Raw genomic sequence first — 461,373 nt, 5'->3', positions numbered from 1 at the left:
TCGAGCCCGGCGGTACCCCTAAGTTCGCCAGTTTATTGGCTGAAAGTTCAATAAATACGGTTTCTTGTTGCTCACCGGCAACTTGTACTTTTGACACCCCATCGATAAGCTCAATATCGCGCTTGAGAAAATCGACATAGTCTTTTAAGTCTTGGTAACTAAATCCGTCACCTGTCACTGCCCACATAATGCCGTAAACATCACCAAAATCGTCGATGACTTGCGGTTCATTTACGCCCGGCGGTAATTGGGCTTTAATATCGTTAACCTTACGGCGCAGTTCATCCCAAATCTGTGGCAGTTCATCAGGGCCGTAGGTATTTTTCATACTGACGGTAATTTGTGATAAACCACGGCTGTTAATTGACGTGATTTTGTCAATGTAAGCCAGCGTCATTAGCTGCTTCTCAATCACGTACGACACTTCCTCTTCCACTTGCAGTGGCGAAGCGCCTGGGTATGAAGTGTTGATCAACGCATCTTTAATTGTAAAATCAGGGTCTTCCAGTTGGCCTAAGCCGAAGTAGGCATGAGTGCCGCCAACGAGCAAGATCAGCGTAAACATCCAGCTGATCACTTTGTTCTTAATAAAATATTCAGCGATACTCATCGACTAAGCCTCCTTCTCGGCAACAATAACTTGAGTTCCGGGGCGCAGGTAATGCAGCCCTTTGGTGATCACTTTGTCACCCGGCTTAATATCACCAATGACTTCAACATGCGATTTATCAACCAGTCGGCCAAGGGTCACTTCTACTGGTTCAACTTGGGTGCCGTTAAGGCGCCAAATAATTGAAGTAAAGCTTGATGATGAGTAGCTATCAGGCAGCACCACAGCATGCAGCGGCACCACTGAGTAATAAGCAGAATCGCGTTCAATTTGGGCTAAATCCAAAGAGATACTGCCGGGCATACCTTGAATCACTGGTTTGGCCTGAGTTGATGGCATTTCTAACACTAAAGTAAAGCTGCGGTTTTCTTCATTTTGCTCTGTGGTGTGCTCTTTGTATTCCGCTTTAAAGATTTGGTTAGGGTAAGCATCCAGTTTGACATCAACGGTATGTTGTTGACCGTCGACTTTTTGCTGATCGGCACTGGCAACTAAAATGTCAGGCATGTCGATGCGCACTTCCACCATGTCCAGTTTGTGCATGGTAATAATCGGACGACCGACAGTGGTTGCTTGAAAGCGCTCGATGGCAACGTCAGAAATAATGCCATCAAACGGTGCGCGCAAATACACATAATCTAATTGGCTTTGTGCATAGTTATAACGCGCCAGTGCAATTTCATAACGCGCCAGTAGCTCGTCGTAAGTGCTTTCTGGCATATTGCCGCGATCGACCATTTGTTTCGCACGTGCCGCTTGTACTTTCGAAAGTTCAACTTTTGCTTTCGCTTCACTTACCGCAAGTACCAATAAGGTGTCGTCAAGCTTGGCAAGTAATTCACCTTTTTTAACTTCCATCCCTTCGGTGGCAATTAGCTCGTTGACTTCGCCATTAAGCTGGAAGCTTAACTGGGTTAATTCACTGGCGTGAACTACGGCTGGAAATGTTTGTAGTTTTTCATTGCTGATTTCAGGAATGGTTTCGACACTTACTCTAATCGGTTGCACTTGCGGTGTGGGCGCAGGAGTGCAGCCTGCAATCGTGGCAAGGGCGAATAATACTAGTGCTATTTGCTTGTAGAATTTCATATTATAAACCTCGCTCCTTAATCCACTCAGTTACCGTTTGACCAGCAGTAAGCTCGTTAACTCCAGCAGTGACAATGCGATCGCCATCTAATAAGCCTGATAGCAACTTGCCCTGGTCAGATAACTCAATCGCGACTTTTTCAACTTGGTTGTCAGCGTTCACTCGCCATACATAAACTTGCCCGTTCTCAGTCATCATTGCACTGGCGGGAATTTTTTGGGTTAAGCTGCCTTCACTTAATACCAATTCTGCCTTAGCGGTTGCCGCCATACTTGGGTAAAGGTTCAAGTCGTCCGGGCTTGGCATGGTCATGGTAACGGTGAAGGTGCCTGATTCGGGATCTGCGATGGTTTCAATTTCTTTAATTGACACTGTGTATTGCTGATCTGGTTTCACCGCAAAGCTTACAGTTGGCTGATTTACTTGCAGGTGAGAGCGACGCAAGGCGCCAATTAAGCGCTCGGGCACTTCCATCACCACATCAACAGCATTTTCTGATTGAATTGACATCACAGGTTGTAATGCTTGCACGTATTCATGTGCTTTGAAGTAAGTGGCAGCAACACGGCCGTCATATGGCGCTGAGATATGGGTGTATGAAAGGTCGGTTTTTGCTTGCTCTAGTTCATTTCCGGCAACTTTGAGTGCCGTTTCCGTTTGGTCAAACTGATCTTGTGAAATCAGCTGCTCATCAATAAGGGCTTCTGAGCGCTCGTGTTGCACTTTGGCCAGTTGGTAATCCGCTTGGTGTCCTTCTACCGCAATGCGGTAATCGGTTGGCACTAAGTCAATCAGCGGTTGCCCTTGCTTAACCAATGTGCCGGCGCGAACATGAAATTTGGCAATTTTGCCCGGTACGCGAAACGATAAACTCGCTTGTTTACTGGCTTCAACTTTCGCGGGGAAAGACTGCACCTTAGTGGTCACCAACTCTATGTTCATCATTTGTACCGCTCTAATGGTCGCGGAATAATCAACGCTAGGTGGCTCGGAGCAACTGGTGGCAAGCAGCGCCATCAGCACTACCCCCAGTGCTTTTTTCTTGTTATTAATCATACATTCTCCAGTGATGTCATGCTGGCTAGACTTAACTATGGCACAAAATTACTAATTATCTGCCTTTCAACTTGGTGAGCAGTTAAGCCAAATAAGGCATAACTAAACTTCCCTGCGCGCTATCACAACAAGATGACAAGTGTTGTGATTTGCTCATTTTTTGCTAGGTCTAACAGGTGTCCAATGTTGGCGACAATTGTCTGTTTTTTTTGCGGTTAATGCTGTTAACGATTGTTATCAAAGTGTTAGACAATTGCTGTAAAACGAATTATCACCTATTCATTGCACTAATGCTGATGATGATTGATTTTAATTTTGCTGGTGAAGGCTATGTGAAATAAAATTTGGAATAAGAATGATAAGCTGATTTATGTTTCATAAACGGGCATTAGGTTGTTGAATCAACAAGCGTGCTTGATTATACTTTTCGTTAATTTTTGTAAATCGTTAGCAACTATACAGCGACTAGTCAATGATTAGGCTTGGGGGAGCAACTAAAGCTTCGCACAATAGCCTGCGTATATTGGCTAAAGATTACTATCAACAAGCTCACCGAAACTTCTATAGTTAATGTGATGCAAACCAAGAGTGTGCACTATGACGAATAAAACCGTACTTCACGCCAAGCATATTGAAGCGGGCGCAAAAATGGTCGATTTCCACGGCTGGGACATGCCAATTAACTACGGCTCGCAAATTGAAGAGCATCACGCAGTGCGCCAAGACGCCGGTATGTTCGATGTTTCACACATGACCATTGTTGATATTAAAGGTGACGATGCACAGGCCTTTTTACGTCGTTTAGTGATTAACGATGTTGCGAAACTTGATGTTGCGGGCAAAGCACTTTACACCGGTATGTGTAACCATGAAGGTGGCGTGATTGACGACCTGATCATTTACTACTTCTCAACCACGGATTACCGCTTAGTGGTTAACTCGGCGACGCGTGAAAAAGATTTAGCTTGGCTTGCTGAGCAAGCAAAAAATTTCAGCGTCACCATTACCGAGCGCCCAGAATTCGCCATGATTGCCGTACAAGGCCCAACAGCGAAAGCAAAAGTAGCCACCTTACTTACTGACGAGCAAAAAGCCGCGGTTGCAGATATGAAGCCATTTTTCTCGGCACAAGCGGGTGATTTGTTTATCGCAACCACTGGCTATACCGGTGAAGCTGGCTATGAAATCGCGTTGCCAAATGAGCAAGCGGCAGATTTATGGCAGCAACTACTTGATGTGGGCGTAAAACCTTGTGGTTTAGGTGCGCGCGATACGCTTCGCTTAGAAGCGGGTATGAACTTATACGGTTTAGATATGGACGAGTCAATCTCACCACTAGCGGCAAACATGGCGTGGACGATTAGCTGGGACGACGAAACGCGTGACTTTATCGGTAAAGAAGTAATTGCTGCGCAGCGTGCTGCTGGCGACCAACCTAAGCTTGTGGGTTTAGTGCTAGAAGAGAAAGGCGTATTGCGCTCAGGTTTGAAAGTAATCACTGAACACGGCGAAGGCCCTGAGTTTGAAGGCATAGTCACATCTGGTACTTTCTCGCCAACCTTAGGCCACTCAATCGCCATGGCGCGTGTACCGCGTGCCGTTAAATTAGAAGACACCGTGCAAGTTGAAATGCGCAAGAAGTTGGTGGACGTGAAAGTGATAAAGCCGTCGTTCGCCCGCAATGGCAAAAAGGCGTTTTAAGTCAAATTTGCCATTAAAAGATTAGTTGATCTGTGAACTAATTCCTCTATATTTTTAGGGGGATTATTCACTTCACAAATTACGTTAAATATTAGGAACAAGAAAAATGAGCAACATTCCTTCTGAGTTAAAGTACGCAACATCACACGAGTGGGTGCGTAACGAAGGCAACGGTATTGTGACTATCGGTATTACCGAGCACGCACAAGAATTACTGGGCGATATGGTATTCGTTGAGTTACCAGAAGTAGGCGACAGCGTAAGCACTGGTGACGATGTTGCAGTAGCTGAGTCGGTAAAAGCAGCGTCAGACATTTACGCGCCAGTAACTGGTGAAGTGGTTGAAGTTAACGAAGACCTAGAAGACTCACCTGAGCTAGTAAACTCAGACGCTTACGGTGACGGCTGGATGTTCAAAGTAAAAATTGAAGATGAAAGCGAGTTAGAAAGCCTACTAGACGCAGAAGGCTACGAAAACTCAATTGACGAAGACTAATCGTTAAACCATATATACAAGCCCTGAACCCTGTTCGGGGCTTTCTTTTTTAAATACGTACGCAAATTTTAGTGAAGCTGTTTATGACTACTCAATCCCAAGCACAAGTAACGCTAAGTGATTTAGAACAAACTCAAGATTTTATTCGTCGCCACATTGGTCCTGATGAAGCGCAAACCAAGGCAATGCTTGCCGATATTGGCGCTGAATCGGTAGACGCGCTAATTGACGAAATTGTCCCCAACGATATTCGCCTAGCAGACTTGCCAGCGATTGAAGAAAGCAAAACAGAAGTGAAAGCGCTAGCCGACTTAAAAGCGGTTGCTAGCAAAAACAAAGTGAATACTTCGTACATCGGTTTAGGCTACTACCCAACGCTTACACCCAATGTGATTTTGCGTAACGTATTGGAAAACCCTGGCTGGTATACCGCGTACACGCCATACCAACCAGAAATTGCGCAAGGCCGTTTAGAATCTTTACTTAACTACCAACAAATGTGTTTAGACCTAACCGGTTTAGACTTAGCATCTGCCTCATTGCTTGACGAAGGTACCGCAGCCGCTGAAGCCATGGCATTGGCAAAACGCGTTTCCAAAAATAAAAAATCAAACGCATTCTTTGTTGCTCAAGAAGTGTACCCGCAAACGATTTCCGTCGTAAAAAACCGTGCGGAATTCTTTGGTTTTGACATCATCGTAGCGCCTGCGGCTACTGTCGGTGAGCACGATGTCTTCGGTGCATTACTGCAATACCCAACAGCAACCGGTGAAGTTGTTGATATCCGCCCACTAATTGAAGCGGTGCAAGCGAAAAAAGGTATTGTGGCGGTAGCGGCAGACATTATGAGCTTGGTACTACTCAAAGCACCGGGCGAGTTAGGAGCAGACGTAGTGATTGGCTCAAGCCAACGTTTTGGTGTGCCGATGGGCTACGGTGGTCCACACGCGGCGTTCTTCACGACATCAGACAAGTATAAGCGCTCAATGCCGGGTCGTATTATTGGTGTCTCAAAAGATACGCGTGGCAACCAAGCACTGCGTATGGCAATGCAAACCCGAGAGCAACATATTCGCCGCGAAAAAGCGAACTCAAATATTTGTACTGCACAAGTATTACTTGCCAATATGGCAGCGTTTTACGCGGTTTACCATGGTCCTCAAGGGTTAAAAACCATTGCTAGTCGCATTCACCGTTTAACCGACATTTTATGTTTAGGTACAGCAACTAAAGGCTTGCAAGCAATTCACGTTAATTACTTTGATACCTTAACGTTTAACGTTGAAAACAAAGCTGAGATCGTTGCTCGCGCATTAGCGGCAGACATTAACTTACGTACTGACGTTGACGGTCAAATTTCAGTATCGCTAGATGAAACTACGACACGCGAAGACGTTGCGGTATTGTTTGATGTTCTACTTGGCGAAGGTCATGGATTAGACGTGGCAGCGCTAGACGTGAAAATCGTTGACTGTGGCCACTCGTCAATTCCTGCGGAATTAGTGCGTGAGTCTGACATTCTTACGCACCCAGTATTTAATTCGTACCATAGCGAAACTGAAATGCTTCGCTATATCAAAAAATTAGAAAACAAAGACTTAGCGCTTAACCATTCAATGATTTCGTTAGGCTCTTGTACCATGAAGCTTAACGCGACAGCACAAATGATCCCGGTGTCATGGCCAGAATTTGCCAATATGCACCCATTTGCGCCCGTTGACCAAGCACAAGGCTACGCAGAAATGATCGGCGAACTAGGCGAGTGGTTAGTAGAGTTAACCGGATATGACGATATTTCAATGCAGCCAAACTCAGGCGCACAAGGTGAATACGCAGGTTTAATCGCGATTCACAAATATCACCAAAGTCGCGGCGAAGGACACCGTAATATCTGTTTGATTCCATCATCAGCGCACGGCACTAACCCAGCGTCGGCGCAAATGGTGGGTATGAAGGTGGTTGTGGTTGATTGCGATAAAAACGGTAACGTGGATATGGCCGATCTGAAAGCGAAAGCGGAAGAAATGGCGGAAAACTTATCGTGTATCATGATCACTTACCCGTCAACGCACGGTGTTTACGAAGAAACGGTACGCGAAATTTGTGAAGTGGTTCACGCCAACGGAGGTCAAGTATACCTAGATGGCGCCAATATGAACGCCCAAGTTGGTATTACCTCGCCGGGCTTTATCGGCGCTGACGTTTCGCACTTAAACCTGCACAAAACCTTCGCTATTCCACACGGCGGCGGTGGCCCAGGTATGGGACCAATCGGTGTAAAATCGCACTTGGCACCTTTCTTACCAGATCACCCATTAGTGAGCGTAAAAGAAAGCACGCAAGGTAACGATGCAGTTTCTGCTGCGCCATTTGGCTCAGCGGGTATTTTATGTATTTCTTACTTGTACATCGCCATGTTAGGTAAAAAAGGTGTAACCGATTCAACGAAATACGCCATCACTAACGCTAACTACTTAGCGAAGAAGCTAAGCGAGCACTTCCCAATTCTGTACACTGGTGCAAATGGCCGTGTTGCCCATGAATGTATTGTGGATATGCGCCCGTTAAAAGAAGCGTCTGGCATTACCGAAATGGACGTGGCTAAGCGTTTAATGGACTATGGCTTCCACGCACCAACTATGTCCTTCCCAGTAGCTGGCACGCTAATGATTGAACCAACCGAATCAGAAAGCAAAGTCGAAATCGATCGCTTTATTGAAGCTATGGTGTGCATTCGCGATGAAATCCGCAAAGTCGAGCAGGGCGAATGGACAGTAGAAGACAACCCGCTGCATAACGCACCGCACACACTTGCTGATATCACTGACGCTGGTTGGGATAGAGCCTACACAGTCGCAGAAGCGGTATTCCCAGTGCCAGCGGCAGCAGCTAACAAATTCTGGCCTACAGTTAATCGTATTGATGATGTTTATGGCGATCGCAACTTAGTGTGTTCTTGCCCGAGTGTTGAGAGCTATAAAGAGTAGTTGAATATTGTCGATGTTTAATAAAGTTTGTGAATTGAATTAAATTATTGATTGGTAAGTGCTAAAAGGTGGCTTCAACCACCTTTTGGGCTGAGCCCACAATGCGACACTAGTCTAATAATGCAGTTAATAAATTAATGAGGAGTTATATTGGATAGAAGCGCAGTAGATACCATTAGGGGGTATTGCTATCAGTTTGATAAGTCAATTTTTGAAATTTTATCTCTTAACTGTGATACCGATTCAATTGAGGTTGAAGGGGTTGAAGATGTTGATGTTTCTCAAGGCGGAGAGTTAAGTGCTATTCAGTGCAAATATTATGAAAAGTCATCATATAATCATTCTGTTATAGCCAAACCAATTAGGTTTATGCTTCAGCATTTTTCGAGTAATAGAAATGCAGATGTAACATACTATTTATATGGTCACTATAAAGATGGTCATGAAAAGTTGTCCGACTGCATTTCTGTCGAATTTTTAAAAGAGAAGTTTTTATCTCATACGAAAGATAAAATCCGATATGAAGAACACGTTGAATTAGGATTGTCAGATGATGATTTGAAGAGTTTTATTGATAGATTAAAACTTGATATCAATGCCAAAAGCTTTGATGAGCAAAATGAAAGTGTTATCAAGAAAATAGTTGAAATATTTAATTGTACTAAAGAAGAGGCGTCGCATTACTACTACAATTCAGCCTTTTCTGTCATTGCAAAATTAGCATGTGATCAACAAAACCGTGTTATAACAAAGGCAGAATTTCTCCGCAAAATAGATAACAAAAAAGCATTGTTCAACTCTTGGTTATATAAGTTTAGAGGACGTACTGAATACCTTAAAAAAATAAAGTCAGACCTTTTTCCTCGATCTCTTAACACGCAAGCATACGATCGGTTTTTCATGATAGATGTCAGTAGTGCCAGTAATATCGCAGAAATAAAAGAGTGTATTTATACAATCCAGAAAAATTGGGCAAGTCTTTCTAAAAGAAGTCCTACTCCATACTCACCCTATATCTATCTCTATAATCAGGAGCAGTGTTTTCTGCACTCTATAAAAAAAGAGTTGTATAACGAAGGGTTAAATTTCGTTGATGGATATAACTATTATGGGAGTGATTTTTGTGTAGAAACGCTCAGTCGAGCAAAATCGGATATAGATATTAAATTTCAATATATAGAAACTGAACAGGATCTTGTACAAGCTGTAAATTCAGCGAAATCTAGGGTTGAGCTTTATCAGTTCTTTACCAAAGACAATGAGTTATCTATTAAGTTTGATGCAGGGATAAAAAACACAAAGCTTCAAGTTTTTGAGTTTTCAGATATAAGTGATTTAGTCTAATGTCTAGTAATGCAGAAGTTAATGCAGAAGTAATATCAGTTAGCCCCAATAAGGTTAAGGTTTCAGTAGATAAGCTCGAGGAGTTTAAAATTGCTGAAGAAAAATTAAAGGTTGGTTCTTACCTTCGAATATCAGATAACGATGAAGTAGCACTACTTGCAATTATTGAAAATTTTTCAATCGTCGCAGATGAAAATGGAGGCGACCCCAACTACGTTATAGACGCCAGTCCCATAGGTCTAGTTAAGGATGGGAAGTTTTATAGAGGAGGTGATTCTCTTGCGTTACCACCCAAAAAAGTAGAGCCTGCGAAGTTAGAAGATATAAAAACTATTTATGAAAGTAGCGTAACGGAGAATGAGAGGTTTACTTTTTCTTCATTATCCTTAAATAGTGATATTTTAGTGCCTGTAAATGGTAACCGATTTTTCAATAAACATATTGCTATCGTGGGCTCTAGTGGTTCTGGAAAGTCGCATACGGTGGCTAAAATCCTTCAAAAAGCGACAGAAGTTAAAAGTAAAGAATATGATGGATTAAATAACTCTCATATTGCAATTTTTGATATTCACTCAGAGTATAGCTCTGCTTTTCCATCAGCAAATTTGTTGGGGGTAGAGCAATTAATACTTCCTTATTGGTTGTTAAATAGTGAAGAGTTGGAAGAGTTATTCTTAGATACAGACGCTAATGATCACAACCAGAGAAATGTGTTTAGAGAGGCTATTGTTTTAAATAAAAAACATAATTTTTCTGGTGATCCTAGTGCGAAAGAGCGGGTTCATTATGATTCTCCTCTATATTTCGATATTGAAGAAGTCTTGAACTATATAAAAAATCGAAACAATGAAAAAAAAGACAAAGAAAACAATATAAACTGGGTTGACGGAGATGAATTCGTATTTGGTGAAGAGACTGCTCATCGCTTGTTTAAAGGAGAGCTTATTCCCAAAGGAACTTCTGCCACAGGTACTTTAAACGGTAAGTTGATTAATTTTATTAATCGATTAGAAAATAAAATATATGATAAACGCTTAGATTTTTTGGTGGGAACTAAAACTAAAGGTGTCACATTTGAAGATACTATACAGTCTATAACTGGTTACAAAGATGTTTCTAGAGCAAATGTTACTATTTTCGATGTTAGTGGAATTCCATTTGAAGTTTTAAGTATATGTGTATCTCTAATTTCAAGGCTTATATTTGAAGTTGGGTATTACAACAGAAAATTTAGGCAAAAAGTAGGGAAAGAGCAGAATGCTCCAATACTGGTAGTATATGAAGAGGCACACAAATATGCGCCTAAAAGTGGATTAAGCAAATATAGAGCCTCTAAAGAAGCAATAGAAAGAATTGCAAAAGAAGGAAGAAAGTATGGTGTAACTCTTCTATTGGCAAGTCAGAGGCCATCAGAGATTTCTGAAACAATCTTTTCTCAATGTAGTAGCTTTATTTCCATGAGGCTAACAAATAAAGATGATCAGAATTTTGTTAAACGTTTGTTACCCGACACTGTTGGCGATATCACCAATATATTACCTTCCTTGACAGAAGGTGAGGCATTACTCATAGGGGAAGCCGTTTCTGTACCGTCTCTCATTAAAGTGGATAAGTGTGACTTACCACCGTCTTCAACTGATATTAAGTATCTTGATGAGTGGCGCGATGAGTGGAAAGATGTTGCCTTTGAATCTCTGATAAAGACATGGGGCGCATAGCATAATAGCAGTTTCCAGTTTATTTGACTGTTATAGTAGTGAAAAAGCGAACCAGTTGGTTCGCTTTTTGTATTCAGATAGAAACCTTAGTGTGTTTAAAGGTTACTTATTGGCTTCAATCAAGATGTTTGTGACTAACAAATATGCAAGCCAGCAAACATCTCATTAGTGAATATTTAGCTACCTAATGCGACCCTGTAACACATTTTGTGTAACTGCCAGTTTTAAATAACATCTTTTAATCGGTCTTCGAATTCGATCATAAATCGATTTAAGGCCGATTTCCAATTTCTTATCGACCCTGTAACACATTTTGTGTAACTGCCAGTTTTAAATAACATCTTTTAATCGGTCTTCGAATTCGATCATAAATCGATTTAAGGCCGATTTCCAATTTCTTATCGGCATCGTCCATTTTTTAGATGCCTGCTCAATAGCTAAGTAAACCACCTTTTTCGCCGAATCGTCATGTGGGAACAGCTTACGTTTCTTAATGGCTTTACGTATAACTGAGTTCAGCGATTCAATAGCGTTGGTGGTGTAAATAGCTTTTCTGATATCTTCAGGGTAATTGAAGATGGTACTAACGTTTTGCCAGTTATTTCGCCATGAGCGAGAGATATTGGGATATTTACTGTCCCAGCGTTGCTCAAACTGCTCTAAGGCCATTAAGGCTTCATCTTCAGTTACCGATTGGTATATGCGCTTTAAATCAGCCGTGATGGCTTTGTAGTCTTTCCACGGCACAAACTTCAATGAATTACGCACCATATGAACAATACAAAGCTGAATTTGTGTGTCAGGATAAACGGTATTAATTGCATCAGGGAAACCTTTAAGGCCATCGACACAGGCGATAAGGATATCTTTGACGCCACGGTTTTGAAGCTCCGTTAATACGTTAAGCCAGAACTTCGCGCCTTCGTTTTCTGATATCCACATACCTAGAAGTTCTTTATGGCCTTCGATATTCACGCCTAAGGCTAAGTAAATGGCTTTGTTGATGACTTGCTTATCTTGGCGTATTTTTACAACCAAGCAGTCGAGATAGACGATTGGGTAAACAGCATCAAGCGGCCTGGCTTGCCACTCGACGACTTGAGCGATAACCGCATCAGTCACACGAGAAATCAGTGTTGGTGAAACATCTGCATCGTACATTTCCTTGAATGTGGACACGATTTCACGAGTCGTCATGCCTTTGGAATACAGATATAAAATCTTGTCATCCATTGACGTAAAGCGGGTTTGATTCTTTTTAACCAGTTGAGGCTCAAAACTAGAATCTCTATCACGAGGTGTATCTAAATCAATCTCGCCATCTTCTGTTCGTATAGTTTTGGGCGAATAGCCATTGCGTGAATTATCGTTGATGGATTGCTCATGACGAACATAACCAAGGTGTTCATCCAGCTCCGCATTAAGCGCAGCTTCAACCGTTACCTTGGTAAGCATTTTACGAAAGTTCGTTAAATCTGCTTCCGTTTTGATGGATTTAGCCGCTTGCTTGGCAAAGACTTCAAGTTCTTTCTTGTTCATAACTACCTATCCTAAACCCTATATGGGTATTAATAATAGGCAGTTACACAGATTTAGTTACAGAGTCCCTAATGCTGCACTTTAAAGTGCGAAAGCTCGGTTTTTTGTGCTTCTGACAGCTGCGAAAGCTCTGTAGAGGCTTGCAGGGTTTGGTTTACGGCCGAAACATTTTGCTGCACTAAGTCAAACGCTTGTGTGGTCGTGCGCGAAATATCTTGTGTGACACTTTGCTGCTCTTGTGAGGCAGTTGCCACTAAGGTATTTACCTCTGAAATAGATTCAACCGCTGTTGAGATATCTTCAAACGCCACTTTGATTTGGTCTGCTAGTACTACCGATTTTGCGATCAGCTCAACATTTTGTTCCATATTTTGGCTAGCTTTTTGTGATTGGGATTGCAGCTTTTCAATCAGGTTTTGAATGCTCACTGTTGATTCTTGTGTTTTTGACGCTAAGTTTCGCACTTCGTCGGCAACTACCGCAAAGCCTCGCCCGTGTTCGCCTGCGCGAGCAGCCTCAATAGCAGCATTAAGCGCCAGTAGGTTCGTTTGCTCGGAAATACTGTTAATAACATCGGTAACGCTGCCAATTTCTACGGCGAAGTCTTGCAGTTCTTGGGTTAACTGTGCTGATTCCGCAACCGATGCGTCAATATTACTGGATAAGATAATATTTTCTTCCAGTGTCGCTTTACCCGTTGCCACATTGGCTTGTGCCTCGTTAGCTCGCTCTTCGGCAATAATGGCTTTGTCACTTACTTCGTTAGAGGTGCACGAAAGCTCATGAATGGCTGTCGATATTTGTTCGACCTGCGTCATTTCTTGCTGTGCATTGGTTAAGGTATGCCCCATTACCGCATTTAGTTCTTGTGATGCTGAGGCCACATTTTCAGAGATTGCGTGCGAGTTTCTGATCAAATCAGAGAGTTGGTTAGATAAATTCACAAGCGATAGGTAAATACCCGTTTCCTTACCTGTTTGCTCAAGTGTTTGGGTAAAGTCGCCCGAAGCCATTTTTGCCATTAGCGATTCAATCTCAGCAGGCGCACCACCCACAGGCGTTAGTACGAGTTTTTGCAGCAAGACCTGTAGTACAACAACAGCAATCACTAAGCATACTAAGCCAATGATTAAGTCAACAATGAGTTGCGAGTCTGCCTTTTCTGAAATGGCGCTGTCTTTAACAAAAGAAACAAAAGACCAGTTGTTAACCTCTAGCGTTGTCCAAAATGCGGTGAAATCGGTGTCATCACCAGCGACATTAGCAGAGTATGAGAGTATCGGGTTTTGTTGATCAAACTGCCGATAAAGCGGGCGCTCGGTAAAAATATTTTTGCCTAGAAATTCGGAGTAGGGCGCAACTAAAATAGTGCCTTGCTCTGTGTACATAAACATTGTTTTGGAATCAGCAAGCGAGCCTAATACTGCGTCCAGCTTAATGTTAGAAAGAATCGCAAATGAGCGATTAATTCTATGCGCCATACCAAGTACTTGCTCCCCCGATACCGCAGAGTTAAAAGGCGCAGAAATATAGAATTCTTGCCCCTGTTCAAAAATAGCGCGGTAATATTCTCGGCTAAGTTGCTTTACGTTAAAGCTTTGTAATTCACCTTTTGTGTCGTAGATATCACCATTATCCCTAAACAGATAAATACCATCGCTAATATCGCGTTGGATATTTTCAATGGTGGCTAATTGCGAGGTAAGGTTGGCTGATAGGGTGTTCGATAACACGTCACTATCGGTTAAGTTGACTGCAGCAATCGTGTCTTTATAGGCGCTAAACTTTTCTATCAGTACCGATTCAATATTGGCATTTTGCTCTTTTAAGATTGCTCTATTGAGGGTAACGCTCTCGTTTTTGAATGCGCTGTAACTGAGAGCCACCAATAGCGCAATAATCGCGATAATGATGACACCTAATGAGCCGATTAAGTGCAATTTAAATTTTTGCATAACTATCCTGAGTTATTGTGTTGTCTGTTGTAAATAAATGAGCTTGTATTAAGTAGTAATGCTTCTTTCTAGGGTGACTTGCATTCTATTTAACTGAACTGCTTAGCTGCACAGCTGGTGCAATTCACGCGCTAAGTAAAGAGCGCTAGCCATTCCAGTATTAAAGAAACGCTACTAAATAAATTAATTATAGTATGTGAGGATAAGTCAGTAGGTATGTGACGCGACAACAGAGGTCATCAACCTAAGTTAGTACAGTACACCCCATAGATACCTTAGTGATTCACCGCTAGAACAGTTATTTCAACCTGTTATGCCTTATTTCCCCAAAAAAAGCGGTGAAATTGTAACCGATTAGTTGTAAACAGAGTGTAGATTAATGTTATTTATTGACCAGTTTGTGCTTGATTTAGCTCCGCTTTACTTTGCTTGGTTTCACTTGGTCTCGTGGAGATAAAGCGGTCAGGAGAGTCTCGTTAAATGTTATAAAAAAGTGGCCAATATTCATTGACCACTCAGCACACTTAACCTTCGACAATACAATATGCATTGAGCTTATTGCCATCTAAATCACGGAAGTAACCCGCGTAAAAGCCTTGATTAGCGTCTTCTGGCCTAAAGCCCGGTTTGCCCTCACAGGTGCCGCCTAGCGCTAGTGCTTTTTGATAGAAAGCGTCAACTTCTTGAGGCGTTTTCAGTTCTAGCGCAACCATAGTGCCATTGCCAACACTTGCCGGATTCTTATCAAATGGCAGCGTTACGGCTAAGCCACTGCCATCTTGGGTTTGTGACCATGCAATAAAATAGTTGGGCTCTTCCATAAAACGGTTCGCGCCAATGGTAGCAAGTAATTCATCGTAGTAGGCGCCAGATTTGTTTAAGTCTGCCGTGCCTAAGGTGACATAACCAATCATTGTTGTTCTCCTTATTCAATGACTTCGAACTGATTATAGGTATTGACTACTGACATCTAGTGTCAGTAGTGTTTAAGTACTCTTACCAAGTCACAAAGTAGACGGCGAAATAGCGATGCGCAAGGCAGAAAGGCTCAATGAAATTGTTCATTATCTCAGGCGAATGCACCATGCCGTAACGGCAGAAACGCTTGCGGAGCATTTTGAGGTCAGCGCTCGCACCTTGTATCGCGATATTCAAGACTTACAAGGTGCAGGAATCCCCATACTTGGCGAAGCGGGCGTCGGGTATGTGATTGATAAAACCTATCACCTCTCGCCAATCATGTTTGATGCGAAAGAAATCGAAGCGATAGCATTAGGAATCGGTATGGTCAGTAACTGGACTGATGAAAAATTTGCCGAAAAAGCGCAAAGTGCCTTTCAAAAAATACAAGCGACGTTATCAGCCCCGATGCTCAATGAACTCGCGCAGATCGCCACGTTTTCCGCACCTAGTCACTATAAAATTCCATGGGACGTTGATTTTACTGAACTCAGGGAGTGTATCAGGCGCAAGCAGTTTGTTCGCTTTGACTACCTCGATCTCAATGAATCCCCAACACAGCGCACCGTTAGGCCACTCGCGCTAACGTCATTTAGCCCAGTTTGGCTGTTAACTGCGTGGTGTGAATTACGGCAGGATTTTCGCAATTTTCGCATTGATAGAATCTCTGAATTTACGCCACTTGATAAGCATTTTCGCGATGAGAAAGACAAGAGCTTTCAAACGTATTTGGCGAACACTGTCCATAAGTAGCTGCTCAACAAAGGCCAATGTTCATCGTGAGTATTTGCCGTTCCATTTTCAACGATAAACACCTAGATAATGCGCACAAGCTGATGGAATGCAAAACGGACAGCTTTTTCCAATGTCAGTCAATACGTGAGCATTTTGGTTGGCTAAAATACTCAGTGATTACCTTGTTATTGTTGACATGAGTGCAGCTGTTTACCTTGTGTAATTGGCGATAAGTGCAATCATATGATAGTTTTTAACTGTATCAATTGATTGGAGGCGCCATGTTGCTATTTACGCCTAAGCCTGATGAAGTGCCTACATTTTGGGACAGTGTCGGCATTCCCGCTCGTGGTATTGAACTTTACACTGCATTGAATGACGGCCTGCCATTTGAAGTTTATGGCCGCATTGCCAAGCATACCAAACTGGATAAAAAAGAAATTGCCAGCGCCCTTCATTTGGCGCCTGCAACTGTTGCTCGGCGAGCTAAATCCGGATATTTCAGTCGTGAAGAAGGCGATAGGTTATACCGCCTGGCTGCTGTACTGAATGCCGCAAACGAGTTATTTGAGCATGATATGGCAGCGGCAGTTGACTGGTTAAAACACCCTGCCAGAGGACTTGGCAACAAAAAGCCGATAGAAATGTTACGGACAACCGCAGAAAGCGAAGCGATATTAGATTTAATCGGACGATTAGAGCATGGTGTCGTGGTGTGAACGAACTTCCAATTTATCGCATTATCAAAAAAAAGTGGGTCGAAAATGCTTTCGACGGCGAAGGGGCAAGGCGCTTTGGCGGACGTTGGAATAGCAAAGGTCAGGGATGTGTATACGTTGCTAGCAGTGAGTCATTGGCACTGCTCGAACTGCTTGTCCATTTCCACGCTAAAACGGTGTTAAGCAACTATGCAGTGATTAAATCCTACCTAGACAAAGAGCACGTGATGACGCTTGGTGTGCTCCCTGAAAACTGGCGCTCAGAGCCTGCACCACCACAAACTGCACGGGTCGGTGATCAGTGGCTTGCAAGCGAACAAAGTCTAGCGCTTATGGTACCGAGTGTCATTGTGCTTAGAGAGTTCAACTATCTGCTCAACCCTGCTCACCCAGCGATGCAGAGCATTATCGACAGCGCACAAACACTTAATTTGAGTATCGATCCAAGGCTAGTTGAAACTAAAACTAGTCGCTAACCCTCTTCATCAACCGCTTTAAACTTATCTGAAACAGCACTTGTGGCAGTTTCTATTGCCGATACCTTAACCTCAAGGTTTTGCATTTTATTCACTGCGTGAATAGCGCCAGCTTGGGCTGATTGCGTGCCGCTTACCGACACCATCTTTACGGCCTGATCAGGTACTTCTTGAGGGGAAGCAACTGGCGCTTGCTGTTTGCTACTGTGCTGTTTACTCGCGTGCTGTTTACTAGCGTTCACTGCATCCAGAATGTCACGTCCCGACATCCCTTCGTACGTATCGCTTGGGGCAAACATTAATGCATGTTGGATAACCGCGAGATCTTGCTCAGTAAAATATTTTCGCAGCAAGTGTAGTGCGTGCTCTTCACTTTCAAGTTTAGCGATGTCGTCAAGGTTGTTGGGCATTAACTGAACTAAAAAATCTTTGATGTCTGCTAGTGCGATTTCGGCCATTTGTGGGGTCATCTTGCTCACCTGTAATCATCGAACTTTTTACAAAAGTCGATTATGCCTTGTTCAGTATAGGAGAAATAGCCGCCATCGTTGCTACCACGGGTTAAGGCGACATGTTTGGGGAGTGGTGTCATCAAGCACTTCTTGCCATAAAAGTTGATCAGCCCTTGCTGATTTGTTGGATCGGCATGAAGCCACATTTTTCCGTCATACCCGCGTTGAAAACTCAACACAATCGCCGAGTCTAACGCCATTTGCGTCAGCAGACCCGGTGGCTCAATATTGAGCGACTGAAAATAGCTGGCTGGCGGCGCGCTCACATACCAAGTATAAACCGCTGGCTCTTTAGTATGCGGGTAGTTGTAACTTTGCGCCAGAATCAGTAATGCACAGGTAATATCGGGCCCTTGAGCCGGTGAAATGGCTAGGCGCTTTATCGCTGGCTCCTGCCCCAAAGTTTTACCAAGCACCCATGACTGTCGCCATTTTTTCTGCCATACCCAGCCTTTATCTGCGCGAATAGGCTCAGCTTCAACAAACGGTTGGATCTTGTCATCCCAGTCTTTGATATCTGCCTTGGTGGCATCGCAAAAAACTAAGGGATGTCGAAAGGTTTGACGTGTCGGGGCCTGTATGACGAACGAAGGGGAATTCATATCCTTGAACAATCGAGCGCTTTTTATTTGAGTTATTACTATACATTAGACGTTTAAATACATTTTGCCTACATTTTGAGCAGCCATCTCTAGCATTCGCTTCTAGCGCCTGTTTCTAACACTTGTCTATCGCAGCTTGCTCCAGTACTTTTCTTTACTAATCGGGCATTGGCATTCAACAGCAAACTCGCTATAGTGCCAAGCACTGAAAAATCACGTAAAAATGCGCACCGTTGCTGGCTTTTTGTACGGAAAAGTAAGCGGGTTGTTAACGTTTTAGATGGCGCACTACCGCCAATTAATCAACTGCTTATCACTGGGCTAGTCGCACGAAAAACAGTGCGTATTTTTTGTGACCTTGAGTTTTTGTTTTTTCCTCTTTGTGCCATAAGGATAGCTCGGCAATGACACAATCTAATTTTCATTTTCTTAAAAGCATTGATTTGCAGCTTTATCGTATCGCCCTCGCCGCAGAGCGCAATTACCCTGACGATCCCAACACCACCATGTCAAAGCTGCGAATTTTTGCCGAAACCATGGCCAAAAAGCTCGCCAGAGCACTGAAAATTGAGCGTACTGAAACCCAGCTCGACATTATTCGCGAACTCGCTCGCGTGCCGGGTATTAGCGACGACATTATTCAAGTGTTCCACACCTTGCGAAAAGTTGGCAATAAAGCGGTTCACGAATACCACGACGACTTACCCGACGCGGCAATGACATTAAGGCTCGCCCATAAACTCGGTGGCTGGTATTACAAACTGGTCACGCAGCAGCTTGATTACCAATTACCTAAGTTCGTCCTGCCAAAAGGCGAACAAGGGGCGGTCATGGCAGCGGAAATTATTGAACTGAAAACCGAACTCGCCAAAGTCACCAGCCAACAGGCGACCAACGATGAAGCCTTAACCAAGCAGCAAAATACTGTGGTCAGCTTGCAAGGTTACATTGCCATTTTAGAAGCCAAGCAAGAAGAAACCCAATCGCAAGCACAGGCGCGTATTAAAGCGCTCGAAGCGGAATTAAAGGTTAAAGACCAAGAACTTGCCAGTAAAACTCAGGCAGAGCGCAAGGCGTATCACAAACAAGTGCGCGATACAGCGGCCAAGCAAAAGCTTAACTTATCTGAGCAAGAAACGCGTTTTCTTATCGACAGCCAATTGCGCAAAGCGGGTTGGGATGCCGACTCCAGCAAACTCACCTACAGCCAAGGCACACGCCCACAAATCGGGCGCAACATCGCCATTGCCGAATGGCCGACAGGTACTGACGAAACGGGCAAGCAAGGTTTTGCCGATTACGTCTTATTTGTCGGCTTAAAGCCACTGGCGGTGGTGGAAGCCAAAAAACACAATAAAGATGTGTGCGACAAGCTCAATGAAGCCTACCGCTATTCAAAAACCTTTGATGTTAAGGCTCTGCGTGAAACTATCACCCAGCGATACCCAGAATTAGACCAGGCACAAGTCAACGCAGCGCTGCCCAGCTATCAAGTAGAGTGGTCAGACACCTCAGGCGACACCTACAAAATTCCATTTTGTTTTTCTGCCAATGGCCGCGACTATCGCGCCGCGCAAAAAACCAAAAGTGGTATTTGGTATCGCGATGCCCGTGATGTCGGCAATATGCCCAAGGCACTGCCGGAATGGCACCGCCCTGAAGAGCTAGAGGCGAAACTGCGCAGCAACCATCAAAATAACAACACTTGGTTTAGCCAAAACCCCATTAGCGACGACCTAGGCTTGCGCTACTACCAAAAAGAAGCGATTGAAGCGGTTGAACAAGCCATTATCCGTGGTGAACAAGACATCTTGCTTGCCATGGCAACAGGTACAGGTAAAACCCGTACGGCCATTGCCATGATGTATCGCCTTATTCAGTCTGCCCGCTTTAAGCGCGTGCTGTTTTTGGTTGATCGCACTTCGCTGGGTAAACAAGCGCTCGACGCGTTTGAAGACACCATCATCAAGGGCGACTCGTTTAAAACCATTTACAACGTCAGCGACTTAACCGAACGTTTCCCTGACGACAGCACACAAATTCACGTTGCCACCGTACAATCACTGGTTAAGCGCACGCTACACAGCGATGAAGTGATGCCCGTGGGGCGCTACGACTGCATTATTGTTGACGAGGCGCATCGCGGTTACGTGCTCGACAAAGAGCAAACAGATGGGGAAGAAAAGTTCCGCAATTTAGACGACTTTATCTCAGCGTATCGCCGTATTATCGATCATTTTGACGCGGTGAAAATTGCCCTTACCGCGACGCCAGCGCTGCACACCGTTGATATTTTTGGCGGCACACAGCAACAGCCCGTGTACCGATACAGCTACCGCAAAGCGGTGATCGACGGTTACTTAGTTGACCAAGAACCGCCTGTTAAAATTATCACCAAATTATCGCGCGATGGCGTGGTCATGGGTGCTGGCAGCGAAGTCACCCGCCTTAGCCTGCAAGGGGAGCTGCAAAACGACCAACTTGCCGACGAGCAAAATTTTGAAGTGGCTGATTTTAACCGCAGCCTGATCGCCTCTAACTTTAACAAAGTGGTCTGTGAAGAGTTGGTCAATCATATTGACCCCACTAGCGAGCAAAAAACTCTAGTGTTCTGTGTTAACAACGCCCATGCTGATATTGTCGTTGACGAGCTGCGCACCGCCTTTAAAGCCAAATACCCTGCGCTTGAGCACAACGCCATTATCAAAATTACCGGTGATTCCGACAAAGACAGCAAAAAAGTGCAAACCCTGATCACCCGCTACAAAAAAGAGCGTTTGCCCAATATCGTGGTGACGGTTGATTTACTCACTACTGGTATCGACATTCCCAGTATTTGTAATCTGGTGTTTATGCGCAAAGTGCGCAGCCGTATTTTATACGAACAAATGAAAGGACGGGCAACGCGGCTATGTCCTGCTGTCGGCAAAACCAGCTTTAGAATTTTTGATGCGGTCAATTTGTACAGCACATTGCAAACGGTGGATACCATGCGCCCTGTGGTGGTGCGCCCGCAAGTGGATATCAGCACGCTAGTCAACGAAATTACGGCCGATGAGACTTACCACACCAAAGAAGCAGACGGGCGCAGCTTTGCCGAGCACAGCTTTGAGCAGCTGATCGCCAAACTGCAACGCATTACCAGCCATGCGCTAGCAAACCGCGATCGCTCCAAAGCGCTAGACAGCCAAATTAAACGCTTTGATGAAGTTTTACTGGATAAAGCCGGTTGTCAGTTTGCCGCACTTGCCAACACCTTAAAAACCAAAGGGGCAAAACAAACGGCGGAAATCATTCATCAATTGCCCAACTTTATCAATCGTATAGAGCAGCTGAAAACCAGCATTAACGAGTTGCGCGACATGCCAATTTTTACTGATATGCCCGATGAAGTGGTGCAGGTCACGCATGTTTGGGGCGATTATGAACAGCCGCAAGACTTTCTCGAATCGTTCGATCAACTGGTTGACACCTCCATCAACCAGCAGCAAGCGTTAGCCACTATCGTCAATCGCCCGCGCGACTTAACCCGTAAAGCGCTGCTGGAATTACAAGAGTGGTTTGACGCGCAAAATTTTGACGAATCTACCTTGCGCAAAGCATGGCAAGCCACTACCAACCAAGATATCGCCGCCCGCTTAATTGGTCATATTCGCCGCGCTGCCATTGGTGATGCACTGCTGCCGTTTGAGCAACGCGTCGACCAAGCCTTGGTAAAAATTCGCAACAGCAACCAGTGGAGCGATGCGCAAGATCGCTGGTTAGCGCGACTTGCCTCGTCAATTAAACAACAAGTGGTACTCGACGACACCACCTTTAAAACCGGTAATTACAAACGCAGTGGTGGCAAGGGTAAGCTCGATAAAGTATTTGAAGATGAATTATCCACCATACTCGCGCAATTTTACGAATACATATGGGATGAACCTGCGTAAGGGCGTACAATTGCGCCCATTAACTTCTCAGCATTAACTTTGAAGCAGTAGCTTTTAGAGTATTAACCGAATAAACAAACTAGCACTGCACCTTGTGATAACTGTTTAAGCACAGTTTAAGAAAAGTGTGCGAGCTGTGTGAGACCTTATGAACAATACCGATCTAGTCAATAAATTGTGGAAGCTGTGCGACGACCTGCGCGACGGCGGCGTATCGTACCAAAACTATGTTAACGAGCTCGCCTCACTGCTGTTTCTGAAGATGTGTGAAGAAACGGGGCAAGAGCACGACCTACTACCAGAAGACTACCGTTGGGGCGTGCTAAAAAGCAAGCTAGGGCAAGATCAACACGTTTACTACCGCAATATGCTAGTGCAACTGGGCAACGACGACCACGCGATTGTGCGCGCCATTTTCCAAAACGTAAACACTAGCATTACCCAGCCAGCGCAGCTTAATAAGCTGATCACCAATATGGACAAACTGCAATGGCTTGACGACGAGGGCGATGGCATCAGCAGTAAAACCCGTGACGACTTTGGCGATATGTACGAAGGCTTATTGCAAAAAAACGCCAACGAAACCAAATCAGGGGCAGGGCAATACTTTACGCCACGGGCGCTAATTAACACGATTGTTAAGCTGATCAAACCGCAGCCACGCGAAGTCATTCAAGACCCAGCCGCAGGTACGGCGGGCTTTTTAATTGAAGCCGACAAATACATTAAAGCTCACACCGACAACCTTGAGCTGCTTGATGATGACGATCAAGACTTTCAAATGAAAAGTGCCTTTGTTGGGCTAGAGCTGGTACCAGAAACGCGCCGCCTTGCGCTAATGAACTGCCTACTGCACGATATTGAAGGACATGAAATCCACGGCGCAATTCGCATCGGTAATACCTTAGGCGCAGCCGGTGAAAACTTACCTAAAGCCGACGTTATTCTGACTAACCCGCCGTTTGGCGCTGCGGCGGGTACCAATATTACCCGTACTTTTGTTTACCCAACCGCCAACAAACAGCTCTGTTTTATGCAGCATATTGTGGAAGCGCTTGAGCCGGGCGGCCGAGCGGCTGTGGTGATTCCTGATAACGTGTTATTTGAAGGTGGCGTTGGCACGGATATTCGCCGCGATTTAATGGACAAATGTAACCTGCACACCATATTGCGCCTACCTACGGGGATTTTCTATGCCGCTGGGGTTAAAACCAATGTCCTGTTTTTCCAAAAAGGCACGCCAGCAAACCCCAACCAAGATAAAAACTGCACCACCGACACTTGGGTCTACGATCTGCGCACCAATATGCAAACCTTTGGCAAACGCAGCCCGTTTAGCGAAAAACACCTACAAAGTTTTATTGAGGCATACGGCGAAGATCCCAATGGACAAAGTGAGCGGGTTGAGGGCGTATTTGATATTTTGGGCTGTACCTCTGAGGAGGTAGAAGAAAACAGCCTTGAGCGCAACAGCCCTGAGTACGTAAGTGAAAACGCTCGCTGGCGCAAATTCTCTCGCGCCCATATCGCCGAAAAAGGCGACGATCTCAATATTACGTGGCTTAAAGATAATTCCATTACCGATGCCGCATCGCTACCTGAACCCGATGTGCTAGCCACCGAAGCCATGACCGAACTAACCGAAGCCCTGCGCGAAATTAATCAATTAATGATGGAACTGGGCGCAACCGAGCAAGCGGAAGGGCAAGTGGCACTCTTGGCAGAAGAATTTGGTTTAGAAAAAACTGTGGTTAAGGGGCAGGAATAATGGCGCAACAAAACTCTAATGAAGTTCCATCTGGTTGGATAACTACCACCATTGGAGAAGTTTGCGATAAACCTGTTCAACGTAAGCCACAAGATGACGAAACTTTTCTATACGTTGATATAGCCAGTATTAATAGGAGCACTAAAAAAGTTGAAAAAGCTAGTGAAATATTAGGCAAAGACGCTCCAAGTCGAGCACGTAAGGTTGTCGACGAAGGAGATGTTATCGTTTCAATGACAAGGCCCAACCTGAATGCTGTAGCTAAAATTGATGAAAAGCTTTCTGGGCAGATTGCTTCAACTGGCTTCGATGTGCTCAAGCCTATCTTAATTGAGCCTGATTGGATCTTTTCAACAGTAAAGTCAGAGAAGTTTATTCAAGCTGTGTCAGGCATTACGCAAGGGGCTTTATATCCGGCATGTAAAGCTGCTGATATTAGGAATTTTGAATTTAGTTTACCTCCACTTCCTGAACAAAAACGTGTTGTTAACAAACTCGATAGCTTATTGGCGCAGGTGGATACCATTCAACAGCGACTGGATAGCTTACCGGCGATTATTAAACGCTTTCGTCAATCGGTACTTGCCGCTACGATATCTGGAGGTTTGACAGGGGCGAATGGCGAGACCCTATTATTACAAGATATTTCAGCACTCGTTACCAAAGGTGCTTCACCAAAATGGCAAGGTATAGACTATGTAGACGACGAAAATGCTACATTGTTTGTTACAAGTGAAAATGTCGGAAAAATGGAGCTACTTCTCGATAAAAAGAAATATGTGCAGGATGCATTCAACGATAAACAAAAGCGCTCCATTCTGCAGGAAAATGATGTCTTAACAAATATTGTTGGGGCTTCTATTGGAAGATCCGTACTTTGGGACAAGGCTTGTAAAGCTAATATTAATCAGGCCGTTTGTGTTATTCGACTTAATATGGATATATGTGTTCCCAAATTTATCTCTTATTTTCTTAATAGCCCCGAAGGCATTAAACAGCTACTAAAGAATAAGGTTGATGTGGCAAGAGCTAATGTTAGTCTAAAAAATATTAACGAGTTGAAGGTGTTCCTCCCCAATAAGGACGAACAAACCGAAATTGTCCGTCTGGTTGATCAATACTTTGCCTTAGCCGATACTTTGGAAAAACACCTTGCCAATGCTAAAGCACGGGTCGATAACCTCACCCAATCCATTTTAGCCAAAGCGTTTCGCGGCGAATTAGTGCCGCAAGACCCAAGCGACGAGCCTGCCGAGCAGTTATTGGCACGTATTAAGGCCGCGCGTGCTGAGGCAGAAAAACTGGCAAAAGCGGCGAAAGCGAGCGCGAGAAAGGCCGCCAAATCGACCGTTAAAACGACCGCTAAAAAAACGAAGGGCAGTACTATTTCATCAGGTTAAATGTCATAAGGATAACTGTGCCCATGAGACTTCAATTTTCGGCGAGTAATGCGCTTAATAAATGGTTAGAGCAAGACTTACCTCGGCTGCCTGTACCGCAAGGAAAAAAGCAAGCAGGGGTAAATACTTTAACGTCAGATCAGGCGACCATGCGCTGGCAGGTGCACATTATTGACAACCAGTATCCATCCCAAGAAAAAACGATCATTGCCTGTGAAGCGAATAGTCGGTTTATCACTTTTATTCCTGTACCTGCCTTTAGCTTGTGGTTACTTGAAGATATCACTGAGCTGCTCGCCGAAAAATGGCACCTGATGTTGGCCACTACTTTAGAGAGCTATCAATTAATCCCGCGCAGTGATATCGCTGTGCTGTTAGCTGCGTTAGACAATATTTACTTTGATATCCTATGGGTAAAGAACACTGACCTCAGCATTAATGGGCATATTAGCGATGCGGGTCTTTGGGTTGAGCAAATGATTCGCGAGCAAAAGGTAAGGTCATTGTCGCCAGCGCAGTTGGCAGAGCTGGCCATTTATCTAAATACCTCAGTTAAACGCGCTACCAATAAGACCACTGGACGCAAAGACAGGTTTATTCCCATTGAACGCTTGTTAGCTTACTGCGAAACAATCACGAGGATAAAGCTATCGCACAAAGTAGAATTCAACGCTGGGAAGTCAATGTCCGACAAGTGGGATAATGCCAAGCCAGCCGACCCCGCCACAACCGACTCTGCAATAACCGACAATGTTATCGACCTTAATGCCTTTCGGCGCAGTATGTTGGGTAAATCGTAACGCCTAATTAGTAAGCGGCGCAGTTAACAAGAAATAACGGTTTTGCATTGGTCAGCACAGTACACTAACTTAGTAAGTCGTGACTTTTGGCAAGAAAGTTACGTTTTTTATTAAGGTAAGGCTTCATCAAGGTAAGGTTGCAATAAAGTCAGTCTTCAATTTACCTCAATAAGCTAAGCGATATTTTGCCTTGCATCAAACGACTCAAGTGAAGACCTTTATAGGCTTTATCGTTATCAACAAGCGGGTATTACTCGCAAAATAGCGAGTCATTCAACGCCATTAAAACAAGGAGTGATGTAAATAAAGTGATAAGGAACATCGGCAAGCTGATGCAAGGCAACCCAGTGAGTGGTGCGGAGCCTAACAGCTCAATTTACGCTCAAAGTAACCCCCAAATAAGCCCAAAGTATCCCCATTACCCGAACCATAAACTCAAGGACGGCGAGCCAGGTATTCATTTCCTGAATGAGCTGTAGCTAGGATAAGGCATGTCTAAACATCAAATTACTAAACTCGATACGATCACGCGTACGCGCTTGTCAGCAAACTTTTTTCTGCGCGATTTTTTATTTTCTGAAACCGCCGTATTGCACGGCGTTAATAATATCCCCGACGACATTGAACTGGCTATTGCCGCTGGCAGCCAGTTATGTGAGCAAGTGCTAGAGCCGATTCAACAGGCTTGGGGGCGCATTCATATTCGCTCTGCCTTTCGAAGCTGTGAAGTGAACCAGCTCGGCAACACGTTAGGCGCGAATTGCGCCAGCAATGAAAGCAATTATGCCAGCCATATTTGGGATCGCCGCGACGCGGCAGGCTTTATGGGCGCTACCGCCTGTATTGTCATCCCTGCTTATTTAGATTATTACCAAAAAACAGGCGATTGGGCGTCACTGGCTTGGTGGGTTCACGCCAATATTCCCGCCTACCAGCATATGTTTTTCTTCCCTAGCTTATGTGCCTTTAATATTTCATGGCATGAAAATCAAAATGCTCCGCAAACTATAAGCAGTTACGTTATCGACCCGAATACAGGGCATAAAAAACGCATTTTAACCGCAGGCGTCGCAAGCGAATATTATCAAAAAATACCACTGGCGCAGCGTTATGCGGCATGTGAAACGTTATTAAGCAAAATGGAGCCTTAATTGTGGCAAATAACAATCTTAAATTTTTATTTGAAGGCAATGTTTATCCTCAAAATCGACTGGTACTTGCAGTTATCAAGGCTTATGTAAAAGGCAATAAGCCTACGCTGGCACAATTAAGTCAGGCTTTTCCGACTGAGTTACGCGGTGGCAAAAAGATATTTGATACTGAGCGAGCAATAACCGAACGAAAGGAAAACTCGACCGATAAACAAGAGCGCTATTTTAGTAAAGAAGATGAAGCATTATTAATTGAAGGCGTGAAAATATTGGTTTGCAATCAATGGCAAGAATCAGATACCAGAAAATTTGTTGCACATGCAAGACAGTTCCATTTTAACATTGATGAAATTGCAAGCGAATCAGAGTCAAACAAGCCAGAGTTTAGCGATGAGCAATTGATTAAACAATTTATGGCAATTGACGCCTTTGCCAGTGTTTATCACCACTGGAGTGAATCAGTGACAGCTGTTTTTGTTGACTTGATGCGATACGCAAATCAGTGCGGGTTAGATATTTTTGATGTGAAATCCGATTACGCTATTCGCATCGGTCGAAAAGAGAAAGCCGCGGCTAAAGGCAAGCCGCTATACGGTTTAAGGCTAACGCAACAAAAAATTTGGATAGAGCGAAACACGCCAGTTCAAGAGTTAACCACGGAATTGCTCGCTGAGCTTAAATCATCAGGTGCTTTGGTTGAGTTCAATAAAAAGTACAAGGTTTCAAGAGCGCCACATTGGCCAACAGATTATCACAAGCAAGCAGTGAATATTTGGAAGTTATCTCATGGGTACAAAGATATAACAGGCGAGCAGTCAGCTTGGCTCGACGAGAATCAATATTTGACACTACACGAGGACACTAAAAAGTCGCAGGGAAAACAGTTTGGAGGAGAACTGCGTGTTGGTGATGTCGTTAACTTGTCAAGAAGCGGAGACATTAAGGCGCTTGTTAGGGTTACCAGTGATGCACAATCCATTGAGGATGCGCCATTCCCAAATGATTGGTTATTGAGAAAGTATGAAATTATAAAGTGGCTTCCTAAAACTGTCGCGTACAAGGGTGAAAAAAAAGGCTGGACGCCTAGTTATAATGGCACATTTTATAAAGTACGAAAAAAGGAGGTTAACTTATTTGAGCAGTGGATACTTAAACCTTATTACCAACTCTCTCTGGATGATTTAGGTATTGACTCCCCCGAGCCTCAACAAGATAACTTAGACATAGTTGAAGATGATATTGCAGCACTGATGACAAATACGCCACTAAACCAAATTTTATACGGCCCGCCGGGTACGGGTAAAACTTATCACACCATCGAAGCGGCGGTAAAAGCCGCAGAGCCACTTGAATACGAAGCGATTGTAAGTGATTTTGAAGATCTGACAAGCAGTGAACGAAGAGCACAGCTGCAAGCCCTTTATAACGAGTTGGTTAAAGATGGCCGTATTCGTTTTGTCACCTTCCACCAAAGTTATGGCTACGAGGATTTTGTCACCGGGGTAACGGCAAGAACGCAAGGCGACCAAATTGCCTATTATGAAAAAGACGGCGTGTTTAAGGCGATTTGTGATGATGCTAAGGAGTATCATAAAGCCAGTAAAACTAAGAGTGGCGACTCTTTTATTGCTTGCTGGCAGGCATTTATAGACGAGTTCAATGCAGTTGAAACGGGTATTGATATTGAAACCGTTAGTGGCAGGTCATCAATATATGTGCACAGTGTTGAAGATGACATTATAAGGTTTGATAAGAGAGGCGGTAAGTCGGTTCACTCGATGAATATCAAAACCTTGAAGGCTATTTTTAACGGTGAGCGAGTATTCAAAGGGGGATTAGAGCCATACTATGCGGCCATGATCAAGTACATAAAGTCGCTGACAATTAATTCGCCAGACACGCGTGTTGAGCGCAAAAACTATGTACTTGTGATTGATGAAATCAACCGAGGCAATATCTCGAAAATTTTTGGCGAGCTGATCACCTTAATCGAGCCGTCTAAGCGTTTGGGCGCTAGCGAAGCGTTATCTGTTGTTCTGCCGAGCTCAGGCGAAACATTCTTCGTACCGGACAACCTTTATCTTATCGGCACCATGAATACGGCCGATAGATCATTAGCCATGATGGATACCGCGCTGCGTCGTCGCTTTGACTTTATTGAAATGATGCCAAAGCCTGAGCTACTAGCAGGCAAGCGAGTCAAAGGGATTGATTTACAAGCCTTGTTAAGCGCGTTAAATGAGCGCATCGAAGTGCTGTACGACCGTGAGCATACGCTGGGGCATGCTTTCTTTATGCCCGTTGTCAGCAAGTTAGCTGACGATGACAGTGCTGAGGGTGAACAGGCCGCTTTTGCCGTGTTACAGCAGGTCTTTAAAAATAAAGTGCTACCGCTGTTAGAGGAGTACTTCTTTGAAGACTGGCACAAAATTCGTTTAGTACTTGGCGATAATCGAAAGCATAAAGAAAACCACAAAAAGTATATTTTTGTCCATGACAAAAAAACGACATTTAGTGATATTTTCGGTAATGAACATGGCTTAGAAACCTACGAAGATAGCAAAACCACCTACACCATTGCTGACTTTGATGATGAAAATGCCGCTTGGCATCAGGTACTAGCGTATCAAGCGATTTACGACACCAAGGTGCTATCTCGGGTTAAGCCAAGCGCCCAAGAGGATAAAACCAATACGGCTGATATGAGCGCGCAGTCCGTCGAAAAAGAGGTGCCAGCCCAAGCTGAAATAGCAGGGGCTTAACCATGCATTTAGTTCAACAGCAAGCAAGGGTTAAACAGCAAGCAAGGGTGTTTGAATTTGGTTATCTGGGCAATGGTGATGACAACGAATATGGCGCTCAAGTAAAGGCTGCTAATAAGATCACCGCTATTTCTGGGCGCGCTTATGAGTACCTAAAAAACTTGTGCTTGTGTGACAAATCCGAAAGCCGCTTTTTGCGGCTGAGGCAAGTTGAGCATTGTGAAGTGTTACAGGTAAAAAACTACGCTGGTGTGGTGTTTACGCCGGATGGCACGCAAATAGAAGTACTGCCTAAAATTGCCAAAAAAAGTGATGTAAGTCTCACCGAGGAGGCTCGCGCGAAACGTGCACGAGACGCTTTGCTTAATATGCTAAAAACACTGAAAGGCTTTCGTCATATTAAAACGCAAAGCGCAAACTTGGCTAAGCAGAAGATGCCCTTGCTGGAAGTATTTATTGCGCAGTTTCTCTCGTCGGTAAATGAGTTAATCAAACGCGGTTTGCGCAGTGATTACGTGCAACAAGAAGACAACCTCGCTTTCTTAAAAGGTAAGTTGTTGGTGGCAAAGCAGTTGCAGCACAACTTTGTTAACAAGCATCAGTTTTATGTGGCATACGACGAGTACGTGCACAATCGGCCGGTCAACCGATTAATTCATAGCGCCTTAAAAAAGGTGGCTGGCTACTCGCGCAGCGCGGCTAACCAGAAATTGTTACAAGAGCTGTTATTTGCGTTTGCGGACATTCCCCTGAGTAAAAATATTAAAAACGACTTTGCCAGCGTTAGGTTAGATCGCGGGATGAATTACTACGAGGCACCGCTTGCTTGGGCAAGGTTGGTGCTGGAAGGCTTCTCGCCATTGACCATGCAAGGGAAAAGTAGTGGCTTTTCCTTGTTATTCCCGATGGAGGCCGTGTTTGAAAGCTATGTCGCCAGCGTATTAGCCAAACAGTTACGGCCAACACTTAGCCTAAAAACACAGGCAAGTGCGCAGTATTTAGTGAAACACAAGGGGAAAAAACGTTTTCAACTGCGGCCTGATTTATTAATTGAGGAAAACGGGACGAACATTTGCGTGCTTGATACCAAATGGAAGCTGGTTGACGCGGGTGGTGAAGCGTCAATGTACGGGTTATCGCAAAGCGATTTTTATCAAATGTTTGCATACGGGCATAAATACTTGAAAGGTGAGGGGGAATTGATACTGATTTACCCAAGCCATGATAAGTTTCAAAAACCGATATCGCAGAGTTTTAACTTTGACGAGCAAGCCACGTTAAAACTCTGGGTAGTGCCTTTTGATATTTCGGCGGATATCCATCGCGATACTTCTGCTGCTATTTCGGATGCTAATTCCGCGAGTAATAGGCTTAAATTACCCAAGGAGTTAAGCCGCCTGCTAACCGCCGAATCAGCCTAATGCTCGCTGGTCGTGAGGGATTTTTGCTCGGTACTTTTGTTAGGTACTTTTTTAGGTATTTGGGTTAGCTACTTTTTTTAGGTACTTTTGTTAGATATGGGCTCAGCAAGTTTGTTAAGGTGTGGTGTTGTGCGTGTATGCATTTTGTTTGAGATCAAGTTAAGCGTTGAGATGAAAGTAAGGAGAAACCTTTGTCGTCAAAATTAAGGTTAGTGTGGTCAGCTGTTGTCGCCTTTGTCTTTTATTTTGCGTGGGCGTATTGGGCAAATAATATTGACGGTATTGAGCGCGCTACGGTATTGCGAGCGGCCTTAGTGCAAGCAAGCTTTAGTGCCTCTGTCACGCTAGTGTTCACCTTAGTGCTGGAAAAAGCCGTGGCGAGATTTGGCGGCAATTGCTTTTCTTTGGTGTTTATTGTCCCTGTGCTGTGCTCGGTACACTCGAAAACCCGTCATAATCTGGCGATTCTGAACACTTTTAATGAAGCGCTCGATACCGCAGCGACACACCTTAAAGGTAAATGTGTTACTGGCAGTATACTCGCGCCTTTGGTGCCGCTGTCGGTGCAAGCCTGCTTAGTGATTCTGGTGAATGTGGTTAATCAAACACCCAATTTATGGCTTACCGTCGCACCGAGTATCTTTTTTAGTGCAATTTATGGCTACAGCTACACTTTTACTTTGTTAAAACAGCGGTAGGCGCTAGCTGTTGTGGCTTATGTGTCTTATACCAATTGAATTAATTAATTGATCAATTCAGAGCGCTGTCAGCGGTGGGAGAACAAGCCAAATTTTTGTTGATATAGTTATTCTACATCTCATAAATTTGGTGCAGTTATCGCGACGCTGACACGCTCCCAAAGGGCGAGTTTAAAAGGCTCATATGCTGCGTTATTGATTTTGCTTTCCATGCAAAAAAAGGGAATAACCATTCTCTGCAATCAATGCCTTGCCTACATGGATGTAGGTACTTAGGTTATACATGGAGCATATAACCTGTGCCTCTAAGCCTTTTAATTCTCGCTGAATGATTAAGTAGTTATTTCAATTGGTATTATGTGATTGCACGCTTTCAAGGTAATTCGTTGCGATTGCGCAGTTAGGCGTTAACTCGCAAATTTATCATTAATATCTATACTGATTTTTACACTCGGAGCGGCAGGCTAGAAGTGCGGTAGTTACCGCGGCTTCGTTATCCATTACTTCACACAAGTAGAGTCCGTTATGAGCCAATTATCATCACACCTTGATCGATTGATGCGCGTTGGTGGTCATTTTCTCACAGGTTTCGAGCTTAACAAGCCTGTTGGAGATTGGCGTGCCAAGGCAGTGAATATCCCGGAAGACGTAGAAGCTGTCCAGTTATTACTGGAATACGCGGCAAGTGTCAGCAAGTGTCAGGAAGTTGATCCCGGCGGCGTGGATGGCAAAATTTCACGAACGACAGGGCGCTCTGGCACCGTAAGAGCGATTCGTGCGTTTCAAAAAACACTGATGAGTAAGCCTGACGGGCGGGTCGACCCTAACGGCGCAACGCATAACAAACTGCGAGAACAAGTCACTGGTGCTAGCTTTGTCGCATCGGCAAAGGCGAGCATGTCGTCAATCAACTTATCTGATGGCATGCCTTCATGGCTAAGAAGCGTGAATGTTTTTTCTGCCAGTGCTGCTCCTGACTGGCTTGATATTGCTGAGGATGAATTAGGCGAGGCCGAAATTCCCGGCCGGGCAAAAAATGCCCGCATTGGTGAATATCACGCAACTGTGTTGGGTAAGGTTAGAGACGAAGATGATCCTTGGTGTGCCAGTTTTGTGAACTGGGTGCTGGAAAAAGCTGGTTATACCGGGGCGGATTCTGCTTGGTCACATCATTGGAAAAACTGGGGCGATGGCATATCAAAACCCGCCGTGGGGGCGGTTGCCTTTATTGATTGGGGAAAAGTGTACCCGAACAAACCAAAGAAACAGGGCCGAGGGCATGTTGGTTTTGTCGTTGGACAAACCCCAAATGGCCGCATTGTGTTACTTGGTGGTAATCAATCGAATGCGGTTAAATACGCTCAATTCGGCCGAGCCAAGATAGCGGCATATCGAGTACCCAAGGGCTATGAAGTTGATCCCAGCTTGTATGCGTTACCGACACTTAACGTCGATAAGGGAGCCGGTGGCTTTAACGCTACCCGCTAAGATGATGGAGACTTGCCAGAAGCCCTGTTATTGGTTGGTTATTTCCTGCGTAGTTAGCTTGATGCTGTTTGGATGCGAGCAATATGCGACTGCCAAAAATGAACGCGAGCAATTAGCTGAGCCTGCGGCTTCGCCACTTGAAAACACTTGGCAACGCTATGTTAATGAGGTAGATGGCGATAAGCAATTCGTTGAGATTATGCGCAAAAACGATAACTTGATTGCGGTCAGGCTGGCGCTAAGTGGCGCTTGTTCACTCAATGAGTTAGGCGATGCTGAACTGGCGACAGCGGGAGACCTGGATATTATGGAAGATCCAAGTGGTGAATCAATCCCCGTTGAAACCTATGTACTTTCTGGTCGTGGCGATTGTTACTTTAACCTCTACCTCGAAGATCAGGGGCGTTATGTGTGGGTGAGCGGTGGTTGCGACCAGTCATGCTACTTTAATTTACAACCTATGCGACGAGAGTAATGCAGACAACCGCGAAGTTACCATGAAGTGAAACCGAATTGCTTGGTGTCGTCGGCGTTAGACCGCTCAGCTGAGACACTGCAAAACGCGGCTAGTTTATTAAAACTTACGGCTAATCCATATCCATAAGGTACAGTTAGCCGTAATGTGGGAACAGATCGCTGGTATTGTTTTGTAACTGATGCACTGAGTACAAATATTCGCGCAGTGCCCGATTACCTTGTTGGCTCATATCATCTAACTCAAAGGCAACTGTGCCAGGAGCGATGTAACGATTGAAGCGTCCTTGCAGTGGAATTTTGGGCTGCTTTGGAATTTTCAGAAAAATATCTTCAAGCTCTGTCGGCAATTCCGTTTCAGGGTTTATCGCCTGTAAAGATAAGCCTGAGAAAGAAATATCACGCAATTTATAAGGTAAAGGTTGACCCGTGTGGTCGAGCAATATTAATTCTTGCTTGGGAATTAACCGCCATGATCTGTCGTGTGCGCCTTTTTCGAATATTTGCGGAGGCGCAAAGGCCATTGACTCGATACCTTGTGGGTCAGTATTAAATTCGATGGGGAAAAATAGCCGATGATTACCGTACTGCGCAACAACGCCGACATTGTCTGCGTTACTAAAATGTTTGAAGAAACTTAGCTCTGCGCCACTGACAAATACTTCGGAAGCTTGCACCATGCTGCTTAGGTTGTCTGTGGGCTCGTGCTCTAGGCCAGCGATAAAGTCCAGCTCTTGCTGGCTCACCGCTTTACTGTAATTTGCGTTATCCATAACTCATCCTTGTAACTTAATGCATAACGTCCTGTTGCTGAGTACAGCGTTTAGCTCAGCTGTGCAGTTTAGAGTTATACACTTTGGCTTGGTACTTGGTTGCAACATCATAACGAGGGCTTCTGTTAGCGATTTACTGACTAAATTAACGACCGACTTTGCTACTGGCCGTTTTCGACCGACCTTTCTATCGACTTTTCCATCGGGTAAATTAGTTAATACAGATTTTGCGTGTATTTAGTTCACATTGCTTCGTTGTGCAGCGTTGCGTGAACGCAGGTTTTCGTGAGGAAAATATGCCTTTTTATCCAAATGTCGATCCCCTGAGTTGCAAATACATTCCCTGTAATTTTGCAATTACCTTTATCTTGCATCATAAAACCATTTAAAACAATGGGTTAGTTTTTCATTGGCCATTGCAGCAAATTACTGGGGTACGTAGCACCTGCTGGCAGGCAATCACTAACGTAAAAGTGATAGCGGGCAAGGGGGAAGAAAAGTTTTTGCCCCACGGTAATGGGGCAAGTATTTGATTAATGTAATTTACACGCTTCGCTGACTGGCAAGCTCGTTTCTGACAATTTCAGCGCCTTTACTGAGTGCGCTGAGTTTGGCATTGGCAACATGGCGAGCCAGCGGTGCCATGCCGCAGTTAGTGCAAGGGTAGAGTTTGTCGGCGTCAACGTATTGCAGCGCGTTGCGCAGGGTTTCGGCGACTTCTTCTGGGGTTTCAATGGTGTCGGTGGCCACGTCAATCGCGCCAACCATCACCTTTTTCCCGCGGATCAGGGCTAACACCTCAAGTGGAACGCGGCCGTTGTGACATTCGAGCGAAATAATGTCGATATTCGATTGCTGTAAACTTGGCAATGTTGATTCATACTGTCGCCATTCGCGACCTAAGGTTTTTTTCCAATCGGTATTGGCTTTAATGCCGTAGCCATAGCAAATATGTATCGCCGTTTCGCATTTTAGCCCTGCTATTGCCCGCTCTAAGCACTTAATCCCCCAGGTGTTTACTTCGTCAAAAAATACGTTAAACGCAGGTTCGTCAAACTGAATAATATCAACACCGGCTGCTTCGAGTTCTTTGGCTTCTTCGTTGAGTACTTTGGCAAATTCCCATGCGAGCTTTTCACGACTTTGGTAGTGCGCATCAAACAGGGTATCAACCATAGTCATGGGGCCAGGCAATGCCCATTTGATCGGCTGCTTGGTTTGTGCGCGCAAAAACTGAGCATCTTTGACGAATACCGGTTTTGTGCGGCTAATTGGGCCAACGACTGTTGGCACACTGGCGTCGTAGCGGTTGCGAATGCGCACGGTTTTGCGTTGCTCAAAATCGACGCCGCTCAAATGTTCGATAAAGGTCGTGACAAAGTGCTGACGTGTTTGTTCGCCATCGCTAACAATATCAATGCCTGCACTTTGCTGCTCTTGCAGGGTAACGCGCAGTGCATCTTGCTTGCCACTGGCTAATACTTCACCGTCGAGCCTCCAAGGTGACCAGAGTTTTTCTGGCTCGGCTAGCCAAGCGGGTTTAGGCAAGCTGCCTGCTGTTGAGGTGGGGAGTAATCTTGTCATTGGGAATATGGCCTGTTTTATTAATGCTTTTTAGTCGATTGTTTGCGTAAATTTGGGCGCAAGGATTACATGGCGTAATTGGCTGCCCAGTGCTCTAGTACGGTTTGGTAGGGCTGGATAAAGTGCTGTTGGGCGAACTTACCTTGTTCAATCGCCAGTCGGCTACGCTCTTCGCGGTCGTATACCACTTGCGTGAGCGAGTGGTCTGGATTATTTAAATTGGGCTGGTAGCGCTGACCGGCGACTGCATTGGCATTGTAAATTTCAGGGCGGTAAATTTTCTGGAACGTTGCCATCGTACTAATGGTGCTGATCAACTCAAGGTTGGTGTAATCGTTGAGTAAGTCGCCAAAGAAATAAAAGGCAAATGGCGCAACGCTGTTAGGCGGCATAAAGTAGCGCACTTGCAAGCCCATTTTTTGAAAGTACTGCTCAGTTAATGATGGCTCATTCGGTTCGTACTCGACGCCGAGAATAGGGTGCTGGTTTTCTGTGCGTTGGTAGGTTTTATTGTCAGACACACTCAAGCAAATAACCGGCTTTTTGTGAAAGTGCTGCTGGTAGGTGGCAGAATTGACAAAATTTTGAAACAGCTTGCCGTGCAGGTCACCAAAGTTATTGGGCACACTAAATTGTCTTTGGTCTTTGTTGTGGTCCAGCAGTAATACACTGAAATCGTAGTCGCGTACGTACGATGAAAAATTATTACCGACAATACCTTCGCTGCGCTGACCTGTTTTGCTATCCAAAATGCTGGTTTTTAAGATTTCAATCGACGGAAACGCATCGCCTAGGTGCTCAGAGTTGCTTTGTACCTTCATCTCCACAGAAATAATTTCAAGCTCTACGCGGTAACGGTCACCCGTTGGGTTGTCCCAATTGGCTAGGGCATTAAAATTGTTATCAATCATTTTTAAGGCGTTGCGCAAGTTGGTTTGGCGGTGGCTGCCGCGCGCCAAGTTAGCAAAATTAGTGGTTAAACGGGTGCTGTCTGCCGGTTGGTAATTTTCGTCGAAGCGAATGCGCTTGATGGTGTAATTAAAGTCTGTGGTCATGATGATTTACTGCCTGTTGGCTGAACTTGTGAGTACTGACTGGTTTTATACTGGCGTTGACTGCTGAATAAAAATGAAGAGATTTCATGAAAAGATGAGCAGTTTTCATTATGCCCATTGAGTGGGGGCTAGCGGCTATTATCGCTAGCAGTTCGTCTAAAACTGTTCGAATTAACAACAATTTAACGAATGCGCCTACAACTGCACAAGAACTGTGCTAAGCTATGCGACTTTATTTCTCGACCTTAATTTTTTTACCGTTTCTGTGGTGGTTGCCGACTGAGAAAGGCAGGTTTATACACGTTACTCAGCATCTGTGGTGGTTAGTGACCTAGTGCATGCGAATAGCGGTTAAACAATTAAGCGTTGGTTTTCTTCTGTAACTAGCGTTTAGCGCTAAGGTGTTAATTCATGATGAAACTCAATTCATCGAAGCTTAATCGTGCCGTGTTTATTCCGGCCACCGTTGTTATTGCTTTACTCCTGTCCTTTAGTTTGATCTGGCCAAGTGTGGCCAAAGCAACGTTTTCGGCGGTGCAGTCAGGTATTACTGTCAATGGCAGTTGGTACTATGTGCTTGCGGTCGGCATTATTTTAGGGTTTGTGGTTTATTTGGGGATGTCTCGCTTTGGCGACATCAAACTAGGACCCGATCACTCAACACCCGATTACAGCATGACCACTTGGCTGTCGATGCTATTTGCCGCCGGTATGGGCATAGGTTTAATGTTCTTTGGTGTGGCTGAGCCACTAATGCACTATCTCTCGCCGCCAACTGCTGAAAAAGAATCACTGGATGCGATTCGCGATGCGATGAAAATTACCTTCTTTCACTGGGGATTTCACGCTTGGGCCATATACGCCATCGTGGCGTTAATTTTGGCGTACTTTTCTTATCGCCAAGGCTTGCCACTGACATTGCGCTCTGCACTTTATCCGATTATTGGTGATAAAATTTACGGCTGGCAAGGGCATGTTGTTGATGTCTTTGCGGTTGTTGGCACTGTGTTTGGTGTCGCTACATCGCTAGGGCTTGGCGCCAGTCAAGTTAACGCTGGTTTAAATTACTTGTTCGAAATTGACGTGTCACAGCTCAACCAAATGTTGATCATGATCGCGATTGTTTCGCTGGCATCGGTTTCCGTGGTCACTGGCCTGGACAAGGGCATTAAAATTCTATCAGAAGTGAATATGGGCTTGGCCGTTATGCTCTTGCTACTGATTTTTGTGCTGGGGCCAACGGTATTTTTATTGCAAGCCTATGTGCAAAACTTTGGTGGCTACTTGTCTGATATTGTCTCGAATACTTTCAACTTGTTTGCCTATGAGAAAAAAGAGTGGATAGGCGGCTGGACGATTTTCTACTGGGGCTGGTGGCTTGCTTGGGCGCCGTTCGTTGGTTTGTTTATTGCGCGTATTTCCAAAGGCCGAACCATTAGAGAGTTCGTGCTCGGTGTACTTATCGTACCGACAATGTTCACGCTTTTATGGATGACTATTTTCGGCAATTCTGCGATTTCACAAGTTGTTGACGATGGCTTTGTACGCTTGGCGCAAATGGTGGGTGAAAACACCTCCGTTAGCCTGTTTGTCTTTTTAGAGTCTATGCCGTGGTCAACCGCCTTAACGGGCTTGTCAATTCTGATGATCGTGATTTTCTTTGTCACCTCATGCGATTCTGGCGCCATGGTCATTGACATGTTGTGTTCAAACGGCAATAACGACACCCCCGTGTGGCAGCGTTTGTTCTGGGCGGTTTGCGTTGGCCTAGTGGCAATAGCCTTGAGTTATGCTGGTGGGCTTGAAGCCTTGCAAACCATGACGATTGCCAGTGCGTTGCCGTTTTCACTAGTGCTGCTCGCTGCCTGTATTGGTTTAGTGCGCGCGCTGAGAGTTGAGTCGGCTAAACGTGACAGTATGCAGCTGAACGTGTCGATGACTAATGCTTACGACAACACAGATAACTGGCAAGAAAAGCTCGATAATATTTTATCGACACCGACTAAGCAAAATGCTGATGTGTTTATTAAGCGCCGTGTGAGCAAAGCGTTCAATCAAATAAAGCGCCAATTTGAGGCCAATGATATTGACGTTGAAGTAGAAGCCACCACCGCAGGCTTGCAATTAAAAGTGTATCACGGCGATGAGCATGACTTTGTCTATGCCGTTAAAAAGAGTAAGCACTTGCAGCCGGAATTTAGCAGTGACAACGAAAGTGATTCTGATACTTACTATCGCGCCGAAGTTCACTTAGTGGAAGGTGGTCAGGATTACGACATAATGGGTTGGTCTGAAGCGGCAGTGCTCAATGATATTGTCGATCAATATCAAAAGCATTTGCACTTTTTGCACTTAATACGCGATTAAACCGACTGATTAAGTCTACATCGCTTGAAAGCTCAAGCGGCCAATTTACTCAGTAAATTGGCCGCTTTTTCGTTAGTCGAATAAGTGTGATTATCTCAATGAGACGCTGATGAACACTAGCTGCTAACCGTTTGCCATGGACCGCGTATCGCGAGTGTTTTAGCTGGAGAGTAAAGGTTTACAAATAAGGTTTCGCCGTCTGGTGAAAAACAGGCTCCAGCCAGCTCGGTTTGCGCGTGTAAGCGAGCAAAATCGTATAATTTTCCCTCGGGTGTTACGCCGCGCAGGTGATTATCGACAACGTCTGTGTATTGATCTTCACAGACAATTAAATGCCCTTGCGGGGTGACTGTCAGGTTATCGCCAAAGTTAAACAGTGACTTGTCCTCGCTTTCTAAAAAGAGTTGGAGCCGCCCCGGCTCGTTTATTTCTGCGCTTGTGCCCTCCACCGGTGACGGTTGGTAACGCATAATTTGCCCGAGCTGCTTAGCGCCGCCGTTGGTGCAGCAAAAATACAGCTCGTTATCTGCCCAGTGAATGCCTTCACCGCGTGCAAACCGCGCTGCCCCTTGCGCAAACCCCTGCTGGCGTAAATCATCTGCGGGGCTTTCGGGGTTGGTGATGTCTATCCACTGTGTGTCTAGCCACTCAAACTGTGTCATATCGTTATTTTGCCAATTGCGGCTATCAAACTGAGGTTTGTTTTTTACCACCAGTGCCTGCAGTTGGCCACCTTCGGCCAACTTGCCGTAGGTTTTGGGCAGAAAACGATAGAACAAGCTGTCGCCGCGATCTTCGGTCAGATAAACAATGCCTGTGCGTGGGTCAACCGCTGCGGCTTCGTGATTAAAGCGTCCCATGGCTTTAAGCGGTTGTGCGTTAATCAAGCCAGTAGCGGTGGCTGGCACTTCAAAAATATAGCCATGTGATTGGCTGATTTTGCCATCAGGTGTAGACACGTTTTCTTCACAAGAAAGCCAGCTGCCCCAAGGGGTGACGCCGCCAGCACAGTTGCGAATAGTACCACTCAAGCTGACAAATTCTTGTTCAACTTTGCGAGTGTTGAGGTTGTAAATAAGTGAGGTTGTGCCACCCGGTAGCGCAATACCGTTAGCGAGTTGGTCGTAGGCAAGTGCGCTTTTGTGCTGTTGAATTGATGCTGGCTGTGTGCCTAAATTTTCTGGTGACAGTTCGTGATTGCGAATCAAAGCAACGCGATCCTTATCAAGCGGTAAACAGCCCATGCCATCTGCTCTATCAGGTACCGCCATACCATCGGTCATCGGTTGCCCGAATTGGGAAATAATGTCGTAGCTAAAGCCCGCAGGTAAGTCTAAAAGCTGTTGTGCATCGGCGGTTAACGGGCCATAGCCCTTGGCCCGTTGCATTAGTTTCTGTGCTGACGATGCCGCGCCAGTTGAAGCTGAGGAGGAGCCTTTACCTAAGCCACAGCCTGACAAGCCAGCAAATGCTAGCGAAGTTAAACCAAGGCAAAAATCGCGTCTGGTAACCATAGGAAATCCTTAAATCTATTGTGTTTGTAATAACCAACTTGTCTAAATTCGCTGAGCAGACATACTCTTTTACTGTGTTTACGGTCTTCTGGCATTTGCATAAGCAGATAGCGCTGGCGGAAGCGCAGCGATAAACGTTACGAGCAGTATCAATCCCAAGGTGATTAAGTTCGCCTCAGACACAACATAGGGGGAGACGGCTAAACCAAACTGGTTCAGTAAATAGTTTTCGCTGAGTACCAAACCTAGGGTTAGTAAACCCGTGGCAAAAGCTGTGCTAGCCAGCACGATTAAGAATGCTTCAAACGCTATAAACCAGTATAGAAAAGCAGGGGAAGCACCGAGTGTTCTGAGCAGCTTTATTTCATGACGGCGCTCGTTAATTGAGCCTAGTAGCATGGCACTTAGCCCTAGTAGCGCAGCAACCACCACGAGCGCCGCAATTAATCGCAAGGTTTTTTCGACAATCGCCATGGTTTGCCACAACTCTTGCAGCGCCACGCCGGGTAAAATGGCCATCAGCGGCTCACTGTTATCCGTGTTGATTTGTCGCTGCAGGCCAAACACACGCATTCTGGATGTTAACCCCAGCATAACGGCGGTAACTGACCTTGGTTGCAACGCTTTCGCAGTCATGGTCAATTGAGTTACGGCTTTGTGGCGCGTTAAATGTACCGCGCTTAACCCTTGCAAGCTAACGTGCAAAGTGCGATCAACGGGTGTCCCTGTCGGTTTCAAAATACCGACAACGCGAAACGGAGATTGGTCGTGATTGGTAAAGCTGGTGGTGCCTATGCCGTGCGACAGTGTCAGCGAATCATTCAGCTGATAGCCCAAACTACTGGCCACATCAGCGCCTAAGACAACCTCAAAAACATCATTAAATGCGCCGCCATGTGCGAAGTTAAGTTGTCGCTGCTCACCATAGCTAAAGTGCATGAAATAGTTTTGCGTAGTCCCCAAGACGCGATAGCCGCGATGCGAGTCGCCAAGCGAGATTGGAATGGCCCAATCAACGGCGCTGTTATTGGCCAGTTTTTGATAGGATTGCCAGCTGATGTTATTCGTGGGGGCGCCCATTCTAAACACAGAGTAGAGCAACAAGTTCAAGCTGCCAGTGCGCGTACCGACAATGAGATCAACGCCTGACACGCTGCTGGCAAAGCTGGTTTTGGCTTGCTGCCTGATATGCTCGACCGCCAGCATCACCGCAATACTGACGGTGACGGCAAATATTGTCAGTAATACCGAACCTTTGCGATGCATTAAGCTTTTACCGGCAATACGCAATAACATTAGTGCTGGCCTCTAGCAGCGCTCGGCGGGTGATTGATTGCTTGCAGCGATGCTACTTGATCAAAATGTGTGGCGAGCTGAGTATCGTGACTGACAAAGAGTAGAGTGGCTTGTTGTTCATTGCACAGCGCGATCAGCAGGTCGATAAAACTATTTCTCGCTTGGGTATCCAGTGACGAAGTCGGCTCGTCGGCAATGATCAGCTTGGGTTGATTAATTAAGGCTCGGGCAATACCAATTCGCTGCTGTTGGCCGACGCTTAGCAAGTTTACTGGGCGACGCCAGTCATTACTGTCTATGCTGAGGCGTTCCAGCAATGACAATATGGCGTGCTCAACATTTTTTTGCTGGGGGCGGGATGCAAAGTGATTGGCCAGCTTGATATTGTCTATGGCATTTAAATACGGTACCAAATTAAATTGCTGAAAAATATAGCCGATGTGATCAGCGCGAAACTTGTCGCGTTTACGCGCACTTAAACGGCTGATTTGCTCACCTAGCACAGTGACCTTACCCGATGTTGGCACTAAAAGCCCTGCAAGCAAGTTCAGCAAGGTTGATTTACCACTGCCAGAAGGGCCAAGAATAAAATGTTTTTGCCCTGCAGCTACCGACCAGGTTGGAATATTGAGTAGGGGGGCATGGTTGGTGTCTTTATTGTTATTGCTACTAGCATTGATGCTGGCGTGCTTGCTGTTCGTGTGAGTAGCGTAACGAAATATTAAGTTTTCCAGCTCAACTGCTTTGCTCATTACTAACGGATTATTCGAGATAAAGTATTATTGTGATAATGTAACTAAAATTTCTTGGTTGTGATAGTATCACGATAACTCGTTGGGGTTGAAGCCTCTTTGTAAACATTCATGAAATCGTTATAAATCGCGAATGAGGTTTTTGTCTAGTTTGCTTGTAAGGCTCTTGATATTAGGAGCTTGTCTTTGAGTCTGTTGTAAGCATTTTGCTTTTAAGAGAAGGGGCAGGGGAGGTGAGGTGCCTTGAAAAAGCCAAGTGATATTAATTTCCTTTCCTAAGGAATTGTTATTGTGTAATGAATAACGGTTAGATCAGCACAGGGGTAAAACATTGAGAAATATAGAAGATAACAAGCTGATGGGAACGCGCACTTGGAGATCGCTTAAAGCATCGGTACTCTCGCTAGCGATTGTACTTGGCATTAGCGGCTGTGATCCGTCAAAGCCAGACAAGGACAATCAAGGTGGCCAGAGTGAGCACTCGGCATCAGTTGATGAATTAGCCTCTAAATTAGCAACGCATGCTAACAGGCAAGCGCGAACTAATGAGCTATTAACATTTTCAGATGGTTCGCATCTTGATACTGGTGATTACCAATTAATTGAATGGGCAGACTTAATTCCGCAAGACGATTTAGCAGCGTTACTTAATCCGCCCGCGTATTTGACCAGCATTGAAGACGGTTCACCGGAAGATCAAATCGCGAGCACTATTCAAAGTGCCATGGCTGCCAATCAGGCGGCCAATCAGCTGGAAGCTCAAGCTGACATGCCCCAAGTTGATCCTTACGAGCAAGCGTTAATCTCCACGAACATTATTGAAGCCATGAATGGCAAAGGGGTGAGAATTCCCGGTTTTGTTGTCCCGCTGGAGTATAACGAGCAGCAGGTGATTACCAGCTTTTTCTTCGTACCGTTTTTTGGTGCTTGTATTCATTTGCCACCGCCGCCTCCGAATCAAATTATTTTTGTTGAAGCTGAACGTGGTTTCACACTGGAAAACTTGTATGAGCCGATTTGGATTTCAGGGACGTTAGCGACTGAGCTATTTGAAGACCAACTAGCAACAGCCGCCTACACAATGACGCTAGCCTATATTGAACGCTACGATGGCTAGTATCGGGAAAATACAACTAAAAGTTTAGCAAACCAGCGCAGCCGTTAAGGTTTGCTCCCATTGTTGCGTTTCAACTTCATTATTCGCGCAGATAATCTCAATACGGCTTTCAAGGCACTCATCCAAAGCAATTTCAGTGAGCCCATCACGGGTACTGTTGTAGCCAAAAATACCATCTGAGGTGATAAATACGCCTTTAATGCGCTCGGCAGTAATGCCAGTTAAGAAAATAAGCAATTGCTCGCGATCGAAAATTTTATCTGGAGCAAAGCGCCAGCCGACACTGTTAAAGCCTTCGCCTTGATTTACCGCTGTTAAATAACCCGATGCAGGCAACGGTTTTTCAGCGGCAATGGGCTCGTTTTTGCGCTTATTTTGGCCGTGGTGATTATGGTGATGGTGGCGATGTTTTACCGGAAGGTGAGCTGTTTTTCCTGCAAGCCAGGCTAACTCAATTTTGCCATGCTCAGTAAACACTAGCTGCTGCTCTGGGGCATCAGGCGCTTTCAAGTGCACTAAGTAAGTGTTGAGCGCTTTTTCATGAACCTCTGAATACAAATCGACTTTGTTACCAACGACCATATCGGCAATGCTGATTTGCTGATTAAATGTCGCATGCGCGGTATAGCGATTGTCGGCTAGATTGCGGGCGTCGACGAGTGTAATGGTCTTCTGTAAATCTAAAATTTCACTGTAGTACTGGTTTGAAAGTAGCTGGAGTACCTCAACGGGGTGGCCAAGACCTGTAGGCTCGATAAGCAGGCGGTCGGGCTTGGCTTCGTTAAGCAGCAAGTTCAGGGCAATTTGCATGGGAAGCCCAGAAGCACAGCACATACAGCCGCCCGGTACTTCCTTAATAAAAACGCGTTGCGTGCGTTCTGCTGGTTCTTCTGCCGATTGGGCCTGTGTTGATTGCCCTTGAAATAAGCTGCCATCAACCCCTATTTCACCAAATTCATTGACCAGTATCGCCCAGCGCTCATGCGTTGGTTTTTGCTTTAACAAGTGCAGTATTGCTGATGTTTTACCGACCCCTAAAAAACCAGTAATGATGTTGGTCGGAACGGCGAGGATTTTATCGTTTGTTGAGGGCATTAATTGGCTCTTATTTTGCTGAAGACACTGCTGCTAACAATAATGCTGCTAAGAGTAAAACTGCTAAGAAGCTTTGTGTTGGTTCAAATACTAGCTTGCTTGCTCTGCAGGGCAAGCGCATTTGTCGTGGCTACGGCACAAGCTAAAGTTTTTAAAATGCGCTACGGCGATAATGCTTGCGCCTATTGTGGTGAGTAACTTCTCGCCAACTTCACCCAGTAAATGTTCACCTAGTAGTACCGCCGCCAGCAAAGCTGCAAGCCCAGCTAAACCATAGGCGACAACGCTTGTGTTACGGTGTTTTTTGCAACCTAAGGTTAGCGCGTAAATACTCGTTGGCAGCACCGCCATTACCATCCAAAAGTGAAAAGACTCCTGTGCCATCGGCAATACCGCTAAACTTGGCACAACCACAAGTAATAAGGGCAATGCTAAACAATGCAGCACGCAAAGCATAGATAAGCTGATCGCTAATTTGTCGGCAGAAATAGATAGTAGTTTCATTGATAAACCTTGTCTTTGTTTTTTGTTAATTGAGCTAAATATATTAAGTAAGCTAGCGGACTAGCGTGTTCTGTAAGATAAAGGCTGCAATTGATGGTGTGCCTTTATGTTGTTGTGCTTATGCGTTTTCGTCTATTCGTTTACAATCCGTTAGGCCTGTTGCTGAGTGCGATGTTCAATGGTCGTTGTCACTTGCTCCTGTTTTAACTTGAGGCAAGCCTGACAAACGCCTGTGAGCTCTATTTGCGGTGAACTTAGTTGATACCCGGTTTGTTTAATTTCGTCAGTTAATGCCATTAAATTAGACGAACAAGCACTTAGCTCATCAACCCGCTGACATTCCTGACAAACAATAAATTGCGGTAATTCATGGGAGTGTTCACAGCCAATATAGGCACAGGCAACGTATTTATTGGCGGTGTTTAAGCGATGCGCTAGATGCACAGATTCTAAAAAGTCGAGAATGCGATAAGCCGACATTGGCGCGAGTGTGCGCTGGTGCTGCTCGCTGTATAGCTCGATCAGTTCATAGGCCGATATGGCTTTGTCGGCTTTCAGTAAAATCGCGAGCACTTGTTTGCGCTTTGTCGTGAGGCGCTCACCGCTTTGACGGCAACTTTGCTCCGCTTGTTCGATATGGGTTTGCCAGTTGTTCATTGGGTTACCTTAGGCTTAGCACGCGTGATGAGGGAGTGAGTACCTGACGACCTTGCTGATGCTCTGTTAGCCAAATCGTATGAATTTTGGTTAACCGCTTAAAATGCGTAAACAACTCGAGGGAAATTGATGTTAATTGCTTCGGGCGTTGGCACGCAAACTCATAGCTAGCGGTAATTTCAGCATGTTCGGCATGCTCAGCACGGTCGGTTTGCTTTTGCGTCGGTGTTATCGGCATAACGCTATTAGTATCAATATGCTGCTCAGTTAGTTGGCAAGTGTTCGCCTTGAATTTAATGACATGGTCAAGCGTTGATAAATGCGTCACCACTTGTTTGACTATGTTTTTTTCGCGTTGACTGTGCGCTTGGTGCTCAAACCCCAAAAGGCTCTCTGCGGGCGCGGCTAAATTAATGTGCAACTGCTGCCGTTCGAGCACAAGGGTTAACTCTGCTTCACCATGTACATGAGCTTGAAGGCCAGAGTGATGGTTGTGACTCTGAGCGAAGTCCTGTTCGTGGCTTTTATTGTGGCTTGTGTTGTGGTTTGTGTTATCGCTTGTATTGTGCTCAGCAGCCAAGCTTATTGGCATACCAAGCCCACACACAAAAAGTGCGGCGGCAAGGTAATTAATGAGCTTAACGTGTATCTTTATCATATCTGTGAGTTGGCTTTTTTTACTTTGGCTTTATCTGCTCTGGCTTTAGCTACTTTGCCTTGTTTCGCTTGGGCCATAGTGCACAAAGCGTATCGCAGGAAATATCGTGTTTAGCTTGGCCTTAATGGCGGTGACATAGTTTATTGGCTGCTAGTGTTAGTCGCTGAAATCTAGCGTTAACAATAAACGCTGCTCGTTATCGGCTAGTCTCGGTGAGCGGTGCACTAAGCCACCACCTTCATTGTCGTGCCAAGATTCACCTTTTAGTAGTGCAACATCGCCCGCGTTTAATTGGTTAATTTGGCTCAAGTCGCGAATGATGCCTGAGCGTTCATCTGGTAAACCTTGACTGCCAAAGCCCAGTTTAGCGCGATTGACACACTCATTGGGGAGCCACTCTGTGGCATTGCCTGTATATGTTGCGACGAGTCGGCAAGGCACTTTATCAACGTGAAACTTGGGGCACATGGCATGGGTAAGATGGGTTAAGCGCAAGCCAACGCGCTCTAATTCAAACAAAGTACAAAACATATCAACCAGCAGCGCGATGTGTTGACATAACTCAGGGGTAGTAGATAACTCATCACATTGTTCAATCAGGTTATCAACAACGTTTTCTGGATCCGTGGTCATGACCGCTTTAACGTTAGTGGCTTGCGTTAATAGCTGGTTTGCTTCTTCCATCACTTTGGCGGGCATTGCCTCTTGCCACACTGAAAGGTTGATATCTGCTTGGTAGATACGAGTAAAAATCGCTGGCTCAGTGCCTGCGCTCGCTTTGCGCTTTGGTGTTTCAGCCATCGAGTCTGCTGGTGAAAGCGTTGAAATAGTTGTGGTCGTTGTACTTTTCGTCGAAACCAATGCTGATGGTAATCTGGTTATCGGCTTGGGAGATTGTGAAGTATGCGCTGCCGCGAGATTACCCATAATAGACCTGTTACTTTATCTCTTTTCTTACTTTTGGTGATTGACTGTTTTTATGGCGAACAAGTAGCTAACACTATGCTTTCTATTGATTTATAGGTGGATTTAAAATGTTTAGGGCGTTTTAAAGCCAAAAGCCAGTATCACGTGTCCGTCATTAAGGTTGAATTTATTGTAATGTTATACTGTAACAAATGTAAAGTGGGGTTTTTATTAAGTGGAACTTTAGCGCTTGATTTGTGTTTAATTGGCGGTTACTTAGCCAAGTTTTATAACGTTATTGAGGTGGCCGTAAAAGGCTCGCACGTAGGAGTCAGGTTAGCTAATTGCCAATGCTTTTTTAATCACGTTTTCTAGCATACCGATCCTGTCTTGTCCCCAAAAGCAATGCTTGCCAAAGCGCATACAAGGCACACCCCAGAGGCCAAGTGACATCATTTCGTCAAGATTTTCAGCTACCTGTGTTTGCCAGCTTGTATTGTTTACATGTGTTTTAGCAATAGCCCAGTTGAGGCCAGCACGCTCGACGATAAGTTGTAGACCCGGATCTGTGTCTGCGTGAATGCCTTGGGTGTTAACGGCGCGAGCAAAGCTGAGCAAAAACGCTGTCAGTTTATTTTCTGCTGTGGCATAGGCAAGTAGCGCATAGCAACGCTCGACCGCAGCGCCTAACGGGTCGGCAACAAAGCCGTAATTTAGCCCCAGTTTTTTCGCTTCGCGCTTGGTATCGTGAAAAATGTACATTTTCTTGGCTGTTGGCACGGTTAAACCGCGCATCATCATGGGCAGCACAGGTTTGATGTTAAGTGCTAGTTTGTAGTGCGCAGCTAATTGCGTAATTCGCTCCAGGGCAATATAGGAATACGGGCTGCGAGCTGACCAATAGAACTCTATGGCGCAATGGCTGGCAGGAAAGGTGAGGGTGGAGGTGTCCGTTTGGCAAAAATCTCGGTAGGTTTTGTCAAAGTAGATAGTTGGCGCTAATTGACGAACCTTGCTTAATGAATTGAGACTACAGGGTTCCGGGCTGACTGCTTTCTTGTCAGCTGCTGTTTTATCAGTTTCTTTCTTATCGACAGCTTTGAAGTAGCCGAGTTTAATCAAGCGCGCTTCTAAGTGAGCTAACCTGTCTATGCCCCAATACCAATCCCCTTGAAAGTAAAGCATTGCGCCTAGGTAATGGCCTTTGCGAGTTAACGCGGCAAAGTTGTCCGCCAGCTTTTGTTTGGCTTGGGCTAATTGCTGTGCTGAAAGCGAAGGCTGGCTTTCAAGTCGTTGCTTTAGCTTGTGTTGATTAAGCAAAGCTGTACCTTTGCCTTGCCACAGAGCTCCAAGCAAAATTTTTGCCTGAGCTAGAAAGCTATCACTGCTTTCGATATTCACCAATGCTTGGGCAACCGCCATAATATTTTGTTGAGCCTCCTTGTCACCAGATATTTCGATTAATTCACCACTTGGCGCGCTAAGGTGGTAAAGCTTTGCTAGGTGGCCAGCGTCTTTGACCGCATGAGCACGCCACAGTGCAAGCTGTGGGAACATATGGGGATCTTGGTCGATAAAAACATGAAATTTTAGTGTTACGTCAAATCGCGTTGTCATATTGTCCAGTACTTGCACTAAAAGGTAGCTATACGGATCGTCGACTTTGATAAAGACATCAAGGGTTCTTTGTTGGCCGTAAAGCGATTGTTTGAGATGGTAAACATGCTGTTTGAGTGACAACAAGCTGTCACTGGCCAGCACTCGCGCAAAGTTGGGCATGATGGTTTTTTTCATGGTGAGTGCTGGCTGTTACTTGTCGGTGCAGTCCTTGTTATCGCTTTATTGTGCTCGCTCGTTTTGATTAGGCTTGGGCTGGCTGAGCTTACGTTGACTAAGCATCGCAAAAACATAGCCGCCAATGGCGCCAGCAAGTAGCTGTAAATAAAAACCCCAGCCTCTTGCGCCGGCGATAATATTAATATGCATTATCGAATTGATTGCGGTCAGTACCACAACAAAGGCAAGAATACCGGCAGTCACAAAGAGTGCATTTCGATGATTATTTAATCGCTTTACCAGCCAGCCAGCGAGTGAAAAGGCAATTAAAAGTGCGATAGCGATAATGCTGCCGTAGGTCGGTAAAAGCCCCAGCCAATCATCGAATACTAAGCTAGTGCGAACATTTATGCCAACCTCAATCCCCAGGTTAACTAATTGATTGACAACGTATTGGCTATGGAACAAGCTAGCCAGAGAAAATGTTAGCAACCAAGAAATGAAAAAAGAGGGGAGGAGCCGTGTTACAAATTGCCTTACCGATTGCCTTGCTGATTGCATTGCTGTCTCAATTTAACATGAAGCTTTTTTCTTACCCTACCAAAGGCTTGCACCGTAAACAATTTCTCTCTGCGCATACCGGCGCTTCACTTGGTGTTTTGCTCAGTGCTTTGCTCGCAGTAAGCTCACTTTGGTCGACTTCGGCATTAGCAGAGACGGCCCCCTCTGTCGAAGCGGCGCAAACACTCCCGACAGAAGCGTATGCCATTACCACCATAGCTACTGAATTAAAGTCACCTTGGAGCATGGTGCAGCTCCCGGATAATACTTGGTTAATTACCGAACGCGACGGTCATGTCGTAGTGGTAAAAGGTGAGAGCCAAGCGCGTGTAAAAGTTGCGTTTGACGGCCTGTACCATGCAGGGCAAGGAGGCTTACTCGATATAGTTTTAGCACCTGATTTTAATGCTTCCAAAGCGGTGTTTTTCACTTATGCACAAGGTGAGCTTAACGCAAACCGTTTGGTGATCGCCAAAGCGATATTTGACGGCACGGGTTTTTCCACACCCGAAATTATTTATCAAGTGGCCACTGACAAAGGCACACCGCAGCACTATGCTGGCCGCGCGTTAATACTGCCCGATAATACTATGCTCTTCGCCAGTGGTGACGGCTTTGATTACCGAGAGCAAGCGCAAGTAAAAACGAGTCAATTAGGTAAGCTGTTACGCATCAATTTAGATGGTAGCATTCCTCAAGATAACCCATTTGCCAATGATCAAAATACTGCCACGCGCGCACTTTATTCAATTGGTCATCGCAACACCCAAGGGCTAATTTACGATACCGACCGCCAGCAAATTGTCAGCCACGAACACGGCCCCGCAGGCGGTGACGAGCTCAATTACATCATCGCTGGTGCCAATTACGGCTGGCCTGTGATCACTTACGGGAAAGACTATTCGCAAGCGAGAATTTCGCCGTTTACACAATACCCCGGCATGAAATTACCGAGCGTAGATTGGACGCCATCAATCGCGCCATCGGGCATGGCGTATTATGCGAGTAGTCACAAGCCATTTGCGTCATTGCAGCAGCAAACATTGATCTCCACTTTAGTCGACAGAAAACTCTATGCGGTCAACCTTAGTGATGGCAAGTTTACACAATCGCATGTCTTTCCCGATATCGCAGGACGCTTACGTGATGTGTATGTGGCTGAGTCGGGCGCTATTGCCGTATTAACTGATGGTGCGGAGGCAACATTACTGCTGATCTCAGCCAAGTAGTGTCGATTGAGCTATGCTATGTAAATTTTGTCGATGAATAGCTGACTGATGGTTAGCCAGCAATTGAGAAGAGCTGAAAAAAGCAAGGTTGGCGTTTTCATTAATTATTTTCTTGGGCTTTTCCGCTAAGTTTTTGGCAAGTAGAGATCATCGGGCACGTATTCATCCGATACTTCTTTGCAATCATATAACGTCATTTTCAGCTCTTTTTCCATTCCCAGCTTTAATAATGGGAGCTCATTTTCTTTATCTTGTGGCGTGGGTGGAAAATAGAATTTATTGACGAAGAAATACTCATTTTTTTTCTCTTTATCTGTACAAGTAAAATGAGTGCTGTAATCTCCGTGATTCAAATGGGGAGAAGTGGAACAAGCTGAGATGAATGCACTAAACCCAAGCGCTAGCCAATGAGCTTTCAATAACGAGTTCAACATTTTAATCTTCCCATTTAAAAAGTTTCGTTTAACTGTGAGCTAGCTTAATGTGTCTCTATTCGTATCGCGCCCACATACACCTTATCAACTAATGAATTTAAGCCCTCTCTAAATTGCTCGTCATCAGCATTGAGTTTAACCCTTCGGTATAGGCCAAATTTAAACCCCAGTTTATCGAGCGTGATATCTTGCCACATATCAAGCTCTGGTATATCTACTGATACAAGCTCTTTTTGAGTAGCAACTTCCGCAATAACGACCTTCACATAACCATCGTTTTGACATGAGAAATCAATACGGGCATCAAGCCAACGCTCTTTGATTAATTCCCAATCAATCTCAGCTAATACGGTATCTTGCTCGCTATGTAATATTCTTAATGCATTATTTTCATTAGCGACGCGCCGAGCAGTAAACGTTAGTAGTGGGTGATCAGCGTCACCTTTTATTTGAAACAGGTGCGAAAACGAGTAACTTAATCCTATGTCATCCGCTTTGAACTGCCAAAAGACAGACATTGCTTCACCTTGCTTACAGGTCAGCTCCTCAGGGCTATTGCGGTATGTTTTTATTTCACTGCGTTGTCTATCTGTTTGCGCTTTTGGAATATCTCGGTCACCGTCTTCTGCCAAGTGAAGTGCAAAGCTAAAGTGATCGCCAATATCGCTGCCTGTTGCAATAGCTAAATGCTCGGCATCGTGAGTTTCTGGTAAATCTAAACTGCCCTCACCAAAAACGGCTTCGACTTGTTCTCTCGCTGATAAGCTAGCATTTGAGTTAGGTACGAGGGTGGTACGTGTCTCAATTGCTTTGTATTCGAATGCTTGAGTGGCAGTATTATGTCCATCAGACACAGACAGCTGTATTGAGTAATCACCCCGTACTAAAGGTGTAAAGTCTAGGTAATCGTTGGTTGTGCTTGGTAAGCTGCTTAATTCTGGTTGCGATACAAACTGCCAAAGGTAACTTAACTCTCGTTGCTCCGGATCGTTTGATAGTTGGGCATTTAGCGATAGCGTTTCACCAGCAAGCAGTGAAGTAAGGTCGTCAGAATAGTCAATGTTAATTACAGGATTTTGATTGGCGGCAACATTCACTGTCAGTGAAGCAGTCTGTGAACGATTGTTGGCGCTAATCGTTAACATCACCTCATAAGCACCTGAACTGTCAGCAATGAATTCAATGTCTTGGCTCGTATCGTTGAATAGTGATACTTGGCTGTCAGATGGTTTACTGGTCAGCTGCCATAAATAACTCAAGGCACCACTTCCTTCACTTTTGGCGCCTGACAGTTGAATACGATCACCCTTGATAGTGTCACTATTAAGTAATTCAATTTTTGGTGTCAACGCTATAGTTTCAGGCTGTGAAGAGTCTGAACGGCCACCGCTACCACAAGATGAGACTAATAAGGATAGCATGAGTAGGAATATCAGTTTGCTCATATCACACCTCAAGCATTAGATTATATTCACTTATAAAGGTTGTTCAGTTAACGCTAAGGCCTTTTGTCTAATACAAGATTAAGGCCTCGGCGCAAAACCATGCTACCTATTGATGATAAATACCTAATTGGTTCAAGTTGCTTACTAGGCGTTTGGCAGCATCAACATCATCCATAAAATAGGTTAAATGAACACGTCTACCGTCACCCTCATCAGTCGCAATTACACCAAAGGCACTGCTCGCCAAGGCAATAAACAATTTGTTGCCATCTAAGCTAATACTGCCATCTTGATTGGTTACTATAGCGGTTGTTAATGCCACTTGGTCAAAGCTACTGTCGCTGTAAAAAACAATGCTAGTGTCATCAACCATGCTAAAGTAAGTGGGCTCGATGGCACCATCTTCATAGTCAATCAGCACCAATTGCTTGCCAAAAAGGCTAGAAAATGGCGCAGCTGGCAGTCTAGCACCAATATTATCGGCATAAGTTTGAGCTGCCGTTTGCTCGCTAAAAATCACCTCAGTTTCATCTTGTCGCGCTGCAAGTGTCACTTCATCATCAGCCAATAAAAAACCAAACTGACTGTGATCTCGAACACTGACCGAGGTATTTACCATAGCAATGGATTGGTCGGCAAACACCTGATACTCACCTATTTCGGTGTTTTCTTCATCATATATCCACTGATAGCTGTTATCGCTTTTAAAAGTCAATTGAGTGACGTATTCTGTTTGACCGTCATAATAATCACTATCAACGGCATACAAGGGTTTGTTAAGATAATTGTCGACGGCTAATAATCCCGTTAACGCCATTGGCGGCATCGCTGGATAATATGAGCTTTCAGGTAATTGTACTAATACCGGACGCTCATCAGCTTTACGCACTTTGCGGTTGTCAAACGAGATATATTCAAATTCACCATCGGCATCACGATCAAAGTGATGGGTGTTAGTGATGTAGATAAGCTGCTCGTCTTGTGCTAATAATTGCCAGTCGCGGTTGTGGAAAAAATAGCAGCCATGACTAAGGCTAAAACAGCCAGGTTCAGTGCGATTGTCGGCAAATAAATAACGCGTTATCGACAGTCGACCTTGCTCGTTAATACGCCATTCTCCGTATTGAACGCCGACTTCATCTGCACTTAGCTGGCCATCTTCATTACGGTCGCGAGTACTAAAGGTATAAGCTTCACCTGTTGGCCATAGTTCCCACCAAAACTGATCAATACCGTCGTTGCCAAAATTAAGCGCGTATATTCCCGGCACCTTGGCTAAGTCAAATTTGCTGTTATCATCAAGCAGTTTGCCTATACCAGCAGTACCATAAGACTGAGGCTCAGACTCGGACTCAGTTTCGACCAATACGCCAAAGCTCTGCACACTTTGTCCCTGATTTAACTGGCTATACCAAAGTTGGCGATTATCTGCCAAGGTGATATTGAGCTCAGTTTGGCCGTGAGCCGAACCTGCTCTAACTCCTAACTGCCAAGTCAAATCCATATCAATATTTTCGGCGTGGCCTGTACCATCATCGTTTAGGGTAAAGTTATCAGCGTAAATGTAACCTTTTTCACGATCTTCAAAGGGGATGCTAGGCAAAGGCAGTGAAAACACACCACCTTCTGACGTTAAATTAATGGCTTGTATGCGATCTGCTGGTGTGGCACTTACTTGGTCTTCGTATTCAAAGGGAATATCGTCGAATTCGCCATTTGGGTAAGTAGTGATGCCCGACACTCGTTTGGTAAAAATAACGCCGTAGTTATCACTACTGACAACGGTGTAGCTGATATTATCGGTTTTTCTGTGCGCTTCAACCTGCTGTGAGACACCGTTAACAACTTCAACTGGAAAAGATATTTGTGTGCGATCAGCGGCAGAAAAGTCCAACAACAATTGATTATTGGCATGGTTAAACGTCACGGTATGGCTCCCCTCCGGATCGTAAAACTTACCTGTATTATCGGTTGCTGACATCTCGAAGTACTCACCACTGCACGAGTTACAAGCGCTGATATAATAAGCTTTAACTGCTTCATTGATATTCGCATTCGTGATGTTGCTATCCGCTAACATCTCCTCGGCGGCTTCGGCAAATTCAGCAGAGTCTTTCACCTGAGTAATATAATCGCTTAACGCGCTATCGCTTGCTAACAGTGCTAGCGTATTGTCAATGCCTTCAGGCAAGGCTAAGTCGGGGTTGTTAGCCGCTTTATCAATAACTACCTTGATGGCAGTAGCAACTTCTAATAAGCGGTTAGCATCTAAACTGCTAGCTAGCTCTGCGATTTTGCCGTTGGTTAAAATCGCCTGACCGCCGTTGGCTTTGCTCATCAAAGCCACTTTGGCGGTCGATAAATTGGTGACATTAACGGCAAAGTTCTCTGTGCTCTGCAATATATTATCATCGCCTGCTTGTACACTTAACGCTTCAAATGTACCGACAATAGAGCTCAGATGAGCTACCGCCTGCGCTTCTTTGCCTTGAGCATTTATCTGTACCATCCCCTTGGTTAAGTCATCATCAACTTGCAGTTCAATACTGTACTGGCCCACTGCATCAGCGTTTGTGCTGAATGTTTGCTCTCCTACCTGCACATTAATGTCGGCATTGGCAATCGGCGAATCCGTGGCGATGCCATCAATGGTCAAGCTGATCAAATGTTGTGTGATTGCCACTGTCACTTCAGCCCGACTTGAAAGCCCTTGGTCATCGGTCGCGGTGAGCGCAAAGATAAGATCTTGCGGGCTATCAACGGCGGGGGCCGTAAAGCTTATCGTGGTTGAATCGGCACCACTTAGGGCAACCTCACTACCGCTGACTTGTGACCATTGATAACTAGCGATAGTGCCATCATCACTAACATTAGCACTCACCTCGATAGGCTGCTTTTCTTGCCCCGTCACGGCTTCCAAAGAAATAATAGGTGCTTGGTTCGCTGGCTCAACCACCGCAGAAGCGTCATCATCAGATGAAGAGCCACACGCCGACAAATAACTACTCAGTGCAACAGCTACTAGCGATTTTGAAAGTTTAATCATATATTTTCATCCTTTTTTATGATTCATGCTGAGATATTAAAAAGTGCAATATTTGAGCGCGTTTTCGCTGATAAAACGCTATTCACTCACATTAAAATTACAACTATTATTACCCTTGAAAACCACCTTGTTTCAAGAGTTAAAAGCATTAAAATTCAAATAGTTAAAAACTATGGTAAAAATTTGGGAAAATGGGAATACACTGGGAAAATACTGGGTAATTAATGAGAGTGATTCACTAGGTTTCACTGAGTCTGATAAGAGAATGCGAATTATTACAGGCTAATACTCAACAATGTCGGCTTTGTCTTGCCCCTTTCATTTGTTACGATTTACTCGTTTAAAATCGTTAATGTCGTGATAAGGACGTCTTCATGAATGAAAAGCAAGAGCAATCAATTCTAAAAAGTAAAATAGCCGACATGTGCAGAAAAAAAGGCGTAAAGATGACCTTTGTTTATGATCTGCTCTGCGTTTCCAGTTCATCCTATTATCGAGTTTTATCGAAGCCGCTTTCAGATCTTCACGTAGATCGATTAGCCAATTTTTTAGATGTTCCAATTGAAACCGTTCACAGCTGGCACCCTATAACCACGCAGTCAGATATTTTCGATGTTGATATTGAGTTAGCTGAAAATGAACCTCAGCAGGTTGAAAAAGTTGAGGCTCAAGAAAATAGCTCTTGCTCGATGCAAACCGATAATATATCCCCAAAATCAGCGGCACCTAATAGCAAAAAACGCAACATTAAGTATGCTTGGTCACTCGTTATACTGACACTTATGACGTTAACCTTTGCCCTTTACTTAAAAAACTCGGAAACCTACTTTCTTCGTCACACAGGCAACTTCGCTGGCTTTGGTACTGATTATGATATTTCAAATGTTGAAGGGCTTAGTGATTTTCATACACAGCTATATTCGTACAAATTTGAAAATGTCGAAGTGGCTATTAGTGGTAATGATATCGAAATGATCACTAATATTTACACCAATAGTCTTGACGGCGAAAATGCAGATTATATCGGCATTTTTAAAGCAACTGGTAAATATCTAAATGGTTTTGCTGCAATGCATTACAAAATTACTGCTGATTTCAATGGTGAAGAGTGGATAGGGGTAATGATGTTAAAAATTGGAACAACAGGTCATGCCAAGGGATATTGGCTTACTGCACACCATGACGGCGATGCAACCAGTCCTGGGCCTTTTGCATTTGGTGATACCAATTTAAGACGGGTACAAGAAAAAATTAGTAAAGCTATTGCCGATTCAAGAGAGTCAGAATGACCACATTAAATTTCAACAGTTATCGAAATGAACTTCTACAACGATGTGATGGAAAAATCGCATGGTGTTATCGCCAGCTTTTTTAGTTCATCTTTTTTCTGGCTAAAGCCTAGCTTTGTTTATCGCTCAAAGCGCTACTTAGGATTTTTTCTTGAAATGCCAAAGTATGGGGTTGTGAGCATGGCGCAGTACCATATTATTTTCATCTAAGGTTTCTACGCGCCACGTTTGTAACGTGCCGATTCTCCCTTGAGCGTGTTTTTCAAAATCAAACACATACTCTAAGGTGAGCTCTTCACCAGCTAAATCCCAGTTACCTTCTGCCAAGGATTTACTGTGGTTGTGCTCTGCCACTTTGAATTCACCCCAAGACAATTCAAGTCGTTTACCTTTTTTATCGTACCAATCGCCCATCATTAGCTCTTTGCGGTAGCTTTTGGTAAAGCTTTCACCATTAACGCGCAGGTAATTTTGCGTGCGGTTGTCGGGAGTAATGACACTCATGCGCGTATGGTTTAACGAGCTGACGTTAAGCTTTTCTGAAACGCCAACCCTATCGCTATTTTGTGGATTTTTGCTATCGCGCGTGTAGGTTAGGATGATGTCTTGATTGTCTTCTCGCCAGCGGCCACTGAATAACGTGTCTAACTGTCCGTGGCTTGCTGACCAACGATGAATTTCAAATAATCCATTGCTGTGCAAAAATAGCGTGCGCAGACCTTTTGCGGTCATTGACCACCAGGCACCTTCAAAATAGGTGTCGACACTTGCTTGCTTGGCGCGCTTGGGTTGAACGCCAATGTTGAGCTCTTCCATTTCTTCTTTTAAGTCTGGTGGTGGGGTTTGTGAAAAGTGCGTATTACCGTCTTTGTCGACCCACTTGTAAATTTGGGCGCTGGTGCTAAAGGCTATGCCTAGGCTCAAGCTCAGGCTTAGTGTGAGGCATAGATTAAGCCTCAAAATATGAGCGGTTTTCATGTTGGCGCACCTTTGTCATTATTGTTGTTTTTGTGTGTTTGTTTTTAGGCTTTCGTCTTTACGCTGTGTCTTTAAGTAATGATTACTGAGTTAACGCGCTTGGCTGCGCGGACTAAACAGCTTTTTTCGCTCTTGCATCAGGGAAAAATAATAACCGGAATATTCGCGTTTCAGGCGGTTGGCTTGATTGTGTGCTTTGCGGTTGCGGTCTCTACATTTTACCCAAGCCTTGGCACGGTCACTGTTTGTCCATCCCGTTTCATTAGGCTGCCTGCATTGGTCGTTGATGCGATTCACCGCAGAGGATGCCATTTCGTGTTCGTTGATGATGCTGTCGGAAACTTCTTGGTAATAAAGCTCGATAGTTTTTTGGTTAACGGCAACACGACACGCCGCGTCGTCTAGGCTTTTCTTTAAACCACTGGCTTTGCCGTTTTTCTGCACTTTGATATAGCGATCAAACATCATTTGGTAATAACGCCACGAGCCTTGTAGTGACGACATTGCATTTAACAAGCGCGTGTTTAGGTTTTGTTGGTATGCGTAGGTGTTGTCTTTACATACACAGCCAGTGTCGGTGCAGCGCGCAACCGCACCACCAACTCGCGGTGAGACAAACCATGAAGGGTGAAAGCCAAATTTACCTTGTTTGGCTTTGTAAAGTTCAGTTTCTTGGGCTTCTTGAGCACACGGTGTCCCTTGGAATACGACAGCGCCATTAGCATCAGTGCATTGATATACTTTGCTGTGTGCAGAAAACGACATGAGTATCAGGGCGAGCAGTGCGACAAACCGCTTGATCGGCATGTGAGTTAGTCCTTTAACTGAGGCCTCTGGCTAAGGCAGGGTACCAGTGGTCAGATATGTTTATAATTTGGACAAAATGTTACCCCTGTTTAGCCTAGGCTTCAATGGTTTACATGCAAATTTTTTAACTCGACTTGGGCGCGCGTTTATCCCTTGTTTTGCTCGCGGCGCTTTTGCGCAAGTGCTTGAAGTTGTTTAGATTGCTGGTGCAAACTGTGACGCACTAAGGTTTCTTGATCTTCTTCGCGAATATGTTCAAAAACCACCTTGTAGGCCTGCTCGGCTTGTTGCGTGGTGTGTTCGGCCACGTCGTTCTCCAGGGGCATAACTTCAACGAGTTCGCCAATGCAGTAAACAGCGCAATTTTCTTCCAACAAGAAAATTTTCATTTCGAGGCGCTGGCCAACCGCAAGGGTTTGAGCACTGGTAAAAATCACTCCGCCGCCGCCAAAGCGAATACCTTGATAGCGCATTGCTGGCTCGTCTTGTTGGCTTAAAATATAGCCGACGAGTAAGTCGATTTTATGTGCCTGATGATTGAGAAAATCTGACAGCTGCGAGGCGACAGCGCCTAACCCCTGAATAGAGCGAATCGCCGCCTGATCGATAGAGACCATGTCGCTCGCCATTTTAAACGGCAACGGCATACCTGCCATAAAGGCGTCAAAGCTGCTGGCTTGATGCGCCGCTATCGGGGTTAAGTTAATGTTGAATTGATGTTCGATGGAGAAGAATTCATCAAATTGTTGCAACTTCGTTTGTAAATCTGGCGGGATGATTTGTGTGCTCATGTGTTTACCTTATTGCGCGAGCTAGTGCTGACCTAACAACTTTTAAAGTCCAGCTTTTAAGAACTGCATGGTGCTTGCGCGCGGCGTGCGTTATCTTACCTGTAGCTATTAGTATTCTATATTTATTGAACTTTTTCGAGGAATTTGTCACTCATACCCCATCCATAGCTCAGTAAGGTAAGTGCCAAACAAGTGGCTCTTAGCTAGGTCGCGGCTAGGTAGGCTGACTTGAGGCAGTGTGATATGCTCTGCACCAAACTATGTTTCTATGTTATGCCGGACTAAAGCAGGGCGCTTGATGACATGCTGAGTTCTAGCGTATTCAGAAAACAAATAAAATGGACACACAAAACTAATATGTTCCAACCGGTGAATTGGTTTATTGGCTTGAGGTATAGCCAAAGTCGAAGTCGAACAGGCTTTGTTTCCTTTATTACCTTTTTCTCTATTGCAGGCATTTTATTGGGCGTTGCTTCGCTTATCACTGTCGTTTCGGTAATGAACGGCTTTGAGAACGAACTAAAAACGCGCGTGCTCGGTTTAGTGCCTCATATCACAGTGGCAACCTCCCCCGATGATGATAGCGTCCGGCAATCGCTATTGACCTTGCCGGAAGTGGCCAGAGTTACGCCATTGGAAGAAACCGAGGCCTTAGTGCAGTCAGCCTCTGGGATGTCGGGTATTTTAGTGCAAGGGATTAACCCGGGCTTAGAGCAAGACTCCATCATCGCATCTCATATGATTGCCGGCAGTTTGTCTGATTTATCACCCGGCCAGTACCAATTGGTAATTGGCCAAGCTTTAGCGCGAAAACTCAACGCCAATATTGGCGATAATATACGCTTGATTTTACCCAGTCGTACCATGTTTACGCCCATGGGGCGCGTTCCCCTGCAGCGCAATTTTAAGGTGGCAGGGGTGTTTAATTTAGGCTCGCAAGTGGATGATACTGTGGTGTACTTGCATCAAGCTGATGCCCGTAAAATTATGCGTAAAAAAGGCAGTGAAAATCAGCTACTGCGTATTTATTTGCACGATGCGTTTGACGTTACCCAGTTGATGCCCAAACTAGAAGCGCAGTGGCCAACACTCGAGATGACCACCTGGCAACAAAGCCAAGGCACCTTGTTCTCCGCAGTAAAAATGGAAAAGAACATGATGTGGCTAATGCTCGGGTTAATTGTTGCTGTCGCGGCTTTTAACATTGTGTCAGCACTTGTTATGGTCGTTAATGATAAACAAGGTGAGATCAGCATTTTGCAAACCATGGGGCTCAATAAAGCGGGCATTGTGCAAATCTTTATTACCCAAGGCATGGTGAACGGCGCATGGGGCGTAATGTTAGGCACGGGCTTGGGGCTTTTGCTGACCTTTACCTTGAACCCTATGCTGAGCTTGTTCGGCATTAATCTTTTTGGCGCTGGCTATGTTAGCCAGACCTTGCCTATTGTATTAGCTTGGTCAGACGTTGGTGTGATTGTTATCGGCGCTTTTGTCATGAGTTTTGTTGCCACCCTTTATCCGGCCTATCGCGCCAGTCAAACCCTACCTGCTGAGGTATTAAGAAATGAGTAGTGTTCTGCAATGTCGTCACCTGTCAAAAAGCTATCAGGAGGGCGAGGGAAGCACCGATGTATTGTCTGGGCTAGAGCTCGACGTGAAACGAGGTGAATTACTGGCGATTGTTGGGAGTTCAGGCTGCGGTAAAAGTACCTTTTTACACCTTGCGGGCGCATTGGATACGCCAACTGGCGGCCAAGTGATGATTCAAGGGACAGATATTTTTAAGTTAAGCGACAAGCAAAAAGCCCAATTCCGCAATCAACACATTGGCTTTATTTACCAGTTTCATCACTTAATGATGGAATTTAGTGCGCTTGAAAATGTTGCGATGCCCTTGATGATTGCGGGTGAGCCAGCCAAAACAGCGCAAGACAAAGCAAAAGCCATGTTAGTCAAGGTCGGCTTAGCGCATCGTTTAAGCCATCGCCCGTCACAGTTATCGGGTGGTGAGCGCCAACGTGTCGCCATTGCCCGGGCATTGGTAACTGAGCCTGCTTTGGTGCTCGCTGACGAGCCAACAGGCAACTTGGACTTCGACACGGCGCAGCAAATTTTTCAGCTGATAAAGTCATTAAATGCCTCATTGGGGATAAGTTTTGTGATTGTTACGCACGATTTGTCGCTGGCGGCGAAAATGGATAGGCAGCTGCGTTTAGACCACGGTAAGTTGGCCTCACTTGTCGCGCCAGTCGCCGAGACAAGCCAGCTAGGCTAGCCAATAGTGTTAAGTATTAATCTCTTATGCTAGCCCCATCACAATGAACGTTAGAGGATAATTCGTTGTTTCAGCCACTGAGTTTATTTGTTGGCTTGCGTTATATTCGCAGCCGTCGTGGTAAAGGTTTTGCCAAGTTTATTTCTGCTGCTTCAACCTTAGGTATCGCTATTGGTGTTGCGGTGCTGATCATGGTGCTTTCTGCCATGAATGGTTTTGAGAAAGTACTCGCTGACAAGCTGTTATCTATTGTGCCGCACGCGGAGCTGATTGCCGTCAATGAGCCGATCAACGATTGGCAGCAAGGTGCCCAGCAAATGCAGACCCATCCAGAAGTCATCGCCGTCGCGCCAGTGATCAAGTTAACCGGTATGTTGCAATATAAATCCGCGCTGAAAGCGGTGGAAGTGCGCGGTGTAGATGCCAAATTAGAAACACTGGTCAGCGATATTGACGATTATATTGTGGAGGGGCAGTGGTTTAAGTCACATGAGCAAGCGGCATCAGCGGCAACTCCAGGTGAGAAACAAGGTGCGAAAAAACAGGGCATTCCAATTGTGCTGGGCGCAGGTGTCGCTAAGCAGTTGAGTGTAAAAACCGGTGATAAGCTACAAGTACTATTACCTCAACAATCTGGCGAACAAAGTAACCGACAACGTTTTAGCGCACCGAAACGCTTAAACGTGGTGGTCAGTGCAATTTTTCGTTTTGGCGGTACGATTGATGATACGTTAGCGTATTTACCATTGTCAGCAGCTGCCAAAGTGCAAGGCTTTGAGAGCGATACAGTGCAAGGGCTACGGCTTAAAGTTACCGATGTGTTTGCCGCCAACAATATTGCTCGTGACCTTGCTTACCGCTTCAATCACTATGTCTATATTTACGATTGGACATACACGCAAGGGCATTTGTTTAACGACATTCAGTTAGTGCGAACGGTGATGTTTATTGTCATGGTGATCGTGATTGCTGTGGCGAGCTTTAACATAGTTTCAACGTTAATTATGGTGGTCAAAGAAAAGCAGAGTGATATTGCGATTCTCAAAACCATGGGCGCGAGTCACCGCCAAATTATGACAGTGTTTGTTATGCAAGGAATGAGTAATGGTATTCTTGGCGCCTTATCTGGCGCTGTGATTGGGAGTTACTTAGCTCTGTATTTGACCGATATCGTCGCTGGTGTAGAGCAGCTTCTCGGGACAAAATTTTTGTCTGGCGATGTCTACTTTGTCAATTATTTGCCTTCGGTATTAAACCTTAATGAAGTTTACTTAACCGCAGGTGTTGCGATGGTGCTAAGCGTACTTGCCACTATCTACCCTGCGTGGCAGGCAGCTAAAGTTGACCCTGCACAGGTCCTTGGCCAGTCGTAGTTATTTCTGATATCAATAAAAATTTAATCAATAAAAAAGCCGTCAATCACCCCTGTGGTTGACGGCTTTTTCTTAACTTTTACTTTGTCTGGCGTTTAGCCGTTAGCGATAGGTGCGCTTTTTCCATTCTTTTGCTACCGAGTAGCGCCACAGGAGCTGAATACCAAAGTAGCCAATAATCGCGAAGGCTACGGCTAATACACCACAGCCGACTAAAAATGCTGGCCCTATAGTTTGTAAGCTATCGACAACCCACTGCCAGGAAGCTTCAAAGTTAAATGCTTGCTCTTGCGCACCGATCACCCAAGTGCCGACAACATAACAGCCGTAAAAAATGGCAGGCATGGTAAAGGGGTTAGTGATCCACACCAGACCAATCGAAAGCGGTAGATTGGAATGTACTATAATAGCTGTACCTGCCGCCAAGAGCATTTGAAACGGCACTGGAATAAACGCGAAGAACAATCCAACGGCAAAGGCTTTAGCAACGCTGCGCCTGTTTAAGTGCCATAAATTGGCGTTGTGCAATAGGTCACCAAAAATTTTTAAGTGCTTGTTGGACTTAATCGTATGATGATCCGGCATGATACGTTTGATGACTTTTTTGGGCATAAATTACTACAACTAATGGACTTTAGATAAACCACTATGGATAGGTGGCTACTCGGCTTCAGCGTGGGGGCTATTTTGGCACTTTTGCCCCCGCAAGTACCAGCGCTTTTTTATGAATGTTTGTTGATAATTGTAACCCTGTTCGGGTTGCTGGTAAGCCAGTGGCGAACACTGATGTGTATTATGATTGGCGCATTGTGGATACTTAACCACGGCGATGCTTACAATACGATTTGGGCCGATAACGAGATACACACTGAGCAGTTTTTTCGCCAGCAACATCCAGTCTTACTTGAGGTTATAGATATACCAGTAACCACTCAATCTGGGTTAAGGTTTACCGCTCGCATTATCGAAATTAACCAACAATCCCTTCCTCGCGCTATTAAAGTTCGGTTGAATTGGCGCAACTTGGCCTATGGCAAAACTACAGACAAACAAGCAGACAAGCAGGCAGGCCAGTCATCAAACCAAGCTGAATTGCCATTGTTATTGCAGCAAGGGGATCTACTCAGCACCAACATTAAAATAAAGCCCGCTCACGGGTTAGCAAATCAAGGAAGCTTTAATTATCAACGTTGGCTCAGAGCAAATGGCGTTCACGCGACAGGCTATGTTGTTACTAGGCAAAAAACTGTCGCTCAAAACGTAGAAAGCATTCAGCATTCGACAGAGCCGCAGCCACAACTTGCACAAATAACCGCCTTTAAACACGTTAAGGTGGGTAATTCAGTGCGAGAGCGGCTTTATCAGCGCGTGATGCGACTGACCGAGGGCTTTAGTCACCAAGCGTTGATACTCGCCTTGTTATTTGGCGAACGCGCTTTATTTGATGAGCAGATCTGGCAAGTATTGCAAGCGACAGGGACTCAGCATCTGGTCGCCATTTCTGGTTTGCATGTTGGGCTTGTGGTGGTGATTGCTTACTTTTGCTCCGCGGTAGTGCGCAGAGCGATCCCTTTTCACCTCTTTTCGCCAAATGTGCAGCAGTGGCTGACCAAACGCTATACGCAATTTTTCACCTTGGCTTTTAGCGCGATTGTCGCCGTGTTTTATTGCTACCTTGCGGGTTTTTCCATTCCAACCGTACGTGCCTTAATTTTCTTTTTGTTGTTAGCTGCGGGTCAGCTTTTACCCATCAGGTTGTCGCCGACACGCCTTATGTTGCTCAGTGTGGTCGTGACCATTCTCTTAATCCCGTCAAGCGTTTACAGCGCGAGTTTTTGGCTCTCTTATTTGGCGGTAGCTGCCATTATGCTAGTTTATTGGCGCTTTGGGTTTTGGCTCGGCAAAGTACCGCAAAGCCTCCCAACACCGCAAAAGAAAAAGCCAGAGAAAATGCTCAAGCAAGTGGTCAATAAAACGGTACAGAAAGTGGTGGGGTTTATGCTGATTCAATTGGGTATTGTGGTGTTGTTAATGCCAGTTACTGCTTTGTTATTTGGGCAAGTGTCAACAATGAGTGTGCTGGCAAATAGTATTGCCTTGCCACTTGTTGGCCTTTTGGTGATGCCGCTCTTGTTTATTGCTATGGTGCTGTTAGCGCTTAGCGAAACCCTCTTTGGCCTAGTTGCTGGTGTCGCTAATATGACGCTGGAATGGCTCTGGCTGTTTTTATGCTGGGTATCTGCAACGCCCAATGCGTCACTGGCCTTATCGAGCGAGCAAACCTTGTTAATTTGCTTAGTTGTTTTACTGCTTATTTTGCTGACTCTATTCACTCCTAAAATACTCACTCCTAAAATATTCACTCCTAAATGGCAACATCGAAGTCACCATCAGCAGGCAAAGGGAGAGGGAATTAAGGCATTTATGCCAAATAAGACCTTGCTAACAACTGGGGTAGCGGTGGGGGCTATTGCGCTGCTATCGGGTTATGTGCCTGCCCCCAAACGCCAATGGCAAGTGACTGTGCTTGATGTCGGCCAAGGGCTAGCGGTTGTTATCAGCCAAGGTGACAAGGCGATTTTGTATGACACAGGTAATGTTTACCCCAGTGGCTTCAATCTTGCTAAACAAGCTGTGCTGCCTTATCTCAAGCACCAAGGTTTAACTTTAGATTATCTCATCATTAGTCATGACGATAGCGATCACGCTGCAGGCGCTCCACAAGTCATCACCGCATATCCAGATGCTAAGCTTGTATTTAATGGTGAATTCACTGTCGCAACAGCTACTGGCACTGAAAAAGAGCCTTGTCAGCAAGGCAAAACACTAGCGTGGCAAGGTTTAACCTTGACTATGTTATGGCCGAAAACACTTGCCGCAGCGCATAATGATGACTCGTGTGTTATTCGTGTTTCTGACGGCAAAACCTCGGTGCTGCTTACCGGCGATATTACTAAGAAAGTGGAGCGAGCACTTATTCGCGAGACCACAGCCTCAAACTTAGCTTCTGATATTGTGATAGCGCCGCATCATGGCTCTAAATCCTCGTCTTCAAAAGACTTTATCAAACACCTTGAGGCCAAGGCTGTGGTATTTAGTGCTGGCTATTTGAATCAATGGAAAATGCCGAATCAGCAAGTACTTGCTCGATATCAGGACGCAAATACGCAGGTTTTTTCGACGGCACAAGACGGTTTAGTGCAATTTAGCATTTCAACAGATGCGTCAGCAGGACAAAGGTACTGGCAAGTTCACACCTATCGCGCTGATATTTCACCGTATTGGTTTAACAATTAGCACGAATAATGATGAAACCCGCAAGCGATTAATGGTTTATCAGTTGGTTAGGGGGGAGATTGTCGCTACAATAGCGAGATTCACCGAATTAATATGCTGTTATGTCTGCCTTCAATTTGTTCTTAGCGTGCAACCCAGCCTACTTATCTTTAAAACACTCATGCCATGCGCTATTAACAAACGGCCAAGTAAGGTAGCCAAGCTTTATGCGCTTAATTGAAAAAGTCTGGTTTTATCGCCATCCCGCCAAATGGGCATTAGTCCCCCTGTTATTGCCATTAACGGCTTTATTTTGGTTAATTACGTCGCTTCGACGCTTTCTTTATCGCTGCGGTGTTAAATCGTCGACAAGCCCTGCATTGCCAGTGATGGTGATTGGCAACATCGGCATTGGTGGCAATGGCAAAACACCACTGACACTTTATTTGATTGAGCAGTGTGAACGGCTGGGCATTAAGGTCGGTATTATCAGCAGAGGCTATGGCGGTAAAGCGCCGCATTATCCTTATTTAATCAATGAATATAGCACGGCTGCTCAAGCTGGTGATGAGCCGCAAATGATTTTCGACCGCTCTGGTGTGCCGATTGCTGTGGGCTCAGATCGCATTGCATCCATAGCCTTGCTAGCCGAGCAAGGCTGTCAGTTAGTGCTCGCTGACGATGGCTTGCAGCACTATAAAATGAAGCGAAATGCGGAAGTGATAGTGGTTGATGGCAAACGCAAATTTGGCAATGGTTTACTCTTACCCGCTGGCCCGCTTCGAGAGGGGAAATGGCGGTTAAGCTCAGTCGATTTTATCGTCGTCAACGGCAAGTCTGAGGCTGATACTGGCGCAGCACATAAACCATCAAGCAGCCAAGAAAATAATGTTCAAAACGCAGATGACTTTTCTGGGTTAACCACACCTGTGTTAGCGATGGATTTGGCGCCTAGTCAGTTTATAAATTTGGCGACAGGTGAAGCTATTGGTGTCGATGAGTTTATCGAAATTAACTCGACAGTAAATGCGATAGCGGCAATTGGCGATCCGGCGCGCTTTTTTACCACGCTTGAGCAGTGTAAACTTACGCTAAATAAAGCGCAGGGGTTTGTTGATCATCACGCATTTACTGCCCAAGAGCTAACCGAATTATCGGCTTCGATGCCCTTGGTGATGACAGAAAAAGACGCGGTAAAATGCCAAGCCTTTGCACAAGAAAATTGGTGGTATTTAGCCGTTAATGCCACGTTTGAAGTGACTGATGCTGAGCTTTTACACCAGCAACTCAAGCGCTTAGTGAGTACTTGCTAAACTGTATAAGCATGTTCGCTTTTTGAGCGTGTTCCCGTTTACGATTGAAATACAATGAAAGAAAGTAAGAGAAAATTATGGCTTTTGATATTAAATTAATGGAAATTCTTGCCTGCCCGATTTGCAAAGGCAAGCTCACGTTAGACAAAGACAACAACGAGCTGATTTGTAAGTTTGACCGTGTTGCCTATCCCATTGAAAACGATATTCCGGTATTACTGGAAAACGAAGCACGCCGCTTAGAATCAGTAGAAAACTAACCAACACGTTCAAAAAAAAAACAGAGATTGCCTATGTCATTTGTCGTTATTATTCCTGCTCGTTACGAATCATCGCGCTTACCCGGTAAAGTGCTGGCAGATATCGCAGGTAAACCCATGATCCAGTGGGTTGCCGAAAAAGCGCAAGCGAGTGGCGCAGAGAAAGTGATTATTGCAACAGATAACGACGAAGTGGCTAAGGTCGTAGAAGGGTTTGGTGGTGAAGTATGTCGCACACGTGCCGATCATCAATCAGGTACTGAGCGCCTAGCCGAAGTGGTTGAGCAATATCAATTCCCGCCAGAGCAAGTCATCGTTAATGTGCAAGGGGATGAGCCGTTTATTCCGGCTGAAAATATTGCGCAAGTGGCCAAAAATCTTGCATCACAGTCGAGCGAACAACAATCAAGAGCCCGCATGGCAACCCTAGCGGTGCATATTCATGATGCGGAAGAGGCATTTAATCCCAACGCCGTCAAAGTGTTAACGGATAAAGACGGCTACGCGCTGTATTTTAGCCGCGCCACTATTCCGTATGATCGCGAGCGCTTTTTGGCAGCCAATGCTCAATCAGAAAAAGCGAACGAACTACCGGCTGAAATCGGTGATTTCTACCTACGCCATATTGGTATCTATGCTTATCGTGCTGGCTTTATTAGCGACTATGTCAGTTGGCCTGCGAGCAATTTAGAAAAAATTGAATCGCTAGAGCAGCTGCGCGTGCTATGGCAAGGTGAAAAAATTCACGTGGCGGTAGCGCAAAGCCGCACGCCAGTGGAGGGGGTTGATACACCTCAAGACCTAGCGAAAGCCCAAGCATATGCCTCAACCTTAACGGACGAGGGGCTAAGCTAGCGCTACACCTACAAGCCGCGAGCAACCGTTTTGTTACCTCTTATCTATCACGACAACTATTCGTGCGACTTTCCGACTGAACATCGCTTTGTGATGTCAAAGTTTGCTCGGTTGCATCAACATTTAGTCAAAACGGGTATCGCCAAAGCTAATATTATTCGTCCCAAACAGGCGAGCGTGAGTGACTTAACGATTGCACATGCTCAAGACTATTTGCAGGGATTATGTGATAACGGTTTAGACGAAAAAGCGTGGCGACGTATTGGCTTACCGTGGAGCCAAGGGCTGATTACCCGTACTTTAACTGCACCTAATGGCACGTTGCTAACGGCGAGAGTTGCACTGAGAACTGGCTTGGCGTGTCATCTTGCGGGCGGTACGCATCATGCCCATTACGATTTTGGCTCTGGGTTTTGTATGGTCAATGATCTTGCCTACGCCGCAAAAACCTTATTAGCGGAAAAAGCTGTTAAGCGTATTTTGATTTTTGATCTAGACGTACATCAAGGGGATGGCACGGCCAGCATATTAGCCGATGAACCTAACGCCTTTACCTGTTCAATTCATTGTGAAAAGAACTTCCCGTTTCGAAAATCTGCCAGCGATTTAGATATTGGCTTAGCTATTGGGCTTGATGATCAAGCCTACCTAGGCGTTGTGCGCGATACCCTTGAGCAACTTATCTCTGAGCAAAAACCAGATTTAGTGCTTTATGATGCGGGGGTTGATGTTTGGCAAAATGATGCCTTAGGCCGACTCGATATTAGCTGGCAAGGCATTTATCAGCGAGATCATTATGTAATTGATACATGCTTGGCACGCGGTATTCCTATCGCAACTGTCATTGGTGGTGGTTATGATAAAGATCACCAACGTTTAGCCGAGCGTCATGCTATTGTGGTGGAAGCGGCCAATGCTTGTTATCGCAGCCGCTGAATCGCTAACTGCCTGATGGCGTATTGGCTAATAGCTTATTGATTGTACGACACTTTCAATATTCCTTTCCCAAAAACCTCGTTTATTCTTAACAAAAAATAAAAACAGATTCTATTTTATTGGCTATTCTAAAGGCTTTATAAAGTAAATAAAGTAAGCCGCATATGTTATTTCCCCCCGCTGCGCAGCGTTAAGCAGCGCGATTAATCGCTAATACACAGGATAGAAATGATGAAAAAGACCATTTTAATTACGGGCGCTACCGACGGCATTGGCTTAGTAACCGCTACCATGTTGGCAGAGCAAGGCCATCACGTGTTAATTCATGGTCGCAGCACAGAAAAACTCGCAGCATTAAAAGCGCAGCTGGAATCATTGACTGTTGATGGCGAGCGTGCGGTAACTGTCAGTAGCTACCAAGCTGACTTATCTAAATTAACGGATGTCGCTTTGATGGCGGCACAAATTAAGACAGAGCGAACCAGTATTGACGTTGTCATTAACAATGCTGGTGTTTTCCATACACCAGAAACGATGACAGCTGATGGCTTTGATATGCGTTTTATGGTCAACACATTTTCGCCATATTTGTTAACTAAGCTACTGTTACCGTTAATGAAAGGCAATGGTCGCGTGGTCAACTTATCTTCTGCCGCACAAGCCCCGGTTAATGTACAAGGCATGGTTGCTGGTGATCACTTAACCGACAACGCCGCCTATGCGCAAAGCAAATTGGCGATCACTATGTGGACTAATGCACTTGCGGCACAGCGCAGTGACAATGAGCCACTTTATGTTGCCATCAACCCTAAGTCATTTTTGGGCAGTAAAATGGTCAAAGAGGCGTATGGTGTTGCCGGTGGCGACTTGCGGTTGGGAGCGGATATCTTGGTTAGAGCAGCGCTTAGCGACGAATTTAATGATGCTAACGGTCAGTACTTTGATAACGATAATGAGTGTTTTGCTAGCCCTCATCCAGACGCGCTAGATGAACGTAAATGTCACTTATTGGCCGGAGAATTAGAAAAGTTGGTATCTGATTTTTTATCTTAACCCATAGCTGATTGCCTAAAACTACAGCCTCTGCACTCAACACATCGCACTTAGCTGACTTTTTTGGGGAAGCGATGTTATTAGATGGCAGTCACTAGTGAGCGCTTATTAAAAAGTCGCGCATCGCTAAGCTTAATTTTGCTGTTAAAACGACAGCTTGGAAAAGCTTGGCTACACTTAAAAAGCACTATAACAAAGCCTTCAAAAGTAACTTATAAGTAAAAAAATCAAATTATTATGTCAGCCAGCCAAGCGCGCAAAAAAATCTTATTACTGTTCGCCCATCCATCGCAACAGCGTTCGGAAGTGAACCTCCCTATGTTCGAATTGGCAAAGTCACTTGATTTTGTCACTTATGTTGACCTCTACAGAGAGTACCCGCGCCACCATATCAATATTAATCGTGAACAGCAGCGCTTGGTTGAGCACGATATTGTGATTTTTCAGTTTCCATTTTATTGGTATTCGACCCCTTCGCTATTAAAAGAGTGGCAAGATCTAGTACTCGAATATAATTTTGCGTACGGCCCAGATGGCACGGCATTGCATGGTAAAACCTTTATTTGTGCACTTAGTGCTGGCGGTGCCGAGCAAGCTTATCGCGCTGACGGCTATAATCACTTTACCGTGCGTGAGTTACTGCAGCCATTGGAGCAAACGGCCAGATTAACCGGTATGCGTTACCTACCGCCATTTGCGATATTTTCTAGCCGTTCAACGCAGTGTCAGCGCCAACAACATCTTGCTCACTGGCGAAAATTACTGGAAGCCCTGTCGTTTGAGCTAATCAATCATGACAAAGTGGCTGAACTGACCACCATCAATGATGCGCTACCTGCACTGCCCAATTTGGCAAGCATGGCTGTTTAACGGACGCTAATCTATGACGGAATATTTCTTACAGGCATTTGTTTATCTCGCTGCCGCAGTAATCGCTGTGCCGATTGCGAAAAAACTGGGCTTAGGCTCAGTGCTGGGGTATTTAATTGCTGGTGTGATCATTGGCCCGGTAACGCATTTAGTGGGCCAAGAAACGCTAACCATTCAGCACTTTGCGGAATTTGGCGTGGTGATGATGCTCTTTCTGGTGGGACTTGAACTCGCCCCTAGTATGTTGTGGCAAATGCGCAATCGACTGTTCGGTTTAGGCGGCCTGCAAGTGGTGATCTCTACTGTTTTAGTCGCAGGTATTGCCTTGTTGTTTGAGCAGCCTTGGTCGGTATCGCTAGCGATAGGCTTAATTTTCTCGCTTTCTTCTACTGCCATTGTGCTGCAAACCTTCAATGAGAAAGGGCTGTCGAGCACAGAAGGGGGGCGAAATGCGTTTTCCGTACTGCTGATGCAAGATATCGCCGTCATTCCTATGCTCGCCTTTATTCCTATGCTGGCGCTACCTGAGTTAGTGGCAGCAGCAGAGGGGCTACAAAGCAGCGCCGAACATCATGAACAACTTAATTTAGTGGCTCACCTGCCCACTTGGGCTTACGCCATCGCCATTCTAGCCAGTATTGGTGGGGTGATTGTGCTCGGCCACTTCCTCTCTCGTCCTTTGTTTCATTATGTGGCAAGTTCAGGTCTGCGCGAGATATTCGTCGCAACGGCACTGTTACTTGTTGTGGGTATTGCAGCGTTAATGAGTTTAGTGGGGTTGTCACCAGCGCTCGGCACTTTTTTAGCGGGGGTAGTATTGGCGAATAGTGAGTTTCGCCATGAGTTAGAAAGCAATATCGAACCGTTTAAAGGTCTATTGCTTGGCCTGTTTTTTATCACGGTTGGGGCTGGCATTAACTTTGACATACTGGCTAACCAAGCGCTAGTCATTGGTTTACTTACCTTGGCGGTGATCGTGGTTAAAGCATCGGTGCTTTGGGGCTTAGCGGTGATGTTTCGCATTAAAAATAGCAATCGCTGGTTGTTTTCTCTAAGCCTTGCGCAAGCTGGGGAGTTTGGTTTTGTCTTGCTTAGCTTCTCAGTGCAACAGCACGTGATCCCAACCGATATAGCAAGTATTTTACAACTGGTTGTCGCCCTGTCGATGTTCCTAACGCCGTTGCTATTTATTTTGTTTGAACATGTCATAATGCCGCGCTATCAAGCTGATACTAGTAACCCAAAGTACGATGATATTGGCCACTCAGCGAGTGTGATTATTGCTGGTATCGGCCGTTTTGGGCAGATAGTGAATCGTTTGCTAGTGGCTAACGGTGTTAAAACTGTGGTGCTGGATCACGAAGCGTCACAAGTGGAAAACCTCAGAAAAATCGAAATACAGAGCTACTTTGGCGATGCCACACGCCCTGATTTACTACACACCGCTGGGATAGAAAATGCCAAGCTGTTAATCGTTGCCATTGATAATCGCGAACAAGCAATTGAATTAATTACTTATGTTAAACACACCTATCCCAAGGTAAAAATTCTCGCTCGTGCTTTTGATAAAGGTCACAACTATGAGTTGCTCCAAGCTGGCGCAGATTTCACAGTTAACGAAACTTATTTTTCTGCGTTAGAGCTGGGCGCTGAGGCTATGACTGAACTCGGTTTTCATCCATTTGAAGTGGAGCAGAAGAAATACGCTTTTTGCCAAATTGAAGCTGCCGCTTCCAATCAGCTATACCAGCAGTGGCTAGGCGGCAGTGAAGGGGAAAAGTTTGACCCTAATTACCGCAAATTGTTTATGCAAATGGAAGACAGTATTAAGCAGGCAATGCAGCGTGATCGCATGGATAAGCACGATGGCGCTGAGCGCGGCTGGACACCACCACCGAAAAACTATGAAAAAGGGTTTGATTGATAGCAATTCAACCAAGGTTTAGGCAGTCAATAACAAGTAAAAAACTGCCTTTATCTATGTAAGTTTTGTTGATGCCTACAAACCCGCCGCTTGTTTTACTTGACTAAAGTGCTCTAACACTTCTTCAAGCTCGTGCTCAATTTGCTTGCGCGTTTCTTTTGAATCACCAGAAGTTTTGGCAATCACGGCCATGGTGGCAGGGTGTACTAATAAGTCTTTAGCGTGGTAGCAAGCTGCTGATTTTACCGCGGGTAATTTACCGTCGGCGTGATAATCGCGCTCAATTTCATCCAATGACAGCTTCATCATGTCGTTCGCTGCGGCCAAGGCTGCACCTAAATACTCTTGACAAATTGGTTGTTTGGCAACAAATGCGGGGATAAGCTTGGTCGATAATGTAGTAAGTTCAGCACTTTTTTTCGCTAACATGGCGATCGGCGCGCTATCGACACTCGCTGCAATTTCTTTGGCGAGGTGCTGGTAGCTATCCCAGTGATCAGTTTTATGTGCGTGCGCGCTAGCGACTGTTGATACTAAGCTAGCGGCCAGCGATAAACCTAGGGCTAATTTTTTCATGAAAGTTCTGCTTTTTCAGTAAGTCTGTTGAGTAGGCTGCACTATAGCGAACTTTTTTATAAATGAAAATAATTGTTATTTGTATTGTTTGCGATTGAAATCTGACGTTCGGCTGTTAACAAAACCTTAGGCTCAGCTCAAGCTGGCGGGAAAACTTGTTTAAAGCTAAATGCTACTTGGCTTTCACCATGTGTTCGAAGGTATTCGAGCTTTTCTTTTGCTTGGGCAACTGTTGGGGGGTGATCTGCGTCAATCCACCAAAGTACATAAGTGGCTTGTGCGGGCTATCAAGGGGGGCAAGTGCGGTCGCAATGTTTAGTTGGGCTAATACCTTGGTCATGGCTCTTCCTCAATCATTGTTCTACATTATCTTATTGTTGCTACCAGCGAGCCGCTTTCTATTATTCGCTTGTCTGTCACCCATTTTGCCGTTATGCACTTTTCTCGGAAATACTGGGGTTGAGCAAGCCATAGTAATAGCTATCGAACCAGGTATCGCCAACGCAAAAATCAGAAGCTAAACAGCCTTCACGTGTGAGTGATAACCTTTCCATTACTTTCCAGCTCGATGTGTTTTCAACGGCACATTTAGCAAATATTTTTCTTGCCCCTAACGAGGTAAAAATAAATTCCATCATTGGCTTGGCAGCCTCGGTCAGAATGCCTTTACCTTGTTGTTCACTCAGCAGTATGTAACCTATTTCGACGCGCATCGCATCAATATCTTCGAGCAAGAACCCGACACTGCCACAAAATGCACTGCTTGTGCGATCAAAAATCAGTAGCGTAAACCACTGGCTGTGATCATCAAAACACTGATTCCTTGCCTCAAACTTGGCTTTAAAGGCGTCAGGTTCTGGCACATCACCGATGTAGGCCATAAGTGCTGAATTTGTTTGCAAGGCAGTAAAATGTTGTAAGTCATGCCTGTTCATGATGCGAATTGATAAGCGCTCGGTACGAAATGATAAGTTCTTCGGGGTTAGGCAGGATAAGTCCATTTTATTCACTGGGGTTACACTCTATACTGTCGAAAATGCTACTTGTGCTAACCATAATGGCATTGCTGTTAAGCACTGGTCAACAGGTAAGCAGCACAAAATAAGTACAACACGCAAGCGCTTAACCGCGCCACTAGAGAGAACTAATCAAATGGCAAAAACAATCGTAATTACAGGGGCTAACCGCGGCATTGGCTTGGCGATGGCATCAATTTTTAGCAAACGTGGCGACAGTGTTTACGCTGTTTGTCGTCAAAGCTCGCGTGAGCTTGACGCGTTAGGCGTCAATGTTGTGAGCGGTGTTGATGTGACCGATGAAAGCGGCTTGGCGGTAATGGCACAATCACTTGCTGAACAAACGATTGATGTACTCGTGTGCAATGCGGGTATTTTACGTGACGAGAACTTATCGAATTTTAATCTAGCGACTATGCGCGATCAGTTTGAGGTTAATACCTTAGCGCCACTACGAGTTGTTCATGCGCTGCAAGCTCAGCTTAGCGCTGGCAGTAAAGTGGCCATGATCACGTCGCGCATGGGCTCTATCGAAGATAACACTTCCGGTGGCCGCTTTGGTTATCGCATGTCCAAAGCCGCGCTCAATATTGCGTCAGTATCGCTTAGTCATGATTTAGCCGAGCAAGAAATTGCCGTGGGGATCTATCACCCAGGCTATGTGCAAACCGATATGGTTGGCGGTCGTGGCGATATTTCTGCTGCCGAGGCGGCAGGGCGGATTATTGGCTTGGTGGATGAATTAACGCTAGCGACCAGTGGCCAGTTTAGACATTCTAATGGTCAGCGATTACCTTGGTAATTGACAGAATTTACCAAGGCAACGATGAAAGAAAGTTACTTTAAAATTTGGCGCACGGTACAAATGATCCCAGCAGGTAAGGTGGCCAGTTATGGGCAAATTGCTGATTTAGCAGGCTTACCCGGACGGGCTAGGCTGGTGGGAAAGTCGCTGGGTTTTGTGCCCAAAGAAGGTTACCAGGGCCAACCTGTGCCTTGGTTTCGCGTGATAAATTCAGCCGGTAAAATCTCTTTCCCGGCTGGTTCGGACGCGTTTGAGCGACAAAAACAACAGTTGCAAGATGAACAAGTAGTCGTGATTGGTGCTCGTATTAAGCTGAAAGAGTTTCAATGGCAACCTGATCTCGCCGAATTACTCTTCAGGCTTGAGTATTAGATAGTTTCGCTTTTTAATCAGATGAACTTTCGAGACTGTTGTTATTCAATAAAATAGCTTTAACAATCCACCTGAGGTAGACATAATAGCGCAATGTTTTTATTTGACGCCCTGTTAGATGGGGGGAGTATTTATGTCATCGAGCACTTTAGCGCTTAACTTGCCCAAGGGGATTTTTGTTTCAGGTAACGGGCCTGCGATTGTTTTCTTGCACAGCTCACTCAGCTCTTCACGCCAGTGGTTCCCATTGGTTAAGCAATTAGACGCCCATTTTACCTGTATCAATGTTGATATTTTGGGGTATGGCTTAGCGGATAAAGTCAGCGACCCTGAAAATTACAGTTTTGACCTTGAAATTGCGCGCATTAATCAAGCTTTAGATGAAGTTATCGGCGATGCAAGCTACCACTTAGTTGGCCATTCTTGCGGTGGGGCAATTGCCTTGAAGATGGCGGTAGAAGCCCCACAGCGCTTATTGAGTTTATCGTTATTTGAGCCGGTTGCCTTTAACTTGCTGCCTGCTGGTAGCGATCAGCGCCATGTCGCTGATGAATTTGCTGAGCGCGTTGATTTGCAAGACAACTATGCGGCAGCGGAAGTATTCACTGATTTTTGGAATATGAAAGGCTTTTTTAAATCTTTACCGCCTAAAATGCAGGCGTTAATGGCTAATGATATGCCGAAAGTGACATTGGACTTCAAAGGATTGGTTTCGCCAACTTACACTTTGGCTGATGTTGCTAACATTGCGGCACCTACGTTATTTTTATCGGGTAAATACAGCCCACAATTAAGCCATAGCTTAGCAGAGCAGATCATTGGCAGCTTACCCAATGTTAAAAGTGTTGAAGTAGACGCCGGACATATGGCACCAGTAAGCCATGGTGAGTTAGTATTACCCAAAATCGCTGACTTTATTCTACAAAATGCTAAGAATTATTAATTCAGATAGTTTTCGGAATATGCTTAGCTGGCCTAGTCAACTTACCGCTTCTGATCAAACTAGTGTGCGTGCTAAAAATGCTAAATTAATAGGGCATTTCGCTATGGGGGTATTGGCAAGTGCGCTTTGGATACAAGGTGTACAGGCTGAACACTCAGGTAAGCTGGCGCCTAGCGAAGATATTCACACCATATGTGCTCTATCGCCGCGCCAGTGTCTAGTCAGCACCGAAAAGCTGTTAACACAAGAACCAAGTGAAAGCCGTCGCTGGTTTCAATACAAAACCTATCAATTTGATGCCTTGTTTCAATTATTGGACATTGAAGCGCTTGCACGTGAGCTAGCGCCTTGGCTTGATCGCGATGATATTCCGCTGAAATTTAAAATCAGTGTCTTGATTTATTCCGCGAAAACGCTACCAGAATCCCAAAAGGCGCTTGCCAATCAACAAATGAATCAGGCGATTGAGGTGCTTGAACAAATCAATGAAGCGCATCGCGATCCACTGATTGTTGTGCAAATCGCCAACGCGCTTAATCAGCAAGGGGAATATCAGCGGGGCTACGACATGCTGATGCCCTTGGTGGCTAAGTATCAGCATCGCTACATGCCTCGTTTTAAACATGAGTTATTCGAAAATTTAGGCCATTTTGCTTTGCGCCTAAATAAGCTAGGTGATCATTTAGAGTATCGACAGTTAGCATTAGAGTGGGCGAGGGCGCTAGGCAATAATATTCAGGTCGCCATCTCACTTTACAACGTTGCCCGCGCGTATCAAATGTTGTCGGATTACTCGAATGCGATGGATTATTTTATGCAAGCTGAGCAGCTTGAAGCACTTGGCCCAAATGATCAGAACTTGATTAATTTTCGGCGAGCGGAAATGTCATTGGCTCAAGGTCGACTCGACGAAGCAATCGAATATTACGGCAAAGTCGATAAGGTCATCGGTGCTAAGTTTTATCGTGCCTTGCTTAGTGAATTTGAATTGGCGCTGACGCAAGCCAAAAGTGCCTCGCAAAGTGCTGAGTAAAACGTAGTAAGCTGAATTAAAGAAAACAACAAAAATGTATGGTTCGCCTCGTTATTGCAAGTGATATTTCGATAACGGGGTGATTTGCGCTAATGTCTTCGGAGTCATAGGCATATCACCCGCTCCACGATGAGATCCGCGCTAGATTGTCCTCAAAAAGCCCAAAGCATTATTAACATGCTGTTTTTTGTGTCAGGTCTTCAACCTAGCCAATTAATCGTTTTGTCATCTTCATTATCCATTGCAAATTCGGGTTAAACAGTTATTTTAAATGGTTGTTTCGTCACCATGACTGACCATGAGATGCGAGCTAGCTTATTGGCTAACGCGACCACTGCAACGTTATAAGGTTTCCTTGCCCTGAGGTTGACGAGCCACTCTCCAAAGCATTTACTCGCTAACTCTGGTCGTGACATCAATGCCCTAGCTCCGTGGATAAATAATACCAATTGAAATAAATACTTAATCATTCAGCGAGAATTAAAAGGCTTAGAGGCAAGGCATTGATTGCAGAGAATGGTCGCTCCCTTGTCAAAATCAATAACGCCGCATATGAGCCTTTTAAACTCGCCCTTGGGAGCGTGTCAGCGTCGCGATAACTGCGCCAAATTGATGAGATGTAGAATAACTATATCAACAAAAATTTGACTTGCTCTCCCACCGCTGACAGCGCTCTGAATTGATCAATTAATTAATTCAATTGGTATAACGTACGTAAGGATTTGTTACCACGCTTGCTAATCCCTAGTAACGTCGATTTACCGCCGGTCGAGTGCTGATGAGGAACTAATCCAAGCCATGACGCCATATGACGACCATTTTTAAAATCTTGAGCATTACTAATGTCAGATAAACAGCGGCTTGCTGTTAAGTCTCCCACGCCAGGAATGGTTTTTAGCAATTGAGCGCGTTCGTCTTTTGAAACTAATTCGGTTAGCTTTTTATCTTGTTTTTGTATGAGGGTATTAAGGTGTGTGTAATATTCATGATGTTCAACAAGCTCAAGCATCAACATGGGACTGATTGACGCTTTATGCTCTGCTAGCCACTGAAATAATTGCTTCATTTGGCTATGTCCTCTAGGAAAGCTCATACCAAATTCAAGTAAGATAGCGCCAATGCGTGACATGCAAGCTGTGCGCTCTTTGATATAGCTAGCCCGAATACGCTGAATAACGGCAATCACCTGAGCTTCTTCCGTTTTTATACTGACAAAGCGCATAGAAGGTCGTGTCGCAGCTTCTGCTATGGCATCCGCGTCAATAAAATCATTTTTATTGGTTTTAACGTAAGGTTTTACATATTGAGGAGGGATTAGCTTAACTTGATGGCCAAATGACACTAGTTTACGAGCTAACCAGTGACTTCCTCCACAAGACTCCATCGCTATGGTGACTGGCTCGTGTTTGACTAAAAACTGAAGGAGTTGTTTGCGGTTGAATTTGCGTCTTAGCTGCTCTCGACCTGAGTGGTCATGACCAACTAAATGAAATGTGGATTTGCCTAAATCGATACCAAGCACTTTAATTAATGACATGATGGTTTGCCTCTTTTATTTGCCTAACTCTAAGATTAGCTGAGCTAGCTTAGAGGTGAGGCGAACCATCTAATTAAGCCCGGCAAACATACCGGGCAAAAACTAAAACAGGGAAAACATGATTTAAAAAGTGTTTATTCGGTATTACCCTCTAATAAACTTTTACCATTGATGGCGATTTTTCTTGGCTTTAATGCCTCTGGTATTTCTCTTTCTAAATCAACGTGTAGTAAACCATTTTCCATAAAGGCACCGACCACTTTTACATGGTCACCAAGCTGGAACTTACGCTCGAAATTGCGCTCGGCAATACCTTGATGTAAGAATTTTCGCTCAGTTTTATCTGCTGCACTGGCTTTTGTGCCAGTAATGATTAAATGATTTTGCTTTGATTCTATATCGAGCTCTTCTTCCGCAAATCCAGCGACCGCCATGGTGATGCGGTATTTATCTTCCGCAAGCGATTCAATATTGTATGGTGGGTAAGAAGGCTGCTTTTCGTTTCGTGCGGCTTTGTCCATTAGACTGGCTAAGTGATCAAAACCAATGAATGAACGGTAAAGTGGGCTGAAATCTGTAGATGTACGCATAATGGTCATATCCTATAATTGTTTAGCAATATGTAAGTACTTAATAAAATTATTGTTTTGCAGGAGTTCTACAGTGAAACCAACTAGCGAGCTGTGCTTGTCTCAAGCGTTAGGCGCCGCATTATCGTCGCGAATCTTGCAGTTTCTCTTGCATCTAAAAACGTATGTTTTATTAAGTTGCCCTTCACAATGAACGGGCGGTTAATGTTTTGTAGTCCCTATCAGGCGACTACAAAATTATATATATGGCAGGCAAAATCAGTTTCAAGTAAAACACATAAAAAAATTTAAAATAATTTTTAAATTTAATTTAAGTTACTGAATTTTAATGTTTATTTTTTTTTGAAAGGCGAGCTAATAATCGGTTTAATTGATTGATAGGATTTTAGTGATTTTGTCTTTCGTCGTAACGATGAGTTTACTCACCGTGCAGTTGCGTAAAACAACTTAACAATCACGCGCTGAGCTCACAGAAAAAACGAGTGACAGCGCGAGCGAGTCAATCGTGTGAAAAGGCGTGGTGGTCAGAAGAGTGGTAAATTAGGAAGTGCTAATGGATGAGTGTAAGAAAAGAGCCTTGCGGCTCTTTGTCTACTTAGCTAACAGAGGTAATGGCAGTTATTGATGTTCGCTGACAACGCTATTTACTGGCCAGCAACCGCAGCTTGCCCGCTGTCAGCTTGAGGTACTGTTGAGGCTTCAGCTGAGTTTAACGCTTTAAGCGTGGCTAACGCGTTGTCGTAATTAGGGTGCTGTGAAATATTCGCTACTAGCTCTTTGTAAGCAATTTTGCCTTGCTCATCAATGATAAAAATAGCCCGTGTTAGTAAGCCCATGTCTTTGATTAATAGGCCGTATTTACTGCCAAAGTCGCGCCATACCGCATCAGACAGCACTTTAACTTTATCGATGTTCTCCGCCTTACAAAAGCGCTTTTGTGCAAAAGGTAAATCGTTGCTAATGGTCATCATCACCACATTACCTGGCAGGTTGGCAACTTCTTCATTAAAGCGTTTGGTTTGCAGCGAGCAAACCCCTGTATCTAAGCTTGGCACCACAGAAATCAGCACAGGTTTGTTGGCGAAATCACTTAATGAAACTGGGCCAAAAGATTCGTTAACCACTTTAAAGTCAGGGGCCGTTTCACCTTCGTTTACTTGTGTCCCCAGCAGAGTTACAAACTTGTTTCCGGCTTTCACTAAATTATCGGTTTTGGGCAGTGAATCTTGTGTGAAGAAATCTGCGCAAGCAGAGGAAATAACAGCAAAATTTAATGCGCTAGTTAATAGTAAAGTTGAAAATTTCATATATAGTGTACGTATAGATATCGCGTGTAATACAAGCTTACCTTCGTCGTGCTGAAATTGCTAATGAATAAGGTAGGTCTTGGTTATTTAACCGATATAAAAATAAGATGCTCTGGAGCGTGTTGCGCTCTGGTAAAATCTTTCCTTTCCATTGATTTGTCAGAGGTTGTTTACTGATAATGCCAACCAAATTACTTATATGCGACGACTCGAATATGGCGCGCAAACAGGTGGCGAGATCGCTGCCTGATGACTGGGAAGTCGATGTTAGTTTCGCTGAAAATGGACAGCAAGCAATTACAGCAATTAAAGCCGGTAAAGGCGATGTGTTATTGCTGGATTTGAATATGCCAATCATGGATGGTTATCAAGTACTCGAAACCATCGTCAAAGAAGATCTTCCGACCCTGACTGTGGTGATTTCTGGTGATATTCAGCCAGAAGCGCATGAGCGCGTTACCTGTATGGGTGCGTTGGACTTTATTCAAAAACCAGTCAACAAAGACAAGCTAACCGACATTTTACTGTCGTATGGTATTTTTACCCGTGAAGATCTCGCGACCAATAAAGCTCGCCAAGCAAGTGAAGCCAAGCAGCGTGAAAAAATTGAGCTTCCTGCCATCAACAAGCCTGTGCCCAAAGCGGCAGAAGCCAAAGAGCGCGTTTATCAACCCATCACTTTGGCACCTGATTTACGCGATTGCTACCAAGAAATTGCCAATGTCGCCATGGGGCGTGCTGGTGATTTGCTAGCGCGTTTATTAGATGTTTTCGTGCTGCTCCCCATCCCCAATGTGAACTTGATTGAAGTGAGTGAGCTGAATATGGCGCTGACTTCTGTTGCGACTAATGAGACTACATCAGGGGTTTGCCAAGGCTTTATTGGTGCAGGTGTCAGTGGTGAAGCGTTACTTATTTTGAACGACTCCAGCTTTAAAGAAATCGCCTCGTTGATGAACTACCATCAAGAAATCGACGAGAACACCGAGCTTGAGCTGCTGATGGACATGGCAAACACCTTGATTGGTGCGTGTTTGAGTGGCGTGTCTGAGCAGTTAGATATGACGTTTAGCCAAGGCCATCCGGTCGTACTTGGGCAACACCGCAACGTTAAAGATTTGATTGCCACCAACGCTGCCAAGTGGCGTCAAACCCTCGCCATTGAAATTAGTTACAACATTGAAAACTACTCGATTAAATGCGATTTATTATTGCTGTTTACCGAGGAATCAATGCGTACGTTAAACAATAAAATTTCCTACTTACTGGACTAGTTATGTCGTTAGAAGCATCACAATTAAACGAATTACATTGGCTAATGGAAATGTTGCACAACATTGACGTTGGCTTAGTGGTACTTGATCGCCAGTATAATATTCAGATTTGGAACGGTTTTATGGAAAACCACAGCGGCTTACTACCGCGTGAGGTTAAAGATAAAAACCTGTTCTCATTGTTTGAGGAAATTCCACAAGACTGGTTTGTACGTAAGGCTGAGTCGGTATTTTTGTTGAAAAACAAGGCGTTTACCATTTGGGAGCAGCGACCGTATGTGTTTAAGTTCCAAAACTATCGACCAATCACAGGTACCGCTGATTACATGTACCAAAACACGACCTTTATTCCCCTGATGGCGGCCAATGGTGAAGTAAGTCATCTGTGCATGATTGTGTACGATGTGACCGATAGCGCCGTACACAAAAAAGATTTGCAAAGCGCTAACCAAGAGCTGGCGATCCTCAGCCAAACAGATGGCCTGACTAAACTGTTTAATCGCACCCACTGGGAGCGTTGTTTAGAGTCGGAATATAAACGTTGGTTACGCAGCCAAAATCCAAGCTGTTTGGTGATGATTGATATCGATCAATTTAAGAAGGTCAACGATAGCTACGGTCATGTCGTGGGCGATGATGTGATCAAACACTTGGCTGAGCTGGTTAGGCAACAAGTGCGCGAAACCGATGTTTCTGGGCGCTATGGCGGCGAAGAGTTTGCTGTACTCTTATCAGATACGACATTAGAAAATGCCCATACTTTTGCTGAGCGCTTGCGCTCAAAAGTGGAGTCGTCGGTGGTTAAATACAATGATATCGACATCAATTACACGATCAGCATTGGGATCGCGCAAGTGACACCGGGCATCAGTACATACGAAGCATGGATTGAATGCGCAGACAGTGCCCTTTATCAATCGAAAAAGGACGGGCGAAACCGTATTACCTCGTTCCCTAAACAGTAGCTTTTAAATTTTTGCTTTTAAAGTTTTGATCTTAAATTTTAGCGCTAAAAATACAGCGCCAAACTGTCACTTCAATACCATAAGACAGACTAGCTAACTGAGTAAGCTAGCTAGCCTGAAACCTCTTTCAGAACGCTTTGCGCACGCCAACCGTCACGCTGGTATAGTCAAAATCTTCCAATGCTAAGATAGTGCTGACATCAATAAACGCCTGAATACCATTGGGGTAAACCATGGAAATTCCCGCCCCTACGTTAAAATAATTTGAATCAGGGTCGTCGGTAACGAACTCTACCAAATTGTTACGGGGATCGTGTACATATTGGGCCGTAATGGCACGGCTTTCATCATCGTGTTCGTAATGCCATTCGGCGAGTATGTAAGGAGACATTACGCCATAGTCTCGATTTAACACCCAGCTAATCTGGCCGCCCAAGATGGATTTTAACGATTCTATTTCCTGCTTTTGGTAAGCGAGTGCGAGGCCGCCACCTTCGCCAGCATTGCTTTGAGAGGAGTCTGATTCGGCAAAACTATCAATTTCAATATCGAGGTAAGAAACTTTGAGGTAGGGCATTACCGTGCGATTATCACTCACCATTTGATAGCCAACATCCAAAGTCACAGCGTGTTGATCTGAGTCTGTGCTCGAACTCAGTGTGCGATTGGGGGCGCCAGGAGCATCTGTTGTCGATATAATCTGTATCTGGCGAGCTAAATCAAATTCACTACTGCCAAAGTCAACAACGGCAGACAGATAGAAATCATTTTGGTGGTATAAACCATAGAGGGAGATGGTATCTGTGGTTACGTCCATCTGAGTATCTGGCACGCGATCTGTTACATCGTAGTCAGCTTCCATATCTCGATAACCATAACTGATCCCCATTACCCACTCATTGTTTAGCAGGTAATCAATACCAACTAACACGTTGTAATCGTCTAGATCAAAAGCATTTTCTCGGTCGGTTGCGTCTTTTTCACCAAACCCGCCTTTGACACTTGCGTAAACGCCCCACTTTTCATTGCCATCACTGCTCGCTCCCAATCCCTGAGATTGGAAGTTAAACCCAGTTACATTCGATTCTGGTGCGGTATAAGCAATGCCACCCATAGTATTCATCAGGCTACTCAGACGCTCGGCGATTAACGCATTTTGCCCCATCATTGCATCGGTAATCACATTGCTTTGCGTGGCGACTTCTTCACCGGCAACGTGTTGCAAATAATTCGCTAACTCTGCCGCTGAAACCCCCAAATCTTTCGCTCTAGGGCCGTTAATACCGTTTAATCTATTAGCGGTGTGAACCATTTCCCCACAGCGATTAAACAGATCATTTTGCTGTTTACTGCCATCAGTACCGTTAACGACAAAACCACCACATACCGTTTGTACAGCGTCCCCCATACGTTGTTGTAATTCGGTAACACCTATGGTGCCTAGGTTGGTTTTGATTTGGTCGGTGTTAATTTCATTGGCGTTTATTTCATTAATATAAATGTGAGGGGCGATGACTAAGGTCGAAGTGAGCAGACTAACGTTAATTCGTTTATCCATGACAGGGTTTCCTTTAAGCATGGCTATCGTTGGTATATGCCTTTCGACATAGTTACCTTGTTATTGGGATAACCTGCAGCTATTGGTCACTTTGACTCACAGCAGAAAAATCGTGTCAATAAAACGGTGGCCTAACCACGTATGCTGGCAGGCTAAATTTGTAGTTATAGGTATAGACTATATTTTATGTTTGCGCTGTTCTTTTGAATGTTTAAACTTTCAACTAATGTCGAGCTGGTGAAATGTCCAAGGAAACTGATAAACCTGATCATGATAGCAACCAGTTTACAGGTGAGCATCCTGCACAAGATGATTCGGTGGATAAAACCATTATTGCCACACCCGCACCGTCTTCTTTGACGTCGAGTAATGAAGTTGAGGTTGCCGAGGCACAGCCCGCGCTAGGCACTGGCCAAGTGATCAAAGATCGCTTTGTGCTTACTGAGCGGCTGGGGGAAGGGGGAATGGGAAGTGTTTACAAGGCACGAGATATTATTCAAGAGCAAGCACAGGAAAAGAACCCTTGGGTTGCGATCAAATTGTTGGATATGGTTGAGTTGGATAGCCAAGATGCTCTGATGTGGCTGCAAAGAGAAACCATCAAAGCCCGCAGTCTTGCTCACCCCAATGTGATTCGAGTTTACGACGTTGACCGCGATGGCGATCGAGTGTTTATGACCATGGAGTACCTCGAAGGAATATCGCTTGAGCAATGGCTCAGCCAATACGCGCCAGCCTCTCAAGAGCAATGTGCACCTATCTGGCAGGCGATGGCTGCGGCCTTATCATTTTCCCATCAAAACGGTATTGTGCACTGCGATCTTAAACCCAGTAACGTGTTTATTTGTAATAGCGGCGAGGTCAAAGTGATCGATTTTGGCATTGCGCGTGGCCAAGCAGACAGCCAACTCAATACAACCATGTTTAATCCGGGGGATTGGGGGGCACTCACGCCCGGATATGCCAGCTATGAAATGATCGCAGGATTACCTCCCGAGCCGCAAGATGACATTTATTCGATGGCGGTCGTCATGTACCAAATGCTTACAGGCAAGCACCCATTTGATAAAAATAGCGCGATGAAGGCCAAAGCGCTGGGCTTGCAAGCCGCGCCGATAAAAGGCATTGCCTCGGACTTATGGCAGGAGATCAAAAGCGGGTTGAGCTTTGAACGCAAATTAAGGCCCGCATCCGCTTTGTCGTTAGTCCCTGATAAATCAGTGGTTAGACGAAATATACGCTACGCAATTGTCGCGTTAATCTCGTTAATCTGTTTGCCATTGGCTTATTTCACTTTTACTCAACAGATCGCATTAGAATCGTCTGAACCTGAACCAGCTGAAGCTAAGCCCCCTGAAACTGAGCCCGCATTGCTATCACAGCCCACAGTTAACCGTGACTTAACTCCCCAACAAGTTGAGCAAGTGCAAACGATATTGGCGATTGCCGACGCGCATTTTGATATGGAATTTTATGTCAAACCTATTGGCGCTAACGCCCGTGAAGCTTATTTACACGTATTAACCATAGATCCGGTCAATCGCGAGGCGCAACAGGGGCTGATTAACATCGCCAACTTGTTTTTAGCTGATGCAAAAAGATATTTGTCTCAACAAGACAGAGAACGGGCAAGTGTCGCAATCGCCCAAGGGTTAAAAACGGTACCTGAGCATCAGGAATTGCGGCGCTTGCAGCAAACACTGCAAGACTTTTAGCGGCTTCTTGCTATGCGGACAGTTATTTAGCGAGCGCTGATTTAGCAGAAAGCCACTAATCAGCCAGAAAGGCGAATATGTGCTTTTTAGCTATACTTTTATCACGGTCACCAAAGCCAATGCCTTAGTGTGAATCATGTCAAATATACCTGTTGCTGCCAAGCTCCCCCACTTGAGCAAACTATCCATTTTAGCCGCAACGCTTATCTCTATTTTCGCGTGTCAAACGACAACACCTAAGGTCGCTAGCCAATTAGCCAGTGCGCCCAAAGGCATTGAAAATATTGACGACTTGGTAGTGGTCGATTGCCAACTTCCTGGCATGGTGAAGATGCTGGGCACTATGAAATACGTTACGCCGAGAAGGGCTGCGCGGTTAACCGCGAATGAATGCAGTATTCGCGGCGGTGAATACGTTTTTAGTGATCGCGCAAGTTTAGATGCATCGTTAAACATTTGGTTACCACAAGCGCAAGACGGTGATGCAGTCGCTCAAAATTATGTGGGGCAATTGTATGAAACAGGCGTTAATCGACCACCAGATTTTCAACTAGCCGCATTGTGGTACCAACGAGCCGCCGAGCAAAATCTCAAAGCAGCACAAGTTAACCTAGGCTTCTTGTACGAGATGGGGCGAGGTGTCAGCCAAGACAAAAAGAAAGCGCTCAATCTCTATCGCGCGGCGGCAGGTCTTGACGATGACCAACTTGAGTACGAGTCAGTCATTGAACAACGCATCGCAGAGCGGCTGCAGCAATTCCAAGGGCAGTTAAAACGACACCAGCGAAGCAATGCCGAACTTGAGCAAAAACTTCAAGCCTTGTATGCCAAACACAATGTCGCACTTCAACAGTTAGCAAGGTCGCTAAAGGCAAGAAATCAGCTCCAGCAGACAACTTCGGGTATTAGCAACAGCGCTGAACTGCGCCGATTGAACAAAAAAATTAAACAACTCGAACAAGATAACCAAGGCTTATTAGCCAATATTGCACAATTGACCGAGGAAAACAGCGCAAGTAAAGATAAACTGCTGGCTGAGCGGGAAGCTTTAACGATAGAGCTGAGTGGTGTTAATCAAAGCCTTGATTCGCTTAATCAGCAGCTACAGCGAAAAGAGCAAGAAGTAACGCATTTAGCGAGCCAATTGAGTCAGTTAAAAGACAGCTACGAGCGGGAAAAAACTGAGCTTTATGAAAGTGCAAAGGTGCTTTCGAGCCGTTCAAGCACAAGCCTTCAACAAATGCAGGAGCAGCTGCTGGCGTTAAGCTTATCAAAAAGTAAGTTAGCGCAAGAAAACGCAATATACCAAGAGCAAAACCAGGGTTTAACACAAGTCATTGCTGAGCTTGAAACCAACTTAAATAGGCTCGCTGATAAAGAAAGCAAGCAGGCAAATATCCACCGATTGCAAATCGACAGTCTCAAGCAAACGCTAACGCAGAACAGGTTAAAGCTTCAAAACGCAGCGCAACAGGTGAACGCGCTGTCTATTGAGCGAGCGGATTTAACCGAACGCTTGCTGCTCGCCGTTAAAGCGCAAGAAAAATCGCAAACTGAGCTGGCAGCGCTGCGCTTGCAATACACTGACAACCAGCTGTTGCAAACACAAACGCAAAGTGCGCTTGAGCTACTGAAACAAGATAAAGGAAAACTTGAACAACAACTTAAACAGTCAAGCATGCAACAAGCAGATGCTTCGCAAGCGCAATTAACCTTGCTTGAGCAGCAGCTCAGTGAAAAAGATCAGGCCATTGCTCAACTGCGACGAACGCAAAGCGAATTACAGCTTAACAATCAATTATTGAAACGCAGGCTCAAAAATGATGCACAGCAAACAAGTGAGTTGGCTGAGCAATTGGCATCAAAGGCGAAGTCTTTAAGCCAAAAGCAACGGGAAATTATTAGATTAGAAAGCCAGCTTGAACAAGCAAATCAAAAGTATTCGGGCCTCAACCAAGTCGCACTGCGCCCGGCGAGCAATGCGCTAGCGCCTAAGCTGCGCTCTATTGATACTAGCGCTATCGTCAAGAGCTCTATCACAAACAATAACGAGCAAAGCCAGCTAGTGCAGTCTTTTGGCAATTTTCACGCGTTAATTATTGGTAACGACAACTATCAGTACTTGCCGAATTTAAATACCGCAGTCGCCGATGCCAATCGCTTGGAGCAGATATTAAAGGATCAGTACGGCTATGAAACAACGGTGTTGCTCAATGCGGATCGCCAAACGATTTTAACTCGTCTGTTTGAATTAAAAAAATCACTCACCGATGATACTAACCTACTTATTTATTACGCCGGGCACGGTGAAATTAGTGACTCTAGAGGGCATTGGTTACCAATTGATGCCAGACCGGATAATCAAGCTAACTGGATTCCCACGCAACAATTAACCGATATGGTTGCGTTAATTGATGCGCGTAAAATTCTGATTGTTGCAGACAGCTGTTACTCCGGCGTGTTAACGCGCAGTGCGATTTTATCTTCCGGTGTGCGCGGTGATATTAACGATAAAAAATACCAACGTTGGTTGCAGGCCATGGCGAAGGGGAAATCGCGCACTGTGCTCACTTCTGGTGGGCTACAACCTGTGTTAGACAGCGGCGGTGGTGAGCATTCATTGTTTGCGAAACACTTTTTAGCGGCACTGGAGAACAATCAAGGGATCATCGATGCCCATACCTTGTACAACCAAATATTTTTGGACGTTAAAGAAGCGGCTCTAGTGATGAATGTCGACCAGTCACCTCAATATGCGCCGATTAAAAATGCTAACCACTATTCGGTGGATTACTTTTTTATCAATCGCCAAAATTTATAACACAAAGCAGGGCAAATGGACGCTCCTTGGTTTCGGCAAGGCTTATTTACCATTTTATGGTTGAGTGTTGTGTTTACAACATCGAGCTGTGTTGCACCTTATCAAACATTTCAAAGTGCGGCTGCTCGGCACCACTTAGCAACTTCAACAATTAACACGCCGCTGTTTGAGCATGTCATTTTTCAAAACTCGAACCCCATTAAAGGCAAATTACATATTTACTTTACTGGTGATGGCACACCGTGGCGACAAGGGAAAGTGCCAGCATTAGACCCGACTCCACAAAGCTCGTTAACACTGGCTTTGTTGGTAAACGATCCAACGGCTGCAATGATACTGGGCAGACCTTGCTATCACGGGCTTTATCAAGAGACAGCATGCCATTATCAATTGTGGACGAGTAAGCGCTATGCAGAGCAAGTCATCACTAGTATGTACATGGTATTAGCGCAAATTGCGGAGGGGTTACCAAGTGATACCGAGCTGGTTTTGATTGGTTACAGTGGCGGTGCCACGATTGCCAGCTTGTTAGCCCAATATCAAAGCTATCAGCACCATTTGCATCAACAAAAACAGCATCAACACCGTCAGCATAAAAGCCAAGGCAATAAACTCAATATTCGCCGAGTCGTGAGCATTGCGGGCAATCAAGACATAACGGCCTGGGCAGATCACCACCGCGTTCCCAGGCTTTATGGTTCACTAAACCCCATGCTGTTGCCAAAGGCTTCTGACAACATAGAATATGTATTTCTCGCTGGCGCGAATGATCGCACTGTATTACCCGTGCACAGTCGAGTTTATGCCGAGCGCCAGACCAATTACCAGTTCATTCTTTATGACACATATGATCACTATTGCTGCTGGCAAGCAGCATGGCCAACTATCTTAACGATTCTAGGTGAGGACTAGGTAAGTCTAGGTGAGGGGTAGCTAAGCTGAGCTGTTGGCAAATATTTTTGCCATTGCTCACCACGAAATCAGTTCTTCTACTACAATTGAACTGGGCGAATGGAAACTGAGGCAAATTCGTAAATGAAAGATATGCCAAGCATTGACATTCCAGGGTATGAATTCAAGGAGGTGCTAGGCCAAGGTGGCATGGCAACGGTATATCTGGGAATGCAGAAAAGTGTTCAACGCTTGGTTGCCATTAAGATCATTTCTCATCAACTTTCTCAAGATCCCGTCTTCGGGGAGCGGTTTTTGCGCGAAGCGAGGATCGTTAGTCAGTTAGTACACCCCAACATTGTCACCGTTTATGATGCTGGTGTTATTGATAACCAACACTATTTGGTAATGGAGTATATCAAGGGAGACGATCTCAAGTGCCGGCTCAATCAATTATCGCTAACCGATATGCTGGAAGTGGTAAAAGATGTCGCCGCAGCACTTGAATACGCTGGTAAAAAAGGCTTTGCTCATCGCGATATTAAACCAGAAAACATTATGCTGCACGACGAAGATGGGCGCGCTGTACTGACTGATTTTGGCATTGCCAGAGCATTTGATGCCGTTAGTGCCATGACTAACACGGGAACAATTGTGGGCACACCCCATTACATGAGCCCTGAGCAGGCGATTTCCGCGAAAGTGGATCACCGCTCAGACCTTTACAGTCTTGGTGTCGTTTTATATCGAATGCTCGTAGGTAAAGTTCCGTTTGATGGTGACTCTTCCGTATCGATTGGTATCAAACATATTTCTGAGCCTATTCCGAGCGTCTCACCATACCTTAGTGAAACATTCCAACCCATCATTAATAAATTGTTAGCGAAAAAACCGGAAGAGCGCTGGTCATCAGGTAAAGAGCTGATTGATGCCTTAGCGCAAATTCCAGCGGAAATCTTAGCGAAATTGTCAGAGCAACGAGAGCAGCACAAAGCGCAGCGAGCTAAGCTCAAACGTATGGGGGCAGAGCCGCGGAATAATGGCAAGGAAGAGGCCACTCGCATTGCAACGCCCACTTATCTCAGCTCGCAATCGCAGCGCGTCACGCCCAATGACGATACAAACTTGGAGCAACTCGCTACACCAACCCCAGACGAGAATATTGAAAACAGCTCAGTTTCAATTGATTCAGTTTCAATCGATAACACAGAACATTTCGGTGCCACCAATACTATGACCACCAGTGAAGTGGGCGCGAGTGCTCATATCACTGAAATAACATCCACTGAGACATCGTCCACCGAAACTCCGCGTACTGAATTAACGTCCACGGAAACAACACCCGCGGAAACAATGGTGACTGATACGACATTCAGTCAATCGGAAACTCATACACAAAGCACGAATAACTTGAGCGGCAACACTCAGCATCCTCAGGTAGCGGATTCTCAGCAGTATACAAAGGAGCTTGAAATACCTAAGGTGAGCTTGAGTGAAGATGAGCGCCACCAGCACGCTAGTGAAGTTGCGGTCAATGAAGCGAGTGCAAGCTGGAAAATCGTTGCAGGTGTTGCACTGGCGATAGGTGTGGGCGTTTTCACCTTACACTATTTAAACGTGGTCGATGTAAAAAGTGTTTGGGTCAACCTTATTAATAACAGCCACGCCGATGACAAACAAGCTGGTAATAAGCATACGAGTGATAAACAGGCGCCGTTATTGGTCGCACAGCAAAAATCAGAACTTAGCCAACAAACAGAACAAGTCAATTTGCAGACTGCTCAGCAAGTTAAGCAGCAAGTTAATCAGCAAGCGAATTACCCAGCTAACGCAATCAACGAAAAAGCTGACATTAGTAATCAGCCAACACAAATGACTACCACAGCCCAAGCTCCCCAAAACAAAGAAAGCACCCCAAAATCCGATAGCGGCGAGCAAATATCTTCACTTGCTAACTTGCTGGCTGAGGCGGAAGCTTTACGGGCTAACAAGGCTGAATTACTCGCTAATAGCGAAGCGCTACTGGCTGTTTATCAAGACATTTTGATGACAGCCCCAGATAATGGCTATGCGCGCACTGGAATAGCTTCGCTGAAAAGTGACATTAATGCCTTAGTGGCTAACCATGAAAGCGCTGCTCGATTCACTGAGGCCGTGCAAGCGCATAATCAATTGCGAGAATTATTTCCCACGTTTGGCCAAGATACGGCTTATGCCGAGCGCCATCAACAACTTTTACGGCACCAAAAAATAGCGGAATTGATGCAAACCGCAGAAGAACTTATCGCTAAAGACTATTTGTCTGGCGCGGGTCAAAGAAGCGCTATGCACTATATTGACCAGGTATTGTCAATCCATCCTGCCCATTTTGAAGCGCTGGCGGCGAAAGAAAGAATTATCAGTCGCTATCATCAATTAGGTATTTGGGCGTTGCAAAAAGGCGAATTTGAAAAAGCAAAAACCTATAGCGATAAGGCGCTGGCGGTTAACTATGGTGAGCAGGCTCACCTGCTGGAGCTTGAGCAGCAAATCATTTCCGCTGAGCAAGCGGCAACTGCGGCCAACGAAGCAGAGCAGGCTATCACCGCTAAGATTAATCAAGGCTATGAGCATATTGAAAATGGTCGACTCTTGCAGCCTGAGTTTGAAAATGCCTTTGATGTGTTTAACGAAGTGTTAGCGCAACAAGAAAATCAGCCAGAAGCCCTAGCTGGCATGCAAACGTTAGAGTTGAGTTTGAATCAAAAGGTCATGGACTTACTGGCGGCGGGGGAGCTGAGTGAGGCCGAACAGCTAGCACTCGCTGCAGCGAAAAAGTTCCCAACAAGCTTGTTTATTGCAGAAGCGCAAAACGAGGTCTTAAATGAAATAGAGCGCGTAAAACCCAAGATTACCAAACTTGTGATCATGGGGCAGGCTTTTGATGACATCGCAAGTGAATCGGGCGACGGCAGCGATATTGTGCCAACTGAAAATGCGGTTTTTATTGGCCTGGAGTATTCCAATTTTCCTGCCGCTAGTGCGGTATTACAAGCGGAACTGTATGACGATGCCAAAGCCACTAAATTAACCACTGTGCCGGTATTGCTCGCTGATCAGCAAGGAGAAACTTATTTTAAAGTCACTGGCCCACTGCAAGGGTTTAATGAAGGAAGTTATATTCTTGATATCTTACTGGGGCAGGAAACGCTTTCTAGTCGGGAGTTTTTAATACAACGTTAACTAGGTGAACCCGTGCTGCACTGACTAGTAAATTGAACTAGTTAGCGCTATTACCTAAACAACACTTTTACTTAAACAAAGACTGGCCAATAACAATAGGAATAACTGAATGGCGCGGATCAATATGCTACTTGTCGTTTTGTCACTCTGGGGATTGGCAGGTGTCGCGTTGGCGCAAATAGATGAAATACAAAGCGATCGAGCGCAATACAGTCAAACAGTCTATATGATTGATGATGAGGAAAATAGCGCTACTTCAAACCTGAGTGATGAGTTGAATGATAAAGCAAGTAATAAAGCGAGTCTTGAGCAGGCTTTGGCTGCTATTAAGCAAGAAAAGGCGGCGGGCTTAGCAAAAACAAACTTACTCAGAGCAAAAGTTCGCCAGTTTATTCAGCAGCGCATCGAAACCTTAAATACATTTTTAATGGATGGTGACTTACTCGATTATGTCGGTGCCGAATTGATAAGTCGCTCACAAATTCAAGCACAGGCCGTCACTTTGGTGGACTTGGCAAACCCTGTTCCTCAATCTGGCGTGTTAACGGGGGGCGGAATTTATCTCGCATCGCCAACGCAAATTAAGGTCACCGTTTTGCGCTCGATAAGAGATAGGCTGATCCCTTTATGGCAAAGTAATAGTATCGAGCTAACCGAGCTTGGCGAGAATCGTTTTATGTTCACAACTTCCGTTAACGTAGAGCAAGGAGACATTATTGCCTATCAGTTGGCGGATGGAGCCAGTGTGCAGTTTGACAAAGGCACAGGGGATACAAGATATCTGACTAAGCCATTGGCTTTAGGCGAGGGCATTAGGCTCAGATCGTTGAAGGGAAAGAGCGAGCGCAGAGCATACGCGCTAGGGGTTTACGGTTTGCTGTCACAGCCCCAATAACCAACTAAAATAACTGATATATTTGAGTGGTCGTAATCCTCATTAAGGATTGTTGCTATGTTAAAACAAGGGCAACGGCTAGTTGCCATCAGCACGGCATTAGGTGATGACGAGTTGGTGTTTTATCGCGCCAAAATACAGGAGTCATTGGGGCGACCTTTCACCTTTACTGTCGAAATGATTAGTGAAAATGACAGCATATCCCTCGACGATATGTTGGGCACGAATGCCACTATCCGGCTAGAAACTGAAAACGACCCTCGTTACTTTAACGGGATTATCAGTGACTTTTATCAAGAATCGGCGCAGGCCACTCGCTATATTGCAGTGATGCGCCCGTGGTTTTGGCTGCTTAACTTGAGCAGCAATTGTCGCATTTTTCAGAACAAAAATTATCCAGACATTATCAAGCATATTTTTGATGAATTAGGTTTCAGTGACTATGAAGATAAGCTCACTGGCAGCTACGACGTCAATGAATATGTGGTGCAGTTTAACGAAACTGACTTCAATTTTATCTCTCGTATTATGGAGCAAGAAGGCATTTATTATTACTTTGCTCACACCGACGGACAGCACGTCTTAACACTGGTTGATGACAACGCTATCCTCCCTACCGCTGGCGAACTGACTTATCGTGAAGCGACAAGCAAAAATGTGCAATTTCAAATGGAAGTGATCCGCTCTTGGAAAAATACGCGCCAGCTGCGCTCTGGCGGTATTCGATTAAAAGCGTTTGACTTTGCAACACCCACGAAAAATTTAGAGGCGATAACATCGGATCCTAAAACCGATACCATGAGCCCTTTCGAGCATTACCATTATCCGGGCAATTACAATGAGCCTGCCAGTGGCCAAGATTACACTCGTATTTTGATGGAGCGCGAGAATGTCGGCTATGAAGTTAAATCGGCGCTGAGTAATGTACGTACGCTATTTGCGGGTCATCAGTTTTCTTTAATTGATCACCCCAGAGAAGATCAAAACAGTGACTACATTGTTACTCGGTTTGACTGCACATTAAACTCAGATGATTACGCCGCCCAAGAACATCACAACGAACAACCGCTGTTCACATCAAGTTTTCGGGCGGTTCCTACCAATGTGCCATTTAGGACTCAAATGTTAGCGCGCAAGCCCAAAATGACAGGGCCACAAACTGCGCTTGTGGTGGGGCCAAGCGGCGAAGAAATTCACACTGACGAGTTTGGTCGAATCAAGGTGATTTTTCATTGGGACAGAGAATCACAAGCGGATGAAAATAGCTCTTGTTGGATTCGCGTGGCACAAACATGGGCGGGTAAAGGGTGGGGCAGCCAGTATATCCCACGTATTGGGCAAGAAGTGTTAGTCGATTTTTTAGATGGTGATCCTGACAAGCCGATAGTCGTTGGTAGCGTCTATAACGGCGGTACTATGCCGCCGTACGAGCTGCCAGCCAATGCCACTTTTTCTGGTGTAAAGTCGAACACCAGCAAAGGCGGTGGCGGCTTTAACGAACTGCGCTTTGAAGACAAAAAAGGCGAAGAGCAAATTTTTGTTCACGGCGAGAAAAATCAGGATATCAATATCAAAAACGATTGTTTTGAGATGATTGGACACAATCGCCATTTGATCGTGAAAAACGATCAGCTTGAGCGTGTTGACAATAACCGCAATGAAGAAGTCAAAGCAGATCACATTGAAAAAATCGGCAAAGATCGTCACCTCAAGGTGGCTGGCAAAGAGGCGAAAAAAATCACGGGCAGTTTGTCGTTAACTGTGGTCGGTGACGTGGCTCAAGTGTTTAAAAAAAATCACTCGCAAGAGATCACCGACGACAGTTATATCAAAGCCACCAATATCTGCATCGAGGCAACGGATAACATCACCATCAAAGTAGGCGGCTCCTTTATCGCGATAGATTCGAACGGTATCAAAATAGGTACTAAAGGTGATATCGCACTTGATGCGGATGGCAATACGAATATTGATGCCGGAATGAACATTAATGTGAAAGCTGGCATTAATGCCAAAGTGGAGGCAAGCGCTATGGGCGAATTTAAGTCGGGCGCTATCTTAACGCTCAAAGGCAGCTTAGTGAAAATTAACTAGCTGCGTTTTTAGTTTAAATAGGTAGTGTGAATGATAAGCCTGAATGATAAGCGTAAACGATTAATTTGGATAAACATTTAAGCACATGAACGTAAAACTGCCACTGGGGAGAAACACTCGTGAAGCCTAAAGATGGTAAAGCAATTACAGCAGTGCAACCTATTGATCCAGAAGAAGTGTTTGAGGCAGATGAAGCAAGCCCAGGCAAGGTTGCCAAGGTAAAAGCCGAACAACAACAGCGCCAATCGGGCAAATATGGCGTAACGCCAATTGTGCCATTTCAGGGGGCTGCTGGCTCAGCTAATCAGACGGAAAACAGTGAACAGGAAGAAGCGCCAAGTGCTTGCTTAGAAATCGAGTTGGTGGATGAACAAGACCAACCTCTCGCGGGTGAAAAGTATCAGGTGGAATTACCTGATGGCACAATGGCAAAAGGCACTTTGGATAACAAGGGCTATGTGAAAATAGCAGGCTTTGAGCCGGGAAATTGTCAGGTGAGCTTTCCAGACATTGACAGCAAAGCTTGGGAAAAAGCCTAAGTAAGTTAAGTTGACAGGTATTCTGATGCCCAAAAACTACAAAGTAAAACAAGGTGATTCAATCGTAAGTATCGCTTATCGACATGGTTTTTTACCTGACACACTGTGGAACCATAGCGCTAATCGAGAGCTTAAATCAAAGCGCGAGAATATGAATACGTTAGCGCCCGGCGACATGCTAGTGATCCCCGATATTGATACCACAGCGATAAGCTGCGCGTCTGATCAAAAGCATAAATTTCGCCGCAAAGGTACGCCGATCAAAGTGACACTCAAGCTTATTGAAGAAGACGAGCCCAGAGCCAACCTTGAGTATACCTTGGTTGTCGATGGTCAGTCTCGCCAAGGTACATCAGACGGTAACGGTGTTGTTGAAGAATATGTGCTGCCCACCGCGAAAAAAGGGGTGTTGAAAATTGGTGATACTGAGCAAGTGACTTTAGATATCGGCCATCTAAACCCCTCAGATGACTTAACGGGAGCGCAAAGCCGACTGAATAATTTAGGTTATTTTTGTGGTTCGAGCGATAAGCTAGATGAGCAAACCAAAGCGGCCATTCGCGGCTTTCAGGGGGACAACGATTTAGAGCAAACGGGCGAGCTAGATCAAGCAACCAAAGATAAGCTGATGGAAGCGCACGGAGGCTAAGCGATGGCTGATCCTAATGCTCACCTCGACAAGTTTGTTAAAAACTGCATGTTAGCGCCGCCAGCAGGCCAAAATCGCTCCGATGCAGAGTTGCAGGCGGGGCGAAAAAAATGGAAATCCGGCTTTTTTGAGCACAAGGTCAAAGCTGGTGAAAGCATAGATAAAATTGCCAACTACTATCACTCCCGTGGCACAGCACCGGATGGCTGTGATTGGAAAATGCTGTCACGCTTTAATTGGGGCGTAGACTACCCGCCGTATATCAATTGGAAATTGGTTGAGCAATACGATTTTGATGAAACCCAAAACCTGACCAAAGACAAGAAAAATTACGTCTTTAAAGGTGGTGAAGTGGTGCTTGTGCCAATGCGGCCGGGCGCGAAAAAGCCGGGCAATATTGCCCCTGAACAGTCGAATACGATTGTGCGTCGAAAAGTTGAAGTAACTGGCGTCGCCGGCCCCTCATTAATGACGCCAGATATTAAATCAACCTTTAAGGTCACGGGTTTTTCGGTGGATAATGAAGATGTGACTGACAGCCAGCGCGCAGCAGTAAAATGGAAGATTAAAGACCTTGATTCTGGGGCGGAAACTGAATCTGCAGAAACTGGTGAGACGGTGCAACTTGAATTCACCGACGCTGATGTGGGCAAGCAATACCAAGTGTTTCCCTATCTTGAAAATACCAACCTGCTAGTATGTGTGAAATTGCGGGTGATCAAGGTAGAGCTCAAGCACGAGTTGCCGATTTCAAGGTTTGGTGCAATTACCGAAAACAGTGATATCAATACCATATTTAATCCGTCTGCGGTGATTATTGGCGCAAATAGTAAAACTAAAGCGGCGATTTTTAAACTGACGAAAGTTGAACCCGCTGCGCCTGATTTTGTGCTAGCCCCAAATGACGAAGGTTTTGTTTGGCGCATTAAAAATGTTGTTGGCTCGGCTAAATTTCCTAACATAGATGGCGAGTTGCAAAACACGGGTATTGATTGCATGCTCACTGGCCTCAAACCTGGTTGGGTGGTGTTGGAGGGTTGGACAGCCGAAGCGCAAGCGCCCTGTGTGTATATGACGCTAAAGGTTGTGCAAGAACGTCGTATTGCTTATCGCGTCAATATTTTTCAACAAGCCAGTGGCGCTACCAGCCAATTTAGCTCAGCTGATATAATCAAAATGATGCAAATGGCCAATATTCATATGCGTCAGGTCGGCATAAAATTGGTTGCTGATACTAATACGACCGTTGGCAATTATATTTCTACTATTACTAACCCATCAGGGCAAGTGGCCGGGGTTGACCAATTCGACAATGTGAAGCCAATAGTTGGTACGGCAGGCCATTTCACCATTGAAAATGTCAAAGACGATTACTTTAAATTGCCTTATTTGACAGAGCCTAATGCCATTGTTGCTTCATGCGTAAATGCGCATAGAGGGATTGTTGTTTTTAATTTTTGCCCGAGCGGAGTAGATGTTGATACTGGCGGCTTTGGCGCGTCTGGTAATTTACCCAATTTATTTGCTGAGCCTGATGCCCCTCACTCGCCTGCGATTAATGGTGTATATGGCAAGTACAAAGGCCCGCGAGAAACGATAACACCTGATGATACGGCCAATTTTGTTGAAATAGCGCCGTTTAAAACCCCTGAGGCACCCTATACTCAATCAATTGAGTTATTTGCTGGTGGCATTTTTATGTTTGATTTAAATACCACGTGTAACTTGCGTTCGCAGGGCGCGGTAGTCTCTCATGAGCTTGGTCATATATTGGCGGCACAACATCGTGGCGATGGCAATAACGCTGGTGCTGTCGGTGACGACGGCATCGCCGCCGATCCTCCTGATAATTTAATGGATCCTTATCTTGACGACCAACGACAAAACGATATTGATTTATTACAACTAGAAATATTTAGAGGGACAGGTTTTACGCGAGGTGGTGGCCTTGATGTGAAGGCTATTTATAGTCCGGTGAGACAAGCTGGCAGGTTCGTTAGGCCAACCAATTTGTCTGGTCAACACAATGACACCATGACATGCAGCGTTGAGGTTGTTCGCAAGGGTAAACGCGTTAAAGACGTACAAATGAACTTTTACCTTACCCCTTATGACACCAATGATTTTGCCATTGAAGAAATTAAATATTGGGATAAAACGACAAGAGTTGCTGAAAAGGGGCTGGTTACTCTCAGGGTCAAGTTTACGGGTAATGCTGGCGCCAAGGCGACGATTATTGTAATTGCTGGTGACAATGACGCGCTGGATATCACGGAAATTGAATGTACCATTTTACCATGATGATAAAGGAGTACTGCCTGTTTGGTTTGGTATGCGCGAGCATTGGCTGTGCCGAACAACAGACTAAGCAGATCGATATAGCAATTGGATCTGAGCCAGCGCACTCGTCCCAAACGATGCATCCGCAACAAAATAGACAATCACAAAGGAAGCCGCTAATGACTAACTCAACCATGCAAAAAGCGGAGCAGCTCGCATTAAAGGGCAATGCTCAGCAAGTAACGCAGCTGATACAGGACTTAGCTAACACTGACTTTTTAGAGGTGATTGACCCTCCTGTCCAGGCCAATACAACAGTTAAAGCTACAGACAATTTAACCCTGTTATTAAGGCACCTTTTTAGTCGCAAGGATATTATAGGAATTACTGATAGCGTGCTGTGGCTAGCACAACAACCTACCTTTAGTGCTGAATTTGAGCCTGGCACATTCAGGCATGCAGCCTTGGTTGAAGCTAGTGGCTCGGCGCAGGAAGAAACCGCTCAACTAATGGCATTTTTGCAAGCGGCGAGTAACCGATATCAGCAGTATGCGGTTAAGGCGTTGGCACAGCTGGGCTCACAGGCTGCGGTATCCCTGATATGGCAACTTATTTATAGCGAACAAAGTGTGCTGGACGCCGTTGAAAAAGAGATCTTTACCAAATATTATACGGGCTGGCTTGGCGTTTATCGCGACCGTCCACCAGTGCTATCTCTGCTGGTAAACCATGTTTACACCACCAGTGCAAGGCAGCTAGTCATCACCGTATTGGCGGAAGATTTATTTAGATCTAGGCCTGATCCCAAGTATCATATCCCGTTGGCACAGCTAAACCAAAGTGTTGATAATGCGGTACAACTGGCGGTGATTATCGCCAAGTGGTTTATTTTTAATGCCGAAGACATTGGTCCCGCGCAGCACCAACAAAAAATAGCGCAACGTATTGTTGACCTAGTGGGTGCGGAAGACGTCGAGCTGGTGGCTTATGACGCGGTTGAATTAAGAAAGTGGATACAGGCTGTATTTGAGTCCGCAACAGCACAAACTCAGGATGCGGATCGTATCGCCCTGTTAGCAGCAGGCTTCAATGAGATTCTCACCAGCACAGATTCCTGAACAAAGCTGATGCAACGCGAATTGGATGCTAGCACAGGGCCATTAAATCCAAACCAGATTAGGGGACATCAACGGTAAACTGCCCAGGCGCGGTAAAGGAAATTACCCCTGCCCAATTGCACATACATTTACTGGAATTATTAAGCGCAGGATTACCGCCAATTAGTACCGTTGGTGCGCCCGGTATCCAAGGTGAAGAGGTCGCCGGAATACAAGGAGTTGGTGTTAACACCCCTAGGGCTGCCGAAGTCGCCGCCGCTGTCGTTGGGTTAGCTAAACTACTGCACATACCAAAAGTGGGGATATTCACAAACGGCTTATGATCCATAATGGTCGCCGCAGGCGGTCCACCCGCCATGGTTTTAGCTGTGGGTAGTACACTCAGTGGTGCAGGTGCGACACCAAAAGTGCAGGTCATCATAGCACCAGCGCAAATTTGTTTAGCCATCGGGTTTCTCCTTATACGTATTACTTAAAACCATTATGGTTATCAGTATTTAGCGCTTTTAACCAAATGCTAATAAGCACTGACGTTGCGCGATAACTAAGTGTTTATGGCACATTCACGGTTACCTCTGCACACTAGGCTTTAGGCACCCACGAATATCGATCAAAAACAATCGACTTAACAGTCTTATCAAAGTTGGTATTAGCGATTCGTTGCGCTGTGGTCGTTTTGGCAATCTCAGATTTAAATTGATCCATAGCAAACAGTGAAAAACACCAAGCGAGAATGACAACATTGCCCCTATCTAGCTTGTCGCGAATAAGCTCTCTGAGTCGCTCTGTAGTGCGCTTATCGTTTGCTTCGTAGAGATCTAACAACTCAACATTGTGGCCCTGACTTTTTAACCCATCGACAATTTTTCGATCCTGTTTTAAGTGTTCGATATCATAAACCAGCTTATCAACAATCCGGCCAAACTGGTTGGTTGGGTTACCGGTTGCTTCACCATGACGGCCAGTAAAGACCACCACTTTACTGCCGGCGCTTAAATCTTTCGCGAGTGGTACCCAAGAGTTTTCGCCAGTGATACAAATCGACATGTACAAGTTACCTACTTTCACCCAAGGCACGTCTTCGGCTTCAAATTTTCCGCCTTGGAAAAAACTGTTGGCATGGTCACGCACTGGCTGATTACTATCTTTATCAATAATCATTGGCTTTTCCTTATTCTCTATTTCGTTGACTCATTCAAACTTATATTCAAAGTCATTATCTGCAACATCCACTTTAATTGCGGTTAAGGTGTTACCTTCCATTAACTGGCTTAAATAATGGTGGCTAATTTCTGGCAACAGGGTGTTGGTTAAGATGGCATCTATCATCCGGCCGCCACTTTCTGCTTCATTACAACGAGTGACGATCAGCTCTAACACTGCATCTGAATATTCAAATGGAATACCGTGCTGCTCGTTAACACGGCGTTTAATGCGATCTAATTGAAGTTTGCTGATGGCACTTAGCATTGCGTCGGATAGTGGATAGTAGGGGATGGTGACAATGCGCCCAAGCAGTGCCGCCGGGAATACTTCCAGCAATGAAGGTCGCATGGCATTGACAATACCTTCTGGCTCTGGCAGCAGCTCAGGGTCTTTGCACAAGTTCATCACCAAGTCACTACCCACATTTGAGGTGAGTAAAATAAGCGTATTCTTAAAGTCGATACGTCGGCCTTCGCCATCTTCCATTACCCCTTTGTCAAACACTTGAAAGAAGATTTCGTGCACATCGGGGTGGGCTTTCTCTACTTCGTCTAACAGCACCACGGAGTATGGATTACGCCTGACGGCTTCGGTGAGTATGCCGCCTTCGCCATAACCCACATAGCCCGGTGGTGCACCTTTTAGGGTAGAAACCGTGTGGGCCTCTTGAAATTCACTCATATTGATAGTGATCACGTTTTGCTCACCGCCATACATGGCCTCAGCTAATGCCAACGCCGATTCGGTTTTACCTACACCCGAAGGGCCGCAGAGCATAAATACGCCAATCGGTTTATTGGGGTTGTCTAGCCCGGCGCGTGAGGTTTGCACGCGTTTAGCGATCATTTCCATCGCGTGATCTTGGCCTATCACCCGCTGATTTAATATATTGGCTAAGTTGAGAATGTTTTTAACTTCGTCTTTGACCATGCGTCCGACTGGCACCCCAGTCCAATCCGCAACGACACTGGCGACGGCTTGTTCGTCAACACAAGGTAAAACTAACGGTTGCTCTGCTTGAAGCTGGTTAAGTTCTTGCTGCAAACTGGCGATTTCAGCCAGTAAGCTCTGCTGTTGTGTGGCTAAGTCTTCGGGTGCTTTTGACTTGTCTTGTGGTGAATTGTCTTCTGATAGATCGCCTTCTGATAAATCGCCTGCTGGTGTTTTTTGCATTGTTTCTGTTTGTGCTGCTTGTGCGTCTAGCGAGGGGGAGTCTTCCAACTTCCGTAACGCCTGCTTGCAGTTCAGCATTTTTTCAAACAGCGCCTTTTCACTTTGCCAGCGGGTATTGAGTTCGCTTTGTTGTTGACCAAGCTGCTCAAGCGATTCATCGATGTCAGTAATTCTGTCTTGATGGTTTTGGCCCACTTGCTGCTCTTTCGATAGCACTTCTCGTTCAATATGCAAGTGTTCGATATTGCGCTGGGTATCTTCTAGCTCGGCAGGTGTGGCGTGTTGGCTAACGGCTACGCGCGCACAAGCGGTATCAAGTAAGCTCACGGCTTTGTCGGGCAATTGTCTGGCGGGAATGTATCTGGCAGAGAGTTTTACCGCTGATTCTATGGCTTCATCCAGTACTTCCAATACATGGTGACTTTCTAAGACATTGGTTAGATTACGCAGCATCAAAATCGCTTTGTCTTCGCTTGGCTCTTCCACTTTTACCACTTGAAAACGGCGGGTGAGGGCGGGATCTTTTTCAATGTGTTTCTTGTATTCAGCCCAAGTGGTCGCTGCAATCGTTTTTAGCTCGCCGCGTGCTAACGCAGGCTTTAGCAAATTAGCAGCGTCACCTGTTCCTGCACTTCCACCCGCACCAATGAGAGTATGGGCTTCGTCAATAAACATAATAATTGGGGTGGGGGATGATTGAACTTCTTCAATGACTTGCTTGAGGCGATTTTCAAACTCGCCTTTCATACTCGCGCCAGCTTGTAACAAGCCAATATCGAGCGATTTCAGTTTCACTCCTTGCAGCTTAGGTGGCACGTCGCCTTTTAATAAGCGATGGGCAAAACCTTCAACCACCGCGGTTTTACCAACCCCCGCTTCGCCCGTTAGAATCGGGTTGTTTTGCCTGCGCCGCATCAGAATATCGATCAGCTGACGAATTTCGTCATCGCGTCCAACAATGGGGTCTAGCTCTCCTTGTGCCGCTTGTTCGGTCAGATCTGTGGTAAATTGCGCTAACGCTTGTTGTTTACCCATTTGCGCTGGCGCCATGGCGCCACTTGCTTCGCCGGGAGCGGCTGCTAGATTACTGCCATCTTGGGCTGCCTGTGTTTCTTCACAGCTACCTTCAACAATAGACTGAAACTTATCGCTTAACTGCTCTGCGGAAATCTTGTCAAACTCGTTCGAAAGGGCAAGTAACATGTTTCGCAAGGACTTAGTTTTCAACATACCTATCACTAAATAGCCCGTTCGCACTTTACTGTCATTAAACACTAAGCTGCCGTACACCCAGCCCCGTTCAACGGATTCTTCAACGTGAGCAGATAAATCTGAAATACTGCTTGCGCCTCTTGGCAAGCCATCAAGTGATTCGGTGATGTCAGCCGCGAGCTTGCTAGGGTTGAGTTCAAAATGCTTAATAATGCGATGTAAATCGGAGTCATTGAGCTGCAATATTTGATGCAGCCAATGGGCGACTTCGACATAGGGATTACCGCGTAACTTACAATAAACCGTTGCACTCTCAATCGCCTTGTAAGCCAGCGCATTGAGTTTGCCAAACAATGAGACACGACTAATTTCTGTCATTTTATCTCTCCTTCAAAGCTGCTAGTGGCGCATCACTGCATAAGTTTTGTTAAACGCGCTGCTGTTATTTTTTTGTGATTGGGGTTGTAACCAACTGGTGTAGCCCAGTCTGGTTTGTTGGCTTAGTCGGCTTGAACAACACTCGCCACTCGCCAAATTTAGGGTGACGTCTACGGTGATATCTGGGCTGATTAATTGATTAATCCAACGCTTTAACGCTTTCCCCTGTGCATGGTTGGGTAAAAACTGAGTGTACTGTTCAAGTTTGAGTGCTGCTAATTCAACCGTGACTTTATAACTGCGTTGAAATGTTCGTTTACCGATAATTGCGTTGTGTTTGAGCTTGTTGTTCGCTGTGCCAGATTTCGTTAATACACTTCTGTCTCGGCGGGCAATTGTCAGCCAGCTGGCTTGAAACTCGTTCACGATAACGGCTACTGAAAATAGATCGGAGAGAATTTGCTGCACGGCTTTGGCGCCTAAATTTTTATGTGTCAGCAGCCCTGCAAAATACAGGCCTCGTTGGTGCGCAGGTGAACTATCGCTTGTCGCTTGGGGGTGAATGTCAGTAGATAATGCGCCGCTCTCAGAGCGTGCGAGTGCGCTAAGCTGTTGCACAAACTGGTTGGTTTGCATGTGGTCAAATTGAATGGCGGGATAGCCGGTTTTCCAGGCGCGGTAGTACAAACAAATCAGTCGGTGGTGGAAGATATCTAAAAACTCGCACAGGGTGTCATCTTTGTGCTTGCTAATACGCTCTTGGGCATATTCAGTTAAGTGGCTGGGCAGTGCACCATTGTGACCAAATAAGCCCCAATAGCTGTTTTTGATTTTGTACTTGCCAATTTTCGTGCTCAACGAGATGTTACTGATGGCGGCTGCGTGAAATGCACTTAATGGGCTTTGACCAAATCGGGCAACATCATCGCGCGGTGTTTTTGAATGACCCAATGGCTGAGACAGCAGCGCTCTGCTTTCAATGGCGCGCATTAAGGCAAACAGCTCGAACATGTCGCGCTGTTGGTGATCGTCTTTGAGCTGTTTTATAAATGCGTTTTCATTCCCATTCTGATTGGCCACGTGTAAATTTCTCCCTTATGGCTGGAATTTAGGGTTAATTGTGTAAACGAATTTACATGCACTAATTGCGCGAAAAATTGCTCTAATACCACGCCGAGCAAGAAGACTCCTGTTCCTTCGTAGCTTTCTTCATCAACGGTTAACTCAATAGCAACGCCTCTGGCAAAGCAAATGGGGCCAGGAATATCGATTCTGCGCGTACAACTGCTGAGCGTAATGCTTTGAATACCGTCTATTTGTTTTTGGCCAAATGCATCGTGTCGCTCAACGAATAGTTGCATTAGGGCCTTTAATTGTTTTGTTAAGGTTTGTTCAGACTCACCCGTGAAGCCAATGTAGTTAAACGTTAGGTGGCTAATTAATTGCCAATTCGCTTCGCCTATTGCTTGCGGTGGCTTGGGTTTAGTGGGGCCTTCAAGGCAACGAATACTGGTTGTCGGCAAGCTAATGTCTAGTGTGAAGTCTGTTTTGCCTTTGCCGAGTGGCATTAAGATGGGCAAGTCTCTATTCGAGCACTTGGTTTTTACCGCTAATTGTTTGAGATCCAGCTCGAACGGTTGGTGCTTTTGGTCGACCAAGCTAATAAAAGACTCCGTACCTACGTAACTTGAGCGCGGCCCGTTTCGGGTTTGTTTAGCGGTTAATTTCCTCGGTTGGCGGTGAACATTGAAATAGGCGTTGCTGCGACTCGCTTGGCTTTCACCTTGGTTGGCAAATATCGGGGTAAAGTGGGTTTTAACATCAAGCCCCGTGCCATAGCCCGTTACCTCATCAATCATGCAAATTTCGTAATCGGTTGGACGTAACCGATCTGCGACGACATGGTATTCGCTTTGGTATTGATTGATGGCAATACGATCTGCATTGCGTTCAAATAAATTAACCGCAGGTACGCAAAACAGGCCAAAGTTATCGGCGTTGACGAGGTTTTCAAGGCGAGGGTCGTGTTTACTCAGCAATAACAATAATTCCACTTTGTTGGTTTTACAGCGTTTGAACACTGCCTTCATTGCGGTGAGTGATAAAAACAACAGGCGCTTGGGAAAATAAAAGTACTCTTTAATCAGCCTAAAGCCATCAAAGTATCGGGGCGTGTAGGGCAGCAGTGCGTTGTCGTAGGCGGTGCAATCACTGGTCATTTGCGTATGTTCATTACCCTTTTTCCAAGCCGAAGTCGTATTATCGCGAAACCATAACTCGCCAAATCCTGACAGCAGGAGTTCAAACAAGTACATTGGGAACGCTTCTGAACCGCGCAGGTAAAGTGACAATTCGTTGAGCGCTATTTCATGTAATGCAAAGTTCTCACTGGTGGACAAAGTGATTGAGATCCCTGCCTTAATGCGATGTTTAGTGTTGCTTTGCGCCGTATAGGCGGCAATGGCTTGGGTATTGATGTATTCAGCGCTTTCAAGCTGGAGCGGAAATAACTGAGTTGGTTGGACAGTTCGGTATTCGCAACTGGTTTGTACGCCTTTACTGAGCAAGCTTCGCAGCGCCGTGTCGCGTTTAATTTCAACACCATCGAGTAAGCTGGCATCATCCATATCAGGCGTAAGCTGGGCAACTAACACCGAGGGAGTGGGCATTAAATACGTTGGAAACAAATGCTGAATTAAGTTTTCAGTAAAGCGGGGAAATTGTTGATTGAGTTGCAGCTGAATTCTTGACGTTAAAAATGCAAAGCCTTCTAACAAGCGCTCGACATACGGGTCGGCGCAGTCAAACCCCTCGATTCCCAAGCGGCTGGCAACTTTCGGATATTCTTGGGCAAATTCTGCCCCCATTTCTCTGATGAACTTGAGTTCTTGGTTATAAAGTTCAAGCAGCCGAGGGTCCATGGTTAATTCACTCTCGCAAAGTTAAACATGCCATTTTCCAAGTCAACATCCGTTTCAATGTAGAGCTGAAGCGGCATGGGCTGTGCCCACATGTCGGCCATTAGCTCGAAGGTGATGGCGTTGGCATTCATCTCGTCTCGATTGATTTTGGCTTTTAGTTTTATCGAGTTTGGCAATAGTCGAGATTCAAATTGACGAAACGATTTGACTAACGCGCGTTCAATTCGCAGCTCGTCAAAGCTTGATGTCGGGATACCTGCTAAATCTAAGATGCCGTAATTAAGCACTGAGCTTTGCACTTCTGGGTATCGACTCAAGTTTTCAACGGTTTCTAAATTTCGGGTATTAAGCAGCCAAGAGACATCGCGTTGTACTAGCTTTTTGAGTTGATTAATACTGATGATTCGGCGTTCTCGGCTTTCTGTCTGCTGGCTTGGCTCGTCGTCAGTCAGTCGGTCTAGTAGCGAAGGTTGCAACCTTTCCAAAGGCGATAATTCAGGCATTAGGTTTCCTGTTCAATACTTTTCTGGTCTGAGTTATGTTGCTCAAACGTGATCTCAGTGACTTGTGTGACTGGATATTCACCTTGATCTGTCAATAGTGTACGAAGGCCATTACCAATATAAAACTGTGGTAGCGGCTCTTGCCAATCAGTGACTTGGGCAAGTAAATACTGGTTGTTCTCAGCGCTGTACTCTTTACCTAAATGGCTATTTAAATTGGGGTAACGGGTTGGAATAAACGCAATCATTTCACCTAAACCAACAAGCGTAATATGGCAGGGTAGCCAAACCAGATCGCGCAAATCTTCAATTGGCTCAAACTTAATTTGCGTAATGCTTGATTGCGGCAGCCAGTAATACTTTCCGTTGATCATAATTTCCAAGATTGGCCCTAAACGGACGTCAGCATCAGCTAACCATTGAAAGGGTTCTCCATTAATCTTACCTGCAATGGCGGGCGCTTGCTCAGCTCCTTGCGCGATAGCTTGTTGGCTCTGCGACAATTGGTTAGTGCAATAATGTTGCAGGGCATTTACATAGTGTTCACACCAAGCAGGAGAGTTGCCGAAAATGGTTACTGTTTGCTGACCGGTGAATACTTGTTGCCTGGTTTGTTCAGCCTGAATAATTGACTGGTAAGTGTTTTTCATGGCTAAGGTTTGGTCACTTAGCTCAGCCAATGTTGTCAGTTGATCTAAGGCGCGATCCAATTGCGCTGTTAAACAAAACAACTGAAACAAACAAATGCGTAATTCAATATCATCAGGGGACTGTTTAAGTCGAGTAATAACCTCGGTTTGGCATTCGTGTAGTTTGCCAGCGCGCAGGTGTTCCTTTATCAAAGCTTGATAACTCATACGATGACAGTGCCTCTGGTGAAGGTTTATAGATGAAAATTAAAAATCAAAAACACAGAGCAAAAAAAGTAAATATATAGCGTTAAGTGATTGACGATAGACATCAGTGTCGCTGCAAGCAGCGACACATTTGCAACAACTATCCTTTATTTAAGCTCAGGTACATTAGCAGAAATATTCCAAGTGAACGGTTTCGCAGGCTCACCTGTACCGTCCATTTTCTGCTCAACATACTCGTATTTGACTTGTTCAAAATTCAAACTAACGCTCTCCGTTAGCCTGTCTTCTCCCCCAGAGCCACCTGTTTGCACACTGGTAACAATAATATTCGTCATGGTTATTTTGAGGTATTCCAGCGGGTCTTTACCCGCTTTTCTCACCACAAGTATGCCTTCTTCAATATGTTCACCTGAGGCACACCTGAGCAACAAGGCGTGGGAGGCGGAGTCTATGTATTTGACGAAGGAAATATCATTGACAGACACCTTGCCTGAGCCACCACCACCACCCATATGAGTGGTACCGCTTTGTGTCATGCCCCAACTCCACGACAATATATCGATTTCTTTTTCATGGGTGGAATCTTTTGATTCCCCGTCTATTTTTGTTAAATACAGGAAAATGTCGACAGCCATTTTTTCGCTCCTTAATAGTGTTAGCCAGTTTTAGCTGAAGGGAGTTTAGATACTAGGCGCAGTGATGCGGTTAACCCTTCTAACTGGTAATGAGGTCTTAAATAAAACTTCGCGTTGTAATAGCCCGGACTACCTTCTACGTCGTCTACAGTTACTTCTGCGGCAGCTAACGGGTGTTGTGCTTTGTATGTTTCCGATGAATTGGCAGGGTCACCATCAACATATTGCGTTACCCAACTTTGCAACCAGCGTTGCATATCGTCACGTTCTTTAAAGGAGCCCACTTTATCTCTGACAATACATTTGAGGTAGTGAGCGAAACGGCAAGACGCAAATAGGTAGGGAAGACGGGCAGCCAGTGCAGCGTTGGCCGTCGCGTCAGGGTCATCATACTCTTGCGGTTTTTGAATGGTTTGTGCACCAATAAATGCCGCCAAATCAGTATTCTTTTTATGGACGAGTGGCATCATGCCAATTTTCGATAATTCAGCTTCACGGCGATCACTAATGGCGATTTCTGTGGGGCATTTCATATCGACGCCACCATCGTCACTTGGGAAGGTGTGAACCGGTAAGCCCTCAACAACACCGCCCGATTCAATACCGCGAATACGCGAGCACCAGCCGTAATTTTTGAACGAGCGATTAATGTTGACCGCCATTGAATACGCGGCGTTCATCCAAGTGTATTTACTGGAGTCAGCACTGCCGGTTTGTTCCTCAAAATCGAATTCTTCAACCGGTTCGGTTTGGGCGCCATACGGCAGGCGCGCGAGTGTACGTGGCATGGTTAAGGCGATGTATTTCGCGTCGTCAGATTCTCGCAGTGAATTGTAGGAAGCATAATCTGGCGTCGACATCACTTTCGTGAGATCTCTAGGATTGGTCAGCTCTCCCCAAGAATCCATTTGCAGCATGGCGGGGCTTGCTGCTGAAATAAATGGCGCATGACACGCTGCACTAATTCTTGACATGTTAGCCAGCAGCTTGACGTCTGCTGGGCTGTTATCAAAATAATAATCGCCAACAATACAGCCGAACGGTTCACCGCCAAATTGCCCGTATTCTTCTTCGTAAAACTTTTTAAATACAGGGCTTTGATCCCACGCCGTGCCAGCAAATTTCTTGAGGTTTTTGCCAAGCTCGTTCTTGTTGATGTCCATCACCCGAATTTTCAAAAATTCGTCAGTTTCGGTGTTGTTTACCAAGTGGTGAAGTCCTCGCCATGTGCCTTCAAGTTTTTGCAGGTCATCGTGGTGCAGCACTTCATTTAACTGCTCAGACATTTTCTTATCAATTTCACCAATAATGGCTTCAATTGAATGCACGGTATCTTCTGAAATGAAACTGGTGTCTTTTAAAACAAATTCTGCCAAGGTCTGTACTGCGTTTTCTACTTCGTCTTTTGCTCGGTCCGATTTGGGCTTGAATTCTTTTTGTAACAATGCCGAAAAGGAGTCGCTCGTCAGTTCTTCAACCGCGCCTTCGGCAGCTTCTTTTGCTACTTCGTCACTCATGGTTTATTCCTCTTCTTCCGGTTTGGGCGCAGCAATTAACGACTCAAGTAATGCTGGGTCTGCAATCGCTTTTTTAATGAGTTCTTCTGCACCTTCTTTGCCATCCATATAGGTGATCAAATTTGCCAGTTGTTGACGCGCTTTTAGTAGGTCTTTTAGCCCGTCAACTTGGCCTGCAATAGCCGCAGGTGAAAAGTCATCCATACTCTCAAACGAAACATCAACATTGAGCTGTCCTTCGCCGGTCATGGTGTTGGGCACTTTGAAGTTAGCTCGCGGTTTAACGGCTTTCATTCGATCGTCAAAGTTGTCGACATCAACCTCTAACGCCTTGCGTTCAGAGATAGATGGTAAGGGCGTTTCAGGGTTGCCACTGAGATCGGCCATTACCCCCATTACAAAAGGTATTTGTACTTTTTTTTCTGCACCGTAAAGTTCTACGTCGTATTCGATTTGAACACGGGGTGCTCTATTTCTACCGATAAACTTCTGACCACTATCTGCCATAGTGTTCTCCTTTTTTTCAATAACTGACTACCTGATCGGTTAGTCAATACCCGATAGTTTTTTTACTTGCTCAGCACCATCTGGCGCTAGGTCTTCTATGATTTCCAGAAAGTCTTTATGGACGAGTTGTTTCGCTCTATTGAGTAGCAAAGGAACGGGGCTTGAAGGTTCGTGTTTGCGAAAGTAATCACAGATTTTGTCCAGTGCTTTTTCAACATCTGCTCGCCCTTGTATTTCCCCTGTCACGGCAGCAGCCTCCGCGTTTGCTAGCGCGCTTGTTGATGGCTCTCCGCCGTCAGCAAGCTCTTGCGCTTGCTCATGACTATTTTCATTATTATCAATACTGTCTGAATACTGATTAAATGCAGATTGCATCTTGCGCAGTAAATCGGTAATCGGCGCAAAATTAACCCCTTGGCCAACACCCACTTTTTCTTCTAGATGGCTGTGTAAATCGGCCAGCGAATCACTGCATAGCTGCACTTGGCTGTTGAGTAGCTGCAGGGCTTCTTGATCGGTATCTTTGAAAATGGCGGCCAGCTGTTGCTCTGTGAGCTCACGGTCATTTGGCGCCGTTGAGAATCCTTGGACAATTTCGATGTCTAACAGTGAGATTGCGCCAAAGACCTTAGAGCTCGCTAATGCTGTTTGGCGCAGTGGCTTGATGGTTTTGTCGGTGTGCAACAAGTTACCTAGTGCAGAGATACGCTCGGTGGCATCACCATCATCAGGGTCTAATTCGGGAAAGAGCTCTTGCCAATAGTTAGTGACGACTTGAGATAAGCCGCGAATACAGTCACTAAAAGCGCTCAAACCTCGCGTGTTTAAGGCGATTTGCGACAGGAGAACGATGATATTAATGTCTTTTGATTGCTCTAAATAGGCTAGGGTATTGGTTTCTAATTCACGCCAATTAGGCGGTTCGGCTGGAATGGTCTTTTGACCGTCGTAACGTTCAGGAGTCCCCTCTGCTTTGAAAAATAACGCTTCTAAACCATGATCATCTTCTAAAGAAATTCCACAGGGTGAGGATTCTTCAATAGAGCGCGTTACTGCCGAATAGTAATCCATATTCTCTCGCAATGTTTACGAGGGTTATGCGACGCCTACAGCAAATTTGCTGAATGCTAAGCAATTCACGCTAAAGCAACCACGAGATTGATTTTAAAATAGGTTGTTGTATTAACTACGTAAGGATAGAACAAAATATAGACATTGCAATGCTTTGCATACAATATCTAAATAGCTGGTAAACCAGCGGTGTAACGCCGTTTCTTAGCAAGTTTAGTGATACTTATCGCCATTATGCGATGGTTTTACATTTAAGTGCCGCTGGCTATTCTTTTTCATTGACTTACTGGTAGCACTCAAGCTGAACTTAGTGAACTTCAAGCTAGCGTAAATATAACTTTGTGCTAGATTTTTTAAAGATGTATCACGTGCTGCTGCTCAGATAAGAAACTTTGAATTACTTACCGATTAGGTCTGGCGGCGACAAAAACTTATATGTCAATCAGAGGTGCCTGAACTGGAACTCGCTATGGCAGTATCTCTTGAATTTAGTGTCATTAACACGGCAGCCGAAACCGCTACCGAGCCCATGCTGTTTGCATTTGGTGCCAATGGCGGTTCAATTGGGCGCGCCGATACCAATGATTGTGTGTTGATCGATCACAACCGTCTTATCTCTGGTAATCATGCCCGTGTCGACTTCGAACAAGGCCAATTCTATTTGACGGATACCAGTACCAATGGCTGCTGGCTCAAAGGGCAGGCTGCGCCTATTGGTAAGGGCAACAGAGTGTGTATTTCTGGTGGTGAAGTGGTTGTTATTGGTCACTACGAGTTTTGTTTTCATACCCCAGATACGTTGGCCAGTGCTGCGGGGACAGATGATCTGCTTAATCAAATCAGTGGCGACGATCCAATGGCGTCACTTGATTTCCCGCTGGACGAGCCAAGTCCAACAAGTAATACGCCTGTCGATTATAACGTGAACGTGTCAAGCCCATCAGAGGTGGGGCTGGGCGAGCAGGCAGAAGGCATCTCACCTGCAAGTATATTAGATGAGTTAGATTTAGCTCAGCCTAAGCATGGTAAACATGATAAGCATGGCATTGACGACAAGCAGGCCAATATGCCGATAAGCGACTTACCGTTAAGTGATGGCGCAGAGCAAGCATTGGATGGTTATTTTGAACCTGCTAAACCCAGTAATGAGCGCATTCCCACAGACTGGAATATTTCCTTACTGACCAAAGATAAAGAGGCTGCAACTAAACCTGCAACTGAGCCAGCGAGCAATCAGCCGCCCCCAATACCTGACTTTCAAGCAGATAACCAAGCTAGCAACCCTGTTAATGAACCAAATCCGTGGCAAAAAACTGATAATGCCCCCCTTCAATCTGATGCCAAGTCGCAAGTAAAGCCTTCAACAGAAGACCACAAACGCAGTCAATCTGAACCAGCGTTTACGACACTTTATAGCGGCTTAGAGTTAGCTAACGAATTGAGATCGCAAGTGGACGAGCAAGCATTTGTGGAAGATTCGGCAGAGATAATAAAAGAAGCCGTTACTGGCATTATGGGGCTGCTTAAAGGGCGCACGGTATTTAAAGAAGAATCACGCTTAGCATTAACGGCCATCAAACCACGCTCCAATAACCCACTAAAATTTTCTATTGATGCGCAAGAAGCGCTGGAAACCTTACTGGTTCGTAAAAAAACGGCCTATTTAGGAGCAAGTGAGGCCATTAGTGAGGCATGCCATGATGTTCAAGTACACCAACTCGCGTTTCTGGCTGGTTTACAAGCGGCGCTGCAAAGTGTGTTAACAAGCTTGTCGCCAGAGGTGATTAAGGAAAAGACAAAATCGCCCAATAACAAGCTGTTAAATATTATGCCATCGGCGCGCTATTGGGAGACGTTTCAAACAGAGCACCAAAAGCTCAGCAAGGCAATTAACGAGAATCTGCAAGATATTTTAGGCAAAGAGTTTGCCGAGGCGTACCAGCGACAAGTTTCAAATTTAAAACAGGACAAATAAGGGGAAACCGTTATGACAGGGAGCCAGCTATTGCAATCTTGTTGGCGGTATGGGGTGATTGCCAGCCTTTTATGTATCACCAGCTGCGCCAGCGAACCGGATCGGGAAGTTTCCTTTTCATATCGCATTACTGCCGCATCTGATATTAACCCGAGTGTGTCGCAATCTCCGTCGCCTGTTGCCATTAAAGTAATGCAGCTTAGCAGTAACACCAATTTTAACAAGGCGGATTTCAATGAGCTACTGGGCGCGCACGAACGTTCACTGGGTACCGAGTTAATTCAAGTTAATCAATACCTGATTCAGCCAGGTAGCGATCAGGAAATTGAGTTAGCGATTTCAAAAAGCGCCAAACACATCGGCGTTGTTGCCGGTTTTCGGGATATTGAAAACGCCTCATGGCGATCCATCGTTGATGTGCCTGAAAAGGGCTGGCTCAGTTTCGGCCAAGGTGAACTCATCATTCTGGTGAACAAGCTGAGCATTCGCGTGTTGATAGAGGAGTAGGGAAGATTTATGTCTAGTCAAAAGCGCGTGGTTTGGAGTGAAGGCATGTTGCTTTTACCGCAGCACTTTCAGCAGCAAACCCGCTACCTTGAGCACCAAATACACGCGACTAGCCTGTTGATTGATCATGTGGCTTGGGGAGTTGAGCACATTGAATTTGATGCGGCGCTATTGCAAACGGGCAAAATTAGTATGCTCAGCGGCGATGGCATTTTTCCCGATGGCAGCTACTTCAATGTGCCAAGCCATACACCACTGCCAGATGCCTTGGATGTGGTTGATAGTGATCGCGGGCAGATCATTTATTTGTGCCTGAATATCTTTAAACCCAATAACAGTGAGATTAATCGAGACAGCAGTAAAGCTAAACGTTACCGCTACTTGCTGGAAGAGTGTGAAGTGCGCGATATTGCCAGTGAGGCATCAGAGCGAGAATACATCGAAGTGGCGGGGCTAAACTTAACCTTGCTAAAAGAAAGCGATGACCGAGCCGAGTTTATTTGTATCCCTGTGACCCGCATTAACGACGTGAAAAGTAATGGCGAAGTAGAGCTTGATGGCGACTTTGTCGCATCCACTTTAAATGTCAAAAACCTCTGTAAGCTAAGCAGCTTTTTATTTGAATTAGAAAGCATGGCGCAGCATCGAGCAGAAGCCTTGGCCGCACGTGTCGCTGTTGAGGGCAAAGCGGCTGCAGCTGAGGTCACTGATTTTCTGATGCTGCAAACCATTAACCGCTATTTACCAGTGCTTAAACACTATGTGCAATGCGCTCGCCTTTCGCCCTATGAACTTTACATGGTTTTGGTGGAGATGGTGGGGGAGTTATCAACGTTTACGCAGGCGAATCGCAAGTGTGTTGACACACCCGCGTATCAGCAAGCGGCACTTACTCAAGTGTTTACCCCGCTAATTGAGCAGCTCAAACGCTCTTTCAGTTCCGTATTGGAGCAGAAAGCCGTCAGTATTCCGTTGCAGGAGCGCAGCTATGGTGTCAACGTTGGCGTTATTACAGACAAAAGTTTACTGGCCAATGCGTCATTTGTTTTGGTCGTTAGTGCTGATATCGCGATTGACGAGCTTAAAAAGTACTTTGTGTCGCAAGTGAAAATTGGCTCGGTTGATCAAATTCGCGAGTTGGTCAATGTGCAGTTACCCGGCATACAGGTTTCCAGCTTAGCGGTGGCGCCGCGTCAAATTCCCTATCAACGCGCCAGCGCTTATTTCGAGTTAGTACAACAAGGAGAGTATTGGCAGGCACTTGCTGCATCAGGTGGCATTGCTATCCATGTGGGCGGCAATTTCCCCGGTTTAAAACTCGAACTTTGGGCGATCAGAGAGAGCTAGCAATGGCTGACGATGGCAATAAAACAATAATTATGCCCAACCCCGGCGGTCGGAGGCGCCCAGCCCCGGGCAATGGCTTTGGACAGAGCCAACCGGATAACATTCATCCTGCACCTGGCGAGCAATCGCCGCTTGGTCACCAACCTTCACACCTAACGCCAAGCAGTCAACAACACCCAGCCGCTCATCATGTTCACGACTTAACGTTTGGTAGCTTACCCAATACTTACCTCGCCAATGCGAATGATATTTTAGTGTTTGTTGGCAATTTAAATTGTGTTGAGCCAATGGCTGACGTGACATCCATTAGGCGCGAAGTGGAAAGTTTATTTACGGGCTTTGAATCAAATTTAACGGCGCTCGGCTATCCCGCCGACAAAATTGTCCTCGCCCGTTATATGCTGTGTTGTTTAGTGGACGAACTGGTGTTAAATACCCCATGGGGAAGCCAAAGTAGTTGGTCACAGCAGACCTTGTTAAGTAAGTATCACAACGAAACGTGGGGCGGCGAAAAGTTTTTCCTAATTCTTGATAAATTACAAGCAAACCTTAGCCAGAACATCGCGCTTATCGAGCTTGCCTACGTCTGCTTGGCAACCGGGTTTTGTGGTAAATATCGATTAGCAAAAGATGAAGGGGCGGGGCTGTTTGCCGTACAACAAAAGCTAGCGCGAATATTAGAGCAGTATTACCCACAAGCAGACACTGAGCTGTCGCCTCAGTGGCGGGGCATAGGTAGGGGCAATGAGGCGAGCAAAATCAGCACATCCCCTTGGCTGTGGGCATCGATTTTACTGCTGATATTGAGCGCTACTTATCTGTTTTTGTTCTTCGACCTACGCAAGCAAACTGAGCCTGTTTACCAAATGTTAGCGAAAGTTGGCTGGCAAGATATTATTGACCAAGAGCTGATGAATTATAATCAGCCGACTTCTGCAGACACTGGTAAAACGCCAATCAATTTAAGTGCGCTATTGCGCGCTGATATTAATGCCCAAAAAGTCATGCTTGGCGAGCAAGATGGTTTTGCTGTCATTCACTTAGTGCACCCAGCCTTGTTTGCCAGTGGCAGCACTGTTCCTGCGGCTGAAAGCTTGCCAAGCACATCGGCAATTGCACAACTGTTAACCGAGTTCCAAGGCCGACTGTTAATCGTCGGACACACAGATTCGACCGGCAAGGCTGAATCTAACTGGGTCATTTCATTAAAACGCGCCAATGCTGTCAAAGATTGGTTAGCTGGCGTCAATCCTCAGCCGGGGCGTTACATTGCGCGTGGCGTGGCCGACACGCAACCACTCAAGCCCAACGATAGCGCAGAGAACCGGCAATTAAACCGTCGAGTAGACATAGTGCTACTTGCCAAAGGGGCGAACTAATGGCAGCGATTAAACGGCTATTTGCTCAGCCTTGGTTTATGCCATTGGTGTTCTTTATCGTGTTTGCTTTGCTGGTGCTTTTGTTAGGGCACTATTTCGCATTTGCCGACTGGCGGCCTTTTGCCACTTACCCGCATAAATTGTTTTTTATCTCACTGGTGTTGTTGGTCTGGCTGTTGTTTGCATTCTATCGCTACACCAAAAGACAGCGACAAAATGAAGCGTTATCACAAGAACTACAAGAGCAGTCGCAACTCGCACAAGAAAAATCAGCGGAAGCGGCGGCGTTAAAGGAAAAGTTTGAACAGGCCGTTGCCGTGCTCAAGCGCAATTCTAGTGGTAACCGATCACTGGCGGAGTTGCCTTGGTACATGATTATTGGCTCGCCGGGATCGGGCAAAACCACGCTGCTGTCAAACTCTGGTCTTGAGTTTCCATTAGCGCAGCAATTTGGTAATCAATCCGTTAAAGGCATTGGCGGCACTAAAAATTGCGACTGGTGGTTTACGCAAGATGCGGTATTGCTTGATACCGCTGGCCGTTACACCAGCCAAGAAAGCAACACCCAAGTCGACAGTGCCGCATGGCAAAAATTTCTGAGTTTAATTAGTAAATATCGGAAAAAGCCGGTTAATGGCATTTTGTTATCGTTTAGCATGGAAGAGCTGCTAACGGGCAGCAACCACGCCATTGCCCAACTAATAAGCCAAGCAAAACAGCGCATTAATGAGTTAAATGAGTGCTTCAATGTGGTCTTTCCGGTGTACGTGATGTTGACCAAAAGCGATAAAATACCGGGCTTTACCACTTACTTTGAAATGTTCGGTTATCGCGAACGAGAGCAGGTTTTTGGCATTACTTTTGACGAAAAGCAAGGGGCAAATTCCAATGGCATTGACGGCTTTAAAGCGAGTTTTAGTCAGTTAGTCAGGTCAATTACGCAACGACAATGGCGGCGAATTGAGCTAGAGCGAGATCCAAGTCGCAAAGCCTTGGTATACCAGTTTAGCCATCAAATTGCCGGGCTTGAAAGCCTGCTCTCGCAAATTGTCAGTGAGTTATCGACCAGTGATCACTATTACCGAGCCAGTAAAGTAAGAGGCATTTACTTTACCAGTGGCACTCAGCATGGTGCTGCGATAGATAAACTGTTGTCTTCGGTCGCGCAAAGTATTGGGTTAAGTGCAAGGCCAAGCTTGGGGTTTACTGCTGAGCCTAGAAGCTATTTTATCAAAGACTTACTCCAGCAGGTTGTTTTTCCAGAAGCAAACGAATTTGGCGTTGAAGCGCGCTTTGAGCGCCGTAAACGGATAATGCTCAGAGTGGGCTATCTAAGCGTGTTAATCGCCAGTAGCTTACTACTGATGGGATGGCTTTACAGTCACAATCACAGTCAAAATGTTATCGCAAAAACAGAGCAAGAGCTCACGTATTGGCAAGCCCAATACGCTCCAGAGAATGTAAATAGCGACAAATACAAACGTTTACCAGGCGCCTTAGCACCGCTAAACCATATCGCCAAATCTCTCGATGAATTAGAAAATGTGCGCGCCAGCGGCATTGGTTATTTAGGGCTAGGAGTCGCAGGAAGCTTGCGTGATTCGCTCACCGAAAGCTATCAGCGAATGTTAGAGCTAATCCTATTTCCGGCTGTTAAAGCGACGCTTGAAAGCCAATTGGCGAATCGCAATGCCGATACCGAGCTGCTGTTTCAGGGGCTAAAGGCCTATTTGATGCTCAATGACACCGAGCGGCGTAACCCCGAGTTTTTATCCGATTGGTTATCCGTTGCTTGGTCGTTGCAATATCGACTTTCCGGTGCGCAAAGTGAGCAACTTGCCAAACACTTTTCTTACTATATTAATGATGGCTTGCGCACCGCTGAGCTTGATCAGCAGCTAATTAGTGCCACGCGCAGAAAACTCAATCAACGCCCTGTTGCTGAGCTGTATTATTATCAGTTCAAGCAAAGCTACATTCATGATACCCGCTTAGTGTTAGGCATGGCAGATCTCGCTGGTGCGCAATGGGAGCAGTTTTTTACTGTCAGAGGTGCTCAAAATGGTGCGAAAAAAGTTCAGTTAAATGCGCTTTATACCGCTGAATTTTTCAATAAAGTGAGTACCCAAGAGCTAGCCAAGTACATTGCGACCACCGCACAAGACAACTGGGTGTTGGGAGAGCAAGTGCAAATGCCTTCGCCAATCGTATTGCGCAATGAAATGCTGAGCCATTATGCCCGTGACTTTGTTGATAACTGGCGTGGCTTGTTAAGTCAGTTAAATGTTCGCTCGTTTGCCACCTTGGACGACGCCATTAATACCTTGGAAAATGCCAGCGGTGAAAACTCGTCGTTACTTTATTTCCTGCAAACGCTGCTCGTTAGCACGGATGTTAAAGACGAAAATTTAGTTAAGCAATTAGCAGCGCAAGGCGTTAAATCGCAAAGTACAATTGGGCGGATATTGTCTGCGCGAAGTCGCGATAATAATGAAGCGGTTAACTCGCCGACACAAAGTATTGATAGGGCTTTTCGTGGGATTCGGCGATTAAGGAACGCAGATTCACAAGCGGCGTTTGAAGATCGGCTACTGACGCGCCTTTCCGCACTTTATGTTCATTTTAACGACCTCAAGGCGATTGGCAGTGCAAGCGACTATCAAGAATTAGAGCAAAACATGAAGCCAGTCATTGCGCTCAAAACATTTGCCGCGCGCCAACCTACGCCCATTAAACGCTGGCTGCAAGAATTGGCGAAAAACGCTGAAAGTGTTCTACAAAAAGGCACCAGAGCTGACATCGCTCAAATTTGGCTAGCTGAGTATTTGACGACGTGTCAGGCAATTACGCAGTCTCGTTTTCCTTTTACTCCAACCGCTTCACAAGATGTGTTACTCAGCGACTTTAATCGTTTATTCGGGGCTCAAGGTATTTTACAACAGTATTACGAGCAACATTTGCAAGTCTTGGTTAATAATGCCAGCTATCCGTGGAGATGGCGCTCCAACATCCCAATGGGCATGCGTTACGGCGAGCAAGTGCTCCGGTTCTTTGAGCGTGTCGCGAAAATTCAAGAAAGTTACTTTGCGCAGGATAAAGATAACGCGTCAGTGCAATTGATGTTCAGGCCAGCAGAGCTTGATGCAAGACTGTCGCAAGTTAGTTTAAATGTGTCAGGACAAAAACTAGCGTATCAATTTGGCCCACAAATAAATGAGCTAATTGTTTGGCCGTCACAGCAAGTTGTTGAACAAATAATGCTGTCATTCAAGCGGGCAGATGGCAGTGATTTGATCGACCGAGACGAGGGGCCTTTTGCGTTTTTTAGGTTAATCAACAAACATCAGCTGCGCACGATAGATGCTAACCGCGTAAGCGTAAATTTTGCGATTGACGGCTTTGAAGCTGTGTATGACATCAGCTCTCCTTATGCTCCCAATCCGTTCGTGAATGCGCCATTAGCGGGATTTCGTTGCTTGGAGTCGTTCCAATGATGATTAAGCGCATCGGTTTTTATGGCAAGCTGCCCAGTTATGGCGATTTTATTACACGTAACGTTGCCCCTGAGCTGATTGACAAGTGGGACAACTGGCTTAGCCAGTCGCTCGAATGTGCCCAATTACAGTTGAAAGAGCAATGGCACCAGCGATATTTAAATGCGCCCGTTTGGCGATTTTTGTTGCCTAATGACGATGACCAAAGTGTTGTGACACTGGGTATGATGATGCCAAGTACCGATAAAGTTGGGCGAATATACTCGTTTGCGATTTTTCTTCAAGCAGAGCTGCCAAGCAACGTATTTGGGCTAGTGGTGCAGTTAAATCGTTATTTTGAGCAGTTAGAAGATTTCGCCATTTCACTGCTTGATGTTGAGGAACTTGACCTTGATGAAGTGCAAACAGAGTTAGAGCACAGTAGTCAAAAACAAAGTGTAAAAACAGCGCTGTTAACAACGAATGAGCTACCCATATGTGAAGGAGAAATTGTTGCCGTCAGATTAAGTGAAGTGTCTGCTTTAGCGGGAGAATTGGCAGGCCTAATCGAGCCACTAATTTATACCCATACCGCTTGCTACAGTGCTTGGTGGACAAGCGGCAGTCAAACGCGATGTCCACAGCTAAGAATATTTAGTCAGTTGCCAGCGCCTCATTGTTTCGACACTTTCTTAGAAGCGGAGCAAGTCAGTTGATTCAACGTTGGCAGAGTCTTGCAATCAGTGAAACTGGCTTGGTTCGCGCTGAGAATCAAGACAACTTTTTCATTAATGATGAAACGCAGCTGTGGTTAGTTGCCGATGGCATGGGGGGGGGAGAAAGTGGTGCACTGGCGAGTAAGATGATCGTTGATGCCTTTGAAAGTGTTGAAGTGGCAGAGTCACTGGCAACGTTATTTAACCAACTAGAGCGCGTTCTTCAAACGGTGAGTCGCGATATTTTTCACTATGCTGAAACAGAGTTGGCTGGAAAATCAATGGGTTCAACAGTCGTACTACTCTGTAAATGGCGCAATTTAGGTGTGCTGATTTGGGCTGGAGACTCCCGTTGCTATGGTTATTCACATGGTAACTTTGAGAGCTTAACTTGGGATCACAACCAAGCAACAGAGCTGATGAAAATGGGCAAACTGACTCAGGATGAATACGCACAGTTACCCCGAACTAATATTATTACGCGGGCTGTAGGCGCTCACCAAAATTTATATATCGATTGTAAGTTGCTGGACTTATCGCACTTTCAGCGTTTGATGTTGTGCAGCGATGGCATTTCCAGCGAAGTAACTGATGACCAGTTATCTGAATTATTTCGCAGCGAATCTAATCCCGAGAAGATGTTAAGCACCATAAGCGAAATGACCTTGGCTGCTGGCGCAAAAGATAACTTTACCTGTGTGCTGCTGAGTGCTCAGGGAGTTCCATATAAACCGTTAAAAGTAGAGCAATTAACGCGTTGGAATAGCGATTTGGAGGCGACAAGTTTCGCGTATTATCTGGGCGATATCGATGACCGCCAGTATCACAGTCAGCTGCAGGATATATTGGAAGAAGTAGATGACAGTATCCCTAACCCGCACAAAGAGCCGACGTTGCGTATCAGTCAAGCGGTTGCTACAGAGCAGCCTTTAGAGGGGGATATTAGTCCAGCGCCAAGAGCCAACCGAGCCTTTTTATCGGTAATTTTAGCGATAATCTTGATACTGATTTTTACTGGTTTTCAACTTATTTGATTAAAGCTAAGGCTTGCTTATTTTATTTTAATTAGGCTCTAAGTTGGCTCTGAGTTGTTTGGCGGTATCAATAAAAGTCGTCAGTTGTGAGTGTGGTACATCGACCAGCATTTTTTCAAAGACTTCTTTTTCTGCTTGTTTGAAAGCCTCCATTATCACTAACCCCGCAGGAGTGAGCACTAACAACTGGCTTCTTTTGTCCTCAAGATTGTCTTTTTTAACGACTAGCTTTTGGCTTACTAATGCCTTAATTAAGCGATTGATTTGTGCTTTATCTCGCCCCATCACAGCGGCGAGCTTTTGCCCTGTGCAATGCTCAATGTTGCTAATAACTGTTAATGATTTTAAGTGCATTGGGGTTAAATCCACATTTAACATTTTGACTTTATGCAAAATGTTACTGCGCACTGTATGTATCAAGTCAAAGAGCGATTCGCCCAATTCCATAACTTTTCCAAAATGCATCAATTTGTAAACTTGGTTGATGAAGTCAACCAAATTGAAATATAGTTGACAATGTCAACAATATGCAATTGTCTGACGCTTTTCAATCCAAATAAGAATTTTGTTGTAGAGAATATGCATTCTAATTTTAAGCATTTACTCAAGAAGTTACCTGTAATTCTGACACTCATCGCAGTGATTATTACCATCATGACATGGGTTAATCTCATGACATTTCGCGGTTTTTTTGATGCCTGGAGTCGTGCTTTTTTATTCGCTCTGGTGAGCGTACTGCCTATTGGCGGCTTAATGTTTTTGGCCCTTTATCAGCTTATCCGACGCGTGTTTTCTCGCTGGCCGGATATGCTCCGTAACCTGCTACTTGGCGTGGTTATGACACTGATTTTACAATCAATAATGGCACTAACGACGACCGCTAGTATTCAAAATTTTAATTCAGTAAATCAGTTTTTTAATTTGTACTTAATGAGTTTTCTTTATGCGTTGCCCGTAGGGCTACTGTTTGCCAGTGTTACCGCAGTGATGGTGAATATTGAAATAGAGCAGGAAGTGATCACGAAAGCGAAGCAACAATAGCCTTTGTTGCAAATTGTGATAACTGATTATCGTATAGGAAAATGGCTTGTATCAGTGATATTAGAGCGCCAATACAAGCCTCAGTACAAGCCCTGTTTCAGTGGTGATGGCCATATATTTTAGTGCATAGGTTTAGCGTATAGGTTTAGTGCGTAGATTTAGCGCATAGGTTTACTAGCCATTAAACCAGTGCACTTGAGCAGATTGTGCTGGCTTTGCTTTTGCTGAAGCTACTTTTTGTTTCGCTTCAGAAGGAGTATCTGTCGATAGAGTTTCCTCTTTGCTTTTTGCGCCTGCTACTGGGGGATCAGTCAACTGACTTGGTGGCACAGCTTTACGCGTGTTGTTGGAGTGAGTGGCACTACTTGTTTTTGTGTCACGGGTTTTCGCGCCAGTGGTTGTTGCAGCGGTGCTTTTTTGGGCGGTGTTTTTCGCTAAATGGTTCGCCCTGACAAAGCTGGGCTTAGTCGCCGATTGATATGGGTGGCTAATGGCGATACAGGTGGCACCTGCCGATTCAGGCAGAGTTTTCACCAATTCAATAACAAGTAAGCCATGGCTAAGCTTGGCACGCGTTACTTCAACATATTCTGCCAACGTAAATTTACGTTCAAAGCTTTGCGTGATAATGCCGTGGTGTAGGTACTGTCGATTGGCATTTTTGAGCTTTTGACCCGTAACAAGCAGCTCGCCTTGCTCAACTTGAATGTTAAGTTCGTCGTCGGCAAAGCCTGCCGCGGCGATGGTAATGGCGTAGCAGTTTTCAGCGACCACTTCGATATTATATGCTGGATAACTACTGACCTCGCTGGTTGAAGCTAGTGCGTTATCTAACAAGCCGGATAACCCGTCAAAGCCAATACTACTGCGGTAGAGTGGGCTTAAATCAACTGAGTTCATCATACATCCTCCTCCAAAAGTAATAATGCAGCTATTGTTGGCAATAGCTAAGCTGCTTTTCAAACTGTTACCTCGCCATATTCCTATGGTTATTGCACTAAGTAGCTGCCTAGCGCAATAAAAAACGGTACGCCGATTAACACGTTAAATGGAAAGGTAATCCCCAATGAAGCGGTTATCGACATGCCAGCATTGGCCTCTGGCAAACTTTGCTTCATTGCCGCGGGCACTGCGATGTATGAGGCACTAGCGCCTAGCACCGCCATTAATGCCACGCCACCTGCGCTTAACCCCATCGACAATCCCAACCCTGTGCCAGCTAAGCCGCCAATCATCGGCATTAAAATCGCAAAGCTGACTAAAAATAGGCTGTTCTTCTTGAGGGCTGTTAACTGCTCTGCTGCGATAATGCCCATCTTTAACAGGAACAGTGCCAGCACGCCAGAAAACAACTCGATAAAGAAAGGCGATAACTTCTCCACACTCGTGCCGCCCACATAACCGATAGCTAAGCCACCAAGCATGAGTAAGATACTTGGGTTAGCAACTAACTCTTTTTTAATAAATTCGCCATTAACAACCTTCAGGTTACCTTTAGCCAGCATTAAACCGATGATGATAGCGGGCATTTCTAACAACACGACAAACAAAGGAAAATAGGCTTCATAGCTAATGTTATTGGCTTCCAGCAGGGCAACTGCAACGGCATAGGTAGCAACGCTTACAGAGCCGTAGTGCGCTGCAACAGCACCAGCGTTAATCTTATCTAGCTGGCCGAAATAGCGAAGCAGTGGATAAGCCACCAGCGGCAATACCAAACCAAACGCGATAACGGCAATCGACATGGTCAGCAGGCTTGGGTCAACATGCGCTTGCAGGGCTAAACCGCCTTTTAAACCAATGGCGATCATCAAAAACATACTGAGTGCTTTGTATAGGCCATCAGGAAAGGCCATTTTCGCACCCAGCAGTTGGCAAACGATACCAAGAATAAAAAATGCAACGACAGCATCGACAATCATCATTTACTCTTCTCTTAACGCGTCAGGTAAAGCGAGTGATTTTGAGGCTCGGTTTTTGCCCGTTATGGTCAGCTTGCTTAACGTTATTAATGCAACCGTCATTAACACAGTGGCAAGCATGGCAAAGGCAAATAGCTCGCTACCAATCTGCACGCTAGTGTAGTAAAAGCCATATAGCATTAGGCTAGTGATCATCAGCAAAATTATGCTTCGTTTGCTCTGGTTACTCACATTATTCTCCTAAGTATTGAGTAGGGAATTTGTTAAACTTTGCGGGAGCCAGAACGGTGCAGTTCCCACTAACGCCTCAATAAAGAAAGTTTACAAAGTAAACCGATTAGATAAAAATAGATAATTACTATTTAGTGGTTAGGTTAAAATCTAATTGAGGTGGTTATGTCTTCAAGACTTCACGCACATATAGGTACATTTAGGCAGCTGGAAATTTTATTGGCTGTGCATCAAGGAGGCAGTATTAAAGCTGCATCTGAGCGATTATTTTTAACCCAGCCGACAGTGTCTATGCAGTTGAAAAAGCTCAGTGAAGCGATTGGGCTGCCGCTTTATCATCAGGTCGGCCGCAAGCTCAAATTCACCGACGCCGGCCTAGTTACAGTCAAAACCGCTCAGCAAATACTGCAAAGCTGCGAAGCATTAGATATGCAATTATCGGATTTGCGCGGTTTAAAATCCGGTACTCTGCGGCTTGCCAGTGCCACCACAGCGAAATATTTTATTCCACATTTACTTGGCCCATTTTGCGAGCGTTACCCGGGCATTGATATTCAGTTTACCGTGGCTAATCGTCAGCAGGTAATTGAGCGTCTTGAGCAAGGGCTGGACGACTTTTATGTCTTTAGTTATGTGCCCCAAGGGTTAGATCTTGAAACCATTGAATTTATGTCGAATGATTTGGTCGCCATTGCTGAGCAAAACCATCCACTCGCACAACAGAAGAAAATTTCGCTCGACACATTTTGTCAGCATGACTTTCTGATCAGAGAATCTGGCTCAGGCACTCGCTACGCCACAGAAAGCTTCTTTGAGGCGCAAGCGGTTAGCCCTAAGATCAAAATGACGATTGCCAGTAATGAAGCCATTATTCATTCGGTGCTGTCTCGATTAGGCGTTTCTATTCTCTCAGCCCATACACTCGCTTTTGGTGAGATTTATAACGTTAAAGTGCTTAATGTCGAAGGCTTGCCTATTCAATCAAAGTGGTCGTTCTCTTGGACGAAGTCAGATCACTTGTCGCCAATCGCTAAAGTGTTCTTGAACTATGTTGAAACGGAAGGAAGAGAAATGATGAAGCAAGCCATTAAGCTCAAAGCATTACAATAACGCTAATGCTTTGAGCCAAGTGGTTTAATGGTGGAAAAACGAATCACTAGATGTTGTGAACTAGGTGTTGCAAGCTAAGTTTTGTGTTTGAGCTATGTTTAAGCCTTGTTTACGACAGGCAAACATTGAGCTAGTACAAGTTATGCAGGCTCAGCCGTAAGCTCCGTCATGTCTTCACGCACCTTGGAACGTGCTTTTTTGTAATGACGCATCGGCTTTTTAATACGCTCAGTTAACGCGCGTTTCGATCTGCCCAGTGCGAGGCCAAACGCAGCTTGTGGCGTAGACTGGGCATCGACAATTTGGACATTACTAACGCCGTCAACGACGATTTTAAGCTTGCATTGTTTGTCTTTACCGCCGCGTAAGCCGTTGATGTCTTGGAAGCTAACGACGACGAACTTTACTTTTGCTTCAACTCTGCAAAGCGCACTTTTAATACGATTTGCTATTTGCGCCCTAAAGCCCCTCGTCAATTGAACGTTGTTGGCATGGATAAAACATTTCATAGTCACCTCCGTTAAAGAACTGACCTTATCCTGCCTAATTTTTTGATTAGATAGAAATAGATAATATTTAACTTTATGTTCGATAAAGATCTAATTAATGTTTGTTTGAATTCAGCTGATATTGAATAGATAAGTTTTTCTGGCGAACGTTTTTAGGCGGGCTAACGTATCATCATCGCAGCAAAGCCAAAGCCAAAGCCAAAGCCAACGGTTTCGTTTTCGGTGTTAGTTCTTGTTTTAACTCTGGCGTAGGCTCGGTCATTAATTTTAGGCGTACGCTAATCGTGTCAGTGCAAGTCTTAATGGGGTGTTATCGCTAGTTTTGCTCTTGTATTTTTGTGTACCCTGTTTTTGTGTACACTAGCGCTGACGAAATGCATAGGAGTGCAGAAATGAATAAAAAATTCACGGGGTTAGTCTCGGTGAGCGTGTTAACGGCAGGCTTAATTGCTGGCTGTTCTGGTTTAGATAATAGTGAAAAAGTGATGAAGCAAACAGTTCAAGCTGACAGTAGTGTTGATAACGCTAGTTTTGACAGGAAAGCTTACCCAATTACTCGCAAAGGCGAGGTCGTCGATACCTACTTTGGCAAAGACGTTGCCGACCCATACCGCTGGCTAGAAGACGATCGCAGTGAAGAAACAGGTGCTTGGGTAAAAACGCAAAACCAAGTCACCTTTAATTATTTAGACCGAATTCCGTACCGCGAACAGCTAAAAGAGCGTTTGGCTGATTTATGGAATTATGAAAAAGTGGGGGCGCCTTTCAAGGAAGGAAAATACACCTACTTCTACAAAAATGATGGCCTGCAAAACCAATACGTGGTTTACCGTATGGTTGAAGGTGGCGAGCCGGAAGTCTTTTTAGACCCTAACAGCTTTAGCGAAGATGGCACCACGTCACTAGCGCAATTAAGCTTTTCTAAAGATGGCTCAATTGCCGCTTACTCAATTTCTGAAGGTGGCAGCGACTGGCGAAAAATCATCATTATTGATGCTGAAACGAAAAAAGTGCTAGAAGCGCCACTCGTCGATGTGAAGTTCTCTGGCATTTCATGGGTTGGCAACAAAGGCTTTTATTATTCTAGTTACGACAAGCCAGAAGGCAGCGAGCTTTCAGCCAAAACTGACCAGCACAAACTTTACTACCACGAGCTAGGTACATCACAAGCGAATGACCCTGTTATTTTCGGTGCAACGGAAGAGGAAAAGCGCCGTTATGTGGCTGGCTATGTCACTGAAGACGACAACTATTTATTGATTAGCGGCGCAACGTCTACGTCAGGTAACGATCTTTACCTAAAAGACTTAACACGCCCCAATAGCCCGCTAGTTACCATTTTAGATAACTTTGATTCAGACACGTATGTGATTGAAAACCAAGGTAGCAAGCTTTACTTAGTCACTAACCTAAATGCACCAAACAAAAAGGTGGTAACGGTTGATGCAAGTAAGCCATCACCAGAGCATTGGCAAGACCTGATTGCTGAAACTGACGACGTGTTAACGGTTTCAACAGGGGCTGGCTACTTCTTTGCTGAATACATGGCTGACGCTATTTCTAAAGTGTATCAGTACGACTATCGAGGCAACAAAGTTCGTGAAATTGCCTTGCCAGGGCCAGGTAGTGCCAGTGAAATCGATGGTAAGAAAGACGACAAAGAACTTTATTTCTCTTTCACCAACTACAAAACCCCCGGCACGATTTACAAGCTAACGCCAGACACTGGCAAGGTTGATGTATACCGCGAATCAGGTGCTAAGTTTGACAGCAACGATTACGTGTCTAAGCAAGTGTTTTACACCTCAAAAGATGGCACGAAAGTGCCAATGATGATCACCCATAAAAAAGGGCTTGAGCTGAACGGTAAGAACCCAACCATCCTATATGGTTACGGTGGTTTTAACGTAAGCTTAACACCATACTTTAGCGTGACGCGTGCGGTTTGGATGGAGCAAGGGGGCATTTATGCCGTTGCGAATTTACGCGGTGGCGGTGAATACGGCAAAGCATGGCATAAAGCAGGTACACAATTGCAAAAGCAAAATGTATTTGACGACTTTATTGCTGCTGGTGAATACCTGATTGACCAAAACTACACATCAAGCGACTACTTAGCTGTTAACGGTGGTTCAAACGGTGGCTTACTTGTCGGTGCGGTGATGACCCAGCGCCCTGACTTAATGAAAGTCGCACTACCAGCGGTTGGCGTACTTGATATGTTGCGCTACCACACCTTTACTGCTGGCGCAGGTTGGGCATACGACTACGGTACAGCCGAGCAAAGCGAAGCAATGTTTGAGTACTTAAAAGGTTACTCGCCAGTGCATAATGTGAAAGCGGGCGTAAGCTATCCTGCGACACTTGTAACCACAGGCGACCATGACGACCGCGTTGTACCTGCTCACTCATTTAAGTTCGCTGCTGAACTGCAAGCTAAGCAGGCCGGCAGTGCTCCAACCATGATCCGCATTGAAACCAATGCAGGTCACGGCGCAGGCACACCCGTTTCAAAAACCATTGAACAATACGCCGATATTTACGCGTTTACTTTGTTTAATATGGGCTTTAGCGAACTGCCAAAATAGTTTCGATGAGCAATGAAGCTAATTGCTAAATGATAAAACCCGCAAAATTGCGGGTTTTTCACTTAAAAATAAAAGAATGTTGTCCACTTCCCCATTAATAACACAGTTCTAAGTTACCTATAGGGTCATTATTCTCTTAGAGGGGGTAACAAGGCTAGGTTTTGCAAAAAACTCTATGCTAGATGAAGTGAGTCTCAGGTTAAATTGAAGAACAATAAAAACACATTTATGACTATCAAAGAGGCTAAAGTTCCTTTCTTGAATGCGTCTTTTTCTAACTGTTTATCAACCCATTTCAAAAATTTTGTGTGAGTTAAATTACTCTCTATAATCTTGTTTTCTAATTGCTCTGTTAAATTTGAAGCGGCATTAACTATATTAAAAAATACAGCGCTATTGTTGGAAGGATTAGACTTACTATCTAAGGTTAGAGCCTGCTTTAGTTTGCCTACAACAGAGTCATCCAAGACAACTTTGTAATGTTTTAGTGCTTTCTTTTTTAAAGTTAATTTTTGATATTGATACATTACCTGCATTTCATAAGAAATTCTTTCATTCTTGTCATTATCACTGAGTTGGGTAAGCCAGTAACTTGAAGCAAGCTTTAGAGTCTCATCAACTATAGAATTTACGTCTTTTGCTAATCCGTTTAATTCTGTTCTCTTGGCAAAAGAGTGTGAATTCTTCTGAATAAACCTCCATCCAACAACAACCATTATTGGAACAAAAATTGATAGAATTAACTTTATTATTTCATCATGAGAAAGAAGAAAATTAATCAACTAGATTAACCTTCTAATTTAGCTTCGTTTATATATGCAAATATCTCTTTTTTGTAAAAGTCTTGATCACTTTTTATATCTAGCACGCCTAACTCACCAGTGAGTTCCTCTTTGGTAAAATACCCTTTTCTTACTAAACCACCAAATGCTTCCTCTAGGAAAGACGAGCCTATGCCAATTTTGATGCTATCAAAATCTACGATTAACTTTGTTTTATCTTGTCGTGCTTGCTTGAGCTTATCGATCAATATTTCTCTAAAAGCCGTTCCATTATGCTTACTGTCGTCAGAGTATCGACCAAATGGGGTATCTGAAAAGTTACTTAAATCATAAACAGTCATCAATCTTCTCCACAGAATAGTCCAAAACCCATTGAATAAGTGTTCCTTCTAGTGTAAATGGAAGCTCCTTGGTTGTCACGCCTTCGGAATCGCTCTTGAAGTAGCCATTTCCACTCATAACAATTAAGTGAGAGTTAGGGAAAGTACAAGTTGCTTTAATAATATCATTAGAGCCTTTTCCTCTCTCAGGGTTCATCGTTCTAGTTATCCCCACTTTCATTGCTTCTTCGATTATTTGAGAAGAAGATAGTTCCGGGTATTGAGCGTGAAGCGTGTGTGGGATTCCTACACCGTCATCATAAATTATAAAAACTAGTTGATTGTTACCGGAGTCTAGCCAACAACATTGCCACCAGCGGCTATCCCCTAATTGGTCAAACTGATTTGCTAAGCTTTTCTTGTCATATGCATGGTAATCAATGTTTAGGATTGCTTCTTGTATTCCCCTTGTCAGTATACGTATAGAAGGAACGCTAAAATTAACGCCGTTTTGCACTAAGTTAATTAGTGTTGCGCTGATTACTTTTCCATAGTGTTCTGAGTCATGATTACTTCCACTAATATAGCCGTTGTTAGTGTGAATTAACTTTCTTACTTTACTAGCTCCACCGGGCTTTATCCCATTCCAAAAACCACTCTCAACAAGCGTTTTTTTTACTTCTTTGCTTTCAGGCAGGGTAATCTCTAAATCACTAGGTTGGTTAAGACAGAGCTGACATTTGGTAACTCTAGCAAAGATTAATAACGATGCGGCAGCAGTAATCTTTTTTAAATTCCTAAAACTTATATGAATACGGGTACCATATTCAAAAATAACAGTTTCTATGTACTTTACAAATCTGTATGTTTGATAGCTTTCATTAGGGTTGTAAATACAGAGAGTCTCTGGAGACTCAATGGTTATGCACTCATTGTCTTGGTCATATGCTGCTTTAAATACTCTTGGCAGCTTCACATAAACCTGCTTAGTTTTAGGAGGTGTAAATGTCTTTTTCATTCGCAAATATTTTTAAATACACTACAAAATCGATAGAGACAAGGAAGGTTACTTAGAATTTAAAATTATCCATTTGCTCTCGCTAAGTGGATACAAGAATTTAATATTAGCTGTAAACGGTTTTGCTACTAATATTAAATTCAAAGAGCTATGTCTTTTTATAGAATTGGTGGAGCAGGGGGGAGTTGAACCCCCGTCCAAAAAACCTACATCCTCGGTCCTACATGCTTAGTCGTTCTATTATTTAACCAGTCAGTCGCCGAACGACAGGCTACTTTCTGGTGAGTCTGATACTGTTTCGCGGTTCACCCTCAGACAAGGTTCCCTCGCTAACCTAGTATAGTATGACCATCGCTCCGCTAGTCTACAGGTAAAACTTGGCGGGGATGGCTAGCATTAAGCTGCTAGTGCGAACGTTTCGTCGTTTGCAACTATAGTTTTGCGGCTTTTTACCAGGCCAACCGCCCCTGGGCATGCACCTTGGGTTTCGCGAATCTTGTCGAATCCTGAATCTGCCCCAAAGTTTGTGGTAAGTGAATCACTTACAATAAGCGCATTGTACAGCGCTTCGAGTTGTGAAACAACGTGGTATTTTTTAACCAGTTATCGCTGTTTTTATCACAACCAATACCTTAACTAGGCTATTTGCTTGAGTTAGCCATTAAGGTTTTTGTTTTTCATTAAACGGCCTTTGTCAATCTGCCATTCGCGATCTTTGATATCTGCACGTTTATCGTGGCTTTTCTTACCTTTACCTAAGTAAAACTCAAGTTTTACCCAGCACTGTTTCCAGTACATGGCGGTAGCAACAAGCGAGTAGCCATCTCGCTCAACGGCACCAATTAGGCGGTCAAGCTCGCGGCGGTTTAGCAATAGCTTACGGCTTCGAACCGGATCGCAAACCACGTGGCTAGAGGCCGCATTAAGCGGCAGAATTTCGCTACCGACTAGATAGGCTTCTCCGTCTTTGAGCATGACATAACAATCAGAAATATTGACCTTGCCACTGCGAATGCTTTTAATCTCCCAGCCTTGCAGGCTCATACCCGCTTCGAACTTGTCGGTAAGTGCATAGTTGTGACGTGCTTTTTTATTGAGGGCAATGGTATTGCTATTTGATTGTTTTGATTTTTTCTTGGCCATAATCGTTCCACAGTTAACCGCGCACATTATACGGACTAATCTGCAGTTTTGAATCGCCAGCGGAAAAATTATTGAATTTAGTGTGCTAGTAGTGAGCTTTTAATTTCGATTTGCTATGATCTGCGCCCTTAACGGGGGAAATTAATGCCATCAATTCATCGTAGTGCCTTGGTTATGCACAGTGTTAGTGATATGTATAACCTGATCAATGACGTACTTGCTTACCCACAATTTTTACCAGATTGCAGCGACAGTAAAATCATCTCGCAAGATGATCGATCTATGACGGCTGCACTTAAAATTTCGAAGGGTGGCGTGACTAAGTGGTTTACCACACAAAACACCTTAGTGGAAAATGAGCAAGTAGTATTGAACTTGGTAGATGGACCATTTAAACAGTTAACCGGTAGCTGGGACTTAACTGTATTGTCTGAAGAGGCATGTAAGGTCACGCTGAGCCTAGAATATGAATTTTCGAGTAAAGTATTGGAATTGGCATTTGGCAAAATCTTCAACAATATTGCTAATAACATGGTTCAGGCATTTACTCAGCAAGCGAAAAAGGTATACGGCTAATGGCAGAGCAGATTCATATTGAAGTGGTATATGGCTTGGCGACCCGTCAAGAGCTTATTGCCTTACCTGTTGCTAAAGGTACAACCATAGAGCAAGCGATTATTGAGTCGGGCATTATGGATATGTTTGACGATATTGACCTGACTAAAAATAAAGTCGGCATTTGGAGTCGTGCCGCTAAGCTAAGTGACGAGTTGGAAGACTTAGATCGTATTGAAATTTATCGTCCGTTGATTGCCGACCCGAAAGAAGTGCGTAAACGCCGCGCAGAAAAAGCGAAAGAAGAAGGCCGCGCTGATAAAGTCACTGGTGGCCGAGTTAACAACCTAAGAGCTAAGCTATAGTTTTATCTGATTTAGCTTCGCTCAATTGCAGAGATATATCCCCTGTCTAATATTTAAGTTTGTGTTCGACTTGGACAGACTATCAATATTTTGCAGGAGACGACGACAGCTCCAATAATGCGAAATCACTTGGTAATAGTTTCTATTAGTTAAGTTAATGTACAACTTTACAGGTGCTTTTAAGCTTACTTCTATTCTTGATGCCTAACGTACCTAGTACTTTATAGGCTTCTTCAACTTGGCTTTTCTTTACTAATATTTGATAACTATTCTGAAGGTCTACGAAATAGGCTATTTTTGAGTCATCAAACGTGTTTACTACCTTTACGGTATCAACTTTTCTTAAATCATCGATTACAGTGCAAAACTCATCTTTCTTTGAACAACTGGATACCGAAAATATGATTACCAACATAAAAGTTGTTGGTAGGTGATCCCATTTAAAAAAAGAGTTATTCATTGACAATTCCAAGCAAAATTTTGACGTTTTCAAGTTTTAGCAATTAGTATTCCATTGAACCTCTTACTACGCGAAATCTAGCTGCTATGAATCTAGATGTCAGTTTGAGCTTTGCTCACACTCGAGCCTATTAAAATTGCTTCAATTCTACCAGTGAAGCCTATGAACAAGTTGTGACCAATCCAACTAACTTATCCAGCCTACTTCCTGCTGTTTTATCTACAATTAGTAAATACAACTACCATCACCACATCAATTGCTAACGGAGCTCTCTAATCGGAGTTACGACAACTTTTGTCACAATATTATTCTGCTTTGTTTGCCTTATTCACAAGCTAGTTAATTACTTGTGAAAATTTATTCCTATAATTGAGGTCTGGTTCTACTGAATAACTACATAAACCCATTTGGCCGTTTAAATAATAAGGAACTCAAAATGCCTAAAATTCTAGGTGTACCGCCTTCACCTTATGTCCGTAAAGTGATTTTGGCGCATGAACACAAAAATATGCCATATGAAGTACAAATGATGATGCCTGGCTCTGATGATGCAGCATTTAGAGCAGTGAGCCCGTTAGGCAAAGTACCCGTGTACGTGACTGATGATGGTTTTAGCTTTGCTGATTCATCTGTGATGATTGCTTACCTTGAAAAGACGAATAGCACTAACTCATTGTACCCAGATGATGCTAATGACTATGCACAAGCATTGTGGTTCGAGGAGTATGCGGATACCAAGTTAACTGAAGTTACTGCTGCCCTTTATTTTCAACGTGTTGTTGGCCCAGCATTTTTCAATCACACAACTGATGTAGAGCGTTGTCAGGAAGTGATCAATGAGTTGATTCCACCGCAGCTTGCTTATTTAGAATCGAAGCTTACTGGTGACTTTTTTGTTGGTGATAAGCTGAGCATTGCCGATATTTGTATTGGTGGGAGTTTAGTGAATTTGCTTCACGCAGATTATGAGCTGGATACGGCTACATATCCTAAACTTGCCGCTTTCCAGCAACGCTTTTTCAGTATTCCTATGGTTAAGCAGTGTATTGAAAGCGAACAACAAATGTTTGCTGGCGCAAAATCATAGAAGCTTTACTTCGTATATTGGTAAGTTAGTGAGCTAGTATGTTCATAAGAAGGAAAGTAAGTTAGTTTTACTAAATACAGCATCAAAAAAGCAGCCAATTGGCTGCTTTTTTAGTTTTCCACTTATCGCTAATTGAGCAAAGTTGCTAGTTACTCATGATTGGCAATGGGTGAGTCGCTTTTTTAGCTATCTTTTTCTAGCTATCATATGGGGTATTGAAGTTTTCTGAAAGTTCAAAATCCCCTTCAGCAGATACTAGTTTGTTATCAACAAACTTAACGACAAAATCTTTGCGCGCATCAAAGTCGGAATTTCTGCCTGACTTAAATTGATAAACATAGTGCCATGTATCTTGCTCGAACGAGTCAATTACAACCGGGCTACCTAATATAAACTTAACTTGTTCTTTCGTCATACCCACTTGTAAGCGGTCGATATCTTTTTGCTCAAGGTAATTACCTTGGGGGATATCAATACGATAAACCCAACTTGAACATGCGCTGGTGGTCAGCGCAAGTGCTAAAATAATGCTTCTTGCTAACATGAAAAACTAAAATCCTACTACATGTGACAGAGGATAATACCCAAGCGAACTGAGAGTTACAAAACAATTCACAATAAATTTACTTCGTTGTTATCCTGCCAATAATTCTTGAGCATTCGCTAAGCTGCTCTCGGTAATGGTGTTGCCTGCTAATAAACGGGCAATTTCTTTGACGCGCGCACCTTCACTAAGTTCCGTAACACTGGTTTCGGTATGCTCGCCATCGGTTAATTTTGCTACAAATAACTGTTGATGCCCCTTACAAGCAACTTGTGGCAAGTGAGTGACACAAATTACTTGGGTGTTGTTCGCAAGTTGTTGCAGTTTTGCCCCGACCATTGCGGCTGTTGGGCCACTAATACCAACATCAACTTCATCGAAAATAAGGGTTGGCGAAACCACTTTATCGGCAAGAATAACTTGCATGGCAAGGCTAATACGGGAAAGCTCACCACCTGAAGCCACCTTGTGCATGGCTTCTAAGCTTTGCCCTGGATTAATACTGACAACGAATAATACTTCGTCTTGCCCTTGGGCGCTTGGCCTATCTGAGGACAGTGGGGTGATAGCCACATCAAATTGACCATGCGGCATATTGAGCGTTTGAATACTGGTGGTCACTTCACTGCTAAGTGTTTTTCCGGCAGCCATGCGTGAATTGGTGAGTATTTGTGCCGCCTCAAAATAATGCTGCTTGGTTTGCTCTATTTCATCAGCAAGCCCTGCTAGGCGAGTTTCATCACCATTTAAGCTGTTAAGCTCAAGAGTTAATTGTTGATGATAGTCTGGCAATTGCTCGGGTACGACTTGGTGCTTTTTCGCCAACTGAATGGCTTGCGAGTAACGCTCTTCAATTATGCTGAAGGCTTGTGGGTCTAGCTCTAAACGATCGTGGTAGTGGCGTAAATCGTTATTGGCTTCTTCAAGTTGTACCACAGCATCATTAATTATGGTGGCGATATTGGCGAGTTCGCTATCGTAATGGGCGAGTGTTGACAGGGTGTCGTGACATTTTTGCAGTGCATCTAGCGCATTAAACTGTTCATTTTGCGAGAGAATGTGCAGTGACTCCATAGTGTCAGACAAGATCTGCTGACTATGGCTAAAGCGTTTGAAGTCGGCTTCAAGTGTTTGAAACTCATCCGCTTGTAATGAAAATTCATCCAACTCTTGTACTTGGTACTGCAACAATTGTTTTTTGGCTTCGCGCTGCTGTTGGCTAAGCTCTAGTGCTTCTAGCTCTGCTACTTGTTTGCGATAGCTTTGATAATAGTGCTCAACGTTGTCGATAAGATCATCATGCCCGGCAAATGCATCCAGCATTTTGCGCTGCTCATTGGGTTTGATGATAAGTTGATGATCGTGTTGACCATGAATATTAATCAGTAACTGACCGAGCTCTTTTAACTGGGCAAGCGGCACCTGGCTGCCATTAATAAAGGCGCGAGAGCGGCCCTCAGCAGAGATCACACGGCGTAATATACATTCCTGCGCTTCAATGGAATTATCATTTAAATCTGAATCGGATTGAGCTAGCTGTAACTCCTGACTAGCCAGCCATTGCTGGGCAAGCGCGTTGTTAGTGACATCAAAGGTGGCGGCGAGGTCGGCTTTTTTCGCGCCGGGGCGCACGGTGTTTGTCGTCGCTCGCTCACCTAAACACAGGCCAAGGGCGTCAATGGCGATAGATTTACCGGCACCGGTTTCACCAGTGATCGTGGTCATGCCTTGTTGCCAGTCGATATCCAGAGCTTTGACAATGGCAAAATTTTGAATGGTCAGTTGTAACAGCATAGTCATGTATATATAAACAGTATATGGCTGTTAATTTATACAGTAATTGCCAGTGGTGCAAGTAGAAAATTAAGTTAACGGGATAAGCGCTGGGCTAGGGTAATGAAATTAATAAAGTTTATTACCCCAACTTAACTTGTTTCTCAGCACGTTGAAGTAGCTGTGATCCAGTGGATGTATCAGGCGCAATGTGTAGGGGCTTTTCTTGATGATCACTTGGTCACCCGGCATGACCGCTAAAATTACATGGCCATCGCAGCTCACTTGTAAATTCTCGTGATTGTCGTTAGCGAGAATTAACTTAATTTCACTATCACCGTCCACCACGATCGGGCGGCTGGTTAAGGTATGTGGAAACATAGGCACCAGCGATAGGGCGTTTAGGTTAGGGGTTAAAATTGGCCCACCTGCCGACATTGAATAGGCGGTTGAACCGGTAGGGGTTGAGACAATTAAGCCGTCAGAGCGCTGGCTAAACATAAAGCTGCCGTCGATGTAGACTTCAAACTCAATCATATTAGCGACTTTGCCAGCATGCAGCACCGCTTCATTGACGGCGCTATTGGAGCTTTTTAGTTTACCGTGACGATAGACTTCCGCTTCAATAATAAAGCGCTGCTCTGAGCGCGACTCGCCGCGTAATATCGCTTCGAGCGGCGGAATAACATCCTGTGGCGATAAATCAGTTAAAAAGCCTAAATTGCCGCGGTTAACGCCAATCACGCCGATGCTGTAGCCGGATAATACACGGGCTGCGCCGAGCATATAGCCGTCACCACCAACAACGATTGCCAAATCAGCCTGTTCGCCAATATCGGTTAGTGATTGAATATCGGGTTCGCAGTCGGCATCAATCGCGCTAGCCACTGAACGTTCAACTAACACTTGGTAGTTATTTTCGATTAGATACTGATGCAGTGTTGAGATGGTCGCACTAGCGCCATCATGATTTGGTTTACCAATAAGGCCAACGGTTTTATACAACTGGCTCATGACGTTATATGCCTGAATTCTTCTTGTTAACGGCAGTGTCGCTCTTAAATTTTCACTTGTAAAGTCAGGGATTTAATAATTCTTGAAAAATGGTGCTTGAAACCAAAATTCTAAACCCCATAATTAGCAACAATTATGTTTTACCGGAGAGATTTTCATGACCACTGAGTCGAACGAAAACCCTATCAATGAAAATAAGACAGCCGAAGAGATTGCTGCTGAAGAGATTATTGCCCAAGCTGAAGAGCAAGTAGAAGAGCAGCACGAACATGCGCATGAAATTTTAAGCGAAGAGCAAGAAAAAATTAACGAGCTAGAGCTAGCGTTAGCTGCGGCTCAAGCAACGGTTGCTGATCAAAAAGACTCAGTAATTCGCGCCAAAGCAGAGGTTGATAACGTTCGTCGCCGCAGCGCACAAGACGTTGAAAAAGCCCGTAAGTTCGCACTAGAAAAATTTGCCGGTGATTTACTACCTGTAGTTGATAACCTAGAGCGCGCTATTGAGTCATTCGATAAAGAAGACGAAAGCCAAAAAGCCATGCTTGAAGGTGTTGAGTTAACGCTGCAAAGCTTCTTATCAACGTTAGAGAAGTTTGACGTTAAAGCGGTTAACCCACAAGACCAACCATTTAACCCTGAACTTCATCAAGCGATGTCGATGCAAGAAGTACCAGGTGTTGCGCCAAACACGGTAATCGCGGTAATGCAAAAAGGTTACGAGCTAAACGGTCGTTTAATTCGCCCTGCAATGGTAATGGTATCTAAAGCCGCGCCAGTTGATACCCAAGCGTAATTGCTTTAATTGCCCTACGTATTAGAAACCAGCCAAATGGCTGGTTTTTTTATACCTTGTTATTTACATCTATCTTTCTTACTTATGTGCTGAACTTTACTACTTGGTTTTTCAGCGTACATCTAAGCCAGTTAATGTGAAATCGCTGCTTAGTAAGAATTCCTTACAAAAAGTGATCTTTTTTTATTTTTTTACTTGAAATGCTTTTTCGCGACCCCACTAAGTAAATCATCTAAGCAAAAATGAATTTTTAAAGAATTTCGGAGATCCTCACGATGGGCAAAATTATCGGTATTGACCTAGGGACAACTAACTCATGTGTAGCTGTTCTTGATGGTGACAGCGTACGAGTTATTGAGAACGCAGAAGGCGATCGTACAACCCCTTCAATCATTGCATACACTGCAGAAGGTGAAACATTAGTTGGCCAACCAGCTAAGCGTCAAGCGGTTACCAACCCAGAAAACACCTTATTCGCAATCAAGCGTTTAATCGGTCGTCGTTTTGAAGATAAAGAAGTACAACGTGACATCGACATCATGCCATTTGGTATCAAGAAAGCTGACAATGGCGATGCGTGGGTAGAAGCGAAAGGCGAAAAAGTTGCGCCACCACAAGTTTCTGCTGAAGTACTGAAGAAAATGAAGAAAACTGCAGAAGACTACTTAGGTGAAACAGTGACTGAAGCTGTTATCACAGTGCCTGCATACTTCAACGATTCACAGCGCCAAGCAACTAAAGATGCTGGCCGTATCGCAGGTCTTGACGTTAAGCGTATTATCAACGAGCCAACGGCTGCAGCGCTTGCTTACGGTATGGACAAGCAACAAGGTGATCGCGTAGTAGCGGTATACGACCTTGGTGGTGGTACATTCGATATTTCAATCATTGAAATTGACGAAGTAGAAGGCGAGCACACGTTTGAAGTATTAGCGACAAACGGTGACACGCACTTAGGTGGTGAAGATTTCGATAACCGCTTAATCAACTACTTAGTAGACGAATTCAAAAAAGACCAAGGCCTTGACCTTAAAAACGATGCACTTGCGATGCAACGTGTTAAAGAAGCAGCAGAAAAAGCAAAATGTGAGCTTTCTTCAGCACAGCAAACTGACGTAAACCTACCTTACGTTACTGCTGATGCGACTGGTCCTAAGCACATGAACATCAAAGTAACTCGCGCTAAGCTTGAGTCACTTGTTGAAGACATGGTTAAAGCGACATTAGAGCCGTTAAAAACAGCTTTAGCTGATGCTGACCTTTCAACTTCTGACGTAACAGACGTTATTCTTGTTGGTGGTCAAACACGTATGCCACTTGTTCAGCAAGTAGTAACTGATTTCTTCGGTAAAGAGCCACGTAAAGATGTTAACCCTGATGAAGCAGTAGCTTCAGGTGCAGCGGTTCAAGCAGGTGTTCTTGCTGGTGACGTAACAGACGTTCTTCTACTAGACGTTACTCCACTTTCTCTAGGTATTGAGACCATGGGCGGCGTGATGACGAAAGTTATCGAGAAAAACACCACGATTCCTACTAAGCAATCGCAAACGTTCTCAACAGCGGAAGACAACCAAGCGGCAGTAACTGTTCACGTACTTCAAGGTGAGCGCAAGCAAGCTTCTGTGAACAAATCACTTGGTCAATTCAACCTAGAAGGTATTGACCCAGCGCCACGTGGTATGCCACAAATCGAAGTAACCTTCGATATTGATGCTGACGGTATCTTGCACGTGTCTGCGAAAGACAAGAACACAGGTAAAGAGCAGAAGATTACGATCAAAGCGTCTTCTGGTTTATCGGATGATGAAGTAGAGCAAATGGTACGTGACGCAGAAGCGAATGCTGATGCCGATGCTAAGTTCGAAGAGCTAGTCACTGCACGTAACCAAGCTGACGGTATGATCCACGCAACCAAAACTCAAGTAACTGAAGCGGGTGATGACTTACCAAGCGACGACAAAGAGAAAATCGAAGCAGCAATCAAAGAACTTGAAGAAGTCATCAAAGGCGACGACAAAGAAGCGATTGAAGCTAAACAACAAGCATTAATGGAAGCATCAGCTAAGTTAATGGAAATTGCGCAAGCTAAAGCACAAGCTCAAGGCGGTGCAGCTCCTGAAGGCGCAGCGCCAGAAGCTGAAGCAGCAGCTCCTCAAGACGACGTTGTAGACGCTGAGTTTGAAGAGGTTAAAGACGACAAGTAATTAATGAGCTGTTCATGTGCTCTCTCGCAAACATAGCTGGGAGCACAATAAGCAGATTCAATTAAATCGTCTTAAAGATTTCACAAAGCGTCGGTATTCGACGCTTTGTTTTGTTTAAACCACTAATGATTATCAAAAAAACATAAAGTTAATTTGTTTGATGGTTAGGCCGGTTGATTAAACTTGGTGTTTAAATAGCAAAGCCAATAAACCAATTAATTTTCGAAAATTTGAAGTAACAGTAAAGAATTAAAGCTATGTCAAAACGTGATTATTATGAGTTATTAGGCGTATCAAAAGACGCGTCCGAACGTGACATTAAAAAGGCTTATAAACGCCTTGCGATGAAGTACCACCCAGACCGTACGCAAGGTGACAAAGAAAAAGAAGAAACCTTTAAGCAAATTAAAGAAGCTTACGAAGTACTAAACGACGATCAAAAACGCGCAGCCTACGACCAATACGGTCACGCAGCCTTTGAACAAGGTGGCATGGGCGGCGGTGGCGGCTTCGGCGGCGGTGCTGACTTTGGTGATATCTTCGGTGATGTTTTTGGCGATATCTTCGGTGGCGGTGGTCGTCGCGGCGGTGGCGGTTCACGCGCTCGTCGTGGTAGCGATTTACGTTACAACCTAGAAATGACGCTAGAAGAAGCGGTTAAAGGTAAATCTGTCGAAATTAAAGTACCAACTTACGCAAGTTGTGAGCCTTGTGGCGGCAGCGGCGCGAAAAAAGGTACGTCAGCTAAAACTTGTGGTACTTGTGGTGGCCATGGCCAAGTACAAATGCGCCAAGGTTTATTTGCGGTTCAGCAAACCTGTCCAACCTGTGGCGGTAAAGGTAGCGTGATCAGCGACCCGTGTAATGCGTGTCATGGTCAAGGTCGTGTTCAGAAAACTAAAACCCTTAACGCGAAAATCCCAGCAGGTGTTGATACTGGTGATCGCATTCGCTTATCTGGTGAAGGTGAAGCAGGTGAGCATGGCGCACCAGCAGGTGATTTATATGTGCAAGTGAATGTGAAAGATCATCCAATTTTTGTACGCGATGAAAACCACTTGTACTGTGAAGTACCAATTAGCTTTGCCACCGCAGCACTTGGCGGTGAAATTGAAGTACCGACCCTTGAAGGTAAAGTAAAACTTAAAGTACCGAAAGAAACACAAACGGGCAAAATGTTCCGCTTACGTGGTAAAGGGGTTAAATCAGTACGCAGCTCAGGCCCTGGCGATTTGATGTGTAAAGTCGTGGTTGAAACGCCGGTGAACCTAACGGGCGACCAAGTTGATTTACTTCGTCAGTTAGACAGCAAAATGGAAGCGAGCAGCAAGAAACACAGCCCGAAAGAAACCGGTTTCTTTGACGGCGTGCGCAAGTTCTTTGACGACCTCAAGTCGTAATCGCTAACATTAACACATAATCATTAAAATCCCGCTTAGGCGGGATTTTTGATCTTAAAGTAAAAAGCAGGCAATATAATTTGAGGTACCTGATGATGGCAACACAGAAGTACCGCAATCAATAGTAAGGAAGCTACTTATGAATATAAAATTTATGATGGCCGGCGTTCTTGGAGTAGCAACAGGCATTGGATTATCAACATTGCCAATAACCGACGAGCTATTAAATAATGACGAGGCCAAGCTGGTCGCCTCAGTTCACACTTATGCTGAGCAACCTGATAAGGATGTGAATGTTGAACGCAACGTATCGACTACTCAATCCTTACCCGATACAGGCACAAATGCCCATTTACAGGATGTGCTCGCTGATAAAGATAAGGAAATAGCTCGTTTACAGCAAGCGCTTGCAAAGCTGACCGACAAAGTACAATCTCCTGCACAACATCACAAGTCTACTCATTATCAGCCACAAGGCTTGGGTGAGGGGGAGCAACTAAATGTGCAAACTATCTCGTTTGAACAGCTCATGCAGTCAGCTGAGCCTCCTTATGCAAAAATGATCGGCACGTTAGAGCCAGAAGCAAAAGTCTTATTTTCAAATTTTCACAGTAACTTTGCCGATAGTATCGAAGTAGCGCGAGACTTTGAGCTAGAGATGAAAATTCAGGACTTTGTGACATTGCATGCACTTGCCAACGATGTGGAGGTTGCGAGTGTGATTTGTAAAAATGGTATTTGTGAAGCAAAAGGCAAGGAGTTAGTGAGCTATAGCTGGCAAAGGTTAATGAATAGTATGATGCAAGCGCCGTGGAGCCAATTTCAAAGCTCGTATTCGACCGCAGACAAAGTTGAGGAGCAAGGTGAGTTTTTCTATACCTTGATGACATACTGAATTTTAAAAGACTGACATCAAACTTTTGTTTTTCTTTGTGCTTTAAGCGCTTTGCGTAGCATCATTATTTGCCGATTAAGACAACAGCAGGTTTCCGGCATTTTTCAAGTTAGCTGTTGAGTAAAATGCGCTATCGCGTAAAATTAGCGCACTAACTTAGTTAACAACGCCGTAACTTTTTTCAAGTGCTGGTTAAAGTAGAGATGTCCTATGCCGCAAATGACTCTAGCAATCCTGTTCCTCATATTTACTTCCATCGCTTTTGCTGAGGATGAAGCAGAGCAACTACCGCCACTAGACCCAGCTTATGAGGGGATTCACGGTATGGTGCTGATGAACAAAAACTCGACTATATTTGCGTCACATATGCCACTGTTTCAAAAGCCACATGACTATCAAATTGTTTACAAGCTGAGTGTTAAAGACGTTAATTTAGCGCAACTGGTCAAACACAACGAACTGGTGACCATCAAGCCTGAGAAATTTAATTTACAGCGCATGATTCGCGGTGAGAAATTGGTACTCAAAGCAGATGTTTACACGGGTCACTTTGAGCGTGATGGGGACTTAGTGTATGAAGGAATGATGATTGAGCTTGATGAACAACTGTTTGTGCGACCGCTTACAGAATTAAGTGCAGCGAGCAACATTCAAGAATATTCTGCCGTACCATACAACAGTAAAAGTGGTCGTCTGTACATTCACCATATTCAACAAGCGCCAAGCTATGATCACATCTTGCACGTTGATATAGAGGCTAGCTGCCCAACGAAATTTGCAACCTCAAGTAGTGTTGCCAAAGAAAATGAAATTCTTTATAAGCTGATTAACTGTGGCACGATGAAGCCGCTTTACTATGAAACTCAAGATTTTGCGGGGCGTGCAGGTCATTAGGGCTAAGCATTAGGGTCAAGCATTAGCGCGCGGCAAGCCGCTCTGAACAAAAAGGCAGACTGGTATTTTGTGACTCTGTAACTAAATCTGTGTAACTGCCTATTATTAATACCCATATAGGGTTTAGGATAGGTAGTTATGAACAAGAAAGAACTTGAAGTCTTTGCCAAGCAAGCGGCTAAATCCATCAAAACGGAAGCAGATTTAACGAACTTTCGTAAAATGCTTACCAAGGTAACGGTTGAAGCTGCGCTTAATGCGGAGCTGGATGAACACCTTGGTTATGTTCGTCATGAGCAATCCATCAACGATAATTCACGCAATGGCTATTCGCCCAAAACTATACGAACAGAAGATGGCGAGATTGATTTAGATACACCTCGTGATAGAGATTCTAGTTTTGAGCCTCAACTGGTTAAAAAGAATCAAACCCGCTTTACGTCAATGGATGACAAGATTTTATATCTGTATTCCAAAGGCATGACGACTCGTGAAATCGTGTCCACATTCAAGGAAATGTACGATGCAGATGTTTCACCAACACTGATTTCTCGTGTGACTGATGCGGTTATCGCTCAAGTCGTCGAGTGGCAAGCCAGGCCGCTTGATGCTGTTTACCCAATCGTCTATCTCGACTGCTTGGTTGTAAAAATACGCCAAGATAAGCAAGTCATCAACAAAGCCATTTACTTAGCCTTAGGCGTGAATATCGAAGGCCATAAAGAACTTCTAGGTATGTGGATATCAGAAAACGAAGGCGCGAAGTTCTGGCTTAACGTATTAACGGAGCTTCAAAACCGTGGCGTCAAAGATATCCTTATCGCCTGTGTCGATGGCCTTAAAGGTTTCCCTGATGCAATTAATACCGTTTATCCTGACACACAAATTCAGCTTTGTATTGTTCATATGGTGCGTAATTCATTGAAGTTTGTGCCGTGGAAAGACTACAAAGCCATCACGGCTGATTTAAAGCGCATATACCAATCGGTAACTGAAGATGAAGCCTTAATGGCCTTAGAGCAGTTTGAGCAACGCTGGGACAGTAAATATCCCAATATCTCTCGCTCATGGCGAAATAACTGGCAAAACGTTAGTACCATCTTCAATTACCCTGAAGATATCAGAAAAGCTATTTACACCACCAACGCTATTGAATCGCTGAACTCAGTTATACGTAAAGCCATTAAGAAACGTAAGCTGTTCCCACATGACGATTCGGCGAAAAAGGTGGTTTACTTAGCTATTGAGCAGGCATCTAAAAAATGGACGATGCCGATAAGAAATTGGAAATCGGCCTTAAATCGATTTATGATCGAATTCGAAGACCGATTAAAAGATGTTATTTAAAACTGGCAGTTACACAAAATGTGTTACAGGGTCTATTTTGTATATCGAGCCTGCCTTTCTTTTATCTAATTTTCTCTCTTATCTAATTTTCATCGGTGAAATTTGGTAACACACCACTGCGACTGTGCTCAAATACGAGTGACGTTTCCACCGTTTGCACTTCATCCCGTGAGGTGATGGCATCAAATACGAATTTACGTAAGTGCTCACTATCTTTTACCGACATGTGAATGTAATAATCGTACATCCCTCCCATGTGGTACAGGCTGACAATTTCAGGTAGCAAGAGTAGGTCATCACGCAGTTTGTTAACGATTTCTTCCGAGTACGGTTGAAGCTTAATCGCCGCAATCGCTTCAATATTACCTCCCATGGTTTTGAAGTTAATATCGACATAGGAGCACTTGATTACCCCTGCTTGTTTAAGCCTTTTTACTCGCTCTAGGCAAGTTGATGGCGCAATATCTATTTGCGCCGCTAACTCTTTATTAGTGATGTCGGCGTTATTGAACAGAATCGTTAATATTTTTAAGTCGATAGCATCTAGTTTTTTCAAAATGTAACCTAAGCTCTAGAGATATTGTGCAACCCAACATTATTCAAATCATCAACGACATGGTTAATGATTTATAGAAGCGTTAGAATAAATACCAAAAAAATAAATATTTCCGAATATAGCTCACTTAAAACTAAGTTGATACAAAATAATTGAAATAATATTTGGCTTATTGAACTTTTGATGACATATTATGTCTTGAAATGTATTAGGGAAGTAAACTATGACAGTAAAAGCGATACAAGACTTTTTAAAACTTGAGGCGGCCAGCGGTATTATTTTAATGTTTGCCGCTGTTATAGCCATTATTCTCGCCAACTCACCACTAAATCAATATTACGACATGCTACTGAGCATCCCAGTAGTGGTTGCGATTGGCAGCTTTGAAATTGCTAAGCCTTTGCTACTTTGGATCAATGACGGCTTAATGGCAATGTTCTTTTTCTTGATTGGCCTTGAGCTAAAGCGTGAATTTCTTGAAGGCGAACTATCAAAGCCCGGTCAAATTGCTTTGCCTGCCGTCGGTGCAATTGGTGGTATGGCAGTACCTGCACTCATTTATGCAGGATTAAACTATCAAGACCCGCAAGCGTTAAATGGCTGGGCTATTCCAACGGCAACCGATATTGCGTTTGCGTTAGGAATATTGGCGATTGTCGGCAGCAAAGTGCCATTACAGTTAAAAATATTTTTAACCTCGTTAGCTATCTTTGATGATCTGGGGGCGATAATCGTTATTGCATTGTTCTACACAGATCAACTGTCAATCACATCACTTGTTGTTTCTGCGGTGGTGCTCGTCATTTTGTTTGCTTTGAATAAACGAGGTGTTAAGGATACCGCGCCCTATATATTCTTAGGCATTGTGCTGTGGGTTGCCGTACTAAAATCTGGCGTACATGCGACCTTAGCGGGTGTAACCTTGGCATTGTTTATTCCAATGAAAGGGCGTGAAGGTGAGCCATCTCCACTGAAATCGCTTGAGCATAACTTACACGCTATGGTGGCTTTTATTATTTTGCCTATTTTCGCTTTTGCTAACGCTGGGGTGAATTTATCTGGAGTGGGTTTAAGCGATGTGCTTTCACCTGTGCCGCTAGGTATTATTCTAGGCTTGTTAGTGGGTAAGCAAATAGGTGTATTTGGCTTTTGCTATGTCGCGATCAAAACCGGCTTAGTCAAACTTCCTGAAAATACTAATTTCACCTTGTTATATGGTGCGGCTTTGCTATGCGGGGTCGGCTTTACGATGAGCTTGTTTATTGGCTCATTAGCGTTTGAGCAAACTGGCGCTAATTTAATTTACCAAGATCGTTTGGGGATTATTATCGGCTCATTGATTTCTGGTACGCTAGGTTATTTTGTCATCAAAAAAGGGGTTGAGCGTCTTCCAGCGGCGTAACTTTTAGTCTCACTACTAAGGTGTTAATTTTGCCTTTTGTTAACACCATGTTTACATTCTGGCGGCAGTGTAAAAACTGCCGTTTTATTCACTTCGCTAAAAACCTGCCCAAGCCATTGTTGTTCAAATATTATTCGATGTTGGTTCGTGTTTTGCGCTGTTTATTTTGTTTGTAATTTTTTGTTGAACTTTGTTACAGCTTTAACATATATTTAACGCCTCGGCTGCTTACCGACCAATCGGTCTGAAAATAGCTAAATCATATAATTATTCAAAATTCCAAAAAAGATATTCACTTTATGTGACCAGGGAGAAGTACATGTATTCTAACAAACTAACTAAAGCGATTCGCTTGGCGCTAGTTGTTGGTGCAACGGCAGGAGTGTCATCACCAGTTTTTGCTCAAGAAAATAATGCTGAAGAAGAATCTGTTGAGCGTATTGAAGTTACCGGTTCTCGTATTTTGCGTGAAGGCGCAGTTGCCCCAACACCCGTTACGGTAATTTCAGGCGCCGATCTAGTAAACACTGGTGCGCTAAACATCGGTGACGCGCTAAATGATTTACCAGCGCTTGCGAGTACCTACACACTGTCAAACTCAAGCCGCTTCATTGGTACGTCAGGTTTAAACTTGCTTGATTTACGTAACTTAGGGACTAACCGTACACTTGTGCTAGTTAATGGCAAACGCCATGTATCAAGTGTTGCAAGTGGTACCGCAGTTGATACGAATGCTATTCCAAGTGCTTGGGTTGAGCGTGTTGAAATTATCACAGGCGGCGCATCAGCGGTATATGGTGCTGACGCGGTAACTGGTGTAGTTAACTTTGTACTAAAAGATAATGTAGAAGGCTTAGACACCTCTTATACTCGTGGTGAATCGCAGCACTCAGACTACTCAACAGATAAATTTACACTGTCATACGGTACAAATTTTGACGATGACCGTGGTAATGTAGCATTTGCTTTTGAATACGCTTCTCAAGACTCATTAAATGCGCTAGATAACCCTTGGACAAGAACGTCTACACGTGAGCTTGCTAACCCTAACCAGCCAGCAGATGAAGTGGATAACCCAGCTTTTCCAGATGATATCTTCTATGAAAATGCAGGTTTCTGGGGAATCAGTGATCGCGGTGTTATTGGTGCATTTGGCACTATTGACAACCCCTACACATTCGATGACAACGGCAATTTAGTATTAGTGAATACTGGTACGATTACCGATGGCCTATCCTGTGCTGGCGATAACTGTGACTTCTTTAACCTGGGCAAATACAGCGAAGTTCAACCGCAATTCGAACGTAGCAACTTTAACGTAAAGTCTAATTACGATATTACTGACGATATTCGTATCTACGGTGAAGCAAAATATGTTCGTGTTGAAGGTGAAAGCTTAGGTCAACCAGCATTTAGCTTTGGTGGTGGTGGTTCAATTCCAACCTTCTTAGACTCTTCTTATGCTTTCTTTAACGATGAAATTAAAGAGAAAATTGATGCGGGTTCGGGTTTTGTTGTACTGAACCGCTTGCACGACGATATTGGTCGACGTGTCGAAGATAACACCCGTGAAACTACACGCTTTGTTGTTGGCACAGATGGCGTTTTCGGTGATGACTGGTCATTCGATGTGTCATTTAACTACGGTAAAACTGAAATCGAACGTGTGAATGGTGCTAACTTAATCATTGCCAACTACAACAATGCAATTGCTGCGGTAGATGATGGCAACGGCAACATTATTTGTGCTGATGAAGAAGCGCGTGCAAATGGTTGTGTACCGTTTGATGTAACCCGTTACAACACGGCATCTGACGAGTTAAAAAGTTACTTAACGACCACCTCAGTTGGTACGTCTGAAATTGAACAAACGGTATTAACAGCGAATATCAGCAATGGTTCAATTTATGAATTACCAGCGGGTGATGTTGGTTTTGCTACTGGTATTGAATACCGTAAAGAAGAAAGTGAGTCAATCGAAGATGACAACGCAGAAGGGACATTCTTTAACGCCTTAGGTGAAGATAAGGGTGACTTTGATGTGACTGAAGCTTACTTTGAGTTATCAGTACCGGTATTAACCGATGTGTTCTTAGCAGAAGATGTGATCTTTGAAACGGCTCTTCGCTTTGCTGATTACAGTACTATTGGTGATACAACCAGCTGGAAACTGGGCGTAGATTGGACCATTGTTGATGGTTTGCGTGTTCGTGCGACTAAATCAGAAGCACTTCGTGCCCCTAACATTGGTGAGATCTTTGGTGCTGAAAGCCAAACTTTCTACAACGTAGATGATCCGTGTAAATCGTCTGAGCTTGACCTGTCTGACAACAATGCAACACGCCGTGCTAACTGTGCTGCCTTAGGTGTTGCTGCAGACTTCGATAGTGATTACGATGACGCTACATTACCTGGTGTTGTGTCGGGTAACGAAGATGTGCAAGAAGAAACTTCGCGATCAACAACAGTAGGTATTGTATATCAACCAGATTATGTTGAAGGCCTATCCATCACGGTTGATTACTGGAACATTGAACTAGAAGATGCAATTTCTACGATTGATGCACAAGAAATCTTAGACCGTTGTGTGGATAGTGAAAGCGGTATTGATAACCAATTCTGTAACTTGATCACGCGTAACCCTGCTAACAACGAGATTACACGTATTCAAAACTCAGTGTTGAACGTTGCGGGTCGCGACCTAGAAGGTATTGATTTTGAAATTGGTTACGACTTCGATTTCATGGGGGGTGAGATGTCAACTACGCTACTTGGTACACACATGATCAAGTTCCGTGAGTTCCCATTCCAAGATAATACTGAGCAGTTCATTGACAATGAAGGTACTGCAGGTACGCCAGATTGGGAAGGCACACTTCGCCTGCGCTACACACACGGCGATTGGACAGTAACGTCTGCTACTCGTTACATGGATGAAGTGTTCCTATACACACCACAAGACTTCGAGCGTAACCCTAACCCAAGTGATTTATTAACATTTACCACTTACTTCAAAACAGACATGACCGTTGGTTATGAGTTTGAAAATGGTGTTGGTGTTTCGTTTGGTATTGAGAACTTGTTCGATAGAGAACTACCACGTGGTACACGTGGTACTGGTGGGTCGTCTGCGACTTATGACAACATCGGTCGTTTCTACCACATGACCTTCTCGTACAAAATGTAATATCTGTCACGTAAATATTACTTCCTGAAAGCAAGCCAAGGGTTAACCCCCTTGGCTTTTTTCGTTAGAATAGCGCCAGTTTTTAACCGCTTCCTATGGTTTGTATAGAGCGAAATGCACCAAATTGACGACATCATTTCAATTTTTAACAACACTTTCTTTGAATCTTTCAACACTAAGCTGGTAAAAGGCGATGATGAGCCAATTTACTTGCCAGCAGACGATAACGTGGCTTATCACCGCATTGTTTTTGCGCATGGCTTTTATGCGAGTGCGCTACATGAAATTGCACATTGGTGTATTGCCGGCCCTAAGCGCCGCCTGCTCGAAGATTTTGGCTACTGGTATGAACCTGATGGACGCGATGAAGCACAGCAAAAAGCGTTTGAAAAAGTTGAAATTAAGCCACAAGCGGTAGAGTGGGCCTTGTGCGCTGCTGCGGGCAAAACATTTCGCGTTTCGGCTGATAATTTAGATGGCGCAGAGCCTGATTACCAAGGTTTTAAAAACTCAGTATTTGAGCAAGTGAAAACTTATCTCAGCGATGGTTTTCCAACGCGAGCACAGCAGCTAATGACGGCACTGTGTGCATTTTATCAAACGACGATGCCAAACCATGAGCAAGACTTTCTCAAGGTGTCACCATGAGCGATGTTAACGAGCAATTAGCTAGTAACATTAGCAAGTCGGTATTTAAGTTAGGTTTTATTGTTAATCCTATCGCCGGTATTGGCGGCAGTGTTGCGTTAAAAGGCAGTGACGGTGAAGGCGTAGCCGATAAGGCAGCAGCTTTAGGGGCAACGGCCAAGGCGAATCAACGAGCGGCGACAGCGTTATCTGTGTTAACGCCTTATAGCGAGCAAATTGAAATTTTTACTGCCAGTGGCGAGATGGGCGAGCACTGTGCCAGCGATCTTGGTTTTACCGTCAACGTTAGTTATCAAGCCCCGCTCCCAACCACCGCCGAGGATACAGAGCGCGCGGTTGAATGCTTAATAAAGCAGGGGGTTGATGTGATCTTGTTCGCCGGTGGTGATGGTACCGCTCGAAATGTTTGTCATAAAATACAAGCGCTTGAGCTTAATGCACAAACACCTGTGTTAGGTATTCCCGCCGGATGCAAAATACACTCTGGTGTTTATGCGGTAACGCCAAAGGCGGCGGGTCGTGTCGTTGAAATGATGGTGACCAATCAGCTTGTCACCTTGACTGATGCCGATGTGATGGATATCGACGAAGCCTTATTTCGCGAGGGTGTTGTTAAAGCAAAACGCTATGGCGAAATGCAAATTCCGATGGAGTTGCGTTATGTTCAGGCGGTTAAAGCGGGTGGGAAAGAATCAGATGAACTGGTACTGCAAGATATTGCTGCCCATGTGATTGATGAACTTGATGACTGCTTGGCGATTATTGGTTCTGGCTCAACAACCGCTGCCATTATGGATGAAATGGGCATAGACAACACTTTACTTGGGGTTGATGTTGTCAAAGAAGAAGTAGTGTTGGCCAACGATGTTACTGAACCGGAGCTGTGGAAACTTATTCAAGAAACACATGGCGCAGGTGACACTCAAATTAAGTTAGTGATTACTGTCATTGGTGGTCAAGGGCATATTTTTGGTCGTGGGAATCAGCAGCTTAGCCCACGAGTGATTAAGGCGATAGGCAAAGACAACATTATTGTCGTTGCGACTAAAACCAAGCTTGCCAGCTTAGCGGCGCGTCCGTTAATTGCTGATACCGGTGATGACATTTTGGATAAAGCGCTGTCTGGTTATTTACCTGTGGTGACTGGCTATCGCGATCAGGTGTTGTATCCTGTCGCAAGCCCTGAATAACTAGGTTTTTTCATTACCATTTTGATTAATGCAAGTCTCTTGCGTACGTTACGTTCATTGTTGAACATACCCTTTTGGAGTGTCTTTGTGCAGTTTACAAACCTTACCGATCTATATTTTCATTTTGACCTGTTAGCAGAAGCTGAAGCCGATGCTGATACCTTGTTTGCGTCCAGTTATATTCGTGGATTTATTGCGCTTATCGCGGCACAAACGGGTGATGAGTCTCAACCGCTTACGGCGCAGATGGCAAATGAAGTCACTGCACAGTTGGCTCGGGCAAAAGCGGAGCTGTCGCCGCAAGATCAGGTGATCGTGAGTAACTACTGGCAGTCACTTATACCGAGCTTTAATACCTAGCTAACGGCAAATTTGCCTTTAATAATATCTTTGATCACAAAGCGGTTAGCCGCCAAATTAAAGCGCATCTTACTGGCAAGTGGGTAGGGCAGATTGCATAAATCGGCAACCAGCATGTCACTAACCAGTGGCGCAGAGCACAGCCCTCTTGCCCCCAAACCAGACATTACATAGAGGTTGGCATAATATGGTGCAGGTGCCTTGATCTGCCAGTTTTTATCCTTGGCAAGTTTGCCATAAATCGCCGGATATTCTTGTGTTTTAGGCATAGGCCCAGCAATCGGTAAATGATCTGGGGTCATCGCCCTTAACCGCGCTTTTTGACCGACAATATTGGTCGCGCTAATGGGGGCAAGCTCAGGTAAGCTCTCGCGAATCATGTTGATGTTGTATTCATCATCGGCGGTGCGAGCGCTGATATCTCGGTCGTGTTTGTCAAACGTGGCACCAATACAAAACTTCCCTTTATTGGCTGGCGTCATATAGCCCTTGTGGCAGATCACTGTCCTTAATTGATGATCGGGGCTAGCAATAGCGACCTCAGATACTTGACCACGCACCGGATACTGAGGTAATTCGCTAATTGGCGATAGCTTGTCGCTATCAGCGCCACCGCAAATAACTAATATTGAGGCGATAAATTGACCTTTACTCGTGTTCAACTGCCAACGGTTGTCCGCCAGCTGGGTAAGTGTTTCAACATCAGTACTGGTGCGAATTTTTACTTGACCAAGCTCACAGGCAGCATTGAACAGGGCATTGACTAACTCGGCAGGTGCGATCCATCCCGCTTGTGGAATGAACATACCGCCATTTTCAAGCGTGACCCCTGCTTTTTGGGAAGCCTGCTCGGCATTTAAGCTGTGAATAATATCTTGCGGCCAAACGGGGGCTTGCGCAAATTTCTGTTGCCTTTGTTGCAGTGTCTTTTTATATGAAAGCTCTAATAAACCACACCATTGATGCGAAAATTGATAACCATCGGCGAGTAACTGATCGTAAAACTCACGGGCGCGCGCTAATGCATGAACATAAAACTCACTAATCTCATCCTGTTGCAGATGAATAAGGGGATAAAGCGCGCCAATCGCATTGCTCGATGCCCCTTGCGCGATAGCCTCATCTTTGCAAACTACAGTGACTTTTACGCCTTGCTGCGCCAGCTGGTAAGTTAAACAAGCGGCGGCAATACCGCCGCCGATAATCGTCACATGTTGGGCTTTATTTTGCATTGGACGCAATAAGTAGCCTTTTGGGGTATTGGGGGATTGTTGGAATTTAGCCACTAAGGTTTGTTTTTTCTTTCCTGCGGTTGCCCTTTTGGCGACGCGAAAGCCCACGGCGGTTAATCGGCGACGGACAAATCCTGCCACGGTAAAGGTGGCGAGCGTGGCATCGTCTGCCGATAAGCGCGCTATTTGCGCAAATACGGCCTCGCTCCACATGTCTGAATTTTGTGACGGCGAAAAGCCATCCAAGTACCAAGCATTAATTTTTGCTGCCGAGCTCAGTGTTAAGTTGGCAAATGCTTGGGCTGCATCGTCAAATAAGATGGTGAGCTTGAGTTTGCCACCCAATAGTGAAATTTGGCATTGCTGCGCAGGCGATTCAGGGTATTGCTCAAGCGCGGCTTTGATCAGTGGCTCAAGGTCAGCCCACATGGTTAAGCTTTTCGCAATATTAGCGCGAGATAAAGGGTATTTTTCGACGCTAATAAAGTGCACATCTGTAACTTTATCAATGCCATATTGCTCGATCGCTTGCTGCATTTTGGCGGCAGTAAGAAAGAAATTTAAGCCTGTACCAAAGCCCGTTTCCCCGATAATTAGCGGGGTATTTGGATTGAGCAGCCGCTCGGGAATTTGATTACCACGGATAAAAACCTGCTCACTTTGCTGGCAGCCCGATTCAGTATCAAAATAAATATCGTCAAACTGTAATGAATATGGGGCACCATTATCTTGGTAGGTTATGGCTTGAAAAGAGCTAGGCTTAGTGTGATTATCGTTAGCTTGGGTCACGGTAAACAATTGGTATTAGGTCGATCTTATTGCCATTTTACCGCGTAACAAATGACAAAGTCATGGGTAATCAATCGTTGCAGTGCGTTTTCGTTTGTTTGGGCTTAGTCTAAGCCGAGCTCATCAAATGAGGCCATCAGGTTATGGATGAAAATTATTCAGCGTACATTTGTACACTGGATAGACCAGCCTGTTGAAAAAAACTCGTTATGATATGCCCGTTTTTCAAAAATAATGATGGTTTAAATAAATGAAACGTGTCGTGATCACAGGATTGGGTGTCGTATCAAGTATCGGTAATGACGCCAAGGAAGTATTAGCTTCTTTAAAAGAAGGGCGCTCGGGTATTTCCCGTTCAGAAAGCTTTGCTGACGTTGGACTGCGCAGCCAAGTATGGGGCAAGCCAGAAATTACATTAAAGGACCACATTGATCGCAAAGCGATGCGTTTTATGGGAGATGCTTCTGCGTACGCATACATCGCCATGGACCAAGCCATTGAAGACGCGAAATTAACACCTGAGCAGGTTTCTAATATTCGAACGGGTATTGTTGCTGGCTCGGGTGGTGCATCTTCGGCAAACGTTGTCGCTTCTACTGATACCTTGCGCGAGAAAGGCGTTAAACGTGTTGGCCCTTACGCCGTGCCGAAAACCATGTCGAGCACAATTTCGGCGTGTTTAGCGACACCGTTTAAAATTCTAGGTGTTAACTATTCAATTAGTTCAGCGTGTGCAACATCTGCACACTGTATTGGTCATGCAATGGAGCTTATTCAGCTAGGCAAACAAGACATCGTATTTGCTGGCGGTGGTGAAGAAGTGGATTGGTCTCTCGCCATGATGTTTGATGGTATGGGCGCGTTATCAACTAAATATAATGAAACACCAGAGCAAGCATCACGCACTTATGATGCGGATCGCGATGGTTTTGTTATTTCTGGCGGCGGCGGTATGGTCGTAGTTGAAGAGCTTGAACACGCCCTTGCGCGTGGCGCACACATCTACGCCGAGATTGTAGGCTATGGCGCAACTTCTGACGGCTATGACATGGTGGCACCGAGTGGTGAAGGCGCCGTGCGTTGTATGGAAATGGCCATGCAAGGTGTAGAAGGTGAAATTGATTACCTAAACACCCATGGCACATCAACGCCTGTAGGTGATGTCAAGGAACTTGGTGCGATTCAGCAAGTGTTTGGCGATAAGTCGCCGATGCTCAGTGCGACTAAAGCTATGACCGGACACGCACTTGGCGCTGCTGGCGTGCACGAAGCCATTTATTCAATTTTGATGATGGAAAACAATTTTGTTGCGCCGTCAATCAATGTCAACAACCTAGATGAAGAAGCACAAGGCTTGAACATTGTTACTCAAGTACAAGACGCTGAATTGAACTTGGTGATGTCAAACAGTTTTGGCTTTGGTGGTACTAACTCAACACTTGTGATGAAAAAATATCAAGCATAGCTGCATTAGCATTTCGCCCTTAAAAAGCGTAGCGGTTTAGTGCGTTAATTTTATTACTGATAAGGTTGATAATAGGCCCTATATTAGCCCTGTTAGCCCCATTTACATTAGGCTCAGGGCTTTTTAACAACTATCTCCATTCAATATTCAGCACAGCTTATTGCCTGCTTCATTTATTGCCTTCTTCATTTATTGCAAACCACACAGTCCCTTGTTTGCAATGTCGCAGTGTCTAGAGAAATACCGAAAATCACTCGATTGACGATATCCCAATCAAAATTGATTTAGTATCATGAGGTTAGTCTTATTTCGATAACGGTCGGACTGTGCAGGAACAACAAACTCATTGGCAAAAATGCAAACTATATTTTACTCGACTGGCCATTAAGCTCGCGATGCGCTTTAAGTGGCTCAAAGCCGCTCGCTATAGCCAGGATGAGTTAAATGAGTTGCTTGCGGCGAATTTTCCGCAAACGATCCCATTACCTATTGCCAATAGTCAGGGAGAGCTGACAATACTTAATGCTGAGCTGACGATGCCGTTGGCGCAAGACAAACTGCATATTCAGCTTTTTTGTGCCATGAGTATTCGTGTCGCACAGCGTGATATTTATCGCGCCCATTTAGTCGCAACGGGTAGTGTACTGCCTTACTTTGATACCCAAGAGCGAGTGATACGTATTCGAGATATGCAACTGGCGGAGATCCGCTTAGTGAATGACGACTATGCCTTTATCGGCTCAACGACAGATTTAGTGACCTTGTTTATGCCAAAGCCATTCAAATACTTGTTGCTAAGCACAGTGCAATTAACTTTTTCGCTGCTTAAAGGAGTCGTGCCTAACGAGCTGTTGAGTTATTTAAGTCTGTACTCGTCGGGCAGTAAACAACGCGTGCTCGATTATCACAAACCGGAAATAGAAAATATCCTGATCGATAAAGTCGAGCAAGAGGATTGGTTTTATGAGCTAGACGAAAGTGATTTTGAAGAGCAGATATTTGCTGAATACGGACAGCATATTGCAGTTGAGGATGGGCACTTAGTGTTTAAGTTTCATCTAGACTAAAAAATAGGGTTAACCTAAGTTAACCCTATCAAATTCAGGAAGCGGCAAAGTTAATGCCTGTGTTGTTTCAAGGTCACTAACACGTGTTATGTACGCGTTATGCGACATTAATTTTGTTGTCTTGAAATTCTTCTTCAATCACACATTGTGAACCAAATCTGGCTAACTCGCCGAGATCGTCAGTGGTTAAGTCAGGATTGTTAACACTGTCTGATAATAGTTCAAATGCTTCTTGGAAATAGCTAGCAAGCGGCTCAAGTGATTTAATTTTTCTGTCTGAGCATACTAAACCAATTTCCGCTTTATCACGGTAAGTCAGTAGCGTGATGTTAACGCCACCACCCGGTGTTAATACCGAGATTGGGTAAAAGTTATTAACGCGACTGCCCCCAAAGTAAAGATCTTGTCGTGGGCCCGGTACATTGGAAATTAGAATATTACCAATGGGGCGGTGCCAATCCGACAGCTTTAACGCTTCAAAAATTAGCGCAAACCCTTGGATCACTATAGTGTAAGCCGTGAGTGCCGCTGGGTTAATACGGCGTGCTACTTTTTTCACTATGCTGTGATTCTCAATAATTTGACGCAAACGGCGATAGGGGTCTTTTTGGCCGTAAGCAAGCTGTACCGGCAAAATGGCAATTTTATTACCTCCAGCGGCCTCTCCTGGACGGCGCAAGTTGATCGGCATTTGCGTGATCAGCGGCCGACCAAATTGCTGACCGTGATCTTTTAGGAATTTATGGACGCCGATATCAAAACAACACAGGAAGACTTCGTTCACGGATGCCCTGAGCTGAATCGCTAACTTCTTGACCTCTGTAAAATCTAAATGGGTGGTGGCGACCACTCTGCCAGCAGCGACTTGGCCGGTTAGCATGGTTTTAGTACCCGCAAACGGGATTGGCATATAGACAGGGTTTATGCGTAAGATCTTCAGTAGCAAGAAGAAGGTAATAATGCCTAAGTTCACAACTGTGACCAAACTGAGCCACAGTGCTTTTATCGCCACCGCAAATGGATTTTGTGCCACCCTGGGCTTTGATTCTCGGGGCTGTGCCCAAAACGGGATAAACTCTTCGTCGGCACTTTTCGGGTAGGCCGCTTGTAACCAAGTGATCAGCGAAGCGCCGTCGCCATACATATGATGAATTTTGAAGTAGATGGCAAACTCTTGGCTATCCGGTGCTTCAATAATATGCAGTTGCCACAACGGCTTATCGCGATCAAGCATAGGCTCGTGTAGCTTAGCAGTGAAATTGTGCAGCGCGACTTTATCCTTGATATCTTCAACTTGATGAAACTTAATATGGTATTCCATGTTAAGGCTGGTTACCGCCTGAAACCGCAGCGCGATATGGCCAAACGCAACAACTCGTTGATTATAAGGTGCAACCCCTTGGTCATGCTGCCGCAACTTATTGGCAAGCTGTTGACAATAGTCGTCAGCCGCCCCCTCTGGCTTAGTTAACATCTGTAAACACGCAACGTGTTTGGGGTTATCAATCGTCTCGGTTAGCCAAAACGAGCGATCTAGTAAGGATAAACTTTTTGCCATAATAACTTCCTCTTTGTTACGGGCTCACTGCATGTAAAACGCCTGCTAATATTGATGTTCTGATTTCTGTCTCTTTGATAACCACATGCTTAGCCGATGCGTATCGGCTCTTGCCGCAAAGCACCGTCTGCATTGGTGTTAATGCTCGTCGCTTGGCTTTTTATGCTTGCCATCAGCGCGTGCTTCGCTGCTTCGTCAATCGTTAAATACGGGGCGATACTATGGTGTATCCAGCATAAGCTTTGAAAGCTAATGTCTTCACTTTCTACGTCATGTTTGGTTAGCAGAAAATAATTCTGTGACTGGGTGAAAACCAAATTGATTAACTGGGTTAGCGATTGCAATTGTGAATCGGTCACATGCAACGTACCTTGTTGCTGAAAGTGCTCGAGAATGGCAGCGAATGCCTGCTCTTTACTGTGCAGTAGTTTTTCGAAGCTACGGGCAATTGTTGGATATTTGTGAATGAGATCGGTTGGGTTGCGATAGATAAAACGGTATAAATGTGCGCTATCGAGTAAACAGTATAGGTAGTAAAAAAAGCGCTCGATATTGAGTTCTTCACTGCTCGGGGAAACGAGAATTTTACTGGCTCTGGCCAAGTACAAATCAAACAGTGCATTAACGATGACTTCTTTGCCGCGAAAGTGATAGTAGAGGTTGCCTGGGCTAATATCTAACTCAAGCGCAATGTCGACACAGGTGACATTCGCTTCTCCTTGCTGGTTAAAAAGCTCTAGGCTTGTCAGCAGAATTTTCTCCGCTGTTTTCATTGTGCTTTCTCCATCATCAGAACCCCCATTTCATCTTTGCCATCATCAACTGTCCTTTATTGAGCATAGGCTTTGAGCGTTACGTTGGCATAAAAATATACATAAGTTGTATTACGCCAGCTAAACCTCCCAGCACAGAGCCGGTGACAATCAATTTCCACTCGTCTTGCTTGTACGCTGGTCGCAGGACATTTTCAAACTCTGCTGGCGATAACGACTGCATTTTCTCACGCAAGTCGTCGCCAATATTGAGCGCCGAATCGGCATAGTCGTGCATATAAAGTAAGAACTTTTCTGAGCTATCAAAGATGCGCTTTACCGCTAATGCTTTCATTTTGAAATAATTATCTGCACCTAAGCCAAGGCCAATGTAGGGTTGGCCAATCGCAACATAACGCTCTATGGCATCATTGACATGCAGCTCGACAATTTCCCAAAGTTGCTCGGCGCCAGAGCCATACAGCACTGTGCTAATAATGTTTTCTGAATTCATCAGCTTGCGCTCAATTAAATGCGAGTAGACTTTGGCAACTTCATCTTGGCGCTTTAAAAACATACCTTGCAAAGACCAAGGGCCAATTTTGATTGGGTCTTTGGGTTCAAAAATGATTTGTAGTGCGATCCAATTGGTCAGGTAGCCGACCAGCAGTCCGCCAAGTGGTAAAATCCACCAATCTTGAAAGAAGTACCAGCTAACCATGGTAGGAATGCCCAGCAGGAAGCCAAAGTACAAACCTGAACGGATAATAAAGGGGAATTCTTTATTGCCTGCGGTTAAAAATATTTCGTTGATAAGGGCAGGGTGAGCGATGAGGTAATCAACGACCAACTCTTTAATATCGAGGATTTCGGTTGCATTGTGTTGAAAATCTCTGACCAGCTTTTCAACGACATTGGGGATGTCAGCTTCAACACGCGCATAAACTAAATTTTTGCCTTGTGCTGGCAGTGAGGCCCAGACCTTAGGCGCTGATTCTTGCATCACGTCATTGATGATTTTTCTCAGCACTTGCTTGAGGCGGCGCTCGATTGCTTGGCTGATTTTATCTGGCTCTAGGCGGGCAACAAGATCCTCGACACTCAGCAACTTACCGAGTAGTAAATCTACCGAGATTTCCGCCATTTCTTTGCGTTTTTGTGGGATTAATCCTTGCCAGCCAAGATAAGGGGCTTTGATGCCGACAAACTGAATGGGGTAAAACATCATTTTTACGGCGAGATAATTGGTAAGCCAACCAACAACCGCACTGACAATGGGGATTAATAATAGTAACTGGTGTTCAATGATCCATTCCATGCTTTAGTGCTGTACACCTTAACTCTACGACTGCAAACATATTTAAACTACAAGGTAATACATAACCACTTCAGCTTTGAAGTGTCAATGAAAAATAATTTATACCTGCCATTGGCGCTGCTATTACGGTAGGTTATTTTGTACAGCTTTTATTTAAAGTCAATAAAAACAATGTGTTAAATTTTATTTTTAATAAAACAATCATTACGATTAAATTTGATTGATTTGTTAAGTTAATTTAGCGTTAACAACAGGTTGTTGAGCTTATTTATGTCCTCTTAATGACAGCAATAAGATTTATTTGTTTCAACTACACACAAGAAAGTCCTGATTACGCAGTAAAAATAACCAATATTAGGTGGTTATTTCTAGAAAATTCGCGTTTACTTCGGGATAACTAACAAGCGGATAAGCGATATCGAGTGAGTATTATGGCGAATAAAAAGTTAAACGAAGTTGAAGTTGCCATTAAAAACGCTAAAACCTACCAAGAATATAAAGAGGCAAGCCTCGCGCATGACCAGCTATCTGGCGCTGATGAGTGGCGCGCAGAAGAATCCTGTAAGCTTTACGATTACAGCTTAATTCGCAAACGGGTGAATCGAATTCGTGATGCGAAAGCGAAAAAAGACTCGGCAGGACTCATGTTTATTTTACATGAAGGTATTCATGGAAATTTAGGGAATATTGCCAACCCTGAGCTTAATCGCTTTGCACGAATTGGCACCAAAGTCTTGATTGAAGAGTTCTTGGATGAAGTGTGCTCGGCGATGGCGTTTATTTTCAATGCCAAGGATGAAGACGTCGACTTCTACGATAAACTCGCCTTTTTTGAAGAAACCGCCCATGCATATGGCCAAAGTTGCTTAATGTTAAGTGGTGGCGCGAGCTTAGGCTTTTTTCATGTTGGCGTTATTCGCACCCTAACTGAACACAACTTAATGCCCAATGTGATATCGGGTGCCAGTGCCGGTTCCATTATGGCATCGCTAATCGCCACCCGCACTGATGAAGAGTTACTCGACATTCTCACGTCAGAATCTATTTATGAGCGCTTTCACGAATGGGGGGTTTGGCAGGGCTTTTTAAAAGACTCACTGTTTGATAGCACTAATTTAGAAAACGCTTTGATTGAGCTATTCGACTTAACAACGTTTGAAGAGGCGTATCAAAAAACTGGTCGCCATGTCAGTGTCACCGTTTCCCCAGCAGATCTGCACCAATATTCTCGCTTACTCAATGCCAGAACGTCACCAAACGCTATCATTACGCAAGCGGTGCGCGCGTCGTGTGCAGTGCCTTTTTTATTTTCTCCGGTGCAGTTAAAAGCAAAAAATCGCGCTGGTGAAATCGTCCCTTACATTCCCAACCGCAAGTTTGCCGATGGCTCGGTAATGGCGGATATGCCATTTAATCGCTTAGCGCGTTTGTACGGTGTAAACCACAGTATTGTGAGCCAAATTAACCCGTTAGCAGTGCCTTTTTTACCGCGCACTAAGCAGCACAGTAACGGTATTTTTGCTGTTACCAAGCGGCACGTGGCGAATATGGTGAAAACCAATAGTATTTATGCCTGTGATGTGGTTGAAAACATGGTGTCGGGGCGCACAGCAAAAATGGCCGTTCACAAAGTGCGATCTGTGGTTGAGCAACAATATGTCGGCGACATTAATATATTGCCTGCGCGAAAAATTGCGAATTTAAAGCACTTGTTAATGAATCCAACCGTTGAAAGTATCGATACGCTGACGCATATGGCTGAGCGCGCGACATGGCGACAACTATCGCTGATTGAGCGCAGCACGCGCATTAGCAAAACCTTCTTGGGGTATTTAGCTGAACTAAGAGAGCAGGAAAAGCAGCGCTTACACTGGTGCCACACAAACGGCGAAAGGCCGACGTTACCGCCACAAGCTTAACCTTGCAGCTGATTGTGCAACCGGAGCGTTGCCGCTTTAGTGCTTGAACCCTCTCTTCCTTCCGCTCTCCTTTAATCACTGGTATAGCTGTCACGGCTATACCAGTGATTGTCTTATCACTGCTTTTTATCGCGATCTTGTCGTTATTAGCCTAAAAGTGACTCTCTATCTAAAGATAACGGTCGCCCTAAAACTATCAGCCAAAAAGTCAGAGCTGGCCAAGAATTGCTTCTAAGTACTAGAGCGTAAGCACTTGTTATTGAATTTTAACCGCGAGGGTAAAGGGAAAAGCCTAACGTGCAGGTGAGAAGGTAGTTACTAATAATTTAGTGTCGTTAACATCAGTGTTAACAAGAGGGGAGCGAAAAGAAGGGGAATAATGGGTAATGCAAACCTTGCTGATTAGGTCGGCATCACGCTCGCCAGCCAACGTTGTTACGATTTATATGTTAGCTATGTCGTTGCGCTTTTTTACCCCATAACTGCATCCCGTTGGCATTGCATGGTGACACTGTGAATGACCATAACCCGCCAAAATCGCTCGTCTTATTGATAAACATCGCCAAGTAAATTGCAATTTTACCTGCCTCGCAAAATGCATTGGTTAACTATTGGCTGGTTTCGCTTTCGCTGCCGTTGTACGCGTTGTTTTTTTAGCTGCGGTAGCTGTTGGCTTTTTGGCCGGTGCTTTACGCGCGGTTGTTTTTGGCGCAGGCTCGGCTTGAGCTTTTGTTGCTGGTGCTTTCTTGGCCGCAGCTTTTGCTGGGGCGGGTTTAGCTGTTTTACTCGCCGCAGTTACTTGGGCTAAGCGCGCATCCACCAGCTTAGTGATGGCGTCTGTTAAGGCATCAACTTTTGCTTCTAACTCGGCAAGTTTAGCGTCGGCGTCTGAATCAATACCTAACTTACTTTTTAAACTGGCAATTTTATCGTCAAGCTGGTTGTTAAGCTTGACCTTTTCTTTTAACTCGGATTCGATTTTTTCGCCGTTTTCAATCAACTCATTAACAAGCTTGCTAGTATCATCTATGGTGACAGTGACTTTGTTGGAAAGGTATTCCCAACCTTTGGCGTAACCACCGACCGTAGCGTAAAGCGCTTGACGACCTGCTTTTTCAATTTCCTTTATTTTGCTCATAAATTCGCACTCCTAGGATCAAAAGAACTGGCAACTTTCAAGCGGCCAGTTCAGTAGGTAATTACTTTTCAAGCTTGCTTAACGCTTCGGTTAATGTGTCAATTTTTGCTGAAAGCTCTTCGATTTTCTGGTTGGTATCACCATTGTCTAAGCCAAGCTTAGCGCGCACTTCACCAACGCGAGTTTCAACGCTAGTTTTCGCTTTTTCTTTTTCAGTTTGGTATTTTTCTTTCGCGTCAGCTTCAAGCTTTTCGCCTTTTTCGACAAGCTCGTTGAACATCTTGGTCGCTTCCGTGTTCAGCTTTTCGTATTGACCTTGAGCTTCGTCAAACCCTTTACCATATGCACCGATACCAGCTAACCAAATTTTACGCGCTAGCTCTTCAGCTTGAGTTACTTTATCTTTGATTGTGTCGATTGTAGACATGTTTTCTATCTCCTTGTTTGGGTACGGTTGAAATAATAAAAAAGTAAATTAGAAAGCGCTGTCTAAAGCTGAAAAAAAGTTAAATTAATTTTCGCTATCTCCCATAACTGACGGTCAGTCAAAGGTTTTTGTGTTGACTTTGCGTACTATAGGCGTTTATTGCGATAGAATACGCATACCTAGTTTGTCTTTCCCAACTTTTTACTGAATTATCCTGCGATGAAAATATACTTTGACGAAAATATGCCGTTTGCGCGTGAGTTTTTTAACGAACTTGGGGGCGAGCAACATCAATTAGTGCCGTTTAAAGGGCGTGAGTTAAGCGCAGATGACCTAGTTGATGCCGACGTCTTGCTGGTGCGCTCAATTACCAAAGTGAACGAAGCACTACTTTGTAAAGCACAGCAGTTAACTTTTGTCGGGACTGCCACTATTGGTGTTGATCATATTGATCAAACGTACCTGGCAAAACGAGGTATTACTTTTTCCTCTGCGCCCGGTTGCAATGCGATTTCTGTTGCAGAGTTTGTTATCAGTAGTTTAGTGATCTTGGCAGAGCGTTATCAGCTACCGCTGCTAGATAAAACGGTCGGCATTGTTGGCGCGGGCAATACGGGCTCTCGGCTTTCTGAAAAACTTATTGCGCTTGGTATCCGTTATAAATTGTGTGACCCAATACTGGCGGCAGCTGGTGACTCGCGCGATTTTGTTACCCTCGAAGAGGCGCTCGCTTGTGATGTGGTTTCGCTACACGTGCCGCTAACACGCGATGGTCAGTACCCAACGTATCATTTACTTAATAGCACCAGGTTAAGCGCCTTATCCGAGCAACAGATTTTAATCAATGCTTGTCGCGGAGAAGTTATCGACAATCAAGCCTTGTTAGCGCTCAAACAGCAAGGTCATGGTGTCACGCTTGTCATGGATGTTTGGGAGGACGAGCCAGATGTGCTAACCGATCTCATCCCCTATGCTGACCTTGCAACCGCCCATATTGCTGGTTATAGCTTAGAAGGAAAAGCTCGTGGTACCGAAATATTGTATCAGGCACTATGTCAGCAAATGGGGCTAGGCGATAACAAGCAGTTATCTGACTTTTTACCAGCACCGACAGTGGCGTGCGTACAAGTAAATGGTGTAAAAGCCGAGCAAGGGATATCAAAAAATCAAAAAGTAGATGAAATTTTGCTAAACCAGCTGGTCAAAATGGTATACGATGTGAGACGCGACGATGGCATCTTTCGTCAGCAATTATCTCGCTTTGGTTTTGATCATATCCGAAAAAATTATCCGGTACGTCGGGAGTTTTCATCACTGTCAGTCAGCGGCGAGAGTAGCTCACTGAATACGCTGGTTCAGTTGGGCTTTAATGGGACAAAGAGCAAGGCCTAAGTTTTAGCAACAATAAGACAAACGTAAGATAGAGGAAGAGAAAAAGCATGGCGCAAAAATTTGATGTATGTGTACTTGGTGCAACGGGGCTAGTGGGTAAAACCATTATTGAAATTCTAGAGCAACGTGACTTTCCCGTTAACAAACTTTACCCACTCGCGAGTGCGCGCTCTGCTGGTCAGTTTATTGAATTTAACGGCGAAAGTATTGAAGTACTAGATGCCGATAACTTTGATTGGAGCCAAGCACAAATCGGCTTCTTCTCTGCAGGTGGCGCAACATCTGCAAAGTATGCACCAATGGCAGGTGATGCTGGCTGTGTTGTTATCGACAACACCTCGGAGTTTCGCTACGAGCCTGATATCCCACTCGTTGTCCCAGAAGTAAACCCAGACGCCCTAGCTGAGTATCGCAATCGTAATATTATTGCCAACCCGAACTGCTCAACTATCCAAATGTTGGTGGCACTAAAACCGATCCAAGATGCGGTGGGTATTGACCGTATCAATGTTTGTACTTACCAGTCGGTATCTGGCGCAGGTAAAGAAGCGATGGATGAATTAGCGAAGCAGTGTGCTGATTTGTTAAGCGGTAAGCCTGTTGAAACCAAGAGTTTTTCTCGTCAAATCGCGTTTAACGTCATTCCTCAAATTGATGTGTTCCAAGATAACGGTTACACCAAAGAAGAGATGAAAATGGTATGGGAAACAAAGAAAATTTTCGGTGACGAAAGTATCTTAGTTAACCCAACAGCGGTGCGAGTACCAGTGTTCTACGGTCACGCAGAAGCGATTCACATTGAAACGCGCACGCAAACTTCAGCGGAAGAGGTCAAGGCGTTGTTAAGTCATGCGCCGGGTATTGTGTTATGCGAAGATGATCAAGACTTCCCTACGCAAATTGGTGATGCAAGTGGTAAAGACGATACTTATGTCGGTCGTATTCGCGAAGATATTAGCCACCCTAATGGCATTAATTTGTGGGTGGTGGCAGACAATGTGCGCAAGGGCGCAGCGACTAACAGTATTCAAATTGCCGAGCTGTTGATCAAAGAGTATTTATAATACTCAGCAACAAAATTTGGTAAAGAAATAGAGGGGTTAGCCGTTAATATAAATGGCTAACCCTTTTTTATTGCTATTCATTTATGCTGCTCTTGATAATAAAGCAATTAATTTCTTGATCAAGGACAGGGTTTTATCGCTTGCTAGGTATATCTGTTTACCGCTAGCATAGATCTTGACTGAGACTTGGAATAAACTTTGCTTTGCTCTAGCTGGGTGTCACCGCCAGTTTTTTGGCAATTTATTAGAATAATTAGGAAAGACTTAATGCTGCGCTTACTTAGCCTGTGCTTATTGCAGGTGTTAATTGTTGGACTTTTACTGGCGACTACGCCATCAGTATCAGCGCAAGATACTGGCATTCGTATTCGCGGCCCTAAAAGCACAGATGTTTTTCCCCACGATCGCTACGGTCCAATTACCAGTAGTGACACACTTTGGAAGATAGCGTTAGCAATCAGACCAGATCCTTCCGTGACGGTTTATCAGGTTATGCAAGCTTTGTATGAGATGAACCCAAATGCGTTCGCCGATAACAACCGTAACCACTTAATTAATGGCCAGTATTTACTGGTTCCACCGATTGAAAAAATCCGCTTAATTGATCCCTATGTCGCCAAAAACAGCGCCGTTAGTGATGACAAAAAATGGCAAGGTAAAGTTGCCAAAAAAGCTGAGCCAGTTGTGCCTGTTAAACCGGAAGAGTTGGTTGTTAAAAAGAAAGACTTAGACGCAGCGAAAGGCGAAATTAATCAACAATTACAGACCTATGACACCGAACAACGTCAAAAACTCGATACGATTCAACGTGATGTTTTAGATTCGATTGACGGCCTACAAGCGATTTTACAAGAAAATGAAGCCTTGCGTCAGCGCTTAGCCAACTTCAATGACCAACTTACCTTGATGCAAGGGGAGGTGGCCAAAGGGCAAGAAGTTAAAGCCCAAATGGACAGCATGCTTGAGCTGCAAAAAGAGCTGTTGGCAAAAGCGGAAGAGCGCGAACGCCAGTTGCTACTGGAAAAGCAGCAGGCTGAGCTTGCACAGCAAAATTGGATGTCGAGCCTGTGGTTCAAAGTGCTCATGGGCACCTTGCCAGCCTTATTAATTGCTGGGGTAATCGCCTTCTTTATTGGTCGTAAAAAGCAGGAAAAACAGCAGCCAGCTCAAGAGATGACGCTTGAAAAACCTGCGCCTGCTGCTGAAGCCCCTGTCGCTCAAGCAGCGAGTGAAACCTTGGATGAGGAACTGTCGTTAGATGGCGAACTATCGCTTGACGATGAACTTTCCATTGATCTGACTGAGTCAGAAGAAGACGAAAGTGACGATTTATTCGCTGATACTATCGACGATTTAGGTGATGAATTACTCGATGACGATTTATCTGATGAAGTGATTCATTTAGATGATGAACTTGATGAACTCGACGACCTTGAAGATATCTCGCTTGATGATGACCTTGAAAAAGCGGAAGAAGAGAGTGAGCCACTAGAGGGTGGTGAGTTAGATCAAAGTATGCTCGATGACTTGTTATCGGGCGGTGACGACAGCGAAAAAGCGTCAATGGAATCGGAAGAACCTGAATTGCTCGAAGGCGGTCAGCTAGATCAAGGAGATTTAGATGATTTACTTTCTGGCTTAGGCTCTGATGATAGCGACGATGTAGCACTGGCTCAAGAAGACGATGACACGCTTCCTGATGGCGAATTAGGGCAAGACGATCTCGACGCGTTACTTGCTGGTGCAAGTGATGAAAAAGAAATACCAGACGGTGCAGATGTTACTGACCCTGACGATATTGATGCATTGCTTGCTAGTGCTGGTGGCGAAACAGAACCAGCGCCTGAGCCAGCAACAGAGCCAGAACCTGAGCCCGAAAGTAAAGCCGCAGACGATATCCCCGATGGTGCAGATGTTACTGACCCCGATGATATTGACGCACTGCTTGCTAGTGTTGGGGGGGATTCGACACCTGAGCCAGCAACAGAGCCAGAACCTGAGCCCGAAAGTAAAGCCGCAGACGATATCCCCGATGGTGCAGATGTTACTGACCCAGACGATATTGATGCACTGCTTGCTAGTGTTGGGGGTGATTCGGCACCTGAGCCAGAACCTGAGCCCGAAAGTAAAGCCGCAGATGATATCCCAGATGGTGCAGATGTTACTGACCCAGACGATATTGATGCACTGCTTGCTAGTGTTGGTGGTGATTCGGCACCTGAGCCCGAAAGTAAAGCCGCAGATGAAATCCCAGACGGTGCAGATGTTACTGACCCTGATGATATTGATGCACTGCTTGCTAGTGTTGGTGGTGATTCGGCACCTGAGCCCGAAAGTAAAGCCGCAGATGATATCCCAGACGGTGCAGATGTTACCGACCCTGATGATATTGACGCACTGCTTGCCAGTGTTGGCGGCGAAGCCGAACCCAAACCAGCACCAGAGCCCCAAAACAGCGCCGCAGATGATATCCCCGATGGCGCAGATGTTACCGACCCTGACGATATTGATGCGCTGTTAGCAAGTATTAATGGCGAAAGCTTGCAACAAGAAACCAGTGTTGTTGACGACGGTGACATGGAAATCACAGATCCAGATGATATTGATGCGCTGTTAAATAGCATTAATGGTGATTCGGCTGAAAGCGCGAGCGACAATGGTAGTGAGCAAGAAGCTGGCCTAGCGGCTGATCAGCTAGAGGAGAATGTTGACCTTACTGACGCCGCAGGTATTGAGCAGCTATTGGGAGAAGAGGACAACAGCGGTGAAGCATCTGAACACCATGCGCAAATTGAGGCATTTACCGAAGAGTATGTTGCGCCGTTCTTAAATGCTGATTTTAGTGACATGATAGCTAGCGATAACTCGGATGACACTCAGCTAGAAGGCAATCAGCCAGAAGAAACTGCTGCGCCGACAGAAGTCGCTTCAACAGATAACACTGCCAGCCAAGAAATGTCAGATGACTTTGATATTGATAGCTTAATCGCCGATGTCCAAGCCGATATCGACACCAGTGAGCCGGACGATACACTGGATATTGGTGACGATCTGCTTTCAGGCTTTGAGCAAAGTGATGAACAGTTGACCTCAGATGATGTGTTGGAAGACAGTGGCGTTAATGAAAGTACACTTGAAGTTTCAGCGGAATCTATTGATCAGCTGGCAGAAGCAATGCCTCAAGATGCTGACGACCTTTCTGGCGACGAACTACTGGCAGATATGGCAACTGATTTTGATGAGTCAACCTTGTCTGAGTTACTCAATGATGAAAAAGAAGCTGGTGCAACCGTTGAGTTGACGCCAGACTTTACTGACAGCAATGTGTTAGCTGATCTATTAGCAGAGGGAGAGCCTGATGGCGAAACTGAGCGAGAGGCTGTCACCGAAGCCAATGAGATTGAAGATATTCAAGAGCTAGACAGTTTAGATTTTGATGAACTATTGGCAAATATTGAAGAGGAATCCACAGGAAGTGACGACGATCACGACTTTGACTTATCTGATGAACTCGATATCGGTGATGAACTCGTTATTGAAGCGAGTACAGCACCGACAAATGAATTGGATATCGAGTTACCAGCAGGGCAGTTAGATAAAGCCCTATCGTCAAGCGATAGCTCAAGTGCAAGTGATAGCTCAGGTGAGAGTGAGCAAGACTTTGTCTCTGTTGACTCTTTGTTGTCTGACAGCTTGCAACCAAGCACTAGCGAGCCATATCAAAAAACGAATATTGATGTCGGCCTAAATGAGTTCCCTGAATTTACGCAAGACGCCAATAATATTGACGTTGATGACGATGACAACGGCATTGCTGCTAAGTTAGATCTAGCGAAAGTGTACCTTGAAATAGGCGACAGTGAGAATGCGGAAATTATTCTCACCGATGTTGTTGAAAAAGGTGATGCCCAGCAGCAGTTTGAAGCACAACAGCTACTTGAAAACCTCAAATAGCATGGCGGTTTAGTCGTTAGTCATAGCTATGTAAAAGTGAGAAAAACCAGAAAAGTCGCTTAGTTAAGCGGCTTTTTTTATGTCTCGATGAGGGAGATGAGAGATCATCGCCTGCGCTAGCATTCGACGGATAAATCAAGGATAATGCGCGCCAAATTATTGGGAGGCAAAAATGCGGTACGCGCTCGGTATAGAATACGACGGCCAAAAATACTGTGGTTGGCAAAAACAGAATCACTCACCTAGTGTGCAAGAAACACTGGAAAAGGCGTTATCACGCATTGCCGACGAACCTATAGAGGTGGTTTGCGCGGGTCGCACCGACACGGGCGTTAATGCGACCAATCAGGTTATTCATTTCGATACCACGAAAACGCGCAAAGACGTTGCTTGGACGTTAGGGGTAAACACTAACTTACCTAAAGATATCGCGGTACGTTGGGTGAAAGAAGTGGACGAAGATTTTCACGCGCGCTTTAGTGCAACCGCAAGGCGTTATCGTTACATCATCAATAATGCACCGTTTAGACCAGCAATTCTCTCCAGTGGTGTTACTTTTTGCCATCATCCGCTCGACGATAAAGCGATGCATCAAGCCGCACAGGTACTGGTGGGGGAAAATGATTTCACCTCATTTCGCACCGTTCATTGTCAAGCCAATTCGCCCGTGCGTACTCTGCACCACTGTAATGTGACGCGAGTGGGCGATTTTCTGGTGTTGGACGTCAAAGGTAATGCCTTTTTACATCATATGATTCGCAATATCGCGGGCAGTTTAATACGTGTTGGTCGCGGCCAAGAGAGCATTGACTGGATTGCAGAGGTACTTGCCGCCAAAAATCGCTGCGTTGCGGGGATGACTGCAAATGCAGGTGGGCTATATTTTGTCGATGTTGACTACCCAGCGCACTTTGCCATTCCCAAGTGTCCACTTGGTCCCTTGTTTTTACCAGACCAATTAAACGGCTAAGACAAAAGTGGCTGAAAGTACGGCGAACAGAACAAAAACGGCGGTTTGTCTAACAAACCAGACCAGTTTTTTATAACTATCTGCATGATTCTATGGTTTAATCCTGCGATTCACTAGTTATTTATGGGCGCTTGGGGCAGAATTGGTTAATTGTTGGCTAGTTAGCTATTGATTAGACATTGATTAGGTACTAATTAGGCATAGATTAGCCATTATTGACCAAAGCGCAGGCGCATTGTCGTTGTGCGACCAACCGTCCTGATTTAATTGCAATAGGCACAGTTAATTTATGAGCTGGATAGAAAAGATTCTCCCAAAAGCTAAGGGAACACAAAAAAGAAATATTCCAGAAGGCGTCTGGATCAAGTGCAGTGCTTGTAATGCGGTACTTTACAAAGCGGAAGTTGAGCGCCAGCAATTTGTATGTCCCAAATGCGACCATCATATGCGCATCTCGGCGCGTAAGCGAATTGAAAGTTTTCTTGACCAAGGCGAGCGCGTTGAAATTGGCGCTGACTTAGAGCCGCAAGATATTCTCAAGTTTAAAGATTCAAAGCGCTACAAAGACCGCATTTCGTCGGCGCAAAAATCGACTGGCGAAAAAGATGCGTTAGTGGTGATGCGTGGTGAGCTAAACGGTATGCCAGTGGTCGCCGCAGCATTTGAATTCTCTTTCCTTGGTGGCTCAATGGCGTCTGTCGTTGGGGCGCGTTTTGTGCAAGCCGCTGAATATTGTTTAGAGCACAATTTACCGTTTATTTGCTTCTCTGCCAGTGGCGGTGCGCGTATGCAAGAAGCGCTATTCTCACTGATGCAAATGGCAAAAACCAGTGCCGCATTAGCGAAGATGAGTGAAAAAGGTTTGCCTTATGTGTCAGTACTTACTGACCCAACCATGGGCGGTGTATCAGCGAGTTTAGCCATGCTAGGTGACATTAATGTCGCCGAACCCAAAGCATTGATTGGCTTTGCTGGCCCACGTGTTATTGAACAAACGGTACGTGAAAAGCTGCCAGAAGGTTTCCAACGCAGTGAGTTCTTATTGGAGAAGGGCGCGATTGACATGATTGTTGACCGCCGTGAGATGCGTGCAACATTAGGGCGTATGCTCGCCAAATTTACTGGCCTGCCAAGCCTTGAGCAAGCAGACGATAGCAGTTCGGAACCGCCCAAAATAGAAGAGCCAGCGGCAGAATAACTGTTGCGCGCTATTTATTACGCTGACTTTTAACGAGCTTCAAGAGGTGAATGAGCTTCAACAAGTCAGTGAGCTGAGGTATAGTCCGTGCAGATTACCTTTGAACGTAAATAGTGTTAGCGCATGAGTAAAGACGCCATGAAAAGCCATTGTGATAACTGGTCGTTGTCACAATGGCTTTGTTATTTAGAAACCATTCACAACCAAGAAATTGATCTGGGTTTATCCCGCATCAGTCAAGTCGCGACCAAGCTCAATATCAACTTAAATTTTGCCAAAGTGATCACCGTCGCAGGTACTAATGGCAAAGGCACAACCTGTGCTTTTATTGAAAATTACTTACTTGCTGCCAAGCAAACGGTCGCTGTTTACTCATCTCCGCATATTGAGCGCTTTAATGAACGATTGCGCATTAACAAGGTCGATGTTGAAGACCAACCTTGGCTAAGTGCACTTGCAGCAGTGGAATTGGCGCGAGCTGACATTTCGCTTACCTATTACGAGTTCACAACCCTTGCAGGGTTATTTATTTTGCAGCAGCAACAGCCCGATTTTATTATTCTGGAAGTAGGGCTGGGTGGTCGACTAGATGCAACCAATATGGTGGATGCGGATATTGCGGTGGTCACGTCAGTGGATTTAGATCATCAAGCATTCTTGGGTGATACACGTGAATTGATTGGTTTTGAAAAGGCGGGCATTTTCCGCCCTGAAAAACCGGCAATAGTTGGTGAACCTAATATGCCACAATCAGTTGCCAAGCAAGCCTTTAACATTGGCGCAAAGCTGCTTGCCCGTGGCCGAGCTTTCGACATTTGTCAGCAGGACACTAGTTGGCAATGGCAAACAACTCAGCGTGATAAAAATGCAAGCGATGAACTTAACTTCACAGGGTTAAAGCCTCCTTATATTCCGATGGACAATGTTGCAACAGCACTTATGGTCCTCGCTGAGCTAAACCTTCAATTATCTGCTGAGCGCATTAACCAGGTTATTGAGATGACCAAAGTGGCAGGGCGAACCGAGATCTTTCAGCCGACAAGCCATGAAGGTTATCAGTGCGATATCATGCTTGATGTTGCCCACAACCCTCATGCCGCAAAACACTTGGCGAAAACCATCAAGCGTCTTGGTTATCAAAAAGTTCACGCGGTTGTCGGTATGCTAAAAGACAAAGATATCAGGGCAACGCTTGTTGAGCTGAGCGATTGCGTAGATTCTTGGTACTTTGCTTCACTTTCCGGTGCAAGAGCGGCAAGCGCTCAAGAAATCAACAGCTTAGCTGATAAGCTCGCACTTGACGGTAATTGCTTTGACAATGTTGAACATGCCTTTACAATGGCAAAAAACAGCGCTAATGCCGACGAGCTGGTATTAGTGTTTGGTTCTTTTTTTACCGTTGCTGAAGTGAGGCCCGCGCTAGTGGGTTCATTGAGGGCAATTGGTGAGTGATCAATAACAGACAATCGATAAGAGTTGTTGAAAAAGCCAGAGGAGTTGCGCTTGTCTACCCCGTTTCAAAATAGATTAGTTGGCACCATCATAGTTGCTGCAGCACTGATCATCTTCTTGCCCGATATTCTTGATGGTGAGAAGGAAAGCTATCAGGCAGATTTTGAGGCGATCCCACAAGCGCCAAAATTTGAGGGGGCGAAAGCACATAAACCGTTTCCCGAAGAAAAGCTGGCGGTGATTCCCAAGCCCAGTATCAGTGACGAAGAGGCGATTGATGATCAACTCGCATCTAATGCAACTAAAGTAACTGAGGCTGCTCATGGGGCTAACTTAGCGGCTAACACACGACCCATCAATAAAAACCAGACAACCGTTGCCACCCCTGCTAAAAAAGAAGCGATTATCGCCACAAACGCTGCATCGCAAGCAAGGCCGCAAACAACAAGCAAATTACCGCCCGTGAAAAAAGACCAGTACGCATGGGTAATTCATTTAGGTAGCTTTAAACACAAGAAGAATGTCGACGATTTAATGGCAAAGTTAAAAGGCGCTGGCTACACCGCTTTCACTCAGCCAATTAAAACGCAAAAGGGGACCTTGACTAAAGTCATTATTGGCCCCAACCTGCACAAAGCTGAACTGGAAAAAGCCATTCCCAAGCTGAAAAGCTTAACCCGTGTGCAGGGCCGTATTGCCAAATTTAAAGTGACTAAATAAAAATATATTAACAGTGGCGTTCATCTGTTAGAATGCGCGCCACTCATTTCTTGAGATTACTCAGTATATGGTTTGGATAGACTATGCCATTTTAGCGATTATTGGCATATCAACCTTGATTAGTTTGGTTCGTGGATTTGTCAAAGAAGCGATCTCACTTGTGGTATGGATCGGCGCCTTTTTTATCGCCAGCTCCTTTTATCCTAACCTCGCTGCCTTACTCACTAATATCTCTGAACACCTCCTGCGCAATGCTGCTGCCATTGCTATTCTCTTTATTTCCACCTTAATTTTAGGTGCCTTGGTCAACTATGTGGTTAGCCAATTGGTACAAAAAACTGGCTTGTCTGGCACGGATCGTGTCCTTGGCTTGGCGTTTGGTGGATTACGCGGGGTGTTAATTGTCAGTGCACTGCTGTTCTTTATGGACGCTTTTACCGCATCGTCGTCTACGCCTTGGTGGCAAAGTTCGACCCTGATCCCAGAGTTCACGTTAGTGATTGAATGGTTTTTCGAGTATCTCAAGCAATCATCAAGTTTTTTAACTTAATTCACTTGGTAAAACACACTCGTCGGAGAACAGGTTTATGTGTGGTATTGTTGGTATAGTTGGTAATTCAGCTGTCAATCAGTCTTTGTATGATGGGTTAACGGTTCTGCAACATCGGGGACAAGATGCTGCTGGTATTGTCACCATTAATGACAATATGTTTCGCTTGAGAAAAGCAAATGGATTGGTCAAAGATGTGTTTCATACGCGGCACATGCACCGACTGCAAGGCAACATCGGCATCGGGCATATTCGCTACCCCACCGCAGGTACTTCAAGTTCCTCAGAAGCCCAGCCCTTTTACGCTAACTCCCCCTTTGGCATCGCACTCGCCCACAACGGTAACCTCACCAACTTTGACGAATTAAAAAACTGGCTATTTGAAACCGCTCGTCGCCATGTTAATACCACGTCAGATTCTGAATTGTTACTCAACATTCTCGGCCATGAATTAGCGCAAACTCAAGCGTTAAAGCTAACCCCAGAAGATATTTTCCAAGCGGTCAGTAACGTTCACCAGCGCATTCGCGGCGCATACGCCACTGTCGCGTTGATTATCGGTCACGGCATGGTGGCATTTCGAGACCCTAATGGTATTCGTCCACTGGTCTTCGGTAAGCGAGAAACCGAACAAGGGGTTGAGTACATGGTGGCCTCAGAGTCGGTTGCGTTAGATGCGTGCGATTTTGAATTTGTGCGCGATGTGGCGCCAGGTGAAGCCATCTACTTTACCGAAGACGGCAAAATGTTTAGCCAACAATGTGCCCAAGCGCCAACTTACAGCCCTTGTATTTTTGAGTTTGTGTACTTCGCTCGCCCAGATTCGACCATAGATAAAATGTCGGTGTACGCAACACGCGTTGAGATGGGCAAAAAGCTCGGCGAGAAAATTGCGCGTCAGTGGGACGACCTTGATATCGATGTGGTGATTCCAATTCCTGAAACCTCGTGTGACATTGCACTGCAAATTGCCCATCAATTAGATATTCCATATCGTCAAGGCTTTGTTAAAAACCGCTACATCGGCCGTACTTTTATTATGCCGGGCCAAGAAATGCGTAAGAAGTCTGTTCGCCAAAAGCTCAATGCAATTAGTGCTGAATTTAAAGGCAAAAATGTCTTGTTGGTTGATGACTCTGTGGTGCGTGGCACGACTTCACAGCAGATTATTGAAATGGCGCGTGCAGCGGGTGCGAAGAAGGTTTACTTCGCCTCAGCCGCTCCTGAGATTCGCTTCCCGAATGTGTACGGTATTGATATGCCAAGTGCGAATGAGCTGATTGCTCATGGCCGTGAAGTCGACGATATCTGTCAGCTCATTGGTGCTGACGAGCTTATCTTCCAAGATATTAAAGACTTAGTCGCAGCTGCTCGCACGTTCAACCCAGAAGTGAAGCGCTTTGAAACCTCGGTTTTTGATGGTAAGTACATCACTAACGATATCGATCAAGGCTATCTTGAGAAGTTAGACGCTGCTCGTAACAACGAAACCAAAGAGCAAACCGATAAGAACGCTGATTCTATTATCGACTTGCACAACGAAGGTGCTTAGCGCCTAGTTTCACGCATTAGTTTAATGCTTAGGTGAATGCATAGGTTAGTGCTCTGTTTAGTGAGCTTAGACCATTAATTTAACGACCCGTTTTCGGGTCGTTTTTGTCTGTTAGTATTTATAGCAATTGGTATTGCCTCTAACCTTATGACGATAGACGGCATCAATAATGGCGAGTAAATTGCTTGACCTTATGGTCAATAACGCCAACACTTTATGTGAAGACTAAACCAAACTAAACTAAACAAAGAAAACAACCAAGTACACAATGACAACAAGAGAAAAGCAAAATAAAAAAGAAGTCACTCGACAGAAGAATCAGCAACTTATTTTAGCCGCTGCAGAAAAGCTCTTTTCGCAATCGGGCTACGATGGCGCCAGTATGAGCATGATTGCGAGCGAAGCGGGTGTGGCTAAAGCCAATGTACTGTATTACTTTAAAAATAAAGACAACCTTTACGAAGAAGTACTTAACGGTATTGTTGAAACCTGGAATATAGGGCTTGATAACGCCACCGTGGATGATGACCCCGCTGAGGTTTTGTATCACTATATTCGCAGTAAAATAGCACTTTCAATTCACCAACCCATGCAGTCGAGATTGTTCGCGGCAGAAATCCTGCGCGGTGCGCCTTATTTGCAAGATTATATGCGCGATAAAAACCGCCCTTGGTTCCGCGCTAAGTGCCAGTTGCTCCAAGCGTGGATTGACGCCGGCAAAATGGACGCCGTCAGCCCTGTACATTTGTTGTTTACCATTTGGGCTAGTACTCAGTATTACGCTGACTTCCAAGCGGAAGTCTTGTTGCTGCAAAACAAGTTGGAGTATGAAGAAAGTGATATTGACGATATCACGGCGTCCGTCGCTAAGATTATTATCAATGGGGTGGGCTTAGCGATGCCCGACTCAGCCAACTAAACCAACTCTGCTAACTAGGTCAACTAAGCCAACTAGGCTAGCTAGGCCAAGCGCGCCAAATAAATCAGAGCAGAACTAGCTAATCCGCTGCTTTCAACAACTGCTTGCTCGGCTATCAAGCTATAACGTTACATCATTTATTGTAACATCTCGGAGGGCGGTAAAGCTTACCGTCCTCTATGCAAACAGAAGCCACTAAAGCTATTATCACCACAGACACATTATCAATAGGCACATTAACAGCCTTTCTTCCTGTCTAAAGTCGCTGATCTTATCCTCTTATATTTCGACCCAAACCAGTGCAAAAGCACCAAGATGGTGAGAAAAACTCTGGCAGAAACACCGCGTTTCTCATCTTCGCTTACTACCCTTTATTCGCCACCCTTTTGATGTTGACCGATCGGATAAGAAATAAATTTTATGGCACTGGTTTTGCAGACATTTTAGCGTTGTCTTGCACTAACGCTGGTTTAGCAAGCGTTGGCATAACAAGCAAATTTTACGTCGATAAAGGAATCAAAAGGTAGTGAAGCACGACTCGGCAATTTTTTGTAGTCATGGCCCGAAAGCATGGCAGGCACGCGAAAGCGGTGATTTAGCGGGTTTGCGCTTGGCAGTAAAAGATCTATTTGCCGTGGCAGGTCATAAAAATAGTGCGGGTAACCCCGAATGGTTGCGCCAAGCAAAGCTCGCCGAGGAAACAGCGAGCAGTGTCCACACATTAATGATGCAAGGCTGCCAGTTTGTCGGTTACACCCAAACTGATGAGCTTGCTTATAGTCTGGAAGGGAATAATTCTCACTATGGTGCGGCGCAAAATCCCAAGCTTGCTGGGCATTCTTGTGGTGGTTCAAGCATGGGGTCTGCGGCAGCTGTCGCAGCAGGCTTAGCTGATATTGGTCTAGGTACCGATACGGGGGGCTCAATCCGCGTACCAGCGAGCTACTGTGGCCTTTATGGTATTCGTCCTACCCATGGCGCGATCAGCGCCCATGGCCTAACCCCATTGGCCCCCGCTTTTGATACCACAGGTTGGCTTACCCATAGCGCCGAGTTACTGGTAAAAGTAGGTAATCACCTACTGCCCAAGCAATCAGTTTATCAAGTGGAGCAACTTTTTGTATGCGAACAGTTATTTGACCTGTTACCTTCAGAGCTTGCGGGGGCGCTGAGCAATAAATTAGACGAAATAGCGCCGCACTTTGCGCAAGTAAAGCAATTTGTGTTGCCAAGTGAAGGCTTACTCAGCGAGTTGGCAGATACATTTCGTATTTTGCAAGGGCGTGAAATTGCGCGCACGCATGGTAAGTGGTTAAGTGCATTGTCACCTGACTATCGTGACTATTTTGCACCTGCTATTGGTGGGCGTTTCGAAATGGCCTTGGCATTGTCTGAGGCCGAAGAAGTGCAAGCCAAGCAAGTGCAGCAAAAGTGGTGTGACGTGATGCAACAACTTACATCAGGGCTTAAATCAGCGATGACGGTCAGGAGTGCCTTGTTTTTGCCAACGACGCCAAGCATAGCGCCCAAATTGGGGGCAGATACCAGTGAGCTGCGTGCCAAGATACTTACACTAACCGCTATCGCTGGCCTATCTGGCAGTGCGCAGGTGCATATACCTGATGTGTCAATAGCGATACCCGATACCCAATTGTTAGACTGTGATGGTAGCTTACTAAAAGCACCCTATGGCTACTCCTTGTTGATGGCACCGCATAATGATCGCAGCTTGCTTGAGTTGGTATCCCAATTAAGTGAGTGAGTTAAGTGAGATAAGTAAAGTAAGTGAGTTAAGTGAGTGAGCTTAAAATTATTTTAACCGATGGTGTACTGAGTACCTTCATCGGCTTGAGTAAAATATAGAGAAATAATAATGAAAGAGAATATTGCCTTTACTGCCCCCCATAAAACGGCCACGGAAGCTGGCATGTCAATCTTGCGTCAAGGCGGCACTGCCACTGAAGCTATGGTCGCCGCTGCGGCAACCATTAGCGTGGTTTATCCGCATATGAATTCTATTGGTGGTGATGGCTTTTGGCTGATTGACAACCCAGGCAGTGAAGCGCCAATTGCGATTGATGCCTGTGGCGCTGCGTGCCAAAATTTATCGGTATACCAAGGGCTATCAGCTATCCCAGAGCGTGGCGGGTTAAGCGCCATTACGCAAGCTGGCACCATTAGTGGCTGGCAGGCGGCTCTTAATGCCGATGCGCATGCCAAGTTGCCGCTCAGTGAAATTCTTGCGCCGGCGATTGCAGCGGCACGTACTGGTTTTGAAGTGACCACAAGCTTACAAACAGCGAGCAACAAGCTATTTGCGGTTGCAGAGCGCAATAACGCTTTTAAAAGCCTTTATGAACCTCGCGCAGCTGCGCTCAAGCAAGGTGAGCATTTTACCAATGTCGCGCTGGCCAGTACGTTTGAGCATCTAGCTCAGCATGGCCTGTCGAGTTTCTATCAGGGGGAACTTGCCGCAAGTTTTGCCGCCGATTTAGCGGCGTCAGGCAGTCCAATCACTCTAGCTGACATTAACGCGACACAAGCACAAGTGGTCAAGCCGCTCAAAGCCCAGTTACAAGGTGTTGATTGTTACAATTTACCTGCGCCGACGCAGGGCATTCATTCGCTGTTAATATTGTCAATCGTCGATCGCTTGCGCAATCACGCCAGTGAAGATATTGATTGGCTGCATTTGATCGTTGAAGCGACAAAACAGAGTTTTCATTTGCGGCCACAACTTTGGGCCGATCCCAAGGCGGTGACTGACTTGTATCATCAAGTGCTTGAGGAGCCAGCGATTAGCGAGTTGGCGAACAATATTTCAATGGCAAAAGCTGAGGCTTGGCCATTTAATGCGGCGCCGGGTGATACTGTATGGCTCGCGGCGCGCGATCAGCGTGGCCAAATGGTCAGCTTTATCCAAAGTATCTACTGGGAGTTCGGCGCTGGTGTTGTCATGAAAGATGGTGGCTTTACGTGGAATAACCGCGGGATTAGCTTCTCGCTCGATAGCGCTGCGACAAACTGCTTGGCGGCAAATAAAAAACCCGCGCATACGTTAAACCCGGCATTTGCTCGTTATCATGACGGTCGTCGATTGGCTTATGGCACAATGGGGGGCGAAGGCCAGCCGCAAACCCAAGCCAAGGTATTTACCGATTACACCTGGCGTAATCGCTCGATTGCCGAAGCGGTTGCTGCACCGCGTTGGCTATTGGGACGCACTTGGGGCGATACGAGCACCAACTTAAAAGTAGAGCAGGCGCTTGCGGCTAATTTGGGCACTGAGTTAGACCGCCTCAAGCACAAGTGGCAATCAGTCGATGATAACAATGAAATGATGGGACACGCCGGCGCTATTCTTGATAGTGAAACTGAACTTGCTGCGGCCTCCGACCCGCGTTCGGATGGTGTTGCGTTGGTTGAAAGCGTTGCGAATAGGTAACGGCGGCGATTACATTAATATTCATGCTAACAAAGACAAGAACTAAGTAAAAAACATCTAAGAAGAATTAGGACAATAAATGACAGAGTTGTTAAATGAATTGGCCAACCAATGGCCAATTATGATCGCGCTGGTCGCGACTGGGGTTTTCGCTGGCTTATTAGCGGGCTTATTTGGCGTTGGTGGTGGTATTGTCATCGTGCCAGTATTGTACTTTCTCTTACAAGGCTTTGGCGTTAGTGCCGAGTCGGCAATGATGATCGCCACCGCGACATCACTTGCGACTATAGTGCCAACGTCGATTTCTTCAATTCGCTCACACTATGCAAAAGGCAATGTCGACCTAGACATTGTTAAATATTGGACAGGCTTTATTTTGGCGATGGCCATTGTCGGCAGCTTGTTTGCCCATTATGTGCAAGGGCAAGCATTAACGGTGATGTTTGCGACCATCGCCATTATGGTGAGCTTAAACATGCTGTTCCGCGCTGGCGCACCGGCGTTGAAAAGTGAATTACCGGGGCGCTTTGGTCAAGGCATTATGGCATCTACCGTAGGCGGTTTGTCGGTAATGATAGGGATTGGCGGAGGTACCATAGGTGTCCCTCTGCTATCAGCGTTTAATGTGCGTGCGCACGTTGCGGTTGGCACTGCCGCCGTCTTTGGCTTAATAATCGCGTTACCTGGGGTGTTAACCTTGTTAGCTGTTGCGCAAACACCCGCAGATGCGCCACTGGGCACCTTTGGCCTAGTCAACATTCCCGCGTTTATTTTCATCATCCCGTTAACCATTTTATGTGCGCCAATTGGCGTAAAACTTGGCAGTAAACTTGAACCTAAGCAGCTAAAACGCGCTTTTGCCGTGGTGTTAATGCTGACCGGTATTCGTATGTTCATGCAAGCCATGGGTAGCTAAGTAGGAGCAAGATAATGACGGATATTCAAACACTCAACCCACCACAGCGCTTGTTAATGGGGCCAGGGCCGATTAACGCAGACCCAAGGGTACTAAGAGCCATGTCAGCGCAGCTGATTGGTCAATACGATCCAGCGATGACGGGCTTTATGAATGAAACCATGGCGCGCTATCGGCAAATCTTTAAAACCAACAACGAGTGGACGTTTTTAATTGATGGCACTTCACGCGCAGGCATTGAGGCTGCATTGTTATCAATGTTAAGGCCGGGTGACAAAGTACTTGTGCCGATCATGGGGCGCTTTGGCCACTTACTGGCGGAAATCGCAACGCGCGCGCAAGCTGAGGTGCACACCATTGAAGTCGCGTGGGGGGAAGTGTTCCAGCCTGAGCAAATCGAAGCGGCAATTAAGCGCGTTCAGCCTCGCGTGCTGGCTATGGTGCAAGGTGATACCTCAACCACCATGAATCAACCGCTGCAAGACATCGGCGCAATTTGCCAGCAGCATGATGTACTGTTTTACTGTGACGCGACTGCGTCTATCGTGGGTAACGATTTACCTGCAGATGAGTGGCAAGTCGATGCGCTGACCGTGGGCTTGCAAAAGTGTTTGGGGGGCCCGTCAGGTTCGGCGCCAATTACGCTGAGTGACCAATGTGTCGACTGGATTCGTCAACGTAAAAAAGTAGAAGCGGGCATTCGAACGGCTGATCATCAAGATGGCGTTGAGCCACTTATTCGCTCTAACTACTTTGATCTTGGCATGATCATGGATTACTGGGGGGAAGAGCGACTCAATCATCATACCGAGGCCACCAATATGCTGTATTGCGCCTCTGAGTGCGCGCGTATCGTGATTGAAGAGGGCGTAGACGAATGTGTTGCCAGACACAAACTCCACGGCGATGCCATGCTAACGGGAGTGCAAGCCTTGGGGCTGAGAGTATTTGGCGATATTAACCACAAAATGAATAACGTGGTTGGTGTTTATATTCCAAGCGAAGTCAATGGCGATAAAGTTCGCAACCAAATGCTGACGGATTTTGGCATTGAGATCGGTACATCATTCGGCCCGCTGCATGGCAAAATCTGGCGTATTGGCACTATGGGGTATAACGCACGTAAAGATACCGTATTGCAAACACTGGCGTGTTTAGATGCCTGTTTGCATGCCAACGGTTATCACGGGCCAAGTGGTGAAGCAACCTTAGCGGCTTTGGCGTACTACCAGTCGAATACCGCTTCGCCAGCAATTAAGTAGGTAATTTGTTTTGGCTAAAATAAAGGACTGCGCAAACGACAAACTGACTGGTGGCTTATCTGTTGAGCTGGTTAACAAACATGGTATGCGCGCTATTGAACGCTGCCACACGCTCAGCAAAATCAGTGAACTGGACGACGGCATTTTGCGCCAGTATTTAACGCCTGCGCACAAAGCCTGTAATCAGCAAGTGGCCAGTTGGATGCGCGATGCTGGCATGGAAACGTGGCAAGATGCGGTCGGCAATCAATGGGGGCGGTTGGTCAGTGCTCATCCCAATGCCAAACGACTTATCGTTGGCTCACACTTAGATACCGTACCCTGTGCTGGGGCGTATGACGGTATTTTAGGCGTAATGCTAGGCGTCGAACTTGCCGAGCTGGCAACAGCCAATGCCCTTAACTTGCCGTTTCACCTTGATGTGGTTGGCTTTTGTGACGAAGAAGGGACGCGTTTTGCGACCACGTTAATCGGTTCAAAGGCCTTGGCAGGGCAGTTTGATGCCAGCTGGCTTGCAATCAAAGACAAACAGGGCGTGAGTATGCGCCAAGCGATGCAAGACTTTGGTTTAGACCCCGAGCAAGCCGAACAACAAGCAGCGGCGTTGGTCGAAGATGAACTACTTGGCTATTGGGAAGCCCATATCGAGCAAGGGCCTGTGCTTGAAGCGAAAGCACAACCGCTCGGCGTAGTTTCCGCTATTGCTGGCGCCAAGCGGGCGATAATCGAATTTATCGGTCAAGCAGGTCATGCAGGCACTACGCCAATGAATTTAAGACAAGACAGTTTAGCTGCTGGTGCAGAATTTATACTAGCGGTAGAGCAGCTAGCGTGCTCAGCCTCAAAGGCAAGTCATCTTGGGCAAGTGGCGACCGTTGGTACTGTTGCCGCCAAGCCGGGGGCGACCAATGTGATTGCGGGGTTTACTGAGCTCAGTATTGATATCCGCGCGCAACAAGACGACGCGCTCGCAAGTTTAGTCACGGATATTGAGCAAGCGGCTTATCGCATCGCACAACAACGTCAGCTAGATATTAAATGGCAATGGACACATGCTGCGCCAGCAGTGCAGTGCGACGAGCACATTACCCAAGTGTTTGCCCGTGCTTGTCAGCAAGTCACTGGCAACGCGCCGATATTACCCTCTGGTGCTGGTCACGATGCGATGGCAATTGCCGATATTTGCCCTGTCGGTATGCTGTTTATCCGCAGCCCTGGCGGCATTAGTCATCACCCTGATGAAGCTGTGATTGACGGTGACGTAATTAATGCCTTAGCGGTGCTTTACGCTAGCCTCGGCCTTACAGCTAAATCTGCATCGGGCTCTTAACCCTGATACATTGCGACTAAAACGATAGCTTGCCACCAAACATATGTTCGGTGGCTAATGGCGAAAATCACTTAGCTTAGATTTTAAACTTAGCCGCGACGGCACCAATTTGTGAGGCCAAGTGCTTAACATCTTCACTCGCTTCATGTGCATCGTTAGCAGCAATCATGGTTTGTTCAATAGTGCTACCAATCTCACTCATGTTTTGCGTTACTTCGCTGGCGGTCACCGATTGCTGTGCTACAGCTGTTGCGACTGAGCTATTCATTTCGGAAATTTCGTTAATCGCTTGGTAAATCACATCTAGCGCTTGGTCTGTTTGAGCTGATTTATCTAAGGTGTCGGTGGCTAAACTGGCACTGTTTTCCATGACCGCAACCACCTCGTTCGTGCCCTGTTGTAAGCTATCAATAATCTGTTGGATTTCAGCGGTTGATTCTTTGGTGCGGGAAGCTAACGTGCGCACTTCATCGGCAACGACAGAGAAGCCGCGACCTGCTTCACCCGCGCGTGCCGCTTCAATTGCGGCATTAAGTGCAAGTAAGTTAGTTTGCTCTGAAATTGAGCCAATCACTTCCACCACCGAGGCAATATCAGCATTTTTAGCTTCCAAGTTTTTAATAGAAGCCATTGACGAATGAATGCTGTCAGCAAGTGAATGCACTGATGCCAAGGCTTGTTTGAGTACATCTCGGCCATAAGTTGTGCTCTCCATGCCTTCGACTGACTTAGTTTCAGAGCGCTTGGCAAGTTCAGCGACTTCATTAACACTATGCGATAATTCTTCAACGGCAACAACAATTTGCTCTGTGGTTTGCTTTTGTTGGCCAACAGTGGTCACGTTATGCGATGCTCGCACTTTGTTCGGCAGACATCACCAACGAGCTATTGGTATCAACTAGGGTGCCGATAACGCCGCGAAGACTCGTATTCATTTCATAAACCGCTTGGTAGATACCTGAGTCATTCTCTGATTTTACCAGTTGTTGACTGAGGTCGCCGTCAGCTACTTGGCGTGTAATTTGCGCAATGGCGCTGGGTTCGCCGCCAATAGGTTTGCGAATCACTTGTGGCATTAACAGTGCCACGCCAATACCGATGACAACGGCAATAACAGCAATTACGACAATGATCATTACCGCCTGCTCAGTTACTGCTTGTACCAGTGGCCCTAAGGTGTCTTGATCTTGCTTCACCGACAATTTTACTTTTTCAATATCGGCGGCAACACGAGGGCCAACAGTGTTGAGTGTTCCTTCGATATGTTGATTGCGTTCAGTGATAACCTGCTTAACGCTTGAAAATGCCTGATGATAAGCCGTGTAGTGAAGTTTAATTTTATCGAACAGCGCACGTCTGGCCGGGTTTTGTAAATTTTCATCTAGCTTGTTGAGGTAAATGGGCATTTGATTGGCGAGCTCGTCATTTGCTCGGCTGGCATCTTTGCTGCTATTGGTGACGAGAAACTTAATGACGTACAAGCGGGCTAACAGGAGGTGTTCCTGTAACTGCGAAGCGTAAAATGAAGCTTGGGTGTCCTTGTCTTGATAAGCCGAAACAATGATATCTGAAACTGCTTGTCGCATTGCTAAACCACTAGGGTCGAGCTGCTCTTTCAGGCAGCGCGCTCGGGCTGTTGAATTTCAACGGTGGCTTGTTCAAGAAATTCCGTCATTTTGTCTTTACGCTGCTGATACTGCTCAACTGCTGCTTGAGATTGAGTATTACTATAATTAACCACCGCCAGTCGCATTTCGAGCATATTGGCCTGTACTCGCCCGGCAAGGTTGGTGTCTCTTGCTAGCCCTCGGTAGTCAACAAAACTGTCATGAATTTTAGTAAAGCCGAAATAGGAAGCTAGAGAAATAACGGTAAGTAAGAGCAAAATGACACCGAATGAGGTGTACAGCTGTGTGGAGAGCTTGAGGCGCGCGAGCATAGATTGTTTTCCTAATTTTGATGTTTGCAGACGGATGTCGAACTGTTTCCTTTGAGTTTAAATGAGAATTATTCTCACTTGGTTGTCAAGGCGGGCGCGGATTCTAGCATGCGAAAAGTTTTTGAGAGTATGGCAATAGTGTCCAATTCTGTAGTAACTATGTACAGTTACTCAGCATTGGTTACGCAGTGCGCAAGATGCTTAAATTTGGGGCAGAACAGGGTGGTGATTAGAAATTACAGGCTGATATCCCGTCGGAGAATATCAGCCTGCGAGCTAATTAAGCTATGTAATAAAAGTAAGCTAAGTAAAAACTACCAGTCGCAGGAGACTAGTAAAAACTATATCTTACCCTCGCCATCACTTGGCGCGGTGCGATCAGTTCAACACCAGTTGCGTTAACGCCGAACACGTCAGACATTCGAGAGTTCACCCCGTCTTTGTCGAACAGGTTCGTCGCCATGACATCGAAGCCCCACGCATCATCATCAAGATCAAGTGAGAACCTCAGGTTAACCACTTCATAGCTACTGACTTGGTCAATCGCTGGGTTGTTAAAAATTCGCTGCTCAAAATCACCGCGATAAGTGTATTGCAGTACCGAGCGAAATTCATGCGTGGCAATATTCGTGGTGTATTCTAGGCTTGCGTCCATGGTAAAGCCCGGCGCTTTGGCGAGCTCATTGCCTTTCACATTTTCGGCCAGCTCAGAGCGCAGCACATCGTCGCCCGGTGCAAAGCCAAGGCCGTCAGCGACAACGTTATCTAGCGCGAAATAATCTTGGGTAATTTCAGAATCAAGTGCTGACATTTTCACATCCAAAATTAGATCATCAGTCAGCAACGCAATTAACTCTAGCTCTGCACCGGTAATTTCAGCCTCAGGAATATTGGCTACGCCGCCTTGGAAGGCGTTGGGGTCAGTCGCTTGGAATTGCAGGTTTTCATAGTCGTAGAAGAAGGTCGCTAAGTTAGTGCGCAATCGGTTATCGAGTAACTCGGCTTTAATACCTATTTCGTACGCGTTAATGGTTTCATTTTCAAAGGTTGGGAACACTAAAGGCGCAGAGTTATCAACCGCACCACTGACAAAATCAAATTCGCCGGGTTCAAAGCCAAAGGTTAAGTTGCTACCGCCGGGCTTAAAGCCACGGGTATATGAGCCGTACACCATGATGTCGTCACTGATATCGTATTCAACGGCAACGCGGCCAGTTACTTCTTCAACTGATGCTTCGATCAAGGTTGGCTCAGGCGCAAAAAAGTTAGAAACGGCACTTTCTACATCGTCTTTGGTGTAACGAAGGCCAGTGATCAAACGTGTGATATCGCTAAAACTGTAGGTGGTTTGACCATAAATAGACAATGATTCACGGCTGGGGGTCGCATCAGAAATAAAGCCAACGTCACCAGCAAAAACATCTGGGAAAGCCGGTACATAGCCGTCGAGTACACCGTTACCATTGGTATCGAGCTCTTCGCGAATAGTCACTTCAATATCGGTATCAAGGTAAAACGCACCGACAATCCAATCGAGCTTACCAAAAGCAGGCTCGTTGGAAATAAGGTTAATTTCATGGGTAAACGTTTCAACCTTGTTGATCTCAGGCAAGAAGGCGCTAATGGTGTATTCAGGGTTAGTGCTGAAAGCATGACGATCGTTGTCGCGCTGCACCATAATTTCATCTTCTTGCCAACTGCCAAGGTATTTAGCCGTTGCAAAACCCAAGTCACTTTCGACAATTAACCCGACCAGCTTGGAGTCCAACTCAAATTTAGACGCTGTGTCTTGCGCTAAATTGCGAGCCCCCGGAGTTGGATCGTCAATTCCTTTGATGGCAGCGCCGTTACTGTCTGCTTCAAAGTATTGCCCAATCAAGCGAAGGCTGGTGTTATCAGTCGCTTGCCAGAAAAAATCGGTTTTAATGGTAAGGTTATCGGCATCGTCAAGTTCTTGCCCGTTAAGTACATTTTTTGAAAAACCGTCGCGATCGTATTTAGAAACTGAGGTGCGAAGTGCAGCTGTTTCTCCTAGTGGTATATTTACTGAGCCACGTAGTTGGCTGAGGTTATGCTCGCCAAAGGTATAGTCAAATTTACCATTGGTTTCGCCAAGTTCTGGGCGTTTACTAATCACATTGATGGCACCGCCAGTAGAATTTTGCCCGAATAATGTACCTTGCGGGCCGCGCAATACTTCAATCAGTTCAACGTCAATAAAGTCAGTTTGCAGGGCAAAAGGTGAAGCGATATAAATGCCGTCCATGTGGTAAGAAACAGAGGGATTAGCGACAATATTTTGGTTAGCTTCGTTACCGACGCCTCGGATGGAAATGATGGTTTTGAACCCCTCGTTTTTGGCAACGTTTACACCCGGTGCAATCGCACTTAAATCGACAAACGAGAGAATATTTTTATCCAGCAGATCTTCACCTGTGACGGCAGTGACGGCTTGAGAAACATCCTGCAGGCTTTCATTGCGTTTCTCGGCAACAATGATAATTTCTTCAATACCTGCGTCATCTAAATCGTCCAGTACCTCAGCGTGTACCGTTGAAACAGCGCTTGTTGCCAAGCTTGCCATAATCGCTGTAGCAATAGGTAAGCGTTTAAACCTTGATAACTCAGTACTCATCTTAGTTCCTTTTTATTTTTGATATTAATATTTGTTTTTCTTAACTTTTTATGAGCAGAGCAACACCTGAGCCAACCTGAACCGATCGGTTATATATCTTTTTTAAAGTCAATTAAAACAGTGCTTTACAAGTTTGCGAGGCGGATTGTTTTGGTTTTTCACAGAGCGCAAGATAACTGTTTGTAGAATATTTGCACTAGTGGTGTGCGTAAAATCACCAACTGCATCATTTTGGCGATATTGGGAAATACAGTTGAAGAGCTAAGGTGATAGCGGTGCAGGCGTAGTTGTAGATCAATAGCAAATGACTGGCGGTTTAGTAGCAACAAGATTATCGCGAATAAGAGAGCTCAGCTCGGCGCATAGGCATACCATCAATCACCTTGCTAATTACACGGTAATCTAATTCGCCAATCGAATACTGTGCCTTGACACTGCCGTCTAAGCCTATGAGCAGTGCTTTGTTATTAAGTTGTGAGTTTTTGTCCTGCTGAGACGTGTGAAATGTTTGTTTCAACAAGCGATCCAATTGTGGCGTTCTGCGCATCACGGCGTTGGGAAATAGTTGAAAAGCTTCTTGATTGATCAAGGCGTACACGTCGAGTTTTCGTTCTGCCAGACTTTCATAATCAAGTGCGCGCATAAACGGCATCAGCGGTGGCTGAGCATTACTATGGATAAGTACGAGTCGTTTCTCCCAAATAAAGTCACTTAACTTAATGGCTTCTTTATCAAGGTGTTTAGGGCTAGAGCTAGGGCTAATGCTCTTGGAAGGAGCGCTTTTAGGCGATTGGGCGAAACTTGCAAAACTGATGATATTGGCACTAGCAAAAGCTATTGCTAACGCGCTTAATAATATTACCGTGATAAAGGGTTTTGTGTGCATTGCGTTACTTAATGGTTGATTTATGCCATTAGTGGCCTTGCTTTTGTTTCAGGTTTAGCGCGCGTTTAACAGCTTGTGCTGCGTATTGTTGAGCTTAGACCCGTTAGTTGAGCGCTATTTACCTGAATGTTTACCTCAGCACAATCGACGTCAAAGGCATTGTCTTAAAAAGTATTCTTTGAGCATATTACGAAGCATATTACGGCGATAGCTGGCGGTAAGGTCAATTTGATCTTCAATAACGGCATGGGCGTAGCTATGATGGTGTAAATTTAATCAATAATGCTTTGTCGCATTGACGCTAACCAATGAATCGCCCGATTACTTTCCTGCTGTGTATTTTGTTTTTTATTGCCCCCGCGACTTTAGTGAGCTTGCCTGCCAAGGCTTTTCAGTTGGCGACTCAAGACCTGCGCTTAATCATTGCTAAACTGCCAGACTCAAGCACTGCCAAAGGGCCACATATCGAGGTCGCGTTGTTAAGTGAACACAATGAGATAACCCAAAAAAGTGGTGATGGTACCCAGTGGCTTGGTATTTTACTTTCCCCTGATGATAACTGGCACACCTATTGGCGCAATGCAGGTGATTCCGGCGAAGCGCCGCAAGTGCGTTGGCAAAGCAGCGCGGATATTGAATTTGGCGATATTCAGTGGCCGTTGCCTGAGCAAATTCCAGTCGCTCACCTAATGAACTACGGCTATAGTGGCGATACCTTACTGATGGTGCCGTTCGTGGTAAAAGGCGAGCTCAGCAGGCAACAATCGATCACCATCACGGCTGACTTATCTTGGCTGGTTTGTCAGGAAGATTGCATTCCCGGCTGGGCAAGTCTGACTATTGAGCTGCCCACCAGCGATAACGCTTTACCATCAGCATATGCTGTTCTTTTTGAACAAACCCGAGCTAGGTTGCCAACAACGCACTGGCTATCAGCGCAATACGAAATTACGCAAGAGCACTTAACGCTCGCAGCAGAAATCCCCTATCCATCGAACTGGCAATTATTGCCGTTTCGCAGTGATCTTATTCAACACAGTAGTGCTCAGCAGTGGCTTCAAACAGACAATCACGACAAGGCTAATGTGCTGCTAAAAAAGTCTGACTACTTTAGCCTTGGCGAAGAGCCAATTGAGTTTTTATTAACTGACGGCGCAGCAGGCTATTACCTGACTGCAACGTTTAACGATGCAAGTGGTGCTGTGCTGGCGGCTTCTGCTAAAGGGGTGAACTCAACAGCACAGCCCTTTTGGCTAATGCTGCTTTTCGCTTTTATCGGTGGATTAATGCTCAACATTATGCCGTGTGTACTGCCGGTACTGTCGCTAAAAGCAATGGCGTTAGCGGTGAATAAAGGTGATGAACCATCCACAAGCAAGCATCATTGGGGGTATTTGCTCGGTATTTTAGTGAGTTTTTGGTTGTTTGCGGGTGTCATTTTAGGATTAAAAGCCAGTGGTGAAGCCATCGGTTGGGGCTTTCACCTTCAGCAGCCATTAGTTATTGCCGCCTTGTGTTTCTTGTTTGTATTTATCGCCCTAATGCTACTCGATGTCGCCCCAAATGGTGCTGGCTTGGCTGGCTTTGGCGAGAAACTCACGCAAGGTAACAGTGTCGCTAGTCAGTTTTTTACTGGCGTACTTGCCGTTATCGTTGCATCACCTTGCACAGCTCCTTTTATGGCAACAGCGCTAGGTGTTGCTATGGTAAGCCCTGCGCTCAACACAGTGCTTATTTTTACGGCATTGGCGATAGGCTTTGCCTTGCCGATGCTGCTACTTTCATTTTCTGCCCGTTTTGCCTCCCTTATACCTAAACCCGGCGCTTGGATGGAAACCTTTAAGCAGTTTCTGGCATTTCCCATGCTCGCCACGGTTATTTGGCTGCTTTGGGTGTTTCTCGGACAAACCAACAGCGTAGGGCAATTGTGGTTGTTGTCTGGTTTGTTGATGTTTACGCTGTGCTTATGGCTGGCCAGTAAAAGCGTCGGCAAAGAGTCTCATCTAGCAGTGCTTGCCGCTTTCGTGATTGCCGGTTATTCAAGCCAACAAGGTAGTGAATACGGCGCAGATATCGCGAGTGTGCAATATCAAGATGGCACTGGCGCACAAAGCCTTAACATAGGGCATGCGTTTAGCGAACAAAAATTAGCTCAACTGCGTAATAACAACCAAGTTGTCGTCGTTAATATGACTGCTGATTGGTGTATTACCTGTAAAGTAAATGAGCAAGTTGCTTTTCGTGACGAGGATTTGCTAGCACTATTGCAGCAACAAAATGTCCATTATCTCGTTGGTGATTGGACAAACAAAAACAGCGAAATTTTAGCATTTTTAACGCGGTATCAACGCTCTGGAGTGCCTTTGTATGTGGTTTATGCTGGTGCTGGCAAAGAGCAAGTGCTACCACAAGTGTTAACCCCCAATATTGTGATCAGCGCAATACAACAAGCACAACAGGAGCTTAGTTATGTATCTTTGTAAAAATGATTTTATCTCTGCCGCACCAACGAGAGCCATTAAATGGCAAAGTATTAAACCCGTATTATTTGCACTGGCAGTGATGGCATTATTGACCGTGTTAACGCCTGCAGCAATGGCAGCCATTAAAGTGGATGCGCCCGCAGCTGACTTTACACTGGTCAACAGCCAAGGCGAAACGGTGAACTTAGCGGATTTTGCCGGTAAATACGTGGTGCTGGAATGGACTAACCATTTATGTCCTTACGTGAAAAAACATTACGAGAGTGACAATATGCAGGCCTTGCAGCGTAAATACACAGCTCAAGATGTCGTTTGGTTGTCGATCATTTCATCGGCACCGGGCAAGCAGGGGCATGTTAACCCCACACAAGCGAATGAGCTAACGGCAACGCGCAAGGCGTCACCTAGCCATGTATTGTTCGACGAAAGTGGTGATGTTGGCAAACTCTATGGGGCAAAAACAACCCCACACATGTACATCATCGATCCGAAAGGCACCTTGCGCTACACTGGTGCAATCGACAGCATTAAGTCAGCTAACCCGGCAGATATCGCCAAAGCAACTAACTATGTTGAAGTGAGCATGCAAAGTTTAATGACAGGTTCGCCAGTGGGGAAAAAGCTGACCCCGCCTTATGGCTGTTCGGTTAAATACAAAAGCTAAGCTTAATTTGGTGCAATTACAGTGCGAGTATAAGAAAGCGGTTGAATTCACGGGCTCATCCGCTTTTCTTATATGATACGCGATAGCGCTTTGTTCATTATAGTGCTTGTCGCGCCTTACTACTTGAGTTTGCCCTCAACGCCAGCAACATAGTAGTCCATTTTGCGCAGCGCGTTGTCGTCCATCACTTCGCCTTTGGCTAAAATTTGCTGACCTTGTTGGTTGACCATTGGGCCGGTGAATGGGTGCAGTTTTCCCTCTGCAATTTGCGCCGAAAGCAATTGGATTTTCGCTTGTACTTCGGGCGGAATTGCGTCACTCAGTGGTGCCAGTTGTGTCATATTGGCGTCCATCCCTTGCCACACATCTTCTGATTGCCAGCTACCGTCTAGCACTTGCGCAACGCGTTTGGCGTAGAATTCTTTCCAATTGTGTACCGCTGCGGTTAGGTGCGCGTTTTTACCGTATTCGCTCATGTCTGAGTGGTAGCCAATGGCGTAAATGCCGGCAGCTTCGGCGGCTTGCAGTGGGGCAGGAGAGTCTGTGTGTTGCGTGATCACATCGGCTCCTTGATCAATGAGGCTGTCAGCCGCTTCGCGCTCTTTGCCTGGGTCAAACCAACTATTTACCCAAACAACTTTGACCTTGGCATCGGGTTTAACTGATTTCAGTCCCAAGGTAAATGCGTTAATGCCACGCACCACTTCTGGGATAGGAAAAGCGCCAATATAGCCAACCGTGTTGCTTTTACTCATATGCCCGGCGATAACACCGGTTAAATAGCGCGCTTCATAAATACGGTCAAAGTAAGTGCCAACGTTTTTCGCACGTTTATACCCAGTAGCATGTTCGAACTTTACTTTTGGAAAACGCTTTGCCACTTTAATGGTTGGGTTCATATAGCCGAAGGACGTGGTGAAAATTAGGTCGTGACCGCTTTTGGCCATTTGGGTAATAACACGCTGAGCATCGGCGCCTTCGGCAACATTTTCGACAAAACTGGTGGTCACTTTGTCGCCAAATTTTTCCTCTAAATATAAGCGCGCTTCATCATGGGTATACGTCCAGCCAGCTTCACCGGTTGGGCTAACATAGACAAACCCCACTTTGACACTCTCTTGTGCGGCGTGGGCGCTGGTCGTCATTAAACCAGCGTTTACGCCGACACCAAGGCTCAGGGCAAGGGCTAATTTTTTCATCACTTTTTTCATGTTTACTGCTCCATTGTAGGGAATTTTTAATGATTAATTTGCGCATACAAGCACTGCTGTCACATTCGCCTAATGCCCTTTGTGCCAAGGCTTGGCCAAATACATCGGTTCAAATAAGCGCAGCTTTTGCGGATTTCGGCTCAATAGGATCAAAACAACTAGCGTGGCAACATACGGCATCATGGCTAACAAGTTGCCATCAACTGATAGCCCTAAACCTTGTGCCACTAAGTGCATAATGCTGGCGAAACCAAAGAGGTAAGCGCCAAGCACAACGCGTTCAACACGCCAGCTGGCAAATACCACTAACGCGAGTGCAATCCAGCCTCGGCCTGCGGTCATGTTCTCTGTCCATAGCGGGGTGTAGGCCAAAGATAAATAGGCACCAGCAATACCCGCCAATGCGCCGCCAAACATCACAGCGATATAGCGAATACTCATAACGGGCAAACCTAAGTTACTGGCAACACTCGGATTTTCACCCACAGCGCGAACGGCTAAACCTGCTCTGTGATGTTTGAAGAAGAGGTAAGCGGCGATAACGAGTATCCAGCTCAGATACACAATAGCGTCTTGGGCAAACAGGGCTTTGCCAATCACGGGAATGGCGGCTAGGCCATCAATCGTTAGCGATGGCAATGCGGTGACCGTTTTCCCTTCGTAGTCTGCACCAATAAAAGCGGACAATCCGGTGGCTAAAATCGTCAAGGCAAGGCCAGCGGCAACTTGGCTGGCATTTAAGTGTAAGGCAATAAAGGCAAAGGCCAGTGAGATCAATACCCCTGTGAGTGCCGCCGCGCCAAAGCCGATTAAAAAGCTGTCGCTGTGATACATGGCAATAAAGCCTGCGACGGCGCCCAGCAGCATCATGCCTTCTTGACCTAAATTCAAGACACCGCTCTTTTCACAAATAATCTCGCCAAGGGCGACTAACAATAGTGGCGTGCCTGTGCGGATCGTGGCGTACAATATATTGGTAATAAGTTCGATATCCATGCGTTATTGCTCCCGTGCAGGCGCGCTAGTTTGGCCTTTAGGTTGAGATTGAGAGAGGTGAGGAAATTCGGCTTTAGCGTCGGTTTTGAACTCAGCACTTGTGGCTGACTTGGCTGAATTAGTAGTCGGTTGAGTCCAGCGCACGCGATAGCGAATAAGCACATCGCACGAGAGCAAGTAAAACAGCATTAAGCCTTGGAAAATACCGGTAATGGCGTTGGGTAAACCAAGCTCTATTTGCGCCATTTCCCCGCCCATATAAATTAACCCCATGAGTAGGCCAGCGAGTGTAATGCCCACGGGATGTAAGCGCCCCAAAAAGGCGACGATAATGGCGGCATAACCGTAACCGGGGGAAATTTGTGGCACTAGCTGCCCAATTGGGCCGGCCACTTCCCCTGCGCCGGCAAGTCCGGCTAATGCACCACAAATCAGCAATACTAAGGTCACTAATTTCGTTTGATTAAAGCCAGCCATTTTCGCTGCTGAAGGGTCTTGGCCAAGTACTTGCGTTTGAAAACCAAGAAAACTTTTACTGATAAATAACCAGCTTAACGCCATGGCGATAGCGCAAAACACTAACCCCAAGTGAAGGCGAGTATCAGCAAACAACACGGGGAGCAAAGTTGAGTCGCCAAATAGCGCACTTTCCGGAAAATTAAATCCGTCTGGGTCTTTTAACGGGCCGTGAACCGCCCACAGCAGGATATTCAGGGCGATATAATTCATCATAATGGTGACTAAGATTTCGTTGGTATTTAGGCGCAACTTCATCAAAGCCGCTAGCCCAGCCCAGCCTACACCGCCAGCGATGCCGGCGAGTAAGGTTAATGGCATCGCCCAAGCACTGTCTGAGTGAACAAACATGGTAGCCACCGTTGAAGCGGCCACGCCCCCCATTAACAATTGGCCTTCTGCGCCGATATTCCACACCGATGCTCGAAAGCAAAGCGCAAGGCCATAAGCGCACAGTAAAATAGGTATGGTTTTCACCAGTAGCTCGCTAACGCCATACCAGTCGGCGACAGGGGCAATGAAAAACGTGTACAAGGCGTCACTCGGCGATTGGCCAAGTGAAGCAAACAGCAGGTAACCTGTGATTAAGGTTAACAATACCGCGAGTAACGGCGAGCTGTAGCGCCATAAGGTCGAGTGCTGCACACGCGCTTCTAAACGGATCATGATTGTGCTCCTGAAGGGGTTTGTTGCTCAACGGGCAATGGCACCACATCAGCCGTTGTGGGGGCAGTTGATGCTGATGAGCCAAAGTCACCCGCCATCCATCGGCCTAACAGTGGCAGTGGCACATCGTCAGTAGGCAGGAAAGGGGACAACTTGCCATCACAAATTGCGCCAAGGCGATCGCAAATTTTATAAAGTTCGTCTAAATCTTCAGAAATCACTAACACGGCGCAACCTTGATCGCGCAGCTTGATAATCGCCTGATGAATCGCGGTTTGTGCGCCAATATCAACGCCCCAAGTTGGGTGCGACATCAATAAAAACTTAGGCGTTTGTTCGATTTCACGGCCGATAATAAACTTTTGTAAATTACCACCTGAAAGGCTGACCGCTTGGCTATGGTGTCCTGCCGCTTTGACCTTGTACTTATCGATAATTTTGTCGGCGAGTGCTCTAATGTTACTTTGGCGAACAATGCCGTTGGCGACTAAGCCATGGTCAAAGCTAGTGAGTAGAGCGTTTTGGCATAAATCCATTTCGGGGACTGCACCACGCCCCAATCTATCCTCTGGTACAAAAGCCAAGCCTAAACGCCGACGTTTGAGCGGCGACATACCATCAACAACGTGATCGCCAAAATGAATGGCGGATGATTTAGTATTCGTTTGCTCTCCAGAAAGGGCTTTTAACAACTCTTCTTGACCATTTCCGGCAACACCAGCAATACCAACAATCTCTCCTTGTTTAACATTGAGGTTAATATCGCTAAGGGCGACATCAAATAACCCTTCTGGCTCGGTAGATAAACCCGTCACGCGAACAAAGTCTGCTGCGTTTTTTCCGAGTGCTGCGCGCTGCTTATCATTGCTAATGGGCGTGTCATTGCCGACCATCATGCGCGCCATGGCTTCAGGTGTTTCTTGTTTTGGAAAGCAATGACCACTGACTTTACCGGCGCGTAAAATCGTCGCGCTATCGCATAGCTCGGCAACTTCATGCAGTTTATGGCTAATAAAAAGCACTGAGCAGCCTTGCTTTTTTAGTTGTCGCAATGTGGCAAATAAGGCGGTGACTTCTTGCGGGGTCAGCACCGAAGTGGGTTCGTCTAAAATCAGTAACTGAATATCAAGCAACAAGCAGCGCACAATTTCTACGCGCTGGCGCTCACCCGTTGATAACGTGGAAATACGTCGTTCAGGGTCAAGTGGCATGCCGTATTGTGCTGAGGTGGTTTTGATACGACTGGCTAACGTGGCAACTTGTCCTGCTTGCTCCCCTAATGCCAGCGCGATGTTTTCAGTAATGGTTAAACTTTCAAACAGTGAAAAGTGTTGAAACACCATACCAATGCCCAAGGCACGAGCATCAGCTGGTTCACTAATCACAGCGCGTCGACCATTCCATAAAATATCCCCTCGGTCAGGTTTAACCACACCATAGAGAATTTTCATTAATGTGCTTTTACCGGCACCGTTTTCGCCCAATAAAGCGTGAATTTCGCTATGCTTTATTTGGAGCTCAATATTATCGTTTGCTAGGCATCCAGGGTAGCTTTTGCTAATTCCCCGCATGTGTAGCCGATTTTTGTTGTTCATGATCTACACCCAGTAGCAGTTTCAATATTAAGTGCTTTCAATCGCTTAATATTAAATTTTGACCGATCGGTTATGTTTGGTATGGGTTGTGCAATAACTTGACCAACAATGAATTTTTTTCTTGATCGTTTTACCTAGGAAAATCTTAAAAATAATTGCAAGCCACTGAAAATAAAGGGCTTGATAAAACGAAGGAAGTTAATGTGATTCGGTTTTTAGTTAACAACGCCCCGATAACGCTGCAAGAATGTGCACCAAGTCTTACCGTTTTAGACTGGCTTCGCACCAAATTAGGGAAAACGGGCACCAAAGAGGGGTGTGCAACAGGCGACTGCGGTGCTTGCACTATCTTGGTTGGGCAGCTGGTATTCGATGCTAGACAACATAAACGCGTGTGGCGATACCAAGCGATGAATAGCTGCTTGTTACTCGTGGGCAATGCACATGGTAAGCATATTGTGACGGTTGAGGCGCTGGCCGAGCAAATTTCTGCGCTGGTCGAGCCAACACTTGAACAACTGCACCCAGTGCAGCGTGCGTTGGTGGAGTGTCATGGCTCGCAATGTGGCTTTTGTACTCCAGGTGTGGTGATGAGTTTACTGGCACTTTATCTAAATAACGAAAATTACCCAGGTAAAAAAGCCGTGATCCACGCATTAGGCGGTAACCTTTGCCGTTGCACTGGCTATCGCCCAATTCTTGAGGCTGCAGAGCAAATGTATCAATACCCGCGCACGGAAGGGAGCTGGCAAACGCCAACAGAGCAACTGCAAGCCTTAGCTAAGCCTGCTCAAGCAACCCCGTTTCTAAAAAGTCAGTCGCGTTTTTTCTATGTTCCGCAAACAGCCGCTGACCTTATTCGTTTAAAAAAACAATACCCCAATGCGCAGTTGGTGGCAGGCGCAACTGACTATGCGATAGAGCTGAGTCAGCAGCTCAGTCAGCCACAGGTGGTTATTTCAGTTAGCCAAGTCACCGAGTTAACACAATTGGTGGTCACTCAAGCACATTTTGAAATTGGTGCCGCACTGCCATATCAGCAATTTGTCGACGTGTTTTGTCAAACTTACCCTGAGGCAAAAGAGTTATTTGAACGCTTAGGCTCAGCGCAAGTGCGCAGCGCCGGTACACTTGGCGGTAGTTTAGGTAATGCGTCGCCGATAGGCGACCCAGCGCCTTTGCTCATTGCATTAAATGCCTCAATGGAGCTGCAATCAGCGAGTGGCATACGCACCATAGCGGTTGAAGACTTCTTTACGGGCTATCGCACGACGGTATTGGCGGAGGATGAAGTGATTGCCAAAGTGATCGTGCCTACGCGTGCAAACCAGTTGAAATTAGCCTGTCACAAAATTTCCAAACGACTCGAAGATGATATTTCTACTGTGTGCTTGGTAGTGGCGGTCACTCTTAACGATCAACAAACGCAAATTGAATCCGCACGCTGTGCCATGGGAGGAATGGCGGCGGTACCCGCGCGCGCTCAGCACATAGAGCACGCATTAACGGGCCAACCATACTGTGCTGAAAGCTTTAGCAAAGCGGGCTTACAAGTGGTGCAAGATTTTTCGCCAATGTCGGATGTTCGCGCCAGCAGTGACTATCGCCTGACCGTGACGCAAAACTTGTTAACGCGTATTGGTATTGAATTTTGCCATGTGATTCCCACTGCCCAAGTCGGGCTAGCTCAAACAGAGCAAGAACAACAAGTAGCGCTCTCAAACAAGGCGTCAATGTCTAGCCAACCAACAAGGATTGCCCATGCGTCACTTTGAAATTGCACAAGCCAAACACGCGTCAAAGCCCCAAAGTAGCTCGCTTGGTCACGCAAAACATCACGACAGCGCCATTAAACAAGTGTGTGGCAGTGCCAATTACATTGATGACAATGCAGAGCCCGCCGGCTGTTTGCACGCATATCCGGTCACTGCCCCGTTTACGCGTGGCGTGATTAAGCGTATCGATACCAGCAAAGCACAGGCCTTAGCAGGCGTTAAACGCATTCTCTCGGCAAGCGATGTGCCAGGGAAAATTGATATCGGGCCGATTTTTGAAGGCGATTTGTTGCTTGCCAGCGATACGATTGAGTTTCACCATCAACCTGTGTTGCTTGTTGTAGCTGATAGTTACGAAACGGCGCGCCGAGCAGCGCGTTTGGTTGAGTTTGACTACCAAGCAGAAACGGCGGTAACCGATATTGAAACGGCAATTGAACAGCAAGCCTGGGTGCGACCACCGCATGCCTTAACACGCGGTGATGCAAAAGCGGCGATTGCCAATGCGAGCCACCAACTAAGAGGGGAAATGCACATTGGTGGGCAAGAGCATTTTTATTTGGAAGGGCAAGTGTCGATGGCGCAGCCCAATGGTGATGGCGGTATTTTCGTGCAGTGTTCAACTCAGCACCCAACGGAAGTACAGCATTTAATTGCCAAAGTATTGAAGCAACCGTTTCACTTTGTCACCGTTGAAATGCGCCGTATGGGCGGTGGTTTCGGCGGCAAGGAAACACAAGCTGCCCCTTGGGCGTGTTTAGCAGCACTGGCGAGTTATCATTTAAATTGTGCGGTAAAAATACGCCTGGCTCGTGCTGATGATTTTCGTTTGACGGGTAAACGTCACCCCTTTTTTAATCGCTATCAAGTCGGCTTTGACGAGCAAGGGGTTATTGCTGGCGCAGATATTGAAGTGAACGGCTATTGCGGTTACTCGCCCGATTTATCGGATGCGATTGTTGACCGGGCCATGTTCCATGCCGATAACGCCTATTATTATCCCGCGGCCAAAATTACGGGGAATCGCTGCAAAGTTAACACGGTGAGCCACACCGCTTTTCGTGGTTTTGGTGGCCCACAAGGCATGATGGTGGCAGAGCAAATCGTCGATGATATCGCGGCAACGCTGGGCAAAGATCCGCTGACTGTGCGCAAAGCAAATTTATACCGACAAAGCCGTTCAACCACACCATATCATCAAGAAGTTGAGCAGCACGCGCTGATTGACATGATTGAGCAAGTAGAGCAAGAAGCCGAGTACTGGCAACGCAAAGCACAGATTAAAGCCTTTAATCAGGTTTCTCCGATTATCAAGCAAGGTTTGGCGCTAACCCCAGTAAAATTCGGTATTTCGTTTACGGTGCAGCACCTGAATCAAGCGGGTGCTTTAGTGAACATTTATTCCGATGGTTCAATTCATCTTAACCATGGTGGCACCGAAATGGGGCAGGGGCTTAATACGAAAGTCGCGCAAGTAGTCGCTCATGCCTTTGGCGTCGACTTAGAGCGCGTGGGGATCACCGCAACACGCACCGATAAAGTGCCGAATACTTCACCAACTGCGGCTTCTAGCGGTAGTGATTTGAACGGTATGGCGGCGTTAAACGCCGCTAATACCATTAAAGCGCGACTGAGTGAATTTATTGCCAACCACTTTTCAGTTGAACAGGGCACGATCCGTTTTAGCGATAACAAGGTCTATCACGATAAAGGTGAGTTAAGCTTTGATGAGCTGGCGAGTTTGGCGTATCTAAATCGCATTTCGCTGTCGTCAACCGGTTATTACGCGACGCCGAAAATTCACTACGATCGCCAGCAAGCCAAAGGGCGTCCATTCTTTTATTACGCACATGGGGTTGCCTTAACCCAAGTTGAAATAGACACCTTAACTGGTGAAAACACCGTCACACGAGTCGATATCTTGCATGATGTTGGTCATTCGCTTAATCCCGCGCTCGATATCGGCCAAATTGAAGGCGCCTTTATCCAAGGTATGGGGTGGCTAACCACGGAAGACTTAGTATGGAATAAGCAAGGACAGCTGGCGAGCTTTAATCCCGCGACCTACAAAATTCCCGCCATTGGTGATACGCCTGCCCAGTTCAACGTGAATTTGTATCAATCGGCCAACCCTGAAGCGTCAGTGTTTCGCTCGAAAGCAGTTGGCGAACCGCCGTTTATGTTGGCCATTAGTGTCTGGAGTGCAATTCGTGATGCGATAAGCAGTGTTGCTGACTACCAAATCAATCCAAGGCTTGATACGCCGGCAACCCCAGAGCGAGTGTTGGCAGCTGTGCAACAAGCACAGGCGTATCAGCAAGCAGCAAAGGCTGGCGCAGCGCAAGTAAATGACCAAACCAATATTAACCAGAACGTGGAGGTGACAAATGGCTAGCCAATACCCTTTTGCAGCAAACAATGATGATAGCGCTTTTAAGTCTGAGCTTAATCAATCGTTTCAAGGTTTTCACCAGCAAAATTGGAGTCAGGCGATTAGCGAGCAACATCGCCTTGGCAATGATTATGTTATTGCCACTGTATTAGGGACGATGGGTTCAACCCCAAGAGGTTCGGGGAGCAAAATGGTGATCACCGCTGAGCATATTTATGACACCTTAGGCGGCGGTCATTTGGAATTTAAAGTGATTGAGAAAGCGCGTCAATTACTTGCCAAGGGGCAAGCGCTGCAAGTTGCCGAGCAATTTAATTTAGGTGCAAGCCTCGGCCAATGCTGCGGTGGGGCAACCGCAATTATGTTTGAAGTGATGATCTCACAACACATGAATTTGGACATTTATGGTGCTGGACATGTCGCGCAAGCTTTGGTGAATGTATTGGCGCATTTGCCGATCAACATTCGCTGGATTGACAGCCGAGCTGACGTTTTTCCTCAGCAAATCCCTGCCAATGTGAGAAAAGTCGTGACTGATGACCCGGTAGCGCAAGCCGATGTTGCAAAACCTAATACCGCTTATTTGATATTGACCCACAACCACCAGTTAGATTTTGCCTTAACTCAAGCAATTTTAAAGCGTGACGATGCGGCTTGGCTGGGGGTGATTGGCTCTGAGACAAAGGCAAAACGCTTTCGATATCGCTTATCCAGCCGTGGCTTTGCTTCACAAGCAGTGGCGAAAATGCAGTGCCCAGTAGGACTCGATAATGTCTCTGGCAAGCTGCCAATGGAAGTTGCTGTGTCTATTGCTGGCCAATTAATTGGGTTGTATCAGCAACATCAGCAGCAATGCCAAGCAGCACAAGGTGTTCAGCAAAAACAGAAAAAACGCGAAGGATTGCAATGGCATACCTTAAATGCGTGCCTTAATTCGAATAATAGTCGCTCTGGCGATGATTCGAACAATACTCCTAACCAGCAAAGTACAAAAGTTCTTGCACAAGAAAAGCAGCGAGCACAGGAGACAGTAAACACATGACCATAGCCGAATTTAACGCCCTAACAGAAGCTCAAGCGTATGCTGCGCTGGAACGTTGCTGTGTTGCACCGCGTTGGGTAGAAAGCATGTTGGCCGCTAGACCATTTACGTCGAGTCATGCCCTGTTGGATAAAGCCGAGCAAATTTGGCAACAGTTAGGCGAGCGCGATTATTTAGCGGCATTTGAAGGGCATCCACAAATTGGTGATGTCTCAACGCTGAGTGCTAAGTTTGCCAACACAGCAACACAGGCCGGACACGAACAATCAGGCATGGGCCAAGCAAATGCGCAAGTGCTCGAAGAAATGGTGGTACTAAATAAAGCCTATTTAGCCAAGTTTGGCTTTATTTTTATCGTTTGCGCAACGGGTAAATCCGCCACAGAAATGCTTGAGTTAATTCGTCAACGTATCGACAACGATGCTGCCACTGAGCTCGCTATTGCCGCAGGTGAACAAGCGAAAATAACAAGAATAAGATTGGAGAAATTAGTGTGAGTAGAAGTCCTATTACCACCCACATTTTAGATACAAGTAACGGCAAGCCAGCGCGCAATGTACCAGTCACGCTATTGCAATTAGATGAAAATACGCAGCAGTGGCAATCGCTATGCACCGCCAATACCGATGATGATGGCCGCTTGATTGATTGGTTACCCGCAGAGCTCACAATAACACATGGCACCTATAAGTTATTGTTTGATATCGATGCTTACCACGCCCAAATACAGCTTAACGGGCGAGCTTTTTACCCCTTTGCTGAGCTGTGTTTTCGAGTGCTAGACGACAACCATCATCATATTCCGTTATTGCTATCACCATTTGGCTATTCAACGTACCGAGGAAGTTAATATGAAGGAACAAACAAGCAGTAAAATTCGCGTTATTTGTGGCGATATTCTTGATTTCGTTGATGACCCAGCGATAGCGGGTGACAAGGCTTATCGATATTTCGAGCAAGGGGCGTTAGTGATAGAGAATGGCAAAGTAAGTGATCTTGGCTTTGAGCGCGATATCTTGCCTAACCTTGCTTTGGCTTACCCAGATCAAGTGATTGATACTAAGCGCTACACAGGACGTTTGGTTATCCCCGGCATGATTGATACCCACATTCACCTACCGCAAACGGAAATGATAGGGGCTTATGGCGAGCAGCTACTCACTTGGTTGACAGAATATGCCTTTCCAACCGAGAAAAAGTTTGCTGACGAGGATTATGCGAGCCAAGTTTCAAAACGCTTTATTGATGAGCTACTGCGTAATGGCACAACAACCGCACTGGTGTTTGGTACGGTGCACCCACAGTCAGTGAATGCGTTTTTCACCGAAGCACAATCTCGTCAATTGCGTATGATTGCCGGTAAAGTCATGATGGACAGAAATTGCCCAGACGATTTATCTGATTGTCCTGAATCGGGTTATCGCGATACTAAAGCCTTGATTGAAAAATGGCACAATGTCGATCGGTTAAGCTACGCGGTAACCCCGCGCTTCGCGCCCACTTCTAGCCCCGAGCAATTAGCCAAATGCCAACAACTGCTTGAGGAATACCCTGATGTCTACATGCATACGCATTTGTCAGAAAACAAAGATGAATGTGCTTGGGTCAAAGAGCTTTTCCCAGAAAGCCAAGACTATCTTGGCGTCTATGAAGATGCCGGCTTAGTGCGCCGACGTTCGGTATTTGCTCACGCGATCCATTTGGAAGAGCGCGAGCTTACCTGCCTGGCAAACCACCAAGCTTCAGTCTCCCATTGTTCAACCTCTAACCTGTTTTTAGGTTCCGGCCTGTTCAATCTCAAAGCTTGTGAGCAGCATGGCATTCACGTCGGTATGGGGACTGACGTTGGGGCTGGTACCAGTTTTTCAATGTTACAAACGGGCAATGAGGCGTACAAGATTCAGCAGCTACAAGGGGAGAAGTTCTCGGCATTTAAAGGCTTTTACTTAGCGACACTCGGTGGGGCTAGGGCGCTCGATTTAGAAGGGGCAATTGGCAATTTTAACAAAGGCTGTGAAGCCGACTTTGTGGTGCTGGATTACCAAGCAACGCCATTTTTAAGCTTTAGACTAAAAGAAGCGAAAACCCTGCATGAGCGTTTATTTGCCATTATGATGCTCGGCGATGATCGCTGCATTGAGGCAACTTACATTCTGGGTGAAAAGGCCTATAAACGCGATGGCGAACCTCAGTTTAAGCCGACGTTAGCCGATATCAACGACACCGCTGTGCTCAAGGAGGTGAGTTAATGATATTAGAGGCATTAGGTATGGCGGGGTTGGAAAGTTATTTTTTCGAACTCGCCCATCTGGTTCTGCGTTACTTTCACGTTATTGCAGGTATTGCATGGATAGGCGCTTCGTTTTATTTTGTCTGGTTAGACAATAACTTACAAACGCCGCCTCAATGGAAGCAAGACAAGGGAATTCGCGGTGATTTATGGGCGATTCACGGTGGTGGCTTTTATGAAGTGGCCAAGTACCAAAATGGCCCAGAGCAAATGCCATCCACTTTGCACTGGTTTAAGTGGGAAGCGTATACCACTTGGATAACGGGAACTTTGTTGTTTACGTTACTTTATTATGTGGGGGCAGATGCCTACTTGCTGGATGCCAGTAAAACCAGTTTAGACAAAGTGAGTGCGATTGCGGTGTCGTTGGCGATAATCACCTCTGGTTACGTGATTTATCGGCTGCTGTGTCAGTCACCGCTTGTTGAAAATGGCAAGTGGTTTACCTTAATCATGGTTGCATTGCTAGCTGCTTACAGTTGGGGGTTAGATCAGTTGTTTACCGACCGCGCAGTGTATATTCATATCGGCGCCATTATTGGTACTTGTATGGCCGGTAACGTGTACCATGTGATCATGCCAAGCCAACGCTATATGGTTGCAGAAGTTGAAGCAGGCCGCATTCCTGACGCTGGCCCTGGCCTAAAAGCTAAGCAGTGCTCTGTGCACAATAATTACGCCACGTTACCGATCATTTTTATCATGCTCTCGAATCATTTTGCTTATACCTATAGCCACCCTTATGGCTGGCTGATTTTGGTGGCTTTTTTCGTTATTGGCATGTGGATTCGACACTTTTTTAACTTAAAGCACCAAGGCGTATACAAACCTCAAGTGTTGGTGAGTGGCTTTGCAGCCTTCTTTGCTTTGATGCTAGTGATTGCCCCTTGGCATGTGGTGAAAACGCAAAATAACTTAGCGAGTGAAGCCATTAGCGATCAACAGGCTTGGCAGATCATTGATAAGCACTGCACTGAATGTCATAGCCAAACGCCGCGCTCTGAGCTGTTCCAAATGGCACCCAATGGATTTATTTTGGATTCTGTCGCGCAGGCAAAGAAGCTAAGTGCCTTTATTCATACCCGTGCCATTGTTAATCGCGATATGCCATTGGGGAATATCACCAAGATGACGGATGCCGAAAGACAGCAGTTAGCGATTTGGTTGGCAGGGCTTGCCAGTAGCAGCGATGAGTTGAACACAAAAGATGAAACAGGGGAGTAAGCAAGCAATGGATAACTCAGCGTCAAACTATGTTCACTACCCCCGTGATTTGATTGGCTATGGCAGCAAGCCCGTTCATGCCAATTGGCCAAATAAAGCGCGAATCGCAGTGCAAGTGGTGATGAATTATGAAGAGGGCGGCGAGAACTGTGTGTTGCATGGCGATCCCGCCGCGGAAACCTTCCTCTCCGAAATTATCAATGCCCCACATGTAGAAGATCGCCATATGAGTATGGAGTCTATTTATGAATACGGTAGTCGCGCAGGCGTGTGGCGTTTACTTAGGTTGTTTGATAAATATCAAATTCCGGTCACTGTCTTTGCAGTTGCAATGGCGCTTAAACGTCATCCTGAAATAGCGCGAGCGTGCAAAGCGGCGGGTCATGAAATTTGCAGCCATGGCCTAAGGTGGATTAACTATCAACACATTGATATTGATACCGAGCGCGAGCATATGCAGGCGGCGATTGAAATCATTGAAAGTATCACCGGAGAAAAGCCAAAAGGCTGGTACACAGGACGAACTAGCCCCAATACCGGTAAGCTGGTCGCAGAAAATGGCGACTTTTTATATGACGCTGACGATTACAGTGATGATCTGCCGTTTTGGCGTGAAGTTGAAGTGGGTAATGAAGGAAAAACTAAACCGCAGTTGATCGTGCCTTACACCTTAGATGTTAATGATATGCGCTTTGCCGCAGTGCAAGGTTTTAATGCGGGTGATCAATTTTTTAATTACTTAAAAGATGCTTTTGATGTCTTGTATGAAGAGGGGGACCCTCATGGCGAAAATCGCCCCAAAATGATGTCGATAGGTTTACACTGTCGTTTAATTGGCAGACCCGGCCGGATTAAAGCGTTAGAGCGTTTCTTTGCGTATGCAAAGTCTTTTGAAGGTGTCTGGTTTGCACGCCGTGAAGATATTGCCGAGCACTGGTATGTTAACCACCCATTTCAAGGTTAGTGGCTAAGATCGTAAATAAGCCCAATACCAACTTGAATAATTATTTGATCACTCAGCGAGAATTTAAAGGCTCATAGACAAGGCTTGGCGTGCAGAGAATGGTTATTCCCTTGTTAAACGGCATAACGCAGTATATGAGCCTTTAAAACTCGCCCTTGGGAATGCATAAACAGCATGATAACTGCACAAAATTCACTCGATGTAGAACAACTATATCGTCATAAATTTCGTTTGTTCTAATACTGCTTATGTCATTCTGAGAGACTAAATAATTAATCAAATTGGTATAACTGAACCCCAATAAAAAAACGACGCCATATTAGGGGAGGGTATGGCGTCGTTTTACATTTTAAACCTGACTAATTGCGCTTTTATCGTACTTCTACGTGATTATCGCTTCGTTTGTTTATGGTTTTCTTTTATCGCTTTTACTTTTCTAACAACCTTAATTTTGGGGCATTCACTTTACGAATTTGTTTGCCCATAACTCGGTTGTCTAGGCTACATATTCAGGGCCAAAACCCATACTCCATAAAATAGCCGTTGCCGCCATAATGGTAACGAGCAAGACTAAGCCACAGGTAACTACTGAGCTAGAATAAATAAAGCCTTTCTCTTCCGGAATATTCATCATGATAGGAACACCTGAGTAGAGCAGGTAAACCGAGTAGCACACCGCTAACATGCCTGCGGTTACCACAAACCAAAGCACCGGAAATAACGCTGTTAACCCTACCATTAATAATGGTGTTGCCGTGTATGCGGCTAATTCTAGTGATTGTGTGTAACTCGGATCTGAGTCAAAGGTTTTTGCCATCCAATGAATCAGGTAGGCCAGTGCAAATACGCCAGCAATCATAGCGCCATACATGCCGACTGACATGATCACAGCGCTTTGCTCTGTCAGTTTTATTACGTCACCAGCGCCGATCGACCAACCCACATGGGCAGTGGCGTAGTATCCGCAAATTGAAGGTATTAATGCTATGGTAAGGATGTGCGCCAAACTGTAGTAAAAGCTCTCGTGACGCTTTTCAATGGCGTGCCATTCTTCTTTTGGGTGAGCATAAAGCCCCCAGATATGATTTAAGATCATAATTGTACCTCTCGCAGTCCCCGATTTTAGTTGGTGCGTGAAATTATTGTTTTTGTTACGCACTCCCTTTTTTACAGCGTCGATGTATTTGTTTTTTTAATGTCGACTATTTATTTATGTAATACGGTGAAGAATTCGTCAAGAGCGTTTAAAAAATAAACGCTGTTTAGAGGTTTAAATCAATAAAATAACGAGAGAAAAACCTAATTAAACGCATTTTCTGCTCATAATTGGCTGGAAAAAGTGCTGAGTGAGCTATGCTACTTTGATGCGAACGATGTTCATTATTTCCATTTCAAAGCCTGCAACTTGCTCTGTAGCGGGGTAATAAGTGATATTCACGCGCTGACCTTGCAGACTCCGGTAAAGTTTTTTGCGCTTGTATTTGAATGGCACATCAATATTGTCCAACATCAAAGTATTTAGGATCCAGTCGCCATTTTCTCGTTGAACATGGGACTTAACCTTGAGAGACTCTGAGTGGATCAACTTGTGGTGCTGCTCTAATAGTTTGTTTATTTGCTTGTCTATTGGTTTGCTCATTGGGTTTTAGCCGCAATATTTTTTAGTCGTAATAGTATAGTGGCATTATGTTAACAATTGAGCGGTAAGAAGCTAACTGATTTTTCGAAGGGAAAACATTAACCGCGCATTTACACTGGATTACAATCCTGCAACACGCGGCTGGTTAAAATACTCGCGGAGTAAGTTATTTCTTATTGTTATATAGCCAAATACACCTCTGTGTTGCTAAATCTTAGGTGTTGAAATTGTAAAAAAGGAATGCAAAACACGTGTTAAAAAAATCTCTTATTGGCCTGCTAATGTTGCCAACATTATCTCATGCTATTGAACTGAGTGGGGCACTCACTGGTTTTTATCTAACCACCTCAGCAGATGACGTAAATAGTGAATTTATTGGCGTTCTGGATGCTGATATTGAAGGTCAGTTACCTATCGGGCGTTGGCATATGTATGTGGAAGGGACTAGCTCTTCAAAAGCTGGCAAAGTAACCGCAACTTATGGTGAAGCCTTGGCGGATGCTGGGGGAGCTGCCGATGAAGACGGTGATGGGCGCATTCAAATATCAAGTCTTGAATACTATTTGCCGTTGGGCAAAGGTGAGCTGGTCGCGGGTTTACTTTATCCCTCTGGTTTTACTGAATCAGGCGACTGGTCAAATGATGAAACGACACAGTTTATCTCTTCTGCTTTTGTTAATATCCAAACCAGTGGTGCGCCTGACTATGCGCTTGGTCTGGGTTATACCGGGCAAATCGATGAGCAATTGAGTTATTCCTTTTTACTATCACAGGCACAAGGCTTAGGAGATTTAGACGCTCGCTATTCCACCTTGTTTGATGAGCTTGATGAATATTTCACCTCCGCAGAGCTCGTTTGGCAATACCAGCAGTTAACTATTCACGGTGCTTTGTGGATTTCTTCATTAGATATTGAAGCCTTTGATGGCGGTATGGACAACAATGCTGGCGGACACCTTACGTTGGCTTACCAAACTGATGTTGGCCAGTTTCTTTTTCGATATGGTCTAGCCAATGAAGATGTCAGTGAAATTGATGCGTTTTATGGCGTCTCATGGCAACAACAAGTTGACCGCTGGGCATTTGGCCTAGGCTATAGCCAGTCGATGGTGAGCAGCGAGCTCAACACCAACAATGAGCTTGATGATATTAGCCAATTCGAAGCTTATGCAAAGTACCAAGTGCTTGACAACGTTCACCTAACTGGATCGATTCAGCACATTGAAAATAGTGGTTTTGGTGATTTAGGGGAAATTGAAACTGAGCCCACAATTGTTACGCTTAGAGCAAGCTTTGAGTTTTAGGGAGAGCTAGAATGTCATTACTCAGAAACTTAAAAATTTCACAGAAAATCCCACTAGCGATCGTCATATTTATCCTCATTCCCGTGGTGATGTTATTGGTAACATAACGTTCAGCGGGCACCATTAACAGCGGTGGTCAGGAAATTTACGATAATTATTTTATCAGTGTCGTCAATCTGACTGATGCACGAAAGCACACTTATGAAGAGTTTGTGTGGCTAAAAAGCCATATCATTTCGCCGAATGATAATGCCATGCGTGAGGCTGAGCGGCGAATTGCGGATGCCGCTCAACAGTTGAGTCCTTCGCTTGGCAAGTTTTCTGAAACACTCGATGCAGGCGAAGAAACGCAGCTATTTGAGCAAGTTCAACAAGAAGTGCAAGAAATGGCACAGTTGCGCGATCAAATCATTCGGTTAAGCCAAACAAATGAGGATGTTGAAGCCGACGCATTGGCAAACAATGAATACCGAGTGCTTTTTAATCAACTTCACGATCAGCTGGATAAAATGTTCCAAACCAATGTGGCTGGTGCACAAGATTTATATCAGCAGAATCAGCAAACTTATGATGCTAGCTGGCGGTTTATTCTAATTGCCGTCGTGGTTGTTGTTGTCTTTGGCGTGCTGGTGGGTATTGCTCTGATCGCGAGTATTCAAAAGCCGCTGATCGGGGCAACGAAGCGTATTACCCATATCGATAAAAGTAATGACCTAACCTTGTCACTTGACGTAAATGGCGAAGATGAAGTCGCGCAAATGAGTACGGCTTTCAACCATATGGTGTTATCGCTCAATACTGTCATTAGTGAAATATCGCAATCAAGCGTGGTGTTGCAAAGCGAGTCTAGCGCATTATCTCGTGCCGTTGAATCTTCGAGTGCCAACTTAGCCACAAGCGTTGATGTCTTGACCTCGGTTAGCCATTCAACCTCTGAAATTACCTCTGCGACAGAGGAAATTGCGCAAAGCGCTGACAATGCTCGCGTAGAGGCACAGAAATCAGATAATGAAGCACAACAAGGGCTTTTATTACAAGGGCAGGCGATCAATGCCGTAGAAGGACTAAAAGAGAATATGACCGATACCAGCAATGCGATCGCTCAGCTCTCTGATGATACGAATGAAATTGGCTCTGTGTTAGATGTTATTCGAGGAATAGCTGAACAAACTAACTTACTGGCATTGAATGCTGCTATTGAAGCGGCAAGAGCTGGTGACCAAGGTCGAGGCTTTGCCGTTGTTGCTGATGAAGTTAGAACGTTAGCACAGCGTACGCAAGAGTCAACAAGTGAAATTCAGAATATGATTGAGAAGCTTCAGGCTGGCGCGCAACAGTCAGTTAACGCGATGCAAGGCAGCATGCAATCGCTTGATGAAACGGTTGGCTTTACACAATCATCGGAACAGGCGCTACAAAACATTGTCGACATGCTCAACAACATATTGTCGATGAATGAACAAATAGCAAGTGCAACCGAAGAGCAGTCTGTTACGCTACAAAATATTAACGAACAGCTTAACGAGGCAACTCAATTAAGTGGACGTTCGAACGATTCATTGCAAGATTTACAGCAAAGTAGTGATGCACTTCGAAACGTTATCCAAGTTTATGAGCCATTGCTTAACAAATTTAAAATTAACTAGCCGTTTGTGTTGATTAAAATTAAAGCGCCAATTGGCGCTTTAATTTTATTAACGGGCAGAGGTTATCTTGCGCAGCCTTGAGCGTTACTCTGCGCCAAATTCTTCACAGGCAATTAAGGTATTCTCAATCAAGCTGGCAACGGTCATGGGGCCAACACCACCTGGCACAGGGGTAATGTAGTTGGCCTTGTCTTTTGCCACATCAAACTCGACATCGCCCACTAGCTTGCCAGATTCTAGGCGATTAATACCGACATCAATGACGATAGCGCCTTCTTTAATCCACTCGCCTGGAATGAACTCTGGCTTGCCAACGGCAACAACCAGTAAATCTGCCTGACGCACCTTACTCTCTAAATCGCGGGTAAAGCGATGGGTCGTTGTTACTGTGCAACCCGCTAGCAGTAACTCTAGCGTCATCGGACGACCGACAATATTTGACGCACCAACAACAACAGCTTCTAACCCGTGAGGTTTAACGCCAGTCGACTCGATTAAGGTGACAATGCCTTTTGGCGTGCATGGGCGCAATCCAGGTTGACGCAGTGCTAGCTTGCCAACATTCGAAGGGTGGAAACCGTCGACATCTTTTTGCGGGTTGATGTGCTCGATAACAAGGTTTGGATCTAAACCTTCTGGTAATGGCAATTGCACCAAAATGCCGTCGACCGCGTCGTCGTGATTTAATTCTTCTATTAATGACAACAATTCTTGCTCTGATGTTGTCTCTGGCAAGTCATATGAGCGCGACACGAAGCCTACTTCTTCACAAGCTCTGCGCTTACTTCCCACATAAACCTCTGAGGCAGGGTCATTGCCAACCAGAATAACAGCTAAGCCTGGCGCTCTTTTTCCTTGGCTGGTGCGTGCTGCGACTTTTTCTTTTACTGAAGTACGAATACTTTGTGCGATAGCTTTTCCGTCAATAAGTTGTGCCGTCATAATTCTTTATAAAGTAGAGGATAATTCACGCTAATATTTTTACACAAAAGCAAATGCCAGTGTAGCGGCTACTATAATAAATAGTAAAAAAGCTGAATAAAGTTACCCCCTCTATTTAGAGTGCGATCGAAAGTGGTTTGTTAATCTTGTGGTATGGTGATCTTATTAGTGGCATGTAACATAGTGTTTAATGATAAAAAATAAGCTTATCAATGCTTTTTTGTACGCAGTGTTGCAAAAGTGAGCGGTTGAAATGATTTTTTAAAAAAGTGTTTGACGAGTAAAGGGTGGGTCGGTAATATGCGCACCCGTTGAAGGCAACAAGGCTTTTAACAACTAAGTCGGTGATTAGCGCAGCTTGGTAGCGCACTTGGTTTGGGTCCAAGGGGTCGTAGGTTCAAATCCTACATCACCGACCACTTTATTTTCTTTGCACAAGGGAAGTAAAGCTATGCACTTGTAGGTGATGTGCGCCCTTAGCTCAGCTGGATAGAGCAACGGCCTTCTAAGCCGTGGGTCGCAGGTTCAAATCCTGCAGGGCGTGCCATACAATGGTGGCTATAGCTCAGTTGGTAGAGCCCCGGATTGTGATTCCGGTTGTCGTGGGTTCAAGTCCCATTAGCCACCCCATCTTCGTCGGTGATTAGCGCAGCTTGGTAGCGCACTTGGTTTGGGTCCAAGGGGTCGTAGGTTCAAATCCTACATCACCGACCAATCTTTCAGATTTTAGTCTTTGTAGTGTTATCATAAGCACAATTCTAGATGCTAAAATTTAAAGTGGTTCGAATTAAATGCTTCGATTACCATTACCTCTGTCGGTGATTAGCGCAGCTTGGTAGCGCACTTGGTTTGGGTCCAAGGGGTCGTAGGTTCAAATCCTACATCACCGACCACTTTCTCTCTTTTTATCATTACACTTGGTTTGGGTGCTCTCTAAATGGGTCGTAGGTTCAAATCCTACATCACCGACCACTTTCTCTCTTTTTATCATTACACTTGGTTTGGGTACTCTTTCATAGGGTCGTAGGTTCAAATCCTACATCACCGACTACTTTCTCTCTTTTTGTCATTACACTTGGTTTGGGTACTCTCTATATGGGTCATAGGTTCAAATCCTACATCACCGAGCATTTTCTCTTGCATTGATAACATTTGGTTTGGGTACACCCAAAAACAGTGGTAGCTTCATCCACCGCATTGCAGACCACTCACTATTTCCCAATATCAAGATACTTGGCTAGGTATTTTTCATTTTAAAAGGCGAACTTCCAACTATCATTTTTAACTGCCAATACGACGCCATCAAATCTCAAATCACTTAAATTCTTATAAGATCAGTGAATTAGCGAGAACATCGATAAAATACGCTAATTTTGCTACTATCTTGTTGAAAAATTTAAGAATATAAAATAATCAAGCGATTAACTCGACTCTTGCAAAAAGCATGGCTATAATTGCGCGTCATTAATTTTAATATGAGCATCATTTATTCAGGTGTTTCCCGGCTCGACTAGCGAAGCTACAAGGGCTAACAGCATTTTCATGGTGAGAATTTGCTTGGATAGATAGATGGAAAATAGGAAGCGTGTTCAAACGCTAAATTGAGGTATATAAATGCAAGTTTCTGTTGAGACTACACAAGGTTTGGAACGCCGTTTAACGATTTCTGTTCCTGCTGAAAAAGTAGATGTTGAAGTTAAAAACCGTCTTCGCCAATTAGCTAAGACCCAACGCATCAATGGTTTCCGTCCTGGTAAAGTGCCACCATCAGTTATTCAAAAGCGTTACGGCAAAGCAGTTCGTGAAGAAATCACGGGTGAACTAATGCAACGCAACTTCGTTGAAGCAATCATCGAAGAAAAAATCAACCCAGCGGGTCGCCCTAACTTCGAAGCGAAAAGCAACGAAGATGGCAAGCCATTTGAGTTCGAAGCAACGTTCGAAGTATACCCAGAAGTTGAAATCAAAGATTTAGAAAAAATCGCTGTTGAGCGTCCAGTTGCTCAAGTAACTGATGCTGACATCGATGAAATGTTCGTTACCCTTCAAAACCAACACAAAACGTGGAAAGAGAACAAGCGTAAGTCTAAGAAAGGCGACAAGCTAACGATCGATTTCCTTGGCCGTGTTGACGGTGAAGAGTTCGAAGGTGGTAAAGCTGAAGGTTTCGAACTTGAGCTTGGTTCTGGCCGCATGATCCCAGGTTTCGAAAAAGAAATCACAGGCATGAAAGCAGGTGAAGAGCAAACAATTAAAGTTACTTTCCCTGAAGATTACCACGCTGAAAACCTTAAAGGTAAAGAAGCTGAATTCGACATTAAAGTACTTAAAACTGAAGGCCCAGAGCTGCCAGAAGTTAACGACGAATTCGCTCAGCTTTTCGGTGTTGAAGAAGGCGGCGTAGAAGCATTACGTGAAGAAGTTTCTAAAAACATGGCACGTGAACTTGGTCAAGCAGTGAAAGCTAAGATCAAAGAGCAAGCCATCGAAGGTTTATTAGAACACCACGAAGTTGAGCTTCCAGCTGCATTAATCGCACAAGAAGTTGACGTATTACGTCAGCAAGCGCTTCAACGCTTCGGTGGTCAAATGGACCCTAAAAACTTACCTCAATTACCAGCTGAAATGTTCGAAGAGCAAGCAAAGCGTCGCGTAAAAGTTGGTCTATTACTTGGTGAAATCATCAAAGTAAACGAGTTAAAAGTTGACGAAGCGAAAGTAGACGAGTTAATCGAAACGGCTGCATCTGCATACGAAGATCCAGCTGAGGTTATCGAGTACTACAAAAACAACAAAGAAATGCACCAGCAAATGCAAAACGTTGCATTAGAAGAGCAAGCGGTAGATTTCGTTGTTGAAAAAGCGAATGTTTCTGACAAAGAAGCAAGCTTCCAGGACATTATGAATCCTGAAGCAAAATAAGCTTTTCGTTGACAATACGCTAAGCAATAGCTTAAATGGCTTGTATGGATTCATATGAGCCATTTTTTTTACAAGTAAGGAAATTCCGTTGTTTACATCTCATCTAACTCATTCCCTTAACGACAATAACAATATCGAAAATGCCCTAGTCCCTATGGTGGTCGAACAAACGGCAAAAGGGGAGCGCTCTTACGATATTTATTCGCGCCTGTTAAAAGAGCGTGTAATCTTCTTGTGCGGTCAGGTTGAAGACCATATGGCAAACCTTATCGTCGCACAGATGCTATTCCTAGAGTCGGAAAGTCCAGAAAAAGATATCTTCTTATACATTAACTCACCAGGCGGTTCAGTAACCGCTGGTTTAGCGATCTATGATACGATGCAGTTTATCAAGCCAAACGTGAGCACAGTGTGTATCGGTCAAGCGGCAAGTATGGGCGCATTTTTGCTATCTGGCGGTGAAAAGGGTAAACGTTACTGCTTACCAAATTCACGCGTTATGATTCATCAACCACTTGGCGGTTTCCAAGGCCAAGCATCAGATTTTGAAATTCACGCAAAAGAAATTTTATACATCAAAGAGAAATTAAATCGCTTAATGGCAGATCATACAGGTAAGCCACTTGAGCAAGTTGCGCAAGACACAGACCGCGATAATTTCTTGAGTGCACAAGATGCAGTTGAATATGGTTTAGTTGACGCCATATTAGAGCAAAGAGCTGATAAATAAGATTGTCATCTAAGTATTTTGTGAAATACTTAGTAAAACAGCGTGAATTAATTAGAAAGTTATAAATTTAGAGGTACCGTATGACCGACATAAAAAAAGGTGACGGTGATAGTGGAAAGTTATTGTATTGCTCTTTTTGCGGTAAGAGCCAACACGAAGTTCGCAAGTTGATTGCCGGCCCGTCGGTATTTATTTGCGACGAGTGCGTTGAATTATGTAATGACATTATCCGCGAAGAAATTAAAGAAATTGCACCTAAGCAAGACAAAGAATCTTTGCCTTCACCAATGGACATCCGCGCAAGCCTTGATGACTATGTTATTGGTCAAGAGCATGCGAAGAAAGTATTAGCGGTTGCGGTTTACAACCACTACAAACGTTTGCGCAATGGTGACCAGCACAACGGTGTTGAGCTAAGCAAAAGTAATATCTTATTGATTGGCCCAACTGGTAGTGGTAAGACGCTATTGGCGGAAACACTAGCGCGCTTGCTAGACGTACCATTTACGATGGCAGATGCGACCACATTAACCGAAGCCGGTTATGTTGGTGAAGATGTTGAGAACATCATTCAAAAGCTATTGCAAAAATGTGATTACGACGTTGAAAAAGCACAGCGTGGCATCGTTTACATTGATGAAATTGATAAAATTTCTCGCAAGTCAGACAACCCATCAATCACCCGAGATGTGTCAGGCGAAGGTGTTCAACAAGCACTGCTGAAATTGATTGAAGGCACTATCGCTTCAGTCCCCCCACAAGGTGGCCGCAAGCATCCGCAGCAAGAATTCTTGCAGGTTGATACCTCTAAGATCTTATTTATCTGTGGTGGTGCGTTTGCTGGCCTAGATAAAGTGATTGAGCAACGCTGTGAAACCGGTACGGGTATTGGTTTCGGCGCGGAAGTACGCAGCAAGGATGAAAATAAATCACTCACCGAGCGCTTCCAAGAAGTCGAGCCGGAAGACTTAGTGAAATACGGTTTAATTCCTGAATTCATCGGTCGTTTACCCGTTGTCGCAACACTAAGCGAACTTGATGAAGACGCGTTGATTCAAATCTTACAAGAGCCAAAAAATGCCTTAACTAAGCAATTTACAGCCTTGTTTGATATGGAAGAGGTTGAGCTAGAGTTCAGAGAAGATGCGCTAAAAGCGATAGCGAACAAAGCTATGGTGCGTAAAACTGGTGCTCGCGGCTTGCGTTCAATTGTTGAAGGTGTGCTACTCGATACTATGTACGAGTTGCCATCGATGGAAAATGCGTCGAAAGTCGTTGTTGACGAAACCGTGATTACTGGCGAGTCTAAGCCAATTATTATCTACGAAACACCGCAAGACCAAGCGGCATCTGATAGCTAAGCATTGAGCGAGATAACGATAAGTTATCGAAATTGCACAAAAAAGAGCCGGTAAGGCTCTTTTTTTTATTGCCTTGTTGAAAGTTATTTTAACATCCCCATATACTTTTTTATCGTAATGAATACTCGTTGAGTATCAGCTTGGCTTTTTCCTATGGATGATAAAGCAATCCGCTGATTTCCGAATCTATTTCCAAGAGAGTTATCTATGACCAATGAATTATCCGGTGTAGTAGAAATCCCTGTGTTGGCGTTAAGAGACGTCGTTGTCTATCCGCAAATGGTGATTCCATTGTTTGTTGGTCGCGAAAAGTCTATCCGCAGTCTAGATATTGCGATGGAAAGTGATAAACAAGTTTTCCTTGTCGCGCAAAAAGATGCCGCCATTGATGATCCAACATCAAACGACGTCTACGAAACAGGTACCGTCGCTTCTATTCTACAAATGCTTAAACTGCCTGACGGTACGGTTAAAGTGCTGGTTGAAGGCGTTAAGCGTGCGCAAATCAAGCAGTTTATCAATACCGAAGACTACTTTACTGCTGATGTTGAATACATTGAATCACAAAGCAATAACGATGAAAGCAGCGATGTCTTGGTACGCTCTGCGATTTCTCAGTTTGAAGGTTATGTCAAACTCAATAAGAAAATCCCGCCAGAAGTATTAACGTCATTGTCAGGTATCGAAGATCCTGAACAACTTGCCGATACGATGGCCGCGCATATGCCATTAAAACTTAACGACAAGCAAAAGGTCTTAGAAACTTCTAATGTGGCTGAGCGTTTAGAATACTTAATGGCCTTGATGGAAGGTGAAATAGACTTATTGCAAGTTGAGAAGAAAATTCGTACCCGCGTGAAAAAGCAAATGGAAAAAAGCCAGCGTGAGTACTACCTCAACGAGCAAATGAAGGCCATCCAAAAAGAGCTTGGCGAGATGGACGACGTGCCAGATGAAGCTGAGCAAATGCTAAAACGCATTGAAGAAGCGCAAATGCCGGATGAAGCCAAAGATAAAACCATGGCGGAATACCAAAAGCTGAAAATGATGTCGACCATGTCGGCAGAAGCTACGGTAGTGCGCAGCTACATTGACTGGATGTGTAATGTGCCATGGAAAAAGCGCAGCAAGCTCAAGAGAAACCTGGCACTAGCAGAGCAAGTCTTAGAGAAAGACCACTATGGTCTAGACAAGGTGAAAGAGCGCATTCTTGAGTACTTAGCGGTGCAACAGCGTGTTAGCAAATTAAAAGGCCCGATCCTTTGTTTAGTAGGACCTCCGGGTGTTGGTAAAACTTCGCTTGGTCAATCAATCGCTAAGGCAACGGGTCGCAAATATGTGCGCATGGCGCTCGGCGGCGTGCGTGACGAAGCGGAAATTCGCGGTCATCGCCGTACTTACATAGGCAGTTTACCGGGCAAGCTCATTCAAAAAATTGCCAAGGTTGGCGTGAAAAACCCATTATTCCTGTTAGATGAAATCGATAAGATGGCGTCTGATATGCGTGGTGACCCTGCATCTGCATTACTGGAAGTATTAGATCCTGAGCAAAATACGAGCTTCAATGATCACTACTTAGAAGTGGATTATGACTTATCTGATGTGATGTTTGTTGCCACGTCAAACAGCATGAATATTCCAGGTCCATTATTAGATCGTATGGAAGTTATTCGCTTGTCGGGTTACACCGAAGACGAAAAGCTGAATATCGCTAAGCGCCACTTAGTGCCTAAGCAGATTGAGCGCAACGGCTTAAAAGCAAAAGAAGTGACGATTGAAGATAGTGCGATTGTTGGCATTATTCGCTACTACACCCGCGAAGCTGGTGTGCGAAGCCTAGAGCGCGAGATTTCGAAACTGTGCCGCAAAGTGGTGAAAGCCATCTTGCTTGATAAGCAAATTAAGCACATTGAAATTACCGATGAAAACCTAAGTGAATACTTAGGTGTGCAACGTTTTGATTACGGCAAGGCAGATGATCAAAACCGCATTGGCCAAGTCACGGGCCTTGCTTGGACATCAGTCGGTGGCGATTTGTTAACTATCGAAACGGCCTCTAATGTCGGTAAAGGCAAGCTAACTTACACAGGCTCGCTTGGTGATGTGATGCAAGAGTCGATTCAAGCGGCGATGACAGTGGTGCGCAGCCGAACGGAAAAGCTCCGCATCAACGAAGATTTCTACGAGAAGCGTGATATTCATGTCCACGTGCCAGAAGGGGCGACACCGAAAGATGGCCCAAGTGCCGGTATTGGTATGTGCACCGCGTTGGTTTCTAGCCTAACGGGTAATCCTGTGAAAGCGGACGTTGCCATGACAGGTGAAATTACGTTACGCGGTGAAGTGTTAGCGATTGGTGGCTTAAAAGAGAAGCTGCTGGCGGCACATCGCGGTGGTATCAAGACGGTGGTGATTCCAAAAGACAACGAACGCGACCTGAAAGAAATTCCTGATAACGTCAAGCAAGACCTTGCAATTCATCCAGTTAAGTGGATTGACGAAGTGCTTGATATCGCACTAGAACAGCCCGTTGACAAGTTCCAAGTTGACGAAAAATAAAGCAAGTGCACGTTTTTAGGGGCCGAAAAGCGATGATTTTGCAAAAAAATGGGAAAAAAACGCAAATATCGCTTTTCAAACGCTGAAAACGTGGTAACTTAGAAACGCTGATAGCGCTAGCGCCCGTATACAAAGGGTTCTAGTCAAAGATAATAAAAATTTTATCTACTATTTTTTCTTTAACTCAGTGCTTGATGTTCAAAAAGAAGCTTGTTATAAACGTTTCTGCAGGACGCTAAAACAAACGATAGTGCTGAATAATAACAATTGAAGGGGAAGACACTGTGAATAAGTCTCAACTAATCGAGAAAATTGCTGCTGGCGCAGATATTTCAAAAGCTGCTGCTGGTCGTGCTTTAGACTCATTTATCGAAGCTGTTACTGAAGAATTGAAAAACGGTGAGCAAGTTGCTCTAGTTGGCTTCGGTACCTTCTCAGTACGTGACCGTGCAGCACGCACTGGCCGTAACCCACAAACTGGCGCAACGATTGAAATCTCTGCGGCTAAAATCCCATCTTTCAAAGCAGGTAAAGCTTTAAAAGACGCATGTAACTAATCAATAGTTTTGATTTAGTTTCATATGCAAGCATTCCAAAGACCACCGTTAGGTGGTCTTTTCTTTTGTGGCGCGCGCACTTAGTTAAAAAACTCAGGTTATCCCTGCTTGTGACTTCAAGCTGAAGGTTGCTTCTGATAAAATCGCGCACACAAAACACACAAGAGTGTTAAAGAGAAGAAGATGTTAGAGAATATAAGAGAAAACTCTCAAGGAGTTATCGCTAAAGTCATCCTAGGCTTTATTATTTTGACCTTTGCCGTTGCTGGTATTGGCGGCTACAGCAGCAGTGTCGATACGTCTGTAGCTGAAGTGAATGGCGAAAAGATTTCACAACAAGCATTTGATCAGGCTTACCAAGCACAGCGCAATCGCATGGCGCAGCAGTTTGGTGAAATGTTTGATACCTTGTCTGCCGACCCAAGTTACATGGCGAACTTTCGCAGCGGCGTACTCGATAATTTAATTAACGAGAAGCTGATCGATCAGAGTGTGCGCGATTTGGCTATTCGCGTTTCTGATGAAGACTTAAAGAAAACCATCCGCGAAATGCCAGAGTTTCAAGTTAACGGTGCTTTTGACAACAACCGTTACTTAGCGATTATCAACCAATCAGGTTTCTTCCAATCTTCTGATTTTCGCGATTACTTGCGTGTTGAGTTAACTCGACGTCAGCTTAGCCAAGCATTAGTGACGACTGAGTTTAGCCTACCTTATCAAGCTGAGCAGCTGACCGCACTGCAAAGCCAACTTCGTGATGTAAAATATGCGACAATTGCAGCTGAGCAATTCAAAGCGAAAGTCGAAGTATCTGAGCAAGAAATCAGTGAGTACTACCAAAATAATCAAGCGATGTTTGAGAACCAAGAAAAGGTTAAGTTGGAGTACGTAGCACTTGATGTGGCTGAGATTGCCAAGACTGTTGATGTTTCACCAGAAGAAGTAAAAACCTTCTACCAAGAAAACATCAGTGAATTTACCAAGCAAGAGCAGCGCCGCGTATCACATATCCTAATTGAAGCTGGTGATGACCAAGCTGCCGCAAAACAGCAAGCAGAAGCTTTACTCGCCCGTATTCAAGCTGGTGAAGATTTTGCCGAGCTAGCTAAAGCTGAATCTGCTGATACATTTAGCGGTGAAAACGGTGGCGACCTTGAGTGGATTGAGCCTGGTGTCATGGACGAAGCATTCGACGAAGCGGCTTTTGCATTAACTGCTGGTGAGGTGAGTGGTGTGGTAGAAACTAGTTTCGGTTTTCACATCATTAAATTGACCGAGCTTGTTGCTGAGCAAATTCAAGCATTTGCAGATGTTGAACAAGAGTTAATGGCTCGCGTCAGTAACGATAAAGCACAGAACCAATTTTTTGAGCTACAACAAGAGCTAGCACGTGTTGCGTTTGAATTTCCTGATAGCTTAGACGATGCTGCTGGCGCGGTAAACGCGCAAGTAAAAACATCAGATTGGTTAGCCCGTAGTGGCAACCCTGCACCTTTCGATGCGCCAAGTGTTATCGATGCAGCATTTTCTGATTTAGTGCTAAGTGAAAACCTTAACTCTGACGTGATTGAAGTCTCTGACGGCGTTGCTATGGTCGTGCGCCTAGCCGAGCACCAAGCTGCAGACGTTAAGCCGCTTACCGAAGTTAGCGAGCGTATCAAAGCACAGTTAACTAATGAAAAAGCGACTGCTGCTGCACAGACGTTAGTCGACGAATTAGTGGCTAAGTACAACGCCGGCGATAGCATTGACGCAGACTTAACTCAAGTAGGTAGTCAATTTGCAGAGCAAACTGATGTGGCTCGATTCGGGAGCGCAGTAGATACTGCGATTGTGAAAAAGGCATTTACATTACCTAAACCGACTGACGGCGCTATTTCAGCAGCGACAGCGACTTTGGCAAATGGCGATTTAGCCATTGTCCAAGTGACAGCCGTAAAAGCGGGTGAAGGTGCAGTAAACCCAGCATTAGCTGAGCAAAAAGCGAATCAGCTAGCAAAAGAGACATACAAAGGTTATATCGACTCGTTAAAAGCGGATGCTAAGATTAGCCAACGTGAAGCGATTCAAGAAACGTCCACGTTCTAATTTAACGTGATTTTCATCAATTATTTAAAAAGCGCCCATATGGCGCTTTTTCTTTGTCTAAATGCTGGTAACTAACGGGAGAGTTAACGTCGACCGGCAATCTGAGCGCTTTGATTCATGATCAATCTTTTGGTGTACTTATGGGCAGGTCGCTGCAGTACCTGCGCAGTTGCACCGTACTCAACCACTTCACCATCACAGAGTACCATGACTTCATCGCTAAAGTGGCGGACTATCCCTAAATTGTGAGAGATAAGCACAAAGGCCAATCCCATTTGTTGTTGCAGATCGAGTAGTAGATTAATCATTTGTGAGCGCAATGATGGATCAAGTGAAGCCAGCGCCTCATCAAGAATGACAACTTGAGGGGATAAAATAATTGCCCGTGCCAGTGAAATACGTTGCTTCTGACCACCAGAGAACATATGAGGATAAAAGTTCATATGCTCTGCCAACATACCCACTTTCAGTAAGGTTGTTCGAATAAGTAGTGCCCGCTCTGCTTCGTCTAAGTTTGTATTGAGTTTGAGCGGTTCATCGAGCAGTTGGCCTATGGTTAAGGCGGGGTTAAGTGTTGTTGCTGAGTCTTGAAAGATCATGCGAACATACTGGCAGCGCTGCTTAAAGTTGCCAGGCTCAAGCAGTTGGCCATGTAACTTTATTTTACCTGTGGTGGGGGACTCTGCACCAACCAATAGTTTTGCCAGGGTTGATTTGCCTGAGCCCATTTCACCAACAATTGCCAGTGTTTTATAACTTTGCAAGGTGAATGACAGCGGGGCTAGGGCGGTAATTTCTTTGCGTTTGAACCAGCTACCGCGAACCTTGTATACCTTACTCAGCTCGCTAACGTCTAGTAACGCTGTTTGTGCGGCCATTAATACAATTCCTTCAACGAGTAATGACAACTAACTTGATGGCCATGGTAGTTTTTTACTTTGGGGGCATTTACACAGGCTTTTTGTGCGCGCGGGCAGCGCGGACCAAGGCGGCAGCCAATGGGTAAGTGCTGTAAAATAGGGATACTACCGGGCAGTGCCATTAAGCGCGATTTTGCCGGTAAGTTACTGTTTGCGTTTAAGCTGCTATCAAGTAATGCTTGCGTATATGGGTGTAGCGGTTGATCAAATATTTGCTCAGTCGTACCAGCCTCGACGAACTGGCCGCTGTACATCACGGTAATGGTATTTGTCCAGTGAGTGATATTTTCCAGATCATGGCTGATCAGCAAAATCGACATGTTTTTGAGCTGATTCAAACTCGCCAGCAACCGGAAAATTTGACTTTGGTTAGTCGCTTCCATTGCTGCGGTTGGCTCGTCTGCAATCAATAGTTTAGGACGCCTAGCCAACGCCATTGCGATCATCACACGCTGACAAAATGCTTCTGTTAACTGATGCGGGTAACTTTTACTGCAATAAGTGTGTTGCTTGATGCCCACTTTATGTAACAGCTTTATTGCTGCCTCTTTACGTTGTTTTCTGCGCTGCCAAAAGTTGCCGCTGAGCATCGAGCTAGCGATGGCTTCTTCTAGTTGCTCGCCGACAGTTGTAGTCGGGTCTAAACAAGCCATAGGCTCTTGAAAGATCATCGCCACATCTTTACTAATAATGGCTTTACGCTCGTCCAATGGTAGGTGTAAAAGCTCTTTACCGCGCCAGTGAAAACGGTCAGCGGTGACGTGCCATTTCTCGCTGAGTACGCCAACAATGGCTTGGGCGAGCAAAGACTTACCCGAGCCAGATTCACCCACTAAACCGCGCACTTCCCCTTCTTTCATTGCAAGACTAACGCGATCAACGGCCAGCGTGCGGCCGTGTTTACCGATCAGCTCAATGGATAAGTTTCTGATGTCTAATAAATTCACTAGTTTTGCACCCTTTGTTTAATGGCATGGCGCAATCCCTCACCAACTAAGTTAGTGGCAACAACGGCAAATAAAATGGCAAGCCCAGGCAGGTATACGGTCCAAGGAGCAATATAGAAGAGGTCGAAACCACTGGCGAGCATAGCGCCCCATTCCGGCAATGGAATGGGGGCACCAAGTCCTAAAAAGCCCAGTGCGGCGATATCGAGTATGGCAGCAGATTGTGCAAAGGTCGCTTGGCTAATAATTTTTTCAATAATATTAGGTAATACTGAGTAATGTAAAATTCGCAGTGAGCTTGCGCCATCAAGCTTTGAGGCAAGTACATAGTCTTTGGCAAACTCTTCCTGTACTGCCGTTCTGGTGATGTGAACAAACTGAGGAATTAGCACCATCACCACAGCCCACAAGGTGTTGCTAAGACCTGGCCCCAAAATTGCGACGATAATAATGGCTAAAAGCAATGACGGAATGGATAACACCACGTCGAGAAAGTGACTGAGAAAACTGGATTTGATACCTTTGGTCAGCGCGGAGAGGGCACCAATAAATACACCAATCACTAACGCTATGATCACCACAATAAAGCTCAAACCAAAAGTGAGTGACGTTCCATGCATCAGCCGAGAAAGCATATCTCGGCCTAGATCGTCAGTGCCCAATAAGTAAGATACGTTACCGCTATCATCCCAAGCAGGCGGCAACATGGCCATTGCAACATTACTTTCAACGGAGGAATGCGGTGCGAGTAACGGAGAAAAAATCGCTAAAATAATTAAAAATGAAAAAGCGCCAAGCCCCACTAAAATCAATGGCGTTTTGCGAAATACCTGCCATAACTGCACTAGTGGTGATGGAAACTCTTCTTCTTGGTAGATTTTATCGCGAGCCATATTTTGCTCCACGGGCTAGTGGGTTAAGTGCTGCATAGGTGTAATCGGTGATGATATGAACCAAGAAGATAAAGCTGGAAAGTACCAATAGGCCACTTTGAATGGCGGTGTAATCGCGTTGATAAATACTCTCAATCAACCACCGACCAATCCCAGGCCAGTTGAAAATGACTTCGGTGATCATGGCCAAAGTGACCAAGTTAGCAAACTGTAAACCTATGTGCTGAATGACTTTGATTAATGCGTTACGAATGGCATGTCGAAAGATAATTTGGCTAAAACTTAGTCCTTTGGCTCTGGTTGCTTTGATATAGCTGGTTTGCAGTACTTCCAGCATGGCGGTGCGAGCTAATCGAATAAATACGGTCGCAGGTGCCGCAGCAATCACCAGTGCAGGTAATATCATATGGGCAAAATTGTTTTGTAAGGCTTGCCATTTGTAAGGGCTATTACTCAACAAGATATCAATCAGCATAAAGCCCGTTGTGCGCTCAATCTCGTAAAGTAAACTGATTTGCCCACCTGATGGTAACCAGCCTAACTGAATTGAAAAAGTAAGAATCGCAAGCAGACCCAACCAAAAGACCGGGATGGAATAACCTATCATGGCAAACGCCAAAATAGCATGGTCGGTCGGTTTGTGATGGCGAATAGCGGCGATAAAGCCAAGTGGAATACCAATAACTGTTGCCAGCACAAAAGCAAATAAGCTCAGCTCTATTGTTGCGGGTAGCAAGCGCAATATCTCATTCGCTATGTTGGCTTGGTTGGTCATTGAAAGCCCTAGTTCGCCGTTGAGAATATGGCCTAGATAAGCTAAGTACTGCCAAAACACGCTGCTGCTATGGTCATACTCTTGCGCTAATGTTAAACGCATTTCGTCGGTTGCGTTCAGTTGGCCAGTCAGATTGATGAGTTGGTCGCCGGGGAACAAAAACGATAAGCTAAAGCTCAACAATGTGAGCAATAACATGGTAAAAATGAACAAGTTAAGCTTTCGCAAAGTAAAGATTAACATTACAGCTTACTGACCTCAGCAAAGTTGATACCGCCAAATGAACTTAAAATTTGCCCTTTCACTTGATCATTTCTTGCCTGAAAGCGTTTTGAGTGAGCGATAGGCAGTAAGGGTAAGTCTCGTTGAAAAATTGCCTGTGCTTGCAAGTAAAGGCTCTTTCGTTGATTAATGTTATCGGTTTTTAGCGCTAGCTTTAACAAACTATCAAACTCCTGATCACACCAAAAAGCGCGATTACTGCCGGTTTCTGCGCTGTTACAGCTAAGCAGTGGTGTTAAGAAATTATCTGGGTCTGGGTGGTCAGCACTCCAACCCAACAGCACCGATTGGTGCTCTCCTTGCCCGACTCTACGTAAAAATGTCGACCACTCATAAGATACAATATCCACTTTGACACCGATTTGACTTAAATCAGCTTGAATTAACTTTGCCATTGTCAGCGCATTGGGGTTGTATGAACGTTGCACAGGCATTGCCCAAATATCAAAACTTAGCCCGTCTTCGTAACCCGCTTCATCCAGTAGTTCTTGCGCTCTATCTAAGCTGTATTCCAGAGGAGTAATCGAGCTGTCGTGCGCCCAAGAACTGGTCGGAAGCATCGAATGTGCTATTTCTCCCTGTTCACCATAAATGGCGCTAATAATGGCTTCCTTGTTGATTGCATGAGCGATGGCACGTCTGACGAGTGCATCGTTAAACGGGGGTTTTTGTGTGTTAAAGCCAAGGTAACCAATGTTAAACGCCGTCACTTCCTCAACAATTAGGTTCGGGTTTTCTTTAATTTTATGTGGGGCAATAGGGTAGGCAATAACATCACACTCATTGGTGAGCAATTTGGTTAGCCGACCCGTGTCGCTGGCGGTAATGTCGTAAACGAGCTGTTTAAGCTTTACCTCATTGTGCCAGTAATTTTCGTGGCGGTAGTAGCGCAGCAATGTACCTGCTTGGTAAGCTTGTAATTTGAAGGGGCCAGTACCAATGGGTTTAGTGTCGATCTCGGCAGCTCTATTTTGTGCCAGCAATTGCTGACCATATTCCTGTGACAAAATCACCGCATAATCAGTTGCTAAGTTGGCAAGAAATGAACTATTGGCTTCATGTAACTTGAATCGCACTGTGTGGTCGTTAATTTTCTCAATATCTTTGACAATCTGGCTAAACTGCACGTTTTGGAAAAATGGATACTTGCCACCTGAGACTGCGTGAAATGGGTGTTCGCTGTTCAAAATTCGCTGGAAACTAAAGACGACATCATCGGCGTTAAAGTTGCGCGTTGGGGTAAAGTAATCGGTATTGTGAAACGTCACATCTTTGCGCAAATAGAAAGTGATCATCTTGCCATCGCGGGTTAAATGCCATGATTTTGCTAGCGCTGGGGCAATACTATTGTCGTCATTAAAGCGAATGAGACGATCGTAAAGCTGGTTCGCAATGGCATCTATCGTTGTACCAGAGGTGTCAGTTTGTGGATTAAACGAAGCCGGCGAGCCTTCTGCGCAATACACTAAACTGTTTTGCGCAATGGTTTGGTTTTCTATTTCACAGCCGGTTAGCAATGCCAAGCAGGCGGTTAATCCTGCACTGAGCCAGCGGTTAAGCGTCATCGAGATTACTTCCATCGAGTAAATTGTATTTCTTCAAATAGCCACGCAACTGGTGATAGGTCAGCTCTAATGCGTCGGCGGTTTTCTTTTGATTATACTGGCAATTTGCCAGTGCTGACTTGATCAATTTGATCTCATAATCCTGTGATAAATTTTTTAACGACAGCGGGAAGTTAGGCGTTATCTCAGCGTGCAGTTGTTGTACTGGTTGAGTTGACACTATTGTATCTGACTCCTGCGCGGTATTTAAGTCCTTGCTATCACTGACTTCTGGTCGTTCAACGACTCTGTCTTGTGTTTTTACGCGCGTTGTTGGACGATAAGGAGATTCAAAGGGATCGATAACTAGCTCATGTACAGGTAAATGCGGGTTGTTACAGCGATAAACGCTGCGCTCGACCACATTTTTTAACTCGCGAATATTGCCCGGCCAATGATATTCGAGCAAGGCGCGTTTGGCTTTTTCAGTAAAACCACTGAATAGCTCAAACTCTAATTCACGCGCCATGTTGATGGCAAAATGCTCAGCCAGCACCAAAATGTCTTCCATTCGCTCGCGTAGCGGCGGCAAGGTAATGACATCAAATGCTAAGCGATCGAGTAAGTCGGCGCGAAACTCGCCGCGCTCGGCTAGGCTAGGCAAGTCTTCGTTGGTTGCCGCGATTAATCGGGCATCGGTTTTAATGGTACGCGAGCCACCCACGCGTTCAAACTCGCCGTATTCAACAACGCGCAACAGCTTTTCTTGAATTAAGCCAGAAGTATTAGCTATTTCATCTAAAAACAACGTGCCCTTGTCGGCGCGCTCAAAGCGACCTTCATGGCGTTTATTAGCACCAGTGAATGCGCCACTTTCATAACCAAACAGTTCGCTCTCTAATAAATTTTCATTCAGCGCCGCGCAGTTGAGCTTTAAATAGTTCTGCTCCCAGCGCTTAGAAAGGTAATGTAAGCGGGCTGCGACTAGCTCTTTACCCGTACCGCGTTCGCCAATAATTAACACAGGTTTACTCAGTGGCGCTATTTGAGAAATTTGCTCCAATACTTCCAAAAAACTGTTTGATTGTCCTATCAAATTATCTTGTTGACTAAAGCGCGCCATGTTCATCCTAATTATTAGTTTTTTTCACTAACAAATAGTGTATTTTATTAACCCAATGGTTTGAAGTATTTTTACGAAAATAAATAAAGCTAATAAATACATGGGTTTATACTGGCTTTGTCATTCTGGCTTGGATAATGAATAGTAAGCTACCAGATTGATATGAAAGCAAACTAAGTTGAGGAAATGATTATGGGTGTTTTTTCACGATTTACCGACATCATTAATTCTAATATTAATGCGTTGTTAGACAAGGCTGAAGATCCAGAAAAAATGGTGCGCCTGATTATTCAGGAAATGGAAGATACCTTAGTTGAGGTTCGCTCTAGCTCGGCAAAAACGCTGGCAGACAAAAAGGAATTAGCGCGTCAAATCAGTCGTTATGAAAAAGATGCAGAGCAATGGCAAGAAAAAGCGGAATTAGCCTTGAGCAAAGGCCGCGAAGACTTAGCCCGAGCTGCGTTAATTGAAAAGAAAAAGAGCAGCGACAATGCAGAAGCGTTAACTGATGAGCTGGCGCATGTTGAAGAGCACATCAGCAAGTTGCAAGGTGAGATTTCACAGCTTCAAGACAAGCTAGCCGATGCTAAAGCACGTCAAAAAGCGATCATCATGCGCGAGAAAACGGCGAGCTCTCGTTTGAAGGTTAAGCGTAATATCGATAGCGACAAGGTCGAAGACGCCTTGAGCCGATTCGACCGCTATGAGCGTAAAATCGATGATTTAGAAGCTCAAGTAGAGGCACATGATTTAGGCAGCAAGTCGCTTGCTGATGAAATCGCCGAACTTGAAGACGATGAAAATATCGATGATGAATTAGCGCAATTAAAAGCTAAGCTTAATAGCAAAGACAAGAAGTAATTAGGCCACCACAACTGCATTAGCAAGGAGAAGTCGAATGGGAGATATTATTGTTGCCCCGATCATTATATTTATGCTGGTGGTCGCGCCTATTTGGTTAATTTTACATTACCGCAGCAAGCGTCAAATCAGTCAGGGGCTAAGTGAAGAAGAATATATTCAGTTATCTGAACTTTCTGAATTAGCAGACAAAATGGCAGATCGCATTAAAACTCTTGAAGCCATTCTGGATGCTGAGTCACCAGAATGGAGAAACAAAGTATGAGCGTAAAACGTCGCGGCGAGCTATACCGTATTCCAAGCCAAGGCAAAATTGCTGGTGTTTGTGCGGGGTTAGCGGACTACTTTGGCTGGGAAGCTTGGTTAATCAGAATATTGATTGTCTCTGGTGTGTTGTTTGGTATGCCTTGGTTAGTGTTTTTGTACATTGCCGCTTGGTTTATTTTGGACAAAAAACCTGCTAACGCAACTAATCCTATTATGGATGAACATGTGCCAACGTCTTCAAGTGTCAATCAAGCATCGGTCGAGGATATCCAAAGCGAGCCGATCAAGGTCAAAGCGAGAATTTGGCAGGCAGGCGAACCGCCTAAACAAGCGTTTCACGATATTCGTCGCAAGTACATGGCAATGGAGCGCCAATTAAGGTTGATGGAGCGTTATGTGACTTCGCCTGAATTTACCGTATCACGGGAAATTAACAAGCTGTAACCCTTTAATTGGCGCTTAAAACGCCAACCTAAAGCAGCCCCAAAATAAGATTTGGCGCTGCTTTATTTTTATCCAAATTTCACTACTAATGACTTGTTATTAATGACATAAACCCGATAACATCACGTTAGTTTAACAATCGCAGCAGGCACGGAAGTATATGCCAATTTTGAGTCAAGATAAGTTTGACCAGCTAAAACAAAAAGCGGGAAACCTGTTAAATCGCACGCTAGACCAGCATGTAAACCTCGCCGTTACGGGCTTGAGCCGCAGCGGTAAAACTGCATTTATCACGTCGCTTGTCAATCAACTGCTGAGTGAGGGCGGTGAAAAGCATCTGACATTTTTTAATCCTGTGCACCAAGACCGTTTTATTGCCGCCAAGCGAGTCACACAAAAACACATGCACGTGGCCCGTTTTGACTATGATGGCGCAATGCAAGCGCTTAGCCAGTTACCTGCTGTTTGGCCGCAGGCCACTAAAGGCATTAGTGAACTAAGGCTCGCGATAAAATACAAGCCGAAAGATTCTCTCCTTAAATACACCACAGAATTAGCCACGCTGACTTTGGATATTACTGATTATCCAGGTGAGTGGCTGCTTGATTTATCTATGCTCAATATGACCTATGAGCAATGGTCTGAGCAAATGCACACGCTGTTAACCCGTGAGCCAAGAGCAGAGCTTGCCAAGGCTTGGATGGAGAAGATTAGTCAACTAGACCCATTAAAAGCGGCAGACGAGTTGGAAATTGCCGAGCTGGCCAAGGCGTATACTGAATTGTTGCATACATTTCGTCATCAATTAGGACTGTCAGTGATTCAGCCGGGACGTTTTATTTTGCCGGGGGAGCTTGCTGGCGCCCCGATTTTGGAATTTTTCCCATTCACTGAAATTAATAAGCTAGACGGTAATGCATATCAGAACGCCGATGATACAAGTGTTATTGGTATGCTCAAGGCGCGCTTTCTCGAGTACCGTGAACGTGTTGTTAAACAATTTTATAAAAAGCACTTTTTAAAGTTTGATCGCCAAATTGTACTGGCGGATTGCTTAACACCGCTGAACAATGGCAAGACGAGTTTTGAAGATTTAAAACTGGCGATGAGCATGATCATGCAAAGCTACCACTATGGACAGTCGAGCTTGTTTAGCCGCTTGTTTAATCCGAAAATTGACAAGCTGATGTTTGCAGCAACCAAGGCTGATCACGTAACGCCTGAGCAACACACCAATTTAGTGTCATTAGTTAATCAACTCGTCCACGGCACTAAGCAAGAGATAAGCTTTAACGCCATTGATATTAAGTCATTGGCCATTGCTTCAATTAAATCGACCAATTATGGGAATGGCACGTATCAAGGGCAGTCAATTCCCGTTGTTAGAGGGCTTGCACAAGCAAGCGGTAAACTGACAACCCTGTTTCCTGGGGCTGTTCCAGCAAAGTTACCCAAGGATAATTATTGGCAATCTCATCCGTTTAATTTTGTTAATTTTGCGCCCACGCAAGGTGTTGCCGAACACGAAGCCTTACCGCACCTGAGAATGGATCAAGTATTGCAGTTTTTGCTAGGGGATAAAATGTCATGACCAAGCCAACCAAATTCCAGCAGCAAATCTTATTTGAAGAAAAAGAACTCGAAGGGCAGGCGCTTGAAAAACAAGCGCTTGAAGACAAAGCGTTCGCGCAAAAAGAATTCAATGAGCAAAAGCCTGCGCGAAAAGGCAATGGCAGTAAATTACTTAACGAGCAAGCACTTCTAAATAAACAAACTGAGCAAATCGACACCCCTTTAACCGAACAAGTAGTGGTTGATAACGACGATTGGCAAGCGGAAGAGGCTGAGCTTGATGAGTCCTTAGCAATAGCGCAGGAAGCAAAAAATTCAAAGCCCGCTTGGTTATGGCGGTTATTTTTTGCCGCTTTTGTTGGTGTGCTTGGTATCGAGCTGTTCGACTTCTTTGCCGTTGGTGTTGTCGAAGCGCCGATTACCACAAGCTTGTATGGAATATTGCTATTTATCGTTTTGTTTTTAGGCGGCAGTGCAGCATACAAAGAGCTGGTGGGGTTAAGTCAGCTTAAAAAACGTGACAAACTGCGCACACAACTTGAGACCCTTCAACACAGCGAAGCGCTGGGGCAGGCGACGGCAGTGCTAGCGCAAGTAAGCCAGCAGCTGTCGGCTGATTTGAGTGAGGCGCAAAAGCAGCGCTGGCAACGCACCTTAGAGCAGGCCTATAGCGATCAAGAATTACTAAAACTCTACAGCAGGCAAGTGCTCAGTGAAACCGATCAAAAAGCACTGGCAGAAGTTGCACGCTACTCATCGGAGTCAGTTGTTTTGGTGGCACTTAGCCCTGTTGCTTTGTTAGACATGGCAATTATGCTTTGGCGTAATTTGACCATGGTGGAAAAAATAGCGGGCTTATACGGATTGAAACTCGGCTACTGGAGCCGAATAAAGCTGGTGAAACAAGTGATCGGCAATATGATTTACGCGGGGGCTAGCGAGGTACTCACGGATATTTCAGCAGATATGTTAGGGGCTGAGCTACTGGGGCGTTTATCAGGTCGACTCGCCCAAGGGTTAGGGGCGGGCATGTTAACGGCACGTTTGGGGTTAAAAACAATTTACCTGTGTCGCCCGCTGCCTTTCGATGAGCAGGCACCGAGGCTATCGCAAGTAAGAGCTCAAGTTGTCAGCCAAGTAAAAGCACTAGTTAAAGGAAGCAAGCCGGATAATAGCTAGCGAGATATTGCGTTGTATACAATATTGTACGGTTTTTCATCACCTGAGTTCACTGGCAACCTTCACTAAAATAGCTGAGTTCACTTAATATGAGTCCAGCTATGGTGGTTTACCACAAAACGTTAGAAGGTTTCGCAGTATGGGGAAAGCGACAAAATACGTCTCTAAACAAGCAGACGAAAACGGCGTTATTCATTGGAGTGAGGAAGAAAACCAAACGTGGCAGGCGCTAATCGAACGACAGCTCGCCTGTGTACAAGGCAAGGCTTGTGATGAGTATATGCACGGGCTTAAAAAGCTCAACTTGCCTAAAGATCGCATTCCACAATTAAGCGAAGTTAACCAAGTCTTATTAGCGGAAACTGGCTGGCAATGTGTACAAGTACCGGCGCTAATTGGTTTCGGCGAATTTTTTCGTTTGCTGTCTGAGCAGAAATTTCCCGTGGCGACCTTTATTCGCTCAAAAGAAGAATTCGACTATTTACAAGAGCCTGATATTTTCCACGAGATTTTTGGTCATTGTGCGATGTTGACCAATCCCGCGTTTGCCAAATTTACCCAAGCTTATGGCCAGCTTGGGTTAAATGCCAGTAAAGAAGATCGAGTGTATCTTGCGCGCTTATATTGGTTTACCGTCGAGTTTGGTTTGATGAAAACACCGCAAGGTTTGCGTATTTATGGCGGTGGCGTATTGTCATCTCCTGGTGAAACTGACTATGCCATGTCTCAAGGTAACGCTGAGCGCCGCTACTTAACCAATGAAGCGCAAGTACTTGATGTACTGCGCACACCTTACCGCATCGATATCATGCAGCCGATCTATTTTATGATTGAGAAAATGTCTGACCTAGACGCGATTCGCGCACTTGATTTAATGGCGTTGGTCGAGCAGGCAAAAACACTTGGTTTGCACACACCTAAATTTCCGCCTAAAACAACACCAACAACACAAGAAAAAATAGCCAGTTAAGGAATCGTTATGAGTAATACGCTGTCAGCCCAAAAGTGTGAAGCCTGTCATGTTGATGCGCCCAAAGTAAGTGATGAAGAGCTTGCTGTATTGATCAAGGAAATCCCAGATTGGGTGCCGCAAGTACGCGACGGTATTATGATGCTAGAGCGCGAATACAAATTTAAAAACTACAAGCTAGCTTGGGCATTTGCTAATAAAGTGTCGGAGCTTGCCGAGCAAGAATTTCATCACCCAGCAATTTTATTGGAATGGGGGAAAGTAAAGGTCACTTGGTGGAGCCATTCAATTAAAGGGCTTCACAAAAATGATTTTATTTGCGCAGCAAAAACTGATCTATTACTCGGTAATTGACGTTCACGTTAACTTTGTTCTTTATTATTGTACAAATTAGTTTACAATAGCCTCATCTTTGTGATTGAGGCTTTTTTATGCGTTTAGAGATCGTTTGTGAAGATCGCGTCGGTATCGCGCAGCAAGTACTTGGTGTATTTGTTGAACACAAAATCAATATTAAAGGCATTGACGCCGTGACTGAAACGGGTCACATCTTTGTTCATATCCCAGATTTAGACTTTTCTGAACTACAAACATTTATGCCGCAGTTAAGGCTGATTGAAGGGGTAAAAGACGTTAAAACCACTCCTTTTATGCCTTCTGAGCGCGAGCGTAATGAATTGGCAACGCTGATCAGAACCTTTCCCGACCCATTTATCTCTATCGATACCCGAGGCAACATTCGAGGTGTCAATGAAGTTGCCTTAGGTATTATCGGTGAAGACTTAAAGGCTATTGTCGGCGAACCTGCAAGTCAGTGGATCAAAGGCTTCAATATTGCGCGCTGGTTAGAGTCTGGCGATGTATTGGCACAAACTCAGCGAATTAAATTTAAAGATGATGATTTTGTCGCTGATATTCTGCCGATCAGTATCTTTGACGAGCAGGGCAAACCAGTAATGGCTGGCGCCGTTTTTATCCTCAAATCTGAGGCTCGCTTGGGTCAGCAAATCAGCGCGTTTAAACAGCATAACGATAGCAATTTTGTCGGTATTCAGGCGTCTAGCAGTGCGATGCGCAAAGTGGTACGTGAAGCTAAACGCATGTCATTACTTGATTCATCCATGCTGATCGTCGGTGAAACCGGGGTTGGCAAAGAACTGATTGCCAAAGCGTGTCATCAGGCAAGTGATAGAGCCGAACATCCATTTATGGCACTAAACTGTGCTTCCCTACCGGATGACGTTGCGGAAACTGAGTTATTCGGCTGTGGTGCACAAGCCGATACTGCACATAAAAAAGGGCTATTTGAAACGGCCGATGGCGGTACAATTTTCCTCGATGAAGTTGGCGAAATGTCCCCCAAGTTGCAAATTAAGTTATTGCGTGTGATTGAAGATGGCAGCTTTCGCCGAGTCGACGACGAGCAGGAGATCAACGTTAATGTGCGCTTTATCAGCTCGACTAATAAAGATTTATTGAGTTTAGTTGCGCAAGGCGAATTTCGAGAAGACTTGTACTACCGACTAAACGTGCTTGGGCTAAATCTTCCCCCGCTACGTGATCGCCGCGCGGATATTCTACCGTTAGCCGAGCACTTTATCAGTAAAGCTGCGCAAATGACGGGGAAATACAACGTTAAAGTGAGCGAAGATTGTCGCGATTTTATCGAGCATTACCCTTGGCCTGGCAATGTTAGGCAATTAGAAAATGTGCTGATTCGCGCCGTCTCACTGCTTGAGTCAAATGTGCTAGAAACTGAGCTTTTACAACTGCCTTCTTATACCCGTGAGCACGGCTATTTAGAGCAAGAATTTGAAGGCACGCTAGACCAAGCGGTGAAAGAATACGAGGCTGACATTCTGCGTAAACTTTTCCCTGCTTATCCAAGTTCAAGGCAATTGGCGAAGAAATTAGGGCTAAGTCATACTGCCATCGCCAATAAATTGCGAGAATATGATATTAATAAGAAAACGGTCAAAATTTAATAACAAGTAAAGCTGCGCTTAGTGTTGCTGTTACATCTAGTTACTAAAAGCAAACGCTAAGCTACTCTTTTTTTTCGCTTATTTGTTAAACTTTTGACAAGTTTTTGGTCTAAAAACACGAGCAAGCAAACGTAAACATCCGCTATTGGCTAGACTTACTCATTAAATCCAGTCAATTCATCACAGTAGAACGAATTTAGTTTATGACAGAATCTCAACCTATCGCGCCAGACAACCAAGAAACAACAAATAACAAGTTGATCACGGTAGTGATCGCATTCGTCGTGTTAGCTGTTGTTGCAGCAGCTGTTTATTTTTATCTAGACACGCAAAAGAACGAACAAGTGCCCGTTGAACCGCAAATTGTCGTAACCGAACCTGAGGTAGTGCCTGAACCTATTGTAGAAGTTCCGCCAGCGCCAGAAGTGCAGGAAGCGCCCGAGCCTTTGGTCGAATTGCCAGAGATAGTGGAAGAGCCCGTCATTGAGGAAACGCCTAAGGTTGAACTGCCTTTATTAGATAACAGCGACAATTGGATTAAAGAGAGGCTCTCATCACTTACTTGGCGCAAAGAATTACTTCGTCTAGTAATCGATGATGATATGGTGCGTCGTCTCGTTGTATTTACAGACAATTTTGCACAAGGCTTAGTGTCATACGAGTATAGTCCACTGGCTCAGCCACAAATTAAGTTTTCTGCAACCAAAATCGCTAGTGGTAGCGCTAATGATAGTGCTGATGATATTAATCGTGATGGTGATGCTTTACCTGCGCAAAGTGGTAACGCATTAGCCCCTGAACAGTGGCTGTGGGATGAAGCGCAAACGGCGCGATTTAAGTTATACGTTGATTTGTTGCGCTCTTTTGAACCAGAGCAACTGGCGACTTGGTATTTTGAATTAAAACCATTGATCGATCAAGCCTATGCGGAGCTCGGTTATGAGGATCAGGAGTTTACCCAAGTACTTCAAGACGCGGTTGTACGTGTGTTAGATATGGAATTCCCCAGCAATGATGTCACACTCATTAGGCCAAGCGTGATGTACAAGTACGCCGACAAAGACTTAGAGCAACTTCCTCAAGCAGACAAGTTATTGCTGCGCGTAGGTAAGGGCAATCTGTTGGTCATTAAGTCATTTTTATTGGAATTTAGCGACGCATTGTCTAGAGCAGAGGCGCAGCAGGAATAGCTGAAAAACCATCGGCTTGGTTAATAAATCTGCAAGCAATACAATATTGCGAACTATTGCTTGCAACTCGGATTCGCTTTAGCGATAATTCGCGCCGTTGTTTGATGAGTACTCAATGTGTAGTACTTACTAAACAATTTTATGGTGACCCTTTCGGTCCCTTCGCAATGATACTCTGTAAACCCGGCCAGGCCCGGAAGGGAGCAACCGTAGCAGACGACTCATGTGCCGGAGTGTGGCTGATTGGGTGACCACCCACTTCTCCTCTAGTAAATCTTTTCTCATATTATTCTCTTTTAGCTTTCGCTGGCACTATCACGTCAAACGCCACTTAAAATCTTACAAATTCAAGACGTACATACTCTGGCAAAGCACGCCAACTTATCTATACTTTGAAGCGCATATCACTATGCTTAACTGGATATGCTGGTTTGATGAGTGCTGCAGTGTAAGACCGGATGGGCATCTGTAGCTACCTCATACCATTAAATATCAATGCCTTTGTGCAGTAATATGTAGCAATTATGACATCGAATGTGCGCTTAAATCGACGATGAAGGCGGATAGAAAGCGCTCAGATTCCATGACTATTTCGACTTTCCAGCCAACATCTAAAACCGTGAGTTACGAAACTATGAACGTAGTGGGAGCGTATGGTTTTTCTTTTAAGGGGGAAAGCCGCAAATTAACGATGAATAAAGCCTATATAATTTGGGAGGCATTGACGGCCAGACGGCAGTGCGCTCAAACTTCCTGCCAAGGTGTGTAATCGTCGTTTTCAACAAGAAAAAAATTAATGTGGATATTGCGTTTGATGATACAGATCAGCAAGTGCAACAACTATTGAAGCACTTGCTAATTGAAAATACCGAACAGCGTAAATGGTTTTAGCTGTGCGCTTTCATAAATTCTAGGCCTTTTTGTACGGCCACTTTAACTTTACTTTCCATTTCAAAGCGCTCTGAGGCTGGCATGTAGAAAGCCATATCAACTTCATGCCGTATGTAGCGTGTTGGTAATTGGTTTAATACGATGCAGGTTAAGTCAGCGATAAAATCAGCATCATATTTGTCGTCAAGTGCCAATTCTTCAAATTGCTCAACAACAAGGTTTTCATAATAATTATGAATGTCGTCAGAAATTTTCATCTTATTCCTCTGGTTTTTCTAACTATTTTATCTAGTCGTAAGCCTAACTTGAGTTGCTGGAAAATGCTAACGAAATTAGCGAGTCTAAAAGACAAAATAGTAGGCTAATGCATTGAACAACGTTGGCTGGCGTCCATCACGTATCTTTGTTTATCTCGATGCTTAACACAGTAAATTTAGTGCCAAAAAGTGTGACGTTGACCGTTTGGTTAAATTTAGACCAAATTCGATCAAAAAATTACATATTTCTTTTTCGGTTAATTTTGCCCTTTAAATGCTCGATAATTTGGTTTTTTGTACTATTTCCGACAAAAAATCGATAACAGTGAGATAAACATAAGTTTGCAGAATGCGAATACAAGCTCACGTAACCACCGCTTATTGAACTGTATGTGAATTTGTGAATAATGACTCGCCCCAATGAGCCGAAGCCCTATTGCTGGGACTCTTCGTTGGTAACTTCAAAAAAGATAAAACACTAATTGCGCTGCGGCTAAATTGCAGCGTACACGGGAAAATTATGTTCAATAGTAATAAAGTGGCCAAGGCTGTTCGCTTGGCTATGGTCATTGGTGCGTCTTCTGTCACCGCCATGACTGCGAATGCACAAGATGCGCAAGTAAATCCAGACGAGGAAGTGATCCAAGTAACAGGTTCACGTATTGCTCGTTCTGAGTTATCACAACCGACACCCGTTGTGACATTAGAGGCCAGAGACATTCAAAAATTTGGTACGCCAGATTTAGGTAGTATTTTGAGCGAACTGCCAGCAATTGGCGCGAGCGACTCTTTGATCGGCAATAACGGCGATAATGACGTTGCTGGCACAAGCTCTGCGGATTTACGCAGCTTAGGTGCTTCTCGTACTTTGGTATTGGTCAATGGTAAGCGCCATGTAGCTGGTAACCCAGGTGAGGCTACTGTTGACTTATCAACAATTCCAGCTGGCTTGATTGAACGCGTAGAAGTGATAACCGGTGGTGCTTCAGCGATTTACGGTTCAGATGCTGTTTCAGGTGTTATTAACGTTATCCTGAAAAAAGACTACGAAGGTTTTGACTTTAACGTCACGGGTGCCAAGTCAACCGAAGGGGTGAATTCGCGCAATCACACTATTAGTATCCTTTCTGGTACTGACTTTGACGATGGTAACGTAACCTTCTTTGCCAGTTATGATCGCATTGGCGAGGTATTAGCAACGGATATTCGCCAATACGACAACTGGGGCAGCGTCATTAACCCGTTAAATACAGGTGAAGACGATGGAATTGCCGACCGTTTACGTGTGACGAACGTGGTTTCTGAGGTAATTCACGCCAACGGTGTGATCAATCCATTCGGCGGTGCAGCAGGTCTTTGGGTATTTGACGATGCTGGTAACCCGTTAAGACAAGCTGAGCGTGAGAACACGGGTAGCTTTGCGTTTGGTAATTTCCCAGATGGTTGTCAGTTCTGTTTTTCTCCTGAAGCCTATGAAAACTATTCACCAGAAGTTGAGAAGGTGAACCTAAGCTCTACGCTAACTTACGATATTACCGACAATATTACATTTAACGGTGATATTAAGTTTGTTCGTTCAGACATTAAACAGCAATTCCAACCGTCTTTCCGCTTCGGTAGTATCGATATTAACGTACAAGATAATGCGTTCTTAGATCCAACATTACGTCAAACGTTACTAGATGCTGGCCAAACGTCAGTTTCAATGGCTAAGTTCTTTGATGAGCTTGGTAACCGTTCAGCCGATAACCGTCGTGAGTTATTCCGTTACACAGCTGGTTTTAACGGAGCGTTTACATTAAGTGAAACGGATTTTGATTGGGAGCTTTACTATGTTTATGGCAAAACAACCAATACGCGTAAAACACTTAATGATTTAATTCCAAGCAACTTTGCGGCAGCCGTCGATTCAGTTATTGACCCTGCAACAGGCGAAGCCGTGTGCCGCAGCCAATTAGCTAGTGCACAAGGCGAAGACTACAAAGATCCTGCGCGAATCAATGCCGCAGATTGTGTTGCGTTTAATCCATTTGGTCAAAGCAGTTCGCAAGCCGCTAGAGACTTTGTTTCAGCTGATGTGACTCGAAAAGATGAGATCACTCAGGAGTTTATCGGCGGTACGTTAGTGTTCGATACGAGCGAGTTCTTTGAACTCCAAGGTGGTCCAGTTGGCATCGCAACAGGTTTTGAGTACCGCGAAGAAACTTCTGGCTCAATAACTGACGAGTTAACCAAAGGTGGTTTCCTAACCAGTGCGGCAACACCAGACTCTTACGGCGAATACGATGTAAGTGAATTCTTTATTGAAGTAAGCTTACCGCTATTATCTGGCGTTGCATTTGCACATGAATTGACCTTAGATGGTGCGTTCAGAAGTGCAGATTACTCACACGCTGGCACAGCAGAAGCGTGGAAAGTTGGCTTGATGTATGCGCCGTTTGAAGACTTGCGAATCCGAGGCACATTAGGTGAAGCAGTACGCGCACCAAATATTACGGAAGCGTTTGATCCATTATCGCCTGGCTTTGCTAACGTTAATGACCCTTGTGATATTGATAATATTACCGATGACGCAGACCGCGTTGCCAACTGTGCTGCGCTGGCTATTCCTGCTGGCTTTGAAGCAAACGATAACGTTTCTGTCGACTTACTTTCCGGTGGTAATGCTTCACTTGAGTCAGAAGAGTCAGAATCATTAACGATTGGTGCGGTTTGGACTCCTTCATTTATTGAAGACTTCTCATTGACGGTTGATTACTACGATATCGAAATTACTGACGCTATAACATTTGTTGAGGCACAAAATGTTGTTGATAACTGTGTTGATGCGACGGGCGGTTTAGATCAAGGTTTTTGTAGCCAAGTAGATCGTGATCCAGTGACCAATGATATCTCTCTAGTACGTTCTGGTTACTTAAATGCGGCTGCGTTAAATACGAAAGGTATTGAAGCGCAAGCTCGTTATGTAATGGGACTTGGAGCTGTTAATTTACCGGGTGAAATGACTGTTAACTTATTAGTGAACAAGTTACTTGAATTGGAAGAGTTTGAATTCCAAGATCGCCCTGATGAAATTAACGTGGAAGATGGTGAAGTTGGTGATCCTGAGTGGCAAGTACGCTTTGGCGCTGATTACCAGCTTGATGACTTAACTGTTAGTTGGTCGTCTCGCATGATTGATCGCAGTTTCACGCTGGATATCTCACCAACGGGTGACACACCAGAAGATATATCACCTGCTTTTGTCGGCACGATTATCACGCACGACTTAGGTTTCAGCTACCAAGTATCTGATACTATTGCAGTCAATGCGGGTATTCGTAACCTAACCGATAAATTAGCACCAGGTTATATTACGAACCCACTATATGACTTAGTTGGTCGTCGCGCTTATGCCGGCATCAATGTATCACTTTAGTCAATCATAGATTGAGAAGTTAGCGCTGCATAAATACAGCGCTGAGACAAAAAATGCCAGCTTATCAACAGCTGGCATTTTTGTTTTATGATTCTGCCAACTATGGCTGTGGTAAATTAACCGGTAAACCAAGCTTGCCATGCAAGGTTTAAAGAAATCACACAAACGACAAAAATAAATACGGGGCGAATAAAGCGGCTACCAAATTTAATTGCTGAGTGCGCACCAACCCAAGCGCCAAGCATTAAAAACAGCCCCATCGAAATGCCGAGTAATACATTGACATGGCCAAGGTAAATAAATGTCGCTAGCGAGCATACGTTACTGACAAAATTGCAAGAGCGCGATAAGCCACTACTTAATAATAAGTTCATTTTGTACAAAGCCGAACTCGAAGCCATCCAAAAAGCGCCTGTACCAGGGCCTGCAACTCCGTCATAAAACCCGAGTATAGTGCCTTGGCACATTTGCTTACGTTTGATAATGGGGGATGATTTGGGTAATCCCATTTGGTCATTACAAACATTTTTAGCGACTAATGTGTACAAAGCGGTTGTCATAATTAAAATTGGCAAGCCTTTTTCGAGCCATTCCGTTGATATGTGACTGACAACAATAGTGCCCAACACTGAGCCTATTGCGGTATAAATCAGTGCATAGCGCCAAAAGCCCGGGCTAAATAGTTTTTTCCGATAAAAAGTAAATGAAGCGGTTAACGTGCCGAAACTGGAGGCTAATTTATTAGTACCTAGGGCAACATGGGGAGGAAGACCTGAGGCAAGAAGAGTCGGCACGGTTAACATACCACCACCACCAGCAATCGCATCGATAAAGCCAGCAATAAAGCCAACTGCGCAAATCGCAATCCACATGCTGATGTCTAACACTGGAGCCATTAATTAACCTCGGAAGAAACGAAAGCGCGAGTATATCACAGCTATTTTTGCGCCTTTCGACCAATTTGGTATAAATCATGTCGAAAGGGGTATGGTTTCTCTCATGTTTACTCACGATACCGCACAGCCTAGATTTGTTGCTTAGCTTTTAATCAGGAGATAGCAAGAAACACTGTAGTTGAGGCTATTTTCTGGTTTGTTCGTGTCAGGAATTAGGTTTCGGTTCAACAGTTACAAATTTAGTAACATGTGAAAATACTGTTTTTGTTAACTTAGGTTTACATTTAGCGATAAGGCAAATAAACGTAAGATTTGTCATGATGAGCCAATGAACGAGGCAAGTGTTTTTCATTGGGGGGTATTTTTAATTATTTTAAAACATAGGGTTAGGGCATTGATTGGCATAGTGTCAATGTCGCTCACTGATAGTTTGCACTCAAATATCAATCTATTCATGTGGTTGGGAAAAGGACCCTGATGTCTAGATAATCGCCGAAAAGTAAATGTAATTAAATGTTTTTCTATGTTTCTGAATGTTAGAGATGTTGCTCAATCGTAGTAAATGGTGTTGACGCTGTAATTGGAATCCGTTTAATATCCTAAGCGACAGATCAGGTCTTAGACCGACAGAAAACTAACAAGGCAACATAGCCTTGCACTCAAAAAACTAAAATCACGAAAGTGATCCAGGGAGTAAAACATGTATCAAAATAATAAGCTTACACGTGCTGTAAGACTTGCTATTGCTGCCGGTGCGGCAACAACGGCAATGGCAATGCCTGCCTCAGTAGCTTTTGCTGAAGAAGCTGCTGAAGAAGGTGTAGAACGCATTCAAGTAACTGGTTCTCGTATTAAGCGTCAAGAATTAACGGCGGTAACGCCTATCATCGAAGTTGACGCACAAGAGTTTGCTATTTCAGGTAACCTTAACGTTGAGCAAAAGCTAGCTGAGTTACCTTCAACACTTCCTTCATTCGGTCCTAGCTCAAACAACCCAGGTGATGGTACAGCAACAGTTGATTTACGTGGTTTAGGCACTTCACGTACATTGGTTATGGTTAATGGCCGTCGCTGGATTCCAGCTCGCCAAGATGGTGTTGTTGACTTAAACACTATCCCAGCGTCATTGATCGAAAATGTTGAAATCATCACAGGTGGTGCTTCTGCGGTATACGGTTCAGATGCATTAGGTGGTGTTGTTAACTTCAACATGAAAGATGATTTCGAAGGCGTTGAATTCTCAACGCTATACGACATTACTGACGAAGGTGACGCAGAGAAGTTCAACCTAGATATGACTATGGGTGGTAACTTTGCTGATGACCGCGGTAACGCAGTTGTTTACTTAGGTTACTCAAAGCGTGAAGCGTTATTCCAAGGCGAACGTGATTTCTCAAGTGTTGCACTAACAGAAAGCGGCGACGAGCTAGTAGCAGGTGGTTCATCAGGTGTTCCTGGTACACGTATTTTCGGTGGCCCGACATTAGCTGATGGTACTGTATTAGGTACGTTTGGCCCTAACGGTGAAGGTTTACCATGGGTTGAGCCAAGCTCACGCTTTAACTACGCGCCAGATAACTTCTTACAATTACCACAAGAACGTTACTCTGCAAGTGCTTTCGCTCACTTCTACGTAACTGACGAGCACCGCATTTACACCGAAGTTTCTTACATTCGTAACGAAGTTCCACAAGAACTTGCGCCTACTCCGGCATTTACTACGATTGAAATTAACCCGAACAGTGCTTTCTTCTCACCAGAAGTTCAACAAGCGTTCTTGAACAGTGGTGACCTAAACGACAACGGTAACTACGAAGCGTTTATCGGCCGTCGTATGGTAGAAAATGGTTCACGTCAATCAATCGATACACGTGATGCATTCCGTATTCTATTAGGTGTTGACGGTTACATTAACGACGATTGGTCATACGATGTATTCTACAGCCGCTCAATGCTTGACCAAACTAACTTATTAAACAACGACGTTTCAGCGTCTCGCTTTATCCAAGCAGCGCTGACAAATGACGCCGGTACTGAGTGTCAAGACACTTCAGGTGGCTGTGTACCAATTAACATCTTTGGTGCAGGTAACATCTCACAAGCAGCTGTTGACTTTGTAAACGTTGGTGCGTCAAACGTTACTAACGTGACACAAGAAGTCTTTATGGCTAACGTTGCTGGTACTACACCTTGGACATTACCAGGTGCGCAAGAGCCAATCGGTTTAGTATTCGGTTATGAGAAGCGTCAAGATGAGTCTTCTTTCCGTCCAGATGAGTTCCTAGCGTCAGGTGACGTATTAGGTTTCAACGCTGGTGAAGCAACAGTAGGTAGCTACTCTTCTGATGAATTCTTTACAGAGATTTCAATTCCTGTACTTTCAGGTAAAGAGTTTGCTGAAGACTTAAGCCTATGGGGTGCGGCACGTTTCGCTGATTACTCTAACATTGGTAACGTTGAGTCTTTCGCGGCAGCAGTTAACTGGGCTCCAACAGAGTGGATTTCTACTCGAATTGGTTACCAACAAGCGGTTCGTGCGCCAAACGTAGCTGAGCTTTTCCAAGGTGCTGCTAACGGCTTCCCAGGTGCGACTGACCCATGTGCTAGCAACGGTTTCCAAGCTGGTGTTACTGACGTAGCGCTTTGTGAAGCTACTGGTGTTCCAGCAGGAATGGTAGGTAACTTCGAACAAGCAAATGCGCAAATCGAAGGTTCATTTGGTGGTAACGTTGATCTTCAAGAAGAAACATCAGATACCTTCACTGTCGGTGTTGTAGTTCAACCGATGGACGGTCTAGATTTTACTCTTGATTACTTCTCAATCGAAATTGAAGACGCAATCGCATCTTTTGGTGTAAACAACACACTTAACGTTTGTTACAACGTTGCTCAAGACATTAATGACGTAACGTGTCAAAATATCTCTCGTCGTACCGACGGTAACGTTTCACTTGTTAAGTCACTTAACGAAAACATTGGTTTGATCGAAACTTCAGGTATCGACTTCAACATTACCTACAACACAGAGTTTGATTTTGGTTTATTCGGTAATGGTTCAAGCTTAAACGTTCAGTTCCGCTCTACGTTCTTAGATAAGTATGAAAGTACACCAATTGCCGCGTTACCTGACCAAATCAACAAATGTGACGGTTACTTCGGTAACACATGTGGCGCGCCACGCCCAGAGTTCCAATCTAATACGCGTATCAACTGGACAACGGGTGATCTAACGCTATCTGCATTAGTTCGCTACATCGGTGAAACAGAAGATGATCAAATCTCTGAAGGCACTGCAACAGCTGACGAGTTAGTAGTACCAGAGTTAGACTCTAAGATTTACTTAGATCTTTCTGCGGCATACGTAGTAAGCGATGCGTTGAAAGTGAACTTTGGTGTTAAGAACATTCTTGATGAAGAACCACAACTACTTGGTGATTCACAGCAACAAGCTAACACTTTCCCAGAAGTATACGACGTATTCGGTCCACGCTTCTTCCTAAGCGGTACTTACACATTTAACTAATCACTGGTTAAAAGTAAGTAATTAACGTTTATAAAAATGGTCAACTTAGGTTGGCCATTTTTTTTGCATTTACTTTCATTGTTAAACGCTAACCTGCCAATCAAAAAATGTCTGAGATTGGGCTATATCAATATCTTTCTCTATTAAGTTGCTGAGTTTTCATTACAATAAGAACAAGAGAAATTATTCGTTAGTATTCAATGTCGTCATCTGTTCAGCATAATCTCACTACTATACTCCAACAATTACAGCGAATGCTTCAACGCGGTGAGCAGCAAGAGGTGATTAGGCAAACTAATGGTCTGCTCAAACGTTACCCGAATCAGCCAGATATTTATCATTTACTTGCCATCGCCTATAAACAGCTTGATCATTTCGAAAATGCAAAACAGAGCTTTGAGCATTGTCTGGCGATTGATAGTAAGCAGCCACAGGTTTTAAATAACTACGCAAATTTACTTGCGGCTAATCAACAACCGTTTGAGGCTGAACAGCTTTATCAACAAGCGACGAGTCTAGATAAAACATTTACAGATGCGTGGAAGAATTTAGCCATAGTGTTATTGGCCCAACGCAAACTTGGTGAAGCAATGAAAGCCATCGACGTTGCTTTAAGACTAGTGGCAAACAATACCTCTGTGTTAACGGTTAAAGCGGACATCTATCGAGTACAAGAAAACTTCCCCAATGCGATTGAGCAGTATCAGAAAGTGCTGCAAATTAACCCGAATTATGTCAATGCACTGCACAATTTAGGTCTGACTTATAAATTGATGGAACAACATGAGCACGCCTTCGCTTGTTTCACCAAAGCCAGAGAATTGGCACCTCAAATCAGCCAAGTAGATTTTAATATGGCGAATACCCTGTTTGAACAAGGAAAATACGAGCAGGCAGAGCAATTTTATTGGAGTGCGTTAAACAAGAAGCCGAGTGATGTCGAAGTCCATCAAACACTCAATGAGTTTTATTGGCAGCGCAACCACAAGGAAAAATTTGGTCATAGCTTTAAATTGGCGATCGAGCACTTACCTAAAAACATGGAAATACGTCATGCGTATGCGGAAGCGATGTTTGACGCTAAGTTGTATCAAGAGGCCGAACAAATTATAGATACGGCAAAGGCTATTCAAGTGACCAGTCCACTGTTGCATACTGAGGGGAAAATCCGTGGAGTCAAACAGCAAAACAGTGAGGCGATAGCATTATTTGAGCAAGCGATAGCGCAGAATTTTACACTCGATTTAGCGCTCGATTTAGTCAATGTTTGTATCGTCAATGCTGATTATGAGAAAGCGCTTTATTATATTGCGCAAGCAGAGCTTAGGGAGCCATATCACCAGTTATTATTGGCTTATAAGAGCACCTGTTGGCGACTACAAGCGGATGATCGTTACCAGTGGCTAGTTGACTACGACAAGTTCGTTAAACCTTATCAGATATCGACGCCCAACGGTTATCAGTCTTTAAATGACTTTTTAGCGGAGCTCAAGTCAGTGTTACTGTCGATGCACCAATTAGATCAAGCGCCGCTTAAACAAACGCTAAAACACGGTACCCAAACGCCAGGTCGACTATTACATAAAAAACACCCCGTGATTGGCAAGTTAAAACAAGCACTGACTCAAGTAGTTAAGGAGCATATCGCTTCTTTGCCTGACGACAAGACCCATCCTTTATTGGCGAGGAAATCATCTAACTTTACGTTTGCGGGATCTTGGTCTGTGAAACTTAAATCCAACGGCTTTCATGTTAATCACGTCCATCCTGCGGGCTGGTTGAGCTCTGCGTTTTACGTATCATTACCTGAGCTTTCAGGTGCTAACCAGCTGGAAAATGCTGGGGCGATTAAATTCGGTGAAACTTCAATGCAATTAGGGGAACGAGAGCAAATAGCAAAAATTATTCAACCTTCAGCTGGCACTTTAGCGCTTTTTCCTTCTTATGTATGGCACGGTACGGTGCCGTTTCATGGCGATGAAAGTGAATTTCGCCTGACTTCGCCATTTGATGTCGTGCCACTATAAAGGACGTTGCTTGGAGAAAAGGCAGCGCACAGGAAACCCGTTTTTAAAGATTTAAGTAAGTTAGATTTATGAGCAATGAACAAGAAGCATGGCATCAATATTGGCAGCAAGGAAATCAACAAAGTTGCGTTGCCAGCAGCAGTGAGCAAGCGTTAGTTGAACAATTATGGTTAGACTGGCAAGCCAGTCTGCCAAGTCAGGCGAAAGTTCTCGATCTCGCCACTGGTAATGGTGCGGTTATTTCAAGCTTACTCAAGGCCTCGTATAGCGTCGACAACCAATATATTGGCGTTGATTACACCAGTGCCGACAATACGCCTGTCAGCAATAAAACGAATGTATCTTTTGTTGGTGGTGTCGACCTTGCCAAATTGCCCCAAGACACTCAGTCAATGGATGCTGTTACCAGCCAGTTTGGATTTGAATATGCCGCGATAGACAAGACAATTTCTCAAGTGGTTCGGGTACTCAAAAATACTGGCCAGCTACAGTTTATTGTCCATCATAGCGAAGGCGAGATTGTTCGCGCTAATCGCCTTCGCTATCGAGAAATAGAATTTCTGCTTGCACCAGAAGCTCCTTTGGAAAAAGCAAAGCACCTTGTTGATCAGAAGATATCAATTGATGAACTTGAAGCTGCTGGTCAAGCCTACCTTCGCCTGCATCAAGGTAACCTAACAGCAAGCATTTCAGGGCAAGTTTTTGAGACGATTAACCAAGTTGTTTTAGCTGTTAATAGCGGGCGTTATCAGCAGGCCAAAGCGCTTAACGGCAGTTTGTTGGGCAAGCTTTCTGCGGAATACACACGCTTAAACCAACTCATCAAAGTGGCAAAAGATGAGCGTCAAATTATTGAGATAGTTGACAAGTTTAAGGCATTAGGTGTTAGCTGCCGCTACCAGAGTATTTTAACCAACGATTCACTAACCTTTGCTTGGCTGATTGATGGAGTAAAAAATGACAAACCTTGAAGTGATCGATAATTTAATCGATAAAGGGGAGCATCAAAAAGGTTTTCAGTTGTTGCAGCAATTCGTTGAAGAAAACCCTGAGCATACTGATCAGGCTTATCGCTTAGCCGTGCTATCAGAGCAACTAGGCAGCCACGAAGAGACGAAAGCTGCGTATATCAATTGCCTACGGGTCGCAAAAAACAATGTGCTTTGCTACTTGTATGCCGGTACATATTTTATCAATCACGATGAAGCTCGCCTTGGCTTAGCTGTGCTTGTGAAAGGGCATCAATTAGATGGGCGCTTGACAATGTTATACCGTTATCCACAAGTTGCGGAGCAAACCAAACAAAGGTCTTATCAAGCCGATATTGCGCTAAGAGATTACTTCACTAATGAGCATCAGCGCAGTATCGGAGAAGCGCCTGAATTGAGTCGAGTGTACCAAGCGATATGGCCGCAGACCCATAACCAGGCCTTTGAATTTCTCACCGATCAGCAACGCCCGCATTTATTTTATTTACCCTCAATCAGTGCACGTCCGTTTTGGCCAGCCAGTGATACCATGGATGCTGAATTGGTCGCACAAGGTTTCGATGATATTCACAGTGAGTTCAACAAATTAACTGATAAAATTGACAGCCTAGGAGAGCCTTATTTGGCTGAGCAGTATAAGCAACAGGGATTTGAACAGCTAGCGGGCAGTAAAAACTGGACTGCTCTGCACCTTTATAAAGATGGCGCCTTAAACACAGAACTGGCTGCGTTGTTACCCAAAACGCTAGCGCTACTTGATCGCTTACCACTTTATCGGTTAGGTGATACACCGTTTGAAGTGTTTTATTCAGTACTCAAAGCTGGGCAACATATTACGCCACACTACGGATTGTCTAATCACAGTTTAACGGTACATCTGCCATTAGTGGTGCCAGGTGACGGCTACCTAAAAGTAGCCGACGAAAAACAAGCCTGGCAAGTCGGAGAGTTAATTGCTTTTGACGATTCATATATCCACGAAGCGACCAATGCAAGTGATGAAGATCGCATTGTGTTAATTTTTTCCGTGTGGCACCCAGAGCTTAGTTTGACTGAGCGCAAAGCCATTCAGCAAAGCTTCGAATGGCGAAAGTCGCTTTTACAAGATAACCAAAATTACCTAGATAAGTTACTGTAAATTTCCCTAAAGTTGGCTAGCTGAGCGTGGTAGTGTCGAGCAAAGCCAATTTTACTGCGATTAATTGGCTTCCTCACCTGTACTTCACTAAAGGTAAAACTCGGGACGGCTTGTTGATAGAAGTCGAGGTAACTGGGCTGCCAGTCAAGTGATAAGAACTTATATATCTCTTGCGCTTTTTCTTCGGGGGCGCTCACTAACTGTTCATAACTGAGATCAATTACTTGCTGTGGAAAGTTCATTGCCCAAAAGTCCATCAATTTATTCGCTTGAAATATCGCGTGAGCGATAGCTTCTAAATCACATGCGTAGTTGTGATAATCGTTAAACTGCTGGCTGAAAATAGAAAGCGCTAAGTCTTGAGGTTGACGCCGCATCTGGACAACTTTAGCGTCAGGAAAAGTCGTTAAAATTGCCCCAACAAAACGAAAGTTGTGTGGCATTTTATCCACAATCATCTTGGTTTCTGGTGGCAAGTGAGGTAAATGGCTATGGTATTCACTAACAAACTTGCTGCTATTTTCGCTCAAAAAAGAAGGCAGCTCAGATAAGGTTTTTTGATTGAGTATAGTTTCGAAGCTAGCGGCGATACCGTTACTCTCATTAACACTGCTTACGTGTGGAGCCTGACAGAGTAACCGGTTTACCAAGGTAGTGCCTGAGCGGGGCATGCCAACAATAAACACATTACTCGGGGCTTGCTCTGTGACTTTTGTACTGCAAAGGTGAGCATTTGCTTTAGGGTATTTTATGCTGACGAGTTTAGTGTAGTTAGCTGAGAGCGAGGCGAAATCAAATGGCGCACCTGCTTGTTTTGCTAAATTCGCCTGTTGACTTTGGTTTGCTTGCTCAAAGCAGTTAAATGCCAAATCATACGCTTCCCGGCCCTCATAGACTTTCGCCAAAGTGTAAAGGTTTTGACGATAGTCAAAGCCATCCTTTTTGCAAAGCTCAATAATACCGGGAAGTTCTACGGCTACTTTTTCGCGTTCAACTTCACTACCAAGCTCATACACTACCTGCCAAGCAAGGGAATTAGTAGGCTCAAGTGTGAGCAACTCAAGCGCAAGTTTAATGGCATTAAGCTTGTCGTGATTTAGTCTAGCCAGTTTGATTTTTACGGTGAGTAAATGTTGGTGAAAACTGCTTTTCTCTATTGATGAATCACCATTTGTTTTTGCGTCAAGCTGAATCATCAGTAGCTCTGCTTTTGGCTTGTCTTGAGCAAGCAGGCACAAATCGGCATATCGCAACAGGTTATCGGCAGAAGCGTTTTGAGTAACTAGCCGCTCGAATAGCGGCATTGCTAGGTTAAAGTTGAGTGTTTGCCCATAGCACTGGGCCAGTAAGCTCATTAGCTGCGCATTGTCAGGGTGCTTTTGTCTTAACTGCTGCAAGTATTCGATCGCTGAAGGCCAGTGTTGAACGGCCATATATGCTTGAATCAATAGAAATAACAAGCTTTCTTGGCTCGCAAAATGCTTGCTGCCAGAGATAATGTCGATGACTTGCGAGAATGCGCCAATTTCAAAAGCTGCTTGAGCGAAAGGGGCAACCATTTGACTATCTTGGCAAATGTGGTCTTTTAGTTTAACCAGCAAGGTAGAAGCTTTTGCTAATTCTCGCCCTTGTTTCAGGCAAAGTAGGTAATTGAAATTAATATCGAGAGCAAATGGCTCGATGCTCAACGCTTGTTCAAATAAAGCGTAGGCATCAGTTAACGAGTTTTGTTGCATTTTCAGTGTTGCCAAACCGTAGATGGCGTCAATCGCTTGCTCCTTTGCCAATGCTTGACGGTAGAAAACTTCTGCTTCGTCGAGCTTTCCGTTTCGATGAGCTTGTTCTGCTTTTTTTATAGTATTGATAGTCTTCATGAAAATGCGATGGTTAACGCTTTTATCTTCTAATTCGAGAGACTCGGATGATACTATATGGCAATATTTTAGTTAATGAATTTATCATACCTGCCAATGAGTAAAGCATCTCAGCCATTGTTAGCATTAGCAGCTGAGCACCCTCCTAAATATTTGATTGATTTCTTTAGGGACAATCATTTTGTTAAAGTAAAGGGGGCGTTAAACGCTGAAACTGCTGCCGTTATTGATCAGCATATTAGCCAGCAAGTCGATTGGAATTTAGTATTTAATCACCAAGGTCAACATCAAGATTTAAACGCGCGAGCGGTCGATACGTGGACTGCTGAGCAAAAAGCAGATTTACAAACGATCGTTAATACCCAAGCTAGTAGCGGTTTCCAATACCTTTATGAAAATATTCCACTTTACGATATTTATCATAGTAACTTGCTACCGGGTCACTTCTTTAATCAGATCATTGAGTTCTTAAATACTGAATCAACACTTAACTTTTTTCGGGAGCTCTTATCGGCACCCCAAATTAGTTTTGCAGATGCGCAAATTACGCGCTTTGGTGCCGGCCATTTTTTAAATGTTCATGATGACAACGTCGTGGACAAAAATCGCGTTGCGGCATTTGTCATAAACTTAACTAAGGAATGGCGACCTGATTGGGGCGGGGCATTACATATGCTTGATGAGCAAGGCAACATTACCAATAGCTTTGTGCCTAGCTTCAATGAAATTAATATTTTTAAAATCCCAATTGACCACTACGTCGGCTATGTTAGCCCCTTTGCCATGCAAAAGCGTGTGTCGATTACCGGCTGGTTGCGCACTGGCGAAAACCCAAAATCGTAAGACAAAAAAGGAATAACTTTGACAAGCTTAACCATCAACCCCACCTTAACAGAAACTGAGCTTCAGGCTTTACAAGAAGAATTTAGCGAGCAGGGGATTGTTCGCATTTTTGATTTTCTAAGTGTAGAGAGTATAGAGCCTCTCGCACGTTGTTTAAGTCAAGATCTTAACTTTACCAATGCCTTTTTTCTTGATCAGCAAAATCGTGAGGGCAGTGACGAACAAATTGCTCAGCTAAACAATCAACAGCGTCGGGAATTATACCAAGGTATCTACAAGTTAGCGGCGCAGGGACAGGGTTTTTTATATGGTCGCCATAAAGTTGAAGATTCCTCGCCTGAGTTGTTAAAGGCTGCACTTGAGCTTATTAACGGTGAAACATGTCTGTCGACTATTAAACGCATCACAGATAATCACGCTATAACACATGCGGATGGTCAAGCAACGCGATACCGCGTTGGTGATTTTTTAACAAGGCATGTCGACAACCTACCTGGCGAAACGCGAAAGTACGCTTATGTCTTAGGATTAAGTCCAAACTGGCACCCTGATTGGGGGGGCTTATTGCAAATGTTTGAAATTGACGGCACCCCCACTAAAGCTTTTATGCCAGTATTTAACTCGTTAACGTTATTCGATGTAAACAAGGTGCATTCGGTAACTTCTATCGCTCCTTTTTCACCTCGCAGTCGCTATTCAATTACCGGTTGGTTTCGCACTTAAAAAATGCATTTGAATCTTTATGGGTTGTATAAATTGTAAGCTATTATTTATTTAGATTTGACTTACTACGAATGAATTAGTAAAACATGAGTCTGCAATTTGTTAAATTGAGAAGGAGAATACGCGAGCGACAGTCAAATTTACTGAGTTGTTATGGCAATGTTAGTGAGTTTAATAAATTGTTTCAGGCTTAGCAGCGGCGCTGTTTAACAAGCGAAACAGTTTAGGAAATTTACAAAAAAGTAGTTCTGATTGAGATGTTCTAGGTTGACAGTTTCGCTGTCGTCTGGGAATATTGGCTGGTTGTATTCTAGATTAATAAAACCCTTTTTAATGGCAGATTTAGATTCATCAGTATTGATGAGTTTTAAATTTTTGTTATCTAAGTTAAATAGCAATTGGTTGGGAACTATGTCCAAAATAAGTAAAAAAAGCCTTATCGCATCGACGATAGCGGGTGTTTTTGCATTGGCTGGTAGCAATATCGCTGCTGCTGATGCGTTAACTGATTTACAAAAAGCTGAAGCAAAAATCTTCAAAGCATCAGCTAAATCACAAAGCAAGATCGATAGCATCTACGAACAAACTCAAGACTTACTAGCTGAGTACCGCACAACGGTTGACGAAGCTGAAGTTTTAAAAGGCTACAATGATCACGTTCAACGCATGGTTGATGACCAAAATGCGAACATCGCATCATTACAACGTCAAATCGATGGTATCGATAAAATCAAGCAAGGCGTTGTACCGCTAATGTACAAAATGATCGACATATTAGAAAAATTTGTTGATCTTGACGTACCAATGAATCTGGAAAACCGTAAAGAGCGCATTGCTGGTTTACGCGATGTGATGGCAGATTCTAACATCACTACTTCTGAGCAGTTCCGCTTAGTACTTGAAGCGTACGAAATTGAAGCTAACTACGGTACCGTATTTGACGCTTACCAAGGTGAGTTAGACTTAGGTGACCGTACGATCACCGCTGACTTCGTTCACATGGGTCGCGTTGCGCTTATTGCACAATCTCTTGATTACAAACAAGCTTGGGTTTGGAACAACGCATCTCGTTCGTGGGATGAGTTAGGTGAAGAGTACACTAAGACTATCACTGACACTATCCGTATGGCACGCAAGCAATTGCCAATGGATTTAACTAAACTTCCAGTATTTGCAGCAGGAGCACAATAATGAAAAAGGTTATTAATTTCGTTTTACTTGCTGCTTCTCTGTCAGCGGGTTTCGCTACAACAGCTAACGCTAATGAATTAGACCAGTTGTTACAACAAGTTAAAGCTGACCGTATCTCAGAAGCTAAACTAGACAAGCAACGTGAAGCTGAATTCGTGGCTGCACGTGCTGACAAACAAGCGTTATTAAACAAAGCAAAAGCTGAGTTAAAAGCACAGCAAGACCGCAACACACGTTTAACTAAAGAGTACGCTGCTAACGAAATCAAACTTGCACAAAAAGAGCAAGAGCTTGATAACGCACAAGGTACTTTAGGTGAAATGTTCGGTGTGAGCCGCTCTGCAGCTGCTGATGCTTACGGTATGATTTCTACTTCAATCGTTAGCGCACAGTACCCAGGTCGTGGCGAAACATTAAACCGTATCGCTAACTCAAAAGAAATCCCAAGCCTTCCTGACTTAGAAGAGTTATGGTTTGCACTTCAAACTGAAATGACTGAATCTGGTAAGATTGCTCAGTTCCAAACTGATGTTACTAACCTTGACGGTACTAAGTCTTCAGAAACAGTAACCCGTGTTGGTACTTTCAACCTTGTATCTGCTAACGGTTACTTAACTTACAACGATGAGTTAGCGCAAGTTCAACCACTTGCTAAGCAACCAGCTGGTTACATTACTGGTGAAGCAACTAGTTACTTCACAACTTCTTCTGGTTACGCGCCGTTATACCTTGACCCTTCACGTGGTGCTATCTTAGCGTTAGAAACTCGTAAGCGTACATTGATGGAATTCTACCACCAAGGTGCTGAAGTAGGTTACGGTATTACTGTACTACTAATCATTGGTCTATTAATTGCGCTTGAGCGTATGCTTGTTCTTACTGCTGTTGGTTCAAAAATCAAAGCACAAACAAAGAACATGGACAAGCCAAACAGCAACAACCCGCTTGGTCGCTTACTAAAAGTTTACCACGAGAACAAAGATGCTGACGCTGAAACACTTGAGCTGAAACTAGACGAGCAAATCTTACGTGAAACACCAACGGTTGACCGTGGTATTAACATTATCAAGATGTTCGCTGCTATCGCTCCGTTAATGGGGCTATTAGGTACAGTTATCGGTATGATCATGACGTTCCAAACGATCACATTATTCGGTACGGGTGACCCTAAAATCATGGCGGGTAACATCTCTCTAGCACTTGTTACAACAGCACTAGGTCTAATCGCAGCACTTCCGCTTATCCTTGTACACAGCGTTGTAGCAGGTAAAGCAAAATCTGTACTTCACAAGTTAGACGAGCAAGCTGCTGGTCTAATCGCTGAGATTGCAGAGAAGGAGTCTAAGTAATGTTATTCCTGATAGAGCTTGTTGAATCTGTCAGGAGTTTTATTGCAACTGGCGGTAACGTACTTTACTTTGTCGCCGTTGCTCTCTTATTGATGTGGATCTTAATGATCGAGAGATATTGGTTCCTAGCGTCAAACTACCCCAAAATGCGCGATGACATCATCAAGCGTTGGGACGCTAGAGCTGATACGACTTCATGGTATGCACATCGAATCAGAGATACATGGATCTCCGAAGCGACAGAACTACTAGAGCGTAATATGCTCACCATTAAAACCTTAGTGGCAATGTGTCCACTGATTGGATTATTAGGTACTGTAACGGGTATGATTTCGGTTTTCGAAACTATGGCTCAACAAGGTACAGGTAATCCGCGTCTAATGGCATCTGGTATTTCAATGGCCACAATCCCGACTATGGCGGGTATGGTTGCAGCATTATCAGGCGTATTTTTTAGTACGCGTTTAGACGCTAAAGTTAAACTAGCAAAGGCTAAACTGGTTGACAGTTTACCTCATCACTAGAGAGAAATTCGAATGGCACGTAAACGTATTCGTGAAGAAGAAGAAGCAGCAATTGATATGACACCGATGCTTGACATCGTATTCATCATGCTGATCTTCTTTATCGTAACGACTTCTTTCGTTAAAGAAGCAGGTATTGAAGTAAATAAACCTAAAGCAGCTAACCAAACCAAGCAGAAGTCAGCTAATATCTTTGTTGCTGTTAAAGACACTGGTGAAATTTGGTTAGACAAGCGTCGCGTTGATGTAGAGCGTGTTGCTGCTAACATCGAAAAGCTTTTAGCAGAGCAGCCAACTGACGTGGTAATTATCCAAGCTGACAAAGAAGCCAAACACGGCATCGTTGTTAAAGTAATGGATGCTATCAAAGAAGCAGGAATTGATCGTATCTCTATTGCAGCTGCTAAGGGGTAATTTATGGTTCGCTTTTTAGTATCAATACTACTAGGCGCTGCAGTTACCTTTGGACTATTTTCGTTCATGGCATTCCTGATCGCGAGCGGTGATCGCGCTCAGGAAGAACAGTTAGAAAATATCGTGGTGGAAGTTAATACTACGCCACCAAAGTCTGCAGCAGAGACGCGTCGCCGTGTACCGCCACCGCCGCCACCGCCGCCTAAGACACCACCTAAGCCTCAAGCGCCAGAGCCTGAAGCTAACAATAACCAAGGTGGTATCGAGTTCAATATGCCAGGTGTACAACTAGCTGGTGCTAGTACTGGTTTATCAGCTCCAGGTGCGGGTTTTGGTCGTGATGGTGAAGCGACACCAATTGTTCGAATTGAGCCTAAGTACCCAATTCAAGCAGCTCGTGATGGTAAAGAAGGCTGGGTAAGACTATCTTTTACTATTAACGAAATTGGTGGTGTTGAAGACGTTAAGGTTATCGAAGCAGAGCCTAAGCGTATTTTCGACAAAGAAGCTAAGCGTGCATTGCGCAAGTGGAAATACAAGCCAAAAGTTGTTGACGGTAAACCACAGAAGCAACCTGGTTTAACTGTTCAGCTTGACTTTAAAATGGACGGAGGTAGGTAATGTTTAAAAAACTTGCAACGGCTCTGGTTATTGCTTCGGCAGTAACAACAGTCCAATTACCGTTCTCTTTTGACGTTCAAGCCGCAGAAGCGAAACAAGAGAAGAAAAAGCGCCCAACGCAATTAGTTGGTCCATCAGTGGGGAAGAAAGTACAAAAAGCTTTTGAGCTTTACACTGCCGACGACATTGATGGTGCACTTGTTCTTTTGTTAGACATTGAAGCGAGCAAACCGTACGACAAAGCATATGTTGCACGTATGATCGCGGTAATGTACGCAACCAAAGGCAATCAAGAAGAGAAAGCGATCAGCTATCTAAAGCAAGCGGTTGAGCCTGATATCCTAAACGAAGGTGATCACGGTGAATCGATCAAGTTACTTGCTGATTTGCAAATGCAAACCAAAAAGTACCAAGAAGCGCTCAAGAACTATGAAGCTTGGATGGAATTCACAGGTAAAGAAGACTCGCAAACTTACGTTAAGATTGCGCAGGCTTACTATGAACTTCGCCGCTTAGACAAAATGATTGAGCCAGCTGATAAGGCAATTGCGTTATTTGGCGACAAGCCAAGTCAAAACCCTTACATCTTAAAGTTAACATCTTACTATGAACGTAAAATGTACAAAGACGGTGTTAAGGTGCTTGAAACCGTACTGCAAATTTTCCCAGAGAACAAGCAGTGGTGGACGCAGTTAGGTATGTTCTACTTATTAGTAGAAGATTACCCAAAAGCATTATCAACGTTAGATATGGCTTATAAGCAAGGTTACTTAGAAAAAGAGTCTGAGTTAAAAACCTTAGCAAGCTTATACCAGTCTAATGGCGTTCCGTTCAAAGCGGCTAAATTACTTGAGAAGCACATCGCTTCTGGTGATATTAAGCGCGATGACCAAACATTGTCGACACTTGCTAACGCATTCCATGCTGCTCAAAATATTTCGACAGCAGCGAAGTACTATGGTGAAGTTGCTAAGTTAACTAACGAAGCACAGCACTGGCGCAAGCAAGGCATGCTGTTAAAGCAAAGCGAGCAGTTTAAGAAAGCTATCGTAGCGCTGAATAAAGCCCTTGATAAAGGTGTAAACAACAAAGGCCGTATTTATATGAGTCTTGCTGAATCACACTTCTATCTAGGCCAATACAAGCAAGCACATGCTGAGATTACGCGCGCAATGAAAGACCCTAAGTCACGTAAAGCGGCTCGCGGTTGGAAGTCATTTATTGAAGAGACAGCACAACGTAAAGGCGTAGCTATCTAATCATTGATTTCAAGCATTTGCTTATAAATCTAAGCTAATAAAAAACCAGCTATCTAGCTGGTTTTTTTTATGCTTGCTTTTAATTGAAGAATATCCAGATTTAGCGTTAAAAAGCTAACACTGCTTCTTCACATAGCAGCGAGTTAGCTCGTATTCACTAATCGCTCTTTTTCAATAACTCGTTCGATTTCACTGACGATCTCTGCTTTGTGCTGCAATGTTTTAATGGCATTGAATAGCGACTCGGCTTCGGGATAAAAGTATTTCAAATACCTGTACCATTGCTTGAGTCGGCTTGAAAAATAAAATGGCTTAAACTCACCGTCATCTAGCTTAGTCCACTTTAGAATTAATTCGCATACCGAAAGCCAGGTCATCGGAGCTTCATTGAATTTAAGAACGTTAGCTAAGTTAGGGGTTGCCAGTGCCCCTCGTCCTATCATCAAATCATTACAGTTCGAATCCTTCATACATTTAGCTGCGTCTGCGCGTTGCCAAATCTCGCCATTAGCGATAATTGGTATCGTGAGTTTACGTTTAATGTCGGCGATATACTCCCAATAGGCGGGCGGTTTGTAGCCTTGCCTTTTGGTACGTGCATGAACCGTCAGCATATCGGGAGCCGCTTGTGCGATCGCATCGATAATTTCATCGAGTAAACTTGTATCATCAAAACCTAACCGAATTTTCGCTGACAATGGCTGCTCAGTGCCTGACAAAGCGGCTTTAACGCTAGAGATAACCTGATACATCAATTCCGGATCTTTGAGTAAACTGGCACCGCCTTGGCTTTTATTGACGGTTTTTGCTGGACAGCCGAAATTAATATCAACACCTTGAGTGCCCAATTGATGAGCGACTAACGCGTTTTCAGCCATCCAGTTAGGGTCTTGGCCAAGCAGTTGAACTCTGACCGGAGTACCTGAAGGTGTTTTACCACCATTTTTTAGTTCAGGACAAAGTTTGTAAAAAGTGTGATTAGGCACTTTACGGTTTACCACGCGTACAAATTCAGTGATACATAAGTCGTAATCATTTAGTTGAGTGAGCAGTTCCCGCATGAGGTGATCAACAACCCCCTCCATTGGTGCCAAAAATATTTGCTTTACGTTCAAAATTAATCTTTTATAAAGGTGTAAGCGCGTATTTTAGCTTACTTGTGAGGTCAAACAAATTCCCATTCTGGGGAATAAATTTGAAAGAAATATGTTATCTTTGTGGTCTAGATAAAAACACTTATAACAGTATAAGTTAGCTATATTTTATATAACAAAGGAAAACATGATGAATTTAATCAAGAAATCAACTCTAGCTGCTGTGATGGGCTTATTCTCGTTAGGCCTTTTAATTTCTGCGCCTGCAAAGGCTGATGTTAACCCGTTTGCTGTTGAAGACGTCGTTTCTGTGTCTGTTGCTGCTGGTGGTGACAAGTGTGGTGAAGGCAAGTGTGGTGAAGGTAAAGGTAAAGCCAAAGGCAAATGTGGCGAAGGCAAGTGCGGCGAAAGCAAAGCCAAAGGCAAATGTGGCGAAGGCAAGTGCGGTGAAAGCAAAGCCAAAGGCAAATGTGGCGAAGGTAAGTGCGGTGAAAGCAAAGCCAAAGGTAAGTGCGGCGAAGGTAAATGTGGTGAAGGTAAGCCAAAAGCTAAAGGTAAGTGCGGCGAAGGTAAGTGTGGCGGCTAATTGTTGCTATTAACGAAAGCAATAAACTAAGCCCACGTGCCAGTTAAAGATCCCCGTGTTTGTCTAACTGGCTTGGACTTTACTCATTTGACGGCTACCAGTAGGTAGCCGTTTTTATATCACTTTCTAGCGCTTTGTCTTAATTTTCGCGCCCTAGTTACAAATTTAGGCAATTAAGCACAAATAGTTCGCATACTCAATTTAGAATCATTGCTATCTTCTCTCCTTTTTACTGAGGAGCGCTGCTTGTTATAATGTGGCTGCGCTGCTAAATCAATGTTGAGAAGCTTTCAAATGATGGACTTTAACAGCACTTTAAAATCTTGCGTATATTGCGTTAGCCTAGCTATTTTAATGGCGTGTGGTGGTGACAATAAAAGGGCTAATGTCGCACCTACAATTGATAGCCAAGACCTTGAAGTGCAGTTTGCCCAGCCATTGACCTTTGATGTGACAGCAAGCGATAACAATGGAGACAAGCTCAGCTATACTATCGCACGGCACCCTCAGCACGGTAAGCTAGTTTATCTTGGAGAAAATCGATACACATATCAGCCCGAGCAAGGGCAAGTAATCCCGGCTAGCTTTATCATTTCTGTATCTGATGGCAAGTTATCTGCCAAGACCGCTATAAATGTTGCGATCATCGACGATAACCCGTTCCAATTGATCAGCCACCTACCTGCAGCCAACGAAGCCTTTTATTCTAATAGTGGCCAGTTAACGCTAAATTTCAACTCAGTTTCGGCACTGCCAGAAAACAGTCAAGACTACAGCTGTGAACACACCATTGGCCTCATCAACCAAGCTAACGAAGAGTGTGTTCCCGTTAGGCTATCACTGGCGGCGAATAAAAAGCAGCTAGTGATAGAGCCGCAATATGCACTGCCTGCGGTCACTCGCTTTTCCCTCAATATTCATCAAACACACAGGAATTTTGTTGGCGCAGCGCTGATCAAGGATTATCAGGTTAACTTTGCTACGGCCGCCAAACAACCAGTGATCAACGAATTGATTTTAACTGACTTTGACACCGATTATCGCTGGCTTGAGCTATATAACGGTACTGCCAGCACGATAAATTTAGCCCACTACCAAATCAGTACTCAAGCGCTAAATACTGAGACATTTGAAGTATCAGCGCAGCACAGCTTTGTTTTGCCAGAGCAAACCTTAGCTCCAGGACAATATTATGTTGTGCAAAATGCTCACCTGCCTTTTGAATGGCGTAACGGTTTTAAAAGTACCACGGAGCGTTTTATTGTTACTGGCGAGCAGTATATGTATTGGTCAACGTCCGGGTATATTGAATTAATGAATGCGGCAGATAAGCAAGTGATTGATGTGGTTAAGTTTGGTGACTATGACAGCGACATTCATGCCACAGCTTGGCAAGGGGATAATATTGCGACTGACGGTATCAATATTATCTACAGGGTCAACAACAAAGAAGCAGGTCAAAATGGCGCTAGCAAAACAAATTGGCAGCTTAGTGCTTATCCGACGGCAGGAGCCATCAATGATGTGGCCTGTGAAGACGACTTAGACAAGGATGGTATTCCAGACTGTAATGAGCAAGCCGGTACGACATACGCAGGCTTACCATTGCACCAATGGGGAGCTAGGGCTGGCCAACCAGATATTTTCGTTGAAATTGACTATATGAACAGCGATGACCCTGGCGTGCGCCCGCAGTGGCATACCTTGGCAAAAGTAAAGCAGGTATTTGCTGATAATGGTATCGCAATTCACTTTGATGCTGGTACTTTGTTTGCACAACATAGTATTGCACCTCAAGACAGGTTTAATCTTGGTGGCGGGAATGAGGTCGCCTACAGCCAAAGCACTTACTTTGCTCAATCACCGGGGCAAAGCAGTGTGCTAGCTTACAAAAGCGAACACTTTGCATTGGCGCGTGATAATATTTTCCACTATACCTTGTTTGCTAACTCACAGCAGTTGGATGGCTCATATGGCTCCGCTGGCTATGCGGAAATAAATGGTGATGACCTTATTATCACACTTGGCGGCTGGGGTTTAAACGATGCTAATGAAACGAGCCGAAATTATTTAATCAATATGCAATCAGCAACCTTAGTGCATGAGCTAGGGCATAATTTTGGCTTGCTACACGGTGGTCTTGATGGGGTTAACAACAAGCCAAATCATCTCAGCAGCATGAACTATGACTATCAGCTATCAGGTATTCCGACTATCGGTAATAATGAGGGAGATCGCTTAATGCAGAATCGCTACTTTCCTAATGAGCGCTGCACTCCCTTCACGCTCGTAAATGGCCCAGAAGGTGATTTTCACAAGTATAATATTGGCTACTCACACGGGGTAAGCATTGAGCTATTTGAAGGTGACTTAGATGAGCAGATAGGTTTTGGGCATCAAGCGTCATCTTCCATTGATTACAATTGCGATGGCGAGATTGCTAAAAGCCCTGTGAGTGTTGACCTTGACTTAAACAGCTATCAAGACGATATATTTACCGACTACAATGAATGGCAAGCGCTTGAATTAGACTTTAATACGGTCAAACCGTTTGATGCGCCTCCTATACTGCAACAACTGCGCGATATTTCAGCTGCCCCACTTGAAGAATTAGCGCCCAGCGATGCTTTACTCAATAACATTAAGCGTGCAGGCCTATAAAAATTTGTTTAGCGGTACCTGGCAGACAGTTAATTTTTCCGTTTTATCCATTGAAATAGTCTGAATTTCATACTTTTGTCATAAAGGTAACTCAAACCTTGTCAAAGTGTTAACAAGCTGTAATGTCATTTATGGAAGTGTAACTGTAAGACATGTCTCACATGAGTGTAAGATATTGAGTAATTTGCTAACGAAAAATGGAAATTGCACGATTAAAAGTTAATTAAAAACATAGTCTTAGTTGTTTTGGTTGAGAATTGTACGTAATGGGCCAAGAAAAACTTTTCAGGCCCTGGTGGTTAATATTACCTGATAACGTAATATTACAATTGTCAGGACGACACAGGAAATGACTTCCTGTTAGGGAAACTCTAGGACAGAGTTATGCAACAAGGAGTTGCATTGGATGATACAACAAGGATGTGAATTAGCAAAGGATAGCTAAGTTTACGGAAAGACAGGAAAGCTTTTACACAGGGTGTGTACTACATTAGGAAATGTATTCTTTAGGAAGAAGTTCAGGGACAGCGAATGGATCGCTAGGATTTACTAAGGACAGTTTCTTTAAGGATGAAGCGGGAAACACTAATTGTGTGCAGGATGCACAACAAAGCTAGATAAGAAAATGCGACTCTATGAGTCGCATTTTTTTATGTCAAAAATAATTTAAGCTTGAATTCAACCAATTTGCACAAAATTAAATCCGACACTCGGGTATCTGAATTTTTACTAGTCACTTTTCCAATAAAGCTTGGCGTATAAAAGCCTGCGTATTAAGTTGATGTTAATCGGCGTAGCCCCATGGCGCAGGTGGTGTATTTATTGGCTTGGTCAAATCGAAATCCACTCTAAACTCTCGACCTTTGCGAATCAGCCGATAGCTAAATCTGTTCGGGTATATAAATATTTGCCATGTGTTGGTGGCTGACTGTGGAATACCCTGTTGAATAAACAGCTCTTTGGAATACTGATCTACTGGAAACGATTGAACTTCGGACCATCCTGCATCTGTGGTGTGTCCACCATACATGGTTTGTACATCGTGGTTGCCATTTGGCTGGCGATGATCGTGTTTAAGTGAAAGCCCAGAGCCTGTTTTGGTGATCAGCCAAGTACGCGATGCATCATCACCAATATGAAAAGGGATTTGTAGCTGATGTTCAGCGCACTTTCTAACATGCATCACGAGCTTTTTATCGTTGAACGTATTGTTGCCCCCAATATCAGAAGTCACCTTACCTGCAAAAGCCTGTCCGCAGTATGCCGCTATTGCATCAAAAAATGCATCGTGGGAGGCGGTTGAAACCAATGGGGCCTCTTGAATGACCATTGATCCTTCCGGTTGTTTATTTTCTCCTGCAACAGCTGAGCCCATGGTTAGGGCAAATGTGAGCAGCAGTGTGCTCAATTTCGGCTTAGTGGTTATCCAGTTAAGTTGCATATGGTTTCCTTATTGGGTTATTTCAAAAGCGTCGCAATATGTTAAGCGCCGCCAGCTGAAGATCATAGTGGGAAATATACCAATCCGCATAATAATATGATCAACTCAGAGTTATTTCAGCGGTTCAAGTACAAGAAAATTTTTGCCGATATAGTCGCTCTACATCTAGAAAATTTTCCGCCGTAATTGTGCCGCTGAAAAGCTCCTGAAAGGCTTGGCCAAAACGCTTTACTACTGTGTTGCATGTTTTTGAAATAGAACAACTATGACGAGCAAACATGCGCCTTGCATTAAAACGTTTTATCTCAAGCTGAGTGAACATTTATTTATGCGGATTGGTATTAAATACGTATTCAACAAGCAATAACTGTTAACTACCGCTAAAATACGCAATTCTTCTTCCGTTATTTATTTAGTCTCCTAATTTCATGAACTCTGCTTCTCAGTTACGCCAAACGATTAAATTGGCGTGGCCTATTTCTTTGCAAAACATGCTGGTCACCTTATTGAGCATGATTGACGTGGTGATGGTTGGCCACTTAGGTAACGCAGCGGTTGCCTCTGTGGGGCTGGGCAATCGCATTCAATTTGTAGTTTTAGTTATTGCCACGGGCCTTTCGTGGGGCGTGGGGGTGTTAGCCGCCCAATATTTTGGTGCCGGTAAAAGTGATAAGATTCGGCGCAGTATTCAAATTGCCTCAGTCATCGCGCTACTTGCTTTTATTCCTATCGCGATTGGCAATTTTTATTTTGCTGAGACCATAATTCTTTGGGCATCATCTGACCTTGAAGTTATTGCGCTCGGCGAAGTTTATCTGTGGATCACTATGCCCAGTTTAATTTTCGTGGCGCTCGTACTTATTGTTGAGAACGCGCTGCGAAGCATTGGCCAAGTCAAGCTGCCATTGGCGTTTAGTTTCGTTGCGATTGTCATTAATATTGTGCTGAATTACTGGTTGATTAATGGTGGCTTTGGCATTCCCGCATTGGGAGTTGAGGGAGCCGCTTGGGCGACGTTACTATCGCGTGCACTTCACTTTGTTATCATTTGGGCGTTTTTGATTAAGCATCGTCACTTGTTGGCACCGAAAGCTGGCGATTTGTCGCTGTTGGCTAATCGCAGTGCTTGGTCACAGCTGTTTCAGCTGATATGGCCGATGATGGTCAGTTTTGGTATTTGGTCTATTGGCACCTTTGTTTATCAACTCATATACGGTCAATTGGGAACAGAAGCATTAGCGGTCATGAGTTTGCTCTCACCGATAGAGGGCATATTTCTCTCAATCTTTTTTGGCTTGGCATCCGCGTGCTCTATTATGGTTGGTCAAAAACTGGGCGCTGATGCCTTCGCGCAAGCTTGGCAAGTGGCGAAATCCTTTTTCTTTATATGCCCTTTGGTTGCCGTAGGCCTTGGTGGGGCCGCGTTGCTGCTTGAAGGTTTAATCTTTAGTCCGTATGAGAATATGTCGGCACAAACGTTAGCAACGGCTCATCAAGTATTTATGCTCATCGCGTTAGGGGCTTGGCTAAAAGTATGCAATATGACACTCGCCTTAGGCGTGATACGCGCGGGTGGCGACAACAAATTTTGTATGATCACTGATATCTTTGGCTTGTGGGTGGTCAGTATTCCACTTACCTTCGTGGCCGCAACTATTTGGCAGCTTCCGTTAATCTGGGTCGCTATGGCCGCCTACAGTGAAGAAGTTGTTAAATTAACCTTGTTTAGTTGGCGAACATTTTCGAAGAAATGGATGCGTAATCTATCCGCTCAAGCCCATTAAGTTGAGTAAAACGGCTAGAGCCAAAACGGTTCGGCTAAAACCCAAATCGATCAGCTTAGCGCAATGAAGACTCCGGTAGAGCCTAAATCTTTGGCGCTGCCAATTAGCTTGTTATGCTCTGTTGCGATTTTGTCAGCAAGTACTTTAATTGCGTGCTAAAGGCTGTAAGGAAAAATGAAACTGGCGCGAGTAATGGATATATATCAACTTCCTGCTGGAATACTGCTTGGTGCTTGTGCGCCGCTTAAATCCCATGTCATTAGGTTTGTTAGCGTAACCCGTAGGCATCGTCGTTATGTCGTTATTGATTTGAAATAACGTAAAGATTTCGCCCCAAACTTAATTAGATTTTTAAAACCACTAATAATTAGCCAAGTTCGCGATAAATTACGAATTTGTTGTGCTATGAACATTGCTGCTTTTATTAACTCTTTGTTTTAATTTGAAAAATATTTTGGCACTAGATTTGATATCAAAGGTTATCAAGCAAGCGATAGGGCTTGCTCGCAATTAACCACTCAAATAATCAAACATGTAGCGTTCATGTAAGGACAGAATAATGAAAAAATTTGCAGCAGCTCTAGTGACCATGATGTCAACATCCGTTTGGGCACACGATTTCAACACAGATTCATGTGATGTAAATTTGAATTCAGGCATGCACATTAATCATCAAGTCATTGAATTTACTAAGCACGATAAAACGCTATACAAAATCGTCGGCAAGGACACCTTGATTGTTGCTGACAATGAGGTTTATTTGGCGGCTGATCAGCAAGCGCTAGTTGCTGACTATGCGGCAAGTATTCGCGCTGTAGTGCCTCAAGTAAAAAGTATTGCCATTGAAGGCATTGCCTTAGCGACAGAGGGCGTTAACTTGGCGTTTAACGAGCTACTGGGAGAGGGTAACAACCTTGGTAGCAAGTTAACGCGTGAATTAGAGCTGTTGAGTAACGAGTTGGATAATCACTTGTCGTTAGAGCAAGGTATTAATTTTGACGAAAACGGTGTGATTGGTGAAGACTTTTTAGGCGAAGACTTTGAGCAGCGCGTTGAAGAGACAATCGAAACGGCAATTCAAGAGTCACTTGGCAGTTTACTCATTGCAGTGGGTCAGGAAATGTTATTTGCTGGCGGCGATATGGAAGCATTTGAAGCAAGAATGGAAAATTTCGGCTCAGATATAGAACAGCAAATGGAAGCGCGAGCAGCATTACTTGAGGCTAAAGCGGATACACTGTGCCAATCAATTCATCTCATTGACCAGGCGGAAGAAGTCTTACGCTCGGAAATTGACGAACTCGCTGAGTTTGACTTGTTAACCGTTACAACTAAAAGCGCTCACAAGGCTTGAAATTAAGCGGCTATTGAAGCTATTGAAGCTATTGAGTCTATTTAAAAGTCATCAGGCTTGCGTGCGAAGCTCGCATCAAGCCTGACAACATTAGTTCAAGGATGAACTTGGATAAACGCTATGGCGGCTTGAATCTCTGCAATGGAATAATTGAGGTTTTTTTCAATAATAGCGGCAGGCTGCTGGAAAATTGATGAATCAGCTTGATGGCTGGTAGCAACAATGGCTTGATTTTGGCTATCCATCAATCGAACAAATACATGAGCACTGTTGTTTTCAAACCCACTTGCACGTCTTGTTTTCGGTGAGTGATAAGAGACTTCGGTGAAAATGATCCCCTCTGCGCCGAGTGTATTGGCAATGGTAATTACGGTTTCTACTGGTGAGTTCTTGTAATCTTGCGCAAGACCTTGAGCTTTAATCATGCGATTCACTTGTGCGGCTGGCACTATATTAATTTGTGAAGATACAGCCAAAGCGTGCTCTAGTGAACGCTCTGCTTGCGGTGCATACTCGCTGTCTATTGGCGCAATCACAATAGTTTTCCACTTGGCGCCTTTGTATCGCTCATTAAATGATATTTGGCTACAACCACTCAAGATTAAACAGAAAATCGCAAGATAGATGGTTTTCAAATGCATATTTATTCCTTTACTAAACGCAGACTTATTATCTAATTGAATATAAATTATTGAAATTATGATGAATGCTAGCTGAACAGAAAGTAATTTTGGTAGCTATAAGCTGGTAGTTTTTCGCATGTTAACAGCTGTAAGTCTTTGCATGCTGGACTAGGTAGCGCTTGACAGTAATTTAGTTACATACTGACATCACAGAAATCCAGTACAATGTGCCTAAATGCGAGCATAGTGCTCAATTGGCCGTTATCAATATCAAAAAAGTTACATAAACCAAGTTATATAAAGCAAAGTTAAATTGTTATTTATGAATCATTCCGTACAGCAGCTTTACTGCTATCGTAAGAGTATTAGCACTAAACCGTTTAACGCACGTGGTAAAAAAGTTCAGCGCTGCGAGCGTTGTCAGTTGGCCGAGGTTAACTGTATATGTGCGTTGCGGACATCAGCAACTACAGAGGCTAACTTTGTGATCATGATGCATGACGCGGAAGTGCTTAAACCGAGTAATACCGCTCGCTTAATCGCTGATGTTGTGCCAAATACTCAGGCGTTTATCTGGTCACGTACTGAGCCAAACCCAGCACTACTCAAGCTGCTTGCTGACCCTCAATATTTCCCTGTTGTGATTTTTCCTGCCCAGTATGCCGCTGAGCCTAGAACTGTGCTTATTAACCAAATGCCTGATCTTACTCAAAGTGAGTTTACGCAAGGTAAAACACCCTTGTTTATTTTACTCGATGGTAGCTGGCGGGAGGCAAAGCGAATGTTTCGTAAAAGCCCGTACCTAGATAAGTTTCCGGTGTTGAGTATTACCGGCGCGAGTGATGAGCAAATGGGCAATTATATTCGCGAAGCCGAAGTGGAAAATCAGTTTTCGACGGCGCAAGTTGCCGCGCAGGTTTTAGCGCTAAACGGCGAAGCAAAGGCTGCGCAGCATTTATTTTTGTGGTTTGATTTATTTAATTTTCAATACCAAAAAAGTGTCTGCCAGCGCAATCAAGGGCGAAGTGATGCCCAAGCGCGCTATCAAGCGTACCTTGCTCGCAGAGCGCAGCAGTCAGAGGCAAAGGAGTGATCACAACCGATAGATTAACGCTAAGGCCGCTAACGCGGGGTGATTGGCAATTCATTATTGATATTTTCAATCAGCCAGATTTTATTCGTCACGTCGGCGACAAAGGTATTCGCACTCAAGCTGATGCGATTGACTATCTGGAACAGGGGCCAATGCTTTGCCATCAAACACATGGTTTTAGCATGTTAGCAATGGAGCGCCGTGCTGCTTTGACCACAAAAAGCAGTCAGACAGACGTCGTTGGCCTTTGCGGTTTATTGCAACGCGATAATATGCCGTGCCCAGATATCGGCTATGCGTTATTGCCGCCATATTACCGACAAGGTTATACCCTAGAAGCCGCGCAAGCGGTTATCCGTTATTTTTCACATATACGTCCGTTGTTGGCAGTGATCAGCAAAGGTAACTTCGCCTCGCAGCAGCTTTTGTTAACCTTGGGCTTTAAGCCAACGCAAGCCACTTTGGTGGCAAAGGCATTTGGTGATGATGTGACGGTATTTCAACTAGACTGAGGTTAAAGCAGGCTCTGAGCGGGGATCAAGAGCTGCTGCTGCGTTTGTGTTAATTGTTTTAAGTATTCCCACACAGTGGCGACCCGTGTGAGTCGCTTTAACTCTGGGTGAGTCGTCAGCCATAAGCTGCGGGTGATCGTCACCTCGTCTGGCAGCAGTTTAACGAGATCTCTGTCTTGCTCTGCCAAAAAGCAGGGCAGAATACCAACCCCTAACCCTGACTTAATCGCACTGTATTGGCTGATAATACTGGTACTGCGAAATAGTGGCGCGATGTTTTCTGAGACTTCGTTTAAGTAGCTAAGCTGCTCGGTAAAGAGCAAATTGTCAACATAGCTCACCCATGGCAGGTTCGCTAATGTTGGCAGCGATACTTTGGCGTATCGCGCTTGATGCGCTCGTGCCCCATAAATTTGGAGCTGATAATCGGTCAGTTTAGTGACGATCATTGAGGTGCCTTTGGGCTGCTCAACGGCAATGGCGATATCTGCCTCATTTCGGCTAATTTTAACGTCTCTGGCAAACTGCAATAGTTCGATTTCAATTTTCGGGTGTTGGCGGTGCAGCTCAGCTAAATTCGGGGCGATAAAGTGATTGCCAAACGCTTCGGTCGCACCAATGCGAACGGTACCTTGTTCACTGGTATTGTGCAGTGCAATTTGTTCATAGGCCAATGTCGCATCTTGCTCCATTTTAGTGGCTCTAACAACGAGCCGTTGGCCGTCCTCCGTCAGCTTATGGCCGTTTGTCGTGCGCTCAAACAACTGCGCTGACAAGCTAGTTTCCAGTTGGTGTAAGCGCCTCGAAACAGTAGACGCATCAATACGCAAGCGACGAGCTGCAACTGACAAGCGCTCGGCACGTGACACTTCTAAAAATATGCGTAAATCTTCCCAGTTCATAACTTACTGCCTCGCTCACGGCTTAACATTAACCGCAGCTATTATAGGAACGAATTGCTGTTTTTTGCAAAAATGCAAGCTATATTGCATTTGTGCTTGTTGTGGCTTTTCACGCGAGCGTCTAACGTAGTGTGATGACTTACCGTATTCGCCTATGTGACTTAATACAAAAGGAACTTAGTGCAAATATGATCTTACCTTGAGAGCAGTTATGACAGTGAAAAAAATTCCTTTGATTATTGGCGGTGAGCAAGTGCAATCTGCCACCGATACTTGGTTAGATGTGCTCAATCCCGCAACCCAAGAAGTGGTTGCACAAGTGCCAATGGCGACAGCCGATGAAGTCGCCGCAGCGGTGGCCAGTGCCAAAGCAGCATTTCAGTCTTGGTCACAAGTCTCGCTGACAAATCGCATGCGCATTATGGTGCGTTTTCAAGAGTTGGTGCGTGAGCACACCAGTGAAATTGCAGAACTTATCACGCTCGAACACGGTAAAACCTTACCCGATGCAGAAGGTGAAGTCGGTAGAGCGTTAGAGGCGGTTGAAAATGCCTGTGCGATTACGCGGTTACAGCTTGGTGAGATGGCCAATAACTCAGCAACAGGTGTGGATACGTACACACTGAATAAGCCACTCGGTGTTGGTGTTGGTATTACTGCGTTTAACTTCCCGGTTATGCTACCAGCGTTTATGTTTCCGCCAGCGATTGCATGTGGCAATACCTTTGTGCTTAAACCATCTGAGCAAGACCCATCATCAACTATCCGCTTTGTTGAGTTAGCGATGGAAGCATGTATTCCCGCTGGCGTGATTAATGTTGTCCATGGTGGCCCAGAAGTGGTGGATGCATTGTTAGAGCATCAAGACGTTAAAGCGGTTTCTTTTATTGGATCAACGCACGTTGGTACTCATGTTTATAACCATGCCAGCCAACACGGTAAACGCGCGCAAGCGATGATGGGCGCTAAAAATCATATGGTGATCATGCCCGATGCCAATAAAGATAGAGCGATTAACGATTTATTAGGCTCAGCCTTTGGCGCAGCTGGGCAGCGCTGTATGGCCAACCCGGTAACGATATTAGTCGGGGAAGCGCGCAACTGGTTACCTGAAATAGCAGAGCGTGCCAAAGCCTTAAAAGTAGGGCCAGGCTCGCAGCGCGATGCGGATCTCGGCCCTGTGGTCTCACCGCAAGCAAAAGCGCGTATTTTGCGATTGCTCGACTCAGGTGTTGAGCAAGGGGCTGAACTACTCGTTGATGGCCGTGATTGTGTTGTTAAGGGCTACGAGCAAGGTAATTTTGTTGGCCCAACCATGTTTGCCAAGGTGAAAACAGACATGGACATTTACACACAAGAAATTTTTGGCCCAGCGCTTTGTGTGCTAGAGGCGGAAACGCTTGATGACGCCATCGCGATTATCAATGCCAACCCCAATGGTAATGGCACGTCAATCTTTACCTCAAGTGGTTGGTACGCCCGTAAGTTTGAAAATGAGATAGATGTGGGCCAAGTGGGCATTAACGTACCAATTCCGGTGCCTGTCGCTTACTTTAGCTTTACCGGTTCTCGTGGCTCAAAGTTGGGCGACTTAGGGCCGAACGGCAAGCAAGTGATTAGCTTTTGGACGCAAACTAAATCAGTCACCGCGCGTTGGTTTGAACCGGATCATCAAGATGGTGCAGAGGTACATACCACCATCAGTTTGAAATAGGATTTATTGTCTAAATCAAAAAGTAAAAAACAAAAAGCAAAAATTAAACAGCGAAAGTCGGCATATGCAGGCTTTCGCTTTTTTCGTGCTGTTAAAGAAATGCGAAAAGTAAATTGGCAAACTATATTCGATAAGCTGGCATATCAACGGCGTTAAGTTTTAAGCCGTATAGCTCCATGGTGCCAGTTGCACTGGATTCGCCATCACCACTAAATTCAAAATCAAAGAGACTGCGAATATAAAAGCCTTGGCGTTTATTAAAGCGGGGCAGTGCACTTTTACGGAATACAGAAATTAACTGTAAGCCCTGCTGTTCACAGTGGCGCTTGGCGTGCACTTTGGCGATTTCAGCGACTTTTCGCAAGTACCAAAAATACCAGCCAATTAAGAAAATCCCCAACAGTAAATAAATATCGCCCATATGTTTCTCAGTTACTTCTTGATGTTGATCTTGTTGCTCGCGTTAACCAAATAGCTGGCCAATGGCTTTCGCCAATGCATCACTGCGAGTTTCACTGCGCATTACAGCAAAGACATGAGGTCGCAAGGCTGGAATTGCAACTAGGTCTTTAAAAATTGCAGTGAATAGTGCGAGATCAGGCTTATCTGCTAACTGTGATAACAGTTGCTCAAGCGTTGTTGCGTTTAACCCTAACCAGCAACGACCAGCAAGCGTGATATAAATATCATCCGCTTGAGGCTGAGCGAGTAATTCGCCAATTAGTGCGACAACATGTGGGTGCTCAGCTGTGCTTGCAAGCGCTCTAATCAATTGTGCTTTGATTTCGCTGTTTTGTGTTGTTTTAATCAATGCAATCATTGCCGCTAACACATTTAGCGGTAATTGCTGGTTTTCCAGTGCATGACAAAACGGAATGAGTACATTAGTGTCAAAGTTAGCAAGGTTTTTTGCCACCGCTTCGCTGATACTTGTTTGATTCATTTCCGCCGCTAAATCACTGATCCCTTGAATACCAATACTTTGCCATTCATCCCAGGCTAATTGGCCGTTTACGTATTCTTGAAAGTGCTCGAAGTGAATGCTCGCCGGCTGCTTTAGCTCTTTTCTGACGAGTGTATTTATCGCTGCCAATTTATATTCAGCTGGGGTGATATGGTATGGGTTACTATTAAGCAACTCTTCTTGTTTCTCTGTTGGATCAACGGTTAAGTCTTGGCCGAGTGCTTCGATAATGATGGCAATAAAGTGGTTACGCGCCCCTTGGTTTAACAGACCGCGCTCATCTAGCGGTAATTTGATAAACCATAAATAAGGTGCTTTCGATTTTGCTTGCCAAAACGCAATCGCAATATGGGCATGCCCTTGGCTTGGAAAAGGGTAGGGCATCATATTTTGTTCGACGCGGTTAAAGTCATCTTTACTGATTTTAGTAATTTTACGGCCGATATCGTAAATGCGGAATTGCGAGCCAGAAAATTGCAATAGCTCAGAGATAGTATCGATGCGATCCATAATTGAAAAAGTAGTCGAATTTGAGGCGAATTATACCCAAGCCGCTTTAATATGCGAGTTTCAGTTGGAATTAAAAGCGATTTAGGCACAGGTTAATCGCTCCTTGCGTAACCTAAGTACCTGCGTCCATGCAGGCAAGGCGTTGGTTTTTAATAATGGCTTCCCCTTATCAAAATCAACAACGCAGCATAAATTGTTTTTAAACCAACATTAATCACTATTCATTAGAGTACAGCTAAACCTTAACTCTACAGAGTACTGTAACAAACGTACTGATACTTGCAGCTTGAAGTGGTTTGGGTATATGGCGATAATGCCGCGCTAACACCATGACCAATGTTTGCAAATCATTAAATGACTTCTCAACAACACAGTATCGACGATTTACTTTATCAATTAGAGCAAGAGCTGCGTCGCTTAACGCTTTGGAGCTTAGTAAAACCTAGCCCTGAAAAGCTGATGAGCACAGCACCTTTTTGTGTTGATACCTTGCGTTTTGAACAGTGGTTGCAATATATCTTCCTACCACAAATGTACCAGTTAATTAAAAACCTGCAGCCACTACCGACACAGATAGCATTATGTCCGATGGCTGAAGAGGCGTTTGTCGGCTTATCAGACAAAGCGGCAGATTTAATTAATATCATTGGCGATATTGATGAATTGCTCAGTGGTCAGCGTCAACAGCAGAAGTTTTTACGTCATGAGTAAGTCGATAGTGGAAAGCGAAAATCAAGCTGAGCTGGCAGACTTAGCAGCGTGTGAAGCGCAAAAGCCCGTACTAGAAATTCTTTATCAAGATGAATACTTAGTTGCGATAAATAAACCGGCAGGTCTGTTTGTACATCGCAGTTTTTTAGATAGGCACGAGCGCTATTTTGCTTTGCAGCTGTTGCGTGACCAAATAGGCCAATACGTTTATCCCATTCATCGGCTCGATAAGCCAACTAGCGGCGTGCTGTTGTTTGCGCTTGATCAAGAGGTGGCAAGGGCACTAAACGATAAGTTTATTACGCGCGATATCGAGAAAACCTACTATGCCTTGGTACGTGGCTTTTTGGCGGAACAAGTACGCGTTGATTACCCGCTAAAAGAAAAGCTGGATAAAATTGGCGATAAATACGCTAGCGAAGATAAGCCAGCGCAAGCTGCCGTTACGCAATTCACGACCATTGCACAAGGTGTTATCAATAAGCCATTGGGGCGTTACGATACTGTGCGTTATTCTCTGGTGAAAGCGAGCCCAGAAACGGGGCGTCGTCATCAAATTCGCCGCCATTTAGCTCACCTGCGCTTTCCAATTATTGGTGATGTTAATTACGGCGATAACAAGCAAAATCCATTTTTCGCTGAGGAATTTGGTTACCGTCGTCTGATGTTGTTTGCACAGTCACTGGCATTTGAACACCCAGTGACAAAAAAGCCGCTTGTGATTGAAGCGGCGTTTGATCAGCAGTGGTTATCGGTATTTGAACAGTTAGGCTGGCAAGGTATCAAGGTTTAGGTTCAAGGTATCAAAGTCTAGGCTTTTGATGCCATCCGTTAGTTCGAGCATAGCTATGCTAGCCATATCTATTAAGAGGGCTATAGTTTCGTGCTTTTCGTACTACTAGCGCCACCGGTTAAGCTCACAAACTGGGTATTATACTGGCGGCTGTAGTGGTCATATAGCCAATCAAGGCGGTGTTTAGCACGCTCAGTTGCTGGCGCTTTGTTATCGCGCTCACCCGTAATCATCACATAACCCACATTTTGTCGGCCAAGCGCCTCGTTTCGTGTTTGCTCAAACTGTGCCATCATAATTTGATCCGCCGTGGTAGGGCGCTTTAATAAACTAATGAGGAGTTCAGTATCGTTAGTTAATGGCTTTTGGTAGTCTTGATATGCAAGATTCTCGGTACTTGAGCAAGCGCTCAATACTAAAACACAGGCTAAGGTAACTAACTGGCTAATAACTTTCATGGTCGCTACTGATGGTTTCTATGGATTGTCTAACTACCATTCAGCAAGCTGTGTACCAATGCATTTTTGACACTTAGTTTTTAATGATAAGTGATTAAATATAATGCAATTTTAATTTCTATCCTTGTTCGTTTTATGCCTCAAATACGATGTGTTATCCCATAAAAAAAGCGCTAGATTTTTACTGTCAAAAATCTAGCGCTTGATGGTTCAGTCAGGTTAAGTTCGTGTCACAAGCTTAACCTAATCGCCCTTGATGACTGTTATTCTTTACTTTTACTCATCACTTTTATTCGTCAGAAACAGAACGCAGTAGGGCATTAATACCAACTTTAGCGCGTGTTTTTGCATCCACTTTCTTCACGATAATGGCGGCGTACAAGCTGTAAGTACCACATTTTGATGGCAAGTTACCTGGCACCACGACAGAGCCTGCCGGTACACGGCCATAGTGTGTTTCACCGGTTTCGCGATCGAAAATACGCGTGCTTTGGCCGATGTAAACGCCCATTGAGATCACCGCACCTCCTTCAACGACAACACCTTCAACGATTTCAGAGCGCGCGCCAATAAAGCAGTTGTCTTCAATAATGGTTGGGCCAGCTTGCAGTGGCTCTAACACACCACCAATACCAACACCGCCAGATAAATGCACATTTTTACCAATTTGCGCGCACGAGCCAACAGTTGCCCATGTGTCGACCATAGTACCTTCATCAACGTAAGCGCCAATGTTAACGTAGCTAGGCATCACGACCACGTTTTTACCCACGTAGCTGCCCGTTCGAACGGTTGCTGGTGGGACAACACGCACACCGTCAGCCTCGAACATGGCTTGTGTGTAATTCGTGTATTTTAATGGCACTTTATCGAAAAACTTGCTTTCAGCACCGTCAATCACCTCGTTGTCCCAAATGCGGAAGCTCAGCAATACCGCTTTTTTAAGCCACTGGTGAACGACCCATTCGCCGGCAACTTTTTCAGCGACACGCGCTGAGCCATCATTTAAGGCGGCAAGTGCCGCTAAAACTGCCGCTTTAACGTCATCGGTCACCGTTGCTGGTGTAATTGACATGCGATTTTCAAACGCTTGTTCAATCGTTGCTTGCAAGTTTGTTATCTCTTGATTTTGCATGGTAAATCCTTCGTTAGTTAAACGATATCGTCACATAGACGTTCGTTTAATAGTTGTTGTTCTGTGTCGGTAAGTGCTTGGCCCTCGCCGTTGGATACCGTAAATACGTCTTCTGCACGCTCACCAAAGGTGGTGATTTTAGCACTGTGAATGGTCAGTTTTAGGTCGCTAAACACTTGCGCGAAACTGGCCAGTAAACCTGGTCTGTCGGTGGTAATTATTTCCAGTAGTGTTGTGCTGTCATCATCCGTTTGAATAAAACTGACTTGAGTTTTCAGGTTAAAGGTTTGCAAGCGCTTCGATACCGGTTGTACTTCAATGGTCGCCAACGTTTCTTGGCTCAAGCGTGACGCCAATAAACGCGAAATTTCCTGTTGGCGTGACTCGTCGGTAATTGCCTTAGATTGATGATCTAACACCACAAAAGTATTTACTGTATAGCCCGTGTTGCTGGTAATAATTTTAGCATCGTGGATCGACAGTTTTTTGCTACCGAGCAGGGCGACCGTATTGGCGAAAATATTTGAGCGTTCTTTGGTGAAGATAAACACTTCCGTGCCACCGCGATACGGTTTGGGACTAACCAACACCAAAGGTTTGCTGCGATCGTGGCCAAGAATATGCTGGGTATGCCAAGCAATTTGCGTTGGCGTGTAGCGCAAGAAGTAGTCGGTATTAAACTCTTGCCAGAGGTTAGCGATTGCCTGCGCTTCAACGCCATCAGCCAGCAATAGCTCTTGTGCTTGTTGCTCGTTTTCACGAATTTGGTCAGCTAAATCAACCGGCTTCTCTAGGCCACGTCTAAAAGCGCGCTTAGTGGCAAGGTATAGCTCTTCAAGTAGGTTAGCTTTCCAGCTGTTCCACAAACTTTCGTTGGTGGCGCGCATATCGGCCACCGTTAAACAATACAGGTAATCTAAGTGTGCCTCATCGCGCACAATCTCGCCAAATTGCTTAATGACATCTGGGTCAGAAATATCACGGCGCTGAGCGGTTACTGACATTAATAAATGCTGTTGCACTAACCAAGCAATCATACGACCGTCGTGATCGTTAAGTTTGTGCTCTTTGGCAAAGTTAAGCGCATCGACCGCGCCAAGTTCGGCGTGATCACCACCTCGCCCTTTGGCGATATCATGGAAAATACCCGCTAAATACAAGACTTCCGGCTTGCGAATACGTTGCACAATCTTACTACAGCGCGGGAATTCATGGTTGTGCTCAGGTTGGCTAAAGCGATACAGGTTTTTGATCAGGCGATAGCTGTGCTCGTCAACAGAATAAGCGTGGAACAAGTCAAACTGCATTTGCCCAACAATAGAGCGCCATTCTGGTAAGTAAGCCCCTAAAATACTGTGTCTGTGCATTAGGGTAAAAGCTAAGCCTAGACCGCGCGGGTGCTTGATAATTTCAATGAAAATGCGGCGGTTTTCTTCGTAGTCGTTCAACCGTGAAACCAAGCGGCGACGAGCATTGCGCAGAGCGCGTAGGGTTTCAGAGTGTAAGCCTTTGATAATAGGATTTTGTGCAATGGTTAAAAACATTTCCATGATTTTAACGGGGCGCATAAACAAGCGATTGCTGCTGACCTTGATCAGGCCACCAACAACCGAAAAGTCTTTGTTAAGTTCGACAACTTCCGGCTTGGTTTTGTTAACCAAAATCTCTTCTTCAAAATGTTGAAGGAGCATTTTGTTTAACTCAGAAACACGGCCGATAATGCGGAAAAAGCGCTTCATCATGCGCTCAACCGATTTTTTACCGGCACTGCCAAAGCCCATCATTTTCGCCACGTCGGCTTGGTAATCAAAGAGCAAACGGTTTTCACTGCGACCCGCGACATGATGCAAGGCAAAGCGCATCCGCCACAAGTAATCCTGACATTCAATAAGTTCCGTAAACTCGTTTAATGTCAGATACTTGTGCTCAACCAGTTCAGCTAGTGAGTTCGCCATAAAATGGCGTTTAGCGACCCAAGCAACTGTTTGAATATCGCGTAAACCACCGGGATTGGCTTTTAAATTAGGCTCCAGTGTATAGGAAGCGCCGTGATATTGATTGTGACGTTTAAACTGCTCTTCGCGCTTGGCGATAAAGAATTTTTCTGACGTCCAAAACACATCCTCTTGCAATAGCGGCTGTAATTGCTCGGCAAGTGCTTGGTTGCCGCAAATTAAGCGCATTTCCATCAAATTAGTGGCGATGGTGACATCGTTAACGGCTTGCTTCAAACACTCTTGCACATCGCGCACACTGTGGCCAATATCAAACTTTACGTCCCAGAGCTGGGTTATAAAGGCACCAATTTTTTCTTCGAGATCCTTTTCAATGCTTTGCTGAGTGAGTAGCAAAATATCAACATCGGAATGTGGGTGCAGTTCGCCACGGCCATAACCGCCAACGGCAATCAAGCTCAGTTGATATTCGTCAAGCTGATGTTGTACCCACAGTTTAGTGAGCACTAAATCAACAAAATCGGCACGCGCGCGTACCAAGTTTTCCATGTCTTCTTCGATAAAAATAGTGAGCAGCCACTGGTTGAAGTCTTGGCTTAATGTGCAGACTTGAGCACTGGTCATCGTCGGTGCCGTGACACACAGTGGCGTTTGAAAATGACTGGGTATGAAGTTGTTATTTTCCACAGTAATGCTTTTAGATTGTTTAGTTAATCGTCTGACGGATTAGTTGTGTAACTGGCGCGGGATGGTATCATCGCTGCGCAAAGTCAAGATTTCACAACCGGTTTTGGTCACTAAAATGGTGTGCTCCCACTGTGCTGACTTTTTACCGTCAACCGTGTAAACCGTCCAGTTGTCTTCCTTGTCTAAAATCGTGCCAGCCTTGCCCATGTTAATCATCGGTTCAACGGTAAAACACATGCCTTCTTGGATTTTGGTTTTATCGTTGTTTTTGTAATGCACAATTTGCGGGTCTTCGTGGAACTGAGCACCAATACCGTGACCACAATATTCTTTAACGATGCCGAAGCGACCCGATTTTTTAATAAACTTCTGGATTGCTGCGCCAATCTCACCAAAAGCAACACCTGGCTTCACTTTTTTCAACCCTGTGTAGAGTGCTTCTTGGGTGATACGGCATAATCGGCGATCTTCTGGTGATACGTCACCAATTAAGAACATTTTGCTGGTGTCACCGTGGTAACCGTCTTTGATCACTGTGATATCGATATTGATAATGTCGCCGTCTTTGAGTGCGGTGCCGTCAGGAATACCGTGACAAACAACGTGGTTGACTGAGGTACAAATTGACTTTGGAAAACCGTGGTAGTTAAGCGGTGCAGAGATGGCTTCTTGCACTTTCTCGGTATATTCCGCGCAAATGGTGTTCAGCTCGTCGGTGGTTACGCCAGCTTTCACGTGCGGCTCGATCATTTCTAATACTTGAGAGGCAAGCTTGCCTGCAACGCGCATTTTTTCAATTTCTTCCTGACTTTTAATCGGAATCGTCATTTAATTCTCTATATTTTCTCAAATAAAATTGCCCACATTCTACATGTTTTTAAGGGCTTTCCCAATGGTTGGTTTTGCTTATCAAATCACTAAACGTATTAAGCGAGAATGGGGTTTATCGCTCAATTTAATAAAAAGCGAATAATACCAATTCAGCAGCTGAATAAAGCTAATTGATAGCGTCAGTAATCGTCGTCTGGCCAGAAGGCGTGATACGTGCAAGGAACTGGCGAGAGGCTCAATAAAAAAAGCGCCAAATGCTGGGAAAAACATTTGGCGCTTTTGGGATTTGTGAGTTGCTTGGAGCTTTGTCAAAGCAGCTAATCGGGTATTACTTTATTTCTTCGTTAATCGCATCAACAATGGCTGATGGCTCTAACAGGTAAAGGTTGTGATTCAGTAAAACTAAATCATCATTGTGGGCAAGTAATAACGCTGGGATTGCACGCGTGCCAATAATGTCTTGAATCTCTTCAATATCAGCCAGCATAAACTCTGCGTCTTTAACAAACTTGTCAGACTGCAAGCACTTACTTGAAGGTGATAACTTTAGTTGCTCGACGATATCAGCCACATCGTCAGCGTTGGTTAATGGGTTGCCTTGTTGAAAATGCGCTTGTTGCATTGCCTGTAAAATCGCCAGTGACTTTTCAGGACACTTGGCTTGCGACCACGCCATTAAGTTTGCACCTAAGGTGCTGTCTTTCGTTTCGTTTAACTTGGCTAGGTATTTGTCGCCAAATTTAAGGTTACTTAGCTCACTCACTTGGTTGGTGATTTTTCGTGTGATTTTGTCTTCACCGTCGTATAAACCACTGTGTAAGAAGTGAATTTTTACTTTTGGCAATTTCTCGGCAACAGCGCTCACTAAATTGGTGGTGGCATAACTCCACGGGCAGTGGCTGTCGTAAATAAAAAATAGCTCAGTGGCCATTGGCGTAAATCTCTATTGCGATGGAAGTAATTAATGGGGCTAATTTTAGCTGGTGTCGCTGGTGATTACTATGGTCGATAGTAATTACTATGGTTAATCACCAGCCTAGCGGTTTTACAACGACTACTTGACAGCTAAATTGCCAGTTGAATTGCTTGGAGCATATTAATAAAAGCAGCTGATACAGCGCCGCGTTACAAACAGGTTTGCTCTAAAACGGTCTGGTAACCGCTACGCCAAATACAATGGCTTCTTCGTTGTCAATAAAATCAACGGCAATGGTTGGCGCAAGACCAAACTCAGCGACGTGAAAATCGTACGATGCACTCAAACGATACAGTGTTTCATCGTGCGGGTGTGCACCGCCAATGCGCTCTTCGCCAATACCAGCCCCTAAACGCACGTTTTTTATTGGGTGGTAGTAAAGTGCTGCTAACCCTACGGCGACGCCATCGCTATGGGCACCATCATTAGTGCGCTCAAATACCGCACCTACACCCCATTGGGCGTCAAGCTTGTACTCGTATTCAAAGCCAAAGGTAAACTCAGTTTCACTTTCGATATGTGTTGCACCGATAAAAATGCCGGGAATATGTTTGGCATCGTCTGCCGCAACACTTGCCGATGGGAAGAGGCTACTGATTGAAAGTGTGGCAAAAGCCATGGTGGTGGTGAACTTGTTCATTATTGTCCTTGTTTTTGGGTGAAAGTTTTTGGGTAAAAGTTTATCGTGAAAGTTTTTTGCGTTTACTCGTCGTGTTTAGTGCTTGTGAACGAGTTAAGGCGTGAGCAAGTGAGTGCGCGTTAGTATGCGCTTTGCTCAGTTATTTACCGTAATTTTTTGTAATTGCTAGTTTTAGCTAGTCTTTACCTAGTCACTTGAAAAGCTTCGCTAATTCAACGTAGTGGAATTGGCTGAGTTAAGCGCGTTTGGGCATGCTAAGGCTTGCCTGTTGCGATGAAATGTTGCGACTAAGTTACCTGTCTATTAAATGTGCACATCAGTGCTGTGTTTTGCTGGTGTTTAGGTGATTGATGTGGAATAATACGCGCCGCTAAATTTGTCGTTTGGTGGGGAGCTTTTCATTAGAGAGGCTGCCGGTCAGAAGTAATGATGGATATTAGCGTTATTAACACAAGTAGTGTTGTCTCAAATTGAGACACACATTTTTATAAACTCACATACATCTTGCAGAGGTATACCCGGGGTGCTCCAAGCGTCACTGAACGCTGCTATGAGTCGTGTATATCGGATGTATGAACGCTTAACCCCAAGAGGAAAAATTATGCCAAACGTTTCTATGCGCGACATGCTTAAAGCAGGTGTTCACTTCGGTCACAAAACTCGTTACTGGAACCCTAAAATGAAGCCATTCATTTTCGGTGCGCGCGACAAAGTTCATATCATCAACCTAGAGCAAACTGTGCCAATGTTCAACGACGCTTTAGCTTTCTTATCTGGCATCTCTGCTAAGAAAGGTAAAATCTTATTCGTTGGTACTAAGCGTGCAGCGAGCGAAGCAGTTCGTGAAGCAGCAATCAAAGCTGATCAATTCTACGTTGATCACCGTTGGTTAGGTGGTATGTTGACTAACTGGAAAACAGTTCGTCAATCAATCAAACGTTTAAAAGACCTAGAAGCTCAAAGCACAGACGGTACATTCGACGCTTTAACTAAGAAAGAAGCATTAATGCGTACTCGTGAAATGGAAAAGCTTGAGAAGAGCCTTGGTGGTATTAAAAACATGGGTGGTTTACCTGATGCTTTATTCATCATCGACGCTGATCACGAGCACATTGCTGTTAAAGAAGCAAACAACCTAGGTATTCCAGTAGTAGCTGTAGTTGATACTAACTCAAACCCAGACGGTGTTGATTACATCGTGCCTGGTAACGACGATGCGATCCGTGCGATCACTCTATACACTGACGCAGTAGCTAACGCTGTTGTTGAAGGTCGTGAGCAAAACATCGCTGTTGCTGCTGAAAAAGACGGTTTCGTTGAAGCGGAATAATCGCTTTTACTAACACTCTTTAATTTATCTGCAATGTCAGGCCACCATACTTGGCATTGCAGACTCTAGATTTTTATATATTGAGGAATTAACTCATGGCAATTACTGCTGCATTAGTTAAAGAATTACGCGACCGCACTGGCGCAGGCATGATGGATTGTAAAAAAGCCCTTCAGGAAACTGACGGTGATATGGAACTTGCGATCGAAAACATGCGTAAGTCTGGTCAAGCGAAAGCTGCTAAAAAAGCGGGTAACATCGCTGCTGAAGGCCAAATCATCATTAAAGGCGGCGCATTAGTAGAAGTTAACTGTCAAACGGACTTCGTTGCCAAAGACGAAAACTTCTTAAACTTTGCTAACAAAGTTGCTGACGCTGCTGCCGCTGACAAATTATCTATCGAAGACTTACAAGCTAAGTTCGAAGAAGAGCGTGTTGCTTTAGTTGCTAAAATCGGTGAGAACATTAACGTACGTCGCGTAGCTTACGTTGAAGGTGCTAACCTAGCGTCTTACAAGCACGGTGCAAAAATTGGTGTTGTTGTTGCCGGTGAAGGTGACGCTGAAACACTTAAGCACATGGCAATGCACGTTGCTGCGTCTAAGCCAGAGTTCATCAACCCTGAAGATGTACCAGCTGACGTAGTAGAAAAAGAAAAAGCAATCCAAATCGACATCGCGATGAACGAAGGCAAGCCTGCTGAAATCGCTGAGAAAATGGTTACTGGCCGCATGAAGAAATTCACTGGTGAAATTTCTTTAACGGGTCAAGCTTTCATCATGGAACCAAAGAGCACTGTTGGTCAGGTTCTTAAAGAAAAAGCAACTTCAGTTTCTGCATTCATTCGCCTAGAAGTAGGTGAAGGTATCGAGAAGAAAGAAGAAGATTTCGCAGCAGAAGTTGAAGCGCAAATCGCTGCTGCTAAAGGCGAATAATTTTACGTTTATTGATTAACGTAAATTAAGCTTACTAAAAACCGCTCACTTGAGCGGTTTTTTTATGTATAGCCAATACCAACCCATAACACTTTGCGCCTCAACCTAATATTTTATCTATCGGTTAAGCTCATTTTAGCCGCCTAGGAATCGTATAAATGTTTGAACCACAGGAAATCCTGTTTGGTTTCTTCTATATTTATTCCATCATTTTGCTTCTCTAACTCACAATTTAACGCTATTCACATCGATTTGTCTTGAATGTTGTTTGTTTTGGGAAGTCATCAGTGGCTATTAAGCGAATAATTGGATGTTGTCTGCTTTCTAGGGAACCCGTTTAAAAGGAAGTTGACACCATGTTTAATCAAGTAATTTCATTCGTTTTAAAAAAGCAATTACCTCTGCTGTTATGTATTATCACAATATCATGCAGTAGCAATAACCTCTGTTATGCCTCTGGGGAGTATGTTTCGAGTGTCACTATAAGCAACAATCAAATTGACTCGTCATATATTCAACACTTAGATAATCTGCCACACGAGATTGAACATGCTTTGCGAGAAATTAAATATTCAATAAATGAGATAAAGTCCTCACAAGCTGATTTAGACGAGGAGCTTTTCTACAAGCAGTTTGCACTTTCTAAAATTGAGTTGAATAAGCAACTAGCAAACCTGATAACTTTAATAATTTATTTCAATAAGATGGAAAATACCCAAGGAGGCTCTAAAGAAAATTTGAATGCAAATTTAGAATTATTAAATAATGCTGTTATTGAGTTAAAAAACACCACCGAAATGATTAGTAAAGTTAGTAGTCAAAATGAGTTACAGCGCGCTATAGAAAATTTTAAGGAAAGTATTCAAAATAAAAGCCATTGGGTGGATTGGACAACCGTTTTTGTGTCATTTATCGCATCAGGTATTGCATTATTTGGAGTTTGGTTTTCATTAAACAAGAAGGAAAAAAGTGAAAAAAAAGCTAAAGATGAAAAGCAAAGAAAAGCTATACGGATGTTGGATCTAGAATTATCAAAAAGGTGGATGAGACAGGTATATCCGCTGCTACAGGCAATTTTTTCGAATAAGCCGTCAGATGAATTCAATAAATTTAAATCAAACTTTGAAACGGCTATGCACCTTAAACTTGTACCACATGACTTTGTGTTTATTGAGCAAGTTGCACATGTTACCGATAATTATACACACTTACCCAGTCATATCTTGAAAAAATGTTTATTGGTGCATTATCAGCTACATGATCTATCGGATGAAATATCAATTTTGCAAGACTTTTGCCAATTAGAGCTGAATCGTTTGGGTGCTACGCAATCAGTAAACCGACTGTCACTGGTTGATATTTCAAATAAACCACAGGTTAAATCTAGTTGGCAAATGATTAATAAACCTTAGATTCGCATAATAAGTGCAATTTCTCAGGTTAGGTGGCCAGCTGTTATAGTTCGGCTACTTTCTCGCCAAAGGAAATAGCCTTATGAACTACAAACAGCTGACACAAGCTGAACGATACCAGATTTACGCTTTGTTAAAAGCAAAACATAGTCAAAAAGAGATAGCTGAAATTTTAGAGCGCAGTCCGTCATCCATTTCACGCGAGATACGACGCAATAAAGGATTGAGGGGCTATCGACCAAAACAAGCTCACCAATTGGCTAAACAAAGACGTCAATCGGCTACTAAGTCAGTCAAAATCACAGAGCAGGTCCAAGGTTGGATTAAGTGGTTGCTTGAGCAAGACTTTAGCCCAGAGCAAATTACTGGACGGATTAAATTAGAAGAAAAGCTTTCCCTGCACCATGAGAGTATTTACCGCTATATTTATCAGGATAAAGCCCAAGGTGGTCAACTGTATAAATCTCTCACCAGAGCAGGTAAAAAATACCAAAAACGCTATGGCCGCTATAGTAAGCGTGGCCAACTTGTGAACCGTGTCGGTATTGATGAACGCCCAGCGGTAGTTGACACAAAATCTCGTCTTGGTGATTGGGAAGGTGATACTGTTATAGGAAAAGGGCGCCAACACGCCTTTGTCACACTGGTTGAGCGAAAGACACTTTATACCGTTGTTAGGCGTATTGAGAGCAAACATGCTGATATTACAGCAGACGCTATCATTGATAGTGTTATGCCACTCAAAGAAAAGGTACTGACGATTACCTTCGATAATGGTAAAGAATTTGCTCAACATGAGCGAATTGCTCAAGCGCTAGAAGCGGATGTGTACTTCGCCCACCCTTACGCTTCGTGGGAGCGAGGTATCAATGAGAATACTAACGGTTTACTGCGACGTTACTTTCCCAAAGGCACAGACTTTATGGCGCTTAGTGAAGAAGAAATTCAGGCGGCAGTTGATAAGCTCAATCACCGCCCAAGAAAGACAAGAGGTTATAAAACACCTTATGAATTATTTACCGGTCAGCCAGAGAAATTAGTGGCTGCATAAACGATTGCACTTATTAGTTGAATTCAAGAACTGGTTAGTTCGTTAAATAATAAAATTATTGCACTTGATGAGCAGATCATAGACTTTGCGTGGAACTATGATGGCCAAACCTAAATAACATTTAAGCTTAAATCAAAGAGCAATATAAATTGGCGACAGCAAATTAACCAATACTTAGCAGCAAAACAAAGTGGGTGGGTTAGGTAGTATCACTTTTAAGGGAGCCAAAGGGATATGATGAAAATTACGCTCATACCATCAAACCTAGCCTTGCTGTTTTATCTTTGCTTTGCCAACTTTTTCACTCAGGCAGAGCAAACTAAACAAGTGCAAGGCCGATTGGTTATCTGTATCGGTCAGGCGTCGAGTTCATCTAACAATTCAGCACTACAGAGCTTAGTCAACGAGATGTTTAACACAACTGGACTGCAACCTGATTTGTTTTATAGCCCCACTAAAAGAGCAGAGCACTTATTCAAGGTTGGTGAGTGTGACGGTTTTTTTGTTTCTTCAAATGATTTTCCTACGCAAATTCAACGAGATGATATCGTTCATGTACCCGAAAGTATTATGACGGTGCATGTTGATGCATTTGTCTATAAAGGCGACGTCTGTAAGGTTGAACAGAGCTGTTTGCAAAGTCTCGCGAAATCACAAGTGGTGGGTGTTTTTCGTTCACACGCACTAATGAAATATCTGAAAACGAGAACGAGCGCATCAGTCGTGGAGCTAACGACGCTGGAACAAGGGACCAAAATGCTTGAGCATAGTCGAATCGATGTACTGGTGATACCTAACATAAATATCAATACAAGCCGCCTGTTAAACGTCGAAAGGGTAGCGTCGGTGGAGTTGTATTTATGGCTCGATAAAAAATATGCCCCGTATCTAGAGGAAGTTTCCATGCAGGTTAGGCGCTTAAAATCTGGCCCGAAATGGACATTACTAAACCCTTCCGGTTAGCTGTGATTAAATCGCAGTTTATTGCCAAGGAATAAATAGGGTCAGATCCGAATTAATTTGGCTTCTGACCGCAAAAAAGCTTAAAAATGCACAACCGCTCCAGCAAAAGCCCCTTTAAATTTAAGGTCGCTATATAAGCCGTCTAAATCTTCAAATTCGAGATTTACTACGCGATAGCCTAACGTCACATTCAAATCTACCGCCATATTTTGAACTAGGTCGTAACTTAGGCCAACTTGGTAATCTGCTAGCGAGTGATCATCGATAAAAGACACCTCACCTTGAACCAAAAAGTTCAGCCCATTTAGCGGCAAGCGTATGTTAGTTAACGCGTATAACATGGGCTCGATATCGTCGATATTGACTTTCCCTTGGGGAATGCGAGAGCCCGTTACGGTTGGGGCAACACAAGTGTCGGGCACTATAAGTTCACATTCTTCGATTAGCACTGTCGAACCTGTCAGGGCAATATCACCGCGAAAGTCCCTCGCAGTTAACCCTAAATCAAACGAAATTGCACGATTATCGACTAGTTCGTAATACAAGGTGTAGTCGGTATAACCAATATCAACAGCGGCATTAACTTGGTTGCTAATAGGAAAACTATCACCACCGAAATCAAGTGCTTGTGTTAACGATGCGCTGCCTGTGGTGTCTATGGTTGTGTTGGCAATACGCAGATTTGGCAGAAAAGGCAGGGGGTGTTCAACCGCGACAAAGAAACTTGCTTGCTGCTCGTTTTCCAAATTGAAATCCACTTGCGTGTTTTGCGCACCCAGCGTGCCACTTGCGTTACTCTGCCAAAATTGTCCGCCGAGATATAAACCAACCGTGTCGGCATGCACATTAGCGGTAAAAACTGTGGTAAATATCGCTGCCAACGCTTTTATTTTCATTCAGTTATCATCCTTGTTTAGCGGTATATTTGGTTCGCATTCAAAGCGATTAGGGTAATAGAGTCAAGCGAGTTAGGTTGTTGATTTAAGTCAACGTTATATGAATAATCATTGTTTGCATTGATTTGTATTTGTGTGCCGTACGCAAGGAGTGAAAACTAACATGGCTAAATTGCTCATTTACGCAACTGCAGGCTTCTTTTTACTTTATGGCTTAGCGTTTGCTTTTTATCCAATATCAATGGCAATGTGGGTAACCGACGCAAGCCCATCGAGTACTTCTGCTGTCATAGATTTTCGAGCCACCTATGGCGGTGCACAAGTGGCCATTGGTTTGCTGCTATTGCTGATCGTAAAAGTTCGAAATGATATTGACTTAGCGCTAACAATGGTCGCGCTCTTGTTGTTATCAATGGCATTAGGTCGCTTTATCGGTATAGTGATTGACGGAGAACCTAATCTCATCATGTATGTTTATCTTGCCGCAGAATTGGCATTTGGTGTATTGGCATTGTGGTTAAAGCTGCGTTTAAAAGTGGAGTAAAATATCTAATTCGCATATTAAATAACCGCTTTTTTCTAATAAAGCGCCGCTAAATTCCCTTTCTTTATTTAAAGCTTTAGATGTTTTGTAAAAACCATTAAAATAGCCGCGGTCAATTTCGGCTGCGACAGTTTTATCTACAGGAATCTTGAGCTTATGAGCACCAACCCTAAACCTACGTATCGTCGTATTCTTCTTAAACTCAGTGGTGAAGCCCTAATGGGTGATGAAGGTTTCGGTATTGATCCGAAAATTCTTGACCGCATGGCGCAAGAAATTAAAGAACTCGTTGAGTTAGGTATTCAAGTAGGCTTAGTGATCGGTGGTGGTAACTTATTCCGTGGTGCAGGGCTTGCTGAAGCGGGCATGAACCGTGTTGTTGGTGACCAAATGGGGATGCTAGCAACCGTCATGAATGGTCTTGCAATGCGTGACGCATTACACCGCGCTTTTGTCAATGCACGTTTAATGTCAGCTATTGATTTAGCTGGTGTGTGTGATACCTACAACTGGGCTGATGCAATTGGCATGTTAAAGTCTGGTCGTGTGGTGATTTTCAGTGCCGGTACAGGTAACCCATTCTTTACCACCGATTCTGCTGCGTGTTTACGCGGTATCGAAATTGAAGCAGACGCTGTCTTAAAAGCGACAAAAGTTGATGGTATTTACTCGGAAGATCCGGTAAAAAACCCTGAAGCAACTTTGTATAGCCACTTAACTTACCAAGAAGTGCTAGAAAAAGAATTAAAGGTAATGGACTTAGCGGCCTTTACCCTAGCGCGTGATCACAGCATGCCAATTCGTGTATTCAACATGAACAAGCCGGGCGCATTAAAAAATGTGGTAATGGGCCAAGCTGAAGGTACCACCATAGATCACGCTGAAAACTTAGATTAATCGTTCAGTATTAAGGAATATCCAAGTGATTGAAGATATTAAAAAAGATGCAGAAACTCGCATGAGTAAGAGCATCGAATCATTAAAAACAAACTTAAACAAAATTCGCACAGGTCGTGCGCATCCTTCACTATTGGACAACATTTCAGTAGATTACTACGGCGCTGACACACCACTTAACCAAGTGGGTAATGTTTCAGTTCCAGATGCACGTACACTTGCGATCACTGTGTTCGACAAATCAATGATCGGCGCCGTGGAAAAAGCGATTTTATCGTCTGATTTAGGTTTAAACCCTTCGTCTCAAGGCACGCTTATTCGCATTCCATTACCACCGTTAACAGAAGAGCGTCGTAAAGACCTAGTAAAAGTGGTTAAAGGTGAAGGCGAGAACGGTAAAATTGCCATTCGCAACATTCGCCGCGATGCAAACTCTGATGTGAAAACACTGAACAAAGAAAAAGAAATCAGTGATGATGAGATGCACCAAGCGGAAGATGAAATCCAAAAAATCACCGACAAGTATGTCAAACAAGTCGACCAATTGTTGGTTGAAAAAGAAGCGGAATTAATGGAAATTTAATTTTCCAGCGAAAGGAAAACACGCCGTAGTGAAGTTTTACTACGGCGTTTTTATATAGTGAGATTTAAGTGTCAAATATCTCTGAATTAGAAACTTCAACTGTTAAGGTTCCGCAACATGTTGCCATTATTATGGACGGCAATGGCCGCTGGGCGCAGCTTCAAGGTAAGAAGCGCGTTTTTGGTCATAAATCCGGTGTGGAGTCGGTTCGTTCCTCGGTTACTGCTGCCCGTAAGTTAGGGGTAAAAGCCTTAACTTTATTCGCCTTTAGCAGCGAGAACTGGTTGCGACCTCAAGAAGAAGTTTCGGTATTAATGGAACTGTTTATGTTAGTGCTTAACCGCGAAGTCAAGCGCTTGCATAAAAACGATATAAAGTTTCGAGTGATTGGTGACGTGTCGCGTTTTTCTGACAAACTACAAGAAAAAATCAGAGCCGCTGAACAATTAACCGAGCACAACCAAGGCATGGTGTTATCTGTTGCCGCTAACTATGGTGGTCGTTGGGATATTGCCCATGCCGCTAGAAAGTTAGCTGAGCAAGTGCAAGCGAATGAAATTTCATTAGCGGATGTTAATGAGCAGTCATTGAACCAGCACACTAGCTTGGCAGATATGCCAGAATTAGATTTACTTATTCGCACTGGCGGTGACCACCGTATTAGTAACTTTTTACTGTGGCAAGCAGCTTATGCGGAGTTTTACTTCACTGATACCTTATGGCCAGATTTCAACGAAAACGAGTTCAATAAGGCGGTTGATACATTTTGTCAGCGCGAGCGTCGTTTTGGTCAAACCGGTGAACAAGTAAAACTACAATAAAAGGAATATCGCTTGTTAAAGCAAAGAATTCTTACGGCCGTTGTTTTAGCGCCGTTAGCTATCGGCGCAATTTTCTATTTGCCGTTACCACTGTTTGGCGCATTGATGGTGGCCATTATGGCCATAGGTGCATGGGAGTGGGGGCCATTAATGGGCTTTGCGCGTAAAACCCGTCGCCTGTTTTTCGTCTTCGCGAGTGTCGTGATTTTAGGAGCCATTTGGTCATTTATACCGCCAGAGTCACTGTGGCTTGAAAAAGGCGTACTGCAACAAACTGCCGTCTACATCTTATGGCTGGCGGTTGCGTGGTGGGCACTGTCGGCATTGCTTACTTTCCTGTACCCAAGGTTTAGTTCATTTTGGTCAAGCCATCGCTCGATTCGCGGTGTGTTCGGCTGGTTAACCTTAATTCCTGCTTGGCTCGCCTTTATGGTGATTCGTTCAAGTGAATACCAAGCTGATCCGTATCACGGTGCCCAGCTGATCATGTTTTTGTTCTTGATGGTGTGGAGTGCCGACATTGGTGCTTATTTTGTCGGTAAGTCAATTGGCAAACACAAACTAATGCCTAACGTTAGCCCGGGTAAAACCTTAGAAGGTTTTTTTGGTGGTATTGCTTCTGCCTGTTTATTGGTCGTTACCGCAGGTAAAATCATTGGTTGGAACGCAGAGCAATTTGCGATTGTGATCCCTGTGACCATAGTGATCACGACGATTTCTGTGCTAGGTGACTTAAACGAAAGTATGTTTAAGCGCCAAGCGGGTGTGAAAGACAGTGGCTCAATTTTACCGGGACACGGCGGCGTGTTAGACCGCATTGACAGCCTAACGGCAACCGCACCAATTTATGCACTGTGTTACGTGCTGATTGGCTGGTAAGCAGCCAAACATAGTGTTTATTTGTGATTAATATGCAGCAACACCAACTTTGTATTTTAGGCGCTACCGGTTCAATCGGCGAAAGCACGTTAGATATCGTTAAGCGCCATCCAGAGCGCTTTACGGTCGTTTCAATGTCAGCCAATTCTCGCGTCGAGAAAATGTTGGCGCAGTGTCTCGAATTTAAACCACAGCACGTGGTGATGGGCTGCGAGGAAACGGCAGCGAAGCTATCTGCGTTATTGGTTGAAAATGGTTTAGCCAATATTCACGTTAGCCATGGCGAACAAGCGCTATGTGCTATTGCGAGCAGCGATCAAGTTGATACGGTGATGGCGGCGATTGTTGGCTCATCAGGCTTAATGCCAACGCTTTCAGCCGTTAAAACAGGTAAGCGTGTTTTACTGGCAAACAAAGAATCGTTAGTCACGTCTGGCCAGATCTTTATCGATGCCGTTAAAGCGTCGGGCGCAAAATTATTGCCGATTGATAGCGAGCACAACGCGATATTCCAGTGCTTGCCTGAATTTGAGCAACACAGGCCGGGCGAGTGTCAACTGGCCGACAATGGCATTAGCAAAATTTTACTGACCGGCTCTGGCGGGCCGTTTCGCACTAAGCCAGTTAATGAGTTGGCGGATGTGACGCCAGAACAAGCTGTCGCTCATCCAAACTGGGACATGGGTAAGAAAATCTCGGTAGATTCTGCCACTATGATGAATAAAGGCTTAGAGTTTATCGAAGCCAAGTGGCTATTTAATGTGGAACCGTCACAAATTCAGGTGGTACTGCATCCACAAAGTACGATTCATTCGATGGTACAATACAAAGACGGCTCAGTGATTGCGCAAATGGGTAACCCAGATATGCGCACGCCAATAGCGCATGCCATGGCTTATCCGGAGCGTATTGATGCAGGCGTAGAGCCATTAGACTTTTTCAACACCAAGCCATTTGAATTTGAAGCGGTAGACTTTGACCGTTACCCAAATTTAAAGCTGGCAATTGATGCCTGTTCTCAAGGGCAAGCCGCTTGTACGGCGCTTAATGCCGCTAATGAAATTGCGGTTGAAGCCTTCTTAAATCACCAAATCAAATTTACCGATATCTTCCGTATTAATGAATTATCGGTGCAGCAATTTGTCTCACAACAAGTAACGACCATTGATGAAGTGATTGCGCTAGACGCAAGTGTGCGTGTATTTGCGCAAGGGCAGTTAGCAACATTAGTGGAAAACGAGCGAGGTTAGGCAGATGTTCGATGTGATTTGGAATTTAGCCTCTTTTATTATCGCCCTGGGCATTTTAGTGACGGTTCACGAATACGGTCACTTTTGGGTTGCTCGCAAGTGCGGTGTGCAAGTAGAGCGCTTTTCCGTCGGTTTTGGCCAGCCGATTTGGCGCAGAACCGATAAACACGGTACTGAGTTTGTCGTGGCGCTCATTCCACTTGGCGGTTACGTAAAAATGCTCGACGAACGCGTCGACGAAGTGCCAGCAGAAAAAGCACATCTAGCCTTTAACAATAAATCCGTCTATCAACGCATCGCGATTATTGCAGCTGGCCCACTGGCGAACTTTGCTTTTGCCATCGTTGCGTTCTATTTAATGTTCTTAATTGGCGTCCCCAGTGTTAAGCCTTACATTGGTGACTTAGCGCCAGACTCCATTGCCGCCAAAGCAAATTTACCCGTAAATGGTGAAATTGTGGCAGTCGCAGGACAAGAAGTTAACGACTGGCAAGATATCAATATGGCGTTGGTGGGCGAGATTGGCCAATCATCCATTGCCATTAAAGCAAGGCAGCCAGATAGCGTTTATGCCAAAGAGTTCACGCTAGATACGTCTAACTGGCAATTTGCGCCAGAGAAAACCTCATCGCTAGCAAGCTTAGGCATCGTGCCATTTGCTCCGAAAGTCCATACCGAGATAGCGGTGGTTGGCGAGGGCAGCGCGGCCGCAAGAGCTGGCTTGCAAATAGGTGATACACTGCTGTCGATTAACGGTGAAGCCATCAATAATGACTGGCGATTTTTCGCGGCTGAGATAAAAGCCTTAGCCAAGCAAGAAGTTGCATTGACGGTACTACGTAACAACCAGCAAGTAGCATTAACTGTGATCCCCGATGCCAGAGAAGTGAATGGCAAGCAAGCGGGATATTTAGGGATTTCACCTAAGTTAGATCCTTGGCCAGAGGGGCACAGAATCACTATAGGTTACGGCGTGTTGGGAAGTTTTCCTGAAAGTATGGAACGTACGTGGAATTTAGTGGTCTTAAGTTTCGAAATGATTGGTAAGTTAATCACTGGTGATGTCTCAGTGAAGAACTTAAGTGGGCCAATTTCCATCGCACAAGGGGCAGGAAATAGTGCTGGCTACGGATTCGTTTATTTTTTGGGCTTTTTGGCATTAATTAGCATTAATTTGGGAATAATTAACCTTTTACCGTTACCAGTACTTGATGGCGGCCACTTACTTTATTACCTTATAGAGCTTTTAACAGGAAAGCCTGTACCAGAGAAAATTCAAGAGTTGGGATTTCGATTCGGGGCACTCGCGTTACTCACCTTAATGAGCATCGCCATCTTTAACGATATATCGCGGCTTTAATAAAAAGAAGTAAACAAAGTTACACACTTATGATGATTAAAAAAATTGCCTTAGCGGTTCTATTAGGCACCTTAGGCACGTCTGTTCAAGCGTCAGATGACTTCCAAGTTGAAGATATCCAAATTAGAGGGCTACAGCGTGTCGCGTTAGGGGCAGCATTAACGCATATTCCATTTAATGTTGGCGATACGTTAAATGAATTTCGCGTATCACAGTCGATAAAAGCTTTGTATAAATCAGGCCACTTTAATGACATTCAAGTTTTTAAAGATGGCAATCGCGTTATTTATCGCGTGCAAGAGCGTGAAACCATCAGTGAAATTAGTTTTGAAGGCAACAGCGATCTAAAAGACGAACAGCTGACGCAAAGTCTTGATGACAGTAACATTCGCGTGGGTGAAACCTTAGACCGCACGGTAATTTCTGGCATTGAAATGGGGTTAGAAGACTTCTACCACAGTGTGGGTAAATACAATGCCAACGTTAAAGCGGAAGTGACCCATTTACCGCGTAACCGCGTTAACCTGAAATTTGTGTTCGAAGAAGGTGATGCGGCAGCCATTGAACAAATTAACCTTGTTGGTAACCAAGTGTTCACCGACGAAGAAGTGTTAAAGAATATTGAACTTACCTACGACTCACCGTGGTGGGATTTCCTTGCGCAAGATCGCTATCAAAAGCAAACCTTGCAAGGGGATATGGAAACCATTGAAAGTTTCTATCTAGATCGCGGTTATTTGCGCTTTAAAGTCGATTCAACGCAAGTGTCAATGACGCCAAACAAAGAGCAAGTTTACATTGCCCTTAACGTCACCGAAGGCGAGCAATACACAGTGAACGAAGTGGACTTTATTGGCGATATGGCGGGCTTCGAGCAAACGATTCGCGCGATTAACCCACTAAAAGCTGGTAAGTTATACAACGGTGCTGAGGTCACTTACACCGAAGAAACCATTAGTCGCTTCCTTGGCCGATTCGGTTATGCCTACCCGAAAGTAACCACCATTCCTGAAATCAACGACGATGACAAAACGGTAAAATTATCGATATCGGTTGACCCCGGTAAACGCATTTACGTTAACCGTGTTAACTTTAAAGGTAACCATGTCACCGCCGATCGCGTGCTGCGTCGCGAGCTTCGTCAAATGGAAGGGGCTTGGCTTTCAAACAGTTTAGTTGAAGCATCAAAAGCGCGTTTATCTCGTTTGCCTTATATGGAAACGGTTGAGTTTGAAACCAACCAACTGCCGGGCGAAGACGATTTAGTGAATGTTGATTTTGACGTCAAAGAGCAACCTTCTGGCTCATTTACCGCAGGTATTGGTTACGGTTCACAAACTAACTTGAGTCTAAACGCCGGTGTTCAGCAAAATAACTTTTTAGGAACGGGTAATCGCTTAGCGTTTAACATTAATACGGTAAGTTACTCACGTGCAGTGAGCGTGTCGTACACAGACCCATACTTTACCGTAGATGGTATTTCACTGGGCGGCTCGCTTTACTACAACGAGTTCGACGCTGGTAATGCCAACCTCGTTGAGTATGAAAACAAAACTTACGGCTTAGGCGTCAATTTGGGTTTCCCAATTAACGAGTATGTACGTGTTAACTTTGGCTTAGGCTACAAGAGTAATGGTATTACCCGTTTACAAACTTATGAGCAAATTCAGCGTTTCTATGAGTTGTATTCAGACCCGGACAACCCGGATGCGCGTCTAACCTTCGAGACGTTTGACTTATCAGCAGGTATCTCACGTTCAACGCTTAACCGTGGTACTTTCCCAACGGCAGGTTCACAGCAAAGTTTCTCAGCGAAGGTGACAACACCAAACTCTGATGTTAACTTCTTCAAACTTAACTTGAAGACCAAATGGTACTTCCCGTTAACGCGCGATCAAAAATGGACAGTACTAACACGCTTTGAAGCGGGTTACGCCAATGGTTACGACACGATAAACGGCAATGATCAAATTCTACCTTTCTGGGAGAACTTTAGAGCGGGTGGTTCAGACACGCTACGCGGCTTTGAAAACAACGTTGTCGGTCCTCGTGCAATCTTTAGGCGTCCAACGGCAATCGGTGGTACGCCAGATCCTGTCGGCAACGGCGGCGCCTGTTGTTTAGGACCAGATCATGACATTATTGATATTTCGAGAAACTCGGTAGGTGGTAACGCGCTAGCCATTGGTGGTGTTGAGTTAGTGTTCCCACTGCCATTTGTTGATGAAGGCTTCTCAAATAGCGTGCGTAGCAGTTTATTTGTTGATGTCGGTAACGTATGGGATACGGAATTTGATATTGACGATTACCGTGACCTAGACCCGAACGAATTTATCAAGATTGATGATTATTCAGATATCGGCCGCTACCGCAGCTCGGCTGGTTTATCTGTGCAATGGTTGTCGCCAATGGGGCCAATGATTTTTAGCTTTGCCAAGGCATTGAAAAAAGAAGATGGGGATGATACAAGTTTCTTCAGCTTTAACATTGGGCAAACATTCTAAGCCGCAGCAGATTCTGCAGGCATTATCTGCGGCATTATAATAAGTATTCATATTTAGGAGAAAACGTTGAAAAAGTTCATGAAAACATTGGCACTGACTACCGCCGCTTCAAGCATGTTGTTAGCTGGCTCTGCCATGGCGCAAAAGATTGCTGTTGTAAACTTCCAAGAAGTAATGACAAAGATTCCTCAAACTTCGGCAGTAATGCAAAAGTTAGAAACTGAATTTAAAGACGAAAAAGCGGTACTTGCGCAATTAGAAAAAGACATCAAGTACTTCCAAGAGAAGAAAAAGCGCGATTCTTCGTTAATGACGGATAAAGAAAAAGCCGATCTTGATAAAGAAATTGCGACGAAATTCCAAGAGTACCAAACCAAAGGTAAGGACTTTCAGCAAAAAACTCAGGTTCGCCAAAACGAAGAAACCTCAAAAATTATTGCGCTAGTTCGTCAAGCAATCGACAAGATTGCGGCAAAAGAAAAATTCGACATGGTGATTGAGCAAAAAGCCGTTGTTTTCTCTAAGCCTGAAACTAGCATTACTGAGCAAGTAGTTGAGCAAGTAAGTAAGCTAAACTAAATACCAATCCGCATAATAATATGCTCAACTCAGAGCTATTTCAGCGGTTCAAGTACAAGAAAAACTTTTGCTGATATAGTCATTCTACATCAAGAAAGTTTTGCGCAGTAATTGTGGCGCTGAAAAGCTCCCGAAGGGCTCGGCTAAAACACTTTACTGCGTTGTTGCATGTTTTTGAAATAGAATAACTATGTCGAGCAAACATGCGCCTTGCATTAAAGCGTTTTATCCCAAGCTGAGTGAGCATTTATTTATGTGGATTGGTATCAGACAATTCGGAAAAAGAACATTGCAATGAGTTATACCCTAACTGATATTGCAAAGCATATTGGCGCGACTGTTAAGGGAGATGGCAACATTTCCGTTAGCAGTCTTGCTACATTAGCGACTGCAAAAAATGATCAAATTGCCTTTCTGGCAAACAGCAAATACCAAAACCAACTGAAAGACACACAAGCCTGCGCGGTAATTTTAACGCCAGATATGGCTGAGCAGTGTCACACCAATGCCTTGGTGATGGACAACCCTTACATGGGCTATGCATTAACAGCTAAGCTGTTAGACCACACACCAGCATCAGCCACCAATATTCACCCAACAGCGGTTATTGATGATAGCGCGGTTATTGGTGACAGTGTGGCGATTGGCGCCAATGCCGTCATCGAAGCTGGTGCAGAGCTTGCCGCAGGTGTGATGATTGGCGCTGGTTGTTTTATTGGTCAGCATGCGAAAATTGGTGCGAACACTAAGCTTTGGTCAAACGTCAGCGTTTATCACGAAGTTGAAATCGGTAGCGACTGTTTAATTCAAGCCAATACGGTCATTGGCGCTGACGGCTTTGGCTATGCACCGCATCAAGGGCAATGGCACAAAATTCCGCAACTTGGCCGTGTGATTATCGGCAATCGCGTTGAAATTGGTGCCAGTACCACAGTCGATCGCGGCGCACTAGAAGATACCATTATTGGTGACGGTTGTATTATCGATAACCAAGTGCAAATTGCCCATAACGTCGTCATTGGCAAAAATACTGCAATTGCCGGCTGCACAGTGCTGGCAGGAAGTGTTAAAATTGGTAATAACTGTACTATTGGTGGTATGGCGGCGATTAACGGTCATATTGAGATTGCCGACAACGTAGTGTTCACAGGGATGTCGATGGTCACGAAAGGCGTTAAAGCGCCCGGTGTCTATTCGTCAGGTATTCCTGCCCAGCCAAATAAAGACTGGAATAAGATGAATGCTCGATTGCGCAAACTCGATGTGATGGCCAAAAAAATTACCACCATAGAAAAAACACTTAACGAGCAGCAAAAGGATAGTTAAGTTGGAACGACAACCAAACACAATTGATGTGGAAGAGATTCAATCCTTAATTCCACACCGTTACCCGATGTTATTAATTGATCGCGTAGTCGATTTCGAACCTGGTCAATGGTTACATGCGATTAAGAACGTAACCGTGAATGAGCCGGTGTTTACAGGTCACTTCCCAGGTTACTCCATCTTCCCTGGTGTCATGATTTTAGAGAGCTTGGCGCAAGCAACAGGTGTGCTCGGCTTTAAATCTACCGAAGGGCGTAACGAAGGCGAAATGTACTTGTTTGCGTCAATTGACAACGCCAAATTCAAAAGACCCGTAGTGCCGGGTGATACCATGCACTTACACGTAGAATTTCTCAAAGAACGCCGTGGCATGTGGAAGTTCTATGGTGAAGCACGCGTAAATGACAAAGTGGTTTGTAGCGCAGATTTAATGTGTGCTAGACGAGAGAGATAAGTTGTGATCCACGAACAAGCGATTATCGAGCCAGGTGCTCAAATAGGTGAAAACGTTTCCATTGGACCTTGGACGTATATTGGCAAGGATGTCGTCATTGGCGATAACTGTGATATTCGCTCGAATGTTGTGATTAAAGGGCCAACCACGATTGGCAAAGGCAACACGATTTACCAGTTCGCCACCATAGGTGAAGATTGCCAAGATTTAAAATACGCAGGTGAGCCAACGCAACTGATTATTGGTGATAACAATACCTTCCGTGAGTGTTGTACGATTCACCGTGGCACGATTCAAGACAATAGCCTGACACAAATTGGCAGTAACAACCTGTTTATGGCTTACACTCATGTTGCTCATGACTGCATGGTCGGCAGCAACTGTATTATGGCGAACAACGCTTCTATTGCTGGCCATGTGCACGTAGGCGACTGGGCGATTTTAGGTGGTATGGTAGGCGTTCATCAGTTCTGCCACATTGGCGCACACAGCTTTATTGCCGCCAACTCACTTGTGCTCAAAGATGTGCCGCCTTTCGTGATGGCATCAGGGCATGGCGCTTCGCCGTTTGGCTTAAACTCAGAAGGCTTAAAGCGCCGTGGTTTTGCTAAAGAAACGATTTTAGCCATTCGCCGCGCTTACAAAGAAGTGTACCGCAAAGGCCTAAATGTGGATGACGCACTAGTGGGTGTAAACGAATTAGCCAAAGACCATGAAGCCGTCAATGACTTTGCCGCGTTTATTAAAAGCTCGCAACGCGGCATTATTCGTTAATTTATCTCACGAAAATGTCGAATTCATCTTCTCAAGTGACCAGCGATTCGGCTGGTCCTGATTCTAAACAAAAGCCTCAAAATAAGTCTCTGCCGAACTCTCCCATCATTGCTATCGTCGTTGGCGAGCACTCGGGTGACACCTTAGGTGAAGGCTTGATGAAGGCCATTCTTGAAAAGCAGCCCAATGCTAAATTTATTGGGATTGGTGGCGCGAAAATGAATGCCCTTGGTTTTGAGAGCCTTTATGCCATGGAAGAGCTGGCGGTGATGGGCATTGTTGAAGTGCTCGGTCGCATTCGCCGACTGCTGCATATTCGCAAGTCACTGACCGAATATTTTACTCAAAACAAGCCAGATGTATTTATCGGTATAGATGCGCCAGATTTTAACCTGACACTTGAGCAGCGTTTAAAAACAGCAGGCATTAAAACCGTTCACTATGTGAGCCCGTCAGTTTGGGCATGGCGTGAAAAGCGCGTTTTTAAAGTGCAAGCAGCAACGAATTTAGTGCTTGCCTTATTGCCATTTGAAAAAGCGTTTTACGATAAATACCAAGTACCTTGTCAGTTTGTCGGGCATTCGTTAGCAGATGACATCCCGTTGGTCTCGGATAAAGCAGCGGCGAGAGCAGAACTTGGGCTTGAGCAATCAGGCAAAGTGTTGGCTTTAATGCCGGGCAGCCGTGGTGGTGAGCTGTCGCGTTTAGTTGAGCCGTTTTTACAATCGGCCAAGCAATTATTGGCAGAAGATCCCGCATTAACCTTTGTGGTGCCGATGATTTCAGAAAAGCGTGCTGAGCAATTTAATGCGCTTCACCAAGAAATCGCGCCAGAGCTGCCCATCAAACTGTATATTGGCAAGACCCAAGCGGTCATGGCCGCCAGCGATTGTTTGCTGACCGCATCAGGTACAGTCACGCTAGAAGCGGCATTAATTAAACGCCCTATGGTGATCACTTATCGCTTTAACTGGCTAACTTATCAAATGGGCAAGATCATGGTGAAGTTAAAACACTTCTCGCTGCCTAACTTGCTTGCCGATAAAGCTCTAGTGCCTGAGCTTTTACAAGATGATGTGACACCTGAGCATATTGTGCCACTGCTGAAAGAGCGATTGTATCAAGATCAATCGTCGCTTAATCAAGCATTTACCGATATTCATTTAACGCTCAAACAAGATGCCAGCCAGCAAGCCGCTAATGCTGTACTTGATTTGGTGCAGGCATAGCGTTATCACCTTGGCGTAGTGCATTTATTATCAAGGGCGCAGTAGCGCCCTTATTTGTTAACCCATATTTTCAATAGAAGTCTAACTATGACAACCCGTAAAAAAGCCGAATTACCACCGTTTGAATATCCCGTTGCATACTGTATTGCGGGTGTTGATGAAGTCGGGCGAGGCCCATTAGTCGGTGATGTGGTTACTGCTGCGGTGATTTTAGATATGGACAACCCTATCGAAGGGTTAATGGACTCGAAAAAATTGTCTGAGAAAAAGCGTGCCTTGCTTGCCGAAGAGATCAAAGAAAAGGCGGTTGCTTGGGCGATTGGCCGTGCAACGCCAGAAGAAATTGATACCATTAACATCCTGCACGCTACCATGCTGGCGATGCAGCGCGCGGTAGCTGATTTAAAAGTCACGCCAGATTATGTGTTGATTGATGGTAATCGCTGCCCAGAGTTAGGCATTCCATCACAGGCGGTGGTGAAAGGTGATGCCCGTGTTGCCGAAATTAGTGCCGCGTCAATTCTCGCTAAGGTTGAGCGCGACAAAGATATGATTGAATTGGATAAGCTCCACCCTGAGTTTGGCTTTGCCAAACACAAAGGGTATCCAACCAAAGCGCACTTTGAAAAAATAGCTGAACTTGGCGTGTTAGACTGTTATCGTAAAAGTTTTAAGCCAGTTGCTGCGATCGTTAACGGCGGCAAGTAAGGCATTCAATTAACTTTTCTAAGTGACTGATTAATAAAGAATTTAGCTATATTTAGCATACCTAAAAGAACCAGAGAAGATAAGCCCAACTAGATGTCAGAGCCACTAACCCAAAGCGATCCTAAATTTATTCACTTACGCGTCCACAGTGACTTTTCGATGAGTGACGGCTTAGCGAAAATGAAGCCGATTATCGGCAAAGCAGAATCGCTCAATATGCCCGCGATTGGTATTAGCGATCAAACTAACTTGTGTGGCTTGGTAAAGTTTTATCACGGTTGTCATGGCGCGGGTATTAAGCCGATTATCGGCACTGATTTTTGGGTAAAAAGCGATGAATTGGAAGATGAACTGTTTCGCCTTGTGGTGATCGCATCCGACAATACCGGTTATAAAAACCTGACAGAGCTTATTTCAAAAGCTTATCTGCGTGGCCATGTGCAAGGTAAAGCGGTACTGGATAAGAAATGGTTAGTTGAGCACGCCGAAGGCATTATTTTGCTTTCTGGTGGCCGTGAGGGCGATGTTGGTAAGGCACTGTTAAAAGGTAACCAAGCACTGGTTGCTGAGATGGTGAGCTTTTATCAAACCCATTTTGCCGATAGATACTACCTTGAGCTGATTCGCACTGGCCGACAAGACGAAGAAACTTACCTACATTTAGCCGTCGAGCTGGCAAGTGCTCAAGGCTTGCCTGTGGTGGCCACTAACGAAGTGGTGTTTCTTAACCCTGAAGATTTCGATGCCCACGAAATCCGCGTGGCGATTCACGACGGTTTTACCCTTGATGATAAGCGACGTCCTAAACGTTACTCGCCGCAGCAATACCTGCGCTCAGAAGAAGAAATGTGTGAGCTGTTCTCAGACATTCCTGAAGCACTTGCCAACTCGGTAGAAATTGCTAAGCGCTGCAATGCCACCGTTCGTCTTGGCGAATACTTCCTGCCTGATTTCCCAACCGAGGGGATGAAGATTGACGACTTCCTTGTCAAAGTGTCGGAAGAAGGCTTGCAAGAGCGTTTAGAGTTTTTATTTGATAAAGATGCGCCGGACTTTGCGGAAAAGCGTCAACCCTATGATGAACGCCTAAAAATCGAGTTAGACGTTATCAATAATATGGGGTTTCCCGGTTACTTCTTGATCGTAATGGAATTTATCCAGTGGAGTAAGGACAACGACATTCCAGTGGGGCCTGGGCGTGGCTCTGGTGCTGGCTCGCTCGTGGCTTACGCATTAAAAATTACTGACCTAGACCCACTAGAATTTGACCTGCTATTTGAGCGATTCCTTAACCCCGAGCGGATCTCGATGCCGGATTTCGATGTCGATTTCTGTATGGATCGCCGCGATGAAGTAATCGACCACACCGCCGAACTTTATGGCCGTGATGCGGTATCGCAAATTATTACTTTCGGTACTATGGCGGCAAAAGCGGTTATTCGCGATGTTGGCCGAGTATTAGGTCACCCCTACGGTTTTGTTGACCGCATTTCTAAGCTCATTCCGGGCGACCCGGGCATGACGCTCGCTAAAGCCTTTGACGTTGAGCCAAAACTGCCTGAAATTTACGAGCAAGACTCGGAAGTAAAAGACCTTATTGATATGTGTCGTATCTTGGAAGGGACGACACGTAATGCCGGTAAACACGCTGGTGGTGTGGTTATCTCGCCCACGACGATCACGGATTTTGCGCCGCTTTACTGTGACGATGAAGGTAAAAACCCTGTCACTCAATTCGATAAAAACGACGTTGAAGATGCGGGCTTGGTTAAGTTTGACTTCCTTGGGCTTCGAACCCTGACTATCTTGCAGTGGGCAATCAATATGGCGAATGAAAAAATCGCCAAAACCGATGGTCAGCCCATTGATATCGCCGCTATACCGCTAGACGACAAAGATGCCTTTAAAGTGCTACTAGCAGCGCAAACCACCGCCGTATTCCAGCTGGAATCGTCGGGTATGAAAGCGCTAATTGAAAAGCTAAAGCCTGACTGTTTTGAAGATATTATCGCACTGGTAGCCCTGTTTAGACCGGGGCCGCTAGATTCGGGCATGGTAGATAACTTTATCGAACGTAAGCACGGCCGTGAAGAAGTTTCTTACCCAGATGCAACATGGCAGCACGAGTGGCTAAAACCGGTACTTGAACCAACCTACGGCATTATTCTTTACCAAGAGCAGGTAATGCAAATTGCACAGGTACTTGCGGGTTATACGCTCGGTGGCGCGGATATGCTGCGCCGTGCCATGGGTAAGAAAAAGCCGGAAGAAATGGCAAAACAGCGTGCCGTGTTCGAAGAAGGGGCGAAAGGCCAAGGCGTCGATGGCGAATTGGCGATGAAAATCTTCGATTTGGTAGAAAAGTTCGCGGGTTACGGTTTTAACAAATCCCACTCGGCGGCATACGCACTCGTGTCCTATCAAACGCTATGGATGAAAGCTCACTATCCTGAACCCTTTATGGCGGCGGTAATGTCGGCGGATATGGATAACACCGATAAAATCGTCACCTTGGTGGACGAGTGCAGCAACATGGGCTTAACTCTGTTGCCGCCTGATGTTAACTCAGGTCAATACAAGTTTACCGTTAACGATGATAACGAAATTGTTTATGGCATTGGCGCGGTCAAAGGGGTTGGTGAAGGGCCAATTGAAGCGATAATTGCCGCGCGTGAAGCCGGTGGGCCGTTTGCCGACTTATTTGATTTTTGTGCCCGTGTCGATATCAAGAAAACCAATAAGCGGGTTTTAGAGCGATTAATAAAATCAGGTGCGATGGACGCCCTTGGGCCAAAAACTGAAAACGGGGGCCCACATCGCGCAGCCATGTTCGAGACTCTACCAGAGGCGATTAAGGCGGCAGAGCAGCATGCTAAAGCGCAAGCGCTGGGGCAAGATGATTTATTTGGTTTAATTAACGAGCAGCCAGAAGATACTCGCCAAACCTTTAAAGACGTACCACATTGGCCAGAGCAAGAATGGCTGGAAGGGGAAAAAGAAACGCTTGGGTTATACCTAACAGGCCACCCCATCAATCGCTATCTTGCTGAGATTAAACATTATGCCACCAGCCGATTAGTCGGCGTTCAGCCGACAGGGCGCGATAAGTCTGCTACCTTAGTGGGCTTGGTTATTGGCGTACGGGTGCTGGTCAACAAACGTGGTCGCCGCTGGGCGTTAGTCACACTTGATGATCGCAGTGCGCGCCTTGATGTGCGCCTCTTTCCAGATGATTATGATAGGTTTCAAGACCTTCTGGTTAACGACGCAATTTTGGTGTGTAGTGGACAGGTCAGCTTTGATGATTATTCTGGTGGATATACAATGTCCGGCCGAGATATAATCACAATCGCAGACGCCAGAGAAAATCACGTTAAATCTCTTGATCTTAACGTTGATAGCAGTCAAATCGGTGCGGATTTTATCGAACAATTTACGCAGGTATTGTCGCCATACAAAGACGGTACTTGCCCAGTACGAGTCTTCTATAAACGCCAAGAGGCGCAAGGGGTGCTTGAGCTGGGCGTGCAGTGGCGGGTAACCCCTGCCGATATGTTGCTGCATGAAATGAAACAACTGCTTGGCGAGGAAAACCTTGCTTTGCAATTCAAATAACAAAATACTGGTAGACTGCACAAGTAAGCGACAGTTCACATCAGTAACGACAGGTTAGGTAGACCAACGCATATGTCATTAAATTTTTTAGACTTTGAACAACCGATTGCCGAACTAGAAGAAAAAATCGAAGAGCTGCAATTGGTTAACAACGGCCAAGAACTAAACCTTGATTTAGAAGATCAAATCAGCCAACTGCGCGATAAGAACAACGAACTAACGAAAAAAATCTACGCAAATTTAGACCCATGGCAAACGGCGCGTGTGGCTCGCCATCCACAGCGTCCATACACACAAGACTACCTGAGCCGTATTTTTGATGAATTCGACGAATTAGCGGGCGACCGTGCCTATGCGGACGATAAAGCCATTGTTGGTGGCACTGCGCGTTTAGATGGCAAGCCTGTGATGGTTATTGGTCACCAAAAAGGCCGTTCAACCACGGAAAAAGTAAAACGTAACTTTGGAATGCCACGTCCTGAAGGTTACCGCAAAGCCTTGCGTTTAATGGAAATGGCAGAGCGCTTTAATATGCCAATTATCACTTTTATCGACACGCCAGGTGCTTACCCAGGTGTTGGCGCGGAAGAGCGCGGTCAAAGTGAAGCGATTGCGCGTAACTTAAAAGTGATGGCGCGCTTAACTGTGCCAATTGTGTGTACAGTCATTGGTGAAGGTGGCTCTGGTGGTGCACTCGCGATTGGTGTGGGTGACCGTGTGAACATGCTGCAATATTCAACGTACTCAGTAATTTCACCAGAAGGTTGCGCGTCAATCTTGTGGAAAACTGCAGAAAAAGCGTCAACAGCGGCCGAAGCGATGGGCATTACGGCGAAACGCATTAAAGAGCTTGAGCTGATTGACAACATCGTTGAAGAGCCATTAGGTGGCGCACACCGCGATATGGATCAAATGTCGGCGATGTTAAAACAAGCCATTAAAGCCGATTTGACAGATCTTGAAGGTTTATCAAAAGACGAGCTTATCGAAAAGCGTTACGAGCGACTAATGTCGTTTGGTTACTGCTAAGCCAAATAAATCGAGCTAGGCCAAATAAAGCGAGCTAGGCCTATTAATTTTAGGCAAAGCGAATCAAATCACTAAAAAGCGGCTACTAAGCCGCTTTTTTTATTGTTAACCTTTACCCATTCTCAGTTTCCAAGACGCCGTTATGAATTCTGCGCTCGATACACTTCGACAGCTTTTTAGCAAGTACCCTGATTATCCTGTGATTGTTGCCTATAGCGGCGGTGCTGACTCACAAGTACTACTGGATTTGGTTTGCCAAACATTAACAGAAGAAAACCAAACTACTAATGTTGAGGTAGAGCACAAAACAAGCACTCGCGACTTATTAGTTTGTCATATTCATCATGGTTTAAGTGCCAATGCCGATAGCTGGCAAGCGTTCGCTGAGCGCGAATGCGAGCGCCGAGGTGTTGCGCTCAAGGTAGTCAAAGTGAAACTGGCAACAGAAAGTGGCGAGAGTATTGAAGCCTTGGCGCGCGATGCAAGGTATCAAGCGTTAACTGCTGCGAGTAAAAAGCCTGCTTTAGTACTAACAGGGCATCATATCGATGATCAGCTAGAAACCATGTTGCTGGCATTGAAACGTGGCTCAGGTGTCAAAGGGTTAGGGGCAATGGCAAGTGAGAGTGATTTAGCGCAGCACAAGCTATGTCGACCCTTGATATCGGTTTCCCGCAGTGATATCGAAACCTATGCAGCGAATCAGCACCTAGATTGGGTAACCGATGAGTCAAATGCCGATACTCGCTACGATCGCAATTTTCTGCGCAATGACATTATTCCAAGTATAGCGGCGCGCTGGCCAGCGTTTAGCCAAGCCGCCGCGCGCAGTGCCGAGCTTTGCCAACAAAATCAGCAATTGGTCGAAGCGTTAGCGGAGCAGGATTTATCAAATTTAGTGGCTGACTCTACGCAAATTCAGCCGCGACGAGCAAACGCCAAGACAGGCTTAAATATAGAAACGGGCTTGCCGATTGATAAACTCGCCAAGCTAAGCCAAGTGAGATTTAATAACCTAATTCGTCATTTTATTGCCTCAAGAGTCTCACTTTCTCAGTCATCATTGACGGTAAAAATGCCATCGCAAGCGCAGCTTAACCAATTGTATCAACAGCTTGGCGTAGCTGATGATAAAGTACCAGAAATTAAATTGGGCAATATTTGGGCAAGACGCTTCCAAGGGCAGTTGTTTTTTACTAAGGCATTTACGGATATCAGTGATTTTAGTGCGAATATCAGTATCGAAAGCCTGAATGAAGGCTGCCAAGTCGTTGAACTACCTGATGGCTTGGGAAAATTAGTGTTTAGCGCTGTTTTAAATAAAGGGCAGGGAGCGCTTGTTATGAGCTTGCCTAAATCAGTCACCAACTTAGCTATCAAGTTCTCCCATACCAACCCTAAGATATTGCCAGATTATCGCAACCATTCTCGTTCAATGAAAAAAGTGCTGCAAGAGCTCAATATCCCCACTTGGCAGCGCAAGCGTTTACCTTTTATTTATGCTTATCACGATGCTAACGAAGGTGTTAACCGTGAAGCAAGTGAGCCTGCGTTAGTCGGCATTCCAAATTACTTTGTCTGTCAGCCTTTCTTGCCAAAAGAGCAAGCCAGTGAAGACACCCTATTCACCGTTGAGTGGCATAACAGCCCATAGCGGTGGCAGACTGATAGGCTGACGCTGGGGTATATATAGCATCACACCAAAAAAACGCGTTAGAATGCGTATGATAAGATTTTTATAAAATCGACAAAAACAATAATATTGTTCCAGAGAGAAGATCATTCATGAATCTAGTAATTAAACTCATCGCCGGTATCGTCGGCGGTATGCTGATTGGCCTTTACGCGCCAGACTTTATTGTCCAATTGCTGTTTACGGCACAAACACTAATCGGCCAGCTCATTAAATTTACCATTCCACTCATTATTTTGTTTTATATTGCCAGCGGTATCGCATCTTTGCCGCAAGGCTCAGGCTCGCTGCTGGGGAAAACCGTTGGTTTAGCCTATGGCTCAACCATAGTGGCGGGCACGCTCGCATTTTTAATCGCTAGCTCAATTTTACCAAGCTTAGTGTCAGGTAATGCCTTGGAAGCGGCTGCGGAAGGCGAAAAGCTCAAAGGGTTTATCGACATTAGTATCCCACCGTTATTTGAAGTAATGACGGCATTAGCTTTGGCGTTTATTTTAGGTATCGGTATTAGCGCAATCAATGCGACTAGCCTGCGCAAGGGCATTAACGAAGCGCGTGATATTGTGGAAGTGTTATTAAGTAAGGTAATTATTCCAGCCTTACCGTTATACATCGCCGGTGTTTTTGCGGAAATGACGGTGGATGGCACGGTATTTTCTACCTTAAAAACCTTCGGCGTAGTCTTGGTACTCGCTATTGCCATGCACTGGTTATGGATTTCAGTGCTATATATTGGCAGTGCAGCAGCCATGGGGAAATCACCACTAAGCCTATTAAAAAACATGCTACCTGCATACTTTACGGCACTAGGTACTATGTCGAGCGCAGCAACGATTCCGGTATCACTGCGCGCGACTAAGGAAAACAAAGTACGTGATGGTATTGCTAACTTTACCGTGCCACTGTGTGCCTCAATCCATTTGAGTGGCTCAACCATTACTATTGTCACTTGTGCTACTGCGGTCATGCTATTAACCCCTGAAATCGCCTTACCAGATCTCGGCGGCATGGTGCCATTTATTTTAATGCTAGGTGTCACTATGATTGCCGCGCCGGGTGCGCCAGGTGGCGCGGTAATGTCGGCACTTGGTTTACTTGGCACTATGCTTGGCTTTACCGATGCTGCTTTGGCTTTAATGATTGCATTGTATTTAGCACAAGACAGCTTCGGCACGGCTTGTAATGTAACGGGTGATGGCGCGATTGCTTTATGGGTCGATAAGTTTGCGGGTGAGCAAGGTATCGCTCAAGGAGAAGGCGAAACCAAGGGTGATGTCAAAGCTTAAAATAGCCAGTCAATTCGTTAAAATCTCCCAACAAACGATCAGAAATAAGAAAACCAAAGCCGCCTCGTGCGGCTTTTTACGGGCAAATGGCGCATTGTTCGTCTTATTCAAAGGCGCGATTCAATTACGCTAGCTAATCGTTGAGAATTTTTATCATACTCACTTGAATAATTATGCATTAACTTCCCCTCAAGCCTTTATTCATAAGGGGTGTAGGCTTACATAGATACTAAATTTCCTTTGGCTAATGATTAAAAACGGGCATAATATCTGTCAAAAAATTGGGTGGGTAAGTGCATTATCCGCTTAAAAAATGCAGTTTAGTCGTTTTGGGCGTTACGGAGTGCTCAAGTCGATTTACCATGACTCAACGCAAAATTGATGCGCTGTGCTATATCTTGAAGACGATTTAGCCAAGAGAAGCTGAACTTTTGGTACTTTTTTCACGCCAACAAGCTTGAATAAACATTCGATTGCTCATGAGTTAAAAATATTGAGTTTCAAATGTATGAGTCATGGCGTCAAGAAACCCGCGTTAATTCAAGATTAACGTACAAAATGCACATAACCTAACCGCTTTTAAAGCCGTCAAAACTAGGAGTAATAATGAATACAACGCGAGTAAGCAGCCAAGAAGTGAACTTTGATGGTTTGGTTGGCCCAACCCATAATTATGCGGGGTTATCAGAAGGCAACGTCGCATCGCTAAGCAACGCTAACGATACTTCTAGTCCCAAACAGGCGGCTAAGCAAGGCTTAAAGAAAATGAAAGCCTTACACGATATGGGCATGACTCAGGGTATTTTAGCACCGCAAGAACGCCCTGATATGTATGCGCTGCGCCGTTTAGGCTTCACGGGGACGGATGCACAAGTACTGGAAGCGGCTTACAAGCAAGCTCCAGCACTTTTATCAGCCTGTTGCTCAGCGTCAAGTATGTGGACAGCCAATGCCGCAACCGTATCACCGGCGGCAGATACGCATGATGGCAAGGTGCATTTTACTCCGGCAAACTTAACCAACAAGTTTCACCGCTCACTAGAGCCAGATACCACCAGCAATATTTTAAAAGCGACGTTTAACGACGAAAACCACTTCGTACATCATCAGCATTTACCTGACAATGATCACTTTGGTGATGAAGGGGCTGCGAACCACACGCGTTTGTGTGGTGACTATCACGAGGAAGGTGTTGAGATTTTTACTTTTGGTCGTTACGCCTTCAATCGCAACAAACCTATGCCTAGCAAATACCCAGCTCGCCAAACCATCGAAGCAAGCAAGGCGGTGGCGCGCTTACATGGCTTGTCTGACGCGCAAACGGTTTATGTTCAGCAAAACCCGAATGTTATTGACCAAGGTGTGTTCCACAACGATGTGATCGCTGTTGGTAACCAAAACGTGCTCTTCTATCACCAAGAAGCATTCCTTGATACCGAACTGTTCTTCAACGAATTACGCACTAAGTTTAGTGGTGAGCTACATGCAGTAGAAGTGAAGTCTGAGCAAGTAGCGGTTGCCGATTGTGTTAGCACTTACTTATTCAATACCCAGATTATTACTTTACCGTCGGGTGAAATGGCGATTATTGCGCCAATGCATTGTCATGACAATCCGAGTGTTAAGGCTTACTTGGATGAACTCGTCACGCTTAATACCCCAATCAAACAAGTACACTATTTTGATGTTAACGAGAGCATGAAAAACGGTGGTGGCCCAGCGTGCTTGCGTTTACGTGTAGCCATGACCGAGCAAGAAGTGCATGCCGTTAACCAGCAATGTTTATTAACTGATGCTAAGTTTACAGAATTAAATGCTTGGGTAGATAAGCACTATCGCGATCAGTTAACGTTTGACGATTTACGTGATCCATCCTTGGTTACCGAGTCACGCACAGCACTGGATGAATTGACCCAAATTCTTCAATTAGGCAGTGTTTACCGCTTCCAGCAGTAGGCTTTTCATTTGCAATTGAGATGTGATTTGCAATTGATTTAACAATAGCTATGAATAAGAAAGAGTGAGTACCTGCAAAGGCTCACTCTTTTTTTATGCGATTTCTTATCCTAGCTGGCGCGCTATTTGTTGTCGTCACGCTTATCGGCCTTGAGCTCCTCGCTTTTTGGGGTACCCAAGGCTTCAATTTCAGTCACTACTTGCTGAACGAGCTTAATACGTCCAGATTTAATCAGCGCATCTCTAAGCACATATTCTATTTGTGCATTCACACTGCGCAATTCATCATCTGCCCACCGCTGGGTCGCGGCGAGCACATCAGGGTTAATACGCAGTGGAAAGCTTTTCTTTGCCGCCATACTCGCTCCTAAATTTCAATGAGCAGAGTGGTTAGTAAAGGCTACCAGCGTTGATAACTGGTTGCGTGTTATGCTCACCACACAATACTACAAGTAGGTTGCTAACCATGGCTGCTTTGCGCTCCTCATCTAAATCGACAATCTCTTTTTCTGACAGCTTGGCAAGTGCCGCTTCAACCATGCCTACTGCACCTTCTACAATTTTACCGCGTGCCGCGACAATGGCAGATGCTTGCTGGCGTTGTAGCATAGCGCTAGCAATCTCAGGGGCATAAGCCAAATGGCTAATACGCGCTTCTAATACGTGAACTCCTGCTTTATCTAAACGCTGCTGAATTTCAGTTTTAAGTGATTCTGACACTTCTTGTGGATGACTGCGCAGTGCTACCGCATCACCTTCGTGTAAATCGTATGGGTAAGTGGTTGCCATATTGCGCAGGGCAGCCTCGCTTTGAATACTCACGTAACTTTCGTAATCATCCACTTCAAATACTGCTTCCGCCGTATCTTCAACAGCCCAAACAACCACTGCGGCAATTTCAATTGGGTTACCGTGATTGTCATTGACTTTTAGCTGGCCACTTTCAAAGTTGCGAATTCGCAATGAGATATTGCGGCGTACAAACAGTGGAATGGTCCAGCGCAAACCACTGTGCTTAACGGTGCCAACATAGCTACCAAAGAAGGTCATTACCTTAGCTTGATTCGGTTGAACAATAAAAAGCCCGGGCCAACAAACACCTACCAAAATGATAAAGACCAGGCTGGCGATAGGGGCGTTGGGCTGATCGGCAGCGCTAACTAGGCTGATAACCGATAGCAATTGCAGCACAAGTAAAACCAGTGCCGCTAAATATCCATTCAGTGAAAATCCAATTTTTTCTTTCATAAATACCTCTATGTGATATCAATTTGATATCACTATATTAATAAAAGTTGAGTATGTAAATTAAAAAGTGCTCAATGAACAGAAATACTGGCTCGTAAAGCAGGGGTGTGAAATGGGCTATCAAGTGAAAGTCGCAGAAAATGTGCGCAGCTAACGCACTTGGTTAGCTTAGTGGTGGGAGCTGGTGTTTCGGGCTGGTAGTCAATGCTGATAGTTAGTGCTGATGGTTAGCAAGTAGGGAACTAGAGAAATTCTAACTCATCAATAACACGCCTTGCTTGTGCAGCCGTGCAGTCAGTTTTGGCGATAAGTTGGTTAACTGTTATGCCACTGTTTTGTTTGGCGATAAACATCAGGTCGTCGTGTGTGAGGGTTTCTTGCTGGTTTTTTAAGTGTTTTGCCAGCCACAGCCAGCTTTGCTCTTCATTGGCCTCGATAAAATTAATAATTTCCTGTAGCTGAATTTTATTCGCTGTTAATCGCCAGTTGCGTGAGCGGCCAATGCGATTAAGTTCGCAACCAATGTCTCGAATAGCTGCTTTTAACGCATAGGCTTTCATCGTTTTACGCAAAAATGATGGCAGCACTATGGTTGAGGAGGAACGGGTTGACGAGGAGCGGGTTGAAGAGGAATGTTTAGCCACGGGCAGTTACAGGTTTATTGGTTGCTGGAAGATAAAAACAATTAGTATATGCAAACTTTGCATGGCTTAAAAGTGATGGATTTAGCAAAGGATATAAAGCAAACAACCAGCTAGGTGCTGGTTGTTTGGGAAATCGAGCAAGGTAAGCTGGCGTGCTACCACTTCTTCTTGGGTTGAAATAACAGGTCTAAATCATCCTCTTCACTCTTCGCTTTTTTCTCAGCGTCACGGGCGTTAGTGTTTTTCAGCTCGTTTGTTATCTCTTCTAGTTTTTGTTTGATTTCTGCTTTTTTATTTTGCGTGTATTCGTTTTGGTTTGCTGTGTTATCAATACTGGCGAGCGCTTTTTCGTAATATTGACGAGCCGAACCAAGCATTTCCTTGGAGTACGCCGCATTACCGCGTTTAAGTAGGCTTTCAATATTGATTTTTATTTGCATTGAATCAAGTCGTAAATCTTCTTGCATAAACACTTGCGCGTCTAGTACACCTTTGTTCTGCTCAGATTTTAATGTCGCGCGCAGTTTTTTAATGCATTGTAAAATTTGTACCAGCTGTTGTTCGTTATCGGGCAAGGTAAACTGCTGCTCTTTATTGCCAGTGTTGGCGGCCATATCTGCTGATGCTTTAAGTCGGTTTTCAAATTCTTGAATACGGCCTTTAACCCCTTTCATTTCTGGCATGATCTGCTCAATCGCCTTAGCTGCGCCTAAACTACGTCGACTTAATACTTCGATAATTCTGGGGTTTTCGGGTAGAAGTGCCATGGCCATGACTAGCTCTTCAGTTTCGTCAATGATCGCTTTTTGTTTGGTGATCTGAGCGCGCTTTTCCGCTTCCATTTTTTCTTTGTGTTGTTGGATTGCGCTTACCACAACGACAATAATTATAAGGGCGACAATCAATCCGATGATGATGGCTATCATGTTTTTCTCAACTCAATAATTTGATACAGCTTTTAGCAGTCTACAAAAATTGTATTGTTTAGCATAGCGCTAAATATCTGAAACTAGGAAAAACATTCCAAAATAAAGACAAGTTCGCAACACGTTCTTTACGCTTGCTAAAAAAATCATCAGCAAGTTGGTAAAACCTTGCTAGACTTTTTGTTATAAGTTTGAAAATTTTAAAAATAATATGGAATATTGCAGTATTTAAGTATATATTTTTGGAATAAAAATACATTAAATCAATGTGGTAATGGAATAAAATGAAGCTCCAACAACTAAGATATATTGTTGAGGTATTGAACAATAACCTCAACGTTTCGGCAACGGCCGAAAGCCTTTACACTTCACAACCCGGTATTAGCAAGCAAGTGCGTATGCTGGAAGATGAGTTGGGCATTCAAATCTTTGGTCGTAGCGGCAAGCATTTAACTCATGTCACTTCGGCAGGTCATGAAGTCATCAATATTGCCACAGAGATCCTCAACAAAGTTGAAGCCATAAAGGCCGTAGCGCGCGAGCATACTCAGCCAGACGAAGGTAAGTTGCGTATTGCGACCACACACACGCAAGCGCGCTATGCACTGCCTGATGTGATCCGGGGCTTTATTAAGAAATACCCGAAAGTGTCTTTGCACATGTACCAAGGTACGCCACAGCAAATTAGTGAAGCATCCGCCAAAGGTGAAGCTGATTTTGCCATCGCGACAGAATCACTGCATTTGTATAACGATCTTATTATGTTGCCTTGTTATCACTGGAACCGCAGTATTATTGTTCGCAAAGACCACCCACTTGCGAAAGTCACGAATTTAACCATTGCCGATATCGCGAAATACTCGCTGGTCACGTATGTGTTTGGCTTTACGGGTCGCTCTGAGCTGGACAAAGCATTTAGCGCGGCAGGTTGTGAGCCTAAAGTTGTGTTTACCGCAACGGATGCTGATGTGATTAAAACCTACGTACGTTTAGGCGTTGGTATTGGCGTGATTGCAACGATGGCGATGGACCCTGAAGCCGATAGCGATTTAGTGACGCTGGATGCAAGCCACTTATTCAAGGCGAGTACCACGAAAATTGGCTTTAGACGCGGTACTTTCTTACGAGGCTATATGTTTGATTTTATTGAGCGCTTTGCACCGCACTTAAATCGAGACTTAGTCACTAAAGCGATGCTGTTAAAGAATAATGTGGAAATAGATGAAATGATGTCGGATATTGAATTACCGACTAAGTAAGCCGATATCCCACTTTAGGATTTTCCAATAAAAAACGAGCTAACCTAGCTCGTTTTTTTATGGTGTTCGAATAATAAAACCGTTAACACTCGATAATATTTACCGCTAAGCCACCACGTGACGTTTCCTTGTACTTAGTTTTCATATCGTTGCCAGTATCCCACATGGTTTTGATCACTTTATCAAGCGATACCTTGTGAGTACCTGTACCACGCATGGCAAGGCGTGAAGCGTTGATGGCTTTGACAGCGCCCATGGCATTTCGCTCGATGCACGGCACTTGCACTAAACCGCCAACCGGGTCACAAGTTAAGCCAAGGTTGTGCTCCATGCCGATTTCAGCAGCGTTTTCAACTTGCGTGGGTGAGCCACCCATAATTTCGGTGAGTGCCCCAGCAGCCATAGAGCAGGCAACGCCAACTTCTGCCTGACAGCCCCCTTCGGCACCCGAGATAGTGGCATTGGTTTTGTATAAGATGCCAATGGCAGCCGCGGTAAGTAAATAGCGGATGCAATCGTCGTCGCTCACCGGTTTGATAAACTTATCGTAATAGCAAAGTACCGCTGGAATAATGCCCGCTGCACCATTTGTTGGAGCCGTCACAACACGACTACCTGCAGCGTTTTCTTCGTTTACGGCAAGGGCAAATAAATTGACCCAGTCCATTGCACTGAGTGGATCATTGTTGCTTTCAACAGACAGCGAGCGGTGCAGGGCAGGGGCGCGGCGATTAACCTTTAAGCCACCCGGTAAAATACCTTCAGTGCGCATACCGCGCTCAACACTTTCCTTCATTGCGTGCCAAATATCGACCAGACCTTCGCGAATTGTCGCTTCATCGGACAAACATTTTTCATTGTTCATCATAATGGTACTGATACTAAGGCCCTTTTCATTGGCCTCTTTAATCAGCTCATCAGCGGTTGAAAAAATGTGTGGGCGTTTGATATTGGTATGTAGTGATAGCGCTTTGTCTTTTTCTTTTTCAAAATCACAATCTTGTACGATAAAACCGCCGCCAATACTGTAGTAGGTTTCCTCGAAAATGACTTCGTCGCCTTGATAGGCATACAAGGTCATGGCATTGGCATGTGCTGGCAAGGTTTTACGACGGTGATAAATAATGGCATTGGCTTTTGGAAAAGCTATCGCGTGCTCACCCAATAGATTGATGTGCTCACTGGCAACCGTCTCTGCCAAGATTTGTTCAATTGACTCGACCGGAATGGTTTCTGGTGCCTGGCCAGTTAAGCCAAGAATAACCGCTTTGCCTGTGCCATGACCAATACCGGTTTGCCCAAGTGAACCAAATAATTCACAGCGGATACGATCGGTTTTGTTGACCAAGGCTTGCTCGGCTAAATGCTCGGCAAATAACTTCGCCGCTCGCATCGGACCAACCGTATGAGAGCTGGAAGGGCCAATGCCCACTGAAAACATATCAAATACACTTATCATGCAAATACCTGAATAAAAAATCGCTTATTTATTTTTATTGAAAATATAATTCGGTAATTTTACAGAAAAGCTATTCAATAAAAAACTAACGGGTTCAGTTATACGCTAAATTATAGATGATACTGTCAGCTTTACTTGACTGGCATAAGTTGACTAGCGCGTGCCTAATGCGCTTATACCCCAGCAGGCTCAGGCGATAAGTGGGCGACAAGATCTGCGATGATTGCAGCCGTTGCCCCCCATATTTGGTGTTTTTGATAAGGCATAAAATGCACAAAATGCTTGAAGCCTCGATGGTAGGTGGCAAGTTTGGTGTGGTTTTTACCATCGATAAAGTGCTTTAGCGGCACAGTAAACACTTCCGCAACTTCGTTATGGTCGATGTTAAGCGCCATGGCTCCCTCTACTAAGCCAATAATGGGCGTAATATTAAAACCCGTGATGGTATGGTAGTCACGCAGTTGACCAATCACATTTATTTGCTGGCGCGCTAAACCGATTTCTTCTTCCGCTTCGCGCAGCGCCGTATCAACTTTGGATTGATCGCTTTCTTCGACCTTGCCACCGGGAAAGCTCACTTGCCCAGGGTGGTGTTTTAAGTGGCTTGCGCGCTTAGTGAGTACGATGGAAAGCTCATTAGAGTCAGGGGTGGTTTGGCACAGCGGGATAAGTACTGCCGACTCTTTTACGGCACGCGGAAATTTAAAGCGGTGAGTTGAAGGCTCTAATGATTGATATTGAAACCGTTGCACAAAATCCTGTTTGTCCATAACTCACCCCTCATATAACGCGCTATTTACTCAGCACAGGTAGTATTTTTCTTACCTTATCAAAAGTTTCTTGGTATTCGCTATCAACTTTTGAATCAGCAACCAAGCCGCCACCGGCCCAGCAGTATATTTTGTTGTGTTGGCAAACCAGCGTACGAATGGTAATGCTAGTATCCATGTTACCACACGCCGATAAATAACCTATTGAACCGCAGTAAAGGTTGCGGCGGTGCGGCTCTAACTCTTCGATAATTTCCATGGCGCGAATCTTTGGTGCGCCAGTTATTGAGCCGCCAGGAAATGCCGCGCGCAGTAAATCGGTGCCATCGTGCTCACTTGCCAGCTGGCCCTCCACGGTACTGACTAAATGATGCACCGCAGGAAAGCTCTCAATATCAAATAATTTAGGTACTTTGACACTTCCTGCTTGGCAAACGCGGCTAAGATCATTTCTCAGTAAATCAACAATCATTAAGTTTTCGGCGCGGTCTTTGATCGATTGGCTAAGCTGCTTGGCATTCGCCTTATCGACTTGCTCAGTTTCACCGCGCGCAAGTGTGCCTTTAATCGGCTTGGTTTGCACTTTATCGCCAGTTAATTGTAAAAAACGCTCAGGGGAGATACTGACAATGGTGTGGCTTGGCAGGCGCAAAAATGCTGAAAATGGCGCTTGATTCGCCGCGCGAAGTGCTAAGTACGCACTGTACTCATCACCTTGATAATCTGCTTGAAATCGTTGGGCGAGGTTAATTTGGTAACAATCACCTGAGTGCAAATATTCCTGCACCTGCGCAAACTTCTCTTGATACTGAGTTTGCGTCATATTTGCTTGCCATGCGTTAGTGAGCGAAAAATTTTCGGTACTGGCACTTTGAGTGGCGAGTAGCGTCATTACCTTATCGGCTTGTGTTTGCCAATTATCGCTAGGAGCAATCAAGTAAAGCTGGTTGTCGCTTCGGTCGAAAACCAATGCTTGCGTGTAAATACCCACCGCCATTAACGGTAAGTTAATATCGTCGCTGGCAATACTGGGCAGACGTTCAAAGCAGCGGCCTAAATCATAGCTAAAGTAACCGATGCCACCCGCTTTAAAAGGCAAATGCGATGCTGGCAAGGTGAATTGTTCGAAAACGCTGCGCTCGACTGCTTTTAGCTGCGCTAATGGATCGCCGTCAAAATTTCCTGCAAGCGCTTGGTAATCAGGGTGGTGCGCCACAACCTTCGTGGTCACGGCAGTTGTTGACTTAGTGTTATCGCTGATGGAATTTGTTTTTGCTTGCGTTTCCAGCGTAACGATAGGGTTAGTTACGGTAATGTCAAAACGACTGTCTTGGTGGTCGCTATCACAGGAGTCTAGCCAAAAGCTCCACGGCGTTTTCGCAAAATGAGCAAATAGCTGCTCAAGTGCTTGTGGCTGTAGGTTGGTAATAGGGCGAGCGATGAGCTCAAGCGTGTTATTCAAAGCTGGCAAAAGACACCTGTTGGGCATGTATTTTTAGTGAAAATTTCAGCGCTTTTTTATCGAAAACATCAATAGTCGCAATCACAATAATTGACTAGCAGCACTGATATAAGCAGGGTATCATATCGGCAAAAATTTAACTTTCAACCATTGAGAGGGGGGAAACCGAACGCACTCGTGCGTTAATCTTGGCTGAGGTTGGGCAAACCTTAGCGCGGTTGAAAGTAAAAACATCAGCTCAGCAAGAGCAAAAAGAGGGCATATAAGTACATGGCTATCATTAAACAACAAGACTTTATCGAATCGATTGCAGACGCATTGCAATACATTTCTTACTACCATCCATTGGATTTTGTTCAGGCACTTGAAAAGGCTTACCACAGAGAAGAAAGCCAAGCGGCGAAAGACGCTGTTGCACAAATTCTGATCAACTCGCGTATGTCGGCGACGGGCAAGCGCCCAATTTGTCAAGACACAGGTATCGTAACCTGTTTCGTAAAAGTGGGGATGGCTGTGCAGTGGGACAACACGGACATGACAGTGCAACAAATGGTCGATGAAGGTACGCGCCGTGCTTACATGAACCCAGATAACCCACTGCGAGCATCTATCGTGGCAGACCCTGCGGGCACGCGCAAAAATACCAAAGATAACACGCCATCAGTTGTTCATATCGACCTAGTGGAAGGCAACGAAGTGGAAGTGATGATCGCCGCGAAAGGTGGCGGTAGTGAAAACAAAACCAAAATGGCGATGTTAAACCCGTCTGACTCAATCGCTGATTGGGTGGTTGAAACCTTACCGAAAATGGGCGCTGGCTGGTGTCCACCAGGTATGATTGGTATTGGTGTTGGCGGTACGGCTGAAAAAGCGGGCGTACTCGCCAAAGAAAGCTTAATGGACCCGGTAGACATTCAAGAATTGCTCGATCGTGGCCCACAAAACGCGGAAGAAGAATTGCGTTTAGAAATTTACGAGCGTGTTAACAAGCTAGGCATTGGTGCGCAAGGTCTTGGCGGTTTAACCACTGTAGTTGATGTGAAAATCAACTCAGCACCTACCCACGCTGCGTCTAAGCCTGTGGTCATGATCCCTAACTGTGCGGCAACTCGTCACGTACACTTCCATTTGAATGGGTCAGGTCCTGCGGAATTAACACCGCCTAAATTAGAAGACTGGCCAGAGATTACATGGGAAGTAGGCGACAACGTGCGCCGCGTTAACGTAAACGACCTGAAAAAAGCCGATGTCAGCGAGTGGAAAACAGGGGAAACCTTATTGCTTAGCGGTAAGATCTTAACGGGTCGTGACGCTGCTCATAAGCGCATTCAAGAAATGATGGCAAACGGCGAAGAATTGCCCGTAGATTTCACTGACAAGTTTATTTACTACGTAGGCCCAGTTGACGCCATTGGCGACGAAGCGGTAGGCCCTGCAGGCCCAACAACGGCAACACGTATGGATAAGTTCACTGACTTAATGCTATCGCAAACGGGCTTAATTGGCTCGATTGGTAAAGCTGAGCGTGGCCCAGCAACGTGTGAATCTATTAAGCACAACAAATCAGTGTACTTAATGGCGGTAGGCGGCGCTGCATACTTAGTGTCAAAAGCGATCAAACACGCGAAAGTGGTTGCGTTTGAAGACTTAGGTATGGAAGCGATTTACGAGTTTGACGTTGAAGATATGCCGGTAACTGTCGCAGTAGACAGCACAGGTGAATCTGCTCACGTGACGGGCCCAGCTATCTGGCAAGCGAAAATTGAAGAGCTAGACGAAAAGCTCGGCGCGTAAGCCGAGGCTAAAATGTTTTAGGCGTTAAGCATTAAGCACATGGCTTTAAACACACCGTTTTAAACAAATATTGAAAAGGCGCTAATAGCGCCTTTTTTGTATTTCTGAGGTAAGGTCTTCTGGGCCTTACTTTAATAGCTTGCTATATGAAGATTAACCTAGACCAAACTGAATAATTAAAAGGTCAATGTCTGAATCTGAGTCATTAACCAAACCGTGCTCCCCAAAAGGCTTATTTTTGATCATATCGCCTTTTTTAACCTTAACTTCTTGGTTATCAATGGTCATTGTCCCTGAGCCCTCAAGAATGATATACATTTCTTCGTTGTTACCATGTTTATGGTAGCCAACTGTGGAATTGGGAGGGATAACCTGTCGGTCGATAAAGTCACAGTGACTAACGAAGTCTGACTTGCCCCATATCTCATATAATTCAACAGAGCCTATTCCTTCATGAGCAGAGTGCTGTATTTGTTTTTTCGTTTCTAAAAAATTACGAATCATCTGTGATTTTCTCTGTGCAGTCATTTGTTGGCGAACATGACAACTTTGTTAGGCATTTGTGTATTTAATTATACCTAAGACAACATAGGCTAGTATAAACACCCAAGGAAAGATTTCATTGAGCGTGGTGGTTTTTATATAACCTTTGCCAGACCCCAATTTACTGTGCCATTCATCGGTATAAGGTTTTACTGGAAAGCTTTTCTCAATTTCTTGCAGCACCTCGTGTTTTGCGCTCGTATGTCTTGTAATAGAACGGAGTATTAGCCACCAAACGATACAAAAAAGTACCGCACAAAAAATTAGACCAAGTGTAGCGAAAATTGGCAAATTAATTGACTTACTCGAAAACCCAAATGCAATAGCAGATGTTAGCGCCAAATTTAGTGTGACGAGCAGTCTGCTAGTAACCTGCGCCCTATCCTCAAAAGAATATATGGAGGAAGCATATACTTTATAAAGTTCTAATCTAATATTTTGATCATCCATGCTGTATTGCCTAATGTTTTAGTTAACAGACTTGTAATGATTGGCGTGTGTTTTTGCGTCTTTTGCAAAAAACGAGACAAGCGTTACAAGTTCGATTGAGCCACTCGTTAGGTGTTTAGCCCAACCTCGCAACTATGCCACCAACACCTAAGCGAAGCGATAAGAGCCAACAGTTTTTTTGTCCATTTTAAAGCCTTGTTAGCTGACTTTTTCCTCAAGCACAGACCAATCAAAAATATTGGACTGGTGCAACCATCCTGAATCAATCATAAACCTTACTTGAGCACTTCTTGATACATTTTTTTCTGCTATCACGAAGGGCGTGATTTGAGTAATGTTTTGACCATTGATATTTAACAGGTGTACAAGAATTGTTGCCATTACATATTGACGAATTAATTGGTGAACCAAAACGTATTCAGAATTTGCATTGAAGCTAACCTCTGACTTAACTTCACCAACCAATAGGCTGTTGCCTGTGGAAATAACAATATCAATCTCTGTATGATAGAGATTCTTAACCAACTTGCAAAGGCTCTGATTATTGAGTCTGTAGTTATGCTTTGAGCTATCAATTCTTAGCTTTACTGTATTGCGTTTATTGAAACTTTCCACTTGCTCAAAAAGCGTAGAAAAGTTCTTTTCAAACGCAATCCCAACCTCATTTAATAGCGATTTGTTTTCCAAGGTAATTGATTGACTGTGGCAATAATCCCGAAAGCCTGTCCAAAACAATTCAAGTTCAACTTCTCCTGAAAGCTCTTGGCCGACATTTGAAACAACTTTATTCGCAAGCTTGTTGGACAATCCATATCCGCCCAATATGAATTGACGAGATATTCGCCAACTTTCAGAGCGGTTGTTGATATTAAAAATACTCAAAATGCTTCCCTAATACCAATTGAAATAAATACTTAATCATTCAACGAGAATTAAAAGGCTTAATTGATAAGATCTAGAATATTGCGATTAATTTTGATAATAACAGAGAAGTTCCCAGTCAAGTTTGACGCCATCAGCGCTGTGATTAAAGGCAAGAAAGTTATTTAGTCCTTGGTAAATTTGTTGATCAGTCACCTTAGTTAAACCGAACAGCAATCGTATGTAGTTGAGCATGTCGGCCACAGAGGTGAATTGCCAGTGGTACTTGAGGCGTTTACGTTTAATGTTGGAAAAACCTGCAGCGTGTAACATGTCGTTGGTGGTGGTATTGAAAAACAGTCCCTGATGCCCAGTTTCATTATGTTGCCCAACAAAAAGGTCTAAAAACTTAGCCACACCACTATTTTCTTCAACGTCAGCGATTACTAATTGCCCGCTACTACTTAGTACTCTTCGCATTTCTTTGAAAAGGAGAAATTTATTATCTTCATGATGTAAGCCTGCAATAGAAATAATGCCATCAATGCTGTTGTTCTCAAGAGGTATCGAGTGAGCGGAGAAATTAACCACATCTAGGCATTGACTGCGACAGATGTCAGCAAATTGTTCAGATGACTCCAAACACTTTAGGCGAACGTGATCAGGTATGTAGTTAGAGATATAACCGCCACCCGAAGGAATATCAGCAAGTGTAGAGATTCGTGTCATATCAAATAACGACATTGGAAGTATGAATTCATCTTGCCTTGCATTGGGGTAAGTCGTCATGGCTTGATGGTATTGGCTACCTCGTAAATCAAAAATTTCACTGTAATTCAAGCTACGACCTTAACTAAAAATGTGTCGCAGTGGGCACGACATAATTTTGAGAGCTTATTGTTATATTCTGCTGTTTTACTGCTATCAGGAACCAGTACGGTTATACGTTCAAAGTGAGGGATAGGCAAACCAAGCGTAATAACTTCATCTATTGTCATTACACATACAGCTGACGCAATGTTTTTCATGCAAACAGCGGCGATGAGTGCGTCAAAGTTGTTAGTAAAAGTACTAGTGACCATAGTGCCATCTATCTGAATTCCTGCTTTAGAGACAACGGCATGGCTGGCCGAGCTAGGTGGCAATTCATTATCCAAGGCGTTGGCTATTTCTGACTCTACTTCACCGCAAATTAGCAAATGAATAGGTGAATTTGGCATGTCGTTCAGCATTGCTTTCAGAATGTCTTTGTAGATCGTCGGTGTTACTGTGTCACCAATTTGTGGTTGTGCATTGAGTTCACAAATAGTTGACGGAATATCCAACCACGATTGTTCGATATTGCCAATAATCAAATCGATGCCTGCAAGATCTAGGTTGGCTAAGGTTGCTGCATTGATCGCTAATTGGATGTTGTCTGGATGAACCTTGTTGAGATCAACCAATTCCACGGTGCCACCCGTAGACATGTTGCTTTTACGCCGCAGCATTATAAATTCACTGTCAGGTAAAATACTATCAGCTTTATAGCCTTGTGCTGCAATCAGATCTAAGGCTTCTTCGTCGAGTGATATTAGCGCTTTACCTGTGGTTCGAAACACACCTTGAGCAAAAGTTGTTTGTTGTGCCTTAGCCACTAGGCAAGCAATTGACGAATGGCCGTCGCCAATAATGCCGGCAGCATTGCGTTTGACCACTTTTATCACTTTGTTTTGAAACACAGTTAAACGATAGTCGTTACCGAATACATGCTGCTGCATGATTATGTTTTTGGATAATTTAGACGCCTTCACATAGGCTTTTATAGCGTCTTGCTCAGTCGTTAAATAGGCAAATACGCCCTGTCCTTGATCTAAATTGTCGGGCTTGACCACCACAGGGAACGAGTGGGCCTTGCAATAGTTTTCAACATCTAACTCGCTGGCGACAGGAGTGCTATTGCTGGTGGGTAATCCAGCTTTTGCTAGCAACAGGGCTGTTTGCATTTTACTTTTCGCAATACTCGCGCCAATAACACTTGTTTTGTCGGTATAACTGCTATCGAGCAAACAGCTGTTTTTCCCGATCCCTAGTTGAAAAATATTGGCAGTATAAGGCGTCACGGGTACCTTCAATTGGTTTGCTGCTTTAAGGAATTTGAAGGTATTCATGCCAGCTAATTGCAGCGTATTAAGTTGACTGCGAATGGTCTCTAGTGAATCTTCTGCACTTTTCAAATAAGGGAGTATGTCAGGCAACAACATCTTTGAAAAAATTTGATAGTGCTCGGCAAGATAGTTAACAACAAATGAGAACCAGTTGAGTAAAGATAAGGTCGTTTGTGGACACTTGTAAGGGAGTGCAACACTCACCTGAGGATTCAAGCTTTGCTCACTTATGTGCTCGCCAATAATGTACTCATCGAACACAGGCACTTGATGTTGCTGCTGAATAGTAATAATGCGCCGCAAAATAAATGCAATAAAGTTATGTTGCTGATTATGCTGGCTTGCTGGCTGCTGATTTGATAGAGGCGATTGCGGGTGGCGGAGTTTTAATCCATTGTCAATAACATTCGTGACAAAGGCAATAACTTCTGGCGGGCAAGGGTTACAGCATATGTTGCCATATAAGGTGGGTTGCCTGATACCAAACGCCATCCCCTTATAAACGACCCAATTGGGATTAATCGCTAAAACAGGTTGTTGAGACACATTACTACACTGATGATGATGTCGTTAGAAAATGAGGCTTTGCTGCTAGCACTTTGCCCTTTACTCTTTTTGCCATTAAACAATAAAGATCAAGCAAAGCGATGAAAAAGAAAAGCCTCAGTTATTTGTTAGCTTGCTATTGAATAGCTTAGTACGAGCTAGCGGCTTATCGCCTGCTTCAGCAATTTGTGCGACGCAGTCGCATACCGGCAAGACCAAGCGCAAACAAGGTTAAGGTGCCAGAAACAGGTACGCTAGTCGTATTTTGCACAGCGGCACTAGCGATATTGATACTACCACGTGTTACCTCTAGCCAGCCAAAATTGTAGGTACCTTCACCTTGCTCAAATAGTGAAAGGTCAAAATTGTATTCTTCTGGTAAAAGTGTTGTATATGCAAAGGCTACATAGCCAGTTGACCCTTCCTCTGTCCAATTGCCAAGAAACTCTTCACTTGTTTTGTTACCATCGAGACCAAAAAATGTGCTTGTTTCATACAAAATACCGTGTGCCGTGCTAGTTTCGAATAAATTTCGATCTATCACAGTGCCTGCGGTGATTAAGCTTAAACACAAATCATCACCACAATCTTGTGCACTGAATTCTAGTGGAGCGCCAAACGCTGAGTAAAGGTAAGAACCGTCAGAGGTTTGTCCATCGTAGTTAGAGTTAGCGCTGTAACTAAAGACTTCATTACGCGCAATAATATCAATACCATTTTCATCGATGGACAAAGTCGCTCTATCCTCTCCATAATAGTTGTTTTCATCGTCGTAATAAGTGTAATTATTGCTACCATCGGCAACTAAATTTGAACCTAGCTGCGATGTTCCAGATACGTCACCTGCAATTAGTGTCGCTTCGGCGTTGTTAACAATGGTGAGGCCTGCGGTTAGCGCGCCGATGACAAGTGGAGAAATAGCTTTTACATTAGACATTAGAAAAATCCTTTTATGGTATTTTTAATGGTTTATTCTGAATTTTTAATTTAATCATGAAAAAAATAAACCTTTGCGATATTTTTATCACATTTTCAACAATATAAATATTAAATTTTTAATTAAATAGAGTTATTTGGAAATTTACCTGACACTTTTAAGACGATTGTTTTACGCAAAAAAAGTTTTTATTTTTAGTTGGTTGACGTTTTGACTCATTTAGCAACAACAATCTCGTATTTTCTTTAATTACTGTATAAAGATAATAGGTTAGTTTTAATGCTTAATCATTGAAATTAGCCATTTGATGATAAAATAAATAATTAAATTAAATGGTTATATTGAAGCTTGCATAACTTTATTTGCTGCATTCCTCGATTATATTCAACGCTATAAAGAGAGGCTGCTGTAGGATATTTTCTCCTATTGCCTACGCTATCGTTTCCTATTTTTATGATTTGTGTTACTAATAACTGTTAATATTTACAGTGCTTGTGTTCATGGGGCGAAAATTAGTTGTATCGCCCGTTAAACGACAAGCGTTTTCACGGTGGCTCAGTGAACGAATTTTTCCAACAGTTATCCACTAGCGAGTTATTGTTATGCTCAATACTTGCCCTAGTTATCCTTAATTTCCTTATTAGTCTATTTGGTGTCTTTAGGCAAAAAGATCGGGGTGAGCAGCAGGCGTCATTTGCCCGTCTTGAGGCGAGTTTAAGCCAATTGACCCAACAGTTTCAGCAGGGTTATGTGAATAATCAGCATCAAATAAAAGAGTTGATGGCGGAAACCAAATTACAGTTAATGCAGCAACATAAACAAAGCGATCAAAACAGCCAACAGCAGCTATTTGAGAAGTTTCAATCGCTAAACCAATTGTTTCGTCAACAGCAGCAACAACTGCAAGAGCAGCTTACTTTGATGGCGAAAGTTAACCGTGATGAACAAGCGCAAAGTATTGAGAAACTTACCCAGTCAACCGACAAAAGGCTGCAAGAAATCAGCGGGCAGGTAGATAAGAGGTTGAGCGAGGGCTTTGAAAAAACCACGCAAACCTTTAACGATATTCTCAAACGCTTGGCGCTCATTGACGATGCGCAAAAGAAAATTACTGAGCTTTCAAGCAACGTAGTTAGTTTGCAAGAGGTGTTAGCCGATAAGCGCTCGCGTGGCGCTTTTGGTGAAGTGCAGTTAAATTCGCTGGTGCGCAACGTACTGCCAGAAAGCCAGTTTGCACTGCAATACACCTTATCAAACGGTAAAATTGCCGACTGTATTTTGTTCCTGCCAAAGCCAACCGGTAATGTCGTGGTCGACTCTAAATTTCCGTTGGAAAGCTACCAAACCATGACCAACCCTGAGCATGAATTATTGGTGCGCAAGACTGCGGAAAAGCAGTTTAAACAAGATATCAAAAAACATATCAATGATATTGCCAGTAAGTACTTAATTGAAAATGAAACGGCTGATGGCGCAGTCATGTTTATCCCCGCAGAGGCGGTTTTTGCTGAAATTCACGCTCATCACGCCGATTTGGTTGAATATGCCAATAAGCAGCGTGTCTGGCTAGCGTCTCCAACCACATTAATGGCAATATTAACTACCGCTAGAGCGGTGATTAAAGACGAAGCCACTAAACAGCAAGTGCATGTCATTCAGGAGCATTTGGGGATGCTAGCGCAAGATTTTAGTCGCTTTCAAGGGCGCTTTAACAATTTAGCGCGCCATATTGACCAAGCCGCGAATGACGTCAAACAAATTCACACCTCCGCAGATAAAATTACCCGTCGCTTTGAGAAAATCGAGCAAGTAGATATCGGGCAAGAGCCCGAGGCAAAGGCCTTATTGTCGGAATAGCAGGTGGATGGTGCAGAGCAGTGGTGCAGCTTGCTTCGCGCAAACTGCCTTTGCTCTGACTGCCTTTGTACTAGCGGCTTTTTACAGCTGCTACCTATGCCTATTAGCCACTAATTCAGTTCAGAAAGCGCAGGTTATTTAACTTGCCTGATAGCTTTGTACGCGGTTGCGACCAAGCTCCTTGGCAAGATAAAGCGCTTTGTCGGCGTGAATAAGCGTGTCTTTTAAACTTTGACGATGTGCTTGTGCGCTGGCAAGGCCAAAACTGGCGGTACACTTAAAGTGCTGCTCTCCGGCTACCGGTATATGCAATGCCGCGATGGCGATACGCATTTGTTCAGCAATATTGTTGGCTTCCGAGGCTGTGGTATCGGGCATAATAATAGCGAATTCTTCGCCGCCAATACGCGCAGGCATATCTTGCTCTCGGCAAAAACGGCTAAGTAGCTTAGTGACTTGCGTTAAACAAACATCGCCAACAAAATGCCCGTATTGATCGTTGATCTGTTTAAAGTAGTCGATATCAACCAATACTATGGTCAGTGGGCGCTGCATATGTTGGGTGGAATTAAATAAGTGGTTACCGCATTCAAAAAAAGCGTGACGATTGGCTAGCCCCGTTAGGGCGTCTGTGGTCGCTTGTTTAGTCAGCTTTAATTCATTGGCTTCTATTTCGTTGGCAAACAAGGTGAGTACTAAAATAACTTCCAGCATGATAACCAGAATCACCGATTGGTATAACACATGGTTAAAGCTGTCAGAGAGCACAATCAAGGGGGCTGGATTAACGGTGTTTTCACAGTAAAAATAAAGCACTAGCGCCATTAAACTTAACGTGACTTTTTCGGTTTTTTCGCTCAGTTCAAAGAGTAAAAATACGCCAGTTGGCACAAGGAAAAAGTACAGATGAAAGCCAGAAGCTTTGGTAACGTATAAGTTTGTGCAAACAACTAAATGCAACATCAGGGTGGCAAAAAACCAAATTTTACCGCCGCGAAATGCCTGAAAATAGTTAAAGGCTAAGGTTGCCATATAAGCGCAGGTAAACACTGTATTGATTAACGCAATAGCAGTGTTATCAAGCACCAGTGCATAAGCTAAGGTATACAGACCAGAGACTAACGTGGTGATAGCGGCTATCAGGTTCATCATGCGAACCTTGTTCGTCACGGAAAACGTTTGATGGGCAGTGCCAATGGACAGTAATTTTTGAAACCACATTGTTATTATTATTATGCGAATCTAAGTTATTTTGAATTGTTAACGGTTTTATATTACCTAATTGGTATTATTTTGCTAACGACTCGGTGCTGATAGCCGGTTTACGTAGTCGTTAGCGTTTTACCGCGATTAACTCCCCACCATGAGCATAGCTGCTTGGCGTTTGCTTTATTTGCGCACTGTGTCCAACGAAAGCAGCTATTGTGGAGCTGGGTATTTATACTAAAGCAGTGGCGTATTAAAACGCCACATTGACAAAAACAACGGTTAATAAAATTGGGCAGACAAACGCCAGATAGTTGCCCCAAATGCCTAACCATTTGTTCTCTGCGATGCGCGACTCATCTTTTAGCTTGTTACCACGCTTCCACACCCAACCAACAACAATAAAGTAAAACAGGCAACTTAACGGCTGCATAATGGTTGTGAGTACTTGAATCACTAAGCCAAATAGCACGTCAAAAAAGGCGACAAGCACCATACTGGCGGTTAACACGATTGCAGAAATTAGCCATGTCGCGGTTCGGCGAGTGAACGACTTTTCTTCTACCAAATAGGCAACGGGAACTTCAGTTGATGAAATAGTTGAGGTCAGGGCGGCGATAGACAATAACGAGAAAAACGCTGCTGCTACCACTAAACCCATAGTACCCATTGAGCTAAACAAAGTCGGCAGAATTTGAAAAATTAACTGACCTTCGCCAATCAATTGGTTATTCGCGAACACTTGCTGGCCAGCGTGCTGCGCCACAAATAGCGCGGGAATAATTAACAAGCCTGCTAAAAATGCAATAAAGGTGTCGAGCGCGCCAATCGACAACACCAGCTTGCCAATGTCTTTATCTTTAGCCATGTACGAGCCGTACACCATCATGCCACCCACACCAACAGACAATGAGAAAAACGCTTGCCCCATAGCAGAAATAATCAAACTAGGGTTGGTGACTTGGCTAAAATCTGGGATCAAATACTGTTGTAAACCGGCCATGGCTCCCTCTTGTTGAAGGATGTAAACAATTAGGCCAATAAGCATGATTAATAAAATCGGCATTAAACGGGCCGACCAGCGCTCAATACCGCCGTGTACCCCTTGATGCACGATAAGCGCGCCAAGTACGATGAAAATAGGAGTAAATATCACGTTGCGCAGCGTGCTGTCAGTCGCCAGCCATACCGATAAGTCAGTACTGCCTAGCATTGCTGCAATTGATGACAGGGCATTAGCTAACATCCAACCTGCAACAATCGTATAGAAACTTAGCATCATGATTGCGCCGCAAAGGCCAAGCTTTCCCGCAAAACGGCCAAACTTAGGCATACGCTCAGCACATGCATCACCGAGCGCGCTTACCGGGTTTTTTTGCGTTTGGTTACCTATGTAAATTTCTGCATAAAGGGCAGGTAGGGCAAGGAGTAAAGTAACGATCAGGTAAACGAACAAAAATGCGCCGCCACCGTTATTCGCCGCGTTGGTGGGAAAGCCCCAAATATTACCTAAACCGATGGCCGAACCAGCCGCTGCTAAAACAAAACCAATACGGGAATGGAAAGAATCTCTGGTCAAAGTGTACTCGTGGTTATTGTTATTTTTTAATGTAGCCGAGCTTACCGATTTAGTCGGTGTTAGTGAAGTGAAAATCGGTTTAGCGGCGATAAAACGGGGTAAGTGTCACAAAAATAAGCGTATTGCAGCGAAATGCGTATTAAATCCCAGCTGGCTATTGGCTTGCTGTACATTAGCCCATATGATCGAATCAAGACGAAAAACTAAGTGTAGGGCACAATATGCTGCAATATAAGATAATTCCAGTGACCCCGTTTCAGCAAAACTGTACGGTGTTTTGGTGTGATGAAACCAAGCAAGCTGCGGTGGTAGACCCGGGTGGTGACGTAGAGCAAATTACCACATTTATTGACGGTCAAGGGCTGACTCTGGAAAAGGTGCTGTTAACTCATGCTCATATTGACCACGCTGGTGCGACTAAAGCACTCGCGACCCATTACCGTGTGAAAGTTGAAGGCCCACACCAAGAAGACAAATTTTGGATTGATTTGATCCCTATGCAAAAAGAGCGTTTTGGTTTTGCCCATGCTGAGGCATTTGATACCGATCGCTGGCTAAACCAAGGCGACACCGTATCGTTTGGTAACATCGAACTTGAAGTGTATTTTTGCCCCGGTCATACCCCAGGCCATGTGGTGTTTTTCCATCGTGAATCTAAGCTGGCGCAAGTCGGTGATGTATTGTTTAGAGGCTCTATTGGCCGCACTGATTTCCCTAAAGGCGATCACGCCACATTGATCAGTTCCATTCGCGACAACCTATTCCCGCTGGGGGACGATGTCCGCTTTATTCCGGGCCACGGGCCGATGAGTACTTTTGGTGAGGAGCGCCGCACGAATCCCTTTGTTGGCGATGGAGTTCGCTAGGCAATGAAAACCGGTACTATTTTTTCAATGCAGCGCCGCTTAAAAGAAATTGATTCGAGTAAGTGGTTCCAAGGCATAGTTATTGCCGTCATCATTCTGTCGGCATTACTTGTTGGCGCGAAAACCCATAACTTGCCGCCAGAGGGTATTGTGGTTTTGGCAATACTGGATGTTGCGGTGACGGTATTTTTCGTTATTGAGTTAGTGATCCGCTTTTTGGCCTATCAGAAAAAGGGTGAATTCTTTAAAAGCGGCTGGAACATTTTTGACACTATTATTGTGATTGGCTCGCTCATTCCAGCCGGTGGCTCAGGTGTGTTGATTGCGCGTTTACTGCGCGTATTTAGGGTGCTGCGTTTGGTGTCTATGGTGCCAGAGCTGCGTTTGCTCATTAATGCGCTAATCAAAGCCATTCCGCGAATGGGCTACATTGGCTTGTTGATGTTTGTGATTTTCTACATTTATGCCGCTATTGGCAGTATCGTTTTTGCCGAGATAAACGAAGTGCTGTGGGGCGATGTGTCCATTGCTATGTTAACCCTGTTCCGCGTTGCGACCTTTGAAGATTGGACCGATTATATACCTTTGTCTTTTCTTGTGCTTTTTGTTGACAATAGGCTTTTCTTTGGCCTATGTTTTTTATGTCAACAAAAGAACAAGTTGTATAAATTAATTGCTAGTAGAGAGGTAGACAGTGAGAGTCGTCCAAGTAAAAGGGATAAAATATGCGGGGGGTGGAATCAACTTAAGTACAGTTGTTGATGATGAAGATATTCCCTTATTAGCACCTTCCTTATTTCTTCTTCATGTCGCCAGAAACGGTAGAATCTCCGATAACAGAACCACAACGAAATCCTATGCACAAGTCTTAAAAGATTTCTTTGAAGTGTTAAAAGCTTCTGATGATCTGAGCTATTCAGATGTGACGGACGCTCATTTGACTGCCTATTTCAATGCCTATCGGGGTCAAAAAAAAGGCAATAAAAAAAGCACGATAGAATACCATGCCACTGTTTTATCCAATTTTTACGCATACATGAAAAAGATTGGTATATCGGATGCGATTGATTATTTGTCTTTTTCTTACGATGACAGTGAAGCACAGAGAAACGTTAAAGATCTCCTGATGGGAGAAATACTTACTATCTACATGGATGATAAAGAGTTTAAAGATAAAGTATTAGCACAAGTAAAAGCTCAGAATCCATTCATAAGAGAGCGTGACGAGTTGGCATTGAAACTTGGTTATTATGCTGGATTTAGAACCCATGAATTGGTTTCGTATAACAATTTGTACGCTCCCTCTTTAAGACGTCAGTTCCCAGAAAAGGATAAGGACGATATAAGAGCAGGTGAACTAGAAATCATAGGTAAAGGCAATAAGTTGCGAACAGTTCACATATCGCCTGAACTTGTATCTGGGATCAATAAATTCTTATGGGGTAGAGGTAAGAGCCTCAAAGGGAGTTTGATGGCAAAGGCTAATGGGGAACCGCTTACGGATTTAAATTATGCTAGCAGATTGTTTACACGCATAAAGACCGCTAATTTGGCTGAATTAAGTAGCGATAAGAATAACTGGAAAGCTAGAGTTTACCACTCTCTAAGAAAGTGCTACGCAACCAATAGCGTTAGCTTTTGTTATGATGAAAATAAAGATCCTATGGTGTTTATCCCTCAGTGGCTAGGCCATCACGATGAAGAAACATCAAAAGTCTACATATTCTACGATGCAGTAATATCTAATCGCATCGACGTGATGAATACGCTGTCATTAAACAATTCAGAATATGCTCAAAAATATAAGAGCAAATCCTAATGCAGCTAGTCGTAGATAATAACGAAAAAAACGAAAAGCATGTAATTTTAGTTGACGGCAAAGTTAAATGGGTATTGCCGGATGACATGCATGGTCAAAATTTTTTATTACTTTATATAGACTACACGAAACGTAAGAGTTTTCGTGAACTGTCTCATGCAACTAAGCTTAATATAGGAAGGGGGCTAGTAACTTTTCTTGATTACACAGTTGTATTAATAAGGAAGTATAGCGGTGTGCCATCTGATATATTTTCCCGTTATACCAATCATATAAAGACCACTACCAATAAAACTAGTAATTCTGTAAACAGCACCGTTACTGCCATGCTTTACGTTTTAAAATTATATGGTGGTCAAAAGGAAAAAGTGTATGACTGTGAATACTGGATTCCAGAATTTTATGTAATGATCACTAAAGCTCCAACCTTTACTTGGGAAGAACCCAATCCAAAGGAGTCTTTATCAACTAAGTATGATCTAGGGTTTACTAGCAATGAAATGATTGAATCCCTATTACTGTTGTGTTGCTACATCATCAATACGTTTAATGATAAGCGCAAGTTGTTGCTGCAAAACAGAAATCTAGAAAAAGTGGCTTTGGAATCGTTTCAAATAAGCTCAGACAGCTACCCGACATATGCCCTAATATCCGATCAGAATCACCCAACATATAACGTAGCTAGAAGGCTTTATGGAGAACTCGCGAGGACAATTATTGCTACTGAAGATAACTGGCTAATCGAAAGGTTTATGCATGACAATCCCTTCCCAGATGAATTTTTGCCAGATGAATCTGACATCAAGATTAGACGCAAGGAATGGCTAAAACGATGGATTAACAAACGTACAGGAGATATTAAAACCCTGATTACGATAAATAAAAAGAAGTATAGGATGCAAACCATGAAAGCCTATTGCATGAACGATTTGCACGGCTTGAGCCATGAAGTAGTATTTGCCATGCAATGTATCTTAGCGTGCCACAGAATTCAAAGTTCGGGCGTAGATCGAATGAACCTTAACGATGTTATTTCAAACAATAAGGGCGTGCAGTTTAAATACTATAAAGGTAGAGGCAAAATTAAATATGCCACGTCAGTATTGAACAAAGGCACCCTGCCTTACAATACTGTTCAGATATTTTTAGAGCAATTCAAACAGCAACACCCAGGCGTTAATCCTAAGCTTATTCAATACCATAAGTTGCGAGGAAAAACCGACGTTTTAGGCCAGATTGGTACAAAGAAAGGACGTTTAGATCATTTTTTTATTGATTTGCTCGATGAGAATACCGAAGTGCATAAACACATGAAAGCCGAGCTTAAGGAGGAGGCTGCACCAATTCTAGCTTTTCTAAAAAAGATATTAGTAAATAACTTGATAGCTTTGGAAAACTCTCCTGCTTACGGTGGCGACAATAAAATGCCCCATGTTTCTTTAAATATTGATTTAATCGCAAGAGCACGCATCGAAATCGAAGATGGGAAAAGTGGTGCCGCTGAGCTGAAAGAAAACTCAGAATATGACAAAACCGCCTTTGAAGAAAAGGCCGATAAAGAGGTTGGTGCCATGCTGACAGCGCACAATCTCGAAACCAAACAAAGTACATATGAAAATCGCTCGCGCAGCCCAGAAAAAATCAAATCAATGCGCCGTTTTGCGGCACAGGTGGGTGATGCGATGGAGCAAGATGCGCGCGCTGTTGAAGAGCTATTTAATAAAACTAAAGTGCTCAACCTCAAGGCCGTTGCGAAATTACTAGGTATTGAAGATACGATTGAAGAACAAAAGGATTTGTATGACATCATAAACCAGCAATTAGGCGACGTAATAGGTGATATTGGAGACGTAGACATCGATGGGAAACGTATCGTGATTCAAACACCGTTAACAGCGGCGCTTATAGTGTCAAAAATTAAACATATTGAAAATGAAATACCAAGATTAAAGGTTGTTAGCGAAAAGAAAGCATTAAAAGCTCAATTGCACCGAGCGTATCTCGACACGCTATTAGCAGAGTTCTCTAGCTCGATAATCAAGGAAGGAGAGCTAATGTCTAAAAAATATAATTTTCCTTTTTCATCGATGGTATAGGAGGGTGCATGTTTAACACAAATGTAAAAAGAGCTGTTGTCCCTGATACCCCTCTATTAAACGACCAGTCGCAAGATGTATTTTATTTATTTTCTTATCCGAAAAGTCCAAGTGAAGAAAGTGAAGTTCATGAAATTGACTTTAGTGATGCACGACATAAGGTATCAAAAGAAGACTTCGGTCTTTTAAAAGCTTTGTGGATTGAGATGTCCGGTGGGGTTGACCCTGTAACACGCGAAATCACAGGTAAACTGAATACAATAAGGGCATATGCTTCTAATTTGATGAGGCTCTTTGTATGGAAAGAGTCTCATTACCCTGATACACCATTGAGGCAGTGGACTGAATCTCACTGTCGAGAATTTATCGTTGATGTTTTATTCAATCGTATTGCTTTTTACACGGAAGGTAGCATGGCAGAAAAAAACAATGCTACTAAACAAATTGTGGGTAGAGGCCCTGTTGAAAGTGCATGTGACATGTTGAGGAAATCTCAACGACTTTATGCATTGGGGTTAGTTCATGATGGGCTGGCCTCTTCTTTACCTGCTAGCTTCATTCAGGACACTGTTGAAGAGCATCTAGCAGCTGATGGAATTAGCTTTGCAAAATGGATAGACGGTGAAGGTTGGAATTCAATTCCATTCGCGGCACATATGTTTAATTTGGCGCACGCAATTAACGTTATAGAAAGTGATGAATGTCGTATTTTGAGAGCATTTTTCAAACATCAACAAAGCGAATTATGTGTTTCCCACCACACCATGTTTTATTCAGGCAGATATAACAAACCCAGTTCTTATGATGATTATTGTGCATCGCCAGATTTTACATCTTCTATTGGAGAAAAGAGAAAGACAAAGAGGAAGAGAAAAAAAGAATTTATTCTTAAATACAGCTCTTTAAAACGAGCGCTTGAAGAGGTGGCTGGTAAGCCTGTCAATACATTTCCGTACACCTGGGAAGAGATCATAAAAATATACCGTAAAGTCTTTAATGCTTGTTTAACGATAATTGTGGCATTGACAGGAGCAAGAATAAGCGAGATGGAAAACTTTTTTGCAGACGATTATAAGCAGGAAAATGATGGTGTCTGGACATTTAAGAGCGACATAGTTAAAACCAATCATGGTGTACCTGCTTTAAGGAGTATGGGTGGATTAGTCGCTAAGGCGGCAGATGTAATATGTGACATGTCCTACACCCCTAAACGAAATCGCCCTGACGGGAAGCGCTTTCCTATTTTTTCGATGACACATCAACCCAGATTCTCAAATGGCACTAATGCAAGGGTTGCAAGTGAAAATACCTTAAGAACTAGTCTTCAAGCTAATTATGATGATGCAATTGATAAATTTGGTGAGGAGTTAGCAGAACTTTGTGAAAAAGTTCACCCCCATATGTTTCGCCATACGTTCGCTGAATTTGCGATTCGTCGTTTTGATGGCCGTGTTTTTGAAGCGATAAGGCAGCACTTTAAGCATACATATCAGAGTAAATTCACAAAAGAATATGTCGGTGGCAAAGATAGGGAGTCGATAAAGAAAGGTGCTGAGCGACGCTACATCAGAGAACTGATAGAGAGAATGGCTTTGGATGTTAATGATTCATTTTCAGGAAGCTTGGCTTTGGCTATTCAGCGAAAGGTCAAAGATTGTATGGTAATTGAACCATCTGAAGTGGAGGCAGTATTGACGGAGTTTGAAGAAAAAATTGTGGATATTACCGTCCATGAATATGGCATCTGCATGGTGCAAACTGAAACGCGGTCTTTATCAAAATGCTTAGATAAGGATACTGGCTTACCGCAAATTGAAAATGGTTGTTTCGATCTTTGCTCAGGGTGTGTTCATTCTGTTAGCAGTGCTAATAGTCACAAAGAAGAGATCATTCGCATTGTTTTGTCACATAAAGACTTTCTTGAAAAATTTCCTTTTAAAACTAAAGCACACAAGGTGAGTGAAGCAGCGGTCAGAAATGGCGAAAAAATCTTAAAGCAAATGAGGCGAACATGATTAATCTAAATGACTTTTCTATGGAAAGGGAAGATGAACCCCAATTAGATACTGAGCTTCCTGACTACCCTGGTGATACCTCCTGGATGGACGCGCTGACGGCTAAACAAAGTGCGATAGTCAAGAAAGTTACAGCTAGGTTTATAGAGGCTAGAGATACAATCATGGCCTCTGAAAAACCAAAGAGTTTGAAGATAGGTGAACGAACAATTAAACCTGCCAAACTTGCTGAAATGGCAGGGGTTGATAAGTCAAATATCAGGAAAGATCGAATGGATATTACGCCCTTCGAAAAATATCTTGAACACTACAATGATACGCTGATCGCTATCTGGCAACAACGTTGCAATACTTGCAATTCAGGACGACGGTTATCAAGAAAGGAGCTTGAAGTTAAAAAAGGTGAATTTGAACTGAAGTATGAGCAAGAGTTAAACAAGAACTTAGTTGAATATTTTCAAGCTGCTTTACATTCGGAAGTGGCTCAAAACCAGATTGAGACAGCGCAAAAGCTTAGAGAGCTGAAAATCGATTATGAAAAAGCTCAACAAACAATAGCTAATTTACGCTCTCAACTGCAAGAAATGACTATCCAGTTAAACAGGAAAAATTAGGAATTGGTTAGTTTATGCGTCGAGATAAAAGGAAAATCAATCTTAAAAATTCATATTTTGTAGGTGTTTAGATTAAATTCTGTTGACAAACATATCACATGTTCTTGAACTAAAGATTAATAAATTCCCACTTAAAAAAGTGATTGAAAATTTCGAGTCAACATTTAAAAAAATAATTGCTAGCCCAATATAGGTCATTACTTCTATATAATTTAACCAAATTTACTAGCTTAGATAAAAGTTGAACACTTAATGTACGAAAACATAAAAATAAAGCTGAATAAGCTCAAGAATAACAAAGCATTTGAGCTATCTGTCGTAGCCGTAATTATTATATCAGCACTAGAGATCGGGGCAAAAACATTTCAACTGCCCGACAGTGCGATTTCAGTAACTCATATTTTAGATATATTCATAACATTATTCTTCCTCTTTGAGATTTCAGTTCGATTTATCGCTGATGATGATAAACGTAACTTTTTTAAAAAGGGCTGGAACATATTCGACACGTTAGTTGTTTTAATCAGTTTGATACCTATTAATGATAGTGAAATGGCTCTTCTCGCTAGATTAATTCGCGTATTTAGAGTTCTCAGGATGGTATCGGTAGTACCCGAATTAAGAGTTCTAATTAACTCATTGATCAAAGCTCTACCTCAACTAGGCTATGTCATATTATTAATGTTTATTATTTTCTACATATATGCGGCCATCGGTAGTTTTATATTTAACGAAATTAATCCTAAATTATGGGGTGATATTGCGATATCTATGTTGACTCTTTTCAGAATAATGACTTTCGAGGACTGGACTGATATTCAATATGAAACGATGGAAGTATATCCAATGTCATGGATATTCTATTTATCATTTATCTTCTTCACTGCGTTTGCTTTCTTAAATATGGTGATTGGCATTGTTGTTAATGTAATGGAAGACGAACACGCAAAAATGCGGCAAGAAAAACAAGAGGCTTCAAATACTCCAACAATTGAAGATTTACATAAAGAAATTCACGAATTAAAACAATTGATTAAACGTAACTTTCCAAATTCTTGATCAAAAAGAGTCAGGGTATAGATATGAGCTAGTACAGCAAATACTGTGGTAGCTCGTATCTGAATAAATAGGTTTGGACTTCACCGTAAATACAGTTGTGAACGAACATGAGATGGTCGCAGTCAACCAGTGTTTGTAGTTCTATTCTAGAAAGCGGACGTTTCGCTAACGCATTACTGCCTCAATTTGAGTTATCGCTAGTACATTTCTGGACAGAAATGCGTTAGAGCCGAAAGACAGCTTTGTGCCATTAACAGACCTTCATGTGACTTTGTAATTTGGGAACGAATCGTATGAACAGCCCCAAAACAAAAATTGTATGGGGCTAAATGGACTTGTTATGACGCTAACTCTTTTATTTTTTCTTTAGAAAATAGCTGATATAGGCTTGGTACAACAAACAGCGTAAGTAGCGTTGCTGTAACTAAGCCGCCAACAATTACGCTAGCAAGTGGTCGTTGAATTTCAGAGCCGACCCCATTTGACATTAACATAGGTATTAGACCTAACGCTGAAGTAATAGCAGTCATGAGCACGGGGCGCAATCTTGAGGTAGCACCATCAAATATTGCCTCAGCGGTTTCGAGTCCATCTTTGATTCGTTGGTTAATGCTTTCCACCATTACTACACCATTAAGCACCGCTACGCCAAATAAGGTAATAAAGCCAACAGAGCTTGGAACTGATAGGTACTGACCCGAAAGGTATAGTGAAAATACACCGCCGATAACAGCTAATGGAACATTAAGTAAGATCAGCATCGCTTGTCCTACTGAACCGAATGCAAAATAAAGGAGCAAGGCTATCAGAGCCAATGACAAGGGTACGACAATAGAAAGGCGCTGTTGCGCTCGCTGCTGACTTTCGAATTGCCCACCAATCGATACTGAATAACCTGCTGGCAATTCTACATCAGAGGTTATTTTTGTTTGAATATCTTCAACCACACTCCCCATGTCACGACCTTGGACGTTAGCTTGAATAACCACCCTACGCTGGACATCATCTCGTCTAACCTGCGGAGGGCCTGACTCAAAAGACACAGAAGCTACATCACCAATTCGCACCCAAGCCCCTGTAGGAGATTGCATTCTAATATCGGCTATTGCTTCACTATTCGCTCTAAATTCCTCATCTAGGCGCACGTAAATATCATAACGTTCGTTACCATTGATAATTTGTCCAGCTTCAACGCCACCAATACCGTCTTGAACCACTTCCATGACATCACCAACTGATAAACCATATCGAGAAAGCTCAAACCTATTAGGAGCGATAACAAGTTGTGCTTCACCTGCAATCTGCTCAAGTGCAACGTCCTTTGCACCCTCAATTGACTTAATCGCAGCTTCAATTTCTCGCCCTTTATTTGCTAGCACCTGTAAATCAGAGCCAAATAATTTAATGGCAAGCTGTGCTTTAACCCCCGATAACAACTCATCTACACGAGTGGCAATAGGCTGAGAGAAATTTAGTAACAGCCCAGGAAATTCCTCTAATGAGCGTTCCATTTTATCTTGCAGCTCATAACGATTAGAGGCGCTTGTCCATTCTGAAACTGGTTTAAGGCCAATGTAAATTTCTATGTTGTTCACAGGCTCTGGGTCGCCGCCAATTTCTGCTCGGCCAATTCGACTCAATGCGTAAGTCACTTCAGGAAATGCCATCAATTTTTCTTCCAATATTGGAGCAACAGATAGCGCTGTTTCCAAGCTTGAAGAAGGGGCTAGTGTCACTCTTAGGTTAATCGTTCCTTCTTCTAACTCTGGCACGAATTCTGTTCCAATTTGTGGAATGATTGCCACTGCTGAAGCGACGAGAGCTATTGACACAAAAACAACAAACTTGGTTTGCTTTAATGCGATTTTCAATAACTTTCGATACAAAATATCGATGGGTTTTAAGAGCAAACTTTCCCTTTCTTTCACCCCTCGCTTAAACATAAAAGTGGCAAGTGCAGGAACAATAAATAAAGCAACGACAATAGCTGACACCACAGCTAACATAATGCTAATAGCCATTGGTTGAAACAGCTTTGCTTCAACACCTTCGAAACTAAACAGTGGTGTAAAAACAACGAGAATAATCGATGCAGCGAAAAAAACAGGGCGAGCAACCTCTTTTCCTGCTTCTTTTAGTCTTAAATCAACGCCCGTTTTGTCACTTTCAACATCATGTGGATCGGTATCGGTTGTTGGCACGCGCTTCAGAGCTTTATCAAAATGCGTCGGATCGGGGCGGTTTAAATGTTTAAACATATTTTCAACCATAACAACTGAACCATCGACTAACATACCAATAGCCACTGCGATACCGCCAAGCGACATCAAGTTGGCTGAAATACCCAACCAAGCCATCACCATTAATGCAATACCAATGGAAATTGGAATTGAGATTAGCACTAGAAATGTAGCTCTTAAATTCATTAAAAATAGAGCAAGTACAATAGTGATAAAAATAAAAGCCAAAGTAAGGGCTTCAACAACGGTTGCCACGGCTTTTTCAATTAAGTCAGCTTGGTCATAAAAAGGCTCAAATCGCACACCTTCTGGTAATGCCTGATTGATAAGCTTTGATCTAGCAGTAATACCATCTATCGTCGCTTTGGTATTTGACCCCATGCGTTTTAATACAATGCCAGAGACCACTTCACCTAAGTTCTCAACGTTGCCATTGTCAGTTTTGCGGGTCATAGTAACAGCGCCTTGCCTGATCTCAGCACCAAGCTCTACGATGGCGACATCCGAAACAGTAACAACCACACCATTAAGTATTTTTACAGGCACTTGCTGAATATTTTCAATACCTTTTTCACCACTTTCGAACCAACCAGTACCGCGAATAACAAGCTGTTCTTGGCCTCGATTCATGTACCAGCCACCAACATTGGCGTTGTTATTTTCAAGCGCTGATACCACATCCTCTTGGGTTAACTCGTAGGATAATAATTTGGAAGGATCGACATTAACTTGATATTGACGGACGTTACCGCCGAATGACAGCACATCTGTTACACCGTCTACAGGCATTATTAGCAGTTTAATGATCCAGTCATTCAGACTTCTAAGCGCCATTGAGTCATACTTACTTGTGTCGTCTGATATCAGCAAATATTGAAACACCTGTCCTAAGCCGGAAGTGTTTGGCCCCATCTCTGGTGTTCCAACCCCAGCAGGTATGAGTTCCTTTGCAGCCTGTAGGCGTTCAAATACCAACTGCCTAGCAAAATATATATCCGTACCTTCTTTAAAGACTACAGTAACACCCGACAAACCTGTTTTTGAAATAGAACGCACTTGTTCTACATCCGGTAATGCGTACATCACAGCTTCAATTGGATATGTGATAAGTTGCTCTACTTCTTCTGCGGCTAAACCTGGCGCTTCGGTATTAACAGCAACTTGTACATTTGTAACGTCTGGGAAAGCATCTAAATTCAACTTAGGTATGGTGATAACAGCACTTGCTATTAGTGCAACTAATGCGATCAGCACGAGCAATCTATTATTAATAGACCAATCAATAATTCGATTAAACATAACTGGCCTCCTTAATGATTGTGCGGGTCAAAGCCGCCCTTAGCTATCTCAGAGGCGACAAAAAAAGCACCACGGGTAACGACTTTTGTTCCAGATTCAAGGCCGAAAACTTCTCGGTATTCGCCAAAAGATCGACCTCTTGTTACTTCGACTGCTTTAAATTCATTTGGGTGGTCTTCAATAAACACAGTCCAATCACCATCACTGCTTCTAATCAACGCTTCTTCTGGTACTGCAATGATTTCGCTGTTCGATTGGAACTGAAAATAGACTTTCACAAACATACCTGAATGAAGCTTATGTCCAGTATTAGTGACCGACAGTCTTACTGTTCGGGTTCGTGTAATGGGATCGATAGTATGAGCTTCTTGAATGACGTTGGCTTGGTATTTAATACCGTTTAAATCAATTAAGGCCGGACTGCCTAAGGCTAAATTTATCTCTTTGTTAGGGGGAACATTTGCTTCTACCCAAAGGTCGTTTTCATCGGCGAGTAACATGATGGTTTCACCCGCTTCAATGCGGTGACCTTGCATGAAGTCATCTTGCAGTACAACACCGTCCCGCTCAGCTATAAGCACGTACTGCCCAAAAGTAGCGCTATCTTGTTGGGCTATTTTGTCAATCGCCTGCTTTGTTAAGCCAAATGCTACTAACTTTCCATAAACACCTTTATAGATGTTTTCTGCTTCAACAAGCGTGCGTTCGCTTATGTTGTTACTTCCTAGCTTTTTCGCTCGCTTCCAATCAGAAGAGGCTATTAAAAAATCTGCTTGAGTTTGAGCCATCGTTTCGCTGAACAAGGTAACTAATTTTTGTCCAGACTTTACGTGGTCTCCTAAGCTCGCATGGCGATTAATCACCACTGAATCTGTACGGGGTGATACCAGATAGCTTTTATAACCGTTTGCTTTCACTTCTCCGGGAGCGTAGACCGAATTTAGATATTTCTTTGGAAAAACAGCATCAACTTCAATGCCTGCTAATTCAATTTTTTCCGCACTTAAAGAAACCCCTTCTTCATGCTCCTCTTCTTTAACGAGACTCTCGGTTTTATGTTCTTCACCCTCTGCATGGTCATGTTCATCAGTAGCCTCTTTCATAGGCTTTTCATGTTCATGCGAATGTTCATCGTGTTGTGTGTTATTTTGACTTTCATTAGCCAATACTGTGTTAATTGAAAACACAGCAAGAATTACTACTAACGCTACGCCAGTAGTTCGAAAAATATTATTCATAATGACTCTTAACTTTTATTAAACCAAATTGTGTTTGCGCTATAGCGCACTGTATGGAAAAAAGTTAAGCGATAGGTGGTCGATAGAGCCTAGTTGAAATACCCAAAGGCAATAAAGTTAATTTGTTGAAGTTATGTGAATGATTTAAAGACAGGTTTGGTGTAAATGCTTTCACCAAAATCCAACTGGTATGATTGCCACTACAGTGTCCGCAATGGTGGCAGTCCTCGATAGCGTGTTCATTATCTTTATCTAACTGAGGAGAATTATCTGTTTCGTGGTCATGAATAGTTTGTAGATGTTCAACGTCTAACTGATGACTTTCCATGCTTGCAGATACAGCGACGAACGATTGCAAAACAATCGATATAGTCAGCAGTATTTTTAAAGCAATGTTGGTGTTCAATATTCTATTCTCTTCGTTAGACGTTGGTAATATAGCAAATTAATGAGTACAAATCTAAGCCAGTTTATAAGTGTAAATGTTACTTATCTCTACAAACTTCATTGGGAAATTCAAACTCAATGGTGGTATGCGACAAATCAAAACCGCGTAAGTCTTCAGAAATTACTTGCTTGAGTGATTGTAACTTAGGTACATCGTACGGCGCATTCAAAACAAGGTGCGCTGTTAGCACATGACTTTCGCCATCTAAAGACCAATAGTGCAGGTGATGAATTTCTTTTACCTCAGGTTTCGAAAGTAAGGCTTTAGTTATCTTGGCTTGTGTTTCTTTATCCGGTGACGCTTGTAAAAATAATGCTAACGTAGACCTTAAGTTTTTTAGGACGTTAAACAGAATAAACAGCGTAAAAGCGATAGATAACAATGGATCTAAAATAGGCCAATCCACAAACATCAAGACAATTGATACGATAAGGACAGCAACCCAGCCAAGGACATCTTCTAATAGATGCCATGTTAATACCTTTTCGTTTAATGTGGTTCCCGCCTTAAGTTTATATACGGCATAACCGTTTACTGTAACCCCAAGTAATGCTAATCCTAGCATTCCCTCTACTATTGGCATTTCTGGGTTAGATAATCGAGGAATTGCCTCAACCAAAATAAAGATAGAGCCAGCAATTAAAACAACGCTATTTATTAAGGCACCAAATAGTGACAAGCGCTTATAGCCATAACTGTATGTTGAAGATGCTTGTTTATCTGAAAAGTGACTCAATAGCCAGGCGAAACCGATAGATATGCTGTCACCTAAATCATGGACTGCGTCAGCCATGATTGCCGTACTATTGGTTAGCCAACCGCCGATGAATTCAATGATGGTAAAAGTAACATTTAGAAAAAATGTCCAACCAATGCGCTCATTTTTATCGTGTGAGTGGTGGTGACTATGATTGTGGCTGTGCATTTTTACCTCTACTTTGGTTACTAGCATTTCTCAAACGATTAACATTCATATTGATAAGATGACGAATCACCGACTGATATAACCAGCGCTTAACGCCTGACAAATTGGTGCCTTTCTCGCTGTAAAATTCATCTGGCGAGTTGTATAAACCAAAGTCATCATGAATGCCTTCCTTTTGAATGTATGTATCTTTTCCCGTCCATTCTGTCTGAGGGTTCTCCAAACAGTTTGTTGCGATACCATACCCACAGAAACCATCTTTATCTTGATTGAACTTAGATTGAACTGAGCTTAGATAATCCTGGTCGAGGATAAAGCCTTCTAAGTTGATCCATTCGCCATCTAAAAAGACTTCAACCCAGCTATGGATAATATATTTGGGCGCAAGCCAAAACACGTAAGCGGGAATAGCGCCTTTTTGGAGTTGTTGATCAATCGTGAAACCATGAAATCGACACTGAGTACCGAGCGCCCGTAGTAGAGCCATCAACAAGTTTCCCTTGGTATTACACTGACCATAGCCATCAGCCAAAACTTCACTTGCTGCAATATCATCGCTGCGGTTATAGCCGAACTGAATTTCGTCTTTAACAAAAGAGTAAGCAGCACCTATCTTGTTGTAATCATCTAAATTTTGCCAGCCTCGTTCTTTAATCAATCGTTGAATAGCATCGTGACTAAAATTTAAGATATTTGTTTCAGATAAATAGGTCTCGTTCATATCACCATCACTTACGTAGTTTTGCTTTACATAAGATAACTATAAAACCTATAGTAACTATAGAGTCAAGCTAGGTTTTAAAAAATATGAAAATAGGTGAACTTTCTAAAGTTTCGGGCTGTTCCATTCAAACAATTAGATATTACGAAAAAGAAGGGTTACTGAATCCGCCTAGTCGTAGCGAAGGAAATTTTCGGTTATATGATGAAAAGGCGTTGAAAGAGTTAGAGTTCGTAAAGCATTGTCGAAGCCTCGATATTCCATTGTCAGATATAAAGACCCTAGTTGAACTTAAAAATAAACCAGAAGAAAGCTGTTCCTCAGTCAATAATCTAATTGCAAACCAGCTCGAATTAGTTAACCAACGAATAAAAGAGTTGAAAGTATTAAAGTCCGAGCTTCAAATAATGAAGAAAGCCTGCTCTTCAGACAATACAGTAGAAAGATGTGGGATTATGAGAACCCTAGAGGTGTAATTAAAACTTCAGTGTCCGCTTTTCGCTCACTTTAGAAGTTGAGATCACAAATTGTGATCTCAAATTTGAAGTCACAGTTTGTGACCTCAAGATAAACTGGTCGAATTCAACTAGGTTACTTAATGTGCCAATAGCAGACCTTAAGATTTGTTGCAGCAACTGCTTCCTTCTTGAATAGGAGGGCATTTAACGGTTCCATAAGAACAATATACGCAACAGTCACCTTTTAACGGCTTGAGCAGCGCTTTACATCCTTCACATTCGTAATACCACTGGCAAGCGTTTGTTGGCATGGTCTCGACCTTACTAAATCCGCATTCTGGGCAAGTAATCTTAGACTCTAATTCTACACCTTGCATACGGGTTCCTTAACTGGTTTAACGATATCTAACACTGACATAAATACCATCCATGTGATTCCAAAGTAAAATAAGTAAGTGCTCCAGTCGTATTGCCACAAAGGATAAAGAGTCAGTAGTACAGCAATTGGGCCAATTACACTTAATATGCCTCTCGCCACATGTTTATATTGATACCAGTTGTACAAGTTGACCAATAAAGCGAGTGCAGCAAACAATGGTAATAAAGTATTAACCGCTATTCCTTCAAAATGAGAGAGGAAGCCAAGCCCTAGAGCTGATGCTAATGAACCAAGTGCGGGGAAACATGCTGTACAGCTAAGTGCTGCTAACCATACTCCACCGGAGCCTACTTTATCTAGAATTTTATTAATCATAATTACCTCTACTTTTGAGGTAGTTTAAACTCCGTACATAGGTACGGAGTCAACAGCTAATTGAGCGAATTTATTATTGGACAGGAATTAGGATCTTGGTTGGCTTTACAAGAATTTGTCATATCTTGAATCACATGTTCTAGCCGCTGTAGATCTGCAATTTTTTCTCGAATCAACTTAAGTTTTTGCAATCCCATCGATTCGACATCAGCGCAGTTTCCACTCATCGACATGAGCGAAGCTACTTCATCAAGCGTAAAGCCCAAAGCTTTAGCTTTTAATATGAATTTAAGTTGGTTGATATGGGTATTGTCATACATGCGATAACCACTATCAGGTCTTTGTGGCTGCACAATAAGCCCTTTACGTTCATAAAATCGGACTGTTTCTACGTTAATGCCTAGTTCTTTAGCCAGCTTTCCAATGGTTTTCATAAGCAGATTCTCTTAAACAACTAGCGTCATTTTATCATTGTTAGACAAAATCTGAACTTCCGATATACGCTCATAACCGCCCTTAGAGTATTCACTTTAACGCGTTAAGGGGCATAAACGAGTTAGAGGAGCGTACGCTTTGTATAGTTGAGCTAATAGCATTAAGTGATGGCGACTGTCTCTTGAACAGCTCATTGCGATCTGTCAGAAGAAATCCAAACTTATCCATCGAAACTGTAAAATCAAATATGAGCTACTACAGTTAATTGTGTTTTTATCTCCATGTAAGAGTTAGAAACGTTGCTCAACATCAAAAACTACTTTTAAAACGCAACGTCAGCCCACGTAAAGTAGGGGGGATTGAATCCCCCCCTTTGTTCAACAGAGGGAAACGTTCTCACTACCTTGTGCTCATTCATTAATTTCATCTCCTAGTTCAGTTTGACCTGCTGTTCTTTGCTTATAAATATCGATTATGAAATGCATCGGTATAGGTAACCTGTAATGCCTACAACCTGTTAAAATAATCGGCCAAAAAGAGAATTTAAAAGCCGTCATGTCATAAACTTTATTGGATTCGTCACACTCATTAACCAACAACTTAATCAATTCACTTGGCTCTTCAGTTACGCAAACATCAGACAACGTTGCACCATGCATCTTATCGAATCGGTAAAAGTGCTTTTCTGATGACTCGTCAAGAAAATACACTTGAAAATTACAGTGCGGTAAATACTCTTCTTTAATTTTTTTGACTATTTCGTATGGCTCTGGAAATTCCATAATTGCTGAAAAAGCAGATATATAAGGGTATAAGACTGAACCTTTAGTGACGCTTTTCTTGTACTCGTCCGTTTTTTCAACAGGGTGTTCAATTAATTCAGCGTAGTTTCTTATCGTTGTTGGGTATTTATCACCAATCTTAAACATTTGATATATCTCTCGTGACATATTACTTAACCAAGAGTTGATATCTCGCCAATGTTTTTGATCGAGAGAAAGGAACCAAATCGCCAATACTAAATCGATTGCTTGTTCATCTTTATATGGGGTAAACAAAATGGGGTTATTTACGATTAACTGCTTAATGTTATCCTGAAATTTCGCTACTGCTTCGGAAAAGAACTCACCTGCTTCTGCATTTTCTTCACTAACTTGGCTCAAATACCAATAAGACCAGCAACCTGTTAGTGCTAATCGCCCTAGAACATCAAACAACTTTAAGTTTACATCGGTGGCACAAGACGGATTAACTGCATGTGATAAAGCATACAAGCTACTGCAATGAGGTAATATTTTATCTTCGATATATTGATTTGATACCTGTAAGTTCAGCTTAAGAATTGAGTCCAAAGTTGTAAGTGTAGAAACAGCCACCTTATTTTTTTTACCAAACGCAAATTTCGCTGCATCCCATGCATTGAGCATCGTAAACTCTGCTGAAAGAAATGCACTCTCTAAGTTATCTTCATCTCTACACCATGAATATAATATCCAGAGGCACAAATATAGTTGACGGATACCTGTTAAAATATCTTTTGGTTTCTTGTCATCTGTACAAGTAAGACTAATGGCAAGTTGGCTGAAATGTTTGAAAGATACTTCTGGCTCATCAAGCATCGCAAGTGATTTGCGAAGTAATCCACGACAGTTTTTAGGTAATAGCTCCTCTCGAAGCATATTCTGCTCTATTAAGTCAGCAAGTCTGTCTCCATTCCACTCAGAGAAACTTAAGTCATCAGCTTTTAGTTTCCCCAAAAACATACTGACATTTGCTCTTACCTCTTCTTTTACTTCACCACCAAAGCATAAGCAAATTTCAACAGGGTATTCATTGTATTCTGCGGGAATACGGGTCGGAATGAATACATCAATGATCTCATTAATAGAAGGACGTAAATCTTGAGGATTCGTACTATCCCAATCTCTGCGGTCTAAATCACCAGATTTGACTGAGAATAAATAAACCTTGCTCTGTGATTCATTGGGCAACTTACCAAAAGCACCTACATCGACACCATATTGTCTGCTACCAACACCTGGTTTTAAAAATACCTCTAAGCCCATTTGCGATAGCAAATCTGGTAGTAATGCATCCAACTCACCTCGCTCTTTCAAAGAGGCTAAATATTGTCTTATCATAAGCTTCATGAGGTACAGCCCTCCGCTTTAAATTGCCAGATCATATTTTCTAAACCATGTGGGTCAAGATTGTGCATTGATGCAAATTCGATTGATGTGCTGAACTCACTAAGAGGAACTTCCTGACGGGTCTTTTGCTCACCATGATGTATATAATGAATGGACTTATTTCCATAGAGTAATACAGATTCATTACCAGCAAACAAAGAGGTTAGAAATGACTTACTTCGAGCTTGTTTCATTGACTCATTCATTAACTTACTGTGATGCCGCCAATACGTATGCCTATCTTGCTCGTTAGGGGTTAGCTCATTTATTTTAAGTGCCGCTTTTACCGAAGCTCGATAATCTTCATACTCTGAGAGTACATCGGCAGCAATTTTCTTAACACTGTCGTCTTTTGAATTATTTAATGTTTCTAAATGTTCACGAATACTTCCTGGATAACTGACGCAAAGCGGGTGAAAAATTAATTGCTGAATATCATTTAACTCATTGTCTGGAGCGTCAGGAATTAACGATTCAATTAAGCTAATTGCAGTTTTGGGCTGGTTGAAAAACCACCCGCAAGCTTTTCTAGCTAAAAAGAGGTGAACGCCGTTATTTTCTTGTGCTATGTATGCTTGGTCGAAGCTAATAGAAATTCCTTTTTCAGAATCTCGAAGAAGATCTGATGCATATTTACCTAGTTTTATTTTTTTTGATAGTAGCCAGCGTGTAATTAATGCGGATAAATGAGTATCTCGGTGATTATGCAACTCTCTAACAAAACTATCGAAATGCTTTACTGATAATTTGTACTCGCTTATTTCAAAGAAGCGCTCTAAAAAAACAACACAATCATCAAAACGGTTACTTTTTAGTATTCGCTGCAAAGCATAATCAATTTTATCTATAGTGCCCTTATTCTCAGGCTTCGTATAACAGCATATATTTAATAATTTAGGTTCAACTTTGCCGCTAACCTTTTGTTCGTCAAAAAATAATATTTCTGAAGAAGCATGAATATAACGATCACCTAATTGATCTGCATGACTGTCTAAAAAATCTAAGAATAAACCCTCTAGCTCATCAGACTGAGATACAACAGCAAACAGCGCTCTCATTGATGTAGCCAAAATATTATCAGTTGGGGAAGACTCAGATGATTTTTTGATAGCCACCGCTACTGGCTCCAAAAGCGTTTTGTCTTGGTAGTTAATTCTTCCTAGTGCAAAAATAGCTCTTTGTATGACTAATTCATTTTTGTGAGTAAGGAGTTCAACAGCTTGATTAACGTAAGCAACTTCATCTTTACTGACTCCTGCCTCAATCGCAGTAGATAAATGATCAAAATCTTCATCAATATTGGTTAAAGCGATATCAAGAAGTGCTTTGGCTCTATCGTCATCTTTTATACAGAACTCTTTAAAAGGAGCCAAAAGCATATATGCGGCCATATCTTGGCCTGCTTCTAGTGTAAGATGTTTAACGCAGTCTGCGATGTCTTGTACTGGAGAATTTAAATAAGGTAGAACTTCTTCGAAAACTCGTCTTACAGAAAAGAAATCATGATTTTCAGGTGTGTTATTAAAATTCTTAAATAACCCAACAAGGTTAAAATCCCCATCATTATGCAATTCAGCCAATGCACTAGCTAGAAGCTTTTCACCTTTTCTGTCTTGATAATAAATCTCTTGGATGAACTCAAAAAAGTTGCCATCCTTATTAGCTTTTAATAGTTTTCCTTTAAGCTCATCCATAATCATTTAATTCCTATACTGATACTCTGCGCTTGCCTGATGATAATTGCTGTATTAACTATTTTCTCTATTGGTTGATCTGGATATTTGTCATTTCAATATCCTTAATACTTCTATCCCTGTTGTTTGGAAAGATTATTGTTCTGTACGATTAAATTGCGTTTCCACTTCTGAAGGTTCAGGGAAGATCTCTGTCAAATCGCAATTAAGTATATGAATAATTTCATATAGTCTTTCAGGTGGAGTTCCAACGGTTCCTCTTTCTATTCTGCTTAAATAGTTAGGTTCCACTCCTAATTTATTGGCTACCATTGCTTGAGACATAGAACGCTTTGTTCTTGCTACCTTGATGTTCAGCCCAATTAGTTTTTGTACTGGTTGCATTCAAAAATCCGCACCGAAAAGAGAAAATGTTCTCATATTGCGGACTTACAACCCATATCATATAATGGCGATAAGTTTACATATAATGTAAACTTATCGCCATTATTAGTTAATTAGTTGTCATTTTATGAATATTGATTCTTTAATTAGTCAGGTTATTTGCATGAAGAATATAAACCGCTTTTCAGTTACTGAAGTGCGGTGTGCTGTTATTGCACTTTCACAAGATGAAAAAATTGACATAACTAGGCTTCGGCAAGTTGTTTATGACGACCTGAACAAATTAGTGAAACAGGGGTTGTTAATCAAAAAAACGGCGAGCAACGGCAAAGAAAGTCGTTTCATAAAAACAGAAGCATTTGAACCTAAGTTGATAGTAGAAGAATCAAAAGCATTTACTAGAAAACCGAGCGGCAAATTATGTGAAACAATTAATTCGCTCTATGCTGATTTGAGCACATTAAATGCAGACCTTTTACAGTGCATGGGAGCACTAGATTCATTTCTAAATTTAAAACAGCAACACCCAGAATTATCAGACGAATTCAAAGAGTTCATTCATTCTACTAAAGAGCAGAAACATATTTTAAAAGGGAAAATTGCTGCAACTGAAGAGATATTAAAAAAGTTAAAAGAGAAAAAGTAAATGAAATTAAGAGGTTGGCAGTCTGAGTGTATTAACTCAGCAATTTCAAAATTCACCAGTTCAACAGACTCCTGTGATTTTAAAAAACACTTCCTAGCGCTCGCAACACCAGGAGCTGGCAAAACTATTATGGCGGCAACGTTAGCTCGAAAAATGTATGAACTTGGTTTAATAGATTTAGTGTTATGTTTTTCACCGTCGTCAATCGTATCATCAGATTTTAGTGATGAACTCACCGCACAGTTTAAAACTGAATTTAATGGCAAAGTTGGCTCTTTAGGTGATGCATTCACCTACCAAAAACTTGGAACTCTCGATAATGACACTTGGAAGTTATTTGATCGTTTTAGGGTGTTCGTGATCTTTGATGAAATTCATCACTGTGCAGGATCTTCAACTCATGATGCCAATGCTTGGGGCGCTCCGATCATCGAAATCATTCGTGAGAAAGCAGCCTACAGTATTGCTTTATCAGGTACACCGTGGCGCTCGGACTCGTTGCCAATCGCTCTTTCAACTTATTGTGAAGACAACCGGATTCAATGCGACTATGTTTACGGTTTAAAACAAGCAATAGCTGATGACGTTTGTAGGGTTCCTCAGGTCATTGCAGTAGACAACAATAAAATTGTTGTCACCAATAATAAAAAACGAAAAGTATTCAAAAGTTTTAATACCTTGCTATCAGCTAAGGCCACTTCATATTCCAATATCGTTTTAAACGAGACAGTAAATGACCAAGTGCTTTCTAGAGCGATTATTAAATTCAATGAGATAAGAAAAATAAACATGAATGCAGGGGGCTTGGTTGTAGCATCTTCTATAGAGCACGCCGAAGCAATTAAGCTACTGATGACAAAAAATTACAACATAGGTGCTGTAGTTGTAACAACGAATGAAGCAAAACCTTCCAATAAGATAAAAGACTTTAGAAATAGCAGTGATGAATGGCTTATTAGTGTAGGTATGGTCAGTGAAGGTACTAATATTCCTCGTTTACAGGTTTGCTGTAACCTAACAAACGTCACTACTGAAATGTACTTTCGCCAGATATTTGGCCGTGTTCTTCGAAAAACTGATGCGCCAAATCAAGAAGCATTTATGTTCATGCCAGCGGAACCTAAGCTGGTGAGCTACGCAAGGAGAATGGTTCAAGACATTCCAGATGAGGTAGCTAAGGTCAAAATCGTAAAAATGGATGAGGAAATAGTTACAGATGCGGAAGAGCTGACAACTGTTGAAGCTGCTCGGAACAATACGCACGTTTTACCTGAGAAGCATAAGATTACTGTTGGTCGCCACTGTGTCGAAGATATTCAGCGCCAGATCCAGGTTATGCTGTCGAATCATTACTTAGATGAGTCTGAAGGAGCGCAGGCTAAAGAGCTAAGTTCTAAAAAACCGAGTTCGAACCAAAGCGGTTCTAATATACCTAAGGCTAAATGGTCGATGGGTATCGTCGGTAAATATCGTCAAGAAACGTTAAAAGTTGCTGATATAGAACCCTTCCTAATATCTCAAGCTTCCAAAGCTAAGTTGGCCGAGCTTAATCAGCAACTAAACTAGGGTTGAATCATGATCGTAAAACCTCAAGGCTGGGTAATTTTAAAGTTTTCAGCACCAACCGATACATTTTATAAAATCTTCAGCAGTTGGCGCGGTGGCTACTTAGATGGAGACTCTTGGCGGCTTAGTTCTGGTTCTAGCCATCCCCCGACACTTTCAGAGTGCGGTAAGTGGTGGGTCTGGTCGCAGGAGTCAGGCTCTTGTTATCACCTCCCTGTTAATGGTGAAGATGGGTACACATTTTACACTGCTCAAATCCTTGCAAATATTATTCTTCAGTCTGATAAAAACAATATGCTAATAGAAAGAATTAAGTTATCTTCGATATTAAATTAACTTGGTCTTTTGCTTAAGGGCTTGTTTTTTGATACACGTGTTAAGAAGTAGTGAGAGTGATCTTGTCAACAAAATCTCTTCGTGGGTATTTAGTTGTCATCATTTCAAGGAGACTTGTCAACAAAAAGTAAAGTTGACAAGGCAGGTTTGGTGGCGTTTTGTGTTTGAATATAGAAAATAAAAGGGATTAGAAACGCCCCAACCATTACGTCAACAAAAAATAACGCATATAAGACCGATGTGATGTATGAAACCATGGCGGTTTACCCAATCAGTTGGGTGTTCTATTTAACCTTTATTTTCCTAACCGCTTTTATCTTCCTCAATATGATGGTGGGTACCATTTTGGAAGTGATGAGTGAAGAGCACGAGAACTTCCGCGCTGAATCACACGGCGAATCAAAAGAGGGGGGTGAACCCGCTAGCCGAGCACAAATAGATGCGCTGCAAGCCGAAGTGGCTGAGCTTAAAACCCTAATCAAAGAAAATATTGCTAACACCCAGCACACTAATATCAGCAGCTAAACCGAGTTAGCCAATTAGTTGTCCAGTCTTGGGATAAGTTGACGGTTCAATGCCGTTAATGAGCGCATTACAGACAATAATCAAAGCCCGTACTTCACTTATCGAAGGCGGGCTTTTTTTCCCAGCCTTTATTTTTCCTACCGAATCTGGCGATAAATTCAGCGCAAAATCCTTAATTTGTAAAGATTGTAAGGTTATTTAAGGTTGAAAATGACAACTATTATCATTCGCGCCTAATTTTGAATGGAGTAGGTTGTATGAACAAATCATTTCAGGCCAGCAAAGTTGCGTTTTGTGTTGGTTTAGCAGTATCTGCAGGTAACGTTGTCGCAGAAGAGATGGCAGAAGCCAGTGCGATTGAGAAAATTGAAGTTACGGGTCAACGCATTCTCGGCGTAGATGTTGTTGATTTAAGTGATATTCGCAAGAAGCAGGCAAACGATTTAGAAGATATTTTCCGTGGCGAGCCGGCCATTACTGTCGGTGGATCATTTGGTATTGCCCAAAAGATTTATGTCCGCGGTATTGAAGACACTAACTTGAATGTCAGTGTTGATGGCGCAACCCAAGCAGGCTACTTATTCCATCACCAAGGTCGCTTGTCAATAGAGCCTGAAATGTTAAAGCACGTTGAAGTGAAAGCGGGTGCTGGTTCAGCCTTAGATGGCCCGGGCGCACTAGGTGGCGCTATCCGTTTTGAAACCAAAGATGCTGATGATCTGTTAGGAGACGGCGAGCACTTTGGTGCGTTATTAAAAGCGGGTTATTTCAGTAACACCAGTGGCACTAAGCTCAGTGGTAGTTTTTATGGTCGTGTTAACGACAATTGGAGTGGTTTGTTAATCGTCGGTAAAACGGATTCCGACAATATTGAAGACGGTAACGGCGTTGAGCTAGGAAATACCAAAACTAACCAAGATCTGGGCTTAGTTAAAATCAACGGTATTTTGGCTGACAATCACGAACTTGAATTAAGCCATGAGATTCGCAACGATGACGGCGTGAGAAATGTGCGTCCGCACTTTATCACTGCGGGTTGGAACCCGGCTAATGAGCAAAAAAGCCGTCGTGAAACGTCAACGGCAAACTACTTCTACACACCTGAAAACGAACTGGTTGACTTAAAGGTCACGGCGTTTAAAACCGACAGTTATTTAACGCAAAACGAAGGTAATGACAGCCGCGATGGTGCAGGTGTTGAAAGCACAGGCTTCGATATCAGAAACACCAGCGTGCTCGCTGCCCATGAAATCACTTACGGTATTGAACAACGCAAAGACACCGGCTATTACATCAATGGCAGTGACGTTGAAGAGAAAGCCAAAGTGGTTGCCATTTATGCACAAGACACATTTGATTTAACCAATAACCTGACCTTGAGCATTGGTGCTCGTTTTGACGACTATGAATTAGATGATTCCGATGGTCAGCACTTTGAAGCGTCAGGTTTGAGCCCGAATATTAGCGCGCTTTATCAAATTAACGATCATTGGTCGGTGAGAACCCGTTACTCAGAAGCTATTCGAGGCCAGAAAGTCAAAGAAGCTTACTTAATTGGCTTCCGCTCAAATGCAACTGACTTGAAAGAGGAAGAAGCGAAAAACACCGACTTAATGCTTGCCTACGAAAATGATGGCTTGTTATTAAGTGCACAAGTCTACGATAGCCGTGTTGACGGTGTTGTTGGTACTGTGCGACGCGCCGATGGCCGTTTCTTCGCAAATGCCGGTGACCTAAAAACCACAGGTTACACCCTCAGTGCCGCCAAACAATGGGACAATGCTCAAGTTTCTGTAAACTACTCAAACAATGAACCTGAGCTTGATGGCGAACCGCTAGGTGATAGTGATTTGGGCTTAGGGACGGCATTTGGTGATACGTTAACAATTTCAAGTAACTATGTATTTGATTCACTTGATTTAGAGTTAGGTTGGAACGCCCGTTTAGTGAAGAGCTTGTCTGATGTGCCTCAAAGTAGACCAAACAAACCAGGTTATGGCGTGCATGACTTCTATGTTGAGTGGTACCCAATGGCCGATGATAAATTATCACTTAACCTGAGCTTAAATAACGCGTTTGACAAGCTGTACTATGACCACGGTACTTACGGTTACAGCACCAGCTCTGAACAGTATATTGGTTTAGCCGAAGCTGGCCGAGATGTGCGACTGACAATCAGTTATAAATTGTAATTCAACATTGCATTTTATTGCACGAAGCGCGTGATCATTTATCATGCGCTTTTTCTTGTTGAGCCAGTACCGAGTCAAAATTGAGGCATTATGTCTGCAAGTATTTTAGTGATTGAAGACGACGAAGTTGTTAATGAGCTGATCACCAAACACTTACGAGCGAATAATTATCGCGTAGTGTCATGTGCTGATGGACGCAAAGGGCTCGACTTTGCGATTAGCCAAACATTTGAATTAATTTTACTCGATATTATGTTGCCGGGGCTTGATGGTTTATCGGTATTAAAAGAAGTGCGCGTACACAATACGACACCTGTGCTGATGTTAACTGCGCTTGGCAATGAACAAGAGCGCATTGAAGGCTTGCGCACGGGGGCAGATGATTATTTAACTAAGCCATTTAATTTGGAAGAGTTGACGCTGCGCATTGAAGCTATTCTGCGCCGTTATCAGCATGCTAATCAGCCGCAACAAGATAACTTACTGAGCTATCAACAGCTCAGTGCGAGAGTACCGGAGCTGACGGCGATAGAGTTAGACATTGCCAAACTGCTGGCTGCGAACATAGGAACGCCCTTGAGTAAGCCCTATTTGTACCAAGTGATTTTGCACAAAGAGTTTGGTCGATACGATCGCACCCTGGATATGCATATTTCCAATATTCGCAAGAAGTTTAAACACGTAGGGCTAGACCCAGCCGTCATTAAAACGGTACATGGCAAAGGCTATATGTTCACTTACATGCCTGATTTTTCTGCTGGCCACAGCTAACGAATTACTCAAGCAAACTACCCAAGCCAACTACACATGCGAATTGACGATAAAGTGACCCGATGAAACTTAAACTCTTTTGGAAAATTTACCTGAGCATCGCCTTAACCAGCGTTGCATTGGTCACTGGTTTGGCGTACTTGAATGAACGCGTTGAGCGGCAAATGAGCTATATTGCTGCCGAAGACCAACAAGTGTTGAAAGACCTTGCCAAACAAGCGTCCCAGTTGATTGCCGACAACCCAGAGCAGTTAGCCGCTTGGATAGATACCGTTCAACAGCAACACAATACATGGGCAACGGTGGTTAGAGCCAAAACAGAATGGCTTGATGAAGGAGAAATTTCTAGGCAATACATCGAGCGTATTAGCTTGGGGCGGCCAATTCGCTATCCTATTCATTTAGAACACAAAGATAACCCAATGATGGGATTACCGCTGGCTGTGGAAGATTTTCACCTACTGATTCTATTGCCGCAAGATATGCGTCCCGGCCAATATTGGCAGCTGGTTCACTGGTTTATCACTTTGTTATTACCACTGCTGTTAGTGGCGCTGCTGAGCTATGTGATTTATCGTCATATCATTAAGCCGATTGAAGCACTTCACACCGATACCACTAAATTTAGAGCGGGAAACTTTGACACCAGAACTTCAGTGGTGGCGAGTAATCGGCGAGACGAAATAGGTGAGTTGGCCGTTAGTTTTAATCATATGGCTGACAGTATTGACGAGCTGTTTCGCAATCAGCGCCAGCTTATCGCCGATATTTCTCACGAGTTGCGCACGCCAATTACGCGGCTGCGTTTAACGATCGACAGTGAATATCCGCCAGAGCAGTTGCGGGAAAGAGTCGAGCGCGAAGTGACCTACATGACAGGGTTAGTGGAAGACACGTTAACCTTGGCGTGGCTTGAAAACGAAAAGCCAACGCTTAACCAAGAAGATGTTGACCTTATTGCCCTGATTGAGAGCATCGCAGAAGACGCAAGGTTTGAATTTCCCAACCATCCTTTGGTGTTGCATTTACCTAATGAGTGCATCGTCAAAAACAGCTACCACCGCGCACTTGGGCAGTCCATCGAGAATATTGTCCGCAATGCAATGAAATATACCCCGATTACCGCAGGTATTAGTATTCGCTGTTATCAGCAGCCGGGCAAAGTACTGATTGAAATTGAAGATCAAGGGCCCGGTGTGCCAGAAGCACAGTTAACGGATATTTTTAAGCCCTTTGTTCGTTTGGATAAATCCAGAGACCGAGACAGTGGTGGCTATGGCTTGGGACTGGCATTGGCAAAGCGTCAAATCAGCGCTATTGGCGGTAGTCTAACGGCCAGCAACAACAGACCACACGGCTTAGTCATGACCATTAGCTTAAACACATAAAGGCTAGCGGCATTCACAGTTGATACAAACCTTAACGCAAAGTAACGCCCGAGATCACCAACACCCCCTTAAATTATCTGCAACTTAGTTAACATCTTTGCCGCTAAGCACTGCGCTTGGCGACCTAATTGAAATTTTCACTAACTTAAAAGAGCTAATACCCCATTATGAAATCAAAAATTCGCTTGTTATGGATGAAACTTCACGCCTACTTTTCCTGTTTCTTTTTACCATTAACCTTGGTTTATATTGTTTCAGGCGTGCTTTATATGCTGGACGTAAAAGGCGAAGTCAAACAAGAATATCGCTATGACATTACCCTCAATGAATGGCCGGAAACAGAGAATGAAGCGGCTAACATTGTCACGCCGTTATTGGCGAAACACGATCATTTTGCATTGCCAGAGGACTACTCTAAACACGGTGGCGGCCACAATTGGTATGGTCAAAAGCAACACGTCGGATTGAAGCTTAATAAGGAGACGCAAAGCGCGCAGATACTGATTGAAGAATATGATTTTTGGCGTCAAATGTTAATGATCCACAAAGGCCATGCTGGGATAGTGTTTTGGGTTTTGGGGATTCTTTTTGGTCTCAGTTTAACATTTAGCCTGATCAGCGGAGTCGTGATCAGCCTACAATTACCGCAATTGAAAAAGCAATCAATGGCGATGCTGGCAGCAGGCACAGTAACCTTAGTGGTATTGTTTATCTAACTTCACGCGCTTAAAGCAGTTTAGTTACTGAGTGCTAATTTGTAGAAGTTCAGACCTGATCTAACGATTACCAGTTTAGAACGGGTGTCCGTCAGGTTAGTTTGAACTTAAATTCTTTTCAGTCCAAACCGATTTACCATCAATGAGCGTTTCCATTGGCGTTCTGCCACAGCAGATTTTACCCTGATGGGTTCGTTCATTGTTGTAGTATTCGAGCCATTCGTCCAGATCTTTTTGAAGCTCATCTAAGCTCATATACAAGCGTTTACGGAATGTTACTTGATAGAATTCCTGTAATATCGTTTTGTGGAAACGTTCACAGATACCGTTAGTTTGCGGTGATTTGACCTTCGTTTTTGTGTGATCGATATCGTTAATTGCCAAATACATTTGGTAATCGTGATTCTCGATTTTTCCACAGTATTCCGTGCCACGGTCAGTAAGAATACGTAGCATAGGAAGGTCATGAGACTCGAAGAATGGCAACACCTTATCATTGAGCGTATCAGCCGCTGTAATCGGTGTTTTCATTGTATAAAGTTTAGCGAAAGCAACCTTCGAATAGGTATCAACAAACGTCTGCTGGTAGACACGGCCAACACCTTTAAGATTCCCCACGTAAAACGTGTCCTGTGATCCTAGATAACCGGGATGCGCGGTCTCTATTTCACCGCAAGCCTCATCGTCTAGCTTCTTGCGCTCAAGTGCCTGAACTTGGCTTTCGGTGAGTATAATGTTTTCTTTCGACACCTTGTCTTCTAGGGCTTTTAAGCGACCTTTGAAGTTGGCTAAGCCATGACGCAGCCAGACGGAACGAACACCACTGGGAGAGACGAAGATGCCTTGCTTGCGTAATTCATTACTCGCTCTGGTTTGCCCATGGGCAGGATATTCGACCGCGTAATCAATAACAGCCAATTCAATCGCTTCATCGACTCGGTTTTTAACATTAGGTACTCGACGGTTTTGATTGAGTAAAGCTTCAACGCCACCTTCTTCATTTGCTTGTTGATAGCGATAAAACGTATCGCGAGATACACCCATCACTTTGCAAGCTTGCGTAATGTTACCTAATTCTTCGGCTAAGTTGAGTAAACCGACTTTGTGTTTAATGACAGGGTTGTTAGTATGAATCATGAGAGTTACCTCTTTGTTTAGTTTGGATTAGACACCCTTAAACTAAACTGGTAACTCTCTCTTTTGAAAGTGAAATGTCAGATCAGATTGAAACTTCTATAGCTAATTGAACCCGTTGTTTAAGCTTAGGCAGTACCTCTTGCTCAAACCACGGGTTTTTCTTTAGCCAGATATTATTGCGCGGGCTAGGGTGCGGCAAAGCAATAAGGTGATGTGCCAATAGCAAGTCATAGTGCTTAACCAGCTCGGTAAGATTTTTGGCGCTGGCAAGTTGTTGAGAAAGTTCATCGCCTATTAACGGCTTTAGTTTGGCTAAATGCCAGTCGAGCGCATATTTACCGACTAAAATGGTTAACTCAATCCCTTTCATCTCACTTAGCAGCTTTGTCCGCCAGGTTTTAGCACACAGTGGAATTGGTGGTAAGTCACCAGACTTTCCTTTGCCCGGATAACAAAAGCCCATAGGCACGATGGCAAATAGTGCATCGTTATAAAACTGCTGATTATCTACGCCTAACCATAAGCGCAATCGCTCACCACTTTTATCATCAAAAGGTCGGCCTTTGTCATGAGTCACTTGCCCCGGTGCTTGTCCGGCAATTAATATTCGACTGTACTGGCTTGCTTGCAAGATAGGTTTTGCCGCAAGTGGCAGTTGCTGCTGGCATAAGCTACAGCCGCGAATATTGCTAAGCAATTGATCGCAGTTAAGCTCGTTACTCATCTGATTTAGCCGCTGCTACTTGCGGGCAGGTATTGAAAGACATCACTGATATTTACCCCGAATACATCGGCAATTTTAAAGGCGACTTCCAGCGAAGGTGAATACTTGTTTTTTTCAATCGCTACTATGGTTTGTCGAGAAACACCAACGGCATCGGCTAGCGCTTGCTGGGTCATCTCGCTGGCGTTAAACCTAAGTCGGCGAATGTCGTTGGTGATTGATTTTACCATGATTGCCTAACAGCCTCTGTGATATAGCCAAATTTGTCGAATACTTTTGGCACAATCGCTGATCAGAAAACCAATAAATAGAAAATGTATAAAATTAACTGAGTCGGTAACTGAAGCAATCGCGAATGGTTTAGTCGACAGTGAGCCTCCCCACCACCAAATTAGCAGCAATGCCATAATCAGCGTTAATCCAAAATAACCCGCTTGATCCCCATATAAGCCAATAAGCCTGTCGCGTTCATCATCACCTTGCAATGCATCTTTATGGTTGATGGCCGCAACAATAATCATTAACACAGCAAAAATAACACCACAGGTGATCAAGTTTTGAATAACTAGGTTAATGATTTCTGCTTCTTCTACTGCTTGGTCAGTCGCTAAGTTATTAGTGCCGAGCAAGTAAAAGCCGAGGATCAATAAATTTGTGATAATTGCGAGTAGCGAAACTTTCATTTTAAATGGCATATCCATTTCCCAATGTAAAAAATATTAGACACTCTTAATTTAGGTACAGAACTGATGTGTGTCAAATATTTTTAACATGGTGTCGGTAAATCTTGTCACGTATACTACGCCTATTGCTAGACTGGTAAACAAAGATTGTGTCCATGAGAATTGATAAATATATCTGTAAAAGCACGGAATTAACCCGTAATGAAGCGAAGAAGCTGCTAAAAGGTGGCGAAGTGCGGGTTGATGGTGAAGTGATAAAAAATGGCGTCTTTAAAGTTGTCGATGGCGCTGAGGTGACGATTGAAGGTGAACAGCTAAACCTGATTGGTCAGCGTTATATTATGATGAATAAGCCGCAAGATACGATTTGTTCAAACGTAGATGAAGTTCACCCATCGTTGCTGCATTTTCTCGAAATTGATCGCGCGTTTGAACTGCATATTGCTGGCCGTTTAGATGCCGATACCACGGGCTTAGTGCTAATCACCGACGATGGCAAATGGTCTCACAATATTATCTCGCCAAAGAAACAGTGTGAAAAAACCTATCGCGTTTGGCTAGCTGAGCCAGTTACCGATGAGGTTGCGGAAAAATTTGCAGCAGGTATTCAGTTACGCGGTGAAAATCAGCTCACTCTGCCAGCCAAACTTGAAGTGATTGATGAACGAGAAGTCTTGCTCACCATAGTCGAAGGCAAATACCACCAGGTTAAGCGCATGTTTGCCGCCGTTGGTAATCATGTCGAAGCCCTTCACCGAGAGAGCATTGGCGACATTGTCTTGGATGATGACTTGATGCTAGGTGAGTGGCGTTATTTAACTGAGCAAGAAGTTGCCTTGTTTCGCTAAAGCGAATTACCCTGTGTAACTGTCTAATGGTAATGACCTGAGCGTATCGATTGAAATGTGCATATCTAATTTATTCATTTAGCGAACAATTTCACCACCAAGTGTTACAAAATATGAATTCGCTGAACTTCTATCAGCGGCTTGAGTCCTAAGCTAAGTGTTGCAGGGCTGCTCGCTTGGCTTTTGAGTGACTCCTTGATTGCATTGATAGCGAGCTTAACCCCGTTTCTAGCGGCAACCTGCGATACAAAAAGCTACTTATAAAAACGCAGTGATAAAAAGGACAAATAATGACTCGTAAACTTGGTAACTTCTTCAAGGTATGGTTAAAAGAAAATCGCGCATTTGTGGTATTTATTGCGCTAATGTGCGTGTTTCGCAGTGCTGTAGCAGATTGGAATGATGTACCTACAGGCTCAATGAAGCCAACAATCGTCGAAGGTGATCGCATTTTTATTAACAAAATGGCTTACGATCTGCGCGTACCATTTACCCATATTTCACTGATGAAAACAGGCGAGCCTGCTTATGGCGACATTGTCATTTTTGATTCCAAAGCGGCAGACGAACGCTTGGTAAAACGTGTTATTGGTTTGCCCGGTGATACCGTAGCAATGCAAGACAATCTTGTGTTTATCAATGGTCACGCGTCTAGCTATCAGCGTGTTGAGAGTCCAGAGAACGTTGTGGGCGTAAACGATTATATCGAACAAGTCGCTTCACCTAGCGAGCCAAACAACAAGAAGTATGTGGTGCGTACTAGTCAACATAAGCAACCTTTCGACAGTTTTAATACGGTGACTGTGCCCAAAGATCACTATTTAGTGCTTGGTGATAATCGCGATAATAGTGCCGATTCGCGCTTTATTGGTTTTGTGCCGCGTGAAGAAATTGTCGGCAAAAGCCAGCACGTTGCTTTCTCACTCAATTACGATAACTACTATCTACCAAGGTTAGACAGGTTATTTAAAGCCCTCGACTCAACGCAAAGCTAAGTTGGTACGTTTAAGCCAGCTTTTCATTCCATCGCCATAAACAAGGCAAAGTCGTAAAAACCGACTTTGCCTGCTTCGCCTATTTAGCGCTGTTGCCGCTATTATCCATGCTCGTATTAGCATCTCGCTTGAATGTTATGAATTAAATTTTTACTATTTGAGGTCAATTTACCTCCAATGGTTAGTGCCATGAAATTCAAATTTTTATCAAGCGCTACGACATGTTTTGTTTTGGCTAGCGCTTGTGTTGCGAGTGCTGTGTTTGCCAATGACATTACAGCTGATTTATCCAACCAAATTGTGGAAGATTACGACTACATGAATGCCTTGTATCGACATCTTCATCAATACCCTGAACTCTCCAAAAAAGAACACAAAACCAGCCAGCGACTTGCAGAAGAACTTGAGAAAATTGGCTATACAGTAACGCGTGGTCTTGGTGGCACTGGTCTGGTTGCGATATTAGAGAATGGCGATGGCCCAACGCTCATGTTAAGAGCAGATATGGATGCCTTACCCGTTGCGGAGCAAACGTCACTACCATACGCCAGCCAAGTTAAAACCCTTGATGATGCAGGTAACACAGTATCTGTGATGCACGCATGTGGTCACGATATACACATGACGGTGGTGCTTGGCACAGCAAGGCAAATGGCTGCGAACAAAGCAACATGGCAAGGGCGTTTGATGTTGGTGCTACAACCTGCCGAGGAAATTGGTTATGGCGCCAAAGCCATGCTAAGTGATGGCTTATTTACCAAGTTTCCGACACCAGACTACAACTTGACCATGCATGTTTCAGCTGACTTGCCCGCAGGCACTATTGGTTATGTGAAAGGTTATGCCATGGCGAATGTTGATTCGGTCGATATTCGCGTAAAAGGTCAAGGTGGGCATGGCGCATATCCGCATAAAACCAAAGATCCTGTGGTGATCGCCGCAGGTATTATTATGCAGCTACAAACCATTGTCAGCCGCGAAATTTCGCCGCTTGAATCGTCAGTGATCACCGTAGGCTCGATTCACGGCGGCACCAAACACAATATTATTGGTAACGCCGTAGACTTGCAGCTAACCGTGCGCTCATACTCTGATAGTTCACGTGATTATTTGCTTAAACGCATCAAAGAAATTAGCGAAGGCGTTGCCATGACTGCTGGGCTTAGCGACGACTTGCTGCCTGTGGTTAAAGTGAAAAACGAATACACGCCAGCCGTATACAATCAGCCAGAATACACCCAAGGTGTGGTAACCCAGTTAAAGTCAGCCATCGGTGATGAACAAATTATTGAAGTACCGCCAGTGATGGCCGGTGAAGACTTTTCTCGTTACGGCCGCACCGCAGATAAAATACCAAGTGCATTGTTGTGGTTAGGGGCAGTTAACACGGCTAAATATCAACAGGCAAAGCAACAAGCTACTAGCCTGCCATCACTGCATTCGCCCAAGTTTGCCCCCGACCCTGAGCCGACCATTAAAACCGGTATCAAAGGCATGACCAGTGCCGCTCTAATGTTACTGGCGAAAGCAAATTAGCGAAGCATTTGATACCGACAATGAGTGAATGTAGATGAATAGACGACAGTTTTTAGTGGGCGCTGTCGCTGGCGCCGCAAGTATGGGAATTGGCAGTTACGCTTTACTTGCGACTAAGGTGGATAAGTCTCAATTAACCATTGATGCAGCATTGCAACAAATTGCTGTGCTAAAGGAAAGTCATATCAAAGTGACGGGGACTTGGAGTTGGCCACAAATTCTTAATCACTGCGCGCAGAGTATTGAGCTCTCAATGCACGGCTACCCAGCGCATAAATCTGCGCTTTTTAAGCAGTCGGTTGGTCGCTTGGCATTCTCTGTGTTTAGTCAACGGGGGGAGATGGTACACAATTTAAGTGAACCTATTCCCGGGGCCGGTTTGTTATTAAAAGATGCCGACTTAAACCAAGCCTACCAGCGAATAGAGACGGCATTGCACATCTTTAAACACTACCCAGGGGCGCTCGCTGAGCATTTTGCTTATGGGAAACTAAGCAAAGCCGAGTATGAACAGGCGCATGTAATGCACATCTATAATCATATGAGCACAATCGTATAAATGAAGTGCCTGTCGCTATAATACCAATTGAAATAACTACTTAATCATTCAGCGAGAATTAAAAGGCTTAGAGGCAAGGCATTGATTGCAGAGAATGGTCGTTCCCCTTTTTTGCATGGAAAGCAAAATCAATAACGCCGCATATGAGCCTTTTAAACTCGCCCTTTGGGAGCGTGTCAGCGCTGCGATAATTGCGCCAAATTTATTGGATGTAGAATAACTATATCAGCATAAATTTGGCTTATTCTCCCACCGCTGACAACGCTCTGAATTGATCAATTAATTAATTCAATTGGTATAAATCTGGCTATTTGATAAGCGCTATAAAAAAAGGCATTTACGATAAGTAAATGCCTTTCGATAGTTTTTCTTGGTGTGACTGGTTAACGCCAGTGCCAAAGTGTTAGCTATTTCTTGGGGTTTAATTCGTTAAACTTAGCCAGCTGCTCTGGTGTTGCAGGTGTTTGGTGTTTTTCTTTCCACTCGCTGTAAGGCATGCCATAAACACTTTCACGGGCGGTATCAATATCCACTTCCACACCTAACTTTTCGGCTTCTGCCACCGTCCACTTAGAAAAGCAGTTGCGACAAAAGCCAGCTAGGTTCATTAATTCAATATTTTGCACGTCTTTACGGCTATCTAAATGTGCTAACAAGCGGCGAAATACCGCCGCTTGAATTTCAATTTCTTTATCCATGGTATTACTCATTCTTTTGTTTGTATCTAATGAATTATCTTTATTCTGTCTCTAGCCTAGTTTCTGGTAAAGGTGGCTTATAGCGACGAATTTGCAACACCATCCCCATATACGGGTGATCGAAGTAGTGTACTTCTTTACTGATCACGCGTTTATTCTGGCTAAATGGGATGAGCTTAAAGGTAAATGCGTTTTGCGATACCTCACTGGCATCTTGATACTTTTCCGCTTTTTCTTCGCCAGAGTAGGGCACCGCAACATTAAAATCTGCGGTGATATGCAGGTAGTGGTTTAGGTGTAATCTAAACAAACCATCCAGTAACCAATCTTGATTTGGCGGAGCGGGCGCTGCTAGCGCTTTTGCTTCTGCGGTATCAGCTCTATTGCGATCAATACCCACTGCTGTGATATGCGGCTTGTTGAGCTCAGCAAGTACCGATTCTAAACTAAAGTTTTGTGTGTCAAGTTGCTGATAAATATTGGCTAAACGCTCTGCTTGCTCAGGGTTTTTAGCGCTATCGCTTGTCAGGGCGTCCGAAATATCTGTTTGACCCGTTAGGTACTCCTCACCTAATATTTCTCGCTTATATTCCGCTATTGCCTTGGCAGACAATTGGCTTTGATGGTCTGCCTGCGCTTGTCGGTATTGCTCGCGGTAATGCTCACCGGCGAAAATTCTTATCGCAGGCTCCAGTGATGGCTTTTTACGGTTGGTTAACGGCTGCCGCCAGCCAAGGTGCAGCAATGGCTTAAAGTTTTTACTGCGTCTCAGTTGCAGGCTAATGTCTTTAAGCTTTAATGAGTCAGCATCAATCAGATAGGGGGAATTGCTGTAGACAAACTCATTACCGTCAACGCGGCCAGTAAAATTCTCTATTGGAATAGGAATCGGGGCGTTGTTGTTGTTAAATTCGCTTAGCGCATGGTAATCGCTAATGGTACTTGCTTGGTTTGTCGCAATTGGCTGGCATAACGTGTCTTGTGACGTGCTGACTTGCTGATAGGCAAATGCGAGTTCAGGTGTTGCAAAGGTTTGCTCAGCAGCTGCGACTAGTGCTAGTTCTTGCTCAGTAAGAGGGATCGCCTCAACGACTTCTGGTTCTATAAGAAACTCACCATCCTGCGCGCTCTGAACAGTAACATCTGCTGTTTCTTTATATTCACTAAGTTGCTCGTCTGTGTTTGAGAGCTGTGCAGTAGATGCCTGTGTTTCAGGCATTAATGAAGCTGAGCCTTGCTGTAAGTCCAAGGTGTCAATTTGCGTAAATTGCTCAATTTCGGCCAACGACTTTGCTTGATGCAGCTCAGGTAAATTAACACTGGCTTGCCAGCTGGGCGCATATTCACGTGTTTCACAGCTAGGTAATTGCAATTTAAGCGCTGATGTATCGGGTTGCAGGTAAGGGGTAAGCAAGTCGATAACTTGTCGATACCTTGGCAGTGACGCTTCGCCTGAGAAATTCTCATTGAGCTGGGTTTTGTCGCCTAGCTGGCTAAATAAAATCACCTCAACTTCAAACCAGCGCTTATCAACTTTTTGTGCAGCCAAGCTTGGCGCACTCAGTGGCAGGGCTGCCATAGGGATAAATGCACAGCTGGCTTTAATTATTCTTGTTAATCGCGCTAGTTTTTTATTCAGCATACTACTTGGCTAACCACAGGGGTGTTACAAACACAGGTAATTGAATTGTCGGCAAAGTTATTGTTCCGTTACTTATGTAAAAGCTTTTACGTCAAAGCGTTATCATAACAGAGCTTACTAGTGCTTGGTAAGCTCTGCTAACACATTGTTTACTAAACCAAAGCGCTGAGCTGCATCCTCAGTGGCTTTAACAATCTTCAGCTTATTTGCCCCTTCCATTTTGAATACCTTAGGTTGTTGCTGAATTAGCCCAATAATTTTCATGGGGTCGACTTGCGTGTTATCACTAAACTCAAATGAGCCCGAGCCAGCGCCAACTTCAATGCGCGAAATCCCCAAGCCCTGTGCTTTTTGCTTTAACTTAGCGATATGAACAAGGTTTTTGGTAGCTTGTGGCAATAGGCCAAAGCGATCGATAAGCTCAACTTGAATTTCGTCTAGCTCGGTTTTGTCTTTACAGCTGGCGATACGCTTGTACAAGCTCAGGCGCAGGCTGACATCGAATATATAATCTTCTGGTAGCAGGGCAGGAATACGCAAATCAACTTCGGTTTGTTTTGCGGTAATATTTTCCAGTGATGGCTCTTTACCAGCTTTTAGTGCGGCAACCGCTTCATCAAGCATTTCCATATAAAGGCTAAAACCCACTTGGCTCATTTGACCGCTTTGATCTTCTCCCAATAGTTCACCGGCGCCGCGAATTTCCAAATCATGGGTAGCTAAGGTAAAGCCAGCGCCTAAATCTTCTAATGAAGCAATGGCTTCAAGGCGCTTTTTCGCATCTTTGGTCATGCGTTTTTCATGTGGCGTGAGCAAGTAAGCATAAGCTTGATGGTGTGAGCGACCAACACGACCACGCAGCTGATGCAGCTGAGCAAGGCCAAGGTTGTCGGCTCTGTCCATCATAATGGTGTTAGCGCTTGGCACGTCAATACCGGTTTCGATAATGGTGGTACACACTAACACGTTAAAACGTTGGTGGTAGAAATCGCTCATAATGCGCTCTAGGTCGCGCTCACGCATTTGACCGTGAGCGGTAACCACTTTGGCTTCCGGCACCAGCGCTTCAATATCGCGGGCGGTTTTCTCAATGGTTTCCACATTATTGTGTAGGAAGTAGACCTGACCACCACGTAAGATTTCACGTAAAATTGACTCGCGAATTAACGCATCTTCACGCTGACGAACAAAGGTTTTCACCGCCAAGCGTTTTGCTGGCGGGGTAGCGATGATGGATAAGTCGCGCATACCGCCCATTGCCATATTCAAGGTACGCGGAATTGGTGTTGCGGTCAGGGTCAGAATATCAATATCGCTGCGTAGGCGCTTAATTTGCTCTTTTTGCTTAACGCCAAATCTGTGCTCTTCGTCAACAATTAGCAAGCCTAAATCTTTATATTTAATGGTGTTTTGCAGTAGCTTATGGGTGCCAATTAGAATGTCAATTTGGCCGCTTTCTACCTTTTCAATGACGGCGTTTTGCTCTTTGGCGGTTTTAAAGCGCGATAACACTTCAATGGTGACTGGCCAGTTAGCAAAGCGATCACGGAAGTTTTCATAGTGCTGCTGGGCTAATAGGGTAGTTGGTACTAACATTGCCACTTGCTTGCCATCGTTAACGGCAACAAAGGCGGCACGCATCGCCACTTCGGTTTTACCAAAGCCAACGTCACCACATACCAAGCGATCCATGGGTTTGTGATCTAGCATATCACCGACCACGGCATGAATCGCTTGCTCTTGATCGATGGTTTCTTCAAAGCCAAAACTGGCGGCAAAGGCCAAGTAATCTTCTTTATTGCGCTTAAACTGATAGCCTTGCTTGCTGGCGCGTTTGGCGTAAACGTCCAGCAGCTCTGCCGCAACATCTTTTACTTTTTCGGCGGCTTTGCGCTTGGCTTTGCTCCACGTATCGTTGCCCAGTTTATGCAGCGGAGCTTGCTCTGGATCGTTACCTGAATAGCGGCTAATTAAGTGTAATGACGCAACAGGCACATAGAGCTTGGCATCGTTGGCATAGCTCAGGGTTAAAAACTCAGTAGTTAAACCGCCTGTATCGATGGTTTGCAGACCAAGATAGCGACCGATACCGTGGTCGATATGCACCACAGGCTGGCCGGGGCTGAGTTCCGCCAAGTTTTTAAAGATAGCATCGGCTTGATTATCTTGCGCTTTGGCGCGGCGACGGGTTTGTTTAACGCGATCACCCAGTAATTCCGTTTCGGTAATCACCGCAATCGCCTGCTTGTTGCCTTCCTCGTCTAACGTGAAGAAAAAGCCATTGGTGAGTGTGTTAACGGTAATGGCGGTTGTAGCATCAGCTTCGATAAACTCGTCAAGCGAATCAACACTCGCGGGCTTTATCTCATGGCGCTTTAACAGTTCAAGAACACTTTCACGGCGGCCTTGCGATTCGGCAACAAATAAAATACGCGCTTTTTTATGTGCGGCAATAAAGGCATCTAAGGCAGCAAATGGTGTTTTTTGTTGATGATCAATCGCTAACTCTGGCAGCGCTTCACAGTTAAACAAATGCTGTGATGGCTTTTTGCGAGGTGGTCTTGGCGATGAAATCGTGATGCGATCAAAGGGTTTTAACGCGCTAAATAACTCTTCTACCGATAAAAACAGCTGTGCGGGTGGCAGCAGTGGGCGTGTTGGGTCGTAACGTCTGTCGTCGTAACGGTATTCAATATCATGCCAATACTGGCCAAGTGCTTGTTCAATATCACCCATCACAAACGGCAGGGTATTTTGCGGTAGATAATCGAACAGCGTATTGGTTTGCTCGAAAAACAGTGGTAAATAATACTCAATACCCGCTGGCATAATGCCATTACTGACTTGATGATAAACCGACTCTTTATCTATGGTGCTTTTAAAGTTTTCGCGATACTGGCTTCTAAATAAATTAATGCCGTCTTGGTCGGTTGGAAACTCATGGGCGGGCAATAAGTTAATTTTGTAAATCTTGTCACTAGAGCGCTGAGTGTCTGGATCAAACAGGCGAATTTCTTCTATTTCATCATCAAAAAAGTCTAAGCGAAACGGTTGGTTACTGCCCATCGGGAACAAATCTAAAATCGCGCCACGCGCAGAAAACTCACCGTGCTCCATGACTTGGTCAACATGGCGATAACCACTCGCTTCTAAATCCCGTTTTAGCTCAGGTAAGTCTTTACGGTCGCCTTTTTTCACCAGCAGCACATTGGCATCAAGATAGGCTTTCGGCGCTAACCGTTGCACTAAGGTAGTTACCGGCACAATAACAATGCCATGCTCCATACGTGATAAATCGTACAATGTTGCTAAACGCTGAGAAATAATATCCTGATGCGGTGAAAAGCTGTCGTAAGGCAAGGTTTCCCAGTCGGGAAATAGGCAAATACTGAGTTCGTTTTGGTGGTCTAAACTCAGTAATTCATGCTCAAGTCGAATCGCACTTGGGGTGTCGTGAGTAATGATTAAAAACGGTTGCTGGCTGCCTTTTTCCGTATTTTTTGCTGCATTCTGAGCCGCGTTCTTTGCAGCATTCTTTGCCGCATAGTAAAGCGCCACGCTGGCACTAGAACCCGGTAGGTTAACCCATTCTTTTTTATCAATTTTGCTACTTGAACTTTCGGTAAGTGACGGGGTCAGCAGACTAGTAAAATTACTCATGAAACCTGTTATAGTGGATTGTCGAATTGGTGGAAAATTTTGAAGCGCTAGTGTAACACGCAGCTCACTATTCTCAACTAGCGTACTTAGTTATGTTTTGGCTACGTTGAAGCTACGTTAAGACAAAAGACAAGGATTACATTGAAGGCGCTTAGTTTATGAAACAAATTAGGTTTTTGGGAAGGGAGTAAGTCAATGGCGATAAATGTCGGTATTTATATTTATGATAATGCAGAAGTACTGGATTTTACTGGCCCGTTTGAAGTCTTTACCACAGCGGAGCGCATTAGCGATACACCAGTGTTTAATACGTTCTTGATTAGTGAACAGGGAGGTTTGGTGACGGCTCGTGCGGGTTATCAAGTAATAAGTCAATACAGTATCGATAATCATCCTAAGCTAGAGATGCTGATTGTCGTCGGCGGTGTGCACAGCGACGAAATGCAAAAGCAAAATGTGATTGATTGGATTGCACACCAACATAAGCTAGTAAAGTTCACCGCCTCGGTCTGCACAGGTGCTTTTTTACTGGCGCAAGCTAAGGTAATAACGGACCATCAAGTAACGACCCATTGGCAGGATATCGCGGAACTACGCGAGTTATTTCCTAAACTTAGCGTGCAAGAAAATGTTCGCTGGGTTGAGCAAGGTAATATTCTTACCTCAGCTGGTATTTCTGCAGGGATTGATATGAGTTTTCGACTAATTGAACTTGCCCTGCAAAGCACAAATTATGAATTTGACGGAATTGAGTTGGCAGAACGTACCGCTCGGCAGATGGAGTTTGAACCGACAAAGACACCATAGGTTAGTTACTCCTTGTTAATATCGCTAACTTCTTGATGGTCAAACGCCACATTTATTGTCTGCCCTTGAGCTACGCTAGCTCGCTGGCGTTGATAGGCCGTTGTTGCTTGTTTTGTGCTGGCGGTATCAACAAAAGCAACTTCATCTTGTGCAAGTGCTTGGCTAAAGCTTTGGTCATGTCCTTGGTGAATACCTTGCTTGATATAACGAAGCGATAACGGTGATTTTTTTGCCAGTTTCGCGGCAAGTTGCCCACTGGCCTCGGCTAATTCAGCCTCGTCCACTGCTTGATAGATAAGCCCTAATTGTTTGGCTTCATCAGCGGTTAAACGTTTTCCTAGCATACTTAATTCAATTGCTTTGGCTTCACCAACTAGCCTTTTGAGGCTATGCATACCACCTGAGCCGGGCATTAAGCCGATAAGTGATTCAATCTGGCCAAGATAGTAATCGCCTTTTGCCATTACGCGAAAATCACAGGCCATCGCCAGCTCCATACCAAAGCCTTGTGCATTGCCTCCAATCGAGGCGATTACTGGTTTTTGACTATTTCTTACCTGTTGTAAAAAACGATTCACCCGCGCATAAGCCAGTGTGGTTTCAATAAAGTTATGTTTTGCAGCGCGGTTGATAACATTTCGCACAGCGGCAAAGCGATCAAGGCGCACGATGGCTTTTGACAGTGCCATGACGAGACGAACGGATATTGGGAACAAGCGGCCGGTTAGTGCTTTGATTTTTATCACTTGCTGCATATGTTGATTGATTTCATCCAGCGAGTAATGCGTAATAAAATAGCCGGGCGTTGAGTTCGTCAACATGACCACGCGCACTTGCGGGTTGCGCGCTAGTTTCGAGAAAGCTGCTTGAATGGTCTCTAGCAGCTCAAGAGTCATAAAGTGGTGCTCTGGGCTGGTAAAAGCAATGGTCGCAATATGATTAGCGATATGGGTGTGAACTTGAATACTCATGATACTCGTTAGGAAATATAGTTTTGCTTATGTTGCAATTTAGCTTATGAAGTTAGACGGCAGCAGTGAGTTATCTGATGATTTTGCAGGTGCAAGAAGCGTATGCATAGAGCTTCCCTTCGTCATCCACTAACTTGCCTTCTGACACGCCCAGAGATTTTGACATATTGATCACCTGACTTTCAGCATAAAGGGTTTTACCCACTGGGATAGGGCGCATCATTTTGACGTTAATGTCGATAGTGCCATAACCTTCCCCCGGCTTGAGCATAGTATGAACCGCACAGCCCGTGGCCGAATCAAGCGCAGTGCAGGCAAAGCCGCCATGTACGCCGCCCATCGGATTTAAATGCTGTGCTGATGCCGTTGCTTGAAATTTCGCATAGCCTTCGCGCACTTCAACTAAATAAACGCCCATCGTATCGGCAATGCTGGGTGGTGGCACTTGCTGGTCAATTAAAGCGGTAAGCAGCTCTAAACCACTAAGTGTACGTGGGTCAACGGCTTGTTCGTGTTCTGCCCTATTTTTAGTGATAGATTTTTCAGCTAAAGAAGTGTCAATTGTGTTGTTTGCCATGTGCTAAGCCCATTGTTTTCGTTGTTATTTTTTAGACAAGAAAACTTAGCTTAAATCAGTTGAGTGATTTGGCAAGGGTTTTGTTTGTGGGGGGCTGTAGGTAGAGGTTTGGGAGTGGTTAAGTCACTGGCTTGAAAGCTGTATTGAAAAATTAATTAGCTCAGCAGCACTAAAGGATCAAGTTCAGGCTGAGCTAATCGGTGAAGTAGTTAAATCAGTTAAAACGAGTAACGCGCCTCTAGCCAAGCGCTAACCCCTTCGCCCGGTACTCGTTGACCCGCCGGAATATCACTTCCTTGCACTCGGTTATAACCACTTAAATGGCTGCGATAGTCTTTATCGAGTAAGTTATCAATGCCCGCTTTGATCGTCAGTGACGTGCTAACAAAATACTGAGCGTCTAGGTTAACCAAGCCATAGCCTGAGCTGGCTTGCTCCAAGTTAGTCTTAGACACCTTATTTTGGCTGGCAACCGCGACCAATGTCAGGTTAGTGGTAAAGTCATTGCCTTGGTAACTGACCGTCATCTGGCCATTGAACGGTGCAATGCGATAAAGCTCGTCATCAATATCACGGCGCTCGCCTCGCACATAGCTGGCAATACCTGATATTTGCCAATGTTCGCTCAACTTGTATTGCCAATTCACATCCAGGCCATAAAGCTCGGCATCCACATTGGCAAATTGGAGTGGGTTGGCATCGCCTGCCATCATCTGTGCCACCATACGCGCGGCCATTTCACTCATTGGTAATGGCGTGCCTTGAATATAGTCATCAATACGTTGATAAAAAATATGTGGGCTAATAGAGAGTTGTTGATCAAGGTAGTTAACGCCTAAATCTAGCTGATAGGCTTGCTCTGAATTTAGATTGATATTGCCAATATACGTGCGGCCATCCGCTAAGCCTGCGGTTGCTTCCATTGGCAGCCATAAGTAGCGTTCTTGATATGATGGTGCGCGAGTCTTCATGCCAACACCTGCTGAAAGCGATAAGTTTTCAGTGAGCCGTGTTTCGCTATTAATCGCTAGGTCGATATCGGTTTCACTGACACTGCGATCGGCACTGTTAAAGCGATTTAACAGCATGGCTGGCATTGGCATAGCAGCCATAGACGTTGAGACATTACCTGCGTCAGCTTCAGCGCGTTTTAGGCGCAGGCCATAGCTAACTTCACTATTGGCAAGCTTCGTTACTAATTCGGCGAATATGCCATAACGATTATCTTCCACTTGGTTAAAGTTATTGACAAAGAACATGACATTGTTGGGATTCGTAATAAATGAATCGTGCTCGGCAAAATAGCCATCAATACCTAAGGTGAGATCGCCAAAACTAAAGGTTTGCTCGGCACTAAACTTAACGTCAATCGTTTCAGATTCGGCGTGATTGCGGCGATGGCGCATTGGGTTGTTGTTTTGTCTCAGCAGGAAGTTGGTCATTTTGTGATCGGCATCTAAATAACCCAGCTGCCAGTTTAGTTGCCAATTGGCTAAGCTAAAGCCGCCATCCAGGCTAACGCGATGACTAAAAATATATTCAATATCCATCGGCAGGGCGGGCGTGCCAGAATCTTGCGTATCTAAGTAGTGATAGGTGAGGCCAATGTTCTCTTCACCATTATCAAAGCGAAAATCACCACCAAACTGGCGTTTTTGAAATTCAGTGGGGCTAATGTCTTTGCCATCACCGGTTTCCATATCATCGGCTTGCTGCACATTGGCAAATAACATGGCGCCCAATTCGCCACGGCCAAGGTTAATAACACCTGCGCCCGTTTCCGCTTCATTGTTACTGCGAAAACCTAGCTGTAAATCGCCAGTTATGTCGAGCTGTTGCTGTTGGCTAATCTCGGCTTTACGCATGTTTACTTGTACTGCGCCGCCAAGGGTATCAAGTGCGGCAGAGACAGGTGCAACGCCACGGTAAACGGTCAGCGCATCAACAATTAACGGGGTTGAGTAACTCAGCGGCGTATCCATGGCGTTAGGGCCTGCACCTATGATCGGGTGACCGTCAATCGTGGTGGCAACGCGATCACCAAATAAGCCGCGATATTGGGCAATACCCGTAACTGGACCATTGCGATTGATATTGGCACCGGGCACGGAAGCTAGCCAGTTCGCTAAATCAGGTACGCTGGTGCTGCCTTTCGCTATCGCTGAATGCTCCTCTAAGCCATGGCGTTGATGACTGATGGTGATCACTTCTAATGCGTCAATGTTTTCGATGCTGTCGTCCGCCTGTATGGAAAACGCTGTTGATGCCATAGCAATGCCGGTAATAGCTGTGCCAATAGCTTGAGTAATTTTGTTATACGGTTGGTCGGTGAAGGTTCGAGATTTGTAGTTAATAGATAACATAGTGCAACAAGCCTAGTTCATGTAATGTCGAAATAGATTGCCGCTATTGTCGGAGGCTAAAAAGCTGTTAGCAAAGGAAAAATCATAAATGCGACAATATGTCGCAGCCTTGTAATTTGTGATTGTTTTTTCCTGACAAGCTGAGCAATTTTCTTTGTTTTAGCGCAAGAAAAATTAAATTAAGGTGAGTTAAATGGCAGGTTTTAGTGGAGCTAATAGATGCTATCAAAGCTGATAGCGGTGAAGAGGATAAAAGATTAAGCTCCATTAAGTGTTGAGCTTTAATCACCAACAGCGCTTTTAACAAAGAGCTACTGTTGGTGCGAGTTGTTGCTGGTGCAATGTATGTGCAACTTGAGTAAGTCTTACTTTACTCAAATGTACATTAGTTAAACACACAGTGTTTGGCGTAATCTTTTGCTTCAGTGGCCGTCCAATCGCCTTTCGGTTTTTCGCTCATTTGTTTACACCATTTTTCACTGCCAACTTCAGGCGCACAGGCCGAGACAAACATGGTGAGCAAAGCAACGCCAATTAGTTTTTTATAAGCAGTATTTTTATTGTTATTCATCCGTTTTTCCTTATTGTATTTTAAGTTATGTTTTTCGTAATGTCGCCAAGTCGTTAAAGCATAGCTCTGTTGCAATAACTTGCTTTTTCAAAATCACTGACATTCATGGCGATATTGTTGATGCTGGGCAATAGCTCACATAATCGTTTGACGATTCTGTTGAAAGCGTCGCTTTTTGCTTGTCGCTACGGCCTTGCATAATACTAGCGAAAACATGAACAAAGTCATCTTTTTCACTGCCACCCACTAGGTAGGTCTGGTAAGCATGGGTTCTCACCTTTATGTCACCTAGCGTAAATAACTCACTAGCGGCGGCAACTTCGTAAATAGCCTGATTTAACTCAGCTTCCTCAACAAGTTCAGTGATGTTTTCAGAGCATTCAATCACAAAATGCGGCATAGATACTCCTTAATTTTTATCATTCTAAATTAACATTAAAATGGACTTGTGCAAGCGTTACACTGGCTTTGATACCTTGCTCGTTTAAGCCTAGTTGGTTTATCGAAAAGTTCGGGCTATACTGAGCAAAATGGTGAATAACAAGGAGCAAGCTTTGGCTAACCGTTTATTAGTGTTAATGTTTTTGACACTTTCAACAAGCGTTGCAGCATTTCAATCTGCCGAAGTTTATCACTGGGTGGATAAAGACGGCAACGTGCATTATTCCGATATGCCAAACAATCCCAATGCTAAATTGATCTTTGTTCAGCCAGGTATCACATCAAAAGCCGATACGGCTCAACTTCCCGAACAAGTAGCAGATAACAGTGCTGCTGTTTCCGATCAAGACCTAGCACAAGCTCAAGATCAATTGGCGTTCAGAGAAGCCCCTAATAGTGCAGAATCTTGCCGAGATTTGCGGGTCGAAATGAGCCAGCGAGCGCGTGACTTAAATGCCGGGAATCCTGAGAAGGCCAGACAGGCTAGGATTTTTCTCACTTTGGCTGAGCAATTACTGGAAAACGGCAACTGTCAGTAAAAACAATGCGTTAAACTTATTAAAAAGAGGGCAATAAAGCCCTCTTTTTTCGTTGTAAAACAGCGCACTTATGATTTCTTCGCTGCTTACCTATTCGCTTAAACGAATTAGCCGCTTACTTTGTCGCGGCCTTCATCGCAGAGACAAAGCTGGTTAGCTCAGCTAACATCTTGTCTTCATCATTGAGGTTTTGCTCGATAATTTTCACCGTTGCAGAGCCACTAATCGCACCTTTTGCGCCTGATTTAATGGCTGCGGCCACTTGCTCAGGTGCTGAAATACCAAATCCCAGTACCGGTGGTGGCGCGTTAAACTCGGTTAAGCTGTTAATCAGGTTATCCGCTGGCATCGTTGCTTTAGTTTCAGCGCCTGTTACGCCTGCACGGCCAAGCACATAAGTGTAGCCTTGGCTAAAGGCGGCCACTTCTTTTAATGTTGCTTGCGTTGCGTTTGGCGGCGCAATAAAGATTGGCGCAATGCCATTGTCGCGAGCGGCTTTTCTAAATGGTGCACTTTCGCGAATTGGCACATCGGCAATCAAAATGGAATCGACGCCCGCATCGCTCATTTCTTCGTAAAAACGAGCAATACCGCGCGAGAACACTAAGTTACCGTAGAGCAATAAACCAATTGGCACTTGCGGTGCGTAGGCGCGAATTTCTTTTAAAATATCAATGCAATCGTCAGTGGTGACACCTGCGGCAAGGGCGCGAATACCTGCCATTTGAATAACCACGCCGTCAGCACTTGGGTCTGAAAATGGAATGCCCAGCTCTAGCGCATCCGCACCAGCGTCGATAAGTGCTTTGATCACGTTAATCGATTGTGCTTTTCCCGGGTCGCCAAGCGTCACGAACGGCACAAATGCCCCTTCATTTTGCTCAGCTAAGCGATCGAACATCTGCTGGTAGCGGTCTTGTCCCGCTTTATTTCCCGGTTGAGAGTTAATACCTGCTTGAGTCATTACGCTACTCCTCCTTGAGCGGTTTCTGGCGATAAAATCGTGTGAACGTGCGCTAAGTCTTTATCGCCTCGGCCTGAAAGGTTCACTAGGAAAATCGTTTCTTCGGTCACTTGCTCAGCCATTTTTAAGGCTTGGCCAAGCGCATGAGAAGATTCAAGCGCAGGAATAATACCTTCATTGCGCGCTAACGCTTGGAAGGCTTCCAATGCTTCATCGTCGTTAATGGCAACGTACTCAGCGCGGCCAGTATCTTTTAAGAAAGCGTGCTGTGGGCCAACACCTGGGTAGTCAAGACCCGCAGAAACCGAGTAAGACTCTTCAATTTGACCATCAGGGTTTTGCATTATGTAGGTGTAGTTGCCATGCAACATACCTTTAGTTCCGGCAGTCAACGTAGCACCATGGTGCTGGGTTTCAACGCCTTTGCCGCCTGCTTCAACACCAATAAGCTTAACGCCTTCTTCTCTAATGAAGTCGTTAAACATACCAATGGCGTTCGAGCCACCACCAACACAAGCAATTACGTAATCCGGCAAACGGCCTTCTTGTGCTAACAATTGCGCTTTGGCTTCTTCACCAATCATTTTCTGGAATTCACGCACAATGGTTGGGAATGGGTGAGGGCCAGCCGCTGTACCTAAAAGGTAGTGAGCATCTTCATAACTTGCAGACCAGTCGCGCAGTGCTTCGTTACACGCATCTTTTAGCGTGCCGCTGCCAGCGGTTACTGGAATCACTTCCGCGCCCATTAAACGCATACGGAATACGTTGGGTTGTTGGCGTTCACAGTCTTTCGCGCCCATGTAAACGCGACATTTTAAGCCCAGCAGTGAACAAGCGATTGCTGAAGCCACGCCGTGTTGGCCTGCACCGGTTTCCGCGATGATCTCAGTTTTCCCCATGCGTTTTGCCAGCAGTGCTTGGCCTAACACTTGGTTCGTTTTATGGGCACCGCCGTGCAATAAGTCTTCGCGCTTTAAGTAGACTTTCGCTAATGGGTTTTTCACCAAGTTACGACATAGCGTTAACGGCGTTGGGCGACCAGCGTACTCTTGTAGCAGTGAGTTAAACTCGTTAAGAAAGTCTTCGTCTTTTTGTGAGTCGATAAATGCCTGCTCTAGCTGCTCAAGGGCAGGGACTAAAAGTTCGCTGACATACATGCCACCGAAGTCACCAAAGTAGGGTGACAGGCGCTTTGCCGCGGTATCTGTAGACTCTATGTTCGTAGAAACTGTGTCTGTCATGTTAGTAATTCCTAATTTCAGCAAAAACCTGATTAATTTTTGCTGGTGATTTTTTACCTGGGCTGGTTTCAACACCTGAGTTGATATCTAACCCTTTTAATTGCTGTTCGTTCGTTACCTTGATGGCGTCGCGAATGTTGTCAACGCCAATACCACCGGCCAATAAACAAGTTGATAAGGCTTGTTCGGTGTCAGCTAACGCTTGCCATGGAAATGGCTGACCTGAGCCGGGCGATTTGCCATCTAATACCCAGCCGTTAACGTCTAAATCAAGCGATGGCACTTGCTCGGTAACTGCTTTGGCTTTCCATACTTGGCAGCCCGCAGGCAATAGTGGTGATAGTGATTCAATGTAGTCAGCTGACTCATTGCCATGCAGTTGTACAGCGCTAAGCCCTAATGTACTGGCAAACTCAGCGACCTGCTGAGCTTCTGCATCAACAAATACGCCGACATAATCTAAGCCAGATTCGGCTTTTACAATTTGCTCTGCTTGCGCAAGCGTGACATAGCGCGGCGATTTTTCTGCGAAAATTAACCCACCGTATAAACCACCAGCTTGTTTGACCGCCGTTGCTGTTGCTGCGTCGGTTAAGCCACAGACTTTGTGTTGGCCGAAAATTAACTGACGACAGGCTTTATCAACATCGTCTTGCGCCATGATTGAACTGCCAACTAAAAAGCCATCTACCGCTGGTGCCAAATAGCGAACTTCTTCGTTGGTGTAGATACCGGATTCAGAGATCACTAACTTACCGTCTGGAATTTGTGGCGCGAATTCAAACGTACGTTCGATATCCGTTGAAAGATCCCGTAAGTTACGGTTATTTATGCCAATTAACTTGGCATCTAGCGCTAATGCGCGGTCCAATTCATCTTGGTTTGAAACTTCGGTGAGGATCGCTAAGTTGTACTTTTGTGCAACCTCAGCCAGCTCGCGATACTCATTATCGTCTAACACGCTCAGCATTAATAAAATGGCATCGGCACCATAGTGACGTGCCAAGTAAACTTGGTAGGTGTCGATAAAGAAGTCTTTATTCAGCACTGGCGCTTTTACTTTTGCGGTCACTTGCTGCAGATACTCAAATGTCCCTTGGAAGTATTTTTCGTCAGTTAATACCGAAATACCCGCTGCGTAGTTATCGTAAATGGTCGCAATTGCTTCAACATCAAAGTCAGGGCGAATTAAGCCTTTTGACGGTGAGGCTTTCTTACATTCGAGAATAAAGCCCGCTTGTGGCTCGCTTAAACGATCGTACAGGCTTTTTTCCGTTGGCACTAAATCATTGATAAAGCTTTCCAGTGGCAGCGATTTTTTCAACGCTTCTACCACCAATTCTTTATCTTCAACGATTTTTGCTAATACATTTTTTGTAGGTGAAGAACCCATTAGCTTGGTACTCCGTCTTTATTTGGCTCTTTATTAGAAATGTCCACCAGCGCGGCTAAGGTCTTCGCTGCTTGGCCCGAAAGTAACATATCTTCCGCTAATGAAGCGGCGCCTGCTAAGGTTTCCGCTTTGCCGTGCAGATAGAGCACGGCGGCAGCATTAATGATCACTGCGGCATTGTGCGCTGGCTGGCCTTTACCTGCTAATATGGCTTGAATTGCCTCAGCATTTTCTTGCGGTGTGCCGCCTTTAATATCTTCCAAGGTATATTCTTGCAGGCCGAAATCTTCTGGGGTGATGGTTTTCGTGACTTGCTCGCTCTTTTCACCATCATGTGTAATTTCAATAACTTGGGTTGAACCATGCAGGGCAATTTCATCTAAACCACTGCCATGGACTACCCAGCCACGCTTAACGCCGGTAAGGGCTAGCGCATCGGCCATGATAGGCAACAAGTCTGGTGTATAAACGCCTAGTAACATAGTGCTTGGCGTAGCTGGGTTTACCAGTGGCCCTAAAATATTGAACAGGGTACGTACCCCCATGGCTTTACGCACGGGCGCGGCATGTTTAAAGCCCGGATGATACGCAGGCGCATACAAGAAACACAAGTTTGCCTCGCGTAGGCACTGCGCGGCGGTTTCTGGTGACATGGTTAAGTTCACGCCAAGCGCTTCAAGTAAATCTGCCGAGCCAGACATTGATGACACACTACGGTTACCGTGTTTTGCCATTTTAATACCGCACGCTGCCGCTAGAATAGCGGCTGTGGTCGAAATGTTAATGGTATTCGCGCCATCACCACCCGTACCCACACAGTCAGTCACTGCAAAATCTAACGCAGGAAAGGCGGTAGCGTTATTTCTTACTGCCAGTGCGGCTCCGGCAATTTCAGCAGGTGTTTCACCTTTGATTTTTAATGCGGTTAGCACACAAGCAAGCAGCTCTGGTGCCACTTCACCTTGAATCATTTGCTCGAAAAAATCCTGCGCCTGTGCTTGGTTAAGGGCTTCTTGGTCGATTAATGTATTAAGAACAGTTGACATAATTTGCTTATTCCTTGCTTATTTATTGCTATTAGCGGCTGATTGACTAGCGTCCGAAACCCCGCTTTCTGACGACGAAAACAGGGTAAATACGCGCTCAATGGCTTGTGCTAATAAGTTGCTACCATAGGTGGTTAGCACAGATTCAGGGTGAAACTGAAAACCGACGACGGCATCATCGCTGTGTTCAATCGCCATCACCAAACTTTGATTCGGCTCTTCTGTCGTCGCGGTAACCGTTAGATTGTCCGGCATCGAGGTGGCCACCAATGAATGGTAACGGGCGACAGGTAATGGATTATTAATCCCCGCAAACGCACCTTCACCATTGTGATGAACTGGCGATGATTTACCGTGCACGATATTGGGTGCACGGCCAACAGTACCACCATAGTGTTCAATTAAGGCTTGGTGTCCTAAACAAATGCCAAGAATTGGGTATTTGCCTGCAGCCTTGCTGATCAGCTCCATTAAGCAGCCAGCTTGATGCGGTGCTCCCGGTCCCGGCGATAAAACTAACATCACATCACCGGAAAGGGCTTCTAGCTGCGACATAACAAAATCAGCAGATAAGGTGTTGCGAAATACCTTTGGCTCAAAACCTAATTGATAGAATTCATCCACGAGGTTGTAAGTGAAAGAGTCGAGATTATCGAGCATTACGATATGTCGAGCAGGGCTATTTGAATTGGTCATTTTGTCTGTCATTGTACCTATCATTGTACTACTCAAAATCAAGCTCCTACTGCGTCTACTTCAGCCAAAATCTCAGCCGCTTTAATGGCGTTAATCACAGCTTGTGCTTTTTGGCGTGTTTCATTGGCTTCCGCTTGTGGGTCTGAATCGTACACCACACCAGCGCCAGCTTGTACATGAGCTAAGCCGTTTTCAACAAAGGCAGAGCGAATCACAATACAAGTATCCATTTCACCTTCGCCTGTGATGTAGCCCACCGCGCCGCCGTAACTGCCACGGCGTTTGCCTTCAAATTTGCGAATAAGCTCGGTTGCTTTCACTTTTGGCGCGCCAGATAGCGTGCCCATATTCATACACGCTTGATAAGCGTGCAGGGCGTCTAATTCTGGCTTTAATTGGCCACAAACACGTGATACTAGGTGCATAACATGCGAGTAGCGATCAACTTTTAACAGCTCAGCGACGTAGCGTGAGCCGGGCGAAGCGACACGGGCAATGTCGTTGCGGGCTAAGTCTACTAGCATAATATGCTCGGCCATTTCTTTTTGATCTTGGCGCAGCTCTAATTCAATGCGGCTGTCTAAATCAAGCGACAAGCTACCATCTGCGTTAAAACCTCGTGGGCGCGTACCAGCGATAGGGTATAGCTCTACTTGGTTATTGCTGGTTTGATATTTTAATGCTGATTCTGGTGAAGCGCCAAACATGGCAAAGTCTTTGTCTTGCAAGAAGAACATGTATGGGCTTGGGTTCGATGCTTTAAGTTTCTTATAAGCAACAATCGGTTGTTCGCACGGCAAGGTAAAGGTGCGTGACGGCACTACTTGGAAAATATCACCGGCGCGCACGTGCTCTTTCAGGGCATCAACCGTGTGGCAAAAGGCTTGGTCTGAAATATCAACGCTTACGTCAGTAACTTCTGCATTCGCTTTTTCTTGCAGCGGCTTAGCAACAATCACGCTCGATAGCTGCGCCTTAATTTCTGATAAACGGCGGCTAATTTCAAAGTAGCACTTTTGCTGCTCTGGCCCTGAAAACACATTGCCAATCAGCTCAGTTGAGCGCTTTTCATGGTCAATCACGACAATGGTTTCAGCAAGATAGAATACATAGTCTGGGCAGCTATTGGGGCTGTTATCAACCTCAGGTAATTTTTCTGCCACTGCCATTAAGTCAAACGCGAAACAACCTGCCAGCATCACCGCTAATTCGTGATGTGTCGTGTTATTAATTTGCTTAAACACACGCAGCGCATCAAACGCATTATGGGCTTTTAAGCGAGTTAACTCGTCAAGGTTGCCATCAACAGGCGAAAACTCAATTAAAGTATGTGCTGCTTGTTTGCTCACTTTGGCATACGCCGCCAGTTCATTACTGACAAATTCAATGGCCGATTCACCATTGAGTGATAATGGCTCAAGGGTAACGGTTAAACCGTGGCAAGTAACTTTAGCCGCTGCGTCAGTCACTAACAGGCTTTTTAGCGCATGCTTTTTATCAATTTCAGCAGATTCCAGCAGCACCGTATGTGGCTTGTTGCCAGCATCAATACCACATAATTGCTGGTACACCGCCAGTGGATCCGGTTGATATTCGGCGGCACCTGATAAGGTGTTGACCGCGCCGGGCGTTGCATTGAGGGTAGTTTGCATCGTGTCTCTCAATCAGTAATTTGTATTCTAAGCTGACAAGCTTTTGCCTGCGGCTTGCACAAAGGGCTTAATATCGGCCATTAGCTTGGCAAAATCATCGGCGGTTAATGCTTGAGGTCCGTCAGAAAGCGCTGCTTTCGGATTTAAATGGGCTTCAACGATAATGCCGTCAGCGCCAACTGCTGCCGCAGCACGCGATAAAGGATTAATCAGGGATTTTACGCCAGTGCCATGTGATGGGTCTACTAGAACTGGCAAATGGGTTTTTTCTTTCAACAAGGCAACGGCATTTAAATCAAGGGTATTACGAGTGGCTGTTTCAAAGGTGCGAATACCGCGCTCGCATAAAATCACATTCGGATTACCCGCGTTAATAATGTACTCAGCAGCCAATAGCAATTCTTCAACGGTCGCGCTCATGCCACGCTTCAATAGTACCGGTTTTTGCTCAGCACCAACGGCTTCGAGTAAACGGAAGTTTTGCATATGACGTGCGCCGATTTGGAAGCAATCAATGTAATCTGCCATCAACTTGGCATCACTTGGGTCGATAATTTCTGAAACGGTTGGCAGGCCATAAGCTTGTTTGGCCGCTTTCAACAGCTTTAAGCCCTCTTCGCCCAGCCCTTGGAAGCTGTACGGGCTGGTGCGCGGTTTAAACGCGCCGCCGCGAAGTAGGGGAACGCCGTGGCCTTTGATCATCTCTGCCACGCTAAATAATTGTTGCTCTGATTCCACCGAGCAAGGCCCTGCAATCACGGTAAAATTGCCACCACCAATTTTTACGCCGTCGATGGAAACAATTGAGTCATGAGCTTGCAGTTCACGGCTAACCAGCTTGTATGGGCTAAGGACAGGTTTGACTTCATCCACCATAGGGTAGGCGTCTAAATGAAGTTGGTTAAGAATGCGTTCATCGCCAAGTGCGCCTAATACAGTGCGCTCAATACCCGGCATATATAAAGGTTTTAGCCCAAGTGAGGCTATTTTATCGAGAATTTCGTTGGCGTCCGCTTGGGTTGCTTGCGGCTTTAGTACAATAATCATGGTTTATTTGATCCTATGTGTGATTTCACTTTGAGTTGTCATCCGGCATAAATGGGCTGAAGCCACCAAATAAACCAACTTTTTACTTTGGTTGTTAACATCGTTGTTGTCCTTTGGACGCTGTTTGCGTCTTAGTTTCTTTCTTTCGAATAATTTAGGTTTAAAATTTTTTCTTGCTTAAAAAATAGAAGCTTAAAACGAGAAAACCCGCCAGTAGGCGGGTTTTCGGAATCTTTTCTTGTTACACAGTTTTCACATCATGCACAAAAGCTCACAACCCACCTACGTTGGATTATGCCACCACCAAATTGCTTTTAATGATTGTTGTGCTTTTGTCATCGCTTGCTGCTTTATTTCTTTTAAACTTTTTAGTTTAAGTTTCGTTGTGAAAATCTTAGTTATGAAAAATCACTTTATTCTCGTAGAATAAAAGCCCTAATAGAAGACATCAATTCTGTTTTTATGTCAACACCTGATTTTATTTTATGTCAATAATTGCACCCGAAAGTTCTACACCTGCCGCACCTGCTGAAAAAGCAAGCAAGCCTATGCGCTTTGATTTACATTCCCACACCAACTTTTCCGATGGCAAGTTATCACCGCAGGAGTTAGTGGAGCGAGCGGTAAATTTTCAACTGGATGTTTTGGCCATTACCGATCACGATACGGTGTCAGGGCTTGAGAGCGCCAAGCAGCATATTAGTGAGCAAGCGCTGCCATTAAGCTTGGTATCAGGCATTGAAATCTCCACCATGTGGCAGAATTTTGAAATTCATATTGTTGGCCTGAATATAGACCCAGAAAGCGAAGCGCTGCAAGCCTTGATTAGCGAGCAGCAACACGCCCGTGAATCTCGAGCCATACAAATGGGGGAGAAGCTTGCTAAATGTGGCTTTCCCGACATGCTGGAAAAAGCTAAGGCGTTAGTGGGTGAAGGGACGATTACCCGTGCGCATTTTGCCCGAGTACTGCATGACGAAGGGCAGGTAAGCACGATGCAATCGGCGTTTGATAAATATATCGGCAAAGGAAAACGGGCTTTTGTAAAACCTTTGTGGTGCGATATTGCCAAAGCCGTCGAAGTAATTCATCAAGCAGGCGGCGTGGCAGTATTGGCGCATCCTATGCGCTACGATATGACCTCGAAATGGTTACGTCGCCTGATTTTAGACTTTAAAGCGGCAGGCGGTGACGGTATGGAAATAGTGCTGCCACAAATGAATCCAGACCAAAGGCGACTTATGCTAACCTTTTGTCTAGAATATGATTTATATGCATCGCTTGGCTCAGATTTTCATTACCCGAGCAAATGGAGCGACTTGGGGCGCAATTTAATCATGCCAGAGCAAGTCAAACCCATTTGGCAGTTATTTGGCCATTAATGGTTGATATTGGTTAAGTACAGAGATTAGCTAAGTATTGGGCTAGCTGAATGCTCACTGCTAATGTTTATATTTATATAAATCCAATAGCAACATATTCAAGCAATAAATTTTTAATACACTTTTTCTAAACAATAACTCACTGGTAACCGCAGCGAGTGACACTAAGGTACCTGTTATGAGTCAGTTTTTTTACGTTCACCCAGAAAACCCGCAAGGGCGTTTAATGAAACAAGCGGCAGCCATGATCAAAGAGGGCGCTGTCGTGGTTTACCCAACCGATTCAGGCTATGCGCTTGGTTGTCACTTAGGTGATAAGAAAGCATTGGAGCGTATCTGCCAAATTCGCCATATCGATATGGATCACGATTTTGCCTTGGTTTGTCGCGATTTATCTGAGCTTTCGGAATACGCGAAAGTGGATAACACGGCATTTCGATTAATGAAAAACAATACGCCGGGCGCTTATACCTTTATTTTTAAAGCGACCAAAGAAGTGCCACGCCGTTTAATGAATCCGAAAAAGAAAACCATCGGTATCCGCATCCCAGACAACGCAATCGCACAAGCCCTTTTGGAAGAATTGGGTGAGCCGTTAATGTCGACCACCTTGATTATGCCAGGTGAGGCGATGGCGGAATACGACCCAGAGCATATTCGCGATATTCTTGAAAAACGTGTCGATTTAATTCTAAACGGCGGTTACTTAGGCGAGCACCCAACCACAGTAATTGATTTTTCCGAAGGTGAAGTGGAAGTCTTACGTGTTGGCGAAGGCGATGCTGAGCCATTTAGTTCATAAGCTAGCTGCCAAGTAAAATAAGTAAGACAAGCAATAGGCCATATGGAACAGCAAGAATTACCCCTTGCGATGATCAGGGGGGAAGCATTCGTTGATAAACCCTCAGATCTTTATATTCCTGATGCGGCGCTAGAAATTCGTTTAGATGAATTTGAAGGGCCGCTCGATTTATTGCTGTACCTGATCAAAAAACAAAAGTTTGATATCGCTGACTTGCCGATAGCGCCAATCACCGCTCAGTATTTTAGTTATATTGAGCAGATGGAACAGCAACAAATGGACTTGTCAGCCGAATACTTAGTGATGGCGGCAACCCTCGCTCATATCAAATCCAAGTTGCTGCTGCCCACCATTGAAGTGGAAGAAGACGAAGACGATCCACGTGCAGAACTCGTCAAACGCTTGCAGGAATATCAGCAAATCAAAACTGCCGCTTATGAGCTTTCGCATTTACCGCGAGAAGAGCGTGATTTCTTTATTAAAGGTTATGGCGAGCTGCACGAACAGCCAACCAAGTTTGATGAAGTATCACTCGCCGACTTGGTTAGCGCCTTTCAGCGAGTGTTAAAAAGCCAAGCCAATTTTGAGCATCACCATGTGCAACGAGAAGCGATTGCAACTCACGTTAAAATGGCGCACATTTTATCGGTATTAGCTTCAACCGCAGAGCCGCAAACCTTGGTACAATTGCTGATCATTGAAGAAGGGCGACAAGGTGCAGTGGTAACGTTTCTGGCACTGCTGGAATTATTAAAATTACAAAAAATTAGCTGCGATTTAGTAGCCGAGCAGCTTTATGTGCAACTAAATACAGCTTAACTTTTAACAACCAATGACAACTGATATCGACGCTCCAGCCAGCAATAATACAACAAACAACAATACAGCTAAGCTCAGCGCCATGCTCGAAGCCTTGATTTTTGCGGCAGAAAAACCGTTAACACCAAAGCAGTTGCGCAGCCATATTCAAGAGCAAACAGGGCGAGGTTTTACCTTAAAGGCGATCAAAGACGAGCTGGCTGAGCTAGTCACTACCTATCAACATCGCGGTATTCAACTGGCAATGGTGGCTGGTGGTTATCGTTTTCAAACAAATACTCAAGTAAAACCATTAATTCAGTCGATCCAGAAAGAGAAAACCAGTAAAATCTCGCCGGCGATGATGGAGACCCTAGCAGTAATTGCCTACAAGCAACCCATCACGCGCGCAGAAATTGAAGAAATTCGCGGAGTTGCGGTAAGTAGTTATATAATAAAAACACTTACTGAACGCGCTTGGGTAAAAACTGACGGTTATAAAGAGGTGCCAGGTCGACCAGCACTTTATGTCACAACACCTGAGTTTTTAGCGTATTTTGGCTTGAACTCCCTAACTCAGCTACCTGAGTTAATGCCAATTAGCCAAGCCGATCATGCTAGCCATGCTGTTGAAGCGTCGCTACTGGAGCAAGAGAGCTAGCAAGAATAGTAGCAATCCAGCTCACAAGCAGTAACCAAAAGCAGCACAAAACAAATATGTTGTTAATGAGTCAGAAGTGCATAACTACTGACGTATCGAGATAAAGACCTATGTCTGAAAAATTACAGAAAGTGCTTGCGCGAGCAGGTAAAGGATCCCGCCGAGAAATGGAAGCGGTGATCAGCGCAGGACGCGTTAGTGTGAACGGTAAAACAGCATTCCTTGGCGATCGTGTCGAAGGAACAGAGCAGATACGAGTTGACGGTCATCAGGTCAACATCAAACCTGAGCAAGAGCAAATTTGTCGCGTGTTAATGTACAACAAGCCGGAAGGTGAAATGTGTACGCGCAAAGATCCAGAAGGGCGTCCAACGGTTTTTGATCGTCTACCACCATTAGAAAGTGGTCGCTGGATTGCCGTCGGCCGTTTAGATATTAACACCTCAGGTATGCTGTTATTCACTACCGATGGTGAACTTGCTAACCGCTTAATGCATCCATCACATAAAATTGAGCGTGAATACGCCGTGCGTGTGTTCGGTGAAGTTGATGAGGCGATGTTGCAGCGTTTACGCCACGGGGTAAAACTGGAAGATGGCCCTGCCAAGTTCCAAAAGATTATGTATCGCGGTGGTGAAGGCCGTAACCACTGGTTCCATGTCGTGCTTTCAGAAGGTCGCAACCGCGAAGTTCGTCGTTTATGGGAAAGCCAAGACGTGCAGGTTAGCCGCTTAATTCGCGTGCGCTACGGTGATATCGAATTGCAACGTCAACTGCCAGTGGGCGGCTGGACTGAGCTTGGCTTAAAAGACGTTAACTACTACCGCAAAGCGGTACAGCTTGCGCCAGAAACCGAATCGAAAGTGAAAGTGAACGAGAAGATGATCGACAACGCCAAGAATCGTCGTATTCGTCGCAGCGTTAAGAAGCATCAGCAGCGTCATAAACAATCGGTGCGCCGCAACCGCAAGTAGCTTTTACTTGTAAGACCATGTGGCTAGCGCTTGTTGCAAAAAATAGCCAAATTAATAAAACAGCCCTTCTGCGTGCAGATGGGCTGTTTTAGTTTCTGGCGTAACTTGCTATTCTTCATTCCCTTAAAAGCGCCGGACTGTTTCTCTACTTATCTGCTCTTAGCAAAATTAAGTAATCAAGTGTCAGCAGCAAAGCGTTTAGTTAATCCAAAAATAGAAATTTAGAATTTAAAAAGGTGTGCTTGCGTGCAAAAACGTTTTATCCAAACCCAAGCCGAATTTACTGCCCTATGTGAGTCATTGTCAGCCGCTAAGCTGCTAACCGTGGATACCGAGTTCGTTCGTACTCGCACGTTAGTGCCTAAGCTTGGTTTATTGCAAGTGTGTGATGGCGAGCAAGTCGCGCTGATTGACCCACTGGCATTAGACGATTTATCACCTTTTTGGCAATTGCTGGAAAATCCTGCCATCACCAAAGTGCTGCATGCGTGCTCTGAAGACTTAGAGGTTTTTCTGACCGCAGGTGCTAAGCCGCCACAAAACCTCATTGATAGCCAAGTGATGATGACTTTCTTAGGCCATGGTTTATCGCTGGGTTATGCGGCTATGGTTAAGCATTATTTAGATATTGAGCTGGATAAGTCGGAATCTCGCACCGATTGGACGAAGCGACCATTGACTGACAATCAGCTGAAATACGCGGCCGCCGATGTTGAGCATTTGTACACGCTATTTCCTAAACTATTGGCTGATATTGAAGCGAAAGGCTGGTTAGCGGCTAGCCAGCAAGAATCAGCCAATATGATTGCGAAAAAGTATCAGGCAATTGATCCAGACACACTTTATCAAAACGTTAAACTGGCGTGGAAGTTATCACCCAAGCAGCTTAATAACCTCAAGTTTTTAGCCAGTTGGCGTTATCAAAAAGCGGTGACGAAAGATCAGCCACTTAGTTTTATCGCCAAAGATCATACTCTGCAGTTAGTGGCGCAGCGCTCGCCAATTAGTGTGCGTGCGATGGCAAATATTGAAGGGGTAGAAGCGCTAGATGTGCGTTATCAAGGTAAGGCGATGATCAACGTGCTCAAGCAGGCAGCACAAACGCCAGAAGACGCATACCCGGCAAAACTGCGCCGTTTAGACGAATACCCAGGTTACAAACAAACCTTTAAACAGGTAAAACACTTCCTACAGCAAGTGGCCGATAAGCAAGAGTTGGCGATTGAATGTTTGGCCTCGAAGAAACAGATTAACCAGTTTCTATCGTTTTACTTTAAATTGAACGGCGCTGACCAATCGCCAGCCGCAGTTGATTTGATCAACTCATGGCGAAAGCCTATTGCAGGCGATGCGCTGATTGATTTTGCTGATCGCGGCTTTAAATAGCCGCATCAACTTCATATCACCATACTTGAGACATATTGATAAGGAATAAAGTTAAACTCAAACGGCGCGACATGTTATATTGCGGCCTCTATTGTTTTTCCATGATATAGGCTGAAAAAAATGCCAATTGCGCCGACTGGATTATGTGCGGTTTACCGTAGTCCAAAAAAAGACCAAACCTACCTGTTTATTAACAAACGCGACGACTTTTCTGACGTGCCAGAAGCCTTGATGAAAACCTTTGGCACACCTGTGTTAGTTACCATGGTGAACTTAACCAAGCAGGAAAAGCTGGCGCTGGCAGATATTGATAAAGTGAAAGAAAGCCTTGGCGAACAGGGTTTTTATCTTCAACTACCACCACCGCAAGAAAATTTGCTCGATCAGCATAAAGAAATGCTAAAAAAGCAGGGCAAAGTTATTGCCTCTGAAGAATAATCGGGCACACGGCAAATTTTCATACTGCCATGCTGGCATTAATGTGCAAGTAGGTTAGTGCCACCCAATATTAGAAGAATAAAAAGGACGTGTTATGAATCGTTTTTATCATCAAATTATCAACAGTCGTATTCTTAAAACTGCCTCAGTAATTGCTATGTTAGCGGGCTCGGTAAGTTTACCTCAACTAGCGATGGCAAACGCTGATAATGTCGCCAGTCAAGAACAAGCCAAACCAAGCTATGAAACTTACGTTGAGCAGTTAAAAGCAGAAGCGTTAGCAAAAGGCTTTAGCCAAACCTTTGTTGACCAAACCTTTGCCAATATCACCTTTTATAAGCGCGCGGTAAAAGCGGATCGCAATCAGCCTGAGCGCGTTGAAACCCTTGATACCTACTTACCGAAACGCTTACCAAAGTGGAAAATTGATCGCGCCCGTAAGCTTTATAAAGAGCACAAAGAGCTATTGACCAAAGTAGGTGAAGAATACGGCGTTCAGCCACGCTTTATCGTCGCCTTATGGGGTCTTGAAACTAACTTTGGCAAAATTATGGGTAACTACAACGTCGTTTCTGCGCTATCAACCCTTGCTTATGAAGGCCGCCGCGAAGCCTTCTTTAAAAAGCAACTTTGGGCAGCCCTGACCATTTTGGATGAAGGTCATATCAAAGTTGAAAATATGAAAGGCTCTTGGGCTGGCGCTATGGGGCAAAACCAATTTATGCCAACCTCGTTTATCAGCTATGCGGTTGATGGTGATGGCGATGGTAAAAAGGATATCTGGGGTAATCAGGCCGATGTATTTGCCTCTATGGCGAACTACCTAAAATCTGAGGGCTGGAATGATGACTTAACATGGGGCCGACAAGTCAAATTACCTGAAAACTTCGATATTTCACTGGCGATCCCTAAAAATACAGGCAGTCGTAAAAACTGGTTAAAAGCATGGGCAAATACTGAAAAAACTTTGCAGGAATGGCAAGAACTCGGCATTCGTCGCACCGATGGCACAGCACTGCCAAAAGTCGATATTAAAGCTGCACTGGTTTTCCCTGACGATGAAAAAGGTCGTGCTTACCTAGCATACGATAACTACAAAAGCTTAATGCACTGGAACTTGTCGTACTACTTTGTTAGCTCGGTAGGGCACTTATCGGACCATATTAAGTTTCCACCAATTAAGTAGTTAGTTAAAGCTGAACGCTTACTTTCAATACCAGTCAAGTGATAAGGCCAGAAATAGTATATTAAGTAGTAACAGGAGTAGTAAATGATAAATAATTATCAACATAAGGATATTAGCGGCGCAGCGATTGATTTGCCTGTTGGCAAGGTCGTTTGTGTTGGGCAGAACTATCTTGACCATATTCAGGAAATGAACAGCATTGCCAACGAAGAGGCGGTGCTGTTTTTAAAACCCAATACGGCGCTTTGTGCATTGGCTGAGCCTTTGGCTATTCCTGATGATCGCGGAGAATGCCATAACGAAGTGGAAGTAACGATTCTGATCAAACAAACCCTATCTAATGCTTTAGTCGAAGAAATTGATGCGGCGATTTGGGGCTGTGGCATTGGTTTAGACTTAACCTTGCGTGATGTGCAAAAAGAATTAAAGCGATTAGGTCGGCCATGGGAGCGTTCAAAGTCGTTTGATTTATCAGCGCCAATGTCACCGTTTATCAAGTTTGAAGAGGTTAAAGCGCAAGGTCACGACTTAACGAATATTACTTTTGATTTAAGCGTGAATAATGAGCTTAGGCAGCAAGGCAATACTGAGCTAATGATGCGCAGTATTCGCGATTTATTGGTCATTATCAGCCGCGAATTTACCTTATTGCCGGGTGATATTGTGATGACAGGCACACCCAAAGGCGTTGCGCCATTGGTTAGCGGCGATCAGCTAGACTTAACCTTACTGAACCAGCAATTTTCAACACAAGTTGCCTAACTTAAACAAGCTCAAGCCGATTATCGCAATCGGCTTAGCTTAAACAGCTTAGTTTAAACTTGGTTAAACTGTGCTTGGTTAAATACGATGAAACAAGGAAAGAAACATCGCCGTAGAGTGTGTATAATGCGCCGCTCCAATTTTCCTTAATATGTTAACTTTCTCGAATCGTTAATTTTCTATACCCAAGAGGCAGACACAGCAATTATGGCGAAGCAAGCAAAATCAGCTAAACCAAAGAAACCAGCAGCAAAAAATACGCCCGACATTAAACCATTTTGGGAAGTAAAGTCGCTGGAAGAAATGACTCGACAAGAGTGGGAGTCATTGTGTGACGGCTGTGCCAAATGTTGTCTGCACAAATTTATCGAAGACGATGAAACGAAAGAAGAAGACGAGCTAAAACCCACCGACTATATCAATGAAGACGAGCAAATGTTGTATTCCAATATTGCTTGCCACCTACTCAACGATAAAACCTGTGGCTGTACCCAATACGCAAAACGCACCCAATTGGTACCAGATTGTGTACGCCTCACCCAAGACAACTTAGACGATGTCTTCTTTATGCCGCCAAGCTGTACTTATCGTCGCTTGCGTGAAGGTCGCGGCATGCCAAGCTGGCACCCGCTACTGCACAAAGGCAAAAAAGCAGCCATGCATAAAGCAGGCATGTCTGTACGTGGAAAAATCGTCAAAGACAATGAAGTCGACTTATCGTTTTACGAAGACTATATCGTCACTTGGCCGCTGGCTGATATTGATTAGCGCAAGCTAACTATTTACCACCAGCGATATCAACAAAAGAGCCTGTTACAAAAGAAGCCTGGTTTGATAAAAGAAACGCTATAGCCGCAGCAACTTCTTCTGGACTGCCCCCACGTTGCAATGGAATTTGTTGTTTAACTCGCTCGACTCTATTGGCTTCGCCACCGTCAGCGTGCATTTCTGTATAAATAAATCCGGGGCGGACACAGTTCACCCGAATGTTTTTATCAGCCAATTCAAGCGATAAGCCTTTTGTTAGCGTATCAATAGCCCCTTTTGACGCTGCATAGTCCACATACTCTTGAGGAGAACCAAGTCTGGCGGCTGCAGACGAAACATTAACAATTGAACCACCGTTTACCATTCTTTTTATTGCTTCTCTGCTACATAAAAAGTAGCTAGTGACATTGGTTGTCAGCACTTTATTTATTCTATCCGCTGTCATCTCGGAAACTGACATTTGTGGCAGTAAAATTCCTGCGTTGTTTACTAAATGCGTAACTTGTCCCAATGTCTCGTCTATCCTCTGAAAAAGAATATTTACCTCCTTCTCCTGCGATACATCAGCTTGTAGTGCTATCGCGGACCCCCCATTTTGTTGTATTTCAGCGACTACCTTATTGGCTTCTGACTCATTTGAACGGTAATTCACACAAACGGAGTAGCCTTGTTTTCCTAAATAAATAGAAGTTGCGGCACCAATTCCTCGGCTACCTCCTGTCACTAAAGCAACTTTGCTCATTAAACTTCCTTTTGAAACATAAAGTTAAAAGTACATAGCGACCAATAATAACGGGCAAATAAACACCTATAAAGTCCTTAGCTAATGCTTGAATAGGCTTTTCAAGGTAATGGCTGCTTGCTGCAAATAATCAATACCATATTCATTATCTAACAACCATCCGGTTATCTCTCTGTCTTTAATATGCGGATTGTCGACAATAATTGTTAAAAATAGTTTTAAAACGCTTATTTATGTTTTAATTAGCTTTAATGTCGACAAAGATGGATGAGGGAGATGTCGATTTGGACTTTTACAATATTTTTGGAGTTATTAATACACTCTTTATTATCGTTAGTTTGTATGGTGTGCATTCTCAACTTAGAACGATATGGAAACGAAAAGAGTCGAGTAATTCGTATGAGCGACCGACATCACTGTTATCGTTAAATCAATTCACGGTAAGTTATTTAGCTTACTTGTCATTCTTTATATACGGGTATTCAATAGCGCCGTTTAATCACTACATTGTTTGGCCCCGGTTAATTGCATCACTGCTAGTCGCGTTAATTTTATTTGAAATTTGGCAAGACCGACGATCTAGCCATGCTAAAAGTAGCTTTAGCATGGCTTGCATAACACTCTTATTGGCTATCACAGGGCTATTTACAGGGGAAACAATAACTGATCAGGGCAAGTATATTTCGACGACCATTATTGTTGTTGTATCAATTCTGATAGCTCAAGGGTACTTCCACCAAATCAAGTTAATTATCAGTTCAGGTAGCACAGGGGCTGTTGATTTAAAGATGAGCCAATTTATCTTAATGATGGATGTTTCAACCATCGCCTTCGCGTTAAGTATGGGGTTAAAGCAAGGTTGGCCGCTACTTTTACTGGCGATTACGAGTGGAGTTACCAAAGTAATCATTATGTTTTTATTTAAATGGGTAAAAACAAGTTCTACTGCCGAAAAGCGAAGGCACATTGTTGAAACTTAAAAGCGCATGTGCTGGATATTATGTAGAAGTGACGAAATCGTCTTATTTGCTCTGAGCAGGCTATTCACCCGATTACTTTTACACCCAAAACGGTCATCTAACATAGGCCTTTAATTAACAATAAGATTCAGCTAGGTAAAAAATTGGCGTCAGCACTGCGAACGTTATAGACTTTGCCTCTTTCAAATAAAAATAATGTAAAGATTATAGTTTCACCTCATGGAGCAAAAATGAAATTATTAAAAAACGCGGCGCTCAAAGCCTTGATGAGTGGTGCTATGTTAACTGTGGCGAGTATGCCGCTAATCGCCAGTGAGTCGCCTATTACACCAGCGCAAAAAGAAACCGCGCAGCAGTTAATGGCAACGGCACTTAAAAGCGAGCTTGGTTTTAGTATTGTTGAGTCATTAACAACGGAAATTGGCCCGCGTCTAGGTGGGTCAGAAGCGGAAAAGCGTGCGCGTGACTGGGGTGCTAACTTAGGTAAAGAGTTAGGTTTTGATAGAGTTGCGATTGAAGAATTTACCATGCCGTTTTGGGATCGTGGTCATTTACATATCGCGCTAACATCACCTTACAACCAAGAGTTATACGGCTCAGCACTTGGCGGTGCCGCGCCGAGTGAAAAAGAGATCAATGCGCCAATTGTTTACTTTCGAGATATTCATGCATTAACGGCGGTTAAAGATGGTAGCTTAAAAGGTAAAGTTGCTTTTGTTGATGGCGAACCTATGGTGAAAAGCCAAACAGGTGCTGGTTACGGCCCGTCAAACCAAAAACGTCGAATTGGCTGGCAACACGCTGAGCGCGGTGGTGCTAGCGCATTAGTGATTCGCTCAGTTGGCTCTGATTCTCACCGTTTCCCGCATACTGGCATGATGAGTAAAAATGGCGATAAATGGGCGAATATCCCCGTGATTGCGATTTCTAATCCTGATGCCGATCACTTACGCCGTTTACACAACTTAAACAAGCCGTTAGCGATTTCACTTCATTCTGGCTCTGACTGGAAAGGGGATGTAACCAGCGGTAATGTGGTACTAGATATCATCGGTAGTGAAAAGCCAGAGGAAATTGTCTTAATTGGCGGCCACTTAGATAGCTGGGATTTAGGTACAGGTGCCGTTGACGATGGTGCTGGCGTGGCGATCACCACTGCCGCAGCCAAGTTAATTGCCAACTTACCTAAGCGCCCAAAACGTACCATTCGCGTGGTAATGTTCGGTGCTGAAGAAGTGGGTTTATTAGGTGCACGTGCGTATGCGAAGCAGCACGAAAGCAACCTTCACAATCACGTGTTAGCCACCGAATCGGACTTTGGCGCGCGAAATATCTGGCAGCTCGTTTCTAACGTTAACCCTGAAGCGACCAAGCTAGTGGATGAAATTGCTAAAATTATTGCGCCGTTAGGTATTGTGCGCGGCGGTTCAGACGTGAAAGGCGGCGGCCCAGATATTATTCCATTGGATAACAAAGGCGTGCCAACAATTCGCTTGAGCCAAGAAGGTACAGACTACTTTGATTTGCACCATACGCCAGACGACACCTTAGACAAAATCAATCCAGACGAATTAGCACAAAATGTTGCCGCATATGCCGCGACTATTTATCTATTCGCTGATACCGATGTTGATTTAAAAGCAAAACGCTAATCTGTTTCTGACACATAAAGCGTAAATAAACATCAAAATAAAAATATGGAAAGGAAGGCTAAATGCCTTCCTTTTTTATGTTTGTAACTTATTGGAACAGACTCACTTTATTGGCGACAAGCACTAGGCAACTGTGAGTCTTTTTCGCCATACGCGAAACAGTAATTCTGCAATAAACATCACAACGCCCATAATGGCAAATGCCCAAATAACACTGTGGTTTGTGGCGAGAGCAGTTTCCTTAATAGCTTGTCAGTCAGCGGCCAGCATAATACTTGGCAATCTTACCATTACTTCAGCGACAAAGGTGGCGACTAAACCAACGTAGCTCCAGTAAGTGAATGTAAAGTGTTGCATCAACCAATTGCCATTATTGCTACTAGGCAACTTGCTAGAGAAGCGAGCCGACAAAGGGTAATAAATTGCTAGTAGAGTGGTTGGCAAACTGAGCAGTATAAACAGGTGAAACAAACCAATGTTGCCCGACATATTAGTGATTGGTATCGCGGTGATATTAATCACAAGCATACTAACGATATACGTATAACCTCGTGTTTGATGCCGAGCATTACCTTTTGTTGAGGCAAGTACTATCGCACCAATAATGAGTGCGACAACTGCAGCAAACGTATGAATTGCTCCAAGAGGTTCGTTTATAAAACTGTTCATCGCCTACTTTTCCGTGCATAGAGATAAATTGTTATCAACATTCTAGAAACTAGGCGTTGTTTTTAGGACGTCATCACAACGTTACCGAAAAGACAATTACCTGACATACAGGCGACAACAACTGCTAATGCGATTCTTTCCTCAGCGCCAGCAGGTGAGTTTTATACGTTTTAAATGCGTTGTTTTCGACATTTTCTATCTGGCTTAGCGTTAGGGCCTTATCCACCATTTTAATTGCTTTGTTGAGCTCATTATTCATTTCGTGTGCCTGTGCTAGACGAAAATAAGCGCCTGAATTGTTGGGGTAGGCATCGATGTATGTTTCAAATATTTGAATGGCTTTTACGAATTCTTTTTCCTTCAACGCTGCGTAAGCAAGCTTTTTATACGTTTGGTAGCTTGGCCTGAGTGCTGAGCCATACTGCTTGGCAGCTTCTTTGTAGAATTGCAAAACAGCCTCTAAGCCCTCGTCAATATCAGTTTGTGGAGGCGATAAGTGTTTAAATAATTGAATAAAAGCTTGGTTATGGCCAGCAAGGGCTGTGGTGTTATGGCCTTCCTGCTCGATTAAATCGGCGTGGTAACCAAAACCTTCCCGAGCGTTAGTTTTTAGTATTTCTTTGTACTGCTGAAAGCTAGTTAGCATATGACCGCCTTCATTGCCCATATTGGTATACAAATAGTTGTTTAAGGGCCGTTTATCTGCGTAAAACGTTTTCGCACTCTTTACGATGGTCTTTTCGTGCCACCACAAGCTTGGGCTAAAGGCAAAGTGTGCTTGAAACAGTGATGGCCTAGTTTGTAGCGAGTATATTGCCAGTAAACCACTGAGTGAGTGCCCAGAGATGATGTCGAAGCCGTTGGTGCGATATTTTTTGTTCACATAAGGAAAAAGCTCTTGCTCGATAAAGTCGAGAAATTTATCAGCACCACCAGAAATTCCCCATCGGTTATAGCTTTCATCATACGTTGGTGTGAAATCCCGTGTACGATACGTGTTTTTAATCGCAACAATGATCATTTCGTCAGCCATGTGTGACTGATTGAGTAAATCCAACGTGCCGACGACATGTTGGAAGTTTCTTTGACCATCGAGCAGGTATAGCACAGGGTAATTGCGGTTTTTGTTGAGCTCATAGCTGTTAGGTAGCTGTACGATTAAATCACGTTGCTCGTCGAGTATTGTGGAGTAAAGCCCGTCAAGTGTTGAGCTCCCTCTCACCTTTGCTTGTGCGCTATGTATTAAGGCCAATAGGGTTAATGTTATCACTATGATGAGGTTTTTAGTCATTAGATCTTCCTGCTTGTTAACTCACTTAAATGTGCAGAACTACCCTTGCTTTTTTTCAACAAAAAATAATGAAAAACAGAGGAAAAAAGGTGATGAAAAGGTGAATTTGGCTATTTGATGATGGCGTTCCAAGCGTGAACGTGCCTTAACTTAGTGTTTTTCACATCTTGAGGAGCGTGTGGTAAGCTCAAAATAGGTCAATTATTTTTAGTTATTAATACAATACCTTATGAAGCAAGTTGGTGAGTTTGTCGTTGATGTTGAGCAGGGAATTTTACGACACAAGGAAACACAGCAAGAGGTTATTATTGAGCCAAAGTTGTTTGAGCTTTTGCTGCTGTTTATTGCACAGCCCAATAACCTTGTGTCACGACAAAATATCCTCGACAAGCTTTGGAAAGGGTCGCTAGTTACCGATAATGCCATTAATAAACTGGTTGCAAACTTACGTAAAGCGCTTGGCGATGATGTTAAAAAACCTCGCTATATTAAGACGGTGCCAAAACGCGGCTATCGGTTAATTTGCAAAGTTGTTACTCCCGATGATGCTTGTAATAGTGAGCAAACTGATTGTGTGACCCGCTCAATTAGTCAGTCAATTAGCCAATCCAATAGCCACCCCGTTAGCCAATCGAAGGAACGATTAGATAGGCTTGCAGAAAAGCCATACCATTTCGCTATAGCCATAGTTCTTATCGTATTAATGGCCTCCGTTTTTTTCATGATTTATGCAGGCATCGGTATTGAAAATAATGAAAGTTATTCTTCCAAAGCGCTGACACGCACATCTGGCATTGAAAGCTCTGCACGTATGCACCCAAATGGTAAACATCTCTATTATCTGAAAAAACGTTTAAAAAGAAGGCAGAGTGGCAGCGAATATCAGCTTTGGGTCAAAGATTTAAATACCTCAGCGCTCAAACAAGTCGCTACCAATGAGCACAACATCAGCCAAATTATCGCTATCGTTTTGGGTGACGCAGGCCAAACTACCGAGCTATTTTTTCTCGATAAGCAGCAACAGCACTGCGGGGTATATCGCGCTGAAGTTTCTTCACCTAGCCAAACCAAACAAGGATTAGGGGCAACGGAAAAATTGTTCGATTGTAGTGACAAGCGCTTAAAAGATATCGACTACAACGCGCAGCAACAAACGCTGTACTACGCAGCTCAACCAAAAAATTTCTGGCCGAATCAAATTTATGCTTTTGATATAGCAAGTAAAGCACATCATTTGGTTTCTCAAGTTGAACCTGATGGTTGGGGGCATCATAGTCTTGATATTTCTCCTGATGGCGAGAAGCTATTGATCATGAGCACGGATAGCGATTTTAAAACGCAGTTTTTGTCGATCAACCTGAGCAGTGGCAAGGTTACCGAAGGGGTTAAGTTCAACCAGCCTGTTTACGAGGCGATTTGGCACCATGATTCCAAGCAAGTTTATTACTTCGGCGCACCACCAGTAAATCAAATTATGAAAAGTGAGCTAAATGGCAATAACGCGAGTGTTGTTATCAATACCGCTGAGCGACTATCGTCGGGTATGTCGTTGTTCCCCGATGGCAAAAATATTGTATTTAGCACGGAGCAAAAAAATTATAACCTTAGGTGGTTGGATGCCGAGAATAATGGCGTTGCTATTGATAACTCTAGGGTAAATGATATTTATCCTGCGCTGTTTCACCAAAGCGAAAAGCACTTATTTATATCGGAGCGCAATGGCTATCGGCAGCTGTTTTTATCCGAACACAGAGCGAATTATGCTGAAGTGATAAGCAATTTTTCTCAGCCTTATTGGATAGGGTATTTGGCCGTTTCTGCTGATGATACACATATTTTGCTCAACGCCCGAAACCAAGTGTACTTGTTACCAATTGAATCGCTCACGGATGGCCTGCCAATCACTGAGTTATCGGAACAGTACCTTTTGTACACGAGCACAGAACCAATTATTTCTTTGGACTTTTTAAGTGATAGCAACGCTGCAATTACCGCCGTTAGCAATGGTAACCCTGAATTAATAGTTATTGATTTAGATAAGAAAAGTATTGTTCAACAGAAAGGCTTATGGTCATATGGGTTAACGGATAGTGAGCATTCTGACCACTACTATCTCATTGAGCAAACTAGCAATAATTTATATCGCGTTAACCCAAAAGATAATACCTTGGTCGCGATGAACATATCGCTGCCAATAGGTTTCTATCATGTGAAAGTAGACAATGGCACGCTGTATTACGTTCTTAGTGAGAATGATAAAGAGTACATAAATATCATTTCGTTGAAAAACGTTAGGCCAAAAACTAAATATCTTATTCAAGGGTTTTCGAGCTACGATGTCGCTAACGGAAAAACTATTGTCAGTGATATAGATAGCCTGGAAGGTGATGTTCATCGAACACTTTATTAAATCAATTCGTATAACGAGTAAAACTTGGCGATTGACCCATTTATTCTGTCGGGCTTAGCGATGATATTTATCTTGTTTCAATTGTTAATAATTAGTCGTTCATCAGCAGCGCATTCTAATTAAACATGGTTATATTGGGCTCTCGCATTTGAGAGCCACTTTGCTTGTTATAGCTTTTTAAGTGTCGCTTAACCGTTTACTAGTCTTCAATCGCCACTAACTCATCAGTATAGCGCTGCCCGTTTTGCACATAATGCTCTGCTGATTGCATCAGTAATTCACGCGTTTTTTCATCAAGTGGCTTAATCACTTTAGCGGGTGAACCAAGGGCTAAATGGCCATCGGGCACTTCCATACCTTCAGTCACTAGGCTGTTGGCGCCAATAATACAACCTTTGCCAATTTTAGCGCCGTTCAGCACAACGGCGTTCATGCCAATCAAACTTAAATCACCAATAGTACAGCCGTGCAGCATGACTTTATGGCCAACGGTGACTTGCTTGCCAACTTCGATTGGGAAGCCTTTATCAACGTGTAAAATACTGCCGTCTTGAATATTGCTGTCTTCACCTATGGTGATCTTATCCATGTCACCGCGCATCACTACATTAAACCAAATACTGGCATTGGGCTTTAGCTCAACATTGCCAATAACACTGGCATTAGGCGCAATAAAGCATGACTGGTCGACGAGTGGAACTAATTTACCTAACTGATAACGCATTGTTATATCACCTGTGAGTAGCTTATTTTTATTGTATTTCAAGCAGTGTACGGAACTTTAATCATCTTGTTAATAGTGATTATTCTGAATTTGTCGTATGAAAAAAAAACGAATAGTGTTAAAACACTAATCACTTATGTCATAAAAACAACAAAAGGTATGTTATGCAGATAGGTATCCCAAAAGAGTCGTTAAAAGGGGAAAATCGCGTTGCAGCTACCCCGACTTCGGTGAAAGCGTTAAAGCAAAGAGGTTTTGAAGTCGCTATTGAAAAACTCGCGGGTAAAAAAGCAAGTTTTCATGACAGTGATTATGTCGAGCAAGGAGCCACGCTTGTTAGCCAAGACGATGTTTGGCAAAGCGACATTATTTTCAAGGTGAACCCACCTACAGATGATGAAATCGACCTAATGAAGGAAGGTGCCCATCTCGTCAGTTTTATTCAACCAGCGCAAAACAGCGAATTGGTTGAAAAGCTCAAGCAAAAGAATATTACCACCATCGCCATGGACATGGTGCCACGTATGACACGCTCGCAGTCATTAGATGCACTGAGCTCAATGGCAAATATCGCCGGTTATCGTGCCGTTGTTGAAGCGTCACATCAGTTTGGCCGTTTCTTCACAGGTCAAATCACTGCAGCAGGTAACTTACCGCCAGCGAAAGTAATGATTATTGGTGCGGGGGTTGCAGGCCTTGCCGCCATTGGCGCCGCAGGTAGCTTAGGTGCGGTAGTACGTGCCTTTGACACTCGCCCTGAAGTAAAAGAACAAATCGAAAGTATGGGCGCGGAATTCCTTGAGTTAGATTTCGAGGAAGAAGATACCGGTAGTGGCGATGGCTACGCTAAGGTAATGAGTAAAGCCTTTATCGAGGCGGAAATGGCTTTGTTCGCAGAGCAAGCCAAAGAAGTCGATATTATTATCACTACCGCGATGATCCCAGGTAAACCAGCGCCTAAATTGATCACCGAAGAAATGGTTGCATCAATGAAGCCAGGTAGCGTGATTGTTGATTTAGCGGCGGCCGGTGGTGGTAACTGTGAGCTAACCGAGCCAGGCAAGCTAACTAACGTTAAAGGTGTAAAAATCATTGGTTACACCGATTTAGTGTCGCGTTTGCCGAATCAATCATCTCAGTTATACGCCAATAACTTAGTGAATCTAACTAAGCTTATTTGCCCTGAAAAAGACGGTGAGTTGGCGATTGATTTTGAAGACCAAGTGATCCGCAATATGTTAGTGGTTCACGACGGTGAAGTGACTTTCCCACCACCGCCAATTCAAGTAAGCGCCGCGCCAGCAGCTAAGCCGGAACCTGCGAAGCCAGTTGCGGCAGTTGAAGAAGTGGAAGAAGAAAAGAGCCCTGCGAAAAAGTACGCCATGATGGCGGTTGCTGGCTTAGTGTTTGGTTGGGTAGCAAGTGTTGCTCCGTCAGATTTTCTCGCACACTTCACGGTATTCGTACTCGCTTGTGTGGTTGGTTATCACGTTGTTTGGAACGTTACCCATGCATTGCATACGCCATTGATGAGTGTAACTAATGCTATTTCAGGCATTATCGTTGTTGGTGCATTGTTGCAAGTAGGCTCAGACAATCTCGTTGTACAAGTGTTGTCGGGCATTGCAATACTGATAGCGACAATCAATATCGTTGGTGGCTTCTTTGTTACCAAGCGTATGTTAAAAATGTTCCAGAAGTAGGAGGGCAACATCATGATATCAACTGGAATTATTACTGCTGCTTATATCGTTGCCGCATTACTATTTATTTTTTCACTGGCTGGTTTAAGTAAGCAAGAAACTGCGCAAGAAGGTAATAACTTTGGTATTGCCGGTATGACGCTTGCCTTATTGGCAACCATTGCTGACCCTCGTGTTGATAATGTCACCGTTATCATTGTGGCTATGGTCATTGGTGCCGCAATTGGTTTCCGCCTAGCAAAACGCGTTGAAATGACCGAAATGCCTGAACTGGTTGCGATTCTTCACAGTTTCGTTGGTTTAGCGGCGGTATTAGTTGGCTTTAACAGCTACTTTGATGCGCATGACAGCACAGCGTTATTAACCGCTTTATCTGATGAAGCGCGTGTTGAGCAAAACATCCACTTGGTTGAAGTATTCTTGGGTGTATTTATCGGTGCGGTAACCTTCACAGGTTCAATTGTTGCCTTTGGTAAACTGCGCGGCCTAATTAACTCTGCGGCATTGATGTTACCTCATCGCCATAAAATGAACTTAGCTGCAGGTGTTGTTAGCTTTGTACTAATGATTATGTTCGTCAACGAAGGCGGCAACGACGGTGCCTTATATCTAATGACGGCTATTGCGTTAGTGTTTGGTTGGCACTTAGTGGCATCAATTGGTGGTGCTGATATGCCAGTGGTTGTTTCAATGCTGAACTCGTACTCAGGTTGGGCAGCGGCGGCAGCAGGCTTTATGTTAAGTAACGACTTATTGATTGTTACTGGTGCATTAGTAGGCTCGTCAGGTGCGATTCTTTCTTACATTATGTGTAAGGCGATGAACCGCTCATTTATCAGCGTAATTGCTGGTGGCTTCGGTACTGAAGTGAGCATTGATACTGACAAAGACTACGGCGAGCACGTTGAAGTACAAGCCGAGCAAGTGGCGGAAATGCTATCGAATGCTAAGTCAGTGATCATCACACCGGGTTACGGTATGGCGGTCGCACAAGCGCAATACCCAGTGTACGAAATGACGCAAAAGCTAAAAGCAAAAGGTGTTGAAGTGCGTTTTGGTATTCACCCTGTAGCGGGTCGCTTACCGGGTCATATGAACGTTCTACTGGCGGAAGCGAAAGTACCATACGATATCGTAGAGGGTATGGAAGAGATCAACGACGACTTTAACGAGACAGATGTGGTATTGGTTATCGGCGCGAACGATACGGTTAACCCGGCGGCAAGTGAAGACCCAGGTAGCCCAATTGCCGGTATGCCAGTACTTGAAGTCTGGAACGCGAAAAACGTTGTTGTCTTCAAGCGCTCAATGAGCACAGGTTACGCTGGTGTACAAAATCCACTGTTCTTTAAAGACAATAGCCAAATGTTATTTGGTGATGCGAAAGAATCAGTTGATAAAATTGTCCATGCGTTAGCCTAATGTGATATCGCATTAGCAATTAAAGCATTTACATAAAACCAAAGCCTCGCCAATTAGCGGGGCTTTTTTGCATTTGTAGATTGGTTTTTGCAGAAGCTATTGAATATTTATTGAGGGTTAGGGGATTAGGCTAACAATGTTGGCTGGGCTATACAGTAACTCTATAAAGCAGTTTAAATCGAGATTGAAGAAACGTGTATATTTATGAATAGCATATTTTGCGATAGACCCAAATCGGGCTCTTAGGACTGAAATTTATACAATACTTAGATTTAGCTCACAGTCTGTTGTGAGCGAATTTGAGACATTTAACTAAATGCACATAAATATCAGCTTGTCTCAAAAGCAGACCTGCAAACAACATGCTCTGTGTACAAAGAGTATAGAAAACTACTGACGTGCAGACTTTATCCTGTTTCAATTTCATGGAAAAACGGCTCATGCTTGCTTATACTCTTGCTCAAAACCATCTCCATATCAATAAGTTAATTTATGTCTTTTAATTTTTCCGTAGACAATATTCATAGCCAAAATACACACGAAACAGCTAACCTAGTTGTCGTTACGTTTAATGAAAGAGAGCCGTTGGCCAAAGTAAATAATGCTCCACCAAAGGAGTTTGCTGAGTTCATTTTGGATTTAACGCAACATTGTGCAAATAACGGATTGGGGTTTGTCGCCAGAGAGTTAAAAACGAACAAAATAATAGGAGCCATTTTGGCTGCTGATCTGGCCGAGAGCTTGAACAAAGCTGATGCCAATGATGACGAGCCAAGTAACCCTATCGCTTCATTGATAGAGGAACTCAATAATAGCTATTTTAAAGGCGAAGCTTTACCTGATAATACCTATTTAAACATAAAGTTCGTTGCAATGGACGATAGATTTAATGGTAAAGGAGTCGTTAATGAATTGATATCGAAGTGTATTGACGAAGCCAAGAAAAAGGGATTCAAGTATGCGCAGGCTGAAGCTACAGGAAATATTTCTCAGCATATTTTTAAGAACAAATTAGGGTTCGAAGAGAAAGCATTTATTAAGTACCGTGAGTTTACTTTAGATGGTGAAAGACCGTTTTTTGAAATTACAGAGCATGAAGGAATTAAGCTACTTATAAAACGGATCTAACGCTTAATTTTGCATTAACACCATACAATCAGGGAATAAGCCAGTGAACCACTCTTACCCACTAGCTTGTTTGGTGAACGGCAGCTTTTTGTTTTCAGCGTAAATTAGACGAGTTTTGCTGAATGGCTCAACTAACGCATAACCACCTTAAAAAATTGCCATATGAGATGACTAGCACCATTGATGCTGTAGCTATTATTAATTTACTTGAATTATTTAACGCTGACTGTTCAAGTTATAACTTATTGATACAACAAAAAAGAGCAACCCGTTAGGTTGCTCTTTTGCTATGTGATGCTAAGTAACATTTTGTGGCTCGATAAGTCTGCGCTTATTGAGTCGCCAAATTGAGCCATATCGTTATTCTAACTATTTAACAATCGTTAACTCATCAACAATATTTTGCGCGTTATCCACGTTTTCCATTGTCCACAGCATAAATGGCACACTGGTGTGAATTGCGCGGTTTAGCTTGGCATCGTAATCCCAGTCGCCGATAATCGACTCATAAACGCCATCGAATACTAAGCCAACAAATTCACCTTTACCGTTCAAGGTTGGTGAGCCTGAGTTACCACCTGTGATATCTAAGGTTGATAGATAGTTAACTGGCACTGAGCCTAGGCTTTCACGGTAGTAAGCGCCGTAGTTTTTGTTCTTAATCGCAGTGCGAATGTTGTCGAACAAGTCAAACTCGTGATCACCTGCCACATATTTAGCTAACATGCCTTCAAGCGTGGTAAACGGCGTTGCGGTAATACCATCTTGTGGTGAGTAGCCTTTCACATTACCGTAGGTGATACGTAATGAGCTGTTAGCATCGGCGTATACTGGCTCACCTTTCGATTGTTTAAAAGCGATCATCGCCGCCATATATTGCGGGCGAATTTGCGCTAATTGGCCGGCAAGCGCTTCGTCTTGCTTTTCAAGTTTGCGGTCGTGCTCGTATTGTGAAACAGCAAATTGAATGTATGGGTCGTTGCTAGCTTTAAACTCTTCGACTGATTTGTTCATCCACGCTAAACGCACGGCTTCTTGATCAAGTTCCGTGCTGCTGTGCATTTTATCTAGCTTAGTGGCGAGTTTTTTCGCATCAAAATTTTTACTAATGCCAAAAAATTTATCAAACACTGAATTGCGTTGCTCAGCAGGGAACTTGGCGTATTGTGCGATAAAGTGTGCTAGTACGGCTTTATCAACGGTCGCATCGTAACGGCGATTAACGCGTTTCATCGCTTGGGTGAAGCGGTTCATGTCACGCTCTTGATAACCTTTTTTACGCTCTGCATCAGGTTTGTTTTTTTCGTGTGCTAGACGATATAAGCGCTTGGCAACACTGTACATATTGGTGCGAGCAATATAGGCCAAGATTAAATCACGCTTTTGATGTGACTGACCTTGTGCAATTAAGTTATCGAGTTCGGCCAGCGTTTTTCCGTATTGGCGCTGGCGTTTTTTCGATGTGTTAATCCAAGTTTTTAGCGCTGCTAACTCTTTTTCTTTGCGCTCAAGCATATCGCCTTTGTGAAAGCTTTCGACCATAGAGCCGTAATTTTTCGCATAGTTGGCAAGGCCCGCTAGCGTGCTTTCATATTTGATGCGCGCTTCGCTTTGAGCAGGCGCAGTGTTCTTGATAACGTCAATGTACTCTTCGCGGTAGCGTTTGGCGGTAGGGTAGACCCAAGTAAATTGGTTCTTTACTTCTTCCACTGTACGGTAACGGTTTGTGCGGCCTGGGTAACCAAGTACCATCACATAGTCGTTTTCTTCAACACCGCTGGCATTCACTTTTAGAAACGCTTTTGGCTTAAACGGTACGTTGTCTTTTGAGTAATCGGCAGGTTGGCCGTCTTTGTTTACGTAGGCGCGGTAGAAAGACCAGTCACCGGTGTGGCGCGGCCACATCCAGTTGTCGGTATCACCACCAAATTTACCTATGCTAGAAGGCGGTGCGTAAACTAAACGCACATCGCGAATTGCCAGTTGTTTGATGAGGAAGTACTCAAGGCCACCGTGAAAGCTAAATACTTCGCAGCGGTAATCTTGTGAGGTTTCACATTCTGCTACCAAGGTTTTTTGGTTTTTCTCAATTGCATCAAAGTAGGCTTTGCCTTGAGTTGATGACGGAATAGCACCAGTAATTTTCTCGGTCACATTGGTCAGCGACTCAGTTACGTATACACGAGAGCCCGGCGCAGCCTGTAATTCCTCAGATAAAGATTTTGCGACAAAACCTTGCTCTAGCAGGTTGTTGTCTTCATTAGAGTTGTATTGAATTGAGCCATAAGCACAGTGATGATTGGTGACAACTAGCCCTTGTTCAGATAAAAATGAAGCCGTACAGCCACCCAAGCTGATAATGGCATTCATTGGGAATTGGTCTAAGTTTTCCATTTGTGTTGGATCAAGCTCAAGGCCAGCTTGTTTAAGCTTACCGCTGATTTCTTGCAGTTGATGTGGTTGCCACATACCTTCGTCAGCATGCGCTGACATCGATGCTGAACCAACAGCTAAAAGTGATGCCATCGACAGCGCTTTGTAAAGCGCATTAGGCAATCGGTTTTTGATCATGATTTTTCCTATTTTGTTTTTATGCGTTGGCTACTGGGGGTAGCTGCTTGCGATATGACGCAAGCATATTAATTAAATTGAGATAATATAACAATCTTTCCAGTTGAAAAGCGTTAGGTGACTATTTACCTAAGCGCTTATGTTCCTATATCTATGTGCATCAATCAGTAACAGCTTGTTACTCTTGGGGTGATCCGCTCGCTTGCCACAAGCTTAGCAAGTATAATACGCCTCTTTGAAAACCTGATATAAGTTGAACACCATGTCATTACCTCCTTGTCCTGCTTGCCAATCTGAGTATGTTTACCAAGATCAAAGCCTGTTAATTTGCCCAGAGTGTGCCCATGAGTGGGACCCTGCTGAAGTTGCAGAAGAAGACACCATTAAAGTCAAAGATGCTAACGGTGCATTACTCGCTGACGGCGACAAAGTAACGGTCATCAAAGATTTAAAAATCAAAGGTAGCTCGCAAGTCATTAAAATTGGTACTAAAGCTACCGTTCGCCGTGTACTGGATAAAAAAGATCACGAGTTAGACTGCAAAGTCGATGGTGTTGGCGAAATGATGGTAACAGCGCAGTTTGTAAAAAAAGCCTAGTTTTCTAACGTTAGCTGCGCTCGCTAAACGCTTCCTGCGTTGGCAATTCCTCACGTATGTGCTTGGCAAAAGCTATCCAATCTTTGGGTGAGCTTTTGCTCGCGACAAAGGATAGAAAGTTTTCCCGTTGCTTGGTACAAAGCGTTTCTATCTTATCCCGAATTCACCTTAGCCAAGGCTTGGCATAGTTTGCTAAGCTAGCGGCTAATATATTGTTAGTTTAAGAAATTTTTATGGGCGATTTAATTAGCCAATGGGTTGGCTTCATTAATGGGTACCTGTGGGGCAGTGTATTAATTTACTTGCTTACGGGTTGTGGCATTTGGTTTAGCTTGCGTTTGAAGCTGATCCAATTGCGTCATTTCAAGCATATGTTTAGCTTGTTAAAACTGAGTCGAAATAGTAGTGAAAACGGTATTTCTTCGTTTCAGGCACTTTGTACGTCATTAGCGGCGCGTGTTGGTACGGGTAACTTAATGGGGGTGGCGGTCGCCATCAGTTTAGGTGGCCCAGGGGCGATTTTTTGGATGTGGCTGATTGCCTTTTTCGGTATGGCAACCGCTTATGCTGAAAGTGCGCTAGGGCAGCTGTATAAAGAGAAAGACGAAAACAATAACTTTCGCGGTGGCCCAGCTTATTACATGCGCAAAGGGATCAATAGCCCGAAACTCGCCATTACCTTTTCACTGTGCTTGTTCTTTGGTTATGGCTTTGTTTTTAGCTCTGTACAAGCCAATTCAATTACCGATGCATTCCAAGGCTCGTTCGGCATTGACCCATTAATGTCAGGCATCGTTATCACCTTGTTAGCGGCCTATATTATTATCGGCGGCCTGCGTAATATCGCGCGTTTTGCTGAATTAGCAGTACCATTTATGGGTGTTGCTTATGTACTTGTTGCCCTGTTTGTGATTGCCATCAATATTGAGCAGATTCCTGCCATTTTAATGCAAATCGTTGGCTCAGCGTTTGGCTGGCAAGAAGCAGGTGGCGGTGTGGTTGGCGCAGCCATTATTCATGGGGTTCAACGGGGCTTGTACTCGAATGAAGCGGGTATGGGGAGCTCACCAAATGCTGCTGCGGCGGCTGAGCCAATGCCTCATCACCCTGCATCACAAGGTTATATTCAATCGTTAGCGGTATTTTTCGATACTATGGTCATTTGTACTTGTACCGCGATTATTATTTTACTGGCAGGCGATTCGCTTGATGGTGTGATGGGTATTCAGTTGACTCAGCAAGCTTTAGCATTGCAAGTGGGGAGCTGGGGTGCTGAATTTATTACGTTGGCGATTTTGTTTTTTGGTTTTACCTCAATCGTCGCGAATTTTGCTTACGCGGATAACAACTTAAAATACTTGAAGTTGGATAATCCATTCGGCCGTTGGTTCTTGCGTATTGGCTTTTTAGCCATGTTGGTGTTTGGTTCATCCGCATCATTGCCACAAGTGATTGCGCTTGCTGATATGGCAACGGGGTTAATGACAGTGGTTAACGTTACGGCGCTGTTTTTGTTGTCAAAAGTGGTGGTGCGCATTACCAAAGACTATCAAGCGCAGCTGTCAAAAGGGCAGTTGCCAACATTTGAAGCCAATGAAGAAACCGAAAAGTCGTTGGGCTTAACACAGGGCGTTTGGCGAAAATAGGCATATACTTAGCGAATAATCATTACGTCGATTACTCGCTTGGTCACATGCTTAATGTCACACTACAGCCAAATTATGGTGTGGTAATTTTTGAATTAGATGGGCAGCTATCCGTGCAAGACTTTGTGCACGCTGCCCATAAAATTGACCCTTATATTGGCCACGCTGGTGGCCTAAAAGGTGGGTTAGTTTGTGTACTTGGCTGGCCCGTTTGGGAATCGTTCGCGGCCTTTAGCCAGCATCTCACCTTTATTCGCAATCACCATCAACACATGGATAAGATTGCCATCGTCTCTGACTCAACCTCATTTAAGCTCGTTGCGCCTATTTACGGTGCGAGCTTACAGTGCAAAATTAAATGTTTTGCAATTGATGCAATCGAATCCGGTAAAGATTGGATTTTAGCCGATTAAATCCAGTCAATAGCCGGTTAGTAGTCAGCGATTGGCCAGCTCAAAAGCCTTATACCAATTGAAGTAAATTCTCTGTGCTATCGACATAACAATAGCCAAACTGTAACGCCGCCATAAAGGCTGCATGAACGTATTTAGCGGGTACTGTCTCACCTTCAAAGGTTAAATCTAAGGTTGCACAGGCATCGTGTGCGACATGGCTGTCATAGCCTAAGTCCACTGCTGCACGAGTAACTGCATCAATACACATATGACTCATCGCACCGACAATAATCAATTGATCAATGTTGCGGTCATCAAGTAACGCTTTAAATCGGTGTCGCGAAAGCTGTTAATTTGCTGCTTTAGTACAACAGGCTCGCCATCAATTGGCGCTAGACTGTGGTGAATTTTTGCGCCGTCAGAATTTGGCAAGAAAAACGGCGCTTCTTCGGTTGGAAATTCATGGCGAACATGAATCACTGGAAGCTGTTTTTCGCGAAATTTTGCAAGCAAGTTTTGTGCGTTGGACGCTGCTGCTTCAGTACCCGAAAGCGCCCATTTTGCCCCCTCGTAAGTTGGAAAGTAATCGTTCTGGAAGTCAATTAATAGTAGTGCTGTATTTGCCATGTTGAGCCTCGTCTTGCTAGTTAAGTAAGCGTTTAAGTAAATCGATTGATGAATATTCAGCTAGTGCTGAATCAATAAGGCTATTTTGACGAAACTTTGCTAGGCTTACGCATGGCATTAATGACATAAAACAAGGTGAAAGTGACAGCAGAGTTTAGTAGTAAGGTAGCGCAAGCTAACCGTCACCTCGATAGTACTAAAGCCGTTGAGGTCGTGATCATCAATTACATTGGTGCAATGCAAAGTGCCGTTTATGGCTTGCTAGAGTTATTAACCTTGGCAAATAAAATCATTGAAGAAGAACAGCTTGCTTTGACCTTTACCGCCCAAATCGTCACGCCAGAGGAATTGAATACCAGCGAAGTAAGCATTTCGTATTTAACGCCTCAAGTGGTGATTTTGCCGCCTAATTTAAGCGGCGAATATTATTTAGCGGCAGAGTCGCATCTTATCCACTATTTAAAGGCGAGCCACCAACAAGGGGCGACACTTTGTTCCGCCTGTGCAGGCGCCTTTATTCTTGCGCAAACGGGGTTGCTTAACACGCGTAATGCCACAACTCACTGGGGGTTGGCAGATGATTTACAGCGAGCGTATCCAGCAGTGCAGGTAAGATCTGAGCGTATTATCATTAATGAGGGCGATATTATTAGTGCTGGCGGTTTGATGTCGTGGTTAGATTTGGGCTTAGAGTTGGTGGGGCAATATGCCAAGCCGCACATAATGCGTAAACTGGGTAAATATTTGATTGTTGACACTGGCAAACGCGAGCAGCGCTATTATCAAAGTTTTACCCCTAGGTTCGATCACGGCAATCAAGCGATCCTCAATGCTCAGCATTATATTCAAGCAAACTACCAAACTAAGTTAAGTAATGGCGTATTGGCGGAAGTCGCCTTTATGTCAGAGCGCACCTTAATCCGCCAATTTACCAAGGCGACTGGGCTCAAGCCCGCTCAATATATTCAGCGTGTACGGGTACAAAAAGCGTGCGACTTATTGGAATCTAGCCAACAGAGCTTTGAGCAAATAGCAATGTCACTGGGTTATGAAGATGCGAGCAGTTTGCGTAAGGTTTTTGTTAGTATTGTTGGTCTTGCTCCTTCTGAATTTCGCGCGAGATTTACCTAGCAATAAAGTAATGCGCGCCATGCTGCAACGATCCACTTGAGCTAATCTGTGCTTATTTGTGAAATAAAGCCGCGCAAGCTCGCATTCACTGGGCGGTAAAGTATATAATCGCGCGATTATTTTTTGGTGGTGTTGGTGAAGAGAAAATGAGTGTAGATGCAATTGGCTTATCAGAAGGGTTATTAAAAGCGGTTAAGCTTTGTGGTTATAAGCAGTTAACCCCGATCCAGCAACAAGCAATTCCGGTGATCCGCACGGGAGCTGATATTCTTGCCAGTGCGCAAACAGGCACCGGTAAAACAGCGGCGTTTACTTTACCCATTTTGGATAAGCTAGCCCATCAAGCATCGCCAGAAGCTCCTGTATTAAAAGCGCTGATCTTAACGCCAACCCGTGAGCTGGCAATTCAAGTTGGCGAGAACATTAAAGAATACAGCCAATTTTTACCCATTAAACACGGCGTGATTTTTGGCGGTGCAGGCATGGCTGGCCAAGAAAAAGTGCTTAAAGCTGGCGTTGATATTTTGGTGGCAACACCGGGGCGCTTACTAGAGCATTTACAGCAGCGCAATTTATCGTTGTCGCAAGTAAAATATATGGTGCTTGACGAAGCTGATCGCATGCTCGACATGGGCTTTTTGACCGACATCGAGCGCATTACCGCGCAAATTAAGCACAAGCATCAAACGTTAATGTTTAGTGCGACTTTCTCTAACAAGGTCAAAACCCTTGCAAACCAAATTCTGCATACGCCCAAAACCATTGAAGTTGCCAAACAAAATACCACGTCAGGTAAAGTGAAGCAGGCGGTTTACTGGGTATCAGAGGCGCGTAAACGCGAGCTGCTTTCTGAAATTATTGGTGTGAATAACTGGCACCAAGTGATGGTCTTTGCTGGCACGCGAGAAAGTGCCAATCAATTGGCGAAAGAGCTAAAGCTTGACGGTATCAAGGCAGCGCTTTGCCACGGTGAAAAATCACAAGGTGCGCGTAACAAAGCACTGGAGCAGTTTGTTGCGGGTGAGGTACGCGTGCTCGTAGCCACCGATGTTGCGGCGCGCGGCCTAGATATTCCTAACCTACCGTATGTGGTGAACTTTCATTTACCGTTTTTAGCGGAAGACTATGTTCACCGCGTTGGCCGTACAGGGCGTGCGGGCAAATCAGGGACTGCCATTTCATTAGTTAGCCCTAAAGATGAAAAATTCTTAGGTAATATTGAACAGCTTATTGGCCGTAAATTTGAAAAAATTGTGTTACCAGGCTATGAAATGACCGAATCTGAGTATGACGCGAGTAAGCGTCATTTGACCGAAGCGGCGAAGAAAAATCGTTACCAAACAACGCGTGATAAAAACCGCGTAATTGCTGAAAAAAATGGTGCCAATAAAAAAGGCGCCGAAAAAAATGGTGCCGGTAAAAAAGGTATGAGCCAAAAAGCGGCAGGTAAAAAAGCTGGTGGCAAAATAAAGCCTAAAGGCAAAGCTAAGTCACCTAAAAAAGCGAATAAACGCAGATAGCTTTAACAGGTATCAAACAGCGCAGCATCAATAAACTGATCAGAAAACAAATGCAGGAAACATATGCAGGAACGCATTGATCTACTCGTCGATATTCCATTTGCGTATCGTCATACCTGCTGGTTTTGTGGTGAGCCAAGTGATCAATTCGTCACTTTTCCTCATACTCGCCATATTGTGCTCAGTTGCCCGCACCCCCAGTTAACGTTGCCAAGTTGCCGCGAATGTCGGCCATTTGCTTACCAAGCGAAAGTGAACCATGTGTGGGCGGTGCGCGCCAGTGTCAAAAAATCACTTATTCACAAATACCGAAAAGACTTAGCTATTGGCCTAAATTGGACGCAAGAAGAACTAGCCAATGCAGGTTTTGAAGGCGGTAACTTTGAATCGTTTCAGCGCAGTGCTTGGTTTATGTATGAAGTTGCCAGAGATAGGGTGAATTTCCAAGCCTGGCCGCTATCGCAAGGCGGTGTGGATATCGACGATGACATTGAGCCGATAACGTTTGAATTTGATGGTGTTGTTTATCCGTCAATTGATGATGCCATAAAGCACTACAGCGGTAACTTTAGATTTAATCGACAAATATTGGTTAAAACATTGGCAATTCTTGGCACCTCGCAATTTGCCAAAGCGGTAAGATTTTGCCGTTTGTTGATTGGGGCAACGCCCAATGAGGTAAATAGTGCACTTGCCGAACTAAAAGCCCAGCAAGTAAACAGGTAACACAGCAGCAGTGGTGAGGTAGTCGCCATGAATAAGACATGGCTAAGACAAGCCTAGACCAAGCTTAGCAGTGGCGCCGCGTTTGTTTTCTTCCGGTATAAGGCTTGATCAGCGCGCTCAAAGAAGCTTTTTTCGGTATCACCACACTTCATAAAGGTCGCGCCCAAGCAGCAAGACACTTGATACTTTTCTAAGTAGCCATCGGCGGCAACGGCCTCGTGAATGCGGTGATAAATTACCTCAAGTGATTCGTCACCAGCGCATTCAATCAGTACCACAAACTCATCACCACCAAAGCGGAATAAGCTGTCTGAGTCACGCACACTAACGCGCAGCGCATCGGCAAAGTGTATTAACACTTTGTCGCCAACTGCATGGCCAAAAGTGTCGTTAATAACCTTAAACTTGTTGAGATCAGCGACGATAAGACCTACTTTGTTATTACTGCGGTTGGCTTGGTGCATTGCGCGTTTGAGCTGTTCGTCAAAGTAACGACGATTGCCAAGCCCTGTTAGGCTATCCTGCATCGCTAACATTAGCGCAGTGCGGTAAGTTAGGGCATTGTTCAGCGGGTGAAGCAAATAACGGTGTAGCTCGTTCATCACTTTTTCAGTGCTTCCTGAGATTGGCGCATTTAAACTGTAAGTTAATCTGCCAAGTTGTTGACCGTTAATAGATAAGTTGAACTGGCGTTTGATCTTGCCTTGACGACTGCCTCTGATTGTCGCTTCGACGCTTTCCGCCTTAAAAGTTAGTCCAGTAAACTCAATATATTTGCTAGCCACCATAGCGTACTTGTTGAGTAGCTCGTTAAGATCAAGTGTGGTTTGCAGTTGTTCTAATAGCGCAAGACCGCGTTGATTGGATTCTAAATGATTAGATTCAAATAACCTGAACGCATTAAAGTTGGAAAATTGTTGTTCTAATAAATTAAGCGTTTGCATAAAACTACCTGCTGCTACTGCGTTTGTGGTATGTCAAAAAATTGTTATACCGCTGTGATGCGATTGATAATGCAAAGGGCGTGCCGAGTCTTGGACGGACGAGTTAGCTGTTTTAATTAATTGAATAGTAAGGTATAAGTGAAGCAGGGTAATACAAGCCCAAACCCTCTACATTTCCAGACGGCTCTAGACGATTCTAGGCAAGCCACAAATTGCAAGGAGCAGATGTGATAGCACATCTTGAAATTCTCGCCATCCTAGCGTGTGCGGTATTGATAGTATTTTTGTTTCGCAAATTAAATTTACCCGCGATTTTGGCGTATTTAGTTGCCGGCGTGTTAGTGGGCGAGCACGGTCTTGCGCTCGCCAACGAGCACATGGATTATGAGCATTTTGCCGAGCTCGGTATTGTCTTTTTGCTGTTTACACTCGGGTTGGAGTTTTCACTGCCTAAATTGTTGGCAATGCGGCATTTGGTGGTCGCTGTGGGTAGCTTACAAGTGGCGATATCCATGGTCATCTTTATGGTCGTGTCGATGTTCTTTGGCTTGTCTTTTGGCAGTGCCTTTGTGGTTGGTGGCATTTTGGCGCTTTCGTCTACGGCAATTGTGATCCGTCAGCTCAGTGAAACGGGGGCGATGAAGCGCAAATCGGGGCAAATTACCGTTGCGGTATTGCTCTTTCAAGATGTCGCCGTTGTCCCGCTGCTGATTATTATTCCGATGCTTTCACCTCAAAACGATGGCTCCATGTTTTTGGCCTTGGCTTGGGCTTTGGTAAAAGGTGTATTCGTTGTTGGCATTTTGCTACTGGCTGGCAAATGGCTGCTGCCACGCCTATTTAACTTAGTTGCCCGTGTGCGTACCGACGAATTATTTGTCTTAACCACCTTACTGGTTACCTTAATGGCCGCTTCGCTGACTCAATGGTTTGGTTTGTCGATGGCACTCGGGGCATTTTTGGCGGGCATGATGTTAGGTGAAAGTGAATACAAGTATCAGTTAGAGGCGGATATTCGTCCGTACCGCGATATTTTGCTTGGTTTATTCTTCGTCACCGTTGGCATGAAGTTAGATATCAGTTTATTGCTGGCATCGCCTGTCACACTACTACTCACGATGATCGCTTTTATGCTGCTTAAAGTGGTGGTGATCAAATGGTTAGCGGTGCGCGCTGGCGAAGCCAGCAAAGATGCTTGGGCAACGGGTTTTATGCTTGCACAAATGGGTGAATTTGGCTTTGTATTGGTTGCCTTGGCAACACAAGTGAATGTGCTGGCAAATAATGTTGCCTCACTGCTGCTTGGCGCAGGTGTTATCAGTATGGCAATTACTCCGTACATTATTAACAATGCGCGTAAATGGGGGCGTTGGTTAGCAAATGAAGAGCCCGTAGATACCTCAGATTTAGCCGACTTACCCGATGGCACGCAAACGCTAAAAGATCACGTGATCATTTGTGGTTTTGGCCGTATTGGGCAAACGGTGAGCCGCTTTTTAAAGCAAGAAAGCATTGAATTTGTCGCCATTGATATTGACCCTTTAAGAACGCGTAAAGCGCGTGAGGCGGGAGAGAACGTGCTGTTTGGCTCGTCACGACAAACTGAGTTACTACACGCCGCACATCTCGACCAAGCGAAGTTAGTGGTTATTGCCTTTGGCGAAGACAAACAATCCGCGGAAGTGATCCAGCGGGTGCGCAGTTTAGCGCCAGAAGTGCCAATCTTGGTGAGAACCCGAAATGATGATCAACTCGACATGCTGCAAAAGGCGGGGGCGAACGAAGTCGTCCCAGAGAGTTTGGAAGGGGCGTTAATGCTCGTGTCGCAAGTACTCACGCTCAGCGGTGTACCGTTTTCACGTGTGGTGCGCCGCGTGCAAAAAGAGCGTAAAAACCACTACAACCATCTACACGGCTTCTTTCAAGGTGAGCACACCGATATGAGTGCCCAAGCCATTGATCGCATTGAATTTGCTCACGCGATTTTGTTGACTGAAGACTCGTTTGCGAATGGTCATACTATAGGTGCACTTGATTTAGAAAGCCGCCGAGTTAGTGTGATCACCTTAAAACGCGATGGCAAGGAAATTGACGAGCCTGATAACACCACCTTACTGCAAGCTCAAGACACATTAGTGCTGCGCGGCAAGCCGAGAAGGGTAGAGCGCACCGAGCGTTACTTGCACGAGGGTGATTAGTTGTTAAGTTAAGCTTAGTCTAGCTCAGCAAAACTCTGCTTAGCCGAGTGATGGGCAGAAAAAAAGCCCCGCGCTAAAAGTGTTCGCAACATAGCGTCGGGGCTTGCTAGCAAATATACCTGTGGGTACTCGCTAGCGATTTCAGCCAATTGATGTTGGTCTGACACCAAAGTTGCCATACTAGGGGAGGCTAGATTGGCAAGGCTGACTGCTTGATGGAAAGCCTTGAAGGCCAATATGTTTTAGTTAAACGGCATTTAAACCGCAGTTACTTTTGGTACTCAACTCTTTTCATATTCAACTTATTCGCATTCAACAACGACTTGTTTTTGCACGCCCATACCGTCAATACCCAAAGAGATTTCGTCGCCAACGCTTAGGTATGTCGGTGGTGTTTGGCCTAAACCCACGCCGGGTGGTGTGCCTGTTGAAATCACATCACCCGGCTGTAAGGTGGTAAATTGGCTTAAATAACTGACGATATAAGCTGGGCTAAATATCATGGTATTGGTGTTGCCGTTTTGATAACGCTTGCCGTTCACTTCAAGCCACATCGCGACATTGGTAATATCGCTAATTTCGTCTTTGGTGACTAAGTAAGGGCCTAGCGGGCCGAAAGTGTCGCAGCCTTTGCCTTTATCCCACTGACAGCCACGCTCTAATTGGAAGTTTCGTTCAGAAATATCGTTACAAATACAATAGCCAGCGATGTAATCTTCTGCGTCTTGTTCGCTAACATAGGAAGCTGATTTACCAATAACAATAGCCAGTTCAACTTCCCAGTCGAGCTTAGTGCTGTTTTTCGGTTTGATAATATGGTCGTTAGGGCCGCTAATGGCGCTGGTGAATTTTGAAAAAACCTCCGGTTCATCGGGGATCGGCATATTAGATTCTGCGGCGTGATCAGCGTAGTTGAGGCCAATACAGATAAATTTACCGACATTGTTGACACAAGCACCCAGGCGCGTTTCGGCATCTACGATAGGTAAACTCTTGATGTCCATAGCGCTTAGGCGTGATAAGTTTGCTTGGCTCAAGGTCTGGCCGTCTATGTCTGGCACGGCCGATGAAAGGTCGCGAATATTGCCTTGTGAGTCCAAAATGCCCGGTTTTTCTGCGCCTACTGCGCCAAAGCGTAATAATTTCATGTCTGAGTCCTGCGAGTAAATAAGAGAGTACAACGTCCACTGTGTCTGGTGTTAACGGTGGCCAAGCGAGTAATAGTGCTCATGCTGTTTAGTTATTAAGGGTGACAAAGCCGCCATCGACGGGAAAGTTACTGCCGGTAATAAATGCCGCTTGTGGTGAGCATAAATAGGTGACAATGCTAGCCACTTCGTCGGGGCTGCCCATGCGCCCAATGGGCTGTGTTTTTGATAATTTGTCGAACATTTCTTCCTTGTTATCTGGGTAGTTTTTCTCCAGAAAGGCGTCAACAAATGGCGTGTGAACTCGCCCCGGCGATACGCAGTTACAACGAATGTTGTCGTGTAAATAGTCTTTAGCAATAGAGTAAGTCATGGTCAGCACCGCGCCTTTAGTCATGGAGTAGGCAAAGCGGTCAGCAATACCAACACTGGAAGCAACCGATGCCATATTGATGATGACGCCAGATTGTTGTGCTTTCATCGCCGCAATGGCGGTCAGCGAACAGTGGTAAACCCCTTTGACATTGACGCTGTAAAGTTTGTCTAACTCGGCTTCAGAGGTTTCTTCGATGGTGCCAACGGCGCCAATCCCTGCGTTATTGATTAAAATATCAATGCCGTGTTCGCTGGCGATATCACTGAACACTTGGTTTACTTGCGCGGCATCGGCAACATTGAGTTCAACGCTAAAAGCGCTGCCACCGTTTTGCGCAATCAATGCTTGTGTTTGTTTGGCGGATGTTAAATCAAGATCTGCAATGGCGACGCGGTGACCTTGCGCAGCTAGTGCGATTGCGATAGCTTGCCCGATGCCACTGCCGCCACCGGTAACAATGGCGGTTGAAGATGAATGTTTCATAAAATTTCCTAGTTAGAACAAGCGTTAAAACACACTTGTCTAGTAAATAGCCTAATAAATTGCCGAATAAGATGCTTAGCCAACCGTTTAGTGCATTTGGTTAAGCACTGGTTTGTTTCGTCTTTTCATCTCGTTTATTTATCTAATGTGCGGTAAAACGCCTGCGCGGTACCCGCCCAAAACGCCTCTTGCTCACTTGCCGACCAATCACTCACTAAGGTTTGGCAAAGTGTTACCCAAGAGGTGTAATCGCTGTTGAGATTAACCACTGGCCAATCGCTGCCCCACATTATCCGCCCGTGACCAAACGCATTGACCAAGGTGTTGAAGTAGCGCTGATAATCGCTTGCACTTGTTTGTGAGGTGCTAGCTTCTGTGGTGATACCTGAGCATTTAACCCAGACATTCTGCAATGCGCTAAAACGCATCATACTCGCCGCCCAATCTTCAAATTGCCCTTGTGCAACATTAGGCTTGGCAAAATGATCAATCACGATTGCTAAGTCGGGGGTTTGCCGGGCAATATCATAGAGGTAAGGTAAGTGCTCCGGTTTTACCAAGGCATCAAATGTCAGCCCTAATTCCGCCAGTTTGGTAAAAATCGCCGCGTAATTGGGGTTGGCTATCCAAGCGGTGTCCTCGATATCTTGCAACATCGGGCGAACCCCTTTGAAATAATGATTTTCAGCCAGTTTATCGAGCGTGGCGATAACATCATCTGCATCAAAGTCGACCCAGCCGACAACGCCAGCAATACTTGGCTCAATTGCAGCCAATGAGAGTAAGTACTCGGTTTCAGCAAGGGTAGGCGCGGCTTGTACCACCACGGTTTGCGTGACTTTGTGCGCTTGGCGCAGCGGTGCTAACTCTTTCGGTAAAAAGTCTTGGTATAAGGCTGTAACCGCTGGCGTTAACCAGCCGTAATCATTGCGCTCAAGTAGCCAGTAGTGTTGGTGACTATCTACTTTTTCAACTACTGTTTTGGTCATCATTAAGGCTCCCTATGCCTAGTTGCCTAACGGCAATGGTACCGACTCACTAACAAGGTGTTGAGCGCGCAGTTGCTGCCAAAATTCTGTGGGGATAGGGGTGTTAAATAAGTCTAACGTTTGGTTGATCCGCTTGGCGTTACCCATGCCAGGAATAACACTGGCGACACTGGGGTGCGCCAAAGGAAACTGCAAAGCAGCGGCCGCCAGTGGAATGTGAAACTTGTCGCACAAGGTTTCTAATTTTTTTACCTTGGCAATCACTGGCTCGGGCGCAGGGCCGTAATCGTAGTAAAGCGTGCCACCTTTTTTCGTGCCGGTTGCCAAAATCCCTGAGTTGTAGGCACCACCAATGATGATTGAACAGTTGCGTTGCTGACATTTAGGTAAAAAGGTGTGAATGGATTCTTGCTCCAACAAGGTATAGCGACCAGCAAGCAAAAAGCAGTCCCAATCGCCGTGTTCGAGTGCTTGTTCACACACTTGATATTCATTGACCCCTAAACCAATGGCTTTAACTAGCCCTTGTTGGCGCAGTTCAGCCATGGCTTTGTAGCCCCCTTGCATCGCGATAGGGAAATGGTGCTGGTTGGCTTCGCCGTGAGTTACTTCACCTATGTCATGCATGTACAGAATATCGATGGTATCAAGTCCCAAGCGTTGCAGGCTGTCTTCAAACGAACGCATAACGCCGTCGTAACTATAATCGTAGTGAATATCAAAGGGCATTGGAGACTGATAGCAGTGGCGCTCTTTGGCATAGCCTGCGGGTTTTAACAGGCGACCCACTTTAGTTGATAGCACGTAGTTGTGCGCTTGATCGGCGCGCAGTAAATCACCAGTGCGGCGTTCACTCAACCCTTGGCCGTAATGTGGTGCGGTATCAAAATAACGAAAGCCTGCTTGCCAAGCGTTATCAAGCAAGGCTCTGGCATCGTCATCGACAATCGGTTGATATAGATTACCCAGCGGCGCACAGCCAAAGCCGAGCGTATCTATGGTCAATCCGGTATTACCGACTTGGCGCTGTTGTTGTTGCATGCTGTATCCCCATTACTGTTTTGATTAGTCAGTGCTTTTAATGTTGAAACTATGTTGCTGAGACGCTTATTGGTTTTTGTATATTGATCAGCGTGCACATGACGCATTTTGTTTTTTCTGTTTTGTACTGTTTTTTATTTGCGCACTTTTTATTTAAGCGCTTTGTTTTAATTTCACGTCACAAATAAAGTTCATTAACTCATTAATACCATATTGCCAGCGTGGGATCTGGTGACAATGGTTTACCCAGTTCACCAGTTTGCCCAGTTTTGGCGTTGAGATTTCAACCCGATCGCCAATTTCATGGGTAAAACCCATGCCCGGCTCATGGCGATCATCTGTCGGGGCAAACATAGTGCCGAGCATCATGGTAATGCCGTCAGGGTATTGGTGTGAGCTGTTGCATACCTGCTTGATAATATCCTCTGGCGTGCGGCTAATTTGCGACATAATATTTGCCCCTTGGCTAACAAAGCCATCTTCGCCGGTAATGGTTAGCGTAATTTCCGCATTCATGGCATCGCCTAGCGTAAAGTCGGCATCAAACAGTCGAAATAGCGGGCCAATCGGGCTAGCGCCATTTTGATCTTTCGCTTTACCTAGTAACAACGCGCTGCGACCTTCGTAGTCGCGCAGGTTTACATCGTTTGCCAGTGCCGCACCTAGGCATTGACCTTGCGCATTAATTAATAAGGCAATTTCAGGTTCTGGGTTATTCCACTGACTGGTCGCCAAGATGCCAAGCTCTTGGCCGCACGCGATGGCAGACATAGGCTGGCCTTTGGTAAATACTTCGACATCAGGGCCAATACCAACTTCCAAATATTGCGACCACATACCTTGTTCAATTAATTGCTGCTTCAAGGCCATCGCTTGGTCACTGCCCGGGACAATACTGCCAATATCACCAACGGTTTCATGCACCATGGCGCGAATCGCCTCGGCTTTGGTCGGGTCACCTAACGCGCGCTCTTCAATCACGCGCTCTAGCATACTCGCGGCAAAGGTCACACCACATGCTTTGAGCGATTGGATATCGTTAGGCGACAGCAACACAGGTTTAGTTTGATCGCTAAGTAGGGGGGCGCGGTGATAAAACACGCTGTTATCAAGAATTTCTGATAGTGAGCCAATCAAATGCCCTTGGGCGTTATTCATTGTCTGCACTGCGTTGCTGTCGGCGAGGACATCAGCGATCGTCAGGTAGTGATCCGTTAGTGCCAGTACTGAGTTTTGGCGCACTGTAATAACAACAGGGCCGGCCACGCCCAATGGGCTTTGGTCAGCAGGTAGCCATGCGCGTCCAAGCCAAGTACCTTGATCAGAAGGGATGCATCCTTGCAGGGAGAAATCTTTCACGGTTTGATAATGTCTTAAATCTGTCATTTGGCAATACCTTTATCTGTACCTTGTTAGCTTATACCTTAGTAACCTGTGTCTTAGTCACTTACAGCGCTGTGCGGCTGTAGTGGTTATCGACCAAACGTAAAATACCGAGCGGATTGGCGTTTTGTAGTTCTGCGGGTAGCAGTTCATCAGGCCAGTTTTGGTAAGCATTGCGACTGACGAAACGATTAATGGCGGCAGTGCCAACACTGCTCGCATGGGCAAAAGACGAGGCAGGGTAAGGGCCACCGTGCTGCATTGATTGGCACACCTCTACGCCTGTTGGGTAACCGTTAAATAAAATTCTGCCTGTACGTGGCTTTAATAGCGTAAGCAATTGGGTGAGAGGCGTGGATTGGTAATCGTCAGCGTGGATTGTTGCCGTTAAGTTGCCGGATAAATTTTCAGCGACGTTGAGTAATTCATCAACTGACTCACAGCTCACCACTAAAGACGCTGGGCCGAATATTTCTTCGCTAAATTCAGCAATGGCTTCACCATTCGCCAGGAAGTCGGCAGCACGAATTTGCATTAAACTCGCTGGTGGCGTGAGTGGTGTATCACTTAATCCACCCGTTAAAAACTGGACTTGGTGATTGCTTTGGCGATTTGCTAATGCGCTTTGCATCGCATCGGCGATACCCGGGTTTAACATAGTGCCGGGTGATTGTTCGCTGAGGTATTGAGCGAGCAATTGTGGCAGTTCGCTTTGCAAACAGACAATTAACCCAGGAGAGGTACAAAATTGGCCGCAGCCCATCGCAATTGAGCTGGCAAGTCCTTGTGCAATAGCATCACTGCGATTTGCCAAGGCTTCTGGCATTATAAATACAGGGTTGATGCTGCCCATTTCCGCATAAACTGGGATTGGCTCATCCCGATTTGCGGCGATGTCCATTAATGCGCGCCCACCGCCTAGCGAACCGGTAAAGCCAACGGCTTTGATGTCTGGGTGCTTAACTAATTCACTGCCAAGTTCGTGGCCACTACCTTGTAACAGTGCAAAAGTCCCCATCGGAAAACCAGATTTTTCCAATGCGCTTAACATCGCTTGGGCAAAATAACGGGAGGTCAGTGGGTGACTCGGGTGACCTTTAACAATAATTGGGTTGCCTGCCGCGAGTGCCGCGGCGCTGTCCCCCCCTAAGGTGCCGAACGCAAATGGAAAATTTGATGCGCCAAATACGGCAACTGGCCCTAGGCTGATATTCATGGCTCGCACATCTGGCTTAGGCACAGGCTGGCGCTTGGCGTCAGCAGTATCTATCGACGCTTGTTGCCAGCTACCTTCTGCCACTAATGTTGCGAAAGCCCGAATTTGGCCGCTGGTTCTGCCTGTTTCACCTTGTAGCCGCGCTTCCGGTAAGCCAGTTTCAGCCATCGCAACGGGAATGAAATCAGCTTTTAGTGCCTCAATTTCATCGGCGAGTGTCTGTAAAAAGCTCGCGATATCAGCGCTTGATTTAGTATCTAGCACTTTTTTGGCGTCAACAGCTGCCGCCAACGCATGCTTAATGTCGCTTATTGTACAACTGCTCACGGTCGCGATTGCTTGATTTTTGCTGGGATCCCAAGACTCAAATGTTTGCCCTTTACCTTCCACCCATTGGCCTGCGATCATTGAGTGTTTATCAAATGCTGTATTCATTGGCGCAACCTCATTGCGATTGTTTTCTGTTATTCATTGATGACTATTACTATTCAGTGTTAGCGATGTAACGCTCATCGTTATTCATTGCCCGTCACCCGTCAGTTATCCACCCAAGGTTATAATCGCTTGACACTAAGCTAAGCGCTTTTGCCATTCGGAGCCATTTGGGTACTGATATTGCGCAATTGAATTTTCAAACATTTTGATGCTATAACCTGGCATCTGAGGCGCGGCATAAGCGCCGTCGATAATTTTGCACGGATCTTCAAAATGCTCATGTAGGTGATCGACAAATTCAACGACGCGATCGGTGAGGTCTGCTGAAATTTGTACATAGTCAATCATCGACAGGTGCTGCACGTATTCGCATAAACCTACGCCACCTGCGTGCGGGCACACCGCTTTATTGAATTTCGCAGCCATCAAATAAACGGTCAGTATTTCGTTAACGCTTGCTAAGCGGCAGGAGTCAATTTGCACTATATCTAGCGCGTCGTTGGCAATAAATTGCTTGAACATGATGCGATTTTGGCAATGTTCGCCAGTGGCGACTTTGATATCACCAATGTTCTCGCGAATTTTCTTATGACCGAAGATATCGTCTGGGCTAGTAGGCTCTTCAATAAACCAAGGTTTCGCTGCGGCTAGTTGGTTAACCCACTTAATGGCTTGGTCAACTTCCCAATTTTGATTCGCATCAATCATCAATTTAACCTCGTCGCCAACGACTTCTCGGGCAATTGAACAGCGGCGTATATCATCGTTGAGGTCGACACCCACTTTGAGTTTAATGTGCTTAAAGCCTTGGTCGAGTGCTTCTTTGGCCAGTCGGGCGAGCTTTTCATCACTGTAACCTAGCCAGCCTGCCGACGTGGTGTAAGACGGGTAACCGTTATCTTCGATGTATTTGATGCGCTCAGCCTTAGTCGCCTGATTTTTCGTCACCATCGCTAGTGCTTCTTCTTTGGTGAGGACATCGGTGACATATCGAAAGTCTAAACAGCTAACAAACTCTTCTGGTGTCATATCTGACAATAAACGCCATAAAGGTTTGCCTGCATCCCTTGCCCACATGTCCCAAGCGGCGTTGACAATCGCACCAGCAGCCATATGAATAACGCCTTTTTCTGGCCCAAGCCAGCGCAGTTGGCTGTCGCCTCGGAGTGAATCGTAAAAGGCGGCAATATTCGCCTTAATGTCGTTGAAGTCATAACCAATCACTAAATGACGCATGCTTTCGATTGCTTGGCAACAAATATCATTGCCACGGCCAATGGTGAATACTAAACCATAACCTTTATTGCCTTGCTCGGCCGTAATTTCTACATAAGCTGCTGAATAATCTGGATCTTTATTGATAGCATCAGAGCCATCTAAGTTTTCAGAAGTCGGAAATCGAATATCGTACGTCGTTAAGCTCGTGATCTTATTTGACTCTGTCATAGCGCCCTCGTTTAAATATAAAAATAAATTTTAAATATGAAATTAGGGCGAAAATTCACCAGTGTCAATATAAATTTTAGTTTTATATTTGAAATCACCCTAGGGGTTAGATATCTTCATCGAAGATAACAATGATAATAAAACAGGGCGGTAGACGGTATGGCAGCTAAGAAAACATATTCAGCACCAGCGTTAGAAAAAGGACTCGATATCATTGAGCTACTTGCGCAAGAACCGGAAGGGCTGAAAGTGACGCAAATAACCGAGAAACTCGATAAATCCGTTGGTGAGTTATTTCGCATGCTGATGGTATTAGAGCAGCGTGGTTATGTCGAAACGTCCGAGGGGTCTGATCGCTATCGTTTGTCGTTAAAGCTTTTTGGTTTAGCTAATCGTTACCCGCCGGTAAAGCGTTTAACAAGTGTCGCAGGCCCGGTGCTCAAACGCTTGGCCTTTACCATTGAGCAATCTTGTCATTTAGTGACTTTCTTCGATGGGCGCGGGCATGTCGTTGCTCAGCAAGACTCACCATCATCACGTACTTTTGGCGTTCGACTTGGGGCAACTGCACCGCTGATGAATACCTGCTCAGGTCATGTCCTTTTGTCTTACGCTAGCGCCGAACAATTTGAATTTATGATGCAAAGTATTCCAGAGCATCACCCTAAACCCGATATTGATGGCTTTGCCAATATTTCATCACAAATTGTCAAAGCGGGTCACGAAGCTATCCGCAGTCGTCAAGTACAAGGGGTCATGGATATTGGTTATCCGGTATTTGATAATTCAGGCGATATTCTGGCTGCGCTGGTTGTGCCCTTTGTTGATTACATTGATGGCTCTCATCCCATTACGCTCGAGGAGTCGAAAAGCTATATCGCTCAAGCCGCGGCGAGCATTTCCACACAGCTTGGTTACAGCGATAACGATTAGCACGCTTTGCAAGCACTAGTTGCAGCGTCAGACAAATCAATCTGCCTATGAGCAGTAGCTGTGTGTCGTTTTTCTCTCGCTTAACTGCGAGGCTCGCGTGCTTGTGGGTGCTACTCAATTACTGTGGCCAGTCATGGCTGCTCTCATGCCACCCAGAGGGAAATTCTTCCCAATCATGCTTAGTTTTGTAACTATATTTTTATATAAAACAATTGGTTAACTATTAAATCGGTGGTTTTTTACACTTTCTTGGTTGACGAGGTGAATATTAGGCTGTAGGTTTTTAAATGTGAAAATTATTTTTACATACACAAAAAATAAAAATTAAACGAGTATTACAAACTTACATACAACAAGTAGAAAACGGGGAAGTAACATGGCAATTCGCAAGAATAAAGTGAGTGAAGCTATTTCGTTAGTGCTAATGGGGATGACGGCTATTGCATCTAGCAGTAGTTATGCTCAAGACGGTAGTAGCCAAGCCAATAGTGATTCTGAAACCGAAATTATTGAAATTAGAGGTATTCGCTCGTCATTAGCGAAATCTTTGTCGGTTAAGCAAGACGCAAGTGGATTTGTTGATGCGATTACGGCAGAAGATGTTGGTAAATTACCAGACAATAACGTAGCGGAAGCACTTCAGCGTGTTGCGGGTGTATCTATTGAGCGCAGCCGAGGTGAAGGTGATTTTATCTCGATTCGCGGCTTAGGTGCAGACTTTGTTAAGGGCACCATGAATGGCCGTACACTATTAAGTTCAACAGAGTCAGTTGATCCTATTTTTAATGGTGTTAGCCCAACTTCCGCTGGCCGTGCGACTAACTTCGATATCTTACCTTCCGAGCTTGTGACATCACTTGAAGTCGCGAAATCCGCCTCTGCTAATCAAATTGAAGGCGGTATTGCCGGCTCTGTTGATGCAAAAACGGCGCGTCCTTTAACATTAGGCAATAAAGCGGCATTTTCTGCCACAGGCACGTATCGCGAATTTAATGAACAAACTGACCCAAGTCTATCGGGTTTGTATAGTTGGTCAAATGAGAGCAACGTCGGCTTCTTAGCAACAGCGTCTTATTCAAAGCGCACTATTCGCGAAGACTTCTCAAGAAGTTTCTTATGGTTACCCGTTTCTATCTTTGGCGCCGCAGATAATATCGATACCAATAATGATGGCACTGGTGATGTCAGTGGCGTGTACCAACCGCTATCCAATAACGCGGAAGTTTTTGAAGGTGAGCGTGAGCGTTTCACGTTTGGCACGACCTTGCAATGGGCCGGTGATAAGTCGGAATTTGTTTTAGATACTTTATTTAGTAAGCGAGAAATTGAAGAAGGTCACCAAAACTTTATCTTTTTGCCAATCGCTATTTCTAACTTGGGGCCGGTAAACCCTGATGGCAGTCAACAAGCAGGTGATGCCGTGATTAATGACGCGGCGGTTAACCTTGATTCTACCACGCGACCAGAGATCACCAATGGTACGCAGATTAACGATGAAGATCTTTTTGCCATTGGTGCGAACTACGCCATTGATGTCGCCAATTGGGCGCTAAGCTTTGATGCCAGCTACTCAAAATCAGAAGGCTCTTACGATTTTGAACGCGCCCGTTGGGATGCCGACAATGGTGCGTTTGCGTTTAACACACAGCTTGATTTAGGTGGTTATACTATTCGTCAGCAAAACCAAGCTGATGGCGCCGTAGCAGACTTAGGTAATCTGGAAAATTGGGTATTAACTGGGTTTGATCAGCGAAATGCCAACAATATTGATACCGAGCACGCGTTCAAATTTGACGCTGTTAGAGACTTAGACTCTGATTACTTTAGCTCAATTGAAATGGGGATCCGTTATTCAACCAGAGAAAAAGAACTCGCCACCCGCGATAACGGCGGTGATATTCAAAATATCAGAAGCAACGGGGGTATTACGCTGCTCGCCTCAGATGTGGTTGGCGGTGTTGAGCGTGGTCAGAGCAACTTCCTTGATGGTCAATGGGATTCGAACATAGACTATTCTAACTTACCATTCCCTGTATATGCGGCAATTGCCGAAGAAGTACTGAGACAGCGTGCAACGCTACTGGCAATTCCCGATAGTGATCGCACAGCCGAGCAAAATGAACTAATCGCCCGAATAAACAACGCGGTTGGCGACCCAGTTGCTAGTCCAACTCGTAGCTTTGCCGTTAAAGAAGATGTGTTTGCCGCTTATATTCAAGCCAATATTGACACCGAAATTGCGGGTATGCCATTAACGGGTGATATCGGCGTAAGATATGTGCAAACAGATGTTGAAGTTGATGGCCAGAGCGCGAGCTTTATCATCACTGATTTGAATGGCACTAACCGCACAGACGGGTTTGATTTACTTGAGTCGGTTGACCCTCAGCCAATCAGCTTTGAAAACGATTACACCAATGTACTACCTAGTTTCAATTTACGATTGGAAGTTGCTGACGGTATGTTTGTGCGTGCTTCAGCGAGTAAAACCATTTCTCGAGCGCCATTAGATGCGTTTAGACCTTCGTTAACAGGCACGGCCAATGCGCCAGTCGATGTGCAGGAAGATGGATTCCAACTTGGTTTATCTGGTGGTAACCCAGAGCTAGAGCCATTCGAATCAACTAACTTTGACATTGGCTTTGAATACTACTTTGGTGATGCGAGCGCATTCTACATCGCTGCCTTTAGAAAAGACTTAGACAACTATGTTGTGCAAGGCTCTACCATTGGCCCAATCACGGAAATTGCCGGTACGCCAGTACCTGTCACTGGTGTCGTTAACAATGGTGGCTCATCGGGCCAAGGGCCAGTAGGTACTGTGCCAGTTGATGTATTTACTTCACCAATAAACGCCGCTGAAGGTGATATCACTGGCGTTGAAGTGGGTATCCAGCAAGGCTTTGAATCGGGTTTTGGTTACATTGCCAATATCTCAACGGTAGACAGTGAAGCAACCTTTACAGATCCGGGTACAGGCACCGAGCAATCAGTTAACTTCTTTGGGGTCTCTGACTTGAGCTATAACGTTACTGGTTACTATGAAGCGGGCCCGTTCCAAGCGCGCTTGTCGTATAACTACCGCGATGAATATCTGGTTGATGTAAACACAGGTCTGCCTCAAGAATTTGTCAATGATGAATATGGTCAACTCGACGCATCTCTAAGTTATGACTTGAACGAAAACCTGACCGTGGTCTTTAGTGCCATTAACCTCAATGATGAAGACCAGCGCGTGTTTGTTGACTTGCCAGTGGGCGGGCGTCAGTTCTACTCGACGTCACATGTCGGCCCTAGGTTCTCTTTAGGTATTCGCGGAAGTCTCTAACCTTCTGATAAATTAAAACAATATTCGTCACTGCAAGGTGGCGAATAGGGTTTATCTAACCTTTTATAACTTTTATATTGTTCTTTCTATATTGTTCTTTGCTAACTCGCAGCAGTTAACTCACAAAAGATGTAAGAAGATGGATGTTCGATTAAGTGTTAAAGAGAAAATAGGTTTTAGTGTGGGTGATATGGCCGGTAACTTTGTTTACCAGTCAGTCGTTTTGTTATTGGCCTACTACTATACCGATGTGTATGGGCTTGATGCTGTAACGGTTACTGGCATTTTTATCTTTGTTCGAGTTTTTGATGCCATAACCGATCCGTTAGTTGGCGTGCTGGTTGACAGGAATCAATCGCGATGGGGCAAGTATCGACCCTTTTTAATGTTCTTATGTGTCCCTTATGCTGTCGCCTCGGTATTAGTTTTTACCGTTCCTGATTTTTCCGAGCAAGGTAAAATCATTTACGCTTATGTCACTTATGCGCTACTGATGTTGCTATTTACTGCCACCAATATTCCCTATTTTGGCTTGGGCAGCGTCATGACTTCCTCTGTCAGTGAACGCATCTCACTAAACTCTTACCGTTTTGTCGCTGCGACAGGTGGCGGTTTAATTGTTGCCGCTTGTGTCTTGCCACTCGCCGATATTCTGGGGGCTGGTGACAAAGCTGTCGGCTACCAACAAGCCATGATAGTGATGGCGGTATTGTCGGTAATCTTATTTATGATATGTGTGGCTACGACAAAAGAGCGGGTTGAACCGCTAATTGATGAAAATCGCGACGCAAAAAAAGAAATCAAGCAAGTCCTGAAAAACGATCAATGGCGTTTGCTCGGTCTGTCGGTACTGGTGCTAGTGACCTCTCAAACCATCAAAGGCACCTTGTTTGCCTACTACATCAACTATTACGCAAAAGATGCCGGTATCGCGCTTTCGCTGTTTTTATCTGTGTGGATGATAGGTGGTATGTTTGGCAGCTCACTGTCGAATAAGTTGACTCAATTAATGTGCAAGCGCAACGCTTGGGTGATGCTGTGCTTTATCAGTGCGGCGTTATCGGCACTGACTTACTTTATTTCCGCCAGTGCAATGATGATGATTTTGGTGATGCAGTTTTTTGTTGGTTTCTTCAATCAAATGATGGCGCCGCTAATTACATCGACGATGGCTGAGGTTACCGATTATGGTGAGCTTAAAAACAAGTCTCGCCAAGATGGCCTGATCGCTTCGTTTACCTTGTTTATGTTGAAAGTGGGTTTAGCGGTGGGTGGTGCTTTGGCGACTTATTTTCTCGCTTTTTACGGCTATCAAAGTGGCGGGGTCGCGCAAACTCAAGAAACTATTTCAGGCATTTTACTGATATTTACACTGGCTCCTGCTGTGGGCTTTGTGATCACAGGTCTTATCATCAGTAAGATCAAACTCGACAGAACAACGGTTGTCGAAAACGAGCAACGCCTGCAAACGCTGAGAATGGGCAATGCGAAAAATGAGTGTGCATATGAATAACTACAATAATAAATTTAATGGTTTAGGGGTTTCGGTTGCGAATTTATCTTGGCTGTCTGATGCGAAAAGTCGCTCGATTTCGCCAGAAAACCTTACTGGCGAAGCTGGCAAAGGCGGCATGGCAACAGAAGGCACAGGTAAAGGCTGTGCACGTGATTTAGGACAAGGCTGGAAAGTTTCTCCGTCGATAGAAATTGAACCGGGTCAGCACTTTGATTTAGCGAACATTAAAACCCCAGGCGCAATTCAGCAAATTTGGCTAACGGCGTTTGGCGTTAAACATCGCGATTTAATTCTACGCATGTACTGGGATGATCAGCAAACGCCTTCGGTAGAAGTGCCTTTAGGGGACTTTTTTTGCTGTGGTTGGCAGCAGTACGCTCATGTTGATTCACTTGTTGTCTCAGTCAATCCTGCCTACGCATTCAACTGCTTCTGGGAAATGCCGTACCGAAAAAATGCGCGCATTACGCTCGAAAATAGAGATCCGCTACAACAAGCGATTATTTATTATCAAATTAACTATGTTGAAACTGAGGTTGCTGAGCACTGTGCATATTTTCATGCCCAGTTTCGGCGCACGAACCCAGTTCCATACAAAGGTTTACATACCTTGTTAGAGGGCATTGAAGGTAAAGGCCACTATGTTGGTACTTACATGGCATGGGGCGTCAACAATTGTGGCTGGTGGGGTGAGGGCGAAATTAAATTCTATATTGATGAAGATAACGCATTCCCCACCATTTGCGGTACGGGTACAGAAGACTATTTTTTAGGGGCATATAACTTTGACGTGGGGGCAGTCGACTCAAGAGAGCCAAGCGCTTATACCGAATACACAACAGCTTATGCTGGCTTACCTCAAGTCATTCGGCCTGACGGCGTTTATAACGCCCAGCAGCGTTTTGGTATGTACCGGTGGCATATTACCGATCCCATTCGTTTTGAGCACAAGTTAAAGGTTGATATTCAAGCGCTAGGGTGGCGTGATTATGGCAACTGGGGGGGAGATTACGAACAACGTCGCTATTTGCCACTGCAAGACGATATCGCCTCTGTGTCATTTTGGTATCAGACGCTACCGTCTAAGCCATTTCCCGCGTTGCCAGACCGAGATTTTTTAGAAGTTAATTAGGGCACGCCCAAAAGTACTATCATACATCTTGCGATAAAAAATAATAAAAACAATAGTGTATAAAATAAGTGGGGAGCAAATGTCGAATAAACTAACGATAAGCGAGAAAGTCGGGTTTAGCTTAGGCGACATGGCGGGTAATTTTGTGTACCAGTCCGTTGTACTCTTACTGGCCTTTTATTACACCGATGTTTATGGCTTGGACGCTGCAACGGTCACCGCAATTTTCTTGTTTGTGCGAATTTTTGATGCGATCACCGATCCTGTGATGGGGATCATAGTTGACCGTAACCAGTCGCGTTGGGGCAAATACCGCCCATTCTTGCTATTCCTTTGCGTACCTTATGCGTTAGCTTCGGTACTGGTGTTTACCGTGCCAGACCTTAGCCTAGAGGGTAAAACCATTTATGCATACGTCACTTATGCTGTGTTAATGATGCTGTTTACCGCGACCAATATTCCTTATTTTGCTTTGGGTAGCGTGATGACTGCTTGCCCCAATGAACGAGTATCATTAAATTCATATCGTTTTGTCGCGGCAACAGGCGGCGGCTTAATTGTGACAGCCGGTGTCATACCGCTTGCTGACTATCTTGGCGGTGGCGATAAAGCGCTTGGCTACCAGCAGGCAATGATGGTGATGGCGGTGCTGTCCGTTGTGCTGTTTGTGATTTGTGTTGGTTCAACGAAAGAGCGAATTAAGCCAGTAAATAGTGGCTCAAAGGACTTCAAAACTGATATCAAGCGCGTTTTCGGTAATGACCAGTGGCGACTGCTAGGTTTCGCTGTATTTATTATGGTGACAGCGCAAACGGTAAAAGCGACAACCGGGGTTTACTACCTCACTTATTACGCGGAAAACGCGGCAGCTATGGTGTCCCTGTTTCTATCGCTGTGGATGATTGGCGGTATGTTGGGGAGCGCACTGGCGAATAAGGTCACGCAACTGATGTGTAAAAAACAGGCTTGGGTGATCTTGTGTTTGGTAAGCGCCGTGCTCTCTGCCGTTACTTACGTTATTCCCGCGGGACAGCTGGTCATGATCATGGCGGTTCAATTCTTTGTGGGTTTCTTCAACCAAATGATGGCGCCACTCATTTTCTCTACCATGGCGGAAGTGACCGATTATGGTGAGCTGGAGCAAAAACGCCGCCTTGATGGCCTTATTTCTTCATTTACTTTGTTTGCCTTGAAAGTTGGACTGGCTATTGGCGGCGCGCTGGCAACCTACTTGTTGGCTGTTTACGGCTATCAAAGCGGTGGCGTTGCTCAAAGTGCCAAGACGATAGACGGTATTTTACTCACCTTCACTATCGTTCCAGCATTTGGTTTTGTGCTAACGGCAGCGATATTACACCGCATGAAACTTACTGCTGAGGTGGTCAAAGATAACGCTGAACGTTTACAACTCATTCGCTCAGAAAGTGCATAGAGATACGCTGATGATTCGTTATAGAACATCGCAAATTATAAAAACTTCAATAAATACAAGATAAATAACAACAAATATTACAACAATGGCTAACACAACGAATAGAGAGTTAGGATATGACAAGTTTTAATGGCTTAGGCATGAATTTAGGTAACTTATCTCGCTTGTCCAAAGCAAAAACACGCTCAATCTCGGCGGAGAACTTTACGGGTGAGCCGGGCAAAGGCGGCATGGCAACCGAGGGGATGGGGGCGATACCCGGTAGAGATTTAGGACAAGGTTGGAAGATATCACCTTGCGTTGAAGTTGAACCAGGAGATACGTTTACGCTGGCTGATATCAAAACAGGTGGCGCGATTCAGCAAATATGGATGACGACATTAGGGCCAAAAAAGCGTGATTTGATATTGCGTATGTATTGGGATGATCAAACGCAGCCGTCGGTAGAGGTGCCATTGGGTGACTTTTTCTGCTGTGGCTTAGAAGATTATGCCCATGTATCTTCACTTCCTGTGTCAGTTAACCCGGGGTTGGCCTTTAACTGTTTCTGGGAAATGCCTTACCAAAAAAGTGCAAAAATCACGATTGAGAATCGTGATCCGCTGCAAAAAGTCGTGGTTTATTATCAAATTAATTATACCGAAACCCAAGTACCAAGCGATTGTGCGTATTTCCACGCCCAGTTTCGCCGCACTAACCCGGTACCGTACAAAGGGCTGCATACTTTACTCGATGGCGTGCAAGGACAAGGTCAGTATGTTGGCACTTACATGACTTGGGGCGTTAAAAGTAATGGCTGGTGGGGTGAAGGCGAGATTAAGTTCTATATGGACGATGATGGTGAGTTTCCAACAATTTGCGGCACGGGAACCGAAGACTACTTTTTAGGTTCTTACAATTACGATATTGGAACCGCGGTCGAAGGCCACCCAAACGCTTACACCGAATACACCACAGCGTATGCAGGTGTACCAGAGGTTCAGCGCCCTGATGGTGTTTATAAGTCTCAACACAGATTTGGCATGTACCGCTGGCATATTCCTGACCCAATTCGCTTTGAACAAGCGTTAAAAGTGGATATTCAAGCCCTTGGTTGGCGTGATTTTGGTAACTGGGGCGGCGATGTTGAACAGCGACGATACTTACCGCTGCAAGATGATATATCGTCTGTCGCATTTTGGTATCAAACATTGCCCACTGCACCATTTCCTGAGTTACCGCATCGCGACTTTTTAGAGGTGAACTAATGCTCAATCATATCAGTCAATTAATTAGCCCTGAGCTGCTGTTGGCCTTGTATAAAATGGGGCACGGCGATGAAATTGTCCTTGCCGATGCCCATTTTCCCGGACATAGCTGCAATGCCAATGTGATTCGTGCCGATGGTTTGAACGTGGCCGATTTACTTGCCGCAATATTACCCTTGATGCAGCTAGATCAGTACGTTGAATCGCCAGCGATTATGATGCAAGTCGTGCCGGGCGATAACGCTGATCCGCAGATTGCCAAAGACTACTTAGCTGTACTTAGCAAGTTTCAACCTGAGCATGCAGTGATTGGGGAAAACGAACGTTTCGCGTTTTATCAGCGCGCTGAAAAAGCCTTTGCTGTGGTGATGACGGGGGAAACTCGTAAATATGGCAATATTATTCTGAAAAAAGGTGTTACAGAGGTGGGGGCTTAATTGCACTAATCCAGCTTAGCACTCGCCCGTTCAAGTTTTTGTTATTTGAGGGGGCGGGTCGTTGCTTAATCTACGCAGTTATTAGCCTTCTGTTTTGTTTACTATTTTCGCTTATTTTCTTTCATTTACTGGCTTTCGTTCATTCGCTTTTGTTCGTTAGCGCCAAAAAATTGCGAATATCTTGCTCTTGGGCCATGGCATCGTTAAAGCCCAATTTGATCAATTCACGACAATAATGCTTATCGAATAATAAGTAGCTCAGCAAGCTGGCCTCGGGATCATTTTTCACGCCGACACTGCGTAACATCAAGCGCACACCGATAGGTAAATAGTCATAATATTCAGCTGCTAGCGCATTAAAGTCGTGGCTAGGGTTGAGCATGAAACTGTCAATGCGATTTAACCCACTGTGCTTTGCTCTGAGTTTAGGGTCAATCAATGCTAAGGTGTTGTTCATACGATTCATGCGTTCAAGATCACTTTGCAGTGTGTCTGAGAAAACAGAATCCAGCATATGACCGGCAACCGTGGCCAACGTTGGCGGGTGTGGGTTGTTCTCCATTGGGTGAACAGGCTGTTTCGGTTGTTCAACGCCAATAATAAAAATTCGCTTGGCACCCAAGTGAATCGGCGGGCTAAGCGGTGATAATTGATGAATTGAGCCATCGCCATAGTGTTGGTGGCGAATTTTGACCGATGGGAATACCAAGGGAATAGCAGCCGATGCCATTAAATGTTCGCTGTCAATTTGGCACGCCTGACTAAGCCGCTTGGCTCGCACCCAAGGCGTGATATTACGAGCTGATTGATAAAACGTCACCGAATCACCACTTGAGTAGCTAGAAGCGGTAATTGATAGAGATGATAAGTAATGATTGAGAATATTTTTATCGATGCGCTTGAAATCAATGACTTGATTGAGCAAGTCGCGCAAAGGCGCGTTATCAAGCAGACTACGTGGTTTTTTTAGCGCATAATCTGCCTGAAAACCCGCAGCAAAGCCCGAGAAAATATTGTTAAAAACCGCAGAAGTATTGGTGCGATAAATGCGATCACAAGTCAGGTTTTTCCATATCCATTCCAGTTTTTTTACACCCAAATGAAAGCAAGATGCGTAGCAGGCGAGGGCAGTGGTATTTATTGCACCAGCTGACGTGCCCGATAGGATCGGAAATGGGATACCGTGATTGCGTGGTACGAATTTAGCAATGGCTGATAGCACACCTACTTGATAGGCGGCACGTGCGCCACCGCCAGTTAACAATAACGCAGTTTTACTGCCTTTATAGGTTTTTTTAGGTGTCATTAACTAAGCGCTTCCATACTACTGCGTATTCCTAATTGTTTTATCTCGTTCCACAAAAAAAAGCCAGCGACAACGCTGGCTTTTTAATTTAGCGACATAAGAACCATTAACTAGTAAAACATTATTACTAGTGTCTACCAGTTAACAATTAACTACTAACGCGCGCGTTAGCAGCATCGACTAAAGGTTGCGATCCTGCCTGTAGTGAAGCTAAATTCGCAGAAACAACTTTCTTAGATAATTTTTTGATCATCATAGAGCCTGTTTTCACAGAATTTTTCGCTACGGCAAACTCCAACAAGTTCTGACCATTACACTGAACACCCGAAAAAATACTACGTACTTTTAGTTTGTTCGACTTTAAGAATGAACGCATGCGTTTTTTGTCATCCGCAGCAACGTATTCACATAAACTTTGTGCAACATCGCTCGCGTTAGCCTTTGGCGCTGTAACAACAGACGTTAATGCTAAAGCTGTGATGGTAGAAACTAGTAATAATTTTTTCATTTTTAATAACCTTAAAGCTAAGTAGAGTGTTAAAAAAAAGAAAAAACCACTGGAACGTACCCTTTTGATGAGGTAACTCCGCTGTCATAGACTAATACGTTAAATTTAAAGGTAACTTTATGATTAATTGGTATATTGCTTAAACTGAATCTTGATGCTGTAAGTTGAATTAGGGGGCGGCGACTCCTTCTCTGCCCAAGTGCTGCATCCTTGTAACTAACTCAAATTAGCGAGCGCAGTTGTCGACAATACAAGCGTTAATCACCAAGCTAACACTAAACTCTCGCGTTAGGCCCTTAGACCGGTGGCTTTGCGTGGCATGCTTTCGCATACTTTGCCTTTTCTTTGTCACCGTCATTAGTATCAAATTCAATTACATTTTGCAACAAAGGCGGTTGAAAAGCGTGCGTCGATATGAATGGTTATTATTCATCTCAAGGGCTATACATATCTATTCGCCAGTCGCGCGGTGACAATATCTGTCTATAATTACAGGTAGCAAATAAGCGTGAGGCACTCTCAGATTATGGAATTTTTTGACAATATCGTAATGCTGGTTGGCGTTTTGTTAATTGTTGTTGGCTTAGTCATGTTTGCCATTGGTAAAAAAGAGAGTACCAATCAAAATAACGTCGAAGGGTTTGGTATCAAGGTGAATGTAAGCAATCCTTCCATTATTTTGGTTGTACTAGGAATTGGTTTGTTGCTTGTACCTCGTATACTGCCGAGTAACGGTGTATCAGGTGAAAATCAGGAAGAGCCAATTGTTGGCTTATCTAAGCCAGAGCACTTGACGGATGCCATTGAACTAAATGGTAATGAAGACGGCAATGCTGAATTCAACAATACGGAAGATACTTTTAGAGATAGTCAATTCGCTGGTGAACAGGCAAGTGAACAGCCGCAATTTATTGACTCCACACCAGCAGTTCCTCCTTCAACGATTTATTTTCCTTCGGGCTTATGGGAATTAGACGACTACTCAGAAAATGGCGTAGACCTAAGCAGCAATGTTAATGGCTCTATTCGGTTTAGCCGGCGAAGCAGCAGAGAGTATGATTGGTTAACAGACTTCATGATTATTGATGGCTGGGGCAATATGGCGCGCTATCAGTATCAAGGAACGACCAGCTATCAAAACGGCGGTTATTATATTGCGATCTTAACTAGCACAGATCCAAGCTTTACAGGTCAGCAGACTGTGCCACTCGAGTTAAGATTAGAAGACGGTGAGCGCCTGCACATGCGCTATCGAATTAATAATATGGATATTTTGATTCATTGGCTGCCAAGTTCGTGAACACTCATATTCATCATTGCAAAGTGTTGCGAGCTGCTGTTATCTAAATTCTCACCAGAGTTACATCGCAGTTGGCATGATTTGATACTGCCGTTGCGGTTGAGCCAAGCAGTGAGCGCAGACCCTTTTTAGAGTGCGTCCCTAACATGATCAAATCGGCTTTTTCTTTCTCTGCTAAATTGCAAATAATTTCGTAAGGTTTACCTACTTTGACTAACCAGTTTTTATCCGAAAGACCAAAGCTTGATACCATCTTGCCAAAGGCAGGAATCGCTTTTTCTTCAAGTTCTTTTTGATAGTTTTTCGGTAACAGGTCATAAGGTAACACGTTGATCGCTACGAGCTTACTATCAAACTTTTCTGCCATCTGTTGTGCTTTTGCCAGTAGCTGATTACCTTCTTCGCCTATCTCTACAGCGCAAATAATGGTGTTATACATGGAGACTCCTTTATCCAAACTCAGTGCTAAATTGCTGTTATCAACTAGCATAAAGCAAAAGCACAACTCGCTTATCATTTTGTGGCTAAATATTGATCAAGAACAAGTTGGCAGTAGTTGAGATGACGAAAGTTTGAATATGAGGGGTGGGGGAAGAATTTATGGGTTAAACGCCCATAATGGCAAAGGCATGTACTAAATGACTTGCCATCACAGGTGGTTGCATTAAGGTTTTTGGCTTAACTATTTCGCAATTTCACTAGTTCAACCGAAAACTAAAACTGCATTTCAGGCACGTGCTCAGGTACCATCAATTCACCAGCAGTGAGCTTAACAATTTCTGCTACCGAAACGCCGGGGGCGCGTTCAAGCAAGTGGAATTTACTGTCTTTTATTTCCAAAAAGGCCAGATCTGTTAGCACCTTTTTGATACAACCTTTACCGGTTAAGGGCAGGGTGCATTCAGGCAGTAACTTTGACTCACCATGCTTTGACGCATGGGTCATGGTGACAATAATATTATCCGCGCCGGCGACTAAATCCATTGCACCACCCATACCTTTAATCAGCTTACCGGGGATCATATATGAGGCAATATTGCCGTTTATATCTACTTCAAAAGCGCCTAAAACCGTTAAATCAACATGACCACCGCGGATCATGGCAAATGATTCCGCCGAGTCAAAAATAGACGCACCAGTGATTGCCGTTACCGTTTGCTTGCCTGCGTTGATCATATCAGCGTCTAACTCATCTTCGGTGGGAAATTGCCCCATACCAAGTAGGCCGTTTTCTGATTGCAGCATCACTTCCATGCCTGCTGGCACATAGTTAGCGACTAGGGTAGGGATGCCAATACCTAGGTTAACGTAGTAACCGTCTTTTAATTCTTGCGCAACGCGCATTGCAATTTGTTCACGTGATAATGCCATGATGTGCTCCTTATGCGCGCTTATGAGTCAGTTGACTGAGCGGGGCGAACAGTGCGCTGCTCAATGCGTTTTTCAAAACTGCCTTGGATCAGGCGGTCAACATAAATCCCCGGGGTGTGGATTTGATCGGGATCGAGCTCGCCTGGCTCAACAATTTCTTCCACTTCAACCACGGTAATTTTGCCAGCCGTTGCTGCCATCGGGTTAAAGTTACGTGCGGTTTTACGAAACACTAAGTTACCGTATCGATCGGCTTTCCACGCTTTAACGATGGCAAAGTCCCCTTTAATGGCCTCTTCTAAAATATAGTGGCGGCCATTAAATTCACGCTCTTCTTTGCCTTCTGCTACGGGTGTACCATAGCCAGTTGCGGTAAAAAATGCAGGAATGCCAGCACCACCAGCACGCATTTTTTCTGCCAAGGTGCCTTGTGGTGTTAGCTCCACCTCAAGTTCGCCCGACATCATTTGCCGTTCAAATTCCGCATTTTCACCAACGTAAGAGGCAATAATTTTCTTAATTTGGCGCTCGGGTAATAAAATGCCCAAACCAAAATCATCAACACCACAGTTATTTGAAACGACGGTTAAGCCTTTAGTGCCTTTGCGTTTTATCTCGGCGATTAGGTTTTCTGGAATGCCACACAGGCCAAAACCACCAGCAATTACGGTCATGTTATCGGTTAGATCCGCTAACGCTTCTTGGTAGCTAGCGACGACTTTATCAAATCCAGCCATAGTCAAACCTCATCATTATTGTGCCCCCATTTTTAACGCTTGTTGTGTTTTTTGTACGTAACTTTTGTACGTGATTGTTGTATGTTTTTATTGCTTGTTTATCGTTGGCTTGCCATCGCATTGGCCACTTTTGACATTGGCGGTCGACCCAGTTTGTCACTGATAAACCAACTGGTTTCAATTAATTTATCGAGATCAACGCCTGTGCTAATGCCATGTCCATTAAGCAGATAAAGCACATCTTCGGTGGCGACATTACCAGAAGCGCCTTCAGCATAAGGGCATCCACCCAGCCCACCAACAGAGCTGTCAATCACACTGATGCCCAGCTGCAATGCGCAATAAATATTAGCCAGTGCTTGGCCATAGGTATCGTGAAAGTGGACGGCAAGTTTATTGATGGGAACCTGCTTTGTGACTTCCGTTAACATGCGCTTAACACTGGCTGGCGTGCCAACACCAATAGTGTCACCAAGCGAAACTTCATAGCAGCCCATCTCAACTAAGGTTTTAGCGACATCAGCGACTTTTTCCGGTGCAATTTCGCCCTCATAAGGGCAGCCAAGCACACAAGACACATAGCCTCGAACCTTGATGCCATGTGACTGTGCGCTGGCTACCACTGGGGAAAAGCGCTCTAAACTTTCGCTAATAGAGCAGTTAATATTTTTTTGACTAAAGGCTTCTGAGGCTGCGCCAAAAATCGCGACTTCTTCTACGCCTGCGGTAAGCGCAGCTTCAAAACCTTTAAAATTGGGTGTTAGGGCAGCGTAAGTGACCCCTGCTTTTTTATCTATGCCTTGGCAAACCTCAGTTGAAGTGGCCATTTGCGGTACCCATTTAGGGGAGACAAAGCTGCCTGCTTCGATATAACTTAGGCCAGCATCGGTTAAGCGATCAATCAGCGCAATTTTATCGGCTGCACTAATGAGCTTAGCTTCATTTTGCAGACCATCACGTGGCCCAACTTCGACCAGTTTAACGGCTGAGGGCATCGCCATTAGCTGTCCTCCGCGTTTGCTATTGCTGTGGCTTCAAAACTTAATAGCTCAGCGCCGCCATCAACCATATCGCTTGCAGTAAAAAACACACCCGTTACTGTGCCGTCACTGGGCGCTTTAATGGTATGTTCCATTTTCATCGCCTCCATGATCACCAAAGGTTGATCTTTAACAACCGTATCGCCTGTATTGACCAGCACAGCGACCATAGTGCCATTCATCGGCGCCGATAACCCGCCCGTTTGATGCTCTGCCTCATTCTCACCTAGATCTGGTAATACCTGAGTAAAGTTAAATACGCCGTTAGGGCGAAACAGGCTGATTTGCTTATTTTGAGAGCGATTATGTTGAGGTTGTTGATGTTCGTTAATCGCAATTTGCGCACTGCCGCGATAGCCATCAATAATAAAATCTAACTGGCTATCACAAATTTGCCCTTGGCAGTTGTGGCGATTGTCGCCAATTTGAATGTGATAAGTGACATCACCATTGCTGCTAAGCTTTTGCTCGCTGGTAATTTCAAATATTTGCTCCCCATGTAAGGTCGAGTGGGCAAGTGTCAGCGATACTTGGCTTGGCTGATTAAGCCGCCAGCCAATCGCCTGATGCCAAGGAGAATTTGGATCTGTGCTTGCGGTTGCTACATGCTTTGCGTCTTGTGCTTGTTTGAGTAACAAGTACAAAGCCGCCATCGGTAGTTCTTGCGACAGGTTTTGCTGATCTTCATGAAAAATCAATGCTTGATGCTTTTCGATAAAGCCAGTATCTAGCTCTGCATCAACAAAGGGCTTGCTGGTTGCTAGGTTGTAGAGGAAGTCGATATTAGTGGTAACGCCGTTAACACGGTATTCCGCTAGTGCTTTGCTTAACCGTTGCAGCGCTTTTTCGCGAGATTCGTCCCACACGACCAGTTTGGCAATCATAGGATCGTAGTAAACACTGACTTCATCCCCTTGCAGTACGCCAGTATCAATACGAACGTGCTCGCTTTCTTGAGGTGTTTGTAAAAATGTTAGCTGGCCTGTTGCTGGCAAAAAGTCGTTGGCTGGATCTTCCGCGTAAATACGCGCTTCAAAGGCATGACCATTGATGGCTAATTCATCTTGCTGCTTCGGTAGTGGCTCGCCAGCGGCAACACGCAGTTGCCATTCCACTAGATCTTGACCACTGATGTATTCAGTTACCGGATGTTCCACCTGCAAGCGGGTATTCATTTCCATAAAATAGAAAGCTTGCTCACCAGTTCCTGGGTGTGTGTCCAGTAAGAATTCCACTGTGCCCGCACCGCGATAGCCAATGGCTTGTGCTGACTGAATTGCAGCTTGGCCCATTTGTTCGCGTAATGTTTCACTCATATGGGGAGCTGGCGCTTCTTCAATCACCTTTTGGTGACGACGCTGCACCGAGCAATCGCGCTCAAACAGGTACACCGCATTGTCGTGATTGTCGCAAAACACTTGAATTTCAACGTGACGTGGTTGCGTTAAGTATTTTTCCACCAGCATGGTATCGTCGCCAAAACTAGCGGCTGCTTCACGTTTAGCGGCAGCGAGGCCATCGCTAAATTCTTCACTCGACCAGACTTGGCGCATGCCTTTACCACCGCCACCTGCGGTTGCCTTGAGCAGCACTGGATAACCCATTTCGTCAGCCGCTTGTTTAAGTACTGCTTCAGATTGTTCATCACCGTGATAACCAGGCACTAGTGGCACCTGTGCTTGCTCCATAATGTTTTTGGCGGCAGATTTTGAGCCCATGGCTTCAATGGCTTCACTTGGTGGGCCAATAAAGGTGATCTGGTTTTCGGCACAAAGACGGCAAAATTCTGCGTTTTCCGACAAAAATCCATAGCCGGGATGGATGGCTTGTGCGCCTGTTTGCAATGCGGCAGCAATCACCTTATCAGCTTTTAAGTAACTCTCTTTTGACGGTGCCCCCCCCAAATAAACCGCTTCATCGGCCATATTAACGTGTAAGGCGTTTTGATCGGCATCTGAATAAACTGCGACGGTTGCAATCCCCATTTTACGGGCGGTTTTAATGATGCGGCAGGCAATTTCACCGCGATTGGCAATCAGGATTTTGGTAAACATTTTGGCCGAGCTTACTTTTACTGAGCTTTCATTGGCAGAGTTGTGGGCTGTTTTTGTCATTTGCTGATAGGCCCTTCTAGCTTGATTGCCAGTTGGCAGGTCGTTTATCGAAAAAGGCGGTTAACCCTTCTTGTCCCTCTGGAGATACGCGAATAGCAGCTATACGCTGACTGGTTTCTTGAATCAGCTGGTCGTTGATGGGGCGGCCAGCGACATCCATTGCCAGTTGTTTGGCTTGCTTAACGGCATCAGGGCCATTGGCGAGCAGGGTAGTGATCACTTGTTGAACTTGCGCGCTAAGCTGTTCGCTCGTGGTGATTTCATCCACTAGCCCTAGTTGTTGGGCTTTTGCTGCGCTAAAGCGCTCTGCGGTTTGGAAGTAGCGGCGACTCGCTTTTAAGCCGATAGCACTTACCACATAAGGGCTAATGGTGGCGGGAATAAGGCCAAGTTTCACTTCGCTTAAACAAAAGCTTGCCTTGTCACTGGCTACAACCATATCGCAGCAGCTCGCCAAACCGACGGCACCACCAAAGGCTGCGCCTTGCACTTGAGCGATGGTAGTTTGTGGCATAAAGTTTAAGGTATAGAGCATGTCGGCAAGGGCATTGGCGTCTTTGAGGTTTTCTTCATAATTGTAGGATGCCATGCGTTTCATCCAACTTAGATCTGCGCCTGCTGAAAAGCTTTTCCCGGTTGATGCCAACACCATGACGCGAATCGACTCGTCTGCGGCAATGGTTTTAAAGGTTTGGGTAAGCTGACTGATAATGTCATCGTCAAAGGCGTTATGCTTATCGGGATTATTAACTGTAACCGTTGCAACACCATGGCCTTTGCTATCGCTGTCGATAGCAAAAAGTACCTTGTCTGTTATTGGGTTGTTAGCGCTAGCTGTGGCTGAAGAGCTTACTGAGTTCATCATCAACTCCTACATTCTGAACACGCCAAAGCGTGTTTCTTCGATGGGTTTATTTAGCGACGCCGAAATGGCTAAACCTAGCACTTGGCGCGTATCGGCAGGATCAATCACACCGTCATCCCAAAGTCGCGCCGAAGCGTAATAAGGGTGACCTTGGTGTTCGTAATTATCGATGATCGGTTGCTTAAATTCGGCGGCTTGCTCGTCACTCCAGCTTTCGCCGCGTTTGGCCAGTTGATCTGACTTGACTTGTGCTAAAACGCCAGCAGCTTGCTCGCCTCCCATCACCGAAATACGTGCATTCGGCCACATAAACAAAAAGCGTGGGTCGTAAGCACGGCCACACATACCATAATTACCAGCACCGAAGCTACCGCCAATTAGTACGGTAAATTTAGGGACTTGCGCACAAGCCACAGCGGTCACCATTTTCGCGCCGTGCTTGGCGATACCGCCCGCTTCATATTGCTGGCCAACCATAAAGCCGGTGATGTTTTGTAAAAATACTAGGGGAATTTTTCGCTGAGCACAAAGCTCGACAAAATGCGCACCTTTTTGTGCTGACTCGCCAAATAAAATCCCGTTGTTGGCAACTATGCCGACCGGATAGCCAAAGATATGGGCAAAACCACACACTAAGGTGGTGCCGTATAATGCTTTAAATTCATCAAACTCACTGCCATCGACGATACGAGCGATAACTTCGCGAACATCGTACGATTGGCGTGCATCTTTAGGTACGATGCCGTAAATTTCTTGTGGGTCATAAGCAGGCGCGCTGACTTTTTTGACACTTAACTGCATTGGCTTAACGCGATTCAGGTTAGCGATGGCACTGCGTGCTAATGACAAAGCGTGATGATCGTTTTGCGCATAATGATCGGCAACACCGGAGGTGCGGCAATGTACATCTGCGCCGCCTAACTCTTCAGCACTGACCACTTCCCCTGTAGCGGCTTTTACCAATGGCGGGCCCGCGAGGAAAATAGTGCCTTGCTCTTTAACGATAATCGACTCATCTGCCATGGCCGGCACGTAGGCACCACCAGCAGTACAAGAGCCCATGACCACGGCAATTTGCGGAATATTCTGTGCCGACATATTGGCTTGATTAAAGAAGATACGGCCAAAGTGTTCGCGATCAGGAAACACTTCATCTTGGTTAGGCAGATTGGCACCGCCAGAGTCCACCAAGTAAATACAAGGCAGGTTGTTTTCTTGGGCAATGGTTTGAGCGCGGAGGTGTTTTTTTACCGTGAGCGGGTAGTAAGTGCCGCCTTTTACCGTGGCGTCATTAGCGACAATCACACATTCCTGACCTCCGACACGGCCGATACCGGTAATAATACCAGCGGCTGGTACATGGTCATCGTAAACTTGATGAGCTGCCAATTGCGACAGCTCTAAAAAAGGCGAACCTGCATCCAGTAACTGGTAAACGCGCTCTCGTGGTAGCAATTTACCGCGCGCTACATGACGCTCGCGACTCTTCTCGCCACCACCTAATTGAATATCAGCAATGGTTGCATTGAGATCGTCAACTTGCTGCTGCATATGCGCTGCGTTATCAAGAAACTCCTGACTGCGCGCATTTATTTTTGATTGAATCTTTGCCATAAATTGTGCCTTTACTTATACGCTAACAAACTGCCTACTTGCTTTCGTTAAACAGTTCGCGGCCAATTAGCATGCGGCGAATTTCTGAAGTACCAGCGCCAATTTCATAAAGTTTGGCATCACGTAATAGTCGACCAGCTGGGAATTCATTGATGTAACCGTTGCCGCCTAATAGCTGAATGGCATCAAGTGCCATTTTAGTGGCCAGCTCTGCCGAATAAAGGATCACGCCAGCGGCATCTTTGCGGGTGGTTTCACCGCGATCGCATGCTTGTGCCACCATATAAAGATACGACTTAGCTGCATTCATTTGAGTGTACATATCGGCGACTTTGCCTTGTACTAGCTGGAATTCACCGATGGATTGGCCAAATTGCTGGCGATCATGAATATAAGGCACAACGAGATCCATGCAGGCGTCCATAATGCCTAATGGCCCACCAGAAAGGACAACGCGCTCGTAATCTAGGCCCGACATTAATACGCCAACGCCTTTGCCCTCTGCGCCAAGCACATTTTCAACCGGTACTTCACAGTTCTCAAACACTAGCTCACAGGTGTTTGAGCCGCGCATGCCTAGCTTGTCGAGTTTTTGATGGCGACTAAAGCCGGGAAAATCACGCTCGACTATAAAGGCGGTTATGCCTTTCGAGCCGGCAGTGACATCGGTTTTCGCGTAGATAATATAAACATGTGCATCGGGCCCATTGGTGATCCACATTTTGTTGCCGTTTAACACGTAAATATCTCGGCCGTTTTTCTGCTCTTTTCTAGCAGAAAGTTTCATGCTCACTACATCAGAGCCAGCATTTGGCTCAGACATTGCCAATGCGCCGATATGCTCACCACTACACAGCTTGGGTAGGTACTTTAGTTTTTGTTCGTGACTTCCGTTTTTACGTAATTGGTTTAAGCACAGGTTTGACATGGCACCGTAGCTCAGGCCAACGGATGCAGACGCACGACTAATTTCTTGCATGGCAACCACATGGGCAAGATATCCTAAGCCTGTGCCACCATATTCTTCTTCAACCGTCATCCCCAATAAGCCGAGATCGCCAAACTTACGCCACAAATCCATCGGAAATTCATTGTCGATATCAATTTGTGCAGCACGCGGCGCAATTTCATCGCGGGCAAAGGCGTTAACCTGATCGCGGATCATGTCAACGGTTTCACCGAGGTTAAAATTTAAAGAAGAAAAGTTGGCAATCATGGATGTTCCTTAATTATTTGATTAACAGCTCAACTCGAATGGGCGGATAATCAGTGTTGTAAACGGCACTTGTTGTAATGTTTATTTTGTTGTTGAGCATTTGTTATTCATGTTATTGGATGCACTTAATCAATATGCGTTTCAGTTAGTGGACTGTGCTTAATCATTTTTATTTTGAGTTAGTTGTTAAGCACAGTCTCACTTGGTTATATGGCTAGCGATTAGTCACCTTGGCTAGCGATTAGTCACCTTGGCTAAGGTGTTTAAACAGCTTTGCTCTAAATTTGTTAGCTCCACCAGTACGATTTTGATGTCTTCCAGTTGCTGGTGAAGATCTGCTTTTTTATCAGCAATCAATTCCAAGATGGTTTCCAGCTGTTTAGCGCTGGTTTTGTCCACATCGTAAAGTTCAAATAGTCGACCTGTTTCTGCAAGCGAAAAGCCAAGGCGCTTACCGCGCAAAATAAGCTTTAAGCGAACGCGATCGCGCAAGCTGTAAATTCGGGTTTGGCCGCGACGGGTGGGGGCTAACAAGCCCTGATCTTCATAAAAGCGAATACTACGTGTGGTGATATCAAACTCTTTTGCCAACTCGCCAATGGCATAAGTTTTAACTGCGTCACTGGCATCAGATTTGGCGTGGCTTTCAGTGTTACTCGACATATAAAAACGGAAAATAATGAAAATTTACTTGCTCACCAATATAGGGTAAGTTTACGTTAAGGTAAAGCTGAGGGTTGGCTAAGATAATCGTACTTTTTGTAAGCAAAAAGTTACAGCTAGTCGAGTGTTTCGCGCAGTTAACTTTGCGTTAAAGGCAGATCCAAGCTTGAGATTGCTCTAGAGTATTTGCCAATTCGTATCAGCATTTAGCCTGTCTATGGTATGACTTAACGTTGGCGTAAAGGTGAATTTAAGATAGGCTAGCCGCCATTAATATGAGTCGCTAGTGATGTCAAACCATTAGCAACACAGCGATTAACACTAAATGCAATACTATATGCAACAAATAAAAGTGGAGACTAGGTTATGTCAGATCCCGTAGTAATTGTTTCAGCAACGCGCACGCCAATGGGCGGTTTTCAAGGTTCACTATCATCAGTTACCGCGCCACAATTAGGTAGCGTCGCCATTAAAGCAGCGGTTGAACAAGCTGGTTTAGGCTCAGATCAAATCGATGAAGTTGTGATGGGCTGTGTGTTACCGGCTGGCTTAAAACAGGCACCTGCGCGTCAAGCTGCTTTAGGTGCTGGCCTTGCGCAATCAACACTCGCCAACACCATTAACAAAGTGTGTGGCTCAGGCATGAAGTCAGTCATGGATGTCCACGATTCACTATTGGTCGGCTCGATTGATGTCGCTGTCGCTGGTGGCATGGAAAGCATGTCAAACGCACCTTACATGTTGCCCAAAGCGCGTGGTGGTATGCGCATGGGACATGGTCAAGTCATTGATCATATGATGATGGATGGTCTTGAAAATGCCAGCGATAGCGTCGCAATGGGTTGTTTTGCGCAATCAATGGCCGATGATGAAAATTACACGCGTGAAGCTATGGACGAATACGCGATTCGCTCTTTATCTCGCGCTAATGCTGCAATTGAATCAGGTGCATTTACTAATGAAATTACGCCAGTGACGGTTTCATCTCGTCGCGGTGATACGATTGTCGATACCGATGAGCAACCGGGTAATGCCCGTCCAGAAAAAATTCCTTCTTTACGCCCAGCA

389 protein-coding genes, 5 tRNA genes, 2 other RNA genes, 3 pseudogenes and 1 riboswitch (2 of these 400 running past the window's edge) are annotated in these 461,373 nt (G+C 44.4%); of the genes and pseudogenes, 227 read left to right on the top strand and 172 right to left on the bottom strand.

The features are described 5' to 3' along the window. The 3 genes in view from DXX93_RS15170 to DXX93_RS15160 are tightly spaced (at most 3 nt apart) and all read right to left on the bottom strand, a layout consistent with a single transcriptional unit that may run on beyond the window. Positions 1-610: the beginning of an efflux RND transporter permease subunit gene (locus tag DXX93_RS15170; RefSeq protein WP_116008833.1), read on the bottom strand. Its footprint begins 2,489 nt before the window's first position; only the first 610 of its 3,099 coding nucleotides appear in the window; its start codon is at positions 608-610; its stop codon lies beyond the left edge, outside the window. A gap of 3 nt (positions 611-613) precedes the next feature. Further along, entirely contained in the window at positions 614-1,699 is a 1,086-nt protein-coding gene (locus DXX93_RS15165; RefSeq protein ID WP_116008832.1) for an efflux RND transporter periplasmic adaptor subunit, read from the bottom strand. Between the two features lies 1 nt (position 1,700). Continuing rightward, complete coding sequence (locus DXX93_RS15160; protein ID WP_116008831.1) at positions 1,701-2,756, bottom strand: efflux RND transporter periplasmic adaptor subunit; 1,056 nt, start codon at positions 2,754-2,756, stop codon at positions 1,701-1,703. Between the two features lie 597 nt (positions 2,757-3,353). Between DXX93_RS15160 and gcvT the strand changes: the two genes are divergently transcribed. The 5 genes from gcvT (at position 3,354) to herA (ending at position 11,002) form a co-directional block, all read left to right on the top strand. Next, positions 3,354-4,457, top strand: coding sequence for a glycine cleavage system aminomethyltransferase GcvT (gene gcvT, locus DXX93_RS15155; RefSeq protein WP_116008830.1), 1,104 nt, complete (start codon positions 3,354-3,356; stop codon positions 4,455-4,457). A 106-nt stretch (positions 4,458-4,563) separates the two neighbouring features. Next, complete coding sequence (gene gcvH / locus DXX93_RS15150; RefSeq protein WP_116000968.1) at positions 4,564-4,953, top strand: glycine cleavage system protein GcvH; 390 nt, start codon at positions 4,564-4,566, stop codon at positions 4,951-4,953. A gap of 83 nt (positions 4,954-5,036) precedes the next feature. After that, on the top strand, positions 5,037-7,940 hold the full coding sequence (gene gcvP / locus DXX93_RS15145; RefSeq protein WP_116009993.1) for an aminomethyl-transferring glycine dehydrogenase: 2,904 nt from the start codon (positions 5,037-5,039) through the stop codon (positions 7,938-7,940). Between the two features lie 150 nt (positions 7,941-8,090). Continuing rightward, positions 8,091-9,284 (top strand): DUF4297 family anti-phage-associated protein, encoded by a 1,194-nt coding sequence (locus DXX93_RS15140; protein ID WP_116008829.1) that lies wholly within the window; start codon positions 8,091-8,093, stop codon positions 9,282-9,284. Continuing rightward, positions 9,284-11,002 (top strand): anti-phage-associated helicase HerA, encoded by a 1,719-nt coding sequence (gene herA / locus DXX93_RS15135; protein WP_116008828.1) that lies wholly within the window; start codon positions 9,284-9,286, stop codon positions 11,000-11,002. The genes DXX93_RS15140 and herA overlap by 1 nt, the downstream gene beginning before the upstream one ends. Positions 11,003-11,332: 330 nt before the next feature. On the opposite strand, the gene DXX93_RS15130 is transcribed toward herA, so the two are convergent. The 3 genes from DXX93_RS15130 to DXX93_RS15120 form a co-directional block, all read right to left on the bottom strand. Beyond that, positions 11,333-12,541, bottom strand: a complete 1,209-nt coding sequence (locus tag DXX93_RS15130) for an IS256 family transposase (protein ID WP_116007348.1) — start codon at positions 12,539-12,541, stop codon at positions 11,333-11,335. A 68-nt stretch (positions 12,542-12,609) separates the two neighbouring features. Beyond that, entirely contained in the window at positions 12,610-14,496 is a 1,887-nt protein-coding gene (locus DXX93_RS15125) for a methyl-accepting chemotaxis protein (RefSeq protein ID WP_116008827.1), read from the bottom strand. Positions 14,497-15,020: 524 nt separating this feature from the next. After that, the gene (locus DXX93_RS15120; protein WP_116008826.1) at positions 15,021-15,410 is read right to left on the bottom strand and encodes a VOC family protein; all 390 of its coding nucleotides are present in this window, start codon (positions 15,408-15,410) and stop codon (positions 15,021-15,023) included. 115 nt (positions 15,411-15,525) lie between these two features. On the opposite strand from DXX93_RS15120, the gene DXX93_RS15115 reads away from it, so the two are divergent. The 3 genes from DXX93_RS15115 (at position 15,526) to DXX93_RS15105 (ending at position 17,386) form a co-directional block, all read left to right on the top strand. Continuing rightward, complete coding sequence (locus DXX93_RS15115) at positions 15,526-16,209, top strand: helix-turn-helix transcriptional regulator (RefSeq protein ID WP_116008825.1); 684 nt, start codon at positions 15,526-15,528, stop codon at positions 16,207-16,209. A 263-nt stretch (positions 16,210-16,472) separates the two neighbouring features. Further along, positions 16,473-16,910 carry a type II RES/Xre toxin-antitoxin system antitoxin gene (parS, locus tag DXX93_RS15110; RefSeq protein WP_116008824.1) on the top strand — a complete coding sequence of 146 codons (438 nt, stop codon included), beginning with the start codon at positions 16,473-16,475 and terminating at the stop codon, positions 16,908-16,910. Then, the gene (locus DXX93_RS15105) at positions 16,907-17,386 is read left to right on the top strand and encodes an RES family NAD+ phosphorylase (RefSeq protein ID WP_116008823.1); all 480 of its coding nucleotides are present in this window, start codon (positions 16,907-16,909) and stop codon (positions 17,384-17,386) included. The genes parS and DXX93_RS15105 overlap by 4 nt, the downstream gene beginning before the upstream one ends. Here the strand turns inward: DXX93_RS15105 and DXX93_RS15100 are convergent. Beyond that, positions 17,383-17,856: a hypothetical protein gene (locus DXX93_RS15100; RefSeq protein ID WP_116008822.1), complete on the bottom strand. Its 474-nt coding sequence runs from the start codon at positions 17,854-17,856 to the stop codon at positions 17,383-17,385. The two genes, DXX93_RS15105 and DXX93_RS15100, sit on opposite strands and share 4 nt — an antisense overlap. Before the next feature lie 5 nt (positions 17,857-17,861). Then, positions 17,862-18,500 (bottom strand): hypothetical protein, encoded by a 639-nt coding sequence (locus DXX93_RS15095; protein ID WP_116008821.1) that lies wholly within the window; start codon positions 18,498-18,500, stop codon positions 17,862-17,864. Between the two features lie 404 nt (positions 18,501-18,904). Between DXX93_RS15095 and hsdR the strand changes: the two genes are divergently transcribed. The 10 genes from hsdR (at position 18,905) to DXX93_RS15045 (ending at position 34,398) form a co-directional block, all read left to right on the top strand. Further along, entirely contained in the window at positions 18,905-22,435 is a 3,531-nt protein-coding gene (gene hsdR / locus DXX93_RS15090) for a type I restriction-modification system endonuclease (RefSeq protein WP_116008820.1), read from the top strand. 148 nt (positions 22,436-22,583) lie between these two features. Beyond that, entirely contained in the window at positions 22,584-24,203 is a 1,620-nt protein-coding gene (locus DXX93_RS15085) for an N-6 DNA methylase (protein WP_116008819.1), read from the top strand. After that, the gene (locus tag DXX93_RS15080; protein ID WP_116008818.1) at positions 24,203-25,603 is read left to right on the top strand and encodes a restriction endonuclease subunit S; all 1,401 of its coding nucleotides are present in this window, start codon (positions 24,203-24,205) and stop codon (positions 25,601-25,603) included. Before DXX93_RS15085 ends, DXX93_RS15080 begins: the two co-directional genes overlap by 1 nt. A 23-nt stretch (positions 25,604-25,626) precedes the next feature. Next, positions 25,627-26,403, top strand: a complete 777-nt coding sequence (locus DXX93_RS15075; RefSeq protein ID WP_181902236.1) for an amino acid adenylation — start codon at positions 25,627-25,629, stop codon at positions 26,401-26,403. 491 nt (positions 26,404-26,894) lie between these two features. Next, the gene (locus tag DXX93_RS15070) at positions 26,895-27,554 is read left to right on the top strand and encodes a peptidase M15 (RefSeq protein WP_220347574.1); all 660 of its coding nucleotides are present in this window, start codon (positions 26,895-26,897) and stop codon (positions 27,552-27,554) included. Between the two features lie 2 nt (positions 27,555-27,556). Beyond that, positions 27,557-30,316 carry an McrB family protein gene (locus tag DXX93_RS21020; RefSeq protein WP_258872681.1) on the top strand — a complete coding sequence of 920 codons (2,760 nt, stop codon included), beginning with the start codon at positions 27,557-27,559 and terminating at the stop codon, positions 30,314-30,316. Between the two features lie 2 nt (positions 30,317-30,318). Next, a complete protein-coding gene (locus tag DXX93_RS15060; RefSeq protein WP_116008817.1) occupies positions 30,319-31,737 on the top strand; it encodes an McrC family protein in 1,419 nt (472 codons plus the stop codon). Between the two features lie 191 nt (positions 31,738-31,928). Then, positions 31,929-32,435 carry a hypothetical protein gene (locus DXX93_RS15055; protein WP_181902235.1) on the top strand — a complete coding sequence of 169 codons (507 nt, stop codon included), beginning with the start codon at positions 31,929-31,931 and terminating at the stop codon, positions 32,433-32,435. A gap of 525 nt (positions 32,436-32,960) precedes the next feature. Beyond that, positions 32,961-33,923, top strand: coding sequence for an NlpC/P60 family protein (locus tag DXX93_RS15050; protein ID WP_116008816.1), 963 nt, complete (start codon positions 32,961-32,963; stop codon positions 33,921-33,923). A 61-nt stretch (positions 33,924-33,984) separates the two neighbouring features. Next, on the top strand, positions 33,985-34,398 hold the full coding sequence (locus DXX93_RS15045) for a hypothetical protein (protein ID WP_116008815.1): 414 nt from the start codon (positions 33,985-33,987) through the stop codon (positions 34,396-34,398). A gap of 136 nt (positions 34,399-34,534) precedes the next feature. Here DXX93_RS15045 and DXX93_RS15040 read toward each other — a convergent pair whose 3' ends face one another. The 3 genes from DXX93_RS15040 to DXX93_RS15030 form a co-directional block, all read right to left on the bottom strand. Further along, positions 34,535-35,170: a PilZ domain-containing protein gene (locus DXX93_RS15040; protein WP_116008814.1), complete on the bottom strand. Its 636-nt coding sequence runs from the start codon at positions 35,168-35,170 to the stop codon at positions 34,535-34,537. A 543-nt stretch (positions 35,171-35,713) separates the two neighbouring features. Next, positions 35,714-36,754 carry a methionine synthase gene (locus DXX93_RS15035; RefSeq protein WP_116008813.1) on the bottom strand — a complete coding sequence of 347 codons (1,041 nt, stop codon included), beginning with the start codon at positions 36,752-36,754 and terminating at the stop codon, positions 35,714-35,716. Between the two features lie 65 nt (positions 36,755-36,819). Next, complete coding sequence (locus tag DXX93_RS15030; protein ID WP_116008812.1) at positions 36,820-37,809, bottom strand: DUF1852 domain-containing protein; 990 nt, start codon at positions 37,807-37,809, stop codon at positions 36,820-36,822. Between the two features lie 411 nt (positions 37,810-38,220). On the opposite strand from DXX93_RS15030, the gene DXX93_RS15025 reads away from it, so the two are divergent. Beyond that, positions 38,221-40,176 carry a BCCT family transporter gene (locus tag DXX93_RS15025; protein ID WP_116008811.1) on the top strand — a complete coding sequence of 652 codons (1,956 nt, stop codon included), beginning with the start codon at positions 38,221-38,223 and terminating at the stop codon, positions 40,174-40,176. 116 nt (positions 40,177-40,292) lie between these two features. Here the strand turns inward: DXX93_RS15025 and DXX93_RS15020 are convergent, their stop codons facing one another. The 3 genes from DXX93_RS15020 to DXX93_RS15010 form a co-directional block, all read right to left on the bottom strand. Beyond that, on the bottom strand, positions 40,293-41,690 hold the full coding sequence (locus tag DXX93_RS15020; RefSeq protein ID WP_116008810.1) for an alkaline phosphatase PhoX: 1,398 nt from the start codon (positions 41,688-41,690) through the stop codon (positions 40,293-40,295). 78 nt (positions 41,691-41,768) lie between these two features. Beyond that, positions 41,769-42,986, bottom strand: coding sequence for an ABC transporter permease (locus tag DXX93_RS15015; protein WP_116008809.1), 1,218 nt, complete (start codon positions 42,984-42,986; stop codon positions 41,769-41,771). Beyond that, the gene (locus DXX93_RS15010; protein ID WP_116008808.1) at positions 42,986-43,738 is read right to left on the bottom strand and encodes an ABC transporter ATP-binding protein; all 753 of its coding nucleotides are present in this window, start codon (positions 43,736-43,738) and stop codon (positions 42,986-42,988) included. The genes DXX93_RS15015 and DXX93_RS15010 overlap by 1 nt, the downstream gene beginning before the upstream one ends. 331 nt (positions 43,739-44,069) lie before the next feature. On the opposite strand from DXX93_RS15010, the gene DXX93_RS15005 reads away from it, so the two are divergent. After that, positions 44,070-44,855, top strand: a complete 786-nt coding sequence (locus DXX93_RS15005) for a DUF3299 domain-containing protein (protein ID WP_258872680.1) — start codon at positions 44,070-44,072, stop codon at positions 44,853-44,855. A 24-nt stretch (positions 44,856-44,879) separates the two neighbouring features. On the opposite strand, the gene DXX93_RS15000 is transcribed toward DXX93_RS15005, so the two are convergent. The 7 genes from DXX93_RS15000 to DXX93_RS14970 form a co-directional block, all read right to left on the bottom strand. After that, the gene (locus DXX93_RS15000) at positions 44,880-45,950 is read right to left on the bottom strand and encodes a CobW family GTP-binding protein (RefSeq protein WP_116008806.1); all 1,071 of its coding nucleotides are present in this window, start codon (positions 45,948-45,950) and stop codon (positions 44,880-44,882) included. Between the two features lie 90 nt (positions 45,951-46,040). Then, complete coding sequence (locus tag DXX93_RS14995; protein ID WP_116008805.1) at positions 46,041-46,454, bottom strand: MerC domain-containing protein; 414 nt, start codon at positions 46,452-46,454, stop codon at positions 46,041-46,043. A 150-nt stretch (positions 46,455-46,604) separates the two neighbouring features. Then, complete coding sequence (locus DXX93_RS14990; RefSeq protein ID WP_116008804.1) at positions 46,605-47,111, bottom strand: Fur family transcriptional regulator; 507 nt, start codon at positions 47,109-47,111, stop codon at positions 46,605-46,607. A 4-nt stretch (positions 47,112-47,115) separates the two neighbouring features. Continuing rightward, positions 47,116-47,769: a ZrgA family zinc uptake protein gene (locus tag DXX93_RS14985; RefSeq protein ID WP_116008803.1), complete on the bottom strand. Its 654-nt coding sequence runs from the start codon at positions 47,767-47,769 to the stop codon at positions 47,116-47,118. A 156-nt stretch (positions 47,770-47,925) separates the two neighbouring features. Further along, on the bottom strand, positions 47,926-48,696 hold the full coding sequence (locus DXX93_RS14980; protein WP_258872679.1) for a DUF1826 domain-containing protein: 771 nt from the start codon (positions 48,694-48,696) through the stop codon (positions 47,926-47,928). Positions 48,697-49,011: 315 nt separating this feature from the next. Further along, positions 49,012-50,469: a DsbA family protein gene (locus tag DXX93_RS14975; protein ID WP_116008802.1), complete on the bottom strand. Its 1,458-nt coding sequence runs from the start codon at positions 50,467-50,469 to the stop codon at positions 49,012-49,014. Between the two features lie 45 nt (positions 50,470-50,514). Further along, positions 50,515-51,012, bottom strand: coding sequence for a hypothetical protein (locus DXX93_RS14970; protein WP_116008801.1), 498 nt, complete (start codon positions 51,010-51,012; stop codon positions 50,515-50,517). Positions 51,013-51,029: 17 nt separating this feature from the next. Between DXX93_RS14970 and DXX93_RS14965 the strand changes: the two genes are divergently transcribed. Beyond that, the gene (locus DXX93_RS14965; protein ID WP_116008800.1) at positions 51,030-52,241 is read left to right on the top strand and encodes a PQQ-dependent sugar dehydrogenase; all 1,212 of its coding nucleotides are present in this window, start codon (positions 51,030-51,032) and stop codon (positions 52,239-52,241) included. A 125-nt stretch (positions 52,242-52,366) separates the two neighbouring features. On the opposite strand, the gene DXX93_RS14960 is transcribed toward DXX93_RS14965, so the two are convergent. The 3 genes from DXX93_RS14960 to DXX93_RS14950 form a co-directional block, all read right to left on the bottom strand. After that, positions 52,367-52,675 (bottom strand): hypothetical protein, encoded by a 309-nt coding sequence (locus DXX93_RS14960; RefSeq protein ID WP_116008799.1) that lies wholly within the window; start codon positions 52,673-52,675, stop codon positions 52,367-52,369. Positions 52,676-52,719: 44 nt separating this feature from the next. Further along, a complete protein-coding gene (locus tag DXX93_RS14955) occupies positions 52,720-54,120 on the bottom strand; it encodes a PKD domain-containing protein (RefSeq protein ID WP_116008798.1) in 1,401 nt (466 codons plus the stop codon). A gap of 106 nt (positions 54,121-54,226) precedes the next feature. Then, positions 54,227-57,166 (bottom strand): PKD domain-containing protein, encoded by a 2,940-nt coding sequence (locus tag DXX93_RS14950; protein WP_116008797.1) that lies wholly within the window; start codon positions 57,164-57,166, stop codon positions 54,227-54,229. Positions 57,167-57,540: 374 nt separating this feature from the next. Here DXX93_RS14950 and DXX93_RS14940 point away from each other — a divergent pair, with 374 nt between their 5' ends. Then, the gene (locus DXX93_RS14940; protein WP_116008795.1) at positions 57,541-58,455 is read left to right on the top strand and encodes a hypothetical protein; all 915 of its coding nucleotides are present in this window, start codon (positions 57,541-57,543) and stop codon (positions 58,453-58,455) included. 138 nt (positions 58,456-58,593) lie between these two features. Here DXX93_RS14940 and DXX93_RS14935 read toward each other — a convergent pair whose 3' ends face one another. The 3 genes from DXX93_RS14935 to DXX93_RS14925 form a co-directional block, all read right to left on the bottom strand. Continuing rightward, a complete protein-coding gene (locus DXX93_RS14935; RefSeq protein WP_116008794.1) occupies positions 58,594-59,433 on the bottom strand; it encodes a DUF4124 domain-containing protein in 840 nt (279 codons plus the stop codon). Between the two features lie 90 nt (positions 59,434-59,523). Next, entirely contained in the window at positions 59,524-60,240 is a 717-nt protein-coding gene (locus DXX93_RS14930; RefSeq protein WP_116008793.1) for a DUF4124 domain-containing protein, read from the bottom strand. Positions 60,241-60,386: 146 nt separating this feature from the next. Next, positions 60,387-61,031, bottom strand: a complete 645-nt coding sequence (locus DXX93_RS14925; RefSeq protein WP_116008792.1) for a PilZ domain-containing protein — start codon at positions 61,029-61,031, stop codon at positions 60,387-60,389. A 303-nt stretch (positions 61,032-61,334) separates the two neighbouring features. Between DXX93_RS14925 and DXX93_RS14920 the strand changes: the two genes are divergently transcribed. The 3 genes from DXX93_RS14920 to lolE all read left to right on the top strand — a co-directional run bounded on the left by DXX93_RS14920 (position 61,335) and on the right by lolE (position 64,682). After that, positions 61,335-62,606, top strand: a complete 1,272-nt coding sequence (locus DXX93_RS14920) for a lipoprotein-releasing ABC transporter permease subunit (protein WP_258872678.1) — start codon at positions 61,335-61,337, stop codon at positions 62,604-62,606. Beyond that, on the top strand, positions 62,599-63,309 hold the full coding sequence (gene lolD, locus DXX93_RS14915; protein ID WP_116008790.1) for a lipoprotein-releasing ABC transporter ATP-binding protein LolD: 711 nt from the start codon (positions 62,599-62,601) through the stop codon (positions 63,307-63,309). The genes DXX93_RS14920 and lolD overlap by 8 nt, the downstream gene beginning before the upstream one ends. Positions 63,310-63,374: 65 nt before the next feature. Beyond that, positions 63,375-64,682: a lipoprotein-releasing ABC transporter permease subunit LolE gene (gene lolE / locus DXX93_RS14910; RefSeq protein WP_116008789.1), complete on the top strand. Its 1,308-nt coding sequence runs from the start codon at positions 63,375-63,377 to the stop codon at positions 64,680-64,682. 102 nt (positions 64,683-64,784) lie between these two features. Here lolE and DXX93_RS14905 read toward each other — a convergent pair whose 3' ends face one another. Next, on the bottom strand, positions 64,785-65,294 hold the full coding sequence (locus DXX93_RS14905) for a DUF2062 domain-containing protein (protein ID WP_116008788.1): 510 nt from the start codon (positions 65,292-65,294) through the stop codon (positions 64,785-64,787). Positions 65,295-65,330: 36 nt separating this feature from the next. Here DXX93_RS14905 and DXX93_RS14900 point away from each other — a divergent pair, with 36 nt between their 5' ends. From DXX93_RS14900 to DXX93_RS14865, 8 genes are all read left to right on the top strand, one after another. Next, positions 65,331-67,979: a DNA internalization-related competence protein ComEC/Rec2 gene (locus tag DXX93_RS14900; protein ID WP_116008787.1), complete on the top strand. Its 2,649-nt coding sequence runs from the start codon at positions 65,331-65,333 to the stop codon at positions 67,977-67,979. 206 nt (positions 67,980-68,185) lie between these two features. Continuing rightward, on the top strand, positions 68,186-69,271 hold the full coding sequence (gene lpxK, locus DXX93_RS14895) for a tetraacyldisaccharide 4'-kinase (RefSeq protein WP_116008786.1): 1,086 nt from the start codon (positions 68,186-68,188) through the stop codon (positions 69,269-69,271). Positions 69,272-69,348: 77 nt separating this feature from the next. Then, entirely contained in the window at positions 69,349-69,531 is a 183-nt protein-coding gene (locus DXX93_RS14890) for a Trm112 family protein (protein WP_116008785.1), read from the top strand. Positions 69,532-69,564: 33 nt separating this feature from the next. Next, positions 69,565-70,386: a 3-deoxy-manno-octulosonate cytidylyltransferase gene (gene kdsB / locus DXX93_RS14885; RefSeq protein WP_116008784.1), complete on the top strand. Its 822-nt coding sequence runs from the start codon at positions 69,565-69,567 to the stop codon at positions 70,384-70,386. A gap of 30 nt (positions 70,387-70,416) precedes the next feature. After that, entirely contained in the window at positions 70,417-71,322 is a 906-nt protein-coding gene (locus tag DXX93_RS14880; protein WP_258872677.1) for a histone deacetylase family protein, read from the top strand. Between the two features lie 231 nt (positions 71,323-71,553). Then, positions 71,554-72,375, top strand: a complete 822-nt coding sequence (locus DXX93_RS14875; RefSeq protein ID WP_116008782.1) for an SDR family NAD(P)-dependent oxidoreductase — start codon at positions 71,554-71,556, stop codon at positions 72,373-72,375. 237 nt (positions 72,376-72,612) lie between these two features. Further along, the gene (locus tag DXX93_RS14870; protein ID WP_116008781.1) at positions 72,613-73,245 is read left to right on the top strand and encodes an NAD(P)H-dependent oxidoreductase; all 633 of its coding nucleotides are present in this window, start codon (positions 72,613-72,615) and stop codon (positions 73,243-73,245) included. A 13-nt stretch (positions 73,246-73,258) separates the two neighbouring features. Further along, positions 73,259-75,169 (top strand): monovalent cation:proton antiporter-2 (CPA2) family protein, encoded by a 1,911-nt coding sequence (locus DXX93_RS14865; RefSeq protein ID WP_116008780.1) that lies wholly within the window; start codon positions 73,259-73,261, stop codon positions 75,167-75,169. A 75-nt stretch (positions 75,170-75,244) separates the two neighbouring features. Here DXX93_RS14865 and DXX93_RS14860 read toward each other — a convergent pair whose 3' ends face one another. The 3 genes from DXX93_RS14860 to DXX93_RS14850 form a co-directional block, all read right to left on the bottom strand. Further along, positions 75,245-75,745: a hypothetical protein gene (locus tag DXX93_RS14860; protein WP_116008779.1), complete on the bottom strand. Its 501-nt coding sequence runs from the start codon at positions 75,743-75,745 to the stop codon at positions 75,245-75,247. Between the two features lie 137 nt (positions 75,746-75,882). Next, positions 75,883-75,999 carry a DUF3291 domain-containing protein gene (locus DXX93_RS14855; RefSeq protein ID WP_116009989.1) on the bottom strand — a complete coding sequence of 39 codons (117 nt, stop codon included), beginning with the start codon at positions 75,997-75,999 and terminating at the stop codon, positions 75,883-75,885. Between the two features lie 177 nt (positions 76,000-76,176). Next, positions 76,177-76,746 (bottom strand): GNAT family N-acetyltransferase, encoded by a 570-nt coding sequence (locus tag DXX93_RS14850; RefSeq protein ID WP_116008778.1) that lies wholly within the window; start codon positions 76,744-76,746, stop codon positions 76,177-76,179. A gap of 151 nt (positions 76,747-76,897) precedes the next feature. Here DXX93_RS14850 and DXX93_RS14845 point away from each other — a divergent pair, with 151 nt between their 5' ends. The 4 genes from DXX93_RS14845 to DXX93_RS14830 all read left to right on the top strand — a co-directional run bounded on the left by DXX93_RS14845 (position 76,898) and on the right by DXX93_RS14830 (position 79,914). Further along, the gene (locus DXX93_RS14845; RefSeq protein WP_116008777.1) at positions 76,898-77,563 is read left to right on the top strand and encodes an SDR family oxidoreductase; all 666 of its coding nucleotides are present in this window, start codon (positions 76,898-76,900) and stop codon (positions 77,561-77,563) included. A 24-nt stretch (positions 77,564-77,587) separates the two neighbouring features. Continuing rightward, a complete protein-coding gene (locus DXX93_RS14840) occupies positions 77,588-77,938 on the top strand; it encodes an MGMT family protein (protein ID WP_116008776.1) in 351 nt (116 codons plus the stop codon). 133 nt (positions 77,939-78,071) lie between these two features. Continuing rightward, positions 78,072-78,881 carry an alpha/beta fold hydrolase gene (locus tag DXX93_RS14835; protein ID WP_181902233.1) on the top strand — a complete coding sequence of 270 codons (810 nt, stop codon included), beginning with the start codon at positions 78,072-78,074 and terminating at the stop codon, positions 78,879-78,881. Between the two features lie 103 nt (positions 78,882-78,984). Continuing rightward, positions 78,985-79,914 (top strand): tetratricopeptide repeat protein, encoded by a 930-nt coding sequence (locus tag DXX93_RS14830; RefSeq protein ID WP_147302698.1) that lies wholly within the window; start codon positions 78,985-78,987, stop codon positions 79,912-79,914. Positions 79,915-80,617: 703 nt separating this feature from the next. Here the strand turns inward: DXX93_RS14830 and DXX93_RS14820 are convergent. The 3 genes and pseudogenes from DXX93_RS14820 to tpx all read right to left on the bottom strand — a co-directional run. Then, positions 80,618-81,451: pseudogene (locus DXX93_RS14820) on the bottom strand (IS110 family transposase); the annotation flags it as partial. 134 nt (positions 81,452-81,585) lie between these two features. Then, positions 81,586-82,041: an Hsp20 family protein gene (locus tag DXX93_RS14815; protein ID WP_116009988.1), complete on the bottom strand. Its 456-nt coding sequence runs from the start codon at positions 82,039-82,041 to the stop codon at positions 81,586-81,588. Between the two features lie 644 nt (positions 82,042-82,685). Then, a complete protein-coding gene (tpx, locus tag DXX93_RS14810; RefSeq protein WP_116008773.1) occupies positions 82,686-83,348 on the bottom strand; it encodes a thiol peroxidase in 663 nt (220 codons plus the stop codon). A 179-nt stretch (positions 83,349-83,527) separates the two neighbouring features. Between tpx and DXX93_RS14805 the strand changes: the two genes are divergently transcribed. After that, complete coding sequence (locus DXX93_RS14805) at positions 83,528-84,622, top strand: response regulator (protein ID WP_116008772.1); 1,095 nt, start codon at positions 83,528-83,530, stop codon at positions 84,620-84,622. A gap of 2 nt (positions 84,623-84,624) precedes the next feature. Further along, complete coding sequence (locus DXX93_RS14800) at positions 84,625-85,587, top strand: sensor domain-containing diguanylate cyclase (protein ID WP_116008771.1); 963 nt, start codon at positions 84,625-84,627, stop codon at positions 85,585-85,587. 127 nt (positions 85,588-85,714) lie between these two features. Here DXX93_RS14800 and DXX93_RS14795 read toward each other — a convergent pair whose 3' ends face one another. Beyond that, the gene (locus DXX93_RS14795; protein WP_181902232.1) at positions 85,715-87,145 is read right to left on the bottom strand and encodes an autotransporter outer membrane beta-barrel domain-containing protein; all 1,431 of its coding nucleotides are present in this window, start codon (positions 87,143-87,145) and stop codon (positions 85,715-85,717) included. A 242-nt stretch (positions 87,146-87,387) separates the two neighbouring features. Here DXX93_RS14795 and DXX93_RS14790 point away from each other — a divergent pair, with 242 nt between their 5' ends. The 10 genes from DXX93_RS14790 (at position 87,388) to DXX93_RS14745 (ending at position 103,369) form a co-directional block, all read left to right on the top strand. Beyond that, positions 87,388-88,860, top strand: coding sequence for a serine/threonine-protein kinase (locus DXX93_RS14790; RefSeq protein ID WP_116008769.1), 1,473 nt, complete (start codon positions 87,388-87,390; stop codon positions 88,858-88,860). Between the two features lie 136 nt (positions 88,861-88,996). Further along, complete coding sequence (locus DXX93_RS14785) at positions 88,997-91,681, top strand: caspase family protein (protein WP_116008768.1); 2,685 nt, start codon at positions 88,997-88,999, stop codon at positions 91,679-91,681. A gap of 15 nt (positions 91,682-91,696) precedes the next feature. Next, the gene (locus DXX93_RS14780) at positions 91,697-92,593 is read left to right on the top strand and encodes a hypothetical protein (RefSeq protein WP_116008767.1); all 897 of its coding nucleotides are present in this window, start codon (positions 91,697-91,699) and stop codon (positions 92,591-92,593) included. A gap of 123 nt (positions 92,594-92,716) precedes the next feature. Beyond that, on the top strand, positions 92,717-95,794 hold the full coding sequence (locus DXX93_RS14775) for a serine/threonine-protein kinase (RefSeq protein WP_116008766.1): 3,078 nt from the start codon (positions 92,717-92,719) through the stop codon (positions 95,792-95,794). A 109-nt stretch (positions 95,795-95,903) separates the two neighbouring features. Then, on the top strand, positions 95,904-96,689 hold the full coding sequence (locus DXX93_RS14770; protein ID WP_116008765.1) for a hypothetical protein: 786 nt from the start codon (positions 95,904-95,906) through the stop codon (positions 96,687-96,689). 57 nt (positions 96,690-96,746) lie between these two features. Continuing rightward, on the top strand, positions 96,747-98,783 hold the full coding sequence (locus DXX93_RS14765) for a type VI secretion system Vgr family protein (RefSeq protein ID WP_116008764.1): 2,037 nt from the start codon (positions 96,747-96,749) through the stop codon (positions 98,781-98,783). Between the two features lie 119 nt (positions 98,784-98,902). Then, positions 98,903-99,322 carry a hypothetical protein gene (locus DXX93_RS14760; RefSeq protein WP_116008763.1) on the top strand — a complete coding sequence of 140 codons (420 nt, stop codon included), beginning with the start codon at positions 98,903-98,905 and terminating at the stop codon, positions 99,320-99,322. A 25-nt stretch (positions 99,323-99,347) separates the two neighbouring features. After that, the gene (locus tag DXX93_RS14755; RefSeq protein WP_116008762.1) at positions 99,348-99,971 is read left to right on the top strand and encodes a peptidoglycan-binding protein; all 624 of its coding nucleotides are present in this window, start codon (positions 99,348-99,350) and stop codon (positions 99,969-99,971) included. Between the two features lie 3 nt (positions 99,972-99,974). Next, entirely contained in the window at positions 99,975-102,272 is a 2,298-nt protein-coding gene (locus DXX93_RS14750) for a hypothetical protein (protein WP_116008761.1), read from the top strand. Between the two features lie 158 nt (positions 102,273-102,430). Next, positions 102,431-103,369, top strand: coding sequence for a hypothetical protein (locus DXX93_RS14745; protein WP_116008760.1), 939 nt, complete (start codon positions 102,431-102,433; stop codon positions 103,367-103,369). Between the two features lie 58 nt (positions 103,370-103,427). Here the strand turns inward: DXX93_RS14745 and DXX93_RS14740 are convergent, their stop codons facing one another. The 11 genes from DXX93_RS14740 to tssA form a co-directional block, all read right to left on the bottom strand. Continuing rightward, positions 103,428-103,817, bottom strand: a complete 390-nt coding sequence (locus DXX93_RS14740) for a DUF4280 domain-containing protein (protein ID WP_116008759.1) — start codon at positions 103,815-103,817, stop codon at positions 103,428-103,430. A 134-nt stretch (positions 103,818-103,951) separates the two neighbouring features. Then, positions 103,952-104,530: a hypothetical protein gene (locus DXX93_RS14735; RefSeq protein ID WP_116008758.1), complete on the bottom strand. Its 579-nt coding sequence runs from the start codon at positions 104,528-104,530 to the stop codon at positions 103,952-103,954. A gap of 30 nt (positions 104,531-104,560) precedes the next feature. Continuing rightward, on the bottom strand, positions 104,561-107,338 hold the full coding sequence (tssH, locus tag DXX93_RS14730) for a type VI secretion system ATPase TssH (RefSeq protein ID WP_116008757.1): 2,778 nt from the start codon (positions 107,336-107,338) through the stop codon (positions 104,561-104,563). A 21-nt stretch (positions 107,339-107,359) separates the two neighbouring features. Beyond that, a complete protein-coding gene (tssG, locus tag DXX93_RS14725) occupies positions 107,360-108,418 on the bottom strand; it encodes a type VI secretion system baseplate subunit TssG (protein ID WP_116008756.1) in 1,059 nt (352 codons plus the stop codon). After that, entirely contained in the window at positions 108,382-110,259 is a 1,878-nt protein-coding gene (gene tssF, locus DXX93_RS14720; RefSeq protein WP_116008755.1) for a type VI secretion system baseplate subunit TssF, read from the bottom strand. The genes tssG and tssF overlap by 37 nt, the downstream gene beginning before the upstream one ends. A gap of 2 nt (positions 110,260-110,261) precedes the next feature. After that, positions 110,262-110,762 carry a type VI secretion system baseplate subunit TssE gene (tssE, locus tag DXX93_RS14715; RefSeq protein ID WP_116008754.1) on the bottom strand — a complete coding sequence of 167 codons (501 nt, stop codon included), beginning with the start codon at positions 110,760-110,762 and terminating at the stop codon, positions 110,262-110,264. Further along, positions 110,762-111,619, bottom strand: coding sequence for a type VI secretion system accessory protein TagJ (locus tag DXX93_RS14710; protein ID WP_116008753.1), 858 nt, complete (start codon positions 111,617-111,619; stop codon positions 110,762-110,764). Before DXX93_RS14710 ends, tssE begins: the two co-directional genes overlap by 1 nt. A 146-nt stretch (positions 111,620-111,765) precedes the next feature. Continuing rightward, a complete protein-coding gene (locus tag DXX93_RS14705) occupies positions 111,766-112,254 on the bottom strand; it encodes an Hcp family type VI secretion system effector (RefSeq protein ID WP_116008752.1) in 489 nt (162 codons plus the stop codon). Positions 112,255-112,274: 20 nt separating this feature from the next. Next, positions 112,275-113,771, bottom strand: a complete 1,497-nt coding sequence (tssC, locus tag DXX93_RS14700) for a type VI secretion system contractile sheath large subunit (RefSeq protein WP_116008751.1) — start codon at positions 113,769-113,771, stop codon at positions 112,275-112,277. A 3-nt stretch (positions 113,772-113,774) separates the two neighbouring features. Continuing rightward, positions 113,775-114,278, bottom strand: a complete 504-nt coding sequence (gene tssB, locus DXX93_RS14695; protein WP_116008750.1) for a type VI secretion system contractile sheath small subunit — start codon at positions 114,276-114,278, stop codon at positions 113,775-113,777. A gap of 39 nt (positions 114,279-114,317) precedes the next feature. Then, entirely contained in the window at positions 114,318-115,349 is a 1,032-nt protein-coding gene (gene tssA, locus DXX93_RS14690; protein WP_116008749.1) for a type VI secretion system protein TssA, read from the bottom strand. A 469-nt stretch (positions 115,350-115,818) separates the two neighbouring features. Here tssA and tagH point away from each other — a divergent pair, with 469 nt between their 5' ends. From tagH to DXX93_RS14655, 7 genes are read left to right on the top strand one after another with little or no spacing between them, the layout of a single operon-like run. Next, positions 115,819-117,324: a type VI secretion system-associated FHA domain protein TagH gene (gene tagH, locus DXX93_RS14685; protein ID WP_116008748.1), complete on the top strand. Its 1,506-nt coding sequence runs from the start codon at positions 115,819-115,821 to the stop codon at positions 117,322-117,324. A 12-nt stretch (positions 117,325-117,336) separates the two neighbouring features. Further along, positions 117,337-117,831 (top strand): type VI secretion system lipoprotein TssJ, encoded by a 495-nt coding sequence (gene tssJ, locus DXX93_RS14680; protein WP_116008747.1) that lies wholly within the window; start codon positions 117,337-117,339, stop codon positions 117,829-117,831. A gap of 9 nt (positions 117,832-117,840) precedes the next feature. Further along, entirely contained in the window at positions 117,841-119,178 is a 1,338-nt protein-coding gene (gene tssK / locus DXX93_RS14675; protein WP_116008746.1) for a type VI secretion system baseplate subunit TssK, read from the top strand. A gap of 2 nt (positions 119,179-119,180) precedes the next feature. Next, a complete protein-coding gene (gene icmH, locus DXX93_RS14670) occupies positions 119,181-120,557 on the top strand; it encodes a type IVB secretion system protein IcmH/DotU (protein ID WP_116008745.1) in 1,377 nt (458 codons plus the stop codon). Beyond that, on the top strand, positions 120,557-124,051 hold the full coding sequence (gene tssM, locus DXX93_RS14665; protein WP_116008744.1) for a type VI secretion system membrane subunit TssM: 3,495 nt from the start codon (positions 120,557-120,559) through the stop codon (positions 124,049-124,051). The genes icmH and tssM overlap by 1 nt, the downstream gene beginning before the upstream one ends. Beyond that, positions 124,048-124,746, top strand: coding sequence for a type VI secretion system-associated protein TagF (gene tagF / locus DXX93_RS14660; RefSeq protein ID WP_116008743.1), 699 nt, complete (start codon positions 124,048-124,050; stop codon positions 124,744-124,746). The genes tssM and tagF overlap by 4 nt, the downstream gene beginning before the upstream one ends. Next, on the top strand, positions 124,743-125,780 hold the full coding sequence (locus DXX93_RS14655) for a PP2C family protein-serine/threonine phosphatase (protein ID WP_181902231.1): 1,038 nt from the start codon (positions 124,743-124,745) through the stop codon (positions 125,778-125,780). The genes tagF and DXX93_RS14655 overlap by 4 nt, the downstream gene beginning before the upstream one ends. 27 nt (positions 125,781-125,807) lie before the next feature. Here the strand turns inward: DXX93_RS14655 and DXX93_RS14650 are convergent, their stop codons facing one another. Continuing rightward, positions 125,808-126,227: a MarR family winged helix-turn-helix transcriptional regulator gene (locus DXX93_RS14650; RefSeq protein WP_181902230.1), complete on the bottom strand. Its 420-nt coding sequence runs from the start codon at positions 126,225-126,227 to the stop codon at positions 125,808-125,810. 132 nt (positions 126,228-126,359) lie between these two features. Here DXX93_RS14650 and DXX93_RS14645 point away from each other — a divergent pair, with 132 nt between their 5' ends. Next, on the top strand, positions 126,360-126,821 hold the full coding sequence (locus tag DXX93_RS14645) for a hypothetical protein (protein WP_116008740.1): 462 nt from the start codon (positions 126,360-126,362) through the stop codon (positions 126,819-126,821). Positions 126,822-126,995: 174 nt separating this feature from the next. On the opposite strand, the gene DXX93_RS14640 is transcribed toward DXX93_RS14645, so the two are convergent. The 3 genes from DXX93_RS14640 to DXX93_RS14630 all read right to left on the bottom strand — a co-directional run bounded on the left by DXX93_RS14640 (position 126,996) and on the right by DXX93_RS14630 (position 128,974). Next, on the bottom strand, positions 126,996-127,724 hold the full coding sequence (locus DXX93_RS14640; RefSeq protein ID WP_258872676.1) for an Hsp20 family protein: 729 nt from the start codon (positions 127,722-127,724) through the stop codon (positions 126,996-126,998). 86 nt (positions 127,725-127,810) lie between these two features. Next, the gene (locus tag DXX93_RS14635) at positions 127,811-128,746 is read right to left on the bottom strand and encodes a sodium-dependent bicarbonate transport family permease (protein WP_258872675.1); all 936 of its coding nucleotides are present in this window, start codon (positions 128,744-128,746) and stop codon (positions 127,811-127,813) included. Then, entirely contained in the window at positions 128,747-128,974 is a 228-nt protein-coding gene (locus tag DXX93_RS14630) for a hypothetical protein (protein ID WP_147302696.1), read from the bottom strand. It lies immediately after the preceding gene. A gap of 165 nt (positions 128,975-129,139) precedes the next feature. On the opposite strand from DXX93_RS14630, the gene DXX93_RS14625 reads away from it, so the two are divergent. Continuing rightward, positions 129,140-130,084 carry a LysR family transcriptional regulator gene (locus DXX93_RS14625; RefSeq protein ID WP_116008738.1) on the top strand — a complete coding sequence of 315 codons (945 nt, stop codon included), beginning with the start codon at positions 129,140-129,142 and terminating at the stop codon, positions 130,082-130,084. Positions 130,085-130,224: 140 nt separating this feature from the next. Here the strand turns inward: DXX93_RS14625 and DXX93_RS14620 are convergent, their stop codons facing one another. Further along, positions 130,225-130,593, bottom strand: coding sequence for a hypothetical protein (locus tag DXX93_RS14620; RefSeq protein WP_116008737.1), 369 nt, complete (start codon positions 130,591-130,593; stop codon positions 130,225-130,227). 485 nt (positions 130,594-131,078) lie between these two features. Here DXX93_RS14620 and DXX93_RS14615 point away from each other — a divergent pair, with 485 nt between their 5' ends. Then, positions 131,079-133,181 (top strand): prolyl oligopeptidase family serine peptidase, encoded by a 2,103-nt coding sequence (locus DXX93_RS14615; protein WP_374188949.1) that lies wholly within the window; start codon positions 131,079-131,081, stop codon positions 133,179-133,181. Between the two features lie 194 nt (positions 133,182-133,375). On the opposite strand, the gene DXX93_RS14610 is transcribed toward DXX93_RS14615, so the two are convergent. The 5 genes from DXX93_RS14610 to smpB form a co-directional block, all read right to left on the bottom strand. Further along, positions 133,376-133,963: a hypothetical protein gene (locus tag DXX93_RS14610; RefSeq protein WP_116008735.1), complete on the bottom strand. Its 588-nt coding sequence runs from the start codon at positions 133,961-133,963 to the stop codon at positions 133,376-133,378. Between the two features lie 5 nt (positions 133,964-133,968). Then, positions 133,969-134,304 carry an STAS-like domain-containing protein gene (locus tag DXX93_RS14605; protein WP_116008734.1) on the bottom strand — a complete coding sequence of 112 codons (336 nt, stop codon included), beginning with the start codon at positions 134,302-134,304 and terminating at the stop codon, positions 133,969-133,971. Further along, positions 134,291-135,301: a hypothetical protein gene (locus DXX93_RS14600; protein ID WP_147302695.1), complete on the bottom strand. Its 1,011-nt coding sequence runs from the start codon at positions 135,299-135,301 to the stop codon at positions 134,291-134,293. Before DXX93_RS14600 ends, DXX93_RS14605 begins: the two co-directional genes overlap by 14 nt. 167 nt (positions 135,302-135,468) lie before the next feature. Then, positions 135,469-135,820: a transfer-messenger RNA gene (gene ssrA / locus DXX93_RS14595) on the bottom strand. Positions 135,821-135,955: 135 nt separating this feature from the next. Continuing rightward, positions 135,956-136,444: an SsrA-binding protein SmpB gene (smpB, locus tag DXX93_RS14590; RefSeq protein ID WP_116008732.1), complete on the bottom strand. Its 489-nt coding sequence runs from the start codon at positions 136,442-136,444 to the stop codon at positions 135,956-135,958. A 144-nt stretch (positions 136,445-136,588) separates the two neighbouring features. On the opposite strand from smpB, the gene DXX93_RS14585 reads away from it, so the two are divergent. Together DXX93_RS14585 and DXX93_RS14580 are read left to right on the top strand one after the other, a co-directional pair. Further along, entirely contained in the window at positions 136,589-137,020 is a 432-nt protein-coding gene (locus DXX93_RS14585; protein ID WP_116008731.1) for a type II toxin-antitoxin system RatA family toxin, read from the top strand. Beyond that, positions 137,020-137,364: an RnfH family protein gene (locus DXX93_RS14580; protein WP_116008730.1), complete on the top strand. Its 345-nt coding sequence runs from the start codon at positions 137,020-137,022 to the stop codon at positions 137,362-137,364. The genes DXX93_RS14585 and DXX93_RS14580 overlap by 1 nt, the downstream gene beginning before the upstream one ends. A 154-nt stretch (positions 137,365-137,518) precedes the next feature. Here DXX93_RS14580 and DXX93_RS14575 read toward each other — a convergent pair whose 3' ends face one another. Next, positions 137,519-137,824: a hypothetical protein gene (locus DXX93_RS14575; protein WP_116008729.1), complete on the bottom strand. Its 306-nt coding sequence runs from the start codon at positions 137,822-137,824 to the stop codon at positions 137,519-137,521. A 436-nt stretch (positions 137,825-138,260) separates the two neighbouring features. On the opposite strand from DXX93_RS14575, the gene DXX93_RS14570 reads away from it, so the two are divergent. Further along, complete coding sequence (locus tag DXX93_RS14570) at positions 138,261-138,911, top strand: glutathione S-transferase family protein (protein ID WP_116008728.1); 651 nt, start codon at positions 138,261-138,263, stop codon at positions 138,909-138,911. 196 nt (positions 138,912-139,107) lie between these two features. On the opposite strand, the gene DXX93_RS14565 is transcribed toward DXX93_RS14570, so the two are convergent. The 3 genes from DXX93_RS14565 to nadK form a co-directional block, all read right to left on the bottom strand. Next, on the bottom strand, positions 139,108-139,455 hold the full coding sequence (locus DXX93_RS14565) for an outer membrane protein assembly factor BamE (protein WP_116008727.1): 348 nt from the start codon (positions 139,453-139,455) through the stop codon (positions 139,108-139,110). 90 nt (positions 139,456-139,545) lie between these two features. Then, on the bottom strand, positions 139,546-141,249 hold the full coding sequence (gene recN / locus DXX93_RS14560; RefSeq protein WP_116009985.1) for a DNA repair protein RecN: 1,704 nt from the start codon (positions 141,247-141,249) through the stop codon (positions 139,546-139,548). 108 nt (positions 141,250-141,357) lie between these two features. Then, positions 141,358-142,242, bottom strand: coding sequence for an NAD(+) kinase (nadK, locus tag DXX93_RS14555; protein WP_116008726.1), 885 nt, complete (start codon positions 142,240-142,242; stop codon positions 141,358-141,360). Between the two features lie 157 nt (positions 142,243-142,399). Here nadK and grpE point away from each other — a divergent pair, with 157 nt between their 5' ends. From grpE to DXX93_RS14525, 6 genes are all read left to right on the top strand, one after another. Beyond that, positions 142,400-143,035, top strand: a complete 636-nt coding sequence (gene grpE / locus DXX93_RS14550) for a nucleotide exchange factor GrpE (protein ID WP_116008725.1) — start codon at positions 142,400-142,402, stop codon at positions 143,033-143,035. A 275-nt stretch (positions 143,036-143,310) separates the two neighbouring features. Continuing rightward, positions 143,311-145,239 (top strand): molecular chaperone DnaK, encoded by a 1,929-nt coding sequence (dnaK, locus tag DXX93_RS14545; protein WP_116008724.1) that lies wholly within the window; start codon positions 143,311-143,313, stop codon positions 145,237-145,239. A 257-nt stretch (positions 145,240-145,496) separates the two neighbouring features. After that, positions 145,497-146,639 (top strand): molecular chaperone DnaJ, encoded by a 1,143-nt coding sequence (gene dnaJ / locus DXX93_RS14540; protein ID WP_116000907.1) that lies wholly within the window; start codon positions 145,497-145,499, stop codon positions 146,637-146,639. A 139-nt stretch (positions 146,640-146,778) separates the two neighbouring features. Continuing rightward, positions 146,779-147,534, top strand: coding sequence for a hypothetical protein (locus DXX93_RS14535; RefSeq protein WP_116008723.1), 756 nt, complete (start codon positions 146,779-146,781; stop codon positions 147,532-147,534). A 210-nt stretch (positions 147,535-147,744) separates the two neighbouring features. Further along, positions 147,745-148,428 carry a hypothetical protein gene (locus DXX93_RS14530; protein WP_116008722.1) on the top strand — a complete coding sequence of 228 codons (684 nt, stop codon included), beginning with the start codon at positions 147,745-147,747 and terminating at the stop codon, positions 148,426-148,428. 138 nt (positions 148,429-148,566) lie between these two features. Further along, a complete protein-coding gene (locus DXX93_RS14525) occupies positions 148,567-149,775 on the top strand; it encodes an IS256 family transposase (protein ID WP_116007348.1) in 1,209 nt (402 codons plus the stop codon). 82 nt (positions 149,776-149,857) lie between these two features. On the opposite strand, the gene DXX93_RS14520 is transcribed toward DXX93_RS14525, so the two are convergent. Then, on the bottom strand, positions 149,858-150,331 hold the full coding sequence (locus tag DXX93_RS14520) for an Lrp/AsnC family transcriptional regulator (protein WP_116008721.1): 474 nt from the start codon (positions 150,329-150,331) through the stop codon (positions 149,858-149,860). 223 nt (positions 150,332-150,554) lie between these two features. Here DXX93_RS14520 and nhaA point away from each other — a divergent pair, with 223 nt between their 5' ends. The 5 genes from nhaA (at position 150,555) to DXX93_RS14495 (ending at position 157,118) form a co-directional block, all read left to right on the top strand. Then, complete coding sequence (gene nhaA, locus DXX93_RS14515; RefSeq protein ID WP_116008720.1) at positions 150,555-151,733, top strand: Na+/H+ antiporter NhaA; 1,179 nt, start codon at positions 150,555-150,557, stop codon at positions 151,731-151,733. A 319-nt stretch (positions 151,734-152,052) separates the two neighbouring features. Further along, the gene (locus DXX93_RS14510) at positions 152,053-154,920 is read left to right on the top strand and encodes a TonB-dependent receptor domain-containing protein (RefSeq protein ID WP_116008719.1); all 2,868 of its coding nucleotides are present in this window, start codon (positions 152,053-152,055) and stop codon (positions 154,918-154,920) included. A 114-nt stretch (positions 154,921-155,034) separates the two neighbouring features. Beyond that, a complete protein-coding gene (locus DXX93_RS14505) occupies positions 155,035-155,568 on the top strand; it encodes an elongation factor P hydroxylase (RefSeq protein WP_116008718.1) in 534 nt (177 codons plus the stop codon). Further along, positions 155,565-156,758 carry an ATP-NAD kinase family protein gene (locus DXX93_RS14500; RefSeq protein WP_116008717.1) on the top strand — a complete coding sequence of 398 codons (1,194 nt, stop codon included), beginning with the start codon at positions 155,565-155,567 and terminating at the stop codon, positions 156,756-156,758. Before DXX93_RS14505 ends, DXX93_RS14500 begins: the two co-directional genes overlap by 4 nt. Positions 156,759-156,845: 87 nt before the next feature. After that, positions 156,846-157,118 (top strand): YfcL family protein, encoded by a 273-nt coding sequence (locus tag DXX93_RS14495; protein WP_116008716.1) that lies wholly within the window; start codon positions 156,846-156,848, stop codon positions 157,116-157,118. Here DXX93_RS14495 and mnmC read toward each other — a convergent pair. Continuing rightward, positions 157,115-159,139 carry a bifunctional tRNA (5-methylaminomethyl-2-thiouridine)(34)-methyltransferase MnmD/FAD-dependent 5-carboxymethylaminomethyl-2-thiouridine(34) oxidoreductase MnmC gene (mnmC, locus tag DXX93_RS14490; RefSeq protein WP_258872674.1) on the bottom strand — a complete coding sequence of 675 codons (2,025 nt, stop codon included), beginning with the start codon at positions 159,137-159,139 and terminating at the stop codon, positions 157,115-157,117. The genes DXX93_RS14495 and mnmC overlap by 4 nt on opposite strands. 250 nt (positions 159,140-159,389) lie before the next feature. Here mnmC and fabB point away from each other — a divergent pair, with 250 nt between their 5' ends. Both fabB and DXX93_RS14480 read left to right on the top strand, forming a co-directional pair. Continuing rightward, positions 159,390-160,604, top strand: coding sequence for a beta-ketoacyl-ACP synthase I (fabB, locus tag DXX93_RS14485; protein ID WP_116008715.1), 1,215 nt, complete (start codon positions 159,390-159,392; stop codon positions 160,602-160,604). Between the two features lie 326 nt (positions 160,605-160,930). Continuing rightward, entirely contained in the window at positions 160,931-161,671 is a 741-nt protein-coding gene (locus DXX93_RS14480) for a hypothetical protein (protein ID WP_116008714.1), read from the top strand. A 97-nt stretch (positions 161,672-161,768) separates the two neighbouring features. Here the strand turns inward: DXX93_RS14480 and DXX93_RS14475 are convergent, their stop codons facing one another. The 3 genes from DXX93_RS14475 to DXX93_RS14465 all read right to left on the bottom strand — a co-directional run bounded on the left by DXX93_RS14475 (position 161,769) and on the right by DXX93_RS14465 (position 165,299). After that, the gene (locus tag DXX93_RS14475) at positions 161,769-163,229 is read right to left on the bottom strand and encodes a wax ester/triacylglycerol synthase domain-containing protein (protein ID WP_116008713.1); all 1,461 of its coding nucleotides are present in this window, start codon (positions 163,227-163,229) and stop codon (positions 161,769-161,771) included. 89 nt (positions 163,230-163,318) lie between these two features. Beyond that, positions 163,319-164,002, bottom strand: a complete 684-nt coding sequence (locus DXX93_RS14470) for a TetR/AcrR family transcriptional regulator (protein ID WP_116008712.1) — start codon at positions 164,000-164,002, stop codon at positions 163,319-163,321. 79 nt (positions 164,003-164,081) lie between these two features. After that, on the bottom strand, positions 164,082-165,299 hold the full coding sequence (locus DXX93_RS14465; RefSeq protein ID WP_116008711.1) for a DUF445 domain-containing protein: 1,218 nt from the start codon (positions 165,297-165,299) through the stop codon (positions 164,082-164,084). A 431-nt stretch (positions 165,300-165,730) separates the two neighbouring features. On the opposite strand from DXX93_RS14465, the gene DXX93_RS14460 reads away from it, so the two are divergent. After that, positions 165,731-167,218 carry a DUF3336 domain-containing protein gene (locus DXX93_RS14460; RefSeq protein ID WP_116008710.1) on the top strand — a complete coding sequence of 496 codons (1,488 nt, stop codon included), beginning with the start codon at positions 165,731-165,733 and terminating at the stop codon, positions 167,216-167,218. A gap of 604 nt (positions 167,219-167,822) precedes the next feature. On the opposite strand, the gene DXX93_RS14455 is transcribed toward DXX93_RS14460, so the two are convergent. Together DXX93_RS14455 and DXX93_RS14450 are read right to left on the bottom strand one after the other, a co-directional pair. After that, positions 167,823-168,356, bottom strand: coding sequence for a hypothetical protein (locus tag DXX93_RS14455; RefSeq protein WP_116008709.1), 534 nt, complete (start codon positions 168,354-168,356; stop codon positions 167,823-167,825). A 61-nt stretch (positions 168,357-168,417) separates the two neighbouring features. Beyond that, positions 168,418-168,783, bottom strand: coding sequence for a phasin family protein (locus DXX93_RS14450; RefSeq protein ID WP_116008708.1), 366 nt, complete (start codon positions 168,781-168,783; stop codon positions 168,418-168,420). Positions 168,784-169,002: 219 nt separating this feature from the next. Here DXX93_RS14450 and DXX93_RS14445 point away from each other — a divergent pair, with 219 nt between their 5' ends. The 15 genes from DXX93_RS14445 to DXX93_RS14370 all read left to right on the top strand — a co-directional run bounded on the left by DXX93_RS14445 (position 169,003) and on the right by DXX93_RS14370 (position 189,507). Continuing rightward, positions 169,003-170,175 (top strand): 4-phosphoerythronate dehydrogenase, encoded by a 1,173-nt coding sequence (locus DXX93_RS14445; RefSeq protein WP_116008707.1) that lies wholly within the window; start codon positions 169,003-169,005, stop codon positions 170,173-170,175. 47 nt (positions 170,176-170,222) lie between these two features. Further along, positions 170,223-171,239, top strand: a complete 1,017-nt coding sequence (locus DXX93_RS14440; RefSeq protein ID WP_116008706.1) for an aspartate-semialdehyde dehydrogenase — start codon at positions 170,223-170,225, stop codon at positions 171,237-171,239. A 267-nt stretch (positions 171,240-171,506) separates the two neighbouring features. Further along, positions 171,507-175,193 (top strand): FimV/HubP family polar landmark protein, encoded by a 3,687-nt coding sequence (locus tag DXX93_RS14435; protein ID WP_116008705.1) that lies wholly within the window; start codon positions 171,507-171,509, stop codon positions 175,191-175,193. A 172-nt stretch (positions 175,194-175,365) separates the two neighbouring features. Beyond that, the gene (truA, locus tag DXX93_RS14430) at positions 175,366-176,163 is read left to right on the top strand and encodes a tRNA pseudouridine(38-40) synthase TruA (RefSeq protein ID WP_116008704.1); all 798 of its coding nucleotides are present in this window, start codon (positions 175,366-175,368) and stop codon (positions 176,161-176,163) included. A 289-nt stretch (positions 176,164-176,452) separates the two neighbouring features. Beyond that, complete coding sequence (gene accD / locus DXX93_RS14425) at positions 176,453-177,361, top strand: acetyl-CoA carboxylase, carboxyltransferase subunit beta (protein WP_116008703.1); 909 nt, start codon at positions 176,453-176,455, stop codon at positions 177,359-177,361. A gap of 123 nt (positions 177,362-177,484) precedes the next feature. Continuing rightward, entirely contained in the window at positions 177,485-178,813 is a 1,329-nt protein-coding gene (gene folC / locus DXX93_RS14420) for a bifunctional tetrahydrofolate synthase/dihydrofolate synthase (protein WP_220347573.1), read from the top strand. A 51-nt stretch (positions 178,814-178,864) separates the two neighbouring features. Further along, positions 178,865-179,533: an SPOR domain-containing protein gene (locus DXX93_RS14415; protein ID WP_116009982.1), complete on the top strand. Its 669-nt coding sequence runs from the start codon at positions 178,865-178,867 to the stop codon at positions 179,531-179,533. Positions 179,534-179,600: 67 nt separating this feature from the next. Further along, positions 179,601-180,083 (top strand): CvpA family protein, encoded by a 483-nt coding sequence (locus tag DXX93_RS14410; protein WP_116000884.1) that lies wholly within the window; start codon positions 179,601-179,603, stop codon positions 180,081-180,083. Between the two features lie 37 nt (positions 180,084-180,120). Next, positions 180,121-181,635 carry an amidophosphoribosyltransferase gene (gene purF, locus DXX93_RS14405; RefSeq protein ID WP_116008702.1) on the top strand — a complete coding sequence of 505 codons (1,515 nt, stop codon included), beginning with the start codon at positions 180,121-180,123 and terminating at the stop codon, positions 181,633-181,635. Positions 181,636-181,903: 268 nt separating this feature from the next. Beyond that, positions 181,904-182,554: a TetR/AcrR family transcriptional regulator gene (locus DXX93_RS14400; protein ID WP_116008701.1), complete on the top strand. Its 651-nt coding sequence runs from the start codon at positions 181,904-181,906 to the stop codon at positions 182,552-182,554. A gap of 526 nt (positions 182,555-183,080) precedes the next feature. After that, on the top strand, positions 183,081-184,316 hold the full coding sequence (locus DXX93_RS14390) for an amidase family protein (protein ID WP_116008699.1): 1,236 nt from the start codon (positions 183,081-183,083) through the stop codon (positions 184,314-184,316). Between the two features lie 108 nt (positions 184,317-184,424). After that, the gene (locus tag DXX93_RS14385) at positions 184,425-185,999 is read left to right on the top strand and encodes a gamma-glutamyltransferase family protein (protein ID WP_116008698.1); all 1,575 of its coding nucleotides are present in this window, start codon (positions 184,425-184,427) and stop codon (positions 185,997-185,999) included. Between the two features lie 79 nt (positions 186,000-186,078). Then, on the top strand, positions 186,079-186,915 hold the full coding sequence (locus DXX93_RS14380; RefSeq protein WP_116008697.1) for a sulfite exporter TauE/SafE family protein: 837 nt from the start codon (positions 186,079-186,081) through the stop codon (positions 186,913-186,915). 14 nt (positions 186,916-186,929) lie between these two features. Continuing rightward, on the top strand, positions 186,930-188,177 hold the full coding sequence (locus DXX93_RS14375) for a pyridoxal-phosphate-dependent aminotransferase family protein (RefSeq protein WP_116008696.1): 1,248 nt from the start codon (positions 186,930-186,932) through the stop codon (positions 188,175-188,177). 19 nt (positions 188,178-188,196) lie between these two features. After that, entirely contained in the window at positions 188,197-189,507 is a 1,311-nt protein-coding gene (locus DXX93_RS14370; protein WP_258872769.1) for an allantoate amidohydrolase, read from the top strand. A 76-nt stretch (positions 189,508-189,583) separates the two neighbouring features. On the opposite strand, the gene DXX93_RS14365 is transcribed toward DXX93_RS14370, so the two are convergent. From DXX93_RS14365 to DXX93_RS14345, 5 genes are all read right to left on the bottom strand, one after another. Beyond that, complete coding sequence (locus DXX93_RS14365) at positions 189,584-190,348, bottom strand: methyl-accepting chemotaxis protein (protein WP_116008695.1); 765 nt, start codon at positions 190,346-190,348, stop codon at positions 189,584-189,586. 1 nt (position 190,349) lies between these two features. Next, positions 190,350-191,093 (bottom strand): hypothetical protein, encoded by a 744-nt coding sequence (locus DXX93_RS14360; RefSeq protein ID WP_116008694.1) that lies wholly within the window; start codon positions 191,091-191,093, stop codon positions 190,350-190,352. A 29-nt stretch (positions 191,094-191,122) separates the two neighbouring features. Beyond that, on the bottom strand, positions 191,123-191,446 hold the full coding sequence (locus tag DXX93_RS14355) for an MCP four helix bundle domain-containing protein (RefSeq protein WP_116008693.1): 324 nt from the start codon (positions 191,444-191,446) through the stop codon (positions 191,123-191,125). Positions 191,447-191,777: 331 nt separating this feature from the next. Further along, complete coding sequence (locus DXX93_RS14350) at positions 191,778-194,081, bottom strand: TonB-dependent receptor (RefSeq protein ID WP_116008692.1); 2,304 nt, start codon at positions 194,079-194,081, stop codon at positions 191,778-191,780. A 331-nt stretch (positions 194,082-194,412) separates the two neighbouring features. Then, positions 194,413-194,967 carry a DUF4174 domain-containing protein gene (locus DXX93_RS14345; RefSeq protein ID WP_116008691.1) on the bottom strand — a complete coding sequence of 185 codons (555 nt, stop codon included), beginning with the start codon at positions 194,965-194,967 and terminating at the stop codon, positions 194,413-194,415. Between the two features lie 308 nt (positions 194,968-195,275). Between DXX93_RS14345 and DXX93_RS14340 the strand changes: the two genes are divergently transcribed. Together DXX93_RS14340 and DXX93_RS14335 are read left to right on the top strand one after the other, a co-directional pair. Next, positions 195,276-197,450 (top strand): protein-disulfide reductase DsbD family protein, encoded by a 2,175-nt coding sequence (locus DXX93_RS14340; protein WP_116008690.1) that lies wholly within the window; start codon positions 195,276-195,278, stop codon positions 197,448-197,450. After that, positions 197,437-198,114 (top strand): redoxin domain-containing protein, encoded by a 678-nt coding sequence (locus DXX93_RS14335; protein WP_258872673.1) that lies wholly within the window; start codon positions 197,437-197,439, stop codon positions 198,112-198,114. Before DXX93_RS14340 ends, DXX93_RS14335 begins: the two co-directional genes overlap by 14 nt. 119 nt (positions 198,115-198,233) lie before the next feature. Here the strand turns inward: DXX93_RS14335 and DXX93_RS14330 are convergent, their stop codons facing one another. From DXX93_RS14330 to DXX93_RS14315, 4 genes are all read right to left on the bottom strand, one after another. Beyond that, positions 198,234-199,325 carry a BMP family ABC transporter substrate-binding protein gene (locus DXX93_RS14330; protein ID WP_116008689.1) on the bottom strand — a complete coding sequence of 364 codons (1,092 nt, stop codon included), beginning with the start codon at positions 199,323-199,325 and terminating at the stop codon, positions 198,234-198,236. Positions 199,326-199,394: 69 nt separating this feature from the next. After that, on the bottom strand, positions 199,395-200,321 hold the full coding sequence (locus DXX93_RS14325; RefSeq protein WP_116008688.1) for an ABC transporter permease: 927 nt from the start codon (positions 200,319-200,321) through the stop codon (positions 199,395-199,397). Positions 200,322-200,324: 3 nt separating this feature from the next. Beyond that, positions 200,325-201,503 carry an ABC transporter permease gene (locus DXX93_RS14320; RefSeq protein ID WP_116008687.1) on the bottom strand — a complete coding sequence of 393 codons (1,179 nt, stop codon included), beginning with the start codon at positions 201,501-201,503 and terminating at the stop codon, positions 200,325-200,327. Continuing rightward, positions 201,500-203,098: an ABC transporter ATP-binding protein gene (locus DXX93_RS14315; protein ID WP_116008686.1), complete on the bottom strand. Its 1,599-nt coding sequence runs from the start codon at positions 203,096-203,098 to the stop codon at positions 201,500-201,502. The genes DXX93_RS14320 and DXX93_RS14315 overlap by 4 nt, the downstream gene beginning before the upstream one ends. A 203-nt stretch (positions 203,099-203,301) precedes the next feature. Here DXX93_RS14315 and xdhA point away from each other — a divergent pair, with 203 nt between their 5' ends. The 8 genes from xdhA to puuE are packed head-to-tail and all read left to right on the top strand — an operon-like array spanning position 203,302 to position 212,785. Next, positions 203,302-204,873 carry a xanthine dehydrogenase small subunit gene (xdhA, locus tag DXX93_RS14310; protein ID WP_116009979.1) on the top strand — a complete coding sequence of 524 codons (1,572 nt, stop codon included), beginning with the start codon at positions 203,302-203,304 and terminating at the stop codon, positions 204,871-204,873. Further along, complete coding sequence (gene xdhB, locus DXX93_RS14305; protein ID WP_116008685.1) at positions 204,860-207,268, top strand: xanthine dehydrogenase molybdopterin binding subunit; 2,409 nt, start codon at positions 204,860-204,862, stop codon at positions 207,266-207,268. Before xdhA ends, xdhB begins: the two co-directional genes overlap by 14 nt. Continuing rightward, a complete protein-coding gene (xdhC, locus tag DXX93_RS14300) occupies positions 207,261-208,307 on the top strand; it encodes a xanthine dehydrogenase accessory protein XdhC (protein ID WP_116008684.1) in 1,047 nt (348 codons plus the stop codon). Before xdhB ends, xdhC begins: the two co-directional genes overlap by 8 nt. Continuing rightward, a complete protein-coding gene (gene uraD / locus DXX93_RS14295; protein WP_116008683.1) occupies positions 208,304-208,804 on the top strand; it encodes a 2-oxo-4-hydroxy-4-carboxy-5-ureidoimidazoline decarboxylase in 501 nt (166 codons plus the stop codon). The genes xdhC and uraD overlap by 4 nt, the downstream gene beginning before the upstream one ends. After that, positions 208,801-209,157: a hydroxyisourate hydrolase gene (gene uraH / locus DXX93_RS14290; RefSeq protein ID WP_116008682.1), complete on the top strand. Its 357-nt coding sequence runs from the start codon at positions 208,801-208,803 to the stop codon at positions 209,155-209,157. The genes uraD and uraH overlap by 4 nt, the downstream gene beginning before the upstream one ends. A gap of 1 nt (position 209,158) precedes the next feature. Beyond that, positions 209,159-210,556, top strand: a complete 1,398-nt coding sequence (guaD, locus tag DXX93_RS14285) for a guanine deaminase (RefSeq protein WP_116008681.1) — start codon at positions 209,159-209,161, stop codon at positions 210,554-210,556. Positions 210,557-210,585: 29 nt separating this feature from the next. Further along, a complete protein-coding gene (locus DXX93_RS14280) occupies positions 210,586-211,821 on the top strand; it encodes a urate hydroxylase PuuD (RefSeq protein ID WP_116009978.1) in 1,236 nt (411 codons plus the stop codon). Next, positions 211,805-212,785 (top strand): allantoinase PuuE, encoded by a 981-nt coding sequence (gene puuE, locus DXX93_RS14275; protein ID WP_258872672.1) that lies wholly within the window; start codon positions 211,805-211,807, stop codon positions 212,783-212,785. The genes DXX93_RS14280 and puuE overlap by 17 nt, the downstream gene beginning before the upstream one ends. A gap of 496 nt (positions 212,786-213,281) precedes the next feature. Here puuE and DXX93_RS14270 read toward each other — a convergent pair whose 3' ends face one another. Both DXX93_RS14270 and DXX93_RS14265 read right to left on the bottom strand, forming a co-directional pair. Continuing rightward, positions 213,282-213,881 (bottom strand): Yip1 family protein, encoded by a 600-nt coding sequence (locus tag DXX93_RS14270; protein WP_116008680.1) that lies wholly within the window; start codon positions 213,879-213,881, stop codon positions 213,282-213,284. Between the two features lie 255 nt (positions 213,882-214,136). Then, positions 214,137-214,424, bottom strand: coding sequence for a hypothetical protein (locus DXX93_RS14265; protein WP_116008679.1), 288 nt, complete (start codon positions 214,422-214,424; stop codon positions 214,137-214,139). Between the two features lie 251 nt (positions 214,425-214,675). Between DXX93_RS14265 and DXX93_RS14260 the strand changes: the two genes are divergently transcribed. Both DXX93_RS14260 and DXX93_RS14255 read left to right on the top strand, forming a co-directional pair. Then, positions 214,676-215,728 (top strand): hypothetical protein, encoded by a 1,053-nt coding sequence (locus tag DXX93_RS14260; RefSeq protein WP_116008678.1) that lies wholly within the window; start codon positions 214,676-214,678, stop codon positions 215,726-215,728. A gap of 122 nt (positions 215,729-215,850) precedes the next feature. Next, complete coding sequence (locus tag DXX93_RS14255; protein ID WP_258872768.1) at positions 215,851-217,374, top strand: methyl-accepting chemotaxis protein; 1,524 nt, start codon at positions 215,851-215,853, stop codon at positions 217,372-217,374. 84 nt (positions 217,375-217,458) lie between these two features. Here the strand turns inward: DXX93_RS14255 and folD are convergent, their stop codons facing one another. Then, the gene (folD, locus tag DXX93_RS14250; RefSeq protein WP_116008676.1) at positions 217,459-218,316 is read right to left on the bottom strand and encodes a bifunctional methylenetetrahydrofolate dehydrogenase/methenyltetrahydrofolate cyclohydrolase FolD; all 858 of its coding nucleotides are present in this window, start codon (positions 218,314-218,316) and stop codon (positions 217,459-217,461) included. Between the two features lie 342 nt (positions 218,317-218,658). On the opposite strand from folD, the gene DXX93_RS14245 reads away from it, so the two are divergent. The 11 genes from DXX93_RS14245 (at position 218,659) to DXX93_RS14195 (ending at position 228,533) form a co-directional block, all read left to right on the top strand. Next, a tRNA-Pro gene (locus DXX93_RS14245) sits at positions 218,659-218,735 on the top strand. Positions 218,736-218,786: 51 nt separating this feature from the next. Then, positions 218,787-218,863 (top strand) — tRNA-Arg (locus DXX93_RS14240). A 7-nt stretch (positions 218,864-218,870) separates the two neighbouring features. After that, a tRNA-His gene (locus DXX93_RS14235) sits at positions 218,871-218,946 on the top strand. Between the two features lie 7 nt (positions 218,947-218,953). Beyond that, positions 218,954-219,030: transfer RNA gene (locus tag DXX93_RS14230), tRNA-Pro, on the top strand. Between the two features lie 102 nt (positions 219,031-219,132). Beyond that, positions 219,133-219,209: transfer RNA gene (locus tag DXX93_RS14225), tRNA-Pro, on the top strand. Positions 219,210-219,930: 721 nt separating this feature from the next. Next, positions 219,931-221,238, top strand: coding sequence for a trigger factor (gene tig / locus DXX93_RS14220; protein WP_116008675.1), 1,308 nt, complete (start codon positions 219,931-219,933; stop codon positions 221,236-221,238). Positions 221,239-221,326: 88 nt separating this feature from the next. Beyond that, positions 221,327-221,968, top strand: a complete 642-nt coding sequence (gene clpP / locus DXX93_RS14215; RefSeq protein WP_309545399.1) for an ATP-dependent Clp endopeptidase proteolytic subunit ClpP — start codon at positions 221,327-221,329, stop codon at positions 221,966-221,968. Positions 221,969-222,048: 80 nt separating this feature from the next. Beyond that, on the top strand, positions 222,049-223,329 hold the full coding sequence (clpX, locus tag DXX93_RS14210) for an ATP-dependent protease ATP-binding subunit ClpX (protein WP_116008674.1): 1,281 nt from the start codon (positions 222,049-222,051) through the stop codon (positions 223,327-223,329). A gap of 207 nt (positions 223,330-223,536) precedes the next feature. Then, a complete protein-coding gene (gene lon / locus DXX93_RS14205) occupies positions 223,537-225,888 on the top strand; it encodes an endopeptidase La (protein WP_116008673.1) in 2,352 nt (783 codons plus the stop codon). A 284-nt stretch (positions 225,889-226,172) separates the two neighbouring features. Then, a complete protein-coding gene (gene hupB / locus DXX93_RS14200; RefSeq protein ID WP_116008672.1) occupies positions 226,173-226,445 on the top strand; it encodes a nucleoid-associated protein HU-beta in 273 nt (90 codons plus the stop codon). Between the two features lie 183 nt (positions 226,446-226,628). After that, positions 226,629-228,533: a SurA N-terminal domain-containing protein gene (locus DXX93_RS14195; protein WP_116008671.1), complete on the top strand. Its 1,905-nt coding sequence runs from the start codon at positions 226,629-226,631 to the stop codon at positions 228,531-228,533. Positions 228,534-228,616: 83 nt separating this feature from the next. On the opposite strand, the gene DXX93_RS14190 is transcribed toward DXX93_RS14195, so the two are convergent. From DXX93_RS14190 to pspF, 6 genes are read right to left on the bottom strand one after another with little or no spacing between them, the layout of a single operon-like run. Further along, the gene (locus tag DXX93_RS14190) at positions 228,617-229,411 is read right to left on the bottom strand and encodes a peptide ABC transporter ATP-binding protein (protein ID WP_116008670.1); all 795 of its coding nucleotides are present in this window, start codon (positions 229,409-229,411) and stop codon (positions 228,617-228,619) included. Continuing rightward, on the bottom strand, positions 229,411-230,400 hold the full coding sequence (locus tag DXX93_RS14185; protein ID WP_116008669.1) for a peptide ABC transporter ATP-binding protein: 990 nt from the start codon (positions 230,398-230,400) through the stop codon (positions 229,411-229,413). Before DXX93_RS14185 ends, DXX93_RS14190 begins: the two co-directional genes overlap by 1 nt. Then, positions 230,400-231,293: an ABC transporter permease subunit gene (locus tag DXX93_RS14180; RefSeq protein WP_116008668.1), complete on the bottom strand. Its 894-nt coding sequence runs from the start codon at positions 231,291-231,293 to the stop codon at positions 230,400-230,402. The genes DXX93_RS14185 and DXX93_RS14180 overlap by 1 nt, the downstream gene beginning before the upstream one ends. Continuing rightward, entirely contained in the window at positions 231,280-232,311 is a 1,032-nt protein-coding gene (locus DXX93_RS14175) for an ABC transporter permease (protein WP_116008667.1), read from the bottom strand. Before DXX93_RS14175 ends, DXX93_RS14180 begins: the two co-directional genes overlap by 14 nt. Beyond that, entirely contained in the window at positions 232,311-233,915 is a 1,605-nt protein-coding gene (locus tag DXX93_RS14170; RefSeq protein WP_116008666.1) for an ABC transporter substrate-binding protein, read from the bottom strand. Before DXX93_RS14170 ends, DXX93_RS14175 begins: the two co-directional genes overlap by 1 nt. Beyond that, entirely contained in the window at positions 233,905-235,017 is a 1,113-nt protein-coding gene (gene pspF, locus DXX93_RS14165) for a phage shock protein operon transcriptional activator (protein ID WP_116009976.1), read from the bottom strand. Before pspF ends, DXX93_RS14170 begins: the two co-directional genes overlap by 11 nt. A gap of 192 nt (positions 235,018-235,209) precedes the next feature. Between pspF and pspA the strand changes: the two genes are divergently transcribed. From pspA to ffs, 10 genes are all read left to right on the top strand, one after another. Beyond that, a complete protein-coding gene (gene pspA / locus DXX93_RS14160; RefSeq protein ID WP_116008665.1) occupies positions 235,210-235,878 on the top strand; it encodes a phage shock protein PspA in 669 nt (222 codons plus the stop codon). Between the two features lie 37 nt (positions 235,879-235,915). Beyond that, positions 235,916-236,143, top strand: a complete 228-nt coding sequence (gene pspB, locus DXX93_RS14155) for an envelope stress response membrane protein PspB (protein ID WP_116000843.1) — start codon at positions 235,916-235,918, stop codon at positions 236,141-236,143. After that, positions 236,140-236,589, top strand: coding sequence for an envelope stress response membrane protein PspC (gene pspC, locus DXX93_RS14150; protein ID WP_116008664.1), 450 nt, complete (start codon positions 236,140-236,142; stop codon positions 236,587-236,589). Before pspB ends, pspC begins: the two co-directional genes overlap by 4 nt. A 160-nt stretch (positions 236,590-236,749) precedes the next feature. Continuing rightward, positions 236,750-238,180, top strand: a complete 1,431-nt coding sequence (locus DXX93_RS14145; protein WP_116008663.1) for a YcjX family protein — start codon at positions 236,750-236,752, stop codon at positions 238,178-238,180. Next, positions 238,177-239,340 (top strand): YcjF family protein, encoded by a 1,164-nt coding sequence (locus DXX93_RS14140; protein WP_116008662.1) that lies wholly within the window; start codon positions 238,177-238,179, stop codon positions 239,338-239,340. Before DXX93_RS14145 ends, DXX93_RS14140 begins: the two co-directional genes overlap by 4 nt. Positions 239,341-239,479: 139 nt before the next feature. After that, positions 239,480-240,310, top strand: coding sequence for a phenylalanine 4-monooxygenase (gene phhA / locus DXX93_RS14135; protein WP_116008661.1), 831 nt, complete (start codon positions 239,480-239,482; stop codon positions 240,308-240,310). A gap of 9 nt (positions 240,311-240,319) precedes the next feature. Then, positions 240,320-240,664, top strand: a complete 345-nt coding sequence (locus DXX93_RS14130) for a 4a-hydroxytetrahydrobiopterin dehydratase (RefSeq protein ID WP_116008660.1) — start codon at positions 240,320-240,322, stop codon at positions 240,662-240,664. A 77-nt stretch (positions 240,665-240,741) separates the two neighbouring features. After that, positions 240,742-242,295 carry a transcriptional regulator TyrR gene (gene tyrR, locus DXX93_RS14125; RefSeq protein WP_116008659.1) on the top strand — a complete coding sequence of 518 codons (1,554 nt, stop codon included), beginning with the start codon at positions 240,742-240,744 and terminating at the stop codon, positions 242,293-242,295. 203 nt (positions 242,296-242,498) lie between these two features. Beyond that, on the top strand, positions 242,499-243,485 hold the full coding sequence (locus DXX93_RS14120) for a DUF3014 domain-containing protein (RefSeq protein WP_116008658.1): 987 nt from the start codon (positions 242,499-242,501) through the stop codon (positions 243,483-243,485). 151 nt (positions 243,486-243,636) lie between these two features. Beyond that, an RNA gene (gene ffs / locus DXX93_RS14115) (signal recognition particle sRNA small type) lies at positions 243,637-243,733 on the top strand. Positions 243,734-244,372: 639 nt separating this feature from the next. Here ffs and DXX93_RS14105 read toward each other — a convergent pair. After that, entirely contained in the window at positions 244,373-244,633 is a 261-nt protein-coding gene (locus tag DXX93_RS14105; RefSeq protein ID WP_116008656.1) for a late competence development ComFB family protein, read from the bottom strand. 520 nt (positions 244,634-245,153) lie between these two features. Here DXX93_RS14105 and DXX93_RS14100 point away from each other — a divergent pair. Further along, the gene (locus DXX93_RS14100) at positions 245,154-248,051 is read left to right on the top strand and encodes a TonB-dependent receptor domain-containing protein (RefSeq protein WP_116008655.1); all 2,898 of its coding nucleotides are present in this window, start codon (positions 245,154-245,156) and stop codon (positions 248,049-248,051) included. A 116-nt stretch (positions 248,052-248,167) separates the two neighbouring features. Here the strand turns inward: DXX93_RS14100 and DXX93_RS14095 are convergent, their stop codons facing one another. Further along, entirely contained in the window at positions 248,168-248,947 is a 780-nt protein-coding gene (locus tag DXX93_RS14095) for a sulfite exporter TauE/SafE family protein (RefSeq protein ID WP_116008654.1), read from the bottom strand. 700 nt (positions 248,948-249,647) lie between these two features. Here DXX93_RS14095 and DXX93_RS14090 point away from each other — a divergent pair. The 4 genes from DXX93_RS14090 (at position 249,648) to DXX93_RS14075 (ending at position 256,624) form a co-directional block, all read left to right on the top strand. Then, positions 249,648-252,470, top strand: a complete 2,823-nt coding sequence (locus DXX93_RS14090) for a TonB-dependent receptor domain-containing protein (RefSeq protein ID WP_116008653.1) — start codon at positions 249,648-249,650, stop codon at positions 252,468-252,470. A gap of 254 nt (positions 252,471-252,724) precedes the next feature. Beyond that, positions 252,725-254,497 (top strand): tetratricopeptide repeat protein, encoded by a 1,773-nt coding sequence (locus DXX93_RS14085; protein WP_181902229.1) that lies wholly within the window; start codon positions 252,725-252,727, stop codon positions 254,495-254,497. A gap of 68 nt (positions 254,498-254,565) precedes the next feature. Next, a complete protein-coding gene (locus DXX93_RS14080; protein ID WP_116008651.1) occupies positions 254,566-255,468 on the top strand; it encodes a class I SAM-dependent methyltransferase in 903 nt (300 codons plus the stop codon). Further along, positions 255,455-256,624, top strand: a complete 1,170-nt coding sequence (locus tag DXX93_RS14075; protein ID WP_116008650.1) for an aspartyl/asparaginyl beta-hydroxylase domain-containing protein — start codon at positions 255,455-255,457, stop codon at positions 256,622-256,624. Before DXX93_RS14080 ends, DXX93_RS14075 begins: the two co-directional genes overlap by 14 nt. On the opposite strand, the gene DXX93_RS14070 is transcribed toward DXX93_RS14075, so the two are convergent. Further along, on the bottom strand, positions 256,603-258,498 hold the full coding sequence (locus DXX93_RS14070; protein ID WP_116008649.1) for a tetratricopeptide repeat-containing sulfotransferase family protein: 1,896 nt from the start codon (positions 258,496-258,498) through the stop codon (positions 256,603-256,605). The genes DXX93_RS14075 and DXX93_RS14070 overlap by 22 nt on opposite strands. Before the next feature lie 75 nt (positions 258,499-258,573). Between DXX93_RS14070 and DXX93_RS14065 the strand changes: the two genes are divergently transcribed. From DXX93_RS14065 to DXX93_RS14030, 8 genes are all read left to right on the top strand, one after another. Continuing rightward, positions 258,574-259,341, top strand: a complete 768-nt coding sequence (locus tag DXX93_RS14065) for a 2OG-Fe(II) oxygenase (RefSeq protein ID WP_116008648.1) — start codon at positions 258,574-258,576, stop codon at positions 259,339-259,341. 18 nt (positions 259,342-259,359) lie between these two features. Beyond that, complete coding sequence (locus tag DXX93_RS14060) at positions 259,360-260,064, top strand: 2OG-Fe(II) oxygenase (protein WP_181902228.1); 705 nt, start codon at positions 259,360-259,362, stop codon at positions 260,062-260,064. A 411-nt stretch (positions 260,065-260,475) separates the two neighbouring features. After that, a complete protein-coding gene (locus DXX93_RS14055) occupies positions 260,476-261,255 on the top strand; it encodes a DUF3450 domain-containing protein (RefSeq protein WP_116009975.1) in 780 nt (259 codons plus the stop codon). Further along, positions 261,255-262,604 (top strand): MotA/TolQ/ExbB proton channel family protein, encoded by a 1,350-nt coding sequence (locus DXX93_RS14050; RefSeq protein WP_116008646.1) that lies wholly within the window; start codon positions 261,255-261,257, stop codon positions 262,602-262,604. Before DXX93_RS14055 ends, DXX93_RS14050 begins: the two co-directional genes overlap by 1 nt. Beyond that, entirely contained in the window at positions 262,604-263,128 is a 525-nt protein-coding gene (locus DXX93_RS14045; RefSeq protein ID WP_116000823.1) for a MotA/TolQ/ExbB proton channel family protein, read from the top strand. The genes DXX93_RS14050 and DXX93_RS14045 overlap by 1 nt, the downstream gene beginning before the upstream one ends. A gap of 12 nt (positions 263,129-263,140) precedes the next feature. Continuing rightward, entirely contained in the window at positions 263,141-263,542 is a 402-nt protein-coding gene (locus DXX93_RS14040) for an ExbD/TolR family protein (protein WP_116008645.1), read from the top strand. A gap of 3 nt (positions 263,543-263,545) precedes the next feature. Next, positions 263,546-264,163 (top strand): energy transducer TonB, encoded by a 618-nt coding sequence (locus tag DXX93_RS14035; protein WP_116008644.1) that lies wholly within the window; start codon positions 263,546-263,548, stop codon positions 264,161-264,163. Next, positions 264,163-265,422: a tetratricopeptide repeat protein gene (locus DXX93_RS14030; protein ID WP_116008643.1), complete on the top strand. Its 1,260-nt coding sequence runs from the start codon at positions 264,163-264,165 to the stop codon at positions 265,420-265,422. Before DXX93_RS14035 ends, DXX93_RS14030 begins: the two co-directional genes overlap by 1 nt. A 143-nt stretch (positions 265,423-265,565) precedes the next feature. Here DXX93_RS14030 and DXX93_RS14025 read toward each other — a convergent pair whose 3' ends face one another. Further along, a complete protein-coding gene (locus DXX93_RS14025; protein ID WP_116008642.1) occupies positions 265,566-266,507 on the bottom strand; it encodes a tRNA-dihydrouridine synthase in 942 nt (313 codons plus the stop codon). Positions 266,508-266,706: 199 nt separating this feature from the next. Here DXX93_RS14025 and DXX93_RS14020 point away from each other — a divergent pair, with 199 nt between their 5' ends. Together DXX93_RS14020 and DXX93_RS14015 are read left to right on the top strand one after the other, a co-directional pair. After that, positions 266,707-267,102: an HvfA family oxazolone/thioamide-modified RiPP metallophore gene (locus tag DXX93_RS14020; RefSeq protein WP_116008641.1), complete on the top strand. Its 396-nt coding sequence runs from the start codon at positions 266,707-266,709 to the stop codon at positions 267,100-267,102. Positions 267,103-267,456: 354 nt separating this feature from the next. After that, positions 267,457-269,763 (top strand): lamin tail domain-containing protein, encoded by a 2,307-nt coding sequence (locus DXX93_RS14015; RefSeq protein ID WP_181902227.1) that lies wholly within the window; start codon positions 267,457-267,459, stop codon positions 269,761-269,763. Between the two features lie 784 nt (positions 269,764-270,547). Here DXX93_RS14015 and DXX93_RS14010 read toward each other — a convergent pair. Further along, a complete protein-coding gene (locus DXX93_RS14010; protein WP_116009974.1) occupies positions 270,548-271,138 on the bottom strand; it encodes a hypothetical protein in 591 nt (196 codons plus the stop codon). A 494-nt stretch (positions 271,139-271,632) separates the two neighbouring features. Between DXX93_RS14010 and DXX93_RS14005 the strand changes: the two genes are divergently transcribed. After that, positions 271,633-272,988: an MATE family efflux transporter gene (locus DXX93_RS14005; RefSeq protein ID WP_116008639.1), complete on the top strand. Its 1,356-nt coding sequence runs from the start codon at positions 271,633-271,635 to the stop codon at positions 272,986-272,988. Positions 272,989-273,038: 50 nt separating this feature from the next. Here the strand turns inward: DXX93_RS14005 and DXX93_RS14000 are convergent, their stop codons facing one another. After that, the gene (locus DXX93_RS14000) at positions 273,039-273,137 is read right to left on the bottom strand and encodes a hypothetical protein (protein WP_116009973.1); all 99 of its coding nucleotides are present in this window, start codon (positions 273,135-273,137) and stop codon (positions 273,039-273,041) included. A gap of 410 nt (positions 273,138-273,547) precedes the next feature. Between DXX93_RS14000 and DXX93_RS13995 the strand changes: the two genes are divergently transcribed. Further along, positions 273,548-274,342: a DUF2884 family protein gene (locus DXX93_RS13995; protein WP_116008638.1), complete on the top strand. Its 795-nt coding sequence runs from the start codon at positions 273,548-273,550 to the stop codon at positions 274,340-274,342. A gap of 95 nt (positions 274,343-274,437) precedes the next feature. Here DXX93_RS13995 and DXX93_RS13990 read toward each other — a convergent pair whose 3' ends face one another. Further along, positions 274,438-274,983: a hypothetical protein gene (locus DXX93_RS13990; RefSeq protein WP_116008637.1), complete on the bottom strand. Its 546-nt coding sequence runs from the start codon at positions 274,981-274,983 to the stop codon at positions 274,438-274,440. 304 nt (positions 274,984-275,287) lie between these two features. Here DXX93_RS13990 and DXX93_RS13985 point away from each other — a divergent pair, with 304 nt between their 5' ends. Both DXX93_RS13985 and DXX93_RS13980 read left to right on the top strand, forming a co-directional pair. Continuing rightward, positions 275,288-276,058, top strand: coding sequence for a tRNA-uridine aminocarboxypropyltransferase (locus DXX93_RS13985; RefSeq protein WP_116008636.1), 771 nt, complete (start codon positions 275,288-275,290; stop codon positions 276,056-276,058). Further along, on the top strand, positions 276,055-276,570 hold the full coding sequence (locus tag DXX93_RS13980; RefSeq protein ID WP_116008635.1) for a GNAT family N-acetyltransferase: 516 nt from the start codon (positions 276,055-276,057) through the stop codon (positions 276,568-276,570). The genes DXX93_RS13985 and DXX93_RS13980 overlap by 4 nt, the downstream gene beginning before the upstream one ends. A 2-nt stretch (positions 276,571-276,572) precedes the next feature. Here DXX93_RS13980 and DXX93_RS13975 read toward each other — a convergent pair whose 3' ends face one another. Next, on the bottom strand, positions 276,573-277,472 hold the full coding sequence (locus DXX93_RS13975) for a LysR family transcriptional regulator (protein ID WP_116008634.1): 900 nt from the start codon (positions 277,470-277,472) through the stop codon (positions 276,573-276,575). 211 nt (positions 277,473-277,683) lie between these two features. Between DXX93_RS13975 and DXX93_RS13970 the strand changes: the two genes are divergently transcribed. Beyond that, positions 277,684-279,186 carry a CoA-acylating methylmalonate-semialdehyde dehydrogenase gene (locus DXX93_RS13970; RefSeq protein WP_116008633.1) on the top strand — a complete coding sequence of 501 codons (1,503 nt, stop codon included), beginning with the start codon at positions 277,684-277,686 and terminating at the stop codon, positions 279,184-279,186. 121 nt (positions 279,187-279,307) lie between these two features. Here DXX93_RS13970 and DXX93_RS13965 read toward each other — a convergent pair whose 3' ends face one another. Further along, the gene (locus DXX93_RS13965; protein WP_116008632.1) at positions 279,308-279,607 is read right to left on the bottom strand and encodes a DUF3301 domain-containing protein; all 300 of its coding nucleotides are present in this window, start codon (positions 279,605-279,607) and stop codon (positions 279,308-279,310) included. A 42-nt stretch (positions 279,608-279,649) separates the two neighbouring features. Then, complete coding sequence (locus DXX93_RS13960) at positions 279,650-280,660, bottom strand: DUF3549 family protein (protein WP_116008631.1); 1,011 nt, start codon at positions 280,658-280,660, stop codon at positions 279,650-279,652. A 354-nt stretch (positions 280,661-281,014) separates the two neighbouring features. Between DXX93_RS13960 and DXX93_RS13955 the strand changes: the two genes are divergently transcribed. Then, complete coding sequence (locus DXX93_RS13955; protein WP_116008630.1) at positions 281,015-281,371, top strand: YqcC family protein; 357 nt, start codon at positions 281,015-281,017, stop codon at positions 281,369-281,371. Next, positions 281,364-282,164: a tRNA pseudouridine(65) synthase TruC gene (truC, locus tag DXX93_RS13950; RefSeq protein WP_116008629.1), complete on the top strand. Its 801-nt coding sequence runs from the start codon at positions 281,364-281,366 to the stop codon at positions 282,162-282,164. The genes DXX93_RS13955 and truC overlap by 8 nt, the downstream gene beginning before the upstream one ends. 80 nt (positions 282,165-282,244) lie before the next feature. On the opposite strand, the gene DXX93_RS13945 is transcribed toward truC, so the two are convergent. From DXX93_RS13945 to DXX93_RS13920, 6 genes are all read right to left on the bottom strand, one after another. Next, positions 282,245-282,622, bottom strand: coding sequence for a hypothetical protein (locus DXX93_RS13945; RefSeq protein ID WP_116008628.1), 378 nt, complete (start codon positions 282,620-282,622; stop codon positions 282,245-282,247). Positions 282,623-282,911: 289 nt separating this feature from the next. Further along, positions 282,912-283,757, bottom strand: coding sequence for a 2,3,4,5-tetrahydropyridine-2,6-dicarboxylate N-succinyltransferase (dapD, locus tag DXX93_RS13940; protein ID WP_374188931.1), 846 nt, complete (start codon positions 283,755-283,757; stop codon positions 282,912-282,914). Positions 283,758-283,774: 17 nt separating this feature from the next. After that, on the bottom strand, positions 283,775-286,399 hold the full coding sequence (gene glnD, locus DXX93_RS13935; protein WP_258872671.1) for a [protein-PII] uridylyltransferase: 2,625 nt from the start codon (positions 286,397-286,399) through the stop codon (positions 283,775-283,777). Between the two features lie 39 nt (positions 286,400-286,438). Next, entirely contained in the window at positions 286,439-287,227 is a 789-nt protein-coding gene (map, locus tag DXX93_RS13930) for a type I methionyl aminopeptidase (RefSeq protein ID WP_116008626.1), read from the bottom strand. A 331-nt stretch (positions 287,228-287,558) separates the two neighbouring features. Further along, positions 287,559-288,161: a hypothetical protein gene (locus DXX93_RS13925; RefSeq protein WP_116008625.1), complete on the bottom strand. Its 603-nt coding sequence runs from the start codon at positions 288,159-288,161 to the stop codon at positions 287,559-287,561. A gap of 211 nt (positions 288,162-288,372) precedes the next feature. Further along, positions 288,373-288,846, bottom strand: a complete 474-nt coding sequence (locus DXX93_RS13920; protein WP_258872670.1) for a hypothetical protein — start codon at positions 288,844-288,846, stop codon at positions 288,373-288,375. Between the two features lie 601 nt (positions 288,847-289,447). Here DXX93_RS13920 and rpsB point away from each other — a divergent pair. The 5 genes from rpsB (at position 289,448) to DXX93_RS13895 (ending at position 294,537) form a co-directional block, all read left to right on the top strand. Next, positions 289,448-290,176: a 30S ribosomal protein S2 gene (rpsB, locus tag DXX93_RS13915; protein WP_116008624.1), complete on the top strand. Its 729-nt coding sequence runs from the start codon at positions 289,448-289,450 to the stop codon at positions 290,174-290,176. Between the two features lie 95 nt (positions 290,177-290,271). Next, positions 290,272-291,111, top strand: coding sequence for a translation elongation factor Ts (tsf, locus tag DXX93_RS13910; RefSeq protein WP_116008623.1), 840 nt, complete (start codon positions 290,272-290,274; stop codon positions 291,109-291,111). 356 nt (positions 291,112-291,467) lie between these two features. After that, positions 291,468-292,523 carry a hypothetical protein gene (locus DXX93_RS13905; protein ID WP_116008622.1) on the top strand — a complete coding sequence of 352 codons (1,056 nt, stop codon included), beginning with the start codon at positions 291,468-291,470 and terminating at the stop codon, positions 292,521-292,523. A gap of 82 nt (positions 292,524-292,605) precedes the next feature. Continuing rightward, complete coding sequence (locus tag DXX93_RS13900) at positions 292,606-293,574, top strand: IS30 family transposase (RefSeq protein ID WP_116006822.1); 969 nt, start codon at positions 292,606-292,608, stop codon at positions 293,572-293,574. A gap of 234 nt (positions 293,575-293,808) precedes the next feature. After that, complete coding sequence (locus DXX93_RS13895) at positions 293,809-294,537, top strand: hypothetical protein (protein ID WP_116008621.1); 729 nt, start codon at positions 293,809-293,811, stop codon at positions 294,535-294,537. A gap of 80 nt (positions 294,538-294,617) precedes the next feature. On the opposite strand, the gene DXX93_RS13890 is transcribed toward DXX93_RS13895, so the two are convergent. After that, on the bottom strand, positions 294,618-295,433 hold the full coding sequence (locus tag DXX93_RS13890; protein ID WP_116008620.1) for a TIGR04219 family outer membrane beta-barrel protein: 816 nt from the start codon (positions 295,431-295,433) through the stop codon (positions 294,618-294,620). Positions 295,434-295,596: 163 nt separating this feature from the next. On the opposite strand from DXX93_RS13890, the gene DXX93_RS13885 reads away from it, so the two are divergent. The 19 genes from DXX93_RS13885 to astB all read left to right on the top strand — a co-directional run bounded on the left by DXX93_RS13885 (position 295,597) and on the right by astB (position 318,920). Continuing rightward, a complete protein-coding gene (locus DXX93_RS13885) occupies positions 295,597-295,977 on the top strand; it encodes a DUF4345 domain-containing protein (RefSeq protein WP_116008619.1) in 381 nt (126 codons plus the stop codon). Between the two features lie 156 nt (positions 295,978-296,133). Next, positions 296,134-296,874 carry a UMP kinase gene (gene pyrH / locus DXX93_RS13880; RefSeq protein ID WP_116008618.1) on the top strand — a complete coding sequence of 247 codons (741 nt, stop codon included), beginning with the start codon at positions 296,134-296,136 and terminating at the stop codon, positions 296,872-296,874. A gap of 61 nt (positions 296,875-296,935) precedes the next feature. Further along, positions 296,936-297,457 carry a ribosome recycling factor gene (gene frr / locus DXX93_RS13875; RefSeq protein WP_374188852.1) on the top strand — a complete coding sequence of 174 codons (522 nt, stop codon included), beginning with the start codon at positions 296,936-296,938 and terminating at the stop codon, positions 297,455-297,457. A gap of 131 nt (positions 297,458-297,588) precedes the next feature. Next, complete coding sequence (gene uppS, locus DXX93_RS13870; RefSeq protein ID WP_374188948.1) at positions 297,589-298,278, top strand: polyprenyl diphosphate synthase; 690 nt, start codon at positions 297,589-297,591, stop codon at positions 298,276-298,278. Between the two features lie 12 nt (positions 298,279-298,290). Beyond that, a complete protein-coding gene (locus DXX93_RS13865) occupies positions 298,291-299,157 on the top strand; it encodes a phosphatidate cytidylyltransferase (RefSeq protein ID WP_116008616.1) in 867 nt (288 codons plus the stop codon). Between the two features lie 32 nt (positions 299,158-299,189). After that, on the top strand, positions 299,190-300,407 hold the full coding sequence (ispC, locus tag DXX93_RS13860) for a 1-deoxy-D-xylulose-5-phosphate reductoisomerase (protein ID WP_116008615.1): 1,218 nt from the start codon (positions 299,190-299,192) through the stop codon (positions 300,405-300,407). A gap of 4 nt (positions 300,408-300,411) precedes the next feature. Beyond that, positions 300,412-301,767 carry a sigma E protease regulator RseP gene (gene rseP / locus DXX93_RS13855; RefSeq protein WP_116008614.1) on the top strand — a complete coding sequence of 452 codons (1,356 nt, stop codon included), beginning with the start codon at positions 300,412-300,414 and terminating at the stop codon, positions 301,765-301,767. Positions 301,768-301,796: 29 nt separating this feature from the next. Next, positions 301,797-304,271 carry an outer membrane protein assembly factor BamA gene (gene bamA, locus DXX93_RS13850; protein ID WP_116008613.1) on the top strand — a complete coding sequence of 825 codons (2,475 nt, stop codon included), beginning with the start codon at positions 301,797-301,799 and terminating at the stop codon, positions 304,269-304,271. A gap of 66 nt (positions 304,272-304,337) precedes the next feature. After that, the gene (locus DXX93_RS13845) at positions 304,338-304,850 is read left to right on the top strand and encodes an OmpH family outer membrane protein (protein ID WP_116008612.1); all 513 of its coding nucleotides are present in this window, start codon (positions 304,338-304,340) and stop codon (positions 304,848-304,850) included. A 288-nt stretch (positions 304,851-305,138) separates the two neighbouring features. Next, on the top strand, positions 305,139-306,176 hold the full coding sequence (lpxD, locus tag DXX93_RS13840) for a UDP-3-O-(3-hydroxymyristoyl)glucosamine N-acyltransferase (RefSeq protein ID WP_116009971.1): 1,038 nt from the start codon (positions 305,139-305,141) through the stop codon (positions 306,174-306,176). Position 306,177: 1 nt separating this feature from the next. Further along, positions 306,178-306,630: a 3-hydroxyacyl-ACP dehydratase FabZ gene (gene fabZ, locus DXX93_RS13835; RefSeq protein ID WP_116008611.1), complete on the top strand. Its 453-nt coding sequence runs from the start codon at positions 306,178-306,180 to the stop codon at positions 306,628-306,630. 3 nt (positions 306,631-306,633) lie between these two features. After that, on the top strand, positions 306,634-307,404 hold the full coding sequence (gene lpxA / locus DXX93_RS13830; RefSeq protein WP_116008610.1) for an acyl-ACP--UDP-N-acetylglucosamine O-acyltransferase: 771 nt from the start codon (positions 306,634-306,636) through the stop codon (positions 307,402-307,404). A gap of 14 nt (positions 307,405-307,418) precedes the next feature. Next, positions 307,419-308,633, top strand: a complete 1,215-nt coding sequence (lpxB, locus tag DXX93_RS13825) for a lipid-A-disaccharide synthase (protein WP_116008609.1) — start codon at positions 307,419-307,421, stop codon at positions 308,631-308,633. A gap of 87 nt (positions 308,634-308,720) precedes the next feature. Further along, a complete protein-coding gene (gene rnhB / locus DXX93_RS13820; protein ID WP_116008608.1) occupies positions 308,721-309,341 on the top strand; it encodes a ribonuclease HII in 621 nt (206 codons plus the stop codon). A 93-nt stretch (positions 309,342-309,434) separates the two neighbouring features. Beyond that, entirely contained in the window at positions 309,435-312,956 is a 3,522-nt protein-coding gene (gene dnaE, locus DXX93_RS13815) for a DNA polymerase III subunit alpha (RefSeq protein WP_116008607.1), read from the top strand. A gap of 72 nt (positions 312,957-313,028) precedes the next feature. Then, the gene (gene accA / locus DXX93_RS13810; protein ID WP_116008606.1) at positions 313,029-313,985 is read left to right on the top strand and encodes an acetyl-CoA carboxylase carboxyl transferase subunit alpha; all 957 of its coding nucleotides are present in this window, start codon (positions 313,029-313,031) and stop codon (positions 313,983-313,985) included. A gap of 142 nt (positions 313,986-314,127) precedes the next feature. Further along, positions 314,128-315,639 carry a tRNA lysidine(34) synthetase TilS gene (tilS, locus tag DXX93_RS13805; RefSeq protein ID WP_116008605.1) on the top strand — a complete coding sequence of 504 codons (1,512 nt, stop codon included), beginning with the start codon at positions 314,128-314,130 and terminating at the stop codon, positions 315,637-315,639. A 131-nt stretch (positions 315,640-315,770) separates the two neighbouring features. After that, a complete protein-coding gene (locus DXX93_RS13800; RefSeq protein ID WP_116008604.1) occupies positions 315,771-316,964 on the top strand; it encodes a dicarboxylate/amino acid:cation symporter in 1,194 nt (397 codons plus the stop codon). 606 nt (positions 316,965-317,570) lie between these two features. Further along, a complete protein-coding gene (gene astB, locus DXX93_RS13795; RefSeq protein WP_116008603.1) occupies positions 317,571-318,920 on the top strand; it encodes an N-succinylarginine dihydrolase in 1,350 nt (449 codons plus the stop codon). 122 nt (positions 318,921-319,042) lie between these two features. On the opposite strand, the gene DXX93_RS13790 is transcribed toward astB, so the two are convergent. From DXX93_RS13790 to DXX93_RS13775, 4 genes are all read right to left on the bottom strand, one after another. Continuing rightward, positions 319,043-319,279 (bottom strand): hypothetical protein, encoded by a 237-nt coding sequence (locus tag DXX93_RS13790; protein ID WP_116008602.1) that lies wholly within the window; start codon positions 319,277-319,279, stop codon positions 319,043-319,045. 31 nt (positions 319,280-319,310) lie between these two features. After that, positions 319,311-320,168, bottom strand: coding sequence for an SPFH domain-containing protein (locus DXX93_RS13785; RefSeq protein WP_116008601.1), 858 nt, complete (start codon positions 320,166-320,168; stop codon positions 319,311-319,313). Between the two features lie 242 nt (positions 320,169-320,410). Then, a complete protein-coding gene (locus tag DXX93_RS13780) occupies positions 320,411-320,812 on the bottom strand; it encodes a ribosome recycling factor family protein (RefSeq protein WP_258872669.1) in 402 nt (133 codons plus the stop codon). 155 nt (positions 320,813-320,967) lie between these two features. Next, positions 320,968-321,738, bottom strand: a complete 771-nt coding sequence (locus DXX93_RS13775) for a hypothetical protein (RefSeq protein WP_116008599.1) — start codon at positions 321,736-321,738, stop codon at positions 320,968-320,970. A 284-nt stretch (positions 321,739-322,022) separates the two neighbouring features. Here DXX93_RS13775 and cysB point away from each other — a divergent pair, with 284 nt between their 5' ends. After that, positions 322,023-322,997, top strand: a complete 975-nt coding sequence (gene cysB / locus DXX93_RS13770) for an HTH-type transcriptional regulator CysB (protein WP_116008598.1) — start codon at positions 322,023-322,025, stop codon at positions 322,995-322,997. An 82-nt stretch (positions 322,998-323,079) separates the two neighbouring features. Here the strand turns inward: cysB and DXX93_RS13765 are convergent, their stop codons facing one another. The 3 genes from DXX93_RS13765 to pabB form a co-directional block, all read right to left on the bottom strand. Further along, positions 323,080-324,456, bottom strand: coding sequence for an L-serine ammonia-lyase (locus DXX93_RS13765; RefSeq protein WP_116008597.1), 1,377 nt, complete (start codon positions 324,454-324,456; stop codon positions 323,080-323,082). Positions 324,457-324,629: 173 nt separating this feature from the next. Beyond that, positions 324,630-325,226, bottom strand: coding sequence for a CoA pyrophosphatase (locus DXX93_RS13760; RefSeq protein WP_116008596.1), 597 nt, complete (start codon positions 325,224-325,226; stop codon positions 324,630-324,632). A gap of 22 nt (positions 325,227-325,248) precedes the next feature. Continuing rightward, on the bottom strand, positions 325,249-326,715 hold the full coding sequence (pabB, locus tag DXX93_RS13755; RefSeq protein WP_116008595.1) for an aminodeoxychorismate synthase component I: 1,467 nt from the start codon (positions 326,713-326,715) through the stop codon (positions 325,249-325,251). Between the two features lie 243 nt (positions 326,716-326,958). On the opposite strand from pabB, the gene DXX93_RS13750 reads away from it, so the two are divergent. Next, a complete protein-coding gene (locus DXX93_RS13750; protein ID WP_116008594.1) occupies positions 326,959-328,482 on the top strand; it encodes a fumarate hydratase in 1,524 nt (507 codons plus the stop codon). A 153-nt stretch (positions 328,483-328,635) separates the two neighbouring features. Here the strand turns inward: DXX93_RS13750 and DXX93_RS13745 are convergent, their stop codons facing one another. From DXX93_RS13745 to DXX93_RS13720, 6 genes are all read right to left on the bottom strand, one after another. Next, positions 328,636-328,986 carry a cupin domain-containing protein gene (locus DXX93_RS13745; protein ID WP_116009970.1) on the bottom strand — a complete coding sequence of 117 codons (351 nt, stop codon included), beginning with the start codon at positions 328,984-328,986 and terminating at the stop codon, positions 328,636-328,638. Between the two features lie 48 nt (positions 328,987-329,034). Continuing rightward, entirely contained in the window at positions 329,035-329,475 is a 441-nt protein-coding gene (locus tag DXX93_RS13740) for a RipA family octameric membrane protein (RefSeq protein WP_116008593.1), read from the bottom strand. Positions 329,476-329,673: 198 nt separating this feature from the next. Then, positions 329,674-330,357 carry a hypothetical protein gene (locus tag DXX93_RS13735; RefSeq protein WP_116008592.1) on the bottom strand — a complete coding sequence of 228 codons (684 nt, stop codon included), beginning with the start codon at positions 330,355-330,357 and terminating at the stop codon, positions 329,674-329,676. Positions 330,358-330,444: 87 nt separating this feature from the next. Beyond that, positions 330,445-331,176: a class I SAM-dependent methyltransferase gene (locus DXX93_RS13730; protein ID WP_116008591.1), complete on the bottom strand. Its 732-nt coding sequence runs from the start codon at positions 331,174-331,176 to the stop codon at positions 330,445-330,447. After that, positions 331,173-333,029: a hypothetical protein gene (locus tag DXX93_RS13725; protein WP_147302694.1), complete on the bottom strand. Its 1,857-nt coding sequence runs from the start codon at positions 333,027-333,029 to the stop codon at positions 331,173-331,175. Before DXX93_RS13725 ends, DXX93_RS13730 begins: the two co-directional genes overlap by 4 nt. Positions 333,030-333,207: 178 nt before the next feature. Then, positions 333,208-333,966: a hypothetical protein gene (locus DXX93_RS13720; protein WP_116008589.1), complete on the bottom strand. Its 759-nt coding sequence runs from the start codon at positions 333,964-333,966 to the stop codon at positions 333,208-333,210. A 516-nt stretch (positions 333,967-334,482) separates the two neighbouring features. Here DXX93_RS13720 and DXX93_RS13715 point away from each other — a divergent pair. Then, the gene (locus tag DXX93_RS13715) at positions 334,483-335,823 is read left to right on the top strand and encodes a DNA recombination protein RmuC (protein WP_258872668.1); all 1,341 of its coding nucleotides are present in this window, start codon (positions 334,483-334,485) and stop codon (positions 335,821-335,823) included. Between the two features lie 138 nt (positions 335,824-335,961). Here the strand turns inward: DXX93_RS13715 and DXX93_RS13710 are convergent, their stop codons facing one another. Together DXX93_RS13710 and DXX93_RS13705 are read right to left on the bottom strand one after the other, a co-directional pair. Continuing rightward, positions 335,962-337,044: a GGDEF domain-containing protein gene (locus DXX93_RS13710; RefSeq protein WP_116008588.1), complete on the bottom strand. Its 1,083-nt coding sequence runs from the start codon at positions 337,042-337,044 to the stop codon at positions 335,962-335,964. Between the two features lie 238 nt (positions 337,045-337,282). Further along, complete coding sequence (locus tag DXX93_RS13705) at positions 337,283-338,608, bottom strand: sodium-dependent transporter (RefSeq protein WP_116008587.1); 1,326 nt, start codon at positions 338,606-338,608, stop codon at positions 337,283-337,285. A gap of 224 nt (positions 338,609-338,832) precedes the next feature. Here DXX93_RS13705 and DXX93_RS13700 point away from each other — a divergent pair, with 224 nt between their 5' ends. From DXX93_RS13700 to DXX93_RS13670, 7 genes are all read left to right on the top strand, one after another. Next, on the top strand, positions 338,833-339,474 hold the full coding sequence (locus DXX93_RS13700; RefSeq protein WP_147302740.1) for an MBL fold metallo-hydrolase: 642 nt from the start codon (positions 338,833-338,835) through the stop codon (positions 339,472-339,474). A 3-nt stretch (positions 339,475-339,477) separates the two neighbouring features. Further along, positions 339,478-340,236: an ion transporter gene (locus tag DXX93_RS13695; RefSeq protein WP_258872667.1), complete on the top strand. Its 759-nt coding sequence runs from the start codon at positions 339,478-339,480 to the stop codon at positions 340,234-340,236. Beyond that, on the top strand, positions 340,169-341,293 hold the full coding sequence (locus DXX93_RS13690) for a tyrosine-type recombinase/integrase (RefSeq protein WP_116008585.1): 1,125 nt from the start codon (positions 340,169-340,171) through the stop codon (positions 341,291-341,293). The genes DXX93_RS13695 and DXX93_RS13690 overlap by 68 nt, the downstream gene beginning before the upstream one ends. Beyond that, positions 341,293-343,389, top strand: a complete 2,097-nt coding sequence (locus DXX93_RS13685) for a hypothetical protein (protein WP_116008584.1) — start codon at positions 341,293-341,295, stop codon at positions 343,387-343,389. Before DXX93_RS13690 ends, DXX93_RS13685 begins: the two co-directional genes overlap by 1 nt. Positions 343,390-343,397: 8 nt before the next feature. Further along, a complete protein-coding gene (locus DXX93_RS13680; RefSeq protein ID WP_116008583.1) occupies positions 343,398-345,404 on the top strand; it encodes a site-specific integrase in 2,007 nt (668 codons plus the stop codon). Further along, positions 345,401-346,018, top strand: a complete 618-nt coding sequence (locus DXX93_RS13675; RefSeq protein ID WP_116008582.1) for a hypothetical protein — start codon at positions 345,401-345,403, stop codon at positions 346,016-346,018. The genes DXX93_RS13680 and DXX93_RS13675 overlap by 4 nt, the downstream gene beginning before the upstream one ends. A gap of 252 nt (positions 346,019-346,270) precedes the next feature. Beyond that, on the top strand, positions 346,271-347,077 hold the full coding sequence (locus DXX93_RS13670; RefSeq protein ID WP_116008581.1) for an ion transporter: 807 nt from the start codon (positions 346,271-346,273) through the stop codon (positions 347,075-347,077). 338 nt (positions 347,078-347,415) lie between these two features. Here DXX93_RS13670 and DXX93_RS13665 read toward each other — a convergent pair whose 3' ends face one another. From DXX93_RS13665 to DXX93_RS13650, 5 genes are all read right to left on the bottom strand, one after another. Further along, positions 347,416-350,616: an efflux RND transporter permease subunit gene (locus tag DXX93_RS13665; protein WP_116008580.1), complete on the bottom strand. Its 3,201-nt coding sequence runs from the start codon at positions 350,614-350,616 to the stop codon at positions 347,416-347,418. 11 nt (positions 350,617-350,627) lie between these two features. Continuing rightward, positions 350,628-351,854, bottom strand: a complete 1,227-nt coding sequence (locus DXX93_RS13660) for an efflux RND transporter periplasmic adaptor subunit (RefSeq protein WP_116008579.1) — start codon at positions 351,852-351,854, stop codon at positions 350,628-350,630. Positions 351,855-351,918: 64 nt separating this feature from the next. Further along, positions 351,919-352,260 carry a hypothetical protein gene (locus DXX93_RS20715; protein WP_147302693.1) on the bottom strand — a complete coding sequence of 114 codons (342 nt, stop codon included), beginning with the start codon at positions 352,258-352,260 and terminating at the stop codon, positions 351,919-351,921. Positions 352,261-352,339: 79 nt separating this feature from the next. Next, positions 352,340-353,227 carry a cation diffusion facilitator family transporter gene (locus DXX93_RS13655; protein ID WP_116008578.1) on the bottom strand — a complete coding sequence of 296 codons (888 nt, stop codon included), beginning with the start codon at positions 353,225-353,227 and terminating at the stop codon, positions 352,340-352,342. Continuing rightward, entirely contained in the window at positions 353,208-353,948 is a 741-nt protein-coding gene (locus DXX93_RS13650) for a transglutaminase-like domain-containing protein (protein WP_116008577.1), read from the bottom strand. The genes DXX93_RS13655 and DXX93_RS13650 overlap by 20 nt, the downstream gene beginning before the upstream one ends. 86 nt (positions 353,949-354,034) lie before the next feature. Here DXX93_RS13650 and DXX93_RS13645 point away from each other — a divergent pair, with 86 nt between their 5' ends. Continuing rightward, positions 354,035-354,424 (top strand): Cd(II)/Pb(II)-responsive transcriptional regulator, encoded by a 390-nt coding sequence (locus DXX93_RS13645; protein ID WP_116008576.1) that lies wholly within the window; start codon positions 354,035-354,037, stop codon positions 354,422-354,424. Positions 354,425-354,564: 140 nt separating this feature from the next. Here the strand turns inward: DXX93_RS13645 and DXX93_RS21010 are convergent, their stop codons facing one another. The 6 genes from DXX93_RS21010 to DXX93_RS13615 all read right to left on the bottom strand — a co-directional run bounded on the left by DXX93_RS21010 (position 354,565) and on the right by DXX93_RS13615 (position 359,862). Then, positions 354,565-354,783, bottom strand: coding sequence for a GDCCVxC domain-containing (seleno)protein (locus DXX93_RS21010; RefSeq protein WP_116008575.1), 219 nt, complete (start codon positions 354,781-354,783; stop codon positions 354,565-354,567). Continuing rightward, complete coding sequence (gene merC / locus DXX93_RS13635) at positions 354,771-355,160, bottom strand: organomercurial transporter MerC (protein WP_116008574.1); 390 nt, start codon at positions 355,158-355,160, stop codon at positions 354,771-354,773. Before merC ends, DXX93_RS21010 begins: the two co-directional genes overlap by 13 nt. 56 nt (positions 355,161-355,216) lie before the next feature. After that, the gene (locus tag DXX93_RS13630; protein WP_116008573.1) at positions 355,217-355,594 is read right to left on the bottom strand and encodes a MerR family transcriptional regulator; all 378 of its coding nucleotides are present in this window, start codon (positions 355,592-355,594) and stop codon (positions 355,217-355,219) included. A 411-nt stretch (positions 355,595-356,005) separates the two neighbouring features. Then, the gene (locus DXX93_RS13625) at positions 356,006-357,745 is read right to left on the bottom strand and encodes a hypothetical protein (protein ID WP_116008572.1); all 1,740 of its coding nucleotides are present in this window, start codon (positions 357,743-357,745) and stop codon (positions 356,006-356,008) included. Beyond that, the gene (locus DXX93_RS13620) at positions 357,742-359,478 is read right to left on the bottom strand and encodes a HEAT repeat domain-containing protein (protein WP_116009967.1); all 1,737 of its coding nucleotides are present in this window, start codon (positions 359,476-359,478) and stop codon (positions 357,742-357,744) included. The genes DXX93_RS13625 and DXX93_RS13620 overlap by 4 nt, the downstream gene beginning before the upstream one ends. A 135-nt stretch (positions 359,479-359,613) precedes the next feature. Further along, positions 359,614-359,862, bottom strand: a complete 249-nt coding sequence (locus DXX93_RS13615; protein WP_116008571.1) for a helix-turn-helix domain-containing protein — start codon at positions 359,860-359,862, stop codon at positions 359,614-359,616. Between the two features lie 127 nt (positions 359,863-359,989). On the opposite strand from DXX93_RS13615, the gene DXX93_RS13610 reads away from it, so the two are divergent. From DXX93_RS13610 to DXX93_RS13575, 8 genes and pseudogenes are all read left to right on the top strand, one after another. Next, a complete protein-coding gene (locus DXX93_RS13610; protein ID WP_147302692.1) occupies positions 359,990-360,508 on the top strand; it encodes a hypothetical protein in 519 nt (172 codons plus the stop codon). Beyond that, on the top strand, positions 360,509-362,074 hold the full coding sequence (locus DXX93_RS13605) for a DEAD/DEAH box helicase (RefSeq protein ID WP_116008569.1): 1,566 nt from the start codon (positions 360,509-360,511) through the stop codon (positions 362,072-362,074). Between the two features lie 9 nt (positions 362,075-362,083). Further along, complete coding sequence (locus DXX93_RS13600; protein WP_116008568.1) at positions 362,084-362,410, top strand: hypothetical protein; 327 nt, start codon at positions 362,084-362,086, stop codon at positions 362,408-362,410. A 234-nt stretch (positions 362,411-362,644) separates the two neighbouring features. Then, a pseudogene (locus DXX93_RS13595) lies at positions 362,645-362,935 on the top strand (hypothetical protein); the annotation flags it as partial. Between the two features lie 257 nt (positions 362,936-363,192). Next, entirely contained in the window at positions 363,193-365,127 is a 1,935-nt protein-coding gene (locus tag DXX93_RS13590) for a TonB-dependent receptor domain-containing protein (RefSeq protein WP_116008567.1), read from the top strand. A gap of 90 nt (positions 365,128-365,217) precedes the next feature. Continuing rightward, positions 365,218-365,898: a response regulator transcription factor gene (locus DXX93_RS13585; RefSeq protein ID WP_116008566.1), complete on the top strand. Its 681-nt coding sequence runs from the start codon at positions 365,218-365,220 to the stop codon at positions 365,896-365,898. A 62-nt stretch (positions 365,899-365,960) separates the two neighbouring features. After that, positions 365,961-367,286: a sensor histidine kinase gene (locus DXX93_RS13580; protein WP_116008565.1), complete on the top strand. Its 1,326-nt coding sequence runs from the start codon at positions 365,961-365,963 to the stop codon at positions 367,284-367,286. 167 nt (positions 367,287-367,453) lie between these two features. Continuing rightward, positions 367,454-368,002 carry a PepSY domain-containing protein gene (locus DXX93_RS13575; protein WP_116008564.1) on the top strand — a complete coding sequence of 183 codons (549 nt, stop codon included), beginning with the start codon at positions 367,454-367,456 and terminating at the stop codon, positions 368,000-368,002. Between the two features lie 96 nt (positions 368,003-368,098). Here DXX93_RS13575 and DXX93_RS13570 read toward each other — a convergent pair whose 3' ends face one another. From DXX93_RS13570 to DXX93_RS13555, 4 genes are all read right to left on the bottom strand, one after another. Further along, positions 368,099-369,139, bottom strand: coding sequence for an IS481 family transposase (locus tag DXX93_RS13570; RefSeq protein WP_116007550.1), 1,041 nt, complete (start codon positions 369,137-369,139; stop codon positions 368,099-368,101). 82 nt (positions 369,140-369,221) lie between these two features. Beyond that, complete coding sequence (locus DXX93_RS13565) at positions 369,222-369,863, bottom strand: uracil-DNA glycosylase family protein (protein ID WP_116008563.1); 642 nt, start codon at positions 369,861-369,863, stop codon at positions 369,222-369,224. Positions 369,864-369,868: 5 nt separating this feature from the next. Beyond that, positions 369,869-370,093, bottom strand: a complete 225-nt coding sequence (locus DXX93_RS13560) for a helix-turn-helix transcriptional regulator (protein WP_116008562.1) — start codon at positions 370,091-370,093, stop codon at positions 369,869-369,871. Positions 370,094-370,099: 6 nt separating this feature from the next. Beyond that, positions 370,100-370,558, bottom strand: coding sequence for a hypothetical protein (locus tag DXX93_RS13555; protein ID WP_147302691.1), 459 nt, complete (start codon positions 370,556-370,558; stop codon positions 370,100-370,102). A 143-nt stretch (positions 370,559-370,701) separates the two neighbouring features. On the opposite strand from DXX93_RS13555, the gene rsuA reads away from it, so the two are divergent. The 4 genes from rsuA to DXX93_RS13535 all read left to right on the top strand — a co-directional run bounded on the left by rsuA (position 370,702) and on the right by DXX93_RS13535 (position 374,484). Continuing rightward, the gene (rsuA, locus tag DXX93_RS13550; RefSeq protein WP_116008560.1) at positions 370,702-371,394 is read left to right on the top strand and encodes a 16S rRNA pseudouridine(516) synthase RsuA; all 693 of its coding nucleotides are present in this window, start codon (positions 370,702-370,704) and stop codon (positions 371,392-371,394) included. A gap of 290 nt (positions 371,395-371,684) precedes the next feature. Beyond that, a complete protein-coding gene (gene lepB / locus DXX93_RS13545) occupies positions 371,685-372,389 on the top strand; it encodes a signal peptidase I (protein WP_116008559.1) in 705 nt (234 codons plus the stop codon). 189 nt (positions 372,390-372,578) lie between these two features. After that, entirely contained in the window at positions 372,579-373,925 is a 1,347-nt protein-coding gene (locus tag DXX93_RS13540; RefSeq protein ID WP_116009966.1) for a M20 metallopeptidase family protein, read from the top strand. 34 nt (positions 373,926-373,959) lie between these two features. Continuing rightward, positions 373,960-374,484, top strand: coding sequence for a DUF1569 domain-containing protein (locus DXX93_RS13535; protein WP_116008558.1), 525 nt, complete (start codon positions 373,960-373,962; stop codon positions 374,482-374,484). Positions 374,485-374,891: 407 nt separating this feature from the next. Here the strand turns inward: DXX93_RS13535 and DXX93_RS13530 are convergent, their stop codons facing one another. From DXX93_RS13530 to mfd, 3 genes are all read right to left on the bottom strand, one after another. After that, positions 374,892-375,182 carry a DUF1244 domain-containing protein gene (locus DXX93_RS13530; RefSeq protein ID WP_116009965.1) on the bottom strand — a complete coding sequence of 97 codons (291 nt, stop codon included), beginning with the start codon at positions 375,180-375,182 and terminating at the stop codon, positions 374,892-374,894. A gap of 40 nt (positions 375,183-375,222) precedes the next feature. Next, positions 375,223-376,824 carry a CsiV family protein gene (locus DXX93_RS13525; protein WP_116008557.1) on the bottom strand — a complete coding sequence of 534 codons (1,602 nt, stop codon included), beginning with the start codon at positions 376,822-376,824 and terminating at the stop codon, positions 375,223-375,225. Between the two features lie 117 nt (positions 376,825-376,941). Next, positions 376,942-380,484, bottom strand: coding sequence for a transcription-repair coupling factor (gene mfd, locus DXX93_RS13520; RefSeq protein ID WP_116008556.1), 3,543 nt, complete (start codon positions 380,482-380,484; stop codon positions 376,942-376,944). A gap of 195 nt (positions 380,485-380,679) precedes the next feature. Between mfd and DXX93_RS13515 the strand changes: the two genes are divergently transcribed. Continuing rightward, positions 380,680-381,291, top strand: a complete 612-nt coding sequence (locus DXX93_RS13515; protein ID WP_309545397.1) for a DJ-1/PfpI family protein — start codon at positions 380,680-380,682, stop codon at positions 381,289-381,291. 5 nt (positions 381,292-381,296) lie between these two features. Here DXX93_RS13515 and DXX93_RS13510 read toward each other — a convergent pair whose 3' ends face one another. The 5 genes from DXX93_RS13510 to DXX93_RS13490 all read right to left on the bottom strand — a co-directional run bounded on the left by DXX93_RS13510 (position 381,297) and on the right by DXX93_RS13490 (position 386,173). After that, positions 381,297-382,262, bottom strand: a complete 966-nt coding sequence (locus DXX93_RS13510; protein WP_116008555.1) for an enoyl-CoA hydratase/isomerase family protein — start codon at positions 382,260-382,262, stop codon at positions 381,297-381,299. A 70-nt stretch (positions 382,263-382,332) separates the two neighbouring features. Beyond that, positions 382,333-382,839: a PaaI family thioesterase gene (locus tag DXX93_RS13505; protein WP_116008554.1), complete on the bottom strand. Its 507-nt coding sequence runs from the start codon at positions 382,837-382,839 to the stop codon at positions 382,333-382,335. Between the two features lie 218 nt (positions 382,840-383,057). Beyond that, the gene (locus DXX93_RS13500; protein WP_116008553.1) at positions 383,058-385,202 is read right to left on the bottom strand and encodes a TonB-dependent receptor; all 2,145 of its coding nucleotides are present in this window, start codon (positions 385,200-385,202) and stop codon (positions 383,058-383,060) included. Between the two features lie 385 nt (positions 385,203-385,587). Further along, positions 385,588-385,716, bottom strand: coding sequence for a DUF3012 domain-containing protein (locus DXX93_RS13495; protein WP_374188947.1), 129 nt, complete (start codon positions 385,714-385,716; stop codon positions 385,588-385,590). A 160-nt stretch (positions 385,717-385,876) separates the two neighbouring features. Next, positions 385,877-386,173, bottom strand: coding sequence for a 5-carboxymethyl-2-hydroxymuconate Delta-isomerase (locus DXX93_RS13490; protein ID WP_220347572.1), 297 nt, complete (start codon positions 386,171-386,173; stop codon positions 385,877-385,879). A 154-nt stretch (positions 386,174-386,327) separates the two neighbouring features. On the opposite strand from DXX93_RS13490, the gene DXX93_RS13485 reads away from it, so the two are divergent. Then, positions 386,328-386,753, top strand: coding sequence for a DUF4124 domain-containing protein (locus DXX93_RS13485; RefSeq protein ID WP_181902226.1), 426 nt, complete (start codon positions 386,328-386,330; stop codon positions 386,751-386,753). Between the two features lie 115 nt (positions 386,754-386,868). Here DXX93_RS13485 and trpA read toward each other — a convergent pair whose 3' ends face one another. Genes trpA through aroF form a run of 7 tightly spaced genes read right to left on the bottom strand, consistent with a single transcriptional unit; the run spans position 386,869 to position 394,795 of the window. Continuing rightward, a complete protein-coding gene (gene trpA, locus DXX93_RS13480; RefSeq protein WP_116008550.1) occupies positions 386,869-387,717 on the bottom strand; it encodes a tryptophan synthase subunit alpha in 849 nt (282 codons plus the stop codon). Then, complete coding sequence (gene trpB, locus DXX93_RS13475) at positions 387,717-388,961, bottom strand: tryptophan synthase subunit beta (RefSeq protein ID WP_116008549.1); 1,245 nt, start codon at positions 388,959-388,961, stop codon at positions 387,717-387,719. The genes trpA and trpB overlap by 1 nt, the downstream gene beginning before the upstream one ends. Position 388,962: 1 nt before the next feature. After that, entirely contained in the window at positions 388,963-390,354 is a 1,392-nt protein-coding gene (gene trpCF / locus DXX93_RS13470; protein WP_116008548.1) for a bifunctional indole-3-glycerol-phosphate synthase TrpC/phosphoribosylanthranilate isomerase TrpF, read from the bottom strand. Then, positions 390,354-391,400, bottom strand: a complete 1,047-nt coding sequence (trpD, locus tag DXX93_RS13465) for an anthranilate phosphoribosyltransferase (protein ID WP_116008547.1) — start codon at positions 391,398-391,400, stop codon at positions 390,354-390,356. The genes trpCF and trpD overlap by 1 nt, the downstream gene beginning before the upstream one ends. A gap of 18 nt (positions 391,401-391,418) precedes the next feature. Then, the gene (locus DXX93_RS13460) at positions 391,419-392,096 is read right to left on the bottom strand and encodes an aminodeoxychorismate/anthranilate synthase component II (protein WP_441351380.1); all 678 of its coding nucleotides are present in this window, start codon (positions 392,094-392,096) and stop codon (positions 391,419-391,421) included. Between the two features lie 38 nt (positions 392,097-392,134). Further along, positions 392,135-393,748 carry an anthranilate synthase component 1 gene (locus DXX93_RS13455; protein WP_116008545.1) on the bottom strand — a complete coding sequence of 538 codons (1,614 nt, stop codon included), beginning with the start codon at positions 393,746-393,748 and terminating at the stop codon, positions 392,135-392,137. Positions 393,749-393,775: 27 nt separating this feature from the next. Then, positions 393,776-394,795 carry a 3-deoxy-7-phosphoheptulonate synthase gene (gene aroF / locus DXX93_RS13450; RefSeq protein WP_116008544.1) on the bottom strand — a complete coding sequence of 340 codons (1,020 nt, stop codon included), beginning with the start codon at positions 394,793-394,795 and terminating at the stop codon, positions 393,776-393,778. A gap of 548 nt (positions 394,796-395,343) precedes the next feature. Between aroF and rnm the strand changes: the two genes are divergently transcribed. The 10 genes from rnm (at position 395,344) to DXX93_RS13400 (ending at position 403,952) form a co-directional block, all read left to right on the top strand. Continuing rightward, complete coding sequence (rnm, locus tag DXX93_RS13445; RefSeq protein ID WP_116009963.1) at positions 395,344-396,177, top strand: RNase RNM; 834 nt, start codon at positions 395,344-395,346, stop codon at positions 396,175-396,177. A gap of 178 nt (positions 396,178-396,355) precedes the next feature. Beyond that, entirely contained in the window at positions 396,356-396,979 is a 624-nt protein-coding gene (locus DXX93_RS13440) for an L-threonylcarbamoyladenylate synthase (protein ID WP_116008543.1), read from the top strand. Positions 396,980-397,021: 42 nt separating this feature from the next. Continuing rightward, complete coding sequence (locus tag DXX93_RS13435; protein WP_116008542.1) at positions 397,022-397,798, top strand: segregation and condensation protein A; 777 nt, start codon at positions 397,022-397,024, stop codon at positions 397,796-397,798. A gap of 13 nt (positions 397,799-397,811) precedes the next feature. Next, positions 397,812-398,438, top strand: coding sequence for an SMC-Scp complex subunit ScpB (scpB, locus tag DXX93_RS13430; protein WP_116008541.1), 627 nt, complete (start codon positions 397,812-397,814; stop codon positions 398,436-398,438). A 110-nt stretch (positions 398,439-398,548) separates the two neighbouring features. Continuing rightward, positions 398,549-399,412: a 23S rRNA pseudouridine(2605) synthase RluB gene (gene rluB / locus DXX93_RS13425; protein WP_116000731.1), complete on the top strand. Its 864-nt coding sequence runs from the start codon at positions 398,549-398,551 to the stop codon at positions 399,410-399,412. Positions 399,413-399,658: 246 nt separating this feature from the next. Beyond that, complete coding sequence (rnd, locus tag DXX93_RS13420; RefSeq protein WP_116008540.1) at positions 399,659-400,798, top strand: ribonuclease D; 1,140 nt, start codon at positions 399,659-399,661, stop codon at positions 400,796-400,798. Between the two features lie 120 nt (positions 400,799-400,918). Further along, positions 400,919-401,236 (top strand): YcgL domain-containing protein, encoded by a 318-nt coding sequence (locus DXX93_RS13415; RefSeq protein ID WP_116008539.1) that lies wholly within the window; start codon positions 400,919-400,921, stop codon positions 401,234-401,236. 193 nt (positions 401,237-401,429) lie between these two features. Beyond that, positions 401,430-402,422 (top strand): lytic murein transglycosylase, encoded by a 993-nt coding sequence (locus DXX93_RS13410; protein ID WP_116009962.1) that lies wholly within the window; start codon positions 401,430-401,432, stop codon positions 402,420-402,422. Between the two features lie 84 nt (positions 402,423-402,506). Next, complete coding sequence (locus tag DXX93_RS13405) at positions 402,507-403,184, top strand: fumarylacetoacetate hydrolase family protein (protein ID WP_116008538.1); 678 nt, start codon at positions 402,507-402,509, stop codon at positions 403,182-403,184. A gap of 207 nt (positions 403,185-403,391) precedes the next feature. Next, the gene (locus DXX93_RS13400) at positions 403,392-403,952 is read left to right on the top strand and encodes a YcgN family cysteine cluster protein (RefSeq protein ID WP_116008537.1); all 561 of its coding nucleotides are present in this window, start codon (positions 403,392-403,394) and stop codon (positions 403,950-403,952) included. Positions 403,953-403,962: 10 nt separating this feature from the next. Here DXX93_RS13400 and DXX93_RS13395 read toward each other — a convergent pair whose 3' ends face one another. After that, positions 403,963-404,694 (bottom strand): SDR family oxidoreductase, encoded by a 732-nt coding sequence (locus tag DXX93_RS13395; RefSeq protein WP_116008536.1) that lies wholly within the window; start codon positions 404,692-404,694, stop codon positions 403,963-403,965. 263 nt (positions 404,695-404,957) lie between these two features. Here DXX93_RS13395 and DXX93_RS13390 point away from each other — a divergent pair, with 263 nt between their 5' ends. Beyond that, on the top strand, positions 404,958-405,674 hold the full coding sequence (locus tag DXX93_RS13390) for a hypothetical protein (RefSeq protein ID WP_116008535.1): 717 nt from the start codon (positions 404,958-404,960) through the stop codon (positions 405,672-405,674). 278 nt (positions 405,675-405,952) lie between these two features. After that, a complete protein-coding gene (locus DXX93_RS13385) occupies positions 405,953-407,326 on the top strand; it encodes a M20/M25/M40 family metallo-hydrolase (protein WP_374188946.1) in 1,374 nt (457 codons plus the stop codon). Between the two features lie 252 nt (positions 407,327-407,578). On the opposite strand, the gene DXX93_RS13380 is transcribed toward DXX93_RS13385, so the two are convergent. Beyond that, positions 407,579-407,995 (bottom strand): DUF2306 domain-containing protein, encoded by a 417-nt coding sequence (locus DXX93_RS13380; RefSeq protein ID WP_116008534.1) that lies wholly within the window; start codon positions 407,993-407,995, stop codon positions 407,579-407,581. 124 nt (positions 407,996-408,119) lie between these two features. Continuing rightward, positions 408,120-409,286: an alpha/beta hydrolase-fold protein gene (locus DXX93_RS13375; protein ID WP_116008533.1), complete on the bottom strand. Its 1,167-nt coding sequence runs from the start codon at positions 409,284-409,286 to the stop codon at positions 408,120-408,122. A 229-nt stretch (positions 409,287-409,515) separates the two neighbouring features. On the opposite strand from DXX93_RS13375, the gene DXX93_RS13370 reads away from it, so the two are divergent. After that, positions 409,516-411,696 (top strand): winged helix-turn-helix domain-containing protein, encoded by a 2,181-nt coding sequence (locus tag DXX93_RS13370; protein ID WP_116008532.1) that lies wholly within the window; start codon positions 409,516-409,518, stop codon positions 411,694-411,696. A gap of 199 nt (positions 411,697-411,895) precedes the next feature. Here the strand turns inward: DXX93_RS13370 and DXX93_RS13365 are convergent, their stop codons facing one another. Continuing rightward, complete coding sequence (locus tag DXX93_RS13365) at positions 411,896-412,420, bottom strand: gamma carbonic anhydrase family protein (protein WP_116008531.1); 525 nt, start codon at positions 412,418-412,420, stop codon at positions 411,896-411,898. A gap of 164 nt (positions 412,421-412,584) precedes the next feature. On the opposite strand from DXX93_RS13365, the gene DXX93_RS13360 reads away from it, so the two are divergent. The 3 genes from DXX93_RS13360 to DXX93_RS13350 all read left to right on the top strand — a co-directional run bounded on the left by DXX93_RS13360 (position 412,585) and on the right by DXX93_RS13350 (position 416,673). Continuing rightward, complete coding sequence (locus DXX93_RS13360) at positions 412,585-414,123, top strand: Re/Si-specific NAD(P)(+) transhydrogenase subunit alpha (RefSeq protein ID WP_116008530.1); 1,539 nt, start codon at positions 412,585-412,587, stop codon at positions 414,121-414,123. Positions 414,124-414,138: 15 nt separating this feature from the next. Further along, positions 414,139-415,545 (top strand): Re/Si-specific NAD(P)(+) transhydrogenase subunit beta, encoded by a 1,407-nt coding sequence (pntB, locus tag DXX93_RS13355; RefSeq protein WP_116009960.1) that lies wholly within the window; start codon positions 414,139-414,141, stop codon positions 415,543-415,545. 492 nt (positions 415,546-416,037) lie between these two features. Then, positions 416,038-416,673, top strand: coding sequence for a GNAT family N-acetyltransferase (locus DXX93_RS13350; protein ID WP_116008529.1), 636 nt, complete (start codon positions 416,038-416,040; stop codon positions 416,671-416,673). A 369-nt stretch (positions 416,674-417,042) separates the two neighbouring features. Here the strand turns inward: DXX93_RS13350 and DXX93_RS13345 are convergent, their stop codons facing one another. Continuing rightward, entirely contained in the window at positions 417,043-419,199 is a 2,157-nt protein-coding gene (locus DXX93_RS13345) for a S46 family peptidase (RefSeq protein ID WP_116009959.1), read from the bottom strand. Positions 419,200-419,506: 307 nt separating this feature from the next. On the opposite strand from DXX93_RS13345, the gene DXX93_RS13340 reads away from it, so the two are divergent. The 3 genes from DXX93_RS13340 (at position 419,507) to DXX93_RS13330 (ending at position 421,901) form a co-directional block, all read left to right on the top strand. Continuing rightward, on the top strand, positions 419,507-419,842 hold the full coding sequence (locus DXX93_RS13340; RefSeq protein ID WP_116009958.1) for a zinc ribbon domain-containing protein YjdM: 336 nt from the start codon (positions 419,507-419,509) through the stop codon (positions 419,840-419,842). Between the two features lie 233 nt (positions 419,843-420,075). Continuing rightward, the gene (locus DXX93_RS13335; protein ID WP_116008528.1) at positions 420,076-421,488 is read left to right on the top strand and encodes an alanine/glycine:cation symporter family protein; all 1,413 of its coding nucleotides are present in this window, start codon (positions 420,076-420,078) and stop codon (positions 421,486-421,488) included. Then, positions 421,476-421,901 carry an STAS/SEC14 domain-containing protein gene (locus tag DXX93_RS13330; RefSeq protein ID WP_147302690.1) on the top strand — a complete coding sequence of 142 codons (426 nt, stop codon included), beginning with the start codon at positions 421,476-421,478 and terminating at the stop codon, positions 421,899-421,901. The genes DXX93_RS13335 and DXX93_RS13330 overlap by 13 nt, the downstream gene beginning before the upstream one ends. Positions 421,902-421,950: 49 nt before the next feature. Here DXX93_RS13330 and DXX93_RS13325 read toward each other — a convergent pair. Beyond that, positions 421,951-422,510, bottom strand: a pseudogene (locus DXX93_RS13325) (cysteine hydrolase family protein). Positions 422,511-422,651: 141 nt separating this feature from the next. Here DXX93_RS13325 and DXX93_RS13320 point away from each other — a divergent pair. The 3 genes from DXX93_RS13320 (at position 422,652) to DXX93_RS13310 (ending at position 425,887) form a co-directional block, all read left to right on the top strand. Further along, positions 422,652-423,641, top strand: coding sequence for a GlxA family transcriptional regulator (locus DXX93_RS13320; protein WP_258872666.1), 990 nt, complete (start codon positions 422,652-422,654; stop codon positions 423,639-423,641). Positions 423,642-423,787: 146 nt separating this feature from the next. Further along, positions 423,788-425,161: a DEAD/DEAH box helicase gene (locus tag DXX93_RS13315; protein ID WP_116008526.1), complete on the top strand. Its 1,374-nt coding sequence runs from the start codon at positions 423,788-423,790 to the stop codon at positions 425,159-425,161. A gap of 63 nt (positions 425,162-425,224) precedes the next feature. Beyond that, entirely contained in the window at positions 425,225-425,887 is a 663-nt protein-coding gene (locus DXX93_RS13310) for a hypothetical protein (protein WP_116008525.1), read from the top strand. Between the two features lie 53 nt (positions 425,888-425,940). Here DXX93_RS13310 and DXX93_RS13305 read toward each other — a convergent pair whose 3' ends face one another. Continuing rightward, on the bottom strand, positions 425,941-426,831 hold the full coding sequence (locus tag DXX93_RS13305; protein WP_116008524.1) for a GGDEF domain-containing protein: 891 nt from the start codon (positions 426,829-426,831) through the stop codon (positions 425,941-425,943). 227 nt (positions 426,832-427,058) lie between these two features. On the opposite strand from DXX93_RS13305, the gene DXX93_RS13300 reads away from it, so the two are divergent. Next, the gene (locus DXX93_RS13300) at positions 427,059-429,029 is read left to right on the top strand and encodes a monovalent cation:proton antiporter family protein (protein ID WP_116009956.1); all 1,971 of its coding nucleotides are present in this window, start codon (positions 427,059-427,061) and stop codon (positions 429,027-429,029) included. A gap of 302 nt (positions 429,030-429,331) precedes the next feature. Here the strand turns inward: DXX93_RS13300 and DXX93_RS13295 are convergent, their stop codons facing one another. The 7 genes from DXX93_RS13295 to DXX93_RS13265 form a co-directional block, all read right to left on the bottom strand. Next, a complete protein-coding gene (locus tag DXX93_RS13295; protein WP_116008523.1) occupies positions 429,332-430,177 on the bottom strand; it encodes a fumarylacetoacetate hydrolase family protein in 846 nt (281 codons plus the stop codon). An 88-nt stretch (positions 430,178-430,265) separates the two neighbouring features. Continuing rightward, the gene (locus DXX93_RS13290) at positions 430,266-431,036 is read right to left on the bottom strand and encodes an SDR family NAD(P)-dependent oxidoreductase (RefSeq protein ID WP_116008522.1); all 771 of its coding nucleotides are present in this window, start codon (positions 431,034-431,036) and stop codon (positions 430,266-430,268) included. 134 nt (positions 431,037-431,170) lie between these two features. Continuing rightward, entirely contained in the window at positions 431,171-432,028 is an 858-nt protein-coding gene (locus DXX93_RS13285) for an amidohydrolase family protein (RefSeq protein WP_116008521.1), read from the bottom strand. Positions 432,029-432,043: 15 nt separating this feature from the next. Then, positions 432,044-433,066, bottom strand: a complete 1,023-nt coding sequence (locus DXX93_RS13280; RefSeq protein WP_116008520.1) for an aldo/keto reductase — start codon at positions 433,064-433,066, stop codon at positions 432,044-432,046. A gap of 153 nt (positions 433,067-433,219) precedes the next feature. Next, positions 433,220-434,452, bottom strand: a complete 1,233-nt coding sequence (locus DXX93_RS13275) for a fumarylacetoacetate hydrolase family protein (protein WP_116008519.1) — start codon at positions 434,450-434,452, stop codon at positions 433,220-433,222. Positions 434,453-434,513: 61 nt separating this feature from the next. Beyond that, positions 434,514-436,100, bottom strand: a complete 1,587-nt coding sequence (locus DXX93_RS13270) for an aldehyde dehydrogenase (NADP(+)) (protein WP_220347571.1) — start codon at positions 436,098-436,100, stop codon at positions 434,514-434,516. A gap of 135 nt (positions 436,101-436,235) precedes the next feature. Next, entirely contained in the window at positions 436,236-437,546 is a 1,311-nt protein-coding gene (locus DXX93_RS13265) for an L-fuconate dehydratase (RefSeq protein WP_116008518.1), read from the bottom strand. Positions 437,547-437,705: 159 nt separating this feature from the next. On the opposite strand from DXX93_RS13265, the gene DXX93_RS13260 reads away from it, so the two are divergent. The 7 genes from DXX93_RS13260 to fucU all read left to right on the top strand — a co-directional run bounded on the left by DXX93_RS13260 (position 437,706) and on the right by fucU (position 447,571). Beyond that, complete coding sequence (locus DXX93_RS13260; protein ID WP_116008517.1) at positions 437,706-438,479, top strand: IclR family transcriptional regulator; 774 nt, start codon at positions 437,706-437,708, stop codon at positions 438,477-438,479. 376 nt (positions 438,480-438,855) lie between these two features. Next, positions 438,856-441,807: a TonB-dependent receptor gene (locus DXX93_RS13255; RefSeq protein WP_116008516.1), complete on the top strand. Its 2,952-nt coding sequence runs from the start codon at positions 438,856-438,858 to the stop codon at positions 441,805-441,807. Positions 441,808-441,946: 139 nt separating this feature from the next. Beyond that, positions 441,947-443,320, top strand: a complete 1,374-nt coding sequence (locus DXX93_RS13250) for an MFS transporter (RefSeq protein WP_116008515.1) — start codon at positions 441,947-441,949, stop codon at positions 443,318-443,320. Beyond that, a complete protein-coding gene (locus DXX93_RS13245; RefSeq protein WP_116009954.1) occupies positions 443,313-444,455 on the top strand; it encodes a glycoside hydrolase family 172 protein in 1,143 nt (380 codons plus the stop codon). The genes DXX93_RS13250 and DXX93_RS13245 overlap by 8 nt, the downstream gene beginning before the upstream one ends. Before the next feature lie 79 nt (positions 444,456-444,534). Next, on the top strand, positions 444,535-445,887 hold the full coding sequence (locus tag DXX93_RS13240; protein WP_116008514.1) for an MFS transporter: 1,353 nt from the start codon (positions 444,535-444,537) through the stop codon (positions 445,885-445,887). 116 nt (positions 445,888-446,003) lie between these two features. After that, positions 446,004-447,134, top strand: coding sequence for a glycoside hydrolase family 172 protein (locus DXX93_RS13235; protein WP_116008513.1), 1,131 nt, complete (start codon positions 446,004-446,006; stop codon positions 447,132-447,134). Beyond that, positions 447,134-447,571, top strand: a complete 438-nt coding sequence (gene fucU / locus DXX93_RS13230) for an L-fucose mutarotase (RefSeq protein ID WP_116008512.1) — start codon at positions 447,134-447,136, stop codon at positions 447,569-447,571. Before DXX93_RS13235 ends, fucU begins: the two co-directional genes overlap by 1 nt. A gap of 139 nt (positions 447,572-447,710) precedes the next feature. Here fucU and DXX93_RS13225 read toward each other — a convergent pair whose 3' ends face one another. Together DXX93_RS13225 and DXX93_RS13220 are read right to left on the bottom strand one after the other, a co-directional pair. Next, complete coding sequence (locus DXX93_RS13225) at positions 447,711-448,877, bottom strand: patatin-like phospholipase family protein (protein WP_116008511.1); 1,167 nt, start codon at positions 448,875-448,877, stop codon at positions 447,711-447,713. Positions 448,878-449,025: 148 nt separating this feature from the next. Next, positions 449,026-449,385, bottom strand: coding sequence for a DUF3718 domain-containing protein (locus DXX93_RS13220; RefSeq protein WP_116008510.1), 360 nt, complete (start codon positions 449,383-449,385; stop codon positions 449,026-449,028). Between the two features lie 256 nt (positions 449,386-449,641). Beyond that, positions 449,642-449,734: riboswitch (cyclic di-GMP riboswitch) on the bottom strand. Between the two features lie 177 nt (positions 449,735-449,911). Here DXX93_RS13220 and DXX93_RS13215 point away from each other — a divergent pair. After that, entirely contained in the window at positions 449,912-450,685 is a 774-nt protein-coding gene (locus DXX93_RS13215; RefSeq protein ID WP_116008509.1) for a hypothetical protein, read from the top strand. A 43-nt stretch (positions 450,686-450,728) separates the two neighbouring features. Here the strand turns inward: DXX93_RS13215 and DXX93_RS13210 are convergent, their stop codons facing one another. The 9 genes from DXX93_RS13210 to DXX93_RS13170 form a co-directional block, all read right to left on the bottom strand. After that, positions 450,729-451,124, bottom strand: coding sequence for a universal stress protein (locus DXX93_RS13210; RefSeq protein ID WP_116008508.1), 396 nt, complete (start codon positions 451,122-451,124; stop codon positions 450,729-450,731). A gap of 275 nt (positions 451,125-451,399) precedes the next feature. Beyond that, positions 451,400-452,056: a 3-oxoacid CoA-transferase subunit B gene (locus DXX93_RS13205; RefSeq protein ID WP_116008507.1), complete on the bottom strand. Its 657-nt coding sequence runs from the start codon at positions 452,054-452,056 to the stop codon at positions 451,400-451,402. Between the two features lie 20 nt (positions 452,057-452,076). Continuing rightward, positions 452,077-452,793 (bottom strand): CoA transferase subunit A, encoded by a 717-nt coding sequence (locus DXX93_RS13200; RefSeq protein WP_116008506.1) that lies wholly within the window; start codon positions 452,791-452,793, stop codon positions 452,077-452,079. Positions 452,794-452,891: 98 nt separating this feature from the next. Continuing rightward, positions 452,892-453,794: a hydroxymethylglutaryl-CoA lyase gene (locus DXX93_RS13195; RefSeq protein WP_116008505.1), complete on the bottom strand. Its 903-nt coding sequence runs from the start codon at positions 453,792-453,794 to the stop codon at positions 452,892-452,894. Further along, on the bottom strand, positions 453,794-455,887 hold the full coding sequence (locus tag DXX93_RS13190; protein ID WP_116009953.1) for an acetyl/propionyl/methylcrotonyl-CoA carboxylase subunit alpha: 2,094 nt from the start codon (positions 455,885-455,887) through the stop codon (positions 453,794-453,796). The genes DXX93_RS13195 and DXX93_RS13190 overlap by 1 nt, the downstream gene beginning before the upstream one ends. Positions 455,888-455,963: 76 nt before the next feature. Then, on the bottom strand, positions 455,964-456,809 hold the full coding sequence (locus DXX93_RS13185; RefSeq protein ID WP_181902224.1) for an enoyl-CoA hydratase/isomerase family protein: 846 nt from the start codon (positions 456,807-456,809) through the stop codon (positions 455,964-455,966). 9 nt (positions 456,810-456,818) lie between these two features. Then, positions 456,819-458,426 (bottom strand): carboxyl transferase domain-containing protein, encoded by a 1,608-nt coding sequence (locus DXX93_RS13180; protein WP_116008504.1) that lies wholly within the window; start codon positions 458,424-458,426, stop codon positions 456,819-456,821. A gap of 34 nt (positions 458,427-458,460) precedes the next feature. Next, a complete protein-coding gene (locus tag DXX93_RS13175; protein ID WP_116008503.1) occupies positions 458,461-459,642 on the bottom strand; it encodes an isovaleryl-CoA dehydrogenase in 1,182 nt (393 codons plus the stop codon). 234 nt (positions 459,643-459,876) lie between these two features. Continuing rightward, on the bottom strand, positions 459,877-460,305 hold the full coding sequence (locus DXX93_RS13170; RefSeq protein WP_116008502.1) for a MerR family transcriptional regulator: 429 nt from the start codon (positions 460,303-460,305) through the stop codon (positions 459,877-459,879). 366 nt (positions 460,306-460,671) lie between these two features. On the opposite strand from DXX93_RS13170, the gene DXX93_RS13165 reads away from it, so the two are divergent. Beyond that, positions 460,672-461,373: the 5' portion of an acetyl-CoA C-acyltransferase gene (locus DXX93_RS13165; protein WP_116008501.1), read on the top strand. It continues 477 nt past the right edge of the window; the window shows 702 of its 1,179 coding nt (coding positions 1-702); its start codon is at positions 460,672-460,674; its stop codon lies off the right edge, out of view.

The organism is Thalassotalea euphylliae, from assembly GCF_003390335.1.
Classification (GTDB): Bacteria; Pseudomonadota; Gammaproteobacteria; order Enterobacterales; family Alteromonadaceae; genus Thalassotalea_F; species Thalassotalea_F euphylliae_B.
The sequence above is the reverse complement of the archived record's forward strand: the minus strand, read 5'-3'. Positions and strand labels throughout refer to the sequence as shown.

What these genes read in the sequence shown, in the direction of transcription:
- DXX93_RS15165 (WP_116008832.1), bottom strand. Translation starts at nt 1,699, where the DNA reads ATGAAATTCTACAAGCAAATAGCACTAGTATTATTCGCCCTTGCCACG.
- DXX93_RS15160 (WP_116008831.1), bottom strand. Translation starts at nt 2,756, where the DNA reads ATGATTAATAACAAGAAAAAAGCACTGGGGGTAGTGCTGATGGCGCTG.
- gcvT (WP_116008830.1), top strand. Translation starts at nt 3,354, where the DNA reads ATGACGAATAAAACCGTACTTCACGCCAAGCATATTGAAGCGGGCGCA.
- gcvH (WP_116000968.1), top strand. Translation starts at nt 4,564, where the DNA reads ATGAGCAACATTCCTTCTGAGTTAAAGTACGCAACATCACACGAGTGG.
- gcvP (WP_116009993.1), top strand. Translation starts at nt 5,037, where the DNA reads ATGACTACTCAATCCCAAGCACAAGTAACGCTAAGTGATTTAGAACAA.
- herA (WP_116008828.1), top strand. Translation starts at nt 9,284, where the DNA reads ATGTCTAGTAATGCAGAAGTTAATGCAGAAGTAATATCAGTTAGCCCC.
- DXX93_RS15130 (WP_116007348.1), bottom strand. Translation starts at nt 12,541, where the DNA reads ATGAACAAGAAAGAACTTGAAGTCTTTGCCAAGCAAGCGGCTAAATCC.
- DXX93_RS15125 (WP_116008827.1), bottom strand. Translation starts at nt 14,496, where the DNA reads ATGCAAAAATTTAAATTGCACTTAATCGGCTCATTAGGTGTCATCATT.
- DXX93_RS15120 (WP_116008826.1), bottom strand. Translation starts at nt 15,410, where the DNA reads ATGATTGGTTATGTCACCTTAGGCACGGCAGACTTAAACAAATCTGGC.
- DXX93_RS15115 (WP_116008825.1), top strand. Translation starts at nt 15,526, where the DNA reads ATGCGCAAGGCAGAAAGGCTCAATGAAATTGTTCATTATCTCAGGCGA.
- parS (WP_116008824.1), top strand. Translation starts at nt 16,473, where the DNA reads ATGTTGCTATTTACGCCTAAGCCTGATGAAGTGCCTACATTTTGGGAC.
- DXX93_RS15100 (WP_116008822.1), bottom strand. Translation starts at nt 17,856, where the DNA reads ATGACCCCACAAATGGCCGAAATCGCACTAGCAGACATCAAAGATTTT.
- DXX93_RS15095 (WP_116008821.1), bottom strand. Translation starts at nt 18,500, where the DNA reads ATGAATTCCCCTTCGTTCGTCATACAGGCCCCGACACGTCAAACCTTT.
- hsdR (WP_116008820.1), top strand. Translation starts at nt 18,905, where the DNA reads ATGACACAATCTAATTTTCATTTTCTTAAAAGCATTGATTTGCAGCTT.
- DXX93_RS15085 (WP_116008819.1), top strand. Translation starts at nt 22,584, where the DNA reads ATGAACAATACCGATCTAGTCAATAAATTGTGGAAGCTGTGCGACGAC.
- DXX93_RS15080 (WP_116008818.1), top strand. Translation starts at nt 24,203, where the DNA reads ATGGCGCAACAAAACTCTAATGAAGTTCCATCTGGTTGGATAACTACC.
- DXX93_RS15075 (WP_181902236.1), top strand. Translation starts at nt 25,627, where the DNA reads ATGAGACTTCAATTTTCGGCGAGTAATGCGCTTAATAAATGGTTAGAG.
- DXX93_RS15070 (WP_220347574.1), top strand. Translation starts at nt 26,895, where the DNA reads ATGTCTAAACATCAAATTACTAAACTCGATACGATCACGCGTACGCGC.
- DXX93_RS15060 (WP_116008817.1), top strand. Translation starts at nt 30,319, where the DNA reads ATGCATTTAGTTCAACAGCAAGCAAGGGTTAAACAGCAAGCAAGGGTG.
- DXX93_RS15050 (WP_116008816.1), top strand. Translation starts at nt 32,961, where the DNA reads ATGAGCCAATTATCATCACACCTTGATCGATTGATGCGCGTTGGTGGT.
- DXX93_RS15045 (WP_116008815.1), top strand. Translation starts at nt 33,985, where the DNA reads ATGCTGTTTGGATGCGAGCAATATGCGACTGCCAAAAATGAACGCGAG.
- DXX93_RS15040 (WP_116008814.1), bottom strand. Translation starts at nt 35,170, where the DNA reads ATGGATAACGCAAATTACAGTAAAGCGGTGAGCCAGCAAGAGCTGGAC.
- DXX93_RS15035 (WP_116008813.1), bottom strand. Translation starts at nt 36,754, where the DNA reads ATGACAAGATTACTCCCCACCTCAACAGCAGGCAGCTTGCCTAAACCC.
- DXX93_RS15030 (WP_116008812.1), bottom strand. Translation starts at nt 37,809, where the DNA reads ATGACCACAGACTTTAATTACACCATCAAGCGCATTCGCTTCGACGAA.
- DXX93_RS15025 (WP_116008811.1), top strand. Translation starts at nt 38,221, where the DNA reads ATGATGAAACTCAATTCATCGAAGCTTAATCGTGCCGTGTTTATTCCG.
- DXX93_RS15020 (WP_116008810.1), bottom strand. Translation starts at nt 41,690, where the DNA reads ATGGTTACCAGACGCGATTTTTGCCTTGGTTTAACTTCGCTAGCATTT.
- DXX93_RS15015 (WP_116008809.1), bottom strand. Translation starts at nt 42,986, where the DNA reads ATGTTATTGCGTATTGCCGGTAAAAGCTTAATGCATCGCAAAGGTTCG.
- DXX93_RS15010 (WP_116008808.1), bottom strand. Translation starts at nt 43,738, where the DNA reads ATGAGCAAAGCAGTTGAGCTGGAAAACTTAATATTTCGTTACGCTACT.
- DXX93_RS15000 (WP_116008806.1), bottom strand. Translation starts at nt 45,950, where the DNA reads ATGCCCTCAACAAACGATAAAATCCTCGCCGTTCCGACCAACATCATT.
- DXX93_RS14995 (WP_116008805.1), bottom strand. Translation starts at nt 46,454, where the DNA reads ATGAAACTACTATCTATTTCTGCCGACAAATTAGCGATCAGCTTATCT.
- DXX93_RS14990 (WP_116008804.1), bottom strand. Translation starts at nt 47,111, where the DNA reads ATGAACAACTGGCAAACCCATATCGAACAAGCGGAGCAAAGTTGCCGT.
- DXX93_RS14985 (WP_116008803.1), bottom strand. Translation starts at nt 47,769, where the DNA reads ATGATAAAGATACACGTTAAGCTCATTAATTACCTTGCCGCCGCACTT.
- DXX93_RS14980 (WP_258872679.1), bottom strand. Translation starts at nt 48,696, where the DNA reads ATGGGTAATCTCGCGGCAGCGCATACTTCACAATCTCCCAAGCCGATA.
- DXX93_RS14975 (WP_116008802.1), bottom strand. Translation starts at nt 50,469, where the DNA reads ATGAAAAAAACCATCATGCCCAACTTTGCGCGAGTGCTGGCCAGTGAC.
- DXX93_RS14970 (WP_116008801.1), bottom strand. Translation starts at nt 51,012, where the DNA reads ATGCAATCAGCAAGGCAATCGGTAAGGCAATTTGTAACACGGCTCCTC.
- DXX93_RS14965 (WP_116008800.1), top strand. Translation starts at nt 51,030, where the DNA reads ATGAAGCTTTTTTCTTACCCTACCAAAGGCTTGCACCGTAAACAATTT.
- DXX93_RS14960 (WP_116008799.1), bottom strand. Translation starts at nt 52,675, where the DNA reads ATGTTGAACTCGTTATTGAAAGCTCATTGGCTAGCGCTTGGGTTTAGT.
- DXX93_RS14955 (WP_116008798.1), bottom strand. Translation starts at nt 54,120, where the DNA reads ATGAGCAAACTGATATTCCTACTCATGCTATCCTTATTAGTCTCATCT.
- DXX93_RS14950 (WP_116008797.1), bottom strand. Translation starts at nt 57,166, where the DNA reads ATGATTAAACTTTCAAAATCGCTAGTAGCTGTTGCACTGAGTAGTTAT.
- DXX93_RS14940 (WP_116008795.1), top strand. Translation starts at nt 57,541, where the DNA reads ATGAATGAAAAGCAAGAGCAATCAATTCTAAAAAGTAAAATAGCCGAC.
- DXX93_RS14935 (WP_116008794.1), bottom strand. Translation starts at nt 59,433, where the DNA reads ATGAAAACCGCTCATATTTTGAGGCTTAATCTATGCCTCACACTAAGC.
- DXX93_RS14930 (WP_116008793.1), bottom strand. Translation starts at nt 60,240, where the DNA reads ATGCCGATCAAGCGGTTTGTCGCACTGCTCGCCCTGATACTCATGTCG.
- DXX93_RS14925 (WP_116008792.1), bottom strand. Translation starts at nt 61,031, where the DNA reads ATGAGCACACAAATCATCCCGCCAGATTTACAAACGAAGTTGCAACAA.
- DXX93_RS14920 (WP_258872678.1), top strand. Translation starts at nt 61,335, where the DNA reads ATGCTGAGTTCTAGCGTATTCAGAAAACAAATAAAATGGACACACAAA.
- lolD (WP_116008790.1), top strand. Translation starts at nt 62,599, where the DNA reads ATGAGTAGTGTTCTGCAATGTCGTCACCTGTCAAAAAGCTATCAGGAG.
- DXX93_RS14905 (WP_116008788.1), bottom strand. Translation starts at nt 65,294, where the DNA reads ATGCCCAAAAAAGTCATCAAACGTATCATGCCGGATCATCATACGATT.
- DXX93_RS14900 (WP_116008787.1), top strand. Translation starts at nt 65,331, where the DNA reads ATGGATAGGTGGCTACTCGGCTTCAGCGTGGGGGCTATTTTGGCACTT.
- lpxK (WP_116008786.1), top strand. Translation starts at nt 68,186, where the DNA reads ATGCGCTTAATTGAAAAAGTCTGGTTTTATCGCCATCCCGCCAAATGG.
- DXX93_RS14890 (WP_116008785.1), top strand. Translation starts at nt 69,349, where the DNA reads ATGGCTTTTGATATTAAATTAATGGAAATTCTTGCCTGCCCGATTTGC.
- kdsB (WP_116008784.1), top strand. Translation starts at nt 69,565, where the DNA reads ATGTCATTTGTCGTTATTATTCCTGCTCGTTACGAATCATCGCGCTTA.
- DXX93_RS14875 (WP_116008782.1), top strand. Translation starts at nt 71,554, where the DNA reads ATGAAAAAGACCATTTTAATTACGGGCGCTACCGACGGCATTGGCTTA.
- DXX93_RS14870 (WP_116008781.1), top strand. Translation starts at nt 72,613, where the DNA reads ATGTCAGCCAGCCAAGCGCGCAAAAAAATCTTATTACTGTTCGCCCAT.
- DXX93_RS14865 (WP_116008780.1), top strand. Translation starts at nt 73,259, where the DNA reads ATGACGGAATATTTCTTACAGGCATTTGTTTATCTCGCTGCCGCAGTA.
- DXX93_RS14860 (WP_116008779.1), bottom strand. Translation starts at nt 75,745, where the DNA reads ATGAAAAAATTAGCCCTAGGTTTATCGCTGGCCGCTAGCTTAGTATCA.
- DXX93_RS14850 (WP_116008778.1), bottom strand. Translation starts at nt 76,746, where the DNA reads ATGGACTTATCCTGCCTAACCCCGAAGAACTTATCATTTCGTACCGAG.
- DXX93_RS14845 (WP_116008777.1), top strand. Translation starts at nt 76,898, where the DNA reads ATGGCAAAAACAATCGTAATTACAGGGGCTAACCGCGGCATTGGCTTG.
- DXX93_RS14840 (WP_116008776.1), top strand. Translation starts at nt 77,588, where the DNA reads ATGAAAGAAAGTTACTTTAAAATTTGGCGCACGGTACAAATGATCCCA.
- DXX93_RS14835 (WP_181902233.1), top strand. Translation starts at nt 78,072, where the DNA reads ATGTCATCGAGCACTTTAGCGCTTAACTTGCCCAAGGGGATTTTTGTT.
- DXX93_RS14830 (WP_147302698.1), top strand. Translation starts at nt 78,985, where the DNA reads ATGGGGGTATTGGCAAGTGCGCTTTGGATACAAGGTGTACAGGCTGAA.
- DXX93_RS14815 (WP_116009988.1), bottom strand. Translation starts at nt 82,041, where the DNA reads ATGCGTACATCTACAGATTTCAGCCCACTTTACCGTTCATTCATTGGT.
- tpx (WP_116008773.1), bottom strand. Translation starts at nt 83,348, where the DNA reads ATGAAATTTTCAACTTTACTATTAACTAGCGCATTAAATTTTGCTGTT.
- DXX93_RS14805 (WP_116008772.1), top strand. Translation starts at nt 83,528, where the DNA reads ATGCCAACCAAATTACTTATATGCGACGACTCGAATATGGCGCGCAAA.
- DXX93_RS14800 (WP_116008771.1), top strand. Translation starts at nt 84,625, where the DNA reads ATGTCGTTAGAAGCATCACAATTAAACGAATTACATTGGCTAATGGAA.
- DXX93_RS14795 (WP_181902232.1), bottom strand. Translation starts at nt 87,145, where the DNA reads ATGGATAAACGAATTAACGTTAGTCTGCTCACTTCGACCTTAGTCATC.
- DXX93_RS14790 (WP_116008769.1), top strand. Translation starts at nt 87,388, where the DNA reads ATGTCCAAGGAAACTGATAAACCTGATCATGATAGCAACCAGTTTACA.
- DXX93_RS14785 (WP_116008768.1), top strand. Translation starts at nt 88,997, where the DNA reads ATGTCAAATATACCTGTTGCTGCCAAGCTCCCCCACTTGAGCAAACTA.
- DXX93_RS14780 (WP_116008767.1), top strand. Translation starts at nt 91,697, where the DNA reads ATGGACGCTCCTTGGTTTCGGCAAGGCTTATTTACCATTTTATGGTTG.
- DXX93_RS14775 (WP_116008766.1), top strand. Translation starts at nt 92,717, where the DNA reads ATGAAAGATATGCCAAGCATTGACATTCCAGGGTATGAATTCAAGGAG.
- DXX93_RS14770 (WP_116008765.1), top strand. Translation starts at nt 95,904, where the DNA reads ATGGCGCGGATCAATATGCTACTTGTCGTTTTGTCACTCTGGGGATTG.
- DXX93_RS14765 (WP_116008764.1), top strand. Translation starts at nt 96,747, where the DNA reads ATGTTAAAACAAGGGCAACGGCTAGTTGCCATCAGCACGGCATTAGGT.
- DXX93_RS14755 (WP_116008762.1), top strand. Translation starts at nt 99,348, where the DNA reads ATGCCCAAAAACTACAAAGTAAAACAAGGTGATTCAATCGTAAGTATC.
- DXX93_RS14750 (WP_116008761.1), top strand. Translation starts at nt 99,975, where the DNA reads ATGGCTGATCCTAATGCTCACCTCGACAAGTTTGTTAAAAACTGCATG.
- DXX93_RS14745 (WP_116008760.1), top strand. Translation starts at nt 102,431, where the DNA reads ATGACTAACTCAACCATGCAAAAAGCGGAGCAGCTCGCATTAAAGGGC.
- DXX93_RS14740 (WP_116008759.1), bottom strand. Translation starts at nt 103,817, where the DNA reads ATGGCTAAACAAATTTGCGCTGGTGCTATGATGACCTGCACTTTTGGT.
- DXX93_RS14735 (WP_116008758.1), bottom strand. Translation starts at nt 104,530, where the DNA reads ATGATTATTGATAAAGATAGTAATCAGCCAGTGCGTGACCATGCCAAC.
- tssH (WP_116008757.1), bottom strand. Translation starts at nt 107,338, where the DNA reads ATGACAGAAATTAGTCGTGTCTCATTGTTTGGCAAACTCAATGCGCTG.
- tssF (WP_116008755.1), bottom strand. Translation starts at nt 110,259, where the DNA reads ATGGACCCTCGGCTGCTTGAACTTTATAACCAAGAACTCAAGTTCATC.
- tssE (WP_116008754.1), bottom strand. Translation starts at nt 110,762, where the DNA reads ATGCCTGAATTATCGCCTTTGGAAAGGTTGCAACCTTCGCTACTAGAC.
- DXX93_RS14710 (WP_116008753.1), bottom strand. Translation starts at nt 111,619, where the DNA reads ATGAGTTATCAAGCTTTGATAAAGGAACACCTGCGCGCTGGCAAACTA.
- DXX93_RS14705 (WP_116008752.1), bottom strand. Translation starts at nt 112,254, where the DNA reads ATGGCTGTCGACATTTTCCTGTATTTAACAAAAATAGACGGGGAATCA.
- tssC (WP_116008751.1), bottom strand. Translation starts at nt 113,771, where the DNA reads ATGAGTGACGAAGTAGCAAAAGAAGCTGCCGAAGGCGCGGTTGAAGAA.
- tssB (WP_116008750.1), bottom strand. Translation starts at nt 114,278, where the DNA reads ATGGCAGATAGTGGTCAGAAGTTTATCGGTAGAAATAGAGCACCCCGT.
- tssA (WP_116008749.1), bottom strand. Translation starts at nt 115,349, where the DNA reads ATGGATTACTATTCGGCAGTAACGCGCTCTATTGAAGAATCCTCACCC.
- tagH (WP_116008748.1), top strand. Translation starts at nt 115,819, where the DNA reads ATGGCAGTATCTCTTGAATTTAGTGTCATTAACACGGCAGCCGAAACC.
- tssJ (WP_116008747.1), top strand. Translation starts at nt 117,337, where the DNA reads ATGACAGGGAGCCAGCTATTGCAATCTTGTTGGCGGTATGGGGTGATT.
- tssK (WP_116008746.1), top strand. Translation starts at nt 117,841, where the DNA reads ATGTCTAGTCAAAAGCGCGTGGTTTGGAGTGAAGGCATGTTGCTTTTA.
- icmH (WP_116008745.1), top strand. Translation starts at nt 119,181, where the DNA reads ATGGCTGACGATGGCAATAAAACAATAATTATGCCCAACCCCGGCGGT.
- tssM (WP_116008744.1), top strand. Translation starts at nt 120,557, where the DNA reads ATGGCAGCGATTAAACGGCTATTTGCTCAGCCTTGGTTTATGCCATTG.
- tagF (WP_116008743.1), top strand. Translation starts at nt 124,048, where the DNA reads ATGATGATTAAGCGCATCGGTTTTTATGGCAAGCTGCCCAGTTATGGC.
- DXX93_RS14650 (WP_181902230.1), bottom strand. Translation starts at nt 126,227, where the DNA reads ATGGAATTGGGCGAATCGCTCTTTGACTTGATACATACAGTGCGCAGT.
- DXX93_RS14645 (WP_116008740.1), top strand. Translation starts at nt 126,360, where the DNA reads ATGCATTCTAATTTTAAGCATTTACTCAAGAAGTTACCTGTAATTCTG.
- DXX93_RS14640 (WP_258872676.1), bottom strand. Translation starts at nt 127,724, where the DNA reads ATGATGAACTCAGTTGATTTAAGCCCACTCTACCGCAGTAGTATTGGC.
- DXX93_RS14635 (WP_258872675.1), bottom strand. Translation starts at nt 128,746, where the DNA reads ATGATGATTGTCGATGCTGTCGTTGCATTTTTTATTCTTGGTATCGTT.
- DXX93_RS14625 (WP_116008738.1), top strand. Translation starts at nt 129,140, where the DNA reads ATGTCTTCAAGACTTCACGCACATATAGGTACATTTAGGCAGCTGGAA.
- DXX93_RS14620 (WP_116008737.1), bottom strand. Translation starts at nt 130,593, where the DNA reads ATGAAATGTTTTATCCATGCCAACAACGTTCAATTGACGAGGGGCTTT.
- DXX93_RS14615 (WP_374188949.1), top strand. Translation starts at nt 131,079, where the DNA reads ATGAAGCAAACAGTTCAAGCTGACAGTAGTGTTGATAACGCTAGTTTT.
- DXX93_RS14605 (WP_116008734.1), bottom strand. Translation starts at nt 134,304, where the DNA reads ATGACTGTTTATGATTTAAGTAACTTTTCAGATACCCCATTTGGTCGA.
- DXX93_RS14600 (WP_147302695.1), bottom strand. Translation starts at nt 135,301, where the DNA reads ATGAAAAAGACATTTACACCTCCTAAAACTAAGCAGGTTTATGTGAAG.
- smpB (WP_116008732.1), bottom strand. Translation starts at nt 136,444, where the DNA reads ATGGCCAAGAAAAAATCAAAACAATCAAATAGCAATACCATTGCCCTC.
- DXX93_RS14585 (WP_116008731.1), top strand. Translation starts at nt 136,589, where the DNA reads ATGCCATCAATTCATCGTAGTGCCTTGGTTATGCACAGTGTTAGTGAT.
- DXX93_RS14580 (WP_116008730.1), top strand. Translation starts at nt 137,020, where the DNA reads ATGGCAGAGCAGATTCATATTGAAGTGGTATATGGCTTGGCGACCCGT.
- DXX93_RS14575 (WP_116008729.1), bottom strand. Translation starts at nt 137,824, where the DNA reads ATGAATAACTCTTTTTTTAAATGGGATCACCTACCAACAACTTTTATG.
- DXX93_RS14570 (WP_116008728.1), top strand. Translation starts at nt 138,261, where the DNA reads ATGCCTAAAATTCTAGGTGTACCGCCTTCACCTTATGTCCGTAAAGTG.
- DXX93_RS14565 (WP_116008727.1), bottom strand. Translation starts at nt 139,455, where the DNA reads ATGTTAGCAAGAAGCATTATTTTAGCACTTGCGCTGACCACCAGCGCA.
- recN (WP_116009985.1), bottom strand. Translation starts at nt 141,249, where the DNA reads ATGCTGTTACAACTGACCATTCAAAATTTTGCCATTGTCAAAGCTCTG.
- nadK (WP_116008726.1), bottom strand. Translation starts at nt 142,242, where the DNA reads ATGAGCCAGTTGTATAAAACCGTTGGCCTTATTGGTAAACCAAATCAT.
- grpE (WP_116008725.1), top strand. Translation starts at nt 142,400, where the DNA reads ATGACCACTGAGTCGAACGAAAACCCTATCAATGAAAATAAGACAGCC.
- dnaK (WP_116008724.1), top strand. Translation starts at nt 143,311, where the DNA reads ATGGGCAAAATTATCGGTATTGACCTAGGGACAACTAACTCATGTGTA.
- dnaJ (WP_116000907.1), top strand. Translation starts at nt 145,497, where the DNA reads ATGTCAAAACGTGATTATTATGAGTTATTAGGCGTATCAAAAGACGCG.
- DXX93_RS14535 (WP_116008723.1), top strand. Translation starts at nt 146,779, where the DNA reads ATGAATATAAAATTTATGATGGCCGGCGTTCTTGGAGTAGCAACAGGC.
- DXX93_RS14530 (WP_116008722.1), top strand. Translation starts at nt 147,745, where the DNA reads ATGCCGCAAATGACTCTAGCAATCCTGTTCCTCATATTTACTTCCATC.
- DXX93_RS14525 (WP_116007348.1), top strand. Translation starts at nt 148,567, where the DNA reads ATGAACAAGAAAGAACTTGAAGTCTTTGCCAAGCAAGCGGCTAAATCC.
- nhaA (WP_116008720.1), top strand. Translation starts at nt 150,555, where the DNA reads ATGACAGTAAAAGCGATACAAGACTTTTTAAAACTTGAGGCGGCCAGC.
- DXX93_RS14510 (WP_116008719.1), top strand. Translation starts at nt 152,053, where the DNA reads ATGTATTCTAACAAACTAACTAAAGCGATTCGCTTGGCGCTAGTTGTT.
- DXX93_RS14505 (WP_116008718.1), top strand. Translation starts at nt 155,035, where the DNA reads ATGCACCAAATTGACGACATCATTTCAATTTTTAACAACACTTTCTTT.
- DXX93_RS14500 (WP_116008717.1), top strand. Translation starts at nt 155,565, where the DNA reads ATGAGCGATGTTAACGAGCAATTAGCTAGTAACATTAGCAAGTCGGTA.
- fabB (WP_116008715.1), top strand. Translation starts at nt 159,390, where the DNA reads ATGAAACGTGTCGTGATCACAGGATTGGGTGTCGTATCAAGTATCGGT.
- DXX93_RS14475 (WP_116008713.1), bottom strand. Translation starts at nt 163,229, where the DNA reads ATGGCAAAAAGTTTATCCTTACTAGATCGCTCGTTTTGGCTAACCGAG.
- DXX93_RS14470 (WP_116008712.1), bottom strand. Translation starts at nt 164,002, where the DNA reads ATGAAAACAGCGGAGAAAATTCTGCTGACAAGCCTAGAGCTTTTTAAC.
- DXX93_RS14465 (WP_116008711.1), bottom strand. Translation starts at nt 165,299, where the DNA reads ATGGAATGGATCATTGAACACCAGTTACTATTATTAATCCCCATTGTC.
- DXX93_RS14460 (WP_116008710.1), top strand. Translation starts at nt 165,731, where the DNA reads ATGGCGAATAAAAAGTTAAACGAAGTTGAAGTTGCCATTAAAAACGCT.
- DXX93_RS14455 (WP_116008709.1), bottom strand. Translation starts at nt 168,356, where the DNA reads ATGAGCAAAATAAAGGAAATTGAAAAAGCAGGTCGTCAAGCGCTTTAC.
- DXX93_RS14450 (WP_116008708.1), bottom strand. Translation starts at nt 168,783, where the DNA reads ATGTCTACAATCGACACAATCAAAGATAAAGTAACTCAAGCTGAAGAG.
- DXX93_RS14445 (WP_116008707.1), top strand. Translation starts at nt 169,003, where the DNA reads ATGAAAATATACTTTGACGAAAATATGCCGTTTGCGCGTGAGTTTTTT.
- DXX93_RS14440 (WP_116008706.1), top strand. Translation starts at nt 170,223, where the DNA reads ATGGCGCAAAAATTTGATGTATGTGTACTTGGTGCAACGGGGCTAGTG.
- DXX93_RS14435 (WP_116008705.1), top strand. Translation starts at nt 171,507, where the DNA reads ATGCTGCGCTTACTTAGCCTGTGCTTATTGCAGGTGTTAATTGTTGGA.
- truA (WP_116008704.1), top strand. Translation starts at nt 175,366, where the DNA reads ATGCGGTACGCGCTCGGTATAGAATACGACGGCCAAAAATACTGTGGT.
- accD (WP_116008703.1), top strand. Translation starts at nt 176,453, where the DNA reads ATGAGCTGGATAGAAAAGATTCTCCCAAAAGCTAAGGGAACACAAAAA.
- folC (WP_220347573.1), top strand. Translation starts at nt 177,485, where the DNA reads ATGAGTAAAGACGCCATGAAAAGCCATTGTGATAACTGGTCGTTGTCA.
- DXX93_RS14410 (WP_116000884.1), top strand. Translation starts at nt 179,601, where the DNA reads ATGGTTTGGATAGACTATGCCATTTTAGCGATTATTGGCATATCAACC.
- purF (WP_116008702.1), top strand. Translation starts at nt 180,121, where the DNA reads ATGTGTGGTATTGTTGGTATAGTTGGTAATTCAGCTGTCAATCAGTCT.
- DXX93_RS14400 (WP_116008701.1), top strand. Translation starts at nt 181,904, where the DNA reads ATGACAACAAGAGAAAAGCAAAATAAAAAAGAAGTCACTCGACAGAAG.
- DXX93_RS14380 (WP_116008697.1), top strand. Translation starts at nt 186,079, where the DNA reads ATGACAGAGTTGTTAAATGAATTGGCCAACCAATGGCCAATTATGATC.
- DXX93_RS14375 (WP_116008696.1), top strand. Translation starts at nt 186,930, where the DNA reads ATGACGGATATTCAAACACTCAACCCACCACAGCGCTTGTTAATGGGG.
- DXX93_RS14360 (WP_116008694.1), bottom strand. Translation starts at nt 191,093, where the DNA reads ATGCGACAAGCAGTTTCAGATATCATTGTTTCGGCTTATCAAGACAAG.
- DXX93_RS14355 (WP_116008693.1), bottom strand. Translation starts at nt 191,446, where the DNA reads ATGCTCGCGCGCCTCAAGCTCTCCACACAGCTGTACACCTCATTCGGT.
- DXX93_RS14350 (WP_116008692.1), bottom strand. Translation starts at nt 194,081, where the DNA reads ATGAGTACTGAGTTATCAAGGTTTAAACGCTTACCTATTGCTACAGCG.
- DXX93_RS14345 (WP_116008691.1), bottom strand. Translation starts at nt 194,967, where the DNA reads ATGCACACAAAACCCTTTATCACGGTAATATTATTAAGCGCGTTAGCA.
- DXX93_RS14340 (WP_116008690.1), top strand. Translation starts at nt 195,276, where the DNA reads ATGAATCGCCCGATTACTTTCCTGCTGTGTATTTTGTTTTTTATTGCC.
- DXX93_RS14335 (WP_258872673.1), top strand. Translation starts at nt 197,437, where the DNA reads ATGTATCTTTGTAAAAATGATTTTATCTCTGCCGCACCAACGAGAGCC.
- DXX93_RS14330 (WP_116008689.1), bottom strand. Translation starts at nt 199,325, where the DNA reads ATGAAAAAAGTGATGAAAAAATTAGCCCTTGCCCTGAGCCTTGGTGTC.
- DXX93_RS14325 (WP_116008688.1), bottom strand. Translation starts at nt 200,321, where the DNA reads ATGGATATCGAACTTATTACCAATATATTGTACGCCACGATCCGCACA.
- DXX93_RS14320 (WP_116008687.1), bottom strand. Translation starts at nt 201,503, where the DNA reads ATGATCCGTTTAGAAGCGCGTGTGCAGCACTCGACCTTATGGCGCTAC.
- DXX93_RS14315 (WP_116008686.1), bottom strand. Translation starts at nt 203,098, where the DNA reads ATGAACAACAAAAATCGGCTACACATGCGGGGAATTAGCAAAAGCTAC.
- xdhB (WP_116008685.1), top strand. Translation starts at nt 204,860, where the DNA reads ATGCGTCACTTTGAAATTGCACAAGCCAAACACGCGTCAAAGCCCCAA.
- xdhC (WP_116008684.1), top strand. Translation starts at nt 207,261, where the DNA reads ATGGCTAGCCAATACCCTTTTGCAGCAAACAATGATGATAGCGCTTTT.
- uraD (WP_116008683.1), top strand. Translation starts at nt 208,304, where the DNA reads ATGACCATAGCCGAATTTAACGCCCTAACAGAAGCTCAAGCGTATGCT.
- guaD (WP_116008681.1), top strand. Translation starts at nt 209,159, where the DNA reads ATGAAGGAACAAACAAGCAGTAAAATTCGCGTTATTTGTGGCGATATT.
- puuE (WP_258872672.1), top strand. Translation starts at nt 211,805, where the DNA reads ATGAAACAGGGGAGTAAGCAAGCAATGGATAACTCAGCGTCAAACTAT.
- DXX93_RS14270 (WP_116008680.1), bottom strand. Translation starts at nt 213,881, where the DNA reads ATGATCTTAAATCATATCTGGGGGCTTTATGCTCACCCAAAAGAAGAA.
- DXX93_RS14265 (WP_116008679.1), bottom strand. Translation starts at nt 214,424, where the DNA reads ATGAGCAAACCAATAGACAAGCAAATAAACAAACTATTAGAGCAGCAC.
- folD (WP_116008676.1), bottom strand. Translation starts at nt 218,316, where the DNA reads ATGACGGCACAACTTATTGACGGAAAAGCTATCGCACAAAGTATTCGT.
- tig (WP_116008675.1), top strand. Translation starts at nt 219,931, where the DNA reads ATGCAAGTTTCTGTTGAGACTACACAAGGTTTGGAACGCCGTTTAACG.
- clpX (WP_116008674.1), top strand. Translation starts at nt 222,049, where the DNA reads ATGACCGACATAAAAAAAGGTGACGGTGATAGTGGAAAGTTATTGTAT.
- lon (WP_116008673.1), top strand. Translation starts at nt 223,537, where the DNA reads ATGACCAATGAATTATCCGGTGTAGTAGAAATCCCTGTGTTGGCGTTA.
- DXX93_RS14195 (WP_116008671.1), top strand. Translation starts at nt 226,629, where the DNA reads ATGTTAGAGAATATAAGAGAAAACTCTCAAGGAGTTATCGCTAAAGTC.
- DXX93_RS14190 (WP_116008670.1), bottom strand. Translation starts at nt 229,411, where the DNA reads ATGGCCGCACAAACAGCGTTACTAGACGTTAGCGAGCTGAGTAAGGTA.
- DXX93_RS14180 (WP_116008668.1), bottom strand. Translation starts at nt 231,293, where the DNA reads ATGGCTCGCGATAAAATCTACCAAGAAGAAGAGTTTCCATCACCACTA.
- DXX93_RS14175 (WP_116008667.1), bottom strand. Translation starts at nt 232,311, where the DNA reads ATGTTAATCTTTACTTTGCGAAAGCTTAACTTGTTCATTTTTACCATG.
- DXX93_RS14170 (WP_116008666.1), bottom strand. Translation starts at nt 233,915, where the DNA reads ATGACGCTTAACCGCTGGCTCAGTGCAGGATTAACCGCCTGCTTGGCA.
- pspF (WP_116009976.1), bottom strand. Translation starts at nt 235,017, where the DNA reads ATGGCGCGCTTTAGTCAACAAGATAATTTGATAGGACAATCAAACAGT.
- pspA (WP_116008665.1), top strand. Translation starts at nt 235,210, where the DNA reads ATGGGTGTTTTTTCACGATTTACCGACATCATTAATTCTAATATTAAT.
- pspB (WP_116000843.1), top strand. Translation starts at nt 235,916, where the DNA reads ATGGGAGATATTATTGTTGCCCCGATCATTATATTTATGCTGGTGGTC.
- pspC (WP_116008664.1), top strand. Translation starts at nt 236,140, where the DNA reads ATGAGCGTAAAACGTCGCGGCGAGCTATACCGTATTCCAAGCCAAGGC.
- DXX93_RS14145 (WP_116008663.1), top strand. Translation starts at nt 236,750, where the DNA reads ATGCCAATTTTGAGTCAAGATAAGTTTGACCAGCTAAAACAAAAAGCG.
- DXX93_RS14140 (WP_116008662.1), top strand. Translation starts at nt 238,177, where the DNA reads ATGACCAAGCCAACCAAATTCCAGCAGCAAATCTTATTTGAAGAAAAA.
- phhA (WP_116008661.1), top strand. Translation starts at nt 239,480, where the DNA reads ATGGGGAAAGCGACAAAATACGTCTCTAAACAAGCAGACGAAAACGGC.
- DXX93_RS14130 (WP_116008660.1), top strand. Translation starts at nt 240,320, where the DNA reads ATGAGTAATACGCTGTCAGCCCAAAAGTGTGAAGCCTGTCATGTTGAT.
- tyrR (WP_116008659.1), top strand. Translation starts at nt 240,742, where the DNA reads ATGCGTTTAGAGATCGTTTGTGAAGATCGCGTCGGTATCGCGCAGCAA.
- DXX93_RS14120 (WP_116008658.1), top strand. Translation starts at nt 242,499, where the DNA reads ATGACAGAATCTCAACCTATCGCGCCAGACAACCAAGAAACAACAAAT.
- DXX93_RS14105 (WP_116008656.1), bottom strand. Translation starts at nt 244,633, where the DNA reads ATGAAAATTTCTGACGACATTCATAATTATTATGAAAACCTTGTTGTT.
- DXX93_RS14100 (WP_116008655.1), top strand. Translation starts at nt 245,154, where the DNA reads ATGTTCAATAGTAATAAAGTGGCCAAGGCTGTTCGCTTGGCTATGGTC.
- DXX93_RS14095 (WP_116008654.1), bottom strand. Translation starts at nt 248,947, where the DNA reads ATGGCTCCAGTGTTAGACATCAGCATGTGGATTGCGATTTGCGCAGTT.
- DXX93_RS14090 (WP_116008653.1), top strand. Translation starts at nt 249,648, where the DNA reads ATGTATCAAAATAATAAGCTTACACGTGCTGTAAGACTTGCTATTGCT.
- DXX93_RS14085 (WP_181902229.1), top strand. Translation starts at nt 252,725, where the DNA reads ATGCTTCAACGCGGTGAGCAGCAAGAGGTGATTAGGCAAACTAATGGT.
- DXX93_RS14080 (WP_116008651.1), top strand. Translation starts at nt 254,566, where the DNA reads ATGAGCAATGAACAAGAAGCATGGCATCAATATTGGCAGCAAGGAAAT.
- DXX93_RS14075 (WP_116008650.1), top strand. Translation starts at nt 255,455, where the DNA reads ATGACAAACCTTGAAGTGATCGATAATTTAATCGATAAAGGGGAGCAT.
- DXX93_RS14070 (WP_116008649.1), bottom strand. Translation starts at nt 258,498, where the DNA reads ATGAAGACTATCAATACTATAAAAAAAGCAGAACAAGCTCATCGAAAC.
- DXX93_RS14065 (WP_116008648.1), top strand. Translation starts at nt 258,574, where the DNA reads ATGAATTTATCATACCTGCCAATGAGTAAAGCATCTCAGCCATTGTTA.
- DXX93_RS14055 (WP_116009975.1), top strand. Translation starts at nt 260,476, where the DNA reads ATGTCCAAAATAAGTAAAAAAAGCCTTATCGCATCGACGATAGCGGGT.
- DXX93_RS14050 (WP_116008646.1), top strand. Translation starts at nt 261,255, where the DNA reads ATGAAAAAGGTTATTAATTTCGTTTTACTTGCTGCTTCTCTGTCAGCG.
- DXX93_RS14045 (WP_116000823.1), top strand. Translation starts at nt 262,604, where the DNA reads ATGTTATTCCTGATAGAGCTTGTTGAATCTGTCAGGAGTTTTATTGCA.
- DXX93_RS14040 (WP_116008645.1), top strand. Translation starts at nt 263,141, where the DNA reads ATGGCACGTAAACGTATTCGTGAAGAAGAAGAAGCAGCAATTGATATG.
- DXX93_RS14035 (WP_116008644.1), top strand. Translation starts at nt 263,546, where the DNA reads ATGGTTCGCTTTTTAGTATCAATACTACTAGGCGCTGCAGTTACCTTT.
- DXX93_RS14030 (WP_116008643.1), top strand. Translation starts at nt 264,163, where the DNA reads ATGTTTAAAAAACTTGCAACGGCTCTGGTTATTGCTTCGGCAGTAACA.
- DXX93_RS14025 (WP_116008642.1), bottom strand. Translation starts at nt 266,507, where the DNA reads ATGGAGGGGGTTGTTGATCACCTCATGCGGGAACTGCTCACTCAACTA.
- DXX93_RS14020 (WP_116008641.1), top strand. Translation starts at nt 266,707, where the DNA reads ATGAATTTAATCAAGAAATCAACTCTAGCTGCTGTGATGGGCTTATTC.
- DXX93_RS14015 (WP_181902227.1), top strand. Translation starts at nt 267,457, where the DNA reads ATGGCGTGTGGTGGTGACAATAAAAGGGCTAATGTCGCACCTACAATT.
- DXX93_RS14010 (WP_116009974.1), bottom strand. Translation starts at nt 271,138, where the DNA reads ATGGGCTCAGCTGTTGCAGGAGAAAATAAACAACCGGAAGGATCAATG.
- DXX93_RS14005 (WP_116008639.1), top strand. Translation starts at nt 271,633, where the DNA reads ATGAACTCTGCTTCTCAGTTACGCCAAACGATTAAATTGGCGTGGCCT.
- DXX93_RS13995 (WP_116008638.1), top strand. Translation starts at nt 273,548, where the DNA reads ATGAAAAAATTTGCAGCAGCTCTAGTGACCATGATGTCAACATCCGTT.
- DXX93_RS13990 (WP_116008637.1), bottom strand. Translation starts at nt 274,983, where the DNA reads ATGCATTTGAAAACCATCTATCTTGCGATTTTCTGTTTAATCTTGAGT.
- DXX93_RS13985 (WP_116008636.1), top strand. Translation starts at nt 275,288, where the DNA reads ATGAATCATTCCGTACAGCAGCTTTACTGCTATCGTAAGAGTATTAGC.
- DXX93_RS13975 (WP_116008634.1), bottom strand. Translation starts at nt 277,472, where the DNA reads ATGAACTGGGAAGATTTACGCATATTTTTAGAAGTGTCACGTGCCGAG.
- DXX93_RS13970 (WP_116008633.1), top strand. Translation starts at nt 277,684, where the DNA reads ATGACAGTGAAAAAAATTCCTTTGATTATTGGCGGTGAGCAAGTGCAA.
- DXX93_RS13965 (WP_116008632.1), bottom strand. Translation starts at nt 279,607, where the DNA reads ATGGGCGATATTTATTTACTGTTGGGGATTTTCTTAATTGGCTGGTAT.
- DXX93_RS13960 (WP_116008631.1), bottom strand. Translation starts at nt 280,660, where the DNA reads ATGGATCGCATCGATACTATCTCTGAGCTATTGCAATTTTCTGGCTCG.
- DXX93_RS13955 (WP_116008630.1), top strand. Translation starts at nt 281,015, where the DNA reads ATGACTTCTCAACAACACAGTATCGACGATTTACTTTATCAATTAGAG.
- truC (WP_116008629.1), top strand. Translation starts at nt 281,364, where the DNA reads ATGAGTAAGTCGATAGTGGAAAGCGAAAATCAAGCTGAGCTGGCAGAC.
- DXX93_RS13945 (WP_116008628.1), bottom strand. Translation starts at nt 282,622, where the DNA reads ATGAAAGTTATTAGCCAGTTAGTTACCTTAGCCTGTGTTTTAGTATTG.
- dapD (WP_374188931.1), bottom strand. Translation starts at nt 283,757, where the DNA reads ATGCAAAATCAAGAGATAACAAACTTGCAAGCAACGATTGAACAAGCG.
- map (WP_116008626.1), bottom strand. Translation starts at nt 287,227, where the DNA reads ATGACGATTCCGATTAAAAGTCAGGAAGAAATTGAAAAAATGCGCGTT.
- DXX93_RS13925 (WP_116008625.1), bottom strand. Translation starts at nt 288,161, where the DNA reads ATGGCCACTGAGCTATTTTTTATTTACGACAGCCACTGCCCGTGGAGT.
- DXX93_RS13920 (WP_258872670.1), bottom strand. Translation starts at nt 288,846, where the DNA reads ATGAACAAGTTCACCACCACCATGGCTTTTGCCACACTTTCAATCAGT.
- rpsB (WP_116008624.1), top strand. Translation starts at nt 289,448, where the DNA reads ATGCCAAACGTTTCTATGCGCGACATGCTTAAAGCAGGTGTTCACTTC.
- tsf (WP_116008623.1), top strand. Translation starts at nt 290,272, where the DNA reads ATGGCAATTACTGCTGCATTAGTTAAAGAATTACGCGACCGCACTGGC.
- DXX93_RS13905 (WP_116008622.1), top strand. Translation starts at nt 291,468, where the DNA reads ATGTTTAATCAAGTAATTTCATTCGTTTTAAAAAAGCAATTACCTCTG.
- DXX93_RS13900 (WP_116006822.1), top strand. Translation starts at nt 292,606, where the DNA reads ATGAACTACAAACAGCTGACACAAGCTGAACGATACCAGATTTACGCT.
- DXX93_RS13895 (WP_116008621.1), top strand. Translation starts at nt 293,809, where the DNA reads ATGATGAAAATTACGCTCATACCATCAAACCTAGCCTTGCTGTTTTAT.
- DXX93_RS13890 (WP_116008620.1), bottom strand. Translation starts at nt 295,433, where the DNA reads ATGAAAATAAAAGCGTTGGCAGCGATATTTACCACAGTTTTTACCGCT.
- DXX93_RS13885 (WP_116008619.1), top strand. Translation starts at nt 295,597, where the DNA reads ATGGCTAAATTGCTCATTTACGCAACTGCAGGCTTCTTTTTACTTTAT.
- pyrH (WP_116008618.1), top strand. Translation starts at nt 296,134, where the DNA reads ATGAGCACCAACCCTAAACCTACGTATCGTCGTATTCTTCTTAAACTC.
- frr (WP_374188852.1), top strand. Translation starts at nt 296,936, where the DNA reads ATGAGTAAGAGCATCGAATCATTAAAAACAAACTTAAACAAAATTCGC.
- uppS (WP_374188948.1), top strand. Translation starts at nt 297,589, where the DNA reads ATGGACGGCAATGGCCGCTGGGCGCAGCTTCAAGGTAAGAAGCGCGTT.
- ispC (WP_116008615.1), top strand. Translation starts at nt 299,190, where the DNA reads ATGCAGCAACACCAACTTTGTATTTTAGGCGCTACCGGTTCAATCGGC.
- rseP (WP_116008614.1), top strand. Translation starts at nt 300,412, where the DNA reads ATGTTCGATGTGATTTGGAATTTAGCCTCTTTTATTATCGCCCTGGGC.
- bamA (WP_116008613.1), top strand. Translation starts at nt 301,797, where the DNA reads ATGATGATTAAAAAAATTGCCTTAGCGGTTCTATTAGGCACCTTAGGC.
- lpxB (WP_116008609.1), top strand. Translation starts at nt 307,419, where the DNA reads ATGTCGAATTCATCTTCTCAAGTGACCAGCGATTCGGCTGGTCCTGAT.
- rnhB (WP_116008608.1), top strand. Translation starts at nt 308,721, where the DNA reads ATGACAACCCGTAAAAAAGCCGAATTACCACCGTTTGAATATCCCGTT.
- dnaE (WP_116008607.1), top strand. Translation starts at nt 309,435, where the DNA reads ATGTCAGAGCCACTAACCCAAAGCGATCCTAAATTTATTCACTTACGC.
- accA (WP_116008606.1), top strand. Translation starts at nt 313,029, where the DNA reads ATGTCATTAAATTTTTTAGACTTTGAACAACCGATTGCCGAACTAGAA.
- tilS (WP_116008605.1), top strand. Translation starts at nt 314,128, where the DNA reads ATGAATTCTGCGCTCGATACACTTCGACAGCTTTTTAGCAAGTACCCT.
- DXX93_RS13800 (WP_116008604.1), top strand. Translation starts at nt 315,771, where the DNA reads ATGAATCTAGTAATTAAACTCATCGCCGGTATCGTCGGCGGTATGCTG.
- astB (WP_116008603.1), top strand. Translation starts at nt 317,571, where the DNA reads ATGAATACAACGCGAGTAAGCAGCCAAGAAGTGAACTTTGATGGTTTG.
- DXX93_RS13790 (WP_116008602.1), bottom strand. Translation starts at nt 319,279, where the DNA reads ATGGCGGCAAAGAAAAGCTTTCCACTGCGTATTAACCCTGATGTGCTC.
- DXX93_RS13785 (WP_116008601.1), bottom strand. Translation starts at nt 320,168, where the DNA reads ATGAAAGAAAAAATTGGATTTTCACTGAATGGATATTTAGCGGCACTG.
- DXX93_RS13775 (WP_116008599.1), bottom strand. Translation starts at nt 321,738, where the DNA reads ATGATAGCCATCATCATCGGATTGATTGTCGCCCTTATAATTATTGTC.
- cysB (WP_116008598.1), top strand. Translation starts at nt 322,023, where the DNA reads ATGAAGCTCCAACAACTAAGATATATTGTTGAGGTATTGAACAATAAC.
- DXX93_RS13765 (WP_116008597.1), bottom strand. Translation starts at nt 324,456, where the DNA reads ATGATAAGTGTATTTGATATGTTTTCAGTGGGCATTGGCCCTTCCAGC.
- DXX93_RS13760 (WP_116008596.1), bottom strand. Translation starts at nt 325,226, where the DNA reads ATGGACAAACAGGATTTTGTGCAACGGTTTCAATATCAATCATTAGAG.
- pabB (WP_116008595.1), bottom strand. Translation starts at nt 326,715, where the DNA reads ATGCCCAACAGGTGTCTTTTGCCAGCTTTGAATAACACGCTTGAGCTC.
- DXX93_RS13750 (WP_116008594.1), top strand. Translation starts at nt 326,959, where the DNA reads ATGGCTATCATTAAACAACAAGACTTTATCGAATCGATTGCAGACGCA.
- DXX93_RS13745 (WP_116009970.1), bottom strand. Translation starts at nt 328,986, where the DNA reads ATGATTCGTAATTTTTTAGAAACGAAAAAACAAATACAGCACTCTGCT.
- DXX93_RS13740 (WP_116008593.1), bottom strand. Translation starts at nt 329,475, where the DNA reads ATGGATGATCAAAATATTAGATTAGAACTTTATAAAGTATATGCTTCC.
- DXX93_RS13720 (WP_116008589.1), bottom strand. Translation starts at nt 333,966, where the DNA reads ATGTCTAATGTAAAAGCTATTTCTCCACTTGTCATCGGCGCGCTAACC.
- DXX93_RS13710 (WP_116008588.1), bottom strand. Translation starts at nt 337,044, where the DNA reads ATGTGGTTTCAAAAATTACTGTCCATTGGCACTGCCCATCAAACGTTT.
- DXX93_RS13695 (WP_258872667.1), top strand. Translation starts at nt 339,478, where the DNA reads ATGAAAACCGGTACTATTTTTTCAATGCAGCGCCGCTTAAAAGAAATT.
- DXX93_RS13685 (WP_116008584.1), top strand. Translation starts at nt 341,293, where the DNA reads ATGCAGCTAGTCGTAGATAATAACGAAAAAAACGAAAAGCATGTAATT.
- DXX93_RS13680 (WP_116008583.1), top strand. Translation starts at nt 343,398, where the DNA reads ATGTTTAACACAAATGTAAAAAGAGCTGTTGTCCCTGATACCCCTCTA.
- DXX93_RS13675 (WP_116008582.1), top strand. Translation starts at nt 345,401, where the DNA reads ATGATTAATCTAAATGACTTTTCTATGGAAAGGGAAGATGAACCCCAA.
- DXX93_RS13670 (WP_116008581.1), top strand. Translation starts at nt 346,271, where the DNA reads ATGTACGAAAACATAAAAATAAAGCTGAATAAGCTCAAGAATAACAAA.
- DXX93_RS13665 (WP_116008580.1), bottom strand. Translation starts at nt 350,616, where the DNA reads ATGTTTAATCGAATTATTGATTGGTCTATTAATAATAGATTGCTCGTG.
- DXX93_RS13660 (WP_116008579.1), bottom strand. Translation starts at nt 351,854, where the DNA reads ATGAATAATATTTTTCGAACTACTGGCGTAGCGTTAGTAGTAATTCTT.
- DXX93_RS13655 (WP_116008578.1), bottom strand. Translation starts at nt 353,227, where the DNA reads ATGCACAGCCACAATCATAGTCACCACCACTCACACGATAAAAATGAG.
- DXX93_RS13650 (WP_116008577.1), bottom strand. Translation starts at nt 353,948, where the DNA reads ATGAACGAGACCTATTTATCTGAAACAAATATCTTAAATTTTAGTCAC.
- DXX93_RS13645 (WP_116008576.1), top strand. Translation starts at nt 354,035, where the DNA reads ATGAAAATAGGTGAACTTTCTAAAGTTTCGGGCTGTTCCATTCAAACA.
- DXX93_RS21010 (WP_116008575.1), bottom strand. Translation starts at nt 354,783, where the DNA reads ATGCAAGGTGTAGAATTAGAGTCTAAGATTACTTGCCCAGAATGCGGA.
- merC (WP_116008574.1), bottom strand. Translation starts at nt 355,160, where the DNA reads ATGATTAATAAAATTCTAGATAAAGTAGGCTCCGGTGGAGTATGGTTA.
- DXX93_RS13630 (WP_116008573.1), bottom strand. Translation starts at nt 355,594, where the DNA reads ATGAAAACCATTGGAAAGCTGGCTAAAGAACTAGGCATTAACGTAGAA.
- DXX93_RS13625 (WP_116008572.1), bottom strand. Translation starts at nt 357,745, where the DNA reads ATGAAGCTTATGATAAGACAATATTTAGCCTCTTTGAAAGAGCGAGGT.
- DXX93_RS13620 (WP_116009967.1), bottom strand. Translation starts at nt 359,478, where the DNA reads ATGGATGAGCTTAAAGGAAAACTATTAAAAGCTAATAAGGATGGCAAC.
- DXX93_RS13615 (WP_116008571.1), bottom strand. Translation starts at nt 359,862, where the DNA reads ATGCAACCAGTACAAAAACTAATTGGGCTGAACATCAAGGTAGCAAGA.
- DXX93_RS13610 (WP_147302692.1), top strand. Translation starts at nt 359,990, where the DNA reads ATGAATATTGATTCTTTAATTAGTCAGGTTATTTGCATGAAGAATATA.
- DXX93_RS13605 (WP_116008569.1), top strand. Translation starts at nt 360,509, where the DNA reads ATGAAATTAAGAGGTTGGCAGTCTGAGTGTATTAACTCAGCAATTTCA.
- DXX93_RS13600 (WP_116008568.1), top strand. Translation starts at nt 362,084, where the DNA reads ATGATCGTAAAACCTCAAGGCTGGGTAATTTTAAAGTTTTCAGCACCA.
- DXX93_RS13590 (WP_116008567.1), top strand. Translation starts at nt 363,193, where the DNA reads ATGAACAAATCATTTCAGGCCAGCAAAGTTGCGTTTTGTGTTGGTTTA.
- DXX93_RS13585 (WP_116008566.1), top strand. Translation starts at nt 365,218, where the DNA reads ATGTCTGCAAGTATTTTAGTGATTGAAGACGACGAAGTTGTTAATGAG.
- DXX93_RS13580 (WP_116008565.1), top strand. Translation starts at nt 365,961, where the DNA reads ATGAAACTTAAACTCTTTTGGAAAATTTACCTGAGCATCGCCTTAACC.
- DXX93_RS13575 (WP_116008564.1), top strand. Translation starts at nt 367,454, where the DNA reads ATGAAATCAAAAATTCGCTTGTTATGGATGAAACTTCACGCCTACTTT.
- DXX93_RS13570 (WP_116007550.1), bottom strand. Translation starts at nt 369,139, where the DNA reads ATGATTCATACTAACAACCCTGTCATTAAACACAAAGTCGGTTTACTC.
- DXX93_RS13565 (WP_116008563.1), bottom strand. Translation starts at nt 369,863, where the DNA reads ATGAGTAACGAGCTTAACTGCGATCAATTGCTTAGCAATATTCGCGGC.
- DXX93_RS13560 (WP_116008562.1), bottom strand. Translation starts at nt 370,093, where the DNA reads ATGGTAAAATCAATCACCAACGACATTCGCCGACTTAGGTTTAACGCC.
- DXX93_RS13555 (WP_147302691.1), bottom strand. Translation starts at nt 370,558, where the DNA reads ATGCCATTTAAAATGAAAGTTTCGCTACTCGCAATTATCACAAATTTA.
- rsuA (WP_116008560.1), top strand. Translation starts at nt 370,702, where the DNA reads ATGAGAATTGATAAATATATCTGTAAAAGCACGGAATTAACCCGTAAT.
- lepB (WP_116008559.1), top strand. Translation starts at nt 371,685, where the DNA reads ATGACTCGTAAACTTGGTAACTTCTTCAAGGTATGGTTAAAAGAAAAT.
- DXX93_RS13540 (WP_116009966.1), top strand. Translation starts at nt 372,579, where the DNA reads ATGAAATTCAAATTTTTATCAAGCGCTACGACATGTTTTGTTTTGGCT.
- DXX93_RS13535 (WP_116008558.1), top strand. Translation starts at nt 373,960, where the DNA reads ATGAATAGACGACAGTTTTTAGTGGGCGCTGTCGCTGGCGCCGCAAGT.
- DXX93_RS13530 (WP_116009965.1), bottom strand. Translation starts at nt 375,182, where the DNA reads ATGGATAAAGAAATTGAAATTCAAGCGGCGGTATTTCGCCGCTTGTTA.
- DXX93_RS13525 (WP_116008557.1), bottom strand. Translation starts at nt 376,824, where the DNA reads ATGCTGAATAAAAAACTAGCGCGATTAACAAGAATAATTAAAGCCAGC.
- mfd (WP_116008556.1), bottom strand. Translation starts at nt 380,484, where the DNA reads ATGAGTAATTTTACTAGTCTGCTGACCCCGTCACTTACCGAAAGTTCA.
- DXX93_RS13515 (WP_309545397.1), top strand. Translation starts at nt 380,680, where the DNA reads ATGGCGATAAATGTCGGTATTTATATTTATGATAATGCAGAAGTACTG.
- DXX93_RS13510 (WP_116008555.1), bottom strand. Translation starts at nt 382,262, where the DNA reads ATGAGTATTCAAGTTCACACCCATATCGCTAATCATATTGCGACCATT.
- DXX93_RS13505 (WP_116008554.1), bottom strand. Translation starts at nt 382,839, where the DNA reads ATGGCAAACAACACAATTGACACTTCTTTAGCTGAAAAATCTATCACT.
- DXX93_RS13500 (WP_116008553.1), bottom strand. Translation starts at nt 385,202, where the DNA reads ATGTTATCTATTAACTACAAATCTCGAACCTTCACCGACCAACCGTAT.
- DXX93_RS13495 (WP_374188947.1), bottom strand. Translation starts at nt 385,716, where the DNA reads ATGTTTGTCTCGGCCTGTGCGCCTGAAGTTGGCAGTGAAAAATGGTGT.
- DXX93_RS13490 (WP_220347572.1), bottom strand. Translation starts at nt 386,173, where the DNA reads ATGCCGCATTTTGTGATTGAATGCTCTGAAAACATCACTGAACTTGTT.
- trpA (WP_116008550.1), bottom strand. Translation starts at nt 387,717, where the DNA reads ATGACTCAAGCAGGTATTAACTCTCAACCGGGAAATAAAGCGGGACAA.
- trpB (WP_116008549.1), bottom strand. Translation starts at nt 388,961, where the DNA reads ATGACAGACACAGTTTCTACGAACATAGAGTCTACAGATACCGCGGCA.
- trpCF (WP_116008548.1), bottom strand. Translation starts at nt 390,354, where the DNA reads ATGGGTTCTTCACCTACAAAAAATGTATTAGCAAAAATCGTTGAAGAT.
- trpD (WP_116008547.1), bottom strand. Translation starts at nt 391,400, where the DNA reads ATGTCAACTGTTCTTAATACATTAATCGACCAAGAAGCCCTTAACCAA.
- DXX93_RS13460 (WP_441351380.1), bottom strand. Translation starts at nt 392,096, where the DNA reads ATGACCAATTCAAATAGCCCTGCTCGACATATCGTAATGCTCGATAAT.
- DXX93_RS13455 (WP_116008545.1), bottom strand. Translation starts at nt 393,748, where the DNA reads ATGCAAACTACCCTCAATGCAACGCCCGGCGCGGTCAACACCTTATCA.
- aroF (WP_116008544.1), bottom strand. Translation starts at nt 394,795, where the DNA reads ATGATTATTGTACTAAAGCCGCAAGCAACCCAAGCGGACGCCAACGAA.
- rnm (WP_116009963.1), top strand. Translation starts at nt 395,344, where the DNA reads ATGCGCTTTGATTTACATTCCCACACCAACTTTTCCGATGGCAAGTTA.
- DXX93_RS13440 (WP_116008543.1), top strand. Translation starts at nt 396,356, where the DNA reads ATGAGTCAGTTTTTTTACGTTCACCCAGAAAACCCGCAAGGGCGTTTA.
- DXX93_RS13435 (WP_116008542.1), top strand. Translation starts at nt 397,022, where the DNA reads ATGGAACAGCAAGAATTACCCCTTGCGATGATCAGGGGGGAAGCATTC.
- scpB (WP_116008541.1), top strand. Translation starts at nt 397,812, where the DNA reads ATGACAACTGATATCGACGCTCCAGCCAGCAATAATACAACAAACAAC.
- rluB (WP_116000731.1), top strand. Translation starts at nt 398,549, where the DNA reads ATGTCTGAAAAATTACAGAAAGTGCTTGCGCGAGCAGGTAAAGGATCC.
- DXX93_RS13415 (WP_116008539.1), top strand. Translation starts at nt 400,919, where the DNA reads ATGCCAATTGCGCCGACTGGATTATGTGCGGTTTACCGTAGTCCAAAA.
- DXX93_RS13410 (WP_116009962.1), top strand. Translation starts at nt 401,430, where the DNA reads ATGGCAAACGCTGATAATGTCGCCAGTCAAGAACAAGCCAAACCAAGC.
- DXX93_RS13405 (WP_116008538.1), top strand. Translation starts at nt 402,507, where the DNA reads ATGATAAATAATTATCAACATAAGGATATTAGCGGCGCAGCGATTGAT.
- DXX93_RS13400 (WP_116008537.1), top strand. Translation starts at nt 403,392, where the DNA reads ATGGCGAAGCAAGCAAAATCAGCTAAACCAAAGAAACCAGCAGCAAAA.
- DXX93_RS13395 (WP_116008536.1), bottom strand. Translation starts at nt 404,694, where the DNA reads ATGAGCAAAGTTGCTTTAGTGACAGGAGGTAGCCGAGGAATTGGTGCC.
- DXX93_RS13390 (WP_116008535.1), top strand. Translation starts at nt 404,958, where the DNA reads ATGGATGAGGGAGATGTCGATTTGGACTTTTACAATATTTTTGGAGTT.
- DXX93_RS13385 (WP_374188946.1), top strand. Translation starts at nt 405,953, where the DNA reads ATGTTAACTGTGGCGAGTATGCCGCTAATCGCCAGTGAGTCGCCTATT.
- DXX93_RS13380 (WP_116008534.1), bottom strand. Translation starts at nt 407,995, where the DNA reads ATGAACAGTTTTATAAACGAACCTCTTGGAGCAATTCATACGTTTGCT.
- DXX93_RS13375 (WP_116008533.1), bottom strand. Translation starts at nt 409,286, where the DNA reads ATGACTAAAAACCTCATCATAGTGATAACATTAACCCTATTGGCCTTA.
- DXX93_RS13370 (WP_116008532.1), top strand. Translation starts at nt 409,516, where the DNA reads ATGAAGCAAGTTGGTGAGTTTGTCGTTGATGTTGAGCAGGGAATTTTA.
- DXX93_RS13365 (WP_116008531.1), bottom strand. Translation starts at nt 412,420, where the DNA reads ATGCGTTATCAGTTAGGTAAATTAGTTCCACTCGTCGACCAGTCATGC.
- DXX93_RS13360 (WP_116008530.1), top strand. Translation starts at nt 412,585, where the DNA reads ATGCAGATAGGTATCCCAAAAGAGTCGTTAAAAGGGGAAAATCGCGTT.
- DXX93_RS13350 (WP_116008529.1), top strand. Translation starts at nt 416,038, where the DNA reads ATGTCTTTTAATTTTTCCGTAGACAATATTCATAGCCAAAATACACAC.
- DXX93_RS13345 (WP_116009959.1), bottom strand. Translation starts at nt 419,199, where the DNA reads ATGGCATCACTTTTAGCTGTTGGTTCAGCATCGATGTCAGCGCATGCT.
- DXX93_RS13340 (WP_116009958.1), top strand. Translation starts at nt 419,507, where the DNA reads ATGTCATTACCTCCTTGTCCTGCTTGCCAATCTGAGTATGTTTACCAA.
- DXX93_RS13335 (WP_116008528.1), top strand. Translation starts at nt 420,076, where the DNA reads ATGGGCGATTTAATTAGCCAATGGGTTGGCTTCATTAATGGGTACCTG.
- DXX93_RS13315 (WP_116008526.1), top strand. Translation starts at nt 423,788, where the DNA reads ATGAGTGTAGATGCAATTGGCTTATCAGAAGGGTTATTAAAAGCGGTT.
- DXX93_RS13310 (WP_116008525.1), top strand. Translation starts at nt 425,225, where the DNA reads ATGCAGGAACGCATTGATCTACTCGTCGATATTCCATTTGCGTATCGT.
- DXX93_RS13305 (WP_116008524.1), bottom strand. Translation starts at nt 426,831, where the DNA reads ATGCAAACGCTTAATTTATTAGAACAACAATTTTCCAACTTTAATGCG.
- DXX93_RS13295 (WP_116008523.1), bottom strand. Translation starts at nt 430,177, where the DNA reads ATGAAATTATTACGCTTTGGCGCAGTAGGCGCAGAAAAACCGGGCATT.
- DXX93_RS13290 (WP_116008522.1), bottom strand. Translation starts at nt 431,036, where the DNA reads ATGAAACATTCATCTTCAACCGCCATTGTTACCGGTGGCGGCAGTGGC.
- DXX93_RS13285 (WP_116008521.1), bottom strand. Translation starts at nt 432,028, where the DNA reads ATGATGACCAAAACAGTAGTTGAAAAAGTAGATAGTCACCAACACTAC.
- DXX93_RS13280 (WP_116008520.1), bottom strand. Translation starts at nt 433,066, where the DNA reads ATGCAACAACAACAGCGCCAAGTCGGTAATACCGGATTGACCATAGAT.
- DXX93_RS13275 (WP_116008519.1), bottom strand. Translation starts at nt 434,452, where the DNA reads ATGACAGATTTAAGACATTATCAAACCGTGAAAGATTTCTCCCTGCAA.
- DXX93_RS13270 (WP_220347571.1), bottom strand. Translation starts at nt 436,100, where the DNA reads ATGAATACAGCATTTGATAAACACTCAATGATCGCAGGCCAATGGGTG.
- DXX93_RS13265 (WP_116008518.1), bottom strand. Translation starts at nt 437,546, where the DNA reads ATGACAGAGTCAAATAAGATCACGAGCTTAACGACGTACGATATTCGA.
- DXX93_RS13260 (WP_116008517.1), top strand. Translation starts at nt 437,706, where the DNA reads ATGGCAGCTAAGAAAACATATTCAGCACCAGCGTTAGAAAAAGGACTC.
- DXX93_RS13255 (WP_116008516.1), top strand. Translation starts at nt 438,856, where the DNA reads ATGGCAATTCGCAAGAATAAAGTGAGTGAAGCTATTTCGTTAGTGCTA.
- DXX93_RS13250 (WP_116008515.1), top strand. Translation starts at nt 441,947, where the DNA reads ATGGATGTTCGATTAAGTGTTAAAGAGAAAATAGGTTTTAGTGTGGGT.
- DXX93_RS13245 (WP_116009954.1), top strand. Translation starts at nt 443,313, where the DNA reads ATGAATAACTACAATAATAAATTTAATGGTTTAGGGGTTTCGGTTGCG.
- DXX93_RS13240 (WP_116008514.1), top strand. Translation starts at nt 444,535, where the DNA reads ATGTCGAATAAACTAACGATAAGCGAGAAAGTCGGGTTTAGCTTAGGC.
- DXX93_RS13235 (WP_116008513.1), top strand. Translation starts at nt 446,004, where the DNA reads ATGACAAGTTTTAATGGCTTAGGCATGAATTTAGGTAACTTATCTCGC.
- fucU (WP_116008512.1), top strand. Translation starts at nt 447,134, where the DNA reads ATGCTCAATCATATCAGTCAATTAATTAGCCCTGAGCTGCTGTTGGCC.
- DXX93_RS13225 (WP_116008511.1), bottom strand. Translation starts at nt 448,877, where the DNA reads ATGACACCTAAAAAAACCTATAAAGGCAGTAAAACTGCGTTATTGTTA.
- DXX93_RS13220 (WP_116008510.1), bottom strand. Translation starts at nt 449,385, where the DNA reads ATGAAAAAATTATTACTAGTTTCTACCATCACAGCTTTAGCATTAACG.
- DXX93_RS13215 (WP_116008509.1), top strand. Translation starts at nt 449,912, where the DNA reads ATGGAATTTTTTGACAATATCGTAATGCTGGTTGGCGTTTTGTTAATT.
- DXX93_RS13210 (WP_116008508.1), bottom strand. Translation starts at nt 451,124, where the DNA reads ATGTATAACACCATTATTTGCGCTGTAGAGATAGGCGAAGAAGGTAAT.
- DXX93_RS13205 (WP_116008507.1), bottom strand. Translation starts at nt 452,056, where the DNA reads ATGGCATTATCACGTGAACAAATTGCAATGCGCGTTGCGCAAGAATTA.
- DXX93_RS13200 (WP_116008506.1), bottom strand. Translation starts at nt 452,793, where the DNA reads ATGGCTGGATTTGATAAAGTCGTCGCTAGCTACCAAGAAGCGTTAGCG.
- DXX93_RS13195 (WP_116008505.1), bottom strand. Translation starts at nt 453,794, where the DNA reads ATGGCGATGCCCTCAGCCGTTAAACTGGTCGAAGTTGGGCCACGTGAT.
- DXX93_RS13190 (WP_116009953.1), bottom strand. Translation starts at nt 455,887, where the DNA reads ATGTTTACCAAAATCCTGATTGCCAATCGCGGTGAAATTGCCTGCCGC.
- DXX93_RS13185 (WP_181902224.1), bottom strand. Translation starts at nt 456,809, where the DNA reads ATGAACTCAGTAAGCTCTTCAGCCACAGCTAGCGCTAACAACCCAATA.
- DXX93_RS13180 (WP_116008504.1), bottom strand. Translation starts at nt 458,426, where the DNA reads ATGGCAAAGATTCAATCAAAAATAAATGCGCGCAGTCAGGAGTTTCTT.
- DXX93_RS13175 (WP_116008503.1), bottom strand. Translation starts at nt 459,642, where the DNA reads ATGATTGCCAACTTTTCTTCTTTAAATTTTAACCTCGGTGAAACCGTT.
- DXX93_RS13170 (WP_116008502.1), bottom strand. Translation starts at nt 460,305, where the DNA reads ATGTCGAGTAACACTGAAAGCCACGCCAAATCTGATGCCAGTGACGCA.